Origin of the sequence: Cohaesibacter marisflavi (assembly GCF_900115225.1) — a bacterium.
GTDB lineage: Bacteria > Pseudomonadota > Alphaproteobacteria > Rhizobiales > Cohaesibacteraceae > Cohaesibacter > Cohaesibacter marisflavi.
The window spans coordinates 57,672-442,904 of the sequence record NZ_FOVR01000004.1; the positions used below are offsets into that span (position 1 = coordinate 57,672).

Here is a 385,233-nt window from a genome sequence, read left to right on the forward strand (position 1 = left end):
CGTAGCATGGCCAGTCCTCCCGGAAACGTCGTCTATGTCTGCTTCAACAGGAACGAGGCGCAACCGACTTCGATCACGCCTCGCAATTCTGATTATACCAGTCGGCTTTGCTCAACGGCCGCTTCAATAAAGGACTTGAACAGCGGGTGCGGAGCAAACGGACGGGATTTCAGCTCAGGATGATACTGAACCGCGATGAACCATGGATGATCTGCGATCTCCACCGTTTCAGGCAACACCCCATCAGGAGAAAGGCCGGCAAAATTGAGCCCGCAGGCTTCCAGCTTCTCTTTATAGTCGATGTTGACCTCATAGCGATGGCGATGCCGTTCGTGGATGATCCGGTCGCCATAGATCTCTGCAATCTTGGAGCCTTCTGCCAGATGGGCTTCATAGGAGCCAAGACGCATGGTACCACCCAGATCACCGTCATGTGCACGGACTTCCTTGGAGTTGCCCTTGCTCCATTCGGTCATCAGACCAACGACATGATGGCCTTCCGGCGTGAACTCCGAAGAGGTGGCATCCTCGATACCCGCCAGATTGCGTGCTGCTTCGATAACAGCCATCTGCATGCCAAAACAAATACCGAAATACGGGATCTTGTTTTCGCGTGCATATTTGGCCGCTGCAATTTTTCCCTCGGACCCACGTTCGCCAAAGCCGCCGGGCACCAGAATGCCATGCACGCCCTCCAGCCGCGAGGTTGGGTCGCTGCCTTCTTCGAAGATATCGGATTCGATCCAGTCGATTTTCACCTTGACCTTGTTGGCAATGCCACCATGGGTCAGAGCTTCCATCAGGGACTTATAGGCATCCAGAAGTGAGGTATATTTGCCCACGACCGCAATCGTGACTTCGCCTTCGGGGTTGTGAACCCGATCAAGAATATTCTTCCAGACTTCGAAATTCGGTTTTGGGGCACCATCGATGCCGAAGGCTGCCAGAACTTCGCGATCCAGTCCCTGTTCATGGTAAGACAGTGGCACTTCATAGATATTCTTGACGTCAAGGGCCTGAATAACAGCCTCAGGCCGCACGTTACAGAAGAGCGACAGCTTGCGGCGCTCTGATTCTGGAACCGGACGGTCACAGCGCACCATCAGGATGTTGGGCTGAATACCGATAGACCGCAGTTCCTTGACCGAATGCTGGGTTGGCTTGGTTTTGAGCTCACCAGCGCTAGGAATATAGGGAAGAAGGGTCAGATGGATATAAATAGCCTGCCCGCGAGGCAATTCGTTGCCCAACTGGCGAATACCCTCGAAGAAAGGCGTTGCTTCGATGTCACCCACCGTGCCGCCGATTTCGCACAACACGAAATCATAGTCTTCGTTACCATCTAGAATAAATGCCTTGATCTCATCAGTCACATGCGGAATGACCTGCACGGTCCCGCCAAGGTAATCGCCGCGGCGTTCCTTTGTGATGATATTCTGATAGATCTGACCGGTCGTAATGTTGTCCTTCTTGTTGGAAGGACGGCCGGTAAACCGTTCATAATGCCCCAGATCCAGGTCCGTTTCCGCACCATCATCGGTAACGAAGCATTCCCCATGCTGATAGGGAGACATCGTGCCGGGATCGACATTGAGATAAGGATCGAGTTTGCGTAGTCTAACTGAATAGCCACGCGCTTGTAGAGCCGCCCCAAGAGCCGCAGACGCAAGCCCTTTGCCGAGCGAGGACACCACACCGCCAGTTATGAAAATATATCGCGCCATGGAACTTTAAGTTACTTCCCTTTGTACCGATTCGCCAAGCAAATCGTCTCGGTTCCAACAACTAAAGCGCCGCTCACCGTTAAGCAAAGGTGAGCATCGCTCATCCATTTTTCAGAACAGCCCTGTCCATTAAGTTGAACTTTTTCTTGTGCCATTCTTTTGGTTTAGGTTCCGCCCCTAATATTTCATGATTGGCGCATAGACGCCACACATAAAAGAAACCGACCCTCGCATAATCGGCAAGGGCCGGTTGGAATTGATCTCTCGTGTCGACACATCGACAATCCCGTTTCGCACCTATTGCGAGGTCGGCACCTGAGGCCCACTAGGCTGATTGCCCGTGGTGCTTTCCTGAATCTTGTTCAGTTCATCAAGGACACCGCCCTGTGGTGCGCCATCAGCATTGGAAGCAGGGTCAGCCTGATTCTGCTCGACGACAGGCACCTGATCAAGAACGTCAGATGGCTTGCTTTTCATCCCCGCCAGAATGGTGAGCCCCAAAGAAGTCAGGAAGAACCCGGTTGCCAGAATCGCTGTGGTTCGGGTCAGAAGGTTCGCTGCGCTGCGACCGGACATAAAACCGCCGCCGCCACCGCCGCCAATTCCGAGTGCGCCGCCCTCAGAGCGCTGCAACAGCACCACAACAACAAGCGCGCCAACTAGCAGCAGGTGAATGACAATTAATACTGATTCCATCGTCTGGGCCGTCTCTAAAACAGTCAATCGGGCCAGCAGCAAGTGCGGCCCGACGCATAAGGTTCACATAATCTGGGTGGTCTTCTACAACAAGACTTGCCGCAATTCCAGTGCCAACGACATTTTTTCCTTGGCTCTTGCCTTCATTTGGGCACAAGAGGCGCAAGAAACAAGCCCCGAGTTGCCATGCAATGATCACATCGAGGCTTATTAAAGCGCAAGCACGAGGCTGCAAAGCTTATTTGTAGGCTGCCAGAATGCCCAGGAAGTCAGCAGCTTTCAGGCTGGCACCACCAACCAGAGCACCGTCAACATTGGCCACCGCCATCAACTCGTCGGCATTGGCAGCCTTGACAGACCCACCATAAAGCAGACGCATGTTGGCACCTTCGGCACCGAAGGCTTTGACCAGTTCGTCACGCATGAACTTGTGCACTTCGGCAACATCTTCTGCGGTTGGCGTCAGGCCGGTACCGATTGCCCATACAGGTTCGTAAGCGATAACGGTATTGGCAGCCGTTGCGCCTTGAGGAATAGAGCCTTCCAGCTGGAACCCGACAACATTGAGGGTTTCGCCGGATTTGCGCTCGGCTTCGGTTTCACCAACGCAAATGATGGCAACCAGCCCCTGATCCCAGGCTGCTTTAGCCTTGGCATTGACGATTTCGTTGGATTCAGCATGATCGGCGCGACGTTCGGAATGGCCAACGATAACGGCAGAAGCACCGGCATCCTTGAGCATTTCGGCAGAGGTATCACCGGTGTGAGCGCCAGATACGTTGAAATGGCAATCCTGTGCCCCGATGGCTACAGCGCTGTCAGCAGCTTTTTCGGCAAAAGAAGCAACAAGCGTGAATGGAGGACAGATCATCGTATCTGCCTTTGCAGCCAGATCGGCATCATAGCCTTCAATCAGCGCGTCCAGTTCCGCAGCGGAGGCTTTCAGCCCGTTCATCTTCCAGTTACCGGCTACAAGCGGTTTGATGCTCATTAATCTGCTCCTTCCAATATTTCAGATATCGGCAATAGAATGGGTTCCGTTGAATAAGTCAATGATTGACGACTTCATCGCCCCACCACGCATTCAACTTTAGCACTACAGTGTTCTACCCCGCCCAGAGACAAAATGCACGGTACACAAGCCAAGAGTTGATCAGTTACCCCCTATTTTCCAGCCAATTGAAATGCCAATGGCGCCTGAAGGCAATCTTTTTGCGAACAAATACCCTCCCATCCCCATTTCTGCCTCCTTTTCTAGACTGATTGGGTTGCGGCGATGGATCGAGCTTTCTATGATCCGGCAAACATTTTGAAAAGGCAGAACAGAATGCAGACGGCGTTGTAACGGCGCACCCCGAACATTCGTTCTGTATGAAAGAAGGACACACCATCCCATGATGGAATTTATGCGTTCGATGGCTTCAGGAATTGTCGCGAAGCTCCTGATGCTTCTTTTGGTTTTGAGTTTTGCAGTCTGGGGCATCGCCGATGTGTTCGGCCGCTTCGGACAAAGCACCGTTGCCACGGTCGGCGATACCGAGATTGACGCCCGCGACTATCAGAGCGAATTGCTGCTTGAGGTCAACAGCCTGTCGAGTCGCCTCGGACAGCGCTTGACAGCAGCCCAGACGCAAGCATTCGGGCTGCCTAACCAGGTTCTCGGACGCATGATCAATGAAGCAACCCTGAATGATCTGGCCAGCAACTTCAATATGGGGCTTTCCTCTGAAGAGCTTGCAAAGGGCATCGCCGAGGAACCAGCGTTCCAGACCGCCGGCAAGTTCAACCGCAATCAGATGGCTCTGGTGTTGCGCAATGCTGGCACCACGGAAGACCGGTATGTGACCAACCGCGAAAAACTGGAAGTTCGCCGCCAGCTGGCACAGGGTCTCACCGGCAATTCCACCCTTCCCGAAGCAACCCTGAAGGTCTTCAACGATTTCAGCTTTGAAAAACGCGACGTGGATTACATCGCACTCAAGGAAGCCGATCTGGACGCGATTGAAGAGCCAAGCGAAGACGTGCTCAACAGCTATTATGAGCAAAACAAGATTGCCTTTCGTGCTCCGGAATATCGCTCCTTCGTGGTCCTGAAGCTGGAACCGGGCGACATCATGGATCCGTCGGCGGTTTCTGATGAAGATGCCCAGACCTATTATGAAAGCGTCTCCAATCGCTTTCAGCTGCCGGAAAAACGCCAGATGCAGCAGATTCTCTTCGGCTCCAAGGAAGATGCAGAAGCAGCCCTTGAAAAGATCAAAGGTGGCGCAACCTTCGAAGACATCATGGCAGAACGCAATCTGACCGAATCCGATGTTGACTTCGGACTGCTTGCCAAGAGTGAAATCACCGATCCGGCGGCGGCAGACGCCATTTATTCACTTGATGAAGGCGCTGTATCAGATGTGGTAGAAGGCCAGTTCGGCTTCCTGCTTCTGCGCAACGCCAAGACCGAACCGCCGCATGCTACGCCGTTTGAAGACGTCAAAGACCAGATGAAGGCCGAGATCGCAGCAGAGCGCGCCAATGGCGAAGTGCTCGATATGTTCGACAATGTCGAGGATATGCGCGCAGGCGGCTCCACGCTTGAGGAAGTATCTCAGAAACTCAATCTGCCACTGCGCACCGTCACAACAATTTCCAAGGCTGGCGAACTCGAACGGGGTGGAGAGGTAACGGACCTGCCAGAACAGGAAGCTCTGTTGACCTCCGTCTTCGATACGGACATCGACTATGAAGCCGATCCGATCGACATCGGGAATACTGGTTTTGCATGGTTCCGTGTCACCGATATCGAAGCAGCCCGCGATAGGGCCTTGGATGAAGTGCATGATGATGTTGTCGCAGCCTGGAAGGAAGACGAACGCCAGAGCCGCAATGCGGAACTGGCCGGAGAGATCCTCAAGGAAATCGAAGGTGGCAAGAGCCTTGCAGCCGTGGCTGAAGAACGGGGCCTGAGCGTTGCCACCGCAACCGACATCACCCGTCAGGTTCATGGCGATCTGCCTGCCTCAGCTGTTGAGCAGGCCTTTGGTGGCCCGCTTCACCACAAAGCAACGGCCGTAGATGGTGAAACACAATATGTGCTGGAAGTTGCTAAGGTAACGGATCCTGAATTCGATCCCGATGCCCTGCAGCTTGAATCCGTCAAGGCACGTCTGAACCAGAATGCAAGCACAGACCTGCTGTCGCAGTTGAGCGCAACTATTCTGGGCAATCTTGGCTACACCGTAAATGAAGCCATGATGAACCAGGTCGTCAGCGGCACGCGCTAGTAACAATTGAAGACCTTATCCGGGGCGTTTTCGCAAAGAAGCAGGCAAACTGCTCGACGCGGCGCCCCGGTTTCATAATCACATACCATCGACCCAGCCGTTCTCCGACCGGGCCGAAGTAGACAGTCGGGAGCAATAGAATGGAAGAGATGAAACCTTTTCTCGCAAAGGTCGCCGAGGGCAAAACACTTAGCCAAGCGGAAGCTGTAGAAGCGTTTGATCTGCTCATGAGCGGTCGCGCCACACCAACCCAGATTGGCGCCTTCCTCATGGCCTTGCGCATGCGCGGCGAAACCGTCGACGAAATTACCGGCGCGGTTTCCCAGATGCGAGACAAGATGACTCCGGTCGTAGCACCAGCTGACGCCGTCGATATCGTGGGCACAGGCGGCACAGGTACCAAGAAATACAACATCTCCACCTGCGCGTCCATGATCGTGGCTGCAGCTGGCGTGCCCGTAGCCAAACATGGCAACAAGGCGCTGACCTCCCAGTCCGGTTCAGGCGATGTGCTCACCAGCCTCGGGGTCAATCTGGCGCAAGATCCAGAAGGTGTGGCTCGTTGCATCAGGGAAGCCGGGATCGGCTTCATGTTTGCGCCCAATCATCATTCATCCATGCGCTTTGTCGGTCCATCTCGGGTGGAGATGGGCACGCGCACCATGTTCAACATGCTTGGCCCCCTCACCAACCCGGCTGGCGCCAAACGTCAGCTCATCGGTGTATTTGCCCCCGAATGGCTGCGCCCCTTTGCTGAAGTGCTCAGAAATCTTGGTGCCGAGCATATCTGGGTTGTTTATGGTGCAGGCGGCCTCGACGAAATCTCGACGCTTGGCGAAACGCAGGTCGTCGAACTGAAAGACGGCGCCATTACCGAATTCACGCTGGTTCCTGAAGCCTATGGCATCAAGCGGGTAACCATTGAGGACGTGCGTGGCGGCACCGGCGAAGAAAATGCTCAAGCCCTTACTGCGCTTCTGGAAGGCGAAAAAGGCCCTTACCGCGACATCGTTCTGATGAATGCTGCCGCAGGCCTGCTGCTGGGTGGCAAGGTTGCCAACTATAAGGAAGGCATCGAGCTGGCTGCCGAGTTGATCGATAGCGGCAAGGCACTGGCTACCCTCAAGAAACTAATAGACGTTTCCAATCAAACCGCAGAGTAAGGCTCCGACAGGACAATGGCAGACATTCTCAAAAAGATCGAAGCATACAAGCGCGAGGAAATCGCAGCGGCCAAGCTTCACACCACGGTTGCCGATCTGGAAGCCCGTATTGGCGAGCAGGCCCCCGTGCGCGGCTTTTACAATGCCCTCAAGGCCAAGGTTGATCACGGCCACTATGGCCTTATTGCTGAAGTAAAGAAAGCCAGCCCCTCGAAGGGCCTTATCCGGGAGGATTTCGATCCCCCCAAACTTGCCAAGGCCTATGAAGAGGGCGGGGCAGCCTGTCTATCCGTGCTTACCGATAGCCCATCTTTTCAGGGACATCCGGAATTCCTGATCGCTGCGCGCGACGCGGTTTCCCTGCCTGTTCTGCGCAAGGATTTTCTGTTTGAACCCTATCAGGTTTACGAAGCCCGCGCCTGGGGGGCCGACTGCATCCTGATCATCATGGCCGCAGTCTCCGACGACGAAGCCAAGACGCTTGAGGAAGCCGCTCTCGCGTTGGGCCTTGATGTGCTCGTCGAAGTGCATAATAAAGAAGAGCTGGAACGCGCCCTCACCCACCTCACCTCCCCGCTACTGGGTATCAACAACCGCAATCTCAAAACCTTCGAAACCACGTTGCAAACCTCCATTGATCTGGCTCCCATGGTGCCGGATGACAAATTGCTGGTCGGCGAAAGCGGATTGTTCACACCACAGGATCTGGCTCTTCTTGCAACCAAAGCAAACATTCATACATTCCTGATAGGCGAGAGCCTGATGCGTCAGGATGATGTTGCCGCTGCAACGCGGGATTTGCTGGCACGCTAACTGCGGCCGGTTGAACGCCTCAACGGATCTTGGCGTTTCTTGGGAGGGAAATTCACATGAGTGACGCGAAACTGACTCATATTGATGACACCGGCGCCGCGAATATGGTCGATGTCTCAGCCAAGGCGCCAACCGTGCGCATCGCCGTAGCATCCGCCCATGTGCGCATGAAGCGCGAGACGCTCGACCTGATCCTTTCAGGCAATACCAAGAAAGGCGACGTTCTGGCAACGGCCCGCATCGCCGGCATCATGGCAGCAAAGCGCACCCATGAGCTGATACCGCTGTGCCATCCGTTGGCCCTCTCCAAGGTCGCCGTGGACATTGAGGCAGACGAAGCCCTGCCCGGCCTTGTGATAACCGCAACGGCCAAGCTGACCGGTCAGACCGGTGTTGAAATGGAAGCCTTGACGGCAGCCTCCATTGCCAGCCTTACGATCTACGATATGGCCAAGGCTGTCGACAAAGGCATGGTCATTTCCGATGTCCGCCTCTTGGAAAAACAGGGTGGTAAATCCGGCCATTGGCAAGCCGATAGCAACAACAAATAGGAGCAACTGGAATGGCCCTTATGAATGTGGATGACGCACTGGAGCAGCTGCTTTCCGATATTTCCGTTTCGGAAGTCGAGAATGTTTCCCTCCACAACGCGACCGCACGCGTTCTGGCAGCAGATCTGGTTGCAAACCGCGATCAACCTCCCTTCAGGGCGTCTGCGATGGATGGCTATGCCATCAGGGCCGACAATGTAAAAGAGCTTCCCACCAAGCTGCAAATCATCGGCGAAGTGCCTGCCGGCTACCATTTCCCTGATGCCGTTCACAATTGGGAAGCGGTACGCATCTTTACAGGCGCCCCTGTTCCCGAGGGAGCAGACACCGTCGTCATGCAGGAAAAAACCGAGCGCGACGGGGCTTTTGTGACAATCCAGCAGGAGATAACAAAGGGCTCCAACATTCGTGAGGCCGGGCAAGATTTCGCCACAGGCGAGACATTGCTCAAGAAGGGCACAGAACTCACCTATCGCCATCTGGCCCTTGCTGCGGCCATGAACCATGCCGTGCTTCCTGTCTACAAGCGTCCCGTCATTGCCATTCTGGCGACGGGTGACGAACTGGTTCTTCCAGGGGAAACGCCGACAGAAAGCCAGATCATCGCCGCCAACAATTTCGCCATTGCTTCCTTTGCCCAAACCATCGGTGCCGACATCATGGATCTGGGCATTGCTCGCGACGACATGACAGAGATTTCAACCACCATTGAAAAGGCCGTTGCCGCCGAAGTCGACTGCCTCATCACCATTGGCGGCGTGTCGGTCGGAGATCACGATCTGGTGCAAGAGGCGCTGAAGCGCGCTGGCATGAACCTCAAATTCTGGCGCATTGCGATGCGGCCTGGCAAGCCCCTTCTGGCTGGCAAACTCGGCAAGACACAGGTGCTGGGCCTGCCGGGCAATCCGGTTTCATCCATGACATGCGCCCTGCTCTTCCTACAGCCCATCATCCGCAAGATGCTCGGCAAAAAGGGCCCCTATAAAATCACAGATGCCGTGTTGGGCAGTGCCTTGCCCGAGAATGACTATCGCCAAAGCTACATGCGGGCTCGCATGCATATAGATAAAGACGGCCGCACCGTCGCTTCGATCTTCTCCGATCAAGACAGCTCCAAGCTATCCAGCTTTGCAGAAGCCGATTGCGTGATCATTCGTCCTCCGAACTCCCCCGCCAGCAAGGTCGGAACCCCCTGCCAAATCATCAAGCTATAAAAACAAAAGCCGGTTCCCATTAGGAAACCGGCTTTTTAAATCTGCCTGTCAGTGATCTTACACTTGATCGCACAATCAATCAGTCCACAAAGGCCCGTTCGACGACGAAGCTTGCAGGACGTGCATTGGACCCTTCAACCAAATTGAATTTTTCCAGCATATCCTTGGTGTCATTGAGCATCGCCATGGATCCGCAAATCATCGCCCGGTCTACGTCAGGATTGATCGGCGGTACACCGAGATCCTCAAACAGCTTGCCCGATTCCATGAGATCGGTAATCCGCCCCATGCGCGGAAAGTCTTCGCGTGTCACCGAGGTATAATGAATGAGCCGTCCCTTGGCGAATTCACCCACGAGCGGATCATTGTTGCAGATCTCGACGAGTTCCTCGCCATATTTCAGCTCATCAATCTCACGGCAGGTATGTGTCAGGATCACCTGATCAAACTTTTCATAAGTTTCAGGGTCACGAATAAGCGATGCAAAGGGAGCTATTCCGGTGCCGGTGGAGAACATATAGACGCGCTTGCCTGGAATGAGAGCATCATTGACCAGTGTACCGGTCGGCTTTTTGCGCATCAGGATGGTATCACCCACCTTGATCTTCTGCAGATGCTCGGTAAGCGGACCATCTGGCACCTTGATCGAATAAAACTCGACCTCTTCATCCCATGAAGGGCTAGCAACCGAATAGGCGCGAAAGACCGGTCGCTCTGCATTTGGCAGGCCGATCATCACAAATTCACCAGAACGAAAACGGAAACTTGCCGGGCGCGTAATTCTGAACTTGAACAGCCGATCCGTATAATGCTTCACTTCTGTTACGGTTTCTGCAAACACATTTGCCGGAATCGGAAAGGCCGATTTACTGGCGGCACTGGCGCTAGCTTGAGAAGCCTCATTTGGCTGCGTCATTGCTTACTCCTTCAAGTTATTCAGGCCACATCCGCACACGTGTCAGGACGCGCCTTGCCCTAGCAATCACCCGCGCGAACCAGTCTCTTCGAAAGCCGGTTCGAGACGAAATCAGGCCGTTATATCATGTCGATCTGAAAACAAAAGACTATTCAGGGGCTATCTATTGCAATTAGGGCCATTCTAACGACTATTCGCCCGCCACGTCACTAAGCCAATTGCGAAAATGCTATAACATTACCTATTTTTCACGTTTCGCTCTGAGCAAGAGCAAAAACCCGATATTTTGTAGCAACTCTCACCACTGACAACACCATCCGCCTCTTAAAGACCGAATATTAACTATAAGTAGTTTTAACAGTGATGATATCCACCGATTTTTATCACATTTTGAACACAATTGAATCTTGTTGCAAAATAGACACACTACCTCAAGCAAAAATTCATTAATGATTGCCGCGAGATAGGCCAAACCAAAATGGCCATTTCATATTCCCATTATATTTCAATATTTTATAAAAATATTTCCGAATAACATATCCAAATATACAACCCAAAAGAGCCCGCAAACCGAGTTCGTTTGTTCTAAAAAGCCCCTTCGTCACGTGCATATATGGCTAAAACTGACATAGCCTTTAGCGGCAAGCATGTAACTTAGAACCACTATATCTGTAGTCATCCAGATAGCGCCGTTCCGGAAAAGTATGATATTTCAGGCCGGTATTACTACAACCCGTGATAGAACCTTGTTCGATCTAAGGCGCTAGCAATAACACAATTTATATACAACCTGTGGTTATTGCATTGACTAACGCAACCATATTGACTACTAAACACTGAGTTGCATTAAATATTCACGCAATCAATTTTGACTATTTGATAGCGAACTGCTGTTTGGAAGGTCACGACGATTGGGAAGCCAGGCCTTGGCTCAGGAGACATTGAATTGAGAATAGCGATTACATTGGCCAGCCTGATGCTCGTTGCAAGTGCTGCCCACGCATCAGAACTCGTCTACACGCCGGTAAACCCCACGTTTGGTGGTAGCCCGTATAATTCATCTCACCTTTTGTCCATTGCGAGCGCGCAGAGATCTGCCACCGCTTCTGACGCCAATGTCAGCAGCGCATCAGGGGGCGGCAGCGGCACAACAAATGACAACACAACGGCTGATCTATTTGTAAGCCAGTTGCAAAGCCGATTGCTCTCGGCTCTGGCAAGTCAGGTTACTGAAGCGATCTTCGGGGACGATCCGCAAGACAGCGGCACCATCACTTTTGGTGATACCGAAATCACGTTTGATCAGACCGGCGGATCTATTGCGCTGACTATCACAGATTTCACCGACGGAACCGTCACGAATATTGAAGTTCCTCAATTAGTAACCGACTGATTTCCGGCGATCATAATGAATATTTTTATCCAACTTCGTTCCAAATCAAAAATGGCCTCCCGGCGCGCGCTGGCTGCCCCTCTGTTGATCTCGCTGTTCGCGCTCACAGGATGCGCCACCAACAAGACTTTGATGACAGAGGCTCCACGTGTTGCCGAAGTCAGTGAAGTCAATTTGCGCCTCAGAAACATCCCGGCACCGAAACATCGCATTCCGGTCGCGGTCTATGACTTCCGGGATGAAACCGGACAATATCGCGAAGCCCAGAATTATCAGCAATTGTCTCGTGCGGTCACCCAAGGCGGTGTATCGATCCTCATCAAGGCGTTGCAGGATGCCGGCAATCGGCGCTGGTTTACCGTTATGGAACGCAACAAGCTGGCAAACCTGCTCAAGGAGCGCCAGATCATTACGGAAATGCGCCGGCTTTATCGTGGCGAAGAGAAAATCAACGCCAAGGCCCTGCCCCCACTTAAACATGCCGCCATCATCATCGAAGGCGGTATCATCGGCTACAACCACAATGTACAGACCGGCGGCATAGGCGCTTCCTATCTGGGCATCACGGGCGACAGCGATTATTCCAAGGACGAGATCACGGTTTCCTTGCGGGCAATCTCGACCAAGACAGGTGAAGTGCTTACCACAGTCACTGCCAGAAAAACGGTGGTATCGGTCGGCCTTCAGGCTTCGGTCTTCCGCTACGTGAAACTGGATGAGTTGCTGCAGGCCGAAGGCGGCTTCACCAATAACGAGCCTAGCCAGATTGCTCTGGAATCAGCAGTTGAAAAAGCGGTTGAAGCGTTGATTGTCGAAGGGGTCGAGTTGGATATCTGGCAATTCAAGGATCCGCAATATGGCTCCTCCTATGTGCAGACCCTGCAATCGGAACAATATAAAGAGACCGATAGCGCAGAGCCCGTGCCCATGGCGGAACCGGAAACAAAAAACGCAACCACAATTTCAGCCACGGTGCCCAAACTGGTTGTAAGCAGGGCTGTGCGCCCCCAGCCGGAGGTGAGGCAAACAACAAGAAGATTGCCTCCACCATACTCAAGTAACGAAGATCCTTTAGGTTAAAAATACACAAAGTATCCAACAACAGTTGTATTAAGTTGTATAGGGCGGAGACTATCATAGTTTCCAGCCCTATTTTTATTTACATTCAGAAGTTAACTATCTGAATTAAACTTAAAAATACAAACACATTACAATTTTAATTAAATTTATTATTACATATTGACTTATAAAGTTAAGAAGAGGTAAATGATTGTACTGCCGCCAATATATTTTCGATGGTTGCATTTTGACCATACCTGAAGGCGAGCATCAGCTGCTCAGGTGGGTGGCAAGTTTGAGAAACGTGATTCATATTGGAGACATCAAATGACCAAAATTCGTTTGGCACTTCTAGCCGCAGTAGCATCGGGAGTTATCGGAGGAGGATACGCATTCGCTGCTGGCGGCAACGACGCCGCTATCCGCCAGAATGGTGACGGCAACGTGGCCTCAATCAACCAGAGTGCAGGCACCGACAACCAGTTCAACAACACCGGCCCTAGCGACACAAGCGCAGCATTTCAGGATGGTAACAACAACTCCATCACCGCAGTGCAGAGCGGCTCATCAAACACAGTCGGCCTAAGCGTCAACCAGTTCGATAAAATTGGGGATGTTACCTTCAAAATCGGACATACCGGTGTTGATCGCACCTCTTGGGGTGTTGTTTCCTCAGGAACGGCGACCGACGGTGTCGCTCAGATCGGTGACGATAACAGCCTAGACGTAACTCAGGAAAGCGATGGCAACATCGTTGGCGGCGTGGTTCAGTTCAGCTCAGCGACCAGAAGTGGCGCAGGACAGAAAAACGAACTTGAAATCAATCAGCTTGGTGGGGCCGGCAACGAAATCAACCAGGTCTTGCAGGCGGTTGCCCTAGGGTCTCAAAATACAGCAACCATCACGCAGAATGGCTCAGGCAACGTGATCAATGCTGTCAACCAAATTGGCCTTAATGTCAACGGTGCCAATTCCAAAGTGAATAGCATTACGGCCACCATCTTAGGCAACAGCAACGGCACTGCCGCACTTGCAGGCAAAGCTGGGGCCTCTGGCGCTGCAACTAGCGAATTGAATCAGATGGGTGAAGACAACAGCATCACCCTGAATATCGACGGCGACTCAAACGCCTTCGGTGTAACCCAAAATAACTATGGCGGTGGACGCAACACCCTTTCCGCTCTCAACATCACCGGCGACGGCAACGAATTGGGTGTCTTGCAGGACGCAAATAAAGTCTCTAGCAACCACAATGATCTGACCATCAACGCAATTCATGGCAACGACAACAATATCGGCGTGAAGCAGATTGGCAACAACTATGGCCTCATTGATCTGCAGTCGGCCAGCAACAGCAACCTGATCGGTCTTTCCCAGACCGGTACCAACAGCGCCAAGATTACCATCACATCAGGTGACAGAAACGACTTTGACGCTCTGCAGGCAGACAACAACCAGCTGACCATCACGGCAAACGGTAGCTCCAACATCCTGAAAACCATACAGACCGCATCAGTCTCAGGTGCCGACAACCAGTTGACCGTCGATATCTTTGGCTCAAGCAACAACACGACTGACTTCACCACGGCGAACGCAGCCGATGCTATTGGCCTGACAGCAGGCGAGCTGATCCAGACCGGTTATGGCAACGAAGCAACCGTTAATGTTGGTCTCTCTTCTTCTGACAGCAACAACAACTCCTTCGCTCTGAGCCAGATGGGCAATAGCAACGAAGCTACCATCTCTGTTTCAGGCGGCAACGATAATCAGGTCGCCGTACTGCAGAGTGGTAATTCCAACAACTCGGTCGTAACCCAGACAGGGTCTTCCAACGTGGTTGGCATCGCTCAGTAAGAGCCATTCGAAATGGATAAAGACCGGAGGGACGCACTCCCGCCCCTCCGGCCACATGCGGCAAGAGCCGCGAAATCATTTTTCAGTTCATCGTGAGGGCCAACTCAGGCTTTCCGGTGGCTCAATTTTTAAGAAGTAATTTTTTGGAGAGAATAAATGAACAAGGTTCGTTTGGCTTTGCTGGCAACCGCTGCAACAGGTGTTATTTCCGCCGCAGGTCTGGCTTTCGCAGCAAGTAATGACGCATTCGTGGAGCAAAATGGCAGCAGCAACACCGCGTCCATCAACCAGACCAACGCCGGAGCGGAAACGCAGGGCAACAAGGTGGGCAACAGCACCAATGTCGTCCTTCAGGATGGAGACCAGAACACACTGGATATCATCCAGAGTGGGGACAGCAACCAGATCGGTCTTCTGGGCAGCGGCGTGGATCAGCTGGGCGATGGCAACAATTTCGACGCCCTGCAATCCTCGAACAGCAACGTCATCGGCTCCGTGCAGCAAGTAGAAAGCACCGCAACCGGAGCAACGGGAACAAACGAACTGACAATCACCCAAAAGGGTGGAGCCTCGAATCTCGTGACCGCCGTGTCTCAGGAAACCACGGCCAATGGCACCAACTCCGCCGAAGTCACGCAAAATGGCGCGGGCAACCGGCTGAAAACGCTAAGCCAGTTCAATAATGGCGACAGCACCAACTCTGTCACCGTTTCGATCACCGGCGACGATAATGGCACCGCCGATAGTCTTACCAACTATGCCTCATTGGCAAATGTCAATGGCAGTGAAATCACCCAATCCGGCACAGACAACAGCATTGAACTGATCATCTCTGGCAACAGCAACCAGTTCGGAGCAGCCCAGACAAACGATGCCGGCGGGACCAATATCCTGCAAACGTTGGACGTGGTTGGAGACCAGAACGAAATCGGCGTTTCCCAAACGGCTCATTCTGCCACCGACACCAACAGCTTGACCATCAACAAGATTATCGGAAACAACAACAATGTTGGGGCCAACCAACAGGGTTACGGTTCGAATACCGGTACGATTACCCTCGGAGCCAACAGCAACAACAACTGGGCCAAGCTAATCCAAAGCAACGGTGCAAAAGGAACAATCACCGTGCATGCTGGGGATTTCAACCGAGCTTCCATCGAGCAGCATGCCGCCGCCACGAGTGACAATGACGCAGAAATCGAGGTCACGTCTACCAACAAGACACGGGGCAACAACCATCTCTACATAAACCAGTGGGGCAATGCGGAAGTTGCCAAAACCTCGGTGATTGGTGACTACAACTATTCGAGTATTAAGCAAACGGCAAGTGACAATGATGCCACGGTAACCATCACAGGCGACAGCAACAAGAACTTCACCTATCAGAACGAATATAGCACGGACAACACTGCCACCATAATGATCGATGGGGACAGCAACGAAGCAAGAACCTATCAGAAGGATTACGGGTCTGACAATAATGTCGCCATCGACATAACTGGTAACAACAACTCGGTAGAAGACCACCAGTTGGCCAGCACAAAAGCTGATCTGGATGTCGACATCAATGGATCTGACAACGCAATCCTGTCTACTCAGCAGACAGCTTCGCTAAGCTCAGTGTCTTTTGACATCACAGGCAATGGCAACCAGTTCGACGCCACACAAAATCTCAGCACGGGCGATGCCATGTCGGTAACGATTTATGGCGACAACAACGGCAAGGGCACCTGGGCCCTTAACGGTGCCGCCGAAGCCGTCAGCCTGATAAGTGGTGAGCTGAGCCAGTCCGGGTCCAACAACGTGATGGACATCGCTATCGGCTCATCATTGCTCGGCAGCTCCAATAACCTTGTTGCAGCCCAGCAGAATGGGGACAGCAACTCCATCGACGTTAGCATTTCTGACGGCAGCTTCAACGAAGTGGCCATCAGCCAGCAAGGCAACGGCAACATCTCCGTTGTCAATCAGGTGGGCTCTTCCAACATCGTTGGCATCAGCCAGTAAACGTCCTGAGAGAAGTTGCATGCAAAGCAAGCATATAGAATGGGCGACCCCTCGCCCATTCGTCATCGGTTCTAAAGTAAAGTGAAAGCCACAAAGGCAGTCTTATGAAACAATTCAGTTCTTATTCGTTAGCGCCAGTTCTGACACTGATTATGGTTGCTTATGGACCGTCGACGCTGGCTGATGAAAATGAGGTCTATCTCGGGCAGACCGGTGTAACCAACGTCATCGATATCGATCAGGTTGGCAATTCGAACAAGGTGGGCGCAAACGAGACCGCAATATTCATTTCTCAGCAAGGCACCAGCAATGGCATAACCATATCACAATCAGGATATGCCAACGAAGCGGGCGCCAGCGCCCCAACAGGCCGTTTGGGCCTGCAGGGTCTTTACCAGACGGGTAGCCAGAACACGCTTGATATCACGCAGGAAAATGATAATGCCCTTGGCATGAACCGCATCGGTGCGATCTCGCAGGACGCTTCCCCCACCTATGCCTCCAGTGTGAGCAACAGCCTTACGATCATCCAGTCGCACAATGCTATCGATGGAACAGCTGGATCAGGAGATGGGCAAGGCAATCACAGCATCGGCGAAATCCAGCAAATCCAGACGAGCACAAACGGAGCCAGCAACACCGCTGTGATAAGACAGTTTGATGGCGCAGAAGACTCCTATGATGGCAACCGGATTGGATGGTTCATCCAGAATGGCAGCGGCAACATTGCCAATGTGACGCAACAATATCGCGGCAATATCCTCAATACCTTCCGCCAATATGGCCAATCAAACGAAGCCACCATCTTCCAACATTCGGGAACAGAAAACCGCATAGCCCAGTATGATCAGGTCGGCAGCTTCAACAGGGCTTCCGTTGCCATGATTGGCTCGCGCAACATGCTTTGGTCTCTGATCCAGAATAACGACCTTGTCAGCGTCACTGGCAACCTGGCCACCATCACACTTGAAGGAGATGACAATGGCGGTGATGGGTTTGGCGGTTTGGGACAGTTCACCAAGGAGAATACCAAACAGCTGCAGGTGTCTCAAGGTGAAGTCAAACAGCTGGGTGATCATAATACGCTCAACATGGTAACCACAGATGCCTCAACCATGACAGCCTATGGCTTTGTGCAAGATGGCGACGGCAACTGGCTGAGCGGCACCGTAGACGGGATCGAAAACGAGGTGGCCTCCTCCCAAATCGGGGATGGCAACCGGCTCAACTTCATGCAGACGGGTGACAAAAACAGCATGGCTGTTACTTATAAAGGCAAGGACAACGAGCTGGATGCAAAACAGACCGGGGATGAAAATAGCATGACCGTTTCGTTTGATGGCGCGGTCACCCCCCTCTCCCGCAGCGACCAAACCAACGATGCAGCCCTCGGTGGATTCACAGATCTTGTGCTCGCTTCATCCGGCACGCTTACGCCCGGGCAAGCGATGCAAACCGGCGATCTCAACGTTGCATCTATCCAAGTCAATGGCGGCAGCTTTAACAAATTCGCTTTTTCGCAGACTGGTGATCAAAACGTGATTGATGGCGCTATAACCGGTTTATCGAACCAATCGGCGGTGATACAATCTAACAACGATAACTATGCCTATTACCGCCAAACGGGCAATTACAACCAACTTATCATCCTGCAGTAGAAGCGAGTAGTGTTTTTCAATCACTCTACCACAGGATTTAACGCAAGATTCACTTCAATTTCAAGAAAAGGCTCCGATCAGTCATTCGATAGGGCGCCATAAAATCTGATTAAAGAAATACCTGTTCTAATCGCTTCAAACGAAAGCAAAGGAACAGGGACATGCAAAAACAACTTACAGCTATCGCTGCGATCCTTTTGCTGAGCGCAGCATCGCAGGCAAAAGCAGATACCAACGTCATCGAATTACTGGATGACGCGAATACAGAAGGGAATGTTATCGAGCTGAACATTACGGGCAATGGCAACAGTCTGAACCTATCCCAAAGCTTCGCCTTTGGAGGCTATGGCCAGAACCTGATGGATATCACAATCGATGGCAACAACAATGGTGGACCCGCAGGGGCAAACTTTACAGGCGTAGCTCTTGCGAGCGGTCTGCGACCGGGAAATTTGGTACAGGAAGGGTTCAATAACAGTATGATTGTCGATGTTAGCGGCACAAGCAATCTATTCTCCTTCCTGCAAAACGGGAGCCAAAACACGCTCCAAGCCTCAATTGAGGGCACAGGTAATCAGGCCGCTGTGCAGCAATATGGACAGAATAATCACGTCAGCTTCAGCCAGATGGGAAGCAACAACAGCATCAGCATCTCGCAAAGATCTTTCTAGGATTATTCTGTGCCAATGAATGAGGAAACTGGCACATGAACAAAGCTCTAACCTTGGGACTTCTCGCTACGGCATTGGCGGGATTTTCTCTCTCACCAGCACTGGCGGGAGATCAGAATATACTGGTGTTGCAGCAGGACGGTGCGGCAAATACGATTTCAATCGACCAGCAAAAGGCAACGGGCAGTCAGGTCGGTGGCGTCAACTTCATCGAGGCTACGCCACTTGAGTCATCCGAATTCGAAGTGATGGACATGTCCAACCCCTTGCAAATCACCGAAGGGCTTCAAAACCCGATTGTGCAACAGGGAGATGGCAACAGCGCAACCATCACCGTTGAGGGCGACGAGGATGTCGTCTATCTAAACCAGAATAGTCAGGGACAGCCAACAGGCAACAACGCCGACATTTATGTCAATTCGGGCACTGCTGATCCATCCTTTGCGGCCGTCGTTCAAAACGGCGCGGGCAACAATGCGTCCGTCAGCATCAATGGCAGCCTTTCCAATGGCACAATCTTACAGAACGGGTCTAACAATCAGGGATCTATCGACGTCGATGGCAACAATGTCACAGCATCCCTGACGCAGGTCGGCTCGGACAATGACAGCCAGTTGGTCGCGCAAGGCGCATCGACGTCAGCCACCGGTGTTGATGGCGCCAATGTGAGCTATACGCTCTATGCCAATGGAGTAACCACGACACAGCCTGTCACGGTGACGACCAATGGCGCTTCAGTAAGCATCACACAAACCCAATTCTAATTCACGAGCCTTTGGTGGCTTACTGGCGAAGCGACTGCCTCGGAGACGGCCTATGCCGCACCTGATTGCCTCAATAAAACATCTGGCGGCATTTGGTCTGCCTCTCTTGATGGGAGCCCCCTCCATGGCCCTCGCCCAGCCACCGAAGGCAGACATAATCATGCATCTAACGGGCAACCAGCTCTCGATTGAAGACGCAATTCGCGTGACTGAGGCTGGAGAATACAAGGTCCAGCTTGAAGTGCGCAAAACGGGCAAAAGCGGCACCGCCACAACCCGGCAAGGAAACCGCATCAAGGCCGAGGCAGATCGCGTGTATCAAACCAGCCAATTGCATTTTGTTCTGGGCGCCAAGGATCACATCGAGGCCAAGCTCAGTCTCTTTTCCGAAGATACTTTGTTGGTGACAAAAACCCGTAGCTACACCTTCGGCGCTCCTGCGCCGGATATGAATAAACAATTATGATCAATATCTTATACCGGTGACTTCAATGATCAGGTTATTTTCTGCATTTTTATCAGGTCTCTTTTGTCTGGGCTTTCTTGCCCCAGAAACCGCCCATGCCCAGTCCGCTGAAGCGGTGGCCAAAGCCTTCGCTGGCAATTGGATTACCTATGACAGGCATTTCGCAGAGCAGAAAAGCTGCGAGCTGGCCTTCTCTGCACAAAAATCCGGCGATCTTTATCCCATAACGAAAAAGGGTTGTAGCGGCGATCTGGCGGATATCGCTGGCTGGCGGATACAGAATAACCAGCTGGTGTTCATGTCCAGCGCCAATACGGCGATCGCATTGGTTGGAGGCAATCAGGAACGGTTGAGCGGAACAATCTTGCAGAACAATCTGCCAATCATCATCGAAAGGCTGGAAGTTGCTCGGAAGATCGAGAAAGCCCGCAAGTCGATCCAGTGTTCCTACATTGGTTACAGCCAGACATGCGCCTCTCCACGAGATTTCGCGCCCCCGGCAGCCAGCATCGGGTCGCCATCACCGGTGCAGATTCTGGTCAATCTCAACGCCAGAACAGAGCCACGCAACAACGCAACGATAAAGACTGTCTTGAAGCCCAATGCTTGTGTCAGCGCTGAAGTCTGCACGGTGGCGTCCGATGGCCTGTGGTGCAAAGTCAAAATCGAAAATGGCAACGCATGGATCAAGAAGCAAACGGTTCGCCAACAGCGCTGGCCTGTTATCACCTTCAAGAATGGTTGCTCGTAACCTCCTTCTGCCCCATCCACCCAGTTGGATGATATCAGCTCGCAGATCCGATCCCGCCACCAACGTTTCGTTGTGCGTGGCGGGATGTCTTAAACATGCGCCGGGCACCTTCCCGACTAGTAGGCCTGCGTTCGGCTTTTGATCTGGTACGGTTCCAAACTCTTGATAAACCGATCGATGAATTCCATCGTGATGACAGATCTGGGCGTGTGGGTTGGAAAGAGAATGCTGAGCCTGTGAGGCACCACGGGCTTGAACGGTTTGATGATCAGGCCGTCTTTTTCATATTCTAATGCATCGATGATGCTAACCACGCTAACGCCAACACCTCCGGCCACGATACGGCATGCTAAGCCGAATTGACGCGATTCTATGATCGGATTAAGCCGCGCTCCACTCGCCTCAAAGGCCGCATTCACCAAATTGAAATAATCACTGCCGCGTCTGGCATGAATAAAGGGCTCATTGTCCAGATCCTGCGGCGTAATATGCTCCTTGTCCTTGAGGCGATGCCCCTGCGGCAAAACGCATACACTGCGCATCATGATTGGGATGATCTCCAGCGCAGGATGCGGTTCATGATGGGAAGAGATACCCACATCATACTGGTGCGAGATAATCCAATCCAGAATGCGCTCCGGCCTATCCGGCTCAATGGCCATAGTCACGCCCGGGCGTTCCTTCATGAAATCGGCAACAACCCGCGGCAAATGGGTGGTCGCAAAGCCCGGCAGACACGTGATGCGCAAATGCCCGACTTGCAAATCATGAATTTCTTCAACCAGCTTCTCGATATTGCCAAGGCCGGCCAGCACCCTGTCTACTTCGCCCAATAGAAACCGCGCTTCCTGCGTTGGAACGAGCCGCCCGCCATCACGCATAAAAACCTCAAAGCCCACCCGCTGGGTGAGGCTCGATATCAGGCGCGAAACCGCTGGCTGCGAAATATCCAACAGCTTGGCCGCCGACGTCACATTCCCCGTGGTCGCCACCGCTCGAAAGGCTTCCAACTGTCTCAACTGTATCATATGCGTCTCGTTCTTTTCCGCGCCTTCAACCTGCCACGCTTTACCAAATACCAAATTTCATAACATGATGTTATGACATTTAAGAAAAAACTTCATTTGAATTATTCAACCGCTCGCCTCATTTTGCCCTTGTCCAAACGGGCCGGTCATCTCGCTCAACACAATGATGTTAGGAGCGCCTTTAAACGGCCGGGCGGCTTCCCTCCTCCATAAGAGAAGAAGAAGCCACTTCCTTGCAGAGGAAGCTGAGGACTTGGAGGAACGAATTCATATTGTCTTTGTTTTGAGCAAGGGAAAACTCAAATGAAACTGTCACGCAAAGCCCTTTTGGCTGCAACGATCATTGCAGGCCTGACCGCACCGGCAATGGCTGCAACGGAAATTCAATGGTGGCACGCCATGGGTGGTGTCAACGGTGAACTCGTCAACGAAATGGCCGAGAAATTCAACGCTTCTCAGTCCGATTATAAAGTCGTTCCTGTCTATAAGGGCGGTTATGCAGACACCATGACGGCCGCTATCGCAGCATTCCGCGCGAAAGAGCAGCCAGCCATCGTTCAGGTTTTTGAAGTTGGTACCGCCACCATGATGGCAGCCAAAGGCGCTATCTATCCGATCAGCCAGCTGATGAAAGACACTGGCGAGGAATTCGACCAGTCAGCCTACCTGCCAGCTGTTGTTTCCTACTATCAGAGCCCGGAAGGCGATCTGCTTTCCATGCCATTCAACAGCTCCACCCCTGTCATGTGGTACAACAAAGACGCGCTGGACAAAGCAGGCGCCAATGTGCCAACCACCTGGGATGAAGTGGAAGAAGCTGCCCAGAAGCTGGTCGATAGCGGCATGGACTGCGGCTATTCCTTCGGTTGGCAATCCTGGGTCATGATGGAGAACTACTCCGCATGGCACAACATGCCATCAGGCACCAAGGAAAACGGCTTTGCCGGTTTCGACACCGAATTCACCTTCAACAATGACGCTGTCATCAACCGTCTGCAGAAGATCGCTGACGATGGCAAAAAAGGCCTGTTCAAATATGGCGGCCGCACCGGTGAATCCCGTCCGCTCTTCGTCAATGGCGAATGTGGCCTCTGGATGAACTCCTCCGCTTACTATGGCGGCTTTGTAAAGGACATCAAATTCAACTTCGGCCAAACCATGTTGCCACTGGACACCGACGTTGCTGACAAGCCTCAGAACTCCATCATCGGTGGTGCAACCCTTTGGGTGCTGCAGGGCCATGAGAGTGAAGAATATAAAGGCGTTGCCAAATTCCTGAAATTCATCTCCACTCCGGAAATTCAGGCCAAATGGCATCAGACCACCGGCTATGTGCCAATCACCACGGCCGCTTACGAACTCTCCAAGGAGCAGGGTTACTACAAGGAAAACCCTGGCACCGACACGGCCATCAAACAGCTTAGCCTGAACACCCCGACCCCGAACTCCCGCGGCATTCGCTACGGCAACATGGTTCAGGTTCGTGACGTAGTCAACGAAGAGATGGAAGCTCTGTGGGCTGGCAAAAAAGACGCCAAGACCGCTATGGACGACGCTGTAAAACGCGGCAACGCTCTTCTGCGCAAGTTCGAACGCAGCGCCAAATAATTCATTGGCTTAAAGCGAACAATTTCCATGCCGCCCACCGGGCGGCATGGTTTTACGGCAAGCCCCCAAGGACCCCGATGACATGATCAAGCGTGTTCATTTTCCTTCTTCCCCCCTGCCATACCTTCTGGTAGCGCCCCAGATTGCCATTACGATCGTCTTTTTCATCTGGCCTGCCGGACAGGCGATGTATCAGTCATTCCTGATTGAAGACGCCTTTGGCTTTGGCCGTGAATTTGTCTGGTTCGAGAATTTTGAAATCCTATTTGAAGATCCGCTCTATGCTGATGTCTTCATCCGTACCATCTTCTTCTCGGTCATGGTTGCCGCGCTTTCCATGTTCCTCTCCCTGATTCTTGCCGGCTTTGCAGATCGGGTGGTCAAAGGCGCCACAATCTACAGAACACTGCTGATCTGGCCTTATGCCGTTGCTCCCGTTTTGGCCGGTGCTCTTTGGGTTTTCATGTTCAACCCGTCCGTCGGCATCATCGCCTATTGGCTGGATCTGATCGGGGTCGACTGGAACCATTTTCTCAATGGCGGCCAGGCCATGGCTCTGATTGTCTTTGCAGCCAGCTGGAAGCAGATTGCCTATAACTTCCTGTTCTATCTGGCAGCGATGCAAGCCATTCCGAAATCCATGATCGAGGCCGCAGCCATTGATGGCGCAGGCCCGGCCAAGCGCTTTTGGACTATCATTTTTCCGCTGGTCTCCCCGACCACATTTTTCCTGCTCGTCATCAACATCGTCTATGCCTTCTTTGACACATTCGGCATCATTCACGCCGTAACCGAAGGCGGCCCGGCAGGCTCCACCGTAACGCTCGTCTACAAGGTCTATAGCGATGGCTTTATCGGACTTGATCTGGGCGGCTCGGCAGCGCAGTCCGTGATCCTGATGGCCATGGTTATCGGCCTCACGGTCATCCAGTTCCGTTATGTCGAGAGAAGGGTTGATTACTAATGGTTGAGAACCGTCCCTTTTTCGATACGCTCACGCATATCATTCTGATCCTGGGCGTTATCCTTATCGCTTTCCCGATCTGGATAACCTTCGTTGCCGCGACACACGATCTGGCCCGCATGTCGCAGGCGCCTATCCCTATTTGGCCGGGCTCGCACTTTTTCGATAATCTCAAGCTGGCCCTTGAAGGCAAGGTCGTCTCTGGTGTCGACATGCTCCCCGTCTGGAAAATGATGTTCAACTCGCTCATCATGGCCCTGATGATCGCTATCGGCAAAATCATCATTTCCATCCTTTCGGCCTACGCCATCGTCTATTTCGACTTTCCATTCCGCATGGGCTTCTTCTGGATGATTTTCATCACGCTGATGCTCCCCGTCGAGGTGCGTATTTTGCCAACCTTCGAGGTGGTTGCATCTCTGGGCATGCTCAACAGTTATCTGGGCCTCACCGTGCCTCTCATCGCTTCAGCAACTGCGACCTTTATGTTCAGGCAAGTATTTCTGACCATTCCGGACGAAATGCTAGAGAGCGCCCGCATAGATGGGGCAGGCCCTGTGCGCTTCTTCTTTGACATGCTGTTGCCGCTCTCGCGCACCAACATTGCCGCCCTGTTCGTCATTCTCTTCATCTATGGCTGGAACCAATATATGTGGCCGCTTCTGATCACAACGGATTCCTCGCTCTCAACGGTCGTTGTCAGCATCAAGGAAATGCTCGACTCCGCCGAACGCACGCCGGAATGGAACACCATCATGATGACAGCACTGCTGGCCATGCTGCCCCCCATTCTGGTGATCGTCAGCATGCAGAAGCTCTTCGTCAAAGGCTTGACGGAAACGGATAAATAACGGGATCTACAGGTTAAATCATGTCCAATATTTCTCTTGATTATGTACGCAAATCCTACGGTCCCAGCGAAGTCATCCACGGGATCAGCGGCTCCATCCAACAGGGCGAATTCGTCGTCATCGTTGGCCCTTCTGGCTGTGGCAAATCCACCCTGCTGCGCATGATTGCGGGGCTAGAGAGCATTACCGGCGGCGAGATCCAGATTGGCAAACGCGTCGTCAACAAGCTCGAACCGGCACAACGCAATATCGCCATGGTTTTTCAGAACTATGCGCTCTATCCCCATATGAGCGTGTTCGACAACATGTCATACGGGCTGAAGATCAGGAAAGTGCCAAAAGAGGAAATTCGCCGTCGCGTGGAAGAGACCGCCGAGATTCTCGAGTTAACGCCATATCTCAAGCGCTCCCCCCGCCAGCTTTCCGGCGGTCAGCGCCAGCGCGTTGCCATGGGACGCGCCATCGTGCGCGAGCCGGATGTCTTCCTGTTTGACGAACCGCTTTCCAACCTCGATGCCAAATTGCGTGTCCAAATGCGGCTGGAGATCAAGAAACTGCAAGAGCGGCTCGGCATCACATCGGTCTATGTCACCCATGATCAGGTGGAAGCCATGACGCTGGGCCATCGGCTGATGGTACTCAATGCAGGGTCTGTTGAGCAGTTCGGCACACCGATTGATCTTTATGACAAACCGGCAACCCTGTTTGTAGCCACCTTCATCGGTTCACCGGCCATGAACATTCTCAACGGCACCGTTAGCGAGGACGCCTCCTCTATCATACTACCAGAGGGTGAAGTCATCCCGCTGGGCATGCGCCTCAACGCGCAGGCAGGAGCATCAGTCAACCTTGGCATGCGACCGGAACATATTCGTCTGGCCACCAACGGCAACGCCCTGTTCTCTTTTAAATCCGATGTCATCGAGGAACTGGGCGCCGACACGATCATTCATGCCGACTTTGGCAAAGCCACCAGCAGCATGGCCGTTCGGCTGGATGGCATCCACCGCGTGAGCAGCGGAACGCAATTCAGCTTTGCAATCGACCCGGAAAACCTGCATGTTTTCGATCCGGAAAGCGGAAAGCGCATCAACTAGATCAAGAGGAATTCAATGCCAAATACACAATCGCGCTTGCAAGTCCGCGTGATCGACATTCATGGTCATCGCGGAGCAAGGGGGCTTTTCCCCGAAAATACGCTTGAAGGCTATGCCTACGCCCTTTCCACGGGCATCCGGACGCTGGAGCTGGATATACAACTGACTGCCGACGACATTCTGGTGGCAACCCATGACTTCACGCTTTCGACCGCGCAGACCAGAAACAGCGAGGGCCAATGGCTAACCGGCACCGGACCGGAATCCATTACGCTGACGGCGGCAGAGCTGAAAAGCTATGACATCGGCGGCTTGAAGGCAGGCAGCCCCTATGGCGCAAAATTCCCCGATCAGGCTTTCCTTGACGGGGTAACAATCCCGACTCTTGAAGAGATAATGGTCTTTTGCAGCGATTATGAAACCAGCTCGGGCGCAGGCAGCATCACGCTCAACATCGAGGTCAAATCAGACCCGACCCGTCCGGGCCACACGGACAGAGCGGAAAAGACCGTCGACATCCTTCTGGCCCTCATCGAGAAGCACGCCTACGCCGACAAGGTGATCATCCAGTCCTTTGATTGGGCCATTCTCGATTTCGTACAAGACAAGGCTTCCCATTTAAAGCGCTCTTATCTGACCATCGCCGCCCACAATGGAGAGCATGCCACCATCTACAAGGGCTCCCCATGGCTTGGTAGAACCCAATGCCTTTCAGATGATGAAACGATCCCTGCGCTCATCAAGAAGGCAGGCGGCAACAATTGGTCGAGCCTATATAAGGATCTCGACGAGCAAGCCGTGTCCGAAGCCCGAGCCCTCGGCATCGGCCTTTATGTCTGGACGGTCAATGAGACAGAAGACATCGATAGGATGATCGATCTGGGCGTTGACGCCATTATCTCGGACTATCCGTCCAGAGTACAACGGCGCCTTATGGCCCACCAAATGCATTGGCTAGGCGATTGTTAGATCGCAAAGATCAGGAGCGCAGAGGGCTTTGGCCGACTTGCGCTTCCTGTCAAGCGCGGCATTGACGCCTATATTCACTCGGCGTCACGCCCACTTCCTTCTTGAACACCTTGGCAAAATAATTGATGTCGTTGAAGGACAAGTCCAGTGCGATATTCATGATCGGCAAATCGCTACCCTCAAGCATCTCTTTCGCGTGATGAATGCGCCGTTGCTTGACATAGGCAACGAAGGTATCCCCCATCGTTTTTTTAAACAGGCGCGAAAAATAGCACGGACTGACACTAGCGCAGTTGGCGGCATCCTCCAGCGTAATCTCCTTATTCAGATTGCGCTCGATATAATTCAACACATTCTGCATGCGCTCCGGTGACCGGCCGAAATGTTCTTCCGTCATCTGGAACAGGGCATCAACGATCTGACAGAATAGTCCATGTATTCTGTTACGACTGCGCGCGTCCAACCGTTCCTTTCGCAAATTGGCAATTTGCCCCAGAAGATCGTCCGGCATCTCGACCTTGCGCTTATCGGAAAGGGCCAGAAGTTCATCGGAAAAGTCCAGAATAGCCTGACGCGGGGCTTCGCCCTTGCGCGCATAAATAGCTTCAAGATGCTTGCGTACCAGTGAGAGACATTCCCTATAGGCGCGCTGTTCCAGCAGTGTCCAGATCTGATCGGCAATCTCGTTGTGCGTGCGACTTGCTCCCAAATCTCCCAGACACGCATTAACAACGCCGAGCAACTCATCTGTTTTTACTGGCTTTAGCAGAAAGCTATCCGCCTTGAGATGGATCGCTTTCTGCATGATTTCGAAATAGTCATAGGCAGTGAGAATAACGACCTTGGTCTTCATATTCTTCTGCCGCAGCGACTGGATGATTTCCAGACCATTTGGCTTGGGGATGTTGATGTCGACAAGAATGAGGTCAATCGCGTTATTGTTGATGAGGTCCATTGCCTCAACACCATTGCGCGCCTCACCAACTATATTGATGCCGTCAATCTTGTTGCTCAGAATTGTACGCAGCGCACGCCGCTCCAATTCCTCATCTTCCACGATAGCAACATCATACATGTTTCATTCTCCTCAACCGCCCCTCGGAAAACCGCGAGCCTATTTCATCTGGAACGCACACGGGTCGAACTCAAGCGGTAGCCTGATGCGCACAAGCGTTCCTTTTCCCTGCCGATAGGGGCTAACAATCTCAAGAGCATATTCTTCACCGAAGAAATGCTGCAAGCGACTACCGACATTGAAAATACCAATGCTCTTGCGGTTTCCGTGTTCGGATTCCCCTTTGAGGACAGATTGCTTGCGCTTCTGCGAGATACCTTCCCCATTATCCTCTATATCGACAATCAGATCCTGCACATCCGAATAGGCGTTGATCTTGATGAAGCCGCCACTCTCACGCGGCTCGACTGCATAGTTGATGCAGTTCTCGACAATTGGCTGCAGGATCATGAAGGGACAAAGCACTTCATTGAATTCCTCAGGCACGTCCAGAGACACGTCAAACCGGTCACCCAACCGCAGCTTCTGAAGATAGAGATAGTTCTTCACATGCTCCACTTCAGTCCCCAAAGGTGCAAACTGGTTCCCGCTCTTCTTCAGAATATAACGCATCATGTCAGCAAAGGCGTGAACGGTCTTTTCCGTCTCGCCCGCATCTTCAATGAGTGCCAATCGTGAAATCGTATTGAGGACATTGAACAGGAAATGCGGATTGACCTGATAGGACAAGGCCTGCAGCTCCGCCTCGCGCAATGAACGCTCCAGCTCGGCCCGCTTCTTGGATTCCTCCATCAACCGCATATTCTTGACATAAAGCTCCTGAGAAACCGTATTGGAGTAGCTTTCTTCTGCCAGATGCGACGCGATGTTGAGCAACGAATAGGCCGCACTCTTCAGCCGGTCATAGGGCAACTGCCAAGCGCCTTCATGCAGCTCGACCAATTGCTTGTCCACGTCCCAGGAATCCCCGGACGCAAACAAGTTGGACATGTCTTCCAGATCCGCACCCTCATGCAGATCGGTCAGGTGCACCTGACCACCGACAACGGCACCAAGATACTGATCTTTCATGATGATAGGCGCGGCAAAATCCACCAGCCCACAATGACATTTATAGATAGATGGCTCGCCGGTTGAAAGCGCAATACGCCCCCCGACGGCATCACAGTGAAAACACCGTTCGCGCAATTTGTCCATTTTGCGAACTGTATTGCAAAAAGGAGTAAAACCACTTGGCTGAGTAACGGGAACCCCGTCAGGATCGACAATAACAATAGCAACACCAACAGCTGCGCTAAAATCGTCCTGAACCTTCTGCAGTACCTCCACACTGATCAGATCAGACAATTTCTTGCGAGCTATATGCGCGCCTTTACCATTCTTCCCTGCAGGGTTTTCCTGTCTTCCTCCCCAGCCGATTATCTCCTCATTGGCAGAACCTTCGTAAGATTGCTGCACGTTCCATTCCCTCCCATGGAAACACACCTGTTTCCCTGCCAAAATGGCCATAGGCAGCAGTTTGCTTGTAAATTGGTCGACGCAAATTAAGCGTTTCGATCATCCCAGAAACCGTCAGTGGGAAGAGTTCCTTCACGGCATAGACCAATTTGTCCGGATCGACGACTGATGTGCCGAATGCATTCACATCAACCATCTCAGGCTCTGTCTGCCCAATAGCAAAAGCTAGAGAAACTTCGCATTTCTTTGCTAGGCCAGCAGCCACGATATTCTTCGCGATATAACGGGCATAATAGGCAGCTGACCTATCAACTTTCGTCGGATCTTTGCCAGAGAATGCACCGCCTCCGTGCCTGGCAATTCCGCCGTAAGTATCAACCATCAGCTTGCGTCCGGTCAACCCTGTATCCGCTTTTGGACCGCCTTCCACAAACCGTCCAGTGGGATTTATGTGCACGCGTGTATCTGATTGGATCCACTGCTGCAAATATGGACAAATCACTTGCTCCAACACCCCCCGAACCAACATTTTCTGATCCACTTCAGGGGCGTGCTGAGTCGATACGACAATGCTGCTGACATGTGTTGGCAAACCCTTTTCGTCATAAACGAAGGTCACTTGCGCTTTGCCATCCGGCCGCAGCCAATCCAGCACACCATTGTGGCGCGCATCGGCCAAAGCCTTGGTGAGCTTATGGGCAAAATGGATGGGCGCAGGCATGTAACTAGGCGTTTCATCTGTGGCAAAGCCGTAGAAAACGCCCTGATCCCCCGCCCCCAATTCACCGGCGCGAGAAACCCCTTGCGCGATATCGGGCGACTGCTCACGGAGATCGGTAATCAGAAAGCAATGATCCGCATCAAAACCAAGAGCCGGATCGGTATAGCCGATCTGGCGAATGGTTTCGCGCACGACGGGTTCGACATTCACGCGCTGTCGTGAAGTGATCTCGCCAGCCAGAAACACAGTGTCTCCGGCGGCAACGGTCTCGGCAGCAACACGGGCTTCTCTGTCGACCGTCAGATAGGCATCCAAAATGGCATCCGAAATCTGGTCACATACTTTGTCCGGATGCCCTTCGGTTACCGATTCCGCGCTGACGAGGCTTGTACGCATGGGTTTCTCCTGCCCTTCTTCTTCCCGCTAGTCCTGGCTCAACCACCGATCATGCAATTCAATCCAAGAGACTCGATGACCTTTTTGAGCGGAGGCAAGGCATCCTTGGGAAGATCGGGGGTATCGCCCATTGGGTAGGCCCTGTTAAGCAAACCATACTTATTTTCCCCATAGGAGTGATAGCCCAACAAATGGACTGTCTCCACACCGGGCAACATCTTGGCGAAGTTACCGATATCCGAAATTGCCTGTTCGGTGTCATTGACGCCGGGCACCACTGGAACACGAACGACAACCGACTTGCTGGTCATGGCAGTCCGGATGGCGTTTTCAAGGATGATGCGATTGTCAACGCCGGTGTTGGCCATGTGAACAGCCGGATCAATAGCCTTGATATCAAGCAGCGCATGATCAACATGAGGCATGACGTCAGCAATGATCTCGGGCGTTGTGAAGCCGGTGGTTTCCATTGCCGTATTCCAGCCCTGCTCATGGCAAGCTTTAAGCAGTTCACGGGCAAAATCACTCTGCATCAGCGGTTCGCCGCCGGAAAGCGTGATCCCGCCACCAGATCGGCGATAATGGGTCGCATCCTTGCGCACTTCCTGCAAAACCTGATTGACGGTCATCACTTTGCCCGAACGTGTCAGGGCATCGGTTGGGCACGCCTCGGCACAGGCGCCGCAACGAATGCATTTGTCGCGATCAACAAAGCCCGGATTGTCCTGAGACAATGCCGCGACCGGACAGACCGGAAGGCATTTGCCACAATGGATGCAGCTTGAATCCTTGTAAAAGAGCTCCGGCTTCGGATCCTGGGATTCAGGGTTGCTGCACCAACGACACCGCAACGGACATCCCTTGAGAAAGACAATTGTCCGTACGCCGGGACCATCATGAATTGAGTAGCGCTGGATGTCGAAGACGACACCTTCCTGATCGTAGTTAATTGGGGCCATTTTTCTTTCCCGCCTAGTCCTTTTATGCCTCGATCCCGGTCAGAAGCTGGTTTGTCCTGCAATCTCGATTGACTCCATCGCCGCCTTCACTGCGGAGGTTTCGCCCAGAATTGCCAGTGTCGTTACATGCTGAGGGCATGTGCCATAGATCTCGACGGTGAATACGTCGGCAGCCTTCAAGGCAAGATCGGAGAAGAAAAACAGATCCGTCACACTTGCCTGAATAAGACCGATGGACCCGACACTGTGTTCCTTGACCCATGTGCGGCCATGCGGAGGCATGCGTCGTTGGAGCATCAGCAGCACGTCCGGTTGCGGAGCATTGATGATCCTTGCATTCATTACGCGGTCCCTCCCTCAGATTTCATTCTGATTTTCGCCCTGTTGTTGGGAGCAACAGAGATTTGTTTGGGGTGGCCAGGCGCGAGCGCCTGACCCTTGGAGAGCAGCAAAGGGGATGCCGCTCTATCTCACATTCAGCGATTCAACCATCACGCATCTGCGTTTACGGGCAAAGGCTTTCGGGCCGGTCAGCCCTTCACCGGTCGGTCCGGCAATCGTGAAGGTGGTATAGCCTTCTCCGCCAACGCCGATGCCTGCATAGGATGGGCCATTCTTGACAAAAATGGTCGTCTGGATGAGCTTGGCCATCTTGGTCAGTTTGCGAACATTGGTCGAATGCATCATCGCCGTGTGACGGTTGCCATGTTCGACTTCAACAGCGAAATCGATGGCTTCATCAACATCTGGCACGCGCACCAGAGGCAGGATCGGCATCATCAGCTCTTCCTGAACGAAGACATGCTCCTTGGGCAAGTCGATCAAGATAACTTTGATATCGTCACCAACCTTGATGCCAACCTTGTCGAGCAGATAGACAGCGCTTTTGCCAACGCATGAGGTCTGCGGCCCGCCCTTTTCGTTGATCACCAGCGCTTCGAGCTTCTTGACCACAGCCGGGTCTTCCACCAGATAGGCACCACATTTGGTCATGCAGGAGATGAGATAGTCCGCAATCTGGTTGACTGCGACAATTTCCTTCTCGGCGATGCAAGGCAGATTGTTATCGAAGCTGCAACCATTGACGATATCAACGGCAGCCTTTTCGATATCTGCGGTTTCATCGACGACAACCGGCGGATTGCCTGCCCCTGCCCCGATGGCTTTTTTGCCAGTGGACATGACCGTTTTCACGATACCCGGTCCACCGGTAGCGACCAGCATGCGGATTTTGGGATGCTGCATCATGGCATTGGTGTTGTCGATGGAAGGCTCTTGTACCGTCGTGATCAGGTTGGCTGGAGCGCCAAGCGTTGCCAGCTTGCGGTTGATCAGCTTGATGGTCAAAAGGGAAACAACTCGCGCACGCGGATGCGGGCTATAGACCACCGAGTTGCCTGCAGCCAGCATGCCGATGGAATTGCAGATGATGGTCTCTGTCGGGTTGGTCGTCGGTGTGATGGACCCAATAACGCCATAGGCGGAATATTCCACCAGCGTCAAACCGCCATCGCCACTGCATGCTTCCGTCGTCAGGTCTTCGGTACCCGGAGTCTTTTCAGCGGCCAGTCGGTTCTTGATGATCTTGTGTTCATATTTGCCCATACCCGTCTGCTCGGCACCCATATGGGAAATCCGGTCCAGAGTTTCAGGCTCCAGGATCACATCGCGAATGCCATCGATGAAAGACTGACGCTCTTCCATGGAGCAAAAGAGATATTGCTTCTGGGCAAGCGCGGCAGCTTCGACCGCTTCGTCCATGGTAGCAAAGACACCATCACCCAATTCGGTTGCTTCCGCATCGGAAACAGCAATCGATACACACGAAGCGGCAGCCTTTGCAGTTGATGCCGGGGCTTTACCCATCGATTCCGAGAGCACCTTGGCAATCACGTCCGAGACCATGGCATCATCAGATGCAGAGCCCTTGTCCGCACGTTCCCAGCCACATTTGGTCGGGCTTGGAACATAGTCCGGCTTTGCCTTGGCGCCACCGGATTTGCTTTCACCAAGGATTTGGGACACGAGACTGGCCACTTGATCCTCGGCAGGGGTGCTTTTTGCCACCGTTTTATTATTGACCGGAGCGGGAACCACTGGTGCGGCGCTAGCTCCGCCAAAGCTGCTGAGGACTCTCGTCACAGCTTCGGAGATCTGTTGATCGTTCACGGTTTCATCCTTCCTCAGAGACAGGCTCTGGTTTATTCGAAAAAAGGTCTAGAGCGCGTTCGGCAATCTGTACATCCTGATAGGCAGTGCCTCCACTCACTCCAATGGCGCCGATAACCGCACCATCGCGACAGCATGGAATGCCGCCGCCGAAAATCACGACGCGCCCGCCAATATTGGCCTGCACGCCAAAAAGCATTTCACCGGGCTGGGCCAGCTTGCCCAATTCCTCAGTCGTCATGCGAAAGGTCGCTGCTGTGTGCGCCTTGTCTGTCGCCAGTTGGGCGCTCACCGGCAGCGTGTTCTCCATCCGGTGAAACAGGATCTGCTGTCCATGTGGATCGGCAATCGAAACAGCAATTGGCACACCAATCTCCAAAGCCTTCTTCTGCGCAAGGTCCGCCAGCGTCTTGGCTTCCTTCAAGGTCAGGGTCTGGCTCAGGAGACCAGGGTTCAAGCGCGAGATCTCGCGATTGATCAGTTCCGAAATCTGCTCCCTGTTTTCTGCTGTCAGCATCGACCATGTCCTTACCAGTTATGCTTGGTTTCAACGGTATCCACGATGCCAACAATCGCAGCATCGGTAACTGAATTCTCCAGCGTTGCGGCTTTGCGCGCCGAGCTGTTCTGGGTAACGATCACAATCTCATCGTTACCAGCCCCAACCGTATCGACGGCGATTTCCGTCTCTCCAGTCGGCTCCTGCTTTTCGTTGAGCTTTGCCACAATCAGCAGCTTGGATCCGGACAGGGACATATCCTTGCTGGTGGAAACAACAGTTCCGATGACTTTAGCCAAATACATGGTCCTGACCTTTCAATGCCTGACGACGCAAATGTTGCGCGCCCTCAGTTCCTCAATAGCGAGTGGCGTGACCACTACCCCCTCAGCGATGTTAACTGTTGAGCCGCTCGCAAGCTTGGCGTCACGCCATCCGAACACGCGTTTGCTATCGGCGGTGATGAGTGCCGGAGCAGGAGGCGTTACGAGCTCGGCTTTTTGTTCTGGTATGAAAGCGCGAGGCCCCGAAGCGAACGGTGTCACGGCACCCGCAACAACCTTCGAAAGCTGGGGTGCGCGGCAAAGCCGGACCCCATAGTGATCCAAAGCTTCCAGATTGGCGATCATCATGGCCCGATAGGCATCATTGGCGACAAACGGCCGATCATCACGATCACGACAGGCCGGACAACAGGCGTCTTTTGCCGCCACAACCACTTTGCCGGTCTCCAGTGCCGTTGACATCAGCCTTGAAGGCGCATCATCACCGATGCCATGAGCTACCTTGGCGGCCAGTGCCATGCTCATGTTGGGAACGATGAGCATGGTTTTATCGTCCAGTAGTGAAGACATGCCGGTCATTGGAGATGCCGCATCAAGTACGGTCCATGCTGTTCTGGGTATCGCAAGTGTTTGACTAGGGAAGGTGGAGGGTATGGCTTCAAACACTTCGCGCGTGGCAGCGACATCAAGTGACCAACTGTCGCGATACAGCTTGTTCAGTTCCTGAACGGCATCTCCAATTCCGGCATCCGACATATCCAGCAAAACCAGCGCCTTGCGCTTCATCACTGAAAGTCGTTCAATAATCTTTTCTGAAATGATTTCTACGAGAACCGTTTGAATGATACGGGAGAGGTCTGGCATTATTGCACTCCCCCCGCCGGCCCGGTCTGGCTGGCATTCTGCTCATACATTGCAATACCCAAAGGTGTGACCAGAAGCGGCTCTGCCGGTTTGATCACCATTTTGCCAGTCTGTTGCGCGAAGGCTTTTTCAAAGCCGGAAAATGTGCAGGCACCGCCAACCACATAGATGTCGTCAACATCTTTGCCATCCAGAAATCTGGAAACGATGCTGGCCATCTTGTCGACCACAGGTCGCACCACGGGAAACACATCCCGATCGTTCGCAACATCAAGCTTGTGCTCTTCAGCCTCATCGAAGCTCATGCCATAGGCACCAGCAAGCACAAGGGTCATGTGCGTTCCGCCGGTTGCTTCATCGAAGGAGCCCAGCACCTTGCCATTTTTCAGAATGCTGATGCCTGTGGTGCCGCCGCCCACGTCAACGACGGCACCATCGCTCACCATCAATACGCGCGATGCAGCTGTCGGTTCATCGACAATCTCAACAAGTTCCATATCGGCCGCTTCCACCACATTGCCAATGGCCTTGGCATTACCGGCATGAATGCCGGGAGGAATGGCCGTTGCGGCCCGAACAAGCTGTTGGCCAAGGCGATCCTCAATGATCGCCTTGAGAGAACGAACAGCCTGAACAGCCCCCACATAATCAACCACAATGCCATCACGCACGACTGTCGAACGATAGCTTGCTCCGGCAACAGGCCGGTTCTGCGCATCGACGACCGATAGCACGATATTGGCCGTACCAAGGTCGACGCCGACCTTCAACGGGCCTTCAGCCCATTCAGATTTCGGCAAGATCGCCTCCTCTCTGATCAGGTCTGCAAAGTCGTGCAAGATATCATCGGAACTGCGCATGGTGACTTTTCTTCAGTTGGCTTGTGACTTTTGACTTTTGGGTTCCGTAGGAATTTGCAAAATCAGGATTTGCAAATCCGCACCTGATCGTTGTTTTTGAGGCCAAGCGCGTTGGCTTCTTCAACATCGATATGAATTTCCAGAGCGGAGGCTTCGGATACGCGCACGGCAACATTCTTGAGAATGCCCCCACGCGGCCCCTGCGCTTCCACGCTCACAATCTCGCCATTGCAGACACCGGCCTTTTTTGCGTCGTCGGGATGCATATGGATGTGGCGTTGCGCCACAATGACGCCCTGCTCCAGCTTGACCGTTCCGAGCGGGCCAACAATTTCCAAGCCGGCGCTCTCATCCAGATCACCGGACATGCGCATCGGGGCCTTGATGCCCAACGCAAAGCCGTCTGATACGGAAATCTCGATCTGTGTTTCTTTGCGAAATGGCCCGAGAACCCGAACGCGCCGTAGCTCGCCTTTGGGGCCTTTCAGAGTAACTGTTTCTTCAGCCGCATATTGTCCTGGCTGTTTCATGGCCTTCATGCGGGTTAGATTTTGCCCCGGACCAAACAGCATTTCCATGTCTTCTCTGGACAGGTGAATATGGCGGTTCGACACGCCAACCGGTACCAAGGCAGGATCGCTCTTTGACGCCGCGCTGCTTGTTGCCTTTGCCAGAATATCGGCGACAACCTTATCGATCATTTGCTCAGTCAGTTGCATGGCTCTTTCTTTGCTCTCTCTTTGTCATCCCGCAGCTCAAGAGAACCGCGGGATGAAAATCTTTCATGGTCGGAAGACAAACCACTCAGGCGCGTCTGCGTCTGCCACGGCCTGTCTTGCGTGTCGTAGCCGGTTTGGCGGTAGATGATGCGGGCTTTGCAGCCTCGATTGGCTTGACGTCAGCAACCGGCTTAAGATCCAGCTCTTCCGTTTTTGCCTCTTGCGGAACTGCTTGTTCCGCTTTCTCCGCCTCTACCTTGCTCTTAGCACTTGCGCTTTCAGCAGCCTCGGCCTTGCCTTCGGTCTGCTCAGGGGCCAGAGCATCCGCTCCAGCGTCCTCGCCAGTGGCTTCAGTGCCCTTGTCCGAGCCACCTTCACCGGAATCGTCAGGACCGGATTTCGGCCCTTCCCCCCCACCTGTCGGCGGAGTCGGTTCAGGAGGCTCAGGTGGCTTTGGGAGGTCGGCACCAACCGTTTCTTCGGAGATGACCATGCACTCCATGCCATCAGCAGGTCTTGCAATCACTTTCGTGGACACGACCGTGTTGATTTTGGCAGCAGCGGCGGTTGCCGCTGCTACGGCAGCATTGACTGCACCGACTTCGCCATAGAGCTTGACAACCGTCATGCCACCTCCCTTGGCCAATTCGTAGCCGACAAGCTCGACATTTGCAGATTTCACGGCAGCGTCTGCCGCTTCAATGGCAGCAGTCAGGCCCGTCGTTTCAATCAAACCGAGGCTTTTCTGCGACATGACGATCCTCCTTTCCTACGATCAAATGTAAGGGGTTGTGCTGGAAGGAAGATCCTCATCAGGTTCCATGGCTTTGAGAACCTGCTTGCCCACTTCACGAGCCGCAACGATAGCCTGACGCACAGCGCCAGAGTCACCGCTGAAGGTGAAAATGACTTCGTTCGAGAAGCTGGTTCCACCATTGCCTGGTGAAGAATAGCCAACCGCATCCACAGTTGCCGCTTTGGCAGCCGTATCAGCCAGCAGAACACCAATGGCAGCCGGGCCACCGACGGTGATACCGAAGGACTGGCCAAGCGGTGCACCAAAAGCTTTGTTCAGGGCTGTGCTTGCACGTGCGGTATACTGGAATTCCAGATGACCGGCAGAGTTGCCATAAACATCACCAAAGGTGCGTTCTACTTCACTCAGAGCCACTTCAACGGCACGACGGGCATCGGAAACATCCTCAGCACCAAACAGGATCAAAGAACCATGACCAGCTCCGCCTTCAGTATCGCGAGGCAGCTCGATCAAGATGATTTCACTGTTGGTTGCCTTGACGGCTTCGTCAGCGGCAAAGATGTGCGGGCCAGCACCGGTACGGGCACCAAGAATACCGATTGAGCGGTATTTCTTGTCGATCTTCATCTGCTCATGCAGGGAAGAGTCAACATTGGCGATAACAAGACCAATGGTGTGGCCAATTGCGGTTCCGACAAATTCGGTCAGACCGCAAGCTGCCGGCAGCTTGGCTGCGCAGCTTTTCGCTTCAGGGGCTGCAGGTTGTGCGGGAGCGGAAGCAGCTTCCGAGTCCATTTTGCGCATAACCTCGCCCATGATCTGTTCGACAAGATCGTTATTCATTGTCGATACTCCTTCTGATCAGGGGTTATTCCGCGCTTTTCGGCAGGATTTTTTCAACTTCGGTATGTGGGCGTGGGATGACATGGACGGAAACCACGGTGCCAACTTTCTCGGCAGCCACTGCGCCTGCGTCGGTAGCAGCTTTAACTGCGCCAACATCACCACGAACCATAACGGTCACGAAACCGGAACCGATTTTTTCATAGCCGATCAGGCCAACATTTGCGGATTTGACCATCGCATCAGCGGCTTCGATTGCGCCTACGAGGCCTTTGGTTTCAACCATACCCAATGCTTCTTGTTGCATTTTTCTCTCCAGTTTTCTTGATGTTCAGAATGTGCCCTTTAGAGGCGTCAAGTTTTTAAGTAGTTTGATCGGTGTCCTCCCTCATCTCCTATCCACCAAGGCGCCGCAGCAACCGCACCAGATCCTGAGCAACCGGCTTTCTGGGATTGGTAGCCGTGCAGGCATCCGCGAAAGTCGCTTTCACAAGGGTTTGTTCGCTGTGGGCATATGCGTTCATGTCGATCCCCTGCCCCCGAAGCGTTGCGGGAATATTGAACTGAGCATTCAGGCGTTCAATCGCGTGAATGAGAGCCCAGACACCCATCTTAATGCTTGGGAAACGCAGGCCCAGGCTGGTCGCAGCTCTGGCATAGACGTCCGCCGTCTTTTCGCAGAAGGCAGCGCCTTCGCTAAGGCCAGCGTTATATTCAATGACCAGAGGCAGAAGCATGGCATTGAGACGACCGTGGGCGACATGAAACTGTCCGCCGATGGCATGAGCCAGTCCGTGGTTCAGGCCGAGGCCTGCCGAATTGAACGCCATGCCCGCCATGCAGGAAGCCTGATGCATCTCTGCGCGGGCTTCCAGATCATCACCATTCTTGAATGCAGCCGGCAGACTTTCAAATGCCAACGACAAGGCCTTGGCAGCCAGTGCGTCGGAGCAATAGGAAGAGCGGGAAGATGCAAGAGCCTCGATGGCATGGGTTATGACGTCCATTCCGGTGTCCGCGGTTACATTGGCAGGAGCCGTGCGGACAAATTCGGGATCAAGGATCGCAACATCCGGTATCAGTGAGTTGGATACCAATGGAAATTTACGATTGTTGGCCGGATCGGAAATCACGGCGTACGACGTTACCTCTGATCCGGTTCCCGATGTGGTGGGAATGGCTACAAATTGGATAGTGAGTTGGGGTTTGACTTCTCGAACGACAGCCAGAATGGCTTTCGCAGCATCAATGGCAGAACCGCCACCCAGAGCAACGATCGCATCCGGCTCGAAGTCGGCAAGAAGGCCAGCTCCCTTGGACACTGTTTCGATAGGCGGCTCTGGGATCGCTTCATCATAGACGAAACACTCTGATCCAGTGAGATGCGCCCGCACTCTGTCCAGAGCACCGGATTTTGCCATGAAGGCATCGGTGACGATCGCAACCTTCTGACCACGATAAGCGTTCAGTCGATCCAGCATCCCGGCTCCAAAAACAACTTCAGTTTTTGAAAAGAAGCTCTGATAACGAGACATAAAACAGAAATCCTTGACACTTTGAGCAATTGTGAGCTGCCGGAGAGAGAAACCTCAAAAGACCCCGACAGCCTGTCGCGCCATACTGACCTGCCAGAGCCAAAGGCCTTGGCAGGTCGGCCAATCTCCTAGAGATTTTGCTCGGTACGGCTGATGATGTCGTCCTGCACTTCCTTGGCGAGCACGACCCACTGGGCGCTATAACCAGCCACGCGGACCACAAGGTCTCTGTGCTTTTCAGGTTCACGCTGAGCTTCGAGCAAGACGTTTCTGTCCACCACGTTGAACTGGACATGCATGCCCTTGTGATCGAAGTAGGAGCGCACAACCGATGTGAAGTTCAGGATGCCATTGTCGCCAGCAAGGGCGGATGGCAGGAACTTCTGGTTATAGAGGGTACCGTTGGAGGCAATGAAGTGGTTGAGCTTGGCAACCGAGTTTGCCGCTGCGGTCGGACCGTTGGTGTCCTTACCCTGACGAGGTGACACACCGTCAGCAAGAGGTGCCTTGGCCAGACGTCCGTCAGGCAGCGCAGCAACATCTTTACCGAACAGCACGTTGGCAGACACAGGATAGATACCAGCCTGGAACTGACCGCCGCGCGGGTTGGTGTATTTTTCGACTTCTTTACAGTAGATCTCAGCGCACTTGCGGGCGATCAGATCGACTTCATCAATGTCGTTACCGAAGCATTCGGCGCTATCGAGCATGCGATGAATGTCGGCATATTTGCCGCTAGGCGCCGAGCTGGAAGAACCAAGGGTCTGATAGACCTGATCTTTCAGAGCAGAGACATCCATGGAATTGTTGTTGGCAAGAACCTTGCGAACAGCGGCATAGACCTGATCTTCAGACAGTTCAGCAGCTGCAGGAGCAGCACCGCCAACCGGCTGACCGAAGTTGTTGACCAGAGCTTCCTTGAGTTCTGCCGGGCTGATTTTCTTTTCGTCAAAGACGAATTTCTTCATTGCGTAGACAGAGTCACCGGTGTCAGCAACACCAAAGGCCTGCGGACCGGTGAAGTTGTACAAGGCACCGCCTTCCTGCACGGACATGCCGCGACCAAGGCAATCATCAACCATTGCAGACTGGAACGGCAGCGGAGCCATTTCGGCGTGCGCAATGTCAACGCAGTTGTCAGCTTCAACCAGATGGTAGACGAAGTAGGCCATCTGTTTTTCAAAAGCATCGTAGAAGTCATCAAGGCACTTCCACTGCGATACATCCGGCGTAACCGGGCCAAGCTGCTTGTTGCCGATGGTGCCTGGCGTTTCGCCAACTTTACCACCGTGCAGGGTGATTTCGAGGATCTTGGCAACGTTGAAGAATGCAGCGTCGTGCCAGCCTTCTGCCTTATGGATTGGCTGCGGTTCAACGCAACCGACAATGCCGTAATCGCGGGCATCGGCGAGAGAAACACCACGGTTCTGAAGAGCCGGAATGATCACTTCGTCGTTATACATGGCAGGAACACCAAGACCCAGACGAACAACTTCCGTAGCGCGGAAGAGGAATGCATCAGGCGTGCCCTGCCAAACACGAATGGAGAAGGAAGGAGCTGGCAAACGAACGTGAGAAACAGCTTCCATGCACATGTAGGAAACATCGTTTGTCGCATCCAGCCCGTCAGCCGTCTGACCACCAACGCACAGATTCTGGAACACGGCGTAACCGGCAAAGGCCTGAGCAGACACTTCGTCACGGGTTTTGTTGACGTCGTTGAGCTTGATCCAGATGCAATCGATCAGTTCCTGAGCGAAAGCACGGTCAATGGATGCATCAGCCTGCAGATAGTCGTTCATATACTGGTCGAAGCGGCCCGGAGAAATGGAGTGCCCCGAGGATTCGATCTGCATCAGAGACTGGATGAACCAGAAGGTCTGACAAGCTTCCCAGAAGTTGGAAGCAGGATATTCAGGAACGCGTGCGCAGTTCTTAGCGATCTGCTCCAGCTCGGCCTTGCGGGTCGGGTTGCTTTCTGCCCTTGAGAGTTCCAGTGCCTTGTCAGCATACCGATGAGCGAAATTGATCGCTGCATTATAGGTGATGATGATGGCTTCGTAGAACTGGCGCTTCTTGATGTAGGATGGATCATTCTTGTCCATCGCATCCATGGCTTTGACGGCTTCTTCGATGATACCGCGGAAGCCAATTTTCATGATCTTGCCATAGTCCACGCAAACGTGACCGACACCACCATAGAAATAGTTACCAACGGTGAAGACGCCATTTGCGATGCAGTCCTTGGTCTCCGAAGACATCAGGGAGTCAGCATAGGAACTGGTGGTTTTGTTCGGCCAGTATTTGAAGGCTTCATGCAACTCGGCAGCTGTTTCTTTCGGAATTTCGAAAGGGTCAGCCATGCGGGTTGCCATGGTTTCGAACTCGGCTTCTACCCAATCATAGGAGAATTCCGGGCAGATTTCCGTAGAACGCGGATTTTTGGTGATGGCACCAACGATCAGTTCGTCGTCGCGAATGGTAACCGGCAGATTATTGAAAATCTTTTCGGCCACTTTTGCGCGGCGCATGATCGGGGAAAGATGTTCACTTTCCTTGTAGGCCTCGGTAGCCAGAACTGCACGCTCGGACTCAACAAAAGGCGTCGCGTTCAGAATCTGGTTTTTCAACCGCACAATACGTTCGGTTGGTTGAGAAAAGCCCTTCTCTATCATTACTTCCTCCAGGCTGCAGGATACGACCTCGCTTGCACTCTCTGTCGCAAACGCCATCGCCTTTTCCTTAGTGCTATGTTTGAGAACCGATTAAACTGACAAAGTTGCGCAGCAAGGCGGGGTGGCCGGGCCAGGCTGGCGAGGTCACGAGATTTCCGTCCACTACGGATTCATCCGGTTCAACTTTGATAAATTCTCCGCCCGCCATGACGACTTCCGGCGCAACCGCCGGATAGGCCGTCAGCTTGCGCCCGCGAACAACATTGGCTGCGGTTAAAATCTGAATGCCGTGGCAAATCGCGGCCAGCGGCGCATTGCGCTCCATGAAACCGCGACAAATGGAAAGGACATCGTCATCCAATCGCAGATATTCGCACGCCCTTCCCCCGGCCAGATAAAGCCCGTCGTAGCAATCTGGCTCAATCGCCGAGAAAGAAGCGGTAAGGCAAAACAGATGTCCCGGCTTCTCCGAGTAGGTCTGATCACCCTCAAAATCATGAATTGCAGTACGAATGAAGTCACCCTTGCGCTTGTTCGGGCAGACGACATCGACCGTAAAACCAAGCATTAACAACGCCTGGTAGGGAACCATGACTTCATAATCTTCCGAATAGTCACCAGCTATAATGAGTATACTTGTCATTACAGGCCGCCCCTCCAAACAAAACCAATGCCTCCCACCGATCCACGACCGGCTTGTGCCGAAACATTAGTCCTGTGCCCAAACTTCTATCAATGGAGAGGCTTGTCATTGAGGGGTAAAGAATTGACATTGTGTGACAGGCTTTTGACACACCAAATTATCACAGTTAATTCAGTCATTTAGGAAATGACGTAAGACAAAAGCCAAAGAGATAAGGAAAAGACAAAGGTAAATTTTTAACCCGAAATCGCTCAAGAACGACCATCAAATGGAACAATTAGCAAAAATTTTGACCCAAACTGCATAGCGCAAGAGCAAGCGGCTCCATACCGAGAAACTCAGAAAAATTCCAATTAAGATACTGAAATATATGTTATATTAAACATACATATAACTATAACAATTAAAAACAACAAATGCTGTAGCACAGCCCTATGCGCCTTCAAAAAGCAAAGACAAAAAATTCCCTACTTTTGTAAAAATAATCGAATTGACCAAATCCCATCATTATAAATATGCATTTAAAAGTATTTGCAAATTACAGATAGCAAATCCCAAGTATTTAAAGATGAATTCAATTGTCATTAATGAAATTCATCTCAATAGTTAAATATGCCAGTGCGTGTTCGATCTTTTGAGTATTCGCAAGATTACGGAGGTCGAGAGGCCTTCTTCTTTCAACGAGGAGGTGAAAGCGGACATACGCGGCTCGATGATGACCCTTGGTCGGCATCAACTACGGGAAGCTTTAGGGAGTAAAATATGACGGCTACAATAATCAGTCTTCTTGTCGCGTTTGGCGGTGGGATCTTTGGCGCAGCATTAGGTGCGCTTTCAGCCTTTGCATTTGTCGGTTTTCTAACTTTGATCGGGGTTGCCCTGACATTGGGCATTGCCCCTGACGCAACCAGCGTAGCTCAGGGCGCTGCCAGTTATTTCGGCGGCTTGCCATTTGGGGCTTTCGGCCCGCATGTGGGCGGCTTTGCCTCTGGTGTTGCAGCCGCAGCCTATGCTGCCAACAAAGGATACATCGACAACGGACGTGACATCATTACCGCGGGCATGGGGCTGAACAAACCAGACGTCCTACTTGTTGGCGGTATCTTCGGCGTCTTTGGCTATGCACTTTGCTGCCTTGTACAGCTTATTCCAAACTTCGGCCCGGGGCTTGCCTGGACGGACTATCCGGGCATATGTGTGTTTGTTTCAGCTGTCGTTGCGCGCCTCATCTGGGGCAAAGCCGGCCTGTTTGGCAAAGCTGAAGAAGGACGTTCTTTCTTCGATCCAAGCGATGCCATCAAATGGTTGCCCTTCCAGAGCACCAAGGGGCAGATTGCCCTTATCGGCGCAGGCGTTGGTCTTCTGGGTGGTTGGCTCGGCATCACTTATGGCGGCACCGGCGCCCTGTTGGCTTTCGGCTTTGCAGCAGCCAGCCTGATCCTGCTTTCGCTCGGCCTTGCTGTGCCTGTAACCCACCACATTGCGCTTCCTGCAGCCATTGCGGGCGTTGCATCTGGCAGCATGCTCTGGGCTTTGATCGTAGGCATCATTTGTGCCTTTCTGGGTGAATTGTGCGCCCGCCTGTTCCTGGTTCATGGCGACACACATATCGATCCTCCGGCTACAGCCATTGCAATCATGACCTTTGTCCTGAACGGACTGACCGCCCTTGGCTTCTGGGCAGCAATCCCTCTGCCACTTTGATCATGGATGACTGAAGCACAATCTGCTGATTTCGGCGTGGAGACTTTATTCCCCACGCCTTTTGTTTGCCACCATGTTTGACTGCCCCGTGAGAATCATGGCCTAACCCACCCCAATCAAAAGCCAAAATGTGCTCCCCGAAAGACCGGGCAACCGCACAATTCCCTCTTCCTATTGACAAATCAGGTCTTTTTCACGCTTGCAGAACACAGCGAGAACATGTATAGTTTGTTCGTGATTTGTGCCACTGTTGTTTCGCTTATGAGAACAAAGCGATCGCGGAATTTGGAGAGGGAAATGCTAACACGCAAACAGCATGAGCTGCTAATGTTCATCCATGAACGCATCAAGGAATCAGGCGTTCCCCCCTCCTTTGACGAAATGAAAGACGCTCTGGATTTGCGCTCCAAGTCAGGCATTCACCGCTTGATCACGGCGCTTGAGGAACGCGGCTTCATTCGGCGCCTTCCAAACCGCGCCAGAGCGTTGGAAGTTCTCAAGCTACCAGAAGCGCACAAACCAACGCTCAGCACGCCAAGCCGCGGCTTTTCGCCCAGTGTGGTGGAAGGTGGCCTTGGCAAATCGCGTGCGAGTGAGCCGGTCGAGCCGGAAAAGACAGAAGAAGTCTCCGGTGTGTCGGTGCCGGTCATGGGCCGCATCGCGGCCGGTGTTCCCATTTCAGCCATTCAGCACCAATCCCACAGCGTGTCTGTGCCGGTAGAGATGCTGCGCGGTGGCGAGCATTTTGCCCTTGAGGTTCGTGGCGACTCGATGATTGAAGCGGGCATTCTGGATGGCGACACAGTTGTCATCAAAAAATCAGATGACGCTGTTTCAGGCGACATTGTCGTCGCACTGGTCGACGATGAAGAAGCCACTCTGAAGCGTATTCGCAAGAAAGGGGCTTCCATCGCGCTGGAAGCTGCCAACCCGGCTTATGAAACGCGAATTTTCGGCCCAGATCGGGTTCGGGTGCAGGGCAAGCTGGTCGGACTGATGCGCCAATATTGACGCAAGATCTTCCAGACACATCGAGAAGTCAGCAAATGCGCCCAAGGGCGCATTTTTCATGAGTATTCTCTCTTGCACATAAAGCGACTTTTAGCGCCTCTCAGTCACCCAAGGGCGTTTGCCAACGGGCAGAGCGGCAGTCGCCTCGATTCGCCAATGTGGATTTCTCGCCAGCTCTGATATCTTTTCATCCCCAGCGGACCCATCAATGTCAAAATAGTCCTCAGCCAACCGCGCAAGCAGACCTTGTTCATCCTGTTTATGAAGATACAGAAACTGCGCACCGGATTGTGACAACCTGTCGGCTCCGATCACGAGCGTTGGCCCCTTGCAGCTTTGGGGCACCGGCAAACGCGACACAATGATGTCTCTAAGCGCGCATTCCTCAGAAAAAGCCGACGCTTTGTTGACGATAGCCAGAGACAAATCGCTCCTCCCTGCCGCGGATGCATTCAGAGACGTCACAAAACAGGCCTGCCTATCACATGCGCTTGTTTGCAATAAGAGCGGATTTTCTTTCGGCTCTCGGTCTTGGCTATCACCAACCCCCAGAGCACGCGCATCCCCATCAGCCCTTAGAACAGACCGATAGTCGAGCGTCATCCCGCGCCCCCCAGTCCTTTGCCAATGCCCCTCGATATCGCGACTGGCGACTCGGGTACCTGTCTGCGCTATCCAGATGTCAGGCTGCGGTGCAAACCACCACAGAGCGGCAGCAACAGTAAGCGGGACAACAGCCAGCCACGAAAGCCATTTGCGATGAATGGTATAGACGGCAAGTGCTGCTAGGGCAAAGGGCAGGAAGTCCCCTCCGGCTTTGACAACAAGATAGTCTGCGTCCCCCCACTGTGACACCATTGTCGCCATGGAGATGACCCAATCAAGGCCCCACTCGACCAGTTGCAGCGGCCAGGATTGCAAGCCGAAGGGCGTCATGAACACTGCGACCAACCCCATCGGCATCACGATTAGGCTGATGAGTGGCATCGCAAGCAGGTTGGCAACAAGCCCGAAGGGCGCCATCTGCTGGAAATGCGCAACGGACAAGGGCAGCACGGCGAGACTCGCAATCAAAGATGTCAGCCCGATCCCGATGATCCATCGCCCTGCATGAAGAGCCGAGCCAAAGACAAGCCCATGCTCTGAAGGCGCTAGCGCACCATTCTTACGCAAGCGGAGACGGGTCAAGCGGTCATAGGAAGCGATAAGGGCCGCCGTTGCAGCAAAAGACATCTGCATACCGGCTTCAACAACGCCATAGGGCTGCACGAGAATGAGCAGCACCATAACGAGCCCTAGGTTATGCATGGTCACAGCGGGACGCCCCGCCAGAATCGCTATCAGAAAAATGGCCGTCATGCAGAAGGCGCGGATGGTGGCAACCGATGCGCCGGAGAAAACCAGATAGGCAGCCGCGCAGAACAACGCCATCCCAGCCGCCCATTGCTTGATGGGATAATGCAAGGATAATTGCGGCAACAAGGCCAGAATCCCGCGCACACCCCAGAAGACGGACATAGCCACCAGTGCCATATGCAATCCGGAAATCGCAAGAATATGTGCCAACCCGCTACGCCTTAGCGAAGTCTCCACATTGTCAGCCAGAAAGTCGCGTTTCCCGACGGCCAATGCAACGGCAAATCCCCCAGCCTCTCCATCCACCCGATGCAGAATATAACGTGCCACAGCCTGTCTGGTCCGTTCGATACTGTCGCGCACATCATGCACCAGCCCTTGCCAGCCCGACTTCGTCTTTTCCGGCAGACGCTCAATACTATTGCTCAAATAGCCCTGACCACCGATAGATCGCGACCAGAGATAACGTCCATAATCGAAGCTCCCCGGATAAACGGGCTGCAGCAAGGGTGTCAGGTGAGCCCACATTCTGAGCCTTGTCCCAACGCGAAATTGCTCCTCGCCCCCGCGCCGAATGAGCAAAAGCCTTTTCGGGGTGCGCTCAGGTCTGAGTTTCTCTATGGTTTCAACAGCGATGGTCCAGCGCTCCTGCGGCCTTTTGGCTGTTCCCCTCTGCTCAACGCGGACAAGGCGACCGACAACCGGACTGGAAAGGCTATGGTCCAACACGGGGCTCGTTGAAAAATGCCCATGTTCACTGGCAGCGCACACACCAACGACAATTGCCGTCACCAACAGGAGCGGAAAAACCACCCGTCCTTTGGCCGCGCGATGATATACCCAACCACACAGCGCCAGAGACGCCGCTAGCAGCCCCCAGAAACTGGGTTCATCAGGCAAAACATAATAGAGGGCGGCACCAAACCCCATGAAGACGGCCACCCAGAGGAACCGGGCATTCTGATCTGAGCAATCCTCCTGCCAGTTCCGCTCAATCCCTTGCCAAAGGGCTTCCAGCCAGAATTTGAAGCGCTTGCCAAGGCCCGGATTGTTGGCGAGTCCCTGCCAGTCATAGGCGTCGGAATGGACCTCTGGCATGGCCGGAGCGTTGCTTCGGTCTGTGCTATCAGCAGGATGGGACGCCCTTTCCATCACATTTGGTCCTTATGCACCTCTTTTTCGACCGTCAGACGGTCATGAGGTCTTTCGCCTTGGGCGCAAGCTGTGTTAGATCCTTGACAACTTCAATCGCCGGTTCCTGAAGCGGAGCGCGTTGCGGACCCCAGAATGGGATCCGTAGGCACAACCTGCCTCAACTTCCGGTGCACTATATCCCGAATAACAGGTTACTGATAGCATTATGTGTTCACAGGTTGTAACGCGCTTTGCCCCCTCCCCGACAGGTTTTCTCCATATCGGCGGGGCGCGCACCGCTCTCTTCAACTGGCTCTATGCCAAAGCCAATGGCGGCAAAATGCTGCTCCGCATCGAAGATACGGACCGCGAGCGTTCCACCGACGCTGCCATCGATGCCATTATCGCCGGAATGGAGTGGATGGGGCTGTCTTATGATGGCGACCCGATCTCGCAATATTCGCGCGTTGAACGTCACCGTGAAGTGGTCGAGCAGCTTCTGGCAGCTGGCCAAGCCTATCGTTGCTATTGTTCGCCGGAAGAGTTGACGGAGATGCGCGAAAAGGCCCGCGCGGAAAAGCGCCCACCACGCTATGATGGCACCTGGCGTGATCGTGATCCGTCCGAAGCCCCGGAAGGCGTCAAACCTGCCATTCGCCTGAAAGCCCCGCAGGAAGGCTCCACCGTTATTGAAGATCAGGTTCAGGGCACGGTCACATTCCCCAACAAAGATCTGGATGACATGATCATCATGCGTTCTGATGGCAACCCGACCTACAACCTTGCTGTGGTCGTAGACGACCATGACATGGGCGTAACACACATCATGCGCGGCGATGACCATCTGACCAACGCCGCCCGCCAGACCCTCGTCTATCAGGCCATGGGCTGGGATGTTCCAACCATGGCGCATATTCCTCTGATCCATGGTCCGGATGGCGCCAAGCTTTCCAAACGCCACGGCGCCCTCGGCGTAGAGGCCTATCGCGATATGGGCTATCTGCCGGTCGCCATGCGCAACTATCTCGTTCGCCTCGGCTGGGCCCATGGCGACGACGAAGTTATGACCACCGATCAGATGATCGAATGGTTCGGCTTTGACGGCATGAACAAGGCAGCCGCCCGCTTCGACTTCAAGAAGCTGGAAAATCTCAACGGCGTGCACATGCGTCATGCCGATGACGATGACCTGTATAGCCAGCTTGTTACGCTGCTTCCACATCTTGAAGATGGCCAGTCCATGTTGGATCTGATCGACGAGCCCAAGAAGGCACAGATCATGCTGGCGATGCCAAGCGTGAAGGAACGCGCCAAAACCTTGCTCGACCTAAAGGCTGGCTTGGCCTTCCTGTTTGATACACGCCCGCTGGCGATGGAAGACAAGGCAGCCAAGCATCTGACCGATGAAACCCGCGCCATGCTGTCCGAGCTGCTCCCACGCCTTGAAGGGCTGGAAGAATGGACCCTGGAAAGCACAGACGCACTCATCAGGGCCTTTGCTGAAGAGAAAGACCTCAAGCTTGGCAAAGTTGCGCAACCCCTTCGGGCTGCCATGACAGGCCGCGCCACATCGCCGGGTATTTTCGACGTTTTGATCATTTTGGGCAAAGATGAATCAATCGCCCGCCTTAAGGATCAGACCCAATAGGGTTTTTACACAGGCTCTGGGGAAAATAATGAGAAAGCCGGTCTTACGACCGGCTTTTTACGTATCTTGAATATAATTGACAAGATTTTCGCGCGATTGCGCAACAAACATAAACATGATTCTACCCTTGCCAAGCTCCGGTAGAATAAGCATAGTCTTATCGCGATAATTGTTTCGCGCAATATGAATGTTTTTAGACTGAAGCGCTCATACTTTTGTAGGATAAGGCACTGAAAATCCTATATATTTTACCATCGCGCCCCTATATTCAGTCCTAAGACTGCTTGCGACAATGCAAAAAATCAGATACCGAAAGCGCAATTCCTATGTTGTCAGGGAAGGTTTTGTGCGCCCACGCATAAAGCTCAAGCTCCGTGAACAACAGCAAATCGTTTTCAAAATTTGGGAGTATCCGAATGAGTGATAAAAAAGCAACTTTGACTGTCGGCGACCAGACCTGGGAGTTTCCCGTGCGTAGCGGGTCTATCGGGCCTGACGTCATCGACATCGGGTCCCTCTATAAAGAAACCGGAATGTTCACCTACGACCCTGGCTTCACCTCCACTGCATCTTGTGAGTCAGAAATCACTTATATCGACGGCGAAAAAGGTGTGCTGCTTTATCGTGGCTACCCGATCGAACAGTTGGCTGAGCATGGAGACTTTCTGGAAACATGCTATCTGCTGCTGTATGGACACCTGCCTACTCCTGAAGAAAAACAGGATTTTGATACGCGCGTGACCCGCCACACGATGGTTCACGAGCAGATGAGCAAATTTTACACCGGCTATCGCCGCGACTCCCATCCAATGGCTGTCATGGTGGGTATCGTTGGTGGTCTGTCTGCCTTCTATCATGACTCTACCGACATCGCCGATCCACATCAGCGCATGGTTGCGTCTCTGCGCATGATCGCGAAGATGCCGACGATGGCCGCCATGGCTTACAAATATTCCATCGGTCAGCCATTTGTGTATCCGCGCAACGACCTCGACTATGCGGCGAACTTCCTGCATATGTGCTTCTCGGTTCCTGCCGAGCCATATGAAGTGAACCCTGTCCTGGCACGTGCCATGGATCGCATCTTCATTCTGCATGCCGACCACGAACAGAACGCATCGACCTCCACCGTGCGTCTTGCCGGTTCTTCCGGGGCAAACCCGTTCGGCTGTATTGCTGCTGGCATCGCTTGCCTCTGGGGTCCTGCTCATGGTGGCGCCAACGAAGCGGCTCTCAACATGCTGCATGAAATCGGCACCGTTGACCGTGTGGCTGAATATGTCGCCAGAGCAAAAGACAAGGATGATCCGTTCCGCCTGATGGGCTTCGGCCACCGCGTCTACAAAAACTATGACCCGCGTGCGCGCATCATGCAGCAGACCTGTCATGAGGTGCTCAACGAGCTCGGCCATGGCGACGATCCAACCCTTCAGGTCGCAATGGAGCTGGAAAAGATTGCTCTGAACGATGAGTATTTCATCGAGAAGAAGCTCTATCCAAACATCGACTTCTATTCTGGCATCACCCTGCGTGCACTCGGCTTCCCGGCCGAAATGTTCACTGTGCTCTTCGCGCTGGCTCGTAGCGTTGGCTGGATTGCTCAGTGGAAAGAGATGGTGGAAGATCCGTCCCAGCGTATCGGTCGCCCACGTCAGCTGTTCAACGGCGCCCCTATGCGCGATTATGTTGAAATGGAAGATCGCTAAGATCGCGCCAGATACTTGGCTCACTTACAAGAAAGGCTCCCGCATGGGAGCCTTTTTCATATCAGTTTGTTCTTGCGTGGCTTTCGAAAACGCCCAATCACTTTGGCAACGCCCCAAGCACAATGCGCGCCACCCGCTCGCTAGGGGTTTCATCAGGCAGCGTCATGTTTTCATCCAATTCGCTCAAGGCCGCTTCTTGCGCTGCCCGCTCCGGACTGGCCTCAAGCAAGGGCAGCAAATGATGAGCCAAATTTTGCGCATTCGCCTCATCATCGAGAAATTCCGGAATGGCATTGTGCCCAAGCACCAGATTGGTCAGAACGATGGAGTGGGCCGTCAGCAGCCATTTGAATTGCCGCACAATCCAATCCACCTTATAAGCAACTATCATCGGAATGCCCGAAAGCCCAAGCTCCAGCGTCACCGTACCCGAGGCTGCCAGAGCCGCATGAGCCTGCCGGAACGCCGCAAATTTGGCTTCTTCTCCCAGCACAATCTCTGGCTTGACCGGCCAATCCTTCAGCCCCTCATCGATCAGCTCTTTGAGATGGGCGACGGCAGGTAGAATGACACGCAAATTCGGATACCGTTCCCTCGCCAATTTGACAACACCGCCAAATTCAACGAGCAAGCGGGAAACTTCGCTACGCCGTGAGCCCGGAAGAACGAGAAGCACCGGAGCACCAAGCCCTCCGCGCTCACCCGCAGCTGGGCGCAGAACATCAAGACGCTCGATAAGAGGATGGCCCACATAGGTGCAAGGCGGCCCCTGCAGGCGCTTATGCGCCTCTACCTCGAACGGCAGCAGCGCCAGCACATGATCCACATAGCGTGCCATTTTACGCGCCCGACCCGGACGCCAGGCCCACACGCTGGGCGACACATAATCGATAATGGGCAGCTCAGGCTTCCGCTTGCGCACCCGTTTGGCCACCGCATGCGTGAATTCAGGACTATCGATGATGAGCAGCAGATCCGGATCTTTGGCGAGCACATCCTCGACCACTTCCATCCCTCTGCGATAAAGAGACGGATATTGCCTGATGATGTTAATAATCCCCATTACAGCGATCTCTGAGAGGGGAAAGAGAGACGAAAGCCCTTCGGCCTGCATCCGCCCCCCCGCCAGCCCAGCAAAGCGCACATGGCCGCCACAAGCCTGTTTGATCGCTCTCATGGCTCGCGCCCCGAGCTGGTCACCAGATTCTTCGCCAATCACGATATAGATCAGAGGAACTTCTTTACTCATGGCGCACTCCCCGGGAGCCGTTTGATGCCGACAATCAAATGATCAAAGAGAAAAATCTTCAAGCTTGCGAGATACGAGAAAGAGCCCTGCAGCGCGCGCCATTTCAAGACTCTGAGCACGATTGGCACAAAGCACTTCCCCTTCAGCACAGACGATACCGGCCAATCCTGCCTTGTGGGCATTCTCTATGGTTCGTGGGCCTACTGTGGGCATGTCAAAACGCAGGTCCTGCCCTGGCCGAGCCCGCTTGAGCAACACCCCTTGCTTGCCCTCATTCCAGCGCGCGCGTTTTTCTTGCCGGATCTGCAAGACGCGAGCAAGCATCTGGTCGGTGCCTTCCGGTCCTTCCATCGCCAGAATGCGCCCGGCGGCAACGACAACCCCCTGCCCGGCATCCAGAGCGCCGATGAGGCCCGCAGCCCGCGCAGCAAGGGCTATGTCGCTCTCATTGGCCTCGGCTGCCTTATTTCCGACGCTGAGATCCGGCCCGACAACAAGCCCGGGCGCCACCTCAGGCACAGATACCAGCCGCACTCCACGCTTTTCGAAGAAGCCGGCGACCCCTTGCAAAACGCCTTCGTCGCCCCCAGCAGCCATGATACGCAAAATCGCAGGTAGAGCTTTCATCGCTCCCAAATCGAGCCGGATATTGCTGAAATCCGGACGTGACCGGATAGACCCGATGCACAGCAGCTCCGATAGGGCATTCTGTTCTATTAGCTTGAAAAGCAAGCCAATCTCGCCCCACTTGATCCAGTGGTGGGGGTGGCTCTCAATGCGCGCATCGGCTTCACCGACGATACCGAATATGAAATAGGGACGTCCGGAAGCGTGTAGCGCATTGATGACTTCGAAAGGAAGATCCTGTCCGCCGGCGATGATGCCCACCGGCCCATCACCGCAAGACACCATCGATCAATCCTTGTTGCTGCGCGGCGTGCAAAGAGACTTCTTGGTCCCCTTGCGAATGAAGTCGACGATCTTCATGACATTTTCATCGTCAGCAAAGGCAGCCGCTACCTTGTCAACGCGCTCGCTCAGCGTGCCTTCTGCATCGAACAGCATCTGATAGGCATGACGCAGATTATGAATGGTCTCACGAGAGAAACCACGACGCTTCAGGCCAACGATATTCAAGCCTCCCAAATGGGCGCGGTTGCCAATAACGGAGCCAAACGGAATGACATCATTCTCGACACCAGACATGCCGCCCACAAAGGCGTGCTCGCCAACGCGGGCAAACTGGATCACCGCCGAAAGCCCGGCAACAATCGCATGATCACCAATCTCACAGTGACCGGCGATGGTCGCGTGATTCACCAAAATAACATCATTGCCGATCATGCAGTCATGAGCGATATGTGCGCCAACCATTAGGTGACAATTATTGCCAACCCTGGTCAGACCACCGCCACCCTGCGTGCCCGGATTGATGGTGACATATTCACGAATATTGACATTATCGCCAATCTCACAGCCAACATTCTCACCTTCGAACTTCAAATCCTGAGGAATGGTACCAACCGAAGCAAAAGGGAAAATCTCGACATTTTTGCCGATTTTTGTATTTCCCTCGACCACTACGTGAGAATGCACCTTGCCACCTTCACCAATGACAACATTTGCACCGATAACGCTATAGGGGCCGATTTCGATATCATCGGCGAGTTGCGCACCATCGGCAACAATTGCGGTTGGATGAATATTCGCCATTATTTCTGTTCTTCTCCGATCAACATCGCACTCACTTCAGCTTCGGCGACTTTTGCGTCATCTACCTTGGCAATACAAGCAAATTTCCAGATGTTGGCGCGGTTCTTGACCTTTTGGACGTGAATATGCAGGACGTCTCCGGGCACAACCGGCTTGCGGAACTTGGCCTTTTCAATGGTCATGAAATAAACGAGGCTCGGAGACCCCAGATCCTTGCGACTATTGACACAAAGCGCACCGGCCGTCTGGGCCATCGCTTCGATAATCAAAACGCCCGGCATAACCGGCTGAACAGGAAAATGTCCCTGAAAATGCGGCTCGTTGATGGTAACATTCTTGACGCCAACGCAGCTGTCGTCCCCATCCATGTCGATGATGCGATCAATCATCAAGAATGGATAGCGATGCGGCAGCAGCTCCAGAACACGCATGATATCTGCACTATCAAGGGTCTGTTTTTCACTCATAGTTCATTTCCCTTCAACACCTTGCGAGACCTTCTGCCCAAGATGAAAGACCTCGGCATGAGCTCTGATCCCTCTGTTTTACCCAACATGGAAAAGGATCGGCCCGCTTTGTAACCGTATGGCTATTTGTTTTTCTCAGCTAGGCGGCTCAGCGCTGTCATCTCGCGGAACCATTGTTTTACTGGTTTTGCTGGTACGCCACCATAGCGACCACCAGCTGGCACGTCATCCTTGACCACACTGACAGCGGCAATTTGCGCGCCCATACCAATGGTAATATGGCCAGCAACACCGGTTTGTCCACCAATGGCGACGAAATCTTCAAGCTTGGAAGACCCAGACAGCCCAACCTGGGAAACAAGCACACAATGGCGACCAACTTCAACATTGTGCCCAATCTGGACTTGATTGTCGATCTTTGTGCCTTCGCCGATAATGGTGTCGCGGTTTGCGCCCCTATCGATGGTGCTATTGGCACCAATCTCGACGCGATCCTGAATGATGACACGCCCGATCTGAGGGACCTTTTGATGGCCGGTTGCACTCATGGAAAAACCAAAGCCATCCTGACCACTGCAAACACCGGGATGAAGGATCACACTGTCGCCGATAAGTGTATGTTGTAGAACACAATTCGCGCCAATATGACAGTTGCGGCCAACACGCACGCCCTGCCCAACAACAGCCCCGGCTCCGATTGTGGTACCCGCCCCGATTTCGGCATTGGCACCAACACTGACACCCGGCTCAATACAAACGCCCGGCTCAACCTTCGCGGAAGGGTGAATATAGGCTGCTTGGGAAATACCCCCATCGGTCTCGAAATAAGCCATAGGCACTGCGGCTTCCGGATAGAAAGCGGCTGAGACTTCCGAGAAGGCCCTGTATGGGTTTTTCGATTCCAGCACAACAACCCCGTCAGGCACTCGCTCGTGATAACGCTTGGCGCAAATCACAGCGCTTGCCGTCGTCTTTTCCAACTGCCCAACATATTTGGGATTGTCAAGAAAGGTAACGTGCCCCTTTGCTGCGGTGTCAATCGGAGCAACATCGCTGATTTGCATAGCGCCATCTGCGTCATCAGGCAATTCAGCCCCAATCAGCTCAGCGATTGCTTTAAGGGAAAGGGTTTCAATTTTAGAAAAAAAAGCAGCGTCGGTCATGATAGCTTTCAAAAAAAAGCCGCCGCCCATAAGAGCAGCGGCTTTGTACTGTGTTTCTAGTCAGTCTTAGAAGGAAGACGCAGCGCCGAAGCGAATAACCTGCGTTTCATCATAATCTTCTTTGGTCAGAGCGTAGCCATAGTCAAGACGCAGTCTGCCGAACGGGCTCGCCCAAATAACACCAGCGCCGACGGAAGACCGGATGCTGCGCTCATCATAGATGGCACCAGCAGCATCTGAACCAAACAGCGTACCAGCATCAGCAAAGACCGCACCACTCAGCCCAACGCTATCCAAGTAAGGCAGCGGGAACTGCATTTCAGCAGTTGCGTTGAAGTAGGTCTTACCACCCAAGCCTTCACCAGAGTTCACATCACGAGGACCAAAGCCGTAGGAAGCAAAGCCACGGATCGTGTCGCCACCCTGACTAAAGGCATCAAGCAGACGAACATCGTCGCCACCAAAGCCCTGAATGTGACCTGCGCCAACGCGCAACATGCCAACAAGACTCCATGCAGGATACAGCTCATGATAGTAACGCGCATCAACGGTCGACTTGATGAAGCGAACATCACCGCCAACACCAGCAAATTCCTGACTGAACTTACCATAAATACCGCTAGTAGGAGCAGTCATGCTGTCGAGCGAATTGTAGACCAAGCTATAACCAAGAGCAGACTTGATGGTCGCGCCTTCATCCTGAGCCTGTTTGATACCCGGAGAAGCTGTTGGCAGGTTATAGGAATCGTAGTTCGAAATTTCCTTCTGCTCCAACGTATAGTACGGATTGAAGGAGATCTCTTCCGTGATCGGCAAGCCAAACCGAATGGTCCCACCGTCGCGCTTATAGTCATAATCGCGATAGTCATTGTCTTCATAGGTTGAATGGAACAGGTCAAAGCCTGCAGCCAACCGACGACCCAAGAAATATGGCTCGGTGAAGGACAAGGTGTAGGACTGCTTGGAGGCACCGCCAGAAGCAGACACTTTCAGATACTGTCCACGGCCCATGAAGTTCTTTTCAGAAACCGAAACGTCAGCAATAAAACCATCGCTGGTGGAATAGCCGCCACCCAAGGTAACTGCGCCCGTGCCCTTTTCGACCACATCAACATTCAGAACCACACGGTCAGCGGATGTACCCGGCGCTGTGGTAACAGCAACTTTTTCGAAGAAGCCAAGCGCATCAAGACGACGCTTCGCACGGTCAAGCAGCACGCGGTTGAAGGCATCGCCTTCAGCCATATCGAATTCACGACGAATGACATAATCGCGCGTACGGGTGTTACCGCGGATATTGATCCGTTCCACATAGGCACGGTTACCCTCATCCACCTGATAAACAAGATTGATGACCTTGTTCTCATAGTCACGGTCAGCGCGCGGTGTCACGCGTGCGAACGCATAACCGGACTTGGAAATCTCAATGGTCATGTCTTCAAGAGACTTGGAGACAGCGTCTACACTGTAAACATCGCCAGAACCAGTGTGCACCTGACTGCGCAGCGCTTCACCATCCACTTCAGGAACAGCGCTATCCACTTCAACGTCACCAATGCGATACTGTTCGCCTTCGTCGACGGTGATGGTCACAAAGAACTTGTTCCGTTCACGGTCCAGATCGGCAACCGAGGAAACAACGCGGAAGTCAGCATATCCATGGTTGAGGTAGAACTGACGCAGGCGCTCTTCATCAGCAGCCAAACGGTCAGCATCATAAACATCATCCGTAAGCAACCAGCTGAGCCAGCCAGATTCTTTTGTCGTCAGAACGTTCTGAAGACGAGAATCGCCGAACGCCTTGTTGCCAAGAATGGAAACCTTGGCAACAGAGGTTTTAGCGCCTTCCGTAATCTCAAAAACGAGGTCTGCGCGGTTACGGCCCAAGTCGATAACCTTTGGCTCGACACGAGCGCCGAAGCGGCCTGCACGACGATAGGCTTCCAGAATACGCTGAACGTCTGTCTGAATGCGGTTGTCGCTAAGAATGCCGCGGCTCTTGGAAGTCACCACGGTTTCAAGCTGTTTGTCTTTAACGCGCTTGTTGCCTTCGAAGGAAATACGGTTGATCACCGCGTTTTCCTGAACCTCGACAACGAGCGAAGAACCGCTCAAGCGGATGTCGACATCCTTAAACAGGCCTGTCTGATAGAGAGCCTTGAGTGACTCATCGATATCGTAAGCACTGGATCGTTGCCCCGGCTTTAGCACAACGTAAGACCGGATGGTGTCATCCGATACACGCGCATTGCCTTTTACAACGACTTGACTGACCGTTTGTGCAAAAGCCGGACTGATTGCAAAAATATCTACAGGACCGAGCGGCGCTCCCGCACACATAACGGTTGCTAGTGCCGCCTTCCATGCGATGGTCTTAATTTTCTTCATCAGCCCCAACACTCTTTTCTAAATCATCAAATTCGATTTGGACACAAATTGTCCCTGAAATGGAATCTTTATGCCTAAGAAGGTTTTACCTTGAATCGCATAAGGATCAACCCCCGAACACATCTAACTTCAACAAAGATAACATTCAGTTGCCCATAAGCCACAAATTTCTGCGAAAATCACTATAATTATTTTCCCCGAGGAAAATTATCTACATCCCTAATTTGACAGGAAAATATGTGTGATATCGTTAAAGGTGGCAAATATCATCAATGAGAAGACCAGCGCCAAGCCGATCCGGAACCCAAGCTCCTGACTCTTTGGCGACAATGGTTTGCCCCGAATGCCCTCCAGCGCATAAAATACAAGATGCCCCCCGTCCAGCATTGGGATCGGGAACAAATTGAGCAATCCGATACTGACCGAAAGGATCGCGGCAAGATTGAACAGAGCGACGATCCCCAAGGTTGCCACCTGTCCGGAAACCTGAGCAACGCGGATCGGACCTCCCAATTGGTCAGCATCCTCCTTGCCCACGAAGATCCGCCCGACATAGCCAAGCGTACGATCAATGATTGAATAGGTTTCGGTTACACCGCCCCAAGCGGCTTGCAGCGGCCCATAGCTTTTACGGATTACATCCTCAGGACGCGCTTCGTGTCGAATGCCCAGAACGCCGATTTTCTGCTTGTTACCAAACTGATCAGTAATTTCGGTACGGCGTGGGGTTGTCATCAACGAGATTTCTTCGCCGTTACGGTCCACCAAGATATTGAGCGCATCACCAGAGCTGAGAGCAACGATGCCCTGAACATCCGAGAATGACTTGATTTCATGCCCGTCAATAGACAGCATAATGTCACCGACTTCGAACCCGGCTTCTGCGGCAGCACTTTGAGGCACAACGGAATCGACCCGCGCAGGCGTAATCGCCTTGCCATAGAAAAACAGCAGCATACCAAAGATGACGATAGAGAGCAGGAAGTTGGCAAAAGGTCCAGCCGCCACGATGGCTGCCCGTGCCCAAAGAGATTTCGAATGCAGAGACCCTTCCCTGTCATCCTCGCCTTGGCTTTCCATGGCCTCTTGATCCGGCACGCTTGCCGCATTTTCGTCGCCAAGAAACTTAACGAATCCCCCTAAGGGAATCGCCGAAATCTTCCAGCGGGTACCATGCTTGTCATAGAACCCAAACAGCTCTTTGCCGAAGCCAATGGAGAATTCGCTAATGGTTACGCCACACCAGCGAGCTACCATAAAATGGCCAAGCTCATGAAAGAACACGACAATCATGAGCACAAAAAGCGCAGGAATGACATAACCGAGCAGGCCTGTACCGGCTGAAAAGATGCTCTGAAGGATTTCCATTAAAGTCTCCACATTTCCTGGGCGCTAGCGTAGCGGTGATCCTCTAAAGAAGGCTTAAATAGGGTGAAAATATGGAGAGATCAACAGGCCCTGCTGGACCAGCCTCTCAACATTAAAACAGAAAGCAGCTACGCTTGGTCATCCAACATTGCAAGAAAACGCCCGGCTGACTTCAGCGCCTTATAACTGGGGTCATAATATTTGCTGTAGTGAATGAAACCGTGCACGACGCTTTTATAGACATCATAATAGTGCTTCACGCCCGCTTCCATCAACTTGCCCGCCAGCCAACGGCTGTCGTCCGCCAGACAATCGCATTCCGCCTCGCACAAATAGACCGGTGGCAAATCATGCATTTCAGCATCCGTCAGGTCCGCATAGGTAGGGTCGGCATCGTCGGGCAGATAGAAGTTCCACAAGGCCCTCATCCATGCAGTGGCAAGTCCGTTGCTTCCATCCCCATAGGCTTTGTGCGACCGCGTATCATACAGGCGGCGATAGCAGCCATAATAAAGAAGCAACGCGAAAATACGCACGGGCTTCTTTGCATCGCGCAAGCGCAGCGCAGCAGCGAGCGCCAGATTGGCCCCGGCACTATCCCCGGCCAATGCAATCTCACAATTCTCCTCAGCGGCAATTTTTTCGATCTTTGCGCATACCGCATCAATTGCAGCGGGATGGGTATGCTCTGGTGCCAAAGGATAGCTGAGACCAAACACCTCACGCTCAGACAGAACGGCAAGATCAGCCATGGCGCTTGCATGGGTAATGACATTGCAATTGCGCCACCCGCCACCATGAATATAAAGGATCAGTTTGCGCGGCCCGGCCTTGATTATTTCGGGAGTGAATCGTCTGCCGAAATCCATATCAACAATCGTGATTTTATCATCATGACGCCCGACGAGCGATCGACGCGCATCGGTATATTTCTCGCGTGACACATCCAGAGGCTCATTGGCGTCCGGATCAGGGTAATAGGAAAAGCGCGCAACATAATCCAGCAAGGCTTTATCGGGTTTACCAACCATCACAATGACTCCGTCTCTCGCATCTCCCCTTAAGGAAGACACGCAATAATCCGTTTCAAATTAGCTTTGCCCTGAGGTTAAAACCTGTGCTCGCCCATGGCCAGCACGCAAAGCCCATAAATCAACTCAATATCTGTCGCGCCACATTTCGTGCAGCCTGATCGAGAGCCAGAACATCGCCGACATCACTTGCGGCTCCGACTTCATCCCGACGCACAAACTCCGCCATGACCTTTTCGACTAGCTCCGCAATACCGCCAAACGCAATATCACCGGCAAGAAAGGCCGCAACAGCAATCTCGTTGGCAGCATTCATGATGTTGGGCAGGCTGCCTCCAGCCTCAAGCGCCTCTTTGGCAAGGCGCAAACAGGGGAACCGCTCATAATCCGGCGCTTCGAAGGTGAATTGCCCAATTTCGACAAGAGAAATACGATCTGTATTGGCAGGCGCCCGCTCTGGCCATGCAAGGCAATGAGCAACAGGAATGCGCATGTCCGGCGCACCAAGCTGCGCAAGCAAAGAACCGTCACTATAGGCCACCATGCCATGAATGATCTGCTGGGGATGAACAACGACCTTCAGCTTATCCGCAGAGACCCCATAAAGATGATGCGCCTCGATCAGCTCCAGTCCCTTGTTCATCATCGATGCACTGTCGATAGTGATCTTGTTGCCCATGGAAAAATTGGGATGCGCCAAGGCCTGCTCAATCGATGCCTTGGCTATGGCATCCCTGTCCCATGTTCGAAAAGGGCCGCCAGACGCGGTCAACACAATCTTGGAAATTTCTGCTCGGTTTTCACGCTCATAAACCTGAAACACGGCGCTATGCTCAGAATCCACCGGCAGGATCGGCTTACCGAGCCGCTGTGTTTCGGCCATCACCAGATCACCCGCACACACCAGCGCTTCCTTGTTGGCAAGTGCCACCTGATTGCCTGCCTTGAGAGCTGCCAGCGTTGGACAAATGCCCGCAGCGCCCACGATCGCACCGATCACGATATCAGCAGAACGCCCTGCCGCCTCTTCAACAGCGCTCTGCCCAGCCCCGACTTCAATGTCATGGCCGGACAAGGCATCCCTGAGATCGGCGTAAAAGCCTTCATCCGCAACGACTGCAAACCGCGCCCCAGATTTGACAGCGGCTCGCGCCAGTTTACCAACATTGCGATTGGCAGTCAGCGCATTGACCCGATAGCGATCAGGTGAACCGGCAATGATGTCGAGCGCAGAATCCCCAACCGATCCGCTTGCCCCCAGCACTGAAATGATTTTCGGCGTGCCTTCGCTGCCTTGCACGGAGGAATCAACGGATGAAGTCTTGGACATAACCCACTCATATTTAGAACAAAACAAAGATTAGGCCCGAAAGAAACCCAAGGCCCTACTGAATCAGAAAACCGGTTGCCACAGAATGAACATCGCCAAGGGCAACCCCGATCAGGGCCGCAGCGACGACCGCAAAAAGCAACCCATCGACGCGGTCCATGACGCCGCCATGGCCGGGAATGAGAGTGCCGGAATCCTTGACGTCAAACATACGCTTCATTTGTGACTCTGCAAGATCCCCCACCTGCGAGAGCACAGAAAGTCCACCGAGCAATGCTATCAGCCTCATATCAGGCACAATGCCCAAAAGCACAGCCACGAATGCAGAAAATCCGGTCCCTAAAACGAGACCACCAATGGACCCCGACCAAGTCTTTTTGGGAGAAACACGGCGCCAAAGCTTTGGTCCGCCGACATATTTCCCAACAAAATAGGCCGATACGTCCGTGCCCCAAACCAGCGCAAACAACACCAAGATGGCTTGCAAACCATAGTCCGGATCTTGTCTAAGCAGAAAGATGGCGCCACCAAAAGCAGCGGCATAAAGAATACCAAGGCCGCACCAGCGCGCGGTCCGATAAGAACAGCGCGCAAAAAACAGGTATCCCGCACCAAATGCGGGGATCGCAAGCCCGGCTTGCCAGTCTGTGAAATAGAAGCAGAATAGCGAGCCTATGATGACGATATAGCCTGTCAGAGCGGGCGTCTGCGCAGGCGCTTCGCCCACCATGCTCAACCATTCGCGATAAATCAGGATGGTGACAGCACCAAAGAACAGGGCGAATGCAACGCCGCCCCACCATGTAACAGCAAAGGCAGCAGCAGCCAGAACAATACCCGACGCAAATCTGACCATCAGATCAGACCAGAGGCTTTTCTTTTGCGTCTTGTCTTCAGCCTCCCCTGCGGGTTTCTTTAAAGAGTCCAGAACAGCTTCTCCCGTAAAGTTCACAACCGGTTCGACACACCGGCATTTTACCTGCCTGAAACCAGTGCAGCCTGATTGAGCTCAATATCGTCGACGGTCACGCGACCAAAGCGGCGATTGCGCCGACCATATTCCACCAGCGCCAATTCCAACTGCTGCCGATCAAAATCAGGCCAATAGCAATCGACGAAAATAAATTCCGAATAGGCGGCCTGCCAGAGAAGAAAGTTACTCAACCGCTGCTCGCCGCTGGTGCGCAAAATCACATCGGGATCGGGCACAGAGCCAGTGTAAAGAGATTGAGAGACAAGCGCTTCATCGATAGCAGAGGCAGTCAGCCGTCCCTCTTCAACCTCACGGGCCAAAGATTTCACCATATCGACAATTTCATGCCGGGCACCATAGTTGAACGCGATTTGCAAAGTCAGACCGGTATTGTTCTGCGTGCGCCGCTCGGCTTTATCAAGCAACGCAGCAATATCGCTTTCCAGACCGACGCGACTGCCAATCACCAACACCCGCACATTCTGCTTGTGCAAGGTGGCTAGATCCTTGTTGATGAAGAGCTTGAGTAGCCCCAACAAATCACGAACTTCAGATTGAGGGCGCGACCAATTCTCTGAACTGAAAGCAAAGAGCGTCAAATATTCAATCTTGAACTCAATGGCATTGGAGACGATTTCCCGAACGGCAACAACGCCCTGACGATGGCCTTGTGTTCGGGACAGCTTGCGCTCCTGCGCCCACCGCCCATTGCCGTCCATAATGACTGCCAAATGGCGAGGTATGGCCATATTTCCTGCAACAGAAGTGTCCGCATAACGCATTTGGCCAACCATAAAATTCCCGTCCCCTTGGTTCCACAACAGCCCGACATGCCCCATAAACTATGAGCGCATCGCCGGGCCGTTTCTTGACCGTAACATATGGCGCCAAGGCCCTATCGGCCCACCAAAGGCGCCTTATCAACCTTTAGCCCACATCAACAACCAAGGGCATTTCACCTGAGATACCCGGCATCAATGCCTGGTTGAAAGACCTAAACCTGCATGATTTCTGCTTCCTTGCTGGAAGCCATCGTGTCGATTTCGGCAACATATTTATTGGTCAGTTCCTGAATCTCGTCATTGTAAAGACGGACATCATCCTCACTCATACCGTCTTTTTCGGCCTTCTTGCACATATCCATGCCATCACGACGCACATGGCGCACAGATACTTTCGCATTCTCAGCATAAGAATGGGCAATTTTGACCATTTCCTGACGACGTTCCTGATTGAGTTCAGGAATGGGAAGCCGAAGCAACTGGCCATCTGTGACCGGATTGATGCCGATGTTGGATTCACGAATCGCCTTTTCAACAGCGCCAACCATGCCCTTATCCCAAACCTGGATCGACAGCATGCGCGGCTCTGGCACGGAAACCGTACCGACCTGATTGATCGGCATGGTCTGGCCATAAGCTTCCACCGTAATAGGGTCCAGAAGAGCCATCGATGCGCGTCCGGTTCTCAGCCCGGACAATTCTGTTTTCAGAACAGATACTGCCCCCTTCATGCGGCGTTCAAGGTCATCAAGATCCAGTTCTTCGGCAGACATGGTAAAGCCTCTTGTTTTCTAGTTCGGTTATCATTCCGGGTCTATTCTTAGCTCACGCCCCTCAATGAGGCTCCCCTGAGCCGTTTCCCCCTGCATGATCTGCGGCCTTTCATCCATCCAGCCCGCAGATCGACTTTCATTCCTCAGGCGCAGCATGACACTATCGCCCCCGAGCCTATTGGCCGGAAACGATTGTCGCGCGCCCACGCCCCTGCAAAATTTCAACAATTCCGTTCGGTTCGTGCAATGAATAAACAATTATCGGGATATTTGCTTCTTGAGCAAGCGCAATCGCAGCTGCATCCATAACCTTCAGCCCTTGTTTGAGGACTTCTGTATAACTGATCTCATCATAACGGATAGCATCTGGGTTTTTCAACGGATCGGCAGAGTAAACTCCGTCCACCTGAGTGCCTTTGAAGACGGCATCACACTGCATTTCAGCCGCACGCAGGGCCGCGCCCGAATCTGTCGTAACGAAAGGATTGCCGGTACCAGCTGCAAAAAGCACGATTTTGCCTTCAGCCAGATAGGCCTTGGCGGCACGCTGGGTAAATTGCTCACAAATCTCATCCATGGCGATAGCAGACATGGCAACCACAGGAACATCGATGCTCTCAAGCGCGTTGGCCATTGCCAGCACATTCATCACCGTTGCCAGCATACCCATATGGTCGCCACGAACCCGGTCTCCACCCTTGGCCGCCACAGAAACACCCCTAAAGATGTTGCCGCCGCCAATAACGACACCAACCTCAGCACCGAGCGCTCGCACATCCGCGATTTCACGAGCGACGCGAGCCACCATTGCCTGATCAATCCCGAAAGACTGCTCACCCATCAGCGCTTCGCCCGAAACCTTCAGCAAGACGCGCTTATATTTCAAATTACCCATTCTGTCAGACACCTCGCGTAGTAAGCTCCTCCGGCAGCAGACAGGATAAAGGCCAATGACTGCGCCACTTAAAAGGGAGCACCCGGCAAGCAGGATCTACAGGCCGGAAGAAAAGCTGTCTTTGCATACACGAAGGGCGCTGGTTCGTCATCCCCAGCGCCCTTCGAATTTCGATTTTTCAACCCTGTTGCAAAGCAAAAAGGGCTTCGCGCGAGTTAGTTACCAGCAGCAGCGGCAACTTCAGCTGCGAAGTCTTCTTCTTTCTTCTCGATGCCTTCGCCAAGAGCGAAGCGAGCGAAGGAAACCAGTTTGATAGGCGCGCCGACTTCTTTTTCAGCGTTTTTAATAGCCTGCTCAACGGTGTTTTCGCCATCGATAACGAAGGTCTGCTTGAGCAGAACAACTTCTTCGAAGAATTTGCGCATACGACCTTCAACCATCTTTTCGATGATGTTGTCCGGTTTGCCAGACGCTTTAGCCTGTTCGGAGAACACAGCTTTTTCGCGTTCGATAGCAGAAGGATCAACTTCTTCGGTGGTTGCAGCCAGCGGGTTGGTTGCTGCGATGTGCATGGCAACCTGCTTGCCAAGCGCTTCGAGCTTCTCTGCATCGCCTTCAGATTCCAGAGCAACCAGAACGCCAAGACGTCCAAGGCCAGGAGCCGTAGCGGAGTGCATGTAGGAAGCAACGACGCCCTTGTCTACGCTAAGAACCTTGCCACGACGCAGGTTCATGTTTTCGCCGATGGTTGCAACAGCGTTGGTGATGGTTTCTTCAACCGTGCCACCGCCAGGATATTGTGCAGCCAGAATATCTTCCAGTTTATCGCCAGCTTCAACAACGACAGACGCGATGTTGCGAGCCAGTTCCTGGAACTGTTCGTTACGGGAAACGAAGTCGGTTTCGGCATTAACCTCTGCAAGAGCAGCCTTATTGCCTTCTCCAGCAATAGCAATCAACCCTTCAGCGGCAACACGACCGGATTTCTTTGCAGCTTTCGCCAAGCCCTTGGTGCGCAACCAATCGATTGCGGCTTCCATATCACCGTCGGTTTCACCCAGGGCCTTTTTGCAGTCCATCATGCCCGCGCCGGAAACTTCGCGGAGCTCTTTAACCATTGATGCTGTAATCGCCATTGCAGCCTCACGTCCTTTATCAAACAAGCCAGAAGCCGCCCGAACGATCCCGGGCGGCCATTTCAATCAAATCAGGGCACAGCCCTCAAATCTCATTTCTGAAGCACTCGACTTCCCAGAAAGCTGACAGGCTTTCAAGACAGGAATATGTAAGCGCCCTCGCCTTTAAGCAGATGCTTATTAGGCTTTTTCTTCAGCAGCGGCTTCAGGAGCAGCAGCTTCTTCACCATCTTCGTCATCCAGAGCGGCTTCAAGCAGGCCATCTTCGGATTCGCCAAGATCAATGCCAACATCGCCAGCAGAACGGGAGATACCGTCAATGGCAGCAGCAACGATCATGTCGCAGTAAAGAGAGATTGCGCGGGAAGCGTCATCGTTACCCGGAACCGGGAAGTCGATGCCATCAGGATCGCAGTTGGTATCAACAACAGCGGCAACAGGAATGCCCAGACGGCGGGCTTCGTGAATTGCAATGTCTTCCTTGTTGGTATCGATCACGAAGATCAGGTCAGGCACACCGCCCATGTCCTTGATACCACCAAGAGCGCGTTCCAGTTTATCGCGTTCGCGGGTCAGGGTCAGGCGTTCTTTCTTGGTGAAGCCTTTGCCTTCGCCTTCAAGCAGCTCGTCGAGCTTGCGCAGGCGCTGGATGGACTGGGTGATGGTTTTCCAGTTGGTCAGCATGCCGCCGAGCCAACGGGAGTTCACATAATACTGGGCAGCAGCTTTAGCAGCTTCAGCAACAGGACCAGAAGCCTGACGCTTGGTGCCAACGATCAGAACGCGACCGCCACGAGCAACGGTATCAGACACAGCTTTCAGAGCTTCGTTCATCAGAGGAACGGTCTGGGACAGGTCAATGATATGGATGTTGTTGCGAGCGCCGAAAATGTATTTGCCCATTTTCGGGTTCCAGCGGTGGGTCTGGTGACCAAAATGCACACCTGCTTCAAGCAGCGAGCGCATGGATACTTCAGGAAGTGCCATGTAAAATTTCCTTTACCGGTTTAACCTCTGCGGGATGTGGCCAAAATGGGCACCGGATGGATGTCAGCACATTTCTCCATGCTGCCACCCTGCTCCCGCATGTGGATTCGAGGGTGCTTATAGGCGCTAACTTTCAGGAATGCAAGCCGCAAGGCCGCCTTTTCTGGGGAATGGCCGCTTATCGGGCACCATCAAAGCAGAACAGGTCACCCTTGATATATGCATTTCTTCGCAATAAGCTTGTGCGATACTGGAATGATTTGCACATCAATCCCTCAACCAGCTCAAGTCTCCGGAACAGAATCGCGATGCATAGCAGGCTCATCCTTGCACTCAGCCTTATCATGATCGCCCTGTTAGCCCCAAGGGCTGCAACAGCCGATCCGGCTCCCTGTCGCCAGAAATATGAGGCCTATCTGTCCAATCTGGACAAGGCCTCCGATGCGATATCGGCAATTCTGAAGCGAGACAGCAACTGCCTTGAAGCCAGCAATGATTGCGAGCGCTGCACCCGTCTTGATGACGGCACCCTTTCTTGCACCCCCATTGGCTTCACTTGCACGTCAGGCACAAGCGTCTGCACAAGACGCGCACCATCTCAACCAGCGCAATAGAGAGCGCTTAAGCGACAGCCTTTCTAAAGCTGGCGGGTGTTACCCCCGTTCCGGCCTTGAAGCTGCGGGTAAAATGGCTCTGACTGGAAAAACCGCAGGCATCGGCAACTTGCGCCAGAGGTTCTCCGGCACGCATCAGACTCTTGGCCCGCTCCACACGCCGATGGGCAACGAACAGGCTAGGCGAGACCCCACAAGTTTGTTTGAAACTTCTTTGCAGATGAAATTCACTCAGCTCCGCAATGACCGCCAGATCGCGCAGGCGGATCGTCTTATCAAGGTGGTCTTCGATGAAATCCGTCAATTTGCGTTTTACAGGCATGGAAAGGCCACCCCGGATCGGCTTGACTTGCTCGCCATGAAACCGCTTCTGCAAAAGAACCTCTGCGATCAACTCGACCATCGCCTCTTCAGCGCCCATCGCATTGCCTGCGCAAGTTTCGCCAAACAGACGTGAGAAGGGAACAATGAGCCCCTCCGGCTTGGCATAGGTAACATCAGCCAGTTCGATCTGTCGTCCGTCCCGATCCATCATCTCGCTATAGCAACGCCGCAATTCTTGATCAGGCAGATAGAGATGCATCATGGTCAACGGACCATTGACCTCCCATTCCGAGCTCTGCCCCTGCGGAAAAATGCAAACCGCTCCCGGCCAGCCGCGCACCGGCTTCTGATCGACGCGCCAGACATCCTGTCCGTTTCGCACATACATGCTGAAGGCATGCCCTTGCAGCTCATCATAGTTCACATGGTCTTCCCGGTTGCTCCAGATCGCACAAGAGCGCCCAAAACCGAGATCAAGGCTGCCGTGCCTGATCGCAGTTGAACTGTCTTGCAGAAATCCGAAAACGGAATGATCCTTAGAGCGCATGGAATGAAAACCGAAAAGATACGAGATAACGCCGAGCTGTTAAACCGACTTATAACACCAGCTCACGCCACCAACAATCGTCATGTGGCAGCGCAGATTCACTTCACCGCAAGATTATGCAAAAGCGGAACCAACGAAACAGTTAGACCGAAAGTTCAACAATAAAGGTTTCAGTCATGATCCCGTTTCTTTTCGTAACAACAGTTTTGATCTGGGGAACCACCTGGTTCGCCATCGCCTTGCAAGCCGGTCCGGTTCCGGCTCTGGTTTCCATTTTCTATCGCTTCGGCGTCGCTGGCGTGCTGTTTGTGGCAGGTCTTGCCCTGTCTGGCCGTCTTCGCCTGCCACGCAAGGATCATCAAATCTGGCTGGTTGCTCAGGCCCTCTGCTTGTTCAGCCTGAATTTCATCTGCTTCTACTATGCCGTCCGATATATCCCGTCGGGTCTGGAATCCGTTATCTTTTCGATGGCGACCATCTTCAACGCCATCAATGCCCGCATTTTCTACAAAGACAAAATCACCAAACAGATGGTTCTTGCCAGCATTCTGGGCATCTGTGGTCTTGTTCTGCTGTTCGGCCGCGATGTCTTTTCAAGTAGCGGCACTGAAGCCCTCACCGGCGCGGGCCTTGCCATGCTCGGAACGCTGTTCTTTTCTTTCGGCAACATGGTTTCTCGCCGCAACAGCCAGATGGGCATCTCTCCCATCACTGCAAACGCCTGGGGCATGTGCTACGGCGCCCTCATCCTGCTGGCTCTGATCACAGTGACAGGCACCCCGATTGTCGCCCCGGCAGACGTGACCTATCTTGGTGCCCTGCTCTATCTCGCGATTTTCGGCTCCATCGTTGCCTTCACCACCTACCTCATTCTGGTAGCGCGCATAGGTTCGGCCAAAGCGGCTTACATGACGGTGCTCTTTCCGATCATCGCGCTCGCCATTTCCACCCTGTTCGAAGGGTATATCTGGCATTGGACATCGGTTCTTGGGCTCATACTGGCGCTGACCGGCAACATCGTCATGTTCGCACCTAAGAAGACCAAACCGGATGCCTCGGCCCCAAGCCCTGCGAAAGTGGAGCTTGGCGACACGGCCTCCGCGGCAAGCTAACCCCAAATAGCTATCCTTTCCGCTCCGGCAAGCAGCCAACGGAGCCCAGAGTCGCGCGCAAGGCCTCAATAAGGTCCGTGCGCGGCTCCTTCCCCAGCAGGCTGACAAGGCGTTCATTGTCAAGCCGCATGGAATGGCGCCACAAGGGTTCGATTTCCGAAGCCTCACGAGCAAAGGGAACGAGTGGACTTGCCAGACGCATCAGCCACCAGGGAAAGGCCCGCACTGCAAGCCTACGCCCCAACACAGCCTCGAGCCCATCAATCAAACCGCGTCCTGAACGATCCCAATAGCCTTCAAAGGGAATGTCTTCAAATGGGGCCAGAGCACTTTGCTTTTCGAGCAATAGAGCAACCGCTTCCGCCACGTCGGGAAGATAAGACCAGCTATGGCCGGCTCCCCGCGCGACATTTGTTACCGCCTTCAAAGGACGCCCCGGCTTTATCATCGCTTGAGTGAACCAGCTTGATCGCGCATCAGGGCCGAAATAATCACCAGCTCTAAGGATGAGACTCGGCACCTGAGGAGCTGCGTCTTTTAAACGCTTCTCAAGTGCGATGCGAACCTGCCCCTTGCGAGACCGCCCGGTTTGAGGGCTGCCGCTACGCACCACCGGCGTCAATTCAGGGTCGAAATTATAAACCGTTCCGGGCAGCACAATCCGTGCCCCATTGGCTAGCGCGGCCGCAATAGTGTTATCGATCATCGGCAACACAAGCTCTTCCCATTTGCGATAGCCGGGTGGATTGACTGCATGCACAATGACATCGGCCCCGTGCGCTGCGGCAAGCACATCCGAAGCGCTCATGGCATCGCCCTTGCACCACTCTACGCCGTCAACACCGCTTCTCTTTGCCGCTTCAAGGTCCCGCGCCATGCCACGCACCAACCAGCCATGCGCGACCAACGCGCTGGCAATCGCCCCACCAATCCCACCGGTAGCGCCAAGAACCAGTGCAACCCGGACCTTGGGTTCGCCATTCATTTCTGAATCCATCCGACATCTCCGCATTGGTCTCAAATGAGCGTCTGAATCGCAGCCGCTCTCTATCGCCAAAGACTGACGCCCTTTTAATAGAAAAGAAATTGCCAATTATCTTTCAGGTGCTAGTATGATTTTTATGAGCAAGGATATTTCATGGGATGATCAACGCTGCTTTCTTGCAGTCCTCGAAGAAGGCAGCCTCTCGGCGGCAGCCCGCAAGCTTGGCGTCTCCCAGCCAACAGTCAGAACCCGGATTTCATCACTTGAAGAGAGTTTGGGCACACCGCTTTTCACCCGTTCGGTCAACGGTCTCGCCCCAACGGAAACCGCAAGAGAGCTACACAAAAGCGCCAAGGCGATGGCAATGGCGTCAGCTGACTTCATCCGCAAAGCATCGGCCCCACCCGACGCCATTGCGGGCACGGTTCGCCTATCGGTTCCCGAGGTCATGGGCACAGAGGTCATTCCAACAATGCTTGCCACACTGCAAGACCGATATCCTGCCATTCAAATCGAATTGGAACTAAGCAACAAGCCCGCCGACATTCTTCAGCAGGAAGTTGACCTTGCGGTTCGTACAGTGCAACCGAAACAGGAAGCGCTCGTTGCCCGCAAGGTGGCATCAATACCCTTGGGCTTTTTCGCAAGCCCCGCCTACCTTGCCAAGCACGGCACGCCTCTATCCATGGAAGATCTGTCAAGGCACCACTTCGTTGGCCCGGATCGCAGTTTGAGCGACCTCGCGCTTGCGCAAAAGCTGGGCCTAAGCAAAACAACGGCAAAAATTGCTCTGGCAACCGACAGCCATCCGGCGCAATTGGCCGCAGCACGGGCTGGCCTTGGCATCGCCGTCATTCAGGTTCCTTTCGGGAGCCGCCATTCAGATCTGGTGCATATCCTGAAGGATCAAAGCGTATACGCGCTCGACACATGGGTCGTAACGCACGAAAATCTGCGCGCCGTGCCACGCATCAGAGCGGTGTTCGATTGTCTGGTGGAAGGTTTCACCCATTATCGCTAGACGCTTGCGGCCTGGACAATCATCAAAGCCACGCTCTCCAGACCGGAGACGAAACCACTTCATTGCTTCGCCTCCCAAAAGGCCACTTTAAGCGACGCCGACTTCCACATCGACGATCCCCGGAATGGCCTTCAAGGCCCTGCCAACCTCAGGCGAAACATAATATTTGCCCTTCAGCCGCATCTCGACTTCGCATTCGCCCTCATCCAGCATCACGATCACGGAAACCTCGCCATCACCTCTGTCATCGAGCTGCTTTTGCAGGGATGTCAGTGGCTTGGGGTCATTCACGAACACGCGCATGGCCTGCCGCATGCCATCACTGACAAGCGGTCGCACATTGTTGATGCGCACAGAGACCCCTTCAGGCCGTTCGTCGGCCCCCACCTCTAGAATAACCGTATTGCCCGGCTCCAGATCATCACGAAAGCGCGCCAGCGCCTCGGAAAAGAGCACCGCTTCATATTGTCCGGTCGGATCGGAAATGGTGATGATCCCCATGCGGTTACCGGTCTTGGTCTTGCGTTCCTGCTTCCCGGTGATCGTACCGGCCAAACGCCCCGCACTGGCACCCTGCTTGACGGCAATCTCGAATTGCTGCCAGAGCTGGATACGCATCTTTTCGAGCTGCGGAATATATTCATCCAGCGGATGGGCCGACAGATAGAAACCGATCGCACTATATTCACGCTGCAGTTTCTCCTGACTTGTCCATGGGCGCACATCCGGCAAAGGCAATGGCGCAGCCTCTTCCTCGCCGAACAGGCCACCCTGCCCCGATGATGCATCGCGCGAATGGCTTGTTGCCTCACCCATAATGATGTCAATGGAGCCAACAACCTGCGCCCGGTTGGGATTGAGCACATCGAAGGTGCCTGCAGCTGCCAGATTTTCAATCGTGCGCTTGTTGATCACTCGCGGACTGATGCGCTTGGCGAAATCAGCCAGATCCTTGAACGGCTTATCTCCCCGCACTTCCATGATATGCTCGGCGGCGGGCTGCCCCACCCCCTTGATTGCCGCCATGGAATAGATAATGGCCCCATCCTTGACGAGAAACTCGACGCCGGATTCATTGATGGATGGTGGCTGCACCTCAATGCCGAGCCGGATCGCATCACGGCGGAATTCCGACAGCTTGTCGGTGTTGTTCATATCCAGCGTCATGATTGCCGCAAGGAACTCAGCTGGATAGTTCGCCTTCATATAGGCAGTCTGATAGGCCACCAGAGCATAGGCAGCAGCGTGCGACTTGTTGAAGCCATAGTCGGCGAACTTAGCCACGAGGTCATAGATCTCGGACGCTTGCTCGCGCGGCACCCCGCGCTCTTCAGCACCATCACAGAAGAAGACCCGCTGCTTTTCCATCTCCTCACGGATCTTTTTACCCATCGCTCGACGCAGCATATCAGCTTGGCCGAGGGTATAACCGGAAAGGATCTGCGCGATCTGCATCACCTGTTCCTGATAAATGATGATGCCGTAGGTCTCTTTCAGCACCGGCTCGAGCAACTCATGCATATAGTCCGGCTTTTCCTCGCCACGTTTACGCGCGCAATAGACCGGAATGTTGGCCATGGGCCCGGGCCGATAGAGCGCCACGATAGCGATGATATCCTCAAACTGGTCGGGCTTCATATCAAGCAGGGCCTTGCGCATGCCCATACTTTCAAGCTGGAACACACCAACCGTCTCACCGCGACAGAGAATCTCGTAGGATTTCGGGTCGTCGATCGGAATTTCCGACAAGTTGATCTTGATGCCGCGCTGTTCCACAAAGCGCACAGCCGTTTGCAGAACCGTCAGTGTTTTCAGACCAAGAAAGTCAAACTTGACGAGGCCGGTCTTCTCAACAAACTTCATGTTGAACTGGGTCACCGGCATATCGGAGCGCGGGTCGCGATACATGGGGACGAGCTTATCTAGCGACCGGTCCCCGATCACAACGCCAGCAGCGTGAGTCGACGTATGGCGATAGAGCCCTTCCAGTTTCAGCGAGATGGAAATGAGGCGATCCACGATCTCCTCTTCCTTGCGGGCGTCAACCAGACGCGGCTCCTGCTCCAGAGCCTCGGGCAGAGACACAGACACCGCCCCCTTCATGGGCACCAGCTTGCAGAGCTTGTCCACCTGACCGAAGGGCATCTGCAACACGCGCCCCACGTCGCGCAGCACCATGCGGGCCTGCAGCGTACCGTAGGTGATGATCTGTCCAACGTTGCTCCAGCCATATTTGCGCTGCACATAATGCACCACTTCTTCGCGTCGGTCCTGACAGAAGTCGATATCGAAGTCGGGCATCGACACACGTTCCGGGTTCAGGAATCGTTCGAACAGAAGAGCAAAGCGCAAAGGATCAAGGTCGGTGATCGTCAAGGACCAGGCCACAAGCGAGCCAGCACCGGAACCACGCCCCGGCCCCACCGGGATTCCATGTTCCTTGGCCCATTTGATGAAGTCAGCAACAATCAGGAAGTAGCCGGGGAATTTCATCGAAACGATAATACCCAGCTCGAACTCCAATCGCTCCCAATAGGATTCCTCTGTCAACCCCGGTGCAAGACCGTGAATATCAAGGCGGCGGCGCAGCCCCTCTTCAGCCTGCTTGCGTAGCTCGGCAGCCTCATGCTGCTCGGCTTCTTCCGGATCGGCGTCCGCACCCGCAAATCGTGGCAACAGCGGTTTGACCGTACGCACGCGTGTCGAACAGCGCTGCGCAATTTCAATGGTATTTTCAAGAGCTTCAGGCAGATCGGCAAACAGCTCGGCCATTTCATCCTGACTTTTGAAATAATGCTCCCGAGTCAGCTGCCGACGGTCACTCTGGATGAGGACCTTGCTCTCCGCAATGGCAAGCAGCGCATCATGGGCTTCAAAGTCCTCGCGCTCGCCAAAATAGACATCGTTGGTTGCCACCAACGGCATTTCAAATTCGTAGGCAAGATCGATAATCTGCGGCTCGACAATAGCCTCATGCGGCATCCCATGCCGCATGATTTCGACATAGACCCGGTCACCGAAAACGCGCTTCAATATTTCAAGACGCTCGCGCCCCTTAGCCACATGATTGCTTGCCAACATCCGGTCCACGGGGCCATTGCCGCCACCGGTCAGGCAGATGATGCCTTCACCCAGTTCTTCCAGATCACCGACCGTAACATGCGGCTCCTGATCATCCTCGGGCGAGAGATAGGACCGGGAAACAAGGAGCATAAGGTTAGCCCAGCCCTGATCCGTGGCAGCAAGCAAAACGATGGAAGGCAATTCCGTATGCCCGCTACCTTGATAATCTCCATCGTTGAAATAGATCTCGACCTGACAGCCCATGATCGGTTGCAGGCCTTCGCCGACAGACTTTTCGGAAAATTCAAGTCCACCAAACATGTTGCGCGTATCCGTAATGGATACAGCGGGCATATTCATGGCCTTGGTCTTCTTGATCACCTTGGCGACGGGCAAGGCCCCTTCAAGAAGAGAATAGGCCGAATGCACATGCAAATGGATAAATTTAAGATCGTCCGACAGCCCATTCATCACAGCAAAGCCTTCCCGTATCAACATGACAGCGCCCGACATGGGTCGCTAGAATCAGATCGCGCAAGGCTTCAAGAATAGGAAATGCAGAGGAGCATGGCAAAGCCTGATGATAGCTGTCAGACGGTGGCGACAAGCTCTCCACAACGAGCAGGTTTGGCTTTGAATAACCTTCCGAACCCCAGCAGGCCGTCCCCATAGTTATCCTCTCTTATCCCCACTATTCAGACAGGAAAATCAAACCAGAACCTGCATCCACACGCCAATCATGGACATAAAGGTGATAAGGGAACCGAGCGCAAGAACATCACGAATAATCATTACCAGACCTCAAAACTGTTCGCGTTATATCCTCATTATGTATTTGTTTTGTTCTCATTGCAAGCACTTTCTTTTAATCTCGCAAATTCAATTTTATTACAATTTTTTAGATAGTTAGAAGAAGTTGTTCGCAAATTATTCACACAGCTTCATTCTGTCCCCGACCTCATCCCAAAACATCCACAGGAGAACATCCCCCAAAAGAGCCGACCACACCAACCAGACTTTGTCCTCCGCTTGTGAACAGTCTTTCCACACACTCTCCCGGCTCAGTGAAAAAGCAGCCTGAGATATCCCCACCAATCCAGTATCCATTCACAGGCACCAGTGGAAACTATATGCAGACCAGCATAACGAAATGCGCCCGCACCTTTCGAACATGAGAGGGCGGGCGGATCAATATCTATTAAATAAAGGAATGTCTCAGAGGTCTACAATCTTGCCATCAACCAACGTAATTTGCCGATCCATGCGTTCGGCCAAAAACAGGTTGTGGGTAGCGACCAGCGCAGCAATGCCAGATTGTTTCACCAAGGCATTGAGCGCCTTGAAAACATATTCGGAGGTATTGGGATCAAGGTTCCCCGTCGGCTCATCAGCCAGCAACACGCGCGGAGCATTGGCCATTGCGCGAGCAATAGCCACCCGCTGCTTTTCACCACCGGAAAGCTCACTGGGCCGATGATCAGAACGGTGATCAATCTTCATATAGGCCAGCAATTCCTTGGCACGTGTCTCGGCTTCTTTACGCAGTTCACCACGGATGAGCTGTGGCAACATGACGTTCTCAAGAGCGGAGAATTCTGCAAGCAGATGATGGAACTGATAGACAAAGCCGATTTCATTGCGGCGCACCAAAGTGCGTGTCCTGTCAGCCGCCTGACTTTGTGCCACATTGGCGATATAAACCTCGCCCGCTGTAGGGCGCTCCAACAATCCGGCAATATGCAACAAGGTCGATTTGCCCGCGCCGGAGGGCGCCACCAGCGCGACCATTTCGCCAGCCCGAACCGTAAGATGCGCGCCATTCAAAACGACCAGATCGTCCTCGGCTTGCTCATAGGCTTGCTGGATATTGTCCAACACCAGAAGATTCTCGTCAGATGAAGCATCGCGCGGATCGTAATCCTGCCCAGATCCCTGATCAAAAGCAGTATACTGATCCGCTCCGGGAACAGCTCCCACATCCTGAGAGCCCAGGGAAGCCTCATCCGGCGCAGTTGATGTCGGCATCGCCGGAATGCTGCCCGTCAGTTCAACAAACCCGGCAGCTGGCTCAGCTATCTGTGGCAAAGCCTCTGGAGGAGTCGAAACAGTCTGCTCATGTCTCTGTCCCTTTGGCTTGGCCGCCTTAGCACGTTCTTCGTCGCTCAAGATCGGCCAGAAAAAGCTTTTCTTACTCATAACGAAGAGCCTCCACCGGATCGAGCCGAGCCGCACGCCACGCAGGATAGAGCGTGGCAAGGAAAGAGAGAACCAGAGCAATCAAAAGAACGGAAATCGTCTCGGATGGGTTCATGTCAGCAGGCAGTTTCGAGAGGAAATAAAGCTCTGGCGAAAACAGCTCCGTGCGCGTCACCCAGGAAACAAACTGCCGGATGGATTCGATGTTGAGGCACACGATCAGGCCGAGTATGAAGCCAGCAAACGTTCCCACCACGCCAATCGCCGCCCCCGTGATCATGAAGATCCGCATGATAGAGGAGCGCGTCGCCCCCATGGTTCTCAGAATCGCGATGTCGCTACCCTTGTCCTTCACCAGCATGATCAGACCGGAAATGATATTGAGCGCCGCCACCAGAATGATCAGCGTCAGAATAATGAACATCAGATTGCGCTCAACTTCCAGCGCCGAAAAGAAGGTGACATTGCGATAGCGCCAGTCGGTCATGAAGATCTGCCGATTTACGGCATCTTCCACCGCAGGGCGCAATTCACCCACCCGGTCAGGATCATCCAGATAAACCTCAATGGCCGAGACTTTGCCATCCTGATTGAAATAGGCCTGCGCCGCTTCCAGCGGCATGAATATGAAAGTGCTATCATATTCACTCATGCCAATCTCGAAAATGGCTTTGACCGGATAGGATTTGATACGCGGCGCAACCCCCATCGGCGTCACGGCACCTTTGGGCGATATGAGCGTCACGCGATCCCCGGCAATGACCCCCAGAGAGCGGGCCAAGCGCGATCCAAGCGCCACGCCATCGGAGCTGTCGAAGTCATCAAAGCTGCCCTGAAGGACATTTTTTGAGACCAGCTGAAGCTTGTCGATGCTGTCCTTATTCATGCCCCGCACAAGCGCACCGGCAGAACCACCGGACGCAGAGGCCAAAATCTGCCCCTCGACAAAGGGTACAGCAAAGCTGACACCATCCACACCGTCAATGCGTTTGACGATGTCATTGTAATCCGTCAACTCGGTATCCATCGGCTGGATAACCAAGTGGCCGTTAATACCGAGAATCTTGTCGAGCAGTTCCGAACGGAAACCATTCATCACGGCCATCACGATGATGAGCGTGGCCACGCCCAGCATGATGCCGAAAAAGGAAAGCCAGGAAATTACGGACACGAAAGCATCCCGCCGACGAGAACGCAAATAACGGAACGCCATCATCCATTCGAACATGGCGAATGGTGATTTGATCTTTGGCGCGGACATACAATTCTCCAGACAGAACCGCCGCCCGCCCGGCCAAGCCGATGCAGGCGACATATTCTTGTTTTATCGAATCATTTACCGGCGATAATACGATCTACAACCCCGTCGAGGGAAACCATTTCGCGTGCGCCTGTGGCACGATCCTTGATTTCCACTTCATTCGACTTCAGGCCGCGCGGTCCGACAATGATCTGGGTAGGCAGACCGATGAGATCCATCGTGGCAAATTTGGCGCCAGCCTGTCCGGCGCGGTCATCATACAGAACGTCGAATCCGGCATTTCCAAGGCGCTCGTAGAGCTGTTCGCTGACCGCAGACGTTTCTTCATTCTCAGCCTTCATATTGATCAGGCCGATGTCAAACGGAGCCACGGCCTTTGGCCAGATAATGCCGTTTTCATCGTGGCTGGCTTCAATGATACCGCCAAGCAGACGAGAAACGCCAACGCCGTAGGAGCCCATATGCACCGGATAGTCCTTGCCATCGGCAGCCATAACGCTGGCGCCCATCTTGTCGGAATATTTGGTGCCGAAATAGAAGATATGGCCAACTTCGATGCCGCGGGCCGCGATCCGATCCGCTTCCGGAATGGCATTGAATGCAGCTTCATCATGCATTTCGTCCGTTGCCGCATATTCGTTGGTCCAGTCAGCCACAACGCCGGAAAGGTCGCCCGAGAAGTCAACATCATCGCCGGGCACTTCCTTGGACAGGTAATTCTTGTGGCAGAAGACCTCACTCTCACCCGTGTCAGCCAGAATGATGAATTCGTGGCTGAGATCCCCACCGATTGGGCCCGTGTCGGCCTTCATAGGAATAGCCGTCATGCCAAGGCGTTTGAAGGTGCGCAGATAGGCGACAAACATGCGATAATAGGCTTCGCGCGCCCGTGCCTCGTCCATATCGAAGCTGTAGGCGTCTTTCATGAGGAATTCACGTCCACGCATGACACCAAAGCGAGGGCGGATCTCGTCACGAAACTTCCATTGAATATGATACAGATTAAGCGGCAGATCCTTATAAGATTTGACGAAAGTGCGGAAGATATCCGTGATCATCTCTTCGTTGGTCGGGCCAAACAGCATGTCGCGCTCGTGACGGTCGACGATTCGCAGCATTTCCTTGCCATAATCATCATAGCGTCCGCTCTCTTTCCAGAGTTCTGCGGGCTGCATGGTTGGCATCAGAAGCTCGATGGCGCCGGAGCGATCCTGCTCTTCCCGCACAATCTGCTCAACCTTGCGCAGCACCTTCAGCCCGAGCGGCAGCCAGCTATAGATACCGGCCTGCTGCTGCCGGATCATGCCAGCGCGAAGCATATAGCGATGGGAGACAATTTCCGCCTCTTTGGGGGTTTCCTTCAGGATTGGCAGAAAATAACGGGAAAGACGCATGGATCTGGCTCTTTCTAATAGAATTCAAAACGGAATACGCACGCGCGTCACAGGCCCATACAAAGCCCGAAAAATTGACCGCATATCACTTCAGGCCTTTATAGACCGAGATCGATTCTGAGACAGCAATTAATGAAGATGAAGCCTGCAGATCGACTTTTTACACAGGCACCGTCCGCCACCATAGGTAATATTTACCTTTACCTTATTCGAAAGACGAATAACATTCTGTCTTTCACCCTGCAGTTGATTTTCACTCTCAAAAAAAAGCGAAAAAATACGCAATTGCATAAAAATATTGATGACAAATTGGGCGATTGGGATTAATGTCCCTGCATAACGATAAGAGATACGCTCACCACCGTTATCTCACTTCGCGCAGTAATGTCTTGGGAGGATACATATCTCTGGCGCGCTTTTAGCTGCTGCCGCTCAGTATTAGCAAAACCACAAATGCACACTGAGCAATGAGATCACGTCGCGATCACTAAAAAAGCAAGGCTTTGCGGCCTTGTTTTTTTTTGTCCATTTTCCAATGTGCCGAGGTACATATTGTGTCGATGGATATCGATTACAAGTGACAGGCATGTGACATTTTTCATCACTGCATAAATTTACATCACTTTCTCGATTTCCCTTAGAAAATCACACATTATTCCGACCGCCAGACAAACCGGCAGCCACAGCCAACCGCACGCACAGATTCGCGCTACGGGCTGCTCAGGGTGCCGCGCAGATATCTCAAACAATCAAATTAATGGAAGAAGCGAGGGATAGCGGAGCTGAACCCCACCAAGAATCTATTTCAAACTATCCGGCATGGGCAGGAAAGATAGCAGGTCAAAGCCATATCCCTTGACTACAACAGCCCAATAGAAGACGGCAAACAATGCCGAGGCCAGAATAGTGGTGGCAACGGCCTTGCGGATCATCATCGCCTTCGCCGGAGCGCTGGCTGTGGTTCCCAGTCGTTGATCTTGTTCTTCTGCTTGCGTTCGCACGCCGAAGGGAAGCACGATAAAGAGGGAAAGCCACCAGATAATGAAATAAACAGCAAGGCCGCTGACTAAACTCATAAAAGTCTTCCTTTAAAAGGAAAGGCTTATACCTGTTCCAGCTCGGTCAGAGTTCCGCAGAAATCTTTCGGATGCAGGAAGATAACAGGCTTGCCATGGGCGCCGATTTTTGGCTCGCCGTCGCCAAGAACGCGCGCGCCTTCAGCTTTCAGTTTGTCACGAGCTGCGATGATGTCGTCAACTTCGTAGCAAACATGGTGAATACCGCCAACAGGGTTCTTTTCAAGGAACTTGGCGATCGGGCTGTTTTCGCCAATTGGCTCAAGCAGTTCGATTTTCGTGTTCGGCAGTTCAACAAAAACCACTTTCACGCCATGTTCGGTGACTTCCTGTGGTTCAGAGCATTTGGCACCCAGAGTGCCGCCGTAGGTAGCTACGCCGCTTTCGAGACTTGGTACGGCAATCGCCACATGGTTCAAACGACCAATCATTTCCATGCATCCTTTTTCACTATGGTGTTTACCGGTCATGGCCTGTCAACGCGACACGCCTTTAGTCTTACCGGAAACGCATTCCTCACTGTCATACAAGGTTGATCATCACTGCGACAACTGGCTTTTTGGCCCACTTTTGGTTCACCTCAGAGCGAACAGAGCGCCGGACAGCCTCGCGCAGCACTTCCACATCCTTGCGTTTCTTGGCTGGCATCCCCTTCAGGGCGCCAAAAATCCCGGCTTCCACGATTTCAACAAACAATTGATCATTTGCATCCCTCTCTGGAATACCGGCAAGGGCCATTTGTGGATGACCCAGAATTTCCCCCTTGCGACTGACTGTAATCGCCACAGAAATATGCCCCACATAGGAGAGCTTGCGCCGCTCCTGTATCCCCATTTCTTCGAAAGTGCCAACAAGCGAACCGTCCTTGTACAGACGGCCACCAAAATACTCATCCCAACTCTTGACCGTTCCACCAGCCAGCCGGGCCATCCAGCCATTACGGACATGCAGAACCTCTCGCACGCCCATTTTGCGCGCCAATTGGGCATGGGCCCGCAAATGCATTTCTTCGCCATGCACAGGGACTGCGATTTTTGGCTGGATCCATTCGTAAAGCTTGCGCAAATCGCCCCGTTTCGGGTGCCCGGAGACATGGATTGGCGCATCTTTTTCGGTGATGATCTCAACATCCTGAGCCGCCAGATTGTTGATCACCTCGTTGATCGCGCGTTCGTTGCCCGGAATGGCTTTTGAGGAAAAGATCACCTGATCGCCCTTGGAAAGCTGCACCGTTGGATGCTCTTTGGCAGCAACCCGCGCCAGTGCAGCGCGCTTCTCCCCCTGTGAGCCCGTCAAAATGGCAACCACCTTGTCACGGGGCAAATAGCCATAGTCATCGTCAGAGATGAATTCGGGAACATCATTCAGATAGCCCTGCTCTTGCGCCACCTCGATAAAGCGCCACAAGGCCCTGCCAACCACGACACATTGCCGATCATTGGCCCTCGCCGCCCTGGCAATTGCCTGCACGCGAGACACATTGGACGCAAAGGTAGAAACGGCAACCCGATGGGGCGCTTTGGCGATCAGCTTTGTAAGCTCTTCTTCTACCTCTTTCTCTGAAATCGAAGAGCCTTCCGATAATGCATTGGTCGAATCGCAAACAAGGGCGAGCACGCCCTCCTCGCCCAACTCGTTCATACGCGCGATGTCGGTGCCCTTGCCCACACCGGGCGTGGCATCCAGTTTCCAGTCACCGGTATGCAACACGAGCCCATGCTCGGTGCGAATCGCCAATGCATTGGCCTCGGGGATGGAATGGGAAACGGGGACGAACTCAACGTTGAACGGGCCAAGCTGCACGCGAGAGCCTTGCTCCACCTGATTGACCGGAATTTCGAGCGAGCCCGGTTCGGCTTCGGCCTTGGCTTCGATCAGGTCAGCCAGAAAGCCGCTTGTATAGATCGGAATTTCCAAGCGTGGCCAAAGCGCAAACAGCGCGCCAAAATGATCTTCATGCCCATGGGTGATAACGATGCCGTCGATACGATCCCGTTCCTGCTCTAGAAAACGGATGTCGGCGAAAATCAGGTCGGCACCGGGATGCGCCTCATTGGCAAAGGCCACGCCGAAGTCGACAATCAGCCAGCGTTTGTCCCCCTCCGGGCCGATGCCATAAAGGGCCATGTTCATGCCAATTTCGCCTACGCCGCCCAGCGGCATAAAGACCAGTTCAGAAGACGTCATATTCTCTCTCATCGTGGCGCTTTCCTGCGCCATCATTTTTGCATTTCTGAATGCATTCCGGGCAAAAAGACATCGCCCGCATAAATCGTTCGCGTCTGACCGTCTGCCAGCCGCATGATCAAAGCCCCATCTTCATCGAGCATCTCGAAGGTGCCCTCGACGGTTTCATTGGGCAAGCGAGCCACCACATGCTGCCCCAGCCCGCGCGCGCAAGAAAGCCAATCATCGCGGATGGCGGCAAAATTGGAGCCTTGTTGCCAGACAGACAGCCGATCCGCCATCTGCCAGATCAATCGCTCGAGCAGTTGCTCGGGAGAAACATCATAGCCTGTCTGCGCAATATCTGCGGCTTTGAGACCATCGGTTTTGTCTGGATGTGTGCGACAATTAACGCCGATGCCAACGGCAACCGCCTGGCGACCATCAACCAGAAAAGTGCTCTCAAGAAGGATGCCACAAATTTTCTGGTCGCCCCAAAGCAGATCATTGGGCCATTTGATGCGCAATGCCGCCTGCATATGAGGTGGAATGAGATCACAAATCGCTCGATGCACGGCCGTGGCTGTTAGCAGCGGTAATTGCCCGACAACATTCGGCGGAGCCGGGCTAAGCAGCAAAAGGCTTGCTGCCAGATTGCCCTTCTCGGAACTCCATTGCCGCCCACGACGGCCGCGTCCAGCAGTCTGTTCACCAGCCCAGATCCACAATCCACCCTCTTCGCCTTGCTTGGCGACATCCAGAGCGTATTTGTTGGTGGAATCGATCGTGTCAAAAGATATCAGGCGATATGGTTCGGGTAGCTTATTCAATGCGATTGCTCAATCTGCAAAACCGAAGGGCTGGGGTGAGATCCATCTGCCAGACAGATAAGGCCCTACAAAAAACTGCCCGAAGAACCTTCGGGCAGTGTCTACATATCATAACCGCCAGTCACTGTCTCGCAAAAGACGAACAAATGTTTAAGCAGGTGCAAAGCCCCAATCAGAAGAAGCTGTTTGCGGCCAGTTCAGCAACGGTACGGATCGGGCTCACATAGAAAACCATCGACGCCATAAACAATCCGCTGATCACGAGAACCAGACGCAACTCGTTGGCTGGGCGCTCGAACACCGGTGCCGGATCATCAAAGAACATGATCTTGACGATGCGCAAATAATAGAAGGCCCCCACAACAGACGCCAGCACGCCTATGATGGCGAGCGGATAGAGCCCGGCCTCGATTGCGGCAGAAAAGACAAACCACTTGCCGATAAAGCCCCCCATCCATGGGATGCCCGCCAGCGAGAACATCAAGACCCCGAGCAACACCGCCATGGGCAGATCATTGCGCGAGAGGCCAGCCAGATCATCAATGCGCTCCACCATGCCGTCGCGACGACGCATGGACATGATGGCAGCAAAAGTGCCCAGCGTCATGGCTAGATATGTGATCAGATAAACAATGACGCCCACGACTCCGGCCGAACTGCCCGCGGCAAGGCCCACCAAGGCATAGCCCATATGACTGATCGAGGAATAGGCCATCAGCCGCTTGATGTTGCGCTGGCCAATGGCTGCGAAAGCCCCGAGCACCATGGACAGGATGGAAACAAAGGTGATCACCTGCTGCCATTGCAGATCCATCGGGTCAAAGGCCGTCATGACAACACGCACGATAAGCCCCATCGCCGCGACCTTCGGCGCCGCTGCCAAAAAGGCGGTCACAGGCGTTGGCGCGCCCTCATAGACATCGGGGGTCCACATATGGAATGGCACAGCGGAAATCTTGAAGGTCAAGCCAGCCAGAATGAAGACAAGGCCGAAGATGACGCCAATACCAGCCCCTTCTACATGCACCGCCTCGGCAATGCCCACAAAGGAGGTTTGACCGGTAAAGCCATAAACAAGGCTCATGCCATAGAGCAGCATGCCCGATGACAACGCCCCCAGCACGAAATATTTAAGGCCCGCTTCCGTTGCCTTGGCGCTATCGCGCTTGAAAGAAGACAGCACATAAAGAGTAAGCGATTGCAGCTCCAGGCCGAGATAGACGGCGATCATGTCATTGGCCGAGAGCATCAACATCATGCCCACCGTTGCCAACAGCACCAGCACCGGATATTCAAACCGGTCGAACTTCTCTTCCTGCGTATAACCAACAGACATCGCCAATGAGAAACCCGACCCGATCAACACCAGCACTTTCATCAGGCGGGCAAAGGGATCCTGAATGAAGGCGTCATTGAAAGTGGTCACAGTTCCGCCAGACGACAACAAAAGGATCGCACCGGCAATGATCAGCACGGCAACCGCGAGGCCGTTAACCACCTGAGAGGTCTTCGAACCGCCAAATGCACCCAGCATCAACAACACCATGGCACCGACAGCCAGCAGGATTTCCGGCAAAGCGGGCATCAGATTGGGAAGCGTAGCCAACTCAGTGGTCATCTTTCACTCACTTCATGTTTCGCTCACACCGCGCTCTATTGAGCAAGCAGTGCCAGCTTGTCCGCAGCGCTGAGGGCTGCCTGATAATTGTTGATCAGATTTTCGACAGCCACAGCCGTCACATTCTGAATGGGCGCAGGGTAGAAACCGAACAGGATTGTCAAAACAGCAAGCGGCACTAGAATGGTTTTCTCGCGGATATCCATATCAAGGATACCCTTGAGGCTCTCCTTCTCCAGCTTGCCAAAGATGATCCGGCGATAGAGCCACAAGGCATAAGAGGCCGACAGGATAACCCCCGTTGCAGCAAACAGCGCAACCCACGTATTGACCTGAAACACGCCAATGATGGTCAGGAACTCACCAATAAAACCAGACGTTCCGGGCAAGCCTACATTGGCCATGGTGAAGATCATGAACAGCGTGGCAAACACAGGCATCCGATTGACGAGGCCACCATAGGCCGAGATTTCACGCGTATGCATCCGGTCATAGACAACGCCAACGCACAGGAACAAGGCTCCCGAGACGATACCGTGGGAGATCATCTGGAAAATACCGCCCTGCACGCCCTGCTGCGTCATGGAGAAAACCCCCATGGTGACATAACCCATATGCGCCACCGACGAATAGGCGATCAGTTTCTTGATATCCTGCTGGGCCAGTGCCACCAGTGAGGTATAGATGATGGCAATCACCGATAGCGTGTAGACCAGCGGCGCGAACATATCCGAAGCAATCGGGAACATGGGCAGCGAGAAGCGCAGGAAGCCATAGCCCCCCATCTTCAACAATACCCCCGCCAGAATGACCGACCCTGCCGTCGGTGCCTGCACATGGGCATCCGGCAACCAGGTGTGCACCGGCCACATGGGCATTTTGACAGCGAATGAAGCGAAGAAAGCCAGCCACAGCCACGTTTGCATCTGCGGCGAGAAAGGATGGGCCAGCAGCGTCACGATATCGGTCGTGCCAGCGTCCCAATACATCGCCATCACGGCCAGCAGCATCAACACCGATCCCGCTAGCGTGTAGAGAAAGAATTTGAAGCTGGCATACACCCTGTTTTGACCACCCCAGATGCCGATGATGAGGAACATCGGAATGAGGCCCGCCTCAAAGAACAGATAGAACAACACCAGATCCAGCGCGCAAAAGACGCCGATCATCATCGTTTCCAGAACGAGGAAGGCAATCATATATTCCTTCACCCGCTTCTGGATGGAATTGCGACTGGCATAAATGGCAGCGGGCATCAGCGCCGTTGTCAGAATGACAAACAGGATCGAGATGCCATCAACTCCCATGCGATAAGCAATGGAGCCACCAAGCCAGTCGGCGGTTTCCTGCATCTGGAAGCCGGCATTGGATGAATCAAACTGGCTCAAAATCAGCAGCGAAATAAGAAATGTCACCACCGTGGTCCAGAGCGCAACATTGGTGATGTTGCGTCGGGCTATAGCCGTATCGCCCTTGACCAGCAGGATCATCATCGCCCCGACCAATGGCAGGAAAACGACCGTAGAAAGAAGTGGCCAGTCGCTCATTGGTGTGCTCCCCCGCTTAGCATGGAATAGGTAATCAGGATCGCCACACCAATCATCATGGCAAAGGCATAGTGATAGACATATCCGGTCTGTAGCCGATTGATCCGACTGGTCAGCGCAACAACGCGCGCCGCAATCCCGTTTGGCCCGAAGCGATCAATCACGCCTTCATCTCCCCCCTTCCAGAGCAGCGAACCAAGCCCCTTGGCACCACGAATGAAGAGGAAGTTATAAAGCTCGTCGAAATACCATTTGTTGAGCAGGAACTTGTAGAGCCAGTTATGCCGCTCGGCGAGCTTTTTGGGTGTGCTCGGCGAGAGGATGTAGAAACCAAAGGCAACCAGGAAGCCGACAGCCATCATGACGAATGGGGCAAGCTTGACCATCATCGGCACGTCGTGGGACTCATGCATGACATGGTTCTCCGCCCCCGTGAACAGAGCCCCCTTCCAGAACTCCTCATAATGATGGCCATAGAAATATCCGGCAAAGACCATACCGGCCAGAACCGCCCCAAGCGCCAGAACGATGAGCGGCACGGTCATCACGGCTGGGCTTTCATGAATGTGCGCCTTCACATCCGCGCTCATGCGCTCCCGGCCATGGAAGGTCAGGAAGATAAGCCGCCAGCTATAGAAGCTGGTAAAGAGCGCCGCAATCACCGTCATCGCAAAGGCATAATTGGCCATGCCATTTTGCGCAGCAAAGGCGGATTCGATAATGGCGTCCTTGGAATTGAAACCGGCAAAGCCGAGAATGGTGCCCGGAATGCCCACGCCCGTCAGCGCAAAGGTGCCGACCAGCATCATCAGATAGGTCAGTTTGATATGCTTGCGCAAACCGCCCATGCGCCGCATGTCCTGTTCATCGGAAACCGCATGGATCACAGAGCCCGCCCCCAGGAACAGCAGGGCCTTGAAGAAAGCGTGCGTGAAGAGATGGAACACTGCAGCGCCATAGGCGCCGATCCCCAGCGCAACAAACATGTAGCCAAGCTGCGAACAGGTCGAATAGGCAATCACGCGCTTGATGTCATTCTGTACGAGGCCAACGGTGGCAGCAAAGAAGGCCGTTGTGGCACCAATGAAGGTCACCACTTCCAACGCCGTGGGCGAAAGCTCGAACAACGGTGACAGACGCGCCACCATGAACACGCCCGCCGTCACCATGGTGGCAGCATGGATAAGCGCGGAAACAGGCGTTGGCCCTTCCATGGCATCAGGCAACCATGTGTGCAGAAGGAACTGGGCCGACTTGCCCATGGCCCCCATGAAGAGCAGCAGGCAGATTGTCGTCAGCGCGTTGAAATCCTGCCCGAGGAAATGAATGGTTTGCTCTTGCATGGCCGAAGCATTGGCGAAGATCGTGTCAAAGCTGATACTGCCAAACAGCACATAGATACCGCATAGCCCCAGCAGGAAGCCGAAATCCCCCACGCGGTTGACGATGAACGCCTTCATCGCAGCAGCATTGGCCGATGGTTTCTGATACCAGAAGCCAATCAGCAAATAGGAGGCCAGCCCTACGCCTTCCCAACCAAAGAACATCTGTAACAGGTTATCGGCGGTCACCAGCGACAGCATTGCAAAGGTGAAGAGCGACAGATAGGCAAAGAAACGCGCACGATGCGGATCGCCATGCATATAGCCGATGGAATAGATATGTACGAGCGCAGAAATCGTATTCACGACCACCAGCATCACAACAGTCAGGGTATCGACGCGAATGGACCAGTTGATTTCCAGATCTCCGGAGCTGAGCCAGGTCAGAATGTTGACTGTCTGGCTTTCTCCATGGCCGATCCCAACAGAAAGAAAGGCAACCCATGACAAGAATGCTGCAATCACCAGCAGCGTGCTGGTAATGATTTCCGACGCCTTGTGCCCGAGTGTGCGCCCGAACAGGCCCGCAATCAAAAAGCCAATCAGCGGCAGGAAGACAATGGCCGAATACATGATCTCTCTCAGCCTTTCATCATATTGATGTCTTCAACCGCGATAGAGCCGCGATTGCGATAAAACACGACCAGAATGGCCAGCCCGATTGCCGCCTCGGCGGCGGCAACAGTAAGAATGAGCAAACCGAAAATCTGCCCAGCCAGATCACCCAGATAGGAGGAAAAGGCAACGAAGTTGATATTGACCGCCAAGAGGATCAGCTCGATCGACATAAGAATGACGATGACATTCTTCCGGTTGATGAAAATGCCGAACATCCCGATCACAAACAGGATCGCTGCAACGGTCAGATAATGGCTAAGCCCGATTTCCATCTCTCTGTCTGTCCCTTCTTGGTCCCGCCCGCGTTGAATGGCGGGCACTTATTACAAGCGGTGTCGGTCCGGTTAGATGCCGTTACCCGGTTCCACATTTACAATTTCAATTGAATTCTCGGCGTTGCGCGCAACCTGCCGCTCGATATTCTGGCGCTGCACATCCCTACGGTGATGAAGCGTCAAGACAATCGCCCCGATCATCGCGACAAACAGGATCAACGCCGCAGTCTGGAAATAGAAAACATATTTGGTATAGAGCAGCGCCCCGATGGCCTCGATGTTGGAAGCTTCAGCCAGCGTTGGCATCGGTTCCCCCAGATTCGCCGCCAGATCGGGGCTCAGAGCCCAACCGCCCAGCGCGATCAACAGCTCGGCCAACAGCACGACACCCACGACAAGACCGACCGGCATATAGGTCAGAAAGCCGGCCCGCAGCTCAACGAAATCGACATCCAGCATCATCACGATAAACAGGAACAACACCGCAACCGCGCCCACATAGACCACCACCAGCAGCATCGCCAGAAACTCGGCCCCCAGCAGCACGAACAGTGCCGCAGCATTAAAAAAGGCAAGGATCAAAAACAGCACCGAATGCACAGGATTGCGCGCACCGATCACCATCAGCGCCGAAACCAGCAGCACCGCTGAAAACAGATAAAAGAAGACGCTCTGAAGAATCATGTCTTTTGCTTTCCTGCGTCCCTTGCGGGAGGCATCTCTCCTTGAAATCCAGTGCATACCGCCTTAGCGGTAAGGCGCATCCAATGCGATATTGCGAGCCAGTTCCTGCTCCCAGCGCTCGCCATTCTCGAGCAGCTTCTCCTTGTTGTAGAAAAGCTCCTCACGCGTTTCAGCGGCGAATTCGAAATTCGGTCCCTCGACAATCGCTTCCACCGGGCACGCCTCCTGGCAATAGCCGCAATAGATGCATTTGGTCATATCGATGTCATAGCGGGTCGTCCGGCGCGTTCCGTCATTGCCGCGCGGCCCCGCCTCGATGGTAATCGCCTGCGCCGGACAGATGGCTTCACACAATTTGCAGGCAATGCAGCGCTCTTCCCCGTTTGGATAGCGTCTGAGGGCATGTTCCCCACGAAAGCGCGGAGACACCGGCCCTTTCTCGAACGGATAGTTCACTGTCGATTTGGGCGCGAAGAAATAGCGCATCGACAGGAAGAAGGCCGAAACAAACTCCTTCAGCATCAGCGATTTAGCAGCTTGTTCTAGTGCCATCAATACCCTCCATACGCCTTCAAACCGGCCAGAAAGCCAACAAATGCAAACAACAACGGCATAGGAACCCGATACATGAAACGCGTAATCCGGGCCACCGTGTCCGGGGTCATGGAACTCAAGACCGTCTTGCGCCCCATAATGAACCCGTCTTCCTGTGCCTTGAGGACAGCAGGCAAAACGACAAGGTTTGCCACCAGAGCAATCGCCAATCCGACAAAGGCCCCAAGACTACCAGCAATCAACGCTGCCTGATCCATCTCTCTTCAACCACCCTTAGCCTGCCAGCGACGCACCGGCCCAATAGCCGATCACCGGAAACAGAAGCTGTGTACCACACCAGATTCCAAACTGAATCCAGTCGCCAAATCTCTTTGTGTTCGGATGGTTGCCAAGGCCCCTTTCCGAACGGGATTTCATCCATTTGGCGCCAACAAGGCCACCAATCATCTTGAAGTCGGCCCAGCCGATCACCCCGCCAATCAGGGCCCCGACCATTCCGGGCAACGACAAATCAAACATTCCTGCCCCCTCTTGCCCTTCCGGCTCTTATGGCGCCCAACCGGCAAATTGCAGAACGCCAGCCACCAGCACCACATAGAACAGCGACATCGGCAGGAACACCTTCCAGCCAAGACGCATCAACTGGTCATAGCGGTAACGGGGAACAAAAGCCTTCACCATGGCAAACATGAAAAAGACCAGACTGGACTTCAGAATGAACCAGACAACGCCGGGCACCCATGTAAAGGGAGCGATATCAAGCGGCGGCAACCAGCCCCCCATGAACAGGATCGTCGTCATCGAACACATCAGCGCAATCGAGACATATTCACCCAGCATATACATCATGTAAGGGGTCGAGCCATATTCAACCATGAAACCGGCCACCAGCTCGGACTCCGCCTCTGCCAGATCAAACGGCGGGCGATTGGTCTCGGCCAGTGCTGAAATGAAAAACACGACGAACATCGGGAAGAGCGGCAACCAGTACCAATTCAGAAAACTGATTGACGGCATTCCCAGCTTGGTCGCAAGGCCACTCTGCTGCGCCATGACGATATCGGTCAGGTTAAGCGACCCGACGCACAGCAGCACCGTCACAATGACAAAGCCGATAGACACCTCATAGGAAACCATCTGCGCGGCAGACCGCAAGGCAGAAAGAAACGGGTATTTCGAGTTGGACGCCCAGCCCCCCATGATGATGCCGTAAACACCGAGAGAGGAGACAGCCAGCAAATAGAGAATGCCCACATTGATGTCCGAGATCACCCAGCCATCCGCCACCGGCACCACAGCCCACGCAGCCAACGCCACGGTCACGGTAACAAGTGGGCCGAGCAGGAAGATCACCTTGTTGGAGCCGGACGGAATAATCGGTTCCTTGAAAACAAACTTCAAAAGGTCTGCAAATGACTGCAACAGGCCGAAAGGCCCGACCACATTTGGCCCGCGCCGCATCTGCACGGCAGCCCAGATCTTGCGATCGGCAAGCAGGACATAGGCAATCACAACCAACAGAACGACCAACAGCAGAAGGGATTGCCCCACCATGATGGCGCCAGGGATCAGCCAGTTTGCGACAAAATCATTCATCTAGCAGTCCTCTCATTCCGCAGCTTCCGCTTTGTTGCTCTTGGCCAGTGCGCTGCATTCGGCCATGACAGCCGAGGCGCGCGCGATTGGGTTGGTCAGGTAATAGTCCGAAACCGGACAAATCAATGCCTGCCCTTTGACCGGTTTTGCCTTTTGCGCCAACGCCCTGATATCAGAAGGATCGCCCACAAGGCATTCGTCCGTCACCTCGAACTGAGGATAGGCATCAAGCAACTGCGCGCGCAGCTGATCAAGGCTGTCAAACGGCAAAGTCTTGCCCAAAACAGCAGAGAGCGCCCGCAGAATGGCCCAGTCTTCCTTGGCATCTCCGGGAGGGAAATTGGCGCGTATTGCCAGTTGCACCCGCCCTTCAGTATTCACATATAGCCCCGACTTCTCGGTATAGGTCCCAGCAGGCAAGATGACGTCTGCCGCATGGGCACCGGCATCGCCGTGGCTCCCGATATAAATCTTGAATGCATCACCAAAGGCATCAAAGGCCAGCTCATCGGCCCCAAGCAGGAACAGAGCATCCACGCCACCGGCCTGCATCGCGGCGATATCCTTGCCTCCTGCCTGCGGCTCAAAGCCCACTTCCAAGGCTCCGACAGCGCTTGCATCGGTATGCAGCACCGAGAAGCCGTTCCATTCGTCAGCAAGCGCGCCGCAAGCCTCAGCCAGCTTTGCTGCCTGCGCGAGAACTGCCTCGCCATCGTCATGATTGATCGCCCCCTGCCCGATGAGGATCAGTGGCTTTTCTGCGCTCTTCAAGCTGTCAAAGAAAGCCCCCTTGCCATCAGCAAGATCCGCCAGAATGTCAGCGCCAGCGCCCAGATAGTCATAGCCATATTTGAGGTCGGCCTGCTCTCCGATTACGGCAATCCTTGTATTCCCGGCCAGCCATGTCTTGCGAATGCGGGCATTGAGCACAGCCGCTTCCATCCGAGGATTGGAACCAATGATCAGAATCGCGTCCGCTTCTTCAATGCCCTCGATGGTGGCGTTGAACAAATAGGCCGCTCGTCCCATGGCAGACGTCAGAACAGAGCCATCCTGACGGGCATCCATGTTGCCCGAACCAAGGGCTGTCATCAGAGCCTTGAGCGCATACATTTCTTCCACGCTTGCCATCGCGCCCGCAATTGCGCCGACCCTGTCACCGGCCAAGCCATTCAGCCTGGCAGCAATGGCACGGAAGGCGTCATCCCAGCTTGCCGGGGTCAGCTTGCCATCCTTGCGCACATAAGGCTTGTCGAGTCGTTGTGATTTGAGCCCATCCCAAAGGAAGCGGGTCTTATCGGAAATCCATTCCTCATTGATTGCGTCATTGATACGTGGTTGGATGCGCATCACTTCCCGACCACGGGTATCAACGCGAATATTGCTGCCCACCGCGTCCATCACATCGATGGTCTCGGTCTTGGTCAATTCCCACGGGCGCGCCGTGAAGGCATAAGGCCGGGATGTCAGAGCGCCAACGGGGCAGAGATCAATCACGTTGCCCTGCAACTCCGATGTGAGCGCCGCTTCCAGATAGGTGGTGATCTCGGCATCTTCCCCGCGACCGACCAGTCCCAGTTCGTGAATGCCACACACCTCTGTGGTGAAACGCACACAGCGGGTGCAATGAATGCAGCGGGTCATGGTGGTTTTCACCAGTGGACCGATATATTTATTCTCGACCGCACGCTTGTTCTCGTCGAACCGCGAACCACCCTTGCCAAAGGCCATGGCTTGATCCTGTAGATCGCATTCCCCGCCCTGATCGCAAATCGGACAATCAAGCGGATGGTTGATGAGCAAAAACTCCATCACCCCTTCGCGTGCCTTCTTGACCATGGGAGACTTGGTGAAGATCTCAGGAGGCTCGCCATCGCGCCCGGGGCGCAGATCGCCCACGCGCATCGCGCAGGAAGCCGTCGGCTTGGGCGGCCCGCCCTTCACTTCGACAAGACACATACGGCAGTTGCCCGCAATCGACAGACGCTCGTGATAGCAAAAACGCGGAATCTCGGCCCCGGCCTCCTCTGCAGCTTGCAGCAGGCTATATTCTTTCGGGACGTCTATCTCAATTCCGTCAACGACCAGCTTTGCCATCGAACGTGTCTCCGTTGCGTTAAACTCTATCGGCCTATTCGGCCGCTTCCAGCGGGGCCGCATCCGCTTTCGGATTGGCCGTATATTGATCAATTCTCTTTTCGATTTCCGGCCGGAAATGGCGGATAAGCCCCTGCACCGGCCATGCTGCAGCATCGCCAAGGGCGCAGATCGTATGACCTTCCACCTGTTTGGAAACCTCGAACAGCATATCGATTTCTTTCTTCTGCGCCTCGCCGCGCGCCATGCGCTCCATCACACGCCACATCCAGCCGGTTCCTTCACGACATGGCGTGCACTGGCCACAGCTTTCATGCTTGTAGAAATAGGAAATCCTGGCAATTGCAGCGACAATGTCGGTTGATTTGTCCATCACGATGACCGCAGCCGTGCCCAAACCGGAGCCTAGCTCCTTGAGGCTGTCGAAATCCATCGGGCAATCCATGATCTGGTCTGCCGGAACGCAAGGGACCGAAGAGCCACCCGGAATAACGGCCAACAGATTGTCCCAGCCGCCGCGAATGCCACCACAATGCTTGTCGATCAGCTCCTTGAAGGGGATCGACATGGCTTCCTCGAAAGTCGCGGGCTGATTGACATGGCCAGAAACGCAGAACAGCTTAGTGCCGTGGTTATTCTCCGCACCGAAGCCCTTGAACCAGTTGGCCCCGCGCCGCAGGATCGTAGGTGCAACGGCGATGGATTCCACATTGTTGACCGTCGTCGGGTAGCCATAAAGGCCCACATTGGCCGGGAATGGCGGTTTGAGACGCGGCTGCCCCTTCTTGCCTTCCAGCGATTCCAGAAGGGCAGTTTCTTCACCGCAGATATAAGCGCCAGCACCATGGTGCACGATGATATCGAAATCATAGCCATGGATGTTGTTCTTGCCGATGAGCTTCTTCTCATAGGCCTCATCCACGGCAGCCTGTAGCCGCTCGCGCTCACGAATGAACTCACCACGCACATAGATGAAAGCCGCGTCCGCATTCATGGCAAAGCCCGCAATCAGGCAGCCTTCCACCAGATGATGCGGATCGTTGCGCAGGATTTCGCGGTCCTTGCAGGTGCCCGGCTCGGATTCATCGGCATTGACAACCAGATAATGCGGGCGCCCTTCCTGCTTTGGCGGCATGAAAGACCATTTAAGCCCAGTCGGGAACCCAGCACCGCCACGACCGCGCAGACCAGATGCCTTCATCTCATTGATGATCCACTCGCGCCCCTTTTGCAGCAGCCCCTTGGTGCCGTCCCATGAGCCGCGCTTCAAGGCACCCTCCAGACCCCAATCATGGATGCCGTAAATATTGGTAAAAATCCGGTCCTTATCCTCGAGCATTACGGCCATTATGCATCCCCTCCGCTCTTACTGGATGAAACCGCACCGGCCTGCACCCGCTTGGAAAAGTCCGTCTCGGCACCAGAGGCCAGCACTTTAGCCTGCTCAATCCAGTTCTCGCGGGCAATCCGGCCCCTGAAGGCGAGCTGGCTGTCGATGAAAGCAATATTCTCGTCGGTCCATTGGGCGATCTGGGCAAAGTGGAACACACCGACCCCGTTGAGCTTTTGCTCAATCTTGGGACCAATACCGCTGATTTCCTTCAGATTATCCGCTTTACCGTCGAGAGGCTCGCGCAGAAGAACCGGCATACCGCTCTCCGCGCTGCTGTCAGGCTGCCCCCCCTCTGTTGCATCTGATTGGGCGTCTTTTTTAGCGCCCTCAGCCGTTTCGACTTCGTCTTCCGGCTCATCCATTTCGGCGCCAAGACCCCACTTGACCCGAGAGCCATCATAAAGCGAAGGATCGGTCAGCGTGACGGGGCCGGTTGCCGGAGCAGAGCCCTGTCGGCCTGTCTGGCTTCCCGGCTCGACAGCCTTGCCAGCCGCAATCTTGTCGATCAGCTCTTCAAAAATCTCCGGCGTCAGATCCTCATAAGTATCCTTGGAGATCTGGATCATCGGCGCGTTGACGCACGCGCCTGCACATTCCACTTCCTCCCAAGAGAAATCACCATCCTCAGAGAGCGCAAACTGCTTGTCGGCAATCTTGTTCTTGCAGACCCGGATCAGATCCCCCGCCCCGCGCAAACGGCACGGCGTGGTGCCGCACACCTGAATATGGGCCTTCTTGCCCACCGGCTGCAGTAGGAACTGGGTATAGAAAGTTGCCACTTCCAAAACGCGAATATAGGGCATAGACAGCATATCCGCCACATATTCGATCGCAGGCTGGGTCACCCAGCCTTCCTGCTCCTGCGCACGCGTCAAAAGCGGAATGACCGCCGACGCTTGCCGCCCTTCAGGATATCGACCAATCACATTCCGGGCCCATTCGAGATTCTCCGCTGAGAATTCGAAGCTCTCCGGCTGTTCGCTATGCAGGCGACGGACACTCATGTCTGCCGTTCCTCGTTTCTGGTTCGGTTCGCCTCACTCAAAAGGCAAGACCGAAGTTAAAATCAGGGGCCAGACCAAGGCCCGAATTGCAGTGACCTAGCGGTCCACTTCGCCAAACACCAGATCAAGCGATCCGAGAATGGCGGACACGTCGGCCAGCTGATAACCACGAGACAAAAAGTCCATCGCGGAGAGATGCGCAAAGCCCGGCGCGCGAATCTTGCATTTATACGGCTTGTTCGTGCCATCTGAGACGAGATAGACACCAAACTCGCCTTTTGGTGCTTCCACAGCGGCATAAACCTCACCGGCAGGCACATGGAAGCCTTCCGTATGAAGCTTGAAATGATTGATCAGCGCTTCCATCGAGCGCTTCATTTCATCGCGCCTTGGCGGCACGATCTTGTCATCCTCGGTGCAAACCGGCCCCTGCCCCTCAGGCTCACGCAGTTTGGTAATGCATTGACGCATGATCCGCACTGACTGGCGCATTTCTTCCATGCGCATCAGATAGCGGTCATAATTGTCCCCGTGCTTTCCGACCGGAATATCGAATTCCATTTCGCTATAGCATTCGTAAGGCTGGCTCCGGCGCAAATCCCACGGCACGCCGCAAGAACGCACCATGGTGCCGGAAAAGCCCCATGCCCATGCATCATCCAGCGCCACCACGCCGATGTCGGCATTGCGCTGTTTGAAAATGCGGTTATCGGTCAGCATCGTATCGATATCACCAACCACCTTCAGAAAGGGATCACAGAAAGCCTCGATATCATCGATCAGGTCTTCGGGCAGATCTTGGCGAACACCGCCGACGCGGAAATAGTTGGCATGCATGCGCGAGCCGCTGGCCCGTTCATAAAAGACCATCAGCTTTTCGCGCTCTTCAAAGCCCCACAGAATCGGGGTCAGCGCCCCAACGTCCATCGCCTGCGTTGTGATATTGAGGATATGATTGAGAATGCGCCCGATCTCGCAATAAAGAACACGGATCAGCTGCGCCCGGCGCGGAACCTCCAGCCCCAGAAGACGTTCGACCGCCATGCAGAATGCATGCTCCTGATTCATCGGGGCCACATAGTCAAGCCGGTCGAAATAAGGCGTCGCCTGCGAGTAGATCTTATGTTCTATCAGCTTTTCGGTGCCACGATGCAGCAGCCCCACATGCGGGTCCACCCGCTCGACAATCTCGCCATTCAACTCCAGAACCATACGCAACACACCATGCGCAGCGGGATGCTGGGGCCCGAAGTTGATATTGAAATTTCTTACCTGCTTTTCAGCCATAGCGCGTCAATCCCCTCTCAGTCCCTAATCAGCCTTCGGCCTTTTCGTCTCCGGGAAGAACATAATCAACGCCCTCCCAGGGACTGAGAAAATCAAAATTGCGAAACTCCTGTGCGAGTTTCACCGGCTCATAGACGACGCGCTTTTTCTCGTCGTCATAATGCACTTCATAATATCCGGTCAGCGGAAAATCCTTACGCAGCGGGTGGCCGTCAAACCCATAGTCTGTCAGCAGGCGGCGCAAATCAGGGTGTCCGGCAAACAGGATGCCATACATGTCATAGGCTTCGCGCTCGAACCAGTTGGCGCCGGGAAAGACACCACAGATGGAATCAACATAACTAACTTCATCCGTTTTGATCTTGATGCGGACCCGCGCATTCTGCTTCGGGCTCAGCAAGTGATAGACCACATCAAAACGCTCTGGACGTGCGGGATAATCAACGGCGGTAAGGTCTATGAAGGAGACGAATTTGAGACGGGGATCATCGCGCAAAATCCGTGTGATCTCGACGATATCATCACGCTTGGCATTGACGGTCAGCTCGCCAAAGGCAATCTGCCAATCGATGATTTTGCCATCCAATACCAATTCGATATAGTCACCGAGATCTCTTAGTGTCTCGTCCATACGATCGTCCTCATAAAAGCCAAAACGGCCCTTTTCCTATAATCGGCGACATTGCGGTCCCCGCCGATCAGCAATTCTTTCATACAAGCATCAGCGCTCGATCGATCCCGTGCGCCTGATCTTCTTCTGCAATAACAGCACCCCATAGAGCAGCGCTTCCGCCGTTGGCGGGCAACCGGGCACATAAATGTCGACCGGAACAACCCGGTCGCAGCCCCTTACAACACTATAGGAATAGTGATAATAGCCCCCGCCATTGGCGCAGGATCCCATGGAAATGACATAGCGAGGCTCGGGCATCTGGTCATAGACCTTGCGCAAGGCCGGAGCCATTTTGTTGGTCAAAGTGCCCGCAACAATCATCACGTCAGACTGACGGGGCGAGCCGCGCGGCGCAAAGCCGAAGCGCTCGCAGTCATAGCGCGGCATGGACATTTGCATCATCTCGACTGCACAGCAGGCCAGTCCGAAGGTCATCCACATGAGAGAACCGGTACGCGCCCAGGTGATCAGATCATCGGCTGCGGTAACCAGAAACCCCTTGTCGGAGAGATCCGCACGCATTTGAGATACAAACGGATCGTCATGGCCAATAGGCTTGCCTGTCTTTGGGTCAAGAATGCCCTTGGGCTGCTGGGCGACCAGTGCCTGATTTTGTTCGCTTAGTCCCATTCCAGCGCCCCCTTCTTCCATTCATAAACGAATCCGATAGTCAGAATTGCCAGAAAAATCATCATAGATACGAAACCGAATAGCCCCAGATCGCCGAATGCCACCGCCCACGGAAAGAGAAACGCCACTTCCAGATCAAATATAATAAAGAGAATCGCCACCAGATAGAAGCGCACATCAAACGGCATACGCGCATCGTCAAAGGCATTGAAGCCACACTCATAAGCAGAGAGTTTTTCCGGATCGGGGTTTTTGAACGCCACGATAAAGGGAGAGACAAGCAGGGCAAGACCGATAATCAGAGAGATGCCGATAAATATGATAATGGGAAGATAATCTAAGAGCAGCTCTTCCATGATAGTCGGTCCTCTCGAATAGGGTCCTTCACTTGACATAGCCAATAGGTGTCGATCTAGGAGCGGCAATATGTCAAGCGAAAACTGAGACAGGATTAAGGTTGTGGTCCTCGTACAACCTCGACCTTTGCACGCTTACCTCAGCAGAAACACTTAAGCAAGGGTCATTGACCAATTTTGTCGCAGATAGCTACTAACAGCGAAGATCACCGCAAAACTGATGCACAGGTCGAATCGCACCCACAGAAACAATACGTACAACGAAGGTCAAACCACTTCCTAAACACAGCTCAAGATAAAGTGTCACCGACATATTCACAATTCCTGACTGCACGAATATGACACGAATATGAGGCCCTGCCCCACATTCACCAGGTCGACCGATTGCCCAATTTTTATACTATAGTCGCAGTTTCTTCAAAATAAGTCTGTGAAATTCACGGATTCTATTGTAAGTCGGACAGCAAGTTTGATTTTTTTCGGGGCGAGAAGAAAAAAACTATTTAAGAGTCGCAGCACGAAATTTTCATAGAGCGACGGGACGCTCGCTCACAGTCTTTCACGACGATCAACCAAAAATGAGGCAAGTCTGATGAAAACAGCAACAATCGGCTCCGCAATGATCGATATCATTACCATTGTTGCCGACAATGACATTGAGCGCATTTCCATGACCAATGCGCACAATTCATTTTTGATGCTCGAGCAAGGTCGCAAAATTGATGCGCTGAACATCTCCACCCATGTCGGTGGTGGTGCCATTAATGCTGCGGTTTCCTTGTCGCGCCTTGGCAATGAAGTGACACCGAACGTCAAAATCGGCGAAGACATTGAAGCTGAGATGGTTCGTCAGCTTCTGGAACGCGAAGGTCTTTCCGACACGGGGCTCATGACAACAGACAAGGCCATCACCGGTTGTTCCGTGATGATCGCGTCCCACGACCGCAACGCATCGATCTTTACTGCTCGTGGCGCAAACTGCCGGGTGACTGACGAAGACATCCACGAAGGCATCTTCGATGGCGCTGAACTTTTGCATATCGCTCCGATGTCCAACGAGTCGGCCGAAGCCTTCCCGATGATCTGCCAGCGCGGCAAGGAAGCCGGCGCCTTCGTCGTTGCCAACCCAGGCGAACGCCAGATCAATCGTCGTGGCAAGGAATTCCTCGACACGGCGAAGAATATCGATCTGATCAACATCAACCGCGCTGAAGCCGAGTTGATGATGCCTGCCCTGCTTGACTATTCCAAGCATTCCAACATGCGCACCGTCAAAATGGACCAGAGCGCCAGCAAGAGCCTCATGACCCGCGGCCTGATCATGGACCATGTCCACTGCTCCCTGTCCGGCTTCATGTCTCTGCTGATGTCCATCGGTCCGAAATACATTCTCATCACCGATGGCACTGGCGGCGCTTATCTGGGCAGCGAAGAAGGCATCTATCATTGCCCGATCAAGAAAACCAATGTGCGCGGCACAGCCGGTGCGGGTGATGCATTCACCTCCACATTCGGCGCCATCCTTGGCGCTGGCGCCACGCCGGAGAAAGCGCTGCAGATCGCAACTATCAACTCTTCCTCGGTTTGTGAATATGTTGATACCCAGAGCGGACTGCTGACTATCGAAGAAGCAGAAAAGCGCTGGGAAGCTGACAAGAAAGATTTGCCCGTTTCCTTCTGGGCCTGGCAGGACTAAGTCCTCCAAACAAGATCCTTCAGAAAAGGCCGCAGCAGCTCGCTGTGGCCTTTTTTTGTACCTGACTGCCAGAGACGCCCAAAACGTAAGAACACTCCTTAAAAACGCTCTCAGGCACAGTGCGACGCCTGTGACGCACAAACCGGAATCAAATCTACAGAGAGCGCCCATCGAGCGCGCTTCGTACCTCAATCAGCCAATGCGCAAAGAGACACGCCGCCAGAATAGAGGCGCCAAACGCAGAACAGAAAAAATCAGGAAGGGACATACAAAAAAAGCCGCATTCGCGGCCATCATGTCACAACAATGTCAAATCAGACTGTCATGAGAAAATGGCGAGAATGACGGGACTCGAACCCGCGACCTCCGGCGTGACAGGCCGGCGCTCTAACCAACTGAGCTACATCCCCGCATTTCATGCCAACAATCAAAACTGATTGCCAGCGCGGTTTTGGGATGGCGAGAATGACGGGACTCGAACCCGCGACCTCCGGCGTGACAGGCCGGCGCTCTAACCAACTGAGCTACATCCCCATTTACCCGAACCACACTTGGGCGCCGCCGAAGCGACTGTTCCGTGTGGAGTGGCGCTGAAATACGACGCGGACGACGCTAAGTCAAGCGCATTAGAAATTCTTTTTGTGAAAATTTCACAGTCCTTTTGCAGAACCGGCCTATTCCTGCGGATTCCCCTGTTGGAAACCTGATTTTATCCAAAGGCACGATCTGGTGGCCGCTCAATAAAAGTGCGCATCCACCTCAAAATTATCCTGCAAGATCAGAAACAACCCTCTTTTTGGCCCCGTGATGGATAAGATTCCCACACTGAATTTTTCACCGCCTCGACCACACACCTCGATTTCCCCAGAGAAAGAATTCAACTGTCATTTTTTTGTTGCATGCTTGGCACTCAGCCTCTAAAAGCAGCTCACGCACATTGGGTACGGGTGATTAGCTCAGCTGGTTAGAGCATCTCGTTTACACCGAGAGGGTCGGGAGTTCGAATCTCTCATCACCCACCATTCCCCAAGCTTCCAGATACTGGCAGCATATGATGTCATCCAGATGGTTTGACATCAGCAAATACGGGAACGATGAGCGAGCAGCGCTTCAAATGAAACGCTCTTCACTACTGATATCTGATCGTAGTGAAACAAAGTGGGTGATTAGCTCAGCTGGTTAGAGCATCTCGTTTACACCGAGAGGGTCGGGAGTTCGAATCTCTCATCACCCACCATTCTTCTTTCCTCAAATTGGCAGCGTTGGTCCTTATCCAATCAATTTGATCTGTCCGTGCATCTGTGTTTGCGCAGAAATTGCCCTAGAGCTTTATGAGCCCCAGAACCTCCAGAGGAGCCGAAGAGAGATTCGACAGTCCCTCCACGCTTTCTCTCTCCATAGGCGGCTTTTCTGGCATCTGGGGCATCAACAACTGGCATGCAATGAGCGAGAACCGCATACCAACCTTACCCCTTAGTCCATTTTCATCATGCCACATGATGGCGCAGGGACTTCAGGAAGGCATGAACGTCTTTTTCCGTGCCACGCCCCTCAAAGCCCTCCAAAAGCTCCTCAGTCCAGCCCTCAGCGGGCGCCAACTCGCTCATGAGCACGTCGTAGCGATCCATTTCCTCATAGGTGAGCGGCAACCGTGAGGCCGCATCAAGCAGCCCCAGCAACTCATGTACCTTCAGCATGATGACGAACGCCCGCGTCATTGGATCGAGCAACTTGGGATCATCGCGCCAATTTCGGCCGCCAAACACCTCTTGCGTCACCCGCTGCCCTGCCCCCAGACAATCAAAATGCATACAGCCCCGATAGCCCTGCTGTTCGCGCTCTTCATAAATCTTGCAGGTTTGACAGTCAGACAATTGCGGGCAAGGCTCACCGTTTGGCTTGTCGATCGGAAAGTCTTCCGATTTGTCAAAAGCCAAACAGACGCAACAGAGCGCAGCGCATTTCTCGCAGTCGGGCGTCAGCAAAATTTGGGTCATGGTCCACCTTTCGGTTTCTTCCCGGGCTCCCTTCAAGGAGGAGCGCATCGGATTAGCAGGGAAGCGACAGGATTGTCTTGGTCTGGTGCGGAGCGTTTCGGTCACGAAGAGCGCCGCCTATGGTTCAGGTGACGCTTATACAGGCAATCCTTCAACGTAAAAACCCCCGATCCATATGAGACCGGGGGTCAAATTCTTGCAGCGACGTGAAATATACCGCTCTTATTTGCTGTTAACAGCGTCCTTCAGACCTTTACCAGCCTTGAATTTAGGCGTTTTGGAAGCAGGAATCTGAATGGTGTCACCGGTGCGGGGGTTACGACCTTCAGTCGCAGCACGTTCGGTTACAGAAAAGTTGCCGAAGCCGATGATACGGACTTCGTCGCCGCTTTTCAGGGTATCAGAAACGATGTCAAACAGCGCATCAACCGCTTCGCCAGCCTGTGCTTTGGTGAGATCTGCTTTTTCCGCCACAGCAGAGATCAGTTCGTTCTTGTTCATATTATCTTCCTTTTCGGTTCAATCGCAAAAGCTCATGGTCCTTCGCAATGCTTCACCACTAAGAATCAACACACCTTGGGAAATACCAGACGCGGAATGCGACAATCTGGTGAATTGGGTCAGAAATCAAGAGGGAATTTCGCAGAAATCAGCCATTTCTGTGGGTTTAAACAGGAATTAACAGATACAAAACGAAAAAAGGCCCTTCCTACATAGGAAGGGCCTCAATTTTTCATCCATGACACAAAGACCATGAACCAAATCGATCGAAAAAACCCGACCGATTCTGCGGTTTTTAGTGCGCAACCGAGGCGTTTTCCTCATTTTCGGACTTAACGCTTGGGTCAGGCATCTGGCTTTCGTCCCACTCAATCGGCTCCAGTTTTTCAACCAGTGCTTTTTCGAGTACCTGGCCAACATTATTGACCGGAATGATCTCCATGCCGTTTTTAACATTGTCCGGAATATCGACAAGGTCTTTAGCATTTTCCTCAGGGATGAGCACCGTCTTGATGCCACCGCGCAGGGCTGCGAGCAGTTTCTCTTTCAAACCACCAATCGGCAGAACACGACCGCGCAGGGTGATCTCGCCCGTCATCGCAATATCCTTGCGCACCGGAATACCGGTCATCAGGGAAACAATGGCCGTAGCCATGGCGATACCTGCAGAAGGTCCGTCCTTCGGCGTTGCCCCTTCGGGAACGTGAACGTGGATGTCCTTCTTGTCGAACAACGGAGGTTCGACACCAAAGTCCACCGCACGCGAGCGCACGTAGGAGGCTGCAGCCTGAATTGATTCCTTCATCACATCGCGCAAGTTACCCGTTACTGTCATCTTGCCCTTACCCGGCATCATGACCCCTTCGATGGTCAGCAACTCGCCGCCCACTTCCGTCCAGGCAAGCCCGGTGACAACACCGACCTGATCCTCGGCATCGATTTCGCCGAAGCGGAACCGAGGAACCCCAAGGTAATCCTCGATATTCTCGACAGTGACGTCGATCTTGTCGAGTTTCTTCATAATCAGATCCTTGGTCACCTTACGCCCAAGCTTCATCAGCTCACGCTCAAGGTTACGCACACCGGCTTCACGGGTGTAGCGCTGAACGATCAGGCGCAAAGCCTCATCATCAAGGCTGAACTCACCCTCCTTGAGACCATGATCAGACATGGCTTTCGGCAGTAGGTGACGCCGTGCAATCTCAACCTTTTCATCTTCGGTGTAACCGGCGATACGAATGACTTCCATACGGTCCATCAGCGGAGCTGGAATATTGAGCGTGTTCGCCGTAGTGATGAACATCACGTTGGAGAGGTCATATTCCACTTCAAGATAATGGTCCACGAAGGTGCTGTTCTGTTCCGGATCGAGCACTTCAAGCAGAGCCGAAGACGGATCACCACGGAAGTCCATACCCATCTTGTCGATCTCATCGAGAAGGAACAGTGGGTTGGCCTTCTTGGCCTTCTTCATAGACTGGATCACCTTGCCCGGCATGGAGCCGATATAGGTGCGGCGATGGCCGCGAATCTCGGCTTCGTCACGAACGCCACCAAGCGCCATGCGGACAAACTCACGCCCGGTAGCACGTGCGATGGACTTGCCAAGCGAGGTTTTACCAACACCCGGAGGGCCAACCAGACACAGAATCGGGCCTTTCAGCTTGTTCGTGCGCGTCTGCACTGCAAGATACTCGATAATCCGCTCTTTAACCTTCTCAAGGCCATAGTGATCGATATCCAGGACTTCTTCAGCCTTTTCAAGATCAACTTTGACGCGGGACTTCTTGCTCCATGGAATACCCAGCAGCCAGTCGAGATAGTTGCGCACGACGGTCGCTTCAGCGGACATCGGGCTCATCTGCTTGAGCTTCTTGAGCTCGGCCTCGGCCTTTTCCTTCGCTTCCTTGGAAAGCTTGGTTTTCTCGATTGCCTGTTCCAGCTCACGAATCTCGTCCGCACCTTCTTCGGAATCACCCAGCTCCTTCTGAATGGCCTTCATCTGCTCATTCAGATAATATTCGCGCTGGGTTTTCTCCATCTGGCGCTTGACGCGGCTGCGAATTCGCTTTTCAACCTGTAGAACGGAGATTTCACTCTCCATCAGGCCAAGCACCTGCTCGAGGCGTTCAATCACGCTGACGATACCCAGGATTTCCTGCTTCTCCTGAATCTTGATAGCAAGATGGGACGCTACGGTATCAGCCAGTTTGGAATAGTCATCGATCTGGGACACAGCCCCGATCACTTCAGGTGAAACCTTCTTGTTAAGTTTCACATAATTCTCAAATTCGGTCGCAACAGAACGTGCCAGCGCTTCGACCTCAACCCGTTCGCCATCCTCATCATGCAGCACCGTTGCCGTTGCTTCATAAAGATCATCACGTTTGGTAAAGTCGCCAAGCTTAGCGCGGTTCACGCCTTCAACGAGCACCTTCACGGTGCCGTCAGGCAGCTTGAGCAGCTGCAACACGGTTGCGAGCGTACCGATTTTAAAGATGTCCTCTGGGGCAGGATCATCGTCGCCGGCATTCATTTGCGTAGCCAGCAGAATCATCTTGTCAGACTGCATCACCTCTTCCAGAGCGCGAATGGATTTTTCGCGGCCCACAAAAAGCGGAACAATCATATGTGGAAAGACAACGATGTCTCTCAGTGGCAAGACCGGATAAGTATCCGAAGCCATTGGGTTGGCTGCGCCAATCGCAGGTCCTTCGGTCATGCTTTCCTACCTTTCTTGGATCATTGACCCTTCCCGTCAGAGACAGGGTACATCTGCGGCCCTTGGCCCGCAATAAAGCCGATACATAGTCCTACGCTCAAAACAAGCCGTTGGACCAGAAACGTCATCGGCAGATGAACAGGGTGAGACTCACACAAAAACAAAACCGTCTCACGGTACCATTTAGTTGGGGCTTCGCGACACGCTTTTCAAGCCACTCCACAAACCCTTCCCAACTTTGTGAAAAAAGGCTTGCGACAAAGCGGTTTGTCCAGCAGGCGAAGTGTCGGTTTTCCCGTGCAAGAAAAGCGCCAAACACGCATTTTCATACCGACAAAAAAGGCGACCCAAGGCCGCCCTTTGATTTCTTTGAGAAAAAGACCGACCAATCAGGCGGATGTCGGCTCAGCTTCGCTCTTCATATCTCCATAGATATAAAGCGGACGTGCCTCGCCTTTGACCACATCGCCGGAAATGACCACTTCTTCAACACCTTCGAGCCCAGGGAGCTCATACATTGTGTCAAGCAGGATGGCTTCCAGAATGGAGCGCAGACCACGTGCACCAGTTTTTCTCTCGATTGCCTTGCGGGAAACCCCACGCAGAGCTTCATCATGGAATGTCAGGCGAATACCTTCCATTTCAAACAAAGCCTGATACTGCTTCACAATCGCATTCTTTGGCTGGGTCAAAATGGAGACAAGAGCGTCTTCATCCAGATCCTCAAGGGTTGCCAGAACCGGCAAACGACCGACAAATTCCGGTATCAGACCGAATTTGAGCAGATCTTCTGGTTCAAGCTCCTTGAACAGCTCACCTGTGCCGCGTTCATCAGGATCTTCCACTTTGGCCGCAAAGCCAATGGAGCTCTCGACGCCGCGGGCCGAAATGATCTTGTCCAGACCTGCAAAGGCGCCACCACAGATAAACAGGATGTTGGACGTGTCCACCTGCAGGAATTCCTGCTGCGGATGCTTACGCCCACCCTGAGGCGGAACAGACGCCACGGTACCTTCCATGATCTTCAACAAGGCCTGCTGCACGCCCTCACCCGACACATCGCGCGTGATGGATGGGTTATCGGACTTGCGCGAGATCTTGTCGATCTCATCGATATAGACAATGCCGCGCTGGGCCTGTTCGACATTATAGTCGGCGGCCTGAAGCAGCTTAAGAATGATATTCTCGACATCTTCACCAACATACCCGGCTTCGGTCAGGGTTGTTGCATCAGCCATCGTGAAAGGCACATCCAGAATGCGCGCCATGGTCTGGGCAAGGAAGGTCTTGCCGCAACCGGTCGGGCCGATCAGCATGATGTTGGACTTGGCAAGTTCGAGATCAGTTGTTTTCTTGCCGTGAGCAAGACGCTTGTAATGGTTATGAACGGCGACAGAAAGAACCTTCTTCGCCCGGCCTTGCCCAATTACATAATCGTCAAGCACATCGCAAATTTCCTGCGGTGTCGGAATACCGTCCTTGGACTTCACCATTGAAGATTTGTTTTCTTCGCGGATGATATCCATGCACAGTTCAACGCATTCATCGCAGATGAAAACCGTTGGACCCGCAATCAGCTTGCGCACTTCATGCTGGCTTTTGCCACAGAAGGAGCAGTAGAGCGTATTTTTGCTATCACCACCACCAGCCTTGCTCATGTATGTGCCTCTTTTTTCGTTGCAGTCGGCAGTCTCTCATAGATTACCGGCCTTCTAGTTTAAATTGCTCAGCAATGTCTGCAAGCAAAATAAACCCAAACTCCCTGACGTCAGAAGCATAAATTAGCCAAATTCAGCTATATGCCGCCAGATTTATGAAAGCATGTACCCGAAAAGATCAATATAGGTTTAACAGGATCTTTTCGGAATGCCTGAAACCAGCCAGTTTGAATACGTTCAAATACATTGGCTGGATCAACAAGGATCTTAATCCTTGTCTTTTTCTTTTGATTCTTCCGGCGCAAGCGAATTGCGGTTCTCGACAACCTTGTCGACAAGCCCCCAGTCCTTGGCCTCGGTTGCGGTCATGAAATGGTCGCGATCAAGTGTCTTGTCGACGGTTTCATAATCCTGTCCGCAATGCTTTACATAGACTTCATTCAGGCGACGCTTCATTTTCAGAATGTCTTCTGCATGGCGCTGGATGTCAGACGCCTGCCCCTGAAAACCACCGGATGGCTGATGCACCATGATGCGCGCGTTCGGAAGCGCAAAGCGCATATCCTTCTCGCCAGCGCACAGCAGCAGCGAGCCCATCGAGGCGGCCTGCCCCAGACAAAGCGTTGCGACCGGAGGCTTGATGAACTGCATGGTGTCATAGATCGACATGCCTGCAGTAACCACGCCACCTGGCGAGTTGATGTAAAGCGAAATCTCTTTCTTGGGGTTATCCGCTTCCAGAAAAAGCAACTGGGCGCAAACAAGCGCGGCCATATGATCTTCAATCGGGCCCGTGATAAAGATGATGCGTTCCTTCAGGAGGCGTGAATAGATGTCATAGGCGCGTTCACCGCGGTTTGACTGCTCCACTACCATTGGAACCAGATTCATAGTGAGATCGAGAGGATCCTTCATTCGTCTTTCCTTATCAACACCAATTGGGCGCAGGCGTCTTCTACCCTCTGCACCGCACGCCAAACCTTAAACACTAACGCTGAATAAGGCCATCTGGTGACAAGAGCCACCAATTTTCGATCACGCCCAGCAAAAAACGATTCTTTCGCAAAGGCAATGTCAGGCATAGCGCATCCATGCCGTGACTTCTATCCCACCCTTATGAAACGCGCAGTCTGGAACAATCGAGAATCACGAGAACGGATCTTTTTCATTCCATTAGCACTGCGACAATGAATATTTTACTGACAAATACTCAAAGAGTGGGGAATCAGCTGATCTTTATGCCGCACCAAAATCCTATCTGGTAAAAGCGGGGCCTGACCAGTCTATTCACTTTCTAAAATGAATAGATATGGTTAAGCGGGATAAATTCAACATGTTGTAAACAACAAAGACGCCCACCGTCTAAAAACGGCAGGCGTCTTGATCTTCTGTCGAAGGAGTGGTCAGACCTTATTCTTCGTCTTCGGTGACCATTTTCTCCAGCTCTTCCTTGGTTACGGTCTTGTCTTCAACCTTCACCAACTCGAGCAGATAGTCGACAACTTTTTCTTCGAAGATCGGCGCACGAATGGAAGCCAGCGCTTCAGGAGTCTTCGTGTAATATTCGAATACCTGACGTTCCTGACCCGGGAACTGCTGAGCACGCTGCATGATGCCGCGCTGCACTTCTTCGTCGGAAACGGTGATTTCGTTTTTCTCACCGATTTCGGAAAGAACCAGACCAAGGCGAACACGACGCTCTGCGATGGTTTTGTATTCTTCCTTAGCTTTGTCTTCGGTCGTATCTTCGTCTTCGAAGGTTTTACCAGCTTCATTCATTTCAGCTGTAACCTGACGCCAGATATTCTCGAATTCCTGTTCCAGAAGGGTTGGTGGCACTTCAAACTGATGCAGCTCGTCCATTTTGTCGAGCAGCTGACGTTTGACGCGCTGACGGGTCATCTGGCCATACTGGGAAACGATCTGGTCCTTGATCAGCTCTTTGAGTTTATCAAGAGATTCGATGCCAAGCTTGGTAGCGAATTCATCATCCAGTTCCAGCTCGCCCGGAGCCTGAACTTCTTTGACGGTCACTTCGAATTCGGCGTCTTTGCCAGCAAGATGCTCAGCGCCATATTCTTCAGGGAATTTCACTTTGACAACGGTTTCGTCGCCAGCAGCAAGGCCGACGAGCTGTTCTTCAAAGCCCGGAATAAACTGACCGGAACCGAGAACCAGCTGACCATTTTCATCAGCACCACCCTCAAAGGCTTCGCCGTCAATCTTGCCCAGATAGGACATGACAACGCGATCGCCATTTTCAGCTTTGCCTTCTTTGGTTTCGAAAGGACGGGAGCTTTCAGCGATCTGGCCGAGGCGTTCCTCAACTTCGCTATCTTCAACATCCACAACCGGACGCTCGACTTCAACGCCAGAAACGTCAGCCACTTCGATGGTTGGCAGCACTTCATAAATGATGGTGAAGTCCAGATCAGCCTGACCATCCATGATTTTAGCCGCTTCGGCTTCATCTTCGGTCAGTTTATACTGCGGCTGCATGGCCGATTTTTCGTTACGCTCTTCCAGAGTGGTCCGAGTGGTCTCGTTGATCAGCTCCTGGATGATTTCACCCATCAGGGCTTTACCATGCAGTTTACGGACATGAGATGCCGGCACCTTGCCTGGGCGGAAGCCGTTAATTCGGATCTGACCCTTGATTTCATCAATTTTGGCGACCAGCTTGGCTTCGAGATCAGAAGCAGGAACCACGACGTTCAGTTCGCGTTTCAGACCTTCGGACAGGGTTTCAGTGACCTGCATATCAATCTGCTTTCGTTCTTTGTCAAATTCAGTTTGGTTCGAGGCGCGCCAAACAGGTCGAACATTCCAACAGGTTCGGTGCGTCCAATTTCGTATCAATTTGCTGTCGTCAAACAGCCTCACGCCTATCACTAACAACAAAGACAGGCCGCGACGGGGCAAAAGCCTTCCATCGTACGGCCTACACCTGTCTCCTCCTCTTTTCCGATTTGACCTGAAAAAGAGAAGCTATGGTACGGGTGGAGGGACTTGAACCCCCACGGCTCTCGCCACCAGAACCTAAATCTGGCGTGTCTACCAATTCCACCACACCCGCACAGCGCTGCGCCTGTTGCGCCAGCAAATCGAGCGGAGCCTCTATAACACCCGATATGGAAAGCGCAAAGGGAAATTCACAAAAAGTGCAAAATTCCCCACGGCGTTGGGGGTATTCGGTGAGATTTCGACAGAAATGATCTCTGCCGGCAGATGATCCACAGCGTAACAGGCCCCCTGCTCCATATTATCCACCTCAACCATTCACCCAGCAAAGCAAAAGGGATTGTCTAATGATAGCGGCGTAAACCAAGATATGTCCAAGGCTCCCCGATGTGCATCTTGGATCTCTAATAGACAAACGGAATGAGGCCATGCCTACAATCATTGTCATCAATGGACCTGCCGGCGTTGGAAAAAGCACAATTAGTGCGCAACTGGTCGGCGCGCTTCCCAATATGATCTCTAAATCAGGGGATTGCTTGCGCTCCTTTGCTCCCGCCCATGCGCGCGCCCTTCTGGGCGCAGGATCGACCTATCGAGCGGCAGCCGCTCTGATCAACAGCTATCTGACAATGGGCGCAGAAATAGTACTGTTCGACTACATCTTCACCACATACGCACAACTACAAGACTTCCGGCACTTGTTGCCACCCGATGAAAGCTGCACATTCCATATTTTCACCCTGTGGGCGCCGCTCGCCACTGTCGAACAACGAGAAGCCACAAGGCAAAATCGCGAGCGGCTGGGTCCTCAAGTTCAAACCACCTACGAGGCCATAAGAAAAGCCCTACCCGCATTCAGTGATTCTCCGGACCACATCGTGTCCAACACGACCATCCCAGAAGACGCGACCAAACAGATTCTGTCCACCATCAAACTATCAGAGACATCCAAGATCATCTAGAGCAACAGGCATGTGTCTAAGGAAGGGAGGAAGCCCTTCCTCTCGCACTAAAGCGTCAGTCATCGTCGCCGTAGCTCTCCAGATCCGGACCATTCTCATCTGGATCATAATCCTCAAACAGGGCTTCATAGACTTTTGGCAATATCTCGATGAGGTCCTCAGAGATAAGACCAGGACCGAGCGTGGCCCCGGCCTGACTATGCAACCATACGGCAGCTGAAGCAGCATCAAATGCCGGCATGCCCTGCGCCATCAAACCACCAACGATACCAGCCAAAACATCACCGCTCCCCGCTGTCGCCAGATACGGAATGCCTTGCGAGTGAATAACGGCATAACCATCCGGGCTCGCAACCACAGTGTCAGCGCCCTTGAGAATGATAACCGCTCCGGAACGCTGAGACGCCGCGACCGCACAATCAAGTTTGGAAAGCTGCTTCTCCTCCCTCATCCGATAGGAAAGATCCGGGAATAAGCGTGCGAATTCCCCCTCATGCGGGGTTAGAACCAGCCGTCCCGACTGCGCCGCTGGAGAATCACGCATCATGGCCATACTCATGGAGCCAGCCGCTACCCCTTCCGCAAAACAGGTTATTCCGTCGGCATCGAAAAGCAGCCCCATATCGAGTTCCAACGCCTGCTCAATCAAGCGCTGCTGATCGCCCCCCGTCCCGAGCGCCGGTCCGGCCACCAAAATATCACAATCCCGCTTGTCAAAGAGTCCATCCAGAGAACCGGCAATTTTCATTGGCTCGATCATGATGGAGGTCACGTGTTGCGCGACAGACTGAGCAGCCTCTTCCGGCGGGGCCAGAGTTACAAGACCGGCTCCGGCCCTCAGCGCTGCGCGGGCTGCCAGTCGCGCCGCGCCGCTATGCAAGGCATCTCCACTCAGCACGAGACAGTGACCCCGGTGAAATTTGTGATCTGCCAACCGCTCGGCCTGAATGACTTCCAGCGGCTTGAGCGCCTCTGGCCAGTTTCCCAACCACAGAGCCGGCCCATTTTCAAAGGCGCAACAGCCCGTCTCTTCAAGTACATCCGCATCGATACCAATATCGACAACAAGAATCCGCCCGCAAGAGGCCTTACCCGGATAAAGCAGATGGCCCGGCTTCTTTCGAAAGAAGGTAACGGTTTGGTCGGCCCGCACCGCCGCTCCACCGATCTGCCCGCTGGCCCCTTCGACGCCACTGGGCAAATCCACAGACAGAACCGGCAAGCCACTCATATTGAGCGCATCGATCAACTCAGCAATCTCGCCAGTCACTGGCCGATCCAGACCAGCCCCGAACAGGGCATCAATGACGATGTCAGAATCATCCCACAGGCTGGCAGAAAGCGCATAAACCTCATCGCCCCATTCTTCCGCAGCCTGACGTGCATCCCCCTTAAGGTCATCCACTTCCACAGAACAACCGATAATGACGCTCCAGCCTTCTTCTTCCAGAAGCTGCGCGGCAACAAAGCCGTCACCACCATTGTTTCCCGGCCCACACAGAATGCAGACCATGCCCGACGCCCCCGAACCGGTTTTCCGCTCCAGAAGGTCAATCGCAGCAGTGGCTACCGCTTGCCCTGCGCTTTCCATCAACTGGTAGCCGTCCACGCCCCCTTCAATGGTAAGACGATCCGCCTCCCCCATTTGCTTTGGCGTTAGAATTTCAATTGCGGTTTCACTCAGCTCAGACATCCCAGACATTCCTCAATAAGACGACCCTCCAGACATCTGGTGACAGGCCGCGGCAACACGCACTGCGAAGCACTTGACTCTCTTTGGGAATCTATAGCCAGAATTGCGAAACAACAATCACGCATTCCACAATTGCCCGTATTTATCGCTTTCTACAGATCACTCCCCGGCGCAAACAGCACCTCCAGTCCATCACCGGCTCCCCGTTAACAAATTGCCACAACAAAAGAGGCTGCAACGCTGCGTCAAACAGCCCCACAAAGCGCGACATTTAAGAGAGCAATCAGTGCCTTGATATTATGCAAAAGAAGGGTTTTTCGGAAAAAAGTGACCTAAAAGTGACCATTAAAGTCACCGAATTCGCCCCCTAGCCGAAAGGTCTAATGATCAAAATTGCATCAATTGCCTATTTTTACATCATTTCATTTCCCCAAAATGCCTTAAAATTCGACCCTTGGGTACTGGTGAAGGACGGGATTTCCTGCTTTTATTCCGAACAACACAATTGGCACGTAGAATGCATAAATTTTCACAAACCGGAAAGCGGCTGAAGATGTCCCTTGGGGCTTCGGATGACTGAGGCAATCCGGCTCAAAAGTTAACCAGGGTGTGATTGGGCGTTTGCAGATCGATCTCTGGTTGATAGAGGCTCCAAAGCACAAATAGTTTGGGAAAGCGAACAGCCATGAAAAAGATCGAGGCAATTATCAAACCTTTCAAACTCGATGAAGTCAAAGAAGCTCTGCAGGAAGTTGGTTTGCAGGGTATCACAGTGATCGAAGCAAAAGGGTTTGGCCGGCAGAAAGGTCACACCGAACTGTATCGCGGCGCTGAATATGTCGTCGATTTTCTTCCCAAAGTGAAGGTCGAGGTCATCCTCGCCGAAGATCAGGTCGACGATGCCGTGGAAGCCATCCAGAAGGCAGCGCAGACAGGTCGTATCGGCGACGGTAAGATTTTCATCTCCACTGTTGAGCAGGCCATTCGCATTCGTACCGGTGAAACCGGCAACGACGCCATCTAAGACAAGAATACAAAGCCTCTGGCTCTCCCGGCCAGAGACTTACAAAAACACCTTCCAAGGGACAATAAAACACCTTCTAAGGGAACAGTTCAGACTCAAGTGGGAATACGGAACAACGGAGTGCAAGACGTTGGCCTTTTCCTAATTTACAGACAGTAAAGGATACTGGAATGAGCACACCAGCTGAAATCGTCAAGTTGATCTCAGATCAGGACGTCAAGTATGTTGACATCCGTTTTACCGACCCTCGCGGTAAATTGCAGCACGTAACCGTTATTGAAGACCAGGTCGATGAAGACTTCCTCGAAGAAGGCTTCATGTTTGACGGTTCCTCTATCGCCGGCTGGAAATCCATTGAAGCTTCTGACATGAAGCTGATGCCAGACTGCGCAAGCGCTTACATCGATCCGTTCTATGCAGAAAAAACGCTCTGCATTCACTGTTCTGTTGTTGAGCCTGATACGGGCGCTCCTTACGAACGCGACCCACGTGGCACCGCGGAAAAAGCTGAAGCATACCTCAAGGCTTCCGGCATTGGTGACGTTGCCTACTTCGGCCCAGAAGCTGAATTCTTCATCTTCGACGACGTTCGTTATGCCAACACCATGAACAAGGTTTCCTACGAAGTTGACGCAATCGACGCTTCCTGGAACACCGATTCCGAATACGAAACCGGCAACACCGGTCATCGTCCGGGCATCAAAGGCGGTTACTTCCCTGTGAACCCAACCGACTATGCTCAGGACATTCGTTCCGAGATGCTTTCCACCATGAAATCTCTCGGCATGAAAGTTGACAAGCATCACCACGAAGTGGCTTCTTGCCAGCACGAACTGGGCCTGATTTTCGATAGCCTCACCAAACAGGGTGACGAGCTGCAGAAATACAAATATGTCATCCATAACGTTGCTCAGGCATATGGCAAATCCGCCACCTTCATGCCTAAGCCAATCTATGGTGATAACGGCACCGGCATGCACTGCAACATGTCCATCTGGAAAGACGGCAAACCGCTCTTCGCTGGCGACAAATATGCTGATCTGTCCGACGAAGCCCTGTACTTCATCGGTGGTATCCTGAAGCATGCAAAAACCTTGAATGCTTTCACCAACCCATCGACCAACTCCTACAAGCGCCTGATCCCGGGCTTTGAAGCTCCGGTTCTTCGTGCCTATTCTGCACGTAACCGTTCTGGCTGCATCCGTATTCCTTGGACCGAATCTCCAAAGGCAAAACGCGTTGAAGCTCGCTTCCCGGATCCGTCCGCTAACCCGTACCTCTGCTTCTCCGCTCTTCTGATGGCCGGCCTTGACGGCATCAAGAACAAGATCCATCCGGGCGATGCAATGGACAAAAACCTGTACGATCTGCCTGCAGAAGAACTCGAAGGGATCCCAACCGTTTGTGGTTCCCTGCGTGAAGCCATCGAATGCCTCAAGGCTGACCATGACTTCCTGCTGGCTGGCGACGTATTCACCAAAGACCAGATCGACGGTTACATCGAACTCAAGGAAGAAGAAATTCAGCTGTTCGAACACACCCCGCATCCGGTTGAATTCGCAATGTACTACAGCTGCTAATTCCCAGTGCCTGGCGCCGCCAAGCACACTGGAAGCAAAATTAAGAAGGGCCGGTTTTTACCGGCCCTTTTTATTATCGCCGCCTCACTCAGTCCCTTTTACTCAGAGTTAAGCCAAGACTGCAACAATCAGAATCCTCATATTCTCTCACGTTATTGACAATCCAAGATGCGCCACCAAAAGCGAAGCCTGCAAAATGCCAGTCACAGCGAAGCACTGGAAAAACTCAAGGAATACAAAGATGTCAACATCCCACCGGTGGATAGTTTGGCTGGCATCGCCGAATTGTTCATTCAAGAAGCGGGCATAAACCTTACGGCCTTACCGATGCTCACCCAATCGCTACAAGGTCTCCAGAAAAAATCAAAGGATTCTCTTGGTGCCATCTGCGCATTTGACCTCCAGCATACTAAAGGCTTGTCCAGATTATCATTCATAGTCGAGACTGAGTGGAACTATCTGTTGTTAGAAACAATTGATCCGACCACACGCACTGTGTCCTGCCAACATCTCAAATTGAAGATCCATCTTGACGATCCAAAGCGAATGAAACGCGAGGGTCAAAAAATAGTCCAGGCCTTCAGAAAATTCAAAGGCTCCCGTCAAGGAACGAGCCTCCGTACTTACCTACGCAGATTGCTAGGTGGCAACTAAACCTGAGAGATTATTAGCCATCGAGACTCAAGCCTCTTCCATTGCCTGCCAGCCATGGAGCATTTTGCGTGCGCCCCAGTCATAGGTGAAATAATATCCCGCCGGTGGCGGAGTAAATTCAGCCCCGATGCCCTGCCCGGCCAGATAGCAGAAGAGCAGCGCACCAACGCGCCCATGACCAACCATCAGGACATCTCCGCGCATGCCACTGGTCAGCACCCGTTCCATTGCAGAAAGATAGGCAGCTGCGATACGGTCCTGCGCATCCATAGCATCCTCGCCCGGCGCCGCACCCTGATCCTCATATGCCGAAAAAAGCCGTTTCAATCGCCCCACCAAACCAAACTGAGGTAATGCGCCCGTCACCAGATTATCGCTTTCATCCATGTCCGCATCAATACTGGGAAGAATAGACAAGCGATCCCCTATAATGGATGCTGTCTGGCGAGTCATGGCGTGAGAACTGGAGAAAATATAGGACGTGCCATCCAGCAGGCCGCTATTTGCAAGAGCCTCGGCACGCGCACGCGCATCGTCATCAAGCGCACAGGCGCTCTGAGAAAGAGACAAATTGTCCAGACTTTGTGGGTGGATAAGGTATCGAACCAACATGAAGAATGCTCAACCGGTCGGGGCTGCGCACCAGATCGGCAAAACAGCGCGGCCCTAGATCAAAAGGAAGAACAAGGCAAGAAAACATGTCGCCGTAGCATTAAGCCATGGGGACATACCTGAGACATCCTGATATTGCATCCGCGCTCTGTCGGCCCTGTAGAGGCTTGATTTCAACTCAAATACCGACGTTCGCAGATTGTCAATTTCAGCCTCAACCTGTTCCATGAAATATCCGTTTGTTTTGTCCCCATACGTTCCAAACTTAAGGGGCAAATAGTTAACAAAGATTAACCATGATTTGAAACTTTTCACACCTGTCCCGATCAGGTCTCGCTCACCAGCCACAAAAGAGCCCTGCATGCTCAAAGCACGCCAAACAGAGGGGCTCATGGCCCCCTTTCTGCTCGTAAAAGGCCTGATTTCTGCGAGGATTCACATTTCCTTGCAGCGAACACTTGACCAGTGCCCCTTAGCCAAAGACATTGTGGAAACGATTAAGAGCCTGATTCGCGCCGTTTATTGCGCATCATTCGCACTTGCGAACAGCCCGAAAACTGTTAAGACCGAACGAAAAGGATCGGTAGCGTTCATTTGTTCCGTTACCGAGCCCGTAACTGTCCTGTCGGAAACGAAGAGTAGTCTATGTCTGCGTCTGACGATCTTTTTGCCTCTGTGCCAACACCCAAGGGCGGCACTCCCGCCCCCAAAGCCGCCCCTGCGGCTCCGGCCACCCCGAAACCAAAATCCGGGAACAATAGCCCGGCGTCGGTTCCTGGGGTAAAGGCCGACTATACAGCAGCAGACATTGAAGTTCTCGAAGGGCTGGAGCCCGTACGCCGTAGACCCGGCATGTATATCGGTGGTACCGACGAAAAAGCGTTGCATCACCTGTTTGCCGAGATCATCGACAACTCCATGGACGAAGCCGTCGCAGGCTATGCCTCATGGATTGAAGTTGAGCTTTTGCCGGACAACGTGATCACCGTCACAGATAACGGACGCGGCATTCCGGTCGATCCGCATCCGAAATTTCCCAACAAGTCGGCGCTGGAAGTCATCCTGACAACTCTGCATGCGGGCGGCAAATTCGATTCTGCCGTATATGAGACATCTGGTGGTCTGCATGGCGTGGGCGCATCCGTCGTCAATGCGCTTTCAGAGAGCATGGTGGTGGAAGTTGCCTCCAACAAGAAGCTCTATCGCCAGAGCTTCTCCCGCGGCATTCCTACCGGCGCATTGGAGCTGCTCGGCGACGTGCATAACAGGCGCGGCACCAAGGTCACCTTCAAGCCGGACCACGAGATCTTCGGCAAGAAACTCCGCTTTAAACCAGAGCAGTTGCTCAATATGGCGCGCTCCAAGGCCTACCTTTTCGGCGGCGTTGAAATCCGCTGGTCCTGTGCACCGGAATTGCTGGAGCACAGCCCGGAGGTTCCACCAAAGGCAACCTTCCATTTCCCCGAAGGGCTGAAGGATTATCTGGCGGCCACCCTTGGCAAGACCAATCTCGTTACTCAGGAAATCTTCGCCGGCCGCACCGAAAAGTCAGCCGGTCACGGCGCCGTGGAATGGGCTGTTTGCTGGTTTGGTGGCGATGGCTTTTTCAATTCCTATTGTAACACCGTGCCAACTCCCGAAGGCGGCACCCATGAAAGCGGCCTGCGCACAGCCTTGTTGCGCGGCCTTAAAAACTATGCCGAACTGACCAGCAACAAGAAGGGCACCCTGATCACCGCAGACGATGTGATGACCAGCGCTGGCGCCCTGCTCTCGGTCTTCATTCGCGAGCCCGAATTTGTTGGTCAGACCAAGGATCGTCTCGCAACCACTGCCGCTACGCGCATTGTCGAGCAAGCCGTTCGAGACCAGTTCGACCACTGGCTGACCAATGCCCCCCAGCAGGCCAACCGCCTTCTTGACTGGGTCATTGACCGCGCGGAGGAACGTCTGCGTCGTCGCAAGGAAAAGGATGTCAGCCGCAAATCGGCCGTGCGCAAACTGCGTCTGCCGGGCAAGCTGGCCGACTGTTCGCAAAATGCCAAGGGCGACACCGAACTCTTCATCGTGGAGGGCGATTCAGCTGGTGGCTCTGCCAAACAGGCCCGTAACCGCACCACGCAGGCCGTTCTGCCATTGCGCGGCAAGATCTTGAATGTCGCCAGTGCCTCCAGCGACAAGCTCCACGCCAACCAACTGCTGGCTGATCTGGTTCAGGCGCTGGGCTGTGGCACCCGCAAAAACTACAATGATGACGATCTGCGCTATGATCGCGTCATCATCATGACGGATGCTGACGTCGACGGGGCCCATATTGCGTCTCTATTGCTCACCTATTTCCAGCGGGAGATGCCGCAACTGATCCATAACGGACATCTGTTTTTGGCCATTCCGCCGCTATATCGCATCAGTCAGGGCGGCAAGACGCTTTATGCCAGAGACGATATGCACAAGGATGAGCTGCTTGACAAGGAATTCAAGGGCAAGGGAAAAATCGAGATCGGGCGCTTTAAAGGTCTGGGTGAAATGCGCTCTGACCAGCTCAAGGACACAACGATGGATCCCAAGAACCGGACATTGCTGAAAGTTCAGATCGTTGATATGATTCCGGGACAAACGAAGGAAGTCGTAACCCGTCTGATGGGGAACAAACCCGAAGCCCGCTTTGAATTCATTCAGGAAAATGCCGAATTTGCGACCGATCTTGACATTTAATGCAAAGGCTTCGGCCTTTCTGCTGATCATGACAGCCGCATTTTGCCTTTCGCCCTTGCCGGGGAGAGCCGCCGACAACAATCTGCCCCCTTATGAGCAGAATCTCAGACGTTTGAGCTCAATCGTTGGCGCTCTCATGTATCTTGATCCTCTATGCAACGGCAGCGATCCCAAAGACTGGTATTTTCAAATGGCAGCCTTGCTGGAAGCCGAAAATGCCGACGACGCCCGAGCGCGGCAACTTAAAGATCACTTCAACAAGAGTTACCTCGCCTACTCAAAGACTTATAGAAGTTGCAATGATCAGGCCCGCAAGGCAACCCGCCTTTATCACACCGAAGGCCAATCCCTGCTCGCAACGCTGAAGCTGAAACACGCGCGTTAACCATATAGGTTAAATCCTCAGGAAAACCTTAACCTTTCGGTAAGGAATTGCCCGCAGATCCGCAGAATCTGCTATCCCTTGGATATTGATAACAGAATCAACATCTTGGGATTCCACCCGCGACACCGCGCGTAAGCCTCGATAAAAATGGCCCGCGTCTTGCGATAAAATCCCCGGATAAAGACAAACACTCGTTCCGAGGAGACGCGCATCTATGGCCGACCAAACAATCGTGAATCAAGGCTCTGCCCCGGAAAAAGACATGCGCGAAATCGACAAGCAGAAGCAGCAAGCGCTGTGTATTCTTGGCGATTTATGGGATCAGGCGTCTGATGACGGCATGAATATCGATTGTCTGGCGCACGCAGCCCTGTTTCAGGCACTCAGCAGCCTCGTTCTGGCATATGGCGAAGAAACCGTCGCCGAATTCTGTTCGGATTTGCCAGACAGGATCCTTTGCGGCGACTACACACTGGATCGACGCATTCAGTAAAAGTCGCGGAAAGCCCGACCGGCTCCCCTTTTTGCGCCTTGCGCGAGGAGTTTGTGCTTGCAAAGACATCAGGGCACGCTAACAATCATCAGACCGCACGCAGGCAGAAACACTTGTGACAAAGTTCGTGAGCCTTCCTTTGCAAAGGAAGGCAGAAGAAACGACAAGGTCTGGCATGACGCTTCAGTTATACAACAAAAGGCCCTTCAGTCTGGTGCTTTTGTCCTTGGCACAGGGGATCGTGCTGGGCACGGCCCTAATCATGTTGTCGCAACACTCGGCCATTGCAGCAAGCGGCGTGACCATCAATGGCGTGGTTCCCCAGCCAGACTATTCATCCTCCAGTCAGGGATATCCTTATTCGAGTGGTCCCGTAGGGTCTCGAGCGACCGTGAATGGTCGCTCTATCAAGGAAATGGGTGGCAAGACCTACTCCAGCACCCCTGCGCAAGGTCCAGTCATTTTACGAGACCTTGGCGCCCTGCCCCTGCCAGTCTGGCGCATGGCAAAAGCCATTTTCGAAGCCAGCCAAGAAGACAGCCTTGATGCCTTGCGCATGCCAATCGAAATGAACGAAATGCCTCCCAGCTTCGGCGCAGCAGCCGCCAGCAGCCGCGATCCCGTTGCGCAGCTACGCAGCCTTTCCCAAAGCGGTGAAGATGAGGAAATTCTCAACGCGCTTTTTGATACACTGACCAGTGGCTTTGTGCATGTAGGGCGGGGTTCGCCCTATGAGGCCTATGTCTGGCCCTATTTCGCGCACTACCCGATATCCTCTCTCGACACAGCACAAAGAGAAGAATTACGCCAGCTCTTGCCGCCAGATGCCTACCAGCAAACCATACAATCTGGGCAATATGCCTATTATATACTTGGCATTAGCCCTGATGGTGTCTGGCAATATTTCTTCAAAGAGCAATAATCAGCTAGTCTAGCGACAAATTTTGACTTTTCAGCTCTTGAAATAGCCGCTAATCTTGCCATATCAGAAATTGCACCTGCCAATAGCATTTATTTTTTATCGAACGCATTTCTTGATAGGCACGGGAACACGGCATGAGACGGTCAAAGGATCCAAGGAACAAGCGACTCTTAGCGCCCCTTCATGCCAATCGCCATGAACAATATAAGCGCAAGAAGCACAGCCTAAAGCCCCATCAATCCCAGAGTTACGGCGACGTTGTACGGCGTACATTCTTCTTTCAGCTCAGACTAGCTGCAGACAACCTGCGTGATTTGATGCTAAGCCCGATCGCTATCGTGGCGGCGTTGCTCGGCCTGCTACGCCCAAGCGACCCATCTTGGGCGCTGGATCGTCTGATGCTTTTTGGCCGCGCAACGGATCGCTGGATCAATCTGTTTGAAGAAGTGGACAAGGATACGCCCGATCACTCCGGCCAAACCCTTGACGATCTGCTTGATAATGTCGAAAACAAAATCAAGACGAAACTTGATCCGGAAACCCCGGCAGAAGAGTCTTCCTGGGCCAGTTGCTTTGAGGCTTTTCAAGCTTCGCAACAATCGCGCAAATGATATAGTCACTTTTTACAACAGCAGGTTTTACTGCGCCCAATTGAAATTTGGGGAAAATTGTCCAATTTCCAGTTTTAGCATCTCAAATAAACCGTATTTGCCGCATTGCATTGACAAATTCGCTCAAAATCGTATGGTTCCGCCAACTTCTAAAACCTATGCACGTTTTCAGTTTTACTTAATTATGAGAATTACCGAAAACGCAGCGCAACAATTGGTTCCATCATCTGATGAATTTTTCGGATCTAGGTCTGAGTGAAAAAGTGCTCGCAGCAGTAAAATCTGCTGGGTATGAAAAGCCAACCCCAATTCAAGAACAGGCAATTCCTCATGTCCTTGCCCGCAAGGATGTTCTAGGGGTGGCTCAAACCGGTACGGGCAAGACAGCCTCTTTCACGCTTCCAATGCTCTCGTTACTGGAGAGCGGCCGCGCAAGAGCGCGCATGCCACGCACTCTCATTTTGGAACCAACCAGAGAATTGGCCGCTCAGGTCGAGCAGAGCTTTTCCTCTTACGGTCAGAACCATAAACTGACGGTAGCCCTTCTGATTGGTGGTGTATCCTTCGCCGAACAGCTCAAAAAGCTGGATCGTGGCGCAGACGTACTGATCGCGACCCCGGGCCGCCTTCTGGACCATTTCGAACGGGGCAAATTGCTGTTGACCGGCGTTGACACCTTTGTTGTCGACGAAGCTGACCGCATGCTGGATATGGGTTTCATTCCCGATATTGAGCGGATTTGTAAACTTCTGCCTTTCACCCGTCAGACCGTTTTCTTCTCTGCGACCATGCCAAAGGAAATTCAGCGCTTGGCTGATCAATTCCTGCATAATCCAGTAAAAGTGGAAGTCGCTCCGGCGGCCTCAACCGCAAAAACGATCACCCAGCGCCTCATCTCCTCCGGTTCCAAACCGTGGGACAAACGCGCCGTTCTTCGGTCTCTCATCAATGACGCCAAAGATCTGACCAACGCGATTATCTTCTGCAACCGCAAGCGCGATGTTGCAACTGTGTGTCGTTCGCTCAACAAACATGGCTTTAATGCCGGTGCGCTTCATGGCGATATGGATCAGACCTCACGCATGACGACATTGGATGGTTTCAAGAATAATGAAATCACCCTTCTGGTTGCTAGCGACGTGGCCGCTCGCGGATTGGACATCCCAAGCGTCAGCCATGTCTTCAACTTCGATCTGCCAACCCACGCGGAAGATTATGTCCATCGCATCGGCCGCACCGGTCGCGCGGGGCGCGAGGGCGTTGCGATCTCAATCGCGACAAAGGCCGACAAAAAATATCTCGATGCCATCAAATCCCTGACCGGAGATGAGGTGGAATGGATAGGAGACATCGACTACTCCTCTCACTCTTCCGAGGATGACGAACAGGATCAGGGCAAGTCTCGCAAACCACGCCGCAGCCGTGGCAAGGCCAAGGCAGACTCAGCCAAACAAGAAGAGCAGCCTAAAGAGAAGGCAGAAAAGCCGCAGCAAAAAGAGGAAGTTTCAGCCAACAAGGATGAAGCGCCGGCTCAACAGAGCAGCGGACGAAGAACCAGCAACACACGCTCTGACCGTACAGATCGCTCTGACAACAATGCGCGCAACAACAGAGGCCGATCCAAGGATCGTGGCGACAGGCAAGTGATCGGAATGGGTGATCATGTTCCCGCATTCCTGCTTCAGCCCATCCGCCCGCCCAAGAGCAAAGCGCAAAAGAACGGCACAACGGATTGAAGCTTTGCTCGCGATGATAGCATTAAAGGTTGCTGTCTTGGCAAGCAAACCACCTGCCCGTTGCAGATGAGTTAACTATAACTAACAAAAACCCCGGTCTTCCGGGGTTTTTATTTATTCTATGTAAGAAAAAACAGATCCCATTTTCCCTCTTAAGCTGTATTAGCCAAGTGTTCAAGCATAGTCAAAGATGCATTTTTAGGCTTATGTGAAGCGAAAGGCCACCATATTTAACGTCGTTTTAAGCCTTGCCCGACTACTATTGGGCAAAATTTTGGGGCGAACCGAGGGGATTGCGTGACCAGTCACGCAGCAAACGCAATGGACAATAGCGATTTCAAACGCACATATATTTATGGTGAGTCTGCGCTGGGAAATCTGAAAAAAAATCAGATGCCGGCTTACCCTCGCAATTATGAAATCTGGTACACCTATGCTGCCGGTTTTAATCGTGGATTGAACAAAGCAATCAACGACATTCTAAGAACAAATGGGTCCATTACGCTCTCGCAGCTTGATACGATCTATAATGAACATTTGGCTCCGAGCCGTTTGGGCGATCGCGTTGACGAAGTTGGTGGGAAAATTTCGAGCGAGATCCGGTCCATTGTACGTGAAGTCGAAGGCTATATTTCAGCCACCAGCCAGTATGGCGATGCCCTCATGGGCGCGTCACACAATCTTTCCAAGACAGAAGACCGGAATGTCATCCGCGAAATCGTATCTCAGTTGATTAATTCAACGAAAGAAGCCGAAGAACAGAACCGGACATTGAGTGAGCAACTCGCTGCATCTCAGGCTCAGGTTCAACAGCTTAGAGAATCTCTGGATACTATCCGATATGAATCCCTGACCGATGATCTGACGACTCTGGCCAATCGCAAGCATTTCGACCGTTCGCTCGAGCAGGCCATGGAAGAAGCTGTTGAGAATGATGAACCCCTCTCACTGCTCATGACCGACATCGATCATTTCAAAAAATTCAACGACACCTATGGTCACCAAACCGGCGATCAGGTGCTTCGTCTGGTTGCCGTGGCCGTGAAACAGAATGTCAAAGGCCGTGATGTTCCCTGCCGTTATGGCGGAGAAGAATTTGCAGTTGTGCTGCCAAACACCAATTTGAGACAGGCAGTGGCTGTAGCTGAAAGCATCCGCAAAGCGGTCATGGCGAAAGAACTCATCAAGCGCTCCACTGGCGAGAATCTGGGACGCATTACGATTTCCATCGGCTGTTCCACTCTCTCCAAGGGTGACACGATGCAAGATTTGATCGAACGGGCAGACCAATCTCTCTATACGGCAAAACGCGGCGGACGCAATCTTGTCAAATGCGAAACCGATCCGGATGTCAATCTGCTACTGGATGAAACCGGCGTTGCCTGAACCCGCACATACACGGAATAAGCAAAAAGCGGCCATTGGCCGCTTTTTTCATGGGCTCTAAGGCACTCCAGCGATCCAATAGCGCGCGCTCTGGGTTAAGCGTGGCTCTTCATCGCTTCCAGAGCAGACGGATCCACAGGGGTCAGTTCCACCGATTCACCGCAGCCGCAAGCCGAAGTCTGGTTAGGGTTATTAAATGTGAGCCCCGAGCGGAACTTGGTCTGCTCATAGCCCAGCTCTGTGCCCAATAAAAACAAAACGGCCTTAGGGTCAACAAACACTGAGACACCCTTGTCTTCGACAAGATCGTCAGCTGGATTCACGTCGGTCACCTTGTCCAGAACATATTCCATACCGGCACAGCCACCATTCTTCACACCGATGCGGATGCCCTTCACCGGTTCATCAGATGCATTGACAACAGAGCGGATAAAATCGGCCGCTTCGTCGGAAATGGTCAGAACCTGAAATTTGCCAGCCATGGCGGCACCTTCTTTCATATATCTGTCGCATCATTGCGTTGGCATCAAAAGCTCAACGACATTCATCTCGTGGACAGGTCTATCGCAGGCCACAAGCGACATCTCCCCATCCGGGAAGATGACGATTGCACCCTCTGGCGACACCGGACCTGAACGATCATCTGACGCCAACCGCCAGTCGATCAGTACCAGTTTATCGCAATCTTGGCTTCTTCGCTCATGCGATCCGGCGTCCAGGGGGGATCAAACACCATATTGACCTTGACGATCCCCACTCCGGCGACCGAACTGACGGCATTTTCAACCCAGGACGGCATCTCACCGGCAACCGGACAGCCCGGCGCAGTCAGCGTCATATCAATCTCTACATTCCGGTCATCATCGATATCCACCCGATAGATCAGACCGATTTCATAGATGTCAGCCGGAATTTCCGGATCATAAACAGTTTTAAGCGCCTCGACGATGTCCGCACTCAGTCGCTCTAGTTCATCGATCGGAATGCCCGAAGCGGGAGCCATACTCGGGGCATTTGGCTCTTCTGCCTCACTATTGCTCACTGTCTCACTCATCATTATGAACCCATTTCTCTATTTCTACCCTTGGCCGCGCCAAAGAAAATCAAACCTCGAGGCGCGCTTACGAGAAGAAATCCCGCGCCTTGTCCAGTGCCTGTGCGAGAATGTCGATCTCAGCTTTGGTGTTATAAAGTCCGAACGAAGCGCGACAGGTAGACGTCACCCCATACCGGCTCATCAGTGGTTGGGCACAATGGGTGCCCGCACGCACGGCAACACCTGCCCGGTCAATGACCATCGAAACATCATGCGCGTGAATGCCTTCCAGCTCAAAGGAGATGATTGCCCCCTTGTCTCTGGCAGTTCCGAAAATGCGCAGCGCGTTGATAGCACCCAACTTTTCATGAGCATAGGCCCGCAATGTCTCTTCATGCGCTGCGATTTTATCGCGCCCTATACTATCCATATAGTCAAGCGCGACGCCCAATCCAATAGCCTGAACAATCGGCGGGGTGCCGGCTTCAAATTTGTGCGGCGCCTCACCATAGCTTACGCCGTCCAGCGTGACATCCTTGATCATCTCGCCGCCGCCCATGAAGGGAGGCATAGCATCAAGCAATTCCGCCTTGCCGTAAAGCGCGCCAATACCTGAAGGTCCATAGAGCTTGTGACCCGTGATGGCGAGGAAATCCACGTCGAGATCCTGCACATCAATCGGCATATGCACCGCGCTCTGGCTGGCATCCACCAACACCTTGGCGCCTGCCGCATGAGCCTTCTTGATCACGTCCTTAACCGGCACAATCGTGCCGATAGCATTGGACATCTGCGTAATGGCAACGATCTTGGTCTTGTCCGTCAGGAGCTTTTCAAACTCTTCCATCAGGAAGTTGCCATCCTCATCCACCGGCGCCCATTTGATCACAACACCACGCTGTTCGCGCAGGAAGTGCCAGGGCACGATGTTGGAATGATGCTCAAGGATGGAAATGATCACCTCATCGCCTTCTTCCAGAACCATGCCGCCATAGGAATGGGCCACAAGATTGATGGCTTCGGTTGAAGAGCGGGTGAATATGACATTGTCTACCGAAGGAGCATTGAGAAAGCGGCGCACGGTTTCGCGCGCAGCTTCAAATTTATCCGTCGCAAGATTGGAGAGGAAATGCAGCCCCCTGTGCACGTTGGCATATTCGTTCGAATAAGCCTCGGCGATGGCATCGATTACGACCTTCGGCTTCTGCGCCGATGCGCCGTTATCGAAATAAACCAATGGCTTGCCGTAAACTTCCCGCGAAAGAATAGGGAAATCTACGCGAATAGCCTCAACGTCATAGCCTTCGCTTGCGGCCACCTGAGGGGAATGCATCATGGTCCTATTTCCAATTCTGGGCACTCATAAAAGAGTGCCCTTCTTATATTAACTATGCGTCACTCGGAAAGACCAAGACGGTCCAGAATATAGCCTTCCAGAGCTTCTACGAATTGATCGTTGGAAACATTTTCGATCGCTTCCGCGAGGAAAGCCATGACCAACATTTTCTTGGCCAAATCCTTGGGAATACCGCGTGATCCCAGATAGAACAGAAGGTCTTCATCCAGGTCACCACAGGTTGCCCCATGCCCACAGACAACGTCGTCAGCATAGATTTCCAACTCTGGCTTGTTGTTGAAGGACGCATCCTCAGACAGCAACAAGGCTTGGCTCATCATCTTAGCGTCGGTCTTCTGCGCATACTGGCGCACGATGATCTGCCCCTGGAACACACCTTCAGCCTTGTCATCAAGAACCGTACGATATTGTTCCTTGGAATTGCAGTTTGGTACCGCATGATCCATCTTAAGCGTAATATCGCTATGCCGCTTGCCGTTGACCAGCGAAGCACCAAACAGATCGGCATCGCTATATTCTCCGAGCATCGCAACGAAAGACTGGCTACGCACGAACTGCCCACTGGCAGACAGGGTGAAATGTTCAAAATGCACATTACCCCCGACTGTCGCCGTGGTAGACCCCAGATGGATCGCCTGATCCCCCTCGTTGATGATGCGCATAACATTCAGCTTGACGTCATCCGCGATGCGATAGTCAATGGCACTGTTGAGCTGATAGGCTGCCGCATCGCCAACAAAGGTTTCGATGATACCAACCTTTGCGCCCTTGCCGATAACGACGCGGTTACGCAAGGTGGCAAGACCACCGCCCAGCATCACATGACGAATTTCCAGTGGCTTAGCCAGGTCTGCCCCTTCAGCGATTTCCACGATCACCCCATCCTGCAACAGGGCAGTGTTGAGAGACAGCGCGATATCGCCTTTGGCAATTTCCGGGTCATCCAGCACAAAGTCGCCAGCCTGCAACGCATCCGAAACGGATCGCACAGTAACGGAATCCTCAAGCTCGGACAGGTCTGACAGTTCTGCACTGAAGCAGCCATTGACCAGCACGAGCTGGATCTTGTCGACAGACTTAAGAATGCCCGACCCAGACAGATTTTCCCTTGCTGTGGCCGCATCGACCGGTTCGGCAAGAGCCAGATCAGACGGCATCACCCGCTTGAGGTCGGAATATTTCCAGTCCTCAACGCGACGGGTCGGCAAACCATTCTGCTCGAAAGCAGAAACAGCAGCCGAACGCAGGGACGAAAAGTCCGAATTACCAGGCAGATTTTCCTGCGCTGCTTTCAACAGGCCTTCCAGCGCTTCATCAGCAGCCGTTTTGATTGTAGGTTTCGTCATAAGTCTCCTCCCAATCAAGCCGCAGCTTCGCCGGTGAACTCTGCATAGCCTTTTTCTTCCAGCTGCAGAGCAAGATCCTTATCGCCGGATTTGACGATTTTGCCCTGATACATCACATGCACAACGTCAGGAACAATATAGTTGAGCAAACGCTGATAGTGGGTAATGACCAGCATGGAGCGCTCAGGCGATTTCAAGGCATTCACACCATCAGAGACGATCCGTAGCGCATCGATATCAAGGCCGGAGTCGGTCTCATCGAGGATACAGAGCTTTGGCTCAAGCAGGGCCATCTGCAAAATCTCGTTACGTTTCTTCTCGCCACCCGAAAAGCCCACATTGAGCGGACGGCGCAGCATTTCCTGCGTCACATTGAGCTTTGCGGAAAGCTCCTTGACCTTCTTCATGAAATCCGGGGTTTTCAATTCCCCCTCACCGCGAGCCACGCGCTGGGCGTTCAGAGCGGTCTTGAGGAAAGTCATGTTGGCAACACCGGGAATTTCAATCGGATATTGCATGGCAAGGAACAGGCCCACAGCGGCACGTTCATGGGGTTCCATTTCCAGCACATTCTCGCCGTTGAAGAGGATTTCCCCTTCGGTAATTTCGTAGTCATCCTTGCCCGCCAGCACATAGGAGAGCGTGGACTTACCAGAGCCGTTCGGGCCCATGATGGCATGGATTTCGCCTGCATTGATGGTAAGGTCGATACCGCGGAGGATTTTGTTGCCTTCCACTTCGGCATGAAGATTTTTGATTTCCAACATCGTTTTGTTTCCTTTGGGGCGTCGCCTCTCAGGCTTCGCCATCCCAGTAATCATAAGTGTCCCAAGCCCGCGCTACGGGGCCAGATACGGCCAGAGCTCATCGTTTCATGAAAGATGAAACGCGCTTAGCCAACTGATCCTTCTAGAGAAATATTGATCAACTTCTGCGCTTCGACGGCAAATTCCATCGGCAGCTGCTGGATCACATCCTTCACGAAACCGTTGACAATGAGCGCCACAGCCTCTTCTTCGCCAATGCCACGTGCCTGACAATAGAACATCTGGTCATCGGAGATTTTCGAGGTTGTCGCCTCGTGCTCAAAGATGGCAGATGCGTTCTTGCTCTCCACATAAGGCACCGTATGCGCACCACACTGATCACCGATCAGCAAGCTGTCACACTGGGTGAAGTTACGTGCGCCAGAGGCTTTCTTGTGCGCGGACACCAAACCACGGTAGGTGTTGTTGGACCGCCCGGCGGAAATGCCCTTGGAGATGATGCGGGAAGAGGTATTCTTACCCAGATGCGTCATCTTGGTGCCACTGTCGATCTGCTGATAACCGTTGGAAATGGCAATCGAGTAGAATTCGCCAGTGGAATTTTCGCCACGCAGAATGCAGCTAGGATATTTCCATGTGATGGCGGAACCGGTCTCGACCTGGGTCCAGGAAATCTTGGAGTTTTTCTCACGGCAATCACCGCGCTTCGTCACGAAGTTATAGATGCCGCCCTTGCCTTCGCTATCGCCCGGATACCAGTTCTGGACCGTCGAATATTTGATCTCGGCGTCTTCCAGAGCAATCAGCTCTACCACAGCAGCATGAAGCTGGTTTTCATCACGCTGAGGGGCCGTGCATCCTTCCAGATAGGACACATAGGAGCCCTTGTCTGCGATGATTAGCGTACGCTCGAACTGGCCCGTATTCTGCTCATTGATACGGAAATAGGTAGACAGCTCCATCGGGCAGCGCACCCCTTCGGGCACATACACGAACGACCCGTCGGTAAAGACCGCGCTGTTCAGAGTTGCATAGAAGTTGTCCGAAACCGGCACCACAGAAGCAAGATACTTCTTGACCAGTTCGGGATGCTCGCGGATGGCTTCCGAAATGGAACAGAAGATCACGCCAGCCTTCTTGAGCTCTTCCTTGAAGGTCGTAGCCACAGACACCGAGTCAAACACGGCATCGACAGCAACCTTGGAATATTGGCGGTTCTCTTCGGTTACACCAGCCAGAATCTCCTGCTCTTGCAGAGGAATACCCAGCTTCTCATAGGTTCTAAGAAGTTCAGGATCCACCTCATCAAGGCTTTTGGGGCCTTCGGCAACCTTCGGTGCGGAATAATAATAGATATCGTTGAATTTGGGTTTGGGATAATCCAGCTTGGCCCATGTCGGCTCTTCCATGGTCAGCCAACGCCGGTAGGCATCCAAGCGCCATTCCAGCATCCATTCAGGTTCTGCCTTCTTGGCGGAAATGAAGCGGATTACGTCCTCATTCAGTCCGATTGGGGCCTTGTCGGATTCGATCTCCGTCACAAAGCCATATTTATACTGGTCAACGTCGATCTGCTTGACTTGATCGACCGTCTCCTTAACAGCAGCCATTTGCTACTCCATTCCTGAGCGGTTTCAAAGACCGCCGGTCATAGGGCTGCTCGCCCAGTTTCCTGCACTATCGTGGATCCAACACTGGTCTGTTGGCAAAGCAAAAATGTCCAGAGATGCCCGATCGCAGTTTTTAACTCATCTCTTTTTTGCCCTGATGCCGCCAGCCCCGGACCAGCAGCACACCCGTTTTGATATCCATGCGCGTCTCTATCACGCAAGAAGATCAATTCCATGATCTCTATATAAGCGCGCTCACAGCGCCTTCTCAATGCCTCTTAAACTATTTTTTGAGTTTTTGACGCATATTTGCCCAAGAGCCTCAATAAGTGCATCGATTTCAGGCTCTTTGCTGTTCCAGCCAAGGCTCATCCGGATCGCAGAGCCTGCAACTTTAGTCCCATACCCCATCGCCAATAGCACATGTGAGGCCGAGACCTTGCCTGAAGAGCAGGCTGATCCGGAACTCACGGCAACACCTGCAAGGTCAAGACGGATCAGCGCCATTTCGCCTTTCGTACCCGGAATGGCGAACTGGCTTGTGTTCCCGACCCTTTCAGCATCGGCGCCAAAAATCACGACATCAGGATCCAACGCCCGCAGTTGATCTTCGAAGCGATCACGAAGGGCCGCCAACCTTCCGAATCCATCGGACTTGTGCAAGTCTTCACCCGCAGCCTGACAGGCAACGCCAAATCCGACGATACCAGCCACATTCTCTGTCCCGGCCCTTAGGCGATTCTCTTGCGGACCACCCGTAATCAGGGGCTCAGGCTCGGTTCCTTCATGCGCCATGATCAAGGCACCAACCCCTTTTGGGCCACCGAGCTTGTGCGCAGAGAGCGAAAGACTACTGCAGCCAAGCTCGGTCATATCCAATGGAATACGACCTGCTGCCTGCACGGCATCAAGATGGAAATAGGCGTTGAATTCTTCCGCCAGAGCCGCGATCTCGGCGATCGGCTGAATGACGCCCGTCTCGCTATTCACCGCCATGACTGCAATCATGGGACGGCCTGTTTGCGGGTCATGCGCTTCGAGCAGCAGACGCAGGGCGGACACATCCACCATCCCGTTCGGCAAAACCGGAATTTCGCGCCGCGCTTGGGCACCAAAACGCCCACCGGACAAAACCGACGGATGCTCAATGGCGCTGACGAACAGAGCAGAAGCCGGATCAGGCTGATATTCGACTTTCATATGCGGCGTCAGCGCGAGCATATTCGCTTCGCTGGCTCCGGATGTGAAAATAACCTGACGGGCACCACCCCCGACCAGATCGGCCACCTGCTGTCGGGCCTTCTCCACCAACGCGCGCGCCTCCCGCCCCTCTTTGTGGACCGAAGACGCGTTGCCAGCCACCTCCCACGCTTCAATGATGTCCGCTTTCACATCAGGGCGCAAAGGCGAGGTCGCATTATGATCAAGATAGGCGCGCTGCATTTTTCTTTCCTGTAACTTGCCCCTCGGAACCGTCCCGAGGCTTCTCTTGAGCATTTACCATGGCCCGAGGCAAATTTTGAGACAGTCCGCTAAGATAATTCGTCTACCCGCTGCGAAAAGACTTGAAATTCAACCATCCATTTGTGTTAAGAAGGACAATCAAATGGATCGCACCAACTTTAGCCCTGTCTCTAGTTTTGAACCATTCTAAAACAGCTTTATAAAACTTGCGCCAATTAGTCAAGTTTTATAGCCCCATCCTTTTCCATGGATGACCGCTGAATGTCTGAATGTACACATGTAAGTGAAACAGGCTCAGGCTGAAGCTGTGGGATCCCCATAATGAACCAATTTAAAAGAGGACCGGGCACCCTATGCCAGAGGTGATCTTTAATGGCCCTGCCGGACGCTTGGAAGGACGGCTGCATCCTTCCAAAAACCGCAAGGCCCCCATCGCACTGATTCTTCATCCGCATCCCCGCTTCGGCGGCACCATGAACAACGAGATTATCTATCATCTCTATTACATGTTTGCGCGTCGTGGCTTCACCGTTCTTCGTTTCAATTTCCGCGGAGTCGGCAGATCGCAAGGCACATTTGACCACGGCGTGGGCGAATTATCGGATGCGGCAGCCGCTCTGGACTGGGTCCAGACATTTCATTCAGAAGCCCCAGGCGTTTGGATCGCGGGCTTTTCCTTCGGCGCATGGATTGGCATGCAGTTGCTGATGCGGCGCCCTGAAGTGGAAGGCTTCATTTCCATTGCGCCTCCAGCCAACCTGTATGACTTCTCTTTCCTCGCCCCCTGCCCGTCTTCTGGTCTCATCACCCATGGCGGCATGGACAAGGTGGTGCCTCACAAGGATGTTCAGGCCCTTGTCGACAAGCTCAAAACCCAGAAGGGCATTGTCATAGATCAGGAAATCATTCCGGGCGCCAACCACTTCTTCAAGGAAGAAACCGATCAGTTGATCAATGTTTGCGCCAACTATCTGGACAAGCGGATCGGCTTTGATCCTTCCCAACTGGAAGAGATCACGGAAAACGACGACTCGTCGGATTCGGCAATCCAGCTCTAACGGAGCAACCAGATATTCAAAAGGCCGCTTTGAAAGCGGCCTTTTTTGTATCTTCGGGGATCTTTTGCCATCCCGTCATGTCAACATATCAGCCTTTTCTGAAAGCAAAGCGGCTCCAGGTGATGCCTTTGGCCTTGTTGAGCGGCTGGGAAGACTCAACATTGGCGTGACTGACGAGCGACAGCCCAAGCCCTCGGGCAGCTTCAATCACCTCTTCATCGGAAACTTCAAACATCAACCGCCCTTCCGGCGGCTCCCCGTGACGCACGGTCATGGCCAGAAAACCTCCCGGCTCCAACAGGTCGTTAAGGCGCACCATGCCCCTTTCGCGCTCTTCCACGTCAAGATGCATCCAGACAGCAATGAGGGTAATGATGTCAAATCTACGCTGCCCCAATGTTTCCAGTTCCGGCAAGGTGTCTTCCAGCCATTCGATGGCTTCAGCCCCTTCCTTGGCCTGAGCAATCTTCCTGAACGCATCTGTCGGCTCAATCGCTGTAACCTGATATCCCTTCTCGGCATAGTGAAGCCCGTCACGTCCCGAGCCTGCACCGATATCCAGCACAGTCAACGGTGCCGGAGGCAACATGTTCAGAAACCAGCCGTGCGAATCTTCAATCTCATACCCATCATAACGCTTGGCGAGACTTGCCGCCGTTATTTCATACCCTCTATTGCTTGGAACACTGACCATGAAAGTCCCCCTGTTTCTTGTCGTGTTAATAGCTCACCCTGAGCATTCAAACCGGTGGTGACAGCACGCCACCGGTCTGCGGCTGCTTGACCCCAGTGGTTCCGGGGAATGTAAGTGGCAGCTGCCGCAACGACCGAACCGCGAGATATCCAAAGGCTTCCGCCTCCAGTCCATCGCCATTCCAGCCAAGATCACCAGCGAGCATAACGGGGCTATCCAGCGCCTCGCCCAACTGATCCATCATATAACCATTATGCTGTCCGCCACCGCAAACAACAACCATCTTAGCCGGTTCCCCTTCCTGGATCTCCATATGCTCTAGTCCAAGACAGAGTGTTTCAACGGTAAAGGCAGTCAGCGTGGCTGCCCCGTCTTCCAGAGACATCGCTTGAATGGGCGAAATATCAAAGGCATTGCGATCCAGCGATTTCGGCGCCGGTTTCCTGAAATAAGGGTTGCCCATCAGGCCGATCAATCCGAGAAAGTCAACAGAACCAGCCGCAGCAATGGCACCATTCTCATCCATAGGCAGCCCATCCTTGCTGAACACCCAGTCATTAATGAGCGCGTTGCCAGGCCCGCTATCAAAGGCAATAAGGGAGCCGTCCTTACTAATCCAGGTGATATTTGCCACCCCGCCGATATTGACTATCGCCAAGGGCTGTTGCAATGGGATGACACTGCAAGCCTTAAGCGCCTTGTGATAGATCGGCACAAGCGGAGCCCCCTGCCCCCCGGCAGCAACGTCGGCAGCACGCAAGTCATGCACGACGGGAATCTTTGTTGCGTTCGCCAGCGCCTGCCCATTGCCAATCTGAACCGTTACGCCAGCGGACGGATCGTGCCAGACGGTTTGCCCGTGAAAGCCGATCACGTCAGGCTTGATCCCCTTGGCGGCATCGTGCGACAGAAGCTGGGCCACAGCCTCACCATGCGCCTTGGTAACCAGAGCTTCGGCCTCCACCAGACAGCCGGGACGTGCCGTCCTGTCTTTCATGCCATGCGCATCGTCAAGCGCCCGACGCAGCAAGGCTTGCTCATGCGCTTCATAGGGGCGAAAAGCCGAGGCGATGGAACGCACCTGCCCCTCTCCGTCGGTCTCAATAAGCGCAGCATCAACGCCATCACAGGACGTTCCGCTCATCAACCCCACCGCAAGCGACAGTTTTTCCTCATTTTTTGCCATTTTTGTCCCCGTCTTCCCAATCTTGATAGTGATCTTTTCCATGATCTTTGCTAGACCATCTCCCCGAAAGGCCATCCTGTCCGGTGTGCCCAGCATCATAGACATCAGGCCAGACTAGCAGTAACAACCGTATCTTTAAGGAGAAAAGCGGCATGACCGCCTTCAAATCCGAATTTCTTCACACTTTGAGTGAGCGTGGCTTCATTCACCAGTGTTCAGACCCGGAAGGGTTAGACAAACTCTTTAGCACGGAGACGGTTACTGCTTATGTGGGCTATGACTGCACGGCTCCCTCTGTTCATGTGGGCAACCTCGTTTCCATGATGATCCTGCACTGGATGCAGAAAACCGGCCATCGTCCCATCGCCCTCATGGGCGGCGGCACCACCATGGTTGGCGACCCATCCGGCCGCGACGAGACCCGCCAGTTGCTGACCCCGGAAAAGATTCAGTCCAACAAGGAAAGCATCCGCGAAGTTTTCTCCAAGTTGCTCGACTTTGGCGATGGCCCAACCGACGCCGTACAGGAAGACAATGCCAACTGGCTGCTTGATCTCAATTATGTTGAATTCCTGCGCGACATTGGCTCCCGTGTATCGGTCAACCAGATGTTGGCCCGCGACTCTGTGCGTCTGCGCCTTGAGCGCGAGCAGGCCCTCAGCTTCCTTGAATTCAACTACATGCTTCTGCAGGCATACGACTACACCCAGCTCAACAAGCGCTATGGCTGCCGCTTGCAGATGGGCGGATCGGACCAGTGGGGCAACATTGTCTCCGGTATCGATCTTTGCCGCCGCCTCAACAATGCAGAATGCTACGCACTCACCGTGCCGCTGATCACCAAATCCGACGGCTCAAAAATGGGCAAATCCGTCTCTGGTGCCATCTGGCTGCGTGGCGACATGTACAGCCCGTATGACTACTGGCAGTTCTGGCGCAATGTGTCTGACGCAGACGTCGGGCGTTTCCTGCGCCTCTACACCACGCTGCCGATTGACGAAATCAAGCGTCTGGAAGTGTTGGAAGGCAACGAGCTCAACGAAGCCAAAAAGATTCTGGCAACAGAAGCAACCGCGCTCATTCATAGCCGCGTCGACGCGGACAATGCCGCCGAAACCGCCTTCAAGACATTTGAGGCCGGTCAGGCAGCTGCGGCCAACCTGCCAACGATCGAGGTACCTGAGAGAGATCTGGACGCCGGCATCGGCATCCTTAGCGCATTTGTTACTGCAGGCCTTGCCAAATCCAACGGCGACGCCCGTCGCTCCATCAAGGGCGGTGCCTTGAAGCTCAATGACGAAACCGTCACGGATGACAGCCTGGCATTGACCAAGGCCAACCTCAATGAAGACGGTGTCATCAAGCTTTCCATGGGCAAGAAAAAGCATGTGCTCTTGAAGCTCTCCTGAGGTCTTCATCTGGCAAAGCCCTCTAAAGAGGGGCTAAAGCAAAGAAACAGCAAAAAGGCTCCTTTAAAGGAGCCTTTTCCATATCGGGAACAAATGCAGCGGAATGGACAAATACCAATCTACTTGCGCAGCAAACTTCACAAAAAACGTCAGAATTCAAACATCTTGCGCAACGCCCCCGGCGCCAACAGCGAAGCCGGATTGACGATCAATGTCGGGTTCGCCATGTCGCCTTTGACAACATAGGTGATCCCCAACAAACCTTCATTTTTCCGGTTACCAAGCGCTCTGCCAATAATAGGCAGGCGACTGAAAATGTTGTTGACCTTGTAGGCGGGAATATAGGTTCCTGAAAGATTCAAACTACGGGTTTTCATGTCGATGGAACCATCGACCGTCGCCCCCAACACAGGCCCCTTGAGCATGCCTCGCCCGATGCCAAAGACACCATTTTCACCGGAAAACTGCACCGAGAAAGAATCAAACCGGCTATCAACATTCTGGGTCGTAGAGCGGGATGACTGGCGTCTTTCCACTTCTCCACTCATCTTGAAATCCTTTAGAAGGATAGACCCGGATATGGTGTCCAGCCCCTTCCTCAGGGCAACCGACAGTGCTAGTCGCCCTCCCACCACGCGATCAATAGCCCCCAAAAAGCGCAAGAAATCGCCAGCATCCCGTGCATCGAGATGAACCGTCGGAAACTCTTCCTGTTTGGTGATTGCCTCAATCGGGCTAGTACCATCCAGAACCCCGCGAGCGTTGATCTTTGTAACCAGTCCGTTTTCGAGCTCAGCGGATGCTGTCAGCCCGGATATGGAGTGGCCCGACAATCCGATCACGCGCTTGATCTTGGCATTCAGCACAACATCCACTGGGCTGGTCTCGCCATCGGTTGATTTGCCGACGAAGGGGCTTTTCATTAGCTTTCCGCGCAGATCCAGTACATCTCCATTCACATCGACACGATAAGGCCCCTTGCCGTTCCTCACCACATCGATGCTCAACCGATCCCCCCGGCTAAGCGCCAGATTGTCTATCTTGAGAGATTGCAAACCGTCATCCTTGTCGATCACCAACGAGCCATCAGCATCGAAACCATCACCAGAAATGACAAGATTCTCAACGGCGAAATGGTCTCCTTTATCAATCAGGTCAAACGCAGCACTGCCGCGAACATTGGGCTTCTTGCTCCAGCCCAGAACAGTCAAATCCAGTTCAGACCTGGTAAGATCAGCAGTCACCTTGGTCAGCTTGGGTCGATCTCCATTCTGGGTGGCCCGCACAGAGACCGGACCACGCAACCAGTCTTCGAGTCCAAGACCAAACTTGCTGCGGTCTGCATCAGTCAGCGCAAGATCAAAGCTGGAAGAAGAAACAACAGATCCATCGGATGAAGAGGTCAAATCAAGGGCCGCCTTAATGCCATCAATCACGGCAAGCCCTTTGATATCCATGCGTTTGCCGTCAGTATTGATCTCCACATCTGCATCAGAAACCAAATGCCCCCGCAAAGGCTTGGTGCTGGCCGCCCCTTTCAGGGTTATCTGCGCATCATAATTGACATCTTCCAGCTTCAGGGGTTTGATGAACGGGAAGCTCAGGCGCACCTTTGCGCTTGCGGAACCGCTCAAATCAGATGCCTTCTGCCCTTCATTCTTCAAACTGTTGATCGGATCACTATCAATGATCTCGCCAAAGGCTACGGCATCCCCTTCGCCTTCCAGAACCAACACACCAGTAGCAGGCTTTTGAGAATGATCGGGTATCTCGAACCGGCCTTTGCCCACCGGAAACTGCCGTCCCGTTTTGGTGACAAACCGCCCGGTATCTATGGACGTCTGGAATGTGCGCCCTGTGACGATTCCCTCACCCGAGAGGTCCTCTCCAGGTGGCAGCTCGCCAAAGGGAGCCAATCGGGCGTTCTTGAAACCGAATGTGCCATGCACCGCATCATCAGGCAGAATGAGCCGACCTTCTTCATTGCGCTTGAGCATGCTCTCTGTCAGCGCAAGATCGAAATGGCCACCGGTGGCAGTGCCGCCCTCAAGATTTTTCAGCAGCCATTTGCGCGCACCGTTTGCTATATTGACCGGCCACATATGCAACAGCAAATCATAGGGCATTTCAGAGATATCAAAGCCCATATTGAGCGCCAACTCACCATCAACCGGTGAAATGGTGCCAGATCCCGTAACACTACCCTCGTCAGCTACCATACGAATATCGTCGACAGTTGCTACACCGGTCTGACGATCTATGCGGGTCTGAAGGGAAAAAGTTTGAAGCATACGGCTGGGATATGGATTATCCCGAGCAGCCAGCTTCAGATCATTGCCCTGCAACTGCACCAAGATGGCTCCATCCTCGGTATCCGGCCAAACGGCACGGCCAAGGAAGTTCCCTCCGGTCTCTCCAAAGAGCACATGACTGTTAATCAGCCGGAGTTCACGTTCTTCGGGCACCCAGTCCAAGCGGAAAGAGGCACTGTCGAGATAGGCATCGTCCTTTTCGCCAAACTCCATCAGGCCTTCGCCGACATCGAGCAACACCCGCATGCCCGAAAGACTATCATCCTCGTCAAAATTCAACTGCGCCCTGCCAGCAAATGCCGAACTGAAACTGAAATTCTTATTCTCGCCAGAGAAGCGCGGCAAGATATCCGTCAAAGAGATATTTTCAAACACCAGCTGGATGGACCGTCCCGCATCAGGATCATCTGATGTGGCGATCGGCACCTCGGCCATGGCCGAATGAATGCGGCCATGCTGTCCGTCATAGGCAAAATCGATGCGCCAGAGATTGTCATCCTCCCCTTGCGGATTGTAGGCAAAGGCAACATTTTCGTAGGTCTTTTCCTTGTCGACCAGCTCATCGCGAAACGATATTTCGGTGTTACGAATGAGAATCTGTGGTGGCCGATTATTAAGATCGTCATCGGCCAGTGGCTTTATGGCGCGGCGCACGGAATTAAGCACAGAAACAAATTGCGGATCGACCGGATCATAAAGGCTATCCGCCGGGGCAGCTCCATCACTCAACCGGCTAGGGTCCTGCCCCGCAATAAGCAGACGTCCCTTGGTGTCTCGGCGGACCTTGACCTTCATGCTCAGAATATTGACATTCCGCGCGCGAATTTCGCGATGCATCAAAGCAAGAAGCCCCACTTCCAAATCAATCTTGGGCGCAGCAAGAAGAACGTCGGCTTCATCACGGAGCTGAACATCTGTTAGTTGCAGGGAAAGGCGCCAGCGATCGGAAAGCCCGATGAGTACGTCTTTCACCTCTAGATTCTGACCGGGAGGTAGTCTCCTGGCAACAAGGTCTTCAATTTCCTCGCGGAAACTACTGATGGAAACAGGAGCATAAGACAGTCGAAGCACTGCGCCGCCCAGAAGCACAAGCAGAAGCAGAACGAACGCACCGCAGAAAACCGCGATCCGCCGTTTCATTCTGGAACGTGAGGCGGGTGCGGATGCGTTGCTATGGTCAGCGGGCTGCTGCTCTGGCGAAAGTTCCGGATCCGGTGGCGTCTCTGAGCGATTAGCCAAAATGATATGCCTCCATATTCGCTTCACTTCTCTTTCGAAGCGCCCTACCACCCCAGATCGCTTTATGCTCTGTTAGGCTAGATTCGTACCGCTCACAAGGTCTTTCTAGAAGCCTGCGCGCAAATATAGGAATAAAGTCCCCTCGACCGGATGGAATATCAAATCCCTGATCCACACCGGATCAAAATGCGTAAGACATATGAATTTCCAGATCGACTCGCGTTAGAGTAACAATAGCGGAAAAAGAGACAAAAGGATGACCCATGCCTGATGATAGCCAAAAACTCGAAGTTGGTGCACAAGCGCCAGATTTTACTCTGAAGACAAACGGTGGCGGAGAGATCACGCTTAGCGCATGTCTGGGCAAACCCGTTATTGTCTATTTTTACCCCAAGGACAACACACCCGGTTGTACAATAGAAGCGGTGGACTTCAGCAGTCTTTCTGATGATTTCGCCGCCCTCGGCATACAGGTTATCGGCATCTCTCCCGATAGCGTGCGCAAGCATGACAATTTCGTCGAAAAGCACAATCTTACCATTTGTCTCGCCTCCGATCCGGATCAGGAAACATGCAATGCCTACGGCGTTTGGGTCGAAAAAAAGATGTATGGGAAAACCTATATGGGCGTAGAGCGCAGCACCTATCTCATCGATAGCGAAGGCAAGATCGCCCGAATCTGGAGCAAGGTGAAAGTCAAGAATCACGCTTCCGAGGTGCTTGATGCGGCCCAAGCCCTGTAAGACTTCTGCGAATCCCTATTATCAACCCATCGGCCAGAGCGTGAAACACGCGCTCTGGCTGCGCTGATTAACCAAGTTTCATCTCATAAAAACGGCTATTTTCAGCCACTTCCTCCCTTTATCTAGCCACGACACCATTGTTTTATAAACGAAATATTAACCATATTCGCAGCCTAATGGATTGGTTCAATCAGTGTGTCTTATGGCTGGGTGTTAAATGCTTTCTGAAGGAAGAAGTAGAGAGTTTGGTCGCCGGAGGGAACCGCATCGTATCATCATCACGCATGGCGATACGGTTCAGGATTTTATCGTGCGCCCTTGGGTCGTCTCTGGCCTGGCATTTTTCGGCATTCTCTTCAGCATCATGTATCTGTCTGCAACGGCTTATCTTGTTTTTCGCGATGATATTCTATCCTACTCGCGAGCCGAACAGGCCCAGATGCAGAGCAAATATGAAGACCGCATTGCCCAGCTACGTAGCCAGATAGACCGCATCGCCAGCCGCCAGATGCTGGACCAGCAAGCCCTTGAGAGCCATGTCCAGAAGCTGATGCAGAAACAGGCTGATTTTGAAGCCTATTCCTCTGTGTTGGATCCGATCATCAACAAAGCCCGTGAAGCAGGCCTTCCCATCCGTTCGGAATTGAAAGTCCCGCTACCCAAAACAGCTCCGTGGCGCACCAAAGAAAAGCAGGCTGCTGCGCCCATGGCAAAGCCGGAAGCTTCACCGAATCTTGCGCTCGCTTATGCAGGAACTGCTGTGGCGCACGCTCCCGTATCAGCTGAAGCAATTTCCAGCCGCTTTGAGGAGCTTACGCGCCTAGGGTTCAGAAGCAGCAAATCTTTCACAGATAGCGCAGCGGCTTCCACTCAGACGCCGCAAGACAGTGCGCCCCTTCTTCAAACGGATGAGACAACAGCCCTTGCCTATAATGAAGAAGAAACTCCTTCGATTTTCGATGCAACCGAAGTCTCTTCAGAGGATGACAAGACCATTCTCAAACTGGCTGATGCAACTGATCGTCTTGAGCAGGAGATGATCGATAGCAAGGTCATCTTGCACAATCTGCTCAATGACCTGCGTTACAAATCAGACCGCGTTGAAAAGCGCATCGCATCCCTTGGTATCAGAGTTGACGTGCCTGCAGAAAATGCTGCCGTTGGTGGACCTTACATCCCCATCTCAGATGAATACAACCACGATCAGCTCGCTGAAGATGCCGAGAAGGTCGAGATTGCTCTGGACCGTTTTGTTCAGCTCAAGAATCAGGTCAAGAAACTGCCCATCAGTCACCCCCTGCCCTCCGGACGTCTCTCAAGCAAATTCGGAATTCGCAAGGATCCGTTTCTCAACCGCATGTCCATGCATTCAGGCATCGACGTCGCGGATCGGTACGGCAATTCAATTCGGGCGGCAGGCATCGGCACCGTCACCTATGCTGGCCCACGCTCCGGTTACGGCATCATGGTCGAAGTAGATCACGGCAATGGCGTCGTCAGCCGATATGCTCATATGAGCAAGGCGCTGGCCAAAAAGGGCGAACATGTCAACACAGGCACCATCATTGGCAAGGTTGGCTCAACCGGGCGCTCAACCGGCCCTCACCTGCATTTCGAAACCCGCGTAAGAGGCAAAGCAGTAAACCCCTACTCTTTCCTTATCGCAGGAAAAGAATTGCATAAGTTGATTTAGGCGTAGATTTTCTTATCCTATAGACTCAACTGGGCACCCACCGAAAATAATCAGTCGTCAGAACTGCCCAAGCGGTGTCGCGCCCAGCCCTTATTACTCACGTTTCGTCTTTCGCATGAGTCATGCCACAAGGGATGGACAGTGGCACACTAAGACAGACCTCTTGCCTGCCCAACCTCTTCGCCGCCCCCCTTGGGCCACATAAATCTACAAACAGTCCGCCATAGAAAAAGCCCGGTCCTTGAATAAGAACCGGGCTTTCAATCATTTTGCGGAAGCTTCTTTGCGAAAAGGCGGAGGCTGTATCAGAGCATCCTCAGCACACTGCTTTCACAAAGCAAAATAAGCAGGCTTTAAACCAGATCCTCGACCTGATCCTCCCCTTCCGTACCATAGGCACGTTGGGCGAGCGCAGCTTCCATATAAGGTGTCAAAGCACCATCGAGCACATCTTGCGGACTGGTGCTCTCAACGCCGGTGCGCAAATCCTTGACCAACTGGTAAGGCTGCAGAACATAAGAGCGGATCTGATGTCCCCAGCCGATATCGGTTTTGGATGCAGCTTCGGCACTGGCCTTGTCTTCACGAATCTGCAGCTCGCGCTCATACAGGCGCGCGCGCAACATGTCCCATGCCTGAGCGCGGTTCTTGTGCTGCGAGCGTTCATTCTGACACTGCACCACGATCCCCGTTGGATGGTGCGTGATACGAACAGCAGAGTCAGTCGTATTGACGTGCTGACCACCAGCACCCGAGGCACGATAAGTATCAATGCGGCAATCACTCTCGTTGATCTCGATATCGATGGTATCGTCAATAACCGGATAGACCCAGACGGATGAGAAAGACGTATGACGGCGCGCCTGACTGTCAAACGGCGAAATACGCACCAGACGGTGCACGCCTGACTCAGTCTTCGCCCAACCATAAGCATTCTCGCCCTTGACCATGATGGTAGCAGCCTTGATGCCAGCTTCTTCCCCTGCGGTCACCTCAAGAACATCGACCTTGAAACCGGCCTTCTCGGCCCAGCGGGTATACATCCTGAGCATCATCGACGCCCAGTCCTGGCTTTCGGTTCCACCCGCACCGGAATGCACTTCGATATAGCAGTCCATCCCGTCCGCTTCACCCGAGAGCATGGTCTCGATCTGCTGGCGGGAAATTGTTTTCAAGAGCGCATGAAGCGTGTCTTCCGCATCCTTGATCACGTCGGCATCATCTTCCATTTCACCCAATTCTATGAGCTCAATGGAATCTTCAAGATCCTGCTTGGCCTTGAGATAGCCGTTGATCGCCGATTCCAGCTTCTGACGCTCCTGCATCAGCTTCTGGGCATTCTGCGGATCGTTCCAAAGGTTCGGATCTTCAGCCAGGTTATTCAGTTCGAGCAGGCGTTTCTGGGCGACATCCCAGTCAAAGATGCCTCCTCAGCAGAGCAAGACCCTGCTTGATTTCGTCGACTACATTCTGGATTTCTGCGCGCATACTTTTCTCTTCATTCATCATAGAGAAGGCAGACCCGCTGCCCTCACATTCAAACGATCAATCTTTCAGGTGACGAGAAGGCGGATGCAACCTTCGCCGCATCCGCCTCTCAACACGATAAGATTTTGGTTTTAATACAGACCACCAGTGCCTTGCGTCAAGGCCTGTTCGGCTTCTTCCGCCGTCACTGGCCGTCCCATATCATCGGTAAAGCCGATAACGGAATAGCTGTCTGGCGGCAGCGTGCCCGGCTTGAAAGCTTCCAGAATGACGCCGTCACTCTGGGCCGAAGCCCTAAGGCCCGTACGCCGGTCAATCGGAATTAGCTCAATGCTTTCAGGCACCTTGAATGGTTTCTTTGGCTTGTCTTTCAAAGCCACCTTCATGAACTCGGCAAAGATCGGAGCTGCCAGATGGCCACCCGTAGCGCCACGCCCCATTGGACGCGGCCGGTCATAGCCCACATAGACCCCAACCACCAGATCCGGCGAGAAGCCAACAAACCAGGCATCGCGCTCGTCGTTGGTGGTGCCGGTTTTACCCGCGATCGGCTTGCCAACCACCTTGCGAACAATCGTACCGGTGCCGCGCTGAACAACCCCTTCCATCATGGAAGTGATCTGATAGGCGGTCATCGGATCAAGCACCTGTTCACGGTTATCAATCACGGTCGGCTCGCCCTGATGTTCCCAACGCTGAACATTGCAATTCTCACAAATGCGCTGGTCATGCTTGTAGATGGTTTTACCATAGCGGTCTTGCACCCGGTCAACAAAGGTCGGCGTAATCCGCCGCCCACCATTGGCCAGCATCGAATAAGCCGTCACCATGCGCAGAACAGTTGTTTCCCCAGCCCCCAGCGCCATGGACAGCACAGGCATGAGATTGTCATAGATGCCGAAGCGTTTGGCATATTCAGCAACCAGCGGCATGCCCATATCCTTGGCGAGGCGCACAGTCATGACGTTACGCGAAAGTTCGATCCCCAAACGCAGGGTTGATGGACCATAGAATTTGCCGCCATAGTTCTGTGGACGCCAGATGCCCTGTCCGCCCCCCTGATCGATCTCGATCGGTGCATCCATAACAACGCTGGAAGGCGTATAGCCATTATCAAGGGCAGTCGCATAAACAAAAGGCTTGAAAGAAGAGCCCGGCTGACGATAGGCCTGCGTGGCGCGGTCAAACTGGCTCTGATCGAAGGAGAAGCCGCCCGCAATTGCCAGAATACGCCCCGTCATCGGGTCCATTGCAATCAGCGCACCGGAAACCTCGGGCACCTGCTCAAGCTCGAAGCTGCCATCGTCATTGGTAGAGACATAGACAACATCTCCCGGCGCCAATACGTCAGATGCGTTGCGAACCGCCTTGCCCTTACGATCTCCCTTGGACCATTTGGCCCATTTAAAGCCATCAAACGGAAGGGTCGCGATCTGGCGCTCGTTGGCAGATGCATTCTCGCCTTCCTCATCAGGCCGCAAGCCAATGGTTGCTTCTTTGCCTTCTGTAGAGAGCACAACAGCCAGCTTCCATTCAGGAACATCCGACAGCGGCTTCTGGTCCAGCAAGGCCTTGCCCCAGTCTCCAGCAATATCGATGTTGGTGATCGGCCCGCGCCAGCCCTTGCCCTTGTCGAACTTGACAAGACCATGGTTCAACGCAACGCGCGCTTCTTCCTGAAGCTTCACATCAAGAGAGGTCCGAACAGAAAGGCCACCATTATAGAGCTTCTCTTCGCCAAATGTCTTGTCGATCCAGCGACGCACTTCCTCGGCAAAATAGTCAGCCGCAAAGATATGCGCGCCTCTTGGACGGAAGGTCACCTGCAAGTCCGTTGCCTTGGCCTTGTTGGCTTCCTCAACCGTTACATAGCCATTGCTGACCATCTGGTCGATAACCCAGTCGCGGCGCTCGATAGCCTTATCCTTGTGCCGGATCGGATGATAGTTGTTTGGTGCCTTCATCAAGGCTGCCAGATAGGCGGCCTCCGAGAGGGTCAGTTCATGCACGGACTTGTCAAAATAGTTGAGCGAGGCAGAGCCGATACCATAGACCCCGATTCCGAAATACATCTCGTTGAGATAAAGCTCCAGAATCTCGGGCTTGGTAAAAGTCTGTTCGATACGCATGGAAAGCAGAGCTTCCTTGATCTTGCGCTCGTAGGATTGCTCCGAGGTCAAAAGGAAGTTCTTGGCCACCTGCTGCGTGATGGTCGACGCGCCAACGAGGCGACGATTCTGCCCCATATTCTTGACGTTGGTGACCACAGCGCGTGCGATGCCGGTGAAGTCCAGCCCCGCATGGGTGTAGAAGTTCTTGTCCTCGGCTGAGATAAAGGCCTCTTTCACGCGATCCGGAATAGCCTGAATTGGCAGGAACAAGCGTCGTTCACGCGCATATTCAGCCATCAATTGACCATCAGTGGCATGAATGCGCGTGGTCACTGGAGGCTCATAATTCCGCAAGGCTGTGAAGTCCGGCAATCCGGCCATCATGGAATTCAGGAAGATATATACAGCGGTGGCGATCACAATGAACAGAACCGAACCTGCGGCAAAGAGAAAGCCGAAGAAGCGCCAAATTATCATATCTGTTCCTATTTATCCCGTATTAAAAGAGAGCGTAAAGCAGTGCGCGGCGTCATCCCGCATGCTCAGCAAATCGTCGGTTCACGATGCATCGACATCCCAACGGCAGCACCTTCCGACACAGGCCGACATAAGGCCAACCCAGTCTCAATCACGCACAGACTTATTCTGCCGCCAATCATTTTGCAACCATCACATGACATTGGGGCAGCAAAAGGGCTTTGTTAAGAATTTTATCCGCACCTAATCGGCCCAATTTTTGGATGATATCCAGCAAGAAGGGCAGAAAATGGACATCAAGAGCGTCTGCGCCCTCTTCAGCCTGATCAGCCCTGGCGTAAACCGCCGCTGATTCTCGGGTTTTACCCCTTGGATGGCACAAACAGGGCGCTGGATTGAACAGACCTCCGGGCAAAGAATCCATTGATGGATTTGACGATGGACTTGATCGCCTTTTCCCGCCATTCCTTCGAGAGGAGATCCGCCCTGTCCTCCTTGTTGGACAGATAGCCCAACTCCAGCAGAACGCTCGGAATATCCGGTGCCTTGAGCACGCGGAAACCGGCGGATCGCTCGGGCGTTTTTGACAGCCGGATGGATGCCTTGAGCGCGCCCACGAGCGTACGGGAATAAAGCGCCGAATGGTTAGCCGTTTCCCGCCTTGTGAGATCAATCAAGATATCGGCAACAACGTCATCAGACTGGTCGATTTCCAGCCCGGCAATTAGATCAGAACGGTTTTCCTGTTGCGCCAGCTTGTGCGCAACCGCATCCGAGGCGCGTTCTGACAGCGTATAGACCGTCGCACCGCGAACATAATGCTCACGCACGATATCCGCATGGATCGACAAAAACAGATTTGCCTTGTGTTCTTGGGCAAAGGCAACCCGTTTGGAAAGAGAAATGAACAGATCCGTATCCCGTGTCAGCAAGATGCGAAACTGTCCCTCGGCTTCGAGCGCCTTCTTGAGCGATTTGGCAAAGGAGAGCACAACCTTACTCTCTTGCACCTTATTGGAAACAGCGCCTGTATCAATGCCACCATGACCCGGGTCCAGCACGATAAGTGGACGTGTATCCCCCTCCTCTTTCTCGGCAACAGGTGCGGCAGGAGCCTTTACTAACGGACCCGTCTGGGGTTTGCCATCAGCACCAATACGGATCACATCCCGCAGAGACTGCTCTGCAAACTCGCGATCGCTAACGGCCTCGAGATTGAACACCAGACGGACTGGATTACCGTCCACCGCAGGAAGGATGTAAGCGCGCTCCACTTTGGTTGGCCCTGCAAGATCCAGCACAACACGTGAGCCGGCATGCCCGAAGCGACCAAAGCGGAAATTCTGCACCATCGCCCGCTCGACAAGCCCCATTCCCTGCTCCATTTCAAAATCCATGTCAGGCAGATCAATCACCAGACGGTAAGGGTCTTGAAGAGCAAAGACGCTAAAGCCGACGGGTTCGGAAACATCGAGAATGAACTGCGCCTTCTCAGCATTGCCGTCAGTAAGCGCCCCCTGGATAGACACCATGGATCCGGCCTGTTCCTGCGCAGCAAGCGGACTGCAGAGCAAAAGCCCTACAAGCATCAGAAACCGTCCGACCAATCTCATAGCTGAAGTCATTTGCCTCTTTCCGTTGCAAAGGGTCTCATCTTGAGCGTAATGAAAAAAGAAATGTGGCAACAAGACAGCAAAACAAGCATTTTCACCGTCCTCGGCCAAACCGCAGAGTGGCGCCTCAGGGTTAACCACATCTTGACAGACAGCTGCTATACACATGTCTGCATGGAATATCTGTATATTTAAGTATAGATAACAAGCAAAAACAGCGTATCAACTCACTTGTTCAACCGCCTTGCACTTGCATATTTGTGTAAGGAACCCTACAAAGACCTTTAAGCTATTATTGCCAAGCAATGATCCGATTCGAGAATCCGCATTTCTGACAAAAGACAGAAGCGTCAAGAATGCGTGACTGGCGAAAAGACCCGACGCCCCTCAAAGACTGGCGTCATCCGGTGTTTCGCGCCGGCGAAACGGACATGCCAAGCTCTGGCAAATGGCCCGGAAATTCGGGATCGGCCCCGAAGACCATAACAAATTCGCAGCAATCTGGAGCGCGTACTTAAAGTCCCGATTGCTTGCCAAGAACCCCTGCCGAGGATGAAAAGCGTCCTCGGGCATCGAGTATCAACAAGAGGACCCGCCAAGGGATGTGCCAACAGATGAGTTATAAAGCCGGCGATAGCTTTGCAGAAACACTGCATGCCCTGGCGCTCAACCATTTGCACAGCCGAGAACCAAAAGTGGTCGGGTCGTCATCAGACAAAAGCGGAGAAGCGCGAACCTGCCGAGCGTCGGCTCAGTCGGCCAGAACGGTTGTCGGCGCGCCTTTCCGTGGAGAAAACACTTTATGGCAAATCAAATGCTCGTTGATGCGACGCATCCGGAGGAAACCCGGGTTGTCGTCGTACGCGGCAATCGGGTTGAGGAATTCGACTTCGAGTCCGCCAATCGCAAGCAATTGCGCGGCAATATCTATCTAGCAAAGGTTACCAGGGTCGAACCGTCCCTGCAGGCGGCCTTTGTAGATTATGGCGGAAATCGCCACGGCTTCCTTGCATTCAGCGAGATTCATCCGGACTATTATCAAATCCCGATGGCAGACCGTCAGGCTCTTCTTGAAGAAGAAAAGGGCCACGAAGAAGACGAGGTTCAAGAAGAAGAAAAGCCGGCAAAAAAATCCAGACGCCGCCGCTCTTCGCGCAAATCAGACAAGCAGTCTGCAAAAGCCAACAAGCCCGACACTTCCGAACAGGAAGACAATGAAGTGCACGCAGACGCTCCGGCCACCTCTTCCGAGGAACAGGCATCGGGTGAAAGCGCTGCTGTGTCTACCGCTGAGACAGCTCAAAGCGCAGAAGACACTGAAAGCACTGCGGACGCAGCACCTGCCAGCGAGACAAACGACGCATCTGCACAGGCACCGGAAGCAGAGCAAACCGCTTCCGAAACTCAGGAAGAAGCCGCATCTGAGCCAAGCTCTCAAGACGAGTCTGATGACACCACGACCCCTCCTGCTCAGGCACATGCCGTAGCAGAAGATGAAACTGTCAGCGTTGATCCGGAAGATCTGGATGACGAAGACGATGAGGACGACACTCTCTCCGCTTCTGATGATGATGAAGAAGAAGAAGATGACGACGATGAAGAAGAAGATGCTGATGTAGAACATGTCGGCGCAGAAGATGCTCTGGAAGAAGTGCCAGAACGTCGCAGCCGTCGTCGCGTCAAGCAATATAAGATTCAGGAAGTCATCAAGCGCCGCCAGATCCTGCTTGTTCAGGTCGTTAAGGAAGAACGTGGCAACAAGGGCGCAGCCCTGACCACCTATCTGTCTCTGGCCGGTCGCTACTCCGTTCTGATGCCTAACACGGCACGCGGTGGAGGCATCTCCCGCAAGATCACCAATGTATCCGACCGCAAACGCCTCAAGCAGATCGCTTCCGAACTAGAAGTGGCTGATGGCATGGGCGTTATCCTGCGCACGGCCGGTGCGTCACGCACCAAAACCGAAATCAAGCGCGACTTCGAATATCTGCTGCGTCTGTGGGAGAATGTGCGAGATTTGACACTCAAGTCCGCAGCTCCGATGCTCGTCTATGAAGAGGGCTCGCTGATCAAGCGATCGATACGCGATCTCTATAACAAGGACATCGATCAGGTTCTTGTCGCAGGCGAAGAGGGCTACAAGGAAGCGAAAAGCTTCATGCGCATGCTGATGCCAAGTCACGCGCGCAATGTTCAGCCATACCGCGAGCCGCAACCGATCTTCACGCGCCTTGGCATCGAAAGCCAGTTGGACGCAATGTTCAGTCCGCAAGTGACCCTGAAGTCCGGCGGCTATATCGTGATCGACCAGACCGAAGCCCTCGTCTCCATCGACGTGAACTCCGGCCGTTCGACCCGCGAACACAATATTGAAGACACTGCGCTTTCTACCAACCTTGAAGCGTCTGAAGAAATTTCACGCCAGCTACGCCTGCGCGACCTTGCCGGTCTTGTCGTAATCGACTTCATCGACATGGAAGAAAAGCGCAACAACCGTGCAGTTGAAAAACGCCTAAAGGATTGCCTGAAATCAGATCGGGCCCGCATTCAGGTTGGCCGCATCTCGCATTTCGGACTGATGGAAATGTCCCGTCAGCGTATCCGCACCGGCGTGCTTGAAAGCACCATGGACCCCTGCCCGCATTGTCAGGGCACCGGTTATGTGCGTGCTGCAGCCTCTGTTGCACTTCTGGTTCTGCGCAGCATCGAAGATCACCTGCTTAAGGGCGTCAACCACCATGTCGTGGTCCGCACCCGTAGCAACGTCGCGCTCTATATCCTCAACGAGAAGCGCGCAAATCTGTTTGAGCTTGAAAACCGCTTTGGCGTTAACATCCATGTGGAAGTAGACGATCACATGGAAGGCAAGCATCTCGAGATTGATCGCGGCGAACCGCTTGAGCAGCCGGTAGCGCCAACGCCAACCATCTCCATGCAAGCCATGGAAGTTGTTGTCGACGAAGAAGACGAAGCCTTCGAAGCCTATGAGCAGGCTGAAGAGGAGAAGGAGCGCGAAGAAGAAAGCAGCTCCAAAAAACGTCGCCGTCGTCGCCGTCGTAAGAAGGCCCAATCGGAGGCCAGATTTTCCAGCGACGACAATGAGCAGTCAGACGAAGAAAATGGCGACGAGTCCAATGGCGACTCCGAGCAATCCGCAGAATCGCGCGATGGTGACAACAATGGCGAAGAGAAGCCTAAGAAAAGTCGCCGCCGGGGCCGCCGCGGTGGCCGCCGCAATCGTCGCAACCGCAACAGCGATGCTGAAGCACAAGAAATGACGGCAGAGGCCATGGAAGTGGTCGGCGAAAGCCCTGCAGTCTACAATCTTTCGGGTGATGACAGCACCGAGAATGTCTCGGCTCCATCCAGCGAAGACGCCTCGCAACAGGCCTCCTCTGAGCTGCCCTCAGCCGATGCTCCAGCACCAGCCGCAGACGCACCGGAAGCCGCTGATGTAGCTGCCGTATCGCCAGAGCAGTCTGACGATGATACAGCTCAGGTAGAACCGGCAGCTCCGCAGGATGCCTCTTCTGACGCAGAGCTACGGGCGCAACAGGAAGAAGCCGGAGACGCCACTGCGAATGGTGACGCAACCAGTGAAGCAGAACCGGCACCGGTTTTCGTCGCTCCGACCGAAGCCGCACCCGTTGATGCTACGCCAGTTGATGCTGGGTCAGAGGAAAATACATCTGAGGAAACGGCAAATGGTGAAGACATGAGCCAGGCACCTGCATCAAATGCAGCCCCTGCTGAAGTGATCGTCACCGATGCTGCAAGCGAAGAAAAGCCTGAAGATGATGCTGATGCAAACGCCGATCAGCCATCGGAAGACACCTCCGTCCAGCCGATAGCGGCGGCCTCTGAAGAGACTGTGATCGCCAAGAACGAGCCGGAAGAGACCAAGGAAGAAGACGACGATCGTCCCAAGCGGACCGGTTGGTGGAACCGCTCTGGATTTCTTTAAGCGTTTCTTTTGACGCCCAATATTAAAAAGCCGCATCCCTTCATAGGGATGCGGCTTTTTCTTTGTTCATTTCCGATATAAAACCTCAAAAACAGACGCACATCGAGCGCGCCCCGCGCCACAATCAGACGAGCCAGTCTCCCAGCCGCCGGATTCCTTCATGCATTGCCTCTTCAGTACCGGCAAAGGAAAGCCGCACATAGCGGTGGCCGCGTTCACGATCGAAATCCGCTCCCGGCGTGATAGCAACCCCTGCCTCAGACAGAGAACGCAGGGCAAAATCCATTGAGTCATTGGTCAGCTTGCTCACATCACTGTAAACATAGAAGGCACCATCCACCGGCATGAAGTCTCCCAGCCCGATCTTGGGCAGCGCCTCCATCAAATAGGCACGATTGCGCCCATATCCAGCCTTGACCAGATCCAGTTCCTCATGAGCATCGAAAGCAGCGGCCGCAGCCACCTGCGAGAGCATGGGCGGGCAGAGATAGAGCGACTGACTGAGGCACTCTACAGAGCGCTGAGCCATCTCAGGCAACACCATCCAGCCAATGCGCCATCCTGTCATGCAGTAATATTTGGAAAAGGAGTTGATGATCACCACGTTGGGAGAATAGCGAAGCGCCGTCTCGGCCTTCATGCCAAATTCGAGGCTGTGATAGATCTCATCGGAAATGAACCAGATCCCAAGCTCGTCGCATACATCGACAACCGACTTGAGCGCCTCGCCATCCATAATCGTGCCGGACGGATTGGCCGGGCTCGCAATCAACACGCCCTTCACCGGTTTTTCCGCATGCACCCGCCGGATATCCTCGGCCGTCAGGCTCCAGCGATCCTCGGCCCGCGTTTCCACCTCGACAACTTCCAGACCGAGCGAGAAAAGAATATTACGATAGGCAGGATAGCCCGGGCTTGGCAGAATGACCCGGTCGCCCACTTCAAGCAGCGACAGAAAGGCCAGATTAAAGCCTGCGCTGGAACCGGTTGTTACAGCCACAGCATCAGGTGATACAGTCACGCCATAGTGGTCATCGTAATGCTGCGCAATACGCTCACGCAAAGCCCGGATCCCCAAAGCATCGGTGTAGCCAATACGCCCATCAACCAGCGCCTTCTCTGCCGCTTCCCTTACCAGCTTGGGCGCAGGCGCTCCGGGTTGCCCGATTTCCATATGGACGATATCTTTTCCTTGGGCGGCAAGAGCGTTGGCCTTTGCCATAATGTCCATCGCAAAAAACGGCTCAATCGTGCCGCGCTTGGAAATGCTGCGCATTTGTTATTTCCTTTTGGCTCTACTATGTGTCTGTATGGCCGCTAAATATTTCTATGCCACATTTTGACCATGGCCACGGGCAAGGATTAAGCTCAACAAGTCGAATCCATGCCGCCAGACAGACAGTGGCTTTGATCTCCGGTAGATCTCTTTTTGGGGATTTAGAAAATCAAAGAAGGTTGTGATCATGTTTAAAGACTTAGGTACCAAGTCTTTGCGAAAAGTTCCACCCATTGCCGAACGGAAAGCACACCGTTCCCTAGCGAGCGTCGGCCATCGGCTGGCTTGTGCACTGATGACGCTGCTGATCAGCCTGCAGCCATTGCTACTGGCCACGTCCAGCGCCGACGCGCAGGGCCGCCGCGTCCAGTTGATCCGCGATGCAGAAACCGAGGAACTGATCAAGGACTATGCCCGCCCGATTTTCAAGGCGGCAGGCCTCAAGCCTAGCAATATCCGCATCCATCTGGTCAAGGATAATAGCTTCAACGCCTTTGTTGTCGATAGCAAGCGCATGTTCATCAATACCGGCACCATTATTCAGGCCAAAACACCCAATGAAATCATCGGGGTTCTGGCCCATGAAACGGGCCATATTGCCGGAGGTCATCTCATCCGGTTGCGTCAGGCCATGAAACGCGCTCAAACGATCGCGGCAATCGGTATGTTGGCAGGAGCAGGAGCCATGGCAGCAGGAGCTGCCGCCGGTTCGGGCGATGCTGCACGAGTGGGCACCGCCATCGCCAGCAGCTCGCCCGGCATTGCACAGCGTACTTTCCTGAGCTATGCCCGCACAGAAGAGACCGCAGCGGACCGCGCCGCAATTCGCTACCTGGCCAAAACCGGTCAGTCAGCGCGTGGCATGTTGGAAACCTTCCGCCGCTTTGCTGATCAGTCTCTTTTCTCCAGCCAGTATGTTGACCCCTATATCCAGTCGCATCCCCTGCCCCGTCAGCGCATTGCACAGATTGAGCGATTGGCCAAAAAGAGCAAATACTACAGCCGGAAAGACAGCGCTTCGTTGCAGCTGCGCCATGATCTTGTACGCGCCAAGCTCGCCGCATTCACACAAGACCCAAAACGCGTCATGCGCAGTTTCAAGGGCAGAGACCTGCCGAGCCTCTATGCGCAAGCCGTCGTCACCTATCGTCTGGGCAATCGCAACAAAGCCATCCGTCAAGTAGACCAGCTCATCAAGGCCCAACCGAACAATCCCTATTTCTGGGAGCTGAAAGGTCAGATCTATCTGGAAACGGGCATGGCAGACAACGCCATCGCCCCCTTGAACAAAGCGGTTTCCCTGCGCCCCGATGTCGGCATACTCCGCGTCATGCTTGGGCAGGCCATTCTCTCGTCAAAGAATAACAGAAACTATAGCGCAGCTGTCAGCCATCTTCAGCGCGGCTTGCAGAATGATCCGGATCTTGCGGTTGGCTATCGTTTTCTGGCACAGGCCTATGAAAATCTGGGCAACCGCGCCAAGGCCGAAATCGCAACCGCCAACGGCTATTTCGCCTCTGGTGACATTTCGGGAGCAAAAGCCATGGCTGCCCGGGCCAAGAAAAAGCTCAAACGCGGCTCTCCAGAATGGCTTCAGGCTGATGACATCATGTCGTACAAGCAGCCCAAACTCTAGCGGCTTGAGGCAAGGGATGCAGAGCCTTGCTCGACAAAGCACCGCGCCCCGAAAGGGCGTGGCGTATGGTCACAATCAAGTGAACAATTTGAGAATTGTCTCCCATCCTCATCAAACTGCCCTATTCTCAGAGCCATTCTAACAGACCAAAATGCTTGCTTACCAAGACAGAAACGCACAAGGACGCCTAATCATGCGCCACAGTTTTTCAAAGATTTCCTCTCTGTTCGCTGCCATAGCCTTCATGGGAGTTGCATCCATGCCGGCCAGCGCAGCTGAATTCAACACTGAGCAGAAGCAGGAAATTGAGTCCATCATTTCTGACTATCTTCTCGAAAACCCTGACCTCATCCGTCAGGTCTTCACCATCCTCAGCCAACAGGAAGCAGAGAAGCAGAAGCAGGCGGAGCTTGAACGCGCCAAATTGGCCCAACAGGCACTGGTGGAAAATCAGGAAGAACTGTTCAACGCCAAGGATCAGATCGTGTTGGGCAACCCCAAGGGTGATGTGACCCTTGTCGAATTTCTTGATTACAACTGCGGCTATTGCAAACAGGCCTTCGGTAGCATGTTGGAGCTAATGGATTCTGACAAAAACCTTCGCGTCGTTCTGAAGGAATGGCCAATCCTTGGCCCTCAGTCGCAGGAAGCCGCTTTGGTCGCCGTTGGTGTTACCAAAGTTGCGCCGGAGAAATACTGGGACTTTCACAAGGCCATGATGACCATGCGCGGCACGGCCAACAAGGAATCCGCACTGCGCGTTGCTGAAAAGCTCGACATCCCACGAGAAGAGCTGGAAAAGCTCTATGAAGACACAGACACCCGCAAGCCGATCATGGATGCTTATAGACTGGCTGATGCGCTTAACCTGAATGGTACTCCGGGTTATGTTTTGGGAGACGAAGTCATCCCGGGTTATATTGCTTTGGAAGCCTTTGAAAGCAAAATTGCCAACTTGCGCAGCTGCGGCTCGACCAGTTGCTGATAGAGCGAAACCACGCTGGGTAGAAAAGACTTGGAGAGGCGTCCTTATACGCGCCTTTCCCTATTTCCCCAGCAGTTTCCCGCCAAGGTGCAAATCTGCCTTAGAATAGTCTTTTTTGCCAAAAATCATGACGATAACTAGGAATGAAAAGCATTACCGCCCTTTTCATATCTTTTCACTGAGCTAGGGACCGCCTATAAGGAACCACTAGAGGTCGCCCGCCTCATCGAGCCACCTCTTGCCCAGATCCAAAGGCTTCATTTGGTAAGGGCAAACGTTACGAATTACTAGTCTCTAGCGCGGAATGCGAAATGACAAACACGCTTTATGTTCTCAACGGCCCCAATTTGAACTTGCTTGGTCTGAGAGAACCCGGCATCTACGGCGCCACCACCTTGAAAGACATCGAGGAGATGTGCAAGGAAAAGGCTGCTGCCATGGGGTGGTCGATCGTCTTTCGGCAGAGCAATCATGAAGGTGAACTGATTGACTGGATTCAAGAGGCCCGTGAATATGCACGCGGCATCATTTTCAATCCGGCAGCCTATACCCATACATCCGTCGCTTTTCAGGATGCGATCCGGGCGGTCAGCCTTCCAGTTATCGAAGTTCATCTCTCCAACATTCACGCACGCGAATCCTTCCGTCATCATTCCTATGTGTCTCCCGCAGCGCTTGGCGTCATATGCGGGCTCAACGCAAAAGGATATGTATTGGCGATCGAAGCGCTCGTGGATCATCTAGAAAGCGCATAAGGGAAACCTGCCATGTGCTCCAGGCCAAACCTTGTTGCTTGCCTGGTAATCAACCAACGGAATGCGAACATATGACCAAAGAAAAAAGCAAACTTGATCCTGATTTCATCCGTCAACTGGCGGAGCTGGTTAAGTCTCAGGACCTGACTGAAATTGAGATCGAGCAGGAAGACTTGCGTATTCGTGTTGCCCGTGAGATCGTCGTGCAGCAGGCCGTTGCAGCGCCTCAGGCTGCTGCTCCATTGGCTGCGCCTGCCGCCGCCGGAGCCTTGGCGCCTGCCCCAGCCGCTGGTGCTGAAGCTGACGCCAATCTTGCCAACGCGGTCCGTTCACCGATGGTCGGTACTGCCTATCTCTCTCCGGAACCGGGCTCTGCTCCATTTGTCTCCGTAGGCGATCAGGTCAGCCTGGGCGATACCCTCATGATCGTTGAAGCCATGAAAACCATGAACCAGATTCCTGCCACCAAAGCCGGCAAAATCACGGCTATTCTGGTGGAAGACGCCCAGCCCGTCGAATTCGACGAGCCGCTGGTCATCATTGAATAGTCAGGAATGTAGGGGAAATCCATGTTTTCAAAGGTTCTCATCGCAAACCGGGGTGAAATCGCCCTTCGCGTCTTGCGAGCCTGTAAAGAACTAGGCATTCAGACGGTGGCCATCCATTCCACCGCTGATGCCGAAGCAATGCATGTCAAACTGGCAGATGAAAGCGTGTGCATCGGCCCGCCGTCTGCCCGTGACAGCTATCTCAATATCCCGCAAATTCTGGCTGCCTGTGAAATCACCGGCGCCGACGCGGTCCACCCCGGTTACGGCTTCCTGTCCGAGAATGCCCGCTTTGCGCAAATTCTCGAAGAGCACAAGATCAGCTTTATCGGCCCGAGCGCGGAACATATCCGCATCATGGGCGACAAGATCGCAGCCAAGCAAACCGCAAAACGCCTCGGCATTCCGGTGGTTCCCGGCTCTGAAGGCGGGGTCGACAGCGCTGAAGACGCCAAGCGCGTTGCCGCAGAAATGGGCTATCCGGTGCTGATCAAGGCCGCATCAGGCGGTGGTGGCAAGGGCATGCAGGTTGTGCACTCCGAAGACAAGATGGAACTTGCCTTCACCACAGCCCGCTCTGAAGCAGCAGCCAACTTCGGCGACTCCACGGTCTATGTCGAGAAATATCTCGAAAAGCCGCGCCACATCGAAGTGCAGGTCATGGGTGATGGCAAGGGCCACGCCATCCATTTGGGCGAGCGCGATTGCTCTTTGCAGCGCCGTCACCAGAAGGTCTGGGAAGAAGCCCAATCCCCTGCTCTGAATTCGGAGCAGCAGAACCGGATTGGCGATATCTGTGCCAAAGCCATGCAGGGTCTTGGCTATTCCGGAGCCGGTACGATCGAGTTTCTTTATGAGAATGGTGAGTTCTATTTCATCGAAATGAACACCCGCCTGCAGGTAGAGCATCCGGTCACCGAATCCATTACGCGCATTGACCTTGTCAACGAGCAGCTCAAGGTGGCCTGCGGTGCCGGTCTTGATATCCGTCAGGAAGACATCAAGTTCCAGGGCCATGCCATCGAATGCCGTATCAATGCCGAGAACCCGGAGACCTTCGTGCCTTCACCGGGCAAGATCACCTATTATCATCCACCAGGAGGCCTCGGCGTGCGCGTTGATTCCGGCGTCTATCAGGGCTATTCCATTCCGCCCTACTATGACAGCCTGATCGGCAAACTGATCGTAACCGGTCGCAACCGGGTGGAATGCATGATGCGCCTGCGGCGCGCTCTGGATGAATTCGTCGTTGACGGCATCCAGACCACGCTGCCTCTGTTCCGCGATCTGGTTGACAATGCCGACATCGCCAACGGTGCTTATGATATTCACTGGCTGGAAAAATATCTTGCTTCCAAGTAAAGCATTGCCTTGAATTTCCATTCAGCACAATATTATGAAGACCGCGCACATTGGGCGCGGTCTTTTGCGTTCCAAAGGTGACAATTGCACAAACTGTAAAGAGAGCTGTGGTAAAGTCCCGAGCATGACTGACGACTCATCCTTCATGGAAATCACCCCCCAGATTCTTCTCAGGGCCTATGCCTGCGGCATTTTCCCCATGGCGGAAAGCGCCGATGACCCTTCCATGTTCTGGATCGAACCGGAACTGCGCGGCATCATCCCACTGGATGCCTTTCACATCCCCAAAAGAATGCGCCGTACCATGCGCACGACCCCCTTTCAGATTCGCGTCGACACGGACTTTGGTGGTGTTATGGATGCTTGTGCAGAAGCTGCACCGGATCGCCCCACAACCTGGATCAATCCGCAAATCCACATGCTCTATAGGGAGCTGTTTGACATGGGGCACTGCCACTCGGTGGAAGTGTGGGATGGAGAGCGGCTCGTAGGTGGCCTTTATGGCGTCAGCTTGGGGCGGGCATTTTTTGGCGAGAGCATGTTCTCACGCGAGCGGGATACATCCAAGATGGCGCTGATCCATCTGGTTGAACGGCTCAACGCAGGGGGCTTCACGCTGTTGGATACGCAGTTCATCACCGACCATCTTAAGCAGTTCGGCACCATCGAGATACCCAAGGAAGAATATCACGCACTGCTGGACCATGCCATGCATACCCGCGCCGACTTCTATGCCCTCGACAAGGAGACCGAAGACGAAGCATAACGCACTGACTTGAAAAGAAGACTGTTTACACCCACCGGATCAATGGATGGTTGCCATATCAATTGGGTGAAGGCACTTCTGTGGACTGCTTGCAACCAACCAGCCAGACATCATAAACCGGATGCTCGACAGCATTCATGCCGGGACTGGAGGCAAACATCCAGCCGGTGAAGATCCGCCGCACTTTGCGCTCAAGCGTAATCTCGTCCACCTCGACAAATGCGGTTTCCTCCTGCCGCTCCGTTTCCGGACGCGTATAGCAAACCCGTGGGGTTACCTGCAGGGAACCGAACTGCACTGTCTCATTGATATAGACATCAAACTGGATCATCCGGGCGGTGATCTTGTCCAGACCAGCGAAAGTGGCAACCGGATTGGAAACCTCTTCTGCCTTGACCTGCAAGCTCATCAAGCAACCCAATAAGAACAGAGAAGCAATCACCATTCTTCTCATGATCCAGCCCCCTTTGCGGCCCTGCATAATATTCATTCAAAACTCCGACAATCGGCGGCCCTGTATCAGCTTAGCCAAACGAAGCGCCAAGACCACCCCGTTCCTAGCCCTCTTTTAGGGCAAAAGGCAAGGCTGATTTGCCGATACCCCCGGCTTGGCGGCAGAAGTCCATTGAACCGCCATACACCCTTGTGGCGGAGATACGAGGCAGGATTGTGACTGGAAGGCATGCTTTTGGACAGAAAAGGCGATTCTTTATGTCTCGCCCTATTCAGACAGCATTGAGGAATGGGCTAAGCCGGCTTAGGGCGCCCATGCTTCATAGTCCGGCGCGCTATCGGATTTCTCAGTTTTGGCTGCCAGAAGAGATCCCTTCGGCCGATAGGCCTTCCCGGTGCCGGTCATGTTAGGCTGATGCGCACGCTCCCAAGACCAGTGCTGAATAGCCTGCTCGCTGGGTGGCACATCGGTACGGTAATGCATCCAGCCATGCCAACCAGCCGGAATAGCACTCGCCTCCGCAGGATTGGCATAAACCACCCAGCGGCGTTCGCCCTTGCGATTGCCCGTATAGCTTTTGTTTCTGGAGACATTCTGCTTGTAATATTTGTTGCCGAAAGTGTCCTGGCCAACGAAAACTCCGAACCTTTTGGTGTGCAACCAGGTTCCGAACGTCGTTTTACCCCACCATGTGAACAGAAGAAGCAGAAAGTTTTTCATGACGACCCGTTATTTATGCAGTTCGAACAGGGACACTATGACTACATATTTTCGCGGATGTCCAGAGACGGCAAGGAAAAATCCGACGAATGGATTGCCCTGCCCGCCAGCTACCGCCGTCGGCCGCCAACGCTGGCAAAGCGTGGAGATCTCGATGGTCGCGACGAGGTAGATGCAGCATCACCTTCTTTGTGGGACCGACCAGAGCCACGACCGCTCCAGAGAGACGGCTTGGCCTGTGCATCAATAAATTCTTCCTCTTCGTCGGCTTTATGCAGAATGCGGTCAACATCGCGCTGGCTCCGTCTGGCCTGCGGCAAGGTCTGTTCATGGAACTGGCGCGCCTTGGCAAGAGAGCGCAATCTGTTGCGCTTTTCCTCAAGCACCTCTTCCATGCCATCGATCACATAGCGATCCCCATCAAGGAGCATCAGTCGTTTGTCGCTACATAGGGACGCGATCCTTTGCTGAATCGCAGCAGACGACATGGGCTTGGCCAGAACATGATGCGCCCCGGTTTCAAACAGTTTGGCCACACGCTGCTCTGTCGCATGGGCAGTCACCACGATCACCGGAATGTAGCATAGTGGCTTCATCGTTGCGTTGCGGATAAGGCTGAGCAACTGCATACCAGACATGGGGGCCATGTTGAGGTCGGTGACAATGACATTGGGCGGTTCATGCATGATGGCATGCAGTGCAACATCGGCCCGATCATAGGTGCGGACCCGAGCGACCTTCATCGAAGAAATCATTGATCGAATCATTGTCAGCACAGACTTGGAGTCGTCGACAATAACAATATCGAGCGATTCGATACTAAGCCCGTAAGCCGCATGATGTTCCAGAAATCCATCCAACATTCTGTTTTCTCGCACCTTTTCCTGAGGTTGAAGGACAGGATGCCACAGAGCGATTAATTCACGTTCAAAAAGCGGCGGTGAATTTGATTTCAATTTTAACAGATTTGTTTCAGCGCCTAAGAAAGTTAATTTCCCCACTGCTCCACCATCCAAGGCGCAGATTTTTCCCATTCCTGATCGGACCACAAAAAACACTACATATAGATTGACAGAAAAACACGACCCACAAGGAATAGTCCTTCTTGCGTTCATCATCGCAAGAATCCATAATCCGAACCGTCAAGACAGCGGCGTCTCTGGACTTGTGCTCCAGACTTCCTGTTCCAGCATCATTGAAAATAACCAAGCTCGAAATCGAAACGGCCAGTGGGTAACTCTGTGTTTGTTGAAAGGTTCGGGTTGGGGATTTTTATGCGCTTAAAACAGGGGGAAAAAAGCAAGAAGCACAAGATATAGGCTCGCCAACATAACATAGACACCATATATAGATTTTGTTAACCTTATGAGAATCTACTGGTGTCATCAAAACGAAGCCATTGTGCCACGATTCGCTTGTGACACAGATTCAGAATTTCACAGAAGATCGGCTCTTTCCGAGGCCAGGAAACCCGATTGACTGACCCATTCAGCCTGCTGACGCCAATTGAAAGTCAGCAATACCTTTGCCAAGGGGATTTATAATGCGTGTAGAGCGGCGCTATACCACTGAAGGAAAATCAGCATACGATTCCATCGAGTTTCGTAAGGCTACGAGTGAAATCCGCAACCCGGACGGGTCAATCGTATTTCGTCTCGAGAATATCGATGTACCAACAAGCTGGTCTCAGGTGGCCGCAGATATTCTTGCTCAGAAATATTTCCGGAAGGCAGGCATACCAGCTGCGCTGAAACGCATTGAAGAAAATTCCGTTCCCTCCTGGCTGTGGCGCTCCGTCCCGGACGAAGAAGCGCTGAGCCAGCTGCCTGAAGACGAACGCTTCGGCCCGGAAATGTCCTCCCAGCAGGTTTTTGACCGTCTCGCTGGCACATGGACCTATTGGGGCTGGAAAGGTGGCTATTTTGACACCGACGCCGACGCCCGCGCCTTTTATGACGAACTGCGCTACATGCTCTGCACCCAGCGCGTCGCACCGAACTCCCCGCAATGGTTCAACACCGGTCTGCATTGGGCCTATGGTATCGATGGCCCGAGCCAGGGTCACCATTATGTCGACTTTGAAACCGGCCGCCTGACCCGCTCCGCAACCGCCTATGAACATCCGCAGCCACACGCCTGCTTCATCCAGTCCATCTCTGATGATCTGGTCAACGAAGGCGGCATCATGGATCTGTGGGTGCGTGAAGCACGCCTGTTCAAATATGGCTCCGGTACCGGCACCAACTTCTCCTCTTTGCGCTCCGAAGGGGAACCCCTTTCCGGTGGCGGCAAAAGCTCTGGCCTGATGTCCTTCCTGAAAATCGGCGACCGCGCCGCTGGCGCCATCAAGTCAGGCGGCACCACGCGCCGTGCGGCCAAGATGGTTGTGGTCGACATCGACCATCCGGATATCGAGGCCTACATCAACTGGAAGGTCAAGGAAGAGGAAAAGGTCGCCGCGATCGTTACCGGCTCCAAGATCGTTTCCAAGCATCTCAAAGCCATCATGAAGGCCTGCGTCAATTGCCAGGGCTCCAACGATGAATGCTTTGACCCGGCAAAGAACCCTGCTCTCAAGCGCGAAATCCGCGCTGCCAAGAAGATGCAGGTACCGGAGAACTATATCCGTCGCGTCATCCAGTTTGCCAAACAGGGCTACAAGGATATCGAGTTTGATACCTACAACACCGATTGGGATAGCGCAGCGTATCTCACGGTGGCTGGCCAAAACTCGAACAACTCCGTTCGCATCACCGACGATTTCCTCAACGCAGTGAAGGAAGACCGCGACTGGAACCTTATCGGCCGCATCAAGGGCGACGTTCGCAAAACCGTTAAAGCAAAAGAGCTTTGGGAACAGATCGGTTATGCCGCATGGGCTTCTGCCGATCCGGGCCTGCAGTTCCACACCACGATCAACGACTGGCACACATGCCTAGCTGATGGCGAAATCATCGCCTCCAACCCCTGCTCGGAATATATGTTCCTTGACAATACGGCATGTAACCTGGCTTCCATCAACCTTCTGCAGTTCCAGCAGCAGGATGGCAACTTCGCTGTCGAGGAGTTCGAGCATACGGTACGTCTGTGGACCATGGTTCTGGAAATCTCGGTTCTGATGGCTCAGTTCCCGTCTCCGGAAATCGCAGAGCGGTCCTATCTCTATCGCACCTTGGGTCTGGGCTATGCCAACATCGGCGGCCTGCTGATGACCTCCGGCATCCCTTATGACAGCGACGAAGGCCGCGCCATCTGTGCCGCCATCTCCGCTCTCATGACCGGTACGTCTTACGCAACCTCGGCAGAAATGGCCAAGGAACTGGGTGCTTTCGAGCGCTATGAAGCCAACGCGTCCCACATGTTGCGTGTCATCCGCAACCATCGCCGTGCCGCCTATGGCCACACCGATGGCTATGAGGATCTCGACATCAATCCGGTGCCGCTTGACCATGAAAGCTGCAAGGACAAGACCCTGATCAATCATGCTGTCGAAGCATGGGACAAGGCCCTCGAACTCGGCCAGCAATATGGCTATCGCAACGCACAGACCACCGTGGTTGCCCCAACCGGCACCATCGGCCTTGTCATGGACTGCGACACCACCGGCATCGAGCCAGACTTCGCTCTGGTTAAATTCAAGAAACTCGCTGGTGGCGGCTATTTCAAGATCATCAACCGTACCGTTCCTAATGCCCTGAAAAAGCTTGGCTATAACGACCAGCAGATCAAGGATATCGAAACCTATGCGGTTGGTCATGGAACGCTGAAAAGCTGCAACGCCATCAGCCACAATGCTCTGAAGGACAAAGGCCTTACAGACGAGAAGCTGGAAACCATCGAAGGTGGTCTTGCCAGCGCATTCGACATCAAGTTTGCCTTCAACAAGTGGACCCTTGGCGAAGACTTCTGCAAGGAAGTGCTTGGCGCGAGTGACGAACAGCTTGAAGATCCGCATTTCGATCTGCTGGCCCACATGGGCTTCAGCAAGGAAGAAATCGACGTTGCCAACATTCATGTCTGTGGTGCCATGACCCTTGAAGGCGCTCCGCACCTGAAGGACGAGCATCTTCCGGTCTTTGATTGCGCCAACCCATGCGGCCGCATCGGCAAGCGTTATCTCTCGGTGGAAAGCCACATCAAAATGATGGCTGCGTCCCAGCCCTTCATCACCGGCGCGATCTCCAAGACGATCAACATGCCCAATGATGCATCGGTCGAGGATTGCAAGAACGCCTACATGATGTCCTGGCAGCTGGCGCTGAAAGCCAACGCCCTGTATCGCGATGGTTCCAAACTGTCCCAGCCGCTCAACAGCCAGCTGTTGGACGACGATGAAGACGAGGCAGAAGATGCTGTCGAAGCAATTGCTGCTGCACCAATGCCGGAACGAGCGGCTCTGGTGTCCGAGAAGGTTGTCGAACGTGTGGTTGAACGGGTTGTCGAGCACCGCGTGCGCGAACGTCTCAAACTGCCTGATCGCCGTAAGGGCTACACCCAGAAGGCAACTGTTGGTGGCCATAAGGTCTACCTGCGGACAGGCGAATATGACGATGGTCAGATCGGCGAAATCTTCATCGATATGCACAAGGAAGGCGCCGCGTTCCGCAGCTTGATGAACAACTTCGCAATCGCCATTTCTCTCGGCCTGCAATATGGTGTGCCGCTTGATGAATATGTCGACGCCTTCACCTTTACCCGGTTTGAACCGGCTGGCATGGTGCAGGGCAACGAAGCCATCAAGAACGCCACGTCCATTCTTGACTATGTCTTCCGCGAGTTGGCCGTGTCCTATCTGGATCGCCACGATCTGGCTCACGTCAATCCGGATGACATCGCCACGACCTCGACAGGCAAAGGCAGCGCTGAAGGCAAAGTTCCGGTGCCGATTTCAAAAGGTCTGCTGCGTGGTAAAGCCGAGCGCTTCAAACTCGTGGATGGCAAAGAATATGCACGTCTCCAGGAAGAGCACGCCCATCACCACAGTCATGACCATGATCACGATCATGATCACAGTCATGCAGCAACCCCGGCAACCAAGACAGCGATGCCATCTAACACGGCAACCATGCTGAAGTCGGAAAGTCAGGTTCAACCTGCTGCAACACCGGCTGTTGGCAAAACCGAAAGCAAGGCCGACCAGATCGCTTTGGCGCGCATGAAAGGCTACGAAGGTGAAAACTGCTCTGAATGTGGCAATTTCACCATGGTGCGTAACGGCACCTGCCTGAAATGCGACACGTGTGGTGCAACGAGCGGCTGCTCCTGATCACAGTCAGCCATTGGGTGCCAAGCCCCCAACATAGGAACAAGAAAAGCCCCGCTCACATCGAGCGGGGCTTTTTCAATTCATGCGAAAGGGAGCAAAGCCTTATCAGCGTTGGGTAAGAGCAAGCTTCGCACCAAGCGCCACAAAGGTCGCGGCAAAGCCACGCTTCAACCACGCCATAACAGCCGGACGAGACAGAAGCTTGTCCCGCACAGACGCAGCCGCAACACCAACGAGGGCGAAAACAAGAAGCGTCATCACCATAAAGATGCTCCCCAATTCCACCATATCAAGCATCGGACTGGCCGTGTTCACATCGATGAACTGCGGCAAGAACGCGAGAAAGAAGATCGACAGTTTCGGGTTGAGCAGATTGAGCAGAATCCCGTCCCGCACAATACCCAAGGCTGACGGTCCCTGCACGGACGCATCATCCAGATGATCCGCATCAAACTGTTCCTTATCCTTCAACATCTTGTAGGCCATGAACAGAAGATAGGCGACACCGGCAAATTTGACCATTTGAAACGCCATCGCACTGGCATGCAACAGGGCGGCAAGCCCGAGCACCGCTGCGGTGATATGAGAGATAATCGAGAGCGTACCACCCAACGCCGCCATCAAACCCATACGCAGGCCTCTACGCAAGGTCACAACGAGCGTAAAGATCATGCCCGTCCCAGGCGTGATCACGATGAAAAGCGAAGTGAGAAGAAATTCAATAGTCATGGCACTCGGCAATCTGTTTGATGAAGCTGGCCGGTAGCATACCACCTAAATGTGTTTTGCCAATCCTATAGATTACGCAGTTTTAAAAGCGTATCATTTGCCGATATCCTTGAATTGGCAATTATCGATCGTCTGAAAATGCGTGATGAGATAGCTGCCCTTGCCATAAAACTCAAACCGGCAGCCAAAGCGCGCCCCGCCAAAAGGCTGGATGTTGGCATTCACCTCGGTATTCTCGCTGACATTCAGACAGATCACATCACCAACCGGCAGATTGCGCTCAATCTGCCCACTCTTGCTCTTCAAAAGTATATAGAGTGTTTGATCGGCTCCATTTTCTAGACAAGCAGCCCATACAGGCACGCTCAAAGGAAACACCAAAACGGTATAAGCAAAAATAGCCCTGATACCGGCGAACAAAAAGTTTCTTCTCATAAGAACATCCCTTTCGGCACGGCAATTTTATTTGAAATGATGCAGAATTCTGATTTAATACATCTTTCTCCAAAAATAATATAAACCACTTTTGTAAAAATTTCGAAAAAGACCATCATTTAAAATATTAATACTACACTCAAAGAAGTTAAAAGATCAGCACAATCTTTAGTCGCTCTTGAATGCGCAAGGGTGCACACATAATTGCAACACCAAAGCCGACATTGTTGCCGATAAAACATTTCCGCTTGACCTTTTTGTCAAAACACCTGAAAAGGCCAGAGGAAAAGGAGAATGAATAAATGAAGACAGCCTTTTCCACGATCGCTCCGGATCGCTTCAGCCATGAAACATTTCGTGATGCAGAAGCCGCCATTCAGCGACTACTGGATATTTATCAAGTTCATACTGAATTCCTCAGAGATGCTTTCACCCGCGTCGCACAAAATGATGTGCCTTCGACCGGGCGGTATCGTGCGACCTATCCTGAAATCCGCATGACGACAGATACCCATGCCCAGATTGACTCCCGCCTGTCATTTGGCCATGTCCCTGGTCCGGGCACTTATTCCACCACCATCTCCCGTCCGGATCTGTTCAGCCACTATCTCAAGCAGCAGATTGAACTGCTTTTGTCCAATCATAACGTCGCCATTGAAGTGGGGCCTTCCATGACCCCGATCCCCATTCACTTTGCCTGGCCAAATGGCATGAATGTGGAAGGCGCCCTGCCCGAAACATGGTCTCGCCCCTTGCGCGACGTCTTCGATGTGCCTGATCTGGCCATCACCGATGATGCAATCGTCAACGGAACGCAGCATTATGGCCCCGATGAAGTCGTCCCGCTGGCGCCCTTCACCGGCCCGCGCATCGACTATTCTCTGCATCGACTGGCCCATTACACCGCCACGAAACCGGAGCATTTCCAGAACTTCATCCTGTTCACCAACTACCAGTTCTATATCGACGAGTTTGTGAACTGGGCCAGAGAACAGATGGCAAATGGCTCCGAGGACTATGTGGAATTTGTCGAAGTCGGCAATCAGGTTACCCCTTCGGGTGCAACCGAACCTGTTGAGGGCGAAGCACCGCCACGCCTACCACAAATGCCTGCTTATCACCTCAAGCGCAAAGATCAGAACGGCATTACGCTGGTCAATATCGGCGTCGGCCCGTCCAATGCGAAAACCATTACGGACCACATCGCCGTCCTGCGCCCCCACGCATGGCTCATGCTGGGCCACTGCGCCGGCCTGCGCAACACACAGCGTCTGGGTGACTATGTTCTCGCTCACGGATATGTCCGAGAAGATCACGTTCTGGATGCCGACTTGCCCACTTGGGTTCCCATTCCGGCACTCGCGGAAATTCAGGTAGCATTGGAAGATGCGGTCGCAGACATTACGGGTCTCAAGAATTACGAGCTCAAGCGCATCATGCGAACAGGCACCGTCGCCTCCATAGACAACCGGAACTGGGAATTGCGCGACCATAAGGAACCGGTGGAGCGCCTGTCTCAATCCCGCGCCATTGGTCTTGATATGGAATCAGCGGCCATCGCAGCGAACGGTTTCCGCTTCCGTGTGCCCTACGGCACTTTGCTCTGTGTGTCAGACAAGCCCTTGCATGGGGAATTGAAACTGCCCGGCATGGCCAGCGACTTCTACACCCAGCAGGTGCGCCAACATCTCAAGATCGGTATCAAGGCGATGGAAACGTTAAGAGGCATGCCAATCGAGCGGCTTCATTCTCGTAAGCTGCGCAGCTTTGCCGAGACGGCCTTCCAATAGGCCGCAAGTAAGACAGAATACAGGTTAGAAAGAGCACAAGAAGAGGCGCCGCATTATGCGGCCTCTTCTGCCCCGGTTTCCGTTGCTTCTTCCATATCGGGGATCACTTCGCTGGCGGTCTGGCGCTTGCGCGCAACCTTCATCAACTTACAGAAGGAAGCTGCTGGCAAAGGCGGTGCAAAGAGATATCCCTGCGCAGCCGAGACGCCCATTTTACGCAACTGGATAACCTGCTCTTCGGTCTCCACCCCTTCAGCGATGACGCCAATATTCAGATTCTCAGCCAACGAAATCAGCCCCTGAACCAATTCGGGACCAGCAAAGCCCCCATCCAACGCATCAACCAGCAGCTTGTCCAGCTTCAGAATATCCACGCTGATAGAAGACAGGTTATAAAGCCCGCTATGGCCTGACCCCACATCATCCAGTGCAATTTCAGCGCCCAGGGCCCGAATCTGACTGATGACATCTTTGGCCAGATCCATTTCCTGGATCGGCACCCGATCAGAAATCTCGAAAATCAGATTCTTAAAGCCCAGCTTGCTATCCTTAAACACATCTTCAATATCGGCTACGATGGAATCGTCGATCATCTGATGGGAAAACAAGTTGAGCGCAACCTTGAAGACCTGCCCCTCACGCACGACCGGATCCAGTAGCCGACAACTATCCTGCATGATCCGGCAAGTTACCTCGCGCGTGAGCCGGTAATTCTGGGCCAACGGAATGAATTCATGGGGCGGCACAACGCTTCCGTCAGGCTTGAGCCAACGGGCAAGCACTTCGCATCCGGTGATAGCGCCGCTATCAAGATCAATAATCGGCTGCATATAGGGCACGATTTCGCCATTATCGAGCGCATCTAGAATGATGTCTCCATCGGAGGGCCTATAGCGGCCAAAATACCATCCGATACCAACCATGATCAGGCCGAAAAAAAGGCCCAGTAGATTGATGAACTCTCGCTCATCAGCCGTCACAACATCAATCGCGGCCTCGGTAATAGACATCTGCACTTCAAAGGGCAACACATCGGAATGCACAGACACCCGATCAATGATCTCGCCGCCAGCTGTTTCCGGTTCGAGAATGAACCAATGTGTACCGCTTCCCATGGAGAGCATAGCATAACGGAACCGCCGCAAATCATTGCGCACCGGGTCGATGCGGACCAGTTCACCCGGAACACGCGCCACCAGACGGCGACCATTGGCAACATGGCGCACAACCAGCAAGGATGGCATATCAAATTGCCCGGCACCGGCCGATAGAGACAAGGTAACAGCCTTGTCACCGACCTGATAGGCAGGCAACAAACCGGTTTGGCGGGCCGACTGGCCCAGATCTGTGCAGACCAGATTGCCATTGCGATCCACCAGACCAATGGTGTCGATCCAGGCAGTAGAGCGAGCCGCGTCACTATAGCGATAACGATGGTCCGTCGTGCAGGACAGGCCTGGAGATTGCGCCAGATTATTCAGGACATTGATTGCAGTTTGAGCGGCATCGCTCGCCCGTTCCAGCATGACATCTGCCGAGATTTGCAGGTCTTCCTTGATCTCTTTTTCAACCTGCCAACGCATGGCAAATTGCATGCCGATGGTCAGCAAGCCTGCGCTTACCGTCGCCAGTAACGAGTATCCCGCAATTTTCTTGGCATTTCTGATCATAGAGCCTCGCCCAAACAATTGCGCTAATTTGAGCATAAATCAGTGAAAATTCAGTTGATTTTTGGAAACATACCAAGAAACATCGACACGCAGCGGAAACGCCGATTTCGCGCCTTCCGAGCAGCTGCTGCAGTATCTATTACCTAGGAGATATCCGAGCACAAATACACACCTCGATCCGGCTCAGCACATCAGGAGACGGTTTTCACATTGTCCTTGTTGGCAGCTGGAATTTGTTTCTTCTTCTGGTTTTTTCCACCCAACGCACCGACCAACTGCAGATAGGCAGAAGCCGGCAGAGCCGGAGAGAAGAGAAAACCTTGTGCTTCGTCGATCCCCGAGCGCCGCAGATAGTCAAGCTGCTCATCGGTCTCTACGCCTTCAGCAACGACGACCATATCCATGCCCTTGGCCATCTGACTGAGAGAATCGATGATCGGAACGGTTTCAGTCTCTGCCGTGATGGTATCCACAAACAGTTTGTCGATCTTGATGATATCCATGCCCAGCTTTTGCAGATAGGCGAAACCACCATGGCCTGTACCGGCATCATCAAGCGCCACCCGAATGCCAAGTTCCTGCAACCTTGCAATGATGGCCCGCGCCCGGTCCAGATTTTCCAACGGCAACCGCTCGGTCACTTCCAGAACGAGCTGTTCAAACCGCACGCCAGAATTGCCAAAGACCTGCTCTACTTCGCGCACGATGGCCAGATCCTCAAAATGCTTATTGAACAGATTGATCGCAACCTTCAGGTTCGGATGCTTGGCGTAGCTCTCGGAGAGATCTTCAGCCACCTGCTCCATCAGCAGCGCGGTCATCGGCAGGGCCAGGCCCGAGGCTTCAGCCACATCGATAAAATGGCCGGGAGAAAGGATCGTCCCATCCGGCTTGCGCCATCTGACAAGAACCTCACAGCCAGCCAGCCTGCCGCTCTGGATATCAAGAATGGGCTGATAGTAGGGCACAAATTCCTTACGCTTGATCGCCTGCTCCAGACTGACATACGGATCCGGCTTGCGCAGCCCCATCCGGACAAAGAAGAACATGATCAACGCACCGGTCAGAATACCAAGACCATCAACGACCCGCATCACGCCGCCAAAGGAATCCCACACTGCCGAAAAAGGCAGAGCAACAGAGACCGTTAGCGGATAGCGCGAAGAATTGACCTCGTGGGTGATCAGATCCTTGACCCAATTCGGATCAGGCTCGAACGAATAGAAGGGCGCCCTTTGGCGCAGTCGACTAACCGGCGTGCTTTCGGTGATAGTCTCGTTATTTTTCAGCTTCATCGAAATGCGGTAGAAATCGACATAATCCGTCTGCATGCCCTGCGGAACGAAATTCTCCACAAGAATGAACCCGCCAATCGAAACAAACTCAGTGATATGCCATTGAACAAGCAAACCTTCCTTGCCTGTCAAACTATCGCGCACCGCCCGGTAGCTCAAATGATCAACTGCGCCGATCACCTGCGATGACGTAGGCTGGAAGCTGGTGCTCTCCTTGATAGAAGAGCAGTACATATACTCACCATTATAAATAAGCCCGACATCATGCAGCACCGAGTGACGCAGCATCATTCCGCGGAAACGCTCCTGAAGCGCATTGTCGCAAACGGGAACGCGGAAATGAGGCAAAGCAGAGAAAACATCGATGGCTTCTTGAACAAAGGTCTCGGCCCGCACCAGCGTACGCTGCGCTGTCTGATCCAGGAAACGCTCCCCCCGGCCCATCAGATAGTCGCGCATGGCTATATGGGCGGCAAACACCGGGAAAATTCCCAGGACCACGCCAAGAAATAGCAAAATTATGGACCGAAACCGATTCTTCAAGGCGCACTTCCCTTCTCTGGCAAGAGAATAATCCGCTGCGGCTAACAGAGGATTAACCATAATCAAAGCGCGATAGTGTTGCGTAAATTGCCGTTATGAAATCTGGGCGACATTAGTCCAACACATTCTCAAAATAGAAGCGTTGAAACTCAAGGGATGCTAGAATCGATCCTAGACATTTCGTAACCGACTCCCTTATCCATCGACAGGAGCAATGCGGCATGCGTCAAACCATGCCAAGACCGTAAAAAACCTGCACAAACATTTGTTTCCGAGCATTTGTTATCAATCATTTTCGCAGATCTTCTTCTTGTAAATGAGGCTCACTTTCTATGAAACGTACAAGTCTTACCCTCGGCTTCCTTCTTGTCTCCACCGCTCTGGTGCATGCCCAAAGCGATGCGGAAACAGCTTGGGACGCGATTTTCAAAGACATGAATCAGTCCGGATTGCTGACAGCAACAAACGGTTCCGTTCATTATAACGAGGCAACGGATAGCCTGACCGTTCAAAATCTTGTCTTCAAGACCGACTTTTCCCTGCCAGTTCCTACAAAGCGCACCTTCAGCGAGGAAAGCGACGACACGGCGGCTGATGGCATATCAAAAGAGGGCAAGAGCAAAAGCGAGCTGAAAATCGCCCTCAAGATTGCTTTGCCGACCGCTGTCTACACCGGACTTCGTCTTGAAGAGGCCGGTTATGCCTATGACAGCATGACCATTGATACAATGACTGGCTCATTCGATATTGATGCTCCGGGAACAGCTGACGACACTCACCTGAAGCTGGAAACCACGGGCAAAAGCACCATAACAGCGGCCTATTCCCCCTTCCTTGGCGAGTTCAAGCTTGCTCCATCGCGGCCGATCGGCAGCGTGATGGACTATATCCGCCCGCTACTCATGCAGACGCGATATGAAAACACTTCCGTCGAAGGGATGATCGCCAAGCAATATGTGGATGCCTATCAGGACGCTGTGCAGACCACAGAAACGGGGCCAATGCAGGTATCGGATGTCAAAAATGGCAGGATCGGCAGCTATGAAGTTGCCTATCAGAAAACTGACATGGTCTTCGATAGCAAGAACAGTTTCCCCCCAGAATCAGATCTGGCTCAGGGCAACCCAGCCCAAGTCACCTACACCATCAACAAGACCCGTTACGAAGGCTATGACATCGGCGCTCTGTTGAGCGTCATCGACCCCAACGCGGCCCCTATCGAAGGTACCAAGTCCGTTCTGGAAAAGAGCGAAATGGCGGGTATCAACGTATCTGTCCCGAATCTCGCTGAAATAAAGATCGGCCCGGCCAGCCAGTCAGACATCACAGTCAAACAGCCGGCTACCTATCTGGTGCCACTCCTCGACAAAATGATTGCCGAAGATCTCAATCCGGATGACTTGTCCGAAGAGGACCAGCAGGCATTAATTGAATCCGGTTTTGACCTGGCCAGAAGCTTCGCCATGGGCCTTACGGAAATTGGCAAGACTGAGGCAAGCATCACGCTTCCCAGTGGCCCTTACCTTGGCCAGAAAGCCACGCTTGGCTTCGAATCGATCCGGCAGGCAGGTTTCAGCAGCTATGGCATTGAGGAATCGTCCATTTCCGGAATGACCTATGCCGGACCACCCGCAATGAGCTTCAAACTTGGCCGTCTCGCCATTGAGGATCTTGAATTTGCCGATTACCAACTGATCAAGCAGGCAATATTCAATTCCATGAAGGGCAACCCACCGCAGGGTAGCGAAGCTGTCAAGCTTGGCCCGAATGCACTCACCCTTGCCCTTAAAGACCTCGCCTATGAAGACAGCAAGGGTAACGCGCTCTCGGCCAATGAGGTAAATCTGCATTATGACCGGATAGGATTGGCTATTCCGGCAGAAGTCACCACAAAGATCGACAATCTCACGATTGCCAAGTCCATGCTGCAGCATCCCCTTGCCGGAGTCCTTCTTGATCAGCTCGGACTTGATAGCGTGACGATCAATGAAGAGCTGGCCATGACGTGGGACGATGAAAGCCAGACCTTCCAAATCAGCCCGATCAAGTTGGAATTGCCGAATATCGTCTCCCTTTCCGGCTCTCTTGGCGCAGGCGGCATCATGCGTGATTATCTCGAGAACCCGGAAACGGCGCAAGCAGCCATGGCAACCGCCTCAGTGCTTCCTGCATCCCTGACGCTCAAGGATCTGGGCGGACTGGATGATTTGATCAAATTGGCAGGCGTTACCATGGGCATGGGGCCGGACCAGACACGCGAAATGGCATCGATGCAGCTTCGTGCTGTGTTGAGCGGCTTCACGGAGGCGGCTTTTTACGACTCCGTAGTGAAAGAAGTCGACATGTTCCTGAAAGATCCGCAAAGCCTGATGGTAAGCCTCAACCCATCCAATCCAGTGCCAGTTGCTCAGCTTTTGGGTGTCGCGGCCACCGCACCGCAGCAGATTCCATATCTGCTGGCCATTGGCGTGATCGCCAACGACAATTAACGGCATCTTCGTTCATCAGTGCAGAATACAGAAATAGAAAAGGCGGCTTTAAAAGCCGCCTTTTCTTTGTAAATCAGAAGATTCCAGAGGTTTCTTATTCTGGAAGATTAAGTCGCAGATGCAACTCGCGAAGCTGCTGATTGGTCGGGTCGCTTGGAGCGCCCATCATAAGATCTTCAGCCTGCTGGTTCATAGGGAACAGGGAGATCTCACGCAGGTTCGGCGTACCACAGAGCAGCATGATGATGCGGTCCATACCGGCAGCCATGCCGCCATGCGGAGGAGCGCCATACTGGAAGGCACGATACATGCCACCGAAGCGTTCCTGCAGAACTTCTTCGCTGTAACCGGCAATCTCGAAAGCCTTCTTCATGACTTCGGTCTGGTGGTTACGAATGGCACCAGAGCCGATTTCATAGCCGTTGCAGACGATGTCATACTGATAAGCGTCCAGTTCGAGCGGATCCGTGTTTTCCAGCCCTTCCAACGCACCTTTCGGCATGGAGAACGGGTTGTGGCAGAAGTCCACTTTCTCTTCGTCTTCGTTCCACTCATACATCGGGAAGTCAACGATCCAGCACAGGTCGTAGCGGTCGCGATCAATGAGATCCAGTTCTTCGCCCACACGGTTACGGGCGCGACCGGCAAAGTCGTAGAATTTCTTCGGATCACCGGCAACAAAGAAGCAGGCATCCCCGGCATCCAGACCAAGCTGGGTGCGGATGGCTTCAGTGCGATCCGGACCGATATTCTTGGCAAGAGGCCCTGCCCCTTCCAGAGATCCGTCTTCGCCCTTGCGCCAGAAGATATAACCAAGGCCAGCCTGGCCTTCGCCCTGCGCCCAGCTGTTCATGCGGTCACAGAAGGTACGAGCACCACCGGTTTTGGCCGGAATGCCCCAAACTTCGTTGGTGCTGTCTTCGAGCATGCGCGCAAAGATCTTGAAGCCGGAGCCGCGGAAGTGGTCGGAAACCTCTTCCATAACGATCGGAATACGCAGGTCAGGCTTATCAGAGCCATATTTGCGCAGCGCTTCCTTGTAAGGAATGCGTGGGAAGTCCTGCGTAACAGGCTTGCCCTCGGCGAATTCTTCGAACAGGCCGCGAATGACCGGTTCCATCGTGGTGATCACGTCTTCCTGTTCAACAAAGCTCATTTCCATATCGAGCTGATAGAATTCACCCGGCAGACGGTCTGCACGCGGATCTTCATCGCGGAAGCAAGGAGCGATCTGGAAATATTTGTCGAAACCGGACATCATCAGAAGCTGTTTGAACTGCTGCGGAGCCTGCGGCAATGCGTAGAATTTGCCCGGATGGATGCGCGAAGGAACAAGGAAGTCACGCGCGCCTTCCGGCGAAGAAGCCGTCAGGATCGGGGTCTGGAATTCGTTGAATCCGATTTCGTTCATGCGACGACGCGCAGAAGCGATGATGGCAGAGCGCTTCAGGATGTTCGCGTGCAAGGTTTCACGGCGCAAATCCAGGAAGCGGAATTTGAGACGTGTATCTTCGGGATAATCCGGCTCACCAAAGACCGGCATCGGCAGCTCTTTGGAAGCACCAAGAACATCCAGCTTGGAGATAAAAATCTCAATCTGGCCGGTCGGCAGCTGGTCATTGATCGTGTCTTCAGAGCGGGCTTTGACCTCGCCTTCGATACGAATACACCATTCACCGCGCACTTTTTCAGCGTCGGTGAAGGCTGGGGAATCCGGATCGGCCACGACCTGGGTCAGACCATACTGGTCGCGCAAATCGATGAAAAGAAGACCGCCATGGTCACGGACACGGTGTACCCAACCGGACAAGCGAACGGTTTCGCCCACATGGCTCTCTCTGAGATCGCCACAGGTATGGCTGCGATAAGGATGCATGAATAAACCCTGATGCTTGAGATGGCGCCTGCGATTTGCATCAAATGGCAAAGCTCACATCTCGAATTGAAACTTCAACCGATAAATCGTCCCGCCTTTCATAAAGCGCAATTCTCTCGGTTTCAACGCAAAAAGGGCGCAGAACCTACGCCCTATGTTAAAAATCTGGCCGGACCCTGCATCTCTGCGCGCAAGGTGTCAAGCCAAACAGCCCAAAACCGATGGCTTTTTCGAAAAAAGCTTGGGGGTTTGCTCCAGTCTGGCCAAAGTCTGGCCAAAAGCCTCCTATCGAGCGGCAAAAAAACCTTCAGGAAACTCCATCCGCCCATAGGGCATCCGGTTATCGAAAGACATGATCAGGAACTCGTCAGCCATATCCTTCACGCTGGCCATCTCAGGCGCATTCATAAAGCCGAGCGGTTTGAAATAGTCGGGATCCCCGACAAGTGCGACGCCCTTGCCATGCATCTGCCGGAGCATCTCCAGTCCTTCCGCAATCAAAGCCTTGCGGATCCCCTGGCTGAGGCACTCAGGCAGAACCGAAACCGGCCCCAGCGCATACCAACCTTTATCGCCCCCGGACACACGCACCGGACAAAAAGCGACATGACCAACGATAGTCCCATCAACCTCGGCAACGAGCGACAGGGTTAATAGACCAGACTTGCGCAATTCATTCAACGTGAAATAGCCATTCTGCTTTCCAAGCTGATGCTGTCTGGCTGCGGCCAGTGTTACATTCATGATCGCGTCGAAATCCGCGGCCGTTTCTTTTCTTATTTCCATGATGCAATCCGACAAAGAGGCTGTTTCGGAAAAAGACGATGACCAATCGTCCCCAAAAATTAAATCATGGAAAAGTTCCAAACAAAAGTTCTCCCAATAGCTATGCAACAAAAGAGTGACGGTCTACGCCGTTAAGAAAATTGGCAATTTTTCCCAATAGCGGTGGCTTTTTGCAGCAACACACTGCAATAATCCCCATTGCCAGCCGAGTCCTTGCAAAGAATTGGCGACAAAAGACGAAATGTTCGATATAAGCGAGCCCAATGAAGACGATCACGACTACTGCCGAGCTGGCAGACGCTTGCAAAAAATGCGCAGAGCACCCCTACGTAACCGTAGATACGGAATTTCTGCGTGAAACGACCTATTGGCCGAAACTTTGCCTCATCCAGATGGCCTCCCCTGACGATGCGTTTCTTATAGATCCGCTCGCAGAAGGGCTTGATCTTGCGCCATTCTTTGAATTGATGGCTGATGAAAACGTGACGAAAGTTTTCCATGCAGGCCGACAGGACATAGAAATCATCTATCATATGGGTAATCTCATTCCTTCGCCCATGTTTGACAGTCAGGTCGCTGCCATGGTGTGCGGCTTTGGTGATTCCATATCCTACGACCAGCTCGTTCAGCGCCTCACCGGCACGCGTCTTGATAAATCCCATCGTTATACCGATTGGTCCCGCCGTCCGCTCACTGAAAAGCAACTTACATATGCTCTGGCAGACGTAACGCATCTGCGCGACGTCTATCACGCCCTTCATGCCAATCTGGATGAACAGAACCGCAGCGAATGGGTTCAGGAAGAGATGAAGATTCTCACCTCTCCGGACACCTATTACACCGCGCCTGTCAACGCCTGGAAGCGCATGAAGTTGCGCATCCGCAAGCCGCGCGAGTTTGCTGCCCTTAAAATGCTGGCCGCATGGCGGGAATCCGAAGCGCAATCGCGCGATGTGCCCCGCAACCGCATCCTGAAGGATGAAGCCATTTTCGAATTGGCCATCCATCAGCCAAAGACACCGGAAGCTCTCACCGCGCTGCGCTCCATCTCCAAGGGCTATGAGCGTTCAAAGGCCGGTCAGGACCTCTTGCAACTGATGCATGAAGTGGCTGACATTCCGGCAACCGAATTGCCAGATGTGCCCAAAGGCAAGAACCAGCCGGAAGGCTCAGGGGCTGCCGTTGACCTGATGAAGGTGTTGCTCAAGCTGGTGTCCGAGCGTCATGGTGTGGCTGCCAAGGTCATTGCCACTGTCGATGATCTTGAAAAGATCGCCTGTGATGACGACGCCGATGTTGCTGCGCTCAAAGGCTGGCGCAAGGAACTGTTCGGGCAATATGCACTGCGTATCAAGCGCGGCGAAATGGCTCTACGCCTTGAAGGCAAGCGTGTTGGTACGATTGAATGCGACCCACCCGAATTGCCAGCCCAGAGCAAAAATGGCAAGCGCTCCGGCAAGAGCCGCAAGGCAAAGCAGCCAGAGACATCATCATAATGTGAGCGCATATCTGCGCTCACTGCGCCGGTATGCTGGACAAAACGCGCCAATCCTTTTAAGACAGAGCTCTTAATAAGTTCCACTTGTACCAAGACGGGTCAGGATCTAGGGCAAGTTTTCCATTTTGTCCAGGATTCTTTCGAGATGCAGCTTTTGCGTCCCATCATACAAGCCTCATTCTGCCCTTGATGCGGCGTCAAATGCCGCCCTTCCGAGGGCTCTCAATCGTCTCGAAGTCTGGGAAATACCTCATTGTTGCGAGTCTTGGTCAACTGCGCCAAGCGTTGCTGGAATTATTGGATGACTTTGAATTTCCGAGCGGTTTTCCGCTCTTTGAGTACTTACAACTACCGCCTCTGGTTCGCGGGTGCCCTGATTTCCAACATCGGCACATGGATGCAACGCACCGCGCAGGACTGGCTAGTCCTGACCGAATTGACCGACCATAGCGCCTCGGCCGTGGGCATGACCATGGCCTTCCAGTTTGGTCCCCAGCTACTGCTATTCCCGATCACCGGCCTGGTGGCCGATATGTTTGATCGGCGCAAACTGATGATCGCAACCCAGACCATCATGGGCACATTGTCCCTGATCCTTGGCGCCCTTGTCATCACAGGGCTTGCCGAGCTGTGGCATGTCTATCTGCTGGCATTCCTGTTCGGATGCGCTGCTGCCTTTGATGCTCCCACCCGACAGACCTTCGTCAGCGAACTCGTCGCCAAGAAAGATATCTCCAACGCGGTCGCCCTCAATTCGACCTCCTTCAACAGTGCCCGCATGATCGGCCCTGCCGTTGCGGGGCTTTTGATTGCCGCCTTTGATACGGGCCCTGCCTTTATCATCAATGGTTTGTCTTTCGGCGCTGTACTTCTTTCGCTCCTGCTGCTACGCAAATCCGAGCTGCAGCCGAGCGTATATGCCCGCCGGTCAACCAAGGGCATCATGGACGGTTTCCGCTATGCCTTCGGGCGCAGAGACTTGAGCGTCATGCTGATCATGCTGTTTCTCATAGGCACTTTCGGCATGAATTTCCCGATCTACATTTCCACCATGGGCGTGAAACTGTTTCATGCCGATGCGCAAGGCTACGGTCTGCTGACGACCTTTTCCGCTATCGGTACGCTGATGGGGGCCCTGATGGCCGCAGGGCGAGAAAGCCCGCGTTTTGAGACCCTGTTCATCGGCACAGCCATGTTCGGCTTTGGCTGCCTGATTGCAGCCATGACCCCGGGTTACTGGTGGTTTGCCATAACGCTTATTCTGGTCGGCCTGTCGGCCATGACCTTCCTGAACACATCAAACGCGCTGATGCTGCTTTCTACTGATCCGGAAATGCGAGGACGCGTGATGGCCCTGCGCTTTGCCATCACCATGGGAGGCACCCCGATTGGCGCTCCCATTGTGGGATGGGTTGCGGATAACCTGGGGCCTAGATGGGCACTTGGGGTTGGTGCCTTTGCAGGCTTTGCGGCGGCCATGGTTGCGCTTTATCATTTCTCGCAAAGCAAGCTGCGCAATCAGCCGGTCATGTTCACGCCCGATGACCAGCTCTGAGGCAACTAATAAGCGCTTCGCCAATCTATATCGAGCTTAGCAAGTCTTTATCAAGCTTATCCAGCTTTGTTCAAGCCTCGCCGGCAACCTCTCCGATGGAATCGATGACGAAATCTTCATCCTCATCCTCCGGCTCGATGCGCTCCGCGCCAACCAGTTGCATATAGGGCAAATCACGGAAGCGCGCGACCAGTTGTTCCCAGAGCGCGGAGACAAGAGCCACCGGCAACTGATCCTCTTTCAAAACGGCCTTGACTTCCAGCAACCGGTTGCGCTCGACCTTTGAGAAGGTCAGAGCCAACTCGGCAGGCTGTTCAGCCTCGATGCGGGTCACTTCCACCCATGTCGCGGAATTCTCCTCAACGGACAGAACGCTCTTCGCCATGACGAAATCCGCGCCGGGCGGGAAAATGCTATCGGAGATGTCGATCAGCCGTACATCCTGCCAACTGGGCCAGACTTCCTTTGCAAAGCGGTCTCCCTGCTCGGCGAAATCATCAAAGCACCAGTCGATATTGTTTGCCCCCTCACCAACCAAGTCTTCCTCGAAAGTAACGCGGACCTCAGCCAGATAGGCATAATCGACGATCGAGATCTTGCCCTCTTCGATAGCTTCCGGGTCACTGGCGGCAAACAGCACATACTCACCATAAGGAGCTCTGTCACGATAACAGGCTTCCACGGAGACCGGCTGAATAGCGCCCCCTTCCTCCATCACGCCATGGACGACAATCCAGTGTGCATCTTGATCCACTTGTTCCTTCATTGAGCGACAGACTCCATTCCCCGATCAGCTCCGAGTTCAAACAATTTGCGCATCATAGCCTAGCAATCTGACGAAGCTGGTAAAGCGCCGTTCCAGCTTGCTATGGCGCAGCATCTTGAGGTCGTCAGGCAGCGTCAACACCGCCGTGTCATCCGCTAAACGAATATCCAGACGGTCAAGCACGCCCGGCAAATCGCCAACGGCAGCATGCGCCAGCCGCTGGGCAGCCCCGGTAATCTGCGCCATGGTGCGCAGATGCAGATTGCTCATCTCCCGCATACGACCGGAAAGCTTGGCCCCGGACAGGCCTTCATGGCGGAAATAGTTCGACATCGCCAGATAGGCCCGACCGGGATGGTCGATGCCAATGAAGGTGCTATGGGCGATGACATTAAGGCTTTGCGTGCCCCGATAATCCGGATGCGCACGCCAGCCCATATCAGTCAACAGACAGGCAGCCCGCCGCAAACGTTTTTCATAATCGGTTTCCGCAACTTCGAGCGCCTCATAGACCTTGTCGAGCCAATCGGCCAGCTCATGGGCATATTGTGGCGAGCGGGAGCGCAACACACAAAGGTCCTCGCAGGCAGAAAGCAACGGATCTTCTTGCTGGATCTCTGCTGGCAGCAGCTCATACAAATGCCCCTCACGCACCCCCAAAGAGGAGAAAACGATCCGCTTGGGCTTCCCCTTCCTGATCACTTCATGAAGCACCGCCGCGCCATAGGGAAGCAGGCTGCGTCGTGATTTGGAAACAGCACTGATGCCGGAGAAATCTTCAATGTCATCCCGAATGCATTGATGGCAGAATTCCAAAGCCTCTTCGCCATCTATTTCATAATGATGCATCACATGCAGGGGATAGCCCACCGAGGCCATATGCAGCTTGCCCAAGGCACGCCAGGTGCCACCGATGGCATAAAAGGTCTTGCCCTCAAGTTCCTTCAGCTGTTCTGATTGGACCAGCTCATTCTTGGCTATTTTCTGGGCCTGCTTCACAGAGCCTTCAGACATGTCCTGCAAACGCAGACCACCCAGCGGATGAGTGGCACCGACACCCAGTGTCTGGCCATCAACAGACACAAGTTCAAGGCTTCCGCCCCCCAGATCCCCAACCACGCCACAAGGGTCCAGCATTGCTGAAACAACACCAAGAGCCGATTTGCGCGCCTCATCCTCTCCGGAAAGCACCAGAGCCTCAATGCCACAAATCTCTTCCACCTGTCGCAGAAAATCCGGTCCGTTGCTGGCGTCTCTGGCAGCGGCCGTGGCCAGAACATATTTATTCTTCACGCCCGCAGTATCCATGAGGAAACGAAACCGGCGCAAAGCCGCCAAAGCGGCATCCACGGCCTTTTCCTCAAGCTTGCCGGTTACGCCGACGCCGCGCCCCAAACCGCAAAGATGCTTTTCATTATACATCGGCACAGGCGCACGCGCCTCGCGCTCATACATGACGAGGCGCACCGAGTTTGAACCGATGTCAACCACGGCAACAGGAACAGATCCACTGATCCGCCCCTGCATGGTGAGTTTGTCCAGATTCTTATCGCTGGATTCGATCTGTGAATGCCCTTGGAGAGTCATTTTCTAGTGAGTCACCTCGCCCTGAAAGACTTGGGTTTGTCATGAAGAAGCTATGCGCGTTGAAGGGCTGTTCGCCCTCCGCAGCTTGAATTCGGCGCGATGATCCATCAGGCAGAATTTCCCAGCTTTGCTGATTGTCCATTATATTGGCGACCATGATCTGATCAAGAACCTGAGCATGGATCGTGGGATTGGTAACCGGAACATAGGTTTCACACCGACGGTCCAGATTACGAGGCATAAGGTCTGCAGACCCGAAATAGATGATGGCTTCCTTGTTTGGCAATTCCTTGCCGTTACCGAAACAAATGATACGCGAATGCTCAAGGAAGCGTCCAACAATCGATTTGACCCGGATATTATCGGACAGACCCGGGAATTGCGGCCTGAGACAACAAATCCCGCGGATCACAAGATCGATCTTCACGCCTTCCTGACTGGCGCGATAGAGCGCATCGATCAGGGTGGGATCAACAAGCGAATTAGCCTTAGCCCAAATGCGCCCCGGACGCCCGGCTCGCACATGTTCGATTTCATTCTCGATATGCTCAAGCAAGGACTTGCGCATGGTGTAAGGAGAAACGAGCAACTTCCTGAGATGGTCCGGTTCGGCATATCCGGTGATGAAGTTGAAAACACGGGCCACATCCATCGCGATTTCTTCATCGGCGGTGAAGAAGCTGAGATCCGTGTAGATCTTGGCCGTGATCGGGTGATAGTTGCCCGTGCCAATATGACAATAGGTGACCAGCTTGCCCTCTTCGCGACGCACCACCATCGACAATTTGGCGTGGGTTTTCAGCTCGATAAAGCCAAATACCACTTGCACACCAGCGCGCTCCAAATCACGCGCCCAACCGATATTGGCCTCTTCATCAAAACGCGCCTTCAACTCGACAAGTGCCGTCACCGACTTGCCTGCTTCCGCAGCCTCGATCAGCGCACGAATGATGGGAGAATTCTTGGATGTCCGATATAACGTCTGTTTGATGGCAACAACGTCAGGGTCCAAAGCTGCCTGCAGCAAATACTGCGCCACCACATCAAAGCTCTCATAAGGATGATGGACAACAATGTCCTTTTCCTTGATGGCGGCGAAGCAATCGCCGTTATGCTCGCGAATCCGCTCAGGGAAGCGTGCATTGTAGCTCTTGAACTTGAGCTCTGGACGATCCAGCTTGACCAGTTCGGACAGATCACTCAGGCCCAGCGGCCCATCGATATCAACGACCTCATCATCATCCACATCAACAGCATGCGCAACGAAATTACGCAGGTCTTCATCTGTCGAGGTTTCCAACTCCAGACGAATGATCGACCCTCTGCGACGACGCTTCAGCGCGCTTTCAAAATGCCGTACCAGATCTTCGGCCTCTTCCTCGATTTCCAGATCCGAGTCGCGAATAACCCGGAAAGAGCCGATATTGATCACTTCATAGCCGGGAAAAATGCGATCGATAAACAGCGAGACGACCTGCTCGAGCAGAATGCAGCGGTGGCTATCTTCAGCTTCAGCAACACTTGGCAGTGTCACAAAGCGTTTCAAGGCATTGGGCATGCGGACAATGGCCGTCAGATCACCATGGCCATGCCCGCCCTTGAGATTGAGAGCCAGCGAGAAGCCCAGATTGGGAATGAAGGGGAACGGATGGGCCGGATCGACCGCAAGCGGGGTCAGCACCGGGAAGATATCTTCAAGAAATGCCTTTTCCAGAACCTGCATATCCTGATCGGTCAGATCCTTCGGCTCGATCAGAAGGATCTTTTCCTCTTCAAGCAACAGGCGTAAATCCTTGAAGCAAGCTTGCTGACGATCCACCAGCTCATTCACTGCTGCGTTGATCTTGACCAGTTGCTGCCCGGCATCAAGACCGTCTGCACTGATCGATGTAATACCTGCCCGCTTCTGGCCTTTCAGACCAGCTACACGCACCATGAAAAATTCATCAAGGTTGCTGGCGGAAATGGAAAGAAAGCGCAGGCGCTCCAGCAAAGGATGGTTCGCATTCTCGGTTTCTTCCAGCACGCGACTGTTGAAGCCGAGCCATGAAAGCTCCCGGTTCACGAACCGCCCCGGACTGGCCATCAAAGCTTCGATTTCTTCCTGGCTGGGACGCATTTCCACGCTCGGTTCGTCGGAAACAACAGGCACACCGGCGTCAGAAGCGCCAACAGGTTCTGGTGATGAATATGGATGCGTTTCATTGATATCAGACATAGAGGTCCGTCCGTCACTCTTGAATGAGGAAGCTGCATCGCCCCATCGTCAAGGGGTGCGGCTTCTGTTCTGCCGTTACCGTCTCCCCCTTCTTCATGCAAGGCCATGGAATCAAGGAGAAAACGAAAACACTCCGCGCCCATTCTCAAACAGCTGAAACAATCAGGCATCGACATTCAGGGCGCACTGAACCAGCGAATATAGAAACACCTTAGCAGTTATGTGACGCTTGTCACAATGCGGATATTGTGCCCGATCAGATATCAACATGGAAGCTTGAGGGTTTGAGGCCTGCGAGAAGCAATCCTCTTCAAGCACCCGACCTTGAGCCACCGACCATTTAGGGCACGAGCCCGTCAGCCTTGTCTGAGAGTTCCTTGAGAATCAAAGACACGAACGGCCGCGTTATGGTGCGATGCTGCGCCAAAGCCTGCTGGTCAATAGCCTCCACAATCACCAGTGCCGCGCCAATAGAACGTTCCATGCGCATGAGAATATATTCAATCACACTCGGGTCTGGAGAGAGCTGACGATCCGCGAACAGTTTGACAAGCACGCTGCGTAACAGCTCGTCATCGGGCTCGTAAATCTCGACCGGTGTCGTCAGGCGCAACCGGGACATGAGATCGGGCAAACCGACCCCCCAGCTTTCAGGCCAGTTTCGGGCGGTAATCAGCACATAAGCCCGTGCTTCACGCGCAGCATTGAGCAAATGGAACAGGGCGGTATCGTCCCGTTCAGGGCTGTCCGCGTCCTCAACCACGATGGCCCCGCTTTGCACCAGCTCGGTGGGGTCCGCATCATTCAGATCCGCGACATTCACGATCATTGCGTTGCTGCGCTCTTGCCAGATATTGGCAAGATGCGACTTGCCCGCCCCAACCGGCCCTGCCAGCAACAACCAACTCGCGGGCCAGTTCGGCCACAGATCAATCATGTCAAACGCGGCCCTGTTAGATGGACCTCGCAGAAAATCTTCCCGTCCCATCGCCGCTTCATGAGGGAGCTGTAAGGGCATCTGATCACTTATTTTTGCTGAACCCATCGAATTTCCTCACGCCAGCCTTCATTTCAGACATCCGTTCTTGTCGCAGATACGGAGCCCGTCTTGTTGTTATTGTTATTCCGGTTTGGCTTCATCGCCAGCCCCATTGCCATCAGCTGGGACCTGATGATAGCCACGATAGAGCGGAGAATGCACATACTGGTCAAGAATATACCGCACGACAACGCCAATCGCGGCCGCTGCCGGCACAGCGATTAACATGCCCACAAACCCGAACAGGGATCCAAACGCCAGCAATGCAAACATCAGCCACACCGGATGCAGCCCCACCCGCTCGCCAACAAGCCGCGGCTGCAAGATGTTGCCTTCAAGAAATTGCCCGACAGCAAACACACCAATGGTCAACCCGATGGGAATCGGATCCGGCCAGAATTGCACAATGGCAACACCACCCGACAGGATCAGCCCGATGGTTGCCCCCGCATAAGGCACAAAACTGATGATACCGGCAATCAACCCAATCAACAGGCCGAAGTTAAGGCCCACCAGCGAAAGGCAGATGGCATAGAATGTCCCCAGAATGAGCCCCACCAAGATCTGCCCGCGCACAAAGCCGGAAACGCTCTCATCAATCTGATCGAACAGATCCCGAATCGTTTCTCTATGATCGCGCGGCAGGAAGCCGTCGATGGTATTCACCATGCGGTCCCAGTCATGCAGCAGATAAAACGCAACCACCGGCGTAATGACCAGCAGTGCCAACATGTTCAAAACGGCCTGCCCGCCATTCCATACCGACTTGAGCAACTGACCGGCCCATGAGGCCCCCTGCGCGACAATATCCTTGATATTATTCTGCAGACTCTCCGCATCAAAGTTAGAGAGGAATTTGGGCATATAGTCCGATGTGCTATTGCTGATCATGGACTGCAGGGAGGCAACATATTCAGGCATTTTCTGGCTAAAACCCGCCATCTGATGCGCCAGAGCCGGCACAATCAGCACCAGCAGCAGAATGAAGATCAGCACGAAAATCATCAACACCGAAATGGTCGCCCACATGCGGTTCATGCCAAGGCGCTGAAAGGCATCAGCTACAGGGTCGAGGAGATAGGCAAGCGCCATTCCGGCAACAAAGGGCAGCAAGATCCCACTGAACACGTAAATGCACAGCACGAAAGCGGCAAAAGCACACATCCAGACGATAAACTGTTTTTGCAACGTCATATTCATTCCCCAAGCCGTTTGACCCCAAGCCGATTGACCCCAAGCCGATTGACCCCAAGCCGATTGACCATGTAGCCCTCAACGTCAGCTCAAATCATTTAAGAGGTCGGGCTCCTTATATCAAAACCCAAGGGCATATGGATATGTTCCTTTGATGACAAAAACAAATTGAACAGCCTATCCAATGCTCAGCCACAGGCTTTCAGCATGCCTGTTCATCCAGGTGCAGGCAATCAACTTCTCCCCTTTGGCCTGCAACTGGCACGCATCCACGTGCCTAAATGACGCTACAGAATCGCAAAACCGCGCTTTTTGCGCTCATAAAGCCGCAAGAGGGCTTGCAATTGCAGCGAAATTCGTGTGTCTCAGGGGCAAAGAAAACGCGTCGTAATTTGTGTCAGGGATCCACTATGTCCGATCAGACCCAAGAATCTAAATCCTCCGCCCCAAACAACCTAACCTACGCAGATGCCGGCGTGGATATTGATGCGGGCAACGCCCTGGTCAAGGCCATCAAACCCATCGTCAAGGCCACGGCTCGGTCAGGATCGGACACCGAAATTGGCGGCTTCGGTGGCTTGTTCGACCTGAAGGCGGCAGGCTTCACCGACCCGGTGCTGGTGGCGGCCAACGATGGTGTAGGCACAAAGCTGAAAGTCGCAATCGAAACCGGCAAGCATGACACCGTCGGCATCGATCTGGTTGCCATGTGCGTCAACGATCTTGTTGTTCAGGGCGCCGAGCCTCTGTTCTTCCTTGACTATTTTGCCACTGGCAAACTTGATGTCGAAGCGGCGACCGATGTGATCGCAGGCATTGCCGAGGGCTGCAAGCAAGCCAACTGTGCTTTGATCGGTGGTGAAACCGCCGAAATGCCCGGCATGTATGCCAAGGACGATTATGATCTGGCAGGCTTTGCCGTAGGGGCTGCCGAACGCGGCACGCTGTTGCCCAAGGATGTCAAAGCAGGCGATGTCCTCATCGGGCTGGCCTCATCGGGCGTTCATTCCAATGGCTTCTCGCTGGTGCGCCGCATTCTGGAAGCAAACAAGCTGACTTTTGACAGCCCGGCTTCCTTTGCTGATGGCAAGTCCATTGGCGAAGCCCTGCTGGAGCCGACCCGCATTTATGTGCGCTCCACCCTCAAGGCCATTCGCGAAACAGGCGGCGTCAAGGCACTGGCTCACATCACCGGTGGCGGCTTCCCTGAAAATATCCCGCGCGTCCTGCCTGACGGTCTGGCTGCCCATCTTGATCTCGCCGCAGTTACGCCTCCGCCAGTCTTTGGCTGGTTGCAGAAACTGGGAGGTGTTGCCGACAAGGAAATGCTGCGCACCTTTAACTGCGGTGTCGGCATGATCATCGTCGCCGAGCCAGAAAAAGCAGATGCCGTGATCGCCACTCTTGGCGAAGCAGGCGAAGCCCCCTTCAAGCTGGGCACGCTGGCAGACCGCGAAGACGATGCGGTCGTCTATGACAGCATGATCAATTTCGGGAGCTAAGCCGTCATGTCCAAGGCAAAAAAGCGCACCGCGATCCTGATTTCAGGGCGCGGTAGCAACATGACCGCGATTCTCGAAGCCGCAAGAGCAGAAGACTATCCCGCCGACATCGCCCTCGTGCTGGCCAACAATGCCGACGCCAAGGGCCTTGAAACCGCCGCGCGTGAAGGCATCGCCACGGCCGTTGTCGATCATCGCCCCTTCAAGGGCGACCGCGAGGCGTTTGATGCGGAAATCCAGTCCGTGCTGGAAGCCAATGACATCGAACTGGTGGTGCTCGCCGGTTTCATGCGTATTCTGACGCCGGGCTTCGTGGAAAAGTGGCATGATCGCATGCTCAACATCCACCCCTCGCTGCTTCCATCCTTCAAGGGTCTACATACCCATCAGCGCGCCATCGACACAGGCTGCCGCCTTGCCGGTTGCACCGTGCATTTCGTCCGCGCCGATATGGATTCCGGCCCCATCATCACGCAGGCCGCCGTACCGGTTCTGGATGATGACGACGAAGACAGCTTGGCCGCACGCATCCTCGTTATGGAGCACAAGGTCTATCCGCGCGCGCTGGCACTGGTCGCAGCCGACCGCACACGCGTTGATGGCATGCGCGTGATCATAAAAGAAGACGAAGACGACAAGCAGCCCACAGACCGCTTTCTCTTCCACTAGGGCATAAAGCCTGCCCAGATCAAACAAAAAAGCCGATGAATGAAATATCCATTCATCGGCTTTTTCATTTCTCAAATCAGCAACTTGGAACTATTTGTTACAGGACGCATAGTTACTCAAAATCGTACGCTTCTGGCCCCAGCCCGGCTTGCCGCTCTTAAGAGCGCGTTCAAGATCCTTGCCCTCAAGACTATCCACGAACTCTTTGGCGGCACATTTGCAAGCAGAGAGAATGCCATCCGTCTCGCCATCCTTGGCCTTGGGCCAACGATCATACAGGCAGAAATCCACGACGCGCGCGCGATAAAGATCTTTGGTCAAACCATCCGCCTTGGCCGGAGCGCCAAGCATCGTCAAGGAGATCGCAGCCGCAGCCAAAACAGAGTAACCGCTTCCAAATCTGAACATGAATATTCCCTCAAAAAGTAAAACCGATGTCGCCAATTTACTGATTCCATTCATGAGAGCAATCCGGCAGGCCAATTTTACGGCCCAAATCAAACAATTGTCATCAAATGACAGATCTGAATATAGAAAAGCCCCCGACCCTCAAGGCTCGGAGGCTTGAATCAGCGAACCAGATGGTCTGGCTTATCCGACGATCTCATCATCGGAAAAGAAGAACTGAATTTCCCGCGCAGCGCTTTCCGGTGAATCAGATCCGTGGACCGAGTTCTCGCTCATGGAAAGGGCGAATTCCTTACGGATGGTTCCCTCATCGGCCTCTTCAGGATTCGTCTTGCCCATCACTTCCCGGTTAAGAAGAATGGCATTCTCACTTTCAAGAACCTGAACGATAACCGGTTCGGAGATCATGAAATTCACGAGCCCCGCAAAGAATGGCTTGCCCTGATGCTCGGCATAAAAGCCTTCGGCCTGCTCTTTGCTCATACGGATGCGCTTGGAGGCAACGACGCGCAATCCAGCCTCTTCCAGCTTGGCTGTGATCTTGCCGGTCAGATTGCGCTTTGTTGCATCTGGTTTGATAATGGAAAAAGTGCGTTCGATAGCCATGGTATCTCCCCTCTTGACTTTGCTTCACCATAGCCGACGCACCTCTTCCCTGCGTCAGCAGGTTGCATTGCGCCGCTGTATAGCCTGCCCCCAAAGCACCCGCAAGAAAAAACCAGCCGAAACGCGAACGAAACCAAATAGACGCGAATTTATATTCACTTGGACACAAAGAAGATCAGAACTACACAAGTGAATTATACTTTAGAACTACGCCCCAAGCCATCATACAGATCCAAACAACGATCAAACCACTGTGCAACCGGATCATCTTCTTCTAACAGAACAAAGTCAGAGACCATACGCGCCCATTGGAATGAACCGAAAATGCTGTAGTCCGCATAGAGAGGAGCATCGCCACCGAGAAATGCCTGATCGCGCAATGCAAGGCGCATGGGCAGAAGACTTTCTCGGAAAGCGTCAAGGCGGTCTGGAGAATGATCCGGTACCTCTTCGAGCGCACAGCCGAAGCGTTTCTCACGGGTGGTGCGGAAATAGGGTTGGTCCTTCTCATCCAACCGATTGTAAATATCCAGCAGACAAAAGCGAACCAGTTGCTTGTCGACAACGGCATTGGCCCAGCGATCAATGAAGTGCGCCATCTTCTGCCCGCCTTCTCCGCCAAACAGCGAGGGCAGATCCGGGTATGTATCTTCCAGATATAAAGCGATGGCAAAAGAATCCCGAACGACAGTGTCACCATCAGCTATCACAGGAACAGTGGTCTGCCCACCTCCCTCAATGGACTTGATCTCGGTAAACAGCGTCGCAACCGTTTCCACCTCAAGTCCCTTGTGAGCCAGAGCCATGCGGGTGCGCCAACAGGCTGGAGAAAAACGAAGGGCCCTGTCTGCGGTACACAAATCGTATAGCTTGATCGTCATCATACATTCCTCAAAGGGTTTCGGGGCTGCGCATAATGCAGGGAGCGAGCCAGATTGGCCAGCACAAGTTGCAAAAAAATTGCTCTTTGTCCTCAAGGCACGCGAAACAGTTGTATTCACTGTTGCAAAAAAGGATCAAGCCAAGAGATTGCATCGGCAGCGATTGCCATCGACGATGAAATAAGGCAAAAGGCACCCATTATGCTGCATATCAATAACCTCACCTATCGCATCGCTGGCCGGACACTGCTGGAATATGCCACGCTCGTTGTTCCCGAAGGCTGTAAAATGGGCCTCGTCGGGCGCAATGGCACGGGCAAATCCACCCTGTTCAAGCTACTGGTCGGAGACATCGCGCCCGAAAGCGGCACGGCCACGATTCGCAGAGGCGCGCGCGTCGGTCAGGTTGCGCAGGAAGCGCCCGCGTCTGAAGAAAGCCTGCTTGAATTCGTCCTGAAGGCTGATCTGGAGCGCGCCCGTCTGCTCGCCGAATCCGAAACGGCAACCGATCCGGAACGGATTGCGGAAATCCAGCTGCGCCTTGCCGATATCGGCGCCCATTCCGCCGAAGCACGCGCCGCAACCATCCTGCATGGGCTGGGGTTTGATGCTGAGGCGCAGGCCCGCCCCACAGCCGATTTTTCCGGCGGCTGGCGCATGCGTGTCGCGCTCGCTGCCATTCTCTTTTCCGAACCGGATTTGTTGTTGCTCGACGAGCCGACCAACTATCTCGACCTTGAGGGTACCCTGTGGCTGGAAAATTACATCTCCCGCTATCCTTACACGGTGATGATCATCAGCCATGACCGCGACCTGCTCAACAAGGCCGTGGACCATATCGCCCATCTCGATCAGTTGAAGCTGACTGCCTATCGCGGCGGCTATGACAATTTTGAGCGCACCCGTCGTGAGCAGCTTGAGTTGCAGCAGAAGATGCGCACCAAGCAGATAGAGCAGCGCAAACATATGGAAGCCTTCGTAGAACGCTTCCGCTACAAAGCCTCAAAGGCCAAGCAAGCACAGAGCCGCCTGAAAGCGCTGGAGAAAATGTCTCCCATTGCAGCGGTGATGGAAGATCACGTCAAGCCGATCCATTTTCCCAATCCGGAAAAAGGCCTTGCCCCACCGATCATTCGGTTAGAGAAGGCGTCTGTCGGCTATGAAGACAGCAAACCGATCCTCAGGAATATGAACTTGCGCATTGACCCAGATGATCGGCTGGCGCTTCTGGGGGCCAACGGCAACGGCAAATCCACCTTTGCCAAGCTGATTTCCGACCGTTTGGACGTTCAGGACGGTACCATTTTCCGCGCGGGCAAGCTCAAGATCGCCTTCTTTGCCCAGCATCAGCTGGATGAACTGCGCCCCAATGACAGCGCCTATGACCATGTGCGAACCCTGATGCCGGATGCCACCGAACCCAAGGTGCGGGCACGCGTCGCCCAAATGGGCCTTGGCACAGAAAAGATGGATATTGCAGCCAAGAGCCTTTCAGGAGGTGAAAAGGCCCGCCTTTTGCTGGGGCTAGCCACCTTCGATGGTCCGCATCTGCTCATCCTTGACGAACCGACCAACCATCTTGATATCGACAGCCGCGAAGCGCTGGTCCATGCCATCAACGACTATGAAGGCGCCGTGTTGCTGATCTCCCATGACCGGCACTTGCTGGAAGCCTGCGTGGATCGCCTGTGGCTGGTGCATGATGGCACCTGCAAACCCTATGATGGCGATCTGGAAGACTATCGCCGCCTGTTGCTCAGCTCTCGCAACAGCCCAGACAGCACGCAAAAGGAAAAGGCGGCGGCCAACGAGGCCAATCAGGCACAGGAAAAACGTCGTTCCGCCGCTGAAAAGCGCAAGGAGCAGGCCCCCTTGCGCCGCAAGATTCAAGCAGCAGAGCGCGACATGGACAAGATCCGCGACCGCATGAGCAAGATCGATGACATGCTTGCCGATCCGGACCTTTTCGCCAAATTCCCTGAAAAAGGCGCAAAACTCTCCAAGGACCGCTCCGACCTCGCCACTCTGCTGGACAAGCTGGAAGAAAAGTGGCTGGAAATGTCCGAAGAGATCGAGGAATGATCCAGAAAAGGCGAATATGATGTCTCAATCCATGTCCCTTATTGCCATTGTCGTGCGTGACTATGACGAGGCGATTGCCTTTTATACCGAAAAGCTCGGCTTCGAGCTGATTGATGACACCTATCAGCCCGAGCAGGACAAACGCTGGGTCGTGGTACGCCCCAAGGGAGAAGGCAAAACATCTCTGTTGCTGGCCCGCGCCAAAAATGAGCACGAGGCAGGCTATATCGGCGATCAGGCAGGAGGCCGTGTGTTCCTCTTCCTTGAGACAGACGATTTCTGGCGCGACTATGCTCTTTATCAGGAGCGGGGCATCTCCTTCATAAGACCGCCTCTGGAAGCAGACTATGGCACCGTTGCGGTCTTTGAAGACCTTTATGGCAACCTCTGGGATCTGGTTGAATATTCCACGCCCCACTAAACCACCATTTGCATTACCTGCAAACTTATGGTGACATTCTCCCAACGATCCGATCGCATCCCATAAGCGCCGGAGGGAGAGAACCATCATGAAAACAGTCACATTCGCACATCAGGACGTTGTGCCCGCATTGGGGCAAGGCACTTGGTATATGGGCGACGATCCATCCCGCAAAGCGGATGAAGTCGCCTCCTTGCGCCGCGGGGTCGAGTTGGGCATGACGCTCATCGATACAGCGGAAATGTATGGATCAGGCAAGTCGGAGCGCGTGGTGGGTGAAGCCATAGCCCCCATTCGCGATGATGTGTTTCTCGTCTCCAAGGTGTTGCCCTTCAATGCCAGTCATGAAGGCACACTCGAAGCATGCAAAGCTTCCCTCTCCCGTCTGGGTACAGACCGGCTGGATCTCTATTTGCTCCATTGGCCAGGCCCTCACCCGCTGGAAGAAACCATTGCGGCTTTCGAAGAGCTCCAGCAGGCAGGCAAGATCCGTCATTGGGGCGTTTCCAACTTCGATCCCAATGACATGACCGAACTGATGAGTACGCAAGGCGGCGAACAGGTAGCGACCAATCAGGTGCTCTATAATCTCACCCGCCGCGGTATCGAATGGGATCTACTCCCCCAATCACAAGAAGATGGCCTGCCCATCATGGCTTATTCGCCCATTGAGCAGGCCCGGCTGTTGTCAAGGCCGGAGCTTAAATCACTCGCCTCGGATCTGGATCTCACACCTGCTCAACTGGCTCTGGCTTGGGTTATTCGCAAATCCGGGATTGTGGCCATTCCCAAGGCAGGAACCGTAGCGCATGTGGAAGAAAACGCCCGCACGCTCGAAATCGACCTTACTGATGAGACGCTTTCCGAGCTGGATCGTCTCTTCCCACCGCCAACCAGAGCAACCTCGCTGGCGATATTGTAAGCTGCATAGACTGGTATAGGCTGAATAGTGCAAACGATGAAAAAGGGGCTCAACGCCCCTCTTGTCTGCTCTGGTATCTGATTTTACCTCAGCTGTGGAATTTGACGGCGTCGACAGTTTCCTTGAGCATGCTGGCCGACTTGCGCAAGGCTTCATGTTCGGCTTCATCAAGCTCGGGCAAAAGATCCAGCTCAATGCCGTTGCGTCCGATAACACGGGGAACAGAGAGCGCAACATGGCGCACCCCTTCCACATTCGGTGTCACGATTGAAAGCGAAAGCACCGCTTTCTCATCCTTGGCGATCGCCCTCACAATGCGTTCAAGCCCGGCACCGATGCCATACCACGTCGCCCCCTTGCCATTGATGATTGTGTAGGCAGCATTGCGCACATTATCGTCGATCCTGTCCTTGACGGAGGCGGTAAGCGGAAACTTGATATTGGCTGCGAACTCCTCGACGGACAAAGCCCCTGCCCGCGCAGACGACCAGGCAAGTATCTCACTATCTCCATGCTCGCCCAGCACATAGGCATGGACAGACTGAGGCGAAATGCCCAGATGATGCCCGATCAGATGGCGGAACCGCGCCGTATCCAGCATGGTGCCCGAACCGATCACGCGATGCGGAGGAAGGCCGGACAGACGAGTGGCGATCTGGGTCATGATGTCAACCGGGTTGGAGGCAACCAGCAGAATGGCATCCGGAGCCACAGCCAGCACCTTGCCGATAATCTGCTTGAACACCTCGGCATTGCGCGCCAGAAGATCAATGCGGCTTTCTCCGGGTTTCTGCCCGACGCCAGCAGACAGAATCACGATATCCGCTCCTTCAAGAGCATCATAATCGCCCGCAGTAACCACCGTTGAGGAGACAAAAGGCGTCGCATGCGCAATATCCTGGGCCTGCGCTATGGCAAATTCGGGTTTGTAGTCGACAAAAACCACCTGACTGGCCGTGCCCCGCAAGGCCATCGCATAGCCCGCTGCCGAGCCGACCATACCTGCACCAACAATTCCAACCTTCATGCATGCCTCCTGAAAAAGGGTTCGTCCACCATGATACTAACGTACATTCTGCCACTCTGCCACGGGATCAGGTCACTTATGCGTTAGACCATTCACCCAGCTCTGCACGCAGAGCGCGCTCCATCAAGAAGCGACGCATAGTCAACGGCGCAATTGTGGCAAAAATTCCGCTTTCTTACTGGAATATCAGGCTTTCTTTTCCCAGCCGCCTCTTGGTGTCTGTTGCCAGTAGGTGACGGGATATCCCGCTTCCTTAAGGGCTTTCCAGCTGATACGGGCTGCCTGCAAGGCTTCATTGCTTGAGCCGTCAAACATCAGAATCGCCCGCTCCAACCCTTCCAGAAGGGTGAGCTTTTCTTCCGGCCTTGCCCCATCGACGAAAAAGCGCACATGCGCCTCGTTGGCGGCAGGCACTCCCTGCGGTGCAATGAGAATCGGCTGATGCTCCGCATGCGCCGAACCATGCAAGCCATGGGCGAGAAAACTGTCTTCCCGCCAGCTCCACAGGTGCGTGTCGAGCACATAGGCTCTTTCTTCACTGCCTGTCTGAACGAATGCGCGCCAGCCCTTCTCGAGACACTTCTCAAGCAACACGGGCAACGTCGCCTCAAGAGGCTGCATTTGTAGATGATAGAAGAAAATCTCGGCCGGCATCATTCATTTCCAAACAGGAGCGTTGTTTCCTGTCTAGCATGGACACCCCATCAAGCAACAGCCAGATAACGAAAAGGCAACCACGAAAAAGGGCCTGACATGGCCAGACCCTCTGCATTCATTTGAAAAGCGCCAAAGATCGGCACCTTGTCCTAAGCCATCAGCCTTCGTAATTGTCTTTCACGAGGCGATCAAGCAAACGGACCCCAAAGCCGGATGCCCACCCCTGACTGATCTCGTTTTTCGGTGCATCCATCGCAGTGCCTGCGACATCGATATGCACCCAATCCACGTCGCCCACAAAGCGCTTGAGGAACTGCGCCGCCGTAATGGAACCAGCCCAGCGGCCACCGGTATTCTTCATGTCGGCGAACTTGCTGTCGATCATCTTGTCATATTCCTTGGCCAAAGGCAGACGCCAGACGGTTTCACCCGTCGTTGCTCCGGATTTTGACAGCTGCGCACAGAGATCGTCCGAATTGGAGAAGATGCCCGCATTGTGAGCCCCAAGGGCCACAATGACAGCACCAGTCAAGGTCGCCAGATCAATCATGAAGCGTGGCGCAAAGGTCTCCTTGGAGTAATGCAGCAGATCAGCCAGCACCAGACGGCCTTCCGCATCCGTATTGATGACTTCGATGGTCTGGCCAGACATGGAGGTAACAATATCGCCCGGACGCTGGGCGTTGCCATCGGGCATATTTTCAACAAGACCGATGATGCCGATGGCATTCACCTTGGCCTTGCGGCCCGAGAGCGCATGCATAAGGCCGGTGACTGCAGCGGCCCCGCCCATATCGCCCTTCATGTCTTCCATGCCGCCAGCTGGCTTAATGGAAATACCGCCGGTATCAAACACGACGCCCTTGCCCACGAAGACAACGGGCGCTTCATCCTTTTTGCCGCCCATCCATTTCATGATGGCCACGCGAGGCTCGCGCACCGATCCCTGCGCCACACCAAGCAAAGCATTCATGCCCAGTTTTTCAAGATCTGCTTGTTCGAGAATTTCCACCTCTGCCCCCAGCGCTTCCAGCGCCTTGGCCTTGGCTGCAAATTCCTCCGGTCCAAGCACATTGGCCGGTTCGTTGACCAGATCACGCGCTAGCAGGGTTCCATCCGAGATCACCTCATCACTTTCCCAAACCTTGGCCGCTCCTTTGGCATCCGCGCACAGAATGGAAACCTTTGCTGCTTCTTTTGCTTTCTTGGGCTTGCCTTTCTCGGTCTTGTAAAGATCGAAATCATAGGCCCTAAGCTTCATGCCCATGGCAATCAGGGAAACTTTGGCAGCGTCCATCTCCTTGTCATCAGCCTCGGCGACGACATGGATGACTTTTGAGCCGTTGGCAGCTCCAATGGCCGCTCCACCCAGATCCGCAAAATCGCGTTCAGATAAAGTTTCTTCACCAAGGCCAATGAGAATAATGCGGTCCAGCGCCACACCGGCAGGGGCCAGAATCTGTACGCTTTTGCAAAAACCGCCTTTGAAATCGGCTGCCTTGATCGCTCGCCCGATTGCCCCATCACTCTTTTCATCAAGCGCCTTCCCCGTTGCACTCAAGGCGAGGGACTTGTCAACAAACAACACGGCAGCACCGGTTTCCGGTGTGCCCAAAGCTTCAAACTGAATAAAAGGGAGAGTAGCCATAAAGGACGATGTCTTTCTTTTTGTTAGGATGTCTTTTTCAGGAGGTCCGCTCCGAGGTCGCCCCCAATGGGCCAGACAGGAGTGGAAAATGGAATATATCTAGTTCACACTATTGTGGGTGCTTTGGCGCTCGAGTTCAAGACCGCTCTCAAAACGGCCCATGCAAAAGCCTTTGAAGAAAACTGTGCGGAAGGAACACCCCGCCATCATTTGTTGGCTAAATTGCATCATCCGCTTTCAAAATAGGTCATTTTCGCGGGATATTTTTTCCAGAGCACCGAACTTCCCAACTAAAATGCTTGCCAGCCGAAGGGGAGACAGCCATAAACCAACCATAATCCTTGCATACAAAAAACCGAACATAGGATCACGACGAAGAGATCATGAAGCTGATCGAGCGATACATATTCATGCGCGCCGCGACCGCCTTTCTCATGACAGTCACCATACTGACTGCCATCGTCTGGTTGACGCAGGCTCTGCGCGATATGGATCTGGTAACGGCCAAAGGGCAGACAATTCTGATCTTTATCTCCATGACCTCTCTGGTCTTGCCGACACTGGTCATGGTTATCGCCCCCTTTGCAGTGCTGATCGCTGTCGCCGTTACCCTTAACAACCTCAATGCAGACAGCGAACTGGTCGTGATCAATGCGACGAGTGCGCCGCCTTGGGTGGTGGTCAAGCCCATCATTATTCTGGGGCTAGTGGCCACGCTTACCGGCGGATTTCTCAGTCTTTATGCCGCACCGCAGGCTCTCACATCCCTGCGTGTCTTCATTACGCAGGTGCGTGCTGATCTGGTTGCCAACATCGTCAAGGAAGGCATTTTCTCCGAGATTGAAGATGGCATGACCTTCCATATCCAGAAGCGGGAACCAAACGGCATCATGCGCGGATTGTTCCTCTCTGATGAGCGCGATCCCAAGAAGCATATTGTCTACTCGTCGGAATTCGCCCAAATCGTCGAAACGCCGCAAGCGACCTTCCTGCGCATGGAGCAAGGCACGATCCAGCAGCAGCAGATCAAAGCCGCTGACGATGGCGAGCTGGATGAAACCAATCCGGATTTCACGACGGTGAATATTATCAATTTTGATTCTTATGCCATTGATCTATCCAAATTCACGGGGGTCAGTGAGGGCGGCGTCCAATATTACAAGCCACGCGAACTGACCACGACAACCCTGCTCAATCCGCCCAAGGACGACCCGACCATCAAGCGCGAGCCCGGAGTTGCCCGTTCGGAGTTGCATGACCGTTTTACCAACCCGCTCTACAATCTGGTGTTCGCCACAATCGTCGCCGCCTTCCTTGCGCAGGTGCGCACCACCAGAGAGCGACGAGGCAGCGCGATTTTTGTGGCTGTCATTCTTGTGGCTGCCATCCGGTTGGCTGGCTTCGGAATTACCAGTCTGGCGATTCGATCCCCCCTCGCGGTTCCCTTTATGTATGCCCTGCCGATTATTTCCATCATACTGGGGCTCTGGATGGTGCTCAGCGGCCGCCGCTTGACGGCTATGGACAATCTGATCCGCATAATGGAGTTGTTTAACGACAGCATATTGCATAAGGTCAAAGGATTATTCAGGAAACCAAAACCAGAAAAGCGATTTTTAGAGTCGTAGCATGCCGCCAAATATCATTTTCCGCTATTTTGCCACACGGTTTCTCTGGTCAATATTGACGATTTTCCTTGGCTGCTTTCTGCTCATCCTTCTGGTCGACTATGTCGAGCTGATCCGGCGTGGCAGCAACAAGGAGAATGCCGACGCACTCAGCCTTTTCCTGATGTCGCTTTATCGTGTCCCTGAACTCGCAGAACGCATTCTGCCCTTTGCAACCCTGTTCGGGGCCATCGCGGCCTTTCTCAACCTGTCCCGCCGCCTCGAACTGGTCATCGTACGCGCGTCAGGCATGTCCGCCTGGCAGTTCGTCGCCCCAGCCCTTTTCGTAGCCGTTGCTCTGGGTGTTTTCGCGACCACCGTCTATAATCCCGGTGTCGCCTATCTCAAGGAAAAGTCACTGGAAATCGACGCCCGAATTTTTGGCGCCAGCTTTACCACCAGCGGCCAGCCAGCCAGTCAGGGCTGGGTGCAGCAAAAGGGTGAAGATGGCGATTCCATCCTCAAGGCGAGAACCACCTTTGATAACGGCCGTCAATTGGGAGGCGTGACGGTATTTTCCTACGATTCCGAAGGACGGTTCGTCGAACGGGTCGATGCGAAATCAGGCATATTGGAAAATGGCTATTGGCATTTGAGCGATGTGCTGGTCAGTTCCGCATCCGCAGCTCCGCGCCACTATCAGACCTATCTGGTCAGCACCCACCTAACGCCGCAGGAGGCATCAGAGACCATAGCCAATCCTGATTCTGTACCCTTCTGGGACCTGCCAGACGTTATCGAGCAGGCCAGTCGAGCGGGTCTTCCTGCATATAAATATCGTTTGCGATTTCAAACTCTTTTGGCCAAACCCCTACTTTTGGCGGCAATGGTGCTGATCGCGGCAACCGTATCACTAAAAATTTTTCGGTTCGGCAATGTGGGAAAGATGATTCTGGGTGGCGTTATTGCTGGCTTCGTGCTTTATGTAGTCACAGAATTAGCTAAAGATTTAGGAAATACAGGGTTGGTTAACCCAATTCTGTCAGCTTGGCTTCCAGCGATTGTGGCTTCCTTGATGGGGTTTTCTATTTTGTTGTATCAGGAGGACGGATAAGTATGCGTCGTACCGTCCAGTCCGCATATTGGAATGACACTGTTTCACACGCGACCGTAACCACCGGTCTGCGCGCGGCTTTGCTTGCATCTGTGCTTGTGTTTGTCCCTTCTTCAATGAACTCCGCGGCAGCGCAGGATATCGTTTCCAACGTCAAGCTTCAGCGCCCCGATGATAACGCACGAATGTTGGTCGAAGCTGACCAAATGGTCTACGACTATGACAATGAACGCGTGTCGGCAGTTGGCCATGTAGAAATCTATTATGGCGACTACACGCTTCAGGCTGACAAGGTTACCTATGATCAGAAGTCTGCTCGCCTGATTGCAGACGGCAGTGTGCGTATCACCGAGCCTGGCGGCAATGTGATGACCGCCAACTATATCGATATCACGGAAGATTTCCGCTCCGGCTTTGTCCGTTCCTTGCGGGTGCAAACGCCTGAGAAGGCGCGCTTTGCAGCAGACAAGGCTGAACGGCGCGACGACGACATCACAGTGTTCGACAAGGGGGTTTATACCACCTGCGAACCGTGCCGCGAAAATCCGAAGAAATCCCCTCTCTGGCAGATCAAGGCCTCAAGGATCATCTATAATTCCAAAGACAAGATGGTCTATTACAAGGCTGCCAAGTTCGAATTCATGGGCGTTCCCCTGCTTTACACGCCCTATCTGGCTCATCCGGACCCTTCACGCAAGCGCAGCTCCGGTCTGCTCGCTCCGCGCGGTGGCTACAACAGCGAGCTGGGCACCTATGTAACCCCGCGTTACTATTGGGCGCCATCGGAAAGCTATGACGTCACCTTCTCGCCGACTTATTATTCCAAACAAGGCTTGCTGGGCAACGCCACTTGGCGCCAGCATGTCGGCATTGGCACATACAATGTGCGGGTGGCGGGCATTTCGCAGCAGGATAAAGACGCTTTTGCTGGCACCAGCGGTGATAAAACCTTCCGTGGCGCAATTGAGAGTTCCGGCCAGTTAAACCTTTCCAGCAAATGGAAATTCGGCTGGGACGTGTCCCTGCTTTCGGACAAGCTCTTTCTGCGCGACTATGACCTGACGAACGAGGATGAGAGCAAACGTTCCTCCATCTACTTGGTCGGTCAGGGCGAGCGGAACTATTTCGACGCCCGCGCCAACTACTATAACATCATGACCGACAGCCTGAACCAGTCCGAACAGGCCGTTGTGCATCCGTCTATTGATTATAGCGCCTATTCCAAGACGCCTCTGTTTGGCGGCGAAGGACGGCTGCAGGTCAACTCGACCTCCATCACGCGCGATGATGAACGCCAGACAACCATTGGCGGCGTAACCCGCACCGATGGCGTCAGCGGAACCTATAACCGAACCAGCGTGGACGCGAGCTGGAAACGCAAGTTTGTCGCTCCCGGTGGTCAGGTCATTACCCCGTTCACATCCCTGCGCGGTGATCTTTACTGGATGCCGAGCAAGTCGGGTGCTCCTGCTGCTCTGGTCGACGAAAATCTGGCCTTGCGCGGCATGCCAACTGTCGGTGTCGATTATCGACTGCCGGTTCTGGTGACCACAGGCAGCACGTCCCACATCATTGAACCGATCGCTCAGGTGATTGCGCGTCCAAACGAGGCGCAGATCGGCGAATTGCCCAATGATGACTCGCAGAGCCTGATCTTTGACGACACCATTCTCTTCGACCCGAACAAATTTTCAGGGTATGACCGCGTTGAGGGCGGCACGCGCGCCAATATCGGCTTCCAGTATCGCGCACAAATGGCCAGTGGCTGGTCTGTCAACGCGCTGGCTGGCCGCTCGTTCCAGCTTGCCGGACGCAACTCCTTCGCCAAGAATGATTTGACAAGCACCGGTCTGGACAGCGGGCTGGACAAGACACGCTCTGACTATGTCGCGCGCGTGGGCGTCAACAGCAACAAAGGCATCGCGGCGATTGCGCGCGGGCGGTTTGATTCCGATACAGCGGACCTGAAATATGCTTCCGTCTCTGCCTCTGGCAGCTATGATCGCTATACGGGCTCCTTAGGCTATGCCTATACCGACAAGCGCCCGTCTGCAGGCATCAATCAGGTTCGGCAGGAAATCACCACCGCAGCGTCCATCAAGTTTGCAGACTTCTGGTCGGTCGGCGGCAGCAGCCAGTATGACATCGCCAGAGGCGGTCTCGTAAGTGGTGCGTTGAAACTCAAATATGAAGATGAGTGCTTTGCTGTAAGCCTGCAATATTCGCAAACACGCGAATCCTATTCAGACACGACAAGTGACAAAACAGTCATGCTTCAGTTCGATTTCAAATCACTGGCAGATGGACAGCTTAGTTATTCTGAAGAATCTGATTAGGAAAACACGGAAAACGTCTTCAGTTAGCCGTATTTGACTGCATACTTGCGTTTGACTCAGAAAAACTGGATAGAAAAGGACAACCCTGATTGATCGGTTTTCTTTTCTTCCGGTCCTATTTTTACAAGCACGATGACGAGCCCGTTTCATGAAGCACGATCAACTGAACAAGACCTTGTCTATTCTCGCTCTGGCCATGTTTGTGCTGCTTTCAAGCGCGCAAACAAAGCAGGCTTTGGCCAGCACGATCAAAGCAGTCGTCAACGGTGCTGTGATTACCGATTTTGATGTTGCGCAACGTCAGCGTCTGGAAAAGCTCCTTTCGGGCAATCGGAAGAATCTGAGCAGGACAGCAGCTCTCAACGAACTGATTGACGACAAGCTCAAGCTCTTTGAAGCGCGCAGTCGCAACATGACAGCTTCTGATCGTGAAATTGATGGCGCCGTATCGAACATGGCTGCCAACGCAAAGCTGAGCAAGAAACGCCTACTCTCCATCATCAAGCAGTCTGGCATCAACCCTGAAACCTTGAAGGACTGGCTCAAAGTCCAGCTCTCCTGGCGCGATCTTGTCGCAGCCCGCTCCAACTCTCAGGTCCATGTTGATGAAGCGGAAATCTACCAGCTGCTGAGTGATCAGACCAAGAAGGACGACAAGGTCAAGGAAGCAATCCGATTTGACCTGACGCGCGTCGTTTTTGTCGTTCGCTCGAAGGCATCCAATGGTGAGAGAAACCAGCGCCTTAAAGAAGCCAAGCGCTTTCGTGCACGCTTCTCTTCCTGCAGCAAGGATCTGGAGACAGCGCGTACCCTCACCGATGTTGCCGTTGAACGTGTTGGCCGCAAATCCACCACGGAACTGCCCGGTCCATTGGAAGAGCGCCTCAGAGATACGCCGGTTAACAAGCTCACCGCTCCTATCAAGGTCAGCGAAGGCTACGAGATGGTTGCCGTTTGCGACAAGAAAGATCTTGGCAAGCAGGAAACTCTGCGCACGGAGATCCAGTCCAAGCTGCGCAACGAGCAGAGCCAGATGCTCGAACGGCGCTACCTTTCGGAGCTGCGCTCTAACGCCGTTATCGACAAGCGCTAGACCTCTTCCCTATCCAACTGCTGTTGTATGGTATAATACTCATAGATGTGCCTATAAATATGTCTCTGTCACCCAAAGTGGCAGGGACTAATTCGTTTAAAAACATTGATATCCGGAAAAAACAATGGCTTCCAAACGCGATATTCTAGCCGTTTCCATCGGCGAACCCGCAGGGATCGGCCCTGAAATCATCCTCAAGGCTTGGCTGAGCAGCGAAAAGGAAGGGATCAACCCCTTTGTCGTTTTCGGCGATCCCGCTCTACTGGAGCGCCGCGCGCGCCTGTTCGGCTTGACCGTTCCCATCCGTACCTGCAAGCCCGAAGAAGTCTTTGACGCCTTTCCCATGACGCTGCCTGTCATTCCTATCGAACATGAACTGAGCGACAATCCCGGAGAGCTAGAAGTCTGCAACGCGCCGGGCGTTATCGAATCGATCGAAAAGGCAACTGAGGCCGTTCTCACCGGACAGGCGAAGGCTCTCGTTACGCTACCGATTCAAAAGCACAATCTGTATGAATATGGCTTCGAGCATCCCGGTCATACCGAGTTTCTTGGCGCCCTTTCTGAAAAACATACTGGCGAGAAGATCCAGCCGGTCATGATGCTAGCAGGCCCCGAGCTGCGCACCATCCCAGTCACTGGCCATATTGCGATCAATCAGGTCGCCCCTTCCATTACGCCGGAATTGGTGGAAAACATCGCTCGCGTTACGATTCATGACCTACAGACCCGTTTCGGCATCGATAAGCCGAAAATCGCCATTGCGGGCCTTAACCCCCATGCCGGCGAGAATGGCGCCATGGGCAAAGAAGATGCAGCCATCATTGCTCCAGTCGTCAAAAAGCTTCAGGATGAAGGCTTTGCCGTAACCGGCCCTCATCCGGCAGATACGATGTTCAACAAGAATGCGCGCGAGAAATATGACGTGGCTTTGGCCATGTATCATGATCAGGCCCTCATTCCGGTCAAGACCATCGCTTTTGACGAAACGGTCAACGTCACCCTTGGGTTGCCATTCATGCGCACATCGCCAGACCATGGCACAGCGCTGGATATTGCGACCAAGGGCATTGCCAATCCATCAAGCCTCTTGGCGGCTCTCAAGCTGGCCAATGAAGTAAAGATTTGATACTGAGTGCAAATCTCATTGCTTCGGCACGCTTGAAAGAAAGATCCAATGGCCCAGATAGATGACTTGCCGCCCCTCAGAGACGTAATCGAACGGCATGACTTGCGCGCCAAGAAAAGTCTGGGCCAGAATTTCCTGCTTGATCTCAACCTCACCTGCCGCATTGCACGATCGGCAGGCGATCTGTCCAACCACACGATAATCGAGGTTGGCCCCGGCCCCGGAGGCCTGACACGCGCCTTGCTGCATGAAGGTGCAAAACGGGTCATCGCCATCGAGATGGACTCCCGTGCCCTGGGCGCGCTTGAAGAGATAGGAGCGCATTATCCCGGCCGATTGGAGATCATCGAGGGAGACGCGCTCAAGGTTGACATGACCAGTCTTGTCCCCGAAGGCCCGGCACGCATCGTTGCCAATCTGCCTTACAATGTGGGAACCCAGCTGCTTCTCAACTGGCTGGAAGCCGACCCGTGGCCACCATTTTACGAGTCGCTCACCCTTATGTTCCAGAAGGAAGTGGCCGAACGCATCATCGCCACGGAAGAAGACAAGGCCTATGGGCGCCTCGGCGTCATTGCCGGTTGGCGCACCCATGCCGACAAGCTTTTTGATGTAGCCAAGGAATGCTTCAGCCCGCCGCCGAAAGTCACATCATCCATCGTGCATCTTGTTCCCAAAGCCGATCCCCTGCCCTGCAGATTGCGCACATTGGAACAAGTCACCGCCGCCGCCTTCGGGCAACGTCGCAAGATGCTACGCCAGAGCCTCAAGAGCCTTGGTGTCGATCATCTTCGCCTGATCGAAGAGGCCGGTCTTGAACCGACCCAACGTGCAGAAACCGTGTCCGTGGAAGGCTTTGTGGCCATGGCCAACGGCCTGGACGCGATGCGAGGAAGCTGAGTCGCACAGTCACATATAAAGTAGATGAAAATAAAAAGGCCTGCACCACACACGGTGTCAGGCCTTTCTGCTCTTATCTCTACTCAAACTTCGTGAGCGCTTAGCTGTTGAGCATGCCTTCGACAAAGCCGCGCGCACCGATCACTCGCTCGCGCTTGTGGCGTTCCGCTTCAACGATCGAGCGGACGGCCGCGAAAGCCTTTTCCAGATCATCATTGACGATAACATAGTCATATTCGTCCCAATGGCCGATCTCTACACGGGCATTTTGCAACCGAGCCTCGATGACATCCTGTTTGTCTTCAGCACGGCGCACGAGGCGTTGCTTCAACTCCTCCATGGATGGCGGCAGAATGAAGACCGAGACGACATCCTTGCGAGCAGCTTTTTTCAGCTGCAGCGTGCCCTGCCAGTCGATATCGAACAGAACATCACGGCCCTTGGAGAGCGCTTCTTCCACCGGATCGCGCGGCGTGCCGTAGAAATTGGAATGCACCTCGGCCCATTCCAGAAGATCCCCGCGTTCGCGCATGGCGTGGAACTGGCGCTCTGGCACAAAATGGTAATGGACGCCGTCAATTTCGCTGCCGCGCTTGGCCCGTGTCGTCGCCGAAACAGAAAGCTGCAGATTGCGATCACTATCCAGCAAATGGCGGCTGATGGTCGATTTGCCCGCGCCTGAAGGAGACGAGAGCACGAGCATCAAACCGCGTCTGATCATGGAATTTTCCGTCATATTTTTACTCGACATTCTGAATTTGTTCACGCAGCTGCTCAATCGTCGCCTTTAGGTCAAGGCCGATCGCGGTCAGGCTGGTATCATTGGATTTGGAACAGAGGGTATTGGCTTCGCGGTTGAATTCCTGAGCCAGAAAATCCAGCTTGCGACCAACGGGGCGGTCTTCTGCGACCAATGCCCGCACCGCAGCACAATGTGCATAAAGCCGGTCCAATTCTTCGCGCACATCCGCCTTGCCCGCCAGAAGAACGGCCTCCTGATAGAGTCGGTCCTCATCAAGAGAGGATTCGGCCTCAAGAATGCGCTCAATTTGCTGACGCAACTTGGTCCGAATGGCATCGGCACTGCGCGCCGGGCACTCTTCCGCCTGTTTTGTCAGCGCTTCGAGCTCTTCGACGCGCTGCATGACGACTTTCTCAAGCGCGTCGCCCTCGCTCTTGCGCATGCTTTGCAGATCGGTCATCGCATCTTTGAAGTTGGCCAGCATCGCCTCGATCAACAGGGCCTGCACCTCTTCGCTTTCGCTTTCCTCGACCTGCTCCATCACACCCTTGATAGACAGGATCCCATCCAGACTGGGCTTCTTGGCATCAACACGATCCTTGATCAAGGCAAGAGCGTCCAGCACAGAGTCTAGAACCTGCTGATTGACCTGAAGCGACTGGCTTGGGGCTTCATGCTGAACCGTCAGGGACACATAACAGGACCCTCGCGCAAGCCGCTCACTCATGATGGCGCGAACGGGGCGATCCAGCTCGTCAAACCCTGGCGGCAAGCGCAGGCGCAAATCCAGCCCCTTGCCATTGACGGTCTTGATCTCCCAAGTCCAGTTATATCTCCCGAAGCTTCCACCCAAGCGGGTGAAACCTGTCATGCTAACAAGCGTCATGATCCTGTGTCCCTAAATTCCTGAGCAAGCAGTGATGCATGCCATCCTGTCCTGCGCGCATACAATCAGAAACAGCTGGCGACCTGTCAAGTCTAGCATCTTGCCTGACACAATTTAAAAGGCGACAATGACCGACAAGCTCACTTTACCAAGCAAAAATCAATGTCTGATAGAAGCAACAAAGCCGTACAATCCAAAAGCGAACGCCTGACCAGCCCCAAGCCGCATGAAGACGCCATTGCCGCGCTACTGGATGCAACCCGCTCCGGAGCGACCAAGATGTGCTTGTCGGCAGTCTTCGCTCTCATCTATATCGACAAGGCTCGCTTGCAGATAACAGCGGAGCCTGAACTTTCCGAATCGATGGCTGGAATTGTCTCTCGCACGCAGCAAGGCGTTGATTTGGGGTGGGATTTCGAAACCGCTTTTATCCTGTCACACACCAAGGGGAGCACCAGAGTTGCGCTGCGCAGCTCCCACGCAGACATGATCGCCATCCGCTACAGGATTGACATCGAAGAAACAGCACCGCTCCCCGGCGAGCCCCTGCACCAGATTGCATCCATCCCCCTGTCCATAGACCAGCCTGAGCATATTTCAGCGGCCATAGCGTTGGCAGAAAGAGAATTCAGCAAAGACAGCAGCGAGCTTCACTAGGAGAAGATCCCAGCGCCCCGTGCCCAGAATCAAAATGGCGGCCAAGAGCCTAACGCTCGACCGCCATCAATTTTTTCCAGAAAGAAAGCCCTATTCGGCTGGCTGCTCCTGGTCGCCGCCCTCGCTGGACTCTGTTTCCTTCTGCTTGGCCGCTTCGATCCGCTGTTTTTCGATCTCACGCCAGCGCCGGACATTATCGTTATGCTGCTTGAGCGTTTCCGAGAAGACATGACCACCGGTCCCATCAGCCACAAAGAACAGCTCTTTGGTGCGGCTCGGATTGGCAACCGCCTCCAGAGACGCTCGCCCCGGATTGGCTATCGGCCCCGGCGTCAACCCCGGGATCTGATAGGTATTGTAATCAGTCTTCTTGTCCAGATCAGAGCGGAAGATCGGGCGATCTTTCGGTTTTCCCTTGCCGCCAAAGATGCCGTAAATGACGGTCGGGTCAGACTGCAGCCTGATGCCCTGATTGAGCCGGTTGATGAAGACACCGGCAACGCGGGTGCGCTCGGAGGCCTTTCCGGTTTCCTTTTCCACGATGGACGCCAGTGTCACCAGCTCTTCGGGGGTTTTCAAAGGCAAATCTGCCGCCCGACGATCCCAGATTTCCGCTACAGCGCGATCATGGGCATCGGCCATACGCTTGACCATTTCCTTGCGAGTCGTGCCACGCGCGAATTTATAGGTCTCTGGCAGCAGCGTCCCTTCCGCAGGAATCTCATCCAGCGGGCCCATCAGAATATCATTGTCCATCAGAACCTGATGGATCTGATAGGAGGTATACCCCTCTGGCACCGTAACCGAATGCAGAATGGATTTGCCGGAGGTCAGAATCTGCATCACCTGCATCATCGAAACACCCGGACTGAACAGATATTCACCAGCTTTCAGCTTGGTATCCTGACGATAGATCTGGACGCCGTAGTTGAAGATCGTCTGGTCGCTGATCACATTCTGGCGTTCCAGAATTTCTGCGATTGTGCCAAGGCCAGTGCCGCCACTCACAAGAATGGTCTTTTCCTGCTTGAGTGGGCCCTCTTCGATGAAAGTCTGCTTGCCGTAATAAAGGACACCGCCTATCCCGATCACCGCCAGAAGCACGACCGTGATCACGAAATTCATGAAAACAACAATCGGATGGCGCACCGCTTTTGACCGCGTTGGCGGCGGCGGTGGCGTTTCTGGCTCTATAGCCTGACGGGCACTCTTAGGGGTTTTGACTTCGCCGGTGTCGGACACCATAGCTGAGGTCGGCTCAACATCCGGAGCCTCGGACTCCTCAGCCTTGTCATTGGAAGACGTATCTCCTGTAGAGGTAACCGTCTCTTCCTCTTTGGCAGACTTGGCAGAAGACGCATCATCTTTAGAAGCCGTAGCGGCTTCCTTGTCCGAATCGTCCTTCTTGGATGCGTCATCGTCTGATGACGCCGGGCTGTCTTTATCCGTCTTATCTGAAGGCTTAGTTTCGGAGGACTTTTCAGCTGTCTTTTCAGTGTCCTGTGTCACCTCAGACTCGCTCTTCTGCTCTTCCTGCAGTTTGTCCTTGTCGTCTTTACCGTCTACCATGTCCGCCTCAAGTCAAGATGGGTCATCAATTGCGAAAGCCCGGCATCTGGGCCGTTGCATTTCGTGGCTCAAAGCCTCTTCAACATTTCAATTTTCCGAAAAACTCCGGAATAAACATCTTACGCATTTCAACGCCCGGGGATTCATCCAAAGACAAATCAATCGATCCGACGCTTTACGTAGTCTTCATGGCGAAAAAGAGACGGCTCCGGAGCCGCCTCATTCTCTTATATCTATTTGATCCGCCGCACGATCCGCCTGTCTGAACAAGACTGGCCGCGCCGCAATCTTTGGCGTTGGAACCAATCAGTCGACCGCGCGCAAGATCAGGGAGGCGTTGGTACCGCCAAAGCCGAAGGAGTTGGACAAGGCAACCTTGATATCCATTTTCTTCGGTGTTTTGGGAACCAGATCGATCTTGGTGTCGACGGATGGATTCTCAAGGTTCAATGTCGGAGGAGCCACCTGATCGCGAATGGCCAGCGTCGAGAAAATCGCTTCAACAGCACCAGCAGCACCCAGAAGATGCCCGACCGCCGATTTCGTCGAAGACATGGTCAACCCTTCGGCGGCATCACCAACCAGACGCTCAATGGCTCTGAGCTCAATTTCGTCACCCAGCGGCGTCGAGGTGCCATGCGCGTTGACATAATCGATATCGGCAGGCGTGATGTCTGCGCGCTTCATCGCAGCGGACATGCAACGGAATGCCCCGTCACCGTCTTCAGATGGTGCCGTAATGTGATAGGCGTCGCCGGACATGCCATAGCCAATGACTTCGGCGTAAATCTTTGCCCCACGTGCCTTGGCATGCTCATATTCTTCCAGCACGACAACGCCAGCGCCTTCACCCATGACAAAGCCGTCACGATCCTTGTCATAAGGACGGGAGGCCTTTTCAGGCTCATCGTTGAAGTTGGTTGAGAGCGCGCGACAGGCAGCAAAACCGGCAAGGGCCAGGCGCCCAATCGGAGATTCGGTACCACCGGCAACCATTACGTCTGCATCCCCCAGTGCAACCAGACGGGCCGCATCGCCAATCGCGTGTGCGCCTGTAGAGCAGGCCGTAACAACTGCGTGGTTGGGGCCCTTGAGGCCGTGACGAATGGAAACATAGCCGGAAGCCAGGTTGATAAGACGGCCGGGGATAAAGAACGGGCTGATACGACGAGGCCCTTTCGCCTGCAAATCATAAGCCGCCTTTTCAATACCCAGAAGGCCACCAATGCCGGACCCGATCATCACACCACTGGAGATCTGGTCTTCATAGCTTTCCGGTTTCCAGTTTGCATCTGCCAGCGCTTCATCAGCGGCCGCAACTGCATAAACGATAAAGGGATCAACCTTGCGCTGCTCTTTGACCGGCAGCACATCATCGGGATTAAAGGTGCCATTCGTGCCATCACCAAACGGCAACTGACAAGCAACGCGACAGGCCAGATCTTCCGTTTCGAACCCGGTCGGGGTCTTGGCTCCACTCTTGCCAGCCAGAATATTCGACCAGGTCGTCTCAACTCCATTGCCAAGCGGGCTGACCATACCCATACCGGTTACGACAACTCGTCTCATCCTCAGTCTCCAAATAGTCTTGTTTGTAACCTCGCCTCTACCGGTCTTACCCGGGGGCAAGTGCGCCTTTATATTTATTACCCGTAAAAGCTGTTTCACGTAAGCTTTTTTCAGGAGTTATTCATTTCAGACTTATGTCACCAATTCAAGCCAGAACAAGCATTAAGCGGCTGAAACAAAAAAACCGGAAGGAGCCGAGCCCCTTCCGGTTTTATTTTCACCATTTAGACCGCATTGCTGAGGTCCGCCGCTAACAGATTAGTTGGCAGCTTTGGTCAGGAAGGAGACAGCGTCGCCGACCGTCTGAATGGTTTCAGCAGCGTCATCAGGGATCTCGGTGCCGAATTCTTCCTCGAAAGCCATAACCAGCTCAACGGTGTCAAGGCTGTCTGCGCCCAGATCATCGATGAAGCTTGCAGATTCGGTTACTTTTTCAGCGTCAACGCCGAGATGTTCGATCACGATTTTTTTTACGCGTTCAGCGATATCGCTCATTTTCTTTCCTCAAAATTAGCGTTCGATCAAGTTTGGAAAAACAGCTTGTTTTGGCCAATTGCCGAACAAATCTCTTTCCCGATTTTGCACACTGCCAATTGGCCCACCAGACTCCAAGGAATCCTGTAAAGTGAACCTGGCTGTTAAACCGCTTCCAAATCAGCCAATCTCAGATGGCTTTCACCGGAATTCGCGCGGTTCGTAACACACTTTCTTGCGCTTGAGAAGATCAGGAATGAGCCAGAAAAGCAAATGTTTCCTTCTTCCCGCTCTTATCCAAGCAATTAAAGGTGCATTTGAAGATTTTCAACCCTCAAATGCAGATTTGATCTTGTTAGATCATCGCCATGCCACCGTTGACATGCAGTGTCTGTCCGGTGACATAGGCAGCTTCGTCGCTTGCCAGATAAACCGCAGCACTGGCCACCTCTTCGGGCAACCCCATGCGCGCTGCAGGAATCGCGGAGTTGATGGCTTCCTGCTGTTTTTCGTTCAGCTTGTCCGTCATCGCCGTCTTGATAAAGCCCGGTGCGATGCAGTTTGCGGTGATACCGCGGTTGGCCACTTCCTGTGCCAGAGACTTGGTCATGCCGATCATGCCAGCCTTGGCTGCGGCATAATTACCCTGTCCCGGATTGCCAGTGACACCAACCACCGAGCTGATGGAAATAATGCGACCATGACGCCGCTTCATCATGCCGCGCAGAACCGCACGGGAAAGGCGCATCGCTGAAGTCAGATTCACCGTCAGCACCTGCTCCCAGTCTTCATCCTTCATGCGCATAAAAAGACCATCGCGCGTGATGCCAGCGTTGTTCACCAGAATATCGAGCTGCCCCATGGCGGTTTCCGCATCGCCAGCCAGGGACGCAATGGATTCGGCCTCCGACAGGTTTGCAGGCGTTACAAATACACGGTCACCGCCGAGTTTTTCTGCAAGGGCCTCGAGCGCTTCGACTCGCGTGCCAGAAATGGCGACCTTGGCACCCTGTGCATGCAACGCCATCGCGATGGATTCGCCGATACCGCCGCTTGCGCCGGTTACCAGAGCGCACTTTCCGCTCAAATCAAACATATCATCTACCTCCAACAGCCAATCACTTTCCAATTAGAAAGCGACCAGCTTATTGTTTCAGTCAACGCAAGCCAAAGACGCCATTGAAAGCAACGGTCGCCCTCTTCGCCTGAGCCATTGTCAAGACTTGGATATACGAACCGGTGGCGTCTTTGCAAATGCTTATCAGGCCAATTTTGCCATGGCAGGGTCAATATCGCCCGGTTCACCAACATTTACCGTGCTGATTCCCTTGACAATACGCTTGGCCAGACCAGACAAGACCTTGCCCGTACCGATTTCATAGAGGCAATCAACACCATTGTGGGAAAGCCAGGAAACGGATTCGGACCAACGCACCATTCCGGTCACCTGCTCGACAAGATGCTTGCGGATGGCTTCCGGATCATCAATCGCATTGGCCAGAACGTTGGCAACGAGCGGAACAGCAGGCTTGTGAATGGTGACCTTGGAAAGGGCGTCAGCCATGGCATCGGCGGCAGGCGCCATCAGAGCGCAATGGAAAGGTGCGCTCACCGGCAGCAGCAGCGCGCGCTTTGCGCCTTTCTCTTTAGCCAGAGCAGCAGCCCGCTCAATGGCACTTTTAGCACCGGAAATAACGACCTGACCGGTCGCATTGTCGTTGGCCACCTGGCAAACTTCGCCGTCGGCAGCTTCTTTGGTTACCGCTTTCACATCATCCATGGAAAGCCCGAGGATGGCCGCCATGGCGCCTTCACCCACAGGAACAGCCTTTTGCATAGCATCGCCACGAATGCGAAGAAGACGCGCCGTATCGCCAAGGCTCAGCGCCCCGGAAGCGGCCAGTGCGGAATATTCACCCAGTGAGTGACCTGCAACATAGGAAACCTTGTCTGCCAGATCGAGACCCTTTTCCTTCATCACGCGCAGAGCCGCAATGGATGCTGCCATAAGAGCAGGCTGTGCGTTGCGCGTAAGGGTCAGCACATCAGCCGGACCGTTCCACATGATATCGGAGAGCTTTTCACCCAGCGCATCATTCACTTCTTCATAGACAGCGCGCGCAACAGAAAATTCGTCGGCCAGCGCCTTGCCCATTCCAACTGCCTGACTGCCTTGTCCGGGAAAAGTAAAAGCAACACTCATGACGTTTCAACCTTATTTGATTTAATCGGACGCAACTTCTCGCATGCGTCTCTTGTTCCTTGCGCAAACTGCGCGGTCTAACGACAAGCCGCCTGAGGACCGGGCAAAACGCTCAATCGGGCCATTTTTGACAGCTTTATGAAGTTCATCGTTCGCTATTGTATTTATTGCCTCCCAGAGTCAAGACTTACGGGGTAAAACAGAGCGAAAAGGTGCGCATTTTTCGAGAAAACGCGCATTCACCCTACGCTTATTCACTTTGAAAGCCCGCCAAATGGCCAAATCCGTCAAAAGCGGCGATCACAGGGTCAAGCCACTCAAACAGGACAAAGAAGCTATTTTTAGGCATTTCTCCTGAATTTGGCCTTGCACATCAGGAAAATTCGGCTATAAAGCGCGGATCAGCTAGGCGAGGCCGAGGGCTGAACGGAAGACTATTGTCTGGATTTTGCACCTTAGCACAATCCGGGCAACGGTAGGAAAGAGAGATTTCCGTCTTCCTGTGTCCTCGCTCTTTAAAGCAATAAATTCTCAAAAGAGCCTTGTCATCTAAGGCTTTTTGGAGGCTTAGCGCCGGTCGAGCTGATATGTTGAAACTCAAGAGACAAGGCAGGAACAATGGCGCTTTACGAGCACGTTTTCCTTGCTCGCCAGGACATCTCTCAGCAGCAGGTTGAGGCTCTGGTTGAGCAATATAAAACCCTTATTGGTGAATATGAAGGCTCCGTCGGCAAAGTCGAATTCTGGGGACTGAAAACCATCGCATACCGCATCAACAAGAACCGCAAGGCGCATTATGTTCTGATGAACATCGACGCTCCTTCCGATGCAATTGTTGAAATGGAACGTCAGATGCGCATCAACGAAGATGTCATGCGCTTCATGACCATCCGCGTTGAAGAGCACGAAGAAGAACAGTCTGCAATGATGCAGAAGCGCGACCGCGACGACCGTCGTGGTGGCCGTGGCGATCGCAACGATCGTGGCCCGCGCGGTGACCGTGGTGACCGCCGTCCACGTCGCGAAGATCGTGACAACAATTCTGACAAAGCAGCTGAGTAAGAGGAGCAAGAATCATGTCTGGAGCACGTCGTCCATTTTTCCGTCGTCGCAAAACTTGCCCTTTCTCCGGCGATAATGCACCGAAGATTGATTACAAGGATGTTCGCCTTCTGCAGCGTTACGTTTCCGAACGCGGTAAGATCGTTCCATCCCGTATCACGGCAGTTTCTGCCAAGAAACAGCGCGAACTGGCTCGTGCCATCAAACGCGCTCGCTTCCTGGGCCTTCTGCCATACGTCATCAGCTAAGCGCTGAGTGGCATCAAGATTTGGAAAAGGGCGATCAAGCGCCCTTTTCCCTTCCCAAACTTTCGGGAAATCCACTATCGACCGTTGGGACAGGCGAATGTGACCTGCCTCTAACCGCCAGCAAACGCCCACCTCAGGGCAAGCGGGACAGCCAAGAGAATGAGCAACTATCTGATCATAGGCATTATTGCCGGTCTTTGTACCGCGCTTCTGAACCTCTCCGGCTATGTCGGCGGGATGTTCGGCCTTGGCATCATTCTCATTATTCTCTCCCCTCTTCCCCTGATGATTGCATCGCTCGGCTGGGGCTCCTTTACTGGGCTCATCGCCGTCGTCAGCTCTGGTGTGGCTCTTTCGCTTCTGATCAGCCCACTCGCAGGCCTTCTTTTCATGGTGGTGAACAGTGTTCCCCCTTGGTGGTTGGCGCGACTGGCAACCCTTAGCCAGACAAACACCGAAACCGGCGAAACCATCTGGTATCCGATGGACCGCCTGCTGATGTGGATCGCGTCCATCGCCTGCATCACCAGCGTCGCCATGTTCATCCCGTTTGGTTTCAGTCTCGATCAATATCGCGACACAATCTCGGTCATGATGAACCAGGTCTACGAGGCCCAGCAACTGTCGCTGCCTGAGGGAACCGCCCTGACCATTGACGACATCGTCTCGATGATCACCTGGATGGCGCCCATGGCCTCTGTTCTGATGGTGACCTTCAGTTCGGTGGTCAACCTCTATCTGGCAGGCAAGGTGGTTCAGAAATCGGGAAAGCTGCAACGTCCCTGGCCAAATCTTCACCAGCTGACCTTGTCGCCCGTCGCCGTATTCATCTTTTTGGTTGGTCTCGCCCTCATGTTCATCCTGAGTGGCCTGCCCCAGATTCTGGCGCAAATCGTAGCCACTGCCTTTGGCACGGCCGTGCTTCTGGTTGGCCTTTCTGTCCTGCATTACCTGACCCGCCAATCTCCGGCGCGGCTGGTCATTCTATGGACGACCTATTTTCTCCTCGCCATTTTCCAATGGATCGGCATCGTGCTGATTTTTTTGGGTGGCGCAGAAATCTTCTTTAATGTCCGCTCCCGAATGCCGCGCGGTCCCCTCAGACCAACCGACCAAGACAAAGATGAGGGAAACGGGCAAAGCTGATCCGGGCCTTACCGGCCCAATTGAACCAATAAAGAAAAACACAAGGAACAGTCATCCTTAAGGGATGATAAAATGGAGACTAAAATGGAACTGATCCTGCTTGAACGCGTCGCAAAACTCGGCCAGATGGGCGACATCGTCACTGTACGTACCGGCTATGCACGTAACTTCCTTCTGCCTCAGGGCAAAGCCATCCGCGCTTCCGAAGCCAACAAGAAACGCTTCGAATCTGAACGCGCACAGCTCGAAGCTCGCAACCTGGAAGCCAAGAGCGAAGCAGAAGCTCTTAAAGAACGCATCGGCGCCAAAACGGTTATCGTTATCCGTGCCGCTTCCGAAACCGGCCAGCTCTACGGCTCTGTTTCCACCCGCGACCTTGCCGACGCTCTGTCTGATGGCGGTGTATCCCTGACGCGCAACCAGGTTTCTCTGGACCGTCCGATCAAGACCATCGGCATGCACTCCGTTACCGTGATCCTGCATCCGGAAGTCGAACTGGTTGTCACCGCCAACGTTGCCCGTTCTCAGGACGAAGCTGACCGTCAGGCTGCTGGCGAAGACCTGTCCCTGACCGAACGCGACGAAGCATTCGAGTTTGAAGAAGATCTGGAACTCGACGAAGAGCTGCTGGAAGAAATCGAAGGCGAAGAAGAAGCTGAAGCTTCTGAAGAAGTCGCCGAAGAATCTGCTGAAGAAGAAGAATAAGAGCTTCTTATTCCCATCGACAGCGTCTGCTTATGCAGAAATGTCTTTTGAAAACCCGGCCTCTGTGCCGGGTTTTTTTATATCTGACTGGGGAATAGCGCTGGTGGATGATACAAATCAAATAGAATATTCTATTGTATAATATACAGCATACTAATCTGAATAATCCTAGTGATCATTCATCCAGACATCAAAATCAAAAGCAACCAGCTTGATGGATATCGAAATGAAACCAGCATTCACTCTGACCCCATTCGCATTGCTGCGCATCGTCACCGGCCTCATCTACATCCCTCACGTTCTGTTCAAGTTTCAGGCGTTTGATATGTTGCTTGGCTATTTTGCCAAAGTCGGCCTTCAGCCCGCCATCTTCTTTGTACTTTTGGCAATTGTGACCGAAACCGCTGTTGTCATCGGCCTGACCTTCAACATTCTGACTAAATGGCTTGGTCTGGCATCAACTGGCACCATGGCGATTGCCGCCTATACCACGCTCTTCACCAAAGGAGAGTTTGTGTGGACCTGGAACAAGGGGGGCGTCGAATATATCTTCCTTCTTGGCTTTGTGTCCTTCATTGTCGCCTGGGAAGCATGGCGTCAGGAGCGCGCCGAGTATGGTCGCAACTTCTTCCTGTGGCCAACAAAAGCCAAGTAAGAGCGACAGCGCATCAAGAGCACTAAAAACGCAAAAAGCGGGCTTCGGGCCCGCTTTTTTTTGCTTTAAATGTGGCAACTTCAGAGGAAGAACCGCATCCCCAAGTCGGGGATCAATGCGCTCCTTGGAGATAGATCCGACCCAGCCCGCGTGTCAGCGCCTTTTCCGCCTCTGAAGGGTCAATCGTCAGATAATCATCGAAGACGTCTTTGGCCTCAGCTTCCCGTCCCTCCAGAATATGCTCCAGAATGGACTGCTGTTTGCTGAAATAGGCCCGTTTGCAAACGTAGCCCTCCAGCATCACCTTACGCAGAAAGCGGATTCGAGCAGAAATATTATTGTTAATCTGCGCCATCACCGGATTCTTGGTCAGCATGGTGACATCGTGAAGAAAAGCCTGATCCGCCCGCGCCATTTCACAAGGCGGCATCTCATTGCCATGTTCTGCCATCTGCTGACAGGATGCGAGCAATACTTCCACCTCGGATTTCTCGGCACGTTCAAACACATGCGGCAAGATGGAGAGATGAAAGGTCTTGTAGGCTTCAGCCAGATGCAGCACATCCTGCAAATCAAGCGTGCGGCAGAAGAAACCATAATTCTTCCTGAAATCGATCAGGTCTTCAGTTACCAGCCGATTGAGGGCTTCGCGAACCGGAGTCCGGCTGACCCCGAGTTCATGAGCCAGATCGGTCTCATTGATCTTGGCCCCAGGCATGAAGCGAAACTCTATCGCCATCTCGCGAACAGCGGAAAAAACGTCACCTGATAATGAGACTGTTTGAGCTTCCTGTGCCATAAAGTACTTACCTAGCAAGCACTTGCCCCGAAAAGGTCAAGTATCTGGAATGCTGCATCAAAGATGTCGAACCTGGCATCTCTCGATCTTGGTTGATCAGCACAGCGAACATTGAGAGCGGCTTTAGCGACAGGGTCCTTGCAATCGAAAAGCCTTGATCAAAAGAATAATAGGCAAAGAAGGCAATCACAAGATCGATTGTGACAATTCGCCTGCCACACTGCTGAATTGCTTAAAATCTAAACCAATTGGATAGGTTTCGAGGTACAACTTGGATCAGAAAAGACCTTCTGAGTCGATTCTCGAACGGACTCGAAAGCCCATCAGAGTCCAGCGAAATTCGAAGGAAAATTTTTCCGCTGTTGATTGCCGTGAATAGCAAACAGAGCGCTTCAAATTGCATGCCCTCTGTGGCTATTTAGATCATCTCACAGCAAGGATGAGGTAAGACCATGGAAACCGCTGCAAAGCTCGAAAAAGCCGATGACATCACATCACGTCAGGCGCCCCACAATCTGGAAGCCGAGCAGCAGCTACTAGGTGCAATTCTGGTCAACAACCAGACTTATGACCGCGTAGAGGCTTTTCTGAAGCCACATCATTTCTTCGATCCGAATCTGCAAGACATCTTTGAAAAGATGTCCAAGCTGATCCGGTCCGGCAAGATCGCTTCACCGGTTACCTTGAAAACCTTTTTCCCGGCAGACTATGTCATCGCCGACATGCCGATCGATGTCTATTTGCTACGCTTAGCGTCTCAAGCCACCTCCATTATCAACGCCGAAGATTACGGCCTCTTGATCATGGACCTTGCCACCCGGCGCAATCTCATCGAGATCGGCACCGATGTGGTCAATGTTGCCTATGATGCCCCCATCGATACGCCACCGCGCATCCAGATCGAGGATGCAGAAAAGCGCCTGTTTGAATTGGCTGAAACCGGCGGCGAAAAGGGCGGTTTCCAGTCCTTTGCTACAGCTGCAACGGAAGCCATCGAGATGGCCGAAGCAGCCTACAAGCGTGATGGACAGCTATCGGGCATCTCCACGGGGCTTACCGACCTCGATCAGAAAATGGGTGGCCTGCAGCATTCGGACTTGATCATTCTTGCTGCTCGTCCCGCGATGGGTAAAACCTCGCTGGTGACCAACATCGCCTACAACATCGCAAGCGCTTATCGCTCTGAAGAACAACCCGATGGCTCGTTGAAAACCATCAACGGAGGTGTGGTTGGCTTCTTCTCGCTCGAAATGAGCGCTGAACAGCTGGCCACCCGTGTTATCGCCGAGCAGGCAATGGTCTCTTCGGAAAAGATCCGCCGAGGCAAGGTCGATCAGGACGAATTTGCCCGCATTGCGCAAAAAGCGCAGGAAATGCAGATCACGCCGCTGCATATCGACCCGACCGGTGGTATTTCCATCGCCCAGCTCGCCGCGCGTGCCCGCCGCCTCAAGCGCCAGAAGGGCCTTGATCTGCTGATCGTCGACTATCTTCAGCTGCTTTCCGGTTCCGCCTCCAAGGCCTCTCAGGGGCGTGTGCAGGAAATCACCGAAATCACGACCAACCTCAAGGCTCTCGCCAAGGAGTTGAGCGTTCCGGTGATCGCCCTCTCCCAGCTTTCTCGTCAGGTGGAAGCCCGAGACGATAAGCGCCCGCAGCTCGCCGACCTTCGTGAATCCGGCTCCATCGAGCAGGACGCCGACGTCGTGCTCTTCATCTATCGCGAAGAATATTACAAGATGCGCGAAGAGCCCAAGCCCGGCACGGAAGAGCATTTCACCTGGCAGTCCGAAATGGAGCGGTGCATGGGCAAGGCAGAAGTCATCATCGCCAAGCAGCGTCACGGCCCGACCGGCATCGTGCCTCTCGCCTTCCAGGGCGAATTCACGCGCTTCTCCGATTTGGCGCGCGACGAATATATCCCCGAGGCTTACGAATAAGAGTACGGACCAGAGATCAGGAAAGCGCCTTCGGGCGTTTTCTTGCTTTAGGGCTCATCTTTGGTCATTCGCCTTAATGGATTTACGGCCTCGCCACCCTCACTCCATCTTAGAGAAACCAAGGCAAGACTGGACAAACCTGTCGCACGTTTGCTCTGATGCAAAGACCAAAAGCAACCAAGGAAAAGGGGCTCGTATTCCAAATGAAGATGTTTCAAGAGCATAACAGCCGACAGTCGCAGGCTCACAAAGATATTTATGCCGCTTATGAGCTCGCCTATACGCTGGTCGACTTTTCCGCGGCTCTTCTGTTCGTCGTCGGCTCGGTTATGTTCTTTTATGATAGCTGGCAGATCCCCGGCACATGGTGCTTTCTGATCGGCTCCATTTTCTTTGGTGTCAAACCGACATTGCGCGTGGTTAGAGAATTTCATTATCTGGCCATTGGTCGCAAGAAGCATCTCGCCGAGCGCGCGCCCAACTGACTTTTGGGCTTGCACCTACTCAGGAGCGCAGACTAAACTGCGCCCAACTCATGGAGCCCGACGCTCCACCCTACCAAAAACAAGAAAAACGGTTTTCCCTCCCCCTTTGAAAACCGACCGCCTCTGCTAAAGGCGCAGAAAAGGTGCATCATGCCCGATATTTCTCTCCCCCATATTTCCCATCTCACCGCACCAGACCCGAGCCTTGCCGGCAGTCACCTGACCATCGATCTCAAGGCCCTTGCCGACAATTACCGAATGTTGGCGCAGAAAACAGGCTCCGCAGAATGCGCCGCCGTCATCAAGGCTGATGCTTATGGAACAGGCCTTGAACCCGCCGCAGAGACCCTGTGGCAGGCTGGTGCGCGCACATTCTTCGTGGCTCATCCGCAGGAAGGCGCCAAGGCACGAACACTCCTGCCAGATGCTGTCATTTATGTGCTTAATGGCCTGGTGGGAGACGACAGCAAAGACGGCTTTGACTATTATCGCGCCCATCAGCTGCGCCCTGTGCTGGGCTGTCGAGAGGAAGTTTCCCTCTGGCAGGATTATTGCGCCAACAGAGAAGAGGCCCTTCCTTGCGCCATTCATTTCGACACCGGAATGAACCGCCTTGGCTTGAGCTTTGCAGACGCCGAAGCCCTCTCAACGCAATGGAAGACAGCCAAACCGGCCTTTGCGCTGGAGCTGATTATCAGTCATCTGGTGTGCGCCGACGAACCCAAACACCCGAAAAATCTGGACCAGCTGGAAAAATTCCGCGCCGTGCGCGCCCTGTTCCCGGATGTGAAGGCCTCTCTGGCCAATTCTGGTGGCGTGTTCCTGGGGCCAGACTATCATTTCGATCTCTGCCGTCCGGGCATTGCGCTTTATGGCGGAGCGGTTTGTGAGGGCGAAAAAAGCCCGATGAAGGTCGTCGCAACGCTCAAAAGCCGCGTGCTTTCCATGCGTGACGTGCCCGAGGGACAATCCGTCAGTTATGGCGCGACAGAGACCACCAAACGCAACAGCCGGCTTGCCATACTCTGCCTTGGCTACGCTGATGGGTATCTGCGCACAGCCAGCAGCAGCGACCTCAAAAAAGGCGCAAAGGTCGCCATCAATGGTCATCAGGCGCCCATCATTGGCCGGGTTACGATGGATCTGATTATCGTTGATGTGACGGGCATTCCTCAGGAGCAGGTCAAGCGAGGCGACTGGGCTGAATTTTTCGGCAGCCAGATCCCCGTCGACGATGTGGCCGAGTCGGCTGGCACCATCAGTTATGAACTTCTGACAAGCCTTGGCTTGCGCGCCCTTCGCAGCTATTTATAAGCGCTCGAAGGAAAAAGAGACAGGGATTCGGAGAAAGAACACACCATGGCACGCAAGAAATCGACATTTGTCTGCCAGTCATGCGGCGCGGTAACAAACCGCTGGGCGGGGCGCTGCGAATCCTGCGGTGAATGGAACTCCATCATCGAAGAAGTTGAAAGTGCAGGCATCGGCAGCTCTCCCAAAACCATCCGGGGCAAATCCGGCAGGGTTGTCGAGCTGGTGCCGCTTTCAGGCGAAGACAAGCCCGCTCCGCGCATCGAAACGGGTGTTGGCGAGCTGGATCGCGTCACTGGCGGCGGCTTCGTCAAAGGCTCGGTGCTGTTGCTTGGTGGCGATCCGGGCATCGGAAAATCCACCCTGCTCATTCAGGCTTCCGCCGCCCTCACCCACCATGGACACAGCGTGGTCTATATTTCCGGTGAGGAGGCCATTGATCAGGTCCGCATGCGGGCGGCCCGTCTCGGCCTTGCCGAGGCAACCGTGCAGCTGGCTGCTGAAACCAGCGTGGAAGACATTCTGGCCACCCTCACCTCTGGCCCTCCGCCCCAAATGGTCGTGATCGATTCGATCCAGACCCTCTGGACAGAAGCCGCTGACAGCGCCCCGGGCACTGTGACGCAGGTGCGCGCGTCTGCACAGGCTATGATCCGCTATGCCAAACAGACCGGAGCAGCCGTCATCCTCGTTGGTCACGTCACCAAGGATGGCCAGATTGCCGGCCCCCGCGTTGTGGAACATATGGTAGACGGCGTTCTGCATTTTGAAGGGGATTCCGGCCACCAGTTCCGCATTCTGCGCGCCATCAAGAACCGTTTCGGCCCAACCGACGAGATCGGCGTGTTTGAAATGACCGGAGGTGGCCTCACACAAGTGGCCAACCCTTCGGCCATGTTCCTTGGCGAACGTAACACTTCGACCCCCGGCGCTGCCGTTCTGGCTGGCATGGAAGGCTCCCGCCCCTTGCTCGTGGAAATTCAGGCTCTAGTGGCCCAGTCTCCGCTCGGCACCCCGCGCCGCGCCGTTGTCGGCTGGGATTCAAGCCGCCTGTCCATGATCCTTGCGGTTCTGGATGCCCATTGCGGCGTGCGTCTTTCCAGCCACGATGTTTATCTCAATGTCGCAGGCGGCATGAAAATCAGTGAACCGGCAGCCGATCTTGCGGTGGCAGCCGCGCTGGTCTCCTCGCTGGCAGGCATCGCCCTTCCGTCCGATTGCGTCTATTTCGGCGAGGTCAGTCTGTCCGGTGCCGTGCGTCCGGTGTCGCACACAGCATCGCGAATCAAGGAATCGGCCAAACTGGGCTTTGCCAAAGCCGTTGTTCCGGAAGCCTCACAAAAATCGATCAAATCAGCGGAACTGGAGCTTTCAAACCTCTCAACCCTGACGGATCTGGTGGCTCGCATTGCTTCGGGAACCGAAATCCTGACACAGGACACACAAGAGCCATAAGAAGTTACCCGAAAAGCCTTGCTCTTGCCCCTTTCTTAGCCCTATAGAAGGGCACGAACGCAATTTCGCCGATGCCTGATCACCATCCAGCCCGTGCTCGGCCAAACACAGGATGACTTAACAATGCCCATCACACTCCTTGACGGGATTTTTATTATCGTCTTGCTGATCTCAGCTTTTTTGGCCATGATCCGTGGCTTCGTGCGTGAAGTCCTTTCGATTGCCGCTTGGCTGGCAGCCGCTTTTACGACGCTTAAATTCACCGGGGATTTGTTGCCCTATGTGAAGAACTATTTGCCTGAACCCATTCTGGCGCAAGCGGCCACGGCACTTGGCATCTTTCTCGTCACGTTGATTGTGGTGTCCTTCATCACCATCAAGATTTCCGATTTCGTGCTCGACAGCTCCATTGGTGCGTTGGATAGAACCCTCGGCTTCGTTTTCGGCGCTGTTCGTGGCGCAGTTCTGATGGCCGTTGCGATGGTGTTCTTCAACTGGTTCGTTCCCAGCGACAAACAGCCCGACTGGATCGCACAGGCCAAGGCCAAACCATTGCTCAACACGGTTGGTGATCGCTTGATCAATCTTCTGCCAGATGATCCTGAAGTCCGGATCAAGGAAACCTTGCAGCTCAATCAGGAAGCGCAGGCGCAGGACCAATAAATATGCAGTCATTCCATTTTCGAATTGGTAAAAGGCCACGGAATGACCAAAGCATAGATGACGAAATGAGTGCGCTGTGATAGACATGGCAGCAACATGATTGGCGGGAACATCCCGCCATTCTGCATTCTGGAGCCACTGCATCCCTTTTGAGGTCACTCAGGTGCATATTGCTCTAGACATCAGAACAACAGTTTCTCCGGGCCTTCCTCTTGTGGGGGCCTGCTCGCATTTCGCACCTCTCGGCAGCGCATGTGCCAAAAGCGATTTGCTTTCAAACAAAGACTTGAAACCATTTGCGTTTCACTTGAAAGGATCTCACGATCATGTCGGTAAAGGGATTTTCTCCTGCGTCTCTCTCCCTCTCCTCTAATAACCGGAACACTCCGGCTTCGAGCGAGCCATCATCCAGCCTTCCAGAAGGCTGCCTGGATGCAGCTCAAGATGACTGGTCCTGCGAAGGCGATACCCTGCATGAAGAATGCGGCGTGTTCGGCATCCATAATTTTGAAGACGCATCAGCGCTTACAGCCCTTGGCCTGCATGCCCTGCAGCATCGCGGGCAGGAAGCAGCTGGCATAGCCACCTATGACGGCAAACATTTCCATCTGGAGCGCCGCTTCGGACTGGTCGGAGATAACTATTCCGACGCAGCGACAATGGCCAAGCTACCCGGCAACAATGCCATTGGCCACAACCGCTATTCCACCGCAGGCGGCGCTGCACTGCGCAACGTCCAGCCACTATTTGCCGAGTTGGAAGGCGGCGGCATCGCGGTCGCTCACAATGGCCAGTTCACCAACGCCATGTCCCTGCGTCGCTCACTCATCCAGCGTGGCGCTATTTTCCAGTCCACCTCGGATTCCGAAGTTGTGCTGCAGCTGATCGCCAAGAGCCGTGAATCCAACATCATCGACCGCTTCATTGATGGCATTCGCCAGATGGAAGGCGGCTACGCTCTGGTGGCCCTCACCCGCAAGAAACTCATCGGCGCGCGCGACCCGCTCGGTATTCGCCCGCTGGTTCTGGGTGACCTGAATGGCTCCCCGGTTCTCGCTTCGGAAACCTGCGCTCTCGACATGATCGGCGCCGATTTCGTTCGCGAAATCAAGAATGGCGAAGTGGTGGTCTGCACTGATGATGGCATCGAGAGCTATCATCCCTTCCCCGAACAGCCTGCCCGCCTCGATATTTTCGAATATATCTACTTCTCCCGTCCGGATTCCTTTATCGCAGGCCGATCTGTTTATGAAGTGCGCAAGCTGATGGGCCGCGAACTGGCCAAGGAACATCCTCTGGACGTGGATGTTGTGGTACCGGTTCCCGATTCCGGCGTTCCGGCCGCTCTGGGCTATGCGCAGGAAGCGGACATTCCGTTCGAACTTGGGATTGTGCGAAACCACTATGTGGGCCGGACCTTCATTGAGCCAACCCAGCAGATTCGCGCGCTTGGTGTGCGGCTCAAGCATTCGGCCAACCGATCTCAGGTTCAGGGCAAACGCATCGTTCTGGTGGATGACAGCCTTGTGCGCGGCACCACCTCATCCAAGATCGTGCAGATGATGCGTGATGCAGGCGCAACCGAAGTGCATATGCTGCTCGCCAGCCCGCCAATCACTCACTCCGATTATTACGGCATCGACACGCCAGACCGCGAAAAGCTGCTTGCCGCCCAATATGATCTGGAAGGCATGCGCAAATATATTGGCGCCGATTCCCTTGGCTTCATCTCCATTGACGGAATCTACCGTGCCTGTGGCTATGAAGGTCGGGACAACAAAAACCCGCAATTCACCGATCACTGCTTCACTGGCGACTATCCGACACGCCTGAAAGATCTTGAAGCATCGGAAAATCACAGAGCCCTTGGCCTGCTGGTCGACTAGAAGAGGATTTGAGCGATGACTGAACAACGTCTCAAAGATCGCATAGCCGTCGTTACAGGCGCGTCTCGTGGCATCGGCTGGCACACATCCCTGGCGCTCGCCAAGGAAGGGGCCCACATCATCGCGGTTGCCAAAACGGTCGGCGCTCTGGAAGAACTGGACGATGAAATTCAGGCCCTTGGCGGCTCGACAACGCTGGTGCCGCTCGACCTGATGGATTATGACGCCATCGACCGCCTCGGCGGTGCGATCTATGAACGTTGGGGCAAGCTCGACATCCTGTTTGGCAATGCCGGCTTGCTGGGAGCAGTGACGCCCATCACTCATCTGGACCCGGTCAAGGATTGGGAAAAGGTCATGGGCGTAAACCTGACCGCCAACTGGCGTCTGATCCGCTCCCTCGATCCGCTGCTACGCCAATCTGATGCGGGCCGCGCTCTCTTTGTGACGTCCGGATCACCCCATAAATGCAATCCCTATTGGGGCATCTATTCAATCTCAAAGGCAGGCTTGGAAGCCATGGTCCGCACCTATGCTGGCGAAATCCAGCAAACCAATGTGAAGGCCAATTGCTTCAACCCCGGCCCCACCCGCACAGGCATGCGCGCCAAGGCTGTTCCCGGGGAAGACCCGATGACATTACCACATCCAACCGAGCTGGTTCCTCACATCGTGAACTGTCTCGTACCGGATTGCATGGAACAGGGCCGCATGTATGATTTCCGCTCCGCAAGCTGGAAGATATATGGCTCACCGGTTTACGACGACTGATTCCCAGCCTTGAATTTGAATCCAAATTCAAGGCGTTAGCGCCAAAAGCTGAATCAAAGTCTCAATCGGATCGAACCCGAATCGATTTCAAAGAAATCCCCGACAACCAGTTGAGTTGCCGGGGATTTTTGTTTTTAGTTCCATAATCGGGAATCATATCATTCCGCTGGCTGCAGCTCATGGCTTGGCAGATAGCCCTGATTGTCCCCTTCAACCGCCTTACGCAAACGCTCTTCTGCTTCGCTTGCCTCGCGTTGACGATCCCACATGGAGGCATAGAGCCCACCCTGAGCCAGAAGGTCCGCATGGCGGCCGCGTTCCTTGATCTTGCCAGCTTCGAGCACGATGATCTCGTCTGCCCCGATCACCGTGGACAGGCGGTGCGCAATGACCAGTGTGGTCCGGTTCTGCGAGACCTGATCCAGAGCGGTCTGAATTTCCTGCTCAGTGTGGCTATCCAGCGCTGAGGTGGCCTCATCGAGCACCAGAATCGGAGGAGCCTTGAGGATGGTACGGGCAATGGCCACACGCTGCTTCTCACCGCCGGAGAGCTTTAGCCCTCGCTCACCCACTTCCGTGTCAAAGCCATTGGGCAGGCTCTTAACGAATTCGGAAATCTGGGCCATACGAGCTGCATCTTCGATCTCTTCCCGGCTCGCGGACGGACGGCCATAGCCGATATTGTAAAGCAGCGTATCGTTGAACAGCACCGTATCCTGCGGCACCATGCCGATATTCTGCCGCAGGCTCAGCTGCTGCACATCGCGAATATCCTGCCCGTCAACGGTGATCGCGCCGCCGCTGACATCATAAAATCGGAACAGCAGGCGCGAGATGGTCGACTTGCCTGCCCCCGACGGCCCGACGATGGCCACGGTCTTGCCCGCTGGCACTTCAAAGCTCACACCTTTGAGGATGGGGCGCTCTTCATCATAGTGAAACAGCACATTGTCGAACCGAACAGAACCGCCATCGACGGCGAGCTTTGCGGCAGTAGGTTTGTCCGTAACCTCCGGCGCCTCGCGCATCAGGCTGAACATGGCTTCCAAATCCACCAGCCCCTGCTTGATCTCCCGATGCATGGAGCCAAAGAAGTTGAGTGGAATGGACAGCTGCATCAACAGCGCGTTGATCAGCACGAAGTCACCAACGCTCTGGGTGCCCTGCATAACCCCATAGGCAGACAGGCCCATGCAGGTCGCCATGCCGATGGAAAAGATCACGGTCTGGCCAAAGTTGAGCCAAGCAAGTGACACCCATGTACTGATAGCGGCTTTCTGGTAGACCCCAAGCGAGCTATCATAGCGCGTGCTCTCCATCTCCTCGTTGCCGAAATATTTGACCGTTTCATAGTTGAGCAGGCTGTCGACGGCCTTGGAGTTGGCCTCATTGTCGGATTCGTTCATCCGGCGCCGGATATCGATGCGCCATGCCGTCACCCGAATGGTGAAGGCGACATAGAGCGCGATCATCCCGACAACGACCAGAACATAAATGATATCGAACTGATAGGCGATCACCGCAGCCATGAAGATAAACTGCAAGAATGTGGGCACAGCATGCAGAATGGTATGGCGCACCACTCCTTCAATGGCGTGCGTACCGCGTTCTATAATGCGCGAGAGGCCACCGGTATGCCGTTGCAAATGATAGCGCAAAGACAACTTGTGCATATGCTCGAAGGTCTTGAAAGACAGATTCCGCACTGCATGCTGGCCAACGCGGGCAAACAATGCATCACGCATCTGGTCAAAAGCAACATTGGTTATGCGCGCCAGACCATAGGAGGCAACCAGCATCACCGGAATGCTGAGCCATCCGACAGCGCCCACGCCATCCGGTGCACTGCTATCTGTCAGGGCATCGGTCGCCCACTTGAAGAAATAGGGCGTGAGCACATTGACAATCTTGCCCAATGCCAAGGCGACAACAGCCAAGGCAACGCGTTTTTTCAGATCGCTTCTATCTGCGGGCCAGATATAAGGCCACAATTTGCGTAAGGTCGAAAATGCAGACGCTTCTGCATCGATATCCTGAGCACTTTCACTCTCCGGTTTGGAGATGGAAGGTGGTTTGGTCATAAGAATTTGGTCCTGCAATTGTCGGCTTGCGCCGAGAGGAGGCAAAGCGCATTGTTCTCTGCGCTTTAGTCAATATTGGATAGCGAGTTTGTCACCCCAGCGAAAAATGCTTCGCTACGAGCAAGAAACCAGGAAACCTTTTCCGAATTCACTCGGTAGTGCGATTGCGGGCCCGCCGTTTGCCATTCGATAAAGCCACATTCCCTGAGCACCTTGAGATGCTGCGACACAGTGGACTGGGCCAGCGGCAAGGAAGAGCAGATATCCCCGCAACAATGCTGATGAGAGCCAAGCTTGGAAAGGATCATAAGACGGGCCGGATGGCCAAGCGCCTTGAAAGCGCGGGCAAGCTCCAGATCAACTTCGCAGCAGCAATCGTCGGTCTTTGCATCCCCGCAAAGCCCTCGCTCTGCATTCTCTTGCATTTCGGCCATATCCTTATCCATGTCACGCTTGGAGCCATCAGAAATGGCCAACACATTCATCGCATAATTGCGATTAATAGAGAAACCCGCAGACAAAAACAAGGCTTCATCGCATATTTACGATAAGAAATGTGTTTCAGATCACGCAACCAGGCCCTGCCCATGATCGGCAATCAAAACGCAAAATGGCCCGAAGCGCGAGCTTCTGGCCATTTTACAAAATCAAATAAAGCAGTGTCAGCCCGCAACAGCATCAGCCGAAGGCGCAACATTCTGCCCCAGATCGGGCGTCTCAACCGCATCGAAGTTGTTATCCCAACCATCCTGCCCCTTGGGCAACTCGAACACCTGACCGGGATAGATCCAGTGCGGATCGCGAATCTGGTCGTTGTTGGTGTCGTAAATGGTGGAATAACGAATGCCAGCGCCATAGACACGGCGTGCAATCGTCCAGAGATTATCACCACGGCGGATGATCACCTTCTTGGTTTCAACAGCGCCGGATTCTGCCGACGCGCTCACACCGCGTTGAACCTTGTCGCCCAGGGTGCCTTCCGCGCTGACGATCTGAAGCCCGCCAGCCTGTTTGGAGAAGGTCACCTCGGCGCGTGTCAACACGTCACCATTGCTACCGTCGAGCAGATCCACACGGGCAACATGAGACCCGGCATCAAGAGAAACATTATTGTCGAACAGGAAGCGGCCCCTTTCACCGCTACGCGCGCTTGCGACCTCGCCATTATCGATATAGAGCCTCAACATCGAACCCGATGGCTCCGCAGCACCCGCGACGAAAAGCATATCGCCTTCAATCTCTACAGCCTCAATCGAGATGGACTGTGCAGTAGCATCATCGGCAGGCTTTTCAAGCGCTGCCTGAGCCGGAACAACCTGCTCGGAAGCACTTTCCTGCGCAACGGCAGTCTGCGCAGGGCTTGTATCTTGAGTGGCATCAACCAACGCATCCGTGCCCGTATCCTTACTGGCAACGGCCATTGGCTCGGAGCCGCCCGCTTTGGTGTTCGTTCCTTCTTGCATCGGTGCCGCATTAGCAGAAGGCTCTGCAACTGGCGCCCCAACAGAAGCATTGTCAAGGCTGACCACTTGGGCAGAAGCATCACCGGCAGTCTCGGCAGACGCAGTCTCTGTCTCCCCTGAAGATTCTGCAGGTTCTGCCGCCTCAGTAGACGCTTCAGCTGCCTTTGGCTTGGCGATGCTGGCCAAAATCTTGGAGGCCTTGCCCGGCTCGGTCTCAACGACCAGCAATTCCCCATCCTTTTCCGCAGAACGGGCAACCGTCACCGAGCTTTGGGACGCAATCGCCTCGCCGCCATCTTCTGACTGGGCCGAAAGGGAAAGATCAGACACGCCTTCCCCGAGCGGATCATTCAAGATCATAACCCACTCACCATCGGTATTGGCGACGGCTTTGGACAGAATGGCCGATCCGTTTTTCAATTCCACGGTCCAGCCTGGCTGTGCCCTGCCCGCAACAAGCGTATTGCCATCAGGCTCGACACGCACAATATCAAAGGTCGGCGCCAGATCAGACCCTGCGGACTCCGCATCTGATCCTGTTTGTTCCGCTTGCCCGGTTTGTTGGGGCTCTTTGGTGTCAAGCGCGCTATCCGGCTTGGAAGCTGTCTCTTCCTTGGCCGCTTCAACTGGCGGCTGGGTCTGCTCTTTCTCAGGCAACACCAGCGAGGTAACAGACGACAGGCTGTCATTGATACCATCCGCCAGATTCCCCAGACCAATTCGGTCTCCGAAAGCGGCGATGCCAACAACGAGAGCAACAAAAACACCGCAAACTATTGCGACAAAAGGAGCAGCAGATTTCATCCTACAATCACACTTCAGTTGTGCCGATCAGCGGCAATGCCACAATTAACACCAGAACGGACATCGGCTCGACAATTCCCACGCCGTCCAGCGCCTTCCCTACAAGGGCAGAAAAGGCATAAAGCACCCGAATGTTCAACGAGTCACCCGAAAATGATAGAGTCTTGAACCTTCAAGCCAATTCCTAACCTTTTTTTAACACCCGGACAAGACTAGCGCACTATTTGCAACAACCGGCTTGACCGGACCGGACATCAATGCAACACAACATCCATGTCTAAATTAAAAAATATTTGCGTCTACTGCGGATCCGGAAGCGGTAAATCACCTATCTATGCAGATGCTGCGCGCTCGCTTGGCGAACAATTGGCCAAAGCGGATATCAGGCTTGTCTATGGTGGCGGAGCAGTTGGCCTCATGGGCATTCTTGCCAAGAGTGTACTCGACAACGGGGGCAATGTCACCGGAATCATTCCAGAGTTTCTTCAGGAACGCGAAGTCATGCTCGATACAGTCCAAGACTTGATCGTCACCAAGGACATGCATGAAAGAAAACGCAAGATGTTCGATGCAGCTCAAGCCTTTGTAGCGCTTCCCGGCGGCATCGGAACCTTGGAAGAAGTGGTCGAAATGCTCACCTGGGCACAATTGGGGCAACATAAGAAGCCGATTTTATTGGCCAATATTAATGGCTTCTGGGATCCTCTGGCTCGATTGTTCGATCATATGGAAGAAGAGGCCTTCTTTCGTCAGGGAATGGGCATTTCCTTTTTGACCGCCCGATCCACCGATCAGATCGTCCCCTTGCTACGCGAAGCAGTGGACAAAATCCCAGAAGAAGAGATGGACGGATCACACCGAAACAGCAGTCTCGACGCTCTTTAGCAGCGCGCGATAGGGCGTATTCTATCCACACTTCGCGTTGCCATATCAGCACCGATACCATAGGATCCGCGCGCAAAACTCGGCTTCAACAAATATTGGCAGTCCAGTCTGCCCGGATGGCTTCATGAATCAACCTGCAACCCTGGGGGCTCTGGCGGCACTGATCGTCGGCGCTGTCATTTCCTTTCAGGCCATTCTGGCAGCCCGCATCAGTCTGGCGGACAACGCAGCCAGCACCGGGCTGGTCATGTATGTCGCAGGTGGCCTGATCGCCATTTCCCTGTTGGCGCTTTTCACCTATAACGGCCAATTGACGCTCGCCCCTCTGGGCTGGCAACGCATCTTGCAAATGCTGCTTGGCGGCCTTGCCGGCGTCATCATCGTCACCGGCTCGGCCTTTGCCTTTGCCAAGGTCAACCCGGCAGCCGCCGTAGCGCTTATTGTCTTTGGACAAATGGGCGTGGCCCTGCTCGCCGACTATCTGGGCGTCACCGGACAATCGTCGACGCCGATTGATTGGCGCCGGATTGCGGGTCTAACGCTTTTTGCAGCAGCGATCTGGTTGCTCATCACCCCCGGCAAAGACTAGGCCGCAGGCTCAGACCGCCTTTGACTTTGCGCGATTATGCCGCCTTTTGGAAAGCGCGTCATAGGAATAGACAGCAACCGATAGCCAGATCAGCATAAATGTTGCCAGCTTGCTCATGGAGATGCTTTCCTTGAGCACGAAAATGGCGATCATGAACTGGATGGATGGGTTGAGATACTGCATGATACCGATGGTTATCATATTAAGACGCTTGGCCGCACCAGAGAACCAGATCAGAGGCATGGATGTAATCAGCCCGGTGAAGATAAGCAGCAGCATTGTCGGCTTATCAGACAACACAAAATGCCCCGCCCCGCTGGTTTGCAGATACAGAATATAGCCAAATGCGATGGGTGTGATCGCGATCAGCTCCACCAGCAAGCCAAGATTGGCACCAACAGGCAAGATTTTGCGCAAATAGCCATAGGCACCAAATGTCAGCGCCAACAAGAGCGAAACAATCGGCACTGTGCCCAAGAGCAGCATCTGCAGCAAAATGGACAATATGGCAAGGCATATCGCGACAATCTGTAAGCGGGAAAGACGCTCAGACAATAGCAGATACCCGGTTGCCACATTGACCATGGGCACAATGAAATAGCCAAGGCTGGCCTCTGTCGCCTGCCCGTGGCCCACAGCCCAGACATAGGTGAGCCAGTTGCTACTGACGAGCAGCCCGGTCGCAATGAGCAAACCGAAAACACGCGGTTGCCTCAACACCGGCCAGACTTCCCCCCAACGTCTGCGCAAGAGAAACCACACAGCCATCAGAACCAGCGACCAGGAGATGCGATGCGCCACCACCTCAATGGCCGGCACATGAGCCAGCATCGAGAAATAGAGCGGGAAAATACCCCACGAGCCGTAGGCCCCCAGGGCCATCAGAAGCCCGATCTGGGTGTCTTTGCTGGCTGTCTCAGAGGACAATGTCCCATCGGAAGCGGGCGCAATGCCCCCGGCTTTATCGCGCATCTGGCTCATAGGGCCTCAGTTTCCGTGCCCAAAGAGCAACCATCTGCTGCCGGGGCGCATTATCAGGAATATTTGAGAAGCTTGAAGGTAATAGAATCCAACAAGGCCTGGAAGGAAGCGTCTACAATATTCTCGGAGACGCCAACTGTAAACCACCTGTGGCCGGCTCCATCACGGCTTTCGATCAGAACGCGGGTTATGGCGTCGGTGCCACCATTGAGGATACGCACCTTATAGTCCACCAGTTCTAGATCGTCGATCTTGCCCTGCAAGCGTCCCAGATCCTTGCGTAAGGCAAGGTCAAGCGCGTTGACCGGACCGGTTGCCTCAGCCACCGACATCAGCTTTTCACCATCCAGCCAGATCTTTACCACCGCTTCGGAGAGCGTCACCAGATCGCCGTTGGCATTATGCCGCCGCTCCACCATGACACGGAAACTCTCGATCTTGAAATATTCAGGCACCGAGCCCAGATGGCGCCGCGCCAACAACTCAAGCGACGCACTCGCGCCTTCATAAGCATAGCCATGGGCTTCGCGTTCCTTGACGATGGAGAGCAGATCCACAAGGCGTGGGTCGGACTTCTCAACCACGATACCCATGCGTTTGAGCTCGTCGATCAGATTGGACATGCCTGCCTGATTGGAAACCAGCACCTTGCGATGGTTGCCCACCAGCGCCGGATCCACATGCTCATAGGTCTGAGGATCTTTCAAAATGGCCGAGGCATGAATGCCCGCCTTGGTCGCAAAGGCACTAGCCCCGACATAGGGACTATGGCGATCCGGAGCCTTGTTCAGCAATTCGTCGAAACCACGCGAAATGCTCGTCAGTTCGACAAGTTTCTCATCGGGCACACCGATCTCGAATTGATCGGCGAACTCCTCTTTCAGCTTCAGCGTCGGGATCAGCGTGATCAGGTTGGCGTTGCCGCACCGTTCACCAATGCCATTGAGCGTGCCCTGAATTTGCCGGACCCCAGCCCGCACCGCCGCCAGCGAATTGGCGACAGCCTGTTCGGTGTCATTATGCGCATGGATACCGATATGAGTACCGGGCACCAATGTCAGCACATCCTCGACGATCTGGGTGATTTCATGGGGAAGCGTGCCACCGTTTGTGTCACACAGAATCACCCAGCGCGCACCGGCTTCATAGGCGGTCTTGACACAATCCAGCGCATAGGCCCGATTGGCCTTGTAACCATCAAAGAAATGCTCGCAATCGACCATAGCGACCTTGCCAGCTGCATTGGTTGCCTTTACAGACTCCGCGATCCCTTCAAGATTTTCTTCATTGGTGCAGCCAAGCGCCACATCCACATGGTAATCCCATGATTTGGCAACAAAACAGATTGCGTCCGAAGCGGCGTTGATCAAAGCCTGAACGCCAGGGTCATTCTCAACCGAGCGCCCTGCCCGTTTGGTCATCCCGAATGCAGTGAATGTGGCCTTCTTGGTGCGTTTTTCCTTGAAGAAGGCATCATCGGTCGGATTGGCCCCGGGATAGCCTCCCTCGACATAGTCGATGCCCAGATCATCCAGAATGCCAGCAATGAGAATTTTGTCTTCTACGCTGAAATCGAGGCCGTTGGTCTGCGCACCGTCGCGCAAGGTGGTATCGAACAGATAAAGACGATCTTTGGTCATGTGTCTGGTCCTGAATGAAGAGAATGAATTTGGGCGCTTGCTTGCCCGGTCTAAAAAAGCGGGGCTGATGGAGCCCCGCCATGTTTCATTTAGCCTTCAAGGCTCCAGGTGGTCTCGAATGCACCCGTTTCCTTGTTCTTGCTATCCTTGAGTACGACGCCCATGGCAGCCAGCTTGTCACGCAATTCGTCGGACTTCGCAAAGTCCTTGCTGTTACGCGCTTCAAGGCGTTCATCAACGATTGCCTGAATGGCCGCTTCGTCAACGTCACCGGCTGCTGCCGGACGCCAGTCCGCCCATGCTTTCGGATCCTGCCCCAGCACACCGATCAACTGCTGCAACGTTGCCTTCAACGATGCAGCCGAGGCCTTGTCGCCCTGCGCTGCCTTGGAGCGCAAGCCATGCAACTCGGCAATGGCCTTTGGCGTATTGAGGTCATCGGCAAGAGCTGCCACAACGGCCGCATCAGGTTCACTAGCCTCAACGTCAGCCGTCAGGGCATACCATTGGTCCAGCATGCGCTTGGCTTCCTTCACGCCATCGGCGGTCCAGTTGAACGGTTTGGTGTAATGGGTCGTCAAAAGCGCAAGACGAATCGCCTCACCGGGATATTTGTCGATCAGGTCATGCACCGTGGTGAAGTTGCCCAGGGATTTGGACATCTTCTCGCCCTCGACCTGCACAAACCCGTTATGCATCCAGACCTTTGCCATCGCCTCATTGCCATGGGCACAGCGCGATTGGGCAATCTCGTTTTCATGATGTGGGAAGGTGAGGTCGATCCCACCACCATGAATGTCAAACACTTCGCCCAGATGCTTCTCGCTCATCGCCGAGCATTCGATATGCCAGCCCGGACGCCCCTCGCCCCATGGGCTCGGCCAGCGTGGTTCCCCTTCCTTGGAAGGCTTCCAGAGCACAAAATCCATCGGATTGCGTTTATAGGGAGCCACCTCGACGCGCGCCCCGGCGATCATGTCGTCCACCGAGCGACCGGATAGCTTTCCATAGTCTTCCATGCTGTCCACCGCGAAGAGAACATGCCCTTCCGCAGCATAAGCATGCCCCTTTTCAATCAGAGTGCCGATCATGCGCAGCATATCTTCAATATGCTCAGTCGCCCGTGGCTCGATGGTCGGGCGCATGGCACCAAGAGCATCCATATCGGCGTGATAAAGCGCGGTTGTCTCATCGGTCAGCTCACGAATGGAGATGCCTCTATCGGCTGCACGCGCGTTGATCTTGTCATCCACATCGGTGATGTTGCGCACATAGGTCACATGCTCGGGCCCATAGACATGGCGCAGCAACCTAAACAGCATGTCAAACACCACAACCGGACGCGCGTTGCCGATATGCGCCGTGTCATAAACGGTCGGCCCGCAGACATACATGCGAACATTGTCAGGGTCGAGTGGCGAGAACGCCTCTTTCTGTTTGGTGAGCGTGTTGTAAAGCATCAACTGAGTTTGTTCAGCATGTTCGGTCATTGACCCATTCCCAATTTTATTGCCGCCTCCGGCAGCCAATCAAAACACAAAACGCAAGGACAACCATTCCACAGAAAGGGCCCAAACCGTCGCGCAACCGCACATTCGCCGTTGGCCGGAAATCGTTTCATATTTTCAAGGGATGAGCGAAACGGCTCCAGCCAGCAAAGGTGCTAGTGGATAATAATCAAACCAATAATGCAGCAGTTGGTCAGACGGTCCGTTTTCATGCGGCCACAATGGCCAAATTGCCCTGCCACGTCAACCGCTCTTTTTATCAATTTATGTGGTTTTATAAGCGACTTTCCGACGCAAACAACGAGGAACGCACCCCTGTGGCAATCTCGCAGGTAGGATCTTTCATTTCCGCGTCTCTCTGCACTGACTATCGCATCAGACAAATTTTACCCCCTGCTCAGCAGAAAGCCTCTTCAAGAATGCCAACGAATTGCAAATTCTATCTGAAAGCACTTTTATAAAACGCGAAAATGCTTCACTCTCGTTCAACAATCGCTATAGTGCCTTTCCAAACACTCCGCGTGCTGAACAAATGCTTTCCTGATCGGATTTCACAAGACGGCGTCCGATATGCTATAGCCCCTCGAAGACAAGGGCCCGGCTTGATGAAAGCTTCGGACAAAAAATCAACTGGCTACAGACAATGAAAATACAAGAACTAGAACAAAATTCTGAAGAAGCAGCGAGCTTCCTGAAACTTCTGGCATCAGGGCCGCGCCTGCTCATTCTTTGTCAATTGATCGACGGTGAGCAGAATGTCGGAACGCTGGCTGAGAAAACGGGTCTGCGCATGACGACTGTTTCCCAGCATATGGCGTTGATGCGCGCGCAGAATATCGTCTCCACCCGCCGCGACGGTACGACGATCTATTATTCGCTCGCCAGCCCGATCGTGGAAGAAGTGCTCGCTGTCTTGCACAAGAATTTCTGCGGAGCCTGACTTCTAGCGGCTCCCTCTCAAGAGGATCCCGAGAATAGACATGGTCGGCACTTTCGATGAGAAGCCCCCGGTTCCGAGCGTTCGGGAGGTCCCCTTTACCGATCCGGCCAGCTTGCTCCCCGCATTAAGCAGCCAGCCCTATCTGGCATATCTGGATAGTGCGGCCCGGTCCCCCGCCCTTGGCCGCTATTCCTTTCTCTGTTTCTCGCCTTTTGCCATTTTCAGGGTGTCCGAGGGCACAGCCTATTGGAATGACAGCCCGCTTGCCGACCCTCCGCTTATCGCGCTGAACAACAAGCTGCAGGAATTTGCCCTGCAGCCCGTAGGAGATGGCTTGCCTCCTTTTCAGGGCGGAGCATTGGGTTATCTCTCCTATGAAGCAGGCAGACTGCTGGAAGTCTTGCCGCGCACATCGCGAGAAGACGAAGCGCTCGACGCAATTCTCCTGCCCTTTTATGATCTTGTACTAGCAATTGACCATTTTGCCCCTGAGGAAGGGCAAGACAAAGCCCTGACCGAAAGCACCATAGAACGCGCCTATGTCTTCTCTTCCGGCTGGCCCCTTAAAGGGGATGAGTGCGAACACCATGCAGCAGAGCGTCTCGACTGGTTTTGCGATCAATTGAATAAAGCAAGCAAGGCAAAGCCTGCCCTGCAGGCAAGCCAGACCTCGCCGCCCTCCATTTGCGGCTGGAGATCTGATGTTTCCCGCTCCGACTTTGAGAATTCAATCACCAAGACGCGCCACTATATCCGGCAGGGCGACATCTTTCAGGCCAACATCACCCAGCGGTTTTCTGCACCCATGCCAAAGGCTACCAACGCGACACCGCTGGCCTATTACGGCGCAATGCGTGCGCACAATGCGGCCCCCTTTGCAGCCTACCTGGCCTATCCCGACCATGTGATTGCCTCCAGCTCGCCCGAGCGCTTCATCACGCTCGATGCATCGGGCAATGTGGAGACCCGCCCGATCAAGGGCACTGCGCCGCGTGATCTTGCCAACCCGGAGCGAGACAAGACCAATGCGGAAATCTTGCTCAACAGCGAGAAGGATCGCGCCGAGAATATCATGATCACCGATCTGATGCGCAACGATCTCTCCCGCGTCTGTGAGCCGGGCAGCATCAAGGTGCCCGATCTCTGTGCGCTTGAAAGCTACGCCCGCGTGCATCATCTGGTATCCACAGTGCAAGGCAAACTGAAAGCCCCCAATGGCGCAGTCGCCTTGCTCGCCGCGTCTTTCCCGGGCGGGTCCATCACTGGAGCCCCCAAAATCCGCGCCATGGAAATTATCACCGAGCTGGAAGACCTACCCCGCGGCGCCTATTGTGGCTGTATCGGATATATCGGCTTCAATGGCACCATGGACACCAATATCGCCATTCGCACCGTTACACTCAAAGATGGCATGGCGCATTTCAATGTCGGCGGCGGCATAACCATTCTGTCCGATCCGGCTGAGGAATATGAAGAATGCCTGCACAAGGCCTCAGCACTATTTAAGGCTTTCGGCACGTCCATTGAAGACGAGCGCGCAACACTGGAGCATTCTCCCGCAACAAAAGGCGGGAAGCAGCCGTGATCCTCATTCTCGACAATTACGATTCCTTTGTCTTCAATCTTGCCCGCTATTGCGAGGAATTGGGAGAAGCCGTCACCGTCTATCGCAATGACGCGCTGGACATCGCAGACATTGCTCGCCTCGACCCGGATGCCATTTTGCTCTCTCCCGGCCCCGGACGGCCAGAAGATGCTGGCATCATGATCGACCTGATACGCCATTTTTCCGGTCGCATTCCAATCCTTGGCATCTGCCTTGGCCATCAGGCTATCGGTCATGCTTTTGGTGCTGAAGTTATACGGGCCAAACAGCCCATGCATGGACGCGCAAGCCAGATCAGCCACGATGAGACCGGCATATTCCGTACCATATCGTCCCCTCTCAAAGTTGCCCGCTACCATTCACTGGTCGTCTCGCCGCAGGCTGTCCCCTCAGAACTCATCGTGACGGCATGGTCTGAGAATGGCGAGATCATGGCCCTTAAACACGCAACCCACCCGACAATCGGATTGCAGTTTCATCCCGAGTCGATCCTGACCGACTATGGGCACACCCTGCTCAAGAATTTTCTGGACGATGCTCATGCTTGAATGCAGATACGGCAACCAAAGGAAAGGCGTTCCATCATGAAAGCGACAATGCTGAACGGCACCCTTTATATCGATGAGGCTTGTGACGACGTCTCGCTTTCTGCATCAGATCGCGGCTTTCTGCTTGGTGATGGCCTGTTTGAAACCTTGCCTGTCTTGCATGGGGCGCCGCTTTGGTGGCAAGAGCACAGAGCGCGCCTTACCCAAAGCGCCAACCGTCTGGAGATGTCCTTGGACCCTGTCATGCTGGAACACACAGTTAGCCAACTTGCAGCATTGTCGTCAGAGGCCAATGCCATTTTGAGAATTGCCCTCTCTCGCGGCAGCGGTGGACGCGGGCTCCTGCCCCCGGAGGAGGCTCGCCCAACCCTTCTGGCGACGCTGGCGCCCTTGCCCGATGGTCTTGCCTTTCAAGACATGAGCCTTGCCACTAGCATCATCCGACGCAACGCACAGTCCCTCACCGCCAGCATCAAGAGCAATAATTATCTCGACAATGTCGCCGCCGCTCAACAGGCCGAACAGGCAGGGGTCAGCGATGCTCTCTTACTCAACACGGAGGGCAAGATTGCCTGCACCACCATCGGCAATCTCTTCTCCCTTCATGGCAACCGCCTGACGACACCGCCCGTCTCCGACGGTGTGTTACCCGGTATTGTGCGCCAACAGCTGCTGACACTGGCGCCGCAATGGGGCTTTGTGGCAACCGAAGCCTCTCTCTCTCCTGAGGACATAAAAAAGGCTGATGGCCTCTTCATGACCAACAGCCTTCGCTTCATTCGTCGGGTCACCGCATGGGATGATCACGCTTATACTGCTGCGCCCGATGATCCCATCTCACAACTGCAAACGCACATGAGAGACTATGTTGCCAAGCTAACCGGGGTTACCATCTAAGCGCACAAAGTCCAATCAGAGCTGATCAATCATCCAGCCAGTCTTCACAGCGCGGGGCTTCATGATCTCCCCATGGCATGATGGGCACCGTGGAAGTTGAGTTTTTCGGGCTGCCCTCAATCAGCTTGTCTGAATAGCTCAGATAAACCAGCACGTTACGGGTCTTATCACAACCACGCACGATACGCATCTTCTTGAAGAAAAGCGACCGGCGCTGCTCGAACATTTCTTCACCCTGCTCGAATTTCTCCTTGAAGGTAACCGGGCCAACCTGACGACAGGCCAACGAGATATCCGACACTTCTTCGGCAACGCCAAGCATGCCAGACACGCCCCCCTTTTCCGGCACGGTATAGTGGCAAGCCACCCCTTCAACCAGAGGATCATCAATCGCGTAGGTCGCCAATTTGTGGTCAGGCGTGAGAAGCTTCCAGACCGTTGACTTCTTGAAAATCAATTCCGGCTCCTCGGCAGCGAACGTAGCCGAAACGCTCATGACAACAGCTAGACCGACACCCATCAATATGCGAAGCATAATAAAATCCCGTTTTAGAATCAGTTTGCGACCATTGTGGCCTGTCCGCTCGGTAGATGCCAATGCACATCGCTACCTCTACGAGACACTGAAGCTGATATAGGGAAGCATCTTGGAAAAATCGAGGCGCAAGCCTGCTATGCAAGCGAAAATGAGGCGCCTTTACTTGCCATTTCCGGGCGTATACGTTAAAAACGCTCGAATTATTAGAATTAATACGTATTTTTCGAAGCACCTTTTGGGTCCTTCTCCTCAATCCCCGCTAGGAAAGAACCATGAACACACAGACCTCCTCTGCGGATGGCCTGCGCGAACGTTTCCGTTTTGATTTGTCTCCCAAGCAGCTCAAGACAGACACTCTGTCCGGCCTGACCGTCGCCCTGGCGCTCGTGCCAGAAGCCGTTGCCTTTGCCTTCGTGGCGCAAGTCCATCCACTCGTCGGACTGTATGCAGCCTTTATCGTTGGCCTCATCACTGCCGTTCTGGGCGGCCGCCCGGGCATGATCTCCGGTGCAACAGGCGCCCTTGCGGTTGTCATGATCTCTCTGGTTGTCACCCACGGCGTTGAATATCTCTTTGCCACGGTCATCCTGATGGGCATTTTCCAGATCCTTGCCGGCGTGTTGCGCTGGGGCAAATTCATTCGCATGGTGCCCCATCCGGTGATGCTCGGCTTCGTGAACGGCCTTGCCATTGTCATCGGACTTGCCCAGCTCAGCCAGTTCAAGGTCAAGGATGCCTCCGGCTCCCTCGTCTGGATGACAGGCACACCGCTTTACATCATGCTCGGCCTCGTTGTCGTCACCATGGGCATCATCTGGCTGGCCCCCAAAGTTACCAAGGCAATCCCGGCGCCCCTGTTGGCCATTGTCGCAGTTTCATTGATCGTGATTGGCTTCAATCTCGATATCCCTCGTGTCGGTGACATGGCCCAGATCGCTGGCGGCCTGCCGGAATTCCATATTCCGATGGTGCCTATCAATCTGGAAACCCTGCAGATCATCATCCCCTATGCGGCCATTCTGGCAGCTGTCGGTCTCATCGAAAGCCTGCTGACGCTCAATCTCGTTGCTGAAATGACCGATACCCATGGCGGTGCGTCCAAGGAATGCGTTGCTCAGGGCACGGCCAACATTGTCACAGGCTTCTTCGGCGGCATGGGCGGCTGCGCCATGATCGGCCAGTCGATGATCAATGTGAAGTCAGGTGGGCGCACGCGTTGGTCTGGCATCTCGGCGGCGCTGTTCCTGCTGGCCTTCATCCTGTTTGCCTCAGGCCTCATCGAGCAGATCCCGCTGGCAGCATTGGTTGGCGTCATGTTCATGGTTGTCATCGGCACCTTCGCCTGGCGCAGTCTGCAGATCATGACCAAGATCCCGCGTCATGATGCCTTTGTCATTCTGCTGGTCACCGCCGTTACGGTCTATTCCGACCTTGCCGTTGCCGTGATCGTTGGTGTCATCGTCTCGGCGCTCGTCTTTGCCTGGCAGGCGGCCAAACGCATAGATGTGAGCGTCAGCACCGAAGAACATGGCTGGAAGGTCTATGAGTTGCGCGGCCCGCTTTTCTTTGGCTCCATCGCCAGCTTCAACGAACAATTCGACCCGAAATCCGATCCCGAAGATGTGGTAATCGAATTCATGGGCGCCCGCGTTTGGGACCATTCGGCCCTTCAGGCCATTGATTCACTGGCCACCAAATATGAAGAACAGGGCAAGAAGCTGCACCTGCGTCATCTCTCTACGGACTGCAAAAATCTGCTGCAAAAAGCAGACAAGTTCGTCGAAGTCTCCGTTATCGAAGACCCACATTATGAGGTTGCCGTGGATTACGCAGAAATGTTCGGCAAGAAGCCGGTGCCGCAGCCGCAAAGCTAGGCTTCACCGCCAGTTTCAAACCAAAAGAAACCTCCCGGAAAGCTCAGCTTTCCGGGAGGTTTTTTAATCCTACAAAGCCTCATCAAGAGGTTAGGCAAGCGCGCGATAGCCGCCGCCGTAATAAACAAGCGGATCGCCCTCGGACACGGCAATATCGACCACCCGACCAAGCAGAATGACGTGATCGCCCCCTTCAATGATTTGCTCCGTCTTGCAGTCGATCCGTGCCAGAGCCCCGTCAATCAGAGGCGCGCCGGTTTGCCCTGCGCTCCATTCGACCTTCTCGAAACGATCCTCGGCCATGGCAGCAAAAAGGTTGGAAGCCAGTTGCTGATCGTGCGCCAGAATGCTCACACCATAAAAGCCGCTACTGCAGAAGGCATCCATTTGGTTGGAGCTCTTGTCAAGCGACCAAAGCACCAAAGGCGGATCAAGCGAAACGGAATTGAAGCTGTTGACGGTTAGCCCCACGGGCGCGTCCCTGTCATCCATAGTCGTAACGATGGCTATACCGGTCGCAAAACGTCCGAGCGCCTTACGAAACTCTGTTGCTTCAATCATGAACCTATCCAAACAAAACCATAAAAGACGGAACGGCTCGCTGCCTGCTCAGAGCCCTTCAATTTCCACCGGTCTCTTAGCGTAGTTTCCCATAGCAGGACAAGGAAAAACCGCGGATTTCCTGCGCCTTGGCGGGGAAACCACTTTGCATTTTGTTGTGAGAGTCATAATCAATTGCAAATTTTGCGAAAATTCCTTGGTTGTCAAAGGACATGCACGAAAATATGACTATAATTTCGCCTCAATCGGAGGTGATTCTGGAGCAGAAAAGCGGAATTTTGCTTCCCCCGAACGATCCGCCTGCACATGATGCGTTTGGTGAGGCGGCCCCCTTTAATCGATCTGTCAGAGGCCATGAATTTGGGACCAAAGATGAAAAGGCGCGTGAGTTTAGCCGGACTGTTTGTTGCTACATTCTGGGCAACGCTCCCTGTAGAGGCCCAAACCTCCTGGTCGTCAAACGATCAGATTTGTGCGCAGCTGGAGGGCGACCTCGCACGGCTCCAGCGCGGTGGCGGCCTGACCTCATCAAGAAACTATCAAAAAATCGATGCTGCAGTTCACAAGCAGCAGGCTGAACTGGATAATGCTCAGGCGCGCGCCAAGCGCGATGCCTGCTTTGGTGGCAACATCTTCCTGTTCCGCAGAACGCCCAAGGCCTCCTGTCCGGCGCTGGTCAAACGCATCGACAAGATGAAACGCAATCTGGCCGCTCTGGAACAAAAACGCAACCGCTATGCCCCTCCGCCCGACAATACAGGCCAGAGGAAAGCGCAAATTCTCACCCAGCTGGCCCGCGCCGGTTGCGGCGAACAATATCAGCAATTTGCGCAGCCAGTACGCCAACAACGGCGCGGCCTGTTCGGATCCCTGTTTGGCAATGGCGGCGGCTCCGTGCGTGAATATAATCTAAGGGACTATGATATTCCGCAGGTTGGCACCTTCCGCACGGTATGTGTGCGAGCCTGTGATGGTTTCTTCTTCCCCATCAGCTTCTCCACCACCCAGAATGGCTTCCAGCGGGATGCCCAGATGTGCCAATCCAGCTGCCCGGGCACGGATGCGGAATTGTTTGTCTATCACAATCCCGGCGAGAGCCCTGACGACATGGTGTCCCTCTCTGGCCAGCCTTATCAGGCGCTGGAAACAGCCTATCTTTACAAGCAGGAATATGTGCCGGGCTGCTCCTGTCAGGCTCCGGCAAGCCAGATGGCCTCCATCTCCAACAGCGACCGCCCACGCGCGCAGGCCATGACGCCACAGTTCACACCGGCGCCGCCGCGCCAGAGTACACCGGCCGCTCCACTTGTGCCATTCCCTTCGCCCAAGCAGACCGCAATGGTTGATCCCGATACTCAGGCACTGGCGCGCTATGGCATGAAGTTCGAACCCTATCAGCCGCCTGAAGTCAGTGCGGACGCCAATTCGGTCCGCACTGCTGATGGGCGTTCGATCAGGATAGTCGGTCCACGCTTCTTTGGTAACCAATAATCGGCAGGAATGACGCCAGCTCCGGCCCATGCGAGCGACCGGTCAAAGCCACGCGCAACGGCATGAAGAGGGACTTCCCTTTTCTGCCGGTTTCAGCCTTGAGAGCAGATGTCCAGCTTTTCCAGGTGGTTGCATCCCAAGGCTCAGACGGCAGCAGCTCAAGCGCCTTGGCATAGAATTCGGCGTCTTCATCCGATTTCTCGACAGCATCATCTGGCAAACCGTCATGGGCGATGGACCACCAGTCTTTGACATCAGGCAACCGCTCGATATTACCGCGCACAGCCTGCCAAAAGGCTTCGCCTCCCTCGACACCAAGGGCAGACAAACGATCAGACACGACTGAATAATCCGTCTCATGCAGAATGCGCGCATTGAGATGATTGAGATCGGCCATATCGAACTTGGATGAAGAGCGCGATACCTTGTCGAGTGCAAACAAGTCAGCCAGAGCTTCCATATCCGCCAGCGGCTGAACAGACTCAGAAGTCCCATTCAGAACAGCAAAAATCGCAACGGACAGTGGCTCATAGCCTTCTTCCCGCATCTGCCGGATAGAGAGCGATCCAAGCCGCTTGGACAGCCCCTCACCGCTGGCATTGATAATCAGATTGTGATGGGCAAATTTCGGGCTCTTGCCAGACAAGATTTCAAACAGCTGGATCTGAACCGCCGTGTTGGTCACATGGTCATCTCCGCGAATGATCATGGAAACCCCCATGTCGATGTCGTCAATCACCGAGGGCAGCGTGTAAAGATAGGTGCCATCGGCGCGGATCAGAACCGGGTCAGACACACTATCGCACTCGATGCTCTGAGAACCGCGAATGCCATCTTCCCAGCTGATGGTTTTCTGATCGAGCAAAAAGCGCCAATGGGGCTTGCGGCCCTCGGCCTCATAAGCGGCAATCTGCTCTTCAGTCAGCTTTAGGGCCGAGCGATCATAAACCGGCGGCAGACCACGTGCACGCTGGCGCTTGCGTTTCCGGTCCAGCTCGTCAGGCGTTTCATAACAAGCATAAAGCCGGCCCAGATCCCTGAGCTTCTTGGCAACCGTGTCGTAAACGCCCATGCGTTCGGATTGACGTTCGACCCGATCGGGCTTCACGCCAAGCCAAGCCAGATCCTCGGCGATATTGTCTGCATATTCCTTTCGAGACCGTTCCTGATCGGTGTCATCATAGCGCAAGATGAATTGACCGCCGGTCTTCATCGCTACCAGCCAGTTGATCAGCGCCGGACGCGCATTGCCGATATGAATATTTCCCGTCGGAGACGGAGCGAAACGAACGATTTCAGCCATCAGGCAGACTTCCTTAAATTGATATTGCGGGTTTGACGGGCGCTATCAGCCTCTGTCACGGAACCCGTTGGTGATTGGATAGCGCCGGTCGCGACCGAAATTCTTCTCACTGAGCTTGACGCCCGGCGCAGACTGGCGGCGCTTATATTCGGCGATATAAAGCAGATGTTCGATGCGGCGCACCAGATCTGGAGCATGGCCTCGCTCGACGATTTCCTCGATGCCCATTTCCTTCTCGACGAGGCATTCCAGAATGTCGTCCAGAACCGGATATTCAGGCAAACTGTCCTGATCGGTCTGGTTCTCACGCAATTCCGCTGTCGGTGCCTTGGAAATGATATTGGCCGGAATGACCTCCCCTGCAGGCCCCAAAGCCCCGTCGGGCTTGTGCTGGTTACGCCATGCAGAAAGATGGTAGACCGCCATCTTGTAGAGATCTTTGATCGGATTGAAGCCGCCATTCATGTCGCCATAAAGCGTGGCATAGCCAACGGACATTTCAGACTTGTTGCCCGTGGTTACGACCATATTGCCGAATTTGTTCGATACGGCCATCAGAATGGTGCCACGCGCACGGGACTGAAGGTTTTCTTCCGTCACGCCCTCGTCTGTGCCCTCAAACAGGCCAGACAGAGCTTCCGAGAAGCCTTCCATCGGCTTGACGATATCAACGACATCATAGCGCACGCCAAGCGCCTTGGCGCAATCAGCAGCATCTTTGAGGCTCTCACCGGATGTGTAGCGATATGGCAGCATCACACAATGCACACGATCCGCACCAAGAGCATCCACAGCCAGCGCTGCGCAGATTGCCGAGTCGATACCGCCGGAGAGACCAAGCACAACGCCGGGGAAACGGTTCTTGTTGACATAATCACGCAGCCCCAGCATGCAGGCAGACCAAGCGCTTGCATCGCGGTCCATCACCGGCTCGATCGGGCCGGAAAGCATCCATTTGCCATCGATGCGCTCGGCAACGAGAACCTGTTGATCCTCGGCAAAACCAACCATCTGCATGGCCAGCGAACGGTCGCCATTCAACGCAAAGGAAGCACCGTCAAACACCAGTTCATCCTGCCCGCCAACCTGATTGAGATAAACCAGCGGCAGCTCCGTTTCGATCACGCGCTGGATTGCAACCTGTTGACGCACTTCCCATTTATCCAGATTGAAGGGCGACCCATTGGGTACCACCAGAAGCTCAGCGCCCGTCTCGGCGAGACATTCGCAAACCTCGATATCCCAGATATCCTCACAGATGGGCACACCAACAGCCACGCCGCGCAAGTTGATCGGTCCCGGCATCGGGCCTGCGGCGAACACGCGCTTTTCGTCAAACACACCATAGTTCGGCAGATCGGCCTTGTAGCGCACCGCCTGCACTTCGCCATTGTCCAGAAGACAAACAGCGTTATAAAGCCGCTCTCCGTCCACCCATGGCGAGCCAATCAGGATGGCCGGAGCGTCGCCTTCAGTCAATTCGGCAAGCTTTTCCACCTGCTCACGACAGGCATCCTGAAAGGCTGGCTTCAGAACGAGATCTTCAGGCGGATAGCCTGAGATGAACAGCTCACTGAGCACCAGACAATCCGCGCCTTGTTCGGCAGCGACCTTGTGAGCAGCGCGGGCCATTTCGGCGTTACCCGCAATATCCCCCAGATGGGGATTGAGTTGAGCAAGGCTGAAAACAAGTCTTTCGGTCACGGCGCGATCCTGTATTGCAATAGTGTTATTGAAGCGAGGAGCTTACAAACTCTCGACTAAAGATATAAAGCCAGAGAATGCGATAATCCAATGTAAAGTGACCAAAGCAGCTATCCTATTTGACGCATTCCAGTTTTCAAGGCCACTCACAAACAATTCCGGCAAAAGAAAAGCCCGACAGAGTGCCGGGCTTTCATGAATGGAATCAGGAAGCGCCTTTAGTAAGGCGCAATTTCGCTTGCATCGAGGCTGGCACGGTGCTTCTTGATATTGTCGGCAATCAGGAAAGCCAGTTCAAGAGACTGATCCGCATTGAGACGCGGATCGCAAACCGTATGGTAGCGATCTGACAAGTCATCCTCTGAAATGGCATGGGCACCACCGGTGCATTCCGTGACATTCTTGCCCGTCATCTCAACATGCACACCGCCAGGGTAAGTCCCCTCTGACCGATGCACCGCAAAGAAGCTCTCAACCTCTTTCAGAATGCGCTCGAACGGGCGGGTCTTGTAGCCATTAGCTGCCTTGACAACGTTGCCATGCATCGGATCGCAGGACCACAGCACCTTGTGCCCTTCACGTTTAACCGCTTTGACAAGATTTGGCAGATGGTCAAAGACCTTGTCAGCCCCAAAACGCGTAATCAGCGTCAGCCGACCGGCTTCATTGTCCGGATTGAGTACGTCGATGAGGCGAAGCAGCTCGTCAGGCGTCATGCTCGGACCGCATTTCAAACCGATCGGATTTTCAATACCGCGGAAGAATTCAACATGCGCATGATCGATCTGGCGCGTGCGGTCACCAATCCAGAGCATATGGCCAGAGGTGGCATAATGCAGACCGGTGGTCGAATCGACGCGCGTGAAGGCCTGCTCATACCCGAGCAACAAGGCTTCATGGCTGGTGAAGAAGTCCGTGGAGCGCAGGCTTTCTGTCTTGGAAGGCTCAACACCGCAGGCACGCATGAAATCCATGGCCTCGGTGATGCGGTCGGCCAACTCACGATAACGCGGGCCTTGCGGACTATCTTTGAGGAAATCCATTGTCCACTGATGCACATGATCCAGATTGGCATACCCACCCTGGGCAAAGGCACGCAGCAGATTCAGCGTTGCCGCTGACTGGCGATAAGCCATGATCATGCGCTGTGGATCTGGTACGCGTGAATCGCTGTTAAATCCGGTCTCGTTGATGATATCGCCTCGATAGCTTGGCAGTTCCACACCGTCAACAGTCTCTGTCGGCGAGGAACGCGGCTTGGCGAACTGACCAGCAATACGGCCAACCTTGACCACCGGAGAAGCGGCGGCAAAAGTCAGAACGGCTGCCATTTGCAGGAACACACGGAAGAAATCGCGAATATTGTCAGGATGATGTTCCACGAATGCTTCAGCGCAATCGCCGCCCTGAAGCAGGAACCCTTCACCTTCAGCAACTCGCGCCAACTGCTTACGCAATTTGCGCGCCTCGCCAGCAAAGACCAAAGGCGGATAAGTGGCAAGCGTGCTTTCGACAGCGGCTACTGCTTCGGCATCGGGATAATCCGGCACCTGCTGGATCGGCATTGATCTCCAGCTGTCCGGTGTCCAGGTCTTGCTCATTTTGTCCTCTTTTCACTCTGCTGAACGCCTGTAAATACAGGTCTGTAAAATAAACCGACCCCACTGATCTCACGAGAGGATCGTAAACAAAGGGGTCGGCGAAGATGTTATACACATCAAGGCAGAGCGATGCCACAGAAGTTTGCGCAAATCTATGAAAAAATGCGTCATCAATTGGTCACAAAATGACAAACTAATAGAGCGAAATTCATAGATATTACAAAAGCAGGATCATTTCGGACAAAAACTCGAAAGAGCTGCTAGTAAATCTTCCGTTTGGCTGCTTTTGCTGCATAGGGGTTATCCCCCTTACGCATCAACATACGCACCGGTACGGCAGGAATATCAAACGTATCGCGCAAATCATTGAGCAAATAGCGCTGATAGCTATCTGGCAGGTCGTCCGGACGGGAACACATGACCACAAAGGTCGGCGGGCGCGTCTTGATCTGGGTGACATAGCGCACCTTGATACGACGACCACCAACGGCTGGAGGCGGATGGCCTTGCGTTGCACCATTGAGCCAGCGGTTGAGACGGGAAGTGGAAACACGGCGGTTCCAAACTTCATAAATATCAAGCACCGACTTCATCAGCCGATCCAGATTCTTGCCCGTCAGACCGGAAACCGGAACAAGCGGCACATCGCGCATCTGCGGCAGAAGGCGCGTTGCCTTCTCGCGCAGCTCGGCCATCATCTCTTGCGGTTTCTCGACAAGATCCCACTTGTTAAGAGCAATAACAATTGCGCGCCCTTCCCGGCCGACAAGATCGGCAATCTGCAGATCCTGTTTCTCAAACGGCTTGGTCACGTCCAGCGTCACAATCACCACTTCGGCAAACTGGATCGAGCGCAGCGCATCAGAGACGGAAAGCTTCTCAAGTTTCTCCTGCACACGCGCCTTGCGCCGCATGCCAGCAGTATCAAACAGCTTGAACTTGCGATCTCGGAACTCCCAGTTCACCGAGATGGAGTCGCGCGTAATGCCCGCTTCCGGTCCGGTCAACAGGCGATCTTCGCCGATGAGATTGTTGATGAGCGTCGACTTGCCCGCATTCGGACGCCCGACAATAGCTACCCGCAAGGGCTTCGTCGGATCATAGAGCGGAGCCTCGGACTCGTCATCCTCGATGTCGACATCCACCAGTGGGCCATCGTCCTCAGCAAGAGCTGCCTCAATGGCATCGGCTTCATCACTGCCGAGTTTGGCTCTCTTTTCCTCATCATACTTGACGAGTTCTTCATAAAGATCCGCCATGCCGATGCCATGCTCGGCAGAGAGCGGCATAGGCTCACCCAGACCAAGCGAAAAGGCTTCATAATATCCGGCGTCAGAGGCTTTGCCTTCGGACTTGTTGGCCAGCAATATGGTAGGTTTGCCTGCCTTGCGCACCATGGCGGCAAAATGCTCGTCCATCGGAGTTGTGCCGGCGCGCGCATCCATCATGAAAAGAACCACATCGGCCATACCGATGGCTTCTTCAGTCTGCAGGCGCATGCGTGTTTCCAGCGCATCCTCTTCGGCCACTTCCAAACCGGCAGTATCGATGATGTTGATATGCAGATCGCCCAGCTGCACCTCGCTCTCGCGCCGATCACGGGTAACCCCCGGACGGTCATCAACGAGCGCCAGCTTCTTGCCAACCAAGCGGTTGAACAGCGTGGATTTGCCAACATTGGGGCGACCCACAATGGCTACATTCAGTTTCATTTCACTTCGTCCAAACAGATCGAATGAGGTTGGCCCCGCAAAAGATGCTGCGAAGCCCTATCCTCTAAATAGCACGGCACCCCGGAGCCGCAAAGCAACTCCGGGGTTACCAATGAATTCCTAAGGTTTCCCAACCGCTAAAAAAGAGGGAGCCTCTAGTTATAAGCGGACAGACGACCCGATCCGCTCAGCATGATCAAACGACCACTCACGGCAATTGGGGCGATAAAGACGGGATCCTTGATGTCTCTGGTGAGCACTATGCTCCCGTTTTTCGGGTCCACAGCGGCCAGTTTTCCGTCGTTGGATGTCACCCAAAGGCGACTGCCAGCCAACACCGGACCGGCCCAACTCGTACTTTTCTTCTTGCTTCTAACCGAAGGCAGCTGGCTTGACCAGCGAATTTTACCGGTTTTCTTGTTAAGAGCGACAATCCGGTCATCCAGATCGACAACGAATATGCTGTTGCCTGCAACGACAGGAGCATGCACCGAGCCCAAAGACCTGTCCCAGATCCGCTCGCCGTCGCGCACCCGCAGGGCAATCGTGTTGCCGCTTACGCTCGACGCATAGACAATACCGTCAGAGACGACCGGACCACCGGCGATCGCCGAGATACCAGAGATCGCGTAACGACGGGTACCCTGAACGATGGTGTCAGACCAACGCATTTCACCCGACTTGATATCCAGCGCCACAAGCTCGCCAGAGGTGCCGGAAAACAGAACCGTGTTGCCACTAACAGCAGGCGCGCCAGATCCCATCAGACCGGTTCCCTGAGGAATACCCTCAAACGTCCAGAGCTCACCGCCATCAGAAACATTGACGGCAAACAGGGAGTTTGTAGCCGAAACGGCAAGGACCGTATTGCCGACAACAACCGGAGCCCCTCGCGCGGGCGCATCAAGCTGGAATGTCCAGAGGCGGCGACCGCTGCCAGCATCCAACGCAACAAGCTCGCTAAAACCGGTCGCTGCAAAAACGCGCGCGCTATCCATGGTCACAGCACCACCAATAGACACGCCTTTTTCATTCTGGGGCCTTACAGAGACATTCCAGATGCGGCCACCATTGGAGGCATTATAAAGGGAGACAGCCCCGTCAGGGCTATAAACAGCAACCCGTCCACCAACAGACACAGGGCGCGCCGCGGCGCGCTCGTCAGAGTCACCACCGCGAATGGCGGCATTGGCGCTCCATACGCGAGCACCCTGCCCGCTAAAAGAGACGTTCGGTGGATTGTTGGTCGTCGGACCACCGGCCTGAGACCAGGAAGAGAAATCGACAGCCCCCGGAATGGATACCGGCGAAGTATCTTCCACCTTGGCAACAGCAGCGGTGTCAAACAGCGACTGCCGCTCGCCCGGCAAGACTTCTTCCGGTGTCTTGAATGGATTCACGTCGCTTGCAAAATCAGTCACGCTGGAACAGCCTGCCAAACCGAGCACAAGAGCCACCATTGCGGCCTTGCCGGCATATGCCAGAGAACGCGTTTCGGTTTTCACACCTGATGCAGGTCTCATTCAGCAGCCTCCTTGGCAGTGCTTTCTCCGCCTTCTTCAAATTGAGAGCGGATATAAATTACATAAACTTCAGCGCGCTGACGCATTTCAGGCGGGGTTTCCGCATCCTGCGAAATCCGCTCTGCGATCGGCATGGCCTGAGCATAATCCTGCTTTTCCAGATAGGCCAGCATCACCAGCTCTCTGGCTGAATGACGGAAACCATTGTTATCCATAAAGCCGGTCAGCTCGTTGATGACTTCATCGGCCTTGCCCTGATTGAGCATCAGAACATTGGCGCGGATGCGCGCAAGGCTCTGGATAACAGGCTGAACATCAGGATTGTTGGCTGCATCCTTGAAAAGAGCAATCGCTTCGTCGACATCGCCACTGGCAGCCTTTTCAGAGGCGATACGCATCTCGGCGAGCAGCGGATATCCACCTGACCCTTCAGCCTTGATTTGTTCAAGCGCCGCGAGCGCCTCATCCTTTTTGCCGTCTTCAGAAAGGCTGAGCGCATGAATGAAGGCATCCCCTGCCTTGGCAGCCTGTGTCTGGCGCCAATATTCATAGCCCTTGTCCGCTGCAGTTCCCAAAACGATCAGAAGAGCAAAGCCGATCACATAGGGGCCGAACTTGTCCCACATGCTCTTGATCTGCTCATGGCGCAGCTCTTCATCGACTTCACGGATAAAATCGGACTCAGACATCATTCCTCGCTTGCGCCGGACAATCGGGCCGGCAGACTTTCTCTTCGACTGCCCGAAAGGCAGACCAATATTCCGTTTCTGTTGCGGGACATTAGCCGGTCCCAACACATGACGCAATCATGCAATGCGGCGCAAGCCCACTCGCAAGCGGGAAAAACCGGAAAAACCCCCAGAGTTAGGGCAAATAACCTGATATTACCCCGATTTTCCCGACAAAAGTGCTTCAAAGCTGACAGGATTCTTTCTTTGCCCATCAATCATGGCTGCATTTGGATCAGAGCGATCTTTTGGTCAAAGAAAACCGATCTATCCGCATCAAAACAGCGGACTGACGCCAAAGAGCCATTCATGTACACCGAAAATCATGGCGGCATAGAAGGCAAGCCCGAGCAAAATGGCCCAAATATCCTGACTCACTCGGCCTTCCGGAATGGTAACACGCCCGGCCGCGATGCGGCGCTTGAGGGAAATGCGATAGCTCACGCCAAAGAAGAGAAAGAATCCAAACAGAATCAGATCAGAAAGAGAACCATTCGCCAGCAAGTGGGCAAAAGCCCATGTTTTGATGGCAATCGAGAAGGGAGACGTAAGCTTCTGCTTTATCTTGCCCGAAAAAGCCCCCGAGAAAGCCAGAATGGAAGCGATCAACATCAGCGTCGCAGCAAGGTGCTTTGTCCAGATCGGCGGATACCAGAGAATAAAGGTTCCTTTGGCCGCAAAATATCCGACATAGATCAGCCCGACAGCAACAAGCGCAACCACGCCGTGAAACATGCGATATCCCATCACACCAAAGCGAAGGGTCAAACCATCTTTCAGTTCGGCTTTCTGAGGCACCAAATGGATGACAAGAAAAAGGGCAATCCCCACCAGCAATAAAACCATACGTCCACTCAACTCCTGAAAAATGCGCGACACAATAAAAATCGGCACCCTACTTACGGGAAACCACCTAAATCAGATCAGCGGTAGCGTGCCCCATAATAAAAGTCAAACACGGAAGAGAATTCATGCCAAGGCAGAACAAAATAAGGAATAACAAGCGCCAGCTGCGACCTTGTGTCCTTCATGCAGGTTGTACAGTCATTCTATAGAATAGAGGCTACAATAAAAGCATTGACCTTGGCAGATAACTGCCGCACGCTCTCGTTGTGAAATTTTTGCGCTTGTGAGGCTCTTCTTTGCGCAGGATTTCATCAAGCCAGCTTTCTAAGGAAAATTTTGTTACCGACGGCATCGGTATGCGGTGCCGCAACAAAAGGAGCGACCTATGCCTATTTCTCCCAAGACAGCAATGGAGCTATTGGAAGGAAAGCGCATCGAAATCGCAGCATTGAGCGACTTGTCGAAAGAGTCCAGAGATGTGGTGGCCCTCGACCAACAAAGCGTTGGTCGCCTTTCGCGCATGGATGCCCTGCAAAGTCAGGCCATGGCCAAAGAAACAGAGCGCCGTCGCGCGCTGGCGCTTCAGAAAATTGAAAAGGCCTTTGAACGTCTTGAAAGCGGCGACTTTGGTTATTGCATTGAGTGCGATGCCGAGATACCCCTCAAGCGTCTGGAAATAGACCCGACCGCGACCCTTTGCGTCGAATGCGCTGCCAAGAAAGAAAAGGCAAAAAAATAGGCAAAGGCGCAAGTCTCGCACAAAAGCGCCAACCACAAGCGCATCCAGTGAGACGCAAAAGATACACTTTCCATTTTTTTCTTGGGTAAAACCCTTATACCGCTTCAAGAGATCTTCTTATTCCGAAGGAAATAAGTAATCTTCGCTTAAATTTATCGGGTTTGCCGCCTCGAATCTTTCAATTGATTCCCTTTTCTGGCGCAAACACAGGTTTCATTGAAGATTTCAGTTTTCCTAAAAGGGGCATCATCATGCTGGCGCTGGGCCATTCGTTGATTTCTTACCTCAAGACCAAAATATTCACTCCACTGAGCAAGACTGCTGCCTTGGGGCTGATGCTGACCGCTCTTTTGGGAGCAACTCCCAGCTTCGCGACGGTCAATGACGAGATCCAGATACGTGTTGATCTTGCCAAGCAGAAAATGTTCGTCTCAATCAATGGCTGGAAAAAATACACTTGGCCCATTTCTTCTGCACGCGAGGGCTTTGATACCCCTGAAGGGCTCTATCGTCCGACCCGTATGTATGAAACCTACCGGTCAAAAGAATATAATAATGCGCCAATGCCTTACTCCATCTTCTTCTACCGCGGCTATGCCATTCATGGAACTTCGGCAGTGAAATCTCTGGGCACACCAGCCTCTCACGGCTGCATTCGTCTGGATCCGGACAATGCCAAACAGCTTTATGAACTGGTAGACGTGAACGGCAAGAATAATACGCGTGTATTTATTCACTAAATAGAATAGGTCCGAGAGCTCCTGCCGCATGACGAGCACTTCAGCAAAGCGGCGGAGCAAGCACCGCAACCAATCCTTTACCTTAATATCTAAAATTTAATTCAAATCCGGTCTCCCAACCCGTCAGCTAGAAGAATTTTAAGATCTGGCACCAAAACTGGAAGTAACGCGAGATACTTCTCATGACGGGATTGAGATCATGATGCTGCAACGAGTAATGATAAGTCTGGCTTGTTTGACGCTATTAAGCTGTCAGGCTCTGGCAACCACATCGTCTGCTACGCCCCAAGAAGCAACCATCATCGCAGCACCAAAGAGCCAGCCGATCACCGGCGAGTTACGCTTGCTTGGAGAAACCGCCTCCGAGAAAAAGACCCCGCCAGAAAAGCCCATCATCGCAAAAATCGACATTTCCGAACAGCGCATGAATGTCTATGTCAACGGACTAATCACGCACAGCTGGAAGGTCTCCACGGCACGCCAAGGCTACTACACCCCGAGGGGCGAATATGCCCCCTACCGTATGCATACCATGTGGCGCTCAAGAAAATACAACAATGCGCCAATGCCTTACGCGGTTTTCTTTCACAAGGGCTGGGCCATTCACGGCACGACATCCATTAAGCGCCTCGGCCGCCCGGCCTCTCACGGCTGTGTCCGTCTGCACCCTGACAATGCGAAGATCCTCTTTAAACTAATCAAATCAGCTGGCGGCATGAAATCAGCCAAGGTGGTCATTTCCAACTAGACATGTCTCCTGCCCCACCTCCTCCCGGGGCCTCCTCCTCAAGGAGACATTAAGAAGCGCGACCTGCGATTCCTCCCAAAGGCCGCGCTTTCTTTTTACCCAATCGTCCTTAGTCAGCTCTTCCTAGCGCAACAGTTTGAGCGAACCGGTCAGAGATCTTATCCATTTTGATGGCCCGACCAACCCGAGCCCGTCAATCTCCTCTTCAGCCAGATTCCGATCCGGAAATGAAGTCTCATAGTCGGCATAGGCGTGCAGCGACCGGGCAAAGGCCGGGAAAGGAACGACATGCGCATCCTCATGCTTTTTCTCAAGAGCCTTCAGCAACAAATCTCCGATAGTCTCTTGCGAAGCCTGCAAAATGGGGACAGGCAAACGTGAACTGACATCGATCGTCCGCCCGACATTATCGGTAAGACTGCGCGCGGCCAGAATCGGCTGATTGCCCCCCAGCCCGATTGCAATGGCACTGGCGGTATTGGCAATCAGACCGACAGGCATGTCTGGATTGATGATGATGGCAACACGTAAATCACTCTTCATGGTCAATAAGCCTCCTTTGACTTTTGGCCAAGTCTACCCGTGCAACCCAGAAATTTCCTGCCTTTAATTGCAATTTTGTGCCAATATACGGTAGAACCTACCCAACACTCAACCAATATAGAGAGAACCTACCGTGAGCCATTCTCCTGCCGACACACGCATCCTCAAAGCCTTGCAAGAAGATGGCAGGCTGACCAATCAGGCCCTCGCCGAAGAGGTTGGCCTCTCCACATCCCCCTGCTGGCGCAAGGTTCGGCAGTTGGAAGACAGCGGCGTCATTGAGGGCTATTCAGCCCGCATCAACCGACGCGCCATTGGCTTGGGCGTACTGGCTTTCATCCGCGTAAAAATCGACAGCCACAGTGAGGAAGAATCCGAGCTATTCGCCCGTCAGGTGCAAACTCTTGAGAGCGTGGTGGCCTGCTATAGCCTTGCAGGAGATGCCGACTTTCTCTTGCAGGTGGTCGCCAAGGATCTTGATCATTACGCAGATTTCGCCATGGACGAAATCCGCCGACTGCCCCGCATCAAGGAAATGCAGTCATCCATGGTACTGCGAGAAATCAAGCCCTTCGATGGCTATCCGCTGGGGCAGTGAAACAAGTCATCCGCCACGAGTTAAAAAGGGGGAAAGGAGGTGAAAAGGGCTACAAACCGCCCTTTCCCATACTCTGCTAGCCAGACCTATTTTCTATGCCAATTTTCCCAAACGAACGTGTAGCACCAGCTTCTTTCATGGGTCTTTGACAAAGCATCAACGATGCCGTCCCGCTTGCTTTTGGCCCCCTTGATAAAGGTGTGAAACTGGATTTGATAATCCTTGGCAATCGAAAGCATCTCATGATGTGCCAGATATTCGAGCAGAGGAAATTCCCCTCCTTCAATGTTGATCTTCATGAGATCGATCTCATCCACTCCAAGATCCTGAATGACACGGTCAAACGCGCGCACTTCGCAGCGAACGGTCTGCTTGCCTTCATGTTCGCAGTTGAGGAAAGAAGACCCATCAACACTATCGGAAAGCTCAAAACTGCCATCGACATCAGCCACGCCATAATTCAGAGGAACGATCTGATTGTTATCTTTGAAGCGCTCTACACACTTGTTGTAGAAGTCCGGATGAGGTTCGAAGAGATAAACCTTGCAGCCATATTTATCATTGATGGCGTCAGCAAAGTCTCCAACATAACCGCCCAAGTCAAACACAATCGAATCCCTAGTGAGGTCGGGATAATCCAACCTGAGGGTCTCATCCCCATGATCGGCAAACCAACGGTCTACTTCACGGGTGAATGCATCTTTGCGAATATGACGACGATAAAGCTTGCCCGGTTTTGCCAGCAGCTTCTTGGCCCTTCTTTTGAGCCTGAACCATATTGAGTTTTGCGACACCATTCCCCCCCCAAGACCAATAGTAAGCATATACAGCTAGAATATCGAGATTAAACAGTCCAGCTGAATAAGCAAAACGGCACTTTATCCCGGCTTCGGCAGGCCATAAGCGCCGCCCCTCCAAAAAAGGGCCATCCAGAGTCGTGCAATAGACGAAACTGGATAGCCCTATACATCACCTATAGTTCCAAAGATAGGCAAGACATTGTCGCATCCTCCATGCGATACCTTGCCACTCTCGGTCTTATTCCCACTCAATCGTTCCGGGAGGCTTGGAGGTCACATCATAGACCACGCGGTTGATGCCCTTCACCTCGTTGATGATGCGGGTTGCTGCCTTGGAAAGGAAATCCATATCGAAATGGTAGAAATCAGCGGTCATGCCATCAACCGAAGTGACCGCGCGCAAGGCGCATACGAATTCGTAGGTGCGACCATCGCCCATGACACCCACGGTCTGAACCGGAAGCAGAACCGCAAAGGCCTGCCAGATGGCATCATAGAGACCAGCCTTGCGGATCTCATCGAGATAGATCGCATCGGCCTGACGCAGGATCTCCAGCTTCTCGCGTGAGATACCGCCCGGGCAGCGAATGGCAAGCCCCGGCCCCGGGAACGGATGACGCCCGACAAAACTTGCAGGCAACCCGAGTTCTTTCCCAAGAGCACGAACCTCGTCCTTGAACAACTCACGTAGAGGCTCGACCAATTCCATATTCATGCGTTCTGGCAAACCGCCCACATTGTGGTGCGACTTGATGGTCACCGAAGGTCCGCCGGTAAAGGACACGGATTCAATCACATCCGGATAAAGCGTGCCCTGAGCCAGAAAATCCGCCCCGCCGATGCGATTGGCTTCATCTTCAAACACATCGATGAACAGGCCGCCGATAATCTTGCGTTTGCGCTCGGGGTCTGTCTGCCCTTCAAGAGCGGAAATGAAGATCTCGGAGGCATCCACATGCACCAATGGAATATTGTAATGCTCACGGAAGAGACCGACCACCTGCTCGCTCTCATTCTGGCGCATCAGGCCTGAGTCCACATAGATACAAGTCAGCTGATCGCCGATTGCTTCATGGATCAACACAGCCGTGACAGATGAGTCGACGCCACCAGAGAGGCCGCAGATGACTTTCTTGTCACCAACCTGATCCTGAATGCGCTTGATAGCAGCAGCACGGAACTGCGCCATGGACCAGTCCGCTTCACAGCCACAGATCTTATGCACGAAGTTGGAGAGCAGCTGCGCGCCATCTGGTGTATGCACCACTTCAGGGTGGAACTGCACACCATAGAAACGGCGCTCTTCGTCAGCAATCGCTGCAAATGGGGCCCCTTCAGATGTTGCAACGACCTCAAAGCCGGCGGGCAGACCGTCAACCCGGTCACCGTGGCTCATCCAGACCTGATGGCTCGTGCCAAGATCCCAAACACCATCAAACAGCGGGCTCTTTTCCTTCACGGTAACAAAGGCGCGCCCATATTCGCGGTGATCAGGGCTTTCAACCGTACCTCCAAGTTGCAGACACATCGCCTGCTCGCCATAGCAAATGCCCAGAATGGGAATGCCTGCGCTGAAGATTGCCTGTGGCGCTCGGGGGGAACCGATGTCTACGGTTGATGCTGGCCCACCCGAGAGAATGATACCGTCTGGCTTGATCTCGTTGAAAGCCTGTTCCGCGCTCTGAAATGGCACAATCTCGGAATAGACCCCCGCTTCGCGTACCCGTCGGGCAATAAGCTGAGTGACCTGAGATCCAAAGTCGATAATGAGAATCTTGTCCGTCATGCGTCCCTTTCCCTAAAGCCTAAAAGCTGGCCAAAACAGCCTTAGTAAAATTATTCCCCCCTCTTATGCTGAAGCCATGGCAAAGGCAATCTCTCATACGGCTTTTTGCATGGGTGCACGGCCAAAAATGCCGATTTTTCCAAGTGCAGAAGCGTCTCACTTAGCCAAAGAGCATGGAAATCCGCCCCAAACCGATCGTTCGCCCATCAGCCGCCCATAGCAATCGACAAAAAGACCATCAGGATCAGAATATTTGCAGCAAGGATCAGGAGCCACAAACTCAAGCGCAAAAAGAGGAGCAATAGGGAAAACAGCATCAACATGCGCAGGAACTCCAGCCGAACCTCAGACCACCATCAGCTCAGAAGAAACAACGCAAAAAAGGCCAAAGAAGGGAGACACCTTAGCGCAAGGATTTCAGCAGCTGGGAAAGACGAATGCGGTCCTGCACATTCATGCCTTTCAGAAACTCGATCTCCATGTCCATCACATAGTGACCAATTTCAGACGCAATATCGCGGCCCTTCTTCGTGGTCTTGAGCACCACAAGCCGCTTGTCCTGCTTGTTCACGTCGCGCTTGATGAATTTGCGATCCGTCAACCGCTTGGCCGCACGGGAAACGGCGACGGTATCGAGCAAGGTGCGCGGCTCGATCTCGCGCACGGAAACAGCGCCATCCCGCGCCAAACTGGCAAGCACCTGCCATTCGGCTATGCTCATATCCCACTCATCATGCAGCACGCGACTAATGCGGCGCGAAATGCCCTGGGCCACTTCGAGAATGCGATAGGGGAGAAAATTCTCGAGTGTGAACGCCTCTTCGTTGGCAAGCGCCGTGGCTGGCGACACCTTCTTTTTCGATTTGGCAGGCTTGGCGCTGGCCTCGTCCTCTCCAGGCTTGAGCTGGGTTTTCTGAGGGGCCAGATCCGGCAAGCTGTCGAACATGGAAACCTGAATGGCATCACCAGATTTGGACATACTTCATTTCACTCGTTATGATTCTTGAATATACCATATTCTCATACACCAGCCCTCGCCAAGCTTCAATTCACTGGATATGAAATTCCAACAAGTATCTGAATTCGCCGAATGAATAAAATCAGTCGGGACGATATTCCATAACAGAGAAGAAGAATCCATCTGTCTCGGTCGAGTGCGGCGTCAAGGTTACGCTCATCATATCCGAGGACCATGGCTTGGGCGCATCAAAGCCAAACATGTCCTGCCAGACCTCACCGGCCGAGACCAGCTCGAAGTCTGGATTGTTGGCAATGAAGTGATAGATCTGCTCCTCATTTTCTGCCGCCAGAACCGAGCAGGTGATGTAAACCAGATAGCCACCCGGACGAACGAACTGGCGCGCCTGCGCAAGAGCAATCTGCTGCTCCTCAATACGCTTATCCAGTTGCTCTTCTGTCAGTTTCCATTTGGTCTCCGGCCTGCGACGCCAAGTACCGGTACCCGTACATGGCGCATCCACGACAACCCGGTCCATACGCCCGATAAGATCATCAAGCGCTCCTTCGTTGGGGGTACGGGTTTGAACATTGCGCACACCAGCACGGGTCAGCCGATCAACAATCGGGGCCAGACGGGAGGCATCGATATCAAAGGCATAGATCTGCCCCTTATTCTCCATCTGCGCGGCCATAGAGAGGGTCTTGCCACCGCCACCAGCGCAATAGTCCAACACCTGATCGGATTTCTTGGGAAAGATCAGACTGGAGACAATCTGGCTGCCCTCATCCTGAATTTCATAAAAGCCCTTGCGGAAGGCCGGATCGCCCTGAATATTCGGCTGGCGATAGTCCCCACCCTTGGGCGCAAAACGAAGGCAATCGGCGCTCAACTTGGTGCGTTTGGGGTTGAAGCGCGAAAGCTCCTTCTCCACCTTGCCAATATCGGCCTTGAGACGATTGACACGAATATCTACCGGTGGGCGGCGCGCGAAAGCCTTGGCCTCCAGCAACGCTTCATCCTCGAAGGTCTCCATAAAGGTACCTTCAAGCCATTCAGGGATATCTCCCTTCACCCAGAAGGGCGCATCCTTGAGCGACTTGGCTTCAATGGCTGCCACTTCGCTTTGTGTCAAAGCTTCGGGTGCATGGCTGTCTTCGGCAATCAAACCCGCCAATTGATCGGCGGTATGGTTCCAATCAAACGCCAGCGCAGCAAGCCCCAGCGCGCGTGGCGTATCCTCCCCCATGCGCCATGCATGAGACGCCCTTTTTCGAAGAGCATCATAGACGATATTGCCAATCGCGGATCGATCACCCGATCCGGCAAACCGATGCGTCCGCCCCCAATCCTTGAGCGCCTCAGCGACGGGGCGCTTGCGGCCCTCCACTTCTTCGAGCACCTCAATTGCGGCTTGCAGACGACCACCCAGTTTCATGTCACACCATCCTAAATCAGACTATCGGCGGAATGCCCCGCCTTTGGAGAATTGGGTGTAAACGATCAAGCGCCAGAGTCCAAGCCTGCTTTTGCCAGTTTTTGGCCTGCACAGGCAGTTATAATCAGGAATATTTCAATTGAAATGGTTGCTCGCTTTTCTCTAGACACACAGCACGGCATTCTACCAGCCCTTTCTCCACACCCCATAATCAGCCGCTCAAACCACACCCAAGACTCAAGCATCAAAACAACCCAACACAACTCAAAGAACAAATAAGTGTGCATAAGCGCAAGAATTGAGAATTGCTTTAAACAAGCATACACCAACTCGACGGCGAAATAGCCGAACCAATTTTCTGGTAATAGTCTTATTTGAAAGCATAAATCAGATGAAATCTTCTGCCCAGGCCGCCCGGTGGAACGGGATGGATTTTGCGCGCGCAGTGTTGATGATCCTCGGGCTGTTTTTCCATGCCGGCAGCTTCTATGGAACAGGAAACGACTGGCTCATCATTTCTGATGAAACAACACCCATCGTCAACGGTTTCAACTTCCTCATCCATAGCTTTCGCATGGAAGCATTCTACTTGATTGCGGGCTTTTTCTTTGCGCTGGTGATGGAGAAGCAACGCCCGAACTTTCTAAGAGATCGCCTGGTACGCATCGCCGTACCTCTGGTCGTTTGCGGAGCACTCATTAATCCAGTTATGCATTATTCTGTCTATGGTTATGATTATATCATTGCTAAAGACTACTTTATAAAAGGCGAGTGGCTGTCCCATTTATGGTTTCTTGGAAATCTGATAATCTACATCCTCATTTCCATTCCCATTTGCAGACACATCCGCAAAAATGTCCGCATGACCAGAACCCAGCTATTCGTCACGGTAACCTTTATCACACCGTTTGTTGCAGCCGGCTTGAACTTTATTGCCAACCGGATTTTTCCGGAAAAATTTCTTTTCATTGCACCTGAATCGATATTTGACTACCTGCCCTATTACTGTCTCGGTATGATCTGTTTTTACAACAGAGCCGAGTTCACGAAGCTTCTCAGCATGCAGAGTTTTGCGATCGCGCTGGTCATAGCAGCTGCCATGATTGCCACCAGAGAAGTCCTGACTATCTACGGACTGACATTTATCTCAAAGGTCATTTACGCCCTTTTGCGTGGTCCAATGATCCTTCTCACGCTGTCCTTCTTGATTGTTATGGGAAACAGGGAAAGCAAAATCGTGAGAAGCTTTTCCGATTCCAGCTACACGATCTATCTGTTTCACCTGCCGATATTTGTGTTGCTTTACAAGACCATATTCCAGCACACACATCTGGGCGCTCTGCCTGAATATGCCCTTTTAATCGTGATCACCTACGCGCTTTGCTATGCGATCCATATCTTTGCGATCAAGCAGAGCAAGCTGCTGAGCCTTGCCTTCAATGGCAAGCCGTTCAGCCTGAAAGACTATTCTCTTCTGGGCAGGAAACTGCGATCGGACGGATAGAAGCGTTGCCACGCCCTCAGAACCATTTGAGCCATTTGAAGAGGAGCAGCTGAAGCGCAACAATCAAGGAAAGCATGCCGACAAAAATCCAGAAGGCATAGCCAAACTCAGCACCAGGGATGCCAGCCACATTGATCCCCAAAAGCCCCGTCAAAAACCCCAAGGGCATGAAGATCGCGGCGATCATCGATAGAATATACATATGCTTGTTGAGCCTGTCGGCCTGCACATGAGCAATCTCGTCTTTGACGATCTGCGCGCGCTCGCGAATGGCATCCAGATCTTCAACATAGCGTGTCAAGTGGTTATAAACCTCCTGCAAATGGCGTCGATGGGTATTGTTCAGCCACTCGAAGTCCGCCATGCGCAGATGATCAATGGCTTCCCGCTGAGGCGCCATATAACGCCGGAACATGATCGCCTGAATGCGCACATCGGTGATCGCACCTCTCAGGTCAGGATTGCTCTGCTCAAGCACCTGCTCCTCAATATCATCGGCCCTATCGTCAAGAGCCGTCAGGATAGGTTCCATGCGCGCAAAAAGCCGCTCGCAAAGCATGGATAGAAAATGGCCTGTATCGCGCGGCCCGCCACCGGCCAAAAGCCGCGCTTCAATATCACCGGCCGCCCGAATCCGCGTACGGCTGACCATCACGATCCGCGTCTCTTCCACCCAAAGACAAATAGACACCATATCTTCGGGGTCTTCATTCTCATTGAGATTGACGCCGCGCAACACCAGCAAGGCTCCGTGACCTATTTGCGTCATGCGCGGACGGCTTTCCTCATCCAGAAGAGCGCCTATAATAAATGGATCAAGAGATGAGATTTCATCTTCAAGACAACGCGTTGCGGCCGTATCATTTCCATCAAGATGAATCCAGACAAGCCCGTCAGCCCTGTCTGCCTTGGAGATGTGATCTGATGGCAAGGCGGAGGCGCCCCCTTGCCCATCCAGCAGATAAGCCCGCAAAACGTGATCTGACATGCAGTCTTTCCTCAAACCAATTCAACATGCTGCCACCTTAGCTCTTGTGTCTTACATTTTCATCAAGAGCCGGGGATGGCTGAGGAAATCGCATTTATTGACCGCCTCCTCAGGCGGGCTTGAATGTCATGGCGACACCGTTGATGCAATAGCGCTTTCCGGTTGGTTGAGGGCCATCATCAAAAATATGCCCCTGATGCCCACCACAATTGCTGCAATGCACCTCTGTCCGGGTCATGAAAAAGCTTCGGTCCTCTTTCGTACCGACAGCCTCCGGCAACGCTTCATAAAAGCTGGGCCAGCCGGTTCCACTGTCATATTTGGCTTCTGAGGAATAGAGCGCCTGATCACATCCGGCACAGTGAAAGATACCGGCGCGCTTTTCATCATTTAGCGGACTGGTAAAAGCCCGTTCTGTTCCTTCCTTGCGAAGCACCTCAAACTGCTCTTTGGTCAGTTTTTCGCGCCATTCCGCTTCGCTCAACTGCAAGGGAAATGACTCCGCCTCAGTCGCGTGCGAGCGTCTTTCAAAGAACGTACCGGCAGCCACAGCCCCAACGAGTGCCGCAGCACCAGAGAGTAGAAATCGACGTCTTTCCATAGCGAATAAGCCTTTCCTCGATTTAAAAATTCAGGTCGTTAAATCAGCACCAGCCGGGAGCGCAAATGCGCTCCGGCCAGCAGGGGGCGAGCCCTTTACGACGCAGGCAACAGAACCTTGTCGATCACATGGATAACCCCATTGGATTGCTTGACGTCAGCAATGGTGACATTGGCCACATTGCCCTGACCATCTTTGAGCATCACCGTGCCGTCATCATACATGGCGGTAAAAGTGCAGCCCCCTACAGTTTTAACAGGATGGGCGCCTTTGTCGTCATCAACCATCTTCATAATTGCGTCAGACATGGCGTCAGCGGCCACCACATGGCATGTGAGAATCTTGGTCAGTTGATCTTTGTTTTCCGGTTTCAGCAAACTCGCAACGGTTCCTTCTGGCAATGCGGCGAACGCATCATCGGTTGGAGCAAACACTGTGAAAGGGCCATCCCCTTGCAAGGTTTCAACAAGTCCGGCAGCTTTCACTGCGGCAACGAGTGTTTCATGGTCTTGAGAATTCACGGCATTTTCGACAATCGTCTTGTTTTCATACATGGCTGCTCCGCCAACCATCTTGGCATGATGATCAGCAAAGGCTGCGCCACTTCCGAAAGCCACAGCCATTGCGGTTGCGGCAGCAAGAGTCATTGTGCGTGAAAAGGTCATGTTGTCTCTCCCATTGGTTTGTTGTCCGCTGCATTGCGGATAAGGGGAGATACGGAGGCAAGAAACGGTTGGTTTTCGATTCGCGGTAAAGCCGAGATCACAAACACTTTATCAAAACAGCCCACCTGAAGGCACAAAATCGGCCACTTCCCTCTCATTCAGCAGCGTTTGTTTCATTTCTGGTTGAAAGATTTTTCGCGAAGCGCAAAGCTCTATTCGACCAAAACCCAAACTTACAACAGATAGAATAATTTAAATAAAACAAATAGTTAAAACCAAAACACACCAACAGAGAGGACAATCAAAAGTTCCGCCATAATTGTGCCTGATAGAGACATAATCCTTTGCTCGAATTGCTCCGGTTGCACAAAAGCAAGGTTTGGTTGAACCGACCGGGAACTTTTTCGAACTTAAGAACGTTGTGTTTTTCGACTAACCTAATCTACATGGATGCGTATCCCGATGTCTCTATCTCGCCGTTCATTTCTGGCTGCTACTGCGGCAACCACTCTGGTATCGTTAAGCCAAATCGCACAAGCCGCAGGCACCAATGAAGAAGCTGCGCAGCCAGCAACGCCTGCTGCGGATTTCAGCTTTGACAGCATGTCGGCCGAAATGGAGATACTGGCATCAAAGGACTATGTTGCTCCACAGGCGTCTGACAAGGCCTATCTCAACGATCTGACCTATGATGCCTATCGCCTGATCCGCTACAACCCGGAGAAGGCCAAACTGGCAGATATCGACAAATCGGCTTTTCGTCTGCATGCCTTCCATATGGGGTGGCTGTTCAAAACGCCGGTTGCCCTTTACGAGGTCTCTGATGGCAAGGCAACACCGGTCAGCTTCAGCACCGACGACTTCATCTATGAACGTCAGGTCAGGGACATGGTGCCCGAGCATGTGACCCTGCCAGGCATTGCCGGTTTTCGCCTGCATCATCCTCTGAACCGACCCGATGTGTTTGACGAACTGATCGCCTTTCAGGGCGCCTCCTATTTTCGGGCACTGGGCAAAGGCTCGGTTTATGGCCTGTCCGCACGCGGACTCGCCATCAATACCGGAGGCTCGGAGCCGGAAGAATTTCCGGTCTTCACCCGCTTTTATGTAGAGCGCCCCAAATCGGCAGAACAGAGCATCACGATCTATGCAGCACTGGAGAGCCCATCTGTCACAGGAGCCTTTCGCTTTGAAATCGCTCCGGGGGACAATACGGTCATTGATACGACCGCCCGCCTCTATCTGCGAGAAGACATTCCTCAGCTCGGCCTGGCGCCACTGACGTCCATGTTCCTGTTTGCAGAGCGCAATCGCGATGCGTTTGATGACTATCGCCCCAATGTGCATGACAGCGATGGCCTTGAGATCATAAAGCAGAATGGCGAGCGTGTCTGGCGTCCGCTATCCAACCCGCCAATGCTGGCCTCAAGTTACTTTGCAGAACAGTCCCCCAAGAGCTTTGCCTTGTTGCAGCGTGATCGGAATTTCGATCATTTTCAGGATGTCTCTGCCCTTTATGAGCGCCGTCCGTCGCTGCGCATCGAACCAAAGGGGGATTGGGGCAAAGGCTCGGTACGACTGGTCGAGATACCGTCCGAACTGGAGGTGAACGACAATATCGTCGCTTTCTGGGTGCCGGAAAAGGGTGGCAAAGCAGGCCAACGCTATGAATATGCCTATCGGATGCATTGGGGTGATCTGCCCGCCAGTGCAGCTGAAGGCCTCGCATATGTGCTTGAAACCCGTTCGGGTGCTGGCGGGGTGTCAGGTGTCGAGAATAAAGATGGCACCCGCAAATTTGTCATCGACTTCAAGGATGGGCTTTTGGCAGATCTGCCAGCCAGTGAAGTGGATAAAGTCAAGATCAACAGCAACATCATGCATGGTGAAATCAAGACTCAGGCTCTCACCCCGATCCCAGAAGAAAGGGTTTGGCGCCTCGTCATGGATGTCTCCGCTCCAGAAGGAAACATCGTGGAAATGACGACACATCTGTCCGGTTTCGATCGACGACTGACCGAGACATGGGCGTATCAATGGATCAATCAATAAGTCTCTGGAAGAACCAACTTTTGCAATCGTAAATCAAGGTGACGACAATGACATTTGATGAATTAACATCTGGCCCCTGCGCTTTGCCGCGCGCGCCTATGATCATGCCAACTCAGACTCTGGAACGCCCCAAGCGGAACCGCTACAGGCTGATGGTCAACATCCGGCACTTGCTTCGGACCACCGTAAAGCTGTCCGGTGTGTGAGACTAGAAAGATGAAAAAACTGGGGCTCTATCTGTTGCGGGGCGGCACCATTGCCGCAAGTCTCGCTGTGGGAGTGATCGCTTTCTTCACCTTTTTGCAGGTGGTTGCCGTTAACGGCATCAATTTGATCGACATTGCTCTCTCCCTCCTCATTCTGGTCTCCACCATCTGGTTGGCCTGGGGCGGGATGCAGGGCATTATCGGCCTGACATCCTCTGCAAAGCGCCCCTTGAAGCATGGAGCCGGATGGATCAGCGGCAGGACGGTCGTCCTGATGCCGGTCTATAACGAAGACCCGCTCATGTCCTTCACCCGCCTTGCCGCAATGGACAAGTCCATCAAACAAGCCGACGCTGAAGCCAATATCCACTTTGCGATCCTCTCGGATACGCGTGACAATGCCATTGCACAACAAGAGGAAGACCTGTTTGTGCGGCTTGTCGAGGAATGCAACGGCCGGGGGCGCTTCTTCTATCGCCGCAGAGCCCAGAATGTCGGCAAGAAGGCGGGCAATGTAGAGGAATTCTTCGAGCAATCCGGTGGCGCCTATGACTATGCTGTCATTCTGGATGCCGACAGCCTGATGGAAGGGCAAACCATTCTGGAAATGATCCGGCGCATGGAAGCGGAGCCGCGTTTGGGACTTCTGCAAACCCTGCCCAAGATTATTCGGGCTGAAACTCGATTCGGGCGGGCGATGCAATTCGCCGCCTCTTTCTATTCCCCCGTCTTTTGCCGCGGCTTAGCCATGCTGCAAGGCAAAACCGGCCCATTCTGGGGGCATAACGCCATTGTGCGCGTGCAAGCCTTCGTCCAGTCCTGCGGCTTACCGGTCTTGCAGGGCATGCCCCCTTTTGGCGGTCATATCATGAGCCACGATTATGTAGAAGCCGCTCTTCTGGCTCGGGCAGGCTGGATTGTGAGAGTTGATGATGATCTGGAAGGCTCATTCGAGGAAGGTCCCGAGAATGTGATAGACCATGCAAAACGCGATCGTCGCTGGTGTCAGGGCAACCTGCAGCATGCGCGCATCATAACAGCGCCGGGCCTCAAGGCATGGTCACGTTTTGTTTTCGCGCAAGGCATTATGGCCTATATCGCGCCTCTGTTCTGGCTGGTCTTTTTGCTGGTTTCCATTCTTGCCCCCTATTTTGACGTTCAGCCCGACTATTTCCCCGAAGCCAACTGGCCAATCCCCTATATCCCACCGTCAATGACATTCGAAGCTCTCAGCTTGCTGGTCGGAATCTTTGGCCTGCTGCTCTTGCCCAAGCTCTTGGTGGCTGTAAAAGCCTCGTTGACGGGACAGGCATCCTCATTTGGCGGCATTGGCAAGGTCTTCGTCTCAACTCTGTTTGAAGTGCTACTCTCTTCCCTCATCGCCCCGATCGTCATGCTCTTTACGACCCGCTCTGTCTATCAGGTCTTGATGGGCAAGGACGGTGGCTGGCCCACCAACAATCGGGGGGATGGTCAATTGAGCTGGCGCGAGAGCTTTTTCGCATCAAGCTGGATTTCTCTGGTTGGGCTATGCGGACTGCTCGTTGCCTATCAACTGACACCAAGCATTCTATACTGGCTCCTGCCGGTTGCCCTGCCCATTGCATTTGCGCCGGTCATCCTGTGGTGGAGTTCCCGCGTTGGCACAAACACATGCTTCACCGTTCCTGCCGACAGGAACAATCCGCCAATCGTGGATCTGCATGACGCGCTGGTGGAAAAATGGACATTGGTCAAACCAAAGGAGTTGCCTCAAGAGGACACTGCGGGGAAAGACCAACAGTCAGAGGGCAGCACTGTCCCCCATCTTGTGCCCTCCTCCTGAGCAAGTCCCCCCCAACAAACAAAAATGCGGGATTTGCAAAAAACCAAAAGGTCCAGCAAATCCCGCATCAAATAATCATGTGCCATCAGGCAAAAGCGAACGGTTACACCGTCGTGCCGTAATTCGGGCTTTCTCTTGTGATCGTCACATCATGCGCGTGACTTTCGCGCAAGGAGGCAGAAGAGATGCGGACGAATTTCGCGCGGTTGCGGAATTCTTCCAGATTAGCAGAGCCCGTATAGCCCATGGCAGCCTTCAGGCCACCGGCGAGCTGATGCAACACAGCCGAAGCAGAGCCCTTGTAAGGCACCTGACCTTCAACCCCTTCAGGAACCAGCTTCAGGGTATCACGCACTTCCGCCTGGAAGTAACGGTCAGCCGAGCCGCGTGCCATGGCCCCGACAGAGCCCATACCGCGGTAGGATTTGAAGGAACGACCCTGATAGAGATAAACTTCTCCGGGGCTTTCGTCCGTACCAGCCAGAAGCGAACCGGCCATAGCCACCTGAGCACCACCGGCCAGAGCCTTGGCAAAGTCACCGGAGAATTTGATGCCACCATCAGCGATGGTCGGAATGCCCTGCTCGGCCGCTGCCGTTGAACAGTCCATGACAGCGGTCAACTGAGGCACGCCAACACCGGCAACAATACGGGTCGTACAGATCGAGCCCGGCCCGATACCAACCTTGACCGCATCCGCACCGGCGTCAATCAATGCCTTGGTTGCATCAGCAGTGGCCACATTGCCTGCGATCAGCTGCACATTGTTGGTCTCTTTCTTGATGCGAGTCACAGCATCAAGCACACCCTGACTATGCCCATGCGCGGTATCAATGACCAATGCATCCACTTCAGCATCGATCAGCGCCATGGCGCGTTCGAAGCCGTCATCACCAACAGAACAGGCAGCAGCAGCGCGAAGACGGCCCTGCGCATCTTTACAGGCGTTGGGGTTGAGTCGGGACTTCTCGATATCTTTCACGGTGATCAGACCAACGCAATGGAATTTGTCATCGACAACAAGCAGCTTTTCAATGCGGTGCTGATGCAGCAGGCGCTTGGCTTCTTCCTGGTTGACCTGTTCAGTCACGGTTACCAGATTATCGCGGGTCATGAGTTCGTAAACGCGCTGATCCGGATCAGAGGCGAAACGCAAATCGCGGTGGGTCAGAATGCCGACGAGACGCCCGCCCTTTGAGCCGCTTTCCTTGCTGCCTTCAACAACAGGCACACCGGAGAAACCATATTTCTTGGTCAGGGCCTTGGCTTCAGCCACGGTATAGTCTGGCGTGATGGTCAACGGGTTGACGACCATGCCGCTTTCGAATTTCTTCACCTGGCGGACCTGCTCGGCCTGCTCTTCGTTGGTGAAGTTCTTATGGATAACACCCATGCCGCCAGCCTGCGCCATGGCGATTGCCATTTTTGCTTCTGTCACGGTGTCCATGGCCGAAGAAAGCAACGGCAGATTAAGCTCGATTTCTTTGGTCAGATTGGTGGTGATGGTAACCTGACCGGGCATGACGACCGAATGATCTGGCTGAAGCAGAACATCGTCAAAGGTCAAAGCCTCTTGTCCGGTGGAAGGATGAATGATGGTGGCCATGCCAACTCTCCTCTGAGTTTGGTCCACGCCACTTCATGGAAGCGTGAACGCGGTGCCAAAAGGATAAACGCCTCTGCCTTGCCCGCAAAAAAGCCACGAGCCTGAACACTTCAGACAGAAACAAAAGGATAGAAGTTGACGCTGGTCACTACCATGGTTGAAGGGACTTGCATAGAAGAAAAATTGTCCCTCAGCAGCTTTTTGCAGGTCCCAAAGCAATTGCGCAATAATTACAATGATTACGCCCCCTATTTTTGCCTAAAAAAACACACCCACCACCCAGAATTGTCAATTTTTATTCTGCCGCTTGCCAGACTCGAAGACAAATTCCCCGATGCAACAAAGGATTGAACTAAGGGAAAATACGTGAGGCATTTTAGCACAGGCCCAAATGATTTTTATCAAGTAAAAGAAACATATAGATCGAGAGAATGATCACGCATGGCACATGAGGCGCCATAGTTTGCCCATTCATTTGCAAGCAAGTAAAACCACCCAGAGGAGACACCCAATGTCAAACGGAACGGTGCGCAGTTTTCCGCCAATCGTCGCACGCTTCACGCGCTATCTTCCTCTTCTGCCTCTGGAACGGCTCATTGCCGAGGTCGCAAACCGAGTCGCCGGTCAGCATCCTGAATTCTTCGACCGGCTCGATGACTATGCGAAAAAATCCTTTGTTATTGTGCCCACTGATCTCGACTGGGTCGCCTGCATGACCTTTCATAACGAAAAGGTACAGCTGCGTCTCTCCCGATCGTTGGAAAGCTTTCCCAATCGGGATGTTACGGTCACAGCTCCTTTTCTGTCGCTTGTCAGCCTGCTTGACGGAGAAGAGGATGGCGACGCCCTCTTCTTCTCGCGCGATCTGACCATTGAAGGGGATACCGAAGCCGTGCTCGCCCTGCGCAATGCGCTTGACGATGCTGAAATCGACTTCGTGCATGAGTGCTCCGCCATAGCGGGGCCTCTGAGCCGCCCGCTTGAATCAGGTGGCAAGCGCTTTATCGAAGCTCTCAAGAAGAGCGCCTTCATGCGCGGCGCCCAAGAGGAATCCCCAAGCCACCCCACAATGGATGGCATGCCGGGCCCATATCCGACCTGATAGAACCACTCAGCAAGCTTTGGAATAGAAACCTATGTCACAAAAAGCCATGGAGCTGGTCTGCCCAGCCGGAACCCCTGCGGCGCTGCGTACGGCAGTGGATGCGGGTGCGGATACCATTTACTGCGGTTTTCGCGACCAAACCAACGCCCGCAACTTCCCCGGCCTCAACTTTTCTCGCAAAGAAATGCAGCAAGGCATTGAATATGCTGGAAAAAATGGATCGAAAGTGCTGGTTGCCGTCAATACCTTCGCCCAAGCTGGCAACATGGATCTCTGGTACAAGGCCATCGATGATGTGGCTGCATCAGATGCCCATGCGATCATACTGGCCGACATCGGCCTGCTCGATTATGCCGCCAGCAAGCATCCGGATTTGCGCGTCCATCTTTCGGTGCAGGCTGCCGCTGCCAATGCTGACATGATCAATTATTATGCCAGAGAATTCGGCGCCAAGCGTGTGGTTCTGCCGCGCGTCCTGACGGTTCAGGAAATCGCAGCCATCAACAAGGAGATCTCCTGCGAAACGGAAGTCTTCATCTTTGGTGGCCTTTGCGTCATGGCCGAAGGGCGCTGCTCCCTCTCCTCCTATTGCACCGGAAAATCGCCCAACATCAACGGCGTTTGCTCGCCTCCGGGCTCGGTGAAATATGAAGACCATGGCACCCATCTGGAAAGCACGCTGGAAGGTATTACCATCAACCAGTATCCCAAGGGAGAAGCGGCTGCCTATCCGACCCTGTGCAAAGGGCGTTTCGAGTCTCTGGGCGAGACCGGCTATGTGTTTGAAGATCCTGTCAGCCTCAACGCAGCCCAGATCCTGCCGCAATTGCAGGAAGCCGGCGTGACGGCCCTCAAGATCGAAGGACGCCAGCGTGGCAAGGCCTATATGGCGCAAGTGGTCAAGAGCTTCCGTCAAGCAGTGGATGCGGTGGCGGCAGGCCGGAGCATTGATCTTGATGCCCTGCTGGCGCCAATGACCGAAGGCCAGAAGAGCACCAAAGGCTCATACCAGAAGACATGGCGCTAACGCTCAAGGGAGAAAAGCAATGAAAAACACTGAACTCACCCTTGGCCCCTGCCTCTTCAACTGGTCCGAGGCCAACTGGCGCGATTTCTATTTCAAAATGGCAGATGAATCCGATTTCGATCTCATCTATATCGGCGAAGCCGTCTGCTCAAAGCGCCTGCCCTTCCGCAACAATGTGCTGCCAGATATTCTCGAACGCATGGAAGCGGCGGGCAAGAAAGTCATCATATCGACGCTGGCCCTTGTCACCACCAAGCCTGAACGCAAGGTGCTGCGCGAACAATGCGAACAAGACATGTGGAGCGTTGAGGCCAACGACCTCACCGCCATGGCCTTTCTCAAAGACCGAAAATTCGTCATCGGCCCCTATATCAACATCTATAATGAAGCAACGATAACCTCGCTCGCAAAACGCGGAGCCGAACGCTTCGTCATGCCACCCGAGGTGCCTGCCGAAACGATCGCCCAGTTGATCAAGGCCGCCCCCGAACCCAAATATGAAATGCAGGTCTTTGGCCGGCTTCCTTTGGCCCTTTCAGCCCGTTGCTATCATGCCCGCCTGCACAATCTACACAAGGACAGCTGTCGCTTCGTTTGTGATCAGGATCCCGATGGTCGGGAGGTCAAGAGTCTCACGGGGCAGCCCTTCCTTGCAGTCAATGGCATCCAAACCATGTCCTATGGCTCACAGTTGCTGCTGGAAGAGCTTCCGGCTCTGGCTGCGGCAGGTGTAAACGCCTTCCGTCTTTCGCCCCACACGGGCGATATGCTCGGCGTTGCGCGCATTTTCCGCTCTGTAATGAAGGACGAGATGGACGCAGCAGAAGCGCGCGCCAAAATCGGCGAACTGATGCCGTCCCATCATTTCATCAATGGCTACAGCCACGGCGCCCCGGGCATGGCGCAAATCGAAGACGCTCTGGCGCTCTAGCGCTCTTCCACTGGGCTCTAGCTTTTAGCCTTATGGCGACTAAAAGCAGACAAATAAAAACGGGCTCCAGCATGCTGGGGCCCGCTAAATAGAAATATTCATTTGATTGTCCGTTTGCACGCGATCTTTCGAATGTCACCCTTTGCCAAGAACCCGGTCGCATTGTCCTTGTCGGGCCAAACAAAAAACCTAGTGCAGACGGATCCACTCCCGCGCTTCGCGCTGTGCTCTGGCAACGTCCAGAGATGACATTTCCTCAGCCAGTTCCTGACGACGAATTGCCGCTTCAACGACACCCTTCATTGCAGCCAGGTTGAACCATTTGTGTGCAGCAATCAGATCCGGCTCACCATTGTCGCCGATCGAGTGGGACAGGCCCAACTGAAAGAAAACCTCGCCAGTTGCTTCCTTGCCAGAGCCATGCAGCTCGCTTGCATTAAATTCCATCCGTGCCATTTTCAATTCCCCGTTTTACGCGTCCCGACCCTTTATCAAGGCCTTTGTGAATGAGGCATTTTGCCCGTTTTGATGAGATCAATGGTGGTGGAAATCTCTCAATTCGACGTAAAAGGAATTGGTTACCGCAATAAAAACAAAAGGTTACACGAGCGTAAAGTTTACATTTGATCAACCTTGGCTTTGGCGCTTTTCTGCCAACGGCCGATAAAATTCAGAGAAAATCTGAATAAGGACCATAACGCTTTGGAAACCATAGAATTCTTTTTCAACAAGCCCTTCCTAAGGATATTCGCTCCCAAGCCGTTGAAAATCCACCGCGTAAATTTGAACACGGCAATACAAAAAAGGCACCCCGAAGGGTGCCTTCAAGTGCGTCTGTTCCTTCTTTATCGGGCGCGCTGGTTGAACAGTACCGATTGCGCGTCCTTGTCCTTTGATAGGTCAAACTTGGCTCTGTCTTCCTTGCCGATGGCAAGACCGGTTTTCACGGCCGCACGCGCATTCAGCGCAGCGAACCACCGTTTGATATTGGGGAATTCCTCAAGATCAATTCCCTGCCGCTCATGCGGAACGACCCAGCCGACAATCGCCATGTCAGCAATGGAATAATCTCCGGCCACAAAGTCCCGTCCTTCCAGCGCCTTGTTCAGCACGCCATAAAGTCGGTGGGTCTCATTTCGATACCGGTTGATCGCATACTCGATTTTCTCTGGCGCATATGTGCCAAAATGGTGGTTCTGACCCAGCATCGGGCCAAAGCCGCCCATCTGCCACATGAGCCATTGCTCTACTTCCACTCGCCCGCGCTCGTCATCGGGCAGAAAGCGCCCGAACTTGCGCGCCAGATAAAGCAGAATGGCACCGGATTCAAACACTGAGATCGGCTCCCCACCCGGCCCTTCAGGGTCGACAATGGCAGGCATCTTGTTATTGGGTGAGATCGCCAGAAAGTCCGGTTCGAACTGATCGCCAGTACCAATATTGATATTATGGATGGTATAGGGCACCCCCAGCTCTTCGAGCATGATGGTGATTTTCCAACCATTGGGTGTCGGCCAGTAATAAAGGTCAATCGGTTTTGTCTGTTCGGTCATGCAAATCATCCTGGTCAAGTAAAGAAGTGAGCCTTGCTCATGCAGAAAGGCTGTTGCACCCAATGTAGGAAACAGGCCCCACGGGTGCAATCAGCCTCATACAATCGTGATGAGGGCTTGATCGCCTGTGCGCTCAAGCCGCCTTTGGTGGCGCCTGCATGTGAATGCGCCTCTGTGTCGGCCTCTTGGCTCTTACCACAAGAAGCTCAAGTCCATCGCTTCCATGCCCGTAAAATAGGGATGTGCGACAATGAGAACAGCATAAACAACCACGGAAATCAGAATGATCCGGATCTCCCTTCCCCATGAACCAACCTCAGGCGGCACATAGGCTCCGTCACGCCGGTTGGTGCCGATAATGGAAACAACAGACCAAAGCAACATGCCGCCAAACAGCACCAAAGACCGCTGATCATTATTCACGAGCAAATGCGCAATGGCCCATAGCGCCATACCCGTCAACATCGGGTTCCGGATAAACCGTCGAATGCGCGTCGGAGCCTTGGCGACACCAAACAGGATGATTGAAAAGAGCATGAGCAGATGGGTCAGATGGCGCGTCCAGTCCTCATCATAGACATCGCCGATATAACCAGCCTCACCAGCAACGCGCCAACCGAAAACGATCAAAACCAGCGACAGGATAATCAGAAGGGCAAACAGCCCCTTGTAAGGCCCTTCGCCCATACGGCCTAGAAGTCCTGCGCGGGCAGTTGGAAGAAAAATCGGAAAGAGATGCACCACCGCCCACAGCAGAACACCAAAAATCAACATGGTCATTGTCAGGTCCTTTGAACAGATAGGAGCATCGCTTTGCACACGCCCCTATTTAGTTATTGCAATAACTATATGCACCACACCGATGGTTGCCAAGCCCCGAAAAGCACGTATGTGAAAAGCAGCAAGATGCAATAGTTATCGTAGCTGCAATAAAAAAGGTGCGAAAGACATCCTTCGCACCTTTTCATGACATTCATTTGATGGCCCCAAGGGCCAGAGAGCCTTACAGCCCCAGCTTGTCCTTGAGGATCTGGTTGACCGCCTGTGGGTTGGCCTTGCCCTGGCTGGCTTTCATCACCTGCCCGACGAACCAACCGATAAGCCCCGGCTTGTCCTTAACCTTCTCGACCTGACCGGGATTGTTGGCAATGATCTCGTCCACGATGGCTTCAATAGCCCCCGTATCCGTGACTTGCTTCATACCCTTGGCTTCCACGACTTCGGCCGGGTCACCACCTTCGGTCCAGATGATCTCGAACAGATCCTTGGCGATCTTGCCAGAGATGTCACCGGCCTTGATCAGATCCACGATCTTGCCGAGCTGGTCAGCAGAGATCGGGCTGTCATCGATATCCAGCTGTTCCTTGTTGATGCGACCAAGCCATTCGTTGATCACCCAGTTTGCAGACAGCTGTGCATCACGCCCTTCGCAGACCTGCTCGAAGAAGGCGGCAAGGCGCTTGGACGCCACCAGAACGGAAGCATCATAAGGCTTCAAACCCAGATCGGAGATGAAGCGATCGCGCTTGTCATCTGGCAGTTCCGGCAAATGCTCACGCAGAGCCTCGACATAGGCATCGTCGAATTCGAGCGGCAGCAGATCAGGATCCGGGAAATAACGATAGTCATGCGCTTCCTCTTTGGAGCGCATGGAACGGGTCTCGCCTTTTTTGACATCATACAGGCGGGTTTCCTGATCGATGGACCCACCATCTTCCAGAATACCAATCTGACGACGGGCCTCATATTCAATGGCCTGCCCGATGAAGCGGATCGAGTTCATGTTTTTCAGCTCGCAACGCGTTCCCAACTCGTCGCCCGGACGGCGAACAGAAACGTTCACGTCAGCACGCATGGAGCCTTCTTCCATGTTGCCGTCAGACGTGCCCAGATAGCGCACAATGGTGCGCATCTTGGTCATGTAAGCCTTGGCTTCTTCCGAAGAGCGGATATCCGGTTTGGAGACGATTTCCATCAGCGCCACGCCAGACCGGTTCAGATCCACAAAGGACATGGTCGGATGCTGGTCATGCATCGACTTGCCCGCATCCTGTTCCAGATGCAAGCGTTCAACGCCGATGCGCACTTCCTCGCCGTCCAGCATATGCAGGACAACTTCCCCTTCTCCGACGATCGGGTCCTTATACTGGGAAATCTGATAGCCCTGCGGCAGATCGGGATAGAAATAGTTTTTGCGGTCAAACAGCGAGCGGTTGTTGATCTTGGCTTTCAGGCCAAGACCGGTACGGATCGCCTGACGCACGCATTCCTCGTTGATCACGGGCAGCATGCCGGGCATGGCCGCATCAACGAAGCTCACATGGTCGTTGGCCTCGCCACCGAACTTGGTGGAAGAGCCGGAGAAAAGTTTTGCTTCAGAGGCGACCTGAGCATGGATTTCCATGCCAACGACCACTTCCCAGTCGCCGGTAGCCCCCTTGATCAATTTGCTGGACGCTTCAGCCATATTCTCGTCCTCAGCTTTCAATATCGGAGCGCATGCAGCAGCTCCTGATTACAATGACGGCGCGTGAGCTCACGCGCCAGATGCATCATTCTTTTCGCTCTGATGGGCGGCAATCGCCGTCTCCTCATAAGCAATATTGACCTCGATCAGGTCTTCCCAGAACTGCATGTAAAGATCCGGAGCAAGCTCCTTGTCTTCCAGCTCGGCCAGAACCTTGTCCAGAACCGCCTTGACGCGATCATCGTCACGCGCCTCAGACGGGTCCGTTTTCAGCTCGGCCATGCGCCGCACATAGGAATCGCGATCGCGAAACAGCGCGATCAAAGCACGGTCAATACGGTCTATTTCCTCGCGGATATGGGCCTTTTCTGTGCATTCCTCAGGTTTACGCATTGGTGTTGACCTTGTCGTTTCTCTGTCTGATTACCACCATTTGGTCGGTGCTTCGAGGATGCCAGCAGCATCTTCCAACACACCGGCGGTGCGGAACAGGGTTTCTTCATCAAAGGCCTTGCCGATCAGCTGCAAGCCCATTGGCAGGCCCTGACCATTCTTGCCCGAAGGAACCGAAATGCCCGGCAGACCGGCCATGTTCACGGTGACAGTGAAAATATCATTGAGATACATCTCGACCGGATCGGTGATTTCCTTGTTCAGCTCGAAAGCGGCCGAAGGGGTAGCCGGAGTGAGAATGGTATCAACGGACTGGAACGCCTTTTCGAAATCCTGCTTGATCAGCGAACGGATCTTCTGGGCGCGCAGATAGTAGGCGTCATAATAACCAGCGCTGAGCACATAGGTACCGATGAGAATACGGCGCTTGACCTCGGAACCAAATCCGGCTGCACGGGTCTTTTCATACATGTCAATGATATCGTTACCATTGACACGCAAGCCATATTTCACGCCGTCATAACGAGCAAGGTTGGAAGAGGCCTCAGCCGGAGCCACGATATAATAGGCCGGCAAAGCATATTTGGTCATCGGCAGGGAGATGTCGACAATCTCGGCACCAGCAGCTTTCAGCCAGTCAATGCCCTGTTGCCAGTTGGCTTCCACTTCCTCCGGCATGCCATCGACGCGATATTCCTTAGGGATACCCACCTTCATGCCTTTGATGTCGCCCGTCAGAGCCGCTTCATAATCGGGCACAGGCAGATCAACGCTGGTGGTGTCCTTGGCGTCAACGGAGGCCATGGATTTCATCATGATGGCAGCATCACGCACCGTGCGGGCGATCGGGCCAGCCTGATCGAGCGAAGAAGCAAAGGCAATCATGCCCCAACGTGAGCAGCGGCCATAGGTCGGCTTGATGCCAACGGTGCCGGTAAAGGCTGCAGGCTGACGAATGGACCCACCGGTATCCGATGCTGTTGCGCCAGCGCAAATGCGCGCAGCAACCGCAGCAGCAGAGCCGCCTGAAGACCCGCCGGGCACACGGTCGATGCTTTCGCCTTCAGCGCGCCACGGGTTTTTGACCGGACCGAAATAGCTGGTTTCCGTGGTCGAGCCCATAGCGAACTCATCCATGGCCAGCTTGCCGAGCATAACCGCTCCATCGTCCCAGAGATTCTGCGTTACCGTGCTTTCATATTCGGGTGTAAAGCCATCCAGAATATGAGAGCAGGCATAGGCGCCGACGCCCTTGGTGCAATAAAGATCCTTGATGCCCAGCGGAATGCCTTCCAGCGGACGGGCTTCACCTTTGGCGATCCGTTCATCTGATGCCTTGGCCATTTCAAGAGCCTTTTCCGGCGTCTTGGTCACATAGGCGTTGAGCTCATTGGCACCATCAATCGCGGTGATGTAGCTGGTCGTCAGCTCGGTCGCGGTAAATTCTTTCTTTGCCAGCCCTTCGCGGGCCTCTGCAATAGTCAGAGACGTGAGATCTGTCACGTGGCTATCCTCACATTTTGCAGGATTGGGACTTGCGAACAAATCCCCTTATCCCGATGGTCTTGAGAAAAGGGTTCTGATGCGGCTCGACAGCAGGTCGACGCCAGCAAAAAGGGTCTATTCGATGACCTTTGGAACCATGAAATAATTGTCTTCAGAAGCAGGCGCATTGCTGACAACCCGATCAGCATAATTGCCGTCCGTGACAACATCATCCCGCTTCTTCATTTTCTGGGTAACGACAGAAGTCATCGGGTTGACGCCGTCGACATCCACCTCGTTGAGCAATTCAACCCAGTTCAGGATGGAGTTCAATTCACCCTTAAGGCTTTCCGCCTCTTCTTCTGTAACGGACAGGCGGGCGAGACGCGCCACGCGCTTGACCGTATCCTTGTCAATTGACATGAATGCAAGCCTTCCAAATAAAGGTCCGGACAGCGCTTGACGATAGCGCACGATACCGGACCACCTACGAGTCTTATCCTACTCATAGTCGGCTATAGCATCTCAGGACTTTTACGCGCAACTGCAAGGACAGCAGGAACAGCCTCAGCCGGGCATTTTTCCCACATCAGCCCCTGTTGTAAGCCTTTTCGCCTGCCCTCTTTAATACCGAATGCCCCTGCAAGGCATAGTTCACACAGGAGGCAAGAACAAAATGCTACACCTATCCAGACCAGAACGCCTCGTTTGGAAGGCTCAGGACCCCAATGACATGTTGGCCCGTCGCCACAAAAGCGACCGCGACTTGCGAATAAATTTGCGCGCCTCTTTAGCTGGCATCGGCCGCCCCAAATAGAAGCCCTGCGCCTGATCGCAGTCAACAGAGCGTAGATATTCCAACTGGTCGGCCGTCTCCACACCTTCAGCAATCACGGTCTTGCCGAGAGTCTTGCCCAGTTCAACAATGGCATGAAGAATGACCGCTGAGGCGTCCTTGGGTTTTCCTGCTTCGAAAGCCTTGAGGAAACTGCGATCAATCTTGATCTTGTCAAACGGAAACTGGCTCAAATAGCTCAGGCTGGAATAGCCCTTGCCCACATCATCCAGCGCGACCTGAACCCCGAGTTTTTTCCATGTCTCGATCTGGGAGCGCTCACCATCATTCTCGTCCAGCAGAACGGATTCGGTGATTTCGAGCTCAAGCTGTTCAGGCTTCAGTGCCGATTGCGCTAAGGCTCGCCCGATCGTGAGCGCAAAATGCGGGTTCCGCAATTGGAGCGGAGACACATTGACCGCGACGAAGAGGTCTCCTGGCCAGTGTTTGGCCTCTTTACAGGCTCCCATGAGAACCCAACGCCCCAGCTCCTCGATCATCTTGTTCTCTTCCATGATGGGAATGAACACGTCAGGTGGAACGCTGCCCCTGACAGGATGCTGCCAACGCACGAGCGCCTCAAAGCCTACCAGCGATCCCTTTTGTGTGTTGAACTGAGGCTGGAAATAAAGCTCGAACTGTTCCTTGTCGAAGGCTTCACGAATATCATCAATCAACGCATTGCGTTCAATCATGCTTGAGCGCATCTGGGGATCGAAAATCCGATAGGCGCAAAGAGACTGCTTCTTGGCTTCATACATCGCCAGATCAGCATTGCCCAGAAGCTCTGCCAGATCCGCATCCTGACCAGAGGTCCGCGCGATCCCCACACTGGCCCCAATCTGAATAGACGTTGCTTCGTGATTGATCGGAGCACTTATGATGGTCAGGATCCGGTTCGCCAGAACTTCCAGCTGTTCCCCCACAACGGCTTTCTCAAACACCATGACGAATTCATCACCGCCATAACGCACCATTTCGGACGCCTCGGTCACCCCCATTTGCAGACGACGGCCAATCTTGCGCAGAATGCTGTCACCATAGATGTGACCATAGGTGTCGTTGACAATCTTGAAGCCGTTCAAATCAATCCAGAAGACAGAAACGGCCTCCAGATCACCATCCTTCATCCGGATTGCCAGATCTTCCATATATTCAAGAAAATAGGGTCGGTTATGAAGCCCCGTGAGGGAATCTGTATAGACTAGCGACTGAAGTTGCTTTTCCCTCTGCCGCAAACGCGCCTCTGCGACGGCCTGTTCAGTGATATCTATACGCCGGGACATGATGGCACCGGCCTGCGACCGGGTGCGGGTATAAATATAGGTCTTCTTGCCGAGCTTCTGGATTTCTCTCTGGGTATCAACCAGCCTTTCGGCGAGCGCCTGGCGCTCTTTCAAATAGCAATCAGGTTCGGACAGGGCCAGCGGATCATTAATCACGCCCGCTTCCAGATCCATTTTGTAAAGGTCGATATGCTTCTTGCCCTGCAACTCTCGCCGGCTTGGATAGTGTGGAAAAACTCTATGATAGGCATCGTTGCTGAAGATAACGCCTTCATCGTCTTCCCCGTAAAAGACAATGGCCTCTTCACTCTGCTCAAGCGCTTCGAGAACCATCGTCGAAAGGCGACGTTTTCTCAAGGCAACCAGAGAGGATGCGCCCAGACGGGCAAAATCTTCGACGAGATTCTGATTCACCTCGTCAGCCTGGCCACCATCCTTCTTGTCCGGAAAAACCATAAAGATAGCACCGAGCACCTCATCGCCCGCCATGAGCTTGGCGCCAGCTGAGCGGCATCCCTCAGCTAAACCATGGCAAATACCCGGCTTCGGACCATCGCGCAGCAACCAGTCTTCAACCTGCTCGCAGGGCAAATCATGGTGCGGAAATCCAAAATCGGCAGAAATCCGGACACCGGCTTTTTGATGTTTGACAACATAGGCGCAAAAGCGTGTTTCCCCCCGGAAGGCTTCAACCGCTTTTAGCATGGAGACGAACAACTCGTGCTCGCTTGAGGCTTCAGCAATGCTTAAAGCAATCGCCACCGCCTCGTCAGCACCAATTTCCAACCGTCTCATGTAGAACTCCCACTCTGTCCCCGAGGCGAAATTAGCGCGGCAGTTGTAAAAAATACCTTACCGATTTAAAGAAGATGAGAAACAAACTCTTTCATTTTCCCAATTTTTCCTAATAACATTCAAATAACAAGCTATGTAAAAATGTATTATTTTCCCGTATGTATTTTTTTTGGAATAATGCCGTTTCCGACGACTTCCGGTTGCACCTGATATTAAAACAGATGATACAACCAGAAAGAAACAGACAAGAGTAGAGTTCTACCGCTTTGCGCGCTCAACGGTCGATATATACCTGTTAAATACAAGCCTTGAGGCAGGAAGCATTGGTATCGGTGGGAATGCGTGATATGTAAACTTTGCTGATCAAATGAAAACAAAGATCCTGCAATATAGCCAGCTCACATATAAGGCCGATAAATGGTTCGCAAAAAGAAAAAGAAACTGCCCATCGACATCCCCCTTGCCGAGCTGCTTGCTTTAGTGATGCCAAACCAAAGGCTGTTGGGGTTGGATCTGGGCACCAAGACCATCGGTCTGGCCATTTCTGACACCGGCAAAGCCATTGCCTCGCCACTGGAAACCATCCAGCGCACCAAATTTGGCAAGGATGCAGAGCGCCTGGTTGCCGTCTGCGCCGAACAGGAAATTGGCGGCTTCGTTCTGGGCCTGCCCCTCAATATGGATGGCTCCGAAGGCCCACGGGCACAGGCGACACGAGATTTCTATCTCTCTATGCGCGAATTTTGGCGCGAACGGGAGCTTCCCGTTATTCCCGTCACCTTCTGGGACGAACGTCTTTCCACTGTCGCGGTCACCAGAACCTTGCTCGATGCAGACACCTCTCGCGCCAGACGTGGCGAGGTAGTTGACAAAATGGCAGCCTCTTTCATCCTGCAAGGCGCCCTTGACCGTGCCCGAAACATGCGGTGACACAAACCAATAAATTCAGCTATGAAGATGTGACATGATTTTAATGAATCTGTAAACATGCGGTTCGCTTCACAAGTCGCGGCAAAAGTATCATAATAACAGCAAGGCGTGCGCCCATCTCAGGCGTCGCGCCAATTCTTTTGACCATATCTCAGAGACCAAGCTGCGTTCTTCGTCATTTGGTTTTTCTTGTCACGCAAGAGAAACACTCAGGATATGCCCGTCCCGCATCGACCTGACCTTACCAGACCCCTTTCTTGCCGCCCGGCGTGACAGCAACCAGCAATCCAGAACGCGCGGCCTCTGTTGTTCCTATCAACGCAACAGAGAGACCTCATGAACAAACCGCTTCATACGCTCCTTACCCGCATTTTCAAAACAGGACAGCTATCTGTCACATGGGCAACGGGTCAAACCATATCCTATGGCCAGAAGGATGCGCCTTCTGTGCGGGTACGTGTCAATGACACCGAGGCTGAAAAGCTGCTGGCAAAAGATCCTGCCCTCACTCTGGGAGAGATGTATATGCAAGGGCGCTTTGTCGTTGAAGAGGGAGACATATATGACTTTCTCTCTTTAGTGAGGAAAAACACCCCTGACAGCACTTTTTCACCCCTGATGCGCGCACGTCACCTGTGGCGTCTTTTGAAGGCGCAGGCAGCAACCCGCCTGCCGATCAACCTGAACCGTAAGAATGTCTCGCACCATTACGATTTGACGCCAGCCCTGTTTGATCTGTTTCTCGATGACGACTGGCAATATTCCTGCGGCTATTTCGAAAGCGAAGAGAGCACTCTGGATGAGGCCCAACTGGCCAAGAAACGGCATCTGGCGGCAAAAATGCAGCTGGAAAAGGATCATCGCGTTCTTGAGATCGGTTCAGGTTGGGGCGGTCTTGCGCTCTATCTGGCCGAAACCAGTGGCGTCGACATGACCGGCATCACGCTATCGCACGAGCAACTGGCTGTTTCCAACCGACGCGCCGAGGAACGCAATCTGGCAGATCGCGTGCGCTTCGAGCTCAAGGACTATCGCCACCTGAAGACAAAACCGTTTGACCGCATCATATCGGTCGGCATGTTCGAGCATGTGGGCACAGGCCGCTATGACAATTTCTTTCGCAAATGCGCCCAGTTGCTTGATGACGACGGCGTCATGCTGCTCCATTCCATCGGCCGCCCCCAGGCTGGCCATAATGTGACCAATCCCTTCATTGCAAAATATATTTTCCCAGGCGGCTATATCCCCTCCCTGTCTGAGGTATTGCCAGCAATTGAAAAGGCCGGATTGCTCGTACGGGACATAGAAATTCTCAACATGCATTATGCCTATACCTGCCGGGAATGGCGCAAGCGGTTCAATGCCCGCAAACAGGAAGCCATTGCCCTGTATGACGAGACATTCTACCGCATGTGGGATTTTTATCTTGCAGGCTCTGAAATGGCCTTTGAATGGGACAACATGTTCATTTTCCAGATCCAGTTGGCCAAAAAGCAAGCCGCAAAGCCAAGCAAACGCGACTATATGGTCAAAACCGAGGAGAGGCTGAAAAAGAAAGAGGAAAGCCTGCCACCGATGGAACGGCTCAAGCTCTAGCCCTGCAGTTGAGGGGCCCTTGCACAGCTCAAGACGACAACGCACAGCAAAGCGGATAAACAGAGGTCAAAATGAGGAGAATTCCGTCTAATTCAGGCCGAATGCTCTGCCTCTCTCTTTACCTTGGCTCCGCTTTCGGTCACTAATTAGGTCTCGCATTTAAGACCGCCTTTCTGAAATCTCCCAGAAAGCAAGCAAAAGCCCCGCCGGAAAGCTGCCCCAATGTATGTGATCGTCGAAGCCATCATTCCAACATTTTTTCTTGTTGGCCTCGGGCTCTATATTCGCCGAAGCGGCCTTGTGCCCGAAGATCAATGGGGTGGTCTGGAGACGATCGCCTATTGGCTTTTCTTCCCGGCCCTCATCTTCAATTCGCTTTTCAAGGCAGATTTGCAGAATGTGCCGCTGGGCGACATGACCTTTGTGCTGGTCTCGGCCATTATACTCATGGCAGCGGTAATGCTGGCCCTCTACCCGGTTTTCCGCTCGCTCTTTTCCATCGACAATCCCTCCTATACCTCGGTCTATCAAGGGGTATTGCGCTGGAATGGTTTCATGGCATTGGCAATCGTGCAAAAAGCCTTTGGCAATGATGCTATGGCGCTGGTGGCGGTTTCCATGGCCTCGATGATTCCCGTCATCAATATCATTATTGTCGGCATCATGGCTGTATTCGGCGCGAACGGGCGCCCCAGCTTTGGCAATGTTCTGCTCAATATCATCAAGAATCCCTTCATTATCGCATCTTTGTTAGGCCTCGCAGTCAATCTTTCCGGCATTCCAATCTGGGATCCGATTGCCTCGACCGTCGAGATCACCGGACGTGCTGGTCTCGCCTGCGCGCTGCTGATGGTTGGGGCGGGCATCAAGCTCAAACATGCGTTACCGCCCGTACGGGATGTCTGGTTTGCCTGCATCTTGCGCCTTGTCGGCATGCCTGCCATGGCGATTGGCTTTGCCATGCTGTTTGGCCTTACGGGCCAGCCGTTGGAAGTCGTCATTATCAGCACAGCCGTTCCCACCGCCATGAACAGTTATGTGCTCGCCAAGAAGATGGGCGGCAATGCGCCCCTCATCGCTGCCATTGTAACCTGGCAAACACCCCTGTCTGCGCTGGCCATTCCCCTTTGGCTGGCTCTGGTGCGTTCATTGAACCTCAGCTAAGGCAGCATTGGAAAAGATGACTGAAAAGTCATCAAGATATATACAGAGTGCGAACACCCACTTGCGGAGACTCTCTTTTCCACCTATAGCTTTACTTCTAGCGAAAACCCAAAAACGCTAGGATAATGATCGTGGCATTTGCGCACCACCATCTGCTCGGCATTGCCGGGCTGACCCCCCCAGAAATCACAGCTCTTCTCGACCTTGCAGAAGAAGCCGTAGATGTTTCCCGTCAGGTTGAAAAGAAAAAGGTAGCCCTTAAGGGTCGAACCCAGATCAACCTGTTTTTCGAGGCCTCCACCCGCACGCAAAGCTCCTTCGAGCTTGCAGGCAAGCGCCTTGGCGCGGACGTGATGAATATGTCCGTGAAGAACTCATCCGTGTCGAAAGGTGAAACCCTGCTTGACACGGCCACCACCCTCAACGCCATGCATCCGGATATTCTGGTTGTTCGCCACAATGCCGCTGGCGCGCCGCAGCTGCTCGCCCGCAAGGTTGGCTGTTCGGTGATCAACGCAGGCGATGGCGCGCATGAACACCCCACGCAGGCCCTGCTTGATGCACTGACCATCCGGCGGCACAAGGGCACGCTGGAAGGACTGGTTGTCGCCATTTGCGGCGATATCATGCATTCCCGCGTCGCTCGCTCCAACATCCTGTTGCTGACGGCCATGGGCGCCGAAGTGCGCCTCGTGGCGCCCTCCACGCTGCTGCCTGATAGCGTAGAGGCAATGGGCGTCAAATGCTTCCGCGACATGCGCAAAGGGCTTGATGGCGCCGATGTGGTAATGATGCTGCGGCTGCAGCTTGAGCGCATGAACGGGGCCTTCGTTCCGTCCATACGCGAATATTTCCACTTCTACGGCCTTGATGAAGAAAAACTCGGCTATGCCCGCGAAGATGCCATTGTCATGCATCCGGGGCCAATGAACCGGGGCATCGAGATCGACAGCTCGGTTGCCGATTCCGGTCGCTCGGTCATTCACGAGCAGGTGGAAATGGGCGTGGCTGTGCGCATGGCGATCATTGAATTGCTGGCCAAGAACAGTCTCGACATTCAGCCTGCGGAATTGGACTAAGAGGGAGATGATCATGCCAGAAAGACAACAAGCAGCCTTCGCCCTCACCAATGTTAAATTGCTCGACCCTTCAACGGGGCTCGATGAGTCGGGCGCAATCCTGATCGAGGATGGTAAAGTTAAAGCCATCGGCGCCAATGTCGCCAGCCAGCTGCCATCCGACATTCTGCGTGTAGATGGCGCAGGCAAGATTGCAGCCCCCGGCCTCGTGGACATGCATGTCACCACAGGGGAACCGGGCGCAGAACATCGCGAAACCCTCAAGAGCGCCAGCCGTGCCGCAGCCGCTGGTGGGGTCACCTCCATCGCCTGCATGCCGGACACGGACCCTGTGATCGATGACATCGCCCTTGTCGATTTCATCAAGCGGCGCGCGCGCGACACAGCCAAGGTTCATGTCCACCCCTATGCTGCCATGACGCGCGGTCTGGGCGGCAAGGAAATGACCGAAATCGGCCTCATGCTCGAAGCTGGCGCCGTGGCTCTTTCCAATGGCCGCAAGGCCGTCACCAACGCCCAGATCATGCGCCGCGTGATGACCTATGCGCGCGACTTCGATGCCCTCATCGTGCATCATCCCGAAGATCCGGATCTGGTCGGCAATGGCGTCATGAATCTTGGCGAAACATCAACCCGTCTTGGTCTTGCTGGCATTCCGGCAGAAGCGGAAACCATCATGGTCGCCCGCGACGTGCGCCTAGCCCAGCTCACGGGCTGCCGTTACCACGCCAGCCAGATTTCCTGCGCTGAAAGCCTCGACATCATCCGTCGGGCCAAAGACAAGGGCTATGATGTCACCTGCGGTGTCTCGATCAACCATCTCACGCTGAATGAGAATGACATCGGCCTGTACCGCACCTTCTACAAGATGTCGCCACCGCTCAGAAGCGAAGAAGAACGCCTCGCCATGATTGAGGGGGTTGCCGATGGCACCATCGATGTCATCGTCTCTGCCCATGATCCGCAGGACGTGGACACCAAACGCCATCCATTTGCCGAATGTGCGGATGGAGCTGTCGGACTGGAAACCATGTTGCCAGCCGCCATGCGCATGGTCCATAGCGGCCAGCTCTCCATGATGCAGGCCTTCAAGGCCCTTTCCACGACACCGGCAAAACTGCTCGGCCTTTCCGCTGGCAGCCTGAAACCGGGGTCTCCGGCAGACATCATCATCTTCGATCCCGAGCAACCATGGGTCATGCATCGGGACATGTTGCAGTCGCGTTCCAAGAACACCGCCTTCCACAAGGCGCAGCTTTCGGGCAAAGTTCTGCAAACTTACGTTGAAGGACAGCTGGTTCACCATTACGATCCTAGCTGAACAGTCTCGCAAGAGAATCGGTCGGGTGGTCAGGCAACATGTCTGGCTACCCGCCCCCATAGTCAGGCGCCTGCCCTTGATGGCCCCTGCATGAAGACAAGGGATCACAGCCCATGATCGACCCTATCAGCTGGAGCCACACCCTGCCCCAACTCATTATCGCCGTTCTCTTCGGCTATATCCTTGGTTCGACCCCCTTCGGCCTATTGCTCACCAAGATGGCCGGCATGGGAGACGTACGCAAAATCGGCTCGGGCAATATTGGCGCAACCAATGTCTTACGCACCGGCAACAAGAAGCTGGCAGCCCTGACCCTGCTTGGTGATCTGCTCAAGGGCACTCTATCCGTTATCATTGCGCGGGAATGCGCCATTGTCTTTTCGCCGGACCATGTACTCCTGATTTCCTGTCTGGCAGGTGCCGGAGCTTTTCTGGGCCATATCTTTCCTTTCTGGCTCAAATTTCGTGGCGGCAAGGGCGTTGCCACCTATCTGGGCGTGCTTTTGGCTCTTTCGCCTCCGGCTTTCCTAACATTTGGGTTCATCTGGCTATCGTCTGCCTATTTCAGCCGTTATTCCTCTCTGTCCGCACTCATTGCCAGTGCTTTGATGCCCTTTGTGCTTTTCGGCTTCGGACGGATTGGTTTGGCTGAACTGTTCGCCATTCTCACGGTCGTGCTCTGGATCAAGCACAAAGAGAATATCAAGCGCCTGCTGGATGGCACAGAAGGCAAGATCGGCGGCAAAAAGGAAGTGCCCTCAGAAAGCACCAGCGATGAAGCCTCATCAGAAGGTTCAGACAAATGACAAGTGATGTGCCATCCCCAAATATAGAAGATACCCCGGTGATGGCACACACAAATGAAATGGCTCTCTCAGAACCCGGCAGCGACGGCTATATCAGCCATCATCCTTTTCGCCTTACAGAGAGGCAGCGGTTCCACTGGTTGCGTCTCATTCGCTGCGAAAATGTTGGCCCGGCAACATTCCGCGATCTGATCAATCATTTCGGCAGCGCCGAGAAAGCCCTCGATGCACTGCCTGCTCTCTCTCGCAAGGGCGGAGCCCGACGCGCCTTTCACATGGCATCCGAAGCTGAGGTAGAGGCTGAATGGACGGCCCTTCATCGCGCAGGTGCCCGCCTTGTGGCAACCGGAGAGCCGGATTATCCGCAAGCCCTCAACCATATTCCTGCGCCTCCCCCTTTGCTGACAGTCATGGGCGGACCAGAGCTGGCGAGCAAAACGGCAGTCGCGATCGTCGGCTCGCGCAATTGTTCGGCCAGCGGGGCAAAGCTTACAGAAATGATCGCCCGCGACTTGGGCCAGAAAGGCGTCGTGGTCGTTTCCGGGTTGGCGCGTGGCGTTGATACACACGCTCATAAAGCCTCTCTGGCGCTTGGCACCATTGCCGTCGTCGCCGGAGGGCTCAATCAGCTTTATCCGAGACAGAATGTCGACCTGGCCAAAAGCATTGCGCAACAGGGCATGTTGATCTCGGAAACGCCTTGGAATGCACCGGCCCGATCTCAGGATTTCCCGCGCCGAAATCGCATCATCTCGGGCATCGCCATGGGGACACTGGTGGTGGAAGCAGCCAAACGATCCGGTTCACTCATCACCGCCCGCTACGCACTGGAACAGGGCCGCGAAGTTTTCGCCATTCCTGGCTCTCCGCTAGACCCACGCGCCAGCGGCACCAACCACCTGATCCAACAGGGGGCGACGCTGGTTTGCGAAGCGCAGGACATTCTGGACGCCCTCGCAACGCAGCAAAATTACACGCCCGCACAGCAAAGCCTGCCATTGATGGAAAAGGAGAGTGAAGGAGCCCCGGAAGGAAGGAACGCAGAGCCTGATGAATCCGACAAGATCCGGTTCATCCGCAGCTTGAGTCTCGCGCCGATAGCTATTGATGATCTGATCCGCCAATCCGACCTGACGCTGGGTCAGGTTCAATTATTGTTGCTGGAGCTGGATCTCGCAGGGCGGCTTGAGCGCCACGGCAACCAGACAGTCTCGATAAAGGCCTGATGCGCAGTCGTCAGGATGGAACCGTTGAAGCGCATTTTTGGGAAAAGGAAGCGGGATAACATCAAAGTGACTTGGCGGGCCGGATCTGTTTGGATACTTCCATGGCTTCTATCTGTGCCATCTCAAGCAGATAGACCAGCATCGCCAACTCGTCACGCCGGGCGAGCCGGGTCAGGTCTTGCAGATGCGCATATATATAGTCAGCTGTCTTGACAGGCGATCCACTTTCCAGCAATTGAGCGTCTTCTCTCACTTGGCTCTCCACATTGGTTATTTGCAATTATATTGCGGCAAAAAGATTACTCGTTTTGCCGATCATACAACCAACATATTTGATTGTATACAACCACACCATATACCAATGGTTGTATTTTCACAATATGCTTGCATGTGAGCAAGAGAAATTATATCCGCTTTAGACAGCCGCCGCACTTGACGGGAAAGGTCGAAGCAGTCATGTGACTAGCATTGACAATAGAAGAATCAGAACCAAATGCTAGCTACCGGCTCCATCTTGCCAGTCGCTTGATGGACCAAAACGCTAATGGACAGTACGGATTTCAAATGGACGTCGTAATCGTAGAATCGCCAGCCAAAGCCAAAACGATCAATAAGTATTTAGGCAAGAACTACAAGGTCTTGGCTTCTTACGGGCATGTTCGCGACCTCCCCTCCAAAGACGGCTCCGTGCTGCCGGACGACGATTTTTCCATGACGTGGGAAGCGGATGCGAAATCGAAGAAACGCCTCTCCGAAATTGCCGAAGCAGTGAAGAATTCCGACCGCCTCATTCTCGCAACTGACCCTGATAGAGAGGGTGAAGCGATCTCGTGGCATGTGTTGGAGGTGTTGAAAAAGCGTCGCGGCGTGTTGAAGGATCAGCCGGTCCAGCGTGTTGTTTTTAACGCCATTACAAAAGAATCCATTCTCTATGCCATGGATCATCCGCGTGATATCGATACGCCTCTGGTTGACGCCTATCTGGCGCGCCGGGCGCTTGACTATCTGGTAGGCTTCACCCTGTCTCCGGTGCTTTGGCGCAAATTGCCTGGTGCCCGTTCTGCGGGCCGCGTACAATCCGTTGCCCTGCGCCTTGTCTGCCAGCGCGAAGAAGAAATCGAAGCCTTCATCCCGCAGGAATACTGGTCGATCCTGGCTGATCTGCAAACCGGTGCCGGTGCCGATTTCCAGGCGCGCATCACGGCAGTTGATGGCGAGAAGAAAACCCGCCTCGATATCAAGACCGAAGCTGAAGCCGCTGATATCAAGCAGTTGGTCGAGCAGGCCAGCCTCAAGGTTCGCTCGGTTGAGGCCAAACCGGTGCGCCGCAATCCGTTCGCGCCTTTCACGACATCGACCCTGCAGCAGGAAGCCTCGCGCAAACTTGGGTTTGCCGCTGCCCGCACCATGCAGATTGCTCAGCGCCTTTATGAAGGCGTTTCACTTGGCGGGGAAACGACCGGCCTCATTACCTATATGCGTACTGACGGTGTCGAAATCGCGCCAGAAGCAATCACGCCGATCCGTGGCATGATCGAGCGGGAATATGGCAAGAGCTATCTGCCCGAAAAGCCACGCCACTATACGGTGAAAGCCAAGAACGCGCAGGAGGCCCACGAGGCCATCCGCCCGACCGACATCACCCGCCATCCAAAAGAAATGGCGCCGTATCTCGATGAAGAACAGCTCAAGCTTTACACGCTGATCTGGCGCCGCACACTGGCCAGCCAGATGGAGTCCGCCCGTCTTGAACGCACCACTGTCGACATCACCGCAACCAATGGCTCCCGCAACGCCGAGCTGCGCGCCACCGGTCAGGTGGTCCGCTTTGATGGTTTCCTGACCCTCTATACCGAATCCAAAGATGACGACGACGATGATGATGGCAACCGCCTGCCGCCGATGAGCGAAGGGGAAGCCGTCAAGCAAAAAGCGGTCAATGCCAGCCAGCATCACACAGAGCCTCCCCCGCGCTACACCGAGGCCACCCTCATCAAGCGCATGGAAGAATTGGGCATCGGTCGTCCGTCTACCTACACCGCGACCCTTTCCGTTCTGCGCGATCGTGGCTATGTGGTGCTCGACAAGAAGCGCCTGATCCCTGAATCCAAGGGCCGCCTGGTCACCGGCTTCCTTTCGAACTTCTTCGAGCGCTACGTGCAGTATGACTTCACGGCCGATCTGGAAGAAAAGCTCGACCGGATCTCCGCTGGCGAGTTGGAATGGAAGGATGTACTGCGCGACTTCTGGAAGGAATTCTCCTCCCATGTCGATGGCACCAAGGAGCTGCGCGTCAGTCAGGTTCTGGACACACTCAACGAAGTGCTGGCCTCCTATGCCTTCCCGCCGCGCGAAGATGGCAAGGACCCTCGCGCCTGCCCATCCTGCGACGATGGCCGCCTCAGCCTGAAGACCAGCCGCTATGGCGCCTTTGTCGGCTGCTCCAACTATCCTGAATGTGGCTATACCCGCCAGCTGTCAGCCGATGGAGATGGCGACGCCCAGCAAGTGGGCGAAAATGGCACCAAGATGCTCGGCTCCGACCCGGAAACGGGACAGGATGTAACGCTGCGCTCCGGCCGCTTTGGCCCCTATGTCCAGTTGGGCGAAGAGAAAAAGCCGCCGCGCTCTTCCATTCCGAAGGGCTGGGATATCGAGACAATCGATCTGGAAAAGGCCCTCAAACTTCTCTCTCTGCCACGTGAGGTGGGCGAGCATCCTGAAGATGGCAAGATGATCACCGCGGGCCTTGGCCGTTATGGTCCGTTCGTGCTGCATGATGGCACCTACGCCAACCTGCCAAGCGTGGAAGACATCTTCTCTGTCGGCCTCAACCATGCGGTAAGCCTGCTGGCTGAGAAGCGCGCCAATGGCGGCCGTCGCCGCACGGCACAGTCACTTAAGGAACTGGGCGAACATCCAGATGCAGGTGGCGCCATCACCGTCAAATCCGGTCGCTACGGCCCTTACGTCAACCATGGCAAAATCAATGCGACCCTGCCAAAAGACATGAAGCCTGAAGATGTGACCCTTGAGCAGGCGCTCGAGCTGATTGCCGCCAAGGCAGGAAAGAGCCCTGCCAAGAAAACGGCAGCGAAAAAGACCACCGCCAAGAAAACGACGGCCAAGAAAACAACGACGAAAAAGGCTGCTACCAAAAAGACGACAGCCAAAAAGTCGACCGCGAAAAAGAAAACAGAAGCCGAAGACAAGGCAGAAGCTGTCGATGAAGAATAAGGACAGCTGACCATTCGGCCAAACCGTGCCTATACTGCTCGTAGACATTCGCATGCACGTTCCATCGCGCATCGCGAACGCACGACCATATCGCCCATGATGAGAAGGACCGCCTAAGTGATACGCAAACGCAGACCCACAATGGAGGACGGCCTTCCCTCGAAAGACGAAATCCTCGCCTTCATCGCTGAAAATCCTGGAAAAGCAGGCAAGCGCGAAATCGCGCGCGCCTTCGGCATATCCGGCGGTGCCCGCATCGGGCTCAAACGCATCCTGAAGGAATTGACCGAAGACGGTCATATCGAGAAGAGCCGCAAGCGCCTTGTCAAATCCGGAGAGTTGCCGGCGGTTGGCGTCTATCGTGTCAGCGAGCGTGACCCTCAGGGCGACCTGATCGGTGTTCCCGTCAAATGGGAAGGCAGCGACGAAAACGCGACCCCACCTCGCCTCTTGATCGAACCGGACAAGAAGTCCAAGGCCGTGCCCGGCATCGGCGATCGTGTTTTGGCCAAGCTGATCGAGAGAGACCTCGAACAATTCGAGCTCCCCGGCATCCGTCAGGCTGTACGCGTTATCAAGATTTTGCCCAAACGCGAGGATTCCATCCTCGGCATCTACCGACGCGACCCGATCAACGGTGGCGGGCGACTTGTACCCATCGACAAGAAAACGCAAGAACTCTCCATCGATGATGCTTCCAAGGGCGACGCTTCTGAAGGCGATCTGGTGGCTGTGTCCATCACCCGCTCCGGCCGATCCAAGACGCCGCGCGCCCATGTGCGCGAAGTGATCGGCCCCATGGCCTCCGAGCAGGCCGTCAGCATGATCGCCATCCACGCCTTGGGCATTCCCTATATCTTCCCCGATGCTGTGCTGACAGAAGCCGAACGCGCCACCCAACCTGACCTCAAGGGGCGGGAAGACTGGCGCGACGTGCCGCTCATCACCATCGACCCGGCAGACGCCAAGGACCATGACGACGCCATCTATGCCGAACCTGACGACGATCCGGCCAACGAAGGCGGCGTGATCGCCTATGTGGCCATCGCGGATGTTGCCTATCATGTGCGCATGGGGGGCAATATTGATCGCGAGGCCATCAAACGCGGCAACTCAGTTTATTTCCCGGATCGTGTCGTGCCCATGCTGCCCGAGCGGATATCAAACGACCTGTGTTCGCTGAGAGAAGGCGAAGACCGCCCCTCTATGGCCGTGCGCATGGTGTTTGACAAAACAGGCAAGAAAAAGCGCCACAGCTTCCACCGCGTCATGATCCGTGTCGCCGCAGGCATCTCCTACAATCAGGCACAGAGCGCGATTGATGACACTACGGATGAAGTAACGGGTCCGATCCTTGAATCGATCCTGAAGCCCCTCTGGGCCGGATATGAGGTATTGAAAACGGGCCGCGACGCCCGAGAGCCACTGGAACTGGATATTCCCGAGCGTAAATTGATGCTCAAGCCTGACGGCACAATTGACCGGGTTGTCATTCCGCCCCGCCTGGATGCGCACAAGCTGGTGGAAGAATTCATGATTCAGGCCAACGTGGCTGCAGCGGAAACGCTGGAAAAGCACAAGCAGGGTCTGATCTACCGTATCCATGACAATCCTTCACCGGAAAAGCTGGAAGGCCTGAGAGAATTCCTCCAATCGATGGATCTCAGCTTCCCCAAGGGCGGCAATCTGCGCCCTTCCATGTTCAACGCGATCCTCAGACGCACAGCGGAAACCGAGCAAGCCCCTCTGGTCAGCCAGGTCGTTCTGCGCTCGCAGGCGCAAGCAGAATATAATCCGGAGAATATCGGCCATTTCGGGCTCAATCTCCTGAAATACGCCCATTTCACCTCACCGATCCGTCGCTATGCCGACCTTGTCGTGCATCGCGCCCTGATCGCCGCCTTGAAACTAGGCGACGACGGCCTGCCCGCAGGCTTTGACGGCAAGCTCGCCGATATCGCGGGGCATATTTCAACCACCGAACGCCGCGCCATGGCAGCTGAGCGAGACACAAAGGATCGGCTGATTGCCGCATTCCTGTCCGACAAGGTCGGTGCGCGCTTTACTGGCAAGATTTCCGGCGTCACCCGTGTTGGCCTATTTGTTCAGCTCTCCGATACCGGCGCCGATGGCTTTATTCCGGCCTCCACCTTGGGCTATGATTATTATCATTATGATGAGCCCAATCATCAGCTCATCGGTGAGGCAACGGGAGAGACTTTCCGCCTCGGCGATATTGTCGATGTGAAGCTCGTCGAAGCGGCCCCATTGGCAGGCGCTCTGCGCTTTGAAATGCTCACTGAAGGCCGCAGACATCCCAAGGGCAAGGCTCCGGGCCATTTGACCCGAAACAAAGGGCGTGGCAAAGGCTCCTTCGGCTCGAAAGGCCGCAAGAAGCCGGGTACCACTCGCCCAAGAACCGTCAAGCCGAGGGTCAAGAAGGGACGCAAACGCTAAGAAGAGCCAAAAAGCCAGAGTACACGGTGAGATCATGATGAGACATATCAACAATATCGAAGTCCACCCGGACCTCACTGCCAACGCGCAACGGCTCTATGATGGCTCCTTGCCCAATGTGCGCCCCAAGGATGCGGCCACACTCATCATTCTTGACCATGACCACGGCACCCCGAAAATCCTGATGGGGCGCCGCCACATGCGTCATCGCTTCATGCCCGGCAAGTTCGTCTTCCCCGGAGGGCGTCTCGATGCCGCAGACCGGTATGTACCCTGTGCCGACGATCTTCCTACAGGCGTGATGGAGAAGCTGCGCTGTGGGGCCAGAAACGGCTCCAGCGACAGGCGGATGCGAGGACTGGCGATCTGCGCCATTCGAGAAACCTATGAAGAAGCGGGACTGTTCATCGCAGCGCAAGCAGATCCATCAGGGCTGAAGGGAGAAGACTGGAGTGCTTTCAAACATCGCTCGCTGCTCCCCACGCTCTCTCCCTTGCGTTTCATTGGCCGGGCTATAACGCCACCGGGTAGAAGCCGCCGGTTCGATACGCGTTTCTTCGCCATAGATGCCCGTCACATAGCTGATCGCCTCAGCGAAGGTACCGGCCCTTCGGGTGAGCTGGAAGACCTGCACTGGCTTACCATTGCCGATGCTCACGATCTGGATTTGCCACGCATCACCAAAGAGATTCTCCATGAGCTGGAAGAAAGGCTAAAGACTGATCCGGAGTTGGCGCCACAGAGCCCTACGCCCTTCTTTTTCATGCGGGGAAAATCCATGTTCCGCGCAGAAATTTGAACCACAGCCCAAACCCGAGAAATCGCAGATTACTGCCATTTCCCTCTCTTTCCTGTCGACAAGTGAGCCGGATTTCGGTAGTTTGGCGTCGATAATTCGATACGCGCTCTTGACAATAAGCCAACTTTGCGTAGTTTGGCGCTTCGAAACAGGTTTTTGCTGAGACGGTCGCTTTTCCGCTCAGCGCATCTTCGGCCCGGCAGCCAAGAGAACAGAATGCCCCGGTGGCATACGGTTTGAATGGCAGTTTGTCGCGGGCCCAAATGACGGAAAAGACTTATGGCTAAGGCAACAACAATTAAAATCCGTCTGGTCAGCACCGCTGACACGGGTTACTTTTACGTCACCAAGAAAAATTCCCGCACCATGACCGAAAAAATGGTCAAGCGGAAATACGATCCGGTGGCTAAGAAACATGTCGAGTTTAAAGAAGCCAAAATCAAGTAAGGCATCTTTCTACTGGTGACAGTTTAAAAAACCCGCTTGCCTCTGGCATGCGGGTTTTTTGTTGCTTACCTGGCAAGGTTGGGGCGTTCAACATCCCTCAATTTATTTCTGCACGCTCATCCGCTGCACATAATAAGTAAAACAGTGCCGATGCATGAAAGTGGCACCGCAAAAATACGTGCGCCCAATCCTGAATCAGGGGCAAATGTTGAGAATAAAGGGAGAATAAAGGATGGCCGGTCCAGTTGCAGACCACTTGAGGAGGCCACTCTTGCTGCTACTGAACCGACCAAAGCCCCACGGTCCCAGGAGATGCGGCGGACCTGGATGTCCGTAGGGGAAAATACGTATAAAACGGAAATGTGTGGACATAGCACAGCCTGCAGTCAAACTGCCAAGCTAACAAACGGCGTCCCCCACTCCGTTTTACATCTGATCCAAGCCTAACAAAAAAAGTGACAATTTCAACGAATTGTTTACCAAATTCGATAAAATCCTGTTGTTTGATAAAGAATTAAGGTAAATCCCCAAGGACTCTTGGCTCAATTACCTGTCAGATTGCTCTTTAACACCATCTCAAAGGCTTCGATCTTTGTTTCTTGGCTCCTTGATCGAACCACTTGCAACAGATTCGCACCTCAAAAATGCGCCATCCCTTTGCTGTCTCTTGTCAATGGTGGAAACTCCGCAAGGAAAAACACTTGTGGGAGATACCTAAGCAATACCAATAAGCTAGAGGGGAGAGGACGCACAATTATTGCGTATAGCTTCCAGCGTATCCCTATCAAAAACGGATGGCTTCTTGGCGTTTCTAGCCCCGCCCCAAAGAAGCAATAGAGTAATAATCAAAAAGCCAATTATAATAAGTATATTTACGAAACTTCTTTGACTTGAGCGACAACGACACGATTGCGCCCTTCGTGCTTGGCCTGATAAAGCGCTTCGTCGGCCCTCTTCATCAGATCATCCTGAGCGTCTTCACCACGGCAGCTCGAAGCAAGACCGATGGACACAGTCACATCAATCATCTGCCGCCCCTTATGAATGATAAAGGGCTTCTCCGACACTTTCTTGCGAATGCGTTCGGCAACCACCATGGCCAGAGAATGATCGGTGTCCGGCATGATCACGACAAACTCTTCGCCTCCATAGCGGCAGACCAAATCGATACCACGGGTATTTTTGCGCATACGGCGGGAGAATTCCTCCAGCACTTCATCGCCAGCATCATGCCCATGGGTATCATTTACCGATTTGAAGAAGTCAATATCCATCAGCAGAACAGACAAGGGCCGCTCCTTCTCGCGTGCAGAAACGAGGAGAGATTTCATATGACTTGTCATGTAGCGGCGATTATAGAGTTTGGTCAGACCATCCATAATGGCCATTTCCATCGTATGCTGGATGGTATCCTGAAGCGCATCGGTATAGCGCTTGCGTAACACTTGCGTACGGAGACGAGCCAAAAGCTCGTTCCGCTCAACGGGATGACAAATATAGTCGTTCACGCCAAGTTCAAAGGCGCGCATGATCCGCGCCTCATCGCCCTCTTGAGCCAACAGCAATATTGGCGTCAGCCGACAGGCCTCAACAGAACGCAATTGCGCACACAGGCGCAGAGGATCGAATGTGTGCATATCCAGATTGATCATCACACAGTCGAATTCCTGATCCGTACAGCGCTTCAGAGCGGAAGTATAGTCATTCTCCAGAAACAGATCGAACTGCCCCAGCACCTGCTTGCGAATACGTTCCGAACTGGCCCGTGAATCATCGACAAGAAGGATCTGACCTCCCTCATGATGCATCAAACGCTTCATGATATCGCTGCTGTCAAAGCCCATCTGTTCGGTGGTATTGGCACGCGAGCGCAGCTCGTCCGTCATCGTTTTGACGCGCACCAGATTCTTGACCCGGGCAATGAGAGCCACCTCGTTGACCGGCTTGGTGAGGAAATCATCCGCTCCCACGCTCAATCCAGCCACGCGGTCGCTCGCCTGATCTAGCGCCGTCACCATGATCACAGGAATATGCACGGTCTGGGGATTGGCTTTGATCCTGCGGCAAACCTCGAACCCGTCCATGGCCGGCATCATCACATCCAGCAGAACGATATCGACCATATTGCCGGACAGAATTTCCAATGCCTCGGCGCCACTATAGGCGCAAAGAACATCGAAATATTCCTTTGAAAGGCGTGCATCAAGCAGCTTGACGTTGGCGGGATTATCATCAACGACTAGAACGCGGGCAGACATTTGCTTACAACTCCGGTCTAAGCATCACCAGCGTAGGTGCGCACGGTCTCAATAAATTTTGCCACGGAAATAGGTTTGGAAAGATAAGCCTCGCATCCGCCTTGACGAATCCGCTCCTCATCTCCCTTCATCGCAAATGCGGTGACGGCCACCACGGGAATGGGCCGCAAATCATCGTCTTCCTTGAGCCACTTGGTGACTTCCAGACCAGAAACTTCGGGCAACTGGATATCCATCAGGATCAGATCCGGCATATGCTCTCTGGCGAGCTTAAGGGCATCAAGCCCATTGCGGGTGCCTACCGTCTCATACCCATAGGCTTCCAGCAGGTCGAGAAACAATTTCATGTTGAGTTCATTGTCTTCGACGATGAGAATCTTTTTGGCCATAATTCGTCCGCAGCTCGCATGTGATGCACAGACCTGACACCCCGATCAATCAGATCTGGGTTTCCGTATCAGATGCGTTATTATTTCGGTTATCGTATATACAGAATAAACCTTTCAAAAGGGCAAACACCATATCATGCAGAAAAAACAATCTGGCCTCAGCCTCGAGGCAGCGGAGACCGTGGGCATTCAGGCGCTGGGATTTTTGTCGAGCGATTCAGAGCTGTTAGGGCGCTTTTTGGCCTTGTCCGGGCTCGATGCAAATGGCATACGGGACGTCGCTTCGGAACCTTCATTCCTGGCCGCAGTACTCGACTTTCTGCTCTGTGACGATTCGCTCATATTGGCCTTCGCCAGCAACAGCGCCATCGCGCCGGAAGACGTGGTCTCCGCCAAGATGCGCCTTGATCCGATGAGCATGGCAAACACAGGCGCCCTCTAGCCCCTATCCACTTAATCTTGTTGGCTCACATGACACAGACCGCACATTTCCTTTGTCGAGATTGCCTTGAAGAAGGCGAAGGAACCCCGCGCCGATGCCCTCGTTGCGGCTCGCCTCGGCTCGTGCGTCATTCAGAGCTGCGTCAGCTGTCTATGGCGCATATCGATTGCGATTCCTTCTATGCATCCGTGGAGAAGAGAGACAATCCGGAGATCAGGGACAAACCGGTCATCATCGGCGGCGGCGAACGGGGTGTTGTCGCCACGGCTTGCTATATCGCGCGCATCCGTGGCGTCAAATCCGCCATGCCGATGTTCAAGGCCAGAAAACTTTGTCCTGAGGCGGTCATCATTCGGCCAAACATGAAGAAATACAGCGCTGTAGGCAAAGAAGTTCGCGCAGCGATGCAGGCGCTCACCCCTCTTGTTGAGCCTTTGTCCATCGACGAAGCCTTTCTGGATCTCTCAGGCACAGACCGATTGCATCATGCCTATCCGGCCATGACGTTGGCCCGCTTTGCCAAGGAGATTGAAACCGGCATAGGCATAACGGTGTCCGTTGGTCTCAGCCACAACAAATTCCTTGCCAAGATCGCATCTGATCTGGAGAAGCCACGCGGCTTTTCCATCATTGGCAAAGCGGAAACAAAAGAGTTCCTCAAGGATAAGCCGGTCTCCATGATCTGGGGCGTCGGTAAGGTTTCCCAACGCAATCTCGCTCAGGATGGCTACCACACCATCGGCCAGTTGCAGACAGCAGATGCCAGCAAATTGGCAAAGCGCTACGGTGCGCTCGGTTTACGCCTTGCCAAGCTTTCCCATGGCGAAGACACCCGCACGGTCAATCCCGAGTCTGAAACCAAGAGCATCAGCGCCGAAACGACCTTCAGCAAAGACCTTGCGAGCGCAGACGATCTTCTGCCCATCTTGAGGCGCCTGAGTGAAGACACCTCCACCCGCGCCAAGAAAGCAGATCTAGCGGGCCGCACCGTTACCCTGAAGCTCAAGGACAATCATTTCAAAAGCATCACCCGCAGCCGCTCCCTTTCTGACCCAACCCAGCTGACCGACAAGATCTTCAGCATCGGAAAAGACTTGCTGCTCAAGGAGCTAGCCAACCGCAAAAGTGCCTATCGCCTTCTGGGAATCGGCATCAGCGAGCTGCACTCCAGCGAATTTGCCGATCCGCCCGATCTGGTCGACACACAAGCCAGTAAACGCGCCAGTGCTGAAAAAGCGATGGATCTGCTCAGCACCAAATTTGGCGGAAAAATGGTGGAACTGGGCCTGACGCTGAAGGGAAAACTCACGGAAGAGAAGAGCGGCGGCGCTCGCAAGAGCGACATCCATTCGGCCCAGAAGCCCGATAAAGACAGCGGCCTGGACTAGAAGCGCATAATTTCAGCTTGGGCTCCCCTCATCACCATAAGAGAACGGTTTAAAAAATAGTCTGGAGAATGCGTGAAAATGCGTGTGCCAGACAAGCTTTTACTTCCATTGCAGGCTTGCCTCCCCTAAATGTTGAACACCCTCTCGGCCAAAGGCAGCCAGACTGCCATCAGCGCCGAGACCAGAACAAAACAGACCTTTCTACGGAGTTTATAATGTCAGGTGCAATCGAAGCCAAACTTGCAGAACTCGGAATCACCCTTCCGGAAGCAGCAGCCCCTGCAGCAAACTATGTTCCCTATGTAAAAAGCGGCAACCAGCTTTTCATTTCCGGCCAGATCCCGCAGACCGCTGCTGGCGAAAAAGTCATCGGCAAGCTGGGTGACACTATGGAAACTGAAGCCGGCCAAGAAGCTGCCAAGCTTTGCGCCATTAGCCTGATTGCCCAGATGAAAGCCGCAACCGGCGATCTGGACAAGGTCGCTCGCGTGGTCAAGCTGGTGGGCTTTGTCAACTCCACCCTCGAATTCGGCGATCAGCCTGCCGTCATCAACGGCGCATCCAACTTCATGGTTGATGTCTTTGGTGACAAAGGCCGCCATGCCCGTTCAGCCGTTTCCGCAGCCTCCCTTCCGTTCGGTGTTGCCGTTGAAGTGGAAGCCATTGTCGAGCTGGAAGACTAATTTTTCGGGCGCATGCCCCAGCGATGACGGATAAGTCTGTCATCGCTTATTTAAGCCCACATCAGACGCCATTTTTTCGATAAATATTTTTTAGCCCCTCGCCTTTTGAGGGTTACAATCTCGGTATAGTCTCTTAAATCTAAGTGATAGTTTGATTATTTTGAGAGAGGCCCATGGCTGAGACTATGTCTGAAACATCCGATTACCAGCTCCATGTTGTTCATTCCATGCGAGAGATCGGAGAGGCGGCGTGGACAGCCTGTCTTGAGGACACACTCAGTCCCAGAAAATTAAACCCCTTCCTGTCCTTCGCTTTTCTGGATGCGCTGGAGCGCGCAGGCTGCGCCTGTGAGGAAACCGGCTGGATGCCGCATCATCTGGTCCTCAGGGATGGAGAAGGCTCTGTGCTGGCCGCCCTGCCCCTCTATCTCAAATCCCATAGCCAAGGCGAATATGTTTTCGACCATGGCTGGGCTGATGCGCTGGAGCGCGCAGGCGGGCAATATTATCCCAAGCTGCAAAGCGCCATTCCCTTTACGCCTGTCAACGCGCCCAAGATGCTGACCCGCAAGGGCGTCAACGAGGCAGTGGCCGCCGCAGCCATGGCCAGCGGCATGAAGCAGCTCTGCGAGCGCTATCCCATTTCCTCAGCTCATCTGACCTTTCTGCCAGAAGCGCAGAAAGATGAATTCGAGGCACAAGGTTTTCTCGTCCGACGTGACCAACAGTTTCATTGGATCAATGAAGATTACGAGAGCTTTGACGATTTCCTCGCCCAACTCTCATCGCGCAAACGCAAAAATATTCGCAAGGAACGCAAGACCGCCCATAGCCACGGCCTCACCATTAGCCCAAAGCACGGCGACGCCATAAGCGAAGAAGACTGGGACGCCTTTTTCGACTTTTACATGGACACCGGTTCGCGTAAATGGGGCCGCCCCTATCTCAACCGGGAATTCTTCTCCATGATCGCTGAGACCATGGCCGACAAGATCCTGCTGGTTCTGGCTTATGACGGCGATGTGGCTGTGGCGGGTGCGCTCAACTTCATTGGCGGCGATACGCTTTATGGCCGCTACTGGGGCACCATAGGCGACTATCCCTGCCTGCATTTCGAGCTTTGCTATCATCAGGCTATTGAATGGGCCATCGCACATAATCTCATGTGCGTGGAAGCAGGCGCTCAGGGCGAACACAAGATCGCCCGAGGCTATGTCCCCCAGACCACATGGTCGGCCCACTGGATAGACCATCCCGCCTTCCGGGAAGCCATCGAAGACTATTTGAACAGGGAGCGCCGCGCGGCCGAGGCCGAGCAGGAGTTCCTAACAACACTGACCCCTTTCAAGAAAGGGGACGGATAGCTTTCGCGCGTCAGCGCTGTTAGTCTCCACCAACACTTTTAACCAATCAATGGATTCGACTCATGAGCACGCCAGCCTATGACAATGACAATATTTTTGCGAAAATCCTGCGTGGCGAAATTCCAAGCCACAAAATCTACGAAGACGAGCTAACCATCGCGTTTCTCGATGTCATGCCCAAGTCTGACGGTCACGCGCTGGTGCTTCCGAAAAATCCGTCACGCAATATTTTCGACACCGCAGAAAGCGACCTCAATGCCGTGATTGCCACCACGCAGAAAATCGCCAAAGCAGCGATGGCCGCCTTTGGTGCCGATGGTGTTACCGTGCAGCAAAATAACGAAGGCGCAGGTGGGCAGCTGGTGTTCCATCTGCATTTCCATGTGGTCCCGCGCTATGAAGGCGTTGAATTGCGCCCGCAGACCGGTGAGATGGCAGACAACGACATCCTCGCTGGCCATGCAGACAAATACCGTAAGGCACTGGAAAGCCTCTGATAGACACCAGACGATTTCAGAAGATTTTATAGGGGCGCACCAGCGCCCCTTTTACGTCATGGGAACACCGAACAGAAACGTCAGACCAACCAGCGTCAACGAGCCCAGAAGCACCCCGATAAACAGATTGCGCATCAATCCGAAATAGAAGACCACGGCAACCGCCACCGCAACAAGCCGCATCCAGACGGGAATAAAGGTCAAGGCACCGGTCGGGAACAGAATAAGTCGCGTGATGACCCCGGCCACCAGAGCATTGGCGATCGCGCGGGCCAGCAAGATCCATTCGCTGTCGTCTCTCAATCGCCCGGCAAAGCCCACTCCCAGCCATCGCCACATATTCGTGGGCAACGAAGCCCCGAGCAAGACAAACAGATAAGGCCACCAGGACACATCAAAGCTGTCAAACAGGATCGTCATGCGTGCTTTCTCCAGTAGTAACCAATGCCATAGGCGCCAAGGCCACCGACGAGCCCCGTCAGCACGAGCCCCATTTCAGGCACCACCAAAGCGAATAGAGGCCCAAGGATGAAGCCGAAGACCAGTGCCAGCTTGTCCGACAAAAGCCGAGCAGCACTTGGCAAGGTTAGAATGAAGTAAAGTGGCGTCATCAAAAACAGAGCCGCAGCAATTTCTGGCGGCACAGCCCCTGCAACCCCATGCCCAAGCGCAACGATACCAACGCTGAGCACGGCAAGAGACACCGCGAAGCCGCCAAAGAAGGGCGCCCGCCCATGAGGCGGCAGCACAGGCAACTCTTTCATGCCAAAAACCCAAGAGGTGATCGCCGTGAAATGGGCCAACACAATCAGCTTCCAAGTCGCAATGCCCTCACCTCTTAGCTCAGGCACGATGGAAACCACCATCGGCATCATGCGCACAGATGCAAGTGCGACAGCCACAAAGATGGCCAGCAGGCTTGATCCCGACAGGATGCCTCCGATCAGGATAACATTGCTGGGAATGGCCCATGTGACGATGGTCATGAACATGGACAGATAGACATCCACGCCGCTTTCATAGGTGAAGCTGCCAAAGCCCAGATAGGAAAAATAGAGCACGATCGCGGGCGTGGAAAGCAGATTGCGCATACCGCGCCGATACCAGTACCAACCGGATCGGCCTTCTTCGTCTGCAGCTGCAGACGGCGCATCAGTCATATTGTTTGAAATCATTCGGACCTTGGAGGAAGGAGACAGGAAGAGAATTGAGTCTGGCATAGACGCCCAAACCATTCAACCCGCCATGCAAGGCACGCATATTGAATTGCAGGAGAAAGCGGCAATCGGCTTCCCTACCAACGCCAGAAAGCAGGCATCAGGATGGTGAGCGCAGACAGGATTTCCAGACGCCCCAGAATCATCTCGATGCTCAACAGCCATTTGGCAATATCCGGCAGGCTGCTGAAATTGCCTGCAGGCCCGATAATCTCACCCAGTCCGGGGCCAACATTGGCCAGTGCCGTGGCTGACGCACTCATCGCTGTCACGAAATCAAGGCCACACAATTGCAGCACGATGGCAAACACCATGAAGGTGACGAAGAACAGGAATATGAAGCTCAGCGTGGATGCAGCCATTTCATCGTCCACCACCCTTGTTCCATAGCGCATGGGCACAATCCGGTTGGGGTGGATCAGCTTGGCCACGGCATTCTTGATGATGAGCCAGGCAATGACGAAACGGAACTGCTTGATGCCGCCCGCCGTCGAGCCCGAGCAGGCGCCAAAGAAGGTGAGAATGAGGAAGATGACAACAAACAGCGCGCCCCACTCCTGATAGTCACCCGCGCCATAGCCCGTGGTTGTCACAATGGAGATGACATCAAACAGCGAGATGGCGAAATCCTCGATAACGGGGCCTGGAGAGAGCCATTGCTTGGCAAAGAAAATGCCGATCGCCGCAATCAGAACACCCTTGAGATAAAGCCCGATCTGCGGATCCCGCCCCCTGTCCGCCGAGAAGAAACGGATCATATAGAGAAAGGGCAAGCCGCCAAAAAACATGAACAGCGATCCGGCAAAATAGATCCCGACGCTATCAAAATGCGCCATGGAGCCATCCGAGGTGGAATATCCACCCGTTGAAAGCGTCGTCATGGCGTGGTTGACCGCCTCAAAGAAAGTCATGCCCAGAGCAAAATAGGCAAAGGCGCATGAAGCCGTCAGGAACATGTAGACAAAGGCAATCTTCACCGCGAACTCGCGGATGCGCGGATAGGGATTGTCGCTCTGCTCGGAGGATTCCAGGAAAAACAGTTTTTGCCCACCTGAGCCGAGCATGGGCAGAATGGTGATGCCGATAGCGACGATGCCCAAGCCACCGAGCCACTGCATCAGGGATCGCCAGAAGAGCAGCCCCGGCGCCATGGTATCAAGGCCGCTGAGCACGGTGGAGCCCGTCGTGGTAAAGCCGGAAGCGGATTCGAAATAGGCATCGGCATAGCTGATGCCAAGCGAGGAGAAATAGAGCGGTAACGCCGCAAACGCACTGAGCACGAACCAGCTGCCATTCACAAACAGAATCGAGCTGCGAATGGACCACTCCCCCTCCTGCCCACGCATGGCCAGAAAGAGCGCTACGCCAAATCCGATGGATATGGAGCCTCCGCCAAGAAAGGCGTGCCAGTCTGTGCTTTGGTATGCCAGATCGATAAGCGCGGGAAAAAACATCATCCCGCCCAATGCGGCAATCAATATCCCGAGTGCTGAAAGCACGGGGTCACCTCTTTATTGCGGACTCATCTGGACTGTTTATCCACCAAACGAACCCCGGGTCAAGCATAAGCATCGTGATTGCCGATCAAGACTATACAGCTTGCGGGCATAATGAAGCAGAGCTTACTCCGCATCGGCTCTCTTGCAAAGTGTTTGATAGACTTCACTCTTCCCGGCCTCATTCCATAGAGGTGCATCTGCCCGAGATTATGCCTCGAGCAGATCCGTACCATAGGAATTATCAACCGTGCAGAGCCATTGGCCTTCTGACGACCGTTTGAAAACATAGCTTGCCCGACGCACAAGCGTCAGATCCCAGCCATCAGAATCAACCGTATCCAGAAAGGTCTTCATCACGACCAGCGCCGTGTCGCCCCCTTCAAACACTTCCATAGGGCCTTGCCTTACGGTGAGCTCGTGCTTGAAATGTTCGGCAATGGCGACAAAGGCTTTTCTGATCGCGTCCTTGCCTGTAACAGCCAGACCGGGTTTGACGACCAGCGTCGCATCCTCGGCATAGAAATCCATCAGGCTGTCGAAATCCTCAGCCGAGATCGCTTTATCGGCAGCCTCGATCACAGAGTGTAATGCTTGGGAGGTCATGTCCGTCTCCTTGAAAAATACCCACGAGACGGCACAAAAAAACCCGCCTCAGGCGGGTTCCGGTAAGTGATATGCACGTACGAAAGCCCACCATTCAAAGAATGGTGAGAATAATCGACTGATATTGGTGGCACATCTGTTTCATATCCAAGCATTTATCGCCAAATCATGCGCAATGCAAGCACCTATCGAGAAAGATGCGATGTTTGGCACATCATTCGCCACCAAAGAAATGCTGATAGAGCAAGGAAAGCGCCAGCAGAAAGCCCGCCGCGAGCGTCAGGATATTCTTGAGCAACTCAACGCCATCAGCCCGCCCCGTGGCCGGATCGATCAGGCTACCGAAGATGCCGTTGGGAAATGCCGCCCGCATGATTGCACTGGCGCTCATCAGGGAAACGAGCGCGAAAGCAAAGAATAGCAGCAAACGCTTGAGCCAACCGGGCATGTGAGGAAACATAATGAAAAAGCGCCAACGTTACCGCTGGCGCTCCTTTTTACTATTTCTTGTCGACCTTGGCTACGCTGGGCACCGAAGCCTTTTTCTTTGACGAAGTCCGGCGCGAGCCCTTCTTCGTCTCATCGGTGCTGGCAGCAGCCTTGGCTTCGCCCTTGCCATCGGCCTTCTTGCTCTTTGTGCTGTCAGCCTTGGGCTCATCCTCTTCGATCACGGACAGGAACAGCTTCTCCATATTGTCCAAATCAATATCAACCCGTACCGTGCCGCCTTTGGTCAATTTGCCAAACAGGATCTCTTCAGCCAGTGGCCGCTTGATATGTTCCTGAATGACACGGCCCAGCGGACGCGCGCCCATTTTCGGATCATAGCCCTTCTTGGCAAGCCATGCGGTGGCCGCATCGGTCAGCTCGAAGGTTACACCGCGATCTGCCAACTGGGCTTCCAGCTGCATGACGAACTTGCGCACGACCTGATGGATGACTTCCGTCGGCAGAGCCGCAAACGGAATGACAGCATCCAGACGGTTGCGGAATTCCGGCGTGAACAATTTGTTGATTGCTTCCTCGTCATCCCCGGAACGCTCGGACTGGGTGAAACCGATAGCCGGCTTGTCCATTTCCGCCGCTCCGGCGTTGGTCGTCATGACCAGAATGACGTTGCGGAAGTCCACCTGCTTGCCGTTATGGTCGGTCAGCTTACCGTGATCCATCACCTGCAGCAGAATGTTGTAAAGATCCGGATGGGCCTTCTCGATCTCGTCGAGCAGCAGCACACAATGCGGATGCTGATCAACGCCATCAGTCAGAAGACCGCCCTGATCAAAGCCGACATAGCCCGGAGGCGCACCGATCAGACGCGAAATGGTGTGCTTCTCCATATATTCCGACATGTCGAAGCGCAGCAGTTCCACACCCATCAGATCAGCCAGCTGACGCGTCACCTCGGTTTTACCAACCCCTGTCGGGCCAGAGAAGAGATAGCTACCAATCGGCTTTTCTGGCTCGCGCAATCCGGCACGAGCCAGCTTGATCTGGCTGGTCAGGGCATCAATGGCCTGATCCTGTCCATACACCATCCGCTTGAGGTTAACCTCAAGATTGGACAGGACTTCCCTGTCATCCTTGGAAACGGTTTTCGGCGGAATGCGTGCCATCGTGGCAACGGTGGCTTCCACTTCCTTGGCCGAAATGCTCTTGCGGCGACGTGAAACCGGCAACAACTGCTGCGCAGCACCCGTTTCATCGATCACATCAATCGCCTTATCCGGCAGTTTCCTGTCATGGATATAGCGGGCAGAAAGCTCCACCGCAGACTTGATGGCGTCATTGGTGAATTTCACGCTGTGATAATCCTCGAAATAAGGCTTCAGCCCTTTCAGAATATCAATAGCATCCGGCAGGGATGGTTCATTGACATCGATTTTCTGGAACCGACGCACCAGAGCACGATCCTTCTCGAAGAACTGGCGATATTCCTTATAGGTGGTCGAGCCCATGCAGCGCAAATTGCCCGCAGCCAGCGATGGCTTGAGCAGGTTGGACGCATCCATGGCCCCACCAGAGGTCGCGCCAGCACCGATCACCGTATGGATTTCGTCAATGAAGAGGATCGCCCCTTCATATTCCTCGATCTCCTTAATGACGCGTTTGAGACGCTCTTCAAAATCGCCCCGATAGCGGGTCCCTGCCAGCAGAGTGCCCATATCAAGCGAGAAGATGGTCGCCCCTTTGAGAACGTCAGGCACCTTGTCGTCAACAATGCGCTTGGCAAGCCCTTCCGCAATCGCGGTTTTGCCCACTCCGGGGTCACCGACAAAAAGCGGGTTGTTCTTGGAACGACGGCAGAGCACCTGAATGGTCCGATGGATCTCGGCATCACGCCCTATGAGAATATCGATTTTCCCGTCGCGCGCCTTTTCGTTCAGATTGACAGCATAGGCCTTGAGTGCTTCGGCCTTGTTACCGCCCTCTTCCTCGTCTTCCTCGAAATCGAAATCATCATCCATGTCATCGTCGGCACCGGTTGGCGGCACACCATCCGATATCCCCGGCGCCTTTGCGATGCCATGAGAAATATAATTGACTGCGTCATAGCGGGTCATGTCCTGATCATGCAGGAAGTAGGCTGCATGGCTTTCCCGTTCCGCAAAGATGGCAACTAGAACATTCGCTCCGGTCACTTCTTCGCGGCCCGAAGACTGCACATGAATGACAGCCCGCTGAATAACGCGCTGGAATCCTGCCGTTGGCTTGGAATCCTGCCCCTTGTCCACCACAAGATTGGAAAGCTCATTGTCGATATAATCGAGCAAATTCTTTTCCAACAGGTCCAAATCCACCCCACAGGCACGCATCACCGCCGCCGCGTCACTATCTTCAATCAACGCGAACAGCAGATGTTCAAGTGTAGCGAACTCCTGAAACCGCTCATTCGCGGTCATCAGAGCTTTGTGCAGGGCAGCTTCCAGACTGTTAGAAAATGATGGCACTTGGTATCCTCACTTTTTTTCCATGATGCATTGCAGCGGATGTTGGTGCTGATGGGCAAAGTCCATCACTTGGCTCACCTTGGTTTCCGCCACTTCATAGGTAAAGACGCCACACTCACCCACCCCGTGGTGGTGTACATGCAGCATAATACGGGTCGCATCTTCTCGGCCCTTGTTGAAAAACGCTTCTAAAACGTGAACAACAAACTCCATCGGCGTGAAGTCATCATTCAACAGAAGGACCCGATACATATTAGGACGCTTGGTCTTGGGTTTTGACTTTGTTGTCACCCCAAGGTCTTCATCTTCATCCAGGCGACGAATATCCTTACTCATTGCTTGAATTGTCTCCACAAATTCTCCCGACCGGATGCCGGGTTGGTCTTCTTGAGCATCTCAGGCTTTTCCCCAGCCCAAATCACAGGGCTTGGATGAGGCATTTTGAATCGAGACACTACAGGTATGAGTTTGACATACAAAAAACCCCAGATGCCACAAAATAATGTAAGCATGCTGTCCTCTCATTGTAAGGGTATATGCTTTCATAGCCAAACGGCGGCTAAAAATTAATTTCCGTTATATATTTCAATTAGTTGAACATTCTTAACATGCTAATACAAAATTAAAATTTTTCGCAAATTGCTTCTTGTTGCGCATTTTTTACCTTTTCCTAACCGAGTTTCCATACCCTTTTTAAAAAGGATGCGACAGGCTATACTCGCCTTCGAAGCGTCGCACTCGAAACAAAACCTCAAAGCGGAAAAATCCGTCAGTCATGACAAACATTCAAAGGACGTCAAGTGTTTAGAGTAGCGTTCAGAGCCACATGGCGTGCAAATCCTGTGCGCCCAGCCATTATGATCGCCGCAGCCATGGTCATGGCGATCGCCGCGCTGGCTTCCCCCCATTCCGCCCAGGCGGCCAACAGCAAATATGCCGGCTACGTCATCGATGTGAAAAGCGGCAAGGTTCTCTATTCAAACCATGCAAACTCCCCGCGTTATCCAGCTTCGCTTACGAAGATGATGACGCTGTATATGGCGTTTGAGCAGCTTGAAAAAGGAAAGATGTCGCTCAACAGCCGCCTCAAGGTTTCCAGACATGCCGCCGGTCAGGCCCCTTCCAAGCTGAACCTCAAACCCGGCAGCACCATCAAGATGAAGGATGCCATCCTCGCGCTCGTTACCAAATCAGCCAACGACGTGGCTGCCGTGATTGCCGAGAATATCGGCGGAACGGAATCCAAATTTGCGCGCATGATGACAGACAAGGCCCATTCCATTGGCATGAAGAACACGACCTTCAAAAACGCATCGGGTCTACCCAACAAATATCAGAAGACCACTGCAGCTGATATGGCCCTGCTCGGACGTGCCCTTCAGGATCGGTTCCCGACCTATTACAAATATTTCAACACGCGCGTGTTCCAATATGGCAAAGCCCGCTACGGCAACCACAACAAGCTGTTGGGCCGCGTCAAGGGCGTTGACGGCATCAAAACCGGCTATACCCGTGCCTCCGGCTTCAACCTTGTTACAAACGTCAAAACCGGTGACCGCCACATCGTGGCCGTGGTCATGGGCGGGCGGACAGGCGCAAGCCGTGACGCACAGATGCGCAAGCTGATCAAGCAATATCTACCAAAAGCCAAAACCGGCCGCCGTATGACAGCAATGGTCGGCGTTCCTGCCACACGTCGCTATATTGAATTGGCCGAAAGCATTCGTTTGCCAAAAGCCAAAACCCTGTCGCCAGCCCAGCCCATGCTCGTTGCATCTGCTGCGCCTCAACCGGCGCCTGTGAATTTGGTAATGGCTGATACGGCTCAGGTCTCCACTCTGCCACAGGCAAGTGCGGTGACCGGATCTACGCTGCGTCGCGCTATCGCCGATACAGCGCAATCCATGCCGAAACCGCGTCCTCGCCTGACAACTGCTGCCTTGGCCATTCCGCCCCTGCCGCGTCCGGCCAACGACCCAATCGGCGATCTGTCTACGCATGAAGCCCCGCTTCCAGAGGCAGCTCCATGGAGCAGCGTTCCGACCGGCTGGCAGATCCAGCTCAGTGCAACACCTTCGCTTGAAGCAGCCAACGAGATTCTAGACAAGGCCAGAGCAAGCAATGGACGCATGCTGAACGGCCGCGTCAACCACACGGAAACAGTTCAAAAAGGAAATACCACCCTTTATCGAGCACGTTTTGCTGGATTCCCGAGCAAGTCTTCTGCACGAGATGCCTGTAAAACCCTGAAGAAACAAGAGTTTGCCTGTCTGGCACTGAATCCTTAAGAGTAATTGAGTAGTAGGAGATCAGTCATGTTTTCCGAGCAGAACGGACTTGGCAGCGTTGATCTTGGAAGCAAGAAAGGTGGAGCCCCCGTGGTCCGGGTGGAGCCGCTTCATGAGGCGCCGGTGCGCCTCAACAACTTCCACATCGCTGGCACCCGCCGCAAGCCCAAGCACCTGATAGGCTTCCTCCTTGGTCATGGGGCCAGAGTCCGCCGTGCTTCCTTCCCTCGCTGCAGGGTCAATATTGAAGCGTTCTCGCCAGTCGGGATGCCGGCCGTCAAGATACGCTTCAAGTAGATCGCGACTTTCCTTGTCGCCACCAACTTCTTGCCAGAGGCTGTTCAATTCAGCCTCTGTCAAACTATCCAGCTCCCGCCCTTCGAACGAACCGGCCAATACCTGCCCGATGATGATGCCGGTATCGTGATCAAGCGTCATTTCCAACGCAGCCGTCCGCACAGTCGACCCTCTGCCGCTCTCCTTGTCGGCTCCGGCAAGATAAGATTTCTTCCTCAACAGCGACCAGGCAAACAGTGCCAGCGGCATAGCCACCACCCACTGCTTGCGAAACAGGAAGAAGGCAGCCAGGATCAGGAAGAACACGCCCCCCAGCTTGTAGACCAGCGACAACACGTCACCAGCAGGCGCATAGGCAGCCCAGCGCACCAACAGAACAATGCCGACGAAAAACAAAAATCCGGCCAGTAGATAAATCATCTTGTTTCGCTCATCCCTTATCGCGAGGAAGTCGGTCCGGGCAGCTGCTTCTGCAAATCGCGCGGCAAACGGGTTACATCCCTGCCAGACGCAGCATAGGCCGCGATGCCCTTCAAATAGTCGGCCAACTTAAGTTTGGCTCCTGAATCGAACTGACCATAAGCGCCGCCGGTCAATCGCGCAATTGCCTTGAAGACATGAGCTGCCATCGCATCATTGCCTTCCTGAAAGACGAACACCGGCACGCCCTTGAGCGCAATATCACCCGCCAGACCGACGATCACATCAGGGTCTTCTTCCAGACAATCACCGACATAGACAACGGCGTCGATCTTGGTTTCCAGAACTTCATTTTTCACATGCTGTAAAATGCGCCCGATTTGCGTGCGCCCCGCGCGGCAATCAAACCGCTCCATCCAGCCGGTCATGTCTGCGGCCGACCGTGTCCAGCGGCTGGCACGGCATTCGCTCGTACCACGAAAATAGACAAGCTGGGTGGCAAGGCCGCCATGGGTTTCCGCAACCTCGAACATTTCCTTTTGCAGTGAACAGGCAACATCCCATGTCGGCTGACGTGACATGGTGGCATCAAGAGCAAACAGAAGATTCCCGCTGGCAGGTTTCAGCCCCTTGGCTTCTTGCGCTTTGCGCACCATTTTCGCCTTGGAGAGAAACGCCGCCACCTCGCCTTTGTCAGAGCGGACTTCCGGCGTGGTCTGAGTCGTTTTTTCAACCAGCTGATCTTGCTTCTTGACCATGACGATCTGGGCCTCCCGAGCATTGTGTGATGTGGTCCGTTAAGGACCATTCATCCCCAATATTTAGGCATGCATTGAAAAAAGCCAACCAATCAAATGGTTCCGGAGCACCTTTGGACTGTCAAAGCAGCCTAGAGAAGCCCCAGATCCGCCAGTTCTCGCCGAAAATCAGCCGGTAGATCATCATCTTCGCGTAAAGGATCAAGGTCTCTGGGGGCCTCGGTATCCTTGAGATAACGCCACCCCTGAAAGGCGCGCTTGGGCTGGGACTCGGTGCGGATCAATGTCGGATCCATCACGATCTGACAGCGCGATATGCCGTCATCCCCAACGATCTGCCTGAGATCAATAATCGGCTGCCGGGCGAGAATCATGCCTTTGATCACCCAGTAGAGCGATCCTCCATCCAGAATTTCATCCCGCCGCTTGGGAGACATGCGCGTGGTATGAATATGCTCTTCCGGTTCGCCCGCAAGCGATTGCAAATGCCGCCTGTGTTCGATCCACCGTTCCAGATCATCGACACTGTCGACGCCAACGCACAATTTTACAATATGAACTGTCATGCCGGTTCCTTATCACGCTGTTCATACGCTATAAAGTTAAGAACGGATCGCCAAAACTTGGCCATGGATTTATGCACATTTTGCTATAAGTTATAAAAACGCGAATTTTTGCAATTTGCACCTAAAGACAGGAAAAGACTCGATGCGAATATTTGTTACAGGCGGCACCGGTCTGGTGGGGAGCGCCATTGTCAAAGCTTTCTTGAAGCGCGGAGATGAGGTCACCACCCTCGCCCGCTCTGACAGAAGTGCGGATATTCAAAAAGGTCTCGGCGCAACACCAGTACGGGGCAGCCTGACCGATCCGGGCGACTGGGTTTCGCTGGCGCTGGAGCATGATGCCTTCATCCATGCTGCGGCAACCTTTGACAATGACATGGGCAGCGTCGACCACAATCTGGTGCGCGCTCTTCTGGAGATTGCCAAAAGCCTGCCCGAAGAGCGTCAAATTCCGTTCCTTTATACCGGTGGCTGCTGGCTCTATCCCGAAGAACCAGTCATCCCGATTTCCGAGCGGCACATGCTGGACCCGGTGCCAGAATTCGAATGGATGCTCGACAGCATCGAACAACTCAGCACATGCCCGAACTTTCTCCTCACGGTTATCCATCCCGGTCTGGTCATAGACAAGGGGCGTGGTTTCATCGCCGACTATGCGCGCGGCCTCAAGGAGGATGGCGAAATCACCATTGTGGGCGCCACGGACACCCATTTCCCCTTCGTTCATGCCGATGATCTAGCCCAACTCTATGTCAGCGCCGTGGACAACCGCGGCGATGGCCTGCTGCTCAATGCCAGCGCCATAAAAAGCGCCACCGCAGAAGAGGTTGGCAAGCTGGTCGCCCAAGCCTGCGGCCTGCCCTATCAGGCGCGTGTCATTTCCATTGAAGAAGCACAAGTCAAGCATGGCAACTGGGCCTCAGCCTATGCGCGATCCCAACGCATGTCATCGGACCGGGCGCATAATCAGCTCGGCTGGTCCCCGCGCTTTGACACCATAAAAGCCATGGTCGAAGACAGCGTCAAGTCAGACAGCTAGTTGGTGCGCTTTCCCAGCCGCATACTCACCAGTCAAACAACCGAAGGAAGCCATTGGCATCCTTCGGTTTGCATCCCCACCAACCCCGGGGGGGCCTTGACGCGCCTAACGCTGCCCTGCCGATACCACCTATTTATATATCACTTATTCCGAATTTTCGCTTGACTTAATATTCGAATATACTAAATTAGCAAAATCTAATGATACAACTGATCAGAGCGAGCTTGCTGACCAAGGGTCCCCCAAATCCAAAGCTTGCTTGCCCCGATCAGGTTCAAAGCAGGACCGGGAATGGCAGAGGATTCTTCAATCGAGGCTTTGGCGGATCAGGCAGATGAAGTTGCAAGACTTCTCAAACTGCTCGGCAATGGCAATCGCTTGCGAATCCTTTGTCAACTCACAGATGGAGCCGACAAGTCGGTAAATTGCCTTGCTGATCGCCTCCATATCAGCCAAAGCGCCCTTTCCCAACATCTTGCCAAAATGCGTGAAGACGGTCTTATTGCTGGCCGCCGCGACGCCCAGACCATTTATTACTCCATTTCAGATGGAAATGCAGAGTTGCTGCTCAGCGTCCTGAAAGACCTCTACTGTTCCAACGACAGCACAGGTGAGGCTCAGGCGAAAGCAGAGTGATTTTAAAGGAAAGCCAAATGGCAAAGAAGCAGATCGTCAAACAGATCAACCATGACGAGGCCAAAACCCTGTTGGACAAGGGCGCAATCTTGATTGATGTCCGCGAGAAAATGGAACTGATGATGAAAGAAGTTCCGTCCGCCCTGCATCATCCCCTTTCTTCCCTGAAAGGCCCGATCGATACCAATGGCGCTCCGGCAGCCATTTTCTTTTGTGCCTCAGGGGCCCGCACCAACGGCTATGCACGCCAACTGGCCGATTGCGTCGATTGTGACGCTTACATGTTAACGGGCGGTGTCTATGCCCTCTCCCGCATGGGTGTTCAGACCAAGAGCGGCCTATCAAAACTATTCGGGCGCTAAACCCGCAGTTTGCTTAAAAGCAGACCCTGAAAATGAAAAAAGCGTGGGCTCGACCCACGCTTTTTTTTCGCATTCTCCGCACATCTCTTAAGTGTGCGCTTAACCAGCAGCAATCGCTACCGTATCAAATGCTCCGAAGAAATACACAATGGCAAGAATGGCACCGAGGGCCAAAACCGCTTTCATTGTGACGCCCCAACAAGAAACGTTGACTTCGTTGTCCATGTAACCTCAGCTGTCACTTGACTATATGATACCGCACACTCACGCTGTGAGCGCGGAGGCCCCCTTGTTAACGTCTCGGCAATAAATTCGCAACCATTTAGGCATGCATTTGCTGCAAGTCAGCAATCGGTGGAGAAATTTCTAAGAAAAACAATCATCTAGTGTTTAATAAATTTGTGCGTAATATGGCAAATCCGTGTTTCAATCTGGCGCAGTTTAGCCGATTATCCCGGCAACCCATAGGCTTTGCAAGTATGACAGGATCTCATCCATGATTCCATTCTCCACTTTGGATATCGTCGCCCTCGTTTGGTATCTCGTGATCTGGATCGGCTTTACCTATCTCGTCGATTATTCGCCGCTGAAGAAACACAATATATCCGTATCAATGGCAGCGCATAGACGCCGCTGGATGCGCTCGCTTTCAAAGCGTGAATTTCGCATGATCGATACCGGCATACTGAATGGATTACAAAACGGAACCGCTTTCTTTGCCTCCACGTCCCTCCTGGCCATTGGCGCTGGCTTTGCCATGTTGAATGCCACCGATGTCGCAATGAAAGTCACAAATGATCTGTCCCTGCCCGTCGAGACCTCTCCCGAGCTTTGGGAGATCAAAGCCCTGTGCCTCACGGCCATCTATGTCTACGCCTTTTTCAAGTTCGGCTGGGCTTATCGCCTGTTTAACTACACCTCCATTCTGATTGGCGCCTTCCCATATGCCGGAGATGCATCGGAAGAGGAAATCGAACAGGCCATTGAACAAGCCGCAGAAATGAACACCCTTGCGGGTCATCACTTCACCCTTGGGCTGCGTGGCTTTTTCTTTTCCGCACCGGTGTTCGGCTGGTTTATCCATCCATGGCTGATGATTGCAGGTACAACACTTGTTGCTCTGGTTCTCACCCGACGCCAGTTTTTCTCCCGCTCGCAGGTAATTGCCAAAAACATCATCTAGAAGAAATCAGACAGGCTAGAAGACCGGTGCGGCGTGGTCCACCGCGCAGTCAGCCCACTCCTTCCGTTTGTAGACAAAAGGCCCGGGATAAGCGCCCTAAAAAGTTGCATATTGCAATTATTTGGGTCAAACGGGTATGATCCCGCCTCATAATCGATCCAAACATTCCAGAGCTTACTGCCGATGGCGCCTCACTCGATCCGCAAACCGACACCGCTTGACCTGTCCCTGATGCTGTTTCTGACGCTGATCTGGGCTTCATCCTTTATCGCCATCAAGGTTGCAGTGCTAGAGACCGGCCCGGTTTGGCTGGCCGCCATGCGCGTTGCCATAGGCTTTCTGGTTTTGCTGCCCTGGACACTCTATCGAGGCATCATCCTGCCCACATCAGCCAAGAGCCTTGCCAACCTGCTGATCATATCCCTGCTGAATGTCTCCATCCCCTTCATGCTGATCTCATGGGCGGAACTGACCATTTCAGCGGGCATCGCCTCGCTGCTGCTTGGCACCGGGCCTCTTCTTTCCCTTATCTTCAGCCATCTGACCACTCATGATGACAAGTTCAACACTTTCAAGGTCATAGGCATTATTCTGGGCTTTAGTGGTATTGCGCTGGTGGTTGGACACGAGGCCCTGCAGTCCGTTGGCACCGGAGCGGTCCTTTCCATGGTCGCCGTGCTGGGCGCGTCGCTGTGCTACGCGATTTCCGGAGCCATGATCCGACAGGTGAAGGATATCCCCCCGACACGTCTGGCAACCCTTATCCTCGGATTTGCGACGATCGAACTGATCGGACTTGGCTTACTGGAGGGTGTGCCGGAACTGGCCAGTATATCCGGCGAAGCATGGTTGAGCCTTTTGTTTCTCGGCCTGTTGCCAACCGGTTTGGCAACCATACTGCGTTATCGCCTCATCTGGGCCATCGGCGCCAGCTTCTTCTCACTGGGTATGAATCTCATTCCTGTCTTCGGCGTTATTCTGGGCGCCCTGTTGCTGTCTGAACAGGTGGCCCTGACCACATGGATCGCCTTGGTGCTCATTCTCTCTGGCCTGATGGTGGCTCGCACAGCCCCTAAAGACGAGACAAAACCTGACTGAGATAGTCGGCGCTTCACTCCGTCACATCAGATCGAGATATTTGGCATCAACAAAGCCGATCTTGCCATTGATCTGAACTTCACAAACCCGGCTTTGAAGCATCTTGCGCCGCTGGGAAAGCGAACCGTAGGCCCAATCGCGAAAGCTGAATTCATTGCGACACCAGCGCATCACAACCCCTTCAGTGCCTTTGGCAAGCGGGTATTTTTTCGCTGAATTGATCTCTGGTCCGGCTCGCAAATAGGTATCCTTGAGCACGACATAAATCGTGTCATACGGGCTCTGCGCGCCTTTATTTGCCATGGAGGATGATGGCGCTCCGGCGACGCCAGCACAAAGGAGCAACGCGCAGGAAAGAAGTCTGATCGAACGTTTCATGATGGCTTTCTCCGTCTTTTCTGATCGCGACACGGTTCCTTGCGATACCCTGACTGTAGCGAAGGAAAGACCAGTCTGGCCAGACCGTTTGGCCCTCAAGCTAAAAGAAATCACTTATTTATCGGATCATTGGGCCAAACGCCCGCCGTCGCCAACTCGACAACATTGTTGAAAGGATCGCGAAAATAGATGCTTTGGCCACCAAGAGGCCACGTCACCCGGCTTTCGATGTCCACTTCTGCATCCTGCACCTTTGCGGTCCAGTCCGAGAGCGTATCCTGTTCGATTTTAAAAGCAAAATGCGATGGTCCATAGGAGCTGTGCCCGGGCACCTTTTGACCGTTGATCAGCGCATCTTCATCACTCGCCCCGCGCAAACAGACAATCAAAACTTGTCCGGCAGCCACGTCATAAGCATGGATGCGATCCCCCTCGATCATGCGCTCAAGCCCCAGAAAGCCATGATAGAAATCATAGGCCTTCGCCAGATCATCCACATAGACCGGAGTTTCCAGAATACCTGTAATTCTGGTTGCCATCCTCTTCCCCCTGTTTTACTGCCTGCGCTTTTTCTGTCTGCGCCTTCTGATTTACATCAGGCCGAACCACCAGCCGGCAAGGCCAAGAAATGAAAAGAAGCCGACAACATCAGTCACTGTCGTAATGAAAACGGAAGAGGCAATTGCAGGATCAACCCCGGCCTTTTGCAAACCAACGGGAATGAGGATGCCCGAGAGCCCGGCAAAAAACAGATTGACGACCAACGCCGCCCCCATGACATAGCCAAGCTGGATATTGGAAAACCAGACTGCCGCTATGATCCCAAGGATAATAGCAAATGCAATGCCATTGAAAATCGAGACCAGAATCTCACGAGACACAACGCGCAGCATATTGAATTTGTCGAGATCCTGCGTGGCAAGCGCTCGAACGGCAACGGTCATTGTCTGCGTGGCAGCATTACCCCCCATAGACGCAACAATCGGCATGAGCACGGCCAAAGCCACCATTTGCGCAATGGTTCCATCGAAGAATGCAATCACTTGCGAGGCAATAACGGCCGTTGCCAGATTGACAATGAGCCAAGGCATACGGGACATAACAGTCGCAACAACCGTATCGGTAATTTCTTCGTCACCAACACCACCCAATCGCTTGATGTCTTCAGCGGCCTCTTCATGGATCACGTCGACGACGTCATCAATCGTGATAACACCAACCAGTCGTTCCCCCTCGTCGAGCACAGCGGTCGACAAAAGGTCATAGCGTTCGAACAGGCGGGACACCTCTTCCTGATCCTGATTCACCATAACAAAATGGCGTTCTTCATTCTGAATTTCGGAGATCCGGGTTGGCCTGCGGGAGCGCAGCAAGGTATCCAAAGATATGGTGCCCAGCAACCGGTGGCCGGGATCAATTACAAAAATCTGGTAGAAATCATCAGGAAGATCAGTGGTTTCGCGCAGATAGTCAATTGTCTGACCAACGGTCCAGAAGGGCGCCACCGCTATGAAATCCGTCTGCATCAGACGACCGGCGGAATCTTCGGGATAATCCAACGAACGCTTGAGTTGAAGTCTATCTATGGCTGGCAGAGCCGCCAGAATCTCGGCCTGATCCTCTTCTTCCAGATCTTCCAGAATAACGATGGCATCATCCGAATCCAACTCGCTGATGCCTTCGGCAACCAGCTCGTTCGGCAGGGATTCGACGATCTTGGAACGCAGGGAATCATCCAGCTCGACAAGCGCGGTATAGTCGAAGGAATCGCCCAGCAACTCGATGAAATCGGAGCGGTCTTTAGGACTGAGGGCCTCAATGATATCGCCCAGATCCGCCTCATGCAGATCCTGCGTCAGACTGACGAGAAGATCGGAATTGCGCGCTTCGATGGCATCGTCGATGAGCTGGAAAAGCTCTTGGGAAATCATCCCATTCTCATCGCGCACCTGCTGCAATACAGAGGCGCCATCCTGATTGATCTCTTCGAATTGCACTGACTACCTCTTTATTGCGAACCACATCCCGATACGACACGAACCTACCCTGTTCTGCCGCAAAGCGCCATCAGACTTCAAGCCTTGTTTCTTTTCAAACACGGATTTCCTGATAAACAAATTATATATATAGCGTTAATGCTTTAACGCCCGAAAAGTTCAAAGAAAGGCGATTATACTTTCCTACTAGACGCCCATCGGGATCCTCCGCCGGTTTCCCGGTCATAGACTTTGGACAGGCATGAAAAGTATCGGAACGCTTGTCATCTATGCGAAAATATTGGCGGCTAATTCAACCGGGGAAAGCTATGCCGGGCCTGGTTTTTCGCCATTTGCCAATAGCTTCAGAAACCGAGGCATAGACTGAATGACCAATTGCCTCTCCCAAGGCCGTATGCAGCCCCGCATAAGCGCCCTCGCCTTCAGGCGCGACAACGGCGACACAATCCGTGCCCGTTCCGGTCGCCCGGCCCGTGGCGATCTGGATATCTGCATCACACACAGCCGCAGTGCGGGCCTCCGTGGCGATGGACATCGCTTCCAGAAGAGCCCAGTCCTCAAGCCCCTGATCAATGATGACGGCAAGATTGATAGTGCCCCATCCCTCTTTGCTCCAGTCAAGGCGCCTACCGATCCGCTCGGCATTGGAAAGCCCCACTGTCACAATCGCCTTGACGCGGACAGTCTCAACCTCTGCATCAGCAACGCAATAGTTGCCGATATCACATGAAGTCAGCATCGTTACGGCATCCAGTCCGTCCCGCGCTTCAAGCTCCTTTTCCAGCCATGCAACTGGGTCAACGTCAATCGGCAGATCCTTGTTCTTGACTTCCCGCCAGAGCAACTGCTGCGCAGTGACAAGGCCGGGGCGGTTCACCGCCCAACTGGCGACACGCGCCGGATGGGAAAAAGAAACACAAAGCCAAGGCGCTTCATGAACGATCGAACATGGAAAGGGCATCTATCTTGAGAATCTCACAGGCAGGGTCAAAGTGTGTCGAGCCCCGGAAAACTCCTTTGGCGGTTTCGGCGCCGGAGAAGCTCGCATGGGAAGCGAACGAATTTCATCATCCAGATAGCGATCCCCCGCACTCTTGACGAGCGTGGACTTGAGAACACGACCAGACTGATTGATCACAATGCGTACCACGCCCTGCCCCTGAACGCCACGCATTTTGGCCGAACGAGGATATCGCTTGTGCCGCTCAATCCAGCGGCGCAACTGGGTCGCATAACTGGCACGGACACCACGGGAACCAGCTCCGCCGGCCTTGTTGGAAGTCCCGCCATCACCTCTCACAGATGCCTTGGGCGAATGTCCGGAATTCCGGGCTGCCCCGGCCGCCTTGCGACTTGAAGAGGAGCGAGCCGTTTGGCTGCTGCCACCGTCTTTAAGTCCCTCGGCTTTCGTTACTCGCAAGCCTTTTGGTGCGGGAGCCGGTTTGATCTTGGGTCTTGGCGCAGATGCGGGCAAGGCCGTCAGCGCACCGCCCTGCATGAGCGAAACCTGCTGAGCCGGTTCGGCCTCTTCCTCTGAGGGATCCTCTTCTGGCTTTGCCTCGGCAACAGGCGCAAACTTCGGCAGCATCATAGGCTGGACGGGATCAACCCTCTCGTCTTCTACCGCCATCTCGACCTCAGGCTGAGGCGCTGGTGCAGCTTCCATTTCCGGTTTAATCGCAGGCTTCGAAGCAAGGAGAGGCTCAGGTGCAGGCTTGGAGACGGGGGCTCGAAGAACTGCGCCCTCTTCGGGCTGCGGCTCTTCAGGCTCATCAGGTTCAGGCTCAGTCTCTGCTTGTAGCTTTGTTTCAGACCCTGTGATTGATGGCACGACCGGCTCGGGCGATTGTGGCTCTGGCTCTTTGGTTGCAACAACCGGTCCTGTTTGCGGCTCTGCTACTGGCTCAGTAGCAGGACTAGCGTCTACCTCGGACTTGTCAGCGAAGACAGGCTCATCATCGGGAGTGGCCGTTTCTGCCGCATCGATTGTTTCAGGAATATTGGGCTCAAAAGACGGCTCTGGCTCTGTTGCGTCTGAAGCGACCACTTCTGGTTCAGATGGCTCTTTCAGTTCGGTCTCGTTCGCTTGCGTTTGAGTAGACGCCGGATCGGCCATAGCATCGGCTACGGTCTCAGAAGGCTCCAGAGCAGGCATCTGGGCGGGCTCCTGTGCAGGCACCTGAGCCGACATGGGCTCGCTGTCGACCTCTTCGCCATCGCCATTCGCCATGACATCCTGATTGCCACCGGCGGTCCCCTGCCCCATATCTGGCATGATGCTCACCTGCATATTGCCCATGAAGGCCCCGCCCATGTCATAGCGGGATTCCCCATCAAGCTCCGCCCAATAGGCGAACGCCAGCGCGAGGTGCACCAGAACACCAGCACAAATGCAGACAACCCATAAAGCCAGTCGTGTCACCGTTGCCGCACCTCCAGCTTGACCTCACCCTTGCTATAGGGCTGGAACATTTGCGCCAGCTCGAGCACTTTGGCAAAATCGGCTCCCGCATCCGCGCGGATCACCAGATCTCGCGCCTCGGTGTCTTCCTGAAGCGCCGCTTTCAGCGCCGCAAACGCCTCATCCCTTTGCATATGTGACTGAAACTGAACCGCCCCTTGCGCATCAACAAAAAGCATCAGGGATGCGCCTTTTTCCTCGCTCAAAGCGCTCTCTGCCGGATCGATATCCAGCGCGGGCCGCTGAGAAATATGCCCCATCAGCATCAGGAAGATGAGCAACAGAAACACGACGTTGATCATCGGTAGAATGGTTTCGCCAAAGGCTGGCCGTTCTGGTTCATTGAACTGCATTGCTCGCCTCCGGAACCAGAGAAACCGCAGATATGCCCAGTGCCTTCAGCCGATCAAGAGCATCAACGCCATGCTGGATCGGCACTGACGCCTCCAGAAAGATGCTCACCGGCTGACGGTTGGTGACAGCATCCGCCAAGGCCTGATCCACAGGTTCCCCTGCGCTGGTCAAAAGGTCCCCATCGGCCTGCAAAACCAGACGCAACGCGGTGGACTGCCCGCCGCTGCCGCTTTGCCCTTTGACCAGATCAATCACGCGATACTGGCTAAAGGAGGAAACAAGCATGAAAAAGACAATCAGAATAAAGATCACATCGATCAACGATGTGAGGCTGACCCGAGGTCTGCGCCTTCTTTCTTCTGAAAAATCAAACGCCATTACTCGGCTCCAGCCTTCAGGACATCATTCTGCGCAGAAGTCTCGGAACGATAGTCGGAGCGCTCTGCCCCGTTACCAAACAGTGCATCGGTCGCAACACACTCAAGGCGATAACGCAGGCTCTCGACCAGACTATCAAGCAAAGCATGAATGATCATGGCTGTGAGGGCGATCACCATGCCCGCAGCTGTGGTGATAAGGGCTACCCAGATACCACCAGCCAGATCGGAAGGATTGACCGCATCACCAGCGGCCTGCATGGCCTGAAACGCATCGATCATGCCAAGCACCGTACCCAGAAGCCCCAACAACGGAGCAGCCGTCACAATCAGCTCAAGCAATCGAAAGCCCGTGCGCGCCTGTCTCAAAAAACCGCGCACAACAATGGTCGCGCTTTCCTCGATCTGCACTCGTGTTGCGCCCGCTTTCTTTCTCTTTTCAATATGATAGCGCAAATCTTGCGCTGCACCACTGCGATAGGAATGCGGCTGCAACATAGCAATTTGCACCACGGAAACCAGCGCAGTCGCAACCGTCAAAATCGAAAGGGCAGCCAGTGCGACGAGCGTCCATCCCCCCATATCGATCAACAGGGACCAAAGCTCAAACAAATGTTGCTTAAAGGCCATTGGCTTCTTCTCCTTCGGAAGCCCCGCTCATGGGCTTGGCGTGTCCTACCAATTCGGTCGGAATAATGAAAGACTGTTTGCCAACTTCCACATTTTGAATGCGGACCCCGTAAACTTCTCGCATACGCCGCTCTGTCATGACAGCCTTGGGGGTGCCATCATCAAGCAGCACACCATTGTTAAGAATAAGGATCCGGTCACACCATTGGCTGGCCAGCGAAAGATCATGCAATGATACCAGCACCGTCTTGCCCTGCGCGACCAATTGCTTAAGCAGGCGCATCAGACCGATCTGATGGGCAGGATCCAAACCATTCACCGGCTCATCGGCAATGATTGTATTGGCCTCTTGCGCCACCAACCGCGCAATCAGCACGCGCGCCTGTTCGCCACCGGACAATTCATCAAATGTGCGCATTTGCAGGTCTGTAAGGCTCATCAGATCAAGAGCCCGATCCACGGCCTCTTCATCAGCTTGTGAGGGGCGCCCCAAACCGGTCTGATGGGGCATGCGCCCCAGCATCACAACATCCCGCACCGCCAAAGACCAGTGCACGACCCGCTCCTGAGGCAGAAAGGCAACCCGCCGCGCCAGCTCCATCGCACTCAATTCAAAGCTGGGCACCTCATCTATGAGAATTTGCCCCGAGAAATTGATCAGCCCTACCAAAGCCCGCATCAGAGACGACTTGCCCGCCCCGTTGGGGCCGATCAGGCCGATAAGCTCGGGCTTGCCGGAAGCAAAGGTCACATGTTTGACCGCCTGGCATTTGCCAAGCTTTATGCCAACGCCGGAGCATTCGATGGACATTACACGACCCTCCTTCTGATCTTGCGCAAGAGCCACAGGAAGAATGGCGCACCGATAATGGCGGTGACCACACCGAGCTTGAGATCCTTGTCAGGCATCACCAGACGAATGAACAAATCCGCAGCCAACAGGAAAGCAGCCCCACCAAGGGCGCTCACGGGCAACAACCGGCTCGGCCGCGAGCCGACAAGAGGGCGCAAAAGATGCGGCACGATGAGACCAACAAAGCCGATGGTGCCGCTCACGGCAGTGGCCGCCCCAACCCCGACAGCCGTCCCCACGATGGCCATGCTACGAGTGCGGCGCATATCGACCCCCAAAGAGCGCGCCACATCTGGCCCGAGGCTCAGGGCATCCAGCGCACGGGCCGTTGAGAACAGCATTACGCTCCCCACAAGAATCAACGGAACAGACAACCACACATGCACCATACTGCGGTCCGTCAGCGACCCCAGCATCCAGAAGACAATTTCCAGCGAAGCAAATGGATTGGACGACAGGTTCAGAGCCAGCGATGTAAGGGCACTTGCCAGTGACGTAATGGCTACGCCCGACAGAATGAGCGTGAGCACATCCGTGCTTCTGCCAGCCAAAAGCAGAAGCAGCAGCACCCCGAACAAGGCACCGAACAGCGCCGCAATAGGCAGGGCATAGGCGAAGGCTGTTGTCAGCCCCGTATAGATCGCGATGACTGCCCCGAGCGAAGCGGAAGCAGACATGCCCATGACACCCGGCTCAGCCAGCGGATTGCGCAAAAGCCCCTGCAAAACGGCGCCCGATAGCCCTAGAATGCCACCGATGGCCAGCCCGAGAATAGCGCGCGGCAAACGAATCTGGAGCAGAATGATCTGATCCACCCGTGTCACATTATCACTTGCGCCGAAGAGACCATTCAAAGGATTGATCCACACTTGCCCGACAGCCAGCGAGAGCAGGAATAGAACCACAACGAGCCCCAATAGCGTCATCGTCAGAATTGGAAATGAAGGACGCCCCATCAATTAGTTTCCTCGTTCTCGTTGCAGTATCTTTTTTTGCAAGTCCGCGATGGCATCCACCGTAAATGGCCCGCCACAGATCCAGTAGCGCGTATCAACGGTGACACGTCGCTCTGGACCGAACCATTCATCAAGCGCAGGATGGCGCAGAATCTGGGTTGCGCGTGCAGGGCCACCGGTCCATTGGGACCAAGACATGACAAAATCCGGGTTTTCGCGAATGAGCGCTTCAAGCGACAATTTTACCGAACTCCCATGAAACCCAAGGTCCTCCCCCATATGACGCAGGCCCGCAGCCTTAATCATTTCATTGGCAAGAGTGCCAGCGCCGCCGGTGTAGCTGCTGGGCTCATAGGAAGCCAGAACCTTTTGTTCTTTGGGAGCGCTTTTCTTGAGGGAGGCAAGCTTGTTGTCGAAATCCCTGAGCAATCGGCTGGCCCGCTCATGTTGGCCCAACAAATTTCCAATCCGCAGGATATTCTTGCGGATAGCATCAAAGCCGCTGTCGGGTGAGAATTGCTCGACACGCACACCGAAGCGCTGCAGCAGATTGATTGTATTTTTGGATGTATAGATGCCAGCCAAAACGAGATCCGGCTTCATCCGGATAATTTCCTCGGCGCGGGCATGATTCATGCGGTATCGCTTCGCTCGATCAACCATCACGGATGTATTCGGATCAAAAGCCAGTTTTGATACAGAGATCAATTGGTCCGGCCCCGCGACCATCATGGCGAGTTGGTCAGTACAAAGATTAATCGAGACCACCCGCTGGGGCTGAAAATGAGGATGGGCAAAGCTAGGCTCGGGCGCCAACCCGCCCAATAAAAGCAGCACAGAAACGAGCAGCGTCCGAACCATATAGTCTTTATCCCTCAAATGGGAAAAGGGCCACACCCGTTAGTGTGCCCCTTTTTGCGTTAAAGCAGGATCAGAAATCGGCCTTCAGACCAACATAACCGGTGATACCGGCCGTGTTATAGCCATAGACTTCTTCATAGTCCGCATCGAACAGGTTCTCAACGCGTCCATAGATCTGTGCATGATCGTTGATCTGGTAATCCGCCCCGACATTGACCACAGCATAGTCGGCAAGGGTTACCGGCGAGGAAACGTACCAACCTGATGGATTGATCGTCCACACATTATCCGTCATATCGCCGTTGAAGATCGCATCAGCAAAGATATGCGCCTTGCCATCAAGGAAGGATTTGGTGATCTGAACCGATCCCTGATGCTCAGGAGCACGAATGATCGTTGCGCCCGATTCCACATCAAGATAGGTGTAGGAGGCCTTCACATGCAAGGTATCCGTCACGGCAAGATCTGCGGCCACTTCGATACCCTGCTTTTCGGTTTCATCGCTCGAGTTGCACAGGCTCGTTACAGCCCCTGCGCCACAGCTGATGATCGCATCCGTCAAGGTCTGGCTGAAATAGGTCACGTCAACAGCAAAGCGATCATCAAACATTGATTGCTTGATGCCGAAGTCCCAGCCGATGCTGCTCTCGGGCTTCAGATTGGGGTTACCGATAAAGGTGGTGTAGCTACCGAACTGGTCATAGAAGCTCGGGTTCTTGACACCTTTGCCAAATGACGCATGCAAGCGTGTATTGGTCTGATCGATCTGATAGGCAGCGCTAGCGCTGTAGGTAACAGCGTCTTCGAAATCATCATTGACATCATATCGGACAGACCCGTTCAGGAACAGTTTGTCCCAATATTGGCCCTGATATTCACCAACGAAGCCATAAAGATTACGCTCCTGCGTACCGTTATTCAGATAGCCATCTTCAAAGCTTTCATACTCCCATTCGGAAGCGCCAGTAACACTGTGTTTGGCAGCGGCAAAGCTAGGCGTATCGAAGAAGTAGGTACCCTGATAACCAAGATGGGTCCGTTCAGTTTTTGCCAGATACAGGCCGCCGGAATTCTGCTTGCTTTCCACGTTGGTATATTCGGCCTTGACCTTCTGCACCAACTGGCCGTCCATTGATGACAGGGTCAGACCACCACCGGTGTAGAATTCACGCGTCTTGCTGTAAAGGCCCGCAGCATCAGTCGCTTTACCTGTGGTATAGCTTGTATTGTCCACGTCCGAGTTGCGATCCGTGTAGCGCATGGACCCATTGAAGCTCAGATCATCGGTCAAATCGACATTCAAGCGTCCATTGAGTGTGAGGTTGCGATCCCCATCATCTTCGGAGCCATCATCGGAAACGTTGAACCCGTCCGTTCTTCTGAAGGCGCCGGAAAAGGCATAATCGAAGCGCTCCTGACCTCCAGAGAGCCCCAGATCGACGAGGGCCGTGCCATCAGTGCCGGTTTCGGTTTTGATAGAGGCATGGTTGCCGTCCCGTTTGCCGGACTTGGTGATGATATGAACCACACCGGCAATCGCATCGGAGCCATAAAGCGCGCTCTGCGGTCCGCGCAAGACTTCAATGCGCTCGATATCAGAAACCTGAAGCCCACCAAAGTCAAAAGACCCGTTGGCATTCTCGGTAGCTTCGATGTCGTCGATCAGAACAAGCACATGGTTGGTCTGCGATCCTCGAATACGGATATTCGTCAAACCGCCATAGGAACCGGTCCGATTGACAATCACACCCGGAACGCTTCTCAAAGCATCGGCAACATATTTTGTCTGGTTCCGTTCAAGCTGCTCACTGGTAACGACGGTGTAAGCCCGGCCTACCTTTTCTTCGTCAACCGGGATCAGCCCTGCACTAACCACAACTTCATCAAGGTTGAACTCTTCCGCATAGGCGCTTGTGCTTGCAAGCAAACCCAGGGCAATCAGGCTGGTGACACCCGCTTTTCCTGACATTGATAAACTCCCAACAACACCCCAACGCAAAATTTCGCGCTCGGAGCATCCATATTTATTCTGCCAACCAGCCCTTCATTTCAGCATGCGCACAAGCAGCCTCTGAAAGAGCTGGCAAACAGATCTGGTTTTTGTGATGTCACCTCAACGGAAAGGCCGCACCCTGACACACCCCGTATCAAAGGTCGGGTGACAGACAAGGGCAGGTCTCCTGGCTACGCGGGTCTTCGCTGAATATTCCCCTTCCCAACGGCTAAGGCCAGTCAGTGGATCTTCAAATATCAGCTTACCGCTCACAGTTGCGGGGGCAGCCACGGTCTCGACGAAATCGTCTCACCGTGTTCCCTTTTCATCCGAATGGATCGTCGGAACCTTCGTCTCGGGGCGTAATATGTAAAAAAAGTATTGCTGCGTCAACGCAAGCAGGCCGCAAAAGGAAGACAGCAATCACTTTCCATAGATAAAACATTGAATTATCTATAGATATCAGAATACATACCGTCTTGTGAGAGCCATTTCTCGGTGCATAACTGGTGCAGAAATTACCACTAACTTCCCATGCATTTATAACAAATCAGACACATACGTAAAAAGCCGGAAGCGATCAACGCTCCCGGCTTTCAGCCACTGTTTGATATGCTTGCCCCGATATCAAACGGGCTCAGCCCTCATATTGCTCATCTGTAACGGGATCGCCCCAGACATTGGCATCAGCCGACTCATCGGGAGCCTGCATGGCCACATGAACCATGAAGCGGTTAGGCGCAGCCCCATGCCAATGCAACTCATGGGGTTCAAAGAAAACAGCAGTCCCCGGCAGCAGAACTTCAACCGGTCCACCTTCTTTCTGGCAGCGGCCTTCCCCTTCAGTCACAAAGATAAGCTGGCCGAGATTATGGCTATGCCAGTGAGTGCGCGCGCCCGGTGTGAAATGCACATTCGCGGCATTCACACGCGTGCCATCCGGAGCCCCCATGAAGTCAACATATACATCACCAGTGAACCACTCGGCGGGCCCTTTGAAGGTATCGATACCATCGCGAAAGATTTTCATTGGTCTTTCCTTGTCATTATTGAATTTGTTCAGAACCGGCCCAAGTGCCATGTATCAGGGCCGCAATCATCGGCTATTTGCTATCAGCGTTTGCAAAGACTTCACGTGCTATCGGCAGGGCCGTGTTCGCAGTTGGCCAGCCCGAATAGAAGGCCAGATGCGTAATCACCTCGACGATTTCCTCTTTGCTGATGCCGTTTTCCATTGCCTTGTTGAGATGAAATGGCAGCTCATTGACGCGATAAAGGGAAATAAGGCTCGCAATTGTAATCAGGCTGCGATCTCGCGGTGAAAGACCGGGCCGCTCCCAGACATCACCAAACAGCACATCATCAGAATATCCGGCCAGTGCAGGAGCAATATCGCCAAATGCCTTGCGGGCCGGAGAAAGCTCTTCTTCTTCTTTTGCCATAGTTTTTTCCCTTCAGGATCTCAAAGTCACATCAGTGAAACGAGCCAATCGATACCGCGTGAACAGGTGCGTCATCGACCGGCCTTTCCAATCTTGCCGCCAATATAGAGGATGGTGATTTTTCGCTGTAGCTGTTAAAAACGAAATTCAGTATTAAGTGGAGCTAATCAATGGCCAAGCCAAGCTATGACGATCTGTCGGTTTTTCTCGCAGTTGATCGGGAGGGAAACTTCACCCGCGCGGCAGCCAAACTCGGCGTATCACCTTCTGCTGTCAGCCAGACGATCCGAGGGCTGGAGGAACAGCTCGGCGTGCGCCTTCTGACACGCTCCACCCGCAGCGTCACCCGCACCGAGGCTGGCGACAAGCTTCTGGCGCGTCTCGCCCCCATGTATGACGAAATGGATATGCTGCTTGCAGAAGTGAGCTCTCTGCGCGAGAAGCCGGCAGGCACCGTTCGCATCACGGCCGATGAAATTGCCATCGAGCAGGTACTCTGGCCCAAGCTGAAAAAGGTGCTCGACGACTATCCCGAAATCACCGTTGAACTGATGACCGACTATGGCCTGACAGACATTGTGGCCGAACGGTTTGATGCTGGCGTGCGACTGGGCGAGCTCATCGCCTCAGACATGATTGCCGTTCCCATAGCACCGGAAATGCGCATGACCGTTGTTGCCGCGCCGCGCTATCTGGATACCCATCAAAAGCCGACCCATCCACACGATCTCACCAGACATATATGCATCAACCTGCGCCTACCGACACACGGCGGCCTTTTCGCCTGGGAATTCAGCGAAAATGGTCAGGAATTTCGCATTCGTGTGGAGGGGCAATTGGTCTTCAACAGCGTGGGGCAGATTCTGCAAGCCACCCTTGATGGCTACGGACTGGCACAAATGCCACTTTGCCAGGTTGAGCCCCACCTGCAGAACGGCACGCTCGTAGAAGTACTGCAGGATTGGTCGGAACCCTTTGCAGGCTATCATCTCTATTATCCCAGCCGCCGCCAACAGACCGCCGCATTCCGAGTTGTGGTGGAAGCCCTCAGGCACCATTCCTGAGAAACCGGCCCGCAACGAAAAATGCCAGCGATACGAAATCACTTGAATCTTTGCTTTTTTTGCTGTACATAGCCATTTCTTGCCCGAGCGTGGACGATAGTCGCAATATCAGCGGAGCAAGATTTCTTGCTAACAATCGTGATGATTGTTGCCGGGACGAACTCTTTGAAGTTCAGACCCCATAGGCAGCTTTTCTGCGCAAGCTTCCCCCTTTTGACAAGACGAACGTCATTGCTCGCTGCATTCATGCGCGACCAAGCAATGGCATATGGACAGATCTTTTTGACAAATTTCAATGACCTCGGCCTCGCCGAGCCTCTTCTTCGTGCCCTTGAAGCCGAAGGTTACACCACCCCTACTCCCATTCAGGCTCAGGGCATTCCCGTGGCCATGTCCGGCAAGGACATTCTGGGCATTGCCCAGACAGGTACAGGCAAAACCGCATCCTTCGTGCTGCCTATCCTCGACCGTCTGGCTCGCAACGACAAACGCCCGACCCCGAAATCGACCGAAGCCCTCATTCTAGCTCCGACCCGCGAACTGGTTGCCCAGATTGCAGAAAATATCCGCGCTTACAGCAAGCATATGCGCGTATCGGTCACGATTGTGGTTGGTGGCGTCAAACCAGGGCCTCAGATCCGCAAGCTGGCCAGCGGCAGCCATATCATCGTTGCCACCCCAGGCCGCCTGCTTGATCACATGAACAATGGCTATGTTTCCCTCAGCCAGACCAGTTATGTCGTGCTGGACGAAGCAGACCATATGCTCGATCTGGGCTTCATCCCCGACATTCGTCGAATCATGAAGCAGTTGCCCAAGAAGCGCCAGACGTCCCTCTTCTCAGCCACGATGCCGACCCAGATCAAGGCACTGGGGCGGGACTTCCAGAACAAACCGACGGAAGTGGCTGTAGCCACCGTTTCCCGTCCGATCGAACGCATCACCCAGAGCGTCCACCTGCTGGATCACGCATCCAAACGTCAAGCCCTGACAAAGATGCTCTCCGAAAAAGATGTCGAACGCGCCATCGTCTTCACCCGCACAAAACGCGGTGCAGACAGGGTTAGCCAGCATCTGCAAAAAGCAGGTCTTTCGGCGACCGCAATCCATGGCAACAAAAGCCAGGGACAAAGGGTCCGGGCGTTGGCAAGCTTTAAGTCGGGCGAAATAACCATCATGGTTGCAACGGACATTGCTGCGCGCGGTATCGACATTGATGATGTGTCCCACGTCTTCAACTTCGAGCTGCCTGAAGTACCGGAAGCCTATGTTCACAGAATCGGACGCACGGCTCGCGCCGGGCGCACCGGCACTGCTATTTCTCTCTGCGATCCGTCAGAAGCCAAGCTTCTAAGAGAAATCGAAAAGCTGATCGGCTCCAAATTGCATGCAGAGAAAAGCGACAGCTATTCGCCACTGGATGCGCAGGTTCCGGATACGCCTCCCAAAAGCGCAAACAGAAACCGCAATGGCAATCGGAATCAATCAGCCGAGCAGGTCCAGAAGGCTAAACCCCGCCGCAATGCACGCAAAAGTAAGCCTGCTGATCTTAAAGCCAACGAATCCTGGTCTCCACTGGATGGAGCGGCCAAAGAAGGCAAACCGACATTTGGCAAGAAAAAGCCACGTGGCAGCGCCAAACCTGACGGCTATATGAGTCGGAATCGGGGCGGCGCCTCCAATCGGCGCAAAGGCAACGGCCAAGGCAAAAATTCAGCCCCCAGACCAGCCGCTTTCGCCTGACACGAATAGCAACAATATAAATCAAGAAAATAGCAGCTTAGGGCTGCTATTTTTTTACCCAAAGCTTGCCACAACAAATTTTCTTGAGGAAAAAATAAAAAAAATCTATATAACAGGGGTTTGCATCTTGGCTTTTTAAAAAATAGACTAGATTTTTGACTCATTCAGCTTTATAAGAGGGTAGCTAATTGATTTCGTAATACTGTTCCTACCCGGCCAGCATTCGATGTTGATACTGCCGTGTCGCCGCATGTCGCGGGCGATGATACTACTTCAAGGAACAGAATTCCATGTCTACTGGTACCGTTAAATTTTTCAACACCACCAAAGGTTACGGCTTCATCGAGCCAGAAGAAGGCGGCAAAGACGCTTTCGTTCATATCTCTGCTGTTGAAAGATCCGGTCTCTCTACCCTGTCTGAAGGCCAGAAAGTTTCTTTCGAACTGGAAACCGGTCGTAACGGCAAAGAATCAGCTGTAAATCTGCAGTTGGTTGACTAATTCAGAGTTAAGGCCAGCATTATTTGATGCTGGCCTTAACTTTTTAGCGGGGGTAAACCGTGAACAGAAAAGACCGGCTCGCTGCCGAAAAGCTATTTTCCATGGGTGATAAGTCGCAAGATAGTGAACTGAGCGACTATGAATTAAAGACCAAAAAGGTCAGAGAGAAAAACGCCCGCCTCAAAGCGCTCCGTATGGCGCAAACTGACAAAAAGCAGTAACCAAGCTTCATTTAATCTCCATATGACCAGCATTCGATGCGGTCAGGCTTATAAAGTTGCCTTGGCGATTGTTTCGAGAGGAGCATCGCAAGGCATAAGCATGTTTAAACGCTCTCACTTTCTCAACAGCAGCTCAGTCTACGGCCGCTCTGTCTTCCTCCCCTCCTTCGCAGCATCGCCTATCCTGCATCGCAGCACCGTGTCAACCAGGCACCAGGTTGCTCTGCCGACTTGCTTGCATGATCATATCGAGCCAAGGGTTATGCCCCGCCTTCTCTCAAAGTTACAATAAACCTACGCATCAGAGAGAGAAAAACAAAAATATTCATCACTAAATTTTAACGATTATAAACAACCATAGTAGATATACTTTCGTTCTTTTAAAGAATAGAGTTCTACTATGACCAAAACAGTATTGATTACTGGTGGATCCGGATATATCGGAAGTACAATCGCTCATATTTTGGTCACACACGGCTTTAAAGTCGTAATAATCGATAGCCTCGACAAGGGATACATTCTAAATTCTCCCGAAAGCGCCTGCTTTTATAACGGACGAATTTCCGAAAAAGCATTATACGAGTGCATAAGATGCGAAATAGGAAAAATAGACGTCACAATTCATTGTGCATCTTACATTTCAGTTCCCGAGTCCGAAGTTGATCCCGTTAAATACATAACCAACAATGTCTCGGAATTTGTCGAGCTGTTGGAAAATCTTCCCATCATCGACTGCAAGCGCCTGATTTTCAGCTCTAGCGCGTCCATATATGGCAACAAACAGGGTGCCCTCAAGGAAACAAGCGCCATAGCGCCGCAATCAACCTACGCAGAAACCAAATGGCTATGCGAACAGATTGGCGGCTTGGCCGCAGAACAGGGGCCGCTACGCATCATCAATCTGCGCTATTTCAATCCGATTGGGACCCACCCGGATGGCTATTGTGGCCCTGGAGATTTGAATAGCGGCTCCTTGCTCAACGAGTTGACCAAAGCGATCCTATCCCGAACCCCTTTCCGGATTACGGGCACGGATTATGACACCCGCGACGGTTCAGGCATCAGAGACTATGTGGACGTAACCGATCTCGCCATGGCTCACGCAAAGGCATGCAATCTTTTTGACACGCTGATCGATGAAAGAGCCGCTCTGGATGGACCACATCGCACACGCGCCATTAATCTGGGATCTGGAGATGGAGTAACAGTCAAGGAGTTGATTGCCGCCGCAGAAAAGGCACTGGGCAGGAAAATCAGGACAAAAAAAGCCCCGCGACGCCCCGGTGACGTCGCGGGAAGCTATGCAGATGCATCTCTGGCAAAAGACCTGTTACAATGGCAAGCTTCAACGCCACTTGAAACAAGCATCTTGCGTCACATCGACTGGTGGCAACGACATAGGCATCAGCAGCCAGCGCCTACGCCGATCAGCCTTTCGTCATCGCGTCCAGATTCAGTTTCAACGTCGCACCAGCCTTGAAGGTCGCACTGCCTGACACAATGATGTCGGCACCCATATCACGCGCGATCGAGAAGGTTGAAGCATTGATGCCACCGTCAATGGCAATAAGCGGATCGACGCCCTGCTCCTTGGCCATAGCCTTCAATTCGGCAATTTTGTCGGCGATCACCTGATCAGGAGCACCACCCGGCCAGCCCGGATCAACTGAGATGAGCGTCACCATTTCCAGCAACCTCAGCACAGGCTTGAGGATGGCAACAGGCGTGCCCGGATTAAGCGCGACGGACCGCACAACCTTGCGGCCACTTTCACAGCCAGCAACCGGACCATCAAGAGCGACAAGGGCACGATGCAAATGGGTCATCCCCTCCGCATGCACATGAACAATGTCAGCCCCGGCAGCCAGATGAGCAGGAATCTGGGCCAGAGGATCAGCCACCATCAAATGCACATCCTTGAGCATCTTGGTCTTGCTGGCCTTGACCAGCCCCGGCCCAGATGTCATTTGCGGGCAGAAGACGCCATCCATGATGTCAAAATGCAGGAGTGAAACGCCAGCTTCTTCCAGTTCTGAAATTGCGGCACCATAGGCCATGGGGTTGGCGGCCATAAGGCCCACGCTGATATGCGGGCCATCCGTGCGGAGCCACTGGACGAGGGTTTCGCGGGAAGCGAGATCCTGTTGCGAAAGATCTGGCATCTATCTCTCCTGAATAGTCTCTTGAATCGGAATGGAACGGGAACCGAACGGCGTTAGCGAGGCAGCCAAACGCCGGTCAGAACCTTATGCGTGCGCGGGCCGGTCATGATGTCTTCCAGCTCGGCTTTCACCTTGAGATAATGCGGGGTCTGCTTGTGAGCCTTGACCGCCTCCTCATCTTCATAGGCTTCATAGATGGTGAATTTGGTCTCATCTTCAGGATCGCGCAGCACATCAAAGCGAATGCATCCCGGCTCCTTGATCGAGCCCAGATGATTGGGATGGAAGACGCGCAAAAAGTCATCAACGCGGTCTGCTTTAACTTGGATTTCAACGAGCGTTACATGCATGGATCTGTCCTCACAGGGTAAAGATGGGAAGAAAGAGGGCAAAGGGAAACCAAAGGGGCGTACCCCTTTGGCTCATAATTTTCAAAATTTATCGGACCGATTAGAAGTCGAAGTCGTCGATATTGTCTTTGGTGAAGACCTGACGTTCCGGCAGGATCATGATGCCATTACCGTCTGCTTCATAGTCGTAACCCTGAACACTGTTCGGGCTTACTTCAACGGTGCCCATGCCAGGAACTTCCAGTTTGTCGCCGACATTCATCGGGCCATCCTGAACCAGTTTGTTAGCTGCATAGATGGTCAGAGCACCCTGTTTCGTTACGTCCCAAAGGCCGAACTGTTTAACAGTGTCGCGTTTGACATATGGACGCATTACGTTCGGAGTGGAGAAACCAACGATGGTAACATCACCAGCGCGTTTCAGGTTTTCAGCGGCCTGAGCTGCTGCTGGCAGTGCGTTTGCATCTGGGCAAAGCATAACATCCAGATCAGGATAAGCCTGAAGGATACCTTCTGCGGTCTGCAGGGATTTCTGAGCGTCATTATAACCATACTGGGTGGTTACGATTTCCCAGCCAGGATATTTCTCGGCAAGCACTTCCTTGGCGCGTTTCACCCAGGCATTCTGGTCGGTAACGGTCGGGCTTGAATAGAAGAAAGCAACTTTGGCTTTTTCTTTGGAAACCTGATCGGTAGCCATTTTGACGAGCATTTCACCCAACTGATTAGGCGTGCCCTGGTTGATGTAGATGCTGCGGCATTCCGGGTTTGTATCAGAATCCCAGGTCAATACTTTCACGCCGCGTTTCATGGCGCGTTTCAGAGCCGGGCAAAGGCCGTCGGGAGACGTTGCACCAATAGCGATGGCGTCATAACCCTGGTTTACGAAGGTATTGATATACTGAACCTGACCGGAAACGGATGGTTCGGTCGGACCGTCGTAAGTAACGGTAATCCCCAGATCCTTACCAGCAGCAACAGCGCCCTGACCACCAGAGTTGAAGAAGCCAACGCCAACCATTTTCGGAATGAAGGCGATTTTGGCATCAGCAGCCATTGATGGGGTCATCATGCAGGTTGCGGCAACGCCGAAAGCCAATGCTGCGGAAATTTTTCCAAGATGTTTCATATTTCTACTCCCAAGTTAATCCTCGTTACGCCAGCGGAGATATGAGAGACCTCCGCCGACAACCTCCCTAGAAATGCACTGGATCAGGCTTTTTGCTTGCCAGTGCTGTTGAGAACACGCCACAGTTGGAAATAGGCGCGTCCGATTTCGCTCAGGCTGCGCATCGCGACAACCACCACCAGCAGAGCCCCGGAAAGAGCGCTTGCGATATGGCTGGAAACCCCGATGATTTGCAGGCCTGTTTGAAAATACCCGACTACAAGCACAGCCAGTGCCGTACCCAAGATGGTGCCAGAACCGCCATAGATACTCGTTCCTCCCAGAACGACGGCGGTGATGGCCGGCATCAGAGCATCCGAACCAAAGTCCGAACGAGCCGAGCCGAAATAGGATGCCAGAACCAGACCGGAAAGCGCTGCCATGATGCCGGTCAGGGCATAGGCGATGGTCAGCGTGCGGAATTGTGGAATACCGGCATAGCGCGTTGCGCGTGGATTCTGACCAATCAGATAGATGTAGCGACCAAAGCGGGTCCGATGCAGCAACACCATGAAGACAACCGTTGCGATGAGGAAAATCACCAGCGGGAACGGCATTCCCATGACTTCAAGGTTGGCCAGCTCGACAAAGCTGTCGTCAAAGCCGGAGATGCCTTCATAGCCGGATGCTCCACCAAGGCCGGAAAGAACCAGCGACGCCCCCGAGTACAGGAAGCTCGACCCGAGCGTGATAACCAGTGGGTTGACTTGAGCAACCTGAATAGCCACAGAGTTGATGATGCCGGTGATGGCACCTGCGCCCAGCGCACAGAAGCAGGCAACCCAGATATTGACGCCAGCAACCCAAAGCAGACCGAGCGTGATGGCCGAAAGGCCCATCACAGCACCGATGGAAAGATCGATACCACCGGTGATGATGACCAGAGTCAGAGCCAGAGCTACGATCCCCACATGAATGAAGTCACTGGTTGAATAGAGCAGTGTACTGACATTGAGGAAAGCAGGATTGATCGCACCAAAGAACAGGATCTCCACGACCAGGATCAGTGCCAGAACAGCTTCCCAACGTTTGAACAAGCCTAAGGATTTCATGCTCTTGACTCCTTGGAATGGGCTGCAACCGCCGTCTCGTCAGTGCCGGTGACCCGGGCACCTGAAACGGGTGCATCTTTGGTCGCATGAGCGGCAGAAGCATTGATGGACGCTTCGTCTGGCTCAAGGAACTTGCGATATTTCTGGTAGCGCAGAGACTGCGCCATGGCTTCGCGGATGCGTCCATCACCGATGAGCACGATCAGCAGGATTGCGCCGGCAATCATGTCATTCCAGTAGGCATCAAAGCGCAGCATGACCAGAACCGAGTCGATCGCCGTCATGAAAAAGGCACCGAGCGCCGCACCGATAACCGTACCGGTGCCGCCCAACAGGCTGACGCCACCAAGAACACCAGAAGCAATGGCGCGCATTTCCATGCCGTTACCAGCAGTGTTCGGAATGAAACCGATCTGAGCGGCGAAGATAATGCCAGCCAGCGCGGAGAGGATGCCGTTGATCGCATAAGCGGTCAGCTGCACGGTGTTGACGCGGATACCAAGCAGACGGGCCCCTTCCCTGTTGTCACCAACAGCAAAGATTGCATGCCCGAAAGCGGTGTAGCGCAGGAATATATGCGCCGCTGCCAACAGGAACAGAACCAGCCAAGCGAACGGAGACAGGCCAAGGAACCAGGCATGAGACAATCCCTTGAAGGCTTCAGGCAGACCTTCGATCCAACTGCCGCCCGTGGTCAAATGGACACAGCCACGGAAGAAACCCAACGTACCCAGCGTTGCCACAATGGCAGGCACCCGAAGAATGGCCACCATGAATCCGTTGAACAAACCGCAAAGCAGTCCGACAAACAGGGCAATGCCTATGGCGGGAACGATACCGAGACCATCATTCATGCAGACGCCTGCGATAGCCGCAGCCAGCCCCATAATGGACCCGACAGACACATCAAGCCCTCTGGTGGCCATCACCATGGTCGCGCCAATTGCCAGCACGAACAAGGTGAGTGAGTTGCTGTAGATCGAAAGAAGCGTCTCGACTTTGAGATAAGACGGATCAGAAATGGCGAGAATGGCCAGAAGCATCACGATAATGATGGCAACCGAAGCCTCGCGGTTATTTTGCAGAAAACGTATCATCAGGATGCTTTCGCCTCCTCTGTACTCACACCGAAGGACATCTGCGCGATGGCATCCACCGTGATTTCATCCCCTTCGAGTTCGCCCGTGGGGTAGCCATGAGCCATGGTCAGCACACGATGGCTCAATCGCTGGATCTCGTCATGGTCGGAAGAAATCATCAAGATGGCGACGCCACTGTTGGCCAGATCGTCAATGATGCTGTAAATGTCAGCACGAACTGCCACATCCACGCCACGGGTCGGTTCATCAAGAATAAGAACGCGCGGCTTGGCAGCGAGGCATTTTGCCAGCAGGATTTTCTGTTGGTTACCACCAGAAAGCGTGCGTACCGCTTGTGAAGACGTCGCGCAGACAATTCCGAGTTCTTTTACATATTTCTGAAAACGCTCTTCTTCCTGTTTCAGCTGTAGCCAGGAAGGCTCGCGGTGCAAGACAAGCGAAGAGGCATTCCAGCTCAGGGGCGCATCGACAAACAGGCCACTGGTCTGACGATCTTCAGGCAGATAGACAAGCCCCAGATCAAGGCTGGCCTGCGGATCGGTATGCGTTGCATCCTGCCCGCCGATCAAAACCTTGCCGCGCGCAGCCTTGCGGATGCCATAGATGGTTTCTGCCATCTCTGTACGCCCAGAGCCAACAACGCCAGCCAGACCAAGAATTTCGCCTTCATGCAGCGAGAAGCTCAGATTGGCAAAACCTTCACCGCACAGATTGTCAACTTCGAGGACAACCTTACCATGATGGGTCTGCTGATGACGCTCGCCCAGAACATTTTCACTGCCGCCCTCAACCTTTGTCATGGCCCGAACGATTTCAGCATCGGTATAGGACTTTGGTGGCCCAGCCATGACAACGCGACCATCGCGCAAGATACTGACAATATCCGCGATTTCGCGAATTTCATTCAGCTTGTGGCTAATGAAGAAGATCCCCACCCCTTGTGCGGCCAGAGCGCGCATACGATCGAACAGCAGCTTCACTTCACGGGGGGTCAGTGCAGATGTCGGTTCGTCAAGAATGAGAATTTGTGCATCGCGGATCAAGCCGCGCAGAATTTCGACCATTTGCTGGTCGGCAACTTCCAACTGACCTGCCGGAGATTGCAGATCCATATTGGTGCCAATCTCTTTGGCCAGCTCGACCAGACGCGTGTGCAGGGCAACACGATTGCCTTTCATGTTCATGAGAACATTTTCTTCGATGCTGAGATTGGGAAAAAGCAATGGCTCCTGGGGAACCATATGGATGCCCATTTGGCGCGCCAAGACCGGGGTCAGTTTGTTGGCATGCTGACCATTGATGTAAAGATCACCCTGGTCAACACCATGTAGACCGGCAATGATGCGCATAAGCGTAGATTTGCCCGCCCCGTTGCCTCCCAGAAGGGCGTGAATTTGGCCGGACTCAAGAACAAGATCAACACCTTTAAGAACAGTTACATTCCCAAAAAACTTCCAGATGCTATCTGCTTTAATGAGCTGTTTGCGTTGGCCAGACGGCTTTGGATCCGTCATAACTGAAGCGCTCCTCAATCACTCTATTTTGTGCGGCTTCATGCCGCTTCCTCCCTCTGCGGCCCCGTCCCGGAGGTCGCAGAGTCAAGTGCGTTTTACGCATGCAGATCAGGCGGAAGCCTTTTCTGCCTCATAGAGTTCGAAGGCCTTTTCTGGCTTTTCACCATCGTGAACGATGGCACGAATTGCCTTGATCATGCCGACAGGACTATCGGATTGGAAGATATTTCGTCCCATGTCCACACCATGTGCGCCCTGGTCGATAGCCTTGTAAGCCATGGTCAGCGCGTCCATTTCAGGCAGTTTCTTGCCACCAGCAATCACGATCGGAACCGGGCAACCGGCAACGACTTTTTCAAAACCTTCTTCGATGAAGTAGGATTTGACGATATGGGCGCCGAGCTCGGCACAGATACGTGTTGCAAGGGAGAAGTAACGCTGATCACGTGCCATATCTTTACCGACGCCGGTAACAGCCATTGTCGGAATGCCGTAGCGGTTGCCGGTATCGATCAGTTTGACCAGGTTGGCCAGAGACTGATGCTCATATTCAGCACCGACATAAACGTTGGTGGTGATAGCAGATGCATTGAGGCGGATAGCGTCTTCAATATCAACTGCAACCAATTCGTTGGACAGTTCCGTCAAAACGCTCATACCACCCGAGCAGCGCAGCACAACAGGTTTGCGAATGTCTGCCGGCATGGTCGCACGCAGGCCACCACGGGTGCACATTAGCACGTCTGTATATTCAGCAAGCGGACGGATCGTCAGATCAAGACGTTCCAGACCGGTAGCTGGCCCCTGAAAATAGCCATGGTCAAAAGCCAACATGACCGTATTATTGCTCTTTTTCTGGAAAATGCGAGCCAAACGGTCCTGCATACCCCAATCAAGTGCATTGGACCCTCTTACTGGGAATGGCTTGGTTTCTACTGGAACATCAACGCCGAAGTCCTTGCCTTCTTTAATGTCATCGATATCAGCCATGAATTTCCTCCGTGTTAAAGTCGACATGGTGATGCTAGGTGGCACCATCTCAATGTGTCCCAAGGCGTTCACATGAACAGAACGCCATCAAATTCTCATAAAAGCTAAGCGCAGTAGCTGTGTTCTGTCAACCCAAATTCGGCGTCATATGTTTTGTCGGTGGACATATGATCATTCATTTTGATACCACCTTTTGCGTACAACTTTAGTTATCATTATGTAATATATACATATTTATAGCTTTCTAGTGCAATTCTAAATAAAAGAAAATTTTTATGCGCGAAGAAAGGGTTGATCACAATGCAGTTATGTGATCATATGAACGCACACTTCATCAAATCATCAGACATGTGATCACAATGAGCGACGACAGCAAATTTGAACATCATGATGCCGAACTACTGAGCCGCGTGGCATGGTATTATTATCATGACGGAATGACCCAGAGTGAGATCGGGAACATCCTTAATCTGTCTCGCATCAAGATTTCCAGAATGTTGGAAAAGGGTCGCAAGATGGGATTGATTCATATTCATATCAATTCCAGCTATGGCGGATGCTTCGAACTAGAAGGTCGTTTGCAGCAACTATTCGGCTTACAAGAAGCCCGAGTCATTCCTGCAGACGACGGTGAGCATTCAACCGAACGCATAGCAGAAGCCGCCAGTCAATATCTGATGGGCAAACTGAACAATGCCGACCTCCTCGCAGTGGGCTGGGGCGCGACAGTGATGGGTGCCCTGCAAAGGCTGGCACAAACCCTGTCTCACAGAGATATCTCGCTGGTCAGCCTCACCGGTGGTGTCGCCGCCTATATAGAAGGTGTCGCGACAGGCCGCACGGCCCAGAATGTCCATCTGATTCCTGCCCCCTTGATGGTTTCCAGTCAGGAACTGGCCGAAAGCCTGAGGAGCGAGCGCCATGTTGTCGATGTGATGGACATGGCCAGAACAGCCAATTATGCGCTTGTTGGTGTCGGCTCCGTCGCCAATCAGGCCACCTTGATCACCTCCGGTTATGCAACCGGATCTCAGTTTGAGGCCTTCCGGCGCCAGGGCGCTGTGGGAGACCTCATTGCAATTTTCTATGACAAAGATGGCAATGTTCTCGATTTGCCTTTTCACGACAACCTTATCGGTCTGGATCTCCAGGCCTTGCGGGAAATTCCCAATGTTGTCGCGGCAGCCTGCGGGCAAACAAAGGTCGAGGCCATTAGAGCTGCTGCCCGCGGTAAGCACTTTAATGTGCTCATTACCGATGAGCCGACAGCTCTCGCCATAATTGAGGGAGAGAGTCATGACACAGAAAGAGGGATACGTTCTGGCGATTGATGCCGGAACTGGTAGCGGCCGAGCGGTCATTTTTGACAGCGCAGGCCATCAGATCGCAGTGGGTCAGGAGGAATGGACCCATCTTAGCGATCCGAAATATCCCGGCTCCATGGAGTTCGACTGCAAAGCCAACTGGAAACTGTTGAGCAAATGCGTCCGTGAAGCACTGACCAATGCCGGCCTGAAAGGGCCAGACATCCGCGCCGTGAGTGCCACCAGCATGCGTGAAGCCATCGTCACCTATGACAAGGATGGCGGCGAGCTCTGGGCCTGCGCCAACGTGGATTCCCGCGCTTCGGCTGAAGTGCACGAGTTGCAGGCCAAAAGCCCGGAGCTTGAGCGCTATGCCTATTCCATTAGCGGACAGAGCTTCGCATTGGGAGCCATTCCGCGCCTGAAATGGCTCGAAAAGCATCTGCCAGACGTCTATGCCAATATGGCAACCATGTCGATGTTGTCAGACTGGATTCTGGCGCGCCTGTCCGGCGTCATCTCCTCCGACCCGTCCAATGCAGGCACAACAGGCATATTCTCACTGGAAACCCGCACATGGGATCTGGAAATTGCCCGCCGTGCCGGTATCCGGGATGATATCTTCCCTCCTGTTGTTGAAACAGGTACCCCCATTGGCAAGGTAACAGCTGATGCAGCCGAAGAAACCGGCCTTGCAGAAGGCACGATTGTTGTCATGGGCGGCGGCGACGTACAGATGGGGGCCTTGGGGCTTGGGGTTTCCCGCCCCGGACATGCAGCAGTCTTGGGCGGCACCTTCTGGCAGGAAGTTGTCAATATCCCCGAACCGATTGCCGATCCGGACATGCGCATTCGCATCAACCCTCATGTGGTGCCGGGCGTCAGCCAGGCCGAAGGCATTGCCTTCATGGTGGGCATGACCACACGCTGGTTCCGCGACGCCTTCTGTCAGGAAGAAATGCGCATCGCAAAGGAACGGGGCACCGACGCCTATGTACTTCTGGAAGAAGCCTCGGCCAAAGTGCCGGTTGGTGCCAATGGCATCATCCCCATTTTCAGCGACGTGATGAATTTGGGTGCCTGGTATCATGCCGCGCCTTCCCTGCTCAACCTGTCTCTCGATGCCAGCAAATGCGGCAAGCCGGAAATTTTCCGGGCCATTCAGGAAAACGCGGCCATTGTTGCCTCCGAGAATCTCAATCTCGCAGCCAATCTGGCAGGGGTTCAGCTTGATGAACTTGTTTTCGCAGGCGGCGCCTCGAAAGGCAAGCTTTGGGGCCAGATCCTCGCTGATGCGGTTGGGCTCCCGGTCAAGGTGCCGGAAGTCACCGAAGCGACAGCCTTCGCAGGCGGACTGGCCGCGTGGGTCGGCCTTGGTGTCTACAGTTCGCTGCCCGAAGCGGCAGATGCCACCGTACGCTGGGCCCGTCGCATTGAACCGGATACCGAGAAGCACTCCCTCTATACGGAGTTGGCAGACCGCTGGCGTCAGGCTTACGCCCCTCAGCGCGCACTGGTCCAGAACAAAGTGACGCAATCCATGTGGAAAGCTCCGGGGCTTTAACCACGAACTCAAGGATCCTCAGCTCTCAAGGGCTGTTGACCTGACCATACAAAAAAGGCATGGCGGCAGCCGATTTCTCCGTCATGCCCATTCAGTCGGCCCAGAATACGTGGCCAAATAAAAACACGAAAGCATTCCCTGACGAGAGACCATCTGGTGGGTCAGGATGGATGCCAAAGAAAGAGGCTACGTTTTCTATTTGAAATAGGCGTAGGCGGAACCATGTTCAAAACAAAAGAAGGCGATCACTCATACCGTTTCGAAGACCACGGGCCTAAATATCTTCAGCGCGGCCCAAGATCCGACATCGGCGTTGTCACCTTGCAGCCCGGCCAGCATTTCGCGACTCACAAGCATAGCGTGATCGAGGAGAATTTCCTCACGATCGAGGGCGAAGTGCATATGTATGTGAACGGCGAATTGCACAAACTCGGTGTCGGGGATTTCCTCCGCTGCGATCCGGGCGAAGCGCATTATGTGATCAACAAGGGAGAAACGCCTTGGAAAGCGGTCTTTATCAAGGCCCCATACAATCCCACCGACGGCACCCCGATAGAATGGGAACCGGGTGACGACCCGTCCGTATTTGCGTCCATCTGAAATACACAAGGCGAGCGCGGACATCAAATGGCACGATCTCGATCTCTCCCCCGCCTGCCGCGCTCGTTACTTACACAATTGTAACTTTGGAATCCTCCCTGAAAGAGAGTACCCTTCATCCCAAGTGATGAGATGAGGGGTACCCTCATTTTTTATTTCCTAAGCCGGGTTTGAAACAAAACATAAGCGGACATTCCCAGCTCTCCCCTTCCCCAAGCAAGATACCTGCCCGCAAGGAGGCTCACCCAATCTTGCCTCTTTCCAAGAAAGGAAGATCAGTCATGAAAGGTGTTCTTTCCATTCAGTCCCATGTGACCTATGGCCATGCTGGCAATAGCGCCGCAGTTTTTCCGATGCAGCGCATGGGTCTGGAGGTTTGGCCGATCCACACGGTCCATTTTTCCAACCATACCCAGTATAATCAGGGCTGGACCGGCAAGGCAGTCGCTGGAGAGGCCATTGCCGAGATATTCGACGGGCTGGAAAAGATTGGCGTCCTCGAGAATATCCGGGCAATCGTCACCGGCTATCTGGGCGATGCATCCCATTGCGATGTAATCGCCAACATTGTCAAGAAGGCCAAGGCCGCCAATCCCGATTGTCTTTATCTGTGTGATCCGGTGATGGGCGACCCGGAAAAAGGCTGCATCGTTAGTGATGGTGTCGCGGAAAGCCTTGTCGGCACCCTTATGCCCATGGCCGACATTCTGGTGCCAAACCAGTTCGAACTGACACGTTTTGCCGGTCAGGACATTCACAGTATGGAAGACGCGGTAGTTGCCTGTGAAAAGGCGCTGGCTCTGGGGCCGAATCTCGTGCTTGCCAAGCATCTACACGGTGTGAAGGGCGATCAGTTCTCCATGCTGATGGCATCGAACCAAGGCAACTATCTGGCCCAGCGCCCTCACCTGACCTTCCCAAGGGAGCCAGTGGGCGTCGGCGACATGATCTCGGCAACATTCCTTGCCGGATTGATCAATGGCCTTGAAGCGCAGCAAGCGCTGGAACATTGCAACAATGCGGTATTTGGCATTTTGGAAGAAACCGCAGCATCCAACCAATGGGAGCTTCAGCTCATTGCTGGACAGAAGCAGTTTGAAACCCCGTCAAACAGTTTCAAGGTTGCCCAGCTCTAAAGGCCTCTGCTCCATTTAAAGGCCCCAACAACAAATGCCCGTCTCACATTCTGAGTCGGGCATTTTCTATTGCATTTCTCCCTCGCACCACGGTCAAAGCCAAAGCCCTTCGGCCCACCAAGACACAGAGTCACGCCCACTCAGCCCAGAGGAAAAAGCGCGTGAACCATTGTAACAGCAACAGGAATAGTGAAGAAGGAGAGCATTGTTGCGACGAAAACCGCAGCAGCTGCCCGCTGCCCCAGTTGATAGGCCTCAGCAAAAATCGGATATATACTCATCATCGGCACACTGGCAAACAGAATGGCCCCTATGGCAAATTCCGGTTCAATTGTCGGAACAAACACCATAATCGATACGAAAGCCATTAGGGGATGCACAACGAGCTTGAAAATAAAGACGAGCGAGATATCGCCCCGCATGCCTTTGAGGCGAAGCCCAACCAGTGATCCGCCAATCACGAAAAGAGCAGTTGGGCTTGCAACGGCCGAAAGGAGCGTCAGGGCCTTTTCGACTGGTCCAGGCAAAACCACACCGGAAAGGGAAATAGCCAGCCCCAGCACGATGCCGATGATGATCGGGTTCTGAATCAGCCGGGAAAGAATCTGCCGGATGATACCAGACAGGCGTGCGCTTTTTTCACTTCCGGCATCCGCCAACATAAGAGACATCGGAATGATGATGATATTTTCAACCAGAAAATTCAGCGCCATACAGATCGCACCAAGCGGACCGATGATGGCAGACACCACAGGATACCCGATATAGGCGCTGTTGGAGACGCTCGTCCCCATGCCGTAGATGGCGCTTGTCGAAAAATCCTTCTTCAGCACATAGCGCCCGCAAAGTGTGGTCAGCCAGAAGGAGGCAATCGACCCACCGCCATAGGCGATCAGATAGCTCCAATTGAGAATTTGTCCGATGGGATGGCTCTGAAAGGCTACAATGATGAGGGCAGGCATGGGAAAATAGAGAACAAAACGCCCAATACTCGCTATATCGGTCGGGCTGACAAGCCTGAAATAGGCAGCCAGATACCCCACACCAATAAGGAGGAAGATTGGCAGGGTGATGCTAAGAATATTGGTCATGATCTCTATTCGAGGCGGGTTATCGAAAAGACGCAGTGAGGTACGCACACAATCGGGCACGCAAAGAAGCGCAAACGGAAAGGCAGGCCAACAACAAAAAAGGCTGCCGAAGCAACCTTTTGTTTCCAAAGAGGAAATTCTGTTTTCCAAGAGAAAACTTGGTGCGGCCGAGAAGACTCGAACTTCCACGGGAGTTACCCCACAGCGACCTCAACGCTGCGCGTCTACCAATTCCGCCACGGCCGCAAACCGTGTTTTGATCAAGGATATTTCCTTGTTGGTGGCGTGTAACTATCAAATAAGATTTGCCCGCACAAGCGTTTAAGATGGAGATCAACAACAAATGTGGAAAGTTGATGACAAAGTGCGGAGATTTTCCTAGACAGCGAAATTTTACGCATAATCAAGCGCATAAAAAGGATGAAAAACTACCCGTTTACGCGATGGATGCCGCGAAGTGGACGCCAGTCAGGGCTACGCATCAGAACCCGCGTAATCGAAATTCCCACCTTTTCACCGCGCAGAATCACCTGTCCATGAGCCACCGGGATATCATTGGCCAAAATCAGGCAATCATCCTCTTCATGCGCGTCAAGTTCGATGACGGCACCACGCCCCATACGCAGGAGCTGATGAATCGGGATTTCTGTTGTGCCGAGCACGACAGATATATTAATCGATATGGAATCTAGATTAGCCACGATGTACCCTTCCGTGCTACCCACGGATTGACTATGTAAGACATTAACAGAGTGTTACCTTCTTTGGTAAATGAAATATTAACAAAAAAGCGCAAATCAAGAGCCGACCAAACCGGACCACAGATCAAACGACCATGACAAGCAATAACGACGATAACAATTCTATTGATCCGACCAACAGTCCTTCAACTCCAATGATGACAAGCACAGGCGAATCTGTCGATTGGATTATTTCAGATCGGCTGATTCCCTATCCCGATGCAATGGTCTTCATGGAAAACAGGATTGCCGCGATTGCCAAGGGAGAGGCAAACGAATGTGTCTGGCTTTTGGAGCACCCTCCTCTTTATACCGCTGGGACCAGCGCCAATCCGGCAGATCTGGTTGCTCCGGATCGCTTTGACGTTTTCACCACGGGGCGCGGCGGACAATATACCTACCATGGTCCGGGTCAGCGCATCGCCTATGTCATGCTGGATTTGAAACGCCGCCGTCAGGACATCCGCTTGTTTGTCGAAAGCCTTGAGGCCTGGATCATCAACACGCTGGCAGAGCATAATATCAAGGGCGAACGCCGCAAAGACCGCGTCGGGGTATGGGTTGCACGCCCGGAAAAAGGCACCGACGTTGAGGACAAGATCGCAGCCATCGGTATTCGCGTGCGCAAGTGGGTCACCTTCCACGGCATCAGTCTCAATATCGAGCCGGATCTGGATCACTATAGTGGCATCGTCCCCTGTGGCATCGCCAAGCATGGAGTTACAAGCTTTGTTGATCTGGGTTATCCGGTAGCCATGCCTGATGTCGACATGACGCTGAGAGAGGAATTTGAACAGCTTTTCGGCCCTACGGTGCGCTAGTCCGGGAATTCCCTTCACAGCAGCAATCGCAAAAAAGAGAAACCCGGCTCAAAGCCGGGTTTTTCATGGCCAGTTCAAACCAGCACCTTGTTTATCTTGGCCAGTCAGGCTGCGTCGCTGTTGGCAGATGCAAATTCCATCATCACGGTATCCACTGCCAGACTATCTCCTGCGGAAACCAGAATCTCGGAGACGACGAGATCCCGTTCGGCCCGCAACACATTTTCCATTTTCATGGCTTCCACCGTGGCGAGAGCTTCGCCCGCCTGAACCTTCTGCCCCTCCTTTACCGCGATCGAAACCACCAGCCCGGGCATCGGGCAAAGAAGCAGGTTGGATGTATCCGGCGGGATACGCTTTGGCAAAATCGCATCCAGCTCGGCGACATGCGGCCGCATCACCTTGATCTCCTGTTTCACGCCCTTGTGGATCAGAATGTAGGAATTGAGCCCTCTACGCACCTGAACAATCAACTCTTTGCCACCGATGACCCCGCACCAAAGCTTCCAGCCCGGCGCCCAATCGGAAAGCACCGAGGTGACATGACCATCCGGCAAGGCAAGATCCATATCAATCGGGGTGGTTGGGTTGCCGCCGCGATAGCGAATGGGAATCCTCTTGTGCTTGTCAAAAACGGCAATCCAATGCTCATGCATCTGCATGGAATCCAGTTTGCGCTTGTCCTTGAACCGATGCAGACGATCATGCATCACAAGCTCCATGGAGGTGGCGACACAGGCAAGGGCCAATTCTGTTTCGGCGTCCCATTGCCCCCCTTCAAATCCATCGGGATATTCTTCGGCAATAAATCCGGTCGTGATGTCGCCCGAACGCCATTTTTGATGCTCCATCAGTGCGGTAAGGAACGGAATATTATGCTCGATACCATCAATGATAAAGGCGTCCAGCGCCCGTGACATATGATCAATCGCAGATATCCGATCCGGCCCATGGGTGCAGAGCTTGGCAATCATCGGATCATAGAACATGGTGATTTCCGAGCCCGCCTCCACGCCCGTATCATTGCGCACGGTCAAGCCATCTGCGGTGCCTTCAAGCGGCGGTCGATAGTCCACAAGACGTCCGATGGAGGGCAGGAAATTGCGGAGCGGATCTTCGGCATAAATGCGGGCTTCCACTGCCCAGCCATTGATTTTCACATCCTCCTGCGCCATAGCCAGTGGCTCGCCGTAAGCGATGTGTATCATCTGCTCGACGAGATCCACGCCGGTGATCAGTTCGGTTACCGGATGCTCCACCTGCAGGCGCGTATTCATTTCAAGAAAATAGAAATTCTTGTCCTTGTCGACGATAAATTCCACTGTTCCGGCGGAGTGATAGCCAACAGCCTTGGCCAAGGCCACCGCTTGCTCGCCCATGGCCTTACGGGTCGCCGGATCAAGGAAGGCCGACGGAGCTTCTTCGATGACCTTCTGGTTCCGGCGCTGGATCGAGCATTCACGTTCGTTGAGATATATGGCATTGCCATGTTTGTCTGCCAGCACCTGAATCTCTATATGGCGCGGACCGACCACGAATTTTTCAATGAAGCAGCGATCATCGCCAAAGGAGGACTTCGCCTCGGATTTCGCCCGCTCGAAGCCTTCCGCGGCTTCCGCTTCATCCCATGCGATGCGCATCCCCTTGCCGCCACCGCCAGCTGAGGCCTTGATCATCACGGGAAACCCGATGTCACGGGCGACTTCCACCGCCTCATTGGCATCTTCGATGACGCCCATGTGACCGGGCACCGTGGACACCTTGGCCTCCAGCGCGAATTTCTTGGATTCGATCTTGTCCCCCATGGCCTCGATGGCTCCAGGAGGCGGACCGATAAACACGATACCGGCCAGTTCCAACGCTTTACAGAAAGCGGCATTTTCCGACAGAAAGCCATATCCGGGATGCACGGCTTCTGCACCGACCTCCTTGCAGACTTCAATGATCCTGTCCCCCAGCAGATAGGATTGGGTCGCTGGCGGAGGCCCTATATGCACGGCCTCATCTGCCATTTGCACATGCATGGCATCCTCGTCCGCATCTGAATAAATGGCGACGGTCTTGATGCCCATTTTCTTGGCTGACTTGATGACACGGCATGCAATTTCACCGCGGTTTGCAATCAGAATTTTTTCAAACATGACAATCCTGCTTTTGTCCTCTTCCCCCCGCGCGCCCTCAAATCGGGCGCTTCGGACCATTCGGATTGGATCACTGCCTAACAGCTTGTCTGTCGGTCTCGACCCGGCGGAATGCATCTACGTAGAACTTTGTAAATCGCGGTGATGGCAGTGACAATTCGGACCATCGAAGGAATGGCAGAAAATCAGTTATATTTCTGATAGTTACCCGAATATCATGAGACTATTTGATAAGATTCTTAGTTGCACAACCGCGCAAAAATAGAATAAACAGAAGCCACTCGCATGGCTTTGCCTCACAACATGAATATTGTTATGCATGGCATAAAATCACAATGCGTGACACCGAAGGCGCCAAGGCAATGAAACAGACTTCTTCTCCGCTCCCTCTTTCTCCACTCACGCTGGGCCCGATCCATTGGACACCGGCCCAACCGCCGCTCATCATGGGCATTATCAATGTGACGCCGGATAGTTTTTCCGATGGCGGACGCTTTCTGGCCGAGCAGAATGCTTTGGACCATGCCAGACAGTTGGCTAACGAAGGCGCGCAGATACTCGATATCGGAGGGGAATCAACACGCCCTGGCGCAGATCTGGTGGTCGAGCAAGAAGAGCTGGACCGCGTCATTCCGGCCATCAGAGGCATCGCTGCAGCCGATCTTGGTCGGGCCATCTCCATTGATACCTACAAGGCCCGCGTCGCCGACAAGGCGCTGGCGGCCGGCGCCCATATCGTCAATGATGTGTGGGGCCTACAGCGCGAGCCGGACATCGCCAAAGCCGCAGCCGACCATCATGCACCGGTCATCATCAATCACTGGGAGAAAGAGCGCCAAAGCGATATCGACATCATGGAGCAGATGAAGCGATTCTTTGACCGCTCCATCGAGATCGCCCTCAAGGCCGGGGTCAAGCCAAGAGAAATCATTCTCGACCCCGGTTTTGGCTTTGCCAAAGATGCGGCAGAAAATATCGAAATTTTGGCTCGACTTGAACAATTGTGCGATTGGGAGTATCCAATATTGATTGGCACGTCACGAAAGAGATTTATCGGCAGCTTGACCGGTCGGGAGGAACCACGGGATCGGGTCTTCGGCACCGTCGCCTCAAATGTGATTGCCCTGATGAAGGGGGCCGCCATTTTCCGCGTGCATGACGTCGCAGCACACAAAGATGCGCTCGCCGTTGCACACGCCGTTTACGACCAACAACGGACCTGACCCGATGGATCGCATCATCCTCCGAGACCTCGCATTCTTTGCCTATCACGGTGTTTTTGAAGAAGAAGCCACCCTCGGGCAGCGTTTCTATTTCGATCTGGATTGTTATCTGGACATGCGCCCGGCCGGCCAGAGCGACGATGAAACAAAGACCGTGCGCTACGATTTTATCGTCAAGCGCCTGGCAGATATCGTCCAGAACCAGCGTTTCAAGTTGATTGAAGCTCTGGCCGAAGCGGTAGCCAAGGATCTGTTGACCCAGTTTCCGCAATTGCAACAGGTCAGGATCAAGGTTCGTAAACCGGAAGCCCCCATCCCCGCGATCATCAAAGACATAGCAGTGGAAATTACCAGAGACCGCAAGGATTATGCATGATGAACGGCACGTCACCGGAAACTGAGGTGTATATCTCGCTGGGCGGCAATATTGGGGATCCGGCGATCACCATTGAAGACGCCCTTTCGACCCTTTCCTCCCAGAAAGGCGTGCGGGTTATGTCCCGCTCGCCTTATTACATTACTCCGCCATGGGGCAAAACCGATCAAGCCGAATTCATCAATGCCTGCGCCCTCATCAAGACGACACTGCCCGCAAGCGAATTGCTCGCGGTCTGTCTTGCCGTTGAAAAGAGCATGGGGCGCATCAGGGGTGAGCATTGGGGTCCGCGCATCATCGACATTGATTTGCTGACTTATGGGGATCAGGTGATAGATGAGGATAAGCTGAAAATCCCTCACCCCTTTATCAACGAACGCGCCTTTGTGCTAGTGCCCTTGCGCGATCTCGCGCCAGACTTCTCCCTGAATGGCCAATCGATTGATTCCATGCTGGAAAATCTGGACGTGACAGGCATCAGCCTGCTTGATAAACATAAGTGAAATCACCAAGCGGACACTTGTTCGCAACCTCCCTTTCTTCCAGAGGACTATTTTCACCTCGACGACTTCGCCAGAAGCCTTGCGCCGCAAGACCTCTGGCCTCCTCATCCATTTGCTCCAAAGGATTTTGACTATGACAAAAGCTTTGAAAATTGCCGGTATTTGCGGCAGCTTGCGCGAAGGGGCCTATTCCCGTTCGCTGATGGCGGCCATGGCAGATTTGCTGCCTGAGGGCACTGAATTCAATAGCGTGGATATCGCATCGATCCCCCTCTATAATCAGGATATGGACACGGCGAACGGCCCCGAGGCCGTTTTCGCCAGCCGCAAACTGATTGCCGAAAGCGATGCGGTCCTGATCACCTTGCCAGAATTTAACCACGGCATTCCCGGTGTTCTCAAAAACGCGCTCGACTGGCTGTCCCGCCCGGCCTTTACCAGCTGCTTCACCAACAAGCCGGTACTGTTTGCCACTATTGCTCCGGGGCCTCTTGGTGGCGTGCGGGCGCAAGCACAGATGCGCGAGACCCTCTCCTGTATGCTTTGCAAGATGCTCCCCCTGCCGGAAATCGCGGTCACCTTCGCTGGTCAGAAATTCCCCAACGGCAAACTCGAAGATGAAGCCACCACGAAGCATCTGCAAACCGTGGTCGGCTCATTCCTCGATCAGGCAGACCTGCGTTAAGCGCAGATAGAAAATAAGCTTGTTAGAAATGATGTTTGGCAGCAAACGGTCCATACCGTTTGCTTGCCCCGATAAGGTAAGCCGTGGACCATCCGATATAGATGAAGCCGGCAATCCCCTCCAGCGCCCCCAGAATGCGCCAATGCTCTGACAGAATGATATCGCCATAGCCCAGCGTGGAGAAGGTCACGGTGGAGAAATAGAGCGACTCATCAAAATCCGGCAACGCCCCCACCATCCAGTAAGTTACGGCCCACACCCATATCTGCAACGCGTGGATGACAAAAACACCCAGCACGGTGACAACCATCAGCCACATCTTGCGATAATGAATGGCGATATTAGACCAGATAAGCGCCAGAACACGCACACGGTTGAAGACTTCAATAAGTCCCAACATCTGCACAAAAACGCAGATCGTGATCACCAGACATCCCACAAAAAGGCTGATCAGCATAGCCTTGTCCCCTCAAACTGGATCTTGCTCTTTGAGGTAGCGTAACAAGAAAAAGTCGCGCATCAGTAAATGAAGCGCGACCGGATAAAGCTACGTCAGGATTTCAACAGACAAAATAACGCGTTAAAGCGGAATATTGTCATGCTTCTTCCACGGATTCTCCAACCGTTTGTTGCGCAGCATACGCAAGGCGCGTGACACACGCAAACGCGTGCGGAATGGCATGATGACCTCATCAATAAAGCCCCTTTCGGCCGCGACAAACGGCGACAGGAAACGGTCTTCATAATCCTTGGTATGAGCGGCGATCTTGTCAGGATCATCAAGATCCTTGCGGAAGATGATTTCTACCGCTCCTTTCGCCCCCATCACGGCAATCTGGGCGCTCGGCCATGCATAGTTGACGTCACCACGCAAATGCTTGGAACCCATCACATCATAGGCTCCACCATAGGCCTTGCGTGTGATCACGGTCACTTTGGGCACAGTCGCCTCGGCATAGGCAAACAGCAGCTTGGCGCCATGCTTGATCAACCCGCCATATTCCTGATCGGTGCCGGGCAGGAACCCGGGCACATCCACCAGTGTGACCACCGGAATCTCGAAGGCATCACAAAAGCGCACGAAACGCGCAGCCTTGCGCGAACAGTCGCTATCCAGCACACCGGCCAGAACCATCGGTTGGTTGGCCACGATGCCGATGGTGCGCCCTTCCATGCGACCAAAACCGGTGATGATGTTGCGAGCAAAGCTTTCCTGAATTTCAAAGAAATCGCCCTCATCAACCAGTTTGAGGATCAGTTCCTTCATGTCATACGGCTTGTTCGGATTATTCGGCACCAGTGTATCCAGCGAAGGCTCTTCGCGGTCCCATGGGTCGAAATTGTCGAGCAAGGGAGGATCGGAAAAGTTATTGGCAGGCAGGAAGTCAATCAGACGCCGCATCTGCGACAAGGCCTCAATATCGTCATCATAAGCCCCGTCCGCGATGGATGACTTGGTCGTATGCACGGACGCACCACCAAGCTGTTCGGAGGTAACTTCCTCGTTGGTCACCGTCTTGACCACTTCCGGCCCCGTCACGAACATGTAGGAGCGATCCCGCACCATGAAGATGAAGTCGGTCATTGCCGGCGAGTAGACATCGCCCCCCGCGCATGGCCCCATGATGAGGGAAATCTGCGGAATGACACCTGAAGACATCACATTGCGCTGGAACACCTCGCCATAGCCGCCCAGAGCATCGACCCCTTCCTGAATGCGCGCCCCACCAGCATCGAACAGGCCGATAATCGGCGCGCGGCTTTTCAGGGCCATATCCTGGATCTTGATGATCTTCTGGGCATGGGTCCAGGAGAGAGAGCCTCCGAGCACCGTGAAATCCTTGGCAAAAATATAGACGATCCGTCCATTGACGGTGCCCCACCCGGTCACAACACCATCGCCCGGCATCTTGACCTTTTCCATGCCGAAATCCGTGCATTTATGCTGCACATACATGTCGAATTCTTCAAACGAGCCTTCATCCAGAAAGGCTTCTATCCGCTCGCGGGCTGTTAGCTTGCCTCGTTCGTGTTGCGCGTCCACGCGATTCTGGCCGCCCCCCAACCGGGCCTGCTCACGGCGCTTTTCCAGCTCAGCAATTACATTTTTCATGATAAGGAGCCCCCAGACCAACAGTGTTTACGCACCGCTTACGCTCTTCCCACAAGGTCGCATCACCGACCACTGCGCAAGCAGATATCGATCAATATGGCAAAGGCCCGAGCACGCAGACCTTTGCCTGTATAAGGGCTAACACATATATTTTGGAGCAAATAGCTGGCAGATCGGATGAAAGCCTGAGAGAATAGTCTTAGGCTATAAGCACGAGAGCACCAGAAAATCAGGGACGCAGGGCTGTAATGACCTGAACGGCGGCTTCAAACTCCGCCCGGCGGAAAACACGGCGTTTGGTGGCTTCTTCATCCTCGCCCCAAAGCTCGATATTCCAGTCTTCATCCACCATGGCCGCATTCCACACAGCCTCAGGCTCTAGAAACCCATCCCACAGGGCAAAAGGCAACAGCGCCGAACCGGTCAATGTCATCATGCTGTGCAACGCACCAAGCTGATAGACATCCAGATCGGCCCAGAGCGCCCTCAGACGCTCTCCCATCACCGGAGACTGCCTGATAGCAAGAATGCCACTGGCCTGCACGAATCGGCCCCCAAGGGCTTCCTCGGCCCTATCCAGCACAGGATGCCAATGGTCCTTCTGTCGCTGCACCAACCGTTCCGGGTGGCTCGCCGGATAGCAAATGAAGTCATTATTGAGATAGGCGATGATTTCTTCGATGATCGCCTCGCGCGCCTCTTCAACGCCATCTACCGTGGAATTGAGAAGACGGGTCAACGGCATCAAGGCCGGATTGATTTCCTTCTCCTGCGCGTCCCATTCGGCAACAAGGGCTTCGGCGAGCTGACGGGTTGGCACGCACACGGTCTTCTTAGCCGGGCTTTTTACCTTGCGACCATCCAGCAAAACGCAATAGAGCGTTTCGCCTCCAAGGGCCTCACCATTGCCCTCTTCTGTGCCAACGGAAACATCCTTATAGAATCGCTTGGGCAAAGCCGCCTTCGCCGCTTCTTTCGAGCGCATCATGGGGTTTTCGGTGCTGTCCTTTTGTCCCGGCGCAAAATCACCAAACAGCACGCCGAACGTTTCGCGCGAATCCTTATCCTGTTCTGCCATCAGACTGTCCCGTCAGGTTCGGAGTTTCAAAGACGCCCCAGCAAGGCATGCAGCGCCGGATAATCATCGACAATATGCTCGGCCCCTGCGTCTCTCAACACATCAGAAGTATGATAGCCCCAGCTTACGCCGATGGGGGTTACCTTGGCATTGATGGCCATTTCCATATCGTAGCTGGTATCGCCGATCATATAGGTGTCTTCCGGACGCGCACCTGTCTGTTCCATCGCTTGCAAAATCATGCCCGGATGCGGTTTGGAAGGCGCTCGGTCGGCTGTTTGCACCGTCACAAACAGATCATGCCAGTCATAGCAATCAAACAGATGAAGAACGCCGCGATAGGCTTTGCCGGTCGCAATGCCGAGCAACACATTGGCGTCCTTGGCGATCGCCTCAATGGCTTCCTTGGCGCCATCATAGAGCAGCTCAATGGCGTCTCCACTGGCCCGCTTGGCGATGACATAGTCCTTGTAGCTTTGAACAATCGCCGCATTGGCAGCTAGACTCAAGTCCGGCGCAAGTTTGACAATCGCTTCTGGCAGCGACAATCCGATAATGGAACGCGTGGCGTCAGCCGTGGGCGGCTCAAGGCTATGCACCCCGAACGCATGTTCCATGCCCTCTACAATCGTGTGCTGGCTATCCACCAGAGTACCGTCGCAATCAAAGATAAAGAGTTTGAGGCTCATGAGAGGGGCCCTCACGCTGAATGGAAACACATGTCGGAGCGAATCTTGGCAGTGCAATCAGTCTTCGGAGCCGAGTTCATCCTCGATCTCGGGATCATAGGCAGACTCGTCAAAGCCCAGAAGGTTCCAGCTCTGTTGCATATGGGGAGGAAGCGGCGCACTGACATCCAGCATACCGCCCTTCGGGTGCGGAATGCGGATGCGGCGTGCATGCAGATGAAGCTTTTTCTGGATACCGCCCGGAAATTCCCAATTCTCGACGTTGAAATATTTGGGGTCTCCGACGATAGGACATTCCATATAGGCCGTGTGCACACGCAACTGATGGGTCCGACCGGTCACCGGCTTGAGCACCAGCCAGGACATCTTCTGTCCGGATGTTTCAACGACGGAATAATGGGTAACAGCATGCTGCGCCCCCTGATCTCCATGCCGCGCAATGCGCATGCGGTCGCCATCTTCGGCCTGATATTTGGCCAGATAGGTGGAGATGCGAGCTTGATGCGGCTTTGGCACACCACGCACCAGCGCCCAATAGGTTTTCTGGGTGGAGCGTTCGCGGAAAGCCTTGGTCAGTTCCATGGCGATGGAACGCTTGCGCGCCAGAACCAGCACGCCCGACGTGTCCCGGTCGAGCCGATGCACAAGGCGTGGCTTCTGCCCGTTGCGATCACGCAAGGCTTCCAGCATGCCATCCACATGGCGGCTCATGCCCGAGCCACCCTGCACCGCCAAGCCTGCCGGCTTGTTAATGACAAACAGATCCTTGTCTTCGTAAAGCATGATCGACTTGAGAAATTCCCCATCATCATCCGATGCGCGTGGCATGGCGCGTTTGGGAGCAGCATTCTGGGATTTCTCATCGGTTGCTAGAGGCGGAATGCGCACTTCCTGCCCCTTCATCAGCCGCGCGTTGGTTTTCACCCGCTTTCCATCGACACGCACCTGTCCCGTGCGCAGCAACTTCTGCAATTGGCCAAAGGAAAGACCCGGATAATGCTCCTTGAACCAGCGGTCCAGGCGCAGCCCGTCTTCATCCCCTGTCACTTCACGAAACTGAATGGTTGCCATTCGATCAAACTTTCTTCGTTCACACCAGCGCGCGGGCTGCCGAAAGCCCCACAAAGAGCGCCACAATACCGCCCGCCAGCGAGATTGCAATATAAAACAGTGCCAAACCCGACTGCCCCCGCTCGGTCATTGTCACAATGTCGAGTGAGAAGGTGGAAAAGGTCGTAAAACCGCCCAATAAACCCGTCGTCAGCAGCAGGCGAATTTCCGTACTGGCACTGAACCGGACCGCGAGAAAATGAATAAGCAGCCCCATGAAAAAGGAGCCGACGATATTACAAATCATCGTGCCATAGGGCAGCCCGCTGCCAAAAGAGCGCAACGCAGCCAAACCGACCAGATGCCGCAAACTTGCCCCGCAAGCGCCGCCGATAGCCACAAAAATAAATTGATTCATTTGTTTCTTTCCATTCTCAATCTGGACCAATAGTCCAGACGTTTGCGCAATTCCCGCTCAAAACCACGTTCAACCGGCTCATAAAAGACTTTCCGCCCCATCGCTTCAGGAAAATAGTCCTGTCCGGAAAAGGCATCCGGTTCATCATGGTCGTAGCGATAGCCATCGCCATAGCCCTGTTCTGCCATAAACTTGGTCGGGGCATTGAGAATATGCTTCGGTGGAGGCAGGGAGCCTCCGCGTTTGGCCGCATCCATCGCAGCCGCAAAGGCCATGTAGCCCTTGTTTGATTTTGGTGCCGTAGCGAGATAGATCGCCAGTTGCGAGAGCGCGTAATAGCCTTCGGGCGCTCCGACCAGCTGGAATGCCTCGCGGGCTGCCTGTGCTTGCACGAGCGCATTCGGGTCAGCCAGTCCGATGTCTTCGGATGCCATGACGGTCATGCGCCTCAGGATATATAACGGATCTTCCCCCGCATCAAGCATCCGGCACATATAGTAGAGCGCCGCATCCGGGTCTGAGCCACGGATAGACTTGTGAAAGGCGGAAATCAGATTGTAATGGCCTTCTGCCGATTTGTCATACACCGGCGCGCGGCGTTGCAGGATACGCCCCAATTGCTCAGGCGTGAAAATCTCATCTTCCTGAGCAGCCCGCCAAACCTCCTGCGCCAACGTCAGCGACGAGCGACCATCGCCATCAGCCATGCGGATAAGGGCCGTTCGGGCGTCATCATCAAGCGGCAAACGCTGCCCCAACGCCTCTTCGGCGCGTGACAGCAACTGCCCGATGGCATCATCATCGAGGCTTTGGAAGGTCAGAACCTGAGAGCGCGACAAAAGCGCAGCATTGAGTTCAAAGGAGGGATTTTCCGTTGTGGCACCAACCAGCACCACCGTACCGTCTTCCATAACGGGCAGAAAGCTATCCTGCTGCGCCTTGTTGAAGCGATGGATCTCGTCGACAAACAACAGCGTCGTCTTGCCCATCCGGCGCCTGTCACGGGCCGCTTCAAACACTTTCTTGAGGTCGGAAACACCAGAGAAAATAGCTGAGATCTGTTCGAAATGAAGATCCGTTCCATCCGCCAGAAGCCGCGCAACCGTCGTTTTGCCCGTGCCCGGCGGTCCCCACAGGATGAGACACCCAAGCGATCCGCTTTTCAGCATGCGCGTCAAGGTGCCATCCGGGCCCACCAGATGCTGTTGTCCAACAACATCTTTCAGCTGCCTCGGTCGCAGCAAATCAGCAAGAGGCCGGGAAGCTCCCTCCCCGGTCTCATCACCTTTTCCGGCAGAGCTGGAAACCTCCAGCCCTGCATTTTCAAACAAATTGCTCACTTCAATCTCAACTGATTGTCGTCTTGATGAGCTTGCCGTCACGTTGGATCTCAAGCCGCCAGAGGCGGAATTCCTGATTGGAAAGCGTTTCCAGATCCTTGGTGTTGCGGACGACCTGCCCGTTGACCTTACGAATAACGTCCCCGATCTTAAGGCCAAGACGCTCTGATGTCGTGCCATTTCTTACACCGGAAATGACTACACCTTTAAGGCCGCTGTCAACTCCCAATTCCTGAGCAACCAGGGGCGAAAGGTTAAGTACCGTAGCACCATCGAAGGGCGAATAGCCCTCAATATAGCGCTCGTCTCTGGGTGGCTTCTCTGGTGCAGCCGCAGCCTTCATCACGATGGTGCGGGCGCCACCCTGCCGGACGACATCCAGTGACACATCAGAGCCAAGCGGCACAGTCGCAAATCGATAGCCGAAGGCATCCGGGCTATCAACAGTCTTGCCGTTGACTTTGAGAATCAGATCGCCAACTTCCAGACCGGCAGCTTCAGCCGGGCTATCCTGATAAACCTCGGTGACCAGCACCCCTTGCGGGCGATCAAGGCCCAGACCGGACGCAATATCGGAGCTAACCAGCTGCAAGCTACCGCCGAACCAGGCTCGCTGAACTGCCTTGCCTGAAATAGCCGCATCGGCCACCAATTTGACCATATTGGCCGGGATGGCGAAACCGATCCCATTGGACCCACCCGAGCGGGTATAGATTGAGCTGTTGATGCCTACCAACTGCCCCTGCATGTTGACCAGAGCCCCGCCGGAGTTGCCCGGATTGATGGCTGCGTCAGTCTGCACGAAATAGCTATAGTCGGAGGCACCGACCTGCGTCCGCGCAACCGCAGAGACAATGCCGCTCGTCACAGTCTGCCCCACGCCAAAGGGGTTACCGATTGCCAAGACCAGATCGCCAACTTGGGTATCATCCGAATCAGCAAATTCCAGATGAGGCAAATCGCCTTTCAGGTCGCGGACTTTCAGAATGGCCAGATCTGTCTTCTCGTCATCCAGCACCACATCGGCTTCGAACTCGGTCCGATCGGCCAATGCTACCTTCACCTCGGTTGCCCCATCGATGACATGATGGTTGGTGACGATGACACCTGTATGATCCACAATCACGCCAGATCCGAGCGACCGTTCAACCCGTTCGCGTGGTGCGCCGAAACCGCCCTGCCCGAAAAATCGTTCAAAGAATGGATCGTTGAAGAAGGGCGAACGGCTTCGGGTCACCACCTTGCGCGTAGCATAAACGTTGACCACAGCTGGCGCAGCCTCTTTGACCAGAGGCGAAAAGCTAAGTTGCATCTCCGCCTTGCTGGCGGGCACGCGCTCAACCACTTGCGTAACTTTGGGCGGCTCGACTTTGTTAGCTGCGTTGGACGACGGCACGAAATCACGCGCCAGATATCCCCCACCTGCCACAATGAGCAAAACGGCGACTGTTGCCATCCCTTTTCGCGAAATCATCATAAAACCTCGTTTTTTTATAAGGAAAAGGTCCTTCAGAGCACCGAAGGAAAAATCTCTACCCGAAAAGATAGGAATATGAGCAGGCAGAATTAAGATCTGATTGCGCCCATTTTCAACCATTGCCAAGATTTAATCAAATAGGGTGCTAAACGCTGTCGACCGCCTAAGCTTGTAGACGAGAGACTTAAAGATAGCGAAGTACGCCAGGCCACAAAAGGGCAGCACGAAGCCGCCCTTTCAAAGCGCGAGGGACTGCGACAGGCTTTAACGACATCTTAAACATCCGAACAGAGACCAGCCCTCACCATCTGAAACGCAAAATTTGCTTCTTCCCGCCGATCAGAAATAAGCCAAACCCGATTTTTAAAAGGCAGATGAACAAACTGCTCGCCAAAGCCATATTTGCATCGCGCCACAAGTAAGGCACACCACGCAAACTCAACGCAACAATAGAGCTGATTAAGTCCAACAGACCGATGGCAGCGAAGCTAATGCCGGTCATCAAAAGGGCAATAACAAACAACTTCCTTAAAGCGATCGATGGACTTTCCTTTTCGTCTGAAACCTTGCCCGGTATCAGCAGGTTTGCGCATTTACAAGGAAAAATTAAAAAAAGAATTCCAATGATCAAGCTAAGACCGGATAGAACAATAGCAAGGCCTAATGTCGGCAAGCTAGCAAAATCATTTAAGCTAGTGCGAACCAGAAGCAGAAAAAAGGAACCATGCTCTAAATAGAAGAAAATGAGAAATGAGATACCAGAGAGCCTAATAAAAAAAGCTGAAAGTTGTAAATAGGACATCTAATCTACCAAACAAAAAAAGGGGTAGTCTTGAGACTACCCCTTTAAATGTTATTGTTCAACGCAATGCTTACGCTGCGTCTTCCACATCAGCTTCAGCGGTAGGACCGGAGTCCGTGCCGCGTGCTTCCGGATCACGGTCAACCAGCTCGATGACAGCCATCGGAGCGTTGTCGCCATAACGGAAACCGGCTTTGAGTACGCGGGTGTAACCACCTTTGCGTTCTTCGTAGCGTGGGCCAAGCGTTTCAAACAGCTTTGCAACCATATCTTTGTCGCGAATCTGAGAGATAGCCTGACGACGTGCATGAAGATCGCCACGTTTAGCCAGAGTGATGAGTTTGTCTGCAATCGGCTTCAGTTCTTTAGCCTTAGGCAGAGTGGTAACAATTTGCTCATGTTTGATCAAAGCTGCTGCCATGTTGGCGAACATTGCTTTGCGATGAGAAGCGGTGCGATTGAGCTTGCGACCTGATTTGCCGTGGCGCATTGCCCTCTCCTTTACTCTATCCGACGGTTACAAACCGCTGGTGATTAATACTGATCTTCGTAGCGCTTTGCGAGATCGTCGATATTTTCAGGCGGCCAAGCCTGAACTTCCATGCCAAGATGCAGACCCATCTGAGCAAGGACTTCCTTGATCTCGTTAAGCGACTTGCGCCCAAAGTTCGGAGTGCGAAGCATTTCCGCTTCCGTCTTCTGGATAAGATCGCCGATGTAAACAATGTTGTCGTTTTTCAGGCAGTTTGCAGAACGGACAGACAGTTCCAACTCGTCCACTTTCTTGAGAAGTGCCGGGTTGAAAGCCAACTCCTGAGTCTGTTCCTGAACAACTTCCTTCTCTGGCTCTTCGAAATTGACGAAGATAGACAGCTGGTCCTGCAGAATGCGTGCAGCATAAGCCACAGCATCTTCAGGTTTGACCGAGCCATCGGTTTCAATCGTCATCGTCAACTTGTCAAAGTCGAGGTCCTGCCCCTGACGGGTATTCTCGACATTGTAAGCAACGCGTTTAACCGGAGAATAGAGGCTGTCGACCGGAATAAGACCGATAGGAGCATCATCTGGGCGGTTCTGAGTCGCAGTCACATAGCCCTTACCGCTATCAACGGTAAATTCCATGCGCAATTCTGCACCCACGTCAAGCGTGCAAAGTGGCAGCTCAGGGTTCAGAATTTCGACGTCCCCGACAACCTGAATGTCGCCAGCCCGAACAACACCTGGACCTTCTTTACGAAGCACCATGCGTTTCGGACCTTCCCCTTCCATGCGCAAAGAGATCTCTTTAACGTTCAGGATCAGATCCGTCACATCTTCGCGAACACCTGCAATAGAAGAGAATTCATGCAACACACCATCAATCTGGATGGAGGTTACCGCTGCACCCTGCAAGGATGAAAGCAGAACACGACGCAGGGCATTGCCCAAAGTCATGCCAAAGCCACGTTCCAGAGGCTCGGCAACCACTTTGGCGACACGCAATTCGTCGTCACCAGGGGTGATTTCGAGTTTGGTTGGCTTGATGAGTTCCTGCCAGTTTTTCTGAATCACGTCTCAACCCTTTCTTGTTTCGGGGCGACACCCCGCAAAATCCTGCATTGGACTTGCAGGGAACCTGAATTACAATTAGACGCGACGACGCTTGCGCGGACGACAACCATTGTGCGGGATTGGGGACACGTCACGGATGGACGTAATAGTAAAGCCCGCTGCCTGCAAAGCACGAAGTGCAGATTCACGCCCTGAACCAGGACCGCGAACTTCAACTTCGAGAGTTTTCATGCCATGTTCGGCAGCTTTTTTACCTGCATCTTCACCAGCCATCTGAGCGGCAAACGGGGTGGACTTACGAGAGCCCTTGAACCCCATAGCACCAGCTGAAGACCAGGAGATAGTATTCCCCTGAGCGTCAGAGATGGTGATCATGGTGTTGTTGAAGGTTGAATTCACATGCGCTACGCCAGACGTAATATTTTTACGTTCGCGACGCTTAACGCGCGAGGCATCTTTAGCCATATTTTACCTCGATCTCTACACCGCCGTGATACCAGCGGCTCCACCGGACGTGGATTATTTCTTTTTACCAGCGATCGCTTTTGCAGGACCCTTGCGGGTACGAGCGTTGGTGTGTGTGCGCTGACCGCGAACAGGCAGGCCACGACGGTGGCGCAGGCCACGGTAGCAAGCCAGATCCATGAGGCGCTTGATGTTCATCGATGTCTGACGACGCAGATCACCTTCCACAGTGTAACCGGCATCGATCACTTCGCGGATTTTCAAGACTTCAGCATCAGACAGTTCGTTGACACGACGCTCAGGAGCAATGTTGACTTGTTCAACAATTTCCTTGGCGAACTTCGGGCCAATGCCATGGATATATTGAAGCGCGATGATGACGCGCTTGTTCGTCGGTATATTGACGCCAGCAATACGGGCCACGTCTAATCTCCTCGTTACAGCGGACAGTTACCTATCTAGCTGCAGACTGTTGGACATCCCCTCCCCATCCTTAGCCCGAGGGCTTAATGGTAGGAGACAGTTTTCTTCATTTTTGGTTTGACCTCCATTTGGTCACAAGACCGGAGAGCAAACTATGTGTGCGCCTGAGAACAGAACGCAAAAATGTGCTCGAAAGCTTTGGGCCTCCGAACACTGCCACGTAACAAAACGTGATTAGCGCCGGTTAGTACCGGATTCACTTGAAGTAAGTCAACCTCAAAACCTGCAAATGCGACAAATTAGTTGACTTTTTCAAAATTATCATCTTTGCGCACAAGCAAACGGCAAAAACACCACCCTACCCGCGCGACCAAAGAAAAAGACCCGACGACCATAGGATTGCCGGATCTTCAGAAATTATTATGACAGGGCGTTCTTGATGGAAGCCGCAACGGCTTCGATGTCCTGCATGCCATCAACAGTCTTCAGAAGACCTGTCTTGGCATAATAGTCGATCAGGGGAGCTGTCTGCTCACGATAGACAGCCAGACGCTTTTTCAGCGATTCAGCATTGTCATCGGCACGAGCACCGCCCACGGTCTCGGACGCACGCTTTTCGATGCGAGACAGAAGGATGCCTTCGTCCACGCTAATCTCAACCACAGCATCCAGCTTGAGATCTTTTTCTTCAAGCAACTTGTCCAGAGCTTCAGCCTGAGCGATCGTACGCGGGAAGCCATCGAGAATGAACCCATTGGCACAATCCGCTTCATCGATACGATCGGAGATGATCGAGCAGACCACTTCATCTGAAACCAGTTCGCCACGTTCCAGGATCTGTTCCACTTGCAGGCCTACTGGCGTCTTGGCAGCAACAGCTGCGCGTAACATTTCACCGGTAGATAGCTGGCAAATACTAAAGTCATTCACCAGTCGTTCAGCCTGCGTACCCTTACCCGCACCCGGTGGTCCCAGCAGAATCAATCTCATCGACGTTTTCCTCTTAGCTTCGATTTCTTGACCAGCCCTTCATATTGTTGGGCCAGCAAATGTCCCTGGATCTGAGAAACCGTATCCATGGTTACGCTGACCACAATCAACAGGGACGTGCCCCCGAAGTAGAATGGAACGCCAGTTGCGGAGATAAGAAACTCGGGCAATAGACAAACGAGAACCAGATAGATCGCACCGATCACAGAAATTCGGGTGAGGATCTTGTCAATATACTCTGCAGTCCGCTGCCCGGGACGAATGCCCGGAATAAAGCCGCCATGCTTCTTCAGATTATCCGCGGTATCTTGCGGATTGAACACAATCGCTGTGTAGAAGAAAACGAAGAATACAATCAAGGCAGCATAAAGCAGCATATACAGAGGTTGACCATGCCCCAGCAGCGCAGTCACCGTGTTGAGCCAGTCAGGCCCGGAACCGTCGCGGGAAATGAAGTTCACCACGGTGGTTGGCAACAGCAGCAGAGAAGAGGCAAAGATCGGCGGAATAACGCCGGACGTGTTCAGCTTCAGTGGCAGATGCGAGCTATCGCCCTGGAACATTTTGTTGCCGACCTGGCGCTTCGGATACTGAATGATCAGACGACGCTGAGCACGTTCCATGAAGACGATGAAAGCAATAACGAGAGCAGCAACAACAACAACACCCAGAATAACTGCGGTGGAGAGCGTGCCCTGACGACCCAGCTCAAGGGTATGCGCGACAGCCGTAGGCAGGTTGGCCACAATACCCGAGAAGATGATCAGGGAGATACCGTTGCCGATACCGCGTGCCGTGATCTGTTCGCCCAGCCACATCATGAACATTGTGCCGCCGACAAGCGTCAGCACAGTGGAGAAGCGGAAGAACAGTCCCGGATCCAATACGATACTACTGGACCCTTCAAGCCCGACCGAGATGCCGTATGCCTGCAGCGTGGCAAGAATGACGGTACCGTAGCGGGTATATTGGTTGATGGTCTTTTGACCGCGTGCCCCATCCTTTTTCAGCTGTTCCAGAGTCGGAGACACCGTGGTCATCAACTGAATGATAATGGAGGCGGAAATGTAAGGCATGATCCCGAGCGCAAAGATGGCCATACGACCAACAGCGCCACCTGAGAACATGTTGAACAGGCCAAGAATGCCGTTCTGATGACTATTGAAGGCATTAGCCAGGGCTTCAGGGTTGATCCCTGGAAGCGGAATATAAGTACCAAGGCGATAAACCAACAAAGCACCCAGCGTAAACCAGATGCGTTTTTTCAGTTCGTCTGCCTTTGCAAAGGCGCCAAAATTAATATTGGCGGCGAGTTGTTCTGCTGCCGAAGCCATTCTCTACTCCGCTTGAAGCGCTCTCTTAAACTCAAAATTGTCAGATCAAATATAAGGGCGCCAAAACAAATGTATAGGGTGTGACGGGAATCACTTCCCATCACTACCCTTAAAGCAAAAGAAGGCTCAAATGAGCCCCCTTCTTATTCTTCTGCACCGATGATCTTTACAGACCCACCGGCTTTTTCCACTGCTGCAATGGCTGCTTTGGAAGCGCCTTCGATTTCGAAGGAAACTTTCGCAGTCAGTTCACCATCACTAAGCAAGCGAACACCGTCACGAACACGACGCACAACACCAGCTTCCTTGAGGGTGGCTACAGTAACCGGAGCCGAAGCGTCCAGTTTGCCAGCATCAATTGCCTGCTGAATACGTCCAACGGAAACGGTATTGAAGTCTTTTGCAAAGATGTTGTTAAAGCCGCGCTTTGGAAGACGACGATGCAATGGCATCTGACCACCTTCAAAGCCCTTGATAGCAACACCCGAGCGAGACTTCTGACCTTTGACACCACGTCCGCCGGTTTTACCCAGACCGGACCCGATGCCGCGACCAACGCGCTTGCGGGAATGCGTAGCGCCGTCGTTATCGCGAATTTCGTTGAGCTTCATAATACTCTCCCGCCTCTTAGTCCTGGTCCACTACGCGGACAAGGTGAGAGACTTTAGCGATCATGCCGCGAACTTCAGGCGAGTCCTGAAGAGTACGACGACGATGCAATTTGTTAAGACCAAGACCGATCAGCGTAGCGCGCTGATCTTTTGGCCGACGCAGAGGACTGCCGATCTGTTCTACAGTAACGGTGCCCTGTTCCTTAGTTGCCATGTCCGGCTCCTCTTTTATCTAGAGATGAAAGGTTCACTCATCCAGCTTAGCTGTCAGAGCGCCCCCCATCAGAGACACGACGACGAGCCTGGAGCGTGGAAACCTTCAGACCGCGGCGAGCAGCAACGCCACGAGGGCTGTCTTCTGCTTTCAGTGCGTCAAAGGTTGCACGAACCATGTTGTACGGGTTGGAAGTACCAACAGACTTGGCAACCACATCCTGCACGCCCAGTGTTTCAAACACAGCACGCATCGGACCACCCGCGATGATACCAGTACCAGCAGGAGCAGCACGCAGCGTGACTTTACCGGCGCCGTGGCGACCATAAACGTCATGATGCAGGGTGCGACCCTCGCGGAGTGGTACACGGATCATATTCCGTTTGGCTGCGTCAGATGCCTTGCGAATGGCCTCTGGCACTTCGCGTGCCTTGCCGTGACCAAAGCCAACACGGCCCTTCTGGTCACCAATAACGACTAGCGCAGCGAAACCGAACCGGCGGCCACCCTTAACCACTTTAGCAACGCGGTTGATGTGGACGAGGCGGTCGACGAATTCGCTTTCGCGCTCTTCACGATCGTTACGATCAGGTTTCTTGTTCATGAGCTTTCTTCTCTCGTCTGAGCAATCGGTAGCCCGACGCGTTAGAAATTCAATCCGCCTTCGCGCGCAGCGTCTGCGAGCGATTTGATACGTCCGTGATAGATATAACCACCACGATCAAAGACCACGTCCTTCAGGCCGGCTGCAACTGCTCGCTCAGCGATCAGTTTGCCAACTTCAGAAGCGGCGGCTGTGTCCGCGCCGGTTTTCAGCTTTTCACGAAGATCTTTTTCGATAGAAGAAGCTGCTACGAGTGTAACACCTTGTTCATCGTCAATGATCTGAGCGTAAATATGCTTGGAAGACCGGTTAACACTTAAACGCGGACGGCCGTTGGCAGTCTTTTTCAGGGCGCGACGTACACGTGCACGACGACGCTCAAACTGAGATAGTGCCTTCGCCATAATAAGTTTCCGTTACTTCTTCTTACCTTCCTTGCGGAAGATAAATTCATCACTATATTTCACGCCTTTGCCTTTGTAAGGCTCAGGACTACGATATTTACGGATCTCTGCAGCAACCTGACCAACGGCCTGTTTGTCGATGCCGGTCACGACGATCTCGGTTGGCTTAGGACAAGCAACCGTGATCCCTTCGGGAACTTCATAGACAACATCATGAGAGAAACCAAGTGCGAGCTGAAGGTCTTTGCCCTTCATCTGCGCGCGGTAACCCACACCGTTAATATCAAGTTTCTTTTCGAAACCTGCAGAAACACCATTCAGGATGTTGAGAATCTGGGTGCGGGACATGCCCCAAAGAGACCGCGCAGTCTTGGACTTGTTGCGTGGCTCTACCAGAATACCATCATCCGTCATTTTGGCATCGACGTCTTCGTTGAGTACGAAAGAGAGTTCACCCTTCGGACCCTTCGCTTTGACGGTCTTGCCATCAATTGTCGCAGTAACACCGCTAGGGACTGCAACAGGCTTTTTGCCAATACGTGACATAAGACTAACCTGTCCGGATCTGAGATCAGCCTGCCCAAGGTTACCGACCTTAAAGGCACTTAAGCTGATCGCTTTAAAACCGTTGATCTAATTTCGACCTTTATGACCGAAATTAGATCTGAGATAACAAGGTTCAAACCGCATCAGAAGACGCGGCAGAGAACCTCACCACCCACGTTGTTCTCGCGAGCGTCATGATCGGCCATAACCCCTTTCGGAGTGGAGACGATCGACACGCCCAGACCGTTGTGGATGATCGGAATATTCTTAACCGATGCATACACGCGACGACCAGGCTTGGACACGCGTTGGATTTCACGGATCACCGGCTCTCCATCGAAGTATTTCAGCTCGACCTCGAGTTCGGACTTGCCGCCTTCGAATTCGACGGTGGTGTAGCCGCGGATGTACCCTTCTGAAGCCAAAACGTCAAGCACGCGCTGACGCAATTTGGATGCAGGAGTGGAAACCTTTGTTTTTTTACGCATCTGCGCATTGCGGATGCGGGTCAACATATCCCCAAGGGGATCAGTCATTGCCATGGGACCGCGCTCCTTACCAGCTCGACTTCACCAGGCCAGGGATTTGACCCTCGTTGCCCAGTTCGCGAAGTGAAATACGGGACATCTTCAATTTGCGATAGTAGCCGCGTGGACGGCCAGTCACTTCGCAACGATTGCGGATGCGGATGGATGCGGAGTTGCGTGGAAGCTCAGCAAGTTTCAAACGAGCCTTGAAGCGCTCTTCAAGCGACAGGGACTCATCCTTTGCCAGGGCTTTCAGCTTTGCACGCTTAGCAGAATACTTGTCTGCCAGCCGTGCGCGAGCTTTGTTCTTTTCGACAGCGCTCTTTTTAGCCATTACATATTCCTCGTACTTTCCGCGGGACCTTAACGGTTGAACGGGAAGTTGAATTCTGTCAGAAGGGCGCGTGCTTCATCATCACTGCTCGTGCTTGTGCAGACGATGATGTCCATGCCCCAGATCTGGTCAACTTTGTCATATTCGATCTCTGGAAAGACGATATGCTCTTTCAGGCCCATGGCATAGTTGCCGTTGCCGTCAAAGCTCTTCCCGTTAAGACCACGGAAGTCGCGTACGCGAGGCAGCGCAATCGTGATCAGACGATCGAGAAATTCATACATACGGTCGCCGCGCAGAGTAACTTTTACACCAATCGGCATGCCTTCACGAACCTTGAAGGTCGCAATGGACTTGCGCGCTTTGGTCACTACCGGCTGTTGACCGGCAATTGCCTGCAGATCTTCCAAGGCAGCCTTAACTTTCTTGGAATCGTTAACCGCTTCACCAACGCCCATGTTCAGGACAACTTTTTCAAGCTTCGGCATCCGATGTGGATTGGAGAAGTTGAACTGTTCCTGCATTTTGGCGCGGATGACATCTTCATACAGCGTCTTGAGACGCGGGGTGTAAGCAGCCTCAGCCATCGATCACATCTCCCGAACGCTTGGCTACACGCACTTTGTTACCGTCCTTGACAGTGAAACCAACGCGGGTCGGTTTATTGTCTTTAGGATCAGCCAGGGCCAGGTTGGACAGATGAATCGGGGCTTCTTTATTGACTATACCCGCTTCCTGCATCTGGTTCTGACGCTGATGGCGTTTGACCATGTTGATACCGCGCACGATAGCCCGCTCTTCAGCAGGCATCACTTGCACAATTTCACCGCTCTTGCCCTTGTCTTTCCCGGCAAGAACAATGACGCGATCACCCTTTTTGAGTTTCGCAGCCATTACAGCACCTCCGGAGCAAGGGAAATGATTTTCATATGGTTATGAGCACGCAGCTCACGAGGAACCGGGCCGAAGATACGGGTACCGATTGGTTCCTTGTTGTTGTTCACCAGAACAGCTGCACTGCGGTCAAAACGGATGACGCTGCCGTCCGGACGACGAATAGCTTTTGCGGTACGAACCACAACTGCCTTCATCACATCGCCCTTCTTAACACGCCCACGCGGAATCGCTTCCTTGACAGATACGACGATGATATCGCCGATCCCTGCGTATTTCCGTTTGGAGCCGCCGAGCACTTTGATGCACATGACACGACGTGCGCCGGAGTTATCCGCGACGTCAAGGTTTGTTTGCATCTGAATCATGACTGGCCGCCTTTTTTATTCTCCCCTAACGCATCACTGCGCAGGGTTTACGTCCAATTGCCAAGCCGGATTAAGAGGTAGGAAGTTCCGTACCTACTACAACCCAACGTTTCGATTTAGAAATAGGTGCGGACTCCTGAATGAAGATCTGATCACCTACTTTGAAGGAATTCCCCTCGTCATGAGCTTGATAACGCTTGGAACGACGCACAGTCTTCTTGAGAAGCGGGTGCGTGAAACGGCGTTCAACCTTCACAACGACAGTCTTGTCCTGCTTGTCGCTGACGACGAGGCCTTGCAAAATTCTCTTTGGCATCCCGTCTCTCCTATTCTGCTGACTCGACGCGCTTTTGCTGCGCGACGGTCATCAGGCGTGCAATATCACGACGAACTTCGCGAACACGCACGGTATTTTCCAACTGACCAGTTGCCTTCTGAAAGCGCAGATTGAACTGCTCTTTCTTCAGCTTTTCCAACTCATCAGCAATTTGATCCGCTGTCATCGCGCGGACATCTGATGCTTTCATCGGGTTATCCCTTCACACCGTTAGTCGGCGATGCGCTGTACGAAGCGTGTCTTGATAGGCAACTTCGCAGCGGCAAGCCGCATGGCTTCCCGAGCAATGTCCTCAGGTACACCATCGATTTCAAACATAATACGGCCCGGTGCTACGCGAGCTGCCCAATATTCAGGAGAACCTTTACCTTTACCCATGCGGACTTCGGTAGGTTTCTTGGATACTGGCAGGTCCGGGAACACACGGATCCACACACGACCGGCACGCTTCATGTGACGGGTCATAGCACGACGCGCAGCCTCGATCTGACGAGCGGTGATACGCGCAGGCTCCTGAGCCTTCAGGCCGTAGGCACCAAAGTTGAGCTCATAGCCCCCTTTGGCGTTGCCGTGAATGCGGCCCTTGTGCTGCTTGCGATATTTTGTGCGCTTTGGTTGCAGCATTGTGTTTCTCTCTTAACTCAGTTTGTAACCGACATTAAGCAGCAGGTTTATTGCTACGACGGCGCTGGTTGCTGTTATTGCCCTGATCCTGGTTTTCAGAAGCGCGACGTTCAGAGGCCATTGGATCATGTTCCATGATCTCGCCTTTGTAGATCCACACCTTGATACCAGAGATGCCATAAGCAGTCAGTGCTTCAGCAGTACCATAGTCAATGTCAGCGCGCAGAGTATGAAGCGGAACGCGACCTTCACGATACCATTCGGTACGTGCGATCTCGGCTCCACCCAGACGGCCTGCACAGTTGATACGAATGCCTTCGGCGCCCATCCGCATAGCAGACTGAACGGCCCGTTTCATCGCGCGACGGAAAGCCACACGGCGTTCCAGCTGCTGAGCGATGGACTGAGCAACGAGGTTGGCATCTGTTTCCGGCTTACGTACCTCAACAATGTTGATATGTACATCGGAAGTTGTCAGCTTGCCAACTTTCGCACGAAGTTTTTCGATATCGGCGCCTTTTTTGCCGATTACGATGCCCGGACGTGCAGAGTGAATGGTCACACGGCACTTTTTGTGCGGACGCTCGATAACGATCTTGGATACGGCTGCCTGCTTGAGTTCTTTTTCCAGCATACTGCGAATTGCAAAATCTTCATGAAGAAGATTGCCATATTCGCCTTTGTCAGCATACCAGCGAGAATCCCATGTGCGGTTGATCCCAAGACGAAGACCAATTGGATTAACCTTGTGACCCATCAGGCTGTCTCCTCAACTTCACGAACAACAATCGTCAGGTTGGAGAAAGGCTTGAGGATCTTGCCGACACGACCACGAGCACGTGGCTGCCAGCGTTTCATCACAAGTGCCTTACCAACATAAGCTTCTGCAACGATCAGGCTGTCAACATCCAGTTCATGGTTGTTTTCAGCGTTTGCGATCGCAGATTCCAAACACTTCTTTACATCTTTCGCGATGCGTTTGGAGGAGAAGGTCAGGTCAGCCAAAGCCGTATCAACCTTTTTCCCCCGAATCATCGTTGCGACAAGGTTCAGCTTCTGCGGAGACGTGCGAAGCATGCGGGTTACCGCTTTAGCTTCGTTGTCTTTCAAGACGCGTGCGCGTTTTGCCTTACCCATTATTTCCTCCTAGCCTTCTTGTCGGCCCCGTGACCGTAATAGTTACGGGTCGGAGAAAATTCGCCCAACTTGTGACCGACCATCTCCTCAGAGACGAGAACCGGTACATGCTTCTGACCATTGTACACACCAAAGGTGAGCCCGACGAAGTGAGGCAAGATCGTGGAGCGACGGCTCCAGGTCTTGATCACTTCGTGACGACCAGAAGAGCGAACCTTGTCTGCCTTCTTCAGAAGGTATCCGTCTACAAACGGACCTTTCCAAACAGAACGTGCCATCGGTTAACCCTTATTTCTTGCGCTGATGACGACTACGAACAATAAACTTGTCGGTCGACTTGTTAGAGCGAGTACGCTTGCCTTTAGTAGGCTTGCCCCATGGAGACACAGGGTGACGACCACCAGAGGTCCGGCCTTCACCACCACCATGTGGGTGATCAACCGGGTTCATAACGACACCGCGCACTTCTGGACGTTTACCGAGCCAACGGCTACGACCAGCTTTACCATGATTGATGTTTGAATGTTCCGGGTTGGAAACTGCACCGACGCTTGCCATGCAAGAACCAAGCACCAGACGGGTTTCACCCGAATTCAAACGAATGATTGCATAACCGCTATCACGACCAACAAGCTGAGCGTAAGCACCGGCAGAGCGAGCAATCTGACCGCCTTTGCCTGGCTTGATCTCTACGTTGTAGATGATCGTGCCAACAGGCATGTTTGCCAGAGGCATTGCGTTGCCCGGTTTGATGTCGGCAGCTTTACTAGCAGCTACAACCTTGTCACCAGCTTTAAGGCGCTGAGGAGCCAGGATGTATGCCTGTTCGCCGTCTTCATAATTAACCAGAGCAATATATGCCGTACGGTTTGGATCATATTCCAGACGCTCTACCGTACCAACAACGTCAAACTTACGACGTTTGAAGTCGATGATGCGATAGGTACGCTTATGACCGCCACCACGACGACGTGATGTCACGCGACCATGGTTGTTACGACCGCCAGACTTGGTCAAGCCTTCGGTGAGCGTTTTGACCGGTTTCCCCTTCCAAAGATCGGAGCGGTCTACGATCACCAGCTGACGCGTGCCTGGGCTTGTCGGTTTAAAGGTCTTGAGTGCCATGACTTAAAGCCTATCCCCGCGTTGCTTAAAGACCAGTCGTGACGTCAATCGATTGGCCCTCTTGGAGGGTAACAATCGCTTTTTTCACGTCGACCTGCTTGCCGATAATGCCTTTGAAGCGTTTAACCTTGCCCTTGCGGACCAGAGTGTTGACGCTTTTGACCTTGACGGAAAACAGTGCCTCTACGGCGGCCTTGATTTCAGTTTTAGTCGCATCCTTGGATACGTTGAAAACAACCTTGTCCTGTTCGGAATGAATGGTTGCCTTCTCGGTGATCACCGGGCTGCGGATGATATCGTAATGACGAAGGGTGGTCATTTGAACCGTTCCTCCAGAGCATCGACTGCGGCCTTGGTCAGAACCAGAGTGTCGCGACGCAGAACATCAAGAACGTTGATGCCCTGAACCGGCAACACATCGATACCGACGATATTGCGGGCAGCTTTTGCGAAGTTCTCGTCCACTTCCTTACCGGAAATGATCAGAGCGCTTTCGATGCCCAGACCGGAAATCTGTTTCTTTACGGCTGCGGTCTTTGGTGCTTCTGCCTTCGCATCGTCAAGAATGATCAGATTTTCATTCTTCACTTTGGTAGACAGGGCATGTTTGAGCGCAAGCGCACGAACCTTTTTAGGCAGCTCGATTGCATGGTCACGAACGACCGGACCAAACGCACGACCACCACCACGGAACTGTGGAACCTTCTTGTTGCCGTGACGAGCGCCACCAGAACCCTTCTGACGAAGGTATTTCTTGGTAGTGCCGATCACTTCAGCACGGGTCTTGGTTTTGTGCGTACCAGCCATTTTCTTCATCTGCTGGAAGCGAACCATGCGGGCAATGATGTCCGCGCGTGGTTCGAGACCAAATACAGTGTCGGAAACAGCTACGGAACCTGCATCACCGCCGTCAAGGGTTTTAACTTTAAGTTCCATTATTCTTCACCCTCCGCTGCTGGCGCTTCAGCTGCTGGAGCGTCTGCGCTACGGATAGCACCAGGAAGCGGAACCCCTTCAGGACGAGCCTTCTTGACAGCATCCTTGATGAGAATCCAACCGCCCTTGGAACCAGGAACAGCACCCTGAACCAGAACCAGACCACGGTCGGCATCGGTTTTAACAACCTTCAGATTCTGCGTCGTCACGCGGGTCGAGCCCATGTGACCAGCCATCTTTTTGCCTTTAAAGACCTTGCCTGGATCCTGACACTGACCGGTAGAGCCGTGGGCACGGTGGGAAATGGAGTTACCGTGCGTTGCACGTCCACCACCGAAATTGTGACGTTTCATGGAGCCGGCGAAGCCTTTACCAATTGACGTACCAACAACATCCACATGCTGACCAGCAATATAGTGATCCGCAGTCAACTCAGAACCAACCTCGATGAGGTTTTCTTCGCTTACGCGGAATTCAGCAAGTTTACGCTTCGGTTCTACCTTTGCTACGGCAAAGTGGCCGCGCATTGGCTTCGAAACATTTTTTACTTTGGCTTTGCCTACACCCAACTGAAGTGCGGTATAGCCGTTTTTCTCTACAGTACGCTGAGCAACAACCTGGCAATTCTCAACTTTGAGAACCGTAACCGGAACATGTTCTCCGGCTTCGGTATAAATGCGGGTCATTCCCAACTTCTGTGCGATCACACCAGAACGCATGGCTACTCTTGCCTCTCGCTCACGTTAGAGCTTAATTTCAACGTCCACACCGGCCGCAAGATCTAGCTTCATGAGGGCATCAACCGTCTGAGGGGTCGGGTCGATGATGTCGAGGAGACGCTTGTGCGTACGGATCTCGAACTGCTCACGGCTTTTCTTGTTAACATGCGGCGAACGGTTGACAGTGAACTTCTCGATATGGGTCGGAAGAGGAACTGGACCACGAACGTTTGCGCCTGTGCGCTTAGCTGTGGACACGATTTCCTTTGCTGACGTATCGAGAATGCGATGGTCGAATGCCTTAAGGCGAATTCGAATATTCTGACCGTTCATATTTTCAACCTCAAAAGACTGGGGTGCTTTGGGAGCACCCACAACACCCCTGCCCTAGTGACTATTCGACGATTGCGCCGACGATACCAGCGCCGACGGTACGACCACCTTCGCGGATAGCGAAGCGCAGTTTTTCTTCCATGGCGATTGGCACAATCAGTTCAACATTCATGTTGACGTTATCGCCTGGCATCACCATTTCCACACCTTCGTCAAGGGTAACAACACCCGTAACGTCGGTCGTGCGGAAATAGAACTGTGGACGATAGTTGGTGAAGAACGGGGTATGACGCCCACCTTCTTCTTTCGTCAGAATGTAGGCTTCTGCCTTGAATTTCGTGTGCGGGGTAACAGAACCTGGCTTACAGAGAACCTGACCACGCTCAACGTCTTCACGCTTGGTACCACGCAGAAGAACACCAACGTTGTCGCCTGCTTCACCGCTATCAAGCAGCTTGCGGAACATTTCAACACCGGTGCAGGTGGTTTTCTGAGTTGGTTTGATACCGACGATTTCGATTTCTTCACCAACCTTGATGATGCCACGCTCAACACGACCGGTAACAACCGTACCACGACCAGAGATCGAGAACACGTC

General features: G+C 53.6%; 356 protein-coding genes, 6 tRNA genes and 1 riboswitch (1 of these 363 cut by a window edge). Of the genes, 134 read left to right on the top strand and 228 right to left on the bottom strand.

From position 1 onward, the window contains the following. The 3 genes from BM258_RS09255 to secG form a co-directional block, all read right to left on the bottom strand. Positions 1-8, bottom strand: partial view of a VOC family protein gene (locus tag BM258_RS09255; protein ID WP_090071452.1) — the start only. The gene continues 868 nt to the left of window position 1, outside the view; only the first 8 of its 876 coding nucleotides appear in the window; the start codon lies at positions 6-8; its stop codon lies off the left edge, out of view. 84 nt (positions 9-92) lie between these two features. Then, complete coding sequence (locus tag BM258_RS09260) at positions 93-1,724, bottom strand: CTP synthase (RefSeq protein ID WP_090071454.1); 1,632 nt, start codon at positions 1,722-1,724, stop codon at positions 93-95. Between the two features lie 297 nt (positions 1,725-2,021). Further along, on the bottom strand, positions 2,022-2,420 hold the full coding sequence (secG, locus tag BM258_RS09265) for a preprotein translocase subunit SecG (protein ID WP_090071456.1): 399 nt from the start codon (positions 2,418-2,420) through the stop codon (positions 2,022-2,024). Here secG and BM258_RS24610 point away from each other — a divergent pair. Further along, a complete protein-coding gene (locus tag BM258_RS24610) occupies positions 2,398-2,634 on the top strand; it encodes a hypothetical protein (protein WP_090071458.1) in 237 nt (78 codons plus the stop codon). The two genes, secG and BM258_RS24610, sit on opposite strands and share 23 nt — an antisense overlap. A gap of 24 nt (positions 2,635-2,658) precedes the next feature. Here BM258_RS24610 and tpiA read toward each other — a convergent pair whose 3' ends face one another. Next, the gene (tpiA, locus tag BM258_RS09275) at positions 2,659-3,411 is read right to left on the bottom strand and encodes a triose-phosphate isomerase (protein ID WP_090071460.1); all 753 of its coding nucleotides are present in this window, start codon (positions 3,409-3,411) and stop codon (positions 2,659-2,661) included. A gap of 403 nt (positions 3,412-3,814) precedes the next feature. Here tpiA and BM258_RS09280 point away from each other — a divergent pair, with 403 nt between their 5' ends. The 5 genes from BM258_RS09280 to BM258_RS09300 all read left to right on the top strand — a co-directional run bounded on the left by BM258_RS09280 (position 3,815) and on the right by BM258_RS09300 (position 9,436). Beyond that, entirely contained in the window at positions 3,815-5,695 is a 1,881-nt protein-coding gene (locus BM258_RS09280) for a SurA N-terminal domain-containing protein (RefSeq protein WP_090071462.1), read from the top strand. Positions 5,696-5,835: 140 nt separating this feature from the next. Then, complete coding sequence (gene trpD, locus BM258_RS09285; RefSeq protein ID WP_090071464.1) at positions 5,836-6,858, top strand: anthranilate phosphoribosyltransferase; 1,023 nt, start codon at positions 5,836-5,838, stop codon at positions 6,856-6,858. A 15-nt stretch (positions 6,859-6,873) separates the two neighbouring features. Next, the gene (trpC, locus tag BM258_RS09290; RefSeq protein WP_090071466.1) at positions 6,874-7,671 is read left to right on the top strand and encodes an indole-3-glycerol phosphate synthase TrpC; all 798 of its coding nucleotides are present in this window, start codon (positions 6,874-6,876) and stop codon (positions 7,669-7,671) included. A gap of 56 nt (positions 7,672-7,727) precedes the next feature. Further along, positions 7,728-8,222, top strand: coding sequence for a cyclic pyranopterin monophosphate synthase MoaC (gene moaC, locus BM258_RS09295; protein WP_090071469.1), 495 nt, complete (start codon positions 7,728-7,730; stop codon positions 8,220-8,222). A gap of 11 nt (positions 8,223-8,233) precedes the next feature. After that, positions 8,234-9,436, top strand: a complete 1,203-nt coding sequence (locus tag BM258_RS09300) for a molybdopterin molybdotransferase MoeA (protein ID WP_090071471.1) — start codon at positions 8,234-8,236, stop codon at positions 9,434-9,436. Positions 9,437-9,515: 79 nt separating this feature from the next. On the opposite strand, the gene BM258_RS09305 is transcribed toward BM258_RS09300, so the two are convergent. Beyond that, a complete protein-coding gene (locus BM258_RS09305; protein ID WP_090071473.1) occupies positions 9,516-10,352 on the bottom strand; it encodes a ferredoxin--NADP reductase in 837 nt (278 codons plus the stop codon). A gap of 946 nt (positions 10,353-11,298) precedes the next feature. Here BM258_RS09305 and BM258_RS09310 point away from each other — a divergent pair. The 9 genes from BM258_RS09310 to BM258_RS09350 all read left to right on the top strand — a co-directional run bounded on the left by BM258_RS09310 (position 11,299) and on the right by BM258_RS09350 (position 20,975). Further along, positions 11,299-11,745 (top strand): curli assembly protein CsgF, encoded by a 447-nt coding sequence (locus tag BM258_RS09310; RefSeq protein WP_244544655.1) that lies wholly within the window; start codon positions 11,299-11,301, stop codon positions 11,743-11,745. A gap of 15 nt (positions 11,746-11,760) precedes the next feature. Then, entirely contained in the window at positions 11,761-12,825 is a 1,065-nt protein-coding gene (locus BM258_RS09315) for a CsgG/HfaB family protein (protein ID WP_090071475.1), read from the top strand. 306 nt (positions 12,826-13,131) lie between these two features. Next, positions 13,132-14,658, top strand: a complete 1,527-nt coding sequence (locus BM258_RS09320) for a beta strand repeat-containing protein (RefSeq protein ID WP_090071477.1) — start codon at positions 13,132-13,134, stop codon at positions 14,656-14,658. A 156-nt stretch (positions 14,659-14,814) separates the two neighbouring features. Then, positions 14,815-16,665 (top strand): beta strand repeat-containing protein, encoded by a 1,851-nt coding sequence (locus BM258_RS09325; protein WP_090071480.1) that lies wholly within the window; start codon positions 14,815-14,817, stop codon positions 16,663-16,665. A 104-nt stretch (positions 16,666-16,769) separates the two neighbouring features. Continuing rightward, on the top strand, positions 16,770-18,323 hold the full coding sequence (locus tag BM258_RS09330; RefSeq protein ID WP_090071482.1) for a hypothetical protein: 1,554 nt from the start codon (positions 16,770-16,772) through the stop codon (positions 18,321-18,323). Positions 18,324-18,484: 161 nt separating this feature from the next. Continuing rightward, on the top strand, positions 18,485-18,994 hold the full coding sequence (locus tag BM258_RS09335) for a hypothetical protein (RefSeq protein WP_090071484.1): 510 nt from the start codon (positions 18,485-18,487) through the stop codon (positions 18,992-18,994). A gap of 35 nt (positions 18,995-19,029) precedes the next feature. Beyond that, positions 19,030-19,758: a hypothetical protein gene (locus BM258_RS09340; protein WP_090071485.1), complete on the top strand. Its 729-nt coding sequence runs from the start codon at positions 19,030-19,032 to the stop codon at positions 19,756-19,758. Positions 19,759-19,810: 52 nt separating this feature from the next. After that, positions 19,811-20,224 carry a curli-like amyloid fiber formation chaperone CsgH gene (gene csgH, locus BM258_RS09345; protein WP_090071487.1) on the top strand — a complete coding sequence of 138 codons (414 nt, stop codon included), beginning with the start codon at positions 19,811-19,813 and terminating at the stop codon, positions 20,222-20,224. Positions 20,225-20,249: 25 nt separating this feature from the next. Continuing rightward, positions 20,250-20,975, top strand: coding sequence for an AprI/Inh family metalloprotease inhibitor (locus BM258_RS09350; protein WP_090071490.1), 726 nt, complete (start codon positions 20,250-20,252; stop codon positions 20,973-20,975). A gap of 116 nt (positions 20,976-21,091) precedes the next feature. On the opposite strand, the gene BM258_RS09355 is transcribed toward BM258_RS09350, so the two are convergent. After that, positions 21,092-22,003 carry a LysR substrate-binding domain-containing protein gene (locus BM258_RS09355; RefSeq protein WP_090071492.1) on the bottom strand — a complete coding sequence of 304 codons (912 nt, stop codon included), beginning with the start codon at positions 22,001-22,003 and terminating at the stop codon, positions 21,092-21,094. Between the two features lie 303 nt (positions 22,004-22,306). Here BM258_RS09355 and ugpB point away from each other — a divergent pair, with 303 nt between their 5' ends. From ugpB to BM258_RS09380, 5 genes are all read left to right on the top strand, one after another. Next, the gene (ugpB, locus tag BM258_RS09360; RefSeq protein WP_090071494.1) at positions 22,307-23,611 is read left to right on the top strand and encodes a sn-glycerol-3-phosphate ABC transporter substrate-binding protein UgpB; all 1,305 of its coding nucleotides are present in this window, start codon (positions 22,307-22,309) and stop codon (positions 23,609-23,611) included. Positions 23,612-23,693: 82 nt separating this feature from the next. Next, positions 23,694-24,575 (top strand): sn-glycerol-3-phosphate ABC transporter permease UgpA, encoded by an 882-nt coding sequence (ugpA, locus tag BM258_RS09365; protein ID WP_090072155.1) that lies wholly within the window; start codon positions 23,694-23,696, stop codon positions 24,573-24,575. Then, a complete protein-coding gene (ugpE, locus tag BM258_RS09370; protein ID WP_090071496.1) occupies positions 24,575-25,426 on the top strand; it encodes a sn-glycerol-3-phosphate ABC transporter permease UgpE in 852 nt (283 codons plus the stop codon). The genes ugpA and ugpE overlap by 1 nt, the downstream gene beginning before the upstream one ends. 20 nt (positions 25,427-25,446) lie before the next feature. After that, positions 25,447-26,523, top strand: coding sequence for a sn-glycerol-3-phosphate import ATP-binding protein UgpC (locus BM258_RS09375; RefSeq protein ID WP_090071499.1), 1,077 nt, complete (start codon positions 25,447-25,449; stop codon positions 26,521-26,523). Positions 26,524-26,538: 15 nt separating this feature from the next. After that, a complete protein-coding gene (locus BM258_RS09380) occupies positions 26,539-27,492 on the top strand; it encodes a glycerophosphodiester phosphodiesterase family protein (RefSeq protein ID WP_090071501.1) in 954 nt (317 codons plus the stop codon). Between the two features lie 49 nt (positions 27,493-27,541). Here BM258_RS09380 and BM258_RS09385 read toward each other — a convergent pair whose 3' ends face one another. The 17 genes from BM258_RS09385 to BM258_RS09465 all read right to left on the bottom strand — a co-directional run bounded on the left by BM258_RS09385 (position 27,542) and on the right by BM258_RS09465 (position 43,889). Next, positions 27,542-28,567, bottom strand: a complete 1,026-nt coding sequence (locus BM258_RS09385; protein WP_090071503.1) for a response regulator transcription factor — start codon at positions 28,565-28,567, stop codon at positions 27,542-27,544. A gap of 39 nt (positions 28,568-28,606) precedes the next feature. Beyond that, positions 28,607-29,965, bottom strand: coding sequence for a sensor histidine kinase (locus tag BM258_RS09390; protein WP_244544656.1), 1,359 nt, complete (start codon positions 29,963-29,965; stop codon positions 28,607-28,609). Then, positions 29,934-31,082, bottom strand: a complete 1,149-nt coding sequence (gene metK / locus BM258_RS09395) for a methionine adenosyltransferase (protein ID WP_090071508.1) — start codon at positions 31,080-31,082, stop codon at positions 29,934-29,936. Before metK ends, BM258_RS09390 begins: the two co-directional genes overlap by 32 nt. Positions 31,083-31,120: 38 nt before the next feature. Beyond that, a complete protein-coding gene (locus tag BM258_RS09400) occupies positions 31,121-32,041 on the bottom strand; it encodes a glycyl-radical enzyme activating protein (protein ID WP_090071510.1) in 921 nt (306 codons plus the stop codon). Positions 32,042-32,080: 39 nt separating this feature from the next. Beyond that, positions 32,081-32,383, bottom strand: a complete 303-nt coding sequence (locus BM258_RS09405) for a BMC domain-containing protein (RefSeq protein ID WP_090071512.1) — start codon at positions 32,381-32,383, stop codon at positions 32,081-32,083. 123 nt (positions 32,384-32,506) lie between these two features. Further along, the gene (locus tag BM258_RS09410) at positions 32,507-34,210 is read right to left on the bottom strand and encodes an aldehyde dehydrogenase family protein (RefSeq protein ID WP_280141757.1); all 1,704 of its coding nucleotides are present in this window, start codon (positions 34,208-34,210) and stop codon (positions 32,507-32,509) included. 4 nt (positions 34,211-34,214) lie between these two features. Next, on the bottom strand, positions 34,215-34,727 hold the full coding sequence (locus BM258_RS09415) for a GlcG/HbpS family heme-binding protein (protein WP_090071514.1): 513 nt from the start codon (positions 34,725-34,727) through the stop codon (positions 34,215-34,217). Positions 34,728-34,738: 11 nt separating this feature from the next. Next, positions 34,739-35,014 carry a EutN/CcmL family microcompartment protein gene (locus BM258_RS09420; protein ID WP_090071516.1) on the bottom strand — a complete coding sequence of 92 codons (276 nt, stop codon included), beginning with the start codon at positions 35,012-35,014 and terminating at the stop codon, positions 34,739-34,741. 12 nt (positions 35,015-35,026) lie between these two features. Further along, the gene (locus BM258_RS09425) at positions 35,027-35,857 is read right to left on the bottom strand and encodes a hypothetical protein (protein WP_090071518.1); all 831 of its coding nucleotides are present in this window, start codon (positions 35,855-35,857) and stop codon (positions 35,027-35,029) included. Continuing rightward, complete coding sequence (gene eutJ, locus BM258_RS09430) at positions 35,857-36,717, bottom strand: ethanolamine utilization protein EutJ (RefSeq protein WP_090071520.1); 861 nt, start codon at positions 36,715-36,717, stop codon at positions 35,857-35,859. Before eutJ ends, BM258_RS09425 begins: the two co-directional genes overlap by 1 nt. Positions 36,718-36,779: 62 nt before the next feature. Then, entirely contained in the window at positions 36,780-37,436 is a 657-nt protein-coding gene (pduL, locus tag BM258_RS09435; protein WP_090071522.1) for a phosphate propanoyltransferase, read from the bottom strand. A gap of 85 nt (positions 37,437-37,521) precedes the next feature. After that, positions 37,522-38,190, bottom strand: a complete 669-nt coding sequence (locus BM258_RS25175; RefSeq protein ID WP_090071524.1) for a BMC domain-containing protein — start codon at positions 38,188-38,190, stop codon at positions 37,522-37,524. A 21-nt stretch (positions 38,191-38,211) separates the two neighbouring features. Continuing rightward, positions 38,212-39,036, bottom strand: a complete 825-nt coding sequence (gene pduB / locus BM258_RS09445; protein WP_090071526.1) for a propanediol utilization microcompartment protein PduB — start codon at positions 39,034-39,036, stop codon at positions 38,212-38,214. Positions 39,037-39,061: 25 nt separating this feature from the next. After that, entirely contained in the window at positions 39,062-39,343 is a 282-nt protein-coding gene (pduA, locus tag BM258_RS09450; RefSeq protein WP_090071527.1) for a propanediol utilization microcompartment protein PduA, read from the bottom strand. 88 nt (positions 39,344-39,431) lie between these two features. Further along, complete coding sequence (locus BM258_RS09455) at positions 39,432-40,571, bottom strand: 1-propanol dehydrogenase PduQ (RefSeq protein ID WP_090071529.1); 1,140 nt, start codon at positions 40,569-40,571, stop codon at positions 39,432-39,434. Positions 40,572-40,699: 128 nt separating this feature from the next. Next, the gene (locus tag BM258_RS09460; RefSeq protein ID WP_280141758.1) at positions 40,700-43,303 is read right to left on the bottom strand and encodes a glycyl radical protein; all 2,604 of its coding nucleotides are present in this window, start codon (positions 43,301-43,303) and stop codon (positions 40,700-40,702) included. A gap of 16 nt (positions 43,304-43,319) precedes the next feature. After that, complete coding sequence (locus BM258_RS09465; protein ID WP_090071531.1) at positions 43,320-43,889, bottom strand: DJ-1/PfpI family protein; 570 nt, start codon at positions 43,887-43,889, stop codon at positions 43,320-43,322. Between the two features lie 762 nt (positions 43,890-44,651). On the opposite strand from BM258_RS09465, the gene BM258_RS09470 reads away from it, so the two are divergent. Both BM258_RS09470 and lexA read left to right on the top strand, forming a co-directional pair. After that, positions 44,652-45,593 (top strand): DUF7973 family transport facilitator, encoded by a 942-nt coding sequence (locus tag BM258_RS09470; RefSeq protein WP_090071533.1) that lies wholly within the window; start codon positions 44,652-44,654, stop codon positions 45,591-45,593. 297 nt (positions 45,594-45,890) lie between these two features. After that, positions 45,891-46,604, top strand: coding sequence for a transcriptional repressor LexA (gene lexA / locus BM258_RS09475; protein WP_090071535.1), 714 nt, complete (start codon positions 45,891-45,893; stop codon positions 46,602-46,604). A gap of 90 nt (positions 46,605-46,694) precedes the next feature. Here the strand turns inward: lexA and BM258_RS09480 are convergent, their stop codons facing one another. Further along, complete coding sequence (locus tag BM258_RS09480) at positions 46,695-49,112, bottom strand: ComEC/Rec2 family competence protein (RefSeq protein ID WP_090071537.1); 2,418 nt, start codon at positions 49,110-49,112, stop codon at positions 46,695-46,697. A 208-nt stretch (positions 49,113-49,320) separates the two neighbouring features. Here BM258_RS09480 and gltX (BM258_RS09485) point away from each other — a divergent pair, with 208 nt between their 5' ends. Continuing rightward, the gene (gltX, locus tag BM258_RS09485; RefSeq protein WP_090071539.1) at positions 49,321-50,742 is read left to right on the top strand and encodes a glutamate--tRNA ligase; all 1,422 of its coding nucleotides are present in this window, start codon (positions 49,321-49,323) and stop codon (positions 50,740-50,742) included. A gap of 416 nt (positions 50,743-51,158) precedes the next feature. After that, positions 51,159-52,448: a citrate synthase gene (gene gltA, locus BM258_RS09490; RefSeq protein ID WP_090071541.1), complete on the top strand. Its 1,290-nt coding sequence runs from the start codon at positions 51,159-51,161 to the stop codon at positions 52,446-52,448. Between the two features lie 97 nt (positions 52,449-52,545). Here the strand turns inward: gltA and lpxB are convergent, their stop codons facing one another. The 15 genes from lpxB to rpsB all read right to left on the bottom strand — a co-directional run bounded on the left by lpxB (position 52,546) and on the right by rpsB (position 68,703). After that, the gene (gene lpxB, locus BM258_RS09495) at positions 52,546-53,697 is read right to left on the bottom strand and encodes a lipid-A-disaccharide synthase (RefSeq protein WP_090071543.1); all 1,152 of its coding nucleotides are present in this window, start codon (positions 53,695-53,697) and stop codon (positions 52,546-52,548) included. 42 nt (positions 53,698-53,739) lie between these two features. Then, positions 53,740-54,609: an LpxI family protein gene (locus tag BM258_RS09500; RefSeq protein WP_090071545.1), complete on the bottom strand. Its 870-nt coding sequence runs from the start codon at positions 54,607-54,609 to the stop codon at positions 53,740-53,742. A gap of 3 nt (positions 54,610-54,612) precedes the next feature. Further along, a complete protein-coding gene (gene lpxA / locus BM258_RS09505) occupies positions 54,613-55,410 on the bottom strand; it encodes an acyl-ACP--UDP-N-acetylglucosamine O-acyltransferase (protein ID WP_090071547.1) in 798 nt (265 codons plus the stop codon). After that, complete coding sequence (gene fabZ / locus BM258_RS09510) at positions 55,410-55,877, bottom strand: 3-hydroxyacyl-ACP dehydratase FabZ (protein WP_090071549.1); 468 nt, start codon at positions 55,875-55,877, stop codon at positions 55,410-55,412. Before fabZ ends, lpxA begins: the two co-directional genes overlap by 1 nt. Positions 55,878-55,999: 122 nt before the next feature. Further along, complete coding sequence (lpxD, locus tag BM258_RS09515) at positions 56,000-57,040, bottom strand: UDP-3-O-(3-hydroxymyristoyl)glucosamine N-acyltransferase (protein ID WP_090072161.1); 1,041 nt, start codon at positions 57,038-57,040, stop codon at positions 56,000-56,002. Positions 57,041-57,106: 66 nt separating this feature from the next. After that, on the bottom strand, positions 57,107-59,428 hold the full coding sequence (gene bamA / locus BM258_RS09520; RefSeq protein ID WP_244544658.1) for an outer membrane protein assembly factor BamA: 2,322 nt from the start codon (positions 59,426-59,428) through the stop codon (positions 57,107-57,109). A 219-nt stretch (positions 59,429-59,647) separates the two neighbouring features. Then, positions 59,648-60,796 carry an RIP metalloprotease RseP gene (rseP, locus tag BM258_RS09525; RefSeq protein WP_090071551.1) on the bottom strand — a complete coding sequence of 383 codons (1,149 nt, stop codon included), beginning with the start codon at positions 60,794-60,796 and terminating at the stop codon, positions 59,648-59,650. 128 nt (positions 60,797-60,924) lie between these two features. Further along, positions 60,925-61,827 (bottom strand): alpha/beta hydrolase fold domain-containing protein, encoded by a 903-nt coding sequence (locus BM258_RS09530; protein ID WP_090071553.1) that lies wholly within the window; start codon positions 61,825-61,827, stop codon positions 60,925-60,927. Positions 61,828-61,948: 121 nt separating this feature from the next. Next, positions 61,949-63,157 (bottom strand): 1-deoxy-D-xylulose-5-phosphate reductoisomerase, encoded by a 1,209-nt coding sequence (gene dxr / locus BM258_RS09535; protein ID WP_090071555.1) that lies wholly within the window; start codon positions 63,155-63,157, stop codon positions 61,949-61,951. A 55-nt stretch (positions 63,158-63,212) separates the two neighbouring features. Further along, the gene (locus BM258_RS09540) at positions 63,213-64,109 is read right to left on the bottom strand and encodes a phosphatidate cytidylyltransferase (RefSeq protein WP_210186717.1); all 897 of its coding nucleotides are present in this window, start codon (positions 64,107-64,109) and stop codon (positions 63,213-63,215) included. Between the two features lie 23 nt (positions 64,110-64,132). Beyond that, the gene (locus BM258_RS09545; RefSeq protein ID WP_090072167.1) at positions 64,133-64,879 is read right to left on the bottom strand and encodes an isoprenyl transferase; all 747 of its coding nucleotides are present in this window, start codon (positions 64,877-64,879) and stop codon (positions 64,133-64,135) included. Between the two features lie 245 nt (positions 64,880-65,124). Continuing rightward, positions 65,125-65,685 carry a ribosome recycling factor gene (gene frr, locus BM258_RS09550; protein WP_090071557.1) on the bottom strand — a complete coding sequence of 187 codons (561 nt, stop codon included), beginning with the start codon at positions 65,683-65,685 and terminating at the stop codon, positions 65,125-65,127. A gap of 175 nt (positions 65,686-65,860) precedes the next feature. Then, positions 65,861-66,580, bottom strand: coding sequence for a UMP kinase (pyrH, locus tag BM258_RS09555; RefSeq protein ID WP_090071559.1), 720 nt, complete (start codon positions 66,578-66,580; stop codon positions 65,861-65,863). 215 nt (positions 66,581-66,795) lie between these two features. Continuing rightward, a complete protein-coding gene (gene tsf / locus BM258_RS09560; RefSeq protein WP_090072169.1) occupies positions 66,796-67,716 on the bottom strand; it encodes a translation elongation factor Ts in 921 nt (306 codons plus the stop codon). 180 nt (positions 67,717-67,896) lie between these two features. Further along, positions 67,897-68,703, bottom strand: coding sequence for a 30S ribosomal protein S2 (gene rpsB, locus BM258_RS09565; protein WP_090071561.1), 807 nt, complete (start codon positions 68,701-68,703; stop codon positions 67,897-67,899). Between the two features lie 308 nt (positions 68,704-69,011). Between rpsB and BM258_RS09570 the strand changes: the two genes are divergently transcribed. Beyond that, positions 69,012-69,317: a hypothetical protein gene (locus tag BM258_RS09570; protein ID WP_090071563.1), complete on the top strand. Its 306-nt coding sequence runs from the start codon at positions 69,012-69,014 to the stop codon at positions 69,315-69,317. A 7-nt stretch (positions 69,318-69,324) separates the two neighbouring features. Here the strand turns inward: BM258_RS09570 and BM258_RS09575 are convergent, their stop codons facing one another. After that, the gene (locus BM258_RS09575; protein ID WP_090071565.1) at positions 69,325-70,188 is read right to left on the bottom strand and encodes a helix-turn-helix domain-containing protein; all 864 of its coding nucleotides are present in this window, start codon (positions 70,186-70,188) and stop codon (positions 69,325-69,327) included. Between the two features lie 176 nt (positions 70,189-70,364). On the opposite strand from BM258_RS09575, the gene BM258_RS09580 reads away from it, so the two are divergent. Further along, positions 70,365-71,300 carry a DMT family transporter gene (locus BM258_RS09580; RefSeq protein WP_090071567.1) on the top strand — a complete coding sequence of 312 codons (936 nt, stop codon included), beginning with the start codon at positions 70,365-70,367 and terminating at the stop codon, positions 71,298-71,300. A 10-nt stretch (positions 71,301-71,310) separates the two neighbouring features. On the opposite strand, the gene BM258_RS09585 is transcribed toward BM258_RS09580, so the two are convergent. Next, on the bottom strand, positions 71,311-72,297 hold the full coding sequence (locus BM258_RS09585; protein WP_090071569.1) for an NAD(P)H-binding protein: 987 nt from the start codon (positions 72,295-72,297) through the stop codon (positions 71,311-71,313). A gap of 115 nt (positions 72,298-72,412) precedes the next feature. Here BM258_RS09585 and BM258_RS09590 point away from each other — a divergent pair, with 115 nt between their 5' ends. Continuing rightward, on the top strand, positions 72,413-73,306 hold the full coding sequence (locus tag BM258_RS09590; protein ID WP_244544659.1) for a LysR family transcriptional regulator: 894 nt from the start codon (positions 72,413-72,415) through the stop codon (positions 73,304-73,306). A gap of 87 nt (positions 73,307-73,393) precedes the next feature. On the opposite strand, the gene dnaE is transcribed toward BM258_RS09590, so the two are convergent. The 24 genes from dnaE to BM258_RS09715 form a co-directional block, all read right to left on the bottom strand. After that, positions 73,394-76,867 carry a DNA polymerase III subunit alpha gene (gene dnaE / locus BM258_RS09595; RefSeq protein WP_175528018.1) on the bottom strand — a complete coding sequence of 1,158 codons (3,474 nt, stop codon included), beginning with the start codon at positions 76,865-76,867 and terminating at the stop codon, positions 73,394-73,396. A 717-nt stretch (positions 76,868-77,584) separates the two neighbouring features. After that, entirely contained in the window at positions 77,585-78,250 is a 666-nt protein-coding gene (locus BM258_RS09600; RefSeq protein ID WP_244544677.1) for an ABC transporter ATP-binding protein, read from the bottom strand. A 307-nt stretch (positions 78,251-78,557) separates the two neighbouring features. Next, a complete protein-coding gene (locus BM258_RS09605) occupies positions 78,558-79,880 on the bottom strand; it encodes a lipoprotein-releasing ABC transporter permease subunit (protein ID WP_175528019.1) in 1,323 nt (440 codons plus the stop codon). A gap of 17 nt (positions 79,881-79,897) precedes the next feature. Next, entirely contained in the window at positions 79,898-81,220 is a 1,323-nt protein-coding gene (proS, locus tag BM258_RS09610; RefSeq protein WP_090071571.1) for a proline--tRNA ligase, read from the bottom strand. A gap of 800 nt (positions 81,221-82,020) precedes the next feature. Then, on the bottom strand, positions 82,021-82,296 hold the full coding sequence (locus BM258_RS09620) for a DUF1467 family protein (RefSeq protein WP_090071575.1): 276 nt from the start codon (positions 82,294-82,296) through the stop codon (positions 82,021-82,023). A gap of 26 nt (positions 82,297-82,322) precedes the next feature. Then, on the bottom strand, positions 82,323-82,727 hold the full coding sequence (gene mce, locus BM258_RS09625) for a methylmalonyl-CoA epimerase (RefSeq protein WP_090072179.1): 405 nt from the start codon (positions 82,725-82,727) through the stop codon (positions 82,323-82,325). Positions 82,728-82,818: 91 nt separating this feature from the next. Continuing rightward, positions 82,819-84,483 (bottom strand): ribonuclease J, encoded by a 1,665-nt coding sequence (locus BM258_RS09630; protein ID WP_090072181.1) that lies wholly within the window; start codon positions 84,481-84,483, stop codon positions 82,819-82,821. Between the two features lie 32 nt (positions 84,484-84,515). Next, on the bottom strand, positions 84,516-85,292 hold the full coding sequence (locus BM258_RS09635) for a biotin--[acetyl-CoA-carboxylase] ligase (protein WP_210186718.1): 777 nt from the start codon (positions 85,290-85,292) through the stop codon (positions 84,516-84,518). 172 nt (positions 85,293-85,464) lie between these two features. Beyond that, positions 85,465-86,910, bottom strand: coding sequence for an NADH-quinone oxidoreductase subunit NuoN (nuoN, locus tag BM258_RS09640; RefSeq protein WP_090071579.1), 1,446 nt, complete (start codon positions 86,908-86,910; stop codon positions 85,465-85,467). A 35-nt stretch (positions 86,911-86,945) separates the two neighbouring features. Beyond that, complete coding sequence (locus BM258_RS09645; RefSeq protein WP_090071581.1) at positions 86,946-88,457, bottom strand: NADH-quinone oxidoreductase subunit M; 1,512 nt, start codon at positions 88,455-88,457, stop codon at positions 86,946-86,948. Further along, positions 88,454-90,412, bottom strand: coding sequence for an NADH-quinone oxidoreductase subunit L (gene nuoL, locus BM258_RS09650; protein ID WP_090071583.1), 1,959 nt, complete (start codon positions 90,410-90,412; stop codon positions 88,454-88,456). The genes BM258_RS09645 and nuoL overlap by 4 nt, the downstream gene beginning before the upstream one ends. Before the next feature lie 8 nt (positions 90,413-90,420). Continuing rightward, entirely contained in the window at positions 90,421-90,729 is a 309-nt protein-coding gene (gene nuoK / locus BM258_RS09655) for an NADH-quinone oxidoreductase subunit NuoK (RefSeq protein ID WP_090071585.1), read from the bottom strand. A gap of 72 nt (positions 90,730-90,801) precedes the next feature. Next, positions 90,802-91,416 carry an NADH-quinone oxidoreductase subunit J gene (locus BM258_RS09660; protein WP_090071588.1) on the bottom strand — a complete coding sequence of 205 codons (615 nt, stop codon included), beginning with the start codon at positions 91,414-91,416 and terminating at the stop codon, positions 90,802-90,804. A 63-nt stretch (positions 91,417-91,479) separates the two neighbouring features. Then, entirely contained in the window at positions 91,480-91,968 is a 489-nt protein-coding gene (gene nuoI / locus BM258_RS09665; protein WP_090071590.1) for an NADH-quinone oxidoreductase subunit NuoI, read from the bottom strand. Further along, a complete protein-coding gene (locus tag BM258_RS09670; RefSeq protein WP_090071592.1) occupies positions 91,968-92,228 on the bottom strand; it encodes a hypothetical protein in 261 nt (86 codons plus the stop codon). Before BM258_RS09670 ends, nuoI begins: the two co-directional genes overlap by 1 nt. A 16-nt stretch (positions 92,229-92,244) precedes the next feature. Beyond that, entirely contained in the window at positions 92,245-92,490 is a 246-nt protein-coding gene (locus tag BM258_RS09675) for a hypothetical protein (RefSeq protein WP_090071594.1), read from the bottom strand. Between the two features lie 27 nt (positions 92,491-92,517). Then, positions 92,518-93,567 carry an NADH-quinone oxidoreductase subunit NuoH gene (nuoH, locus tag BM258_RS09680; RefSeq protein WP_090071596.1) on the bottom strand — a complete coding sequence of 350 codons (1,050 nt, stop codon included), beginning with the start codon at positions 93,565-93,567 and terminating at the stop codon, positions 92,518-92,520. Between the two features lie 12 nt (positions 93,568-93,579). After that, positions 93,580-95,664 carry an NADH-quinone oxidoreductase subunit NuoG gene (gene nuoG, locus BM258_RS09685; RefSeq protein ID WP_090071597.1) on the bottom strand — a complete coding sequence of 695 codons (2,085 nt, stop codon included), beginning with the start codon at positions 95,662-95,664 and terminating at the stop codon, positions 93,580-93,582. 34 nt (positions 95,665-95,698) lie between these two features. After that, the gene (nuoF, locus tag BM258_RS09690; protein WP_090072183.1) at positions 95,699-97,003 is read right to left on the bottom strand and encodes an NADH-quinone oxidoreductase subunit NuoF; all 1,305 of its coding nucleotides are present in this window, start codon (positions 97,001-97,003) and stop codon (positions 95,699-95,701) included. Positions 97,004-97,011: 8 nt separating this feature from the next. Then, entirely contained in the window at positions 97,012-98,061 is a 1,050-nt protein-coding gene (gene nuoE, locus BM258_RS09695; protein WP_090071599.1) for an NADH-quinone oxidoreductase subunit NuoE, read from the bottom strand. Positions 98,062-98,157: 96 nt separating this feature from the next. Continuing rightward, complete coding sequence (locus BM258_RS09700) at positions 98,158-99,348, bottom strand: NADH-quinone oxidoreductase subunit D (RefSeq protein WP_090071601.1); 1,191 nt, start codon at positions 99,346-99,348, stop codon at positions 98,158-98,160. A gap of 28 nt (positions 99,349-99,376) precedes the next feature. Then, positions 99,377-99,979: an NADH-quinone oxidoreductase subunit C gene (locus BM258_RS09705; RefSeq protein ID WP_090071603.1), complete on the bottom strand. Its 603-nt coding sequence runs from the start codon at positions 99,977-99,979 to the stop codon at positions 99,377-99,379. A gap of 90 nt (positions 99,980-100,069) precedes the next feature. Continuing rightward, positions 100,070-100,651: a NuoB/complex I 20 kDa subunit family protein gene (locus BM258_RS09710; protein WP_090071605.1), complete on the bottom strand. Its 582-nt coding sequence runs from the start codon at positions 100,649-100,651 to the stop codon at positions 100,070-100,072. After that, positions 100,642-101,007 carry an NADH-quinone oxidoreductase subunit A gene (locus BM258_RS09715; protein ID WP_090071607.1) on the bottom strand — a complete coding sequence of 122 codons (366 nt, stop codon included), beginning with the start codon at positions 101,005-101,007 and terminating at the stop codon, positions 100,642-100,644. Before BM258_RS09715 ends, BM258_RS09710 begins: the two co-directional genes overlap by 10 nt. Before the next feature lie 592 nt (positions 101,008-101,599). Between BM258_RS09715 and BM258_RS09720 the strand changes: the two genes are divergently transcribed. Next, entirely contained in the window at positions 101,600-102,703 is a 1,104-nt protein-coding gene (locus tag BM258_RS09720) for a carbohydrate kinase family protein (RefSeq protein ID WP_090071609.1), read from the top strand. A 333-nt stretch (positions 102,704-103,036) separates the two neighbouring features. Here BM258_RS09720 and BM258_RS09725 read toward each other — a convergent pair. Further along, positions 103,037-103,113, bottom strand: a tRNA-Asp gene (locus BM258_RS09725). Positions 103,114-103,160: 47 nt separating this feature from the next. Further along, positions 103,161-103,237: transfer RNA gene (locus tag BM258_RS09730), tRNA-Asp, on the bottom strand. Between the two features lie 411 nt (positions 103,238-103,648). Between BM258_RS09730 and BM258_RS09735 the strand changes: the two genes are divergently transcribed. After that, positions 103,649-103,725: transfer RNA gene (locus BM258_RS09735), tRNA-Val, on the top strand. Positions 103,726-103,863: 138 nt separating this feature from the next. Continuing rightward, positions 103,864-103,940, top strand: a tRNA-Val gene (locus tag BM258_RS09740). A gap of 250 nt (positions 103,941-104,190) precedes the next feature. Here the strand turns inward: BM258_RS09740 and BM258_RS09745 are convergent. The 7 genes from BM258_RS09745 to BM258_RS09780 all read right to left on the bottom strand — a co-directional run bounded on the left by BM258_RS09745 (position 104,191) and on the right by BM258_RS09780 (position 112,657). Next, the gene (locus BM258_RS09745) at positions 104,191-104,700 is read right to left on the bottom strand and encodes a hypothetical protein (RefSeq protein WP_139229247.1); all 510 of its coding nucleotides are present in this window, start codon (positions 104,698-104,700) and stop codon (positions 104,191-104,193) included. A 222-nt stretch (positions 104,701-104,922) separates the two neighbouring features. Continuing rightward, positions 104,923-105,201 carry an HU family DNA-binding protein gene (locus BM258_RS09750; RefSeq protein WP_090071613.1) on the bottom strand — a complete coding sequence of 93 codons (279 nt, stop codon included), beginning with the start codon at positions 105,199-105,201 and terminating at the stop codon, positions 104,923-104,925. 295 nt (positions 105,202-105,496) lie between these two features. Continuing rightward, positions 105,497-107,923, bottom strand: a complete 2,427-nt coding sequence (lon, locus tag BM258_RS09755) for an endopeptidase La (protein WP_244544660.1) — start codon at positions 107,921-107,923, stop codon at positions 105,497-105,499. 389 nt (positions 107,924-108,312) lie between these two features. Beyond that, on the bottom strand, positions 108,313-109,581 hold the full coding sequence (gene clpX, locus BM258_RS09765; RefSeq protein ID WP_090071617.1) for an ATP-dependent Clp protease ATP-binding subunit ClpX: 1,269 nt from the start codon (positions 109,579-109,581) through the stop codon (positions 108,313-108,315). 267 nt (positions 109,582-109,848) lie between these two features. Further along, on the bottom strand, positions 109,849-110,496 hold the full coding sequence (locus BM258_RS09770; RefSeq protein WP_090071619.1) for an ATP-dependent Clp protease proteolytic subunit: 648 nt from the start codon (positions 110,494-110,496) through the stop codon (positions 109,849-109,851). A 495-nt stretch (positions 110,497-110,991) separates the two neighbouring features. After that, positions 110,992-112,341 carry a trigger factor gene (gene tig, locus BM258_RS09775; RefSeq protein WP_090071621.1) on the bottom strand — a complete coding sequence of 450 codons (1,350 nt, stop codon included), beginning with the start codon at positions 112,339-112,341 and terminating at the stop codon, positions 110,992-110,994. Positions 112,342-112,572: 231 nt separating this feature from the next. Further along, positions 112,573-112,657 (bottom strand) — tRNA-Leu (locus BM258_RS09780). Between the two features lie 313 nt (positions 112,658-112,970). On the opposite strand from BM258_RS09780, the gene BM258_RS09785 reads away from it, so the two are divergent. Continuing rightward, a complete protein-coding gene (locus tag BM258_RS09785) occupies positions 112,971-113,504 on the top strand; it encodes a P-loop nucleotide/nucleoside kinase family protein (protein ID WP_090071624.1) in 534 nt (177 codons plus the stop codon). A gap of 55 nt (positions 113,505-113,559) precedes the next feature. On the opposite strand, the gene BM258_RS09790 is transcribed toward BM258_RS09785, so the two are convergent. Continuing rightward, on the bottom strand, positions 113,560-115,197 hold the full coding sequence (locus BM258_RS09790; protein WP_244544661.1) for an NAD(P)H-hydrate dehydratase: 1,638 nt from the start codon (positions 115,195-115,197) through the stop codon (positions 113,560-113,562). 685 nt (positions 115,198-115,882) lie between these two features. On the opposite strand from BM258_RS09790, the gene BM258_RS09795 reads away from it, so the two are divergent. The 3 genes from BM258_RS09795 to BM258_RS09805 all read left to right on the top strand — a co-directional run bounded on the left by BM258_RS09795 (position 115,883) and on the right by BM258_RS09805 (position 118,455). After that, positions 115,883-116,221: a P-II family nitrogen regulator gene (locus BM258_RS09795; RefSeq protein ID WP_090071626.1), complete on the top strand. Its 339-nt coding sequence runs from the start codon at positions 115,883-115,885 to the stop codon at positions 116,219-116,221. Between the two features lie 170 nt (positions 116,222-116,391). After that, positions 116,392-117,801, top strand: a complete 1,410-nt coding sequence (glnA, locus tag BM258_RS09800) for a type I glutamate--ammonia ligase (protein WP_090071627.1) — start codon at positions 116,392-116,394, stop codon at positions 117,799-117,801. 168 nt (positions 117,802-117,969) lie between these two features. Next, on the top strand, positions 117,970-118,455 hold the full coding sequence (locus BM258_RS09805) for a hypothetical protein (protein ID WP_090071629.1): 486 nt from the start codon (positions 117,970-117,972) through the stop codon (positions 118,453-118,455). 27 nt (positions 118,456-118,482) lie between these two features. On the opposite strand, the gene BM258_RS09810 is transcribed toward BM258_RS09805, so the two are convergent. Both BM258_RS09810 and BM258_RS09815 read right to left on the bottom strand, forming a co-directional pair. Then, the gene (locus BM258_RS09810) at positions 118,483-119,067 is read right to left on the bottom strand and encodes a histidine phosphatase family protein (protein WP_090071631.1); all 585 of its coding nucleotides are present in this window, start codon (positions 119,065-119,067) and stop codon (positions 118,483-118,485) included. 54 nt (positions 119,068-119,121) lie between these two features. Beyond that, positions 119,122-119,460 carry a hypothetical protein gene (locus tag BM258_RS09815; protein WP_090071634.1) on the bottom strand — a complete coding sequence of 113 codons (339 nt, stop codon included), beginning with the start codon at positions 119,458-119,460 and terminating at the stop codon, positions 119,122-119,124. Positions 119,461-119,712: 252 nt separating this feature from the next. On the opposite strand from BM258_RS09815, the gene parE reads away from it, so the two are divergent. From parE to BM258_RS09850, 7 genes are all read left to right on the top strand, one after another. Beyond that, positions 119,713-121,782 carry a DNA topoisomerase IV subunit B gene (parE, locus tag BM258_RS09820; protein WP_090071635.1) on the top strand — a complete coding sequence of 690 codons (2,070 nt, stop codon included), beginning with the start codon at positions 119,713-119,715 and terminating at the stop codon, positions 121,780-121,782. Then, on the top strand, positions 121,772-122,167 hold the full coding sequence (locus BM258_RS09825; RefSeq protein ID WP_175528020.1) for a TIGR02301 family protein: 396 nt from the start codon (positions 121,772-121,774) through the stop codon (positions 122,165-122,167). The genes parE and BM258_RS09825 overlap by 11 nt, the downstream gene beginning before the upstream one ends. 214 nt (positions 122,168-122,381) lie before the next feature. After that, positions 122,382-122,660 (top strand): hypothetical protein, encoded by a 279-nt coding sequence (locus BM258_RS09830; protein WP_244544662.1) that lies wholly within the window; start codon positions 122,382-122,384, stop codon positions 122,658-122,660. 175 nt (positions 122,661-122,835) lie between these two features. Continuing rightward, positions 122,836-123,582 (top strand): hypothetical protein, encoded by a 747-nt coding sequence (locus BM258_RS09835; RefSeq protein ID WP_090071640.1) that lies wholly within the window; start codon positions 122,836-122,838, stop codon positions 123,580-123,582. 134 nt (positions 123,583-123,716) lie between these two features. Continuing rightward, complete coding sequence (locus tag BM258_RS24270; RefSeq protein ID WP_139229248.1) at positions 123,717-124,193, top strand: hypothetical protein; 477 nt, start codon at positions 123,717-123,719, stop codon at positions 124,191-124,193. 227 nt (positions 124,194-124,420) lie between these two features. Then, on the top strand, positions 124,421-125,929 hold the full coding sequence (locus BM258_RS09845) for a DEAD/DEAH box helicase (RefSeq protein WP_090071643.1): 1,509 nt from the start codon (positions 124,421-124,423) through the stop codon (positions 125,927-125,929). Between the two features lie 393 nt (positions 125,930-126,322). Then, the gene (locus BM258_RS09850; RefSeq protein WP_244544663.1) at positions 126,323-127,315 is read left to right on the top strand and encodes a GGDEF domain-containing protein; all 993 of its coding nucleotides are present in this window, start codon (positions 126,323-126,325) and stop codon (positions 127,313-127,315) included. A gap of 95 nt (positions 127,316-127,410) precedes the next feature. Here the strand turns inward: BM258_RS09850 and BM258_RS09855 are convergent, their stop codons facing one another. The 7 genes from BM258_RS09855 to BM258_RS09885 all read right to left on the bottom strand — a co-directional run bounded on the left by BM258_RS09855 (position 127,411) and on the right by BM258_RS09885 (position 134,874). Further along, positions 127,411-127,797: a HesB/IscA family protein gene (locus BM258_RS09855; RefSeq protein WP_090072190.1), complete on the bottom strand. Its 387-nt coding sequence runs from the start codon at positions 127,795-127,797 to the stop codon at positions 127,411-127,413. 182 nt (positions 127,798-127,979) lie between these two features. Continuing rightward, positions 127,980-128,369: an SUF system Fe-S cluster assembly protein gene (locus tag BM258_RS09860; protein WP_244544678.1), complete on the bottom strand. Its 390-nt coding sequence runs from the start codon at positions 128,367-128,369 to the stop codon at positions 127,980-127,982. Positions 128,370-128,436: 67 nt separating this feature from the next. Beyond that, complete coding sequence (locus BM258_RS09865; protein ID WP_090071649.1) at positions 128,437-129,687, bottom strand: cysteine desulfurase; 1,251 nt, start codon at positions 129,685-129,687, stop codon at positions 128,437-128,439. A gap of 59 nt (positions 129,688-129,746) precedes the next feature. After that, positions 129,747-131,054 (bottom strand): Fe-S cluster assembly protein SufD, encoded by a 1,308-nt coding sequence (sufD, locus tag BM258_RS09870; protein ID WP_090071651.1) that lies wholly within the window; start codon positions 131,052-131,054, stop codon positions 129,747-129,749. Between the two features lie 14 nt (positions 131,055-131,068). Then, complete coding sequence (gene sufC, locus BM258_RS09875; RefSeq protein WP_090071653.1) at positions 131,069-131,821, bottom strand: Fe-S cluster assembly ATPase SufC; 753 nt, start codon at positions 131,819-131,821, stop codon at positions 131,069-131,071. 125 nt (positions 131,822-131,946) lie between these two features. Continuing rightward, positions 131,947-133,431, bottom strand: coding sequence for a Fe-S cluster assembly protein SufB (gene sufB / locus BM258_RS09880; protein WP_090071655.1), 1,485 nt, complete (start codon positions 133,429-133,431; stop codon positions 131,947-131,949). A 255-nt stretch (positions 133,432-133,686) separates the two neighbouring features. Continuing rightward, complete coding sequence (locus BM258_RS09885; protein ID WP_090071657.1) at positions 133,687-134,874, bottom strand: cysteine desulfurase family protein; 1,188 nt, start codon at positions 134,872-134,874, stop codon at positions 133,687-133,689. A gap of 374 nt (positions 134,875-135,248) precedes the next feature. Between BM258_RS09885 and BM258_RS09890 the strand changes: the two genes are divergently transcribed. Then, positions 135,249-135,953 (top strand): alpha/beta hydrolase, encoded by a 705-nt coding sequence (locus BM258_RS09890; RefSeq protein WP_090071658.1) that lies wholly within the window; start codon positions 135,249-135,251, stop codon positions 135,951-135,953. Between the two features lie 88 nt (positions 135,954-136,041). Here BM258_RS09890 and BM258_RS09895 read toward each other — a convergent pair whose 3' ends face one another. Continuing rightward, complete coding sequence (locus BM258_RS09895; protein ID WP_090071659.1) at positions 136,042-136,647, bottom strand: class I SAM-dependent methyltransferase; 606 nt, start codon at positions 136,645-136,647, stop codon at positions 136,042-136,044. Between the two features lie 46 nt (positions 136,648-136,693). Next, a complete protein-coding gene (locus BM258_RS09900) occupies positions 136,694-137,833 on the bottom strand; it encodes an anhydro-N-acetylmuramic acid kinase (protein WP_244544664.1) in 1,140 nt (379 codons plus the stop codon). Between the two features lie 152 nt (positions 137,834-137,985). Between BM258_RS09900 and tyrS the strand changes: the two genes are divergently transcribed. Next, on the top strand, positions 137,986-139,242 hold the full coding sequence (gene tyrS / locus BM258_RS09905; RefSeq protein WP_090071661.1) for a tyrosine--tRNA ligase: 1,257 nt from the start codon (positions 137,986-137,988) through the stop codon (positions 139,240-139,242). A gap of 149 nt (positions 139,243-139,391) precedes the next feature. Here tyrS and BM258_RS09910 read toward each other — a convergent pair whose 3' ends face one another. Beyond that, complete coding sequence (locus BM258_RS09910; protein ID WP_139229249.1) at positions 139,392-142,793, bottom strand: DUF3971 domain-containing protein; 3,402 nt, start codon at positions 142,791-142,793, stop codon at positions 139,392-139,394. A gap of 263 nt (positions 142,794-143,056) precedes the next feature. On the opposite strand from BM258_RS09910, the gene bcp reads away from it, so the two are divergent. Together bcp and BM258_RS09920 are read left to right on the top strand one after the other, a co-directional pair. Then, positions 143,057-143,536 carry a thioredoxin-dependent thiol peroxidase gene (bcp, locus tag BM258_RS09915; protein ID WP_090071665.1) on the top strand — a complete coding sequence of 160 codons (480 nt, stop codon included), beginning with the start codon at positions 143,057-143,059 and terminating at the stop codon, positions 143,534-143,536. Positions 143,537-143,753: 217 nt separating this feature from the next. Further along, positions 143,754-145,229, top strand: coding sequence for a M23 family metallopeptidase (locus tag BM258_RS09920; protein ID WP_090071667.1), 1,476 nt, complete (start codon positions 143,754-143,756; stop codon positions 145,227-145,229). A 353-nt stretch (positions 145,230-145,582) separates the two neighbouring features. On the opposite strand, the gene prfB is transcribed toward BM258_RS09920, so the two are convergent. The 3 genes from prfB to BM258_RS09940 form a co-directional block, all read right to left on the bottom strand. After that, positions 145,583-146,717 (bottom strand): peptide chain release factor 2 gene (gene prfB, locus BM258_RS09925; RefSeq protein WP_139229250.1). Its coding sequence is split into 2 segments (ribosomal slippage): positions 145,583-146,647 and positions 146,649-146,717, totalling 1,134 coding nucleotides; the frame shifts between segments, so codons are not numbered across the junction. Between the two features lie 131 nt (positions 146,718-146,848). Beyond that, complete coding sequence (locus BM258_RS09935) at positions 146,849-149,305, bottom strand: penicillin-binding protein 1A (protein WP_090071673.1); 2,457 nt, start codon at positions 149,303-149,305, stop codon at positions 146,849-146,851. A 362-nt stretch (positions 149,306-149,667) separates the two neighbouring features. After that, positions 149,668-150,930 (bottom strand): N-acetylmuramoyl-L-alanine amidase, encoded by a 1,263-nt coding sequence (locus BM258_RS09940; protein WP_175528021.1) that lies wholly within the window; start codon positions 150,928-150,930, stop codon positions 149,668-149,670. A 790-nt stretch (positions 150,931-151,720) separates the two neighbouring features. Between BM258_RS09940 and BM258_RS09945 the strand changes: the two genes are divergently transcribed. Beyond that, positions 151,721-154,882, top strand: a complete 3,162-nt coding sequence (locus BM258_RS09945) for an Rne/Rng family ribonuclease (RefSeq protein WP_090071677.1) — start codon at positions 151,721-151,723, stop codon at positions 154,880-154,882. Positions 154,883-155,006: 124 nt separating this feature from the next. Here the strand turns inward: BM258_RS09945 and BM258_RS09950 are convergent, their stop codons facing one another. Continuing rightward, positions 155,007-156,158 carry a pyridoxal phosphate-dependent aminotransferase gene (locus BM258_RS09950; protein ID WP_090071679.1) on the bottom strand — a complete coding sequence of 384 codons (1,152 nt, stop codon included), beginning with the start codon at positions 156,156-156,158 and terminating at the stop codon, positions 155,007-155,009. A 187-nt stretch (positions 156,159-156,345) separates the two neighbouring features. On the opposite strand from BM258_RS09950, the gene BM258_RS09955 reads away from it, so the two are divergent. The 6 genes from BM258_RS09955 (at position 156,346) to aat (ending at position 162,210) form a co-directional block, all read left to right on the top strand. Continuing rightward, positions 156,346-157,794, top strand: a complete 1,449-nt coding sequence (locus BM258_RS09955) for a M48 family metalloprotease (protein WP_244544665.1) — start codon at positions 156,346-156,348, stop codon at positions 157,792-157,794. 193 nt (positions 157,795-157,987) lie between these two features. Next, positions 157,988-158,779 (top strand): DsbA family protein, encoded by a 792-nt coding sequence (locus tag BM258_RS09960; protein ID WP_175528022.1) that lies wholly within the window; start codon positions 157,988-157,990, stop codon positions 158,777-158,779. A 311-nt stretch (positions 158,780-159,090) separates the two neighbouring features. Continuing rightward, positions 159,091-159,534 (top strand): type II 3-dehydroquinate dehydratase, encoded by a 444-nt coding sequence (aroQ, locus tag BM258_RS09965; protein ID WP_090071682.1) that lies wholly within the window; start codon positions 159,091-159,093, stop codon positions 159,532-159,534. Positions 159,535-159,605: 71 nt separating this feature from the next. Further along, on the top strand, positions 159,606-160,082 hold the full coding sequence (gene accB, locus BM258_RS09970; protein ID WP_090071684.1) for an acetyl-CoA carboxylase biotin carboxyl carrier protein: 477 nt from the start codon (positions 159,606-159,608) through the stop codon (positions 160,080-160,082). Positions 160,083-160,103: 21 nt separating this feature from the next. Beyond that, positions 160,104-161,444, top strand: a complete 1,341-nt coding sequence (gene accC, locus BM258_RS09975) for an acetyl-CoA carboxylase biotin carboxylase subunit (RefSeq protein WP_090071686.1) — start codon at positions 160,104-160,106, stop codon at positions 161,442-161,444. Between the two features lie 124 nt (positions 161,445-161,568). Beyond that, positions 161,569-162,210: a leucyl/phenylalanyl-tRNA--protein transferase gene (gene aat / locus BM258_RS09980; RefSeq protein WP_090071688.1), complete on the top strand. Its 642-nt coding sequence runs from the start codon at positions 161,569-161,571 to the stop codon at positions 162,208-162,210. 58 nt (positions 162,211-162,268) lie between these two features. On the opposite strand, the gene BM258_RS09985 is transcribed toward aat, so the two are convergent. The 3 genes from BM258_RS09985 to BM258_RS09995 all read right to left on the bottom strand — a co-directional run bounded on the left by BM258_RS09985 (position 162,269) and on the right by BM258_RS09995 (position 164,247). Continuing rightward, on the bottom strand, positions 162,269-162,655 hold the full coding sequence (locus BM258_RS09985) for a DUF2155 domain-containing protein (RefSeq protein WP_090072196.1): 387 nt from the start codon (positions 162,653-162,655) through the stop codon (positions 162,269-162,271). Positions 162,656-162,967: 312 nt separating this feature from the next. Beyond that, positions 162,968-163,384: an NADH:ubiquinone oxidoreductase subunit NDUFA12 gene (locus tag BM258_RS09990; RefSeq protein WP_090071690.1), complete on the bottom strand. Its 417-nt coding sequence runs from the start codon at positions 163,382-163,384 to the stop codon at positions 162,968-162,970. 110 nt (positions 163,385-163,494) lie between these two features. Continuing rightward, positions 163,495-164,247 (bottom strand): response regulator, encoded by a 753-nt coding sequence (locus BM258_RS09995; protein ID WP_175528023.1) that lies wholly within the window; start codon positions 164,245-164,247, stop codon positions 163,495-163,497. Positions 164,248-164,927: 680 nt separating this feature from the next. On the opposite strand from BM258_RS09995, the gene BM258_RS10000 reads away from it, so the two are divergent. Then, a complete protein-coding gene (locus BM258_RS10000; protein ID WP_090071694.1) occupies positions 164,928-168,650 on the top strand; it encodes a vitamin B12-dependent ribonucleotide reductase in 3,723 nt (1,240 codons plus the stop codon). 105 nt (positions 168,651-168,755) lie between these two features. Here the strand turns inward: BM258_RS10000 and BM258_RS10005 are convergent, their stop codons facing one another. Then, positions 168,756-169,379, bottom strand: coding sequence for a LysE family translocator (locus BM258_RS10005; protein WP_090071696.1), 624 nt, complete (start codon positions 169,377-169,379; stop codon positions 168,756-168,758). A 93-nt stretch (positions 169,380-169,472) separates the two neighbouring features. Further along, positions 169,473-169,814 carry a hypothetical protein gene (locus BM258_RS10010; RefSeq protein ID WP_139229251.1) on the bottom strand — a complete coding sequence of 114 codons (342 nt, stop codon included), beginning with the start codon at positions 169,812-169,814 and terminating at the stop codon, positions 169,473-169,475. Between the two features lie 302 nt (positions 169,815-170,116). On the opposite strand from BM258_RS10010, the gene BM258_RS10015 reads away from it, so the two are divergent. Then, positions 170,117-171,604 (top strand): AMP nucleosidase, encoded by a 1,488-nt coding sequence (locus BM258_RS10015; protein WP_090071700.1) that lies wholly within the window; start codon positions 170,117-170,119, stop codon positions 171,602-171,604. Between the two features lie 53 nt (positions 171,605-171,657). Here the strand turns inward: BM258_RS10015 and BM258_RS10020 are convergent, their stop codons facing one another. Together BM258_RS10020 and BM258_RS10025 are read right to left on the bottom strand one after the other, a co-directional pair. Then, positions 171,658-173,274: an EAL domain-containing protein gene (locus BM258_RS10020; protein ID WP_175528024.1), complete on the bottom strand. Its 1,617-nt coding sequence runs from the start codon at positions 173,272-173,274 to the stop codon at positions 171,658-171,660. A 191-nt stretch (positions 173,275-173,465) separates the two neighbouring features. Beyond that, positions 173,466-175,049: an EAL domain-containing protein gene (locus tag BM258_RS10025; protein ID WP_175528025.1), complete on the bottom strand. Its 1,584-nt coding sequence runs from the start codon at positions 175,047-175,049 to the stop codon at positions 173,466-173,468. A gap of 395 nt (positions 175,050-175,444) precedes the next feature. Between BM258_RS10025 and BM258_RS10030 the strand changes: the two genes are divergently transcribed. Then, positions 175,445-177,601 carry a hypothetical protein gene (locus BM258_RS10030; RefSeq protein WP_090071706.1) on the top strand — a complete coding sequence of 719 codons (2,157 nt, stop codon included), beginning with the start codon at positions 175,445-175,447 and terminating at the stop codon, positions 177,599-177,601. Positions 177,602-177,695: 94 nt separating this feature from the next. Here the strand turns inward: BM258_RS10030 and aspS are convergent, their stop codons facing one another. Both aspS and BM258_RS10040 read right to left on the bottom strand, forming a co-directional pair. Continuing rightward, positions 177,696-179,477 carry an aspartate--tRNA ligase gene (aspS, locus tag BM258_RS10035; RefSeq protein ID WP_090071708.1) on the bottom strand — a complete coding sequence of 594 codons (1,782 nt, stop codon included), beginning with the start codon at positions 179,475-179,477 and terminating at the stop codon, positions 177,696-177,698. A gap of 285 nt (positions 179,478-179,762) precedes the next feature. Continuing rightward, positions 179,763-180,263: a GNAT family N-acetyltransferase gene (locus BM258_RS10040; RefSeq protein ID WP_139229252.1), complete on the bottom strand. Its 501-nt coding sequence runs from the start codon at positions 180,261-180,263 to the stop codon at positions 179,763-179,765. A gap of 263 nt (positions 180,264-180,526) precedes the next feature. Here BM258_RS10040 and rnd point away from each other — a divergent pair, with 263 nt between their 5' ends. Together rnd and BM258_RS10050 are read left to right on the top strand one after the other, a co-directional pair. After that, positions 180,527-181,759, top strand: coding sequence for a ribonuclease D (gene rnd, locus BM258_RS10045; RefSeq protein WP_090071712.1), 1,233 nt, complete (start codon positions 180,527-180,529; stop codon positions 181,757-181,759). Positions 181,760-182,062: 303 nt separating this feature from the next. Next, positions 182,063-183,316 (top strand): MFS transporter, encoded by a 1,254-nt coding sequence (locus BM258_RS10050; protein ID WP_090071714.1) that lies wholly within the window; start codon positions 182,063-182,065, stop codon positions 183,314-183,316. Positions 183,317-183,386: 70 nt separating this feature from the next. Here BM258_RS10050 and BM258_RS10055 read toward each other — a convergent pair whose 3' ends face one another. The 5 genes from BM258_RS10055 to BM258_RS10075 form a co-directional block, all read right to left on the bottom strand. Then, positions 183,387-184,082, bottom strand: coding sequence for a hypothetical protein (locus BM258_RS10055; RefSeq protein WP_090071717.1), 696 nt, complete (start codon positions 184,080-184,082; stop codon positions 183,387-183,389). Between the two features lie 36 nt (positions 184,083-184,118). After that, positions 184,119-185,609 (bottom strand): Ppx/GppA family phosphatase, encoded by a 1,491-nt coding sequence (locus BM258_RS10060; RefSeq protein WP_407062715.1) that lies wholly within the window; start codon positions 185,607-185,609, stop codon positions 184,119-184,121. Positions 185,610-185,628: 19 nt separating this feature from the next. Continuing rightward, on the bottom strand, positions 185,629-187,887 hold the full coding sequence (locus tag BM258_RS10065) for an RNA degradosome polyphosphate kinase (RefSeq protein ID WP_090071721.1): 2,259 nt from the start codon (positions 187,885-187,887) through the stop codon (positions 185,629-185,631). A 340-nt stretch (positions 187,888-188,227) separates the two neighbouring features. Further along, positions 188,228-188,932 carry an HdaA/DnaA family protein gene (locus tag BM258_RS10070; RefSeq protein WP_090071723.1) on the bottom strand — a complete coding sequence of 235 codons (705 nt, stop codon included), beginning with the start codon at positions 188,930-188,932 and terminating at the stop codon, positions 188,228-188,230. Positions 188,933-189,007: 75 nt separating this feature from the next. Next, on the bottom strand, positions 189,008-190,120 hold the full coding sequence (locus tag BM258_RS10075) for an AI-2E family transporter (RefSeq protein ID WP_090072198.1): 1,113 nt from the start codon (positions 190,118-190,120) through the stop codon (positions 189,008-189,010). 410 nt (positions 190,121-190,530) lie between these two features. Between BM258_RS10075 and purM the strand changes: the two genes are divergently transcribed. Together purM and purN are read left to right on the top strand one after the other, a co-directional pair. Next, a complete protein-coding gene (gene purM / locus BM258_RS10080) occupies positions 190,531-191,622 on the top strand; it encodes a phosphoribosylformylglycinamidine cyclo-ligase (protein ID WP_090071725.1) in 1,092 nt (363 codons plus the stop codon). Between the two features lie 6 nt (positions 191,623-191,628). Beyond that, the gene (gene purN, locus BM258_RS10085) at positions 191,629-192,291 is read left to right on the top strand and encodes a phosphoribosylglycinamide formyltransferase (RefSeq protein ID WP_090071727.1); all 663 of its coding nucleotides are present in this window, start codon (positions 191,629-191,631) and stop codon (positions 192,289-192,291) included. 90 nt (positions 192,292-192,381) lie between these two features. On the opposite strand, the gene BM258_RS10090 is transcribed toward purN, so the two are convergent. The 3 genes from BM258_RS10090 to BM258_RS10100 form a co-directional block, all read right to left on the bottom strand. After that, complete coding sequence (locus BM258_RS10090) at positions 192,382-192,699, bottom strand: hypothetical protein (RefSeq protein WP_090071729.1); 318 nt, start codon at positions 192,697-192,699, stop codon at positions 192,382-192,384. A gap of 183 nt (positions 192,700-192,882) precedes the next feature. Then, positions 192,883-193,305, bottom strand: a complete 423-nt coding sequence (gene ndk / locus BM258_RS10095; RefSeq protein WP_090071731.1) for a nucleoside-diphosphate kinase — start codon at positions 193,303-193,305, stop codon at positions 192,883-192,885. A 194-nt stretch (positions 193,306-193,499) separates the two neighbouring features. Further along, entirely contained in the window at positions 193,500-194,189 is a 690-nt protein-coding gene (locus BM258_RS10100; protein WP_342029353.1) for a glutathione S-transferase family protein, read from the bottom strand. Between the two features lie 198 nt (positions 194,190-194,387). On the opposite strand from BM258_RS10100, the gene BM258_RS10105 reads away from it, so the two are divergent. The 3 genes from BM258_RS10105 to BM258_RS10115 all read left to right on the top strand — a co-directional run bounded on the left by BM258_RS10105 (position 194,388) and on the right by BM258_RS10115 (position 197,611). Continuing rightward, positions 194,388-196,268: an ABC-F family ATP-binding cassette domain-containing protein gene (locus tag BM258_RS10105; protein ID WP_090071733.1), complete on the top strand. Its 1,881-nt coding sequence runs from the start codon at positions 194,388-194,390 to the stop codon at positions 196,266-196,268. Between the two features lie 19 nt (positions 196,269-196,287). Then, a complete protein-coding gene (locus tag BM258_RS10110) occupies positions 196,288-196,689 on the top strand; it encodes a VOC family protein (RefSeq protein ID WP_090072201.1) in 402 nt (133 codons plus the stop codon). An 88-nt stretch (positions 196,690-196,777) separates the two neighbouring features. Beyond that, complete coding sequence (locus tag BM258_RS10115) at positions 196,778-197,611, top strand: aldo/keto reductase (protein ID WP_090071735.1); 834 nt, start codon at positions 196,778-196,780, stop codon at positions 197,609-197,611. A gap of 88 nt (positions 197,612-197,699) precedes the next feature. Here BM258_RS10115 and BM258_RS10120 read toward each other — a convergent pair whose 3' ends face one another. The 3 genes from BM258_RS10120 to BM258_RS10130 all read right to left on the bottom strand — a co-directional run bounded on the left by BM258_RS10120 (position 197,700) and on the right by BM258_RS10130 (position 200,943). After that, entirely contained in the window at positions 197,700-198,638 is a 939-nt protein-coding gene (locus tag BM258_RS10120; protein ID WP_090071738.1) for an L-lactate dehydrogenase, read from the bottom strand. A 186-nt stretch (positions 198,639-198,824) separates the two neighbouring features. Next, positions 198,825-199,292, bottom strand: coding sequence for a DNA polymerase III subunit chi (locus BM258_RS10125; protein WP_090072202.1), 468 nt, complete (start codon positions 199,290-199,292; stop codon positions 198,825-198,827). A 160-nt stretch (positions 199,293-199,452) separates the two neighbouring features. Then, a complete protein-coding gene (locus tag BM258_RS10130; protein WP_090071740.1) occupies positions 199,453-200,943 on the bottom strand; it encodes a leucyl aminopeptidase in 1,491 nt (496 codons plus the stop codon). Between the two features lie 383 nt (positions 200,944-201,326). Here BM258_RS10130 and BM258_RS10140 point away from each other — a divergent pair, with 383 nt between their 5' ends. The 6 genes from BM258_RS10140 to rsmA all read left to right on the top strand — a co-directional run bounded on the left by BM258_RS10140 (position 201,327) and on the right by rsmA (position 209,122). Next, complete coding sequence (locus BM258_RS10140) at positions 201,327-202,571, top strand: LPS export ABC transporter permease LptF (RefSeq protein WP_090071743.1); 1,245 nt, start codon at positions 201,327-201,329, stop codon at positions 202,569-202,571. A 1-nt stretch (position 202,572) separates the two neighbouring features. Then, positions 202,573-203,664, top strand: coding sequence for an LPS export ABC transporter permease LptG (gene lptG / locus BM258_RS10145; protein ID WP_090071746.1), 1,092 nt, complete (start codon positions 202,573-202,575; stop codon positions 203,662-203,664). 2 nt (positions 203,665-203,666) lie between these two features. Beyond that, entirely contained in the window at positions 203,667-206,000 is a 2,334-nt protein-coding gene (locus BM258_RS10150; protein WP_090071748.1) for an LPS-assembly protein LptD, read from the top strand. Between the two features lie 148 nt (positions 206,001-206,148). Then, the gene (locus BM258_RS10155) at positions 206,149-207,093 is read left to right on the top strand and encodes a peptidylprolyl isomerase (protein ID WP_090071750.1); all 945 of its coding nucleotides are present in this window, start codon (positions 206,149-206,151) and stop codon (positions 207,091-207,093) included. A gap of 124 nt (positions 207,094-207,217) precedes the next feature. Then, entirely contained in the window at positions 207,218-208,222 is a 1,005-nt protein-coding gene (gene pdxA, locus BM258_RS10160; RefSeq protein ID WP_090071752.1) for a 4-hydroxythreonine-4-phosphate dehydrogenase PdxA, read from the top strand. 48 nt (positions 208,223-208,270) lie between these two features. Continuing rightward, complete coding sequence (rsmA, locus tag BM258_RS10165) at positions 208,271-209,122, top strand: 16S rRNA (adenine(1518)-N(6)/adenine(1519)-N(6))-dimethyltransferase RsmA (RefSeq protein WP_090071753.1); 852 nt, start codon at positions 208,271-208,273, stop codon at positions 209,120-209,122. A 100-nt stretch (positions 209,123-209,222) separates the two neighbouring features. On the opposite strand, the gene gmk is transcribed toward rsmA, so the two are convergent. Then, on the bottom strand, positions 209,223-209,843 hold the full coding sequence (gene gmk / locus BM258_RS10170; RefSeq protein ID WP_407062710.1) for a guanylate kinase: 621 nt from the start codon (positions 209,841-209,843) through the stop codon (positions 209,223-209,225). Positions 209,844-209,862: 19 nt separating this feature from the next. Continuing rightward, complete coding sequence (locus BM258_RS10175; protein ID WP_090071757.1) at positions 209,863-210,750, bottom strand: YicC/YloC family endoribonuclease; 888 nt, start codon at positions 210,748-210,750, stop codon at positions 209,863-209,865. A 162-nt stretch (positions 210,751-210,912) separates the two neighbouring features. Between BM258_RS10175 and BM258_RS10180 the strand changes: the two genes are divergently transcribed. After that, a complete protein-coding gene (locus BM258_RS10180; RefSeq protein WP_090071759.1) occupies positions 210,913-211,407 on the top strand; it encodes a hypothetical protein in 495 nt (164 codons plus the stop codon). A gap of 90 nt (positions 211,408-211,497) precedes the next feature. Here BM258_RS10180 and mltG read toward each other — a convergent pair whose 3' ends face one another. The 5 genes from mltG to fabD all read right to left on the bottom strand — a co-directional run bounded on the left by mltG (position 211,498) and on the right by fabD (position 217,222). Next, positions 211,498-212,652, bottom strand: coding sequence for an endolytic transglycosylase MltG (gene mltG / locus BM258_RS10185; protein ID WP_090072204.1), 1,155 nt, complete (start codon positions 212,650-212,652; stop codon positions 211,498-211,500). 630 nt (positions 212,653-213,282) lie between these two features. Next, the gene (gene fabF, locus BM258_RS10190; RefSeq protein ID WP_090071761.1) at positions 213,283-214,545 is read right to left on the bottom strand and encodes a beta-ketoacyl-ACP synthase II; all 1,263 of its coding nucleotides are present in this window, start codon (positions 214,543-214,545) and stop codon (positions 213,283-213,285) included. Positions 214,546-214,803: 258 nt separating this feature from the next. After that, a complete protein-coding gene (locus BM258_RS10195; RefSeq protein WP_090071763.1) occupies positions 214,804-215,040 on the bottom strand; it encodes an acyl carrier protein in 237 nt (78 codons plus the stop codon). A gap of 334 nt (positions 215,041-215,374) precedes the next feature. After that, positions 215,375-216,115 carry a 3-oxoacyl-[acyl-carrier-protein] reductase gene (gene fabG, locus BM258_RS10200; RefSeq protein ID WP_090072205.1) on the bottom strand — a complete coding sequence of 247 codons (741 nt, stop codon included), beginning with the start codon at positions 216,113-216,115 and terminating at the stop codon, positions 215,375-215,377. Between the two features lie 165 nt (positions 216,116-216,280). Then, positions 216,281-217,222, bottom strand: a complete 942-nt coding sequence (gene fabD, locus BM258_RS10205) for an ACP S-malonyltransferase (RefSeq protein ID WP_090071765.1) — start codon at positions 217,220-217,222, stop codon at positions 216,281-216,283. Between the two features lie 618 nt (positions 217,223-217,840). Here fabD and rpsF point away from each other — a divergent pair. The 5 genes from rpsF (at position 217,841) to BM258_RS10230 (ending at position 221,038) form a co-directional block, all read left to right on the top strand. After that, positions 217,841-218,284 (top strand): 30S ribosomal protein S6, encoded by a 444-nt coding sequence (gene rpsF, locus BM258_RS10210; RefSeq protein ID WP_090071767.1) that lies wholly within the window; start codon positions 217,841-217,843, stop codon positions 218,282-218,284. A gap of 14 nt (positions 218,285-218,298) precedes the next feature. Then, a complete protein-coding gene (gene rpsR, locus BM258_RS10215; RefSeq protein WP_090071769.1) occupies positions 218,299-218,532 on the top strand; it encodes a 30S ribosomal protein S18 in 234 nt (77 codons plus the stop codon). 159 nt (positions 218,533-218,691) lie between these two features. Continuing rightward, complete coding sequence (locus BM258_RS10220) at positions 218,692-219,678, top strand: DUF2232 domain-containing protein (protein ID WP_090071771.1); 987 nt, start codon at positions 218,692-218,694, stop codon at positions 219,676-219,678. A gap of 84 nt (positions 219,679-219,762) precedes the next feature. Beyond that, positions 219,763-220,383: a 50S ribosomal protein L9 gene (gene rplI, locus BM258_RS10225; protein WP_090071772.1), complete on the top strand. Its 621-nt coding sequence runs from the start codon at positions 219,763-219,765 to the stop codon at positions 220,381-220,383. Between the two features lie 226 nt (positions 220,384-220,609). Continuing rightward, positions 220,610-221,038 carry a DoxX family protein gene (locus BM258_RS10230; RefSeq protein WP_175528026.1) on the top strand — a complete coding sequence of 143 codons (429 nt, stop codon included), beginning with the start codon at positions 220,610-220,612 and terminating at the stop codon, positions 221,036-221,038. Positions 221,039-221,150: 112 nt separating this feature from the next. Here the strand turns inward: BM258_RS10230 and BM258_RS10235 are convergent, their stop codons facing one another. Further along, positions 221,151-221,837: a GntR family transcriptional regulator gene (locus BM258_RS10235; protein WP_090071776.1), complete on the bottom strand. Its 687-nt coding sequence runs from the start codon at positions 221,835-221,837 to the stop codon at positions 221,151-221,153. Between the two features lie 452 nt (positions 221,838-222,289). Here BM258_RS10235 and BM258_RS10240 point away from each other — a divergent pair, with 452 nt between their 5' ends. The 7 genes from BM258_RS10240 (at position 222,290) to BM258_RS10270 (ending at position 230,348) form a co-directional block, all read left to right on the top strand. After that, entirely contained in the window at positions 222,290-223,777 is a 1,488-nt protein-coding gene (locus BM258_RS10240) for a replicative DNA helicase (RefSeq protein WP_090071778.1), read from the top strand. Positions 223,778-223,980: 203 nt separating this feature from the next. After that, a complete protein-coding gene (locus BM258_RS10245) occupies positions 223,981-224,262 on the top strand; it encodes a YrhK family protein (protein WP_090072207.1) in 282 nt (93 codons plus the stop codon). 150 nt (positions 224,263-224,412) lie between these two features. After that, a complete protein-coding gene (gene alr, locus BM258_RS10250; protein ID WP_090071780.1) occupies positions 224,413-225,576 on the top strand; it encodes an alanine racemase in 1,164 nt (387 codons plus the stop codon). Between the two features lie 45 nt (positions 225,577-225,621). Then, positions 225,622-227,028 (top strand): DNA repair protein RadA, encoded by a 1,407-nt coding sequence (gene radA / locus BM258_RS10255; protein ID WP_090071782.1) that lies wholly within the window; start codon positions 225,622-225,624, stop codon positions 227,026-227,028. 123 nt (positions 227,029-227,151) lie between these two features. Next, positions 227,152-227,691, top strand: coding sequence for a CvpA family protein (locus BM258_RS10260; RefSeq protein WP_090071784.1), 540 nt, complete (start codon positions 227,152-227,154; stop codon positions 227,689-227,691). A 326-nt stretch (positions 227,692-228,017) separates the two neighbouring features. Beyond that, the gene (gene purF / locus BM258_RS10265; protein ID WP_090071786.1) at positions 228,018-229,577 is read left to right on the top strand and encodes an amidophosphoribosyltransferase; all 1,560 of its coding nucleotides are present in this window, start codon (positions 228,018-228,020) and stop codon (positions 229,575-229,577) included. A 15-nt stretch (positions 229,578-229,592) separates the two neighbouring features. Further along, on the top strand, positions 229,593-230,348 hold the full coding sequence (locus tag BM258_RS10270) for an SDR family NAD(P)-dependent oxidoreductase (protein WP_090071788.1): 756 nt from the start codon (positions 229,593-229,595) through the stop codon (positions 230,346-230,348). Between the two features lie 158 nt (positions 230,349-230,506). On the opposite strand, the gene BM258_RS10275 is transcribed toward BM258_RS10270, so the two are convergent. The 4 genes from BM258_RS10275 to BM258_RS24940 all read right to left on the bottom strand — a co-directional run bounded on the left by BM258_RS10275 (position 230,507) and on the right by BM258_RS24940 (position 234,835). After that, a complete protein-coding gene (locus tag BM258_RS10275; protein ID WP_090071789.1) occupies positions 230,507-232,429 on the bottom strand; it encodes an ABCB family ABC transporter ATP-binding protein/permease in 1,923 nt (640 codons plus the stop codon). Positions 232,430-232,494: 65 nt separating this feature from the next. Further along, positions 232,495-232,908: an ArsR/SmtB family transcription factor gene (locus BM258_RS10280; RefSeq protein ID WP_210186719.1), complete on the bottom strand. Its 414-nt coding sequence runs from the start codon at positions 232,906-232,908 to the stop codon at positions 232,495-232,497. A gap of 183 nt (positions 232,909-233,091) precedes the next feature. Beyond that, the gene (locus tag BM258_RS10285) at positions 233,092-234,696 is read right to left on the bottom strand and encodes a LysM peptidoglycan-binding domain-containing protein (protein ID WP_090071791.1); all 1,605 of its coding nucleotides are present in this window, start codon (positions 234,694-234,696) and stop codon (positions 233,092-233,094) included. Positions 234,697-234,703: 7 nt separating this feature from the next. Beyond that, a complete protein-coding gene (locus BM258_RS24940; protein WP_280141760.1) occupies positions 234,704-234,835 on the bottom strand; it encodes a hypothetical protein in 132 nt (43 codons plus the stop codon). A gap of 134 nt (positions 234,836-234,969) precedes the next feature. Between BM258_RS24940 and BM258_RS10290 the strand changes: the two genes are divergently transcribed. Together BM258_RS10290 and BM258_RS10295 are read left to right on the top strand one after the other, a co-directional pair. Beyond that, entirely contained in the window at positions 234,970-235,581 is a 612-nt protein-coding gene (locus tag BM258_RS10290; RefSeq protein WP_090071793.1) for an LOG family protein, read from the top strand. A gap of 124 nt (positions 235,582-235,705) precedes the next feature. Beyond that, complete coding sequence (locus BM258_RS10295; protein ID WP_090071795.1) at positions 235,706-236,170, top strand: DMT family transporter; 465 nt, start codon at positions 235,706-235,708, stop codon at positions 236,168-236,170. Between the two features lie 9 nt (positions 236,171-236,179). Here the strand turns inward: BM258_RS10295 and rarD are convergent, their stop codons facing one another. From rarD to cysS, 3 genes are all read right to left on the bottom strand, one after another. After that, entirely contained in the window at positions 236,180-237,142 is a 963-nt protein-coding gene (gene rarD / locus BM258_RS10300) for an EamA family transporter RarD (RefSeq protein ID WP_210186720.1), read from the bottom strand. Between the two features lie 62 nt (positions 237,143-237,204). After that, complete coding sequence (gene cimA, locus BM258_RS10305) at positions 237,205-238,791, bottom strand: citramalate synthase (protein WP_090071800.1); 1,587 nt, start codon at positions 238,789-238,791, stop codon at positions 237,205-237,207. Between the two features lie 89 nt (positions 238,792-238,880). Then, positions 238,881-240,281, bottom strand: coding sequence for a cysteine--tRNA ligase (gene cysS, locus BM258_RS10310; RefSeq protein ID WP_090071802.1), 1,401 nt, complete (start codon positions 240,279-240,281; stop codon positions 238,881-238,883). A 661-nt stretch (positions 240,282-240,942) separates the two neighbouring features. On the opposite strand from cysS, the gene BM258_RS10315 reads away from it, so the two are divergent. From BM258_RS10315 to BM258_RS10330, 4 genes are read left to right on the top strand one after another with little or no spacing between them, the layout of a single operon-like run. Then, on the top strand, positions 240,943-241,239 hold the full coding sequence (locus BM258_RS10315) for an ArsR/SmtB family transcription factor (protein WP_090071804.1): 297 nt from the start codon (positions 240,943-240,945) through the stop codon (positions 241,237-241,239). A 40-nt stretch (positions 241,240-241,279) separates the two neighbouring features. After that, entirely contained in the window at positions 241,280-242,824 is a 1,545-nt protein-coding gene (gene pabB / locus BM258_RS10320; RefSeq protein WP_090071806.1) for an aminodeoxychorismate synthase component I, read from the top strand. Beyond that, complete coding sequence (locus tag BM258_RS10325; RefSeq protein WP_090071808.1) at positions 242,821-243,393, top strand: anthranilate synthase component II; 573 nt, start codon at positions 242,821-242,823, stop codon at positions 243,391-243,393. Before pabB ends, BM258_RS10325 begins: the two co-directional genes overlap by 4 nt. 36 nt (positions 243,394-243,429) lie before the next feature. Beyond that, on the top strand, positions 243,430-244,290 hold the full coding sequence (locus tag BM258_RS10330) for an aminotransferase class IV (RefSeq protein WP_175528027.1): 861 nt from the start codon (positions 243,430-243,432) through the stop codon (positions 244,288-244,290). Between the two features lie 25 nt (positions 244,291-244,315). Here the strand turns inward: BM258_RS10330 and BM258_RS10335 are convergent, their stop codons facing one another. Then, complete coding sequence (locus BM258_RS10335) at positions 244,316-244,825, bottom strand: CreA family protein (RefSeq protein WP_090071811.1); 510 nt, start codon at positions 244,823-244,825, stop codon at positions 244,316-244,318. 275 nt (positions 244,826-245,100) lie between these two features. On the opposite strand from BM258_RS10335, the gene BM258_RS10340 reads away from it, so the two are divergent. Beyond that, positions 245,101-246,702 (top strand): SulP family inorganic anion transporter, encoded by a 1,602-nt coding sequence (locus BM258_RS10340; protein ID WP_090071813.1) that lies wholly within the window; start codon positions 245,101-245,103, stop codon positions 246,700-246,702. Positions 246,703-246,792: 90 nt separating this feature from the next. Here BM258_RS10340 and BM258_RS10345 read toward each other — a convergent pair whose 3' ends face one another. Then, positions 246,793-247,263, bottom strand: coding sequence for a flavin reductase family protein (locus BM258_RS10345; protein WP_090071815.1), 471 nt, complete (start codon positions 247,261-247,263; stop codon positions 246,793-246,795). A 384-nt stretch (positions 247,264-247,647) separates the two neighbouring features. Between BM258_RS10345 and BM258_RS10350 the strand changes: the two genes are divergently transcribed. Continuing rightward, positions 247,648-248,754: a DUF2865 domain-containing protein gene (locus BM258_RS10350; protein WP_175528028.1), complete on the top strand. Its 1,107-nt coding sequence runs from the start codon at positions 247,648-247,650 to the stop codon at positions 248,752-248,754. Here the strand turns inward: BM258_RS10350 and gltX (BM258_RS10355) are convergent. The 7 genes from gltX (BM258_RS10355) to BM258_RS10385 all read right to left on the bottom strand — a co-directional run bounded on the left by gltX (BM258_RS10355) (position 248,717) and on the right by BM258_RS10385 (position 258,171). Further along, complete coding sequence (gltX, locus tag BM258_RS10355) at positions 248,717-250,057, bottom strand: glutamate--tRNA ligase (RefSeq protein ID WP_090071819.1); 1,341 nt, start codon at positions 250,055-250,057, stop codon at positions 248,717-248,719. The two genes, BM258_RS10350 and gltX (BM258_RS10355), sit on opposite strands and share 38 nt — an antisense overlap. A 45-nt stretch (positions 250,058-250,102) precedes the next feature. Then, positions 250,103-251,761, bottom strand: coding sequence for an NAD+ synthase (locus BM258_RS10360; RefSeq protein WP_210186721.1), 1,659 nt, complete (start codon positions 251,759-251,761; stop codon positions 250,103-250,105). A 218-nt stretch (positions 251,762-251,979) separates the two neighbouring features. Next, a complete protein-coding gene (locus BM258_RS10365) occupies positions 251,980-253,362 on the bottom strand; it encodes a class II 3-deoxy-7-phosphoheptulonate synthase (RefSeq protein WP_090071823.1) in 1,383 nt (460 codons plus the stop codon). A 260-nt stretch (positions 253,363-253,622) separates the two neighbouring features. Beyond that, entirely contained in the window at positions 253,623-255,074 is a 1,452-nt protein-coding gene (der, locus tag BM258_RS10370; protein WP_090071825.1) for a ribosome biogenesis GTPase Der, read from the bottom strand. A 155-nt stretch (positions 255,075-255,229) separates the two neighbouring features. Next, positions 255,230-256,597: an outer membrane protein assembly factor BamB family protein gene (locus BM258_RS10375; RefSeq protein WP_090071827.1), complete on the bottom strand. Its 1,368-nt coding sequence runs from the start codon at positions 256,595-256,597 to the stop codon at positions 255,230-255,232. Beyond that, positions 256,594-257,289 (bottom strand): tetratricopeptide repeat protein, encoded by a 696-nt coding sequence (locus tag BM258_RS10380; protein ID WP_090071830.1) that lies wholly within the window; start codon positions 257,287-257,289, stop codon positions 256,594-256,596. The genes BM258_RS10375 and BM258_RS10380 overlap by 4 nt, the downstream gene beginning before the upstream one ends. A gap of 312 nt (positions 257,290-257,601) precedes the next feature. After that, complete coding sequence (locus BM258_RS10385; protein WP_090071832.1) at positions 257,602-258,171, bottom strand: NnrU family protein; 570 nt, start codon at positions 258,169-258,171, stop codon at positions 257,602-257,604. Between the two features lie 385 nt (positions 258,172-258,556). On the opposite strand from BM258_RS10385, the gene BM258_RS10390 reads away from it, so the two are divergent. The 3 genes from BM258_RS10390 to BM258_RS10400 all read left to right on the top strand — a co-directional run bounded on the left by BM258_RS10390 (position 258,557) and on the right by BM258_RS10400 (position 260,398). Next, positions 258,557-258,910 carry a TraR/DksA family transcriptional regulator gene (locus tag BM258_RS10390; protein WP_090071834.1) on the top strand — a complete coding sequence of 118 codons (354 nt, stop codon included), beginning with the start codon at positions 258,557-258,559 and terminating at the stop codon, positions 258,908-258,910. Between the two features lie 251 nt (positions 258,911-259,161). Next, entirely contained in the window at positions 259,162-259,650 is a 489-nt protein-coding gene (locus BM258_RS10395; protein WP_090071836.1) for a L,D-transpeptidase, read from the top strand. 199 nt (positions 259,651-259,849) lie between these two features. Continuing rightward, a complete protein-coding gene (locus BM258_RS10400) occupies positions 259,850-260,398 on the top strand; it encodes a L,D-transpeptidase (protein WP_090071838.1) in 549 nt (182 codons plus the stop codon). A gap of 123 nt (positions 260,399-260,521) precedes the next feature. On the opposite strand, the gene BM258_RS10405 is transcribed toward BM258_RS10400, so the two are convergent. Continuing rightward, the gene (locus BM258_RS10405; RefSeq protein WP_090071840.1) at positions 260,522-260,941 is read right to left on the bottom strand and encodes a DUF2000 domain-containing protein; all 420 of its coding nucleotides are present in this window, start codon (positions 260,939-260,941) and stop codon (positions 260,522-260,524) included. A gap of 133 nt (positions 260,942-261,074) precedes the next feature. On the opposite strand from BM258_RS10405, the gene BM258_RS10410 reads away from it, so the two are divergent. Next, positions 261,075-261,539 carry an Lrp/AsnC family transcriptional regulator gene (locus BM258_RS10410; RefSeq protein ID WP_090071842.1) on the top strand — a complete coding sequence of 155 codons (465 nt, stop codon included), beginning with the start codon at positions 261,075-261,077 and terminating at the stop codon, positions 261,537-261,539. 86 nt (positions 261,540-261,625) lie between these two features. On the opposite strand, the gene BM258_RS10415 is transcribed toward BM258_RS10410, so the two are convergent. The 4 genes from BM258_RS10415 to BM258_RS10430 all read right to left on the bottom strand — a co-directional run bounded on the left by BM258_RS10415 (position 261,626) and on the right by BM258_RS10430 (position 266,521). After that, positions 261,626-262,336 carry an FkbM family methyltransferase gene (locus tag BM258_RS10415; RefSeq protein ID WP_090071844.1) on the bottom strand — a complete coding sequence of 237 codons (711 nt, stop codon included), beginning with the start codon at positions 262,334-262,336 and terminating at the stop codon, positions 261,626-261,628. A gap of 241 nt (positions 262,337-262,577) precedes the next feature. Then, entirely contained in the window at positions 262,578-264,125 is a 1,548-nt protein-coding gene (gene guaA / locus BM258_RS10420) for a glutamine-hydrolyzing GMP synthase (RefSeq protein ID WP_090071845.1), read from the bottom strand. Positions 264,126-264,528: 403 nt separating this feature from the next. Continuing rightward, a complete protein-coding gene (locus tag BM258_RS10425; protein WP_090071847.1) occupies positions 264,529-265,104 on the bottom strand; it encodes a MarR family winged helix-turn-helix transcriptional regulator in 576 nt (191 codons plus the stop codon). A 121-nt stretch (positions 265,105-265,225) separates the two neighbouring features. Continuing rightward, positions 265,226-266,521 carry an RsmB/NOP family class I SAM-dependent RNA methyltransferase gene (locus BM258_RS10430; RefSeq protein WP_090071849.1) on the bottom strand — a complete coding sequence of 432 codons (1,296 nt, stop codon included), beginning with the start codon at positions 266,519-266,521 and terminating at the stop codon, positions 265,226-265,228. Between the two features lie 391 nt (positions 266,522-266,912). Between BM258_RS10430 and BM258_RS10435 the strand changes: the two genes are divergently transcribed. Beyond that, positions 266,913-268,025: an acyltransferase family protein gene (locus BM258_RS10435; RefSeq protein WP_090071851.1), complete on the top strand. Its 1,113-nt coding sequence runs from the start codon at positions 266,913-266,915 to the stop codon at positions 268,023-268,025. Positions 268,026-268,041: 16 nt separating this feature from the next. Here BM258_RS10435 and BM258_RS10440 read toward each other — a convergent pair whose 3' ends face one another. From BM258_RS10440 to BM258_RS10450, 3 genes are all read right to left on the bottom strand, one after another. Next, positions 268,042-269,013 (bottom strand): zinc transporter ZntB, encoded by a 972-nt coding sequence (locus tag BM258_RS10440; protein WP_090071853.1) that lies wholly within the window; start codon positions 269,011-269,013, stop codon positions 268,042-268,044. A gap of 109 nt (positions 269,014-269,122) precedes the next feature. After that, a complete protein-coding gene (gene msrB / locus BM258_RS10445) occupies positions 269,123-269,614 on the bottom strand; it encodes a peptide-methionine (R)-S-oxide reductase MsrB (protein WP_090071855.1) in 492 nt (163 codons plus the stop codon). A gap of 95 nt (positions 269,615-269,709) precedes the next feature. Then, entirely contained in the window at positions 269,710-270,279 is a 570-nt protein-coding gene (locus tag BM258_RS10450) for a fasciclin domain-containing protein (RefSeq protein ID WP_090071857.1), read from the bottom strand. Between the two features lie 462 nt (positions 270,280-270,741). On the opposite strand from BM258_RS10450, the gene BM258_RS10455 reads away from it, so the two are divergent. After that, positions 270,742-272,331 carry an OpgD/OpgG family glucan biosynthesis protein gene (locus BM258_RS10455; protein WP_210186722.1) on the top strand — a complete coding sequence of 530 codons (1,590 nt, stop codon included), beginning with the start codon at positions 270,742-270,744 and terminating at the stop codon, positions 272,329-272,331. Between the two features lie 216 nt (positions 272,332-272,547). Continuing rightward, the gene (gene mdoH, locus BM258_RS10460; protein ID WP_090071861.1) at positions 272,548-274,362 is read left to right on the top strand and encodes a glucans biosynthesis glucosyltransferase MdoH; all 1,815 of its coding nucleotides are present in this window, start codon (positions 272,548-272,550) and stop codon (positions 274,360-274,362) included. Between the two features lie 103 nt (positions 274,363-274,465). Here the strand turns inward: mdoH and guaB are convergent, their stop codons facing one another. Then, the gene (guaB, locus tag BM258_RS10465) at positions 274,466-275,968 is read right to left on the bottom strand and encodes an IMP dehydrogenase (RefSeq protein WP_090071863.1); all 1,503 of its coding nucleotides are present in this window, start codon (positions 275,966-275,968) and stop codon (positions 274,466-274,468) included. A gap of 511 nt (positions 275,969-276,479) precedes the next feature. Here guaB and ubiT point away from each other — a divergent pair. The 3 genes from ubiT to ubiV are packed head-to-tail and all read left to right on the top strand — an operon-like array spanning position 276,480 to position 279,031. Beyond that, positions 276,480-277,070: a ubiquinone anaerobic biosynthesis accessory factor UbiT gene (gene ubiT, locus BM258_RS10475; RefSeq protein ID WP_090071866.1), complete on the top strand. Its 591-nt coding sequence runs from the start codon at positions 276,480-276,482 to the stop codon at positions 277,068-277,070. 49 nt (positions 277,071-277,119) lie between these two features. After that, positions 277,120-278,100, top strand: coding sequence for a ubiquinone anaerobic biosynthesis protein UbiU (gene ubiU / locus BM258_RS10480; protein ID WP_090071868.1), 981 nt, complete (start codon positions 277,120-277,122; stop codon positions 278,098-278,100). Between the two features lie 19 nt (positions 278,101-278,119). Further along, entirely contained in the window at positions 278,120-279,031 is a 912-nt protein-coding gene (gene ubiV, locus BM258_RS10485; RefSeq protein WP_090071870.1) for a ubiquinone anaerobic biosynthesis protein UbiV, read from the top strand. Positions 279,032-279,220: 189 nt separating this feature from the next. On the opposite strand, the gene BM258_RS10490 is transcribed toward ubiV, so the two are convergent. The 8 genes from BM258_RS10490 to BM258_RS10525 form a co-directional block, all read right to left on the bottom strand. Further along, positions 279,221-279,487 carry a hypothetical protein gene (locus BM258_RS10490; RefSeq protein ID WP_090071872.1) on the bottom strand — a complete coding sequence of 89 codons (267 nt, stop codon included), beginning with the start codon at positions 279,485-279,487 and terminating at the stop codon, positions 279,221-279,223. A 389-nt stretch (positions 279,488-279,876) separates the two neighbouring features. Next, positions 279,877-280,584, bottom strand: coding sequence for a glutathione S-transferase family protein (locus BM258_RS10495; RefSeq protein ID WP_090072211.1), 708 nt, complete (start codon positions 280,582-280,584; stop codon positions 279,877-279,879). Between the two features lie 192 nt (positions 280,585-280,776). Then, positions 280,777-281,364, bottom strand: a complete 588-nt coding sequence (locus BM258_RS10500; RefSeq protein ID WP_090071874.1) for an NnrU family protein — start codon at positions 281,362-281,364, stop codon at positions 280,777-280,779. A gap of 223 nt (positions 281,365-281,587) precedes the next feature. Beyond that, complete coding sequence (gene gatB, locus BM258_RS10505) at positions 281,588-283,051, bottom strand: Asp-tRNA(Asn)/Glu-tRNA(Gln) amidotransferase subunit GatB (RefSeq protein ID WP_090071876.1); 1,464 nt, start codon at positions 283,049-283,051, stop codon at positions 281,588-281,590. A 69-nt stretch (positions 283,052-283,120) separates the two neighbouring features. Beyond that, on the bottom strand, positions 283,121-283,444 hold the full coding sequence (locus tag BM258_RS10510) for a chorismate mutase (RefSeq protein ID WP_090071878.1): 324 nt from the start codon (positions 283,442-283,444) through the stop codon (positions 283,121-283,123). A gap of 30 nt (positions 283,445-283,474) precedes the next feature. After that, complete coding sequence (gene gatA / locus BM258_RS10515) at positions 283,475-284,947, bottom strand: Asp-tRNA(Asn)/Glu-tRNA(Gln) amidotransferase subunit GatA (RefSeq protein ID WP_090071880.1); 1,473 nt, start codon at positions 284,945-284,947, stop codon at positions 283,475-283,477. A 117-nt stretch (positions 284,948-285,064) separates the two neighbouring features. Then, positions 285,065-285,352 (bottom strand): Asp-tRNA(Asn)/Glu-tRNA(Gln) amidotransferase subunit GatC, encoded by a 288-nt coding sequence (gatC, locus tag BM258_RS10520; RefSeq protein ID WP_090071882.1) that lies wholly within the window; start codon positions 285,350-285,352, stop codon positions 285,065-285,067. A gap of 294 nt (positions 285,353-285,646) precedes the next feature. Continuing rightward, on the bottom strand, positions 285,647-287,845 hold the full coding sequence (locus BM258_RS10525; protein WP_090071884.1) for a putative bifunctional diguanylate cyclase/phosphodiesterase: 2,199 nt from the start codon (positions 287,843-287,845) through the stop codon (positions 285,647-285,649). A gap of 417 nt (positions 287,846-288,262) precedes the next feature. On the opposite strand from BM258_RS10525, the gene ruvX reads away from it, so the two are divergent. The 7 genes from ruvX (at position 288,263) to dprA (ending at position 295,967) form a co-directional block, all read left to right on the top strand. Beyond that, the gene (ruvX, locus tag BM258_RS10530; protein WP_090071886.1) at positions 288,263-288,775 is read left to right on the top strand and encodes a Holliday junction resolvase RuvX; all 513 of its coding nucleotides are present in this window, start codon (positions 288,263-288,265) and stop codon (positions 288,773-288,775) included. A 336-nt stretch (positions 288,776-289,111) separates the two neighbouring features. Then, complete coding sequence (locus tag BM258_RS10535) at positions 289,112-290,371, top strand: SAM-dependent methyltransferase (RefSeq protein WP_090071888.1); 1,260 nt, start codon at positions 289,112-289,114, stop codon at positions 290,369-290,371. Between the two features lie 222 nt (positions 290,372-290,593). Continuing rightward, entirely contained in the window at positions 290,594-291,535 is a 942-nt protein-coding gene (locus BM258_RS10540; RefSeq protein WP_090071890.1) for an AEC family transporter, read from the top strand. Positions 291,536-291,666: 131 nt separating this feature from the next. Next, the gene (locus BM258_RS10545) at positions 291,667-292,614 is read left to right on the top strand and encodes an aspartate carbamoyltransferase catalytic subunit (protein WP_244544667.1); all 948 of its coding nucleotides are present in this window, start codon (positions 291,667-291,669) and stop codon (positions 292,612-292,614) included. 7 nt (positions 292,615-292,621) lie between these two features. Then, positions 292,622-293,935 carry a dihydroorotase gene (locus BM258_RS10550; protein ID WP_407062711.1) on the top strand — a complete coding sequence of 438 codons (1,314 nt, stop codon included), beginning with the start codon at positions 292,622-292,624 and terminating at the stop codon, positions 293,933-293,935. A 116-nt stretch (positions 293,936-294,051) separates the two neighbouring features. Further along, a complete protein-coding gene (gene plsY, locus BM258_RS10555) occupies positions 294,052-294,741 on the top strand; it encodes a glycerol-3-phosphate 1-O-acyltransferase PlsY (protein WP_407062716.1) in 690 nt (229 codons plus the stop codon). Positions 294,742-294,800: 59 nt separating this feature from the next. Beyond that, positions 294,801-295,967, top strand: coding sequence for a DNA-processing protein DprA (gene dprA, locus BM258_RS10560; protein ID WP_090072215.1), 1,167 nt, complete (start codon positions 294,801-294,803; stop codon positions 295,965-295,967). 61 nt (positions 295,968-296,028) lie between these two features. Here the strand turns inward: dprA and BM258_RS24275 are convergent, their stop codons facing one another. Further along, positions 296,029-296,220: a hypothetical protein gene (locus BM258_RS24275; protein ID WP_139229255.1), complete on the bottom strand. Its 192-nt coding sequence runs from the start codon at positions 296,218-296,220 to the stop codon at positions 296,029-296,031. Between the two features lie 311 nt (positions 296,221-296,531). Between BM258_RS24275 and topA the strand changes: the two genes are divergently transcribed. The 4 genes from topA (at position 296,532) to rpmG (ending at position 302,907) form a co-directional block, all read left to right on the top strand. Next, positions 296,532-299,204, top strand: coding sequence for a type I DNA topoisomerase (gene topA / locus BM258_RS10565; protein WP_090071895.1), 2,673 nt, complete (start codon positions 296,532-296,534; stop codon positions 299,202-299,204). Between the two features lie 141 nt (positions 299,205-299,345). Then, a complete protein-coding gene (gene rnr / locus BM258_RS10570) occupies positions 299,346-301,661 on the top strand; it encodes a ribonuclease R (RefSeq protein ID WP_090071897.1) in 2,316 nt (771 codons plus the stop codon). Between the two features lie 34 nt (positions 301,662-301,695). After that, complete coding sequence (locus BM258_RS10575; RefSeq protein WP_210186723.1) at positions 301,696-302,460, top strand: NUDIX hydrolase; 765 nt, start codon at positions 301,696-301,698, stop codon at positions 302,458-302,460. Between the two features lie 279 nt (positions 302,461-302,739). After that, a complete protein-coding gene (rpmG, locus tag BM258_RS10580) occupies positions 302,740-302,907 on the top strand; it encodes a 50S ribosomal protein L33 (RefSeq protein WP_090071899.1) in 168 nt (55 codons plus the stop codon). Positions 302,908-303,779: 872 nt separating this feature from the next. Here rpmG and BM258_RS10585 read toward each other — a convergent pair. Then, entirely contained in the window at positions 303,780-305,165 is a 1,386-nt protein-coding gene (locus BM258_RS10585) for a PleD family two-component system response regulator (protein ID WP_090071901.1), read from the bottom strand. Between the two features lie 17 nt (positions 305,166-305,182). Then, positions 305,183-305,554: a response regulator gene (locus BM258_RS10590; RefSeq protein WP_090071903.1), complete on the bottom strand. Its 372-nt coding sequence runs from the start codon at positions 305,552-305,554 to the stop codon at positions 305,183-305,185. Between the two features lie 136 nt (positions 305,555-305,690). Here BM258_RS10590 and BM258_RS10595 point away from each other — a divergent pair, with 136 nt between their 5' ends. From BM258_RS10595 to BM258_RS10615, 5 genes are all read left to right on the top strand, one after another. Beyond that, positions 305,691-305,996, top strand: coding sequence for a DUF3572 domain-containing protein (locus BM258_RS10595; protein WP_090071905.1), 306 nt, complete (start codon positions 305,691-305,693; stop codon positions 305,994-305,996). Positions 305,997-306,025: 29 nt separating this feature from the next. After that, positions 306,026-307,384 carry a DNA polymerase IV gene (locus BM258_RS10600; RefSeq protein ID WP_090072218.1) on the top strand — a complete coding sequence of 453 codons (1,359 nt, stop codon included), beginning with the start codon at positions 306,026-306,028 and terminating at the stop codon, positions 307,382-307,384. 215 nt (positions 307,385-307,599) lie between these two features. Beyond that, entirely contained in the window at positions 307,600-308,067 is a 468-nt protein-coding gene (locus tag BM258_RS10605; RefSeq protein WP_090071907.1) for a RidA family protein, read from the top strand. Positions 308,068-308,240: 173 nt separating this feature from the next. Further along, positions 308,241-309,431, top strand: coding sequence for a GNAT family N-acetyltransferase (locus tag BM258_RS10610; protein WP_090071909.1), 1,191 nt, complete (start codon positions 308,241-308,243; stop codon positions 309,429-309,431). A gap of 62 nt (positions 309,432-309,493) precedes the next feature. Beyond that, complete coding sequence (locus BM258_RS10615) at positions 309,494-309,928, top strand: HIT family protein (RefSeq protein WP_090071911.1); 435 nt, start codon at positions 309,494-309,496, stop codon at positions 309,926-309,928. A gap of 51 nt (positions 309,929-309,979) precedes the next feature. On the opposite strand, the gene BM258_RS10620 is transcribed toward BM258_RS10615, so the two are convergent. The 7 genes from BM258_RS10620 to clpS form a co-directional block, all read right to left on the bottom strand. Next, entirely contained in the window at positions 309,980-310,348 is a 369-nt protein-coding gene (locus BM258_RS10620; protein WP_090071913.1) for an AzlD domain-containing protein, read from the bottom strand. Next, positions 310,345-311,088, bottom strand: coding sequence for an AzlC family ABC transporter permease (locus BM258_RS10625; protein WP_175528031.1), 744 nt, complete (start codon positions 311,086-311,088; stop codon positions 310,345-310,347). Before BM258_RS10625 ends, BM258_RS10620 begins: the two co-directional genes overlap by 4 nt. A gap of 134 nt (positions 311,089-311,222) precedes the next feature. Beyond that, positions 311,223-312,644, bottom strand: a complete 1,422-nt coding sequence (locus tag BM258_RS10630; RefSeq protein WP_139229256.1) for a TrkH family potassium uptake protein — start codon at positions 312,642-312,644, stop codon at positions 311,223-311,225. 207 nt (positions 312,645-312,851) lie between these two features. Beyond that, the gene (locus tag BM258_RS10635; RefSeq protein ID WP_090071919.1) at positions 312,852-313,247 is read right to left on the bottom strand and encodes a YybH family protein; all 396 of its coding nucleotides are present in this window, start codon (positions 313,245-313,247) and stop codon (positions 312,852-312,854) included. Between the two features lie 214 nt (positions 313,248-313,461). After that, positions 313,462-313,707, bottom strand: coding sequence for a hypothetical protein (locus BM258_RS10640; RefSeq protein WP_090071921.1), 246 nt, complete (start codon positions 313,705-313,707; stop codon positions 313,462-313,464). 40 nt (positions 313,708-313,747) lie between these two features. After that, positions 313,748-316,195: an ATP-dependent Clp protease ATP-binding subunit ClpA gene (clpA, locus tag BM258_RS10645; RefSeq protein ID WP_090071922.1), complete on the bottom strand. Its 2,448-nt coding sequence runs from the start codon at positions 316,193-316,195 to the stop codon at positions 313,748-313,750. 9 nt (positions 316,196-316,204) lie between these two features. After that, positions 316,205-316,531, bottom strand: a complete 327-nt coding sequence (clpS, locus tag BM258_RS10650; RefSeq protein ID WP_090071924.1) for an ATP-dependent Clp protease adapter ClpS — start codon at positions 316,529-316,531, stop codon at positions 316,205-316,207. Positions 316,532-316,995: 464 nt separating this feature from the next. On the opposite strand from clpS, the gene BM258_RS10660 reads away from it, so the two are divergent. After that, on the top strand, positions 316,996-318,483 hold the full coding sequence (locus tag BM258_RS10660) for a serine hydrolase (protein ID WP_244544668.1): 1,488 nt from the start codon (positions 316,996-316,998) through the stop codon (positions 318,481-318,483). A gap of 21 nt (positions 318,484-318,504) precedes the next feature. On the opposite strand, the gene BM258_RS10665 is transcribed toward BM258_RS10660, so the two are convergent. The 3 genes from BM258_RS10665 to BM258_RS10675 form a co-directional block, all read right to left on the bottom strand. Further along, a complete protein-coding gene (locus BM258_RS10665) occupies positions 318,505-319,200 on the bottom strand; it encodes a J domain-containing protein (RefSeq protein WP_090071931.1) in 696 nt (231 codons plus the stop codon). 17 nt (positions 319,201-319,217) lie between these two features. Then, the gene (locus BM258_RS10670) at positions 319,218-319,958 is read right to left on the bottom strand and encodes a hypothetical protein (RefSeq protein ID WP_090071933.1); all 741 of its coding nucleotides are present in this window, start codon (positions 319,956-319,958) and stop codon (positions 319,218-319,220) included. Positions 319,959-320,089: 131 nt separating this feature from the next. After that, on the bottom strand, positions 320,090-320,524 hold the full coding sequence (locus tag BM258_RS10675; RefSeq protein WP_090071935.1) for a DUF1489 family protein: 435 nt from the start codon (positions 320,522-320,524) through the stop codon (positions 320,090-320,092). Between the two features lie 142 nt (positions 320,525-320,666). On the opposite strand from BM258_RS10675, the gene BM258_RS10680 reads away from it, so the two are divergent. The 3 genes from BM258_RS10680 to BM258_RS10690 all read left to right on the top strand — a co-directional run bounded on the left by BM258_RS10680 (position 320,667) and on the right by BM258_RS10690 (position 322,561). After that, positions 320,667-321,563, top strand: a complete 897-nt coding sequence (locus BM258_RS10680) for an NAD-dependent epimerase/dehydratase family protein (protein ID WP_090071937.1) — start codon at positions 320,667-320,669, stop codon at positions 321,561-321,563. A 291-nt stretch (positions 321,564-321,854) separates the two neighbouring features. After that, complete coding sequence (locus BM258_RS10685) at positions 321,855-322,199, top strand: ArsR/SmtB family transcription factor (protein WP_090071939.1); 345 nt, start codon at positions 321,855-321,857, stop codon at positions 322,197-322,199. Positions 322,200-322,216: 17 nt separating this feature from the next. Then, positions 322,217-322,561: a rhodanese-like domain-containing protein gene (locus BM258_RS10690; RefSeq protein ID WP_090071941.1), complete on the top strand. Its 345-nt coding sequence runs from the start codon at positions 322,217-322,219 to the stop codon at positions 322,559-322,561. Positions 322,562-322,660: 99 nt separating this feature from the next. Here BM258_RS10690 and BM258_RS24945 read toward each other — a convergent pair whose 3' ends face one another. Next, complete coding sequence (locus BM258_RS24945; RefSeq protein WP_280141761.1) at positions 322,661-322,786, bottom strand: hypothetical protein; 126 nt, start codon at positions 322,784-322,786, stop codon at positions 322,661-322,663. Positions 322,787-323,057: 271 nt separating this feature from the next. On the opposite strand from BM258_RS24945, the gene BM258_RS10695 reads away from it, so the two are divergent. Next, on the top strand, positions 323,058-323,744 hold the full coding sequence (locus BM258_RS10695; RefSeq protein WP_090071942.1) for a DUF599 domain-containing protein: 687 nt from the start codon (positions 323,058-323,060) through the stop codon (positions 323,742-323,744). A gap of 183 nt (positions 323,745-323,927) precedes the next feature. Continuing rightward, positions 323,928-324,842: a DMT family transporter gene (locus BM258_RS10700; protein WP_090071944.1), complete on the top strand. Its 915-nt coding sequence runs from the start codon at positions 323,928-323,930 to the stop codon at positions 324,840-324,842. 21 nt (positions 324,843-324,863) lie between these two features. Here BM258_RS10700 and BM258_RS10705 read toward each other — a convergent pair whose 3' ends face one another. The 14 genes from BM258_RS10705 to BM258_RS10770 all read right to left on the bottom strand — a co-directional run bounded on the left by BM258_RS10705 (position 324,864) and on the right by BM258_RS10770 (position 337,144). Then, positions 324,864-325,220, bottom strand: coding sequence for a hypothetical protein (locus tag BM258_RS10705; protein WP_090071946.1), 357 nt, complete (start codon positions 325,218-325,220; stop codon positions 324,864-324,866). A gap of 110 nt (positions 325,221-325,330) precedes the next feature. Continuing rightward, positions 325,331-325,759, bottom strand: coding sequence for a VOC family protein (locus BM258_RS10710; protein ID WP_090071947.1), 429 nt, complete (start codon positions 325,757-325,759; stop codon positions 325,331-325,333). A 51-nt stretch (positions 325,760-325,810) separates the two neighbouring features. Next, positions 325,811-327,217 carry a magnesium transporter gene (gene mgtE, locus BM258_RS10715; protein WP_244544669.1) on the bottom strand — a complete coding sequence of 469 codons (1,407 nt, stop codon included), beginning with the start codon at positions 327,215-327,217 and terminating at the stop codon, positions 325,811-325,813. Positions 327,218-327,509: 292 nt separating this feature from the next. Further along, positions 327,510-328,178 (bottom strand): adenosylcobinamide amidohydrolase, encoded by a 669-nt coding sequence (locus BM258_RS10720; RefSeq protein WP_090071949.1) that lies wholly within the window; start codon positions 328,176-328,178, stop codon positions 327,510-327,512. After that, positions 328,179-329,639: an energy transducer TonB family protein gene (locus BM258_RS10725; protein ID WP_090071951.1), complete on the bottom strand. Its 1,461-nt coding sequence runs from the start codon at positions 329,637-329,639 to the stop codon at positions 328,179-328,181. After that, positions 329,636-330,031 (bottom strand): biopolymer transporter ExbD, encoded by a 396-nt coding sequence (locus BM258_RS10730; protein ID WP_090071953.1) that lies wholly within the window; start codon positions 330,029-330,031, stop codon positions 329,636-329,638. The genes BM258_RS10725 and BM258_RS10730 overlap by 4 nt, the downstream gene beginning before the upstream one ends. Beyond that, positions 330,018-330,410 (bottom strand): ExbD/TolR family protein, encoded by a 393-nt coding sequence (locus tag BM258_RS10735; RefSeq protein ID WP_090071956.1) that lies wholly within the window; start codon positions 330,408-330,410, stop codon positions 330,018-330,020. Before BM258_RS10735 ends, BM258_RS10730 begins: the two co-directional genes overlap by 14 nt. Further along, positions 330,410-331,039, bottom strand: coding sequence for a MotA/TolQ/ExbB proton channel family protein (locus tag BM258_RS10740; protein ID WP_090071958.1), 630 nt, complete (start codon positions 331,037-331,039; stop codon positions 330,410-330,412). The genes BM258_RS10735 and BM258_RS10740 overlap by 1 nt, the downstream gene beginning before the upstream one ends. Continuing rightward, the gene (locus BM258_RS10745; RefSeq protein WP_090071960.1) at positions 331,029-331,850 is read right to left on the bottom strand and encodes an ABC transporter ATP-binding protein; all 822 of its coding nucleotides are present in this window, start codon (positions 331,848-331,850) and stop codon (positions 331,029-331,031) included. The genes BM258_RS10740 and BM258_RS10745 overlap by 11 nt, the downstream gene beginning before the upstream one ends. Continuing rightward, positions 331,850-332,851, bottom strand: a complete 1,002-nt coding sequence (locus tag BM258_RS10750) for a FecCD family ABC transporter permease (RefSeq protein WP_407062712.1) — start codon at positions 332,849-332,851, stop codon at positions 331,850-331,852. Before BM258_RS10750 ends, BM258_RS10745 begins: the two co-directional genes overlap by 1 nt. Continuing rightward, entirely contained in the window at positions 332,852-333,709 is an 858-nt protein-coding gene (locus tag BM258_RS10755) for an ABC transporter substrate-binding protein (RefSeq protein WP_090071973.1), read from the bottom strand. It lies immediately after the preceding gene. Between the two features lie 70 nt (positions 333,710-333,779). Next, complete coding sequence (locus BM258_RS10760; RefSeq protein ID WP_090071974.1) at positions 333,780-335,678, bottom strand: TonB-dependent receptor plug domain-containing protein; 1,899 nt, start codon at positions 335,676-335,678, stop codon at positions 333,780-333,782. A gap of 184 nt (positions 335,679-335,862) precedes the next feature. Beyond that, a riboswitch (cobalamin riboswitch) is annotated at positions 335,863-336,069 on the bottom strand. Positions 336,070-336,339: 270 nt separating this feature from the next. After that, positions 336,340-336,732, bottom strand: coding sequence for a (R)-mandelonitrile lyase (locus BM258_RS10765; protein WP_090072222.1), 393 nt, complete (start codon positions 336,730-336,732; stop codon positions 336,340-336,342). Positions 336,733-336,805: 73 nt separating this feature from the next. Further along, positions 336,806-337,144, bottom strand: coding sequence for a carboxymuconolactone decarboxylase family protein (locus tag BM258_RS10770; RefSeq protein WP_090071984.1), 339 nt, complete (start codon positions 337,142-337,144; stop codon positions 336,806-336,808). A gap of 170 nt (positions 337,145-337,314) precedes the next feature. On the opposite strand from BM258_RS10770, the gene BM258_RS10775 reads away from it, so the two are divergent. From BM258_RS10775 to BM258_RS10795, 4 genes are all read left to right on the top strand, one after another. After that, complete coding sequence (locus BM258_RS10775; protein WP_090071985.1) at positions 337,315-338,208, top strand: LysR family transcriptional regulator; 894 nt, start codon at positions 337,315-337,317, stop codon at positions 338,206-338,208. 282 nt (positions 338,209-338,490) lie between these two features. Beyond that, positions 338,491-339,951: a DEAD/DEAH box helicase gene (locus tag BM258_RS10785; RefSeq protein WP_090072224.1), complete on the top strand. Its 1,461-nt coding sequence runs from the start codon at positions 338,491-338,493 to the stop codon at positions 339,949-339,951. 290 nt (positions 339,952-340,241) lie between these two features. Continuing rightward, positions 340,242-340,451 (top strand): cold-shock protein, encoded by a 210-nt coding sequence (locus tag BM258_RS10790; protein WP_090071988.1) that lies wholly within the window; start codon positions 340,242-340,244, stop codon positions 340,449-340,451. 621 nt (positions 340,452-341,072) lie between these two features. Continuing rightward, positions 341,073-342,152, top strand: a complete 1,080-nt coding sequence (locus BM258_RS10795; RefSeq protein ID WP_090071989.1) for an NAD-dependent epimerase/dehydratase family protein — start codon at positions 341,073-341,075, stop codon at positions 342,150-342,152. Here BM258_RS10795 and BM258_RS10800 read toward each other — a convergent pair. The 7 genes from BM258_RS10800 to lsrF all read right to left on the bottom strand — a co-directional run bounded on the left by BM258_RS10800 (position 342,100) and on the right by lsrF (position 349,008). Continuing rightward, a complete protein-coding gene (locus BM258_RS10800) occupies positions 342,100-342,834 on the bottom strand; it encodes a ribulose-phosphate 3-epimerase (protein WP_090071990.1) in 735 nt (244 codons plus the stop codon). The genes BM258_RS10795 and BM258_RS10800 overlap by 53 nt on opposite strands. A 53-nt stretch (positions 342,835-342,887) precedes the next feature. Further along, the gene (gene lsrG, locus BM258_RS10805; protein ID WP_090071991.1) at positions 342,888-343,184 is read right to left on the bottom strand and encodes a (4S)-4-hydroxy-5-phosphonooxypentane-2,3-dione isomerase; all 297 of its coding nucleotides are present in this window, start codon (positions 343,182-343,184) and stop codon (positions 342,888-342,890) included. Between the two features lie 100 nt (positions 343,185-343,284). After that, the gene (gene lsrB, locus BM258_RS10810) at positions 343,285-344,313 is read right to left on the bottom strand and encodes an autoinducer 2 ABC transporter substrate-binding protein LsrB (RefSeq protein ID WP_175528032.1); all 1,029 of its coding nucleotides are present in this window, start codon (positions 344,311-344,313) and stop codon (positions 343,285-343,287) included. Between the two features lie 83 nt (positions 344,314-344,396). Beyond that, the gene (locus BM258_RS10815; protein WP_090071995.1) at positions 344,397-345,404 is read right to left on the bottom strand and encodes an ABC transporter permease subunit; all 1,008 of its coding nucleotides are present in this window, start codon (positions 345,402-345,404) and stop codon (positions 344,397-344,399) included. Beyond that, complete coding sequence (lsrC, locus tag BM258_RS10820) at positions 345,401-346,501, bottom strand: autoinducer 2 ABC transporter permease LsrC (protein ID WP_090071996.1); 1,101 nt, start codon at positions 346,499-346,501, stop codon at positions 345,401-345,403. The genes BM258_RS10815 and lsrC overlap by 4 nt, the downstream gene beginning before the upstream one ends. Next, the gene (gene lsrA / locus BM258_RS10825) at positions 346,501-348,018 is read right to left on the bottom strand and encodes an autoinducer 2 ABC transporter ATP-binding protein LsrA (RefSeq protein ID WP_090072003.1); all 1,518 of its coding nucleotides are present in this window, start codon (positions 348,016-348,018) and stop codon (positions 346,501-346,503) included. The genes lsrC and lsrA overlap by 1 nt, the downstream gene beginning before the upstream one ends. 108 nt (positions 348,019-348,126) lie before the next feature. Beyond that, positions 348,127-349,008, bottom strand: coding sequence for a 3-hydroxy-5-phosphonooxypentane-2,4-dione thiolase (gene lsrF, locus BM258_RS10830; protein WP_090072006.1), 882 nt, complete (start codon positions 349,006-349,008; stop codon positions 348,127-348,129). A 359-nt stretch (positions 349,009-349,367) separates the two neighbouring features. On the opposite strand from lsrF, the gene BM258_RS10835 reads away from it, so the two are divergent. From BM258_RS10835 to pdxY, 4 genes are all read left to right on the top strand, one after another. Next, positions 349,368-350,339 (top strand): sugar-binding domain-containing protein, encoded by a 972-nt coding sequence (locus BM258_RS10835; RefSeq protein WP_090072018.1) that lies wholly within the window; start codon positions 349,368-349,370, stop codon positions 350,337-350,339. Beyond that, positions 350,305-351,876, top strand: a complete 1,572-nt coding sequence (gene lsrK, locus BM258_RS10840) for an autoinducer-2 kinase (RefSeq protein ID WP_090072019.1) — start codon at positions 350,305-350,307, stop codon at positions 351,874-351,876. Before BM258_RS10835 ends, lsrK begins: the two co-directional genes overlap by 35 nt. A gap of 222 nt (positions 351,877-352,098) precedes the next feature. Next, positions 352,099-352,476 (top strand): cupin domain-containing protein, encoded by a 378-nt coding sequence (locus BM258_RS10845; RefSeq protein WP_090072020.1) that lies wholly within the window; start codon positions 352,099-352,101, stop codon positions 352,474-352,476. A 281-nt stretch (positions 352,477-352,757) separates the two neighbouring features. After that, entirely contained in the window at positions 352,758-353,612 is an 855-nt protein-coding gene (pdxY, locus tag BM258_RS10850; RefSeq protein WP_090072021.1) for a pyridoxal kinase PdxY, read from the top strand. 140 nt (positions 353,613-353,752) lie between these two features. On the opposite strand, the gene BM258_RS10855 is transcribed toward pdxY, so the two are convergent. From BM258_RS10855 to BM258_RS10865, 3 genes are all read right to left on the bottom strand, one after another. After that, positions 353,753-354,703: an AEC family transporter gene (locus tag BM258_RS10855; protein ID WP_090072023.1), complete on the bottom strand. Its 951-nt coding sequence runs from the start codon at positions 354,701-354,703 to the stop codon at positions 353,753-353,755. A gap of 159 nt (positions 354,704-354,862) precedes the next feature. Then, a tRNA-Leu gene (locus tag BM258_RS10860) sits at positions 354,863-354,949 on the bottom strand. A gap of 182 nt (positions 354,950-355,131) precedes the next feature. Further along, the gene (locus BM258_RS10865) at positions 355,132-355,404 is read right to left on the bottom strand and encodes a FliM/FliN family flagellar motor switch protein (RefSeq protein ID WP_090072024.1); all 273 of its coding nucleotides are present in this window, start codon (positions 355,402-355,404) and stop codon (positions 355,132-355,134) included. Positions 355,405-355,538: 134 nt separating this feature from the next. On the opposite strand from BM258_RS10865, the gene lipB reads away from it, so the two are divergent. Continuing rightward, a complete protein-coding gene (gene lipB / locus BM258_RS10870; RefSeq protein ID WP_210186725.1) occupies positions 355,539-356,264 on the top strand; it encodes a lipoyl(octanoyl) transferase LipB in 726 nt (241 codons plus the stop codon). Positions 356,265-356,368: 104 nt separating this feature from the next. Here the strand turns inward: lipB and BM258_RS10875 are convergent, their stop codons facing one another. Then, complete coding sequence (locus BM258_RS10875) at positions 356,369-358,405, bottom strand: acetyl-CoA carboxylase biotin carboxylase subunit (RefSeq protein ID WP_090072027.1); 2,037 nt, start codon at positions 358,403-358,405, stop codon at positions 356,369-356,371. 362 nt (positions 358,406-358,767) lie between these two features. Here BM258_RS10875 and folP point away from each other — a divergent pair, with 362 nt between their 5' ends. From folP to BM258_RS10895, 4 genes are all read left to right on the top strand, one after another. Continuing rightward, complete coding sequence (gene folP / locus BM258_RS10880; RefSeq protein WP_090072230.1) at positions 358,768-359,628, top strand: dihydropteroate synthase; 861 nt, start codon at positions 358,768-358,770, stop codon at positions 359,626-359,628. A 4-nt stretch (positions 359,629-359,632) separates the two neighbouring features. Further along, positions 359,633-360,004, top strand: a complete 372-nt coding sequence (gene folB, locus BM258_RS10885) for a dihydroneopterin aldolase (RefSeq protein WP_090072029.1) — start codon at positions 359,633-359,635, stop codon at positions 360,002-360,004. After that, a complete protein-coding gene (folK, locus tag BM258_RS10890; RefSeq protein WP_244544670.1) occupies positions 360,001-360,507 on the top strand; it encodes a 2-amino-4-hydroxy-6-hydroxymethyldihydropteridine diphosphokinase in 507 nt (168 codons plus the stop codon). Before folB ends, folK begins: the two co-directional genes overlap by 4 nt. A gap of 133 nt (positions 360,508-360,640) precedes the next feature. Continuing rightward, a complete protein-coding gene (locus BM258_RS10895) occupies positions 360,641-361,192 on the top strand; it encodes an NADPH-dependent FMN reductase (protein WP_090072031.1) in 552 nt (183 codons plus the stop codon). Positions 361,193-361,214: 22 nt separating this feature from the next. On the opposite strand, the gene BM258_RS10900 is transcribed toward BM258_RS10895, so the two are convergent. The 37 genes from BM258_RS10900 to BM258_RS11080 all read right to left on the bottom strand — a co-directional run. Further along, positions 361,215-361,649: an ion channel gene (locus tag BM258_RS10900; protein WP_090072041.1), complete on the bottom strand. Its 435-nt coding sequence runs from the start codon at positions 361,647-361,649 to the stop codon at positions 361,215-361,217. 123 nt (positions 361,650-361,772) lie between these two features. After that, entirely contained in the window at positions 361,773-363,305 is a 1,533-nt protein-coding gene (locus BM258_RS10905) for an acyl-CoA carboxylase subunit beta (protein WP_090072055.1), read from the bottom strand. A 229-nt stretch (positions 363,306-363,534) separates the two neighbouring features. Next, the gene (locus tag BM258_RS10910) at positions 363,535-364,383 is read right to left on the bottom strand and encodes an ATP12 family chaperone protein (RefSeq protein ID WP_090072057.1); all 849 of its coding nucleotides are present in this window, start codon (positions 364,381-364,383) and stop codon (positions 363,535-363,537) included. A 26-nt stretch (positions 364,384-364,409) separates the two neighbouring features. Beyond that, positions 364,410-365,072: an HAD-IA family hydrolase gene (locus tag BM258_RS10915; protein ID WP_090072059.1), complete on the bottom strand. Its 663-nt coding sequence runs from the start codon at positions 365,070-365,072 to the stop codon at positions 364,410-364,412. 57 nt (positions 365,073-365,129) lie between these two features. Next, positions 365,130-366,143, bottom strand: a complete 1,014-nt coding sequence (locus BM258_RS10920) for an RluA family pseudouridine synthase (protein WP_090072061.1) — start codon at positions 366,141-366,143, stop codon at positions 365,130-365,132. 19 nt (positions 366,144-366,162) lie between these two features. Continuing rightward, positions 366,163-366,540 (bottom strand): fluoride efflux transporter CrcB, encoded by a 378-nt coding sequence (gene crcB / locus BM258_RS10925; RefSeq protein ID WP_090072063.1) that lies wholly within the window; start codon positions 366,538-366,540, stop codon positions 366,163-366,165. Next, positions 366,537-367,880 (bottom strand): replication-associated recombination protein A, encoded by a 1,344-nt coding sequence (locus BM258_RS10930; RefSeq protein ID WP_407062713.1) that lies wholly within the window; start codon positions 367,878-367,880, stop codon positions 366,537-366,539. The genes crcB and BM258_RS10930 overlap by 4 nt, the downstream gene beginning before the upstream one ends. Positions 367,881-367,887: 7 nt before the next feature. Continuing rightward, positions 367,888-369,357 carry a DegQ family serine endoprotease gene (locus BM258_RS10935; protein WP_244544671.1) on the bottom strand — a complete coding sequence of 490 codons (1,470 nt, stop codon included), beginning with the start codon at positions 369,355-369,357 and terminating at the stop codon, positions 367,888-367,890. 301 nt (positions 369,358-369,658) lie between these two features. Further along, positions 369,659-370,159 carry a hypothetical protein gene (locus BM258_RS10940; RefSeq protein ID WP_090072065.1) on the bottom strand — a complete coding sequence of 167 codons (501 nt, stop codon included), beginning with the start codon at positions 370,157-370,159 and terminating at the stop codon, positions 369,659-369,661. A gap of 70 nt (positions 370,160-370,229) precedes the next feature. Then, positions 370,230-370,649 (bottom strand): 50S ribosomal protein L17, encoded by a 420-nt coding sequence (rplQ, locus tag BM258_RS10945; RefSeq protein ID WP_090072067.1) that lies wholly within the window; start codon positions 370,647-370,649, stop codon positions 370,230-370,232. A 44-nt stretch (positions 370,650-370,693) separates the two neighbouring features. Continuing rightward, a complete protein-coding gene (locus BM258_RS10950; RefSeq protein ID WP_090072078.1) occupies positions 370,694-371,710 on the bottom strand; it encodes a DNA-directed RNA polymerase subunit alpha in 1,017 nt (338 codons plus the stop codon). A gap of 75 nt (positions 371,711-371,785) precedes the next feature. Then, positions 371,786-372,175 (bottom strand): 30S ribosomal protein S11, encoded by a 390-nt coding sequence (rpsK, locus tag BM258_RS10955; protein ID WP_090072079.1) that lies wholly within the window; start codon positions 372,173-372,175, stop codon positions 371,786-371,788. Between the two features lie 54 nt (positions 372,176-372,229). Continuing rightward, positions 372,230-372,598, bottom strand: a complete 369-nt coding sequence (gene rpsM, locus BM258_RS10960) for a 30S ribosomal protein S13 (RefSeq protein WP_090072080.1) — start codon at positions 372,596-372,598, stop codon at positions 372,230-372,232. A gap of 420 nt (positions 372,599-373,018) precedes the next feature. Further along, on the bottom strand, positions 373,019-373,588 hold the full coding sequence (locus BM258_RS10965; RefSeq protein ID WP_090072081.1) for an adenylate kinase: 570 nt from the start codon (positions 373,586-373,588) through the stop codon (positions 373,019-373,021). Next, entirely contained in the window at positions 373,585-374,922 is a 1,338-nt protein-coding gene (gene secY, locus BM258_RS10970; protein WP_090072086.1) for a preprotein translocase subunit SecY, read from the bottom strand. Before secY ends, BM258_RS10965 begins: the two co-directional genes overlap by 4 nt. A gap of 143 nt (positions 374,923-375,065) precedes the next feature. Next, positions 375,066-375,533, bottom strand: coding sequence for a 50S ribosomal protein L15 (gene rplO, locus BM258_RS10975; protein ID WP_090072095.1), 468 nt, complete (start codon positions 375,531-375,533; stop codon positions 375,066-375,068). Between the two features lie 16 nt (positions 375,534-375,549). After that, positions 375,550-375,747: a 50S ribosomal protein L30 gene (rpmD, locus tag BM258_RS10980; protein ID WP_090072096.1), complete on the bottom strand. Its 198-nt coding sequence runs from the start codon at positions 375,745-375,747 to the stop codon at positions 375,550-375,552. Between the two features lie 46 nt (positions 375,748-375,793). Continuing rightward, positions 375,794-376,351, bottom strand: coding sequence for a 30S ribosomal protein S5 (gene rpsE, locus BM258_RS10985; RefSeq protein WP_090072103.1), 558 nt, complete (start codon positions 376,349-376,351; stop codon positions 375,794-375,796). Between the two features lie 41 nt (positions 376,352-376,392). Further along, the gene (gene rplR, locus BM258_RS10990; protein ID WP_090072109.1) at positions 376,393-376,755 is read right to left on the bottom strand and encodes a 50S ribosomal protein L18; all 363 of its coding nucleotides are present in this window, start codon (positions 376,753-376,755) and stop codon (positions 376,393-376,395) included. Between the two features lie 12 nt (positions 376,756-376,767). Continuing rightward, positions 376,768-377,301, bottom strand: coding sequence for a 50S ribosomal protein L6 (gene rplF, locus BM258_RS10995; protein ID WP_090072115.1), 534 nt, complete (start codon positions 377,299-377,301; stop codon positions 376,768-376,770). 143 nt (positions 377,302-377,444) lie between these two features. Continuing rightward, complete coding sequence (gene rpsH / locus BM258_RS11000; protein ID WP_090072117.1) at positions 377,445-377,843, bottom strand: 30S ribosomal protein S8; 399 nt, start codon at positions 377,841-377,843, stop codon at positions 377,445-377,447. 13 nt (positions 377,844-377,856) lie between these two features. Then, positions 377,857-378,162, bottom strand: coding sequence for a 30S ribosomal protein S14 (gene rpsN, locus BM258_RS11005; RefSeq protein WP_090072119.1), 306 nt, complete (start codon positions 378,160-378,162; stop codon positions 377,857-377,859). Positions 378,163-378,191: 29 nt separating this feature from the next. Beyond that, positions 378,192-378,749: a 50S ribosomal protein L5 gene (rplE, locus tag BM258_RS11010; RefSeq protein WP_090072120.1), complete on the bottom strand. Its 558-nt coding sequence runs from the start codon at positions 378,747-378,749 to the stop codon at positions 378,192-378,194. After that, on the bottom strand, positions 378,742-379,056 hold the full coding sequence (gene rplX / locus BM258_RS11015; protein ID WP_090072122.1) for a 50S ribosomal protein L24: 315 nt from the start codon (positions 379,054-379,056) through the stop codon (positions 378,742-378,744). The genes rplE and rplX overlap by 8 nt, the downstream gene beginning before the upstream one ends. Next, positions 379,056-379,424 carry a 50S ribosomal protein L14 gene (gene rplN / locus BM258_RS11020; protein ID WP_090072124.1) on the bottom strand — a complete coding sequence of 123 codons (369 nt, stop codon included), beginning with the start codon at positions 379,422-379,424 and terminating at the stop codon, positions 379,056-379,058. Before rplN ends, rplX begins: the two co-directional genes overlap by 1 nt. Positions 379,425-379,494: 70 nt before the next feature. Beyond that, positions 379,495-379,740: a 30S ribosomal protein S17 gene (gene rpsQ, locus BM258_RS11025; RefSeq protein WP_090072126.1), complete on the bottom strand. Its 246-nt coding sequence runs from the start codon at positions 379,738-379,740 to the stop codon at positions 379,495-379,497. Positions 379,741-379,750: 10 nt separating this feature from the next. Then, positions 379,751-379,951: a 50S ribosomal protein L29 gene (gene rpmC, locus BM258_RS11030; protein WP_090072128.1), complete on the bottom strand. Its 201-nt coding sequence runs from the start codon at positions 379,949-379,951 to the stop codon at positions 379,751-379,753. 20 nt (positions 379,952-379,971) lie between these two features. After that, positions 379,972-380,385: a 50S ribosomal protein L16 gene (gene rplP, locus BM258_RS11035; RefSeq protein WP_090072130.1), complete on the bottom strand. Its 414-nt coding sequence runs from the start codon at positions 380,383-380,385 to the stop codon at positions 379,972-379,974. A 34-nt stretch (positions 380,386-380,419) separates the two neighbouring features. Continuing rightward, complete coding sequence (gene rpsC, locus BM258_RS11040) at positions 380,420-381,142, bottom strand: 30S ribosomal protein S3 (protein ID WP_090072131.1); 723 nt, start codon at positions 381,140-381,142, stop codon at positions 380,420-380,422. Beyond that, a complete protein-coding gene (gene rplV, locus BM258_RS11045) occupies positions 381,142-381,522 on the bottom strand; it encodes a 50S ribosomal protein L22 (RefSeq protein WP_090072133.1) in 381 nt (126 codons plus the stop codon). The genes rpsC and rplV overlap by 1 nt, the downstream gene beginning before the upstream one ends. Then, positions 381,522-381,800, bottom strand: coding sequence for a 30S ribosomal protein S19 (rpsS, locus tag BM258_RS11050; protein ID WP_090072135.1), 279 nt, complete (start codon positions 381,798-381,800; stop codon positions 381,522-381,524). The genes rplV and rpsS overlap by 1 nt, the downstream gene beginning before the upstream one ends. Positions 381,801-381,810: 10 nt before the next feature. Then, positions 381,811-382,647, bottom strand: a complete 837-nt coding sequence (gene rplB / locus BM258_RS11055) for a 50S ribosomal protein L2 (protein ID WP_090072137.1) — start codon at positions 382,645-382,647, stop codon at positions 381,811-381,813. Positions 382,648-382,672: 25 nt separating this feature from the next. Continuing rightward, entirely contained in the window at positions 382,673-382,966 is a 294-nt protein-coding gene (locus tag BM258_RS11060) for a 50S ribosomal protein L23 (RefSeq protein ID WP_090072139.1), read from the bottom strand. Further along, entirely contained in the window at positions 382,963-383,583 is a 621-nt protein-coding gene (gene rplD, locus BM258_RS11065; protein WP_090072141.1) for a 50S ribosomal protein L4, read from the bottom strand. The genes BM258_RS11060 and rplD overlap by 4 nt, the downstream gene beginning before the upstream one ends. Continuing rightward, on the bottom strand, positions 383,583-384,302 hold the full coding sequence (gene rplC, locus BM258_RS11070) for a 50S ribosomal protein L3 (RefSeq protein ID WP_090072143.1): 720 nt from the start codon (positions 384,300-384,302) through the stop codon (positions 383,583-383,585). Before rplC ends, rplD begins: the two co-directional genes overlap by 1 nt. Before the next feature lie 24 nt (positions 384,303-384,326). Next, positions 384,327-384,635 (bottom strand): 30S ribosomal protein S10, encoded by a 309-nt coding sequence (gene rpsJ, locus BM258_RS11075; RefSeq protein WP_090072145.1) that lies wholly within the window; start codon positions 384,633-384,635, stop codon positions 384,327-384,329. 61 nt (positions 384,636-384,696) lie between these two features. Further along, positions 384,697-385,233: EF-Tu C-terminal domain-related protein (locus BM258_RS11080; protein WP_244544672.1), on the bottom strand; the 537-nt coding region annotated here is incomplete at its 5' end.

Bases quoted from the DNA above. Each gene is read 5' to 3' on its own strand.
- BM258_RS09260 (WP_090071454.1), bottom strand. From the start codon at position 1,724: ATGGCGCGATATATTTTCATAACTGGCGGTGTGGTGTCCTCGCTCGGC.
- BM258_RS24610 (WP_090071458.1), top strand. From the start codon at position 2,398: ATGACAATTAATACTGATTCCATCGTCTGGGCCGTCTCTAAAACAGTC.
- secG (WP_090071456.1), bottom strand. From the start codon at position 2,420: ATGGAATCAGTATTAATTGTCATTCACCTGCTGCTAGTTGGCGCGCTT.
- tpiA (WP_090071460.1), bottom strand. From the start codon at position 3,411: ATGAGCATCAAACCGCTTGTAGCCGGTAACTGGAAGATGAACGGGCTG.
- BM258_RS09280 (WP_090071462.1), top strand. From the start codon at position 3,815: ATGATGGAATTTATGCGTTCGATGGCTTCAGGAATTGTCGCGAAGCTC.
- trpD (WP_090071464.1), top strand. From the start codon at position 5,836: ATGGAAGAGATGAAACCTTTTCTCGCAAAGGTCGCCGAGGGCAAAACA.
- trpC (WP_090071466.1), top strand. From the start codon at position 6,874: ATGGCAGACATTCTCAAAAAGATCGAAGCATACAAGCGCGAGGAAATC.
- moaC (WP_090071469.1), top strand. From the start codon at position 7,728: ATGAGTGACGCGAAACTGACTCATATTGATGACACCGGCGCCGCGAAT.
- BM258_RS09300 (WP_090071471.1), top strand. From the start codon at position 8,234: ATGGCCCTTATGAATGTGGATGACGCACTGGAGCAGCTGCTTTCCGAT.
- BM258_RS09305 (WP_090071473.1), bottom strand. From the start codon at position 10,352: ATGACGCAGCCAAATGAGGCTTCTCAAGCTAGCGCCAGTGCCGCCAGT.
- BM258_RS09315 (WP_090071475.1), top strand. From the start codon at position 11,761: ATGAATATTTTTATCCAACTTCGTTCCAAATCAAAAATGGCCTCCCGG.
- BM258_RS09320 (WP_090071477.1), top strand. From the start codon at position 13,132: ATGACCAAAATTCGTTTGGCACTTCTAGCCGCAGTAGCATCGGGAGTT.
- BM258_RS09325 (WP_090071480.1), top strand. From the start codon at position 14,815: ATGAACAAGGTTCGTTTGGCTTTGCTGGCAACCGCTGCAACAGGTGTT.
- BM258_RS09330 (WP_090071482.1), top strand. From the start codon at position 16,770: ATGAAACAATTCAGTTCTTATTCGTTAGCGCCAGTTCTGACACTGATT.
- BM258_RS09335 (WP_090071484.1), top strand. From the start codon at position 18,485: ATGCAAAAACAACTTACAGCTATCGCTGCGATCCTTTTGCTGAGCGCA.
- BM258_RS09340 (WP_090071485.1), top strand. From the start codon at position 19,030: ATGAACAAAGCTCTAACCTTGGGACTTCTCGCTACGGCATTGGCGGGA.
- csgH (WP_090071487.1), top strand. From the start codon at position 19,811: ATGCCGCACCTGATTGCCTCAATAAAACATCTGGCGGCATTTGGTCTG.
- BM258_RS09350 (WP_090071490.1), top strand. From the start codon at position 20,250: ATGATCAGGTTATTTTCTGCATTTTTATCAGGTCTCTTTTGTCTGGGC.
- BM258_RS09355 (WP_090071492.1), bottom strand. From the start codon at position 22,003: ATGATACAGTTGAGACAGTTGGAAGCCTTTCGAGCGGTGGCGACCACG.
- ugpB (WP_090071494.1), top strand. From the start codon at position 22,307: ATGAAACTGTCACGCAAAGCCCTTTTGGCTGCAACGATCATTGCAGGC.
- ugpA (WP_090072155.1), top strand. From the start codon at position 23,694: ATGATCAAGCGTGTTCATTTTCCTTCTTCCCCCCTGCCATACCTTCTG.
- ugpE (WP_090071496.1), top strand. From the start codon at position 24,575: ATGGTTGAGAACCGTCCCTTTTTCGATACGCTCACGCATATCATTCTG.
- BM258_RS09375 (WP_090071499.1), top strand. From the start codon at position 25,447: ATGTCCAATATTTCTCTTGATTATGTACGCAAATCCTACGGTCCCAGC.
- BM258_RS09380 (WP_090071501.1), top strand. From the start codon at position 26,539: ATGCCAAATACACAATCGCGCTTGCAAGTCCGCGTGATCGACATTCAT.
- BM258_RS09385 (WP_090071503.1), bottom strand. From the start codon at position 28,567: ATGTATGATGTTGCTATCGTGGAAGATGAGGAATTGGAGCGGCGTGCG.
- metK (WP_090071508.1), bottom strand. From the start codon at position 31,082: ATGCGTACAAGCCTCGTCAGCGCGGAATCGGTAACCGAAGGGCATCCG.
- BM258_RS09400 (WP_090071510.1), bottom strand. From the start codon at position 32,041: ATGGCCCCAATTAACTACGATCAGGAAGGTGTCGTCTTCGACATCCAG.
- BM258_RS09405 (WP_090071512.1), bottom strand. From the start codon at position 32,383: ATGAATGCAAGGATCATCAATGCTCCGCAACCGGACGTGCTGCTGATG.
- BM258_RS09415 (WP_090071514.1), bottom strand. From the start codon at position 34,727: ATGCTGACAGCAGAAAACAGGGAGCAGATTTCGGAACTGATCAATCGC.
- BM258_RS09420 (WP_090071516.1), bottom strand. From the start codon at position 35,014: ATGTATTTGGCTAAAGTCATCGGAACTGTTGTTTCCACCAGCAAGGAT.
- BM258_RS09425 (WP_090071518.1), bottom strand. From the start codon at position 35,857: ATGCCAGACCTCTCCCGTATCATTCAAACGGTTCTCGTAGAAATCATT.
- eutJ (WP_090071520.1), bottom strand. From the start codon at position 36,717: ATGCGCAGTTCCGATGATATCTTGCACGACTTTGCAGACCTGATCAGA.
- pduL (WP_090071522.1), bottom strand. From the start codon at position 37,436: ATGCAACTGACTGAGCAAATGATCGATAAGGTTGTCGCCGATATTCTG.
- BM258_RS25175 (WP_090071524.1), bottom strand. From the start codon at position 38,190: ATGTCGCAGAAAAGCCTCGGTTTGATTGAAACGACGGGCCTGACTGCT.
- pduB (WP_090071526.1), bottom strand. From the start codon at position 39,036: ATGAATAACGATCTTGTCGAACAGATCATGGGCGAGGTTATGCGCAAA.
- pduA (WP_090071527.1), bottom strand. From the start codon at position 39,343: ATGCAACAAGAAGCATTGGGTATGGTTGAAACCAAAGGCCTCGTAGGC.
- BM258_RS09455 (WP_090071529.1), bottom strand. From the start codon at position 40,571: ATGTCTCGTTATCAGAGCTTCTTTTCAAAAACTGAAGTTGTTTTTGGA.
- BM258_RS09460 (WP_280141758.1), bottom strand. From the start codon at position 43,303: ATGGCGTTTGCGACAGAGAGTGCAAGCGAGGTCGTATCCTGCAGCCTG.
- BM258_RS09465 (WP_090071531.1), bottom strand. From the start codon at position 43,889: ATGACAAGTATACTCATTATAGCTGGTGACTATTCGGAAGATTATGAA.
- BM258_RS09470 (WP_090071533.1), top strand. From the start codon at position 44,652: ATGACGGCTACAATAATCAGTCTTCTTGTCGCGTTTGGCGGTGGGATC.
- lexA (WP_090071535.1), top strand. From the start codon at position 45,891: ATGCTAACACGCAAACAGCATGAGCTGCTAATGTTCATCCATGAACGC.
- BM258_RS09480 (WP_090071537.1), bottom strand. From the start codon at position 49,112: ATGGAAAGGGCGTCCCATCCTGCTGATAGCACAGACCGAAGCAACGCT.
- gltX (WP_090071539.1), top strand. From the start codon at position 49,321: ATGTGTTCACAGGTTGTAACGCGCTTTGCCCCCTCCCCGACAGGTTTT.
- gltA (WP_090071541.1), top strand. From the start codon at position 51,159: ATGAGTGATAAAAAAGCAACTTTGACTGTCGGCGACCAGACCTGGGAG.
- lpxB (WP_090071543.1), bottom strand. From the start codon at position 53,697: ATGAGTAAAGAAGTTCCTCTGATCTATATCGTGATTGGCGAAGAATCT.
- BM258_RS09500 (WP_090071545.1), bottom strand. From the start codon at position 54,609: ATGGTGTCTTGCGGTGATGGGCCGGTGGGCATCATCGCCGGCGGACAG.
- lpxA (WP_090071547.1), bottom strand. From the start codon at position 55,410: ATGGCGAATATTCATCCAACCGCAATTGTTGCCGATGGTGCGCAACTC.
- fabZ (WP_090071549.1), bottom strand. From the start codon at position 55,877: ATGAGTGAAAAACAGACCCTTGATAGTGCAGATATCATGCGTGTTCTG.
- lpxD (WP_090072161.1), bottom strand. From the start codon at position 57,040: ATGACCGACGCTGCTTTTTTTTCTAAAATTGAAACCCTTTCCCTTAAA.
- bamA (WP_244544658.1), bottom strand. From the start codon at position 59,428: ATGAAGAAAATTAAGACCATCGCATGGAAGGCGGCACTAGCAACCGTT.
- rseP (WP_090071551.1), bottom strand. From the start codon at position 60,796: ATGGAAATCCTTCAGAGCATCTTTTCAGCCGGTACAGGCCTGCTCGGT.
- BM258_RS09530 (WP_090071553.1), bottom strand. From the start codon at position 61,827: ATGGTTGGTAAACCCGATAAAGCCTTGCTGGATTATGTTGCGCGCTTT.
- dxr (WP_090071555.1), bottom strand. From the start codon at position 63,157: ATGTCCAAGACTTCATCCGTTGATTCCTCCGTGCAAGGCAGCGAAGGC.
- BM258_RS09545 (WP_090072167.1), bottom strand. From the start codon at position 64,879: ATGGCCATACCTCGCCATTTGGCAGTCATTATGGACGGCAATGGGCGG.
- frr (WP_090071557.1), bottom strand. From the start codon at position 65,685: ATGTCTGCCGAAGAACTGGATCTTGATGACCTTGAACGCCGCATGAAG.
- pyrH (WP_090071559.1), bottom strand. From the start codon at position 66,580: ATGGGTAATTTGAAATATAAGCGCGTCTTGCTGAAGGTTTCGGGCGAA.
- tsf (WP_090072169.1), bottom strand. From the start codon at position 67,716: ATGGCGATTACAGCATCAATGGTTAAAGAGCTCCGCGAAGTTTCCGGC.
- rpsB (WP_090071561.1), bottom strand. From the start codon at position 68,703: ATGGCACTTCCTGAAGTATCCATGCGCTCGCTGCTTGAAGCAGGTGTG.
- BM258_RS09570 (WP_090071563.1), top strand. From the start codon at position 69,012: ATGCATAGCAGGCTCATCCTTGCACTCAGCCTTATCATGATCGCCCTG.
- BM258_RS09575 (WP_090071565.1), bottom strand. From the start codon at position 70,188: ATGCGCTCTAAGGATCATTCCGTTTTCGGATTTCTGCAAGACAGTTCA.
- BM258_RS09580 (WP_090071567.1), top strand. From the start codon at position 70,365: ATGATCCCGTTTCTTTTCGTAACAACAGTTTTGATCTGGGGAACCACC.
- BM258_RS09585 (WP_090071569.1), bottom strand. From the start codon at position 72,297: ATGGATTCAGAAATGAATGGCGAACCCAAGGTCCGGGTTGCACTGGTT.
- BM258_RS09590 (WP_244544659.1), top strand. From the start codon at position 72,413: ATGATTTTTATGAGCAAGGATATTTCATGGGATGATCAACGCTGCTTT.
- dnaE (WP_175528018.1), bottom strand. From the start codon at position 76,867: ATGTTGATACGGGAAGGCTTTGCTGTGATGAATGGGCTGTCGGACGAT.
- BM258_RS09605 (WP_175528019.1), bottom strand. From the start codon at position 79,880: ATGTCGCCTGCATCGGCTTGGCCGGGCGGGCGGCGGTTCTGTCTGGAG.
- proS (WP_090071571.1), bottom strand. From the start codon at position 81,220: ATGCGTCTTTCCCGTTATTTTCTGCCAATCCTGAAGGAAACCCCCAAA.
- BM258_RS09620 (WP_090071575.1), bottom strand. From the start codon at position 82,296: ATGAGTTTAGTCAGCGGCCTTGCTGTTTATTTCATTATCTGGTGGCTT.
- mce (WP_090072179.1), bottom strand. From the start codon at position 82,727: ATGATTGGTCGTTTGAACCATGTGGCGATTGCCGTACCAAGTCTCGAA.
- BM258_RS09630 (WP_090072181.1), bottom strand. From the start codon at position 84,483: ATGACGTCTTCTGAACTGGTCTTTATGCCGCTGGGCGGCGTAGGCGAA.
- nuoN (WP_090071579.1), bottom strand. From the start codon at position 86,910: ATGACCACTGAGTTGGCTACGCTTCCCAATCTGATGCCCGCTTTGCCG.
- BM258_RS09645 (WP_090071581.1), bottom strand. From the start codon at position 88,457: ATGAGCGACTGGCCACTTCTTTCTACGGTCGTTTTCCTGCCATTGGTC.
- nuoL (WP_090071583.1), bottom strand. From the start codon at position 90,412: ATGTATTCGGCCATTGTCTTCCTGCCGCTGATTGGCTTTTTGATTGCG.
- nuoK (WP_090071585.1), bottom strand. From the start codon at position 90,729: ATGGAAATCGGGCTTAGCCATTATCTGACCGTTGCAGCGATCCTGTTT.
- BM258_RS09660 (WP_090071588.1), bottom strand. From the start codon at position 91,416: ATGATTCTTCAGAGCGTCTTCTTTTATCTGTTTTCAGCGGTGCTGCTG.
- nuoI (WP_090071590.1), bottom strand. From the start codon at position 91,968: ATGGCACTAGAACAAGCTGCTAAATCGCTGATGCTGAAGGAGTTTGTT.
- BM258_RS09670 (WP_090071592.1), bottom strand. From the start codon at position 92,228: ATGGATCAGGCAGCGTTGATTGCTGGTAGTCTTGGGGCCTTTGTCGGA.
- BM258_RS09675 (WP_090071594.1), bottom strand. From the start codon at position 92,490: ATGTTTGATTTGTCGTTGCCCGGAATGGTCGGGGCCCTGATTGGCGGG.
- nuoH (WP_090071596.1), bottom strand. From the start codon at position 93,567: ATGAATGATTTTGTCGCAAACTGGCTGATCCCTGGCGCCATCATGGTG.
- nuoG (WP_090071597.1), bottom strand. From the start codon at position 95,664: ATGGCAAAGCTGGTCGTTGACGGAATTGAGATAGACGTCCCGAAAGAA.
- nuoF (WP_090072183.1), bottom strand. From the start codon at position 97,003: ATGCTCGAGGATAAGGACCGGATTTTTACCAATATTTACGGCATCCAT.
- nuoE (WP_090071599.1), bottom strand. From the start codon at position 98,061: ATGAGTGTCCGTCGCCTGCATAGCGAACAGCCGGAGAGCTTCGAATTC.
- BM258_RS09700 (WP_090071601.1), bottom strand. From the start codon at position 99,348: ATGGCTGAAAAGCAGGTAAGAAATTTCAATATCAACTTCGGGCCCCAG.
- BM258_RS09705 (WP_090071603.1), bottom strand. From the start codon at position 99,979: ATGGACGAGACACTAAGAGATCTCGGTGACTATATCGAATTGGTATTG.
- BM258_RS09710 (WP_090071605.1), bottom strand. From the start codon at position 100,651: ATGGGACTAAGCGAACAAAATCAGGCACTGGTCGCCCAGCAGCCCAAG.
- BM258_RS09715 (WP_090071607.1), bottom strand. From the start codon at position 101,007: ATGGAAGAGCTGCTCTTAGATTATCTTCCCATTATCATATTTATCGGC.
- BM258_RS09720 (WP_090071609.1), top strand. From the start codon at position 101,600: ATGAAAACAGCAACAATCGGCTCCGCAATGATCGATATCATTACCATT.
- BM258_RS09745 (WP_139229247.1), bottom strand. From the start codon at position 104,700: ATGACCCAAATTTTGCTGACGCCCGACTGCGAGAAATGCGCTGCGCTC.
- BM258_RS09750 (WP_090071613.1), bottom strand. From the start codon at position 105,201: ATGAACAAGAACGAACTGATCTCTGCTGTGGCGGAAAAAGCAGATCTC.
- lon (WP_244544660.1), bottom strand. From the start codon at position 107,923: ATGACCGAAGGACCTGCGATTGGCGCAGCCAACCCAATGGCTTCGGAT.
- clpX (WP_090071617.1), bottom strand. From the start codon at position 109,581: ATGAGCAAGGCTGGTGGTGGTGATAGCAAAAATACGCTCTACTGCTCC.
- BM258_RS09770 (WP_090071619.1), bottom strand. From the start codon at position 110,496: ATGAAGGATCCTCTCGATCTCACTATGAATCTGGTTCCAATGGTAGTG.
- tig (WP_090071621.1), bottom strand. From the start codon at position 112,341: ATGCAGGTCACTGAAACCCTGTCCGAAGGTCTGAAACGCGAACTGAAC.
- BM258_RS09785 (WP_090071624.1), top strand. From the start codon at position 112,971: ATGCCTACAATCATTGTCATCAATGGACCTGCCGGCGTTGGAAAAAGC.
- BM258_RS09790 (WP_244544661.1), bottom strand. From the start codon at position 115,197: ATGTCTGAGCTGAGTGAAACCGCAATTGAAATTCTAACGCCAAAGCAA.
- BM258_RS09795 (WP_090071626.1), top strand. From the start codon at position 115,883: ATGAAAAAGATCGAGGCAATTATCAAACCTTTCAAACTCGATGAAGTC.
- glnA (WP_090071627.1), top strand. From the start codon at position 116,392: ATGAGCACACCAGCTGAAATCGTCAAGTTGATCTCAGATCAGGACGTC.
- BM258_RS09805 (WP_090071629.1), top strand. From the start codon at position 117,970: ATGCGCCACCAAAAGCGAAGCCTGCAAAATGCCAGTCACAGCGAAGCA.
- BM258_RS09810 (WP_090071631.1), bottom strand. From the start codon at position 119,067: ATGTTGGTTCGATACCTTATCCACCCACAAAGTCTGGACAATTTGTCT.
- BM258_RS09815 (WP_090071634.1), bottom strand. From the start codon at position 119,460: ATGAGCCCCTCTGTTTGGCGTGCTTTGAGCATGCAGGGCTCTTTTGTG.
- parE (WP_090071635.1), top strand. From the start codon at position 119,713: ATGTCTGCGTCTGACGATCTTTTTGCCTCTGTGCCAACACCCAAGGGC.
- BM258_RS09830 (WP_244544662.1), top strand. From the start codon at position 122,382: ATGGCCGACCAAACAATCGTGAATCAAGGCTCTGCCCCGGAAAAAGAC.
- BM258_RS09835 (WP_090071640.1), top strand. From the start codon at position 122,836: ATGACGCTTCAGTTATACAACAAAAGGCCCTTCAGTCTGGTGCTTTTG.
- BM258_RS24270 (WP_139229248.1), top strand. From the start codon at position 123,717: ATGAGACGGTCAAAGGATCCAAGGAACAAGCGACTCTTAGCGCCCCTT.
- BM258_RS09850 (WP_244544663.1), top strand. From the start codon at position 126,323: ATGCCGGCTTACCCTCGCAATTATGAAATCTGGTACACCTATGCTGCC.
- BM258_RS09855 (WP_090072190.1), bottom strand. From the start codon at position 127,797: ATGGCTGGCAAATTTCAGGTTCTGACCATTTCCGACGAAGCGGCCGAT.
- BM258_RS09860 (WP_244544678.1), bottom strand. From the start codon at position 128,369: ATGAGTGAGACAGTGAGCAATAGTGAGGCAGAAGAGCCAAATGCCCCG.
- BM258_RS09865 (WP_090071649.1), bottom strand. From the start codon at position 129,687: ATGATGCATTCCCCTCAGGTGGCCGCAAGCGAAGGCTATGACGTTGAG.
- sufD (WP_090071651.1), bottom strand. From the start codon at position 131,054: ATGACGAAACCTACAATCAAAACGGCTGCTGATGAAGCGCTGGAAGGC.
- sufC (WP_090071653.1), bottom strand. From the start codon at position 131,821: ATGTTGGAAATCAAAAATCTTCATGCCGAAGTGGAAGGCAACAAAATC.
- sufB (WP_090071655.1), bottom strand. From the start codon at position 133,431: ATGGCTGCTGTTAAGGAGACGGTCGATCAAGTCAAGCAGATCGACGTT.
- BM258_RS09885 (WP_090071657.1), bottom strand. From the start codon at position 134,874: ATGCAGCGCGCCTATCTTGATCATAATGCGACCTCGCCTTTGCGCCCT.
- BM258_RS09890 (WP_090071658.1), top strand. From the start codon at position 135,249: ATGCCAGAGGTGATCTTTAATGGCCCTGCCGGACGCTTGGAAGGACGG.
- BM258_RS09895 (WP_090071659.1), bottom strand. From the start codon at position 136,647: ATGGTCAGTGTTCCAAGCAATAGAGGGTATGAAATAACGGCGGCAAGT.
- BM258_RS09900 (WP_244544664.1), bottom strand. From the start codon at position 137,833: ATGGCAAAAAATGAGGAAAAACTGTCGCTTGCGGTGGGGTTGATGAGC.
- tyrS (WP_090071661.1), top strand. From the start codon at position 137,986: ATGACCGCCTTCAAATCCGAATTTCTTCACACTTTGAGTGAGCGTGGC.
- bcp (WP_090071665.1), top strand. From the start codon at position 143,057: ATGCCTGATGATAGCCAAAAACTCGAAGTTGGTGCACAAGCGCCAGAT.
- BM258_RS09920 (WP_090071667.1), top strand. From the start codon at position 143,754: ATGCTTTCTGAAGGAAGAAGTAGAGAGTTTGGTCGCCGGAGGGAACCG.
- BM258_RS09935 (WP_090071673.1), bottom strand. From the start codon at position 149,305: ATGATAATTTGGCGCTTCTTCGGCTTTCTCTTTGCCGCAGGTTCGGTT.
- BM258_RS09940 (WP_175528021.1), bottom strand. From the start codon at position 150,930: ATGACTTCAGCTATGAGATTGGTCGGACGGTTTCTGATGCTTGTAGGG.
- BM258_RS09945 (WP_090071677.1), top strand. From the start codon at position 151,721: ATGGCAAATCAAATGCTCGTTGATGCGACGCATCCGGAGGAAACCCGG.
- BM258_RS09950 (WP_090071679.1), bottom strand. From the start codon at position 156,158: ATGCGCAGCATTTCCAAGCGCGGCACGATTGAGCCGTTTTTTGCGATG.
- BM258_RS09955 (WP_244544665.1), top strand. From the start codon at position 156,346: ATGTTTAAAGACTTAGGTACCAAGTCTTTGCGAAAAGTTCCACCCATT.
- BM258_RS09960 (WP_175528022.1), top strand. From the start codon at position 157,988: ATGCGCCACAGTTTTTCAAAGATTTCCTCTCTGTTCGCTGCCATAGCC.
- aroQ (WP_090071682.1), top strand. From the start codon at position 159,091: ATGACAAACACGCTTTATGTTCTCAACGGCCCCAATTTGAACTTGCTT.
- accB (WP_090071684.1), top strand. From the start codon at position 159,606: ATGACCAAAGAAAAAAGCAAACTTGATCCTGATTTCATCCGTCAACTG.
- accC (WP_090071686.1), top strand. From the start codon at position 160,104: ATGTTTTCAAAGGTTCTCATCGCAAACCGGGGTGAAATCGCCCTTCGC.
- aat (WP_090071688.1), top strand. From the start codon at position 161,569: ATGACTGACGACTCATCCTTCATGGAAATCACCCCCCAGATTCTTCTC.
- BM258_RS09985 (WP_090072196.1), bottom strand. From the start codon at position 162,655: ATGGTGATTGCTTCTCTGTTCTTATTGGGTTGCTTGATGAGCTTGCAG.
- BM258_RS09990 (WP_090071690.1), bottom strand. From the start codon at position 163,384: ATGAAAAACTTTCTGCTTCTTCTGTTCACATGGTGGGGTAAAACGACG.
- BM258_RS09995 (WP_175528023.1), bottom strand. From the start codon at position 164,247: ATGTTGGATGGATTTCTGGAACATCATGCGGCTTACGGGCTTAGTATC.
- BM258_RS10000 (WP_090071694.1), top strand. From the start codon at position 164,928: ATGCGTGTAGAGCGGCGCTATACCACTGAAGGAAAATCAGCATACGAT.
- BM258_RS10005 (WP_090071696.1), bottom strand. From the start codon at position 169,379: ATGACTATTGAATTTCTTCTCACTTCGCTTTTCATCGTGATCACGCCT.
- BM258_RS10010 (WP_139229251.1), bottom strand. From the start codon at position 169,814: ATGAGAAGAAACTTTTTGTTCGCCGGTATCAGGGCTATTTTTGCTTAT.
- BM258_RS10015 (WP_090071700.1), top strand. From the start codon at position 170,117: ATGAAGACAGCCTTTTCCACGATCGCTCCGGATCGCTTCAGCCATGAA.
- BM258_RS10020 (WP_175528024.1), bottom strand. From the start codon at position 173,274: ATGATCAGAAATGCCAAGAAAATTGCGGGATACTCGTTACTGGCGACG.
- BM258_RS10030 (WP_090071706.1), top strand. From the start codon at position 175,445: ATGAAACGTACAAGTCTTACCCTCGGCTTCCTTCTTGTCTCCACCGCT.
- aspS (WP_090071708.1), bottom strand. From the start codon at position 179,477: ATGCATCCTTATCGCAGCCATACCTGTGGCGATCTCAGAGAGAGCCAT.
- BM258_RS10040 (WP_139229252.1), bottom strand. From the start codon at position 180,263: ATGGAAATAAGAAAAGAAACGGCCGCGGATTTCGACGCGATCATGAAT.
- rnd (WP_090071712.1), top strand. From the start codon at position 180,527: ATGAAGACGATCACGACTACTGCCGAGCTGGCAGACGCTTGCAAAAAA.
- BM258_RS10050 (WP_090071714.1), top strand. From the start codon at position 182,063: ATGACTTTGAATTTCCGAGCGGTTTTCCGCTCTTTGAGTACTTACAAC.
- BM258_RS10055 (WP_090071717.1), bottom strand. From the start codon at position 184,082: ATGAAGGAACAAGTGGATCAAGATGCACACTGGATTGTCGTCCATGGC.
- BM258_RS10060 (WP_407062715.1), bottom strand. From the start codon at position 185,609: ATGCAGGGGCGGATCAGTGGATCTGTTCCTGTTGCCGTGGTTGACATC.
- BM258_RS10065 (WP_090071721.1), bottom strand. From the start codon at position 187,887: ATGTCTGATATCAATGAAACGCATCCATATTCATCACCAGAACCTGTT.
- BM258_RS10070 (WP_090071723.1), bottom strand. From the start codon at position 188,932: ATGGGTTCAGCAAAAATAAGTGATCAGATGCCCTTACAGCTCCCTCAT.
- BM258_RS10075 (WP_090072198.1), bottom strand. From the start codon at position 190,120: ATGACGTTGCAAAAACAGTTTATCGTCTGGATGTGTGCTTTTGCCGCT.
- purM (WP_090071725.1), top strand. From the start codon at position 190,531: ATGTCCGATCAGACCCAAGAATCTAAATCCTCCGCCCCAAACAACCTA.
- purN (WP_090071727.1), top strand. From the start codon at position 191,629: ATGTCCAAGGCAAAAAAGCGCACCGCGATCCTGATTTCAGGGCGCGGT.
- BM258_RS10090 (WP_090071729.1), bottom strand. From the start codon at position 192,699: ATGTTCAGATTTGGAAGCGGTTACTCTGTTTTGGCTGCGGCTGCGATC.
- ndk (WP_090071731.1), bottom strand. From the start codon at position 193,305: ATGGCTATCGAACGCACTTTTTCCATTATCAAACCAGATGCAACAAAG.
- BM258_RS10100 (WP_342029353.1), bottom strand. From the start codon at position 194,189: ATGATGACGATCAAGCTATACGATTTGTGTACCGCAGACAGGGCCCTT.
- BM258_RS10105 (WP_090071733.1), top strand. From the start codon at position 194,388: ATGCTGCATATCAATAACCTCACCTATCGCATCGCTGGCCGGACACTG.
- BM258_RS10110 (WP_090072201.1), top strand. From the start codon at position 196,288: ATGTCTCAATCCATGTCCCTTATTGCCATTGTCGTGCGTGACTATGAC.
- BM258_RS10115 (WP_090071735.1), top strand. From the start codon at position 196,778: ATGAAAACAGTCACATTCGCACATCAGGACGTTGTGCCCGCATTGGGG.
- BM258_RS10120 (WP_090071738.1), bottom strand. From the start codon at position 198,638: ATGAAGGTTGGAATTGTTGGTGCAGGTATGGTCGGCTCGGCAGCGGGC.
- BM258_RS10125 (WP_090072202.1), bottom strand. From the start codon at position 199,292: ATGCCGGCCGAGATTTTCTTCTATCATCTACAAATGCAGCCTCTTGAG.
- BM258_RS10130 (WP_090071740.1), bottom strand. From the start codon at position 200,943: ATGGCTACTCTCCCTTTTATTCAGTTTGAAGCTTTGGGCACACCGGAA.
- BM258_RS10140 (WP_090071743.1), top strand. From the start codon at position 201,327: ATGAAGCTGATCGAGCGATACATATTCATGCGCGCCGCGACCGCCTTT.
- lptG (WP_090071746.1), top strand. From the start codon at position 202,573: ATGCCGCCAAATATCATTTTCCGCTATTTTGCCACACGGTTTCTCTGG.
- BM258_RS10150 (WP_090071748.1), top strand. From the start codon at position 203,667: ATGCGTCGTACCGTCCAGTCCGCATATTGGAATGACACTGTTTCACAC.
- BM258_RS10155 (WP_090071750.1), top strand. From the start codon at position 206,149: ATGAAGCACGATCAACTGAACAAGACCTTGTCTATTCTCGCTCTGGCC.
- pdxA (WP_090071752.1), top strand. From the start codon at position 207,218: ATGGCTTCCAAACGCGATATTCTAGCCGTTTCCATCGGCGAACCCGCA.
- rsmA (WP_090071753.1), top strand. From the start codon at position 208,271: ATGGCCCAGATAGATGACTTGCCGCCCCTCAGAGACGTAATCGAACGG.
- gmk (WP_407062710.1), bottom strand. From the start codon at position 209,843: ATGATCAGACGCGGTTTGATGCTCGTGCTCTCGTCTCCTTCAGGCGCG.
- BM258_RS10175 (WP_090071757.1), bottom strand. From the start codon at position 210,750: ATGACGCTTGTTAGCATGACAGGTTTCACCCGCTTGGGTGGAAGCTTC.
- BM258_RS10180 (WP_090071759.1), top strand. From the start codon at position 210,913: ATGTCTGATAGAAGCAACAAAGCCGTACAATCCAAAAGCGAACGCCTG.
- mltG (WP_090072204.1), bottom strand. From the start codon at position 212,652: ATGGTGTCCGACACCGGCGAAGTCAAAACCCCTAAGAGTGCCCGTCAG.
- fabF (WP_090071761.1), bottom strand. From the start codon at position 214,545: ATGAGACGAGTTGTCGTAACCGGTATGGGTATGGTCAGCCCGCTTGGC.
- BM258_RS10195 (WP_090071763.1), bottom strand. From the start codon at position 215,040: ATGAGCGATATCGCTGAACGCGTAAAAAAAATCGTGATCGAACATCTC.
- fabG (WP_090072205.1), bottom strand. From the start codon at position 216,115: ATGTTTGATTTGAGCGGAAAGTGCGCTCTGGTAACCGGCGCAAGCGGC.
- fabD (WP_090071765.1), bottom strand. From the start codon at position 217,222: ATGAGTGTTGCTTTTACTTTTCCCGGACAAGGCAGTCAGGCAGTTGGA.
- rpsF (WP_090071767.1), top strand. From the start codon at position 217,841: ATGGCGCTTTACGAGCACGTTTTCCTTGCTCGCCAGGACATCTCTCAG.
- rpsR (WP_090071769.1), top strand. From the start codon at position 218,299: ATGTCTGGAGCACGTCGTCCATTTTTCCGTCGTCGCAAAACTTGCCCT.
- BM258_RS10220 (WP_090071771.1), top strand. From the start codon at position 218,692: ATGAGCAACTATCTGATCATAGGCATTATTGCCGGTCTTTGTACCGCG.
- rplI (WP_090071772.1), top strand. From the start codon at position 219,763: ATGGAACTGATCCTGCTTGAACGCGTCGCAAAACTCGGCCAGATGGGC.
- BM258_RS10230 (WP_175528026.1), top strand. From the start codon at position 220,610: ATGAAACCAGCATTCACTCTGACCCCATTCGCATTGCTGCGCATCGTC.
- BM258_RS10235 (WP_090071776.1), bottom strand. From the start codon at position 221,837: ATGGCACAGGAAGCTCAAACAGTCTCATTATCAGGTGACGTTTTTTCC.
- BM258_RS10240 (WP_090071778.1), top strand. From the start codon at position 222,290: ATGGAAACCGCTGCAAAGCTCGAAAAAGCCGATGACATCACATCACGT.
- BM258_RS10245 (WP_090072207.1), top strand. From the start codon at position 223,981: ATGAAGATGTTTCAAGAGCATAACAGCCGACAGTCGCAGGCTCACAAA.
- alr (WP_090071780.1), top strand. From the start codon at position 224,413: ATGCCCGATATTTCTCTCCCCCATATTTCCCATCTCACCGCACCAGAC.
- radA (WP_090071782.1), top strand. From the start codon at position 225,622: ATGGCACGCAAGAAATCGACATTTGTCTGCCAGTCATGCGGCGCGGTA.
- BM258_RS10260 (WP_090071784.1), top strand. From the start codon at position 227,152: ATGCCCATCACACTCCTTGACGGGATTTTTATTATCGTCTTGCTGATC.
- purF (WP_090071786.1), top strand. From the start codon at position 228,018: ATGTCGGTAAAGGGATTTTCTCCTGCGTCTCTCTCCCTCTCCTCTAAT.
- BM258_RS10270 (WP_090071788.1), top strand. From the start codon at position 229,593: ATGACTGAACAACGTCTCAAAGATCGCATAGCCGTCGTTACAGGCGCG.
- BM258_RS10275 (WP_090071789.1), bottom strand. From the start codon at position 232,429: ATGACCAAACCACCTTCCATCTCCAAACCGGAGAGTGAAAGTGCTCAG.
- BM258_RS10285 (WP_090071791.1), bottom strand. From the start codon at position 234,696: ATGAAATCTGCTGCTCCTTTTGTCGCAATAGTTTGCGGTGTTTTTGTT.
- BM258_RS10290 (WP_090071793.1), top strand. From the start codon at position 234,970: ATGTCTAAATTAAAAAATATTTGCGTCTACTGCGGATCCGGAAGCGGT.
- BM258_RS10295 (WP_090071795.1), top strand. From the start codon at position 235,706: ATGAATCAACCTGCAACCCTGGGGGCTCTGGCGGCACTGATCGTCGGC.
- rarD (WP_210186720.1), bottom strand. From the start codon at position 237,142: ATGCGCGATAAAGCCGGGGGCATTGCGCCCGCTTCCGATGGGACATTG.
- cimA (WP_090071800.1), bottom strand. From the start codon at position 238,791: ATGACCAAAGATCGTCTTTATCTGTTCGATACCACCTTGCGCGACGGT.
- cysS (WP_090071802.1), bottom strand. From the start codon at position 240,281: ATGACCGAACATGCTGAACAAACTCAGTTGATGCTTTACAACACGCTC.
- BM258_RS10315 (WP_090071804.1), top strand. From the start codon at position 240,943: ATGAAAATACAAGAACTAGAACAAAATTCTGAAGAAGCAGCGAGCTTC.
- pabB (WP_090071806.1), top strand. From the start codon at position 241,280: ATGGTCGGCACTTTCGATGAGAAGCCCCCGGTTCCGAGCGTTCGGGAG.
- BM258_RS10330 (WP_175528027.1), top strand. From the start codon at position 243,430: ATGAAAGCGACAATGCTGAACGGCACCCTTTATATCGATGAGGCTTGT.
- BM258_RS10335 (WP_090071811.1), bottom strand. From the start codon at position 244,825: ATGCTTCGCATATTGATGGGTGTCGGTCTAGCTGTTGTCATGAGCGTT.
- BM258_RS10340 (WP_090071813.1), top strand. From the start codon at position 245,101: ATGAACACACAGACCTCCTCTGCGGATGGCCTGCGCGAACGTTTCCGT.
- BM258_RS10345 (WP_090071815.1), bottom strand. From the start codon at position 247,263: ATGATTGAAGCAACAGAGTTTCGTAAGGCGCTCGGACGTTTTGCGACC.
- gltX (WP_090071819.1), bottom strand. From the start codon at position 250,057: ATGGCTGAAATCGTTCGTTTCGCTCCGTCTCCGACGGGAAATATTCAT.
- BM258_RS10365 (WP_090071823.1), bottom strand. From the start codon at position 253,362: ATGAGCAAGACCTGGACACCGGACAGCTGGAGATCAATGCCGATCCAG.
- der (WP_090071825.1), bottom strand. From the start codon at position 255,074: ATGAAACTGAATGTAGCCATTGTGGGTCGCCCCAATGTTGGCAAATCC.
- BM258_RS10375 (WP_090071827.1), bottom strand. From the start codon at position 256,597: ATGAGACCTGCATCAGGTGTGAAAACCGAAACGCGTTCTCTGGCATAT.
- BM258_RS10380 (WP_090071830.1), bottom strand. From the start codon at position 257,289: ATGATGTCTGAGTCCGATTTTATCCGTGAAGTCGATGAAGAGCTGCGC.
- BM258_RS10385 (WP_090071832.1), bottom strand. From the start codon at position 258,171: ATGGTTTTATTGCTGGTGGGGATTGCCCTTTTTCTTGTCATCCATTTG.
- BM258_RS10390 (WP_090071834.1), top strand. From the start codon at position 258,557: ATGCCTATTTCTCCCAAGACAGCAATGGAGCTATTGGAAGGAAAGCGC.
- BM258_RS10395 (WP_090071836.1), top strand. From the start codon at position 259,162: ATGCTGGCGCTGGGCCATTCGTTGATTTCTTACCTCAAGACCAAAATA.
- BM258_RS10400 (WP_090071838.1), top strand. From the start codon at position 259,850: ATGATGCTGCAACGAGTAATGATAAGTCTGGCTTGTTTGACGCTATTA.
- BM258_RS10405 (WP_090071840.1), bottom strand. From the start codon at position 260,941: ATGAAGAGTGATTTACGTGTTGCCATCATCATCAATCCAGACATGCCT.
- BM258_RS10415 (WP_090071844.1), bottom strand. From the start codon at position 262,336: ATGGTGTCGCAAAACTCAATATGGTTCAGGCTCAAAAGAAGGGCCAAG.
- guaA (WP_090071845.1), bottom strand. From the start codon at position 264,125: ATGACGGACAAGATTCTCATTATCGACTTTGGATCTCAGGTCACTCAG.
- BM258_RS10425 (WP_090071847.1), bottom strand. From the start codon at position 265,104: ATGTCCAAATCTGGTGATGCCATTCAGGTTTCCATGTTCGACAGCTTG.
- BM258_RS10430 (WP_090071849.1), bottom strand. From the start codon at position 266,521: ATGAAACTGGGTGGTCGTCTGCAAGCCGCAATTGAGGTGCTCGAAGAA.
- BM258_RS10435 (WP_090071851.1), top strand. From the start codon at position 266,913: ATGAAATCTTCTGCCCAGGCCGCCCGGTGGAACGGGATGGATTTTGCG.
- BM258_RS10440 (WP_090071853.1), bottom strand. From the start codon at position 269,013: ATGTCAGATCACGTTTTGCGGGCTTATCTGCTGGATGGGCAAGGGGGC.
- msrB (WP_090071855.1), bottom strand. From the start codon at position 269,614: ATGGAAAGACGTCGATTTCTACTCTCTGGTGCTGCGGCACTCGTTGGG.
- BM258_RS10450 (WP_090071857.1), bottom strand. From the start codon at position 270,279: ATGACCTTTTCACGCACAATGACTCTTGCTGCCGCAACCGCAATGGCT.
- BM258_RS10455 (WP_210186722.1), top strand. From the start codon at position 270,742: ATGTCTCTATCTCGCCGTTCATTTCTGGCTGCTACTGCGGCAACCACT.
- mdoH (WP_090071861.1), top strand. From the start codon at position 272,548: ATGAAAAAACTGGGGCTCTATCTGTTGCGGGGCGGCACCATTGCCGCA.
- guaB (WP_090071863.1), bottom strand. From the start codon at position 275,968: ATGGCCACCATCATTCATCCTTCCACCGGACAAGAGGCTTTGACCTTT.
- ubiT (WP_090071866.1), top strand. From the start codon at position 276,480: ATGTCAAACGGAACGGTGCGCAGTTTTCCGCCAATCGTCGCACGCTTC.
- ubiU (WP_090071868.1), top strand. From the start codon at position 277,120: ATGGAGCTGGTCTGCCCAGCCGGAACCCCTGCGGCGCTGCGTACGGCA.
- ubiV (WP_090071870.1), top strand. From the start codon at position 278,120: ATGAAAAACACTGAACTCACCCTTGGCCCCTGCCTCTTCAACTGGTCC.
- BM258_RS10490 (WP_090071872.1), bottom strand. From the start codon at position 279,487: ATGGCACGGATGGAATTTAATGCAAGCGAGCTGCATGGCTCTGGCAAG.
- BM258_RS10495 (WP_090072211.1), bottom strand. From the start codon at position 280,584: ATGACCGAACAGACAAAACCGATTGACCTTTATTACTGGCCGACACCC.
- BM258_RS10500 (WP_090071874.1), bottom strand. From the start codon at position 281,364: ATGACCATGTTGATTTTTGGTGTTCTGCTGTGGGCGGTGGTGCATCTC.
- gatB (WP_090071876.1), bottom strand. From the start codon at position 283,051: ATGGCTGAAGCGTCCAGCAAATTGATCAAGGGGGCTACCGGCGACTGG.
- BM258_RS10510 (WP_090071878.1), bottom strand. From the start codon at position 283,444: ATGCGTAAACCTGAGGAATGCACAGAAAAGGCCCATATCCGCGAGGAA.
- gatC (WP_090071882.1), bottom strand. From the start codon at position 285,352: ATGTCAATTGACAAGGATACGGTCAAGCGCGTGGCGCGTCTCGCCCGC.
- BM258_RS10525 (WP_090071884.1), bottom strand. From the start codon at position 287,845: ATGAGACGGTTGGAAATTGGTGCTGACGAGGCGGTGGCGATTGCTTTA.
- ruvX (WP_090071886.1), top strand. From the start codon at position 288,263: ATGGTTCGCAAAAAGAAAAAGAAACTGCCCATCGACATCCCCCTTGCC.
- BM258_RS10535 (WP_090071888.1), top strand. From the start codon at position 289,112: ATGAACAAACCGCTTCATACGCTCCTTACCCGCATTTTCAAAACAGGA.
- BM258_RS10540 (WP_090071890.1), top strand. From the start codon at position 290,594: ATGTATGTGATCGTCGAAGCCATCATTCCAACATTTTTTCTTGTTGGC.
- BM258_RS10550 (WP_407062711.1), top strand. From the start codon at position 292,622: ATGATCATGCCAGAAAGACAACAAGCAGCCTTCGCCCTCACCAATGTT.
- dprA (WP_090072215.1), top strand. From the start codon at position 294,801: ATGGCTCTCTCAGAACCCGGCAGCGACGGCTATATCAGCCATCATCCT.
- topA (WP_090071895.1), top strand. From the start codon at position 296,532: ATGGACGTCGTAATCGTAGAATCGCCAGCCAAAGCCAAAACGATCAAT.
- rnr (WP_090071897.1), top strand. From the start codon at position 299,346: ATGGAGGACGGCCTTCCCTCGAAAGACGAAATCCTCGCCTTCATCGCT.
- BM258_RS10575 (WP_210186723.1), top strand. From the start codon at position 301,696: ATGATGAGACATATCAACAATATCGAAGTCCACCCGGACCTCACTGCC.
- rpmG (WP_090071899.1), top strand. From the start codon at position 302,740: ATGGCTAAGGCAACAACAATTAAAATCCGTCTGGTCAGCACCGCTGAC.
- BM258_RS10585 (WP_090071901.1), bottom strand. From the start codon at position 305,165: ATGTCTGCCCGCGTTCTAGTCGTTGATGATAATCCCGCCAACGTCAAG.
- BM258_RS10590 (WP_090071903.1), bottom strand. From the start codon at position 305,554: ATGGCCAAAAAGATTCTCATCGTCGAAGACAATGAACTCAACATGAAA.
- BM258_RS10595 (WP_090071905.1), top strand. From the start codon at position 305,691: ATGCAGAAAAAACAATCTGGCCTCAGCCTCGAGGCAGCGGAGACCGTG.
- BM258_RS10600 (WP_090072218.1), top strand. From the start codon at position 306,026: ATGACACAGACCGCACATTTCCTTTGTCGAGATTGCCTTGAAGAAGGC.
- BM258_RS10605 (WP_090071907.1), top strand. From the start codon at position 307,600: ATGTCAGGTGCAATCGAAGCCAAACTTGCAGAACTCGGAATCACCCTT.
- BM258_RS10610 (WP_090071909.1), top strand. From the start codon at position 308,241: ATGGCTGAGACTATGTCTGAAACATCCGATTACCAGCTCCATGTTGTT.
- BM258_RS10615 (WP_090071911.1), top strand. From the start codon at position 309,494: ATGAGCACGCCAGCCTATGACAATGACAATATTTTTGCGAAAATCCTG.
- BM258_RS10620 (WP_090071913.1), bottom strand. From the start codon at position 310,348: ATGACGATCCTGTTTGACAGCTTTGATGTGTCCTGGTGGCCTTATCTG.
- BM258_RS10625 (WP_175528031.1), bottom strand. From the start codon at position 311,088: ATGACTGATGCGCCGTCTGCAGCTGCAGACGAAGAAGGCCGATCCGGT.
- BM258_RS10635 (WP_090071919.1), bottom strand. From the start codon at position 313,247: ATGACCTCCCAAGCATTACACTCTGTGATCGAGGCTGCCGATAAAGCG.
- BM258_RS10640 (WP_090071921.1), bottom strand. From the start codon at position 313,707: ATGTTTCCTCACATGCCCGGTTGGCTCAAGCGTTTGCTGCTATTCTTT.
- clpS (WP_090071924.1), bottom strand. From the start codon at position 316,531: ATGAGTAAGGATATTCGTCGCCTGGATGAAGATGAAGACCTTGGGGTG.
- BM258_RS10665 (WP_090071931.1), bottom strand. From the start codon at position 319,200: ATGATTTATCTACTGGCCGGATTTTTGTTTTTCGTCGGCATTGTTCTG.
- BM258_RS10670 (WP_090071933.1), bottom strand. From the start codon at position 319,958: ATGGTCAAGAAGCAAGATCAGCTGGTTGAAAAAACGACTCAGACCACG.
- BM258_RS10675 (WP_090071935.1), bottom strand. From the start codon at position 320,524: ATGACAGTTCATATTGTAAAATTGTGCGTTGGCGTCGACAGTGTCGAT.
- BM258_RS10680 (WP_090071937.1), top strand. From the start codon at position 320,667: ATGCGAATATTTGTTACAGGCGGCACCGGTCTGGTGGGGAGCGCCATT.
- BM258_RS10685 (WP_090071939.1), top strand. From the start codon at position 321,855: ATGGCAGAGGATTCTTCAATCGAGGCTTTGGCGGATCAGGCAGATGAA.
- BM258_RS10690 (WP_090071941.1), top strand. From the start codon at position 322,217: ATGGCAAAGAAGCAGATCGTCAAACAGATCAACCATGACGAGGCCAAA.
- BM258_RS24945 (WP_280141761.1), bottom strand. From the start codon at position 322,786: ATGGACAACGAAGTCAACGTTTCTTGTTGGGGCGTCACAATGAAAGCG.
- BM258_RS10695 (WP_090071942.1), top strand. From the start codon at position 323,058: ATGATTCCATTCTCCACTTTGGATATCGTCGCCCTCGTTTGGTATCTC.
- BM258_RS10700 (WP_090071944.1), top strand. From the start codon at position 323,928: ATGGCGCCTCACTCGATCCGCAAACCGACACCGCTTGACCTGTCCCTG.
- BM258_RS10705 (WP_090071946.1), bottom strand. From the start codon at position 325,220: ATGAAACGTTCGATCAGACTTCTTTCCTGCGCGTTGCTCCTTTGTGCT.
- BM258_RS10710 (WP_090071947.1), bottom strand. From the start codon at position 325,759: ATGGCAACCAGAATTACAGGTATTCTGGAAACTCCGGTCTATGTGGAT.
- BM258_RS10720 (WP_090071949.1), bottom strand. From the start codon at position 328,178: ATGCCCTTTCCATGTTCGATCGTTCATGAAGCGCCTTGGCTTTGTGTT.
- BM258_RS10730 (WP_090071953.1), bottom strand. From the start codon at position 330,031: ATGCAGTTCAATGAACCAGAACGGCCAGCCTTTGGCGAAACCATTCTA.
- BM258_RS10735 (WP_090071956.1), bottom strand. From the start codon at position 330,410: ATGGCGTTTGATTTTTCAGAAGAAAGAAGGCGCAGACCTCGGGTCAGC.
- BM258_RS10740 (WP_090071958.1), bottom strand. From the start codon at position 331,039: ATGGCCTTTAAGCAACATTTGTTTGAGCTTTGGTCCCTGTTGATCGAT.
- BM258_RS10745 (WP_090071960.1), bottom strand. From the start codon at position 331,850: ATGTCCATCGAATGCTCCGGCGTTGGCATAAAGCTTGGCAAATGCCAG.
- BM258_RS10755 (WP_090071973.1), bottom strand. From the start codon at position 333,709: ATGGTTCGGACGCTGCTCGTTTCTGTGCTGCTTTTATTGGGCGGGTTG.
- BM258_RS10760 (WP_090071974.1), bottom strand. From the start codon at position 335,678: ATGTCAGGAAAAGCGGGTGTCACCAGCCTGATTGCCCTGGGTTTGCTT.
- BM258_RS10765 (WP_090072222.1), bottom strand. From the start codon at position 336,732: ATGAAAATCTTTCGCGATGGTATCGATACCTTCAAAGGGCCCGCCGAG.
- BM258_RS10770 (WP_090071984.1), bottom strand. From the start codon at position 337,144: ATGGCAAAAGAAGAAGAAGAGCTTTCTCCGGCCCGCAAGGCATTTGGC.
- BM258_RS10775 (WP_090071985.1), top strand. From the start codon at position 337,315: ATGGCCAAGCCAAGCTATGACGATCTGTCGGTTTTTCTCGCAGTTGAT.
- BM258_RS10790 (WP_090071988.1), top strand. From the start codon at position 340,242: ATGTCTACTGGTACCGTTAAATTTTTCAACACCACCAAAGGTTACGGC.
- BM258_RS10795 (WP_090071989.1), top strand. From the start codon at position 341,073: ATGACCAAAACAGTATTGATTACTGGTGGATCCGGATATATCGGAAGT.
- BM258_RS10800 (WP_090071990.1), bottom strand. From the start codon at position 342,834: ATGCCAGATCTTTCGCAACAGGATCTCGCTTCCCGCGAAACCCTCGTC.
- lsrG (WP_090071991.1), bottom strand. From the start codon at position 343,184: ATGCATGTAACGCTCGTTGAAATCCAAGTTAAAGCAGACCGCGTTGAT.
- lsrB (WP_175528032.1), bottom strand. From the start codon at position 344,313: ATGAAACATCTTGGAAAAATTTCCGCAGCATTGGCTTTCGGCGTTGCC.
- BM258_RS10815 (WP_090071995.1), bottom strand. From the start codon at position 345,404: ATGAAATCCTTAGGCTTGTTCAAACGTTGGGAAGCTGTTCTGGCACTG.
- lsrC (WP_090071996.1), bottom strand. From the start codon at position 346,501: ATGATACGTTTTCTGCAAAATAACCGCGAGGCTTCGGTTGCCATCATT.
- lsrA (WP_090072003.1), bottom strand. From the start codon at position 348,018: ATGACGGATCCAAAGCCGTCTGGCCAACGCAAACAGCTCATTAAAGCA.
- lsrF (WP_090072006.1), bottom strand. From the start codon at position 349,008: ATGGCTGATATCGATGACATTAAAGAAGGCAAGGACTTCGGCGTTGAT.
- BM258_RS10835 (WP_090072018.1), top strand. From the start codon at position 349,368: ATGAGCGACGACAGCAAATTTGAACATCATGATGCCGAACTACTGAGC.
- lsrK (WP_090072019.1), top strand. From the start codon at position 350,305: ATGACACAGAAAGAGGGATACGTTCTGGCGATTGATGCCGGAACTGGT.
- BM258_RS10845 (WP_090072020.1), top strand. From the start codon at position 352,099: ATGTTCAAAACAAAAGAAGGCGATCACTCATACCGTTTCGAAGACCAC.
- pdxY (WP_090072021.1), top strand. From the start codon at position 352,758: ATGAAAGGTGTTCTTTCCATTCAGTCCCATGTGACCTATGGCCATGCT.
- BM258_RS10855 (WP_090072023.1), bottom strand. From the start codon at position 354,703: ATGACCAATATTCTTAGCATCACCCTGCCAATCTTCCTCCTTATTGGT.
- lipB (WP_210186725.1), top strand. From the start codon at position 355,539: ATGACAAGCAATAACGACGATAACAATTCTATTGATCCGACCAACAGT.
- BM258_RS10875 (WP_090072027.1), bottom strand. From the start codon at position 358,405: ATGTTTGAAAAAATTCTGATTGCAAACCGCGGTGAAATTGCATGCCGT.
- folP (WP_090072230.1), top strand. From the start codon at position 358,768: ATGAAACAGACTTCTTCTCCGCTCCCTCTTTCTCCACTCACGCTGGGC.
- folB (WP_090072029.1), top strand. From the start codon at position 359,633: ATGGATCGCATCATCCTCCGAGACCTCGCATTCTTTGCCTATCACGGT.
- folK (WP_244544670.1), top strand. From the start codon at position 360,001: ATGATGAACGGCACGTCACCGGAAACTGAGGTGTATATCTCGCTGGGC.
- BM258_RS10895 (WP_090072031.1), top strand. From the start codon at position 360,641: ATGACAAAAGCTTTGAAAATTGCCGGTATTTGCGGCAGCTTGCGCGAA.
- BM258_RS10900 (WP_090072041.1), bottom strand. From the start codon at position 361,649: ATGCTGATCAGCCTTTTTGTGGGATGTCTGGTGATCACGATCTGCGTT.
- BM258_RS10905 (WP_090072055.1), bottom strand. From the start codon at position 363,305: ATGAAAAATGTAATTGCTGAGCTGGAAAAGCGCCGTGAGCAGGCCCGG.
- BM258_RS10910 (WP_090072057.1), bottom strand. From the start codon at position 364,383: ATGGCAGAACAGGATAAGGATTCGCGCGAAACGTTCGGCGTGCTGTTT.
- BM258_RS10915 (WP_090072059.1), bottom strand. From the start codon at position 365,072: ATGAGCCTCAAACTCTTTATCTTTGATTGCGACGGTACTCTGGTGGAT.
- BM258_RS10920 (WP_090072061.1), bottom strand. From the start codon at position 366,143: ATGGCAACCATTCAGTTTCGTGAAGTGACAGGGGATGAAGACGGGCTG.
- crcB (WP_090072063.1), bottom strand. From the start codon at position 366,540: ATGAATCAATTTATTTTTGTGGCTATCGGCGGCGCTTGCGGGGCAAGT.
- BM258_RS10935 (WP_244544671.1), bottom strand. From the start codon at position 369,357: ATGATGATTTCGCGAAAAGGGATGGCAACAGTCGCCGTTTTGCTCATT.
- BM258_RS10940 (WP_090072065.1), bottom strand. From the start codon at position 370,159: ATGTCCTATTTACAACTTTCAGCTTTTTTTATTAGGCTCTCTGGTATC.
- rplQ (WP_090072067.1), bottom strand. From the start codon at position 370,649: ATGCGCCACGGCAAATCAGGTCGCAAGCTCAATCGCACCGCTTCTCAT.
- rpsK (WP_090072079.1), bottom strand. From the start codon at position 372,175: ATGGCTAAAGATGCCTCGCGCGTTAAGCGTCGCGAACGTAAAAATATT.
- BM258_RS10965 (WP_090072081.1), bottom strand. From the start codon at position 373,588: ATGAGATTGATTCTGCTGGGACCACCGGGTGCGGGTAAGGGTACGCAG.
- secY (WP_090072086.1), bottom strand. From the start codon at position 374,922: ATGGCTTCGGCAGCAGAACAACTCGCCGCCAATATTAATTTTGGCGCC.
- rplO (WP_090072095.1), bottom strand. From the start codon at position 375,533: ATGAAGCTCAACGAAATTCGCGATAACGACGGCGCTACGCATTCCCGC.
- rpmD (WP_090072096.1), bottom strand. From the start codon at position 375,747: ATGGCAACTAAGGAACAGGGCACCGTTACTGTAGAACAGATCGGCAGT.
- rpsE (WP_090072103.1), bottom strand. From the start codon at position 376,351: ATGAACAAGAAACCTGATCGTAACGATCGTGAAGAGCGCGAAAGCGAA.
- rplR (WP_090072109.1), bottom strand. From the start codon at position 376,755: ATGGCGAAGGCACTATCTCAGTTTGAGCGTCGTCGTGCACGTGTACGT.
- rplF (WP_090072115.1), bottom strand. From the start codon at position 377,301: ATGTCACGTATTGGCAAAAAGCCTGTTGCAGTCCCTAGCGGTGTTACT.
- rpsH (WP_090072117.1), bottom strand. From the start codon at position 377,843: ATGGCAATGACTGATCCCCTTGGGGATATGTTGACCCGCATCCGCAAT.
- rpsN (WP_090072119.1), bottom strand. From the start codon at position 378,162: ATGGCTAAAAAGAGCGCTGTCGAAAAGAACAAAGCTCGCGCACGGCTG.
- rplE (WP_090072120.1), bottom strand. From the start codon at position 378,749: ATGGCTGAGGCTGCTTACACCCCGCGTCTCAAGACGCTGTATGAAGAT.
- rplX (WP_090072122.1), bottom strand. From the start codon at position 379,056: ATGGCTGCGAAACTCAAAAAGGGTGATCGCGTCATTGTTCTTGCCGGG.
- rplN (WP_090072124.1), bottom strand. From the start codon at position 379,424: ATGATTCAGATGCAAACAAACCTTGACGTCGCGGATAACTCCGGCGCA.
- rpsQ (WP_090072126.1), bottom strand. From the start codon at position 379,740: ATGCCAAAGAGAATTTTGCAAGGCCTCGTCGTCAGCGACAAGCAGGAC.
- rpmC (WP_090072128.1), bottom strand. From the start codon at position 379,951: ATGAAAGCATCAGATGTCCGCGCGATGACAGCGGATCAAATTGCTGAT.
- rplP (WP_090072130.1), bottom strand. From the start codon at position 380,385: ATGCTGCAACCAAAGCGCACAAAATATCGCAAGCAGCACAAGGGCCGC.
- rpsC (WP_090072131.1), bottom strand. From the start codon at position 381,142: ATGGGTCACAAGGTTAATCCAATTGGTCTTCGTCTTGGGATCAACCGC.
- rplV (WP_090072133.1), bottom strand. From the start codon at position 381,522: ATGGGTAAGGCAAAACGCGCACGCGTCTTGAAAGACAACGAAGCTAAA.
- rpsS (WP_090072135.1), bottom strand. From the start codon at position 381,800: ATGGCACGTTCTGTTTGGAAAGGTCCGTTTGTAGACGGATACCTTCTG.
- rplB (WP_090072137.1), bottom strand. From the start codon at position 382,647: ATGGCACTCAAGACCTTTAAACCGACAAGCCCAGGCACGCGTCAGCTG.
- BM258_RS11060 (WP_090072139.1), bottom strand. From the start codon at position 382,966: ATGACCACCCTTCGTCATTACGATATCATCCGCAGCCCGGTGATCACC.
- rplD (WP_090072141.1), bottom strand. From the start codon at position 383,583: ATGGAACTTAAAGTTAAAACCCTTGACGGCGGTGATGCAGGTTCCGTA.
- rplC (WP_090072143.1), bottom strand. From the start codon at position 384,302: ATGCGTTCTGGTGTGATCGCACAGAAGTTGGGAATGACCCGCATTTAT.
- rpsJ (WP_090072145.1), bottom strand. From the start codon at position 384,635: ATGAACGGTCAGAATATTCGAATTCGCCTTAAGGCATTCGACCATCGC.